Here is a 461,373-nt window from a genome sequence, read left to right as displayed (position 1 = left end):
TATTTGAGGCAGAATGCGATCCAATAATTCAACTGTCGCTTCGCGTATTTTTCCATGTATTATCAGCGAAGTATCATTTTCATCAATCTGTACAACCTGTTGCGCGATAATATCTCCCGCATCCGGCTTCTCCAGCATTTTATGTAATGTTACACCGGTTTCGGTTTCTCCATGGAGTACTGCCCAGTTAACTGGAGCACGGCCACGATATTTCGGCAACAAGGAGCCATGAAGGTTAAATGAGCCTTTTTCAGCCAGTGACAGAATTTCTTGGCCAAGCATGTTGCGATAGTAAAAAGAGAAAATAACATCTGGTTTCATCTCACGAATGCGTTCAACCCAAAGCGGGTGATTCACATTTTCTGGCGCAAACACGGGTAAACCCAAATCAGCGCCGATACGTGCAACAGAAGAGAAAAAGTGATTTTCATTTGGATCATCAGTGTGAGTGAATACAGCCTGAACTTCAAAACCAGCTTTGACTAATGCATTAAGTCCGACACAACCAATATCGTGATAGGCAAAAATAACTGCTTTCATTAGCTTTCTTCCTGATTGTCGTTAGTCTTCTTAACTCCGACCACTTTTTGAATAAAATAGCGCGGGCGAGCACGAACATCGTTATATATTCGACCAATGTATTCACCCAATAGTCCCATGGCAACGAACTGTGCTCCAATGAACATGAAAAGAATAGCAAACAGGGTAAACACCCCTTCAGCAGCCCACATTGAGCCAAATATAAGGCGTAGAACAATCAATAACACCGCCAACAAGAAACCTGTTATGGCAATGATACTTCCCGCGACACTTAGTAACCGCAATGGTGCAGTTGTTAAGCACGTCAGAAGGTCATACATCAAATTGATCAGTTTCATAAAACTGTACTTAGAATCCCCAAACTCACGCTCTGCATGGGCTACGTCAATTTCTATTGTTCTGCGTGCAAAGGTATTGGCAAGGATGGGAATAAATGTACTGCGTTCATGACATTGAAGCATCGCGTGTATAATGTGACGTCGATAGGCGCGCAACATGCAACCATAATCCCCCATTGAACGCCCCGTCGCCTTGGTTATCATTGCATTGATTATTTTAGAAGCGATTTTACGGAACCAAGAATCCTGCCGATGGATACGACGTGTACCCACAACGTCATATCCCTCTTCCGCCGTTTTAACTAAACGAGGAATTTCTTCTGGCGGATTTTGCAAATCAGCATCAAGTGTAATAACCAGATCACCGTCAGCTTGATGGAAACCGGCCATAATTGCTGAATGTTGCCCGTAATTACGGTTAAGCAAAATCGCAATCACATGATTTTCTGGAGATTCAGCCGCCTGAGTTAAGATCTCGGCAGAACTATCATAGCTGCCATCATCGACCAAGATTAATTCGTATTTCTGTTTTAATTTTTGGCACGCTGTAAGAGTTCTTTCCAGTAACTGGGGTAAACTTTCTTCCTCGTTGTAAACAGGAATAACGACTGAAACTTTTTTGATCTTCTCAAATGTCACTTACTTATGCTCCGAAAGAATTTCAGTTATCACATTCACGACACGATCTACATCGTCATTGCTCATATCTGGAAAAAGAGGTAATGAACAAAGTGTTGACGAATTCCACTCAGATACAGGCAGGGAGAGTTGTGGATAACGCTCACGATAATATTTTTGTGTATGCGCGGCTCTGAAATGTAAACCCGTGCCAATATTTCTATTCTTTAGTCGAGCCATAAAAGTATCGCGGTCAATACCACAGATACTTTTGTCAACTCGTACCATGAAAAGATGATGGGAATGCAAATGCGCATATTCGGGAGCTCTCAGCATTTGCAACGGTGAATTAATAAGAGCAGCAGAATAGCGAGCCACCAATTGCCGACGACGTGCATTCATCGATGCCAGTTTGCCTAGTTGCACAACTGCCATCGCCGCATGAATATCCGATAGGTTGTATTTAAAACCCGGCTCAATTACTTCCGCTTGAGGTTTCCTGCCCTGAATTTGTCTATCAAAAGCATCCACCGCTAAGCCATGAAATTTTAAACAACGGATCCGTTGGGCAAGTTCATCATCATCTGTAACGAACATGCCACCTTCGGCGCAGGTCATGTTTTTAATCGCGTGAAAAGAAAAGATTGCAGTACCCTGCTCTCCGACCCATTCATTTTTATAACGGGTGCCGACAGCATGGGCTGCATCTTCAATCAGGGGAATTTTAGCTTTTTGAGCTATAGCGCGCAGAGCGTCAAGGTCACAAGGCGCTCCTGCATAATGGACGGGAATAATTGCTTTGGTTTTGGGAGTGATCGCTTTTTTGATTGTTTCTGCGCTGACCATCAATGTATCACGGTCAACATCCACCATGACAGGCTCAGCACCCAACAAACAAATCATATTGATAGTAGAAACCCAAGTTTGGGAAGGAGTAATGACTTCATCACCTGGGCCTATGCCTAGAGCCAACAAAGCCAAATGCATTCCCGCAGTCGCGGAACATAGAGCAATAGCATGTTTGCATCCAAACATGAGAGAAAAATCTTGCTCTAACTGATGGTTTTGTGGCCCTGTAGTAATCCAACCTGAGTGTAAAACTTTCTCTATCGCTTCTATCTCTTCGCTGCCAATTGCAGGACGAGAAAATGGCAAAAAACTATCCATAACCGCCTTGTGCCTTGTCTATCCCAAATTGTTTTATAATTAATCGATTCTAGATGATGATTTTTTAACGAAACATCAACGAAAAACAAATTGTGGTCAACCAAGCACCAAAAACAGATAGCAAACAATGATTATGGTGGACTTCACTTACAGGAATTACACGTGGCTGACCCTCCATAATTTATAGCTGGCATTTCTGATATGTCCAATATTTACCTCAAAAATTTCTGATAAATTTCGTTCTGTCATTACATTCTGTGGTATGCCTGATGCTAACAATTTTCCATGCGAGAGCAGCCATACTTCTGTCGCTTGTTCATATGTGTGATTAAGATCATGGCTACTCAATAATACCGTTCCCCCCAATGCACAAAATCTTTTTGTTAACTTATCTAAAATGGCTTGTTGAGTGATATCAAGATTATTTGTCGGCTCATCAAGTAAGAGTAAACTCCCATCAGGATTCAGATCCGGCCATATCTGAAAAAACGTGCCCGCCAATCTGACACGCTGCCACTCCCCGCCGGAAAGTTGACCAATCGATGAAGAAAGCAATGGCAGGAGTTTCATTTGCTGGCAAAGTTCATACAACACATGTTCACTTTGTGCCAGGGGTGCACATTCAGGGCGGAACATATCTAAATACTGAAAAACCGGCATGATAGGAACAGAAGAAGATTGAGAGAACCAGGCCCGGTGCTTTGCCAACTCATGTTGGCGGTAATCCTGCAAGTTTCGGCCATGCAAACAAATAGTGCCGCTATAGGATAAAACTCCTGCGATCACTGAAAGTAGTGTGCTCTTTCCTGAGCCATTTAGTCCTACCAGATGAATTTGTTTTCCTGCTGCAACAGCCCCAGACAATGAACTCAATCTGTTGTTAACAGTAACATTATCCAGCTCCAAAATCGGCTGACCGATCATGTTGTTCCCCTCATCTCCTTATCTTGCATTAACAGGCATATAAAAATGGGGGAGCCTAAAGTTACGGTGACAACGCCTATCGGCACTTCTGCGTGAGATAATGACAGACGGGAAACTAAATCTGCCAGCAGTAAACCACTGCCTCCCGCCAATGCACTGGCCGGAAGTAATGCCTTATGATCAGTCAAACCAATCAATCTCAAGATATGGGGAATAACCAAACCGATAAAACTGATTGCTCCCGCAAGGGCAACACTCAAACCAACTAATAACCCGATTACCGATACAAATACATTACGCCATTTATGGTGAGACACACCCAGTTGCCGAGCCTGTAACTCCCCAAGAGAAAGGTAATTCAAAATGTTACCTTTGCTGCTTAACCATAAGATGGCGGGAAGCAATGCAACAATCAGCCATTTTTGACGCCAATCAACGCCACTGAAACTTCCCATCATCCAATACATCAATTGCCGGAGATCTAAACTGGTACTGAAATAGACCATCCATGTCATCAAGGCGCCAAAGATCACCCCGAAAGCAACGCCAATCAATAACAGGCGGGTATTGGTCACTTGATGTTTTCTGGAAAACCCCAGCAAAATAGCGGTCATGAAAAATGCCCCAAATACCGCTCCAATACTTAATAACCACAATGGCGCAATGCCATGAAAGATAAGTATTAAACATACCACTACAACACCAGCACCATTACTGATCCCAAGTAATCCAGGCTCCGCCAACGGGTTTTCGAACAGAGCCTGCATAATTGCTCCTGACAGGGCTAAGCTCGCACCAACCACCATAACGGCAATCGCCCTGGGCAATCTCAACTGCCAAATAAACAACTGGGCAGGCTCCGATAACCATTGATCAGGCCAAAACCAGATTTCACCGGCACATAATGACAAAATAAACAGAATAACGAATAAAACAGACAAAGCCGCCATCACTCGATGGTTACGTTTTCTCTGATAGGTAATCAACTCATAAACAGAACGCATGTGTGAGGCCATTTAGAAAATAAGCGCTCTTTCCATTGAGTGCAATGGAAAGAGAAGATAAGAAAAAGACCGCAAGATGCGGCCTTTTTATGTATTTATTCTTTGGGTAACGCTTTTTCCACTCTGTTTTTCAATTTTTGACCAGGGCGAAAAGTGACAACACGGCGAGCCGTAATCGGAATATCTTCACCTGTTTTTGGATTACGGCCTGGACGTTGATTTTTATCTCGCAAATCAAAGTTGCCAAATCCAGATAATTTCACTTGCTCCCCATTCTCCAAAGAACGACGAACTTCTTCAAAGAACATTTCTACCAGATCTTTAGCGTCACGCTTGCTAATATCCAGTTTCTCAAACAGATTTTCTGACATTTCAGCTTTAGTAAGCGCCATAAGTTCAGTCCCTCAAGGATGCTTGGAATCGCTGTTCTAGTGCAGCAACGCATTTGTTGACGGTCGCAGCAATTTCTTCTTCTTCCAGTGTACGCATGGTATCCTGCAAGATTAAGCTAATAGCAAGGCTCTTGTAGCCTTCCGCGACACCTTTACCACAATACACGTCAAATAAGTTTATGCCAACTATATGATTTACGCCAACTTTCTTACATTCAGCCAGAACATCTTCTGCGGCTACGTTTGCAGGCACAACGATGGCGATATCGCGGCGGTTAGATGGGAAGCGAGAAACTTCCTTCATCTCAGGGATCGCGCGGTCTACCAGACCAGTCCATAATAACTCGAATACCACGGTACGGCCGTTTAAGTCAAGTTTACGCTCCAGTTCTGGATGAACAACACCGATATAACCAATGTAATTATTTTCCAGATAAATCCCAGCGCTTTGTCCAGGATGTAAAGCAGGATGTTCTTCTGCTTTAAAGGAAATGTTAGACAGTTTACCTGTCAGTTCTAAAACAGATTCTAAATCACCCTTCAAATCAAAGAAATCAACTGCTTGTTTTTCAATCGACCAATGCTCTTCGAAACGGTTTCCTGCAATAACGCCACCAAGCATTAATTCCTGACGAATTCCATGCTCCGCATTTTCATCCGGCACAAAACGCAACCCTGTTTCGAATAAACGGACACGGTTTTGCTGACGGTTCTGGTTATAGGCGACAGTAGTCAATAATCCTGTCAACAAGGACAAACGCATTGCAGACATATCCGCCGAAATTGGATTAGGCAAAATTAACGCTTCTTCCTGCGGGTGAAGATATTTCTGAACCTTAGGATCAACGAAGCTGTAAGTAATCGCTTCTTGATAACCTCTGTCCACCAACATGGTTTTAACCCGTTTCAGTGGCAAATCAGCTTCACGATGTGAAGTCATAATCAGATCTGCACGCACAGGTACGTCAGGGATGTTGTTATAACCGTAAATACGGGCGACCTCTTCAACAAGATCTTCCTCGATTTGCATATCAAAACGCCAGCTAGGCGCAACAGCTTGCCAGCTATCATTCTGGACAGTGACCTGACAACCTAAACGCATCAGGATATCTGTTACTTGTTCATCAGCAATATGATGACCAATCAAGCGATCCAGTTTATTGCGATTAAGCGTAATCGTTGCTGGTTTTGGTAAGTGAGATTCGCTGGTAACATCAACGAGTTCGCCTGCTTCTCCCCCACAAATGTCGATCAACAATTGAGTGGCATATTCCATCGCTTTATGCTGAAGATGTGGATCAACACCACGTTCAAAACGGTGAGAAGCATCGGTGTGCAAACCATAACGGCGAGCACGACCAGTAATTGCCAGTGGTGCAAAGAATGCACATTCTAGCATGATATGCTGCGTTTCTGCATTAACACCAGAATATTCCCCGCCGAAAATCCCTGCCATGGCAACCGGTTGTTTTTCATCAGAAATAATGAGTGTTTCAGCAGAAAGTTCGGCTTCATTACCATCTAGCAGAGTGAGTTTTTCACCTTGCTCAGCCAAACGAACAATAATTGAACCATTCAAACGTTCCAAATCGAATGCGTGTAATGGTTGACCCAATTCGAGCAAAACATAGTTGGTAATATCAACAACCGGATCAATGGAACGAACACCACCACGACGCAGTTTTTCGCGCATCCACAATGGGGTGATTGCCTTGACGTTCACATTCTTGATCACACGCCCCAAATAGCGCGGACAAGCTTCAGGAGCATCAACACGAATAGGGAATGTTGCATCTGTAGTTGGTTTAACCGCTTCGATTTTCGGCTCTGTCATGGACAATTTATTGATAACCGCAACGTCACGGGCAACCCCCATGATGCTCAGGCAATCAGCACGGTTTGGTGTAATACTGATTTCAATCGCATTATCGTCCAATTTCATGTAATCACGCAGATCAACACCAATCGGAGCATCTGCTGGCAGTTCAATAATGCCATCCTGATCGTCAGCAATACCTAGTTCAGCAAATGAACACAGCATGCCTTCTGACGGCTCACCACGCAATTTCGCTGGCTTAATTTTGAAATCACCTGGCAGCACAGCACCGACTGTAGCAACAGCGACACGTAGCCCTTGACGGCAATTAGGTGCACCACAGACAATATCCAACAGGCGTTCGCCGCCGACATTAACTTTTGTGACACGTAACTTATCTGCATTTGGATGCTGTCCACATTCAACAACTTCACCAACAAATACACCGTGGAATTGACCTGCCACTTTTTCGACACCATCAACTTCCAAACCAGCCATGGTGATTTGATCAGACAATGCTTCACTATTAATGGCTGGGTTTGCCCACTCGCGTAACCAGAGTTCACTGAATTTCATGAGATATACCCGCCTTATTTAAATTGTTTGAGGAAACGTAAATCATTTTCGAAGAATGCACGCAAATCTGTAACACCATAACGCAGCATGGTCAGACGCTCCATTCCCATGCCAAAAGCAAAACCAGAATAGATTTCAGGATCAATACCAACATTGCGTAACACGTTAGGATGCACCATACCGCAACCCAAAACTTCTAACCATTTCCCATTTTTGCCCATCACATCAACTTCTGCGGAAGGTTCTGTAAATGGAAAATAAGAAGGACGGAAACGTATCTGCATATCTTCTTCAAAGAAGTTATTCAAAAAGTCATGCAGTGTACCTTTCAGGTTGGTAAAGCTGATATTTTTATCAACGATCAGCCCTTCTACCTGATGGAACATTGGGGTATGTGTCTGATCGTAATCATTACGGTATACACGTCCTGGCGCAATAATACGGATTGGGGGCTGACGCTCTTTCATAGTACGGATCTGTACCCCAGAAGTCTGGGTACGCAGCAAACGCGTCGCATCAAACCAGAAAGTATCGTGATCAGCACGCGCAGGATGGTGTGCAGGAATGTTCAGAGCATCAAAGTTATGATAGTCATCTTCGATTTCCGGACCTGATTCAACAGAAAAGCCCAACTCACCAAAGAAAGTTTCAATACGTTCAATCGTGCGGGTAACAGGGTGCCAGCCACCATTTTCCATACGACGACCAGGCAATGAAACATCAATTTTTTCTGCTGACAAACGCGCATTCAGAATGTCAGCTTCCAGCTTTGCCTTACGCGCATTCAAAGCTTCTTGAACTTCTTGTTTCGCCTGATTAATAACAGCCCCTGCCGCTGGACGTTCCTCGGCTGGTAAGTCACGCAGCGATGACATCTGGAGGGTTAAATGGCCTTTTTTTCCCAGGTATTCAACTCGCACCAAATCCAACGCGGCAACATCCTGGGCTTCTTCCACGGCTGTTTTTGCCTTTGCAACCAGCTCAGTAAGATGTGACATCGTTTTCCTCTTCCTTTGGCCTGATGGCCCTTTAGTTGTTATCGACTATGTCCTCATGATATCGACTAATGAGGCCATAAAAATAAAAAAGCCTCCACACTGGAGGCTCAAGCGCTATTTTTCGTTTCTTTTCTTACGCGCGAAGCCCCCTGATCTCAGGTGCTAAAGTAAAAAAAGAAACGAAAAAAGGCTAACTTTATCATTTGCGTTCTTTCTCCTGTACCCTTCTTGCATTCACCAATCGCAATCTGAATCACAATACTATCTGATCGCAGATATTATCTAATCTTTTGGAAAAAAGTAAAAGAGGGAGCAAGCTCCCTCTTTTAACCTGACTTATGCCAGAGCGCCCTTCGCTTTTTCAACCAGAGCAGCGAATGCTACTTTGTCGAATACAGCGATGTCAGCCAGGATCTTACGGTCGATTTCAATCGAAGCCTTTTTCAAGCCATTGATGAAACGGCTGTAAGACATGCCGTTCTGACGTGCAGCAGCGTTGATACGTGCAATCCACAATTGACGGAATTGACGTTTACGCTGACGGCGGTCACGGTAAGCGTACTGACCAGCTTTGATAACAGCCTGGAAAGCAACACGGTAAACGCGCGAACGAGCACCGTAGTAACCTTTCGCTTGTTTCAGAATTTTTTTGTGACGTGCACGGGCAATAACACCACGTTTTACGCGAGCCATATACTTCTCCTATCGTCTCTGAGTTCTAATCTAAAAAATTGCTTATGCGTATGGCAGACAAGCAACAACCAGGCCCAGATCACCTTTGGAGACCATGCCTTTTGGACGTAAATGACGTTTACGCTTAGTTGATTTTTTAGTCAGAATGTGACGAAGGTTAGCGTGCTTACGCTTGAAACCGCCGCTTGCGGTTTTTTTGAAGCGTTTAGCTGCGCCGCGTACTGTTTTAATCTTTGGCATTTTAATTTCCACTTCGCATTGTTAATTACAACGAACTAGTAAGGCGAATAGACTCCAGCCAGAATTCACTGGAGTCCATTACTTGTTTGCCTGACTATTTCTTCTTAGGAGCGAGCACCATGATCATCTGGCGGCCTTCAACCTTCGTTGGGAAAGATTCGACCACTGCCAGTTCACTCAGATCGTCACGGATACGGTTAAGCATCTCAATACCAATCTGCTGGTGTGCCATTTCACGCCCACGGAAACGCAGGGTGATTTTGGCTTTATCGCCATCTTCCAGAAAACGAATCAGGTTGCGTAGTTTGACCTGATAGTCGCCTTCATCTGTACCAGGACGGAATTTAATTTCCTTAACCTGAATAACCTTTTGCTTCTTTTTCTGTTCTTTGACTGACTTACTCTTTTCATAGAGGAACTTGCCGTAATCCATAATACGACAAACCGGCGGTTCGGCATTTGGGCTGATTTCAACTAAATCAACACCAGCTTCCTCAGCTTTTTCGAGAGCTTCTCTCAGACTGACAATACCAATCTGTTCGCCATCTAATCCAGTTAAACGAACTTCAGAGGCGCGAATCTCTTCATTAATGCGATTTGGACGCGCCGGTTGAATTCTTTTTCCGCCTTTAATACCTTATTCCTCCAATTGGTGAAGATTACGACTGCGTATTTCTGTCAGCAGTTTATCTGTAAACTCATTGACCTCAATGCTACCTAAATCTTTGCCGCGGCGAGTACGAACAGATACTTTTCCTGATTCGACTTCTTTATCACCACATACAAGCATATAAGGCACACGACGCAGAGTGTGTTCACGGATTTTAAAACCAATCTTCTCGTTTCTCAAGTCTGCTTTTGCACGAATGCCTGCATCTTGAAGTTTTTTTACCAATTCCTGTACATAATCTGACTGGCCATCAGTAATATTCATAACGACAACCTGCTGAGGTGCCAACCATGTTGGGAAAAACCCAGCATACTCTTCTGTCAGGATACCAATAAACCGTTCCAGTGATCCCAGAACCGCACGGTGAATCATCACAGGAACCTTGCGTTCGTTATTTTCACCTACATATGACGCGCTCAGGCGTGCTGGCAGTGAAAAATCGAGTTGCACAGTACCACATTGCCACGCACGATCCAAACAATCATATAGAGTAAATTCAATTTTAGGGCCATAAAATGCCCCTTCACCCGGCTGGTATTCAAATTCAATGCCGTTTCGGGTTAATGCTTCAGCAAGATCCGCTTCTGCTTCATCCCACTGTTTTTCCGTACCAATACGTTTTTCCGGGCGAGTTGATAATTTAACAACAATCTTCTCAAAGCCAAATGTACCGTACACATCGTAAATCATGTTGATACAGCTACTGACTTCTTGAAGGATCTGATCTTCAGTACAGAAAATATGCGCATCATCTTGAGTAAAACCGCGTACACGCATCAAACCATGTAAAGCGCCAGATGGTTCGTTACGATGACAGCTACCAAATTCAGCCATACGCAACGGTAAGTCACGATAAGATTTCAACCCTTGGTTGAAAATCTGAACATGGCCTGGGCAGTTCATCGGTTTTACGCAATATTCGCGGTTTTCCGATGAAGTTGTGAACATATTTTCTTTATAGTTTTCCCAGTGCCCTGTTTTTTCCCACAGAATACGGTCCATCATGAATGGGCCTTTTACTTCCTGGTATTGGTACTCTTTGAGCTTTGTGCGCACGAAAGTTTCTAATTCACGGAAAATTGTCCAACCATCATTGTGCCAAAACGCCATGCCTGGTGCCTCTTCCTGCATATGATACAGGTCAAGCTGCTTACCAATCTTACGGTGATCACGTTTTGCAGCTTCTTCCAAACGCTGTAAATAGGCATTAAGCTGTTTCTTATCAGCCCATGCAGTACCATAAATACGCTGCAACATTTTGTTATCACTGTTACCGCGCCAATATGCCCCTGCAACTTTTTGCAGTTTAAAGTGATGACAGAAACGCATGTTAGGAACATGCGGCCCACGGCACATATCAACGTATTCTTCATGGTGATACAGACCTGGGCGATCATCACGACTAATATTTTCATCCAAAATCTGGATCTTATACTCTTCACCACGAGCCGCAAATGTGTCACGCGCTTCCTGCCAGCCAACCCTTTTCTTGATGACATCGTAGTCTTTTTTAGCAAGTTCCAGCATACGTTTTTCAAGCAGCTCGATATCTTCCTGCGTCAAAGAGCGGTCTAAATCAACGTCATAGTAGAAACCATTGTCAATAACAGGACCGATAGCCATTTTCGTATCAGGCCACAACTGTTTGATTGCATGGCCCAACAAATGTGCACATGAATGACGGATAATTTCCAAACCTTCTTCATTCTTGCTGGTGATAATAGCAAGATTGGCATCGGCCTCGATTAATTCACAAGCATCAACCAATTCACCATTAATGCGGCCAGCAATACACGCTTTTGCCAAACCAGCACCGATATCACGAGCCACATCCATTACGGAAACAGCATGCTCAAATTGACGTTGACTACCGTCAGGAAGAGTAATTACAGGCATTTAAAATCCTTATGTACAGTGGTGACCCACACGAAAGATCACGTGTATTAAACAAAATTTATTATTAATCAATACGTTAGAAACAAACCCTTGCTTCACTCCGCAAGATGTGTACAGATTTAAGGTCACATTTTCGAAATGCATCTGGTACATTTGCCCTAACTCGCCCGACATACTAACACACAGAGTAGGTGTTAAAATAGCTCTGTGGGAATATATTTAAACTACCTCCATGTAAATATATTCCTTAACGTAAATTGGAAACTGCAATAATTAATAAAAAGGCTGTATCTATATATTATGCTAAATGTTTTTAATATAGAAACAGCCTAATTATAATTGTGGATGTTAATCAGTTGTCATGATTTCATTTTCCCAATAATTACTATATGTTTTTTCATGAGTAACTGAATCAATGATATAATATTCAAAGTAGATATTTCCTGCCCCTCCAGTCACATATCCTTTCACATCATTAAGTTCTGGTGAATCAATTTTAACAATGACCGTCGATAATTTTCCTCCTGGTTTATCTGGAGTATGAGGAGCAACAACTGGAAATATCTTATTAAAATTCTGATTCGCTGATTCAACATACATTCTTAAATATATTTCTTTACCCCAGAGAGGATAAGAGAGATCATCTTCATCATTAGTACATAAAATTTTTACATATAATTGATACCCACTTACAGCATAATTAGATACATCTCTTTGAGTAATATCCTCATGGTTTGGTTTTTCTTCATCAGAGTGTTCAAGTTTAGCATCTTGCTTTATATCAGCAAAACTTGAGAAAATCATAGGCATATTATATGTTCTTTTGACACTATCATTAGGCGTGGTGAGTTCACCTCCTATATATGTAACATCTCTAACATCTGAATACATGCTATTACCAAAATCTGGTGCTATTATATAATAAAGCATTGAGTCTTTCCCATATGGGAAAACATCTCTTCGTATCAAAAATGTATAATTATAATCTTCTGAATCCATATCCCCCAAAACATCGGAAATTTTTTGGACTGGAAATATTAATCCTTCTGGATCAAAAGAACCATCTTTCTTTTTTTTGTTGAAAAATAGAATATTATCTGTCCTGGATGCATTAGGATAGGAATCAATCTCTGCTTCAAAAAATTGACGTCCATCGCCTTCTAATGAATCTCCTTCTAGTTCAGGGATATCTGGTGGATTAAGTGAGTCCTCATTACTGGGTGGGACAACAGAAATCATATATATGCTACCAGAATGATATTCAGCAACTCCTTCAACTTGACTGATTAAATCCATAATAGCAGGTGTATCCATAACTGGATAAACACGGAAATTTACTTTTCCATCCTTATCACTATTAATAATTATTTGAGTTTTACCCTCATATTTCGTTGGTTTGATAATTTGGTGTTTTTGACCTACTCCATCAGGTTCAGAAGTAATTATGATGTTTCTTTCTATATCCTCATTAATCTCAGAGTAAATATTGACGGGAGTATTTTTCAGTAATTGACCATTAGTATCAAATAATGTCGTATCATAACTTATATAATGTTCCTCATTATCATCTATATCGTTGTTATTTGGTATTGCACAAATATTTTTATTTTTCTTCAATTGAATTGAACTTTTAACCAAATCCCTTGCATAATATTTTATTACCTTATCAATACCTGTGAGTATAAAATGTATTTCTTCTCCCGCTGTTATTGAATCGCTTCCTTTAACAGCACATGAAATAACCACATTATATGATTTACTATCTTGTTGGGTATTCATTGTTTTAATTATCTTTATACTTTCAAAACCCTTAGAATCCTTTACTCCTATATTAAGGGATTGAGGCATTTTTCCTTTTGGTATTTCTATGTCAAGGTAAAATTTTTGACCAATAATAATGTCAGCACCATTTTTAACAGATAAATTTAAATCATCATCTGACAAAATCAGATCTTTATCACTTTCCAACATATTTCACCTCTTTTATAATTCTTTATTGATGAAGTTAGCATATACCAGACCAAGTTTTACCGTCAGGGCAAGCATCCCCGGTAACTTCTCCTCCCGGCCGTACTGTATAAACATTGGCTTGCCAAATCTTGCCGTAAGAAATATCTCCATAATAATTAACTTGAAAATCAAGATAAATATCTCCATTTCCTATATGGCTAACATAACTAAAAGGAATACCAAACAATAATGTTGCTGTATTGCTATTATCACTATCTGGTTGAGTTGGCATTATCTTTACTTTAGATTGGTAAATGGTATTAGGATAATTATTAACATATAAGTTTAATGTCACCTCAGCACCAAGTGGAACTTTTGTTTTATCTTTATAATCACTTGTTCCAATTATCTTAACGAATAACGCTTCATGATGTGAATTATTACATTTATTATCTACATCTTTTTCATGAATTGTATCATAAATAATGTTTTTATCATCATGATAACCATAACTATTGTAAACTATACAACTATCATATATTCTTGTTAAATTATCAATTGGCTGATTATACCCTCCTCCAGGATATATTATGCCTTGTGGATATGAAGATCGTACTGTTCTCAACTTGTCCACAACAGTATAAGAAAAGTTAGCAAGTTCATTCACCTTAAACATATTATAAGGGAATATCACATAGCTATCATTGCCTAATTTATTAACCTCTTGAACAAAAAACAATTTTTGCGCATATTGCTTGTTAATAAAAAATAGTATTGTGTCATTTCTCTTAGCACCAGGATAGTTTTGGATTAAAACGTTAAAGACATTCGAATTAGGATCTACCAACAAACTGCTATTATCCTCGCTTATGACAAGTGGAGGAAGATTCAAGTCTTCTTTATTGTTATCTACAATATACACTTTGTTTTTTGAAGATATACGATCTGTTATATCCAATACCATAGAATCAACTTGAAATATCACTGATGTTGATTTTTTAGGATAAATATAAAAAATCAACTCTCCATTTTTATCTGAAGTGATAGAAAAATATTTCTGCCCAGAAGAAATGTTTTTAATTTCGACAAGTTTTTCTTTATCGGAATGATAAATACTAACCAGTCCAAAATAAGAATTTTCTTTCTCAAGGATATCAACGGAAACATTCGGCAATGGTTTTCCTTCTTTATTTCTGACTAATGCAATTGCCTTAATACAATCACCATTAGGTGGAGTGCTATCATAATCCAATATTTGCAGGAATTCTTTTTCAAAATATATTGATATGGATCTTTCATCGATTGATAGATTATTTTTCATATCGTTTCCTTATCTCAAGTATTTTTATTATATCAAAATACAATAGTTGACATTTTTTTATAAAGGATCACATCCATCATTATTATCATGAGCCTGGTTTGGTAATACGGTATTAATTTTGGCAGTCCATTTTTTGCTATACGTTTTAGAGCCATCACTATTTTCAATATAGTAATCAAAAGAAAGTGTCCCTAACCCTTTGGAGAATGAAGGCCCAGCTCGGTTAATGTCACAGTATGGGATATTAACTATAACATGGCCTGTTTGTTTTCCCGAATCAGCAGTAGATAACGAAAACTGATAACTTTTATGAGTATTTCTGGATGTTGGTGTTTTGATATAGACATTCAAATATCCCTTGCTACCGAGTTGTGGTAGATTTTTATTATTTTGATCATTAGTTCCCATAATCACCACGTATAACCCTGTCACACCCTTAGCATTTTTCCCAGGTTTTTTATTACTATTTATCATACTCAGGATGATGCCATGCCATTCAAAAGTTTCATTTTCTTCACTATATACATCAATGGGAAGTGTTGCACGGCTGGTATATACTTTGACTTTATCGTAGACATCTTCGTTCGATGAGTCATTTTGTTCACCAATATATGTGAACATTTCGGTCATAGAATAGCTGTATTCTTGATTTTCAGGAGCAACCAAATAATAAAACTTCATAGGTTTATTGAGTGGTAACTGGTCATATGTAAAGTACAAAGGAATTGTATCCAGACTGGTTATGTTATCAAGCCTATATATAGGTTTAAGTTGAATTGGTTTATCTTTTTGATTAAATCCTTGCATAAAAAATATTAAAGAATCTGTATCTTTACCACCAGGATAAGAAGATACATGCACCTCTATTCCTTTAGCGCCTGGTATTTTTTCAACCTTACCATTTTGTATTCCTGATATTTTTGGGGCAGTTGGACCAAATGATGAACTACGTATAGCATTAAAAACATATATAGATGCTGAGTAATTAACAGAAGTTACATTCAATATTTGAGTATCAAAGTCAATCCTGACAGAAGTATCCCGTACTGGATAAACGCGAAATTTTATATTTCCATGAGTATCACTATTAATAGCAAAAAAGTCAAAACTACTCTGGCTGTGTGTCATGATTTTTTGGGACAGTTTTCCATCTTCTGGTTCTGTACCTATATTCACAAGTGTCTTACTTTGATCATGAGAAAAAATTTTACCCGGATGTTCGGATGATACCAAAACTTGTATATTTCTTAGTGGATTATTATTATAATCCAACAATATTCCAGAATATGTAACATATGAACTACCAGTGCCAACAGGGTTATCTTTTGTCGGTGGTTCAATGTATTCATTATTAGCAGTTAATGCAATAAAGCTTGTCGGATCCACTTTCTTAGTCGTATACTCTATTTCTAATGATTTAATTCCATTAATATAACCAGTACTTGACATTGCATGAACTGTATATTTAATTAATGTATCTGATGGCAGGTTATTATTTATATGCAATAAAACTACAGCACTGCCAAAATTTTTATTTTCTGATACTGCCCAATTATTCCTATTCTCTACAGTTAGATAATTTTTGTCGGCCTCTATTGAAATACTATCAATACTAGAAATTAAATTTGAATCAGCAGTAAGTGATACGGTCAAGTAACAAGTTTGTCCAATAATAACATCAGCTCTGTTCGGTATAGATACACAGAGTTCACCAAATGCACATGTATTATCTATTAATTCTGTATTATTTATTATACTCATTATTATCCATCCTATATATTAAATAAAGATAATATCTACATCATCTATATGAATGGATAATGTAGATATCTCTATTAAATTAATATTTTTGATCAGTATATATTGGAATAATTAACTTTTTAATTGCTCTTATCGTTGCAGGGGCAACCATCATCATTTATATCATAACCCGTATTTGCCGTGCCTATTGTAGCTTTCCATTCTTTGCTTTTCCTTGTTGCTCCTTCGTATGTGATTGAGTAGACAAACGATAGTTTTGCCAATATACCATCTTCCCATCCCCGAGCCCGAGTTAAATCACAATATGGAATCTTCACAACTTGATAGTAATTAGTATTATCTGTCAGTTTGACTGATGGATAGGATTTATTCTCCTGTCTTGTGGCAGAATCGATATTAATTGTTAAAGTGCAAATAGAATTTAACGGAGGAAGTCCCTTCACCTGCTCAGTCATATTTTTAGCTATTTTTATCACGACATACAAACCAATTGGATCCGTTTTTGTTATAGTACTGCCTTCTTTTACATATTGATTTATCGTATCTAGAGTGACCAGACGATTGTCATACATACGATCATTATCATGTGTATTTTTGAGGTCAAGCGGTGATGGTGAATAACTGGAGTATACCTCAACGGGTGTATAAATCCCACCATCACCATTATTATCACCATCGGATAGCTCACCAACATACATAAAATTTGATGTCATAGAATAGAGCGAATCCTGGCTAGCAGGAGCTATCAGGTAATAAAGCTGCATAAGCTTATTAAGTGGTAGCTGGTCATACGTAAAATTAAAAGGGTTTCCATCCAGACTATCTATATTTTCAAGTTTATATATAGGTTTTAGTTGAATTGGTTCATCGTTCTTTTCATACCCTTTAATAAAGAATATCAAAGCATCCGTCTTTTGATGTCCAACATACGGAGCAATTCCGACCTGCATAGCATTGGATCCTGGGATTTTTTGAAGTTTTCCAAGTTGATCTACATTATATATATTTGGTGATAATGGGCCAAAAGGATCATCACTCATATTCGTGTTACTAAAGATATATACAGATGCAGCATAATTAATAGATGTTACGCCTAATATTCCCGTCTTGAAATCGATCCTAGCTGATATGTTTTTTTTGGGGTACACTCTAAATTTTATATTACCACTGCCATCACTATTAATAACAAAATAGTCTATATCATTATCTCTAGTCGTTGGTATCTGTATACTGCTGCTACCAGAATCTGGCACTGTTCCTATATTAACAAGAGCATTATCCGCATTGTTAGAATATATTTGATCCAATAATGAAGATGCGACTACAACTTGGGTGTTCTTAAGAACACCACCTATATTATCAACAAGAGAACCAGAATATGTAATATATTCATTTCCTGTTCCTACCGGATTATCTCCTGTCGGAGGTTGGATATATTCATTATCAGTATTTAATACTATAACAGCTTTAGGATTAATTTTCTTTACATTATATGTGAATTTCAGCGGTGTGTAATTCGATACTGCTTGAGTACCTTTCTCATCAGCCCAAAGATTAACAGTATAAATAATTTCTTTATGCTGCTGTTCATTTAGATTATTATCAACCGTCAAACGGATCATTACATACCCAACATTACCTGCTGACAACCATGATCTCTCAGTCTTCCATTTAACTAAATTAACTATATCCCGATCAAGTTCTATTGTTACATTTTTAATGTTTCTTATTTTGTTTGGTACTCCTGATGCAATTATTGATATATAACTAGTTTGCCCCACAATAATATCAGATTGGTCAGGTATTGTTGCAGTAACAGTATAATCATTCTGAGGAAGAGTTTTCACTACAAGGTCTTCTTCAATTTTCATTTTGGCACCTCATTAATTAAATTTATTATACTTTGTTATTATTTCAATAAAGCACTAAAACAACTGATAATATTAACTAAAATTAGTTCAGCCAAATGATTTTAATTAAGTATATTGTTTTATGATTAACAATAGAATAATAATCGAAAACAGATTAAATAATCAATCCAAATTTAGATAATGAAAAATAGTTATCACCTGATAACTAAATCATATTTACTCAAGAAATATTTAGATTAAAAGTTTTCTCTTCATGAAATTATTTATAACCGATACAAAAGAAGGGATTGCATTTTTAATAGCACAAAATAAAAAAAGACAATTAAAAAGGAAGATAACCAAGCCGCAACTGCAAATTTCGGTCACCTATATTTACAGAAAATTCAAAATACCGTTATCTGAGAATACCCTGACACAAATATGGAAAATATTTTTCGAATATATCGAATTCCTGCACTTTTAAACTAATAAGGAAAATAACTCCCAACACAAAGCACATAACCCTTAGAATCATTAGCACTAACCACCTGTTTGTTTTCTTGGGTATTATAGATAAAATTCCCACTATTGTTCAGACTGTTATTCGAATATTTCCCAAGGATGTTTGGCGTCACTGGAGGTGGTGATGTAACATAATCAAGAAGCCCCCAAGAATAGCTGTCTGGAAATTCATTTTGTAAGGAGTAAGGATCAGTTTCTTTGATACCTACATCACGTTCATTAATATTACGAGAATTTGGTAACCTCGGATCCTGACATGAAATATCCCCTTGCTCACTATCCTGTTTCATAACTTCTGGGTGCCTAGAGTCAGGCTGTATGTATTTTTTAATAAAAAAAGAATAATTATAAGCATATTTAGCCTTATTAGTTCTTTTAATCGTTATAGATGTATCCACCTTAGCCTTATGAAAAGTGCCCAGAGTTATCTCTCCTGTAGTCAGATCTATGGACCCAATGTCATTAATACCACTACCAAAGCCTTCGGTAGAAATTATTTCTCCTCCTTTATCCAGAATCTTTTCCTTTATCGACAAGTCATACAATTGTGCATACATATTTCCAAATACATTACTAGGTCTGAGTTGATCTTCAAATATTTTACTCTTCTTAATTGTTACATTATCAGCTTCTTTGGTATAGACAGCAACTCCAGCGGGTTGCGATACTACGTCAAAAGCAACTTGTTGATTTGCTGCACTGAAAGTCGTTTTCTCCCTTCCTGCCGGTACTTCTAATTTTACAGTCAGGCCGTCAGTGACTTGACCATTATTAATATCGCCAATACCAACCTGGCTACTTAGGGTTGCCGTAATTTGACCATTGCTTACTATATTGTCACTTTCAATTTTCCATTCATCCTGACCTTTATAGGTTTCAGGGGCTGGATCCAGAACCCATTTAGCACCTACCTTATATCCATCAGATAGCGCTGTACCGTCAGCCTTAACCACTTTCGCCGTATAGGTATAATGTCCACCACTCCCCCCCTTTATGGGCTGATTAGGATTAAACGTAACATCAAGGCTGACTATCTTTAAATTTTCCGCTTCAAAATCCACAGGTTCAGCACATTGTTCTGTTGCAGGGATCTCAGCAGACTTTTCATTAACAGCAACAAGACACACAATTGCACCTGTCACTACCGGGTTTTTCTGACTGCTCCGCAGTTGAACTTTTAATGTACCATCAGGTTGAACGGTAACTTCCCCTGGTTCTGATAACTCGGTATTTTTCGGAGCACCACCCTTCTCAGATTTTAACCGCCACTTAAACTTAATATCTTGCTCTGTATAAGGTGTTGTGCCATCAGCACCAAACACATGCGCAGTATAGTGATAAGCATGTTGCGGATTTTTGTCTCCATCCGCAGGAACTGTTCCCGTTTTTTCGGCAACTGTTGGTTTCTGAATGGTTGGCCATTTGAATTCCACACCCACTGACTTCACTGTTTCAACGCCTTCGACAGAAGCCTCTACCGTCACTGTTTGAGCCTGCGTACTGGTCAATGTTGTGGAAGCACTCCCATCCCCCTGAGTTGTACTGATTGTTGGATTCAGTGTTACCCCTGTCTGATTGGGCGTTTTTAGGGTCCAGTTAACTTTTTTATTAGGCTCCGAATTATTACCCGTCGCATCTTTAACGTTAACGGTCAGGGTATAATTTTTACCCACCAATATTGGGCTTGGTGGTGTCACTGCTATTGACACTTGTTCCGGTTTGAAATCTACTGGCGGCTTTGCCTGAATCGGCTTTTGTTTTCCCACCGTGAGTGAAACGATAACACCATTGACTGCTTTAATACTGGTTAAGGTTGCCGTTAATTGCCCCTTGCCATCTATTGTCATATCTGATTGATCGAGTATGAGTCCATAAGCGTTAGGGTTAGCTGGATGCTCTATCTTCCACGTCGCATTATGAATGATTTCTCCTCCTTGAACAGGTTTTCCATCAATACCTACGATAGCCGCCGTATAGGTATATTTTTGGGCACCATCTGCCGTTAACGCCTCTGACGGACTGACCTGAATATCCCCCTTAACCTGATAATCCTGAGTATCCTCAGTAAAGGTTACAGGGCGTTGCGCAGGAACAGGATTTTGGCCTTCAATGGAAAGTGAAACCAGCACATCTTGTATTGCCTTCGTACTTTTCAGGTAGGCAATTAATTCTCCCTGATTACCCGTGGTATCCCCGTCATTCGTCAACTTGAGATTCTGATCGGAACTCAAATCATGACCATCCTTTGTCGTAACGCGCCACGTCACGCCGGTAATTTTCTGGTTCGGCACTAGATTATTCTGATCATCAATGATGGCAGCCTTATAGGTATAAGTATCCTTGCCGTTCGCAACCAAAGAGCCTGTCCCTGGCTGCTCAACACTCACCATTTTAATACGATACTTCGACGTATCCGCAGTAAAGGTAACCGGGCGTTGTGCAGGAACAGGATTTTGGCCTTCAATGGAAAGTGAAACCAGCACATCTTGTATTGCCTTCGTACTTTTCAGGTAGGCAATTAATTCTCCCTGATTACCCGTGGTATCCCCGTCATTCGTCAACTTGAGATTCTGATCGGAACTCAAATCATGACCATCCTTTGTCGTAACGCGCCACGTCACGCCGGTAATTTTCTGGTTCGGCACTAGATTATTCTGATCATCAATGATGGCAGCCTTATAGGTATAAGTATCCTTGCCGTTCGCAACCAAAGAGCCTGTCCCTGGCTGCTCAACACTCACCATTTTAATACGATACTTCGACGTATCCGCAGTAAAGGTAACCGGGCGTTGTGCAGGAACAGGATTTTGGCCTTCAATGGAAAGTGAAACCAGCACATCTTGTATTGCCTTCGTACTTTTCAGGTAGGCAATTAATTCCCCCTGAGTACCTGTTGTATCCCCGCTGGTCGTAAACGTGAGATTTGGATTAGAACTGACATCATTTTTACCCTGCTTAATGCTCCACTTCACATTGGCGATTTTTTGGTTTCTCACCGGATTGTTATCACTATCTAATACCACAGCGCTATAGGTGTAAGCCTGGGAATCATTGGCTATCCGTGACGGTACTGGCGGTGAAACCTTAACATTATCAATGTGGAAACTAGCCGGATTTTCATCAAAACTAACCTCACCTACTAATTGTGGAGGCTGGCTATCCAGTTGCAGATACACTTTGACATCTTTATGGGGTCGGGTACTAATTAAAATCGGCTTGTGTTTGAAATGTCCATTTTCATCAAGTGCCGCAGAGTCTGAGGATTCCCAATCAATCCACTGCAACCCCGTATCCGGGCTGATTTTAGGATCAGTTATCCACAGAACGTGGTTAATAATGGTATTTTTTATAGGGGCACCATTGACCGTATCAAAGGTAATCACAGGGTTGAACGTATATCCGTCTTTTTTATCCCCTGTTGCTGGCAATGGCCCTGTTGGAGTATGGTTGGCCCCTTCCTGTTTTTTCAGCATAAAGGGCCTGACAATCACGCGCATCGCAACAGGCGCTGATTTTTGATCATTTTCCAATTCAGCCAGAGCGTAGATGGGATAATTGTTATTTTGGTTATCGCCGGATAAATATTTTGGCAGGGTAATTTTTATGGTGTGGCCAACGCGGGAAGAAAGTTTCCCGCCGTGCTGTTCAAAATCTTTGTTCGTTGTCCAATGAATCTGCTTAACAAAGTCATTAGAAGATAACTTGACTGTAATATCGTGTTGCTCCTGACTGTACCCAATGATGGTTTCCGGTAACGACAATTGCGCAATCGGCTTTTTCTGGTGCTCAAGCACAATATGATTATTTCTTTCTATCAGGTCATAACGGCTGCCCGCTAATGTCCTCGCCGCCGCTACATTTTCTGGCGATAACTGCACGCTCAGGGGAACACCCAGTTTATAGTTAAAATTCGCCAAAAACTGTGTTTCGCTGTGCCCGCTTCCCCCTTGTTTATAATCCATACCCAGAGTAAATAGCGGAACCGGGGTGTAAGTCAGCCCCAATTTAGCCAAGTTAGGGTTTTTCTGTTTCGTATCACGATTGAATAAAGTTACGTTATCGCCAAAATACTGCTCATAGGTCAGTTTGGCACCCAGATGAGGGTAAGCAGGTAAGAAAAACTCCCCACTAATGTCATAACCGTTGGCTGGGCGTTCATAATAACCGACAAAATTCCGTGAGTCTTTCCAGTTAGTTAAACGATAATAGGTATTAGCGGAAAGTTTAATGTAGTCTCCCCCTATTTCTCCGCCCAGACCAAGACGCTGATTTTTACCCGTCAGGTCGTAATCATAAAAAGTATTCAGTCCATACATCCAGTTTTGAGAAAAATAACGCCCACCTAATCCTACATTCATGGTATTCCGGCTATCTTTGTTACGATAACCCAGTTGGGAAAAGAACAACCAATCTGCTTTATTATCATAAAGCGGCAGTAACAGATCGAATGAATTGTTTTTTAGTGTTCCCTTTTTATCCAGCCCAAAATTAATTCTGGCAGTACCAAACTGTGATAACCATTTTTGTGCGCCAGAAGATACTGTGTTATTAAACTGCCCTATCGCGTAAGATTTGGCTTGCTCTGCCAGTTCTGAAGGTGAAGATGACAGGATATTGCCTGCCATCTGGATGTTTTTAGCAATAACACCTGGTGTATTAGAATCAGCAGTGTGATCATTTTTTTTAACTCTATTTTTTTTATGGATATTTGAATTCAAATTTTTTTTACTTGATTCATTAACTCGAACACTTATATTATCTTTGTCATCTGTTTTTTGCGTGTATATTTTTTCAGATGTTAGATGACTATCTGCAAAGGTGCTCGTTATCGTATAGGGTACTACTAATGTATAAAGAAAAAAGAATAAGACAGTGCCTTTGCCAATATATGATAACATATACAAATACCTTATAAGTTATGATATTAACCCAGATTTTTAGTTACACTCATACTTACCCATAAAATGACTCGGATCTACTCCTAATATGATATTAGTCGCATATTTTATTTTTGCGTTATTTAAAATAGTTATCACGCGATAACTATTTTAAATAATACAATCAATCTGGACGCTGGTGATTTGAGTTAAATATTTACCTAGACAATAACAAACCTCGTTAAGTTAAACGAGGTTTGTTAGAGATTAGAATAACTATTTTATATTTCGATGAATATGTTATAAGACTCGTCTTAATATATGGGAGAAACTATCTCTGCTTCCATATATATCACCTACAGCGTAGTCAATCAGAACCAGTTTTCCGCTATTTTCTTGTGCCCAATCATAAGGGATATCTATTGCTATCCGTTCTACATTATCAAGTATTTGATAATTAGTTTGCCACATTGTCTGACCTACCAACCGGATGTTTACTGTTTGATTTAATCTCATATCAGGATAACGTATTATGACTTGAATAGAATCATCATTGTATTCAAGATTGGGTGCAGGTAAATTAAGTGTTTGCCCTTCAATCTCAAGCTGTAAATCTCCTGAGTACTCAACAACATCACCAGGTGTTCTTGTTACTGAAAAATGCAACGTAGCAGTATCACCAATAGTGTCAATAAACTCCATACGAGGAATATAGAATGTCATCGGTATTACATTATTCACTGTCTGAATAGGTGATACGTATGTAATATCACTACGACGTCCTTTCCATAAAACCCTGACAGTATGCCCAGGAGCCATCCCCTCATAAACTGGCACAATAACTTTCAACTGATCTAACCGATAATAATCATCTTTTGTCAGCAAGGTGCCTTGTTTGCCTGTAGCTTCTGGAACACTAGGAATATAATCAGATAATCTAGATGAATCAAAGAATATAAATTTTATATTCACCGTTGGTGATTCGCGTTCATTACCATGACTTATTATCTTATACTTAGCTTGATAGTCACCATATTTAGAAATTTCATCCACAGGAAACAGTAATGTATATGGGGATGTATGTAATGTACTTGGGCTAACAGAGTATGGTCTGTTTTTTATAACCACACTATTATCATTACTTAAATAAAGATATCCATCTATTTCATCTCCAGTCTTAGCATCATCATATCTTGGCACTTCCATTAATATATATTCAGTATTCATTATACGCAGATCGTGTATGTTAATGGTATCGGTTCCATGAGCCTGTGGAAATGTAGGTGGAGAGAGAATTATATCTTCTAAACTTTTCATGAATTACTCCTTAATTGAGTGTTTTTTATATATAATTTCAGGACATAATCACTTGACTTTTTATTTATTGACAATAAAACTCATGAAAATCATCACCTTACTTTTTTATTCAAAAGTTTAAGCCAAACATTAATATCTTTAAATAAATTTCATGTGATTTTATATTATTGTCATTTATAGTCATAGCATGTATTAGTTTTAAAGATGAATAGTTTAAGATTAACATTATTAATATTAGATAAAAAAGCAAATATAAGTTTCCATATAAAATGCCCCTTCCATTAAATTAATTCAAATTACTTTTTGTTATCAGCTAATAATTATTTTTTATTGAATAGGCCATTTTATTAGAAAAATAATTTTAACTATACATTATCAGGGATGCTTTTAATTAAAGATTAATAATCAATACTGCTTGTAAAATGTTTATCGCAAATTTGTAATATCTATAGTTTACAAAAGACTGTTTTGCCCGATAAAAAACTCAGGCTATCAAGTTTATTTGATCCTAATTAAATTTCACCGATTGCAATTAATAAGTTACACCTAAAGCACGATAAGCATTTTTAACTTTCCATAAATAACGCGAAGCCTGTGGTGCAGGATGATTATTTTGAACATATTGATAGAACTCATTCGGAGTCATTCGATTAATTTTATTAATTGCCAAAACTCGGTTTGCATCAAACGTTCGCAATAATGCCCCTGCACCATTTACATAAGCAACTATCGTTGCATAGTACAGTGTTTCTGGATTAGAGATACCTTCCAGATGCTGTTTTTTCAAAATGCTGATGTAGGCAGTACCAAGGTCGATGTTAGTTTCAGGATCTTTCAATTCACGCATAGTTGGTTGTCCTGATTTCCCTTTCACTCTGTAAGCATCTCGCCCAGCCGTAGACGCCTTAATCTGCATTAGCCCAACTGCATTCGATTTACTAACAACCTCTGGACGAAAACCTGATTCCACCTGAATAATCGCTTTGATGAGCGTTTCATCAACACCATAACGTTTTGCGGATTGCGTAATCAAGCCATCAAATGGGGTGGATTTAAACCTATTTGTCAATTTACGGGTACCAAAAGCAGCCTTATTGCCGTCAAGCATACGTTTTACTGTTGTTTGTCTATTACTGTCTGATTGATATACTTGTTGGCTTGCACATCCTGACAACAATAATACTACCGCAATGCAACGGAGTTTTAATTTCATGCTGCTCCCCCTAAATAAAATTAATCCTATAAAGGATATATAATTTTACTGATAAACCAAAAATATTTTTCTATCACTTATCAAAATAAATCTCTTTATTGCTCGTGGTTAACGCTAGACAACATGCTGTTTTTTTGTTCGCATGAGGTGTGTCGTTGTCATATCAATCAGTAAGAACTTAAGGAGCATCTATCGAATTTATCGTCAATTTTGTCTCTATCGCCTTGACTTTACACAAATGATACTGATAATCATTATCAATAATTATATGTACAACAAGTAGGGTTTACCATAATGAATAAAAAATATTCTCTTTCTGATTTTCCGATATTCAATCTGATCCTTGTTCTATTCACAATGGCGTTATTCAGCCAGCAAGCTCATGCCGAGAAAAAATTCAGAGTGGTTACAACATTTACTATTATTCAAGATATGGCCCAAAATGTCGCAGGAGACGCAGCAATTGTCGAGTCAATCACTAAACCTGGCGCAGAAATCCATGATTATCAACCCACTCCCAAAGATATCATCAAGGCACAGCGTGCAGACCTTATCCTTTGGAATGGCTTAAATTTAGAACGCTGGTTCGAACGATTCTTTGAAAACATGCAAGACATACCTGCTGCGGTTATAACCGAAGGTATTACTCCTTTACCGATTCGCGAAGGACCTTACAATAAAAACCCTAACCCCCATGCCTGGATGTCACCAAAAAATGCGCTGATCTATATCGAAAATATCCGTAAAGCTTTTGTCAAATACGATCCTGAGAATGCCGAAATTTATAATCGTAATGCCAAAGCTTATGCAGAGAAAATGGCTCAATTGGATGCGCCTCTTAGAGAACGTCTTTCTCGTATTCCTGAAGAACAACGCTGGCTGGTCACCAGTGAAGGTGCTTTCAGTTATCTCACACAAGATTATGGTTTCAAAGAAGTTTACTTGTGGCCAATTAATGCTGAGGAACAAGGTTCCCCACAACAGGTTCGCCGTGTCATTGATACAGTAAGAGCTAATAAGATCCCAGTTGTCTTTAGTGAAAGCACTGTTTCAGATAAACCAGCAAGACAAGTCAGTAAAGAAACAGGAGCTCGTTACGGCGGGGTACTTTATGTAGACTCCCTTTCCACGCAAAAAGGACCGGTTCCAACTTATATCGATCTACTTAACACCACTGTAGACACTATCGCAAAAGGATTTAATCAATGAATCGCTCATCATTAAACCACCAATCGTTATTTGAGCATCCTCATTTAATTGTGGATAACGCCACTGTCACTTACAACAATGGACATACTGCTATTTATGATGCCAGTTTTGACATTACTGGCGGCACAATTTGTGCGCTGGTAGGCATGAATGGCAGCGGTAAATCCACATTATTCAAAACAATCATGGGATTAGTAACACCTTCACATGGAAAGGTTACCCTCAACGATCAACCTATCAGAGCCGCATTAAAACAAAATATCATCGCATATGTTCCTCAAACTGAGGATGTAGATTGGAATTTTCCGGTTCTGGTTTCCGATGTTGTCATGATGGGACGCTATGGAAAAATGGGATTTTTGCGCCGTCCCAGCAAGCGTGATCATGAAATCGTCAATAAAGCCCTTGAACGTGTCGGGCTGACAGAATTGCGTGATCGCCAAATTGGTGAACTTTCCGGCGGGCAGAAAAAACGAGCATTTTTAGCCCGTGCATTAGCTCAAGAAGGGAAAGTTCTGCTACTGGATGAGCCTTTTACTGGAGTGGACGTTAAAACAGAAAATGCCATTATTGACTTACTTCGTGACTTACGTGACGAAGGGCATTTGGTTTTAGTATCAACTCATAACCTTGGCAGTGTGCCTGAATTTTGTGATCACGTTATTTTGATCAACCGCACCGTGCTCGCAAGTGGCCAAACTGAAAACACGTTTACTCAAAAAAATCTGGAAATTACCTTCGGTGGTGTCTTGCGTCATATTAATCTTTCCGCTCCTGAGCTGCATAAAGATGATGATCCACGCTCACTGACAGTCATAACCGATGATGAACGTGCTGCCGTCTTTTACGGACATGATCATCATATTCCACCGCGACAAAACCCCAAACAAAAGGAAAATCAACCATGATGGAACTGCTTTTACAACCATTCAGTTACAACTACATGGTGAAAGCCATGTGGGTAAGCACTATTGTTGGGGGTGTCTGTGCTTTCTTATCCGCTTATCTGATGCTAAAAGGCTGGTCGCTAATGGGAGACGCCCTCTCCCACTCTGTTGTGCCCGGTGTCGCAGGTGCATATGCTCTCGGTTTACCTTATGCAGGTGGTGCTTTTTTTACAGGGATGCTCGCTGCATTATCAATGACATTGGTACGTCATATCACTCGGTTACGTGAAGATGCGGTGATCGGTTTTATATTCTCCACTTTTTTTGCTGTCGGATTATTGATCGTTTCTTTAAACCCTACATCCGTAAATGTACAAACCATTATTTTAGGCAATATTCTGGGAATCGCTGATGAAGATGTTTTACAAGTTGAAATCATTATTGCAGTTTCCTTCATTATCTTAATGGTACTTTGGAAAGATCTGTTGGTTGTTTTCTTTGATGAAACCCATGCACGTTCTATTGGATTATCACCGTTACGGTTGAAAATCATTTTCTTCACTTTATTAAGTGCCTGTACCGTTGCTGCATTACAAACAGTAGGCGCTATCTTGGTTATCGCAATGGTTGTAACGCCTGGTGCAACCGCTTATTTATTAACAGATAGATTTAAATATTTGTTGATTATTGCCGTCGCCATCGGTTCACTCACGAGTGGTATCGGTGCATATGTGAGTTATTTCCTCAACGGTGCAACTGGGGGGGTCATTGTCACCATACAAACAGTGATTTTCTTACTCGCGTTCTTCTTTGCCCCTAAACATGGCACGTTAGCCTCTCGCAAACGAGCCAGAAAGGAATCTCTGGCATTGATTCAGGAACAACGCTCATGAACACATTTATTGAATTAATTACTGAACCTTTCATGCATGGGTTTATGCGACGAGCTATCTATGCTGCCATTATGGTAGGAGCTGTTTGTGCTGTACTTTCCTGTTACTTAGTCTTAAAGGGTTGGTCATTGATGGGAGATGCCATTTCCCATGCTGTTTTGCCAGGCATAGTGCTCGCTTTTGTAACAGGCATACCACTTGCAATAGGTGCTTTCCTTTCTGGTATATCTTGTGCATTCGCTACAGGGTATCTAAAAGAACATAGCCGAATCAAAGAAGATACGGTCATGGGAATTGTTTTCTCAGGTATGTTTGCATTTGGGTTAGTCCTGTTTACTCGTATAGATACGGATCAACACCTGACACACATTTTATTCGGCAGCATACTCGGCATTACCCAGCATGAATTACTCCAAACCCTGTGCATTGCAGGGATCACGCTGGCTATTGTGCTGCTAAAAAGAAAAGATTTCATGCTCTACTGCTTCGATCCCAATCAGGCACGAGTAGTTGGACTTCCTGTGAAACTTCTCCATTACGGGTTATTATCGCTGCTGGCCCTGACAATTGTCGCATCTTTGCAGGCCGTCGGTATTATCCTAGTCATTGCGATGTTAATCTCCCCCGGCATTATTGCTTTTATGCTTTGCCGGAGCTTTGATCGCATGCTGATTGTGGCAATGGTTGCTTCTATATCATCCAGCGTACTTGGAACAATCATCAGCTTCCATATTGATGGTGAAACAGGCCCTTGTATCGTAATCATTCAGGCAATTTTCTTCACTATTGCACTTATTTATGACCAAATAAAATTAGCTTGCAAAAAAGCAAACAAAGGAACATTTGAAAAAATCTCATCCCAAGAGGTATCAATTCCAGAAAAATCAAATTAAAAAATAATAGAGTGCCATATCAAATTTGAGATATGGCCTTATTAATTCCTATTAAAACTCCTTTTATCCTGTTCAAATGTTACATCTGTCTGTAATATAAGCATAGCAACTGTCAACTTAATGAGGTGAAGCATGTGGCAAACAGTGAGCCGTCTATTAAGTGAGCATTTTGGTGACGCTGAAATTCACGATAAAAAGGAATTGGCCGGAGGAGAGATTCACCGTGCCTGGCACATTAAATATGGTGAACAACATATCTTTATCAAATCCAACGTGAAAGAAATGCTGCCAATTTTTAAAGCAGAAGCTGAGCAACTGGAATTACTGGCTCGCAGCAAAACAACCCGTGTTCCTGATGTTTATGATGTCGGTCACGACCGCAACTATAGCTTCCTGTTGCTGGAGCATTTACCTATAAAACCATTTAACCCACACAATGCGTATCTTTTTGGCCAACACCTTGCCAAGTTACATCAATGGAGTGAACAGCCTAAATTTGGCTTTGATTTTGATAACATGCTAGCAACCACCATACAACCTAACGGGTGGCAAAAGCGTTGGGATCATTTTTACGCCGAAAAACGCATCGGATGGCAATTGCAACTTGCCGCTGATAAAGGAATTGTATTTGGAGATATTAACCAGATTGTTCAAGTAATCAGTGACAAACTACACAATCATCACCCCCAACCTTCTCTCCTGCATGGCGACCTGTGGCCCATGAACTGTGCATCATTGAACGATAATTGTGCCGTCACTTTTGATCCCGCCTGCTATTGGGGTGATCGCGAATGTGATCTGGCGATGCTGCCACTTTACCCAGATATTCCTTTACAAATATTTGATGGTTACCAGAGTATCTGGCCATTACCTAAAGATTTCCTTGAACGTCAACCTATTTACCAACTTTACTACTTGTTAAATAAATGTAATATTTTCGGGGGAGAGAATTTTATTCTAATACAAAAGATGATTGATAAACTTTTATCTGAATAGGTATAAGAAAACTTAAATTAATATGATATTTAATTATTGATAATAGCTCAATTACTCAAAAACAAAAGTGAAATTTATTATATTAAAAATATAAATTCATTTTAAATCAAACGCGACATTGAGCATTCTTACACTGTTATTAACTATCGTTTAATTACATTACCACCCTAAAAATTTAAATAAAAAGTAAGCAATTGCACCGATAATGATTGGTGATATGTAAAGGATAAAAATCTGGCTGAATAAAGAATGAGAGGGGAACGCAATTTTAGCTTTCAATTGTTCCTTGGTTACTCCACTTTCCTGTGCGTGTTCAAAGACCATTTGATCTTCAATACGTTCTTTGATGAATTTAAATTGACGATACATTCTCAATCCAGATGCACTCATTGCCAACCCCACAAACATCAGCATATAAATGACAAAAAAGCTGATATTTTCCCCTGTGATTTCAGCAACACGATCAGGGATTGGAGAATGCTTCCAGAAAAAATCCAAAAATGGTGTATTGAATTTAATCATTTCTGTCATCATTTGAAGAAAATCATTCAATACCGCGTTAACACCACCACCTCCAACACCATCACTTTTAACACCGTCACCTTTAACACCATGTTGCCCTGCGACCAGATTAATCACTGAGACAAAAGTCGACAATAGGGAGGGTACAAAAATAATCCAGCCCAAAATTCGCTTAGCGATAGCTACATATCCTGCTTGTGAATATGTGTACATATTAAATTACCCATTAAAAACAATTTATTATTAAAATAATCGCCTTCACAAACTTAAAGATGAACACGACCATGTACAAACAGAAAACGCACTTACTACGGCATGTAGTAATGGATTTATAACATTAGGCGCAATAAATGGAGAGTGTCAAGGTGAGGATAGAAAGGAAGCTACTATCACTATAGGCCAGAAATCTGCCCTTAACATATGGGATACTTACACAAGCAAAGAGTATAGTGGAAATCACCATACCTACCTTAAAGATGGTCAAAATCTTGACCATGTTGTTTTATAAGGCTTTACTAGACGGCTTAAACTCAAGCCCTCCTGTGTCATTTATAACCCTTTGATATCTTCATTTATCCTCACTTTGAGGAAAAGTAGCAACCGTGGTGATCTTCCCTATAGTTAACTTCACCAGCCTGATCGATATTTAATCGCCCCGTTTGAAACGGAAGCATATCTGCACCATGCAGAAGTTAAAGGTGAGAAATTGTTGTGCTACTTCAGGTTGATGATACTGATTCACGCCACCATAGAACCGATATCGGCTTCCGCCAATAGAGGTTAATCAAATTCATACAGTTCAATCAGGGCATCACCGTCCAATTCGGTGACTTCAATGTGCAGTTCAGGGGGAATATTTTACATAATAGCGCCCAATAAAAAACTCGCGCGAGAAGATCTAAAAAATTCAACCAAATAGTTGACTATGAGAGCCAAGTCTGACTAATTACAGGGTTTCACTATCCGGCTTTATGTGGCATTCTCTGTAACCTGACCAATTGCCGCTCAGGTCATGATCGCGTTGGTGGGGTTCCAGGGGCTTATCATTAGCTAATGCCTCCAAGGCGGTTACATCACAAGGTCAGCTCGATGTGGCCCCTTAGATTCTCGTTTATAGTCCCGTTTAAATGCTGTTGAGCGCTCAATCGTCCACATGCAAATCCGCCATTAGTACAGACACGCTATCGAATCTCTTCCCCTCCCGCGTTCAGTTCTTCCATTGCTTTTTGCGTTGTTGCATTCGGCACTTTGACATCGAAAGGCAAACGCTGTTCATCAGCTATACTGACCAACAAAAAATCCCTGCAATGGGGCTGTTAGTTACAAATCCATAGTTCATTTGCATTAATTGGTATGGTTTAAGTTTACCCGTCATTATCTTACTTTACCGATGAAACTATCTTTTTCTTTGTTATTCCCCACATCGAGATTTAATTTATTGGAATTGTTACAATCAAACCTCTTTAATCACTGTTATCATCGCGGAGAGATTTGAGATGTCATTTTGTTCTATAGAAGCCGCTGTTTTTGATATGGATGGTTTGCTGATTGATTCTGAACCTTATTGGAAACAGGGAGAAAAAAGCGTATTCAGTGAATTAGGGCTAGATTTAAATTTAGCAAAAAACCTGCCTGACACATTGGGGTTACGAATCGATCACGTTGTTGAGCTATGGTATCAAGCATCACCTTGGCAAGACACCTCTAAAAGTGAAGTTGGGCAACGCATCATCGATTATGTCGTTCAATCAGTTGAAAAAAACCGTCCTTTACTGCCTGGAGTGGAACATGCTTTAAATCTCTGTCGCGAACGTGGGTTAAAAATTGGCCTTGCCTCCGCTTCACCCTATGAAATGATCAAAAAAGTGCTCGAATTGTTTAACCTACGACATTACTTTGATGTTGTCGTTTCTGCTGCACACTTACCTTACAGCAAACCACATCCCGAAGTTTATTTACTGGCAGCCAGTCAACTTGGAGTCAACCCAACTAACTGCCTTACATTAGAGGACTCATTTAACGGTATGATAGCAACCAAAGCAGCGAGAATGCGCTCAATTGTCGTCCCGGCCTCTCACCATTTTGATGATCCCCGCTGGTCATTGGCTGACATTAAACTGAATTCTCTGGAAAAATTAACAATAGAAAATATTACTTAATAGCCACCGCGCTGCCCTATTTCTCGTATATGGCAGCGCAAATATCAACCTCTCCCTCAACCAACCAAGCCACAGTTTAAAAAATTTCCTGGTTACCCTCTATCTTCCTCAGGCAAAACCCTCTATACTGCCTCACTGTATGTATAAACAGCAATCAGCATAAATAATTAGTATAAATCGTTATGACAGCAGAAGGGCATCTTCTTTTTTCCGTTGCCAGCCTTGTATTGGCTCACCAGCTAGAAATCACACCAGAAATAGCACAGGGAGACTGGTTACACATGCTTCCCGGCGTACTTCTGGCTTCATTGTTGCCAGATATCGACCATCCAAGTTCAACCTTAGGCAGATTGTTCCGCTTTATATCCATTCCAATCGCGCGATTATGTGGACATCGTGGATTTACACATAGTTTATTAGCGCTGCTTGTGGGAGTTACTCTATTCCAGACTGAAATACCGTCTAATTGGCCCATTCCAACTGACTTTGTCCATGCAATGGTTATCGGTTATATCAGCCATCTTATAGCTGATATGCTTACTCCCGCTGGTATTCCACTGTTATGGCCGCTAAGAATACGTTTTTGCTTACCTATTCTTAGAGGTAAGGAACGTAAAAAAGCCGAACGTTTTATTGCCGTACTGGTAGTAGTGATCGCTATTATTCTTCCACAACACATCAATTTCTCATTCGCTCGCTATTTCGACAGCTTACAATTTAACAAAATACAGTTTGATAAATTACCTATTGATAAGCTACAGAATCTTTACAAGTAACTGCTCAATATTCACATACAGCAAATATCGTAGCCCCATTTTAAAATGGGGTTACCTGCAAAATATAAATCATTTTTTATTCACTTCCTGTCGCCTTCAAAAAAACCTTTAACTCAATAAGATACAAAGTGAACAGTTGTAATTGAACAAAAAACAATAGAAATAGATTAGTATATATAATCAATTAAACTAGCTAGTGAAAAATAATTATATTAAATTCCATTTAATTATAAGAAAGAGGCTTATTATACTGATAATATTTTATTTTAAGCATTTCATGGTACGTAGACGATAGATTAAAATTGGAATACAACTTACACATCTATATTCCAAACTACATACCACAACTCGAAATATAAAGAGTATATAATTTTTGGAGACTAGAGATGGACTTACCACTCATCATCAACGTGCTCGTTTTTGTAGCACTGCTTATTCTATTAGCAAAAACGAACTCAAATAAATGGAGCTTGTCCAAAAAAGTTCTTGTGGCTCTAGTCGTGGGTGTCGTTTTTGGGTTGGCACTAAACATCATTTATGGAACAGATAATCTTACCGTAAAAGAATCAATTAAATGGTTCAATATTGTAGGTAATGGTTATGTACAACTGCTACAAATGGTTATCATGCCGTTGGTTTTTGCTTCTATCCTAAGCGCTGTTACTCGCTTACACAAAGCATCTTCTTTAGGAAAGATCAGCTTTTTTACCATTGGTACATTACTCTTCACTACAGCAATTTCCGCTTTAATCGGCATTGTCATTGCCAATTTGTTTGGGCTAAGTGCAGCAGGACTTATTCAAGGCACGCAAGAAACTGCTCGTTTATTAGCAATTGAAAGCAATTATATTGGCAAAGTTGCAGATATGAGTGTGCCTCAGATCATTCTCTCCTTTATCCCTAAAAATCCCTTTGCTGACCTGACGGGAGCACGCCCTACTTCCATTATTAGTGTGGTAATTTTTGCGGCATTTTTAGGCATCGCTGCGCTACAAATGATTAAAGATAATCAGGAACGCGGTAAACTGGCTCTCGTTGCCATTGATACTATGCAAGCATGGGCAATGAAGCTGGTTAGATTAGTTATGTGCCTCACTCCATACGGTGTGATGGCACTGATGACCAAGGTTGTTGCCAGCTCCAATATCCATGATATTACTCAATTAGGTAGTTTTGTCGTTGCTTCCTACATTGCCCTTGGACTGATGTTTGTAGTACATGGCGGGCTTTTGGCATTCACAGGGATCAATCCTCTGAAATTCTTTAAAAAAGCAGGCCCTGTACTGACATTTGCATTTACCAGCCGTTCAAGCGCTGCAAGTATTCCCTTGAATGTCGAAACACAAACTCGCCGCCTCGGTGTACCTGAGTCTATTGCCAGCTTCTCCGCTTCTTTTGGCGCGACCATTGGGCAAAATGGCTGTGCTGGCATTTATCCAGCTATGTTGGCAGTGATGGTGGCTCCAACCGTAGGTATTGATCCCTTTGATCCAGTGTGGATTGCAACACTTGTGGGAATTGTGACTATCAGCTCTGCGGGGGTTGCTGGTGTTGGTGGTGGCGCAACATTTGCGGCATTGATTGTTTTACCTGCTATGGGCTTACCTGTCACCTTAGTGGCACTGCTTATTTCTGTTGAGCCTCTGATCGATATGGGACGTACAGCATTAAATGTTAATGGCGCTATGACAGCAGGTACAATCACCAGTCAATTGATGAAAAAAACTAATAAAGAAGTATTTGAACAAGACGAAGAAGTAGTATTAAACCAATCTTAATTCAAAATAAGAATTAGTAAAGGTAATATATAAAAATTAGTTATTTTAAGGAATAAGGCAGATATATTAACTGCCTTATTCGTTAGCTTGTTTGATTTTTGGTTTTAATATAAAGGTTATTAAATAAAACTTAACACTATCACTGAAATATTTATTAACGTTAGCTGTTTATTGCCTCGTTTGCTGATACTAAGAGCGTATTAACTGTATTGTCTCGGCACTAGTCCTGTAGAGGCTGCAAATTCCCGGCCGCGAGCATATTGTTTCCCGTCACTTAACAATGAGGCCAGCATGCTGGCCGTGATGGGGCCGATCGACGGAATAGTTAGCAATCGCTGAGCACCCTCATCTTGTTTAATTGCAATATTAATTTCTTGTTCAATCTCGCTAATTTGTTCAACCAAATACAGGTAATGGGCGTGTAGGCGTTGGAGCAATTGCATCGGATAGGGAGTAATTCATTTTCAGCGATGACCTCAGATAACCGTTTTATCACCGCAATCCCTTTGGGCATGCTGATCCCAAATTCCAGCAAGAAAGCGTGCATCTGGTTAGTAGTTTTCACTTTATCACCCACCAGAGATTCCTGGATACGATGTAATACCTGCATAATTTGCTGGTTTTCCGTACGAGGTTGGACAAAGCGCATGGAAGGCCGAGAGGCGGCTTCACAAATAGCCTCGGCATCAATGAAATCATTTTTGTTGATTTTGACAAACGGTCGGACAAACTGCGGTGAAATCAATTTAGTCTCATGGCCTAATGCTGCGATTTTTCGCGCCATGAAATGTGCACCGGCACAAGCCTCCATGACGACGGTGGGCGCAAGGAGTCACGTTCAGAAATTCAAGAAGCTTGGTTCGGGTCATTTTCTCACGATAAAGCACTTTTCCATTTTTATCCTGACAGTGCAGGTGGAAAGTCTGTTTACCGAGATCAATACCAATAAGTGCTGTACTGTTCATGATGATGGCCTCTTCTAAAAGAAAAACACACTGTTAATTTACTGCTACAGGGTGGGGGAGGCCATCTCATTACACGCCCTAGCCGTATAGCTTTTGTCTCCGTAAAGCGACCCGTGCCTTCTTTTGCCAATTTACGAACAGGTCTCGGTCTCATCCACATTACCTGTTCCTTAACAACGAATGGTCGTTCTAGATGGCATTGTTTGCCGCTGAAAGAGGGACGTCTATCATATCAATGATGGATAAAATCAATCACGTTTTAAGCCTTCAAGTAATAAGTCAAAGGCAGAAAGCGTTTTTAAAAGTTTAGCTTCTGGGTCAATATCGTCAGCAATCCATAAAGCAGCTTCAACTAAGCTTCCATTTATTAAACAAGCCAAAACTTCTGTATCAACGTCTTTTATTTTCTTTTCAAGAACCATTTTTTTCAACAGTATTCTCATTGATGAAATACAGTGAGCTTGGGATTCTCTGAACCGATCACCTAAAATGATTTTTGAGTCTCTTAACACTATTTGTTGAAATTCTGAGTTAAGTGACATTGTTAAGTAAGCTCGGCACCTATCACAGAATCCAGTCCATGAATCAATGGCGTTATCAGATATAGACTGGAGATATTGATCCATTTCTGAATCGATTTGCTCAACAACAGCCATTAATAAGCCTTTTTTATCACCGAAATGATGGTACAGCGCTCCACGAGTTAATCCTACTTTGGAAGTAAAATCATCCATTGAGGTATTAGAATAACCTAAAGAGCCAAAGGCATGACGAGCAGTAGCTAATAGTTTAGTGCGAGTCTCTTCAATCATTTCGGTGCGGGTTCGCCGAGTCATTTATCCTCCGTTAGTATACAAATAGTATAGAGTAACCCTTTGACATACGTTACGTATGTTGATATGTTATCTAACATACATAGCGTATGTATGTGCGCTAATATCCTAAATTTTTATGCAACCAATTATCACAATAGGAAGCAATATGGGCAATCCTTATAGTGAATTATTCAAAACACCTGGTGCAATAGGATTTTCCTTGGCAGGTTTTGTGGCTCGTATGCCACTTCCAATGACGGGAATTGGTATCATCACTATGATATCACAGCTAAGTGGTAGCTACGGATTAGCTGGAGCGGTATCAGCAACTTTTGTATTAACTTATGCATTGGTAGCTCCACAAATTTCTCGTTTAGTCGATAGTTATGGGCAACATCGTGTGTTACCCATGGCTACCACGATAAGTGTTTTAGGTATATTAGCTCTTTTGGCTTGTACGTATTGGAATGCTCCTATTTGGACATTTTTTTATGTGCTTTTCTAGCAGGTTTTATGCCTAGTATGTCCGCTATGGTACGTGCCCGTTGGACTGCCATCTATCGAGGACAACCTCAGCTACAAACAGCTTATTCCCTCGAAACAGTATTTGATGAAATTTCGTTCATTGCTGGACCACCTATATCGGTTGGTTTAAGTATAGCCGCTTTTCCACAGGCGGGACCACTTGCGTCAGCGCTTCTGTTAGCTGTAGGTGTGTGCTTATTTGTTACGTTTCGAAGTACAGAACCACCTGTAGAAACTCAGAAATTTACTCTGGAAACAAAAGGTTCAGTTATTAAAATTTCTGGTGTATGGATTCTGGCATTACTACTTATCTTTATGGGTATTATTGTTGGTACTGTGGATATAGTCAGTGTTGCTTTCGCTAAGCAATTGGGGCGTCCAGCAGCAGCTAGTATAGTGTTATCTGTTTACGCAATAGGTTCCTGTCTTGCTGGATTGGTATTTGGTGCACTTAAATTGAAGACGCCATTACACAAACTTTTCCTTATAGGGGGATTGGCCACGGCTTTGACCACTGTTCCTTTCTTAGTTACTAACAGCATTTCTGGTTTAGCTTTAGCCGTCTTTATGGCGGGTTTATTCTTTGCACCAACAATGATCGTATCTATGGCATTAGTTGAGAGAATGGTTCCTGAGAGAAGATTAACGGAAGGATTAACCTGGTTACTTTCCGGTCTTAACGTAGGAGCAGCTTTGGGAGCTGCGGTGGCGGGGCAATTTGTTGATATATATGGTGCTCATGGTGGATTTATGGTTTCCTTGATTACTGGATTGGGGGTGGTTTTAGTTACATTGTATGGTTTTTCGCGCATACGTACACATCGTGCTGTATCTTGATAAAACGTAAAACTAGTGCCTCCCTGTCAGATTAGTTGACAGAGGGATTTTCAATACCATCGCAAGTAAATTTGATGCCAGTTGCGCTGTACTTTCCTGAATGTAGTGACGACACCTGAGCGACAAGCTATTTGGCGAGAATCATGGCAGTCTGTTCAACTAGTTACGGTCGTTCCACTTCTAGATTACTATTGTGTTGATCCCACCTACACTGCCAAATTCTTGGGGAAGCCAGATTGAGGTACTATAGTCTGTTGGCGCTTCCTGCATAGATATTTCGTCTGTCACAGCAAGTATAACTTGCCGAAATGGGTACTCCTTCATCATACCTTCCTGCCCGACTGTTGTTGCTCAAGGTGAATGCAAGCTTTATTTTTATTTAACCTAACCCGAATTCTGTTTAAGCTGTCATTGAAAAATCGTTTTCCGAATAGAAAATGTTCAGTGATGGTTTTTTCCATTTAAGGCAGTAAGCAATCAGCCCACCTAAAACAGTCAGCAAAAATCCGTTTACACTTCGGTGGCGCGAGTGTTCTATTTGAGAAATTATTTTTAATTGTCCATTAATCGTTTCAATGATAAAACGCCTTGATAACATTATTTTATCCCATGCAGCTTGCAAACGGGCTTTCATGTTTCGGCGCTTTTGGGTGATATGCACAGCATCAATAGGGTGAATTTTGCCTTAATGTATATGTTTGGGTACCGATTCATGCCTCGATTTACACAATTAGCCAATACCACATCTCAACAATCAGTGTGTTTTGGCTCTTTATCGGATTATGATGAATACATTATCCGCCCCAGCAAAAAAGCACAGAAACACCAAATAATCAGTGAATGGGATAAAGTCTTACGCATACTGGTTTCTTTAGCCTTAAAAAAGACCACGCAAGCTACAATTGTTCGTAAATTGTCCACTACAAAATCGTCAAACGCAACATTAAAAGCGTTAATCGCATTCGATGAAATCATCATGACGGATTATTTATTGGGCTATATCGACGATCAAGATCAACGTATTGCCGTCCAACGAAGTTTAAATCGAGGCGAGTCCTACCACCAGTTGACTGCCAGTATTGCCAAAGTGAATGGAGGAAAGCAGCTGAGTGGAAAAAAGAACGTAACTTAATTATCAACGCTGAGTGTATTCGATTAATCGCCAACATGATTATTTATCACAATGCGACAATTTTATCCGCCCTTTACGAAAATTATACGGAAAAAGATCCAGAAAAAAGTCTCGAAATTATTCATTGGTCACCCGTCGCATGGCGGTTTGTGAACTTAATCGGCAATTATGAATTTTATCGAAAGGATAAAATCATTAATATTCAGAATGTTATAGATAAACTTATTACTGATTTTGAAATCGATTTTTTGGGGAAAAGTCTTGAGTGACAAGGGATTGCAGAGAGGTACCGGACAAACCGTTCTTTAAGTCAAAACACCCCAAGCAGTAAATAACTGGTTGTCTGATGGAAATCAAAGCAGGCTTGCCAGAAAGTGGCAGCTATCCGCAGAGTAGCAACTGGAAAAGTTTGTCAGCTTACCCCTTGGATAGAAATTTAGGCGGTTCAGACGTAGAACCCGTAAATACTTTGTTAAATAGTAAGTGACAAACGTGACAAAATTTTGGACGGTTCCCGCTTATTACCCCGAACTGCGCAGCTGTGACGCTCGCCCTGAAAGGGCGCTACGTTCAACTCCGAGGCTTCTTAAGTTTTTTGATTAGAAATCGGCCACAAAAGCCTCAGCCAGTATCAATGCATTGCATTTTTGCATTTTCTTATAAAATTTATCTTCTGATTTCAGAATCTCACGTCTACTAACACTTGAATATGACGTGTTATTTGCACATGCATACGTTGTTGAAAATTGAGTATGAGCCCCTGATGGGTACATGTGGGGATATGGGCCAGGGTTTGCTGCTGAAGTTATCTCTTGGTAATGAGCGTTATCTTCAACTCCAGATGGTACAGGTATACCATTTACGATTCGATACAAGGTCGCTCTACGTATCTGTTCCCTTGAGATCCCCCCAAAAGCAACATATTCATGCTGATCGCCGAAATCATCAAGAGCCTCAAGGTAACCAGAGTCCGTTCTCCCCCATTCCCTAAATGAAGTCTCCACGCTATAAAAATTATCAGTCGGTCTTACCTCATAAAGATAAAATTCCGTTCCATCCCCCTCTTCAGCCGCAGAAATATCAACAACCACATCAGAATCAGTAGATGTTGCTACAAATGCAGAGGTGGGCGCCCCGCCATGCCCACCTAAACTATCAGCTTCAACATGTTCAAGTAAGTTATCATTCTCCCCCCACGGATGAAACCCCATCTCAAATATCCCACCAGGTCCAGTTGGGGCCCGGCTATCACTTCTGTAAAAAAAAGTCTGCGCCAACAGATTTGGTGAGAAAATAATCAAGAAAAATACTGTTAGTATTTTCATCAAGCCACCAATTAATATAATAAATTTATTTCGCCCAATGCACCATTCCCATCGCACTGGGCTTGTAATCTACTGGAAGTGATATTAGCCAGAGTTGCGTACTTAAAAAATCTCTTTCCGTCTTCTGTATTCAGGCCGTATTCATAAGTGAAATCCCCATAAAATAGTCCCTTCCCTTGAGCAAGGTCAACTCTGTTTACATCTTCACCACCCCAAGTTGGATATATACCAGTCACCTTACTATCGATATAAACTCCATTAGAATTTCTATCCCGACATGATGTCTGGTTAGTAGTAAAGAACGTTATATTAATGGCTCCATGCTCTGGAACGCCGCTTTCTGCTAAATTCAAGCACCCTCGACCATTACAGGTTGCATCAGCTACGAGTATATCCTTCCCACTTGTGCAAGGGGAATTTATTATTGTGAACCATGTTGAACCACTTTTAAAATGCCTAAACTCTACCGTACATGTCTTGGCACGATAATACTTTGCATAGCTAGGTAAGGGATTGGCATGAACGTTCCACGTGACAAACTTGGGGTCACCAGCACAAGAAAATATGGTATTTTTATCTTCTATTTGTATTTTTTGAGATGTTTGACTTGGTTGAAGTGTTATTGCTGGATTAGGAACCGCCCAAATATACATGCATTCGGAACCACTCCCTTGTGGGGTATCTATAGTTATGGAGTAAAATTTGTTTGGATTGCTGAAAGTCACATCATACCATTGTGATGCATGAGCTAGTGAAGATAGCAAAAACAAAAGAGAAGCGCAAAACTTTACCTTTCTCATATTTCCCACCATTTAATTGTTAATTTTAACGGAGGCAAACTGATTACCCCCCTGACAATAAATGGTTATTTTATTCCCTGATATATACGCCAGCATAACAATTTTATCTATAGCTTTCCCTGAATCCGTGTTTATAGGGTATGTTTTATTGGTTAGCTGCGGAAAATCGGCCCCGTCATTAGCAGTAAAGTGAATTTGCGTGTATCTCCCGCTACTGTCTAGCCCGTAGCTTTTCACGACACCTGTGGGCGTATTACCAGAATTACATGTGGTGGATGACATGGACTGGCCCGAGAAAATTAGCACTCCGACCATCAATAAACTCAATATATATTTCATAATTACACCATAAATATAAGTGCCTTATTGTCACAATAACAACGTGATGAAAATGCCGATGAGATCACACTATTACACCATAAATATAAGTGCCTTATTGTCACAATAACAACGTGATGAAAACGCCGATGAGATCACACTCTTGGCTTTTCCTGCCACTCCGGTTTCTCAGGCTCTACCCTGTTCACCAGTACGCTGTACTTCTTCCAGGCTTCAAGGCTGGCTTTCTCTTCGCCGGTTTCCATGTTGTACTTAACGGCGCGTTCCAGTTGGTTGCAGTAGGAATAGCCGTTACCGGCTACCCCCCGCACGGATCCGGACGTGCGCTGCTAACGCATCCGGCTCTTACCTTGGGTTCTGGCGTGGAAGCGATGCATCGGGTGTGGATGGACTATTCTGGGGGATGACAACCAGCGTTTGCACAGCTGACCGAAACGTTTTCATGTCACTCTGTGCCGCTGGCTCCGTCGACGCAGTGCCTTCAGCCACAGTAACTTCACTTCCCCTACAAACTGGCTTATAGACTTCATGTTGAAAGGAACTCCAGAGTAGTTTATGTGTCCTTCCACCACTCGCCTTAGCCAGGCACGAGCCATTTGCTACGGGCAACGCGGCGAGATCAGAAAACGGTAGCCAGAAACAGCCACCGGTCGCAAAATCGCATTGAATCCTGGCATCAGCTTCGTTCAGCGATCGCGCAGGTTGGTGGCAAAAAAGAGCTGACCGGACAGAATGATATTGAGCTGGAGATTAGTAATCAGTGCGGGCGACTGCTCAGCATCACTATTATTTATTATAATTCAGCCCTGCTGTCGCGGTTGTTGCAGAAGTATGAGGATGTTGGTAACACCCGGGGGATTGCTCTTCTCAGACGAATGTCGCCCGTAGCCTGGCAGCATAGGGGTTTGACGGCCAACCGTGCGAAAAACCACGTTAGTGAATGAATAGTATGAAATATCAAGACTTATGAGATTGTATTTCAGGGCTTAAAAAATAGTTCCAAATATCGTTTTTCAGTAATTTTGATACTGAATAGTATCAATTTTGATTTTTGATACCTCTTGGCGTGGTTTTTTACACCACTGGACCTCAACCCCCTAATATGCTTATCGACCTGATGGCCGCGATGTCGCATAAGGACTGGTTGAGTCGTCGTCAGAGGCAAAAACAGGGAATCGAGCGCGCTCATATGCTCGGTAAATATAAAGGTAAACAAGCTTATAAGGAACGACACCAAAAAGTAATGTACTACCGGCAGGTTAAAAAACTCAGCATCCGAGAAACAGCAGAGGCAACAGGCTACAGTACTTCACAGGTTTGCCGGATTCAGGCTCTTTATAAAGAATTAGTGTCTGATTAAAAAATAGTCTTAACGTACAATGATTTTCGATATCCAAACTGATCCCTAACTGGGCGGCCCGGTTGTTATCGGTGCCCATAAAGAAAGACAATTTTCCGCCTGACCAGCCCGACATGGTGTTGCCCGTCTGATGTAGTGTCAGCACAATATCACTGTATTCGCGGGTCTTTTTGATCTGTTTATCCCGCACCACCAAAGGCTCAATATGCAAATCACGGCAGGTGTTAAACGGGAAATGTTGTTCCCCGACAGTAGCAGTATCCAACAAGGAAAAGGCAATGGGAACTCCTATAGCAGAATCAACATAACCTGACATATTCAATATGCTCCGTAAACAACTCATCAACTGAACATCTTTTTTGCCTCCTGATCGCTTTTGCTCCGCTCCATTTGTGTTCTATTGGGTTCAAATCCGGACTATAAGCGGGAAGCCATTCCAGTTGACATCTGCTGTCTCCTATCGCTTGTGCCGTGTCATTCCGTTTATGGAAAGGCGCATTGTCCATCACTATCACGGCGCCGTGTGGAAGCTTTGGCAACAAATCTTGCGTCATCCACGCATAAAAAACATCGGCATTAATATTCTCGGTAAACAAGCTTAAGGTGACGAAGGTATTTTCGAGAATGGCACCAATGACGTTGATACGGCCTTTTGCGTGCCAGTCATGCGGACCAAAACAGCGTAACCCTTTTTCCGAATAGCCATGTTGACGTGGCATCGACTGGGCAAAACCACTTTCATCCAAATACACAATCGGCCTGCCAGCCCGCTCATAGTCGCTGATGCGCTCGATAAATGCCTGACGAGCCTGAAGATCAGCGCGAGGGTGTTGGCGCGTTTTTTTATGGGTGATCCGAAGCCGTTTCAAGGCATAATGAATAGCCGATTGTGAGACACCTAAACGTTTTGCTCTTTCCCATTGATAGTCATCGGGAAAATTTCGGACATCTGCCATGAGCACCGCATCAGGGATTTTCGTGGCGGGTTGGCGCAGTCTCGATCACACCACTTCGCCCACCAAATAACTTGTTCAGGGCTTTCAGCATGTAGGTTGACCATATTCCTATCGTATTTTTCGTCGCTACATGCTCTCAAAACACCTTTAGATCGCACACACGCCTATCTGTCCAATTTGGGCAGTTTGAGAAACCAGCTTTCCATCTCCTCCCTTTTAGAATGGGCTCATAGACAATTTTTGATGAGGAACGACACGATGAGACAACTGATAGCAATTCTGGGAGTGGCAATTCTGGCAGGGTGTGCTTCTAACGCCACCGAGCAAAAGCCTCAAACTCAGGCTGCCCCTGCCGAGAATGACAAACCGGCCAGAGTCAGCCGGGAGTTGTCTATTGCGTGGGACAATATGGGGCGAGGTGGTGCGGCCTTACGCCAACCTAGTTATATCCATGTTCTGGGCGACGGTAATGTCAGCGCAACGATGAATAAGGCCAAAGATGACTCCGCTGGTTATGACAAAACCCCAGTAGGAATTAAACAGCACGGCGATGTGAGCGAAGCCATCAATACCTTCAAGTCCATTAACAAAAGCAAAGGCTACTCGCTGTATGAGTTGTCCCGCTGGGAACGCTATTGCAATAGCGGTAAAGGTATGGATGAGCACGATTGGCGCTTTGTTGAAGCTGAGGGGGCAACAAACATCCCCCAGGATATTGTAACCGGCTGCATACCGCCCATCAGCGTTATCGCTGTTATGCCTGCTGCAAGGTTTTTCAGTTGGAATACACCTACCAAGCCTGCAAACCTGGCGTTAAAGCGCAGATTGTCGACATAGCGATGAATAACGGAGGAATTCGTGACACCGCCCGGATCCTGAAAGTCGCCACAGCCACTGTCATGAAAACGTTAAAAACCTCACGCCTCGAAACGTAACGACGTTGCCCCTTGCTGGAAGTGACATTCAGCTTATCTGTGAAATAGATGAGCAATGGTCGTTTGTGGGGAACAAGAAAAATCAACGCTGGCTTTGGTATGCCTGGGAACCCCGCCTAAAACGAATAGTGGCCCATGTTTTTGGCGCTCGCAGCAGAAAAACGTTAGACAAGCTGCTTGCCCTTTTATCCCCCTTTAATATTCGATTTTATTGTACGGATGATTATGGGGTTTATGACCTTCTTCCCGAAGAGGGGCATCTGACGGGAAAGACGTTCACCCAACGCATAGAGAGAACGAATTTAACTCATCGTACTCGAATCAAAAGACTGAATTGCAGAACGATAGGCTACTCTAAATCAGAGGAGATGCACGATAAAGTGATAGGGACTTTCATTGAGCGTGAGTACTATTTTTGATATTTAATCTAACCATTTAATACATGACCTGTTGTTCGCGGTACATCATGACTAATATCTTTGTATCTCACTTTCATTTCATAACCTCAATTAGGGTAGATTGGAATTGTTGAGAGGATTATTATGTTTTAAGAGCTTGTTTAATTGTTTCGAATGGTATGATCAACTTCTGCGCAGAAGATAATGGAATCGCTCCAAATGATTCATACCATTTAGCTACTGCTTGATTCTTAGCCTCGATAAATAGTCCGATTCCCCCAATTTGTTCAGCGGCTTTTAGGCAACGATAACCAGCTAAGATCAGTAATTGCCCTCCAAATCCGTTATTTTGAAAATGTACATCAATAGCTAAACGGCATAGTAAATAAACTGGAACAGCGCGCTTAGCTAACCCTTTGGATAAACTATTAGGAAGATCATCAAAATTTATAGATGAAGGAGTAACGGTATAATAACCAATAATCTTTTTATTTGAGTCATTATATGAAATTGCTACATATGTTTTACTAACGTTATTCTTAGTATCTTGTCGTGCCAATTTTTGTAGATAATCATTCAGTGCGGGTTCTCCGCAATTGAATGATTTTCGATTGTGAGACTTGTCTATAAGTTCCTCAATGAACATGGCTTAACTTACCCTTGAAAATTTTTAGAAGCCGAAATCGCCGCTGCTTTTAGCTTATCATTTGGTTTAGGGGGATTATCTAAAAGATCTAAGATTAATTTTTTGTCACTATATGATAATTTGAGACTTTCATTTTCATTGATTACTTTTTGCGCTTCTTTCATTGCTGTTTGTGTAACAAAGTCAGTTACATTCACACGTAAGATTGATGCAGCTAATTGAATAGACTCTTTAATTTCAGAACTAACCCGAAATTGTAATCGCTCTGTAGCTAGTTTGGTATGTGTCATATGATTACCTTTAATACATTTTTTCGTATAAACACATTATACTAGATGTCTACTTAATCGTCAATTTGTAAGTTCATTGTGAGTACAAATTTAGAATTTGGCCTAGTACTACAGCCGTAATAGCTCTGTCACCATAGGGTTATTCCGACGACGGTAATGACATTGTTGTGCATAGTATTGGTGTCGCCGCCGCCAGTCTGACCAATGTAAAATCTGTTCGACTGCCTCTCCCGTTTTTTCCATCAATTTTGACAACAGCTTACGCAGTTCCGGGATACTCAGGGCTACCAATCCTGCCGGTGTTTTTTTTCTCCCGTATCCGCAAGACCGCCAGCACCGCATGAGCTAATAGCGATAAGGTAATGTGCCGATACCAACTGTGCCATTGCCGCACTTCATAATGATCCAGGCCACATTCCCCCTTCGTTTCCTCAAAACCACTTTCAATTTCCCAGCGATGCCCTGCCACCTGAACCAGCAGATAATGACCATAATCCCGCTCTTCCTCACTGAGTTGTAAACGCCAAAGCGGCACCCGAACCCAGTCGTACCAACGTTCTCCCTTTGTCCCCAATCCCGCGGAATGTTTTTCCCAAAACGAAGATGGCAGACTGTCCACAACCTTGTCGGCGCTGGTATATCTGGGCCCTTGCCACCACACACGTTCATTTTTGGGGATCGCCAGTACAAACGGTTGATATCGGGATTCTAACCAGCACCGCAGACGACGAGCTTGACCATACACCGTATCGGTGGTCACCCAACGACAAGGGACGCCGGCATCTAATGCGCGTTCCAACATCTGTTGGGCAAGTTGGGGTTTGGTGGCAAAGGTGACCGAGTCAGGAATGCCAGCGGCTTTACAGCGGGGCCGGTTATCTGTCCATTGTTCAGGCAGATATAAGGCCCGGTCAATAAAGGCATGGCCGCCCTGGCCGGCATAACAGAGAAAGACGCCTATCTGACTGTTTTCTATCCGTCCGGCAGTACCGCTATATTGGCGTTGGACGCCAGCAGAATGGGTCCCTTTTTTGATAAAACCGGTTTCATCGATGATGAGGATGCCTTGCTCATCACCGAGATGGTCAGTCACATAGTCGCGTAAAATATCGCGAGCCGCTTCGGCATCCCAACGGGCGCGTTCCAGAAAATATTGAATGCCATCAGGCGAGTGTTCACCCAACCATTCCGCCAGTTGCCAGCTATTTTTACGCCCAACATCACTGAGTAATCCCCTGAGAGCCCATTCGGAATCTTTTTTGAACGTAATTGTTTTTCCTGTATTCTGTCCGCCCAAATAAGATAAGTGCCTATATAAGTGACCTGCTGGAATGAGAAAAACCTACCCGAGTGATATTAGCCGAGAAGCCTTTCAAAAAATTGAACCCTTGTTGCTCAGCAGCCGAAAACGTACGCGTCCTCGGAAAGTCGATGTGTATGAGGTGTTTTGTGCCCTGCTGTATATCCTCAAGAGCGGTTGTCAGTGGGATATGCTCCCCAGTGATTTCCCCAGCAAAAGTACCGTGTATTACTATTTCAAACTCTGGAAAGAGAAACCGTCAGAAACAGAACCTAGCCAGCTGGAGCAGGCATTAAAAAAATCGGGTTGGCGAGGCCCGTATCAACTCTGGTCGGAACGCTAACACGACGTTTGTGATCGTCGACGCACAAAGCGTTAAGAACACAGATACGGCGCGTGAGAAAGGCTATGATGCCGGTAAAAAAGTGTCTGGCATCAAACGCCATATCGCGGTAGATACTCAAGGTTTACCTCACGCAATAACCATCACCCCGGCAAATGTCACGGACAGAAAAGGGGCACTGGAGGCTTTTACGCGGCACAAAAAGTCACTCAGTTGGGTGAAAAATGTTTTAGCCGATGGCGGTTATACGGGAGAAACCTTCGCTGAGAACGTGCATCATATACTCGGCGCGACTGTCGAAATTGCCAAACGTAGTGAATTGCATACTTTCCAGGTGATACCCAAGCGATGGGTTGTCGAACGTTCATTTGGTTGACTGGAAAAATGTCGACGATTGTGGAAGAACTGTGAGAGATATTTGAATACCAGCCTTCAGTTCGGCAATCTGGCATTTCTTGTCGTGTTGCTGCGCAGAAAAAATACTGAATAGGCTGTTAGCCTACCGCCTTTTGTACCGAAAACAACATGCAGTTTCGGCTCTGGTTGCGCTAACTGTTTGCGCCAGCTTTTCAATGATGCACTGCATTGTACCGCTTCCTGAGAACACAACCCCAGCAATCGGGCGAATTTCAGTGTAACGGCAAGTCCGACATCACGTTCTAGTGCTTTCTGATAAACAACCTGAAACGTGGCATCAGGGATCGCTTGTTTTGTTCCGGCGCGGCTGGTTCCGCTTAATCCCAATGTCTGATTACTCAAACGCGGCGAGGTCTCCAGTTTTTCTCGGCCTGCCATGCGAAAGATATTACGAAGCGTAGCCATTTCATTTTGCACCGTTCGTTTAGCAATCCCCTGAGACAAACGGGCATCAACATATTGTTCCACATGCTTGGCTTTCAAATGGCTGAGGCTTTTCACCTGAATATTCAGGCTCAATAACAACGCCCCCAAACGATCTGCGAACCGACGACGCATTGATAACAACGGCTACCCACTGGTGCGGAGACATCACGTATATTCGCACCAAAGTGGGCTGGAGTTATCTGGCTGTGGTCACGGATTTATTTTCCCGCCGGGTGGTGGGGATGGCCATCGCTTCTTCGCCGGATGCGGAGCTGATCTGCCGGGCATTGAATAATGCATTGGAAACGCGTCATATCGAAGGACGGTTGGTTTTTCATTCAGACCAAGGCAGCCAATACAGGAGTAAAAAGTTTCGTCGCTTACTCTGGCCGCCGTCAATCTGCCCTGTTGTCGACACATCACACACAGGGGATGTTGTTGCAGGAAGGCCAGCCGTGCCTTGTTCCACTTGCTGCCATAGATACGGGGTTGGGGCATGCTCTTTCTCCTGCGTTCCTGATTGGTCATTTGACTACATTGCTATCACGAACCGCCGTAGCTCCATTGGCGCTTCGATGCGCAGTGAAAACAAAAATGCCACCAGCCCGTGTGCGTTGGGTACGCGATGGGAACGAGGTGGCAGCATGGGTTATTGGTATTCCTTTAACCACTCATAGAACGGGTAAAGAAATATTCACTTTAGTTTCAGAGGGTAACTAATTGTTAAGCATTATTCGCTTGTTATTGCGGTGTAATGGGTTTACTAAAAGATAAATATATTAATTTTGTTGGAGGTAATTATGCCTTTTCCTAAGTTGAATAACCTTTTTCAGGAATTAACGCGTTACATAAATCCCAGGGGCACACCTGCGTTACAGGAAATTATTGACCCTACCAATGGAACAAGGACACTGCTTATTCGTTTTGAGAGCATTAAAGCAAGAACATCTTTCACAGATAAAGTTGGACTAAGTCAATTTGGTTGTAGTTGTAATCATTTTATTACTATCTTTAAGGCGCTGGGATTCGAACCTACCAATCCATGGTGCGGAAAAGGCTCATCTGATGCAAGATTAGAATTCAAGTTAACCAACCATCCGGGGTATAATGTAACAATTCATGCGTACCAAAACATACTATTGCCTAGCTACTCACCTGAAGAAAACTCCTGGATTAACCGATTTAAAGAAAGGCTGGATGAAAAGAAGCGTAAATACCAAGGTATTCGGGACCGTTTAAGGAATTATCGCAGCCCTGGATCGTCTCCAGTAAGAAGCCCTCAGGCTGAGTCTTCTGGTTTTTTTAGTGCTCACAATTCTCCGGCTTCACAGTATGAACAATATATGTGGCAAGCAATACAGCAAAGTCACATTACGGCTTATCAACATGGAGATATACCGGGGCCTTCTAATTTCTTACAAACTGCTCAGTCTAGTGGCCCTATTAGGAGACAGCTGCCTTTAACTTCACAACGACCGGCTCCGTATCAACAACCACAAAGAAGTTCACCTCCGAGATCTCCTGTTTACACATCTGTGCCAGTGGACATTCCACGCCCCCACGCTCCGAGGCCCCCAGTTAGAGTACAAACTCCATATACACCTCAATCTCCAACTCCTTCTCAGCCATCGTCTTACTCTCAGAGAAGTGCGGAGTACAGGCAATTCTTTGACGAAGATGATGAATCTTGGATGGATATAGCGCGTCCACCCAGCAGAAATAGATAATCAAGCGTATCTCATCACTCACCGACACTGCGTCCTAACCTACTCCTGCCACCCCAGTATCATTTGCTCTGGGGTGGCTGGTTATTATTTGCCATCTGATTGTTGCCGATACATCATAATAACTAAACTACCTTTTGTAGCGACACGTACAGTTTGATTATCCTGTAGCTGGTCGAGTTTAAATGCGTCGTACAGCTCGTTAGCAGCTTTTTGTTTTCGCTCTTCCTTGCGACGATTGTAATAGGCGCTGACCAGTAGGCCGCCCAACCAGTTCATCGCCTTAACCAAAATATACAGGTAACCCATTACCATGAGACCACCTGTCTATAGCCAATAATCATCTCACCCATTATTTCCTCTGCATTCAGTATTTACATAATCCTGCAAATATCTCAGTTTTGCCCGGTCGTTGATGATGCCTTCTCGGATAAACGTGAAACAGGTATCGACAGCTTACAATGGCTGAATTCAGCCCAAGCCAGTCGTGTTATTGAAAAGCTGAAGAAGTGGCAACATCGCGTTACGAGGAAAAAAGCATGAATGATGTGAATAATTTTCGTAGCAAAGGCCCTGAATTATTGATCGAATTAGCACAACATACAGCCAGTACAGTCAGTGAGATTATCAATGTTGACCCTATATTAGCTGAACAAATTGGGGAGGCTGTCGCGAACCGTATGATGCAGGTTTGGGGCGGTCAGAATGTCTATTTCCCTATGGGGATGGTTTGGAAAGTCAGCCTGCGCGATCGGGAAATCTTCAATAAATTTAACGGTAAGAATCACCACGAACTGGCACGTAAATTTGGTGTTTCTGTTCAATGGATTTACAGCGTAGTAAAACGTGTTCGAAAGGAGGAAGTGGATCGCCTGCAAGGTAAATTATTCAATGACGAGTCTGAGTAAGCGGGTTAAACTGATTGAACCTGACAACGTCAGAGGGCAGACCAAGCTCAATTCCGTTTGGTCTGCCTTTCACATACTGAAAAGGAATTACAATTGACTCTCCATAACTTCCCACTTAGTCCAAGTTCTTCCCATAATTATCTTTCGGTTCCTTTTCAAATATCTTACTTCTGATCAGTATAGGAAAAACTATACACAAAACTATACACAATTTCATGTGGAGGAGAGCGCAATACTGGTAGGTTAAAATATTAATATTTAATAAATTAATTTTATCAAAAATGTCACATGCCCCCAGTTGTACCCCCACATTATTTTGCTACGTTAAATCTGGTCGATTGTGCGTAGAAATTAGATTTATAACTTTTTAATCATCACGTTAAAGCAAAAAAGCCATGAGATTTGAAAATGGTCACATTTGGCTGCCATTTCACGCTCAAGGCTTCATATAAACATTTATCATTTTTACGAACTAGATCACAAATTAAAACGGGTTATTCCTGTGGTTTATCGCGAACCTTACGTTCAATTAGTCGACCATACGAATCAAAATAGCGACTCGGCCAGATTTCAGATGGGTGTATTTCGAGATAGTTAGCGATAATCCATTCGCCTTTCGGCCAGGGACGACTGAGAGTGTTTGCTAGTGTAGATGAACTGAGTCCCGACTCACGAGAGACAGCCGCTAAAGTTGTACCTCGTTTACGTAACGCAGCAATAATATCGGCTTGATGCCAGTCATTTTTAACATTGTTATTCATTCCTGCTACCCCTTCCATTAATTAATATTGATGGTGGCGATTCAGACAGGGTTCGCGGACTGGGTTCACACCAGCGAGGCATAGCCTCCCCCGCCTGAATCACCATTGAAAGGGCGAATGCAGGCACACTGGTAAAACTTCTTACCAGTGTCTGTGAACACAAGGCCGCGACGCCTTGACCATTGGATTGTGCCAATGGCGGGAATACTTTAACTGATTGTATTATCGGACTCAATAACCGAACGGCTAAGTTTAACGACTATAAACACTCTCAACATTCCGAATGCTTAATTCTTCAATCAACCAGCCCATCAATTTTTTTTACTTATACCTGACAACATGCAATCTCTGGCGCGCGACAATTCGGACAAAACAAAAAGTGTCTGCCTTGCCCTTGATCGATATCTGTGCGCCAGAGTGAACGCAAGTTGAGGTATTGCGGGGCATCGGTTGAGTACTCAGTACTGCCGCCTGCGTTTGCAGGTCATCCCCACCGACATAAAGCCAGCCTCGATATCGTCAATCTCTTCTTTTTCAATCTATAAAAAGCAGTGTCAGATTCACTGCATGGTTAATCAGGCCAGAGCCTATCAGGGGTGTGTTGCCCTTTGACTGCGGCGTCACTTTCAGCGATAAATCCGCAAAAAGTGACGCCTTGAGTTTCCGAACAATCAGTAAAGGCCGTGCAAGAGTTGAAATGCCCGCAGACACAGCAAAACGTCGCAAGGTTAAATGCCAAACGGTAGTCGTGTTAATGGATTAGCTGTAGAAGAATTGTCTGTTGAATAATTCAAACAGGGATAGGTAAAAGTATGAACGGATGCGCAAAAGCTATCCTGTTGTTCATTGAAGATAAATAGAATTTATGTCGATTTGAAATGCCAGTGTATGAACCCACGTTCAATACACTTCGGTAACAAGATAAAGATATCCTTTTAGGTTATCTATTAGTTTAAGAGACCTTCATTGCCAGACAAGGGTTTAGGTGTCTTGGCAATATCTGCTTCCAAAGGGGGCAGATGTACCGCAATTATTGCACTCTCTTTCAGGCTACAAGAATTTTTTTGCCACTATGGCTGACCATCTATGATGGTGAGTAAGTTCCACTAATATACTGTATGCTTTTGCTAACAGCAATAAAGAAAAATAATAAAAAGCAACTTTTTCACACATTGACACCCCATAAATTTCATACCACTACGTTAAAATAATAAAGATGATATAAATCATAAAAATGATTTTTTGTGATCTGGTTCAATTGGATTTATTAAATATAACCATGTATATTATCTATAATAGATCAATTTAAAATGACATGGTAAAAACATGGGATATCTTAAAATAAGAAACGTAGCAAGCTATCATAAAACTGAATATTTAGAGTTGGATTTATCAAAAAAAATAACTTTAATATATGGTCAAAATGGGAGTGGGAAATCAACTATCGCAGGTTATTTTAATTATTCTAACTCAGAGAAATATAAAGAATGCAAATCCAATTTAAATGAAAACTATAATTATATAGTGTATAATAAAAAATTCACCGATGATAATTTTTATAACAATGACAAACAACCAGGAATATTTACCTTAAACAAAGAAAATAAAGAAGTTGAAATAGAAATCAATAAAATTGAAATCACATTGAAAAATTTAGATAAAAGCCACGTAGATCTAATAAAACAAAAAATGGAATTAACTGATAAAATTAATAAAGATGAACTTCATTTTCAAAATAGAGTTTGGAACGAATGTTACAAAATAAGAAATGGTTATGACTACAATTTATTGATAGTGATGAATGTTCAGATAATATCCTATAACTCTGTCATGCATTTCTATGGATTTTGAAAAAGATAATGTTTTTCGCGTCAGTCTTGCCAAATGCTGACGAAGGTTCAGATTATGCCTCTCTATACGTTGGGTATAACGCTTACTGACCACATGCAGTTTCCCTGCCAATGCTTTTTCATAACTTTTCCAGCCATCTGTCATATAAATAACGATATTGAAAGGTGCCAGCAAGGCCATCAGGCGCATTAATGTTTTCTTTGTCCTTGAACCAAAAACATGTGCGATCACTTTTCGTCTTGTCCTGTCGTAGGCGTAAAAGAGCCAGCGCGGCGGTTTCTTTGACTTCACGTACGACCATTGTTCATCCATTTCACAGCAGATAATCACTTCGGTGCCGGGTGTAATGGCTTCTGTTACCGATTTGGGTTTGAGCTTTTTAAGTGGCGAAGCACGGTATTTAGGCCAATCCCCATCACCCGCGCTGTCGCCCGACATCCCAGGCCATTCATGGCCATATCGACGATTTGCTTATGGGTTCCGGGGCGACATGCGGCATAAGTGAACTCAAGTTGCCAGGAATGACGGCAGGATTGGCAAAGATAACGCTGATGACCAGAACGTGAGCGCCCATTGCGATGGATCCCTTTAAACGCACGACAAGCGGGGCAGGTTACATCAATCTTTGCCATTTGAATGTTCTCCAAATAGAAAGATTATACATGATCAATAAATTGATATCACAACCTAAGATTCTTGATTGCCTAATTATATCTCTATTGTTCATATGTATTCTTCCTTGCAAGGATATAAATAATAATCATTGAGATAGGAAATGATATTAATATAAAATATATGTCATTATTTTTAATGAATTTAAAAAAATTCGAAAAATTTAAGACGTAGAGAAATGTAAAGACATTATTTAATATGGCAATTAAAAATATAAAAAAAATCATTTTCAAACTGTATTTGAATCTTTTTCTTAACAAGAGCATGGCAGTACACAAAATAAAGAAAAAATTATTAGCCAGCATTACGTAATCAGCAGCATTAATAAAAAAAGATAATTCAGATGGGGTGTACTCATTACTTGTCCATAGAGTTATTACTTCTTTTGTAGTCAAATCAATAGAGATAAGTCCTATATTACAAAAAATAAATAAAATCATTACTATCAGTATATTAAATAATGATTTAATCCACATTTAACCCTTCCTATCATTTTTGCCAGTTCTAAAACCAATCTAGCTGAAAAATTCTTTATCTTGCCCATGATAATTGCATGTTTTTGATACACCGCTGGACAGGATATACCAGAATTATTTATATATTCTAGTATAGGTGACAATAAAGCGGAAAAATCGTGATTAATATCGTATATTAAACAAATAGATATGGTTACCTGTGTTACATTTTGTTTAAGACGACAGATTAAAACCACACTGACGCGCTGCGCTCGTCTTCTCCGAGTTACCGGGCTAATACATTAACCCAATAACTCGGAGAGCTGAAAAAACACCTACCAGAGAAAACATTTTTACCTACCCCCTCCCTATTAAAGAATTATGGATAAAACTGTTCACCCTGTTCGCCTTTGAATAATTTTATTTAAATTCATACCGTTAAAGGGTGATGAGTTGAAATTAAACTCATCACTACTCTTCACCCAACCGTTCACCCCAAATACGAAAAAAGGTGAACAGTGATGAATAGTTGTGAACAGTTTTAAAATAACTGTTCACCCTATAATTAGTTGATATATTTGATTTAAATTACAGAGTGAACAGTGGTGAACACTTTTTTATATTTCTTTGAAAAATTTCTGTCATCAGAAAAAATTTATTCTTCTGGCTGGCTATTCCTTGTCAGTTTCGGCATCCATTCGATAGCAGTATCGAGATTCAGGCTCAGATTGCTACGAATGCCCTGTTTGCTTTTCTTGCGTAAATATTGCTGGCTGTATTCTGCCAATGCGCCGGGCATAGCAAATCAAGGCAGCCAAAACAGAGCCGGATAGCCCTCCGTAATGATGATCGTGTCTGGTGTTCCAATGACGGGTGATAAGGGGATAAAACTCCCCTTTTTCTGTGAGCCTGAGACAAAGCGCTTTTCACCCTTCGGCTTGATGATTTGAGCACCGGTAATTGTGCCGTCCAGTGCCTGAGTGACCAGCAACAAAGAACCGTCTTTCAATAGCTTCTGATCGGGGCATTGCAGCCCCTTTTTGGTCAGATAATCAGATTGTCCGGCAGCAGCTTGAGCCACCAGCTTGTTAACTTTCTCGGCTATCGGAAGAGCCTCTGATTTTGGAGCCTCCTTTCTGGCAGGCTGAGGTTCAGGCAAGGGAAGTAACAGCGCATCAGCAGCCAGCTTAGCCGCTTCAATTACCGTGATACCTTTAGCTTTAGTCAGTAAATCAAAACCGTCTCCGTGGTTCGGGTGTTCACATTGGCGACAATGCCAGTCACCATTACCGTGATCGTCCATGAAATGAAAACGGTCAGTACCGCCGCAAATGGGGCAAGCGCCATGCTTACCCTTTGCTGGAACGTCCACACCACAAGCAGACAACAAACCTTGCCAGTGATCCTTCGCCGCTGTTTTCACTGAACGGATATCAATATGACTTACCATTTGGGGAACCCCTCGCGGTGATGAATTTCAAAATCCGCATGTTGTGCTGTGTCATTCAGGGCTTCGGCAATTCGGGGCAGGTACATCAGGGCTTCACCGATACGGCGTAAATCCTCCCTTGCCTGACAATCTGCATAGTTTTCATTATCAGCAGACCAGAAAGCCAATTCACCGATCGCTGACATTGCCGCCATAACTGCACTGTGTGCTCCATCTGAATGCTTACGCAGATCTTTAATTTCCTCAGTGCTCATAGCGTTAAAGTTGTTGCGTACTAAGTGGTTATAGATATCAGACATAATCAGGCTCTCCCTGCGTAGGTGTATTCTTGCGTGAAACGGCTTAATGGCATGATGCATGGGTAGGTATAGCCCTCACGGACAAACGTCACGCGGTTAAAGGCGATCGACAGCACTTGAACGGTTTCTCCGTTCTTATGGGTGTAATAGTCATGAGGTGCAGGGTTACGCATGGCTCACCTCCTGACGGGAAACAAATATGAGTGAGGAAATGCCAGCCAGTAAACGGGCTTCAACTTCGCTGTCTGCCAATACGGTGATAAGGCGTACAGGGTGAATATCCACCAGCCGCTGAGTGCCCGATGCAATTAGGAATGTAAATTTAAGGCGAGTTTGGGTATGCTGTGGTGTATCCATAGCGTAAGACTCCTTTACGTTGTTGGCTAGACGCCTCGATAGTGTTGGTAGCACTTCGGGGCGTTGTTGTTTTACATCTGACATAAATGTGCTGTACACTGTCAGACACAAACAACATACACCTTGAGTATTACATATGTCAAACACATATTTGCCGAGAGGCAATAAACAAATTGCATTCAGAGTCGAGCCACAATTGGAACAAGCTATGAGGGAAGCAATGAAAATTGATGGTGATGAATCTATATCTGCATGGATAAAAAGAATTATCCGTAAAGAGTTACAATCTCGCGGTATTGAGCAATAACTAACCAAATCTCTTAAAGATATGAGGTTCTTAAGCTGTTGTAATTCTCCGTAAAGCAAATCTGATTTACGCCAAAGGGTAGCATTCGCCGTGCTATCCTTCTCTTTTTGTACCTGACTAATTGTCAGTCGCAAATTAACCGCGTCGCTAAATGATACGCGCAAATTCTGTGAGTCAGCATTACTAACGCTCAAATTATAAGCAGACTGCAAATATGCAGATTGACTATATATCAATGGGTTAGGTAACTGACCCAAAGTTATTGGGGAGCCTCCCAAACTGAGGACTACGATATTCTTCGAGGTCACTGAGTTAATGACCTCGACAGTAAGACTCCTTAACCTCAAGGAGTCTACGCAGTTAACAATGATCATCACTCTGCCTCTTCCAAAAGGTCAGGCTGGTATGTTCTCCACAGTTTCCGTCCTTCTTTATTTAAGCTGGCTAGGCTGTGTCCCTTAATGTAAATTGATAGTATTCTCATCTAAACTGTTTTCAATATGGGAAAAAGATGATGGCACGCTACGACATTCCTGATGACGCATGGATAGTGATAGAACCTTGTTTGCCCCCGGTCCATTCAGAGCGAGCAGGACGTCCACATGTTGAACACCGCCGTGTGATGAATGGGATGTTCTGGGTCTTGTGCTCCGGGGCACCGTGGCGTGATTTACCTGAACGCTATGGCCCTTGGAAAACGGTCTATAACCGATTTAATCGCTGGTCAAAATCGGGCATTATCAACAAGATATTTAATCGGTTACTGTCCATTCTGGATGAAAAAGGCTTGATTGACTGGGCTGAAATTTGCCTGGATGGCAGCAATATTCGTGCGAGTAAAGATGCCGCAGGCGCGAAAAAAAACATCCCGATATCACTGACGATCATGCGCTGGGTCGCTCACGCGGTGGTTATGGCACCAAAATCCACCTGGCAACCGACGGAAAGGGTTTTCCCCTCAACCTGATGTTGACCGCTGGGCAAGCTCATGAAAGTCAATCCGCCATCCCTTTGCTCGACGGCATTGGTATACAACGCAAAAATGGTTTCATGAAACGACGTGGCAAAGCCGTGCTGGCAGACAAAGGGTATTCGAGTAGAAAGCTCCGCGGTTATCTGCGTAAATTGAGGATCAAAAGCGTTATTCCTTATAAAATCAATGAAAAAGGCAGTGCTGATGGTCGTACGCAATTTGATGAACAGGCTTATCGTGACCGCAATGTTGTCGAACGCTGTTTCGGTTTTCTGAAAGGAAATCGGCGTATTGCAACCCGTTACGAAAAAACCGCACGAAACTATTTGTCCATGGTGAAATTAGGCTGTATTCGACTCTTTTACAGGCGGTTATCTAATTAAGGGACGCAGCCTAGTTCTCCTTTGCATGATTGAAGATCGCGCCCACGTTGAGACGCAATTGCTTTGTATTCGTTCTGTCGCCGGGTGAAGTCGTTCAGCGCAGCAAATGGCACACCATAAGAACCCGTTTTGCGGATAGACGGGATAACCTCACGGAATACCCAATTAGCGAATCTGTGGGCAAACGTTCCTTGCTTGGTGGCCTTGCGGCTACGAGTGATTAGTTTGTAAAAACCAGACTCTGAAATGGCATTAAAAATAGGGTTCCCAGCATCAGTAATACCCTTTATTGAACATAGGGTATTTTCATCATCATCTAATGCTTTCATAGAATTGGTGACGTTAGATATTTCTAACGCCTTGCACACATCAGCAGCAATAAACCACGGCTCATTGTTATTTTTGAAAATTCGAACCTGTACGCCCTCAAATTTAATAAACGAGATATCCGCTGAGTCGATATTCAAAATAGGTTCTGGGCTGCTTTCAGAGTGAGCGAGTCCCTGACCAATTAAGGCCGCATTTTTAGATGTCATATTTTTACCCTGTCTTAATTAATTTGATTTTCGGCTATAGGGGTTATTCACGTTCTCTACTGTTGGCGGGTTACGTACCCACCATAGAATATCGCTTAATAACCATGCACAAGAATTACGCCCAAAATGACAACGCGGTGGAAATAAACCTAATCCCTCTAATTTATGGCAATGGCTGCGAGAAATACCGGATATTCTTTCGCGTTCTCTTTCTCTTATTCGTCTTTCAATTTCGCCGTAAGAGGAAAGAATATATTTCCGCTGTTCGTCGGTGGGTAATATAAATTTAGGCATTACATTACCTCGCTGCGAGATTCAGCAATACGTTGTGATATCCAGTCATCTATTTCTGATTCAATAAAAGCGACTGAGCGAGTACCAATCTTGACTTGCTTAGGAAATTTATTATCTGCAATGAGTCTGTAGATCCACGCTTTACCGTAGCCTGTTCTGCGTTGGACTTCGGGTAAACGGATGAGGTTTTCTTTAGGTATTGTGATTGCTGGCATGTAGAGTCTCCTATATTAATCCATTAAGCACCGTAATAGACGATGTGCGCTTTACAGGAGGTATCTTGGCACGAAAAAAAACTTTTTGATCATACCATTAGGCCTAATGGCTTTTTTGAAAATTTAACTATGAGGGTTATATCTCGTGCGGATATTTATTGTACAAATCACTATGAGGGTAGAGGGTAAATAGTGGCTCATTACCATCATGGTTAAGGGTAAAAGACCATTTTTACCCTCAGGGTTGAGGGTTGTTTTACCTTAGTGTGAACATTGCAGATATTCGGAACCACCTATTTACGCTTAATAGGGCAAGCAACTTTCTCAATTGCTTGAGCTTGAGCCTTTGTCATTTCAAACTCTTTATATTCATCTATGAGTTTTGCCACCACCCATTCTTGCGTTGGTATTGTTGACCTTGAATCTTCGTTATAGTCTGCCCATACTTCATTTCTTAATTTAATAGCTATTGATAATGGGTCATCATCTCTATATACAGACAATAGTAATGGTATATTTTCTTTTAATTCATTGATTTTTGTTTTTAAAGATTTATTTTCTAATTCTAAACTTTCAATTTTTGATAGTAAATCAACTGAACTATTTACATTACCTATTTCACTTTCAGGTAATTCAAAAGGCCAATCTAGGTTATGCTCTCTAGCCCATTTAGTAACTTGGTCTTTAACTAAAGTAACATCGACCCTATATTCTTCATTATAGTTATAGTCCATGACGACATTAGTGCCTGACAATATATCATTATCATATGCATCCCAAAGAGAGGCTCTATAACCACGAATAATATCAACCAATGGACCAGAATTTATATGTTCACTAGGTCTACACCCAGCAAAAATATTTGCAGCTTCATCTAGTTGTATGCCTATTCTTGTTTTATATGGTTTAAGATAATCAGGTAAAGAACGTTCTCCCCCTAGAGAGAAACCTAAAACATCCTCAAGTTTGGATTTCACAAAACCAAACTTCCTATATTCGCTAGCTAATTTACGCTCAGTCATAATAAATTCACTCTAAAAAGGGATACTGTCTTCAAAGCTAAATGGGTCATTTTCAATGATGTTTTTTAGTAACTCTCGAATCAGAGGCCTATTATCACAGTATGAAAACGTAGCTATTCCTAATTTTTCCCCAAAAAAAGGAGGATTAACTGGGCTATTATTCCAATCTCTACCAATCTAACTTGAAGATGCAGGTTTTAAAATCTGAAAATTATCAGTCAGTCGAGTCGTGAGCTCTTTCGCTTTTTCTGGCAAAGTGACATGAAAAAAGTGACGAAGAGTTTCACGGAAGGTCTTCGCATCCGGAAAATAGATATTGTTACGCACTTGCTCATTCATATACTTCCACAATCGCTCTATCGGATTGAGGTTTGGGCTGTAAGGCGGGAGGTAATGCAATTCAATATTCAGGACATACGCAATATCTTTCACCAACTCGGCTCGATGGTAACCCGCTCCATCCAAAATGATGTGGATTTTTTGCGAAAGCGGGTAAGTTTCTCGGAGCGCACCGAAGAAATAGGCGATATTTTCGGCATTGATGCGCGGATATTCACGGATCACGGTGTCTTCAATCCGTTGTAAATTCAGGGCGCCCAGAATATTGAGACGGGTACGACTGCCGGTGGTTTCGATCCCTTTTACCTGATTTTTTCCTGCTTTCATCCAGCCATAGCTGAGCTTTGTGGACTGTGAAGGATGCACCGCATCAATAAATAGGATCGGTTCATTCTGCCCCGCTTCCTCTTTCAGCGCCTTGTAGTCATCAATAAATTGTTGCTGTTTGTGCGCATCGAATTTATGAGGAACACCCTTGGGTTTTTTATAGCTGAAACCTTGGCGGTGAAGCCATTTTGTCATTCCGCCCACGCTGAAAGAAACCTGCCAACGGGCTTGGACATAGGCCACAATTTGGGTTGTGGTATGCATCAAATTGGCGGTCAAATAATCAATCAGGTCGGCGGTTTGTTCGGCAGAGAGATGGCTTTCAGAGCCGCCATTTTCTGGGGTGAGCTTTTCCTGCGCGATAAAATCTTTCAGGTGACGGCTGACCGTACTTTCATGAATACGCAAGGCCTGTGCAATCATCTGAGCAGTCCAACCTTCTGAGGCCAAAAGCACCGCCTTAATGCGATCACAGACTCGACTGTCGCGAGTAGTATCATGCATCAATTCAAGGGCGTGTTTTTGTTCTGGTGTCAGATGAATTTTCATGGTTGCATGCATGATCTGATTTGGATAAGAAATCAAGCATCTTCAATGGCGATTGGTATCTATCATCTGGTAATTTCAATAAGATAATTTCAGCAGCTGTCACTAAAGAGCAATCCAGCATCTCACAAATAATATTTAGAGCATCTTCTACCGAAACAAAATCTTTTGCTTTGTTTTTTAATTCGCTAAGCGGATCCGCTAAAAACACATTACTCATCACGCCACCTCACGCCCTCTATTGGTAGGAGCTATGCCAGCCCGTAGAGGTGTACGGGTTTTCGGGGATCAGCCTAGGCATAGCTTGATTCTTTAACGTCTTGGATAGTCTACTAAAGACAATTAAGGCTGTTTATTCATCCAGTTAAGCACGCTTCCCAAATGTGCCATGTACCACATTTTCGCCCCGTTCGAGTGTTTCCATGTAGTCGGCATACCATTGCAGCATTTCCCTACGACCATCTAAATACTGGGCGTGATTGTAGGTTCCTCGAATGCTGTTCTTATCAACATGAGCAAGCTGTGTTTCAATCCATGCGGTGTTGTAGCCTTGTTCGTGCAATATAGTGCTCATGGTGTGCCTAAAGCCGTGACCTGTGGCTCTACCGCTATAACCCATACGCCTAATCATCGTATTTAATGCCATATCAGATATATGCTTTCTATAATCAGTACGGCTAGGAAAAATATATTGATAACTACCGCTGATTGGGTGTATCTGTTTCAGTAACTCAATAACCTGTTCAGACAATGGTACTATATGAGGGCGGCGCATTTTCATTTTTTCGGCCGGAATTTCCCATATACCAGTATCAAAATTAATTTCTGACCACTCAGCCTTTCTTAATTCGCCTGGTCGAACTCCGATTAATATAAGAATCCGTAAAGCCACTCTAACAATCTGGCTTCCCATATATTTATCTATAGAAGAAAGGAATTCTGGTAACTCGCTTACTGAAAGATGTGCGTAGTGTTCACGCTTATGAGGAACAAAGGCACTAGCTAAATCTGGCGCTGGATTATACTCCGCCCTGCCAGTAATAATGGCGTACTTCCAAACTTCACCGCAACGCTGGCGGACTTTCTTCAATTTCTCAGTTGTGCCGCGTTTTTCCATAACAGAAAGCACTTCGAGTAGTTCCATTGGTTTAATGTCAGCAATCGGGCGATCACCTATATAAGGAAACACATCTTTTTCGAATGCGTCCATCATGTCGTCACGATAACCGACAGACCATCTATCTTTTCTACCTTCGTACCATTCGAGAGCGATATTTTTAAATGTATTCTCAGACTGGCTAATTGATGCGACTTTCTCCGCTTTTCTGGCTTCACTCGGATTGATGCCGTTAGCTACCTGTTTTCTAGCCTCATCTCTTTTAGCTCTTGCCTCAGTGAGAGTTACAACTGGATAGATACCTAACGATATCATTTTAGTTTTACCTGTGAACTGATAACGATAGCGCCAATCTTTAGATCCATTAGTTTCAACTAACAAAGATAGCCCGTTACCGTCCGCCAGCGTATATGATTTTTCTTTTGGCTTGGCACGCTTGATTGCCATGTCTGTCAGCTTCATAAATCACCAATATTGTATAGGAAAATTGTAGAGGGAATTTCTATACAAAAAACTATACAACAAATTGCATAGATTTAGGAAGACGACGCTAGACCTTGGGAGAGTTAGATATTGAAGTTTTCGTTGATTTTACTGAGGAAAGTAGACTTTAAGAGATGCTGCTAGAAGTGTAGATGGCGGAGGAGGAGAGATTCGAACTCTCGGATGGTTTCCCATCGGCGGTTTTCAAGACCGCTGCCTTCAGCCGCTCGGCCACCCCTCCGCGATGCCGAGCACTATAACATCACAGTTCCCAATGTAAAGTATTTATCTGTTCAACTGCCGTTAATTTATTCATAACACTGTCTGTTAGTCTATTTAGTCGACATGTTGGGTAATCTTTCTTGGGGATAGTGGTGATTTTTGCTAAATTGCAACCATCGTTATTAGATGGTAAAAAGTTATGTTGGTATTTGAAGATCGCGAGATCGCAACTGATGCACAAGGTTATCTAAAAAACTACCGTGATTGGCAAGAAGCCATGGCTCCTATCATTGCCGAGCAGGAAGCCATCGCTCTAACCGAACAGCACTGGGAAGTTATCCGTTTTGTACGTGAGTTCTATGAAGAATTTAATACTTCACCCGCTATTCGTATGCTAGTCAAAGCGATCGCCCAAAAATATGGTGAGGAGAAAGGGAATAGCCGTTACCTCTATCGCCTGTTTCCTAAAGGGCCTGCAAAACAAGCAACAAAAATTGCAGGCCTTCCCAAGCCAGTCAAATGTATCTGATTTATTCATCCGTCACTAATGACGGATGCTAAAATCACTCATCTCTTCTGCTTCACAAAATTGAGATTGAAAATTTTCTATTTTGGCACCCAAAGGCCCACCCTGCTCTAGCCAATGTATTAACATTTTGATTTGTGCATCATTGCCACAAGCGACGATCTTCACACTTCCATCATTCATATTACGGACATATCCCGCCAGCTTATTTTTCTTTGCCCAGCGGTAGGTGTGATAACGGAATCCAACTCCCTGTACCCTGCCATAAACATAAATAGTCATGCTGCATCTAGTCATCGTTATATTCCTCCCAGACAAGATGGTAAGAACTTTGAAACATTAAACCCACTTTTGTTATTGTATTTTATATACGCAACAGCTAATCTGAAATTATGAAATGTCGGTCACATGCCATCTTGATTTCAAAAATCATGCAAAATTCCGGCTACCGTTACCGGGTGTGAGCTTGAAATTTACCTTACCGCCCTTATATAAGAGTCATTGCAAGGTTTCTTTGGAGGTGGCTATGATGATTGCCAGCAAATTCGGTATCGGCCAGCAAGTACGACATAGATTGCTGGGTTACTTGGGTGTTATTGTAGATATTGATGCTGAATATTCTTTAGAACAGCCGCAGGAAAATGACATTGCATCTAATGCTACCTTACGTTCAGCGCCGTGGTATCACGTTGTGATGGAAGATGATGATGGTCAACCTATCCATACTTATTTGGCAGAAGCCCAATTGACTTACGAAACATCAGATGAACATCCAGAACAATCTTCTCTGGATGAGTTAGCCGAATCTATCCGCAGTCAATTACAAGCGCCACGACTACGAAATTAAATGTTTTTATTACCATTATCTAAATCTACCATTATCTAAATCATAACACTAAGGTGGTGAATAATGAACCAATCACTGCCTTATTCATTTTTCCATCCCCAACCGCGGGATTTCAATTTTTGGGCAACGATCCATCACAACATCTAACCCTTCATTTTCTGCCAATAATTTTGCTTCTTCATTGATAACGCCTTTTTGTAACCAAAGGACTTTAGCGCCAATAGCGATTGCTTCCTCCACAACGCCATAAACGACTTCTGCGTTGCGAAATACATCAACCATATCGATGGGTTGTTTAATATCAGATAATTGCCCCACAACAGGTTGGTTCAATAAAGTCCGTCCTGCCAATTTAGGGCTGACAGGAATAACTTGATATCCCTGATTCAGTAAGTATTCCATAACCTTATAACTTGGACGATCTGTTTTCTCACTCGCTCCGACTAACGCGATGATTTTTACCTTTCCCAGTATATTCGCTATATGTTGATCACTCATTTTCTCCCCCCATCTTCTCCACAGCATTTTTCATTTGGTTTATCTGCTACAGTATTCATGATAAATAATTTATTCATATAAAGGTATCTCTATGGAATCAATTGTTCGCACCTTACCTGAATCGAAAAATATTGCTCTTGTCGCACACGATCATTGTAAAAATTCCCTGCTGGCCTGGGTTAATACCCACAAGGCTTTGTTAGCAAAACATACTTTATATGCGACAGGAACGACGGGGCATTTAATTCAGCAGAAAACAGGATTGTCTGTAACGAGTATGTTGAGTGGGCCAATGGGAGGTGACCAACAAATCGGTGCGCTGATTTCGGAAGGCAAAATAGATGTCTTAATTTTCTTTTGGGATCCTTTGAACGCCGTTCCTCATGATCCTGATGTTAAAGCTCTGCTACGCGTGGCAACGGTTTGGAATATTCCTGTTGCAACAAACTGCTCAACTGCCGATTTTCTTATCAACTCAGTACTTTTTTCTAAAGATGTTAATATTCGTGTGCCAGATTATCAGCACTATCTCAATGAGAGATTCAAATAACTTCAACAGTCATCAGGGAAAAATTTACGGCTTACGCTGAATCGGTACGCCCAATCGCGCCAGTTGCTGAATGAAAACGGATGGGTTTTTCAGTTCCTGCATTAACCAAACCTGCTTCTTTGCTCGCGTCAATGCAACGTATAAAAGACGACGTTCTTCCGCATCAGGGAAATTTTCAGGTTGTGGCAATAAAACTTGTTCCATCACAGTTTCCCTCTCTGGTGCCGGAAAACTGTCTTTGCCCTGTTGCAATCCCAATATAATGACATAATCCGCTTGCTGTCCTTTAGCCGCATGAATTGTCATAAATTCAATCTTCAAATTTGGCCAGCGAGTCGGCGCTTTTTTCAATAATTCGGGTTTGAGATAGTGATAGCGTGCCAATAATATGATGGTTTCCTGCTTAGTAACATAACCACTCATTTTATTAAGCAATGCCTCTAGCTGCTCTTCCGGTAAAATCACAACCGATTTTTTATTGCCTTTTGTCAGGCTAGTGAGACCCTTCTTTAATTGATAAGGATTTTGTTGCACAAATTGATTGGCAATCTCCCCAATACGGCCATTAAAGCGATACGCCATATCCAATGCACATTCAGCCCCTTTACCAAAATAGGTTGAAAATGCTGTCGTTAACGATAATTCAGCACCACTAAAGCGATAGATTGACTGCCAATCATCTCCCACAACAAATAAATGACTTTGCTTATTTTGTGCCTTCAATACCGTTAATAATTTGATCCCCAAGGGGGAAATATCCTGAAATTCGTCCACCAGAATATGTTTCCACGGGCTGATAAATCGACCTTTCTGTAAAATATTCACCGCCTGATGGATCAAACCAGAAAAGTCGACTGCCCCTTCAGATTTCAATGCCAATTTCCAAGCTTTCAGCAAAGGTGCCATAAGCCGTAGACGTTTCTGAAATACATCAATATAAGCAACAGGAGCCTGTTCAATCATCTCTTTTTGACTGCTACCATGCATACGCATTAATTCCAGCCAACGTTCTAAGCGAACGGATAAGCGAGCCGTCAATGACCTATCATGCCAATATTCACCTTCCGGCAATTGCCAATCCAATTCTTCATTCAACCATTCTCGCCAACCTTTAGCTTGTGCTTTTTTTTCTCCACACTGTTTTTGCCATTCTTGCATGAGAAAATCACGGCGTTTTTGGGCATCAATTTCCAGCTCGCTAATTTTGGGTGACTTATTGCTACCTTGCTGAATAATATGCAATGCCAGGGTATAAAATGTTTTTGCTTTTATTTCCTGAGTTCCCAAACGAGTCTGAATACGTTCATTTATTTCATCAGCAGCCGGGCAATTGAAAGCCAACAACAAAATTTGCTCAGGAAGTGCTTGTTGACGTAACAATAACCATCCTGCACGCGCAACTAAAACAGATGTTTTTCCACTGCCCGCCCCCGCTAATACCAGAATATTTTGTTCACCATTAATAATTGCCTGACACTGAGAATGATCAAGTGGCGACGTTTCTATTGTCTGGAAAAATTGCTCATATTGCACCAGCATGTGATTAACCCATTGCCGGTTCAGCGTTTGGATTATCTTTTCACCCTCCTCTAACCAATCCAGACAAATCTTATAATTGTCGTGACAATTTTCAAATTGTACGACTCGTTGTAATGGCAAGGGTAAAGCCTGAAATGTTTCTTGGATTTGTTGCTGTACGGAAGCCAAATCAGCAGTTTTCAGCCAACGATTCTGTTGTTTGATTTTAATTATTTCATTTATTTGAGCTGCCAGAACATCAGCACTGACATCACTCATGTCGACGCTCCATTTTTGCCATTCTTTTAATAGATAATGGTAAAAACGTTGTGTTTGCTGCCACTCAGTACCATGCAAACGAACCACTTTTCCTTCTGACAATTCAAATTCCAGTTCCCCCCAAACAATCCCTCGCTTACACTGAATACTAATTAATTGATTAAATGGAATAAGGTACTGGTGCTTGTCACCGCTCACTTCAATGCCAGCATTCAGTAGACGTACCCGATTATAAGGGTGCTGAGCGAGGCGTTGGCCGATTTGCGTTGATTTTAGTTCCATTGTCGTGGCACCGTACCTGAAAATTGTTGAACTACTTCATCACGTAAATGTTGTTAGGAGTATTTTGTGCTAACGGTTTTATCCAGCTCCCGCCATTTTCTGTATAACAGTCACACTCTCTATTATATCCGTATATTCATTGCTCTGACAGGAACCACTCTCATCCCCTGGCTATTAGGGGAAGAACTCAAAATAACAATTCCACTGCTGTTGGGTGTCGTTGCGGCAGCATTAACTGACTTGGATGACCGCTTGGTTGGGCGATTACGTAACCTCACTATTACCTTAATTTCTTTCTTTGTTGCTTCGACTTCTATTACACTGCTGTTTCCTTATCCATGGCTTTTTATGCTTGGTTTGGCAATATCCACTTGTGGCTTTATCCTGCTTGGTGCACTGGGACAACGTTACGCCACCATCGCTTTTGGTGCTTTACTGATTGCTATTTATACTATGCTCGGTTCGTCAATCTTTCCTCTCTGGTATCAACAGCCTTTGTTACTGCTCACCGGAGCAATCTGGTATAATTTGCTGACATTAACAGGCCATTTATTATTTCCTATTCGCCCCTTGCAAGAAAATTTAGCACGCTGTTATCAGCAACTTTCAGTATATCTCTATGCTAAAACCAGCCTTTTTGATCCCGACAGTGAGGCTGAAGAATATAAACAGTCTGTGTTTGATGTTGCCATGGCGAACAGTGCATTAGTCGCAATGCTCAATCAGGCTAAAAGTTCTTTGTTAAGTCGTTTGAAGGGAGACAGGGGACAACGAGGTACTCGCCATACATTGCATTATTATTTTGTAGCTCAGGATATCCATGAACGCGCCAGTTCATCCCATGTTCAATATCAAAAAATAAGAGAAGTGTTTCGCCACAGTGATGTTATGTTCCGCGTCCAGAGATTGCTTTCCATGCAAGCGCGGGCATGTGAACAGGTTGCACAATCTATTATCCTGCGTAAGCAATATCAACATAACCCGCGGTTTGAAAGTGCATTCAGCTACCTTGAAAGTTCTATTGAGCGTTTAAGAAATCAGCAAGGTACTGACACTAAGATTATGGCATTTGATAATTTGTTGAAAAATTTACGTGCCATTGACGCCCAATTAGCCGGGCTGGACTCAGATCAATATCTTCTTTCTCAGAATACCTCTCTAAAAGATAAACAAGAAGAAACACAGTTATCCGAGGAGGCTTTAACTGGCTGGCATGATATATGGTTTAGGATCAGAAGCCACCTGACACCACAATCTGCCCTATTTCGCCATGCTATTCGTATGTCCATTTTGCTGTGTACTGGTTATGCCATTATTCAGCTATTTGATTTACAGCGTGGATATTGGATCTTGCTAACCAGTTTATTTGTCTGCCAGCCAAATTATAGCGCCACTCGCCGCCGTCTGGCTTTACGTGTGATTGGTACACTGGCGGGGATTCTAATTGGCCTGCCTATTCTCTATTTTGTTCCTTCTATTGAAGGTCAATTAGTATTGATTGTTATTTCTGGCATGCTGTTCTTTGCCTTTCGTAATAGCCAATATGCACATGCAACGATCTTTATCACTTTGCTGGTATTACTGAGTTTCAATTTATTAGGCGAAGGATTTGAAGTAGCGCTGCCAAGAATCATTGATACATTAATAGGTTGTAGTATTGCTCTACTTGCCGTCAGTTTCATCTGGCCAGATTGGAAATTCCGTCAATTGCCTCAAGTAATTACCCGCACAATGGGAGCTAATTGCCGCTACCTTAGCGCAATTTTAACCCAATATCACCAAGGCAAAAGCAATAGTCTGAATTATCGGGCCGCCCGTCGTGAAGCTCACAATTATGATGCTGAACTGGCATCAGTGATTTCAAATATGGCATCGGAACCCAAAGATTATCGTATCTCCCAAGAAGCCGCTTTCCGTCTACTTTGCCTTAATCACACCATGTTAAGTTATATTTCTGCATTAGGTGCTCATCGAGATAAACTTAACGATCCGGCAATTTTAGACATTCTTAATAATTCAATCTGTTATGTTGAATCCACATTAGAACAAGGCCAGATAAATGATGCTACATTGCAAGCCTCGGTAAATAATTTGTTAGAAAAAATTAATCTGACACCTTCTGAAAGTAACAGTAAAGTCCAGCTTATACTACAGCAAATAGGATTACTCATTGAACTATTACCAGAAATTGTTTGTTTAAAAAAACAAATTAGTGATCAAGAACCACATTAATAAGTCATTTCCAGGGGCAATGCTGCCCTTGGAAATGAAATGATTGCTTCCCAATAATTTAATAAACACTATTAAAAAACCACCATCAAATAAATTATATAAATAAATATCCCATCAATTTTAATAAAAATTGATACTTACAAATATTAATATCATAAGCATTCGTTTTTGATATTGATTATATGCGAAACTTCTGTAAAGTCTCAAATCTCTAAAAAAACAACAATCAATTATATTTATTTTACCTTTTATTGATAGTAATAATTATCACTTTTGAATCTATAAACAAATGGAAAATAATATGGAAGAGACTATTGCCATTGCTAAATACCCTATTGGTCTGGATCCGGAAAAGCTTTTTGCCACCCCTAAACTTAATTATGCATTTATACGCATAAATAATATTTGTAATGCACGTTGCGAATTTTGCGATGTGTGGCAAACCGCTCAGATTGATGCACACAAACAAATAGACATGATTAGACTTTGGCAAGAGTTAGAGGCCCTCTCACCACAGGAAGTCAATATTCATGGAGGAGAAGCTTTTTTATCAAAAGATTTTCTGGCGATTCTGGATTGTAACAAAAATACACCAATCTCCATTACAACCAATGGAACTGCTTTATCAAAAAAGATCTTCAATCGTGTACAAAACAAGAGCCATCTTGTCAGAAAATTTTATATCTCAATTGATCATGTAGATCCCCAAAAAAATGGCGAGTCACGAGGCATTCGTTGGTTAACAAACAATCTTTATGATGCTATGGAATATATTAAGCAGGAAATACCCGGCTCTATTATTGTCGTCAATCATGTTGTTACTTCATTAAATTATGACACTATCGATAAATTCCTGCTTAAAATGGCCGAACTGAGCGTTGATGGTGTTAATCTTATTCCGATTAAAGATTATCCTTTGCTGTTTTTAAATACTGCGCAAATTAAGTTATTTATGCAGAAAATAAATACTCTACTGGAAAGTAAACAGATTTCACGCCATCTATTTATGGATGCCAATTATGAAATTTTCGGCCGCAATGAGGAGGATTATTGCCGCGCTGAAATGGGACATTATAACGCGTCTGGCAAAAAAGCATGTGCCATTCCATTGACAACACTATTTATTGATGCCGTAACAGGAAATGTCTACCCTTGCGATACCACGATGTATCGACCAAACCCTGAGCAATATATTATGGGGAATGTCTTGGAAAGTTCATTACACGATATTTGGCATGGTGATAAATTCTCACTCTTCCGTAAAAAAATGTATCCCGTAATCACTTGTAACTGTATTAAAGGCTGTGATCCTGCCAATAGATTAAGGTAAAACTATGTCTCTAGAAATACATATCAATAATCAGGCTAGTTTTCATTACGGGAAGCCGACTATCTTCTGTATGCCAGATATCAAAGATAGTGAACGTTTTGTTCAACTCTGCTATCAATATCATTTAAATCTTATTCTGTTGATCAAGAAAAAATGGCTGGACTCAACGGATTGCTCTTTAGCATTAGCATATATAGTGGTTGATGATCCGTTAGCTAACCACGCCTGTAAAAAAATAATAGAAGCACTAAAACAGGTCAAAGACACACTATCAATTATCACAGCTCCAATTCACATCGATTACTTTATGGCTTTTTCTGAGCTTCATGTTGAATTGATGGCTACCATCGCAACCCATATTAACCAAGATACCCACATAATTGATGTAGCCCAGTCATTTAGAGATAAATGGATAATGCGGAATACTGCCAATGAACGAGGGCTATTTTGTCCCAAATTCACGCTGGCATCAGAAATACTAACCTCACCTGAACATTTCGAGGTCTTTACTGAATCCGTTGAGAATTCTGCCAAGCACAAAGGCAACCAGGTCGGTTTTATTGTAAAGCCACGTTCATTTTGGGGATCGATGGGAGTTACCGAGCATCCAGACCGCACTTCCTTGTTTCATGCATTACAGGAACTTGATGCACCTGAAGAGTATCTAGTGGAAGAAAAAATCCAGGGTAAATTACTGCATGTTGATGCAGCAGTATTCCAACATAAGGTTATCTATCAAGGCATCGGAGCTTACGCCTGTTCATTACTTTCTTCCGATCAACCCAAACCCAGTCATTTTATATGGCACACCATGCTGCCAAATTCTCCTGATAGCCACAGGCTGTTTGAATTTAATCGACGGGTATTGCAAGCATTCAATCTCGAATACGGTTTTACTCATACTGAAATCTTCATTGAAGAAAATACCGACAATCTCATACTTTGCGAAACCGCATCACGTCCACCAGGACTCAGACTATTCGACCTTCATGCGCAAGCCTATAGTAAGCATGCCTTTGATGTCTTTATCAATGCATTAATTTCCCCTGCTTCGGTTTGCAAAGAGCCTTCTTTCTCCATAGAGAATGCTGATCTCAATTGCATTGGCATGATCATTTTTAACCCACCGATTGGAAAAGTAAAATCCATAACTCCTATAGAAGAAATTATTGATGAGCATGTGATTGAATGGGAGCAATATGCCAAAACGGGTAGTTATTTTTCCAACACCCATTACACTGAAAAAATGGGGTATATTATTTGCTCCGCTAAAAATGAACATGAGTGTTTGAAATATTTAAACCATTACAACGCTAAATTCCATTACACAACCATAAAACAAGATTAATACGATGATAAGATATTTGTTTCTTATTTCTTTATTTATTAATGGTGTTGGATCAAGTATTCTTGCCGTCGGATATCCCTATATATTATTATCTGATAACATGCCAGCAACATACTATTATGCCAATATGGGTGTCATATTTTTATTCACATCTATTGGCGCTTTGTTATGGGGCTATAAAATTGATTACTCAACAGATATTTGGAGCTTTCGTATTATTATATTGTTGATTGAAATCTTTAGCACACTGTTATTATTAATATTGCTATTGAGCAAAATAACATTCCCCCCTATTATGTTGCTTTTGTTTATTTCATTATTGGAATTTCTTTTTGCCTATGAAATTCCATGGTCTCGTGTTGCCTGGCATGAACTTAATGACTGGACAAAGCAACAAGGTGGTAAGCATTTGAATGTCTCTCTCTATATTGTTATTGCTACATCGCTTATTTCAGCTCTTGGCCCTGGATTTGGTGCCTTACTGGGGATTACTCAAGGAATAGATACGATTGTGACTATCAAGTTATTCTCTCTGCTGCCTTATTTTTATGTCTGCTATCTTATGATAAAAATGCAAATAAAACGTACAGCAGAGCAAAAATCTCAGTTATCCGTTGGGTTACGTTCTGTGTTTCAACAGCGCTATTATAAGATATTTGCCATTGCTATTGTCTTCACAATTTTTGCCAATGCGTTTTTGATGGTGGCACTCCCTGTTGTTGTTATGGAAAGTTTGGCGAATGAAAGTTATGGATTGGTCACCCTATTCTATTTACTCAGTGCCCTGATACCCATTCTCTGTACAACATTACTCAATAAAACAAGCGTTGATAATCGTATCCAACGTTATCCCATTTCAATATTTATTGGTCTGTTTATATTTGGTATTCTGTTTTTTCAGCTGCAAATTTTTTATGCAAAATCCTTTTTCTATTTACTCTATAACATTGCAATAATTTATTTCAATATCTTAATTACCAAGACCATTTATCAAAAGGGACTGGAAATGCAACAAGGTCGTCTATTTTCTTTATTTCAGATCACAATGAATTTTTCATTCCCAATAGCTGCAATCACCGTATCCATTGCTCCTGGCTCCACACAATCTTTTTTACCTGTGGTCAGTTTCTCCATACTTTTACTGATTGCAATAGCTGTTTATTTAATAATTCAAATGAATAAAGTACCTGCTCCGGTTCATCATTGGCACAGGTGATATTAATAAAAATATTGATTATTAGGATTATACTATGTCATATCTTAGACCTTACCTCGGTAATACCAAGATTGCTGATAATATACAATACCGCTTGCAAACCGTTCTTGATAATAAAGCGGTATTTAGATATGCCACAGAGAGCCAATATTGCTGTCAGGCAGAAAGGCTGTTACAAAATATTCTGCATACCCAACATGCCATCCTACTGACAAATGGTACTGTCGCGCTCAAAGCGGCTTTGCTTGGACTTAGGCCCAAAATAGGGCAATGGGTACTCATTCCTTCCATTTCATTTATTGCTACTGCCAATGCCGTGCTCAGTTGTGGATTAATCCCTGTTCTCGTTGATGTCGATGACAATGGCATGATGTGTCCAGAGGAATTAAACAAGACGTTAAATCAAATGGATACCAAACCTCTGGCAGTCATTGCCGTTCATTTGGAAGGCACTGCTGCTTCAATTGCTGAAATCGCCCAAATTTGCCAACAACATAATGTGTACCTGATTGAAGACTGTGCACAAGCGATGGGGGTAAAATATCAAAATCAGCCTGTGGGCACATTTGGCGAATATGGCTGTTTCAGTTTTCAGGCCAATAAATTAATCAGTAGCGGTGAGGGAGGTTTACTGATTGCCAAAAATAATTCTCTGTTCACCAATGCCTGCATGATGACTGACCACGGTGCTGAGCGTACAGCAGAAGGCTATCCAGATTGGAGCAATAGTATTGGTTTTGGTGACAATAATAAATTCAATGAAATACAAGCTGCATTACTGATTAACCAACTGGAAAATATTGAACAGTTTCGTGCCTTATTAATAGAGCGTTATCAAACAATCCTGCAACATTTACCCATAGATTGGATCACCCCACGCCCGGAGGGTACGATACCCGTTTCTGTCTGGTTAAAACGCAGCAAATTGCCCAAAGATCGCTTCAATTCAACCCTACTATATGATTGGCAAGCCTGGGATCTGGCTAACCATCCGATTATAAAAAATCAGCTTTCTCCCTACTCTGACCATTTCCCTTGGGCTCTGCAAGACAGTCCATTCCCTGCATCAGCATTAGAAAAACATAAAGTCATCGTGAGTGACCGCATTTGCCTCCCTGTACCTATTGATAATGCGACTTACGAAAATGTTTTACAGTGGGCTATGGAAGGGAACCTATCATGATATCAGACAAGAACTTTTTCACTCAGCTCAGCGGGAAAAATCAGCCTGTCCAATATGTGTTGGGAGGCTCTTGTATCTGTTACGCAAAAGGTGTACCTGCCCGACTTTCACTACAAGATTTGATCGATTCTGTGTTGCCAGCAATTATCGCTTCACAGCACAATTCCCCTGTTTATCTCTATTTTCAATCCCATGAAGCAATCATGATGGCCGACTTGTTGCATTTTGATCCTCAACAAGCTAACCACAAAACAATGAGAGAATGGTTAGAAGCCGGCATTGTTTATACTTTGGAGCAGCTTAACATCCCTTTACCCCCAATCTATTGGGTGGATACCTCCGAAGATAAGATCCGCCAGCATATTGATCAATTGGTTCCTCACATCAAGACGGTGTTGCCAACCTCAATGCTATATGGTCTCTACGCCAAAAAACCGGATGCTACTTATCCGCAGGGAACAGATGAAGAACAGATGATGTTGGATGTGTATTACCGCAACATTACCCTTTATACCCCCGAATTCCTCAGCACAGCACTTGAAATTTCTCCAGAGCAAACGCTGTTTGTGGAAAATACCACGCAACAAAAAGCAATCCAGATTTACTATCATGCCATTGGGCAGAATTGCAATATATTGCTTTACACCCCGCCACCAAACACACAAGGTAAGGAAATGTGTTTGGGCAATGGCAATCATAAAATCGAGTTACGTCTTACCGCAAAACAGATTATGCATCGTGCCGCTAAAATTGGTCATGACGATTATTATCAGACCGTCTTTAATCAGCATTCTATTGTAGATATCATGCGAGGCTGGCAATTAAAGGTATTAGGCAATGAAGCATAAAACTGTTGTTGTCATTAGAGGAACACCGGCAAGTGGTAAATCCACAACATGCAACCGCTTGAAAGATGTTATGCTGGCGCAGGGACTCACCGTCTCCTATTTACCATGGGATACTTTTCATCATTTTGTTGAACCAAGAACACACCTTACGCCAAAAATCATCATGGAAGATACCTTGCGGTTGTTAAAGGTTGCTGATGATTGCCTTGATGCGGGCAGTGACTTGATCATTCTGGATGGCGTATTCATTTATCCTGAAGAAATTGACGCTATCCATTCCCTATTTACGCGAAAAGGTGTTCGAATTCTGCATTATCGGCTCGTTGCGCAGGAACCAACACTGATTATCCGTAATCAGGAGCGAGCTTTAGAAGATCGTTTGCCAGCCTCCCGTATCAGAGAAGTCGCCCAGGATAGTTTATGGGATTACAATGTACCTCATGAAACTTTGCTTGATAGCGCGAAATATTCTCCAGACAGTATTGTCGCACTGATAAGCCAGGCAATTATGCAACAATCTGCACCAATAGCTTTTTTTACCAATCCAACCACATCTCATTTATGGCGTTTAGGAACAGCATTACGTTACCCTGAACTCCGGCGTTTTGAGCATGTTGATCTGGTTTGGCAAGAAGGTCAGCAACAGTGGCAAAGCAATACTTTCTTCGATTTCACTTTTACGGCCCAAGAAGAAAAAGCATTACTCTCTTTTTTAAAGCTGCAACCTGTTTTATTTAAGTATCTGAACGCAAAATCCCGCGCCTATTTCTACCTGCATGATTTAGCACAACAGCAGGGTTTACAATGTCATGAAGAGAGCAAATGGTCAGCCCCTATTGTCAACGTACCTCCTAAAACAACAGTCGCTGACTTTCTGATCCAGCACTCAACACGATTAAAACGCAGTCTTAAGAAAGCACGCACTCACCATACCGTCACCCGTTACAGTACATCGAGTCAAACTGAGCAATTGTGGCAAGATGCGCTGTATGTAGACACAAAAGGCTGGAAAACCATTCAACAGAGTGATATGCGCAGCCTGAGCCGTGAGGACCTCCAATATCTCCCCGGCCTGTTATCCAAAAGTAACCAATATCATCTGGCAGTCACTTATGACGATAACGGAACTCCTGGTGCCTGGTCATTGATGATAAAGAACGGTGCGGGTCAATGGTATGCCGCTAAATGGGGTTGTAGCTATCTGGGTAGAGAAAAATTAATGGGAATCAATTGTCTGATTAGTCATCTGGAAACGCTCTATTGCCCTTATACTGGCCTTCAACTTGATCTATGGGGCAGAGAAAATGAATTCTATGACCAGTTAGCCAATGAATATATTGAGCGTCTTCATCTCAGGATCACACCATGATATCTCACCGCAATCTACTCTCTTTGCAAGGTATACCGTCTCAGCAAGATGTCATGAATTATGGCTGTTCAGTACGAGACTTTTTCCGCGAAGATCTACAAGCCGTGGCGACTCAGGGCTATTGCCTGATGCCAGAGTGGATATGTCAAAGCATGGTTGAATCTGTTTACGCAGCCAATTGGCAACCACTCTTCTATCCTGTTTTACCACCAAAGCAAGCCAGCATGATTTTGCAAGCGGATATCCAGGCTACGATGGCAATGCTAAACTCTCTTCCACAACCATGTGCCATACTTCTCGCTCATCCTTTAGGTTATATCGATCCAGGCTGCATGGAATTTTTGCGAGAAATGCAAAACAACCCCAATATTCATGTATTTCTGGATCTTTCTCAGGGTTATGGAAAGAAAGATTGTTTACAGGAACTCCTGCATGTTCATGCCGCTTATTATTCTTTCAACGGCAATAAACTTATCCGTACTGGTGGAGCATTGCGCCTTCGCCTAACAAACAGAGAGCATATTCCCTCTTCTGTCAGAAATATTTTTACTACTTTTTACACCGCAGCCGAAGAAAAATTCGCGGCATTGAAAGAGCACCTACAATCTCACTTTATTGAAGATGATATCCACAATGTCTCACTGTACGCTTCTTACCAATCAAGCCCCTATCGTACTGTATTAAATTGGGAGAAATGTTCTCCCTCCCTGCAAACATTACTTAAACATCAGGGAATGGTTCAGCCGTTACTTGCCAAACCTCGACAAGAAAAAGAGCATGCCAGCTTAAATTATCATCAATGGTGTGAAAAAGTTATGTTGATGTTTAATTCACCAAGAGTTGAATGGAGTCAGTAAAATGTTAGAACTCAAACAAGTTACCCCTCAATCTCCCTTGTGGAATTCATTTCTTCATCTTTATGGAGAATATTTTCAACGCCATTGGCCAGAAGTCTTTGGGGATCAGTCAGAAGAGGCTATTGCAAAGGAAAACCATACTATCCTTGAACAACGCATCCTACAAGGTGACAGGGGGCTGTTTTTGTTGCTAACTGCCGGACAATTAGCGGGATTAGCCAATGTGTATCTTGAACGGGAAGAAAAAGTGACCCTGAATATTGCTGAATTTTATATCAGGGATGAATACCAGCGCCAGAAGCTGGGTTATGGGTTATGGCATGCCATGTTGCAATGGGGACGTCGCCACGGTGCCACATATGTTCATCTGGAGACAGATGCAGGAAAAAATGCCAACTTTTTTTGGCAATCTCATGGGCTTTCAAGCCATCAAGTAGATGGACGCATATACTACAATGGCCCCATCCCCCCGTTAAAGATACTGTGGATCAGACATGGGAAAATTATCTCGCTTGACCATTTAGATTACTGTCCTGAAGATAATGTGATCGCCCTTGATGCCACTTCAATCAAACAGGCTGAAGAAATTGGTAGACGAATATTAGGGAAACTTCCGTGGCAAAATATTTATACCTCACCGCAACGCCGGGCACTTGAAACTGCCAAAGCCCTCCGCTCAACATATAAATCTTGTTCAATACAAGAAACTGATGCGCTTTGTGAATTCTTTCCAGAAGAGCTTATTGGTATGAAACTTGCGGATATTCCGCATCGCTATGGTGAAGATTATGCTTATCGGTTACTGTATACCCCCCTTGATTCTCCTTTCAAAGATTCAGAACAGGTGATGGACGCGGCTGATAGAATCCATCGTTTTATTATGCAAATTGGCGATGAGCTTTCAACATCTTCTATGCGGATTATTATCTCCCATCAAAATTTGCACAATATTTTCTTAGCTCATTTAATGACAAATAATCTCAATCTTTCTGGACGATTACATCTTAATAACCTCCATGGTAGTACTTTTTTATATTGTCCTTATACCAAACAATTTGATATAGAAAATGTAAATATTCCTTTATGAGAGAACAATATGTTAAAAAATATTCCATATATTATTTTTGACGCAGACCCATTCTGTTTTGGCCCAATATCCACCACGTTAAATGTGGTGGAAAAATTAAAGCACCGGAATAAATTAACACCGGACACTAAATTTATTTTATTAGGCACACTGACTTCTTCTCAATTAGGTCAAAAATCCGGCCTATTTGATGAAATTTATGAATGTGATACCACTTCAGTTACAGAACTCTCACGCTATTCTGAGCTTATTTCTGGTGCAAGTTTGTATATCATTAATACTAACCTTAACTCGATTGATTTCGTTGTAAATTTTAATACATCAATCATCTATATCGACACGCTATTTTGGATGTGGGATAATCTTCATGTTGATCTGCACAAAATTGACAAGACATTTATTCAAGACTTTCATGGAATAGAACGCAATATTGAACGATTCCATGATAAGCTTGGTAATTATCAGGTTATTCCACCAATTCTTCACAATTCTCTGCAACAATGCATGATGGATGATCACCCTCCAGAAGGTATATTAATTACTCTTGGTGGCATTGATACAGTCTACGCTGATACAACAGATTTTTATTATCATTTCCTCGAAGAGTTATTGTCTATTCCCTATCTGCAAAATGAAACCAACATTACTATTGCAGGCGGGGGTAAAACTATCGTAAATTTGGCAGAAATATTTGCCAAAACACATCCTCATATCCATATTGGCTGTTTTTCAAGGCATGATTTCCTGCAAAAATTACACCGTGCTCGTAAGGTATTAGCCAATCCGGGTCTGACAACATTTTATGAATGTGTCGCTCTCAATAAAGATGTTTTTTTCTTACCACCACAAAACTATAGTCAACAATTACAATTAGAAGTGTATCTACAAAATTATTATAGTCATGAATACGGTTTATTATGGCAACCGGAATATGGTTATCCTGATATTCCCCCATATCTACCAGAGAAAGAAGGATTAGCATTAATTAAAAAATGCAATAACTTATTTATTAATAACCCTAAAGAAAGAAAACGTGCCATGAATAAAATAAGTCAATTTCTTGAAAAAGAAAAAAACAACACTAATTCCTGTCATGACATTTTTCAAAATAATTCAGATGATATCATTGCTGATTACATTGAAAATAGGTTCTCCAATCAAAAATTGTAATACATAACATAGCCATAAGTTAGATATAACACAACAATGAAAATGCAATTTATTCCAATAATAATTTTTTAATATCTGTATAAAAAATTATTATCATCTATTCATAAATATTAAAGCTTATTTCCATAAGAGGCGACCCTATGTCCATAATATTTTCTGATGTTAAAGTATTTGTTGGTGGCCCTATCCAACACGCATTGAAATTAAGGTTATTAGACAATAACTTACAAGTTCACATTAAATCTGCTATTCACCATCTGGAATCACTGGGTGCAGAAGTTTTTTCGGCTCATCGTACAGAGCAATTTGGCGAAACAACACACTTATTTACTCCTGAGGAAGTTTCCCAGCGGGATCGCCAATGGATGGAACAATGTGACATTTTTGTTGCCATTTTGCCTGTCTGCCCACAACAGAAACAACTAATAAGAACAGATGGCACCCATATTGAGTTAGGTTGGGCTTCCGCCTTAAAACGTCCTATCATATTAGTCACCGAAAAACCCTTTGATAACTCTGCCAGCCATCTACTAAAAGGCCTGTCTGCTATTGCTCAGGTTCATCATGTTCCCCTGAATGATTTTGAACATGATCCGGCTATATTAAGCCATACCATTCAGTATATAGTAGAAGAGAAAGTTACCCAAAAAACCTCAGCCGTCGCATGAAACCAGGAAATAGTAGGGGCTAACGCCCCTATTCACCAAATTTTACTTATTATGGATGATTATCTGAATTATGGTAAACCCATTCGCTATGCCAGCTAATTAATTCGTCACGTAATTTTTCTGGTAATACCGCAACATGACACCCTTCTATTGCGCCTGCTAATGCAAGCAATAAACTGACATTTGTTTTTTTCCTATGTTGCTGGAGTTTGAGGTAAGTCGCTTTTGCCCCCAATATTCGTAATTCTTCTACTTTAGAAATACCTACTTTCCATAATTGCCTTTCTAAAGCAATCCCTAAGTTAGGGAGATCTTTCAGCCTAAGAGGCATTTTCTGCCTATCAATTATTTCCTTGATTGTGTATTGGTAGGCTAAATTTACATATTCAAATAACTGTTTTTGATCCTGCCAAAGTAATTCATTAACACGGTAATACCGCAAAGTCACAGGTATTCCTCTTTTTGAATAAATAAATTTTTCCATTCCCCTGGCTTTAAATAGTACCTCAGCATGACTATTTCCTCGTAAATAAAGCTCTCCATCAGAACTGATAGCAAATAAAACATCATCAATTAATAATCCAATGCCGCCAAATTGAGATTTTTTCTTAAGCGTTCCCAGTGAAGATACACCATGTTGCAATTGAGCAAAACGATCCCCAGATAAAAACATTTTTTATCACTCCATGAATCACATTCCAAAGTAATGTTTAATCATGCCTTCTGTTAATAAAATAGATAACTAGAACAATTAATTAAAACCATACGCAATCTACTCCCAACTGCCAATCGTTAAGGCAGAAAAATCCCAATTTCTGTAAATTTTTGCGAAGCGCTTTGAAAAAAAGAGACTTGCTTTTAATCAAATATCGTTATACTGTATAAATGTACAGCTTATTATGGCGAGGAACATTATGAGCATCCGATTAGCATGGGAATATCTCATCGAGAAAAAAACAACAGCTACTGACACAACCGTAGACGAACATAAAACAGACAAAACAATGGTTGGGATGACCATGAAAAGAATGTCTTTTGTGAAACTACCTCAATGCACTGCACACATGATAAAAGGCATGGTCAGTGAGCTGGTTTACAACGAACACCAGCCTGTCATTAATCACATTCTTCTACCTTTATTGCACCAGTCTGGAAAAGAAAATCGATGGTTACTTTGGGTAAATCCTAATAAGAGGTTAAGTCGCCAATGGTTAATAGATGCTGGGCTTCCCTTAAATAAAGTTATCCAACTAAACCAAATTCGCCCTATTGCTTCAATTAATGCCATGGAAAAAGCGTTGGCAAGCGGTAATTATAGCGTTGTATTGGGTTGGTTACCGGAATTATCAGAATATCAATTAAATACGCTACAAATAGCGGCGCAAAAGGGTATTACTCTTGGTTTTATTATGCGACCACAAAATTTATCACATCCATTTATTGCGCAATCGAATAGGCTACAAATTTACTCTAATTATTATCATTGACTAAAATTAGGATTAATCTCAATATTTTTTATGAAAATTAAGCTACCCATTGATAATCATTATTGTTTGCAATGAAAATCAATATATTAATACTGTAATTATTGTAAACATTCGTCAAAAACATTTATGTTTTGTCAGTCGGTAATTAAATTTTTTGTGTCATGAATCACAGTGCACTTGTAACTTTTTAACTTCGTTGTAGACTTTACACAGTTTAGGGAGTTGTGCTGACCGCTCTTATATTTCAGAACACATCTTCTGATTAAAGCATGGTTACCTAACAGAACATTTTAACCAGTGGCTAACAATAAGGCTTTTAAAGCCAATTGCCTATTTGGATGATAACGAGGCGTAAAATGAAAAAGACAGCTATCGCAGTAGCAGTGGCAGTAGCAGCTTTCGCAACTGTTGCTCAAGCAGCTCCAAAGGACAACACTTGGTATACCGGCGCTAAGCTGGGTTGGTCTCAATACCATGACGCAAATTTCTACGGTAATGGTTATGATAACCGGATTGGCAACGGTTCTCCCCATAAAAACCAGTTAGGTGCGGGTGCTTATGTCGGTTATCAAGTAACCCCATACTTAGGCTTTGAACTGGGTTACGATTGGTTAGGGCGCATAGCTTATAAAGGCAGCACTGATAATGGCGCTTTCCGTGCCCAAGGCGTTCAGTTGACTACTAAACTCAGTTATCCAGTACTGGACAATCTGGATGTTTATACTCGTCTTGGTGGTATGGTATGGCGTGCAGACTCTTCTGCGACCTACAATTCCAATGCATTAGCTGGAACGGGTCCAAAAGACCAACGTAGACTGAAAAACGACGACACGGGTGTTTCTCCTCTGGCCGCGATTGGTGTCGAATACGCATTGACAAAAAACCTGGCAACCCGTCTGGACTATCAGTGGGTTAACAACATCGGTGATGCCACCACCGTTGGTGCCCGCCCAGATAACGGCCTGCTGAGTGTTGGTGTTTCTTACCGTTTCGGACAAGATGAAGCTGCGCCGATCGTTACCCCAGTAGCACCTCCAGTTGTGCCTGCGCCAGCGCCTGTGGTTGAAAGCAAGAGCTTTACCCTGCGCTCTGATGTTCTGTTCAATTTCAACAAATCGACACTGAAAGCAGAAGGTCAGCAGGAACTGGACAACCTGTATAACCAACTGGCTAAAATCGATCCAACCCAAGGCAAGGTTCTGGTAGTCGGTCACACTGACCGTATTGGTAGCCAAAATTACAACCTGCCACTTTCTCAGAAACGGGCTCAGTCTGTGGTAGATTATCTGGTTGCTAAAGGTATTCCGGCAGATAGTATCCAGGCAGAAGGCCGCGGTAAGGAAAACCCTGTCACTGGTTCTACTTGTGACAAAATTAAAGTTCGTTCTAAACTTATCGACTGCCTGGCTCCAGATCGTCGTGTAGTCATCAACATTCAGGGCACTACTGAAGTTGTGACTCAGCCAAAAGCTGCTCAGTAAGGCTATTCTGATCAATTCATTAAAAACCCCATTTAAAATGGGGTTTTTATCAGTAGACTTATTTCCCTAATATTGCTTCCAGATCCTGCTTCAAACTCGACATTTGGTGAGTATACTTTTCCCGATATTCAGCATCTTCCAATAGCTGTATGATTGTTTCTGACAGGGTATTGCCACGACGTCGGGATAGCGCTGAAAGCCGCTGCCAAACACGAAAATCCAAGTCAATGGATTTCTTACGCGAGTGTTGGTGTTCAGCATTAAAATGACGTTTACGCCGTGCCCGAATCGTTTGCTTCATTCGATTGGACAAATCCGGATTCATATGCAGAGCAATCCATTTCAGTACCTTGACTGGCTCGCTTTCTAAATTCATTAATTCATTGACCGCATCTTGCGCAGCACTTTTTTCAATGTATTTAGTAATCGACTCACCTTCACGGTGTTTTTTTGCCAAATAAGCCCATTTCCAGCCACATTCCAGATTTTCCAATTGTTGATATTTCATTTCATCTCTCAGTGACAGCGTAACTTCAATTAAGCATAGCAACTATTTCTTTAAATTGCCTATAACAACACAGAATATTGGCATATTTTACAGGCAATGAAAGCGCTGGCTCAAATGTCGTTTCTTTCAAAATTCTGGCATGTCGGTTCACTGCCTAATCTTGTATAATAAATGTTTCCCTTTTCACTATATGATGTAGCTATCACCTTGACGAATATAAAACTAGACTGGCAGGCATTACAGCCAAACAATGCGCCTTATCAGGCACTCTTTAATTCTGTCGCTGAATTGACCCCCATCACAGTGGATGTGGTTCAACCCAGGCTGCATAGTGGGTTATCCCTTTTTTGTCAGTCCTCCCTGCGTCAACCTTTTATGCTGCTGAAAGCAGAAGAAAGTGATGTTTATCTGTCTTTTCTATCCAATACTATTTCCTCTTTGCTGCCGGAGAGCTATCCAAATATCGGTGGTTATTACCAGATAGAACACCAAACCATCACCTGGCACTCTTCAGGAGAAGGTATTTTTGCGCCAACTGAACGAGTTGCTTACCGTGAGTGGATTGAGCCAGAACAATTATTTGGCAATGTCTATACGCACCAAGGGATACTTCAACTGCAACCGGGCCTTATCCATCAAGTCAATGGTGGTATCTTGATTTTGCCTTTGCGCACCCTACTCTCTCAGCCATTGATGTGGATTCGTCTCAAGCAAATGATTATTCAGCGCCGTTTTGACTGGCTGTCACACGATGAAAATCGTTCCCTGCCATTGCCGATACCTTCAATGGAATTAGATTTGCGTCTGATTTTAGTCGGTGACAGGCTCAGTCTTGAAGAGTTACAGGCTACTGAACCTGAGCTGGCAAGCAGTGCATTGTATGGCGAATTTGAGCTGGATATGTCCTTTCATGCAGAAGATGATCTGACAATATGGTGCCAGTACGTTAATGGAATCATTCAGCAACAAAACTTACCTCCATTAAGTGCTGATGCCTGGCCTGAGTTGATTAAACTTGCTACCCGTTACACAGAAGATCAATTCCGGTTACCTCTGGATATTCAATGGATACAGCAAAAATTGGCAGCCGCTGCCAATTATCAGCAGGAAAAACAGATCACCAAACATTCCCTGCAACAAGCGGAAGATAATCGTACCTGGCGTCATAGTTATTTGGCTGAACGCAGCATAGATGAAATTCTGAAAGGCCAGATATTGATTCGCACACAAGGCTCAGTTATCGGCCAAATCAATGGGCTATCTGTACTCGAATATCCTGGACATCCTGATCCAATGGGTGAGCCTTCTCGTATCAGTTGTGTTGCTCACTTAGGAGATGGGGAATTTATCGATGTAGAACGCAAGGTTGAATTAGGCGGCAATATTCATGCAAAAGGCATGATGATCATGCAAGCTTATTTAATTTCTGAATTGAAATTAGAGCAGCCACAACCGTTCTCTGCTTCGATTGTATTTGAACAATCCTATGGTGAAGTGGATGGCGACAGTGCTTCACTCGCCGAATTGTGTGCCCTTATCAGCGCCTTGTCACAACAACCTATCGACCAGCAAATTGCCGTTACTGGTGCCGTAGATCAATTTGGTTATGTCCAACCTATTGGTGGCGTTAATGAAAAAATTGAGAGTTTCTTCCGTATATGTCACTACCGAGGGTTAACCGGTCATCAGGGTGTCATTATTCCAACCGCAAATGTTCAACATTTGTGCCTAAATCAAGATGTTATTGATGCGGTAAAGAATGAGCAATTTCATATTTGGGCAGTTGAGCATGTTTCTGAGACTATATCATTGTTAACGGGTATTCCTTATTGTGATCCACAAAAAGAACACTTGTTAGCTATGATATGTGAACGCATTGTACAAGCTAATATTCAAGAACGACCTCGGCTTCCTTGGTTTCTCCGCTGGCTAGATTGACTCCATTGTTATCTGATCGGAGTTGTTGGGCGTACAAGTGTACGCTATTCTCTAGCCCTACACGATTATAAGGCTATCTGAGAATATGTTTAAAAAACAAGAGTCCTACACGAAAGAAGAACTTCAAGCCTCTGGGCAAGGTAAATTGTTTGGTGAAAATGGGCCACCGCTGCCTTCTGGCAATATGCTGATGATGGATCGCGTCACGAAAATGACAGAAACCGGCGGTATTTACGATAAGGGGTATATCGAGGCTGAACTCGATATCAACCCTGAGTTGTGGTTTTTTCGATTGTCATTTTGTCAATGATCCTGTCATGCCCGGCTGCCTCGGCCTTGATGCCATGTGGCAGCTTGTCGGTTTCTTCCTGGGCTGGATCGGTGGAGAAGGTAAAGGCCGTGCACTTGGCGTTGGGGAAGTCAAATTTACTGGTCAGGTATTACCAACAGCCCAAAAAGTGACCTATCGCATTAATTTCAAGCGTGTCATTAATCGCAAATTAATTATGGGTCTGGCTGATGGTGAAGTTCTGGTAGATGGCAAACTGATTTATACTGCGACTGATTTGAAAGTAGGCTTGTTTAAGGATACTAGTGCCTTTTAATCAACTTTTATTATAGCCTCTCTGTCTCCAATGCTGAGCACCTCCGCTACTGCGGAGGTGTTTCGCCTTTTTGATTAACTCACACACGATCTTCTTGTGCTTGGCGCCATCCCCCTAACCAATACGAACGAGCATCCAATGAATGATAAGGACAATGTTCCCGTGACCGTCCCAAAATGCCTGCATAATAGCCTCTGGAAAGTGCTCTTGCTAAACGGTCTCTTTTCTGTCTTTTCATGCCTTACTTCCTCACTTGTTACTATGAAAATAAAACAATGATCGTTTTTATCCGATTGGTTCTTATGCATACTCGGTTAACGTTGCAAAGAGAGTTGCCTGGCAATGGATTTGACTAACTGGCTATACCCCTCAGCTAAAGTAAGCACTAATTCAGTGTAGCCATCTTTTTCCTGTTTCAACTTAAGGCTGAATGGCCGCCTAATCACTCTGTCTGAGTTAGACAATAGCCAATAGCCTTCAATCAATACCTGACCATCATAGCGCCCGTGAAAAGCAGTTATTGTGATATCCAGAGCGTCTGCATCTTTTTCTAATTCCTGCTGGGAAACCAAACGATGTGGAAATGCTGCACTCAGTTCTGAAATCAATACTTGTTGTAACTGTTGCTGCAATGGGCTAGCCCATAAATGGTTCGATGCACTGATATAGCTCACCTCCCCCGTCTGATACACAATTCCTGGAGCGGCAAGGTAGTCAGAAAGGTTAACCCTTTTTATCCACAACTGCCGTTCATGTTTAGCGCCCAATTTACCTTCCTGCAATACCCGGTTAGCTAAGACCGGTAACTGATAATATGTTTTTGATGACTGGCTATCGCTGCATCCCGCAATAAGCCCAGTTCCAACAATAAACACACTGGCGGAAATAAAAAATGCCAATTTTGAAATCAATTTTTTCATCAGTTAGGCGCCTTTTTGGGTTCAGGATCTTTTATCGCTTCAGCTTCAAATACCAATGCATTACTCTTGTTATTGAGAGTCTTCAAAACAGGTTGTAATTCACGTAATACCTGCTCCAACTGTTGCATATTATCCATCAGCTTACTATAAGCTGGTGAGCCTGGCTGGATCCCCTGCATACTGCGGTTCAACTCATGTAATGTATTTTGTATATCTTTAGGCAGTTCCTGTGCTTCCTTACTCGCCAGAACGCGATTTAATTCATCCATTGTTTTCTGCGCTGTTTTGATTGCTTTTTGACTTTCTTTAAGCGTCTGTGTTGCCTGAACAAGCACCGGTTCAATCGGCATATTGTTGATCTTATCCAGCACCGTAGTGACTTTTTGTTGAATTTGCGCCAAGCCACTACTTACTGTAGGCAAAGTCTTATAACCCGCGATTTCATATGGGCCTTTCCAGGGTTTCTCATGAGTGAAAAAGTCCAGATCAATAAACAACGCACCTGTAAGTAAATTGCCTGGTTTCAAAGTAGCTCTCAACCCCTTGGTAATAGTTTCCTTCAATTCTTTGTCTGTGTTGAATCCATTACCTAACTCTTTCACGAATCGCCCAGGCTCTACATGAATCAATATAGGAATACGGAAGTCATTGTCGATGCGCTGCTTAATATCTTCACTATAAAAAGGAACTCTTGCTACCGTCCCTACTCGAATACCACGGAATTCGACAGGCGCTCCCGGCTGTAAGCCACGAACAGAATCAGAGAAAAACAGTAAAAAGTCTGTATGCTCTGTATACAGCGCGTTTTGGATACTTTTTTCGCTATCGTAGAGTTTAAAGACCTCTTTTTCCTTCACTGAATTACCCAATTCCCAACCTTTTGGTACATCAAAACTAACGCCCCCGCCAAACAAAGTCGATAATGAAGTAACTTCAACCCGTATACCTTGTGATGACATATCAAATGTGACACCACTGTCTTTCCAGAATCTGACATTCGTAGTCAGTAAAGCATCATAAGGTGATTTAACGAAAATTTGGTAACGAACCAATCGGGATGTTGGATCAAAGGTACTGGCCTCAACTGAACCCACACGATATCCCCGAAATAGCACTGGATCTCCGGGAGTTAATCGTCCTGCTTTTTCACTGGTCAAAATCAGACGAATGCCTTTTGCATCAGGGGAAGCAAGCGGTGGGGCATCAAGCAATGAAAAGCGGTTTTCTTCTCCTCCTAGTGTGCCGGGTTGTAATTCGATAAAAACACCGGACAGTAATGTACTTAGACCAGAAACTCCTTCACGGCCAATCTGAGGTTTCACAACCCAGAAAGCAGTATCTGTGCGTAGCAAGCGACTCATCCCATCATTTAGACGGGCTTTAATGATAACTTGCCCCAGGTTTTCGCTCAAAGACACGTTTTCGACAACACCCACGTCAACGCTGCGGCTTTTAATTTTAGTTTTACCTGCCTCAATACCTTCAGCATTAGAAGTAATCAATGTGACTTCTGGCCCCTGATGACTGAAATGATAAAACAGTATCCAAGCCCCAATCAGTACGGTGATAATTGGTACGATCCATACCGGTGACCAACTCTTAAGTTTACGAATTCTGGCCTGAGTCAGATCTTCTTCTTTATCCGTCACCTTACAACTCCTCATTCTTATGTAGCTCAAATTTACGATTGGCTTTGTCCCAGGTTAAACGCGGATCGAACATGATTGATGCAAACATCGTCAAAATAACAACCAAGGCAAACAGGACTGCTCCCAGGGCAGGATAAATACTCATCAGTTGTCCCATGCGAACCAGCGCGGATAGGACAGCAATAACGAATACATCAATCATTGACCAACGCCCAACAAACTCCACCATTTCATAAATAAAATGCATCTTTTCGGAATCATGGCTCGTTTGACTTTTTGCATCCCAGCATAACCAGCCAATAGCCAGCATTTTCAATAAAGGTATCATGATACTGGCAATAAAAATAACCATTGCAACAGGATATGAGCCAGAGCCCCAAAGCAAAATAATACCTTCCAGAATGGTGGAATTAAGTTGCTGTCCCAGTGCCTGGGTCACCATGATAGGCAAAATATTCGCTGGAATATAAAGTATGGCTGATGTTATCAGTAGTGCCATTGTGCGCTGGAGGCTATTGCGGCGGCGCGCGTCCCCCTTTGTATGGCATCGGGGGCACCGAGATTGTTGGGCGGGCAAGATGGCGGTACAACTCTGGCAAAGCCTGACACCTTGCACCAGGCCAGGTTTTCCAGCCTGCAAGGTCGGGCAAACTTTAGGTGCCGGCGCAATTTCATTCCAAAACCAATGCCTGTCAAGACACTGAAATGCCCTGACCTGAAACAGACAAAACAAGCAGTAAGGGAAAAAACTCAGGCCAATGCTGATTTCACCATGTGCCATCAATTTAACAAAGCTGACCAACACGCCCGCAAGGAAGATTTCTGCCATGCACCATGTTTTCATCTTAAACAGAATGCGCGCCAACTCTATTTTCAAGCGGCGCGCCATTTTGGCGTTCTGACATAAGATGATGATGGCAATCATACAAAATGTCGGCACAAGCTGAACGAAGATCAAAAAAAGCGCAGCCATGCTGGAATAGTCTTCGTTGAACATCACCTTGGGGATCTGAGTCAACTTTATTTCACTCACAATCCCCGCCACACTCATGCTAACAAAAGGAAACAGGCAAGCGAGAAAAAGCATGATTAACGCGCTTAATGCATAACCTGTTGGTTGATTACGCGGCTCTCTCCACTTTGCTGTCAGTAACGCATGGCACCGTGGACAAACCGCTTTTTTCCCTTGTTCCAAATCAGGCACAGCCACCAGCATGTCACACTGGGGACAAAGAACCAGCTTGTCATGCTGGTGGTTATTGGAACACAAAGTGTTTCTCCTTTAGCAAAACCCACAAGTTTCTTTTATGCGGCAGCTATTATCCATTTTTCATCATTTCCAATTCCTGCCAGCGATCAAACGCTTTTTCCAATTCTTGCTCTTTATTTGCCAGTTCATTCAGAACATTTTGCGTAATTTCATGTGATTGATTGAAGAATTCCGGGTCACTGACCTGAGATTGCAATTTATTGATCTCTTCTTCTAATTTCTCTAATAATAATGGTAGTTGTTCTAATTCACGCAGTAAATGGTAACTTATCTTATTGTTTGTTCGTTTAGGTGATTGTTTCGGCTTAACCGCCTTGTTTTCAGCACTAACCTTTTTCTCCGAAGCTTGACGCAGGGAAACTGTTTGAGCCTGTTGCTGCTGGGCATCATAATATCCCCCCGCATAATTGTTGATTTCACCCTTGCCTTCAAAAATCCAGCATTCAGTGACTGAATTATCAACAAATTGGCGATCATGGCTGACCAAAATCACGGTTCCGGTATAGCTATCAACTAATTCTTCAAGTAACTCCAATGTTTCAACATCAAGGTCATTGGTCGGTTCATCAAGAATAAGCAAGTTGCTTGGTTTCAAGAATAGACGGGCCAGCAACAGGCGATTGCGCTCACCACCAGACAACGCTCGCACAGGGGTCATCGCGCGTTTAGGATGGAAAAGGAAATCCTGCAAATAACTCAACACATGGCGGGAACGTCCATTGACTATAACTTCCTGCTTACCTTCAGCGAGGTTATCCATAACGGTCTTATCAGGATCCAGCGCGGCACGATGCTGATCAAAATAAGCCACTTCAAGTTTGGTACCACAATGAATGTGCCCATTGTCTGCTGACAAATCGCCTAACATTAACTTCAATAATGTCGTTTTACCGCAGCCGTTTGGTCCCACTAACGCAATTTTGTCGCCACGTTGGACTTGAGCCGAAAAATTTTTGACCAATGTTTTATCACCAATCTGGTAATTCACATTTTCCATTTCAAAGACAATCTTACCGGAACGTGTCGCTTCTTCGACCTGCATTCTCGCTGTTCCCATAACATTGCGGCGTTCAGCACGTTCTACACGTAATGCTTTCAATGCCCTTACCCGACCTTCATTACGGGTACGCCGTGCTTTAATCCCCTGGCGGATCCAAACTTCTTCCTGCGCCAGTTTTTTGTCAAATTCGGCATTCTGCAACTCTTCAACCCGCAGCGCCTCTTCTTTTCCTTCAAGATATTTATCGTAATTTCCCGGCCATGAGGTTAGCTTTCCGCGATCCAGATCAACAATACGTGTCGCCATGTTGCGAATGAATGATCGGTCATGGGAAATGAATACAAGGCTGCCATTAAAGTCTTTCAGGAAATTTTCCAACCATTCAATAGTATCAATATCAAGATGGTTGGTTGGTTCATCAAGAAACAGCACTTTTGGCGAGCAAACCAGCGCCCTGCCCAATGCCGCCTTACGCAACCAACCACCAGACAATGAAGAGAGTTTCGCTTCTGCTGGCAAGGAGAGTTGTTTTAATACGTCGCTAATCCGGCTATCCAATGACCATAGGCCACGGATATCCAGCACTTCCTGCAACTCAGCCAGATGGTTGAGATTTTTCTCGCTAGGATCGGTTTCTACCAAACGCGAAACATGATGGAACGCTTTGATGTATTCAGACTGCTCTTTTACTCCTTCCGCAACAAAATCAAATACCGTACCTTCTATGTCACGGGGAGGATCTTGCTGTAAGCGCGCAACAATCACGTCTTGTTCATAAATAACCAAGCCATCATCTAAGGGTTGTTCTTTTGCCAACACGCGCAACAATGTGGATTTTCCCGCACCATTGCGCCCAACCAAACAGACTCTTTCGTTTTCTTCAATATGCAGTTCAGCATTATCCAACAGCGGTGCATCACTGAATGATAACCAAGCACCGGATAAACTAATCAATGACATAATGTTATTTGTCCTCGCCAACGTGATGCAGCAACCAGCAGTTATGGATCTGACGGTTACGGGTAAAATCCTGAGATAAAGTCTTTTCTGTTATTTCGGTTGCAACCAGACCTAGCTTATTTAATTCAGCAAAATCCATCTTAAAACCCCGTTTATTATTGGAGAACATTAAGGTTCCACCCGGACGTAACAGACGTTTTAATTGTTTCATTAATTCGATGTGATCACGCTGAACGTCAAAAGTGTTTTCCATTCGCTTAGAGTTAGAGAATGTTGGCGGATCAATAAAAATGACATCGAATTGTTCACAGGTCTGAGCTAACCATCCCAGACAATCAGCCTGAATCAAACGGTGCTGACGCCCGGTTAAGCCATTCGCCTGTAAATTTTGCTCTGCCCATTCAAGATAAGTGCGAGACATATCTACCGTGGTTGTCGAACGCGCACCACCCAATCCTGCATGAACTGTCGCCGAACCGGTATAGGCAAATAAGTTAAGAAAATCCTTGCCTCGGCTCATTTCACCCAATTTTTTGCGGGCAATACGGTGATCAAGGAATAACCCCGTATCCAAATAATCGGTCAAATTCACCCAGAATTTTGCACCATATTCGTTGACCAAAAAGAATTCTTTCTTCTCGGCCATTTTTTCATACTGACTTTTGCCTTTCTGACGTTGGCGAGTTTTCAAGATCAGTTGGTTGGATGATAAGCCAAGCACATTCATTGTTGCACTGATAACATCAAACAGGCGTTGACGGGCTTTATTGGCATCCACAGATTTCGGCGGGGCGTATTCTTGTACAATGATTTTATCGGCATAGCGATCAACAGCAACATTGTATTCAGGTAAATCTGCATCATATAAACGGTAGCAATCAATACCTTGCTGTTTGGCCCATTTGCTGATTTTTTTCTCATTTTTACGCAAACGGTTAGCATAATCCTCAGCAATACCTATATCCAATGACTGAGGTTTATCCGCTAACTGTTCATTTTTCTGGATAAAATAATTCTTTTGGATACAATCCAGAGGGCCATTTTTAGCCTTAAACTCACGCTCTGCGCGTAATTGCAAACACCCCAACAATTCTGGCGAAGCACTGAACACTGATAAACGCCAGCCAGGGAAGCGGACTTTCATCACACGACCAAATACACTGTGCAATGCAATCAGTGCAGGTTCACTTTCAAGACGTTCTCCATAAGGTGGGTTGCTTAATACCGTTCCCTCTGGTCCTTCCGGCAGGGGATTTTCCAGTTTGCTGGCATCTCCCTGCTGGAACTGGATCAATTGGGACACCCCTGCCCTACGTGCATTTGAACGTGCCATATCCATTACACGACGATCAATATCTATTCCAAAAAAGCGGGAAGTCGTTTCCTGTAACCCCTTACGGAAACGGACCTGTGCTTCTGTAGTCACTTCACGCCAGATTGTTTCATTGAATTGCAACCATGATGTGAATCCCCAATGCTTACGATGCAAACCGGGGGCGCAATCTGCTGCCATCATGGCCGCTTCTATCAGCAACGTTCCTGAACCACACATTGGATCAACCATTGGCGTTCCTGCATTCCAGCCAGAACGTAAGATAATCGCTGCGGCAAGGTTCTCTTTCAGTGGTGCCTGTCCGGCCAGATCACGATAGCCACGGATATGCAGGCTATCTCCACTCAAATCGAGTGATACGGTTGCTTTCTCTTTATTCAGGAAAACATGGATACGGACATCAGGTTGTTGTTTAGCAACATCAGGACGTTGTTTTATTTTGCGCATAAAACTATCGACAATAGCGTCTTTTACTTTCAATGCGCCATATTGTGTATTTCTGATCTCCTCATTCGTGCCACTGAAATGCACAGAGAACGTACTATCAACTGAGAAAATCTCGCTCCAGTCAATGGACTGGATACCAAGATACAGATCCAAATCACTATAAACTTTAAATTCGTTAAGCGGCATCATGATACGGGATGCCAGTCTGCTCCACAGCAAACTTTTATACATCATCCGATCATCGCCCTGAAAATGAACCCCGCCTTGGGCAATCCTACAGGATTGCGCTCCCAGGATTTCCAGTTCGTTCTTTAACAGTTCTTCCAGTCCACGTGCCGTGCTGGCAAAGAGAGAGTTCATCTTATTAATCATCACAAAAAGTTCACCACCAAAAAAATTGTGGCACATTATAGCCAATACCTTCGACATGTCCTAAAGTTGCTGACACAATTAAAGATAAAAATGCTTTGGCAAAGATAAAAATATTTGGGAGATAATGGATGTTAACTCTGTCGCGCCTCTATACCTACCCCGTCAAATCCATGCGTGGATTACAACTCTCTCATTCTCTCGTCAATGAAAGTGGCCTGATGTTTGACCGCAATTTTATGATCACCACAACAGACGGTACTTTTATTACTGCCCGCCAATATCCGCAAATGCTGCTATTTACTCCAACGATGCTCCATAATGGTCTGTACTTGCAGGCACCAAACGGAGAAAGCGCCACTGTACTTTACGATGATTTTAAAGAGGAGCGTTTCTCCACCGAAGTTTGGGGAAATCATTTTACCGCGTTAGTCGCTCCTGAGAGGGTGAATAGTTGGCTCAGTGACTTTTTTGATAAACCTGTACAATTACGTTGGCTCAGTGAGGAACTAACACGACGGGTTAAGAAATTCCCCGATATTTCTTTATCATTCGCAGACGGTTTTCCCTATTTAATTATCAATGAAGCCTCTTTTCATGCCTTGCAACAACGCTGTCCCGCCAGCATTAAAATAGAGCAATTCCGTGCCAATATCATTGTCACAGGTGCAACCCCTTTTGAAGAAGATAGCTGGCAAACCATCCAAATCGGCGATATTGTTTTTGATCTGCCAAAACCATGCAGTCGCTGTATTTTGACAACAGTCAGCCCGGAAAAAGGCAGCAAAAATCCGCAAAGTGAGCCACTGGCTACACTACAGTCTTTCAGAACAGCCAAAGAAAATGGTGCGGTTGATTTTGGGCAGAATGCCATTGCCCGTAATAGCGGCATTATTCGAGTTGGGGATCGTGTCACCATTTTGGAAAAGAGAACACCACGCGAATATGGTAGTGGTGAACAAGCGGTCGATTTGCCTATAAAAGAAGACGCTCAACAGTCCGTTGCTATTGAATTCAATGGACAACGTTTTATTGGCAATAATCAGCAAATTATTTTAGAACAACTCGAAGATCAAGGTATTCAAATTCCCTATTCATGCCGTGCCGGAATTTGTGGCTCCTGTAAGATAGCCCTGATTAAAGGGGATGTATTGCCACTAAAATCGACTTCCATTAAGGATAATGGAAAAATTCTGGCATGTAGCTGTATACCTCAAAATGATTTAGTCATCGAACTAAGATAAACATTAATAATAGATAACGATAGCATTTGTATTTAAATCAGGCAGTATAAATAAGCTAGCTGTCTGATTTTTATTACTGAGCTTTTAAGCAGGCAATATATTACGGAAAAAACATGCCATTGATTGACGCTATAAATATATCTTAATGTGAATGATAAAGGGCGTTCAATAATGCTGATAGAAGTAATTTGTTTAGGTTAATAATATTATGAACCTAGCAGCCTAATGGCACTAAATTGCCCTATCATATATTGATGATTGAATTGGCTCGGCATAGGGCATGATGCGATCATTCATGACCTTAATGGGATCACAAAAATTCATAACACGATCGTGCATCTCTAACTTTTGCTGTGCCAATAGACACAAGCTGGCATTGTGACCAACTTCTGCGACCATAAACAGCGCTTCAGTACCGCTATCCTGTAATTTAAGCTGAATAATTTCGCCGTGTTCTGGTTTCTCTATCAAAGAAAAATGGGAGAAATACCAACTCTTAGGCATTTGTGGTTTCATAAAACGTAACGCAACCACCCCATTCAAAGCCAATTCAGCTCTAAACGCAGGAGCCATCTTATCGATACGACGTAAATGTTCTTCAAAAGTGTAAAAAAGCGCGGCATCATCGACTGAGAATGACATTTCCTCCATTGTAACGGCGTAATCAGTCAACATCCTGGCAGGGAAACAGGAACGAAAAACCATGCCATTAGCGAGATCGAGCATGACACGGCTATGCTCAGGATCAAAATACCAGCGCCACTGATCATCAGGTCTAATTTTCATTGATTACCCTTTTATGCTCAAAATAGCTTTTTTGGTTAAAATAAGCATTGCCAGCGAAATAAGAAATTAAAAAATAAATGATAAAATTTAATCTATAAGACAAAATATAGACGAGTTGAGGGCAGAAATAAACCCCTACCCCCAAATTGCAGCAAATATTCAGATATGATTAACAATATCTTTGATGAGTTTTGGTCCTTTATAGATAAAACCGGAATATATCTGAATTAATGAAGCACCTGCTTCTATTTTTTCCCTGGCTGCAACAAGTGAATCAATTCCCCCTACACCAATAATCGGTATTTCGCCTTTTAATTCTTGCGAAAGGCGACGGATAATCTCTGTGCTGCGCAATTGCACAGGGCGCCCACTCAATCCCCCTACCTGCTGACAGTGATTCAAGCCTTCGATAATCTTTCTATCCAATGTGGTATTTGTTGCAATAACTCCATCAATATGATGACGCATTAAACTATCAGCAATTTTTATTAATTCTTCTTCTGAAAGATCGGGAGAGATTTTAACAGCAACAGGAACATATTTTTGGAACTTTTGCTGAAGTTCACTTTGCTTATTTTTAATCGCAGACAAGAGATCATCCAGAGCTTCTCCGTACTGTAATGTCCTCAAGCCAGGCGTATTAGGAGAAGAAATATTGATAGTGATATAACCTGCATGAGGGTAAACTTTATCCATGCAAATTAAATAATCATCTTTTCCATTTTCGACCGGAGTATCTTTATTTTTGCCGATATTTATCCCGATAATCCCGTCATATTTTGCGCGTTTAACATTCTCAACCAGATTATCTACCCCAAGGTTATTAAACCCCATTCGGTTGATGATCCCTTCCGCTTCAACCACACGGAATAATCTTGGCTTATCATTTCCAGCTTGCGGGCGCGGTGTTACTGTACCAACTTCAACAAACCCAAAGCCCATCGCGCCAAATGCATCAATGCAATCACCGTTTTTATCAAGACCAGCGGCTAAACCCAGTGGATTTTTAAAAGACAACCCCATGCAAGTAACGGGCTTAGTGGCAACTGATTGGCGGATAAGAAATTCGAAAGGAGTACCGGCAACACGTTTTAGTTGGCGGAAAGTCAGCTCATGTGCCTGTTCAGGATCAAGCTGGAACAACGCCTTCCGTACTAGAGAGTAATACATTTAAATTAACCTATTGTTCTTTATGATTGTCTTTACGTGAGAATTGTCAGTTATACATTTTGAATTATACGCAATCTCATACATATATAATTGCTGCGCTATTGTAGCAGGAAGAGAGGGCTAATTTACCATTATATGAGTAAACAAAAAAGCCCTCTCTATAAGCAGGCAAAAACAAACCCCGTTTAAAACAACAACGGGGTTTGTTAGCGATCTCATCTCCGACAATAACCGAAAAATATGTTACATATTAACTTTCAAGCGCCTTGGTAATCTTTTCGAACAGGTCACCAGATAAGTTCTCTATTCCTTTCAACTGTTCCAGTGCCGCACGCATCAAAGCCTGACGTTTCTCATCGTAACGTTTCAGACGAATCAATGGATCAATCAAATGTGATGCTACTTGCGGATTTAGGCTATTCAGTTCGGTTAGCACTTCCACCAAGAATTGATAACCACTACCATCTTCAGCATGGAAAGCCACGGCATTTTTGCTAAAGAATATTCTCAACAGTGAATAAACACGGTTTGGATTACTCAAGCTGAAAGAACGATGTTTCATCAAGCCACGCACTTTCTCAAGCACATCGAAGGCTGGATTGGTTGCTTGCAGCCTGAACCATTTATCCATAACCAAGCCATCCTGATGCCAACGCTGATCAAATTCATCCATTAATTGATAACTGCAAGGCAATTCAGCAGATACAGCCGCAGATAAAGCAGCGATACTGTCAGTCATGTTATCAGCGTGATAATATTGTGCCGCCACTAATTTATCTGCCAACTCTTTGGTATCAATAAAGGCCAGATAGTAGAGGCTGGTATTACGTAAGTCACGTTTCGCAATATCCTTATGCTCTACGCGGTATACGCCTGTCTGGAGACTGTGATAAACCGCAGAAAACTCATCCGCCATTTCATTAGCCAGTGCCTTTGTCATGGCACGAATGACATCATGGATAGCTTTCGGATCTACCACCATAAACAGTTCTGCCATTTCATTTTCAGACGGCAGAGTCAAGATCAATGCAGCCAGAGCCGGATCGATATCTTTATCCAGCAATACAGCACGGAAAGCATCAATGACATGCATTGGCAATTCCAGTGGCAGGGATTTTTGGTGACGGGCAACATTCAGCTTCACATAGTTGGTTAGCAATGCCTGTGCCGCATCCCAACGGGAGAACTCATTACGCGCATGTTTCATTAAAAATGAAAGCTGCTCATCACTGTATAGATAATCCAATTTCACTGGTGCAGAAAACTCACGCAATAAAGAAGGAACAGGCCGTGATGGAACTTCATCAAAGACAAATGATTGTTCTGCATTAATAACATTCAAAACATGATGCACAGGCTGACCATTACGACGCAGCGGGATCACTTTTCCTTGTTCATCATAAAGCTCAATATCCAGAGGAATGTGCAGCGGTTGTTTCTCTTGCTGATCTGCCGTTGGTGATGTCATTTGACTGACATGCAAAATATATTGTTGCTTTTCTGCATCGTATTCGTCACGGACAGTCAGCACAGGTGTCCCTGATTGGCTATACCAGCGGCGGAAAAGGGTTAAATCGACGTTTGAAGCATCTTCCATTGCCTGTACAAAATCATCACAGGTCGCAGCGCTACCATCATGGCGGTGGATATAAAGCTGCATACCCGCCTGAAATTGTTCTTCACCTAATAAAGTGTGGATCATACGAATCACTTCCGCGCCTTTTTCATAGACGGTCAACGTATAGAAGTTATTCATTTCCATCACCTGATCAGGACGGATAGGGTGAGCCATGGGACCGGCATCTTCGGCAAATTGTGCAGAACGCATAACACGCACATTCTTGATACGGTTAACCGAACGTGAACCCAGATCAGAACTGAATTCCTGATCACGGAATACTGTCAGCCCTTCTTTCAGGCTTAACTGGAACCAGTCACGACAGGTAATGCGGTTTCCGGTCCAGTTATGGAAATATTCATGTCCGATCACAGCTTCAATGGCGAGATAGTCTTCGTCAGTCGCTGTTTCTGTTTTTGCCAGGACATATTTGGAATTGAAGATATTCAATCCCTTGTTCTCCATCGCCCCCATATTGAAAAAATCAACGGCAACGATCATATAGATATCAAGGTCATACTCCAGACCAAAGCGGGTTTCATCCCATTTCATTGAGTTTTTCAACGATGTCATGGCCCAATCAGCACGATCCAAGTTGCCCCGATCAACAAACAGCTCCAGTGCAACCTCACGGCCACTGCGGGTCACAAATGTGTCACGCAGGACATCAAAATCCCCCGCAACCAATGCGAACAAGTAAGCAGGTTTGGGGAACGGGTCTTGCCATTTTACCCAATGACGCCCATCTTCCCGCTCCCCTTGTTCAATACGGTTACCATTGGAAAGCAGGTATGGGTATCTGGATTTATCCGCAGTAATGCGAGTTGTAAAACAAGCCAGAACATCTGGGCGATCCAAATAATACGTGATGTGACGAAATCCCTCTGCCTCACACTGGGTACACAAGGCATCGCCAGACACATACAGTCCCTCAAGTGCTGTATTTGCTGCCGGGTGAATTTCATTCACAATTTTCAGGGTAAACTGGGCTGGAAGTTGTTCAATCAGCAACTTTCCATCCTGTTCCTGATAATGCTCCCACGCTTTATCATCTATATAGATGCCTTTTAACGTGAGATTTTCGCCATCCAAAACCAGTGGGGTAATGTCATTAGCCTGACGTTTTACCTGACTGATTGCCGTCACCGTTGTTTTTTCAGTATCCAGATCAAAATCAAGATCAATGTTGGTAATTGTGTAATCTGGTGCTTTATAATCCAGACGGTGTTTAACAAGTCGCTGTTGTGTCATAGAGAACCTTTTCCATTATTTTTAAAAACATCAACGCTGCCATAGAGAAATCTTCCTTTCAATCAATAAGTCTCTTTTTTTGGATGTTAATAACTTATTAAATAAAAGTATAAATGATGTGGTCAGCATATTAGTACTTTCGTGCTAATTGTCATCTCATATCTCATTTAACATGATATTATCTATAAACGGATTAACCTTAATCTTTAGATTCGGGGAAATATATCTAGCTATATGGCTTCAATAACCCAATAATCACGGTATACTCTCCCGACTTTATCGATTTAGCTGACACGAATATGCTCCGCGAGGATGCCTGACGCGCCATGACTTTAGACGCTACCCCGATTATCAAATCACTGCTTGATACTGATGCCTATAAGTTTCACATGCAACAAGCAGTGTACCACCATTACAACAATATTCCTGTTGTTGCAGAATTTCGTTGCCGTGGTGATGAACTGCTCGGAGAATACGCCGAGCCATTACGTCATCAAATTGACATGATGGCAGACTTAGCATTGACAGAACACGAAGTCGATTACCTTTCTCGCCTTCCGTTCTTCAAAGAGGATTACCTGAACTGGTGCAAAACATTCCGCTTTAATCCTAAACAAGTCGAAGTTTCTGTTACCCATGATGGGCAATTAGCCATCCGCATTTCCGGTTTATGGCACGAAGTTATCTTGTGGGAAGTGCCTCTGCTTGCCCTGATCAGCGAATTGGTTCATCGTCATCACTCACCTGAAATAATGCCGGAAGATGCCGTTATTCAGCTGAGAAAACTGATAGAACTGTTTTACAAAGACGCTGCGGAAAAAAATATCGATCTATCCGGTTTTAAATTAATGGATTTTGGTACTCGCCGCCGTTTTTCACACGCAGTGCAATATGCCATTATCAATGAGCTGAAAAATAGCTTCCCTTATTTGATTGGAACCAGTAATTATCAACTGGCAGAACAGCTTGATCTTCCGCCTCTCGGCACACAAGCCCATGAATGGTTTCAGGCCCACCAACAAATTAGCCCGGAACTTGCCAATAGCCAAAGAGCAGCACTACAAACCTGGCTGAATGAGTATCCAAACCAGTTAGGTATCGCCCTGACTGACTGTATTACCATGGATGCTTTTCTGCGAGATTTTGACAAACCATTAGCAACAGCTTACCAGGGCCTGCGTCATGACTCAGGTGATCCAATTGAATGGGGTGAAAAAGCCATAACACATTACCAATCACTGGGTATTGATCCAATGACGAAAACATTGGTGTTCTCTGACAGTTTGGATCTGCAAAAAGCACTGGCGCTGTATCACCATTTCCATAAGAGAATTAATGTTGTTTTCGGCATTGGCACACGACTGACTTGTAATATTCCGGGCATAAAGCCACTGAATATTGTTATCAAATTGGTCGAATGCAATGGTAAACCCGTGGCAAAACTTTCGGATAGCCCCGGAAAAACCATCTGTGAAGATGACGAGTTTGTCAATAGGTTACGTCGGGCATTCGACATTCCCTATATAGAGAAAGTGGTATAGAAAAACGGCATAACCTGTCTAATTATCTTTTGCGTAACCGGCTTTATGCGGGTTACGCAAATAAAAAAATAACTTTTCCCCCTGTTTCCCCATTAAGACCCGCAATTTCCTCTTGTTTCCTGAGAGATGACAAGTAAGATAGACGATCTGCTCCCTGATTAAGGGAGTATTTGGTAAATCTATCTAGTTATTAACCTATTATATAAAAAAGAGAGAAATTTATGAGCGTAGCGCCTGTAGTCGATGTACTGCAAGGCCGGGTTCCGGTTGGCAACGAAGTCACCGTTCGCGGTTGGATACGTACAAGGAGAGATTCTAAAGCTGGTATCTCGTTCCTCGCCGTCTATGACGGTTCCTGCTTTAATCCATTACAGGCTGTCGTTAATAATAATTTACCTAATTATCAGGATGAAATATTACATTTAACCACGGGCTGTTCTGTCGAAATCACCGGTACAGTGGTGGAATCCCAAGGTAAGGGCCAGGATTTTGAATTGCAGGCCACTAAAGTCGTTGTTGTTGGCATGGTTGATGATCCTGATACTTACCCAATGGCAGCTAAACGCCACAGTATTGAATACCTGCGTGAAGTGGCCCATCTTCGCCCACGCACCAATTTAATCGGCGCAGTTGCCCGTGTTCGCCATACTCTGGCCCAAGCCCTGCATCGTTTCTTCCATGAAAAAGGCTTCTTCTGGGTATCCTCTCCACTGATCACCGCATCAGATACAGAAGGTGCTGGCGAAATGTTCCGCGTTTCCACTTTGGATTTGCAAAACTTGCCACGCACAGATAAAGGCACAGTGGATTTCAGCCAGGATTTCTTCGGCCGTGAAGCTTTCCTTACTGTATCCGGTCAGTTAAACGGCGAAGCTTATGCTTGTGCATTGAGCAAAATCTATACCTTCGGACCCACTTTCCGTGCAGAAAACTCCAATACCAGCCGTCATTTGGCAGAGTTTTGGATGGTTGAACCAGAAGTGGCTTTTGCCGATCTGAATGATATTGCCAAACTCTCTGAAGACATGCTGAAATATGTTTTCAAAGCCGCATTAGATGAACGTGCTGATGATCTGGCCTTCTTTGCAGAACGAGTTGACAGCGAAGTTATCACTCGTCTGGAAAAATTTGTTGATTCAGATTTCGTTCAGTTGGACTACACCGATGCGATAGAAATTCTGGAAAATTGTGGTCAGGAATTTGAAAACCCTGTTTTCTGGGGCGTGGATTTGGCATCAGAGCATGAGCGTTATCTGGCAGAAAAACATTTCAACGCGCCAGTGATCATGAAAAACTATCCAAAAGACATTAAAGCCTTCTATATGCGCATGAACGAAGATGGCAAAACCGTTGCGGCAATGGACGTGTTAGCTCCAGGCATTGGTGAAATCATCGGTGGTTCTCAGCGTGAAGAGCGTCTGGATATGCTGGATCAACGTATGGAAGAAATGGGGCTGAATAAAGAAGATTACTGGTGGTATCGTGATTTGCGTCGTTACGGCACCGTTCCTCATGCTGGTTTCGGTTTGGGCTTCGAACGTCTGGTAGCTTATGTTACTGGCGTATCCAACGTTCGTGATGTTATCCCATTCCCACGGACACCAAGAAACGCAAGTTTCTAATGAATCAGATCAATAAATAAGCGAAAAACCAATCCTATGAAAAGCCAACGAAAGTTGGCTTTTTTTATTTTATAGCGAAAAGCACACGAAAAAAGTTCCCTGATATTTACATTTTGAAATATCTATTTTCACTTTGTTACTGATTTTGCGCTTTTGTAGCATTTTGAGGGTAGATAAAATTCATTACCAATGGAAAACTGGTTGCCGACTAATAAGACACTCGATACCCACAAATAGTTCCAAAATTTTTTAGTGTTCTATTTCTGGCAGTGGCAGGTGTCTAAATAACACCAATGAGGGTAATAATAATGAAACGCAATATTCTTGCAGTGGTAATTCCAGCTCTGTTGGCTGCTGGTACAGCAAACGCGGCTGAAATTTTTAACAAAGACGGCAATAAACTGGATCTGTACGGTAAAGTAGACGTTCGTCACCAAATCGCTGATAAAAGAAGCGGTGAAGACGGTGATGCTTCTTATGCACGTATCGGCATCAAAGGCGAAACTCAGATCAATGATCAACTGACTGGTTTTGGTCGTTGGGAATACAATCTGAAAGCTCACACTGAAGAAGGCAAACAAGAAACCTCTACCCGTCTGGCTTTCGCTGGTTTGAAATTCGCTAACTACGGTTCACTGGATTACGGCCGTAACTACGGCGTAAACTATGACATCACCGCATGGACTGACGTACTGCCAATCTTCGGTGGCGACTCCATGGCTAAAACTGATAACTACATGACTAGCCGTGCTACTGGTCTGTTGACTTACCGCAACACTGATTTCTTCGGTCTGGTTGACGGTCTGAACTTTGCTCTGCAATACCAAGGCCAAAACAGCGAGAGCACCAAAAATAAACGTAGTGGCGCTACAGCAAATGGCGATGGCTACGGTTTGGCGACTACTTATAACGTAGGTTACGGTATCACTGTTGGTGCTTCTTACGCTAACTCTACTCGCGCAAATGGTCAGTGGAATGATACCTATGCTAAAGGCAAACGTGCTGAAGCATGGAACATCGGTGCTAAATACGATGCTAACAATGTATACCTGGCAGCAATGTACGGCGAAACCCGTAACATGACCTCTGGTTCAGCGTTGTTTGATGGCACTAAAGCGGAAGGTATTGCTAATAAAACTCAGAATATCGAATTGGTTGCACAATACCTGTTCTCTGATTTCGGTCTGAAACCATCTCTGGCTTATGTTCAGTCTAAAGGCAAAGAGCTGGGTGAAGGTGAAAAACACTACAGCGCTGATCTGGTTAAATATGTTTCTGTAGGTACTTACTACTACTTTAACAAAAACCTGTCTACTTATGTTGATTACAAAATCAACCTGCTGGACAAAAACGAAGGAACAGATACAGGCGCTCGTAACGTATTCGGTGTTGGCCTGACTTATCAGTTCTAATTACTGTTGATAAACTGTTTAGCGAAAAACTAATCAGTCTATCTCAGAAAAGCAGCGCTTCGGCGCTGCTTTTTACGTTTTACTTCTTTGTTTTTTCAGGCTCTTTTTTTCACTTCGTAAACTACTTCACAAGATTTTATTCTTTTTGCTACAAGTGGTTGGCAAATGGATCCCTTAAGGTTACCCTGAGCGGCGTATAACTTATTTTGGGCTTAACTCTCCGAGTCTTGGAATCAAAAAAATGTTTGAAAAAATCACAGCAGCACCTGCCGACCCGATTCTTGGTTTAGCGGATAGCTTTAAAGCAGATCCCCGTGAAAATAAAATTAACTTGGGTATCGGCGTCTACAAAGATGAAACAGGTAAAACCCCTGTTCTGACTACCGTTAAAAAAGCAGAGAAGTTCCTGCTGGAAAACGAAACCACCAAAAATTATCTGGCAATTAGTGGGTTACCTGAATTTGGTCGTGTTACTCAGGAACTGCTTTTCGGTAAAACCAGCCCTATCATCACTGACAAACGCGCCCGTACTGTACAAAGCCCAGGCGGAACCGGCGCATTACGTATTGCGGCTGACTTTATCGCTAAACAGACCAATGCAACACGTGTTTGGATCAGCAATCCAACTTGGCCAAACCATAAAGGCGTTTTCTTCAGTGCTGGCTTGGAGATCTGCGAATACAACTATTACGATGCAGAAAATCATGCCTTGGATTTCGATGGTATGCTGGCAAGCTTATCTGAAGCACAAGCAGGTGATGTTGTTCTTCTGCATGGTTGTTGCCATAACCCAACTGGCATCGACCCAACTGCTGAACAGTGGCAGAAACTGGCAGATTTATCTGCTGCAAATGGCTGGTTGCCCGTATTCGACTTTGCTTACCAAGGTTTTGCCAAAGGATTGGATGAAGATGCCGAAGGTCTGCGTATCTTTACCAGAAACCACAAAGAGTTAATCGTTGCCAGCTCTTATTCCAAAAACTTTGGTTTGTACAATGAACGTGTTGGTGCTTGCACTATCGTTGCAACGGACAGCGATACCGCAGAGAAAGCATTCAGCCAGGCAAAATCTATTGTGCGTACCAACTACTCCAACCCACCGGCACACGGTGCTTCCGTTGTTACCACCATTTTGTCCAATGATGAACTGAAAGCTGAGTGGGTTCAGGAATTGGCAACAATGCGCGAACGCATTCAGCGTATGCGCCAACTATTTGTAAACACCTTACAAGAAAAAGGTGCGAAACAAGACTTTAGTTTTATTAGCGCTCAAAATGGTATGTTCTCATTCAGCGGATTGACTAAAGAACAAGTCGATCGCCTGCGTGAAGAGTATGGTATTTACGCGGTTAGCTCTGGCCGTATCAACGTAGCGGGTCTGACATTGGAGAATATGGTTCCTCTGTGTGAAGCTATCGTTGCAATACTTTAATCTCATCTGAGTTTCTCAAAAGCCGCTGACAAAGCGGCTTTTATCTTCTTCACATTATCTTACGGCAAGAAAAACGTTTGCGATTAATCCTGTAAGAATGGATTGGTTTTCCGCTCATATCCTAATGTTGACATTGGACCGTGACCGGGTATGAATTGATATTCGTCCCCCAATGGCAATACTTTTTCCTTAATAGATTGAATCAATACATCATAATTTCCGCCCGGAAAATCCGTGCGGCCAATACTGCCCTTAAACAATACATCTCCCATTGAAATGATTTTATCAGTGTGGTTAGCAAGGATAATATGTCCCGGTGTATGCCCTGGGCAGTGCAAAACGGATAACTCAATACTGCCAATTTTTAGTGTATCCCCTTCATCTAGCCAACGATCTGGAGTAAAAGAGGGGCATGGTTCAACACCAAACATTTGGCATTGAATTTCCAAGCCTTCTATCCAAAAAGCATCTCCCTTATGTGGCCCGTAAACAGGCACCCCAAAATGCTTCGCGACTTCGACAGTAGCACCTACATGATCATAGTGACCATGTGTCAGCAAAATTTGGGTGATTTTCAACCCACGGCGCTCTATCTCAGCGATAAGTTGTTCAGCATTACCGCCAGGATCAACAATCGCCGCTTCCTGAGTTTCTTCACACCAAATCAATGTGCAATTTTGCATCGCCATCGTAACGGGGATAATGTGGTATTTCATTATATTGTTTCACTCCACAATCAAGACTCATTGTTGGTAATAAGATTACCACGTCCTGACCGGGCCTGTATCAATATGAATAAAATTACTCTTTGGATAAAACCCTACCCCTCCTGCCCGCATTTTCAGTGCCACCTTACGAATATGTGCGAGCTGAACACCATCAATGTGGAAATCCATTGCTTGCCCACGGGTATGGTAACTATGTTTTGCCACCCCACCACTGGCATGACGCAACATATTATTTGTCGCCAGGGAACGATAACCAGAAATTAATTGGACAGGCTTATTTATTCCCATCATCATTTGCAATAAATAAATTTGATCAAATAATTTGGGGTCAATGGTTTTAACCTTATTTTGCCGAAAATCGCGGAATAGATAATTCAGGCGGGCTAATTCTGATTTATTATACCGATAACCATCAGAGAATTCGGCTTTGAGTGTTTCTCCGGTATGCAGATTATCAAAACGTAAAAATCGAGGACATGGCGTTGTTAATGCAGCCAAAACCGATTGAGGTAATAAACTTAATCCCAATGAGGCCACACTTATACCGAGCCACTTTCGGCGATCGTGGTCAATGTTATTCATGATATGCCCTGCTATTCTTTAATATATTAATACTGTCTAAATGAATTTATAACTCAACTTAATCAACTAATAAGACATCAGAAAATAAAAAATAGTTTCAAGTATTTTTGTATTTTACTGTAAATTTACCGCTTTATTATTGTGATCTACTTAACATAATTAAAATCATATTAAAATTGTAATCAATAACAAAACAGCTCATTAAGAGCAAGTCATAGTAAAAAACACTTTTTAAAATAATGAGTAATAGAAGATAACAGAGAAGAAAACATTATTTCCTTCTCTGTTTACAATATAGATATCAACGCCAATTTTATTTCTTTGAGTCTTAATTAGTAACGGAAGAAATTATAAATCGTTTCTGGCTACCAAGATCTTGGAAAATGACTCTGAATGCTGCCTTGCATTCACATCATAATCATAGATATCATCTCGGTATTGTGGTTTCCCTCCCTCATCAATCCATGCTGTTTGGTAATAGAGGAACACAGGAATTCTTTTGGGAATATTGACATATTTTGTTGACCATGTTTTCAATGAACTATTAACTTTAGTTTTATCCCAACCTGCGTTTCCCAACAGCATATTAGCCAATTCAGGCGCCTTATTGACACGTACGCAACCAGAACTAATAGCCCGCATTTCCCGGCTGAAAGAAGCCTGATTAGGTGTATCATGCAAATAAATAGCTTCTGAATTTGGCATATTGAATTTAAAACGCCCCAATGAATTAGTGGGGCCTGGTGCTTGCCTAATACGATAAGGGAAATTATTCGGTGTTATTACGCTCCAGTTAATCGATGAAGGATCGATAACTTTGGCGTCATTGCTCCAACTGGAAAATACCGTATAACCACGCGTACGAAAATAACTTGAGTCACGCATCGCTCTTGGTGCAATATCTTTTCGAGTCATGCTGGTGGGTACATTCCACGGAGGATTAATCACCACATTATTTAATTCACTACTCATAATAGGTGTTTTTCGGCTGGGCCGTCCAACAACGACTTTAGAACTCAATACTTCTTTGCCATCTAAATAATAGAAAAGTGAGTAATTAGGAATATTAACTAAAATACCTGTAGGAATATCCCTGGGAATAATCCGTAATCGTTGGATATTCAATGCCATAATTCGAGCACGGGTTTGTGGGGTCGTATTTAACCATGCTTTAGTGGATTTACCGATAACTCCATCGGCTGACAATCCGTGCTGGGCTTGAAAATTTTTTACAGCCGCTGTTAATTCTTTATCATATATCCTATTACCGGATTTGGCAGCAGATAAATCCAATATCCCTGAAAGAGCCAATATTTTCCTTAATGCAATAACACTTTCACTACTTTGTCCTGGCCTTAAAGTTCCTTTAAATGAAAACTCTGTCCATGGCCGTTGATCAGCTAATTGTGCCAACATCTCCTTACGCATATTTTCATACATAGGATGATTCGGTGATAAACTCGTAATATAAAAAAAAGCACTATCATTATTGATATGCTGTTGCCATGTATCAATTAAATGAGATGAGGGTAATTCAATCTTATAAGGAGATTTACTATATAACCATGAACTCCCTTTCTTATCAACATTATTAATAAAATGGAGATAACCTAACATAGCATCAGATAAGATAATATCACGCCCCATTTCACTTAATTCAGGATTATGAAGTTGTATCAACCATTTTTCAAATTGAGGTTGAAAACCAGCTAGCGACATTTCAACTAATTGATCTTCAAATTGCTTAATAGTTTTTTTATCTGACCACAATGATTGCATTTTATTGTTAGCATATAAATTTGCCAAACGATCAAGGAATATCGGTTTTACTTGTTGTGGCAACCAATTTTGTAACTGTTTTCGATTTTCATCAATAGAATTCACCGGAGAAACAGGAATTATCTTATCAATTAAAATAACAGAACCTTCTTTTTTTTGCTCTGTTAGTAATTGTTGCATACCACTTGATGACAGTCCATTTTGTTGATTTGCAAAAGTTCCTTCTGATACCGCCAATGTGCTACAGATAAAAGAAACTTTCAGTAACCTGACCGTGTTCTTCACCATAAGAGCCCACCTCACCTTATTATGTATGCAGCTATCCAATGACTTATTATAATTATTAACAGACCTATTTTATCAGAAAAGGATACTGCTAATTATATACATAATTACTACTTAAGATAGGGAGCTTACTCAAGCAGATTTTCTCTTACCAGGAAAAATGAAATATTCTTCATAATAATTTAAATTATAATGGCTTAAAAAAAGGAAAAGGCACCTTTAGTGCCTTTAATCAGAGTATATTGTGTTGAATTTTAAGATTAATACTCAGAATTAATGACAACTTCTTCTCCAAACCGACCCGCTTTAGGCAGGGGCTGATAAGAAGAATTTGATGCTCTCAAGATACGAATACCACGGATATTCAATGCACGAGCAGCGGCAATATCAGTATCTGCATCGCCATAATAAATCTTCAATTTATGCTCTCTCATCCAACTGATTTTGTTATTTTTACCTGGTTCATCACCCGCGAAAATAACGGCATTCATTTTATCGGCTGGAATATGTAAATCTTCCTGTAAGTATTTGGTCACCGTTTCTGTTTTAGTTGTTGTACGAGCAGTAATGAAATAAATATCATCGCCCCGCTTCAAATGCATCTGAACCAATTCAATACCGATCTTTTTTGGCATACTGAATTTATCCCATTCATTATTCATTTTTTCCCAAAATGCCGGGTTTTTCAGATAACTATTGTCATTAGGCGAGTACTCCAATTTACCACGATAAAAACCTGGACTTGAAAACAGTACGGTATCATCGATATCAAAACCTACCGCCATTGCGGGTTGGTTTTGCAGACTTCGTTTGATCTGCGCTACAGATACCCAATGCACAGCATGACGTTGAGCCAAATCTGCCGCAGAAACGCCTGAATCAACTTGCTCAGGCATAAACATTTTTGCTTGTGCCATGCTGTTCAAACCAAAAGCGAACACAATCGCACTGAACATCAGTGTTGCTTTACGCATTGTCATTCCTTATTCACATTAGTAGTAACGGTACGAAATAGTAAACTGTATCATCACATCAAAACGAGACATACCGCACAAGGAGACAAATATCCAAATGGGTTCTATCTCAATTAAGAAAGGGACATAATGTGCCCCTTTCTTAGAGAAAGATCATTCAATGATGAAGTTATTCTTGCAATATAGGCTGTGTTTGTGTTTGTGACTGCCCAGTCACCGGAATATCTTGCCCAAAACCACGCAGCCCAACAACATGTACATGTTCTTGGTTATTGAAAATCTTACGTACCAGTTTATACGTTGTCCCTTTTTCGGGGCTGATATTTTCCGGCGCAGCGATAATTAACTGCATATGTAAGCGTTCACATAACTCAAACAGCGTTGCAATGGATTTCGCATCTAATCGGGCAGCTTCATCAAGGAACAGCAGTCGGCATGGGGAAATATCTTTACCACGCAGACGACGTGATTCCTCTTCCCAGCTCTGTACAACCATGACCAGAATGGACATCCCCGTACCAATCGCTTCCCCGGTAGAAAGTGCCCCACTTTCCGCTTTTAGCCAGCCATCCGAACCTCGGTTAACTTCAACTTCCAGCTCAAGGTAATTGCGGTAATCCAGCAACTCTTCACCAATGGTTTGAGGCAGACGCTGCCCTATATCGATTTGTGGGTTAAGGCGCTGATAAAGCTTCGCCATCGCTTCTGAGAAGGTCAGGCGCTGGCTGTTGAACAGATCCTGATGCTGTTCCTGCTGCTCAGAAAGCACATCCAACAAGAGGGAATGACTTTCACGCACATTTACATTCAAGCGCACACCACCAACCTGCCCAAAAGAAACTGCCTGCAACCCTTGGTTCAGCATACGAATGCGGTTCTGTTCACGTTGAATGGTTTTGCGAATGATATTCGCCACACTTTTGGAACTGATCGCCAGTTTCTGCTCACGAGCGGTTAATTCTTCCGTCAAGCGCCCCAATTCAATTTCCATCTGTTCAATGGCATCGACCGGATCATCCGTACGAATAATATCCTGCCGGATACGTTCACGCAGATGCTGGTAAACCGCCACGAAAAATTGGATCTTACGCTCAGGACGCTTCGGATCTTCGGATAAACGCAACGCATCGCGTAGGTGTTCATTATCGGCCACAGCCAGACGCAATGCCCCCAGCGCCTTATCCGACATTGAACGCAGCTCATCACCATCCATATAAGCCAGTTCGCGACGATGTAAGCGACGTTCAACACCATTGTCTTTCACCATACGCATAACTGCACACCAGCCTGCCTTAGAAGAGGCTACTTGTTCACGCTTCTGGTAATAATCCCGCTCAGATTTACGCAGTTTTTTCTGGAGGTTTTCCATTTCTGCCTCACAGAACGCGATCTGTTTCTCAAGCTGATTAATGCGGGAACGGTTAGCATTCACAGCGGCGTGAAGCTGATCACGGCGTTCACGGGCACGATTTTCGGCGTTGGCATCTGCCTGGACACCGATATCTTTCAACTCCTGCTCAAGTTCTTTCAACATATCTTGCTTAGTGTCATAAGAACTTTTCAGTGATGCCAATACTTGATTGAATTGTGCACATTGTGCTTGCTGCTGACGCAATTGCTCACGCGCACGGCTACGATCAGATTCTGCGTGTTCAAGGCGTTGGCGCAATTTGTCGTTCAGGTCGGCATTTTCGTTAAGCATACCTGCAGAGTCGCTATAGCTGAAATGCGCACGACGTTGCACAACTTCCGTCAAGGCAAAGGCTTGTTGTTTAGCCTTATTCTGGCTGTGTTTCGCGGCCTCATAATCCTTCTGCAACTGCTCATATTGCTGTGGATCACTTTGCAAGACCGAAACCAATGGTTCAAGTTTAACCAAAGCATTACCGTGTTGTTGCAGGAAACGCGCAGCTTCCTGAGCCTCACTCATTTCTTCACGGACCGTTTCCACGCGATCAAGCACGGTTTCATCCAACAAAATCGTCATTTGTGGAATCAGGCGATTCAATAGTGACAGGCTCTCTTTCACCTGAACCAGTTTCTGCTGATGCTGCTGAGCCTGGGTTTCAAATTGCGATAACTCACGCTCCAATTCGGTACGACGCTGACTCAGGCGACGAATTTCTGCTTCTGGATCATCATCAAACGCAACAGAAAGGTGTTTACCCACAAAACGGCTGAAAGCCTGGTGCGCACGCTGCACTTTCTGCACATCAAACGAAAGTGTCGCGTAACGCTCTGCCAGCGTATCACGCTCAAGACTGAGTGCTTCCAGACGACTTTCTCTTGCTGCCCGTCCAAATAGCGGAACTTCAGGATAACGGGAATAACGCCATTGGCGATCGGATGATTTCACCAGAACTGCGTTTTCCTGCTCTTCAAAATCGAATACGCTATCGTCAAAAGACTGTGGATCGCCCTCAATTAAATAGAGATCTTCCGGGCAATCTTCCAATGCTTCCAGATGTGGACGAACCAGTGAAAGATCAGGCACGACAATTGCGTGACGCGCGGGGCCATACAGGGCGGAGAAATAAGGCGCGTCATCAATGGTAATGTCGTCATAAATCTCAGACAACAAAACACCACCAAAACGCTCTGCCAATGCAAGCAATCGGCTATCTTCGGCACCACTGGGTTGGTTCAGACGCTCAATCTGTTTTTCCAGTTCACGTTTCTGTGCAGCAATATCATCGCGCTCAACCGTAATTTCACGCTCTTGTTCAAGCAATTGCTGCATATATTCAGTCACATCGTGACTACTTTCGAATGTTTCATTGCATTGTTCACTAAGCTGATCCAAGGCTTCCTGTGCCGCCAACCACACTGGTGCCCGTGCTGTCAGCCCTTGAATTTTTTGCTTGAGTTGTTCAAATTCCTGACGTATTTGAATACGACGTTCACCGCTTTCATTGGCACCCAGGCTCAATTCTTCCAACTGAGCTTCCAGTTCACCCCGTAACGCCTCCAAGTCTTCTGCCTGATATTGCTGGTTATGACGCTTACAGAACTCTTCCAGCAAACGTTCTGCATTTTGCTGACTGTTCAGGCGTTGTTCTAGCTCAGCCAACTGGATACGCAAAGGTTGGACGCGCTCAGCCAGATGACGCTGGGATGACCATTCACGCAATGCTTCACGAGCGACTTGCCATGCTTCACTACGGCTCACTTCACTAACGATGCTTTTTACCAGTTGGTAAGCCTGCTCAAACTGGCTATGCGCTGCGTCAGCGACGCTCAATTTCTGTTCCAGTGCCAGCAGCGTCTCTGTCGCTTGTTGCGCTTTGGCCTGATAGTTTTCCTGCCACCCACCGGCATTTTCTATCGACAGATCAGGAAGCTGGCAAAATTCACGGGCACGCGCCAACGCTTGCAATGCTTGCTGATATTGAATAGCGCGAGTTTGCTGTACGTCCAAAGCTTGTTGATAGTCAGCAAGCTGGCTTTTCAGTTCATCAACTTCTTGTTCTGCTGCTTCAAATGTGGCTTCATATTCCGTCTGAAGATCTCTCGCCTCTTCGACAACTTCACCCTGTTCTTCCAGTCGGTAGGTCAGCTCTTCAATATCCGATTGGTAGCGATCGATTTTTTCCTGCTGACGCATTGCCGTTTGAACCAGGTTCAGGTGATCACTGGCAGCCTGATAATCCATTTCTAAATCAGAAGATGCACCGCTTTGTTCTGCCAGTTCTCTCGCCATTTCAACATGGCGATATTGTTCAGCGATCAGTTGACGACGGCTGCCAAATAGTTCACTGCGCAAAGCCAGTGCTTCATCCAGATGAACGCGGCGTTCGTTGGCATGACGCATATAGTCAGCAGACACATAGGCTGTAGCTTCTGTGATAAGGTGCTTGAAAAGATCACGGTCGGATTGGGTAACACGGATAGCTTCCAGCGTAATGCGGTTTTCACGCAATGCGGCTTCCATATCCTGAAATGCTTTTCTGACGCCACTGTTTTCCGGTAACAAGTAATCACGCAATGAACGGGTAATCGCACTGGAAATTCCGCCATATAATGACGCTTCTATCAGGCGATAAAACTTGCTGCGGTCACTCGCTGAACGCAAACGTTTTGGGATCACGCCCAAATCAAACATCAGGGCGTGGTAATCGGTAATCGAGTTAAATTGTTTGAACTGAACGCCTTCCATCTCATCAAGGCGTTCCTTTAGTTCATTTAACGGCAGAACCCGCGCCTGACGTTCGTTGATATTGTCAGTCAATAACTGCGTTGGCTGAATCGACGCAGGAACTCCCTGAATCATAAATGGTTTAATATCAACTTTTCGATCACGTCCTGCCACTTGTTGTAAACGGACTCCGGTGATGATGCGTTGATGGCGAGAATTAACAACATCCAGCGTAGAATAGCAAACACCTGCCCGCAACTTACCGTGCAACCCTTTATCGCGTGAACCCGAAGTTGCTCCCGCTTCTGTCGTATTACGGAAATGGAGCAATGTTAAATCAGGGATTAATGCGGTCACAAAAGCCGCCATTGTAGTTGATTTACCTGCCCCGTTACCGCCGGATAAGGTCGTCACAAGTTCGTCAAGATCAAACGTTCTGGCAAAAAAACCGTTCCAATTAATTAACGTCAGTGAGCGAAATTTACCACGTTCAATCATGACTGCTCATCCTCCGCACCTTCTGCTGAATGCCCCGATGCTTCTTCATGTTCATTATCTTCCTGCGATGTTTCGCCTTCTACTGGCATGGCCTCCCCATCACGGATCATCCGTAATTGTGCCTCGCGTGGATCATCACCGCTGCGTACATCTGCACCGAAGCGAAATACCGCTTCGGTAATCGTAAATTTATTGCTGTCGTTTTGCAGGAAATAAACCATACCCAGACGGCGTAAACGGTTTAAGGCAGTGCGCGCTTTTTCCTGCAATTTCTGTTTGTCCAGATCTGAACCAGTCGAACGTTGGTTCACTAATTTCACTAGCTTATTTTCATCTGCCAATGACAGTAATTCTTCGTACAATTCCTGAAAGGTAAATATTCCCTGATTGGACAGGCGCTCTGGGCTAAGGTAGAGGTAGCACAAAATTTTACCCACCATCATATCCAATTCAGACAGCACAGATCGCGGGATCAGTGTCGACGAACGGGGGCGCAGGTAGAAAAAACCTTCTGGTGCACGGATTAACTCGACGTTATAACGCGCATAAAACGTTTCCAATTCTTCCTGAAAGTCCATCAAAAAAGCATGATTATCAAGATCATCCAGACTAATATGACGCCCGGATCGCAGTTGGCTGTCTAATTCAGGGAAAAGTGTATTGGATAATGCCTGAGCCAGTTTCACTGGCATAAATTGTTCAATATGTGTCGATGACATGTGCCTGTACCTTGGCTCCGAAATCATTAATCGCTAACCATTCCGCTGGCAAACCAGAGAAATCCGCTTCTGCAACGCCCAACCTTACTGCTTGATCCACCAAGATACGTGCCACATCAAAATGGCGTTTACGTGGATACTGGACAAGGTAGTCGCGCAGTACAGCCCCCAAATCCAGAGGAAGTTTTGCCTGTTGGTAAACCGCCAGCGTCTGCTCTACCATTTCAGCTAATTGTTCATTGATTTCACTAAACTCTTCGTATTCCATTTCTGGCGGTAATTCTCCCATTACCTCTTCATTGCGCAGAGTCAGTTCTTCGTCACGCATATCCAGAAAACGTTCTGCATTAGCGACAGTCAGTGCCCACGGGCTGTCAAAATAGTGTTGAATGGATTGACGAAGGCGCTGGGCAAAAATGCGATTTTTATCCATATCAATGGCGGTTCGGATAAATTTGTGAACGTGGCGGTCATAACCTATCCACAGATCAATGGTTTGTTGCCCCCAACTAATAATGCGATCCAATTTGCTTTGTAAGTCAAAAACCAGTCTATCCACCAATTCAGAGCCGCCGCCGTCCATATTCGCGGCCTGGATACGTAATAGATTAGCCTGCAATTTATCGCCCGCAGCTTCTAACGTATCCTGAAGTTCTCGTAGTGTGCCGGAGGTTTCAGACAGCAGTTGTTCGCAATTAGCGATAGCGGCCTGCCAATCCTGATTGAGCAGTGCAGCAATATCGGTTTTTACGCTGTTTTGCTGTTCATCCATCAAGCGCTGGGACATATCGATGCTGTCGAAAATTTCAGCTACAGAATATTTGAGAGGGGCAAAAACATTGCGGTGCCAATGTAATTCATCACCACCTTCTTCGGCTGCCTCTGCCGCTCGGTGCAATTCGTTAGCAACGATGGATAACTGCATAGAAAGACGCAACGTGGAGAATTCACGCTGGCGTATATAATAATCACTGATACCAATTCCCAACGGAGTCAGGCGATAAATGGCATTGCCATCCGCCAATTCACTGGTAAAACGGTTAAGTAACTTCTGGCGAACCATATCGTTAATGGCATTATTCGCCCTGACAGATACCGCTTCCGAAGTCTGCTCAAAACCTTTACACACTTCACGAAAGGCATCCACCAGCTCCCCTTCACTCATTTCACCATCAAGCCGTTCACTGTTTAATACGGCAATAGCCAGCAGAAAAGCCAAGCGTTCTGGTGGCAACGAAATTGAAAAATCATTTTTTCTGGCCCAGGACACAAGTTCAGGAACCGTCTGGGAATATTCACTCATAATTCGCTCTTTAAGGTAGGCTTGCGCGCCATCACATGAATATAACGCCCCAGGCTAATATAGGGCTCCTGCCTGCAATAACGCTGTTCAAGTTCAAGCAACGCTGGAAAATCTGTGTCTTGTAATTGACGACTTTGCAGGTAATCGTGAAAAACTCTCACGCCTGTTTTACCTGTTATTTCCATCTTAAGTTCAGCTAGCCATTGATATACCTGTTCCGGTATTAATGGATTTTGTGGCGATAGAGAACGTTTCCGACGACGCTGGATATTAGGTGTCGCCAAATGAAAGTTACCCAAGATGGCGTTACGCATGACCAGCCCATTAGCATTATAAAACATTAATGAAAGTGCACCACCAGGCGTTATTATCTCTTTCAATGTTTCTATTGCCTCTTTTTGGTCGGTGATCCACTCCAATACAGCATGAAATAAAATCAGATCAACGGGCTGTTCAATATGCTGGTGAATTTCCTGTACCGGGCTTTGGATAAATTGCATCTGATCGAGAACACCCCGCTCTTCGGCGTTATGTTCCGCTCTCTGGATCATCTCTTTTGAGAGATCACAAAGTATGATCTGATGTCCCAATTCAGCCAACTGGCAAGCCATATTACCTTCACCTCCCCCCGCATCTAAAATGCGCAAAGGACGTTGAGGTAAATGATTCAGCAATTCGTTAATATCCTGCCAGACAACGGCCTGCCTGATTTTACCTTTGGTTGTGCCGTAAATATTACGCGAAAATTTGTCTGCAATATCATCGAAATTGCGATCCCGCATGAAAAGCCGCCCCACTTATAAGCTAAGTTTAATTTATCTATTGAGTAGTTATGCTATCTACCGCTATTTTTACTACTATTATTTTGGCACAATAACCATTTAATTAACTACTTTTAGCCTTAAATTCGCCATTGCGCGATTGTAATTTAACCAACCCAAGGCCAATCAATGTTATTTTTGCTAAAAAAATATATCGGCTCACTATTAATGCCCTTACCGCTGATTATTATCGTCTCTTTTGTAGCCCTGTTATTACTATGGTTCACCCGCTGGCAAAAAACAGGGAAAACCATTTTATCATTCAGTTGGTTGGCATTACTTTTATTTAGTTTACAGCCTATCGCGGATAAACTCTTACTCCCTGTCGAAGGAAAATATGTTCAGCGCTATGAACCAGACACAACACCTATAACTCCCGTAAAATATATTGTGGTTCTTGGAGGCGGTTTTACTTATAACCCCCAATGGGCTCCCAGCGCTAACCTTATCAATAATAGCTTGCCCAGAGTGACGGAAGGGATTCGGTTATATCATCTCAATCCTGGTGCTAAAATGATTTTTACTGGTGGTAAAGGCGTAAATGCCATTAGTAGTGCCAAAATTGCTGCTATGGTAGCACAATCTCTGGGAATTCCTGTAGAAGACACCATAGCATTAAAAAAACCCTTGGATACAGAAGAAGAAGCGGCTGAAGTTGAAAAAGTCGTCGGACAACAACCTTTCATTCTTGTCACTTCTGCCAATCATATGGAAAGATCTCTCAAGTTTTTTGCACAACGAGGTCTGCATCCAATTGCAGGCCCTGCCAATCAGTTGGCTGTCACAACGCCTTTATATTTGTGGGAAAAATATCTTCCTTCTTCCTACTATCTATCACACACTGAGCGTGCCTGGTATGAGACATTAGGGCGCATCTGGCAGGCTATTAAACCTGTAAGTCAGGATATGAGCATTGAAAGCTCAGAGGAGCTTCAGCAAAAAGCTAATGAGAAATAACACCAGCATTGGAAGTGAAACGTAATGAAAAGAGAATGCGGTATTAACGTTACCGCATTCTCTTTTAAATCATACCCAATAGATCGTCATATCAGACAAGAAAATCAGAGCGTAGCAAAAACTTTTCTGACGGTTTCCAGATCTTCTGGTGTATCAACACCTGCACCAGGCGCTTGCAATGCTTTTGCAACATGAATTTTTTCACCGTACCAAAGCACCCTTAATTGTTCGAGCATTTCGATACTTTCCAATGGACTTGGTTCCCACTGAATATAGCGTCGAATAAACCCTGCCCGATACGCATAAATTCCAATATGGCGCAGGAAGTGGTCCCCAATAGTCTCTGTTGATTGCACAAAACGATCACGCTCCCACGGGATAGTTGCGCGAGAAAAATAGAGGGCATAACCTTGCGAATCCATTACAACTTTGACAGCATTAGGATTAAATGCCTCTTCCGCATCTTGGATCTGCACGGCAAGCGTTGCCATCCCTGCATTACTGCTAGCCAAATTATCAGCCACCTGCTTGATGATCTGTTCAGGGATAAGAGGTTCATCACCCTGAACATTCACAATAATTTCATCATCAGCAAATTGGTATTTATCGATAACCTCAGCCAAACGCTCTGTACCTGAATGGTGACTTTCGCGTGTCATGCAAGCCTCACCGCCTACGGCAGTCACTGCATCAAAAACTTCTTGATTATCTGTCGCCACAATAACCCGATCAGCACCAGAACGGACAGCCCGTTCCATTACACGCAAAACCATCGGTTTACCATGAATATCAGCCAATGGTTTTCCAGGTAAACGGGTTGAGGAAAAACGGGCCGGAATGATAACGGTAAACATGGGTTATTGATTTTCCTCTGTAGGCAAGACACGTGCTTCATTCTCTAACAACACAGGGATGCCATCACGGAAGGGAAAAGCGAGACGATCAAACTTGCAAATCAGTTCAAAGTTTTCTTTATCATAACTGAGCTTGCCGTGACATAGCGGACAAGCAATGATTTCGAGTAAACGGTGATCCATATATCCCCCAAGTAACGGGTCCTAAATTTGATGTGGCTCAGAATACCACAAGCAATGTATCACCGTTAACTTTGTTGCTTTGTTTAATTTCTCTTATTTTTTAGTATGGTGAGAATAGTCCAATATTATTGGCGAGTATTTAATTCTGGAAGTAAGTTACAGATATCATCCAATACCTTTTGCCCTTTTTCCTCTGGAAATTCAGCGTGTACAGGTAAATACCACCAGTTAGGTTGCGCAAATTGGAAACATTTAACCGCATCTTTTTCTGTCATCAATAAATTTTGATCACTATTTGCCAGAGCCAATAATTGAGATTTTTCGTACGCCTGATGATCAGCAAAAGCGTGTGTTTTCTGTAAATTAGCCCCTAATTGCTGCAATGTTGCAAAAAAACGCGGGGGATGACCAATCCCAGCCATCGCAATGCCATTGGGAATATCAGTGACTTTTCGTGTTTCCCCAGTCAGCAAATTAACTACCAAATTGCCTTTGAGGGTCATGGGTAATTCACCGGCTTCTGGTATTCCACCATTAACGATGATGGTATTAACACTATTCAAGCGTCCTGCCAATTCTCTCATAGGACCGGCAGGCAACCAGCAACCATTGCCAAAACGACGAGCTCCATCAATCACTACAATCTCATAATCTCGCTGCAAAGCATAATGCTGGAGGCCATCGTCAGTAATTATGATATCCACTGGAGTATGTGCCAATAATGCCTGAATGGCTTCGGCTCGCTTTGGTGCCACCGCAACAGGTGCACCAGTACGACGACGAATTAAAACAGGTTCGTCTCCCGCTTGTGCCGTCGCCACTTCATCGGTAAGGAGTAGCGGGTAATGTTCCGACTTCCCGCCATAACCACGCGAAACAACACCAACCTGATAGCCTTTTTGCTGCAACTGTTCAACCAGCCAAATGACAACCGGAGTTTTACCATTTCCTCCTGCCGTCAAATTACCAACAACAACAACAGGCACCGGTGCTTTCCAGGAGCGACTCAATCCTAGTTTATAACTTAAACGACGCAAGCTGCTTACCAGCCCATAAAGGGCTGATAATGGTAATAATATGATGTAAAGCCATGAGCGGCCTGACCATATGCGTTCAATCATTGGCCAAATTGCATCCTATGTAGCTGCGCATATGCACCATCATGTTGCAACAGAGTCGCATGATTACCCCTTTCTATGATATTTCCATCTTCAATAACGATAATTTCATCGGCATTTTCAATAGTAGAAAGACGGTGAGCGATGACCAATGAAGTTCTGTTTTTCTGTAATTCATCTAATGCAGCCTGAATTGCACGTTCAGATTCCGTATCCAATGCAGAAGTTGCTTCATCCAAAATTAAGATCGGAGAATCACGCAATAAAGCACGAGCAATTGCAATACGTTGACGCTGTCCCCCAGAGAGCAAGACGCCATTTTCACCAATCATGGTATCAAGTCCGTTATCTAACTTTTTGATAAAGTCCATTGCATAAGCCATTTCTGCCGCCCGTTCTATCTCTTCACGGCTAAAGCATCCTTCGCTGGCGTAAGCAATGTTATTGGCAACCGTATCATTAAATAGATGGACATTTTGCGATACCAACGCGATTTGGTTACGCAGTGAAGCCAGGGTATATTCACGCAGGTCATGACCGTCTAAGACTATCTCACCTTCATTTATGTCATAAAAACGCGTCAGGAGATTGGCAATTGTCGATTTACCTGATCCTGAGCGCCCAACCAATGCAATCGTCTTTCCCGCTGGGATCGTCATTGAAATATTTTTCAATGCCGGATGATCCTTGGTTGGATAACAGAAAGTAACATTACGGAATTCAATGTTGCCTTTTGCTTTTTTGATTTCCAATTTACCTTCGTCTTTTTCCTGCTCCATATCCAGGATAGTAAATAAGGTCTGGCATGCAGCCATACCCCGTTGGAATTGGGCATTAACGTTAGTCAGAGATTTCAATGGACGCATTAAGGCAATCATAGATGAAAACACAACAGTGATTTTCCCTGCGGTTAAGGCGCCCATAATTTCAGGGAAACTGGCCGCATACAGGATAAATGCCAGTGCAAAAGAAGCAATAATCTGGATAATCGGATCTGAAATGGAATCAGCAGAAACCATCTTCATACCCTGCTGGCGCATATGATTGCTGACTTTGTTAAAGCGTTCAGTTTCAACTTTTTGACCACCAAAAATTAAAACTTCTTTATGCCCTTTCAGCATCTGTTCAGCACTGGTTGTCACCATCCCCATGCTGCTCTGCATATTTTTACTGATATTACGAAAACGCACGGAAACAAGACGAATAACCCCCGCAACTATCGGCGCAATTACAATCAAAATAAGGGAGAGTTCCCAACTGTAATAGAACATCAGTATAAACAGGCCAATAATTGATGCCCCTTCCCTAACAACTGTCACTAATGCACCGGAAGAAGAAGAAGCAACCTGTTCTGAATCGTATGTAATACGGGAAAGCAAGGTTCCCGTGGATTGCTGGTCAAAGAAAGAAACAGGCATTCCCATCATATGATTGAACAGACGCCGACGCATCTGCATGACCACTTTGCCTGATACCCAAGAGAGACAATAACTCGATACAAAACCAGATATGCCACGCAACAACATCAATCCGATAACAACCAGTGGCATCCACTTCAATACGCTAATGTCTGCCTTGCCAAAACCCTCATCAAGCAAAGGTTTCAACAAAGAAAGCATCAATGTATCACCGGCAGCATTAAGGACTAACGCAACCGCCGAGACCATCAGGCCGATTTTAAAAGGGGTGATGATCGGCCACAATCGGCGAAAGGTCTGCCAGGTAGAAAGGTCTTTATCATTCATTATTGAGTTACCAAAACCAAAAGAAATAGCGAATCATTCTACTCATGATCGCCACGAATACCAAACCACTGATGATACCATCGTGATACTATTTGTTGTCGATAACCTTTTAATTTAATGTCATCGCGATAAAAATAGCCGGTTATCTGACCAGAAACTGCTGTGCTATGCCACTCAATGTCAGCATTTTTATAGCGTTGTTTCACTTTCACAGAAGGCAGTCTCCACGGGCTATAGCGAGCCACTGAAGCCAAAGCATATTGAGGCATAACTCTGCGTATAAATAATATTATTGTTAAAATAAACATAAAAAACATTATGTTACAACAAAAAATACAATAAATATTATTAATAATGACACGATTATGTACAAACTAAAAAAGCGCTCAATACAGACTATAGCAATGAATTTCACGCTCATTAAATAAGGGGAATGAAGAGTTCAAGGAAGACGCCCGCCATCACTAAAGGCCGGAAATCCCTATAGTTAGCTAACTCCTTGATTTTTCCGAGGCCGTCACTTTGACACAACCATTGCGGAAATCCCAATGGTTAATTTATGTGCTGGACAAACGTTATAAATTCATTGTGTTTCAATGTGTTACTTGGACATAACGGTCTGGACAAAACGACTTAACCCCTTGTTTCTAGCTCACTCTTTTGTGCGCACCTCTTAATGAGTTGTGCAAATTTTGCGAGTAACCATCAGTTACGCACAAAGTCATTTGCGACTGACCAACTGTCAGTCACACCCAAAGTCCGATTATCGGATATTGGATTTTGCATACCGATATTATCGGCGCTCAAATTATAAGCAGACGCCAAATCTGGCGTCTGATTAAATATCAATGGGTTATCACTTAAATAGGCTTTCAAATCCCAATTGGCGCGATCAGCCAAAAATTTGTCCGATTGGAACTGTGCCAAAGTGAGGACTACGGATAAATCAAGGAGTTAAGTTAAAGGGGACAATTCTCCCCTTTAAACTCTAAGTCTTATCAGTCAGCCATAGGCAAATAGATTTTATTAATGTCCCACCAACCATTCCATGCCATCCTAATCAGAAGTTCTCTCCAGTATTGATGAACCAATTTTATTGATGTTCACCGGCGGAGAAGTATCCCGCCTTCATGTTATTTAGCAATCTGCATTGTTGATGAAATGAGGGAATGAATATGCAAGATAAAAAGCCTGATGTATCGACACAACAATCATGGGAAGACTTTGGTTACACCGCTTTACCTGTTGGTGTTCCTGTTCCTTGGCCGTCAGAAATTCCACCGGATGGCTGGCTTAAATGTAATGGTGAAGAATTTGATACAATAAAATATCCAAAACTTGCCCTTGCTTATCCATCTGGTGTGCTACCCGATTTAAGAGGTGAATTTATTCGGGGCTGGGATGATGAGCGTGGCGTGGATTCTGATCGCAATGTTTTATCTTGGCAGGAAGGTTCTTATTTGGTGCAAGATGTTAATGATAAGACTGACACTGTAGTTAATTTCTCACTCGATGAGCGTTCTGCGCTAAAATGGGATCCCCCCAGTAGTAACGTACAAGTGCGCGCAAAGGCAGTAACAGGGGCAAGTTGGGAATGGAACACAGATAGTGCCCACATTGGCGTTAGTCGCCCCCGCAACATAGCATTCAATTATATAGTGAGAGCGGCTTAGTGCTGAGCTAACAATTTAACCCGCAACTTTCTGCGGGTTAATATCAATCACAGAAATCACCTATCAATAATATCACCCACTAACACAGTATTAGTTTGAAATATATTTTTTATCACATTTCGATAAATTAGCTCCCTTTCCACTTCACAGATTAGGAATATTCTGATCATATATTAAGTAAACTTAATTAATATAAAGGCAATGCAAAGGGAGTTAATAACTAATCCTATGATTTTTATGAATAATAACCTTTATGTAATATATGGATGAGATACGGTAATTTGTGCTTCGTCTTATAGACTTACAATAAAAATTAAGCTAACTTATTGCGCCTTGTGGGGTATAGAATAACAAATGACAACCACTGTATATGATTGCGACAATATGGTCGTAGCCTGTGATACCCGCTGGTCAGTAGATCTTCCTTTAAATGATGGTAAGCATATATTACTCGTTGATAATACTGGATTTAACAAAATAACTTACCGCAAAGGAGGCGTTTTAGTCTGTGCCGGAGACGGTCCGACTATCGCCAAGATGAAGGAATGGTGGTTTGCTGAACACCTTGATGCAGAAGCGCTGCCGGATCTTGAGCATAATGGATATTTCAAAGTATCTATACTAATGATTTCAAGTAACGGTGATAGGCTATTTGATGCTGGCCCTAAAAAAGCTATTCGTAATGAAGAAAATCAACTTCTTCACGCTATCTTTTCTGGGAGTGGTACAGATCATGCCGTCAAATTTTTTACACATTGTGGTTGTGCGAAGTCTTCAGTGGAAGGAGCCATTCTTCTTGATCCGCGTACCGGTGGAGAAGTCAAGTTTTACGAGCTTAAAACAGGCAAAAATAACCTTGACGATGAAACCATGAACTATAATAGTATCATTGAGTCTATGATATCAAAGGGGGTGCTTATGAAAGCAACTGATATGTACATTGCTAATTCTGGTGATGCGGAAGCTGTAGACTGGAAAAATCATCCTCAAGCAAACGATATTGCCAATTGGTTAGCTAATGGCTCTGTGAAAGCGTATGCGCCCACAGGCGGTAAAGACATCGAGTGGTCCGAAGAAAAAAATAATAAAATCAAACAAGCAGCAAGGAAAATTGCTGAACTAGAAAAGACCATGAATAACTAATCATCGACTCATGACTAAGCCCTCCAATGAGGGCTTTTATATCAACAGATTACTCACCTACCTCTGCCTCCCCCTGCCCCAAATTCCACACCGAATCTGCTGGCATAAGGGGCGCGCAGCCCCTATATTATTTTGACTCAGATAATCTTTGTTGCTGATTCCAGATAGAATTCTCTGGCATCTGGACACGGACATCTAAGCGAGTACCTTCGGGAATGTCACAGGGTTCACCGTCCTGATAGTAAACCTTTTCCTCATCGACAATAGCTTTTATCCGCTTGTTCTGGAACCGTTCAGGCAAGTGCGAATGCTGACGGTGGAAGGTCTCAATCATGATACTGCCGTCCTTTTGTACCCTGTCATCAATGTAGATAAGTTCCAGCCCGTTGTTATTCTTCGGCGATGAGATACCGCCATGCACGCCCCATGCGCCATCAGCGTTATAGCCCAGAACGCCAGAGACCTGATAGTGACCGAGGCCGAGTTTGGTGACAATGGCACCCTCGGATTCGTCGTTGGTGATGAATGTGCCATCGGGGAAAATTTGGATGATGGGGGAAGCTTTTTTGATGAACCCCCCTTCGGCTACATATACATTACCATTCCATCCAAGCGCCAAAACATCACCGTGCACCCCTTTTCGAAATATAAAACCAGACCGGTCGATGACGCCCTCTTGAATAATTACATATCCATAATCACCTTGTGAGCCAAAATTCACATCCAGTCCACTATCGTGTTTGATGAGAAAATTACGCCAACCGTCGCCTTTAACCTCCACCCCGTCAAACGAGGCGGGTTGATTTTGGATAACCGCACCTTCTAATCCAATATTTCGCACAAACTCCGCTTTATTCGGAATATCCGCCCCGTTCTGGCGCTTATCCAGTTTCCCCTCCATTGCCGCCTGTAGTGCCCGTATCGATTGCAACGACACGGTTTGACCATTCGGCAAGGTCACGTTGATTGTCCCATTCTGTGACATCCATTTGTCCATGTTCTGGAGGAACAGGGTAATGTAGCTGGTGTTGGCTAAAATATGCCTGACCCCATCCGAAATGGAATTCGGAACGGTGGTCTGAATCTGGTATTTTACGTTATTCAGGGTAACGGGAATGGTATCGACCAATACCAGCTCGGTATCGGAGTTCACCGCCTGAATCATGTGGATTAAATTGTTGTTGTCTGACCGGATTAATATAATCTGTCCGGGTGCAACGCCGTTGATATTCGATTTAAATTGTGTACCCGTGCTGCGGACAATAGCCGAGCCGGACACGGTTGAAATTGTGCCGATTGAATAGTACATGATGAGGTTCCTGAAATAGTCGTCGTTAATCGTAAAGAGCGCAGTCAATATATGGGCTGGTCAGATCCTCTACCCTGACCTCAACAATCAGGGATGTTGCGCCTGATACGGCTGCCGGAATAAATTGTGTAGATTGTCCATTGAAAAACGCAGAGAAAGACGTGTCCCTGTATTGTAGTTGGGGGAGGTCTTCGGGGATATCGATTGTCGAACTCACCCAGCCTGTCGTTTGCATTAACAGGGCGCGTTTCCCCCGCAATGTCATTTGCTGTTTAGTGTTGTATTCCCCGGCAATAGCCAGCGGGTTTGTGTCGCTGGTCAGGACGCATTTTCCGTTCTCATCCCAGACAGCAATCCCCCAGTCGGGAACGGGCTGCGGATAAACCAGGGTAAACAGGTAAATATCACACAACACCGGGGTACGGGCATCCGGCGCTGATAACTCAATATTCCAGCGGCTATTTTCACTACTGAGTTCACCATACGGTGCATTCCATGCACTATCAGTATGCACGCACATAAACGCCATGCACGGCTGTGTTGTGTTAATGTGCGTGTCTATATGTTCATACCATCGGCCAACGGTGACCGATATTTTCCGCACAAAAGAGAGCGGTGTCGTTTTGGGTGTCCACGGAACCCCTTCATTTGTTGTTAAAAATGCGCCCCAGTCCATAGTTCCTCACGCCGTGTAATACGCAATCAACCAACCCTCAGCAGCCACATTGCGCCCGGTTGAAATAATGATTTGATTGTCTCTCACCAAAAACTGGCGTTTTTCATTCGGCCAGTCCCCTGTTTGTGTACACATAAAAACATAAGACAAACGGAGGCCGTCACTCATCGGTTCACGGGGGACAGTCAGTGCGCCTGTCGTCTGCCCACTGGTCAGTTTCATAAATCCCGCATAAAGAAAAGGACGGATGCCGGTATTACGCTGCCGCCCCTGCTCGTCCCACACACCAAAACCATAATCACTCATCGAAATTGTCCTATATACCCCATTGCTGCCCTGACCCGTCCGTTCTGGTCATAACACGCAATTGCCCCATTCGCCCAGCGTAACCCTGACCGGGAACGCATGTCATTAAATTCAAAAGCGCCAGTGACCGCATTAATCAAAAAGCCCGCCCGGTACTGCACATAGTTTTTTGACCTGATAGCATCAGATAAAATAATTTCCCTGATATAATTTTTATCGATAAATCCGTCCCTGATAAACACCTGATTACCCTTAATCACAAGCACTGGTTCCATCTTCCCATTGTTCGGGTTCACCACGGTAAACTGGTTCGCCCTGACACCAAAGTGCGTTTCTACCTTGCCGTTTTTCACCTCAGCCCCGATAACCATCCCTGCGCCATAATATTGTCCCCTGTAGTTCACCCCTGCCCCGATATCCTTGATGGCATAACCGTTACCACTGATATCAAAGACGGCTGTCGCTTTTTCGCGGATAATCGCCTCTTGTTCCCTGAACTGCGCCTGAACCTGTTGTGCCGATTCAGCGACCGCTTTCTGTGTACTGGATATTGCCTGTTTGTTAGTCACCACATCTGCGGCAATTTTACCCACACTATCGTTAGTGTTCCCGATGTGAGTACGGATTTCGGTAAATTGCTGACCAAACGATTTATCCCGTTCAGCTATCGTGGTTTCAACTGTTTTGATACGGGCGGTATTGGTTCCCAGCTGTGAGTTGATATCTGTGACTCTTTGCGCCCATGCCTCGTTATCGGTTGCCCGCACTTGCCATAACTCGCTAATCTCCGCCTTACTCTCCCCGTCACGCACCATCAGTTCCCGGGATAATTGCTGCTGCGCGTTGGTGAGTATCAGGGCAGTTTCAGCGTTCCAGTTCATGTCAGACTGCAACCGTTTCCCAGCCTCGGCGGTGAGGAACACATTACCGGTTGCCTCCACTATCCAGCTTGTGTCTGTCGAAGACTCGCCCCGGATAAACGCTGTCCACGGGGATTGGTTGCCGGATTTATCCACCAGCCTCGCACGGAACCAAAATGCCACACCGGCCGCCAGTCCCTGCATGGTGTGCGTATGTTGCGGGTAGGGAATATCCGCCAGCAACATCAGCCCCTCACCATCGTTGGTCCGGCTGTACTGGATTTCGGTTTTCAGGGTGTCATCAGTCTGGGCGGCAAAACCCCAATCCAACTGGATACCGAAGATGATCGATGCGGTACGGAATGCGAGCGGTGTTGGTGGGTTGCCCTCCTTCCCTTTCAAACGGGTTTCCGGTGCATTCGCCCAGATACTGGATATTTCAGCCGCATTAATCGCCCTCACCCGTGCCTGATAGCGTCCAGAATAGACGTTTGGCACCTCAAATCCCTGTGTAGAGGTTCGGGGTGCTGATATCCAGTTCCCGTTATCACGCCGCCACTCAGCCTCATATGCAATCGCATTCTCCGCCGCATCCCATGTCACGCGCAATGTGGTGACGGCAATACCCTGATTCACCACTGAGTTACTACTGATAGTGACATTTTTCGGCGGGGACTGAACGCCGGGGGGAATAACCGAAATGGGGCGCTCGTCAATGCGTACCCCGGTATCGATATGGGTATATTTATCGGGGTTATGCTCAACGGCGGTGATTTCAAACGAAATGCCGTCCTCGCCCTCTTTAATGCCGGTGACCCTGAATTGCTGAATGGCTAAATCGGTGGCATCAATCGCCCAGACGGATTCGGCAACTGGAATTTCTGAATAGGCTGTCGTCACGGTGACAGTCTGTCCGTTTACCGCCTGAATAGTCCGTCCCTCGGCTTTACCCGACGGCAAATTCAGGATTAACCGTTCGCCCACTATCGCCGAGGATATTCTGTCCAGTGTGATATTGCGGCCATTCACCACACTGACGCGCCCGCCCAGTACACGGCCTGAAAACATTTCATCCGCCACCCCGATGATGTAACCGGGCAACGGGATTTTACCATCCAGTCCCACAGTAAACGTCACCATCCGGTCATACTCGTTGGTGTACAGCACCCATTTACCCCGGCGTTGCGCCTCACTCTGGCGGGTACAGCCAATCGCGGTAATATCGGCCTGTTTAACCCCAAATCGGCGTATCAGGCGGTTTTCGAAAACCGGCTCAACCGCATCCTGATAACCATTCTGGGGGTCTGACCAGCTCACCATGGCCGTACTATAGTGAGTTTTCTCACTGGAACTGGCATAGACAAATTTACCGTCACGCACATTGGCGCGGGTATAGATAAAATCCATATCGCGGGGCATATCCGCCAGCACATTCATGTTATTGTTCGCCCAGAATGTCATGCCCCGAAAGATACCTGCGATATCCCTCAGCACCGTCCATGCATCCTCTTGTGACTGGATATACACATTGCAGGTGTGGCGCGGCTCTTGTCCTCCTTTGCCATCAGGGACAGGCTGGTCACAATATTGCGCAATGCGGTACAAATCCCATTTTGCCAGACTCAGGTTTTCCGTTTTCACCCGCGTGCCGATGCTGAACCGGTCATTGATCATCAGGTCATACAGTACCCACGCCGGATTATCTGTCCATGCCCATTTAAATTGCCCTGACCAGACACCGGAGTAACTGCGGCTTTCAGGGTCATAGTTATCAGGCACCCGAATCACGCGCATTTTCGGCTCACAAGATACCTGCGGGATATTGCGAAACTGTTTGGCATCAAACTGAACGAATAACAGGGCGGTTTCGGGGTAACTCAATTTGGCGTCAATTACCTCAGTAATCGCCTCGACCACCATCGCATCGGCAATCCGGTTACTGTTTTGTTTTGGGGTCAGGCGGCGGACGCGCACCTGCCAGCCTGAATGGGCTTTGGGCAGATCAATACGGTGTGAGCGTTCATATTTGGTGGTGGTTTTGCCATCAGCGGCTGTCTTCAAAACTTCCTGATACGCCCCGCCATCCGTGGCAACATCTATCGCATAGTCAATAACATAGCCGACCGTATCCCCGTTCTCTTTCTGCGTCTGCAACTGGGGCCACGATAACCGGATACGCACCGCCGACAGTTGGGTATTGGTGACCGATCTCACCCATGATTCCATTAACTCCGTACCGACCGTCAGTTCATTCTCAACCGCAGGCATGCCCGGTATATAATCCTGATGCGGCGTACCGGGGCGAAATTCCCACTTGACGCCCTCAAAGTTAGCCTGACCATCAGGACCAATAATCGGCGTGTTGTCCAGATATATGTTGGTGCCAGCGAGTCCGCCCGCAAATTCCCCTTCCCCCAGTGCCAATACGATTTTGGCATACGATGTTGACTGCAATGAATCCGGTGATTCTACGGGGGTGCGCGGACTTCCACCCCCGCCCTTACTGCCCTGAATCAGATGATTTCCCATATTTCACCCATAAAAAAAGTCGCCTAAGCGACCTGACTAAAAACAATGTAGCGTTATTGCTGATCTTCGGCGTAGATGCCCGCTGAGATAATGGCACCTCCGATGCGCCGCTTTCCGTAACCCAGCGGAACGGGGTTCCCCTGCGCAATGGAGTTAACCGGGCCACCAAACGCATACGAGGGTTTGTTGTCGGGATCTTCCCGTCGCGCCAGTCCGCCCGGCATCGGTGATAACATCTGTACCACACCGCCCAGCATCATACCCACACCGGACATGACCATCGGTGCACCCCACGGAGTCGCCCACATAAACGCGCCGGCAACGACCATCACCGCCCCGAGTATGGTTTGTAATATCCCGGCTTTTTTGCTACCAATAATCACCGGCACAATCCGAATATCCCCTTCCCCGGAAAAGGCCAGTTCATCCTGACTGATATTGCGCTTGCCGATAAACACGGCAAAGGTTAATCCGCGCTCTCTGGCGGTTAACAGATACTTTTCAAAGCCGTCAACCAGCACAGACAATGCCCGAACAGCCTCTATTGAAGAGGATACTGCCAGTTTATATTCGCGCCCAAACTGAGAGCCGAGTGTACCGCCGAGGCGTATTGTGCGTATCGTTTCCATTTATAGCTCCTGATATCTGACGATTTTCACCGTGCGCTCCTGCCAGTAGCCACTGTAAGACACACGGTTACTGAGTTGACCGTACATGTGGTGTAACATTAATCCATCGCCGATATACACGCCAGCGTGGTTAGGTTCGTTGGCCTGTATCTGCATGATGATCACATCACCGGTCTGTAATTCCCCGCTGCACTCAGCAAAACCCGCCGACGCATAGTGCTGCATATAGAGGTTTTCGCCCCGGTTCCACCAGCCATCAATGCGGACAAAATCGGGTAATTCAATGTTGCGTTCCAGCCGATACCAGTCGCGCACAATGGCGTAACAATCCCAGATACCATGGACAAACGGGCGCTCCAGTAAAGGCTTGATACCCTCCGAGGGCATAATTGTACGAATATCCCCCTCAGGCCATGAGACAATCACCCACGGGATTTGTGACAGGTCACACTGCGCAATATCTAACTGACTGGGTTGTGTTGTCGCGTCGGGGTGACTGTGAACAATGGCAATAATAGTACCGGCATCCTCAGCCTCGGCGTAATCTTCTGGGTGCAGGCTGAATTGTTCTGTGGGTGAGGGAGCAGTGTTGCGACAGCGGATATATTGCTGTTTGCGGCTATTCTGAATCACCAGACCACAGCATTCATTCGGGTAGTCGGCCTGCGCGTGATCTAGGATGGAATGAATAATATGAGGGCGCATAGCGGCTCCATAACAAAAAAAGCCCCAAACGGGGCCATTTTTCATTCAAGGTAATAATTACGAGTGGATTTGAGACTTTTCTAATTCTTCTATTTCTTTCAGTTTATCTTTTAATTTCTGCCTATGTTCTGCCAGATTACGCAAATCACACTTTATTTTTTCTATATTTACTTCTACTTCACCCTTGCTGTACTGCTGCAATTCACCAATAGACTCAATGGGTGTAGTTTTTGTTCTTTGGATTAATTCACTTAATCCTTTCGTTGAGTACTTCGGGCACCCCTCATACCAATACCCATCCTGAGCAACCGCATATGAGGATAAAAACAACAGCGCAGTGACAACAAAAAGTAGACGATATTTCATGTTATTGTCCTATCTACAAAATTTAGACTGGTCATCATATCACCTATTTGTAGCAAATAATCACCGCCTCAGCAACGCAGAACCCGGAAACCCGCCAAAGGGCAATTGGGCATCGTCTCCGTATCTGGCCTTGCAATCGCTCATTAATCCCCCGCAAGCATCTTTAGAGGGATCATCTGTTGGATTGCCGTCCTCATCAAAATACCGCGTTCCCGTATAATTACAGGGGGATTTGCGGTACAGCCCACGCATACACCATGTACACAAGCTATGTATCTGACGAGTGGGGATTTGTATGCCCTGTAAATCAGCAGGCGAAGACAGAGTAAACTGGACGCTTTCATTATCTTCATGGGTCTTACTGTCGATATAGAAAACATCGATTTTTTCCTGTGTCGGATCGGCTTGTGGGTTGCCGTCGGGGAAATTACGGGCATCCAGATAATGCGCAAAGGTCATGCGAATAGTTACACGCGCCTGAGCCATATTTTGATACGCCAGACACAGGGCACTGATAGTACCATCCAGATTGGCAACACTGAGCGTGGGGGATATCGCCCTGCCATCACTGTTGACCTCCAGCCCTTCTATTTTGACCGGCCACGGCTTATATTCCACACCCTGCCACCAGATAGACTTTATCGGTAAATTACCTATATCACCTTCCAGTTCCTTTTCTGTATAAGAAATAGGGTGATTATGGAAATATAATTCTGGTCCACCGAATACTGAACCATCGACAGAAAACAAAAGAATTTTATTCCCCGACTCAAGACGTTGTAAATCTGCATTAATTTTCATGCGCTGAATGCCTGTTCGAATATTGCTGATATTTTCATAACACCGCCCGCCATTGGAATCATGGTTATTGAGTCCGCTTTGACCCGATATAATCCCCTCTCACCAAACGGTGGCGTCCAAATGAATGATTTTAAAGTATGCTTGCGGATAAACTGAAAGATAGGCATTACCTCTTCTTTCACGCCGATATAAGAGTAAGGCCACGATTGACTTTCTGGGTTAATACCATCAGCAGAAACTTGTTTGTAACCATCCCCAAACTCAATCGATTTAATTCGGTGCTTAAATTCACCACTGGGCGAATCCTGTATTTGAGTTCGCCACTTAAATACTTCAATAGCCATATGAGTACCTATAAATAAAAAAACCGCAGTTAAGCGGCCTTAGAAATGAAAAACCCGCGAGTGCGGGTTAGTTATGAATTTATGGCTTATCGTGCAATTCGTTCGCTGGCTATCTTATAGGCTTTCGAGTCTTCTCTTTTGCCTACCGCTATCACCCAGATCACAATCTCTTCATCTATCACCTGATAGACAAGACGAAATCCAGAAGAGCGAAGTTTTATTTTAAAACAGCCAGCTAAATCACCATATAATCTGGCTGACTCGATATAAGGATTATCTTGTAGCTTCCGTAGTTTCTTTTTAAACTGCTCACGGATGGTATCATCCAGCTTATGCCATTCCTTTAAAGCACGCTCGTCAAACTCAATGTTAAATTTCATCGATATTTACCCGGATGCGTTTAGCGGGATTTTTTAAGCGCTCCCTCACGACATCAAGAATATCCTCATCTTCGTCTTGCTCCGAGACCATCACGGATACTTCTGTGAACGGCAGTTTCTCATTTTCTGCTACATAGCGTAGAAAGAGCCGCATGGCATCGGAAGGAGATAGATTCAGTTTTTCAAATGCCTGATATGCATTCTTTTTAAGTTCTTCATCCACTCTGATCTGAATTGTGCTCATAGCATCACCATATGTAATTACGTTTGTATTACATTGTACATTATTGCATCTATTCCGCAATGAATTTTACGAAAGTTTCGTAAAACCAGCCGTCCGTGGCTTGGGGTTATGCGTTAAATTTATAACTTTCCAATGCCTTCATCATTGGCTGCATATCTTCTTTATGTATCAGTATATACCAATCTAACTTGAAGATGCAGGTTTTAAAATCTGAAAATTATCAGTCAGTCGAGTCGTGAGCTCTTTCGCTTTTTCTGGCAAAGTGACATGAAAAAAGTGACGAAGAGTTTCACGGAAGGTCTTCGCATCCGGAAAATAGATATTGTTACGCACTTGCTCATTCATATACTTCCACAATCGCTCTATCGGATTGAGGTTTGGGCTGTAAGGCGGGAGGTAATGCAATTCAATATTCAGGACATACGCAATATCTTTCACCAACTCGGCTCGATGGTAACCCGCTCCATCCAAAATGATGTGGATTTTTTGCGAAAGCGGGTAAGTTTCTCGGAGCGCACCGAAGAAATAGGCGATATTTTCGGCATTGATGCGCGGATATTCACGGATCACGGTGTCTTCAATCCGTTGTAAATTCAGGGCGCCCAGAATATTGAGACGGGTACGACTGCCGGTGGTTTCGATCCCTTTTACCTGATTTTTTCCTGCTTTCATCCAGCCATAGCTGAGCTTTGTGGACTGTGAAGGATGCACCGCATCAATAAATAGGATCGGTTCATTCTGCCCCGCTTCCTCTTTCAGCGCCTTGTAGTCATCAATAAATTGTTGCTGTTTGTGCGCATCGAATTTATGAGGAACACCCTTGGGTTTTTTATAGCTGAAACCTTGGCGGTGAAGCCATTTTGTCATTCCGCCCACGCTGAAAGAAACCTGCCAACGGGCTTGGACATAGGCCACAATTTGGGTTGTGGTATGCATCAAATTGGCGGTCAAATAATCAATCAGGTCGGCGGTTTGTTCGGCAGAGAGATGGCTTTCAGAGCCGCCATTTTCTGGGGTGAGCTTTTCCTGCGCGATAAAATCTTTCAGGTGACGGCTGACCGTACTTTCATGAATACGCAAGGCCTGTGCAATCATCTGAGCAGTCCAACCTTCTGAGGCCAAAAGCACCGCCTTAATGCGATCACAGACTCGACTGTCGCGAGTAGTATCATGCATCAATTCAAGGGCGTGTTTTTGTTCTGGTGTCAGATGAATTTTCATGGTTGCATGCATGATCTGATTTGGATAAGAAATCAAGCATCTTCAATGGCGATTGGTATATAGCCAGCACGTTGAGCTATTTCCATAAAGTCGTTTATGGTAGAAACATAATGTTTAGGAGTCAGCGCCTGAGAATAAAGCACTTCCCCTCGTTCCAGTTCCATTAATAACCTGCCAGTAAAACCAGAATAGCTATTAGGGATTGGTAACGCCTCTTTCCCCAAAAACTCACCCTCAATTGCTTTAGTCGCCAGATACTCTATCGCAGAGGGAAGCTGGTCGTTGGTTAACTCATTTATATGACCTACCCCGAACTCATGATGAATCATCTGGAATAGCTTTTTATTACTGACTCCATATTTACCCATCAGAGTATTAACCAGTCCGCGAAGAGGGGTACGGTCTTGGGTTGTGGTTCCCTTCGCCTTAACCTCGCCCGTAGTCCAGTATTCATAAAGAACATCATCGCACTCATCTTGATACCGGATGACTTTATCCCTGATCGACGCTTTAACTTTATTGGGGCTGATAGTTGCTAACCAGCCAGCAAGTTTGCGGAGGGCAATGCAAATCATCTCCCTCTTTTTACCATCTGCGGCAACTATAACGATTTCCGTTACAGTTGATTTAAACCTTTGTTTTATCTTCTCTAACTGCGATTGCCAAGCTAGTCCCATGCCATCGACAATCGGCTTCATCGGTACATACGGCTCACCGTTATAATTAACGACATATAGATCGGTGCCATGAAATGGGACGTTGATAGTTTTACTTGGTTCATTAAGTGGTATACTTAACATGTCTATATTCCTGCAAGATTGTAGATGTTGTATAAGAAGCCCCTGACTATTACCAGTAGTCGGGGGTTTCGCCGTTTTAGCGCGTTCTATTTATCTCGTGATTGTAACGTTTTGTAAAGACAATCCATTGTGAATTGCGAAGCGCCTCGAATATTCAACTATTTACACGCGTATTACGTGTAAATATTTATTGTTAATACTGATTATCACTGTTAGATTGATCAATAAATCTAAATAGATCAGTATTTGATCGCCGCCCATGGCCTCAAACCCCGTTAAGCAGCTACTTTCACACTCAACATTTTGGCAAGTTTGGAAATACTACATGCAATCTCCCGTTCATCAAAACGATGGCTTTTATGCCGCCACGCTCACGGATTTGTCATGGGTATGCAGCCCATCCCAGTTCTTTTTCATCGGCAATTCATTTGCCAGATAATGCTGGTAAATTTTTTGCGCGCCTTTTTGTAGCAGAACAGGCTGAAATTTAATGAAAGCCTCTTCACCGTGAAGATTGAATTCATTTTGCTTTTCTGTCAGGTAGCGATCACGTGCGTAGGATGTTGCCCGCCAGCGTAAATTTTTACCTGATTTGCTTTCGTTGTAGAGCCAGTTATGCAGATGGAGAAAATGGTTTACTTTTTGAACATTCACTCCGTTAAGCATTTTACAGAACTGCGTGGCGGTCATGCCCTCTTTGAACAGGTTTTCCATGCTTTCCACCTTGTGCTCAAGTGCGGCTTTCTGTTCTGCTAAGTCAGCCGCCAGACGAAGTGCTTCGGGTAGTGATTGGGGAATTTGTACATGAACCCGTTCAACCAACTTACCAGAACGGTAATCAATGAAAGTCTGGTTGACTTGCAACTGGAATGACGGGTTGATCCAGCCAGCATATGAAACGGCTATTAACTCATGAGCGAAAGTACCGGGATTGGTGCCACCTAAAACAGCATTGAGCACTTTATGACCAGTGTGCATATTTGCACAGTGACTACCTTTCAATAAGTTAGATTCAAGTTCTGACACCAATTCTTTAGCTGACTGCGTTCTTAACCATTGCGCAGGGGCTTTATTTGAACCAGTACCACTTGCCTTATGAAGCGCATTCAGATTAAAACGACCTGCTGAATCGGTAGTGATTTCTACGCCTGCAATGACAGGAAGATTTTTATTTGCTACATTATTCATATTGTCACTCTCTGTTATGGTTGACATGTTGGTTTCTTCGAGCGTTACTGACAAATTAGAGACCCCGATGGTTGCCGCCGTTGGGGTTTCGTCTTTATGGAAGTTGTAACTCACCTTTTTTCTCCATTTCCATCACGATATCTACTATGTACTCCAATTGAACCTGTACAGAGCGGCGCTTTTCTTCGGCTTTATCTTCTAGCCATTGGCGCATTTCCGGCTTCATTCTGAATGGGTATGGTGAGGGTCTCATATCTTTTCGCATTTTTATCTCCTGTGAGTATTTGTAACTACACATTCTCATAATGTACTATTAGTTATAGCTCATGATTCCATCATGTGTCAATATGAATTTTTTGGACTTCACATATGAAAATTAATGACAATTTTAAAACACGAATTTCAATGGCTAGACAGGCAGCCAATCTAACTCAAGGAGAATTAGCCGATAAAGTTGGTGTTGTCAGAAGACAGATCGCTGCCTATGAAGCTGGAGACTCAAAGCCAAGGGATAATGTTCTAACTAATTTAGCTGCGGCACTTGGCACAAGTAGAGAATGGTTAGCAATCGGAGTTGGTGATGAACCTGATCTAGGTAACATTCGCAAGACAGTGACAACACATGAGATTCCAGTGATGGAATATTATAGTGATGTATTTTCAACAATTGGTTTTACTGCGTCTGTTACTGGCATTGGTCATGGTTCGGTTTTGGCTCCTCCTAATGCGAGTTCTGATTGTTTTGCCGTTAAAATCTCAGGAGATTCCATGGAATCCGAGTCAGGACTCAGTTTTCCTGAAGGAACTGTGGTTATTTTTGACAGAAATCTCGCAGCTCAAAATGGTGACTTTGTTTTTACTTTTTCCATGACTAACGGTGATTCTATGGTTAGGCAGATCTTTTTCGACCAGGGTAAATGGTTTCTTAGACCTTTAAATTCTAGCTATGAAGTTATACCCTTTAATAGAAAGAGCCTTGAAGTTTTAGGTATTGCAGTACAATCACAATTCGATATCCATTCAAAAAGAGATTCCTTGCCGATTCATATCACTAAGAAAGATTCACACCTTAAAGAGATGGATAAGAAATTAAGTTCTATCCACTCCATGCTTGAGCAACTACTCAACAAAAAAGCCCCGTAAGGGGCTGTTTGTGCAGGCTGGCACAGCAATAATATTAAATTTTTTCTTTAATACCCGCCTGTCTCAGTATTGCATTGGCGGTATGTTTAGAGACTATTGTATATGGCACACTGAATACTTTGTTGGTTATATCGCTACGCCATATTTCATGGCTCCCTTTGCCTTGCCTGACAAAGTAACACCCGTGTGCTAATAAGATTTCTTTCAGTTGCGGATATAAGCCAGAACCCATCAGAGAGCCACCCTTGAATCAGATGATTGCTCTTGGACAAACTTAATACGGATAACCTCAGAATGGTCGCCTAGGCCATTAATCTCATAAAGTTCAGGCGCAATTTCCCAAACTTTCTCTGTCAGCTCATCGTAAGTCTTAGCTTCTGTAACCAATCCAAGCTCATCACACTCAGCGATCCACATGTCAGCATGGATAACATTTACAACAAACGCTTCAAGTCTTGCTATAACCACTCCCATGTATTACCCCTCTGTATCCTGAGTTAATGAATGATTATCTATCTCAATCTTAGCATTAATTGGTTATAAAACCACCGAATTTAAAGCCCAGCAGGATATATTATCTGTTGTTATTATCTGCTAATTCATTATTCCAATACTTTATTTTTCTGATAAATGTCTCATGAACTTCACTAGGTAGAGTGCGTTTTATCGTGTAGATCTCATCTTCAAAATCTTGATACACGTTCGTTGAATCTGGAGATTGAATAAAAAATGATTCGACTAACTTTTTCACTCCATCATCATTTATCATGAAGCCGTCTCTTTTCTTTATAAGAAGATCTTCTGTGTTAACAATTTTTTTTGCGGCTTTCACAATAGGGTCTACCTTGACCAAATCAATGTTGTGAAGCCAGTATACATACCTGTCTTGAAATTGTTTCTGAATTGCCTTGGGCAACCCTTTATTAAGGCTCTCTATTTCCGATTGATAATGAAGCTCTATCTCTTGAGTTTCCTTGTCTATGTTTGCTTTTATCAACGTTTCTGATAGCTCCTTAACCCTATCATCTATTAACTCTATCCCATCCTTCCTTCTTTTATAAAAAAACTCAGGAGGGACATTTGATGGCTTAAATTTCTTAAGGGTTATTTGTTCTATTTTTTCCTGAACATCACTGCCACAATGCTTGCATTTAAGCGCTTCAACGTTGATCTGTTCTGCACAAAATGGACACTTCATTTGATTGTTTTTACTATCACCATTAAGAGTTTTTTTTCCTCCAAAGATAGCCAACAACAAACCACACAAAACGACAAAGCAGCTAATCAACAAGAGATTTTCTCTTTGAGCCACCAACCCGATATTATTAACCCTTCCACCATATCCAGTTGCTACACTCACATCCATATTAAATGATGCAAAAACAGCAAGAACACCAATAACCAGAAGGAAGATCCCAAAATTTTTCATCTCCACCATTCCTCATTTAATTAATTCGCTTACTGGCTATTTCGTCACTTCATCAGCCCACTTAACTGCTGTATATTGAACTCCTGTCGTCACATCTTTATATTTCCCATCAATATAAACGTAATATCTTGTTTTATAACCTGTATAACCGCCATAGCTATTTTTGGCATTGATTTCTACTGGAACAACATAAGCCACATTCCTTGATGCCGGAGTATAAGCTAATCTAGCATCATGAAACTTATACTTTGCTGAACTTGGATCTTTCAGTGTATAGGCGATGATATCCTTCAATACTTCCTGATAATTAGCTGGCAATTTATCATACTTAGCGCTTGCAATTTCCTGTTTTGTCATAGGGGTAACACAACCTGTAATCAGGAACATACAGCCAACAATTAAAATAAAAAACTTCTTCATCTTCCATCCTCACTTTAATCAGATACATGAATCTTAATCAAAGTATGGTGCAAAATGAAGCAAAATGGACAGTTACAAGTCTTAATGTGATCTACACATAAGCATATATTCTCATTTGGTTTATGGTTACATCTCAGCCCAAAGCCACCAACCGAAGGGATGGCTGATTAACTTCGGGGAGATGTGAGATGGATATAGATAAATACGACAGGGCGTTACAGTTAGATATCTTGACGTACCTATATAACGCTTTCCCAAATCCATTGGAAGATGGAGAATATGAGGGGCTTTTAGGTAAATTTAATAACCCCGATCACCTCATAGCAAACATGCTTTACCTTGAAATGCATGAACTAATCCAAAAACCCTTTATACAAAGTACAACTTTTGATGGTGTGACATACATTTTTAATAACCATACATGTTTTATCACTGAGAAAGGCATTGATTTTCTGCTGGATGATGGTGGACTCAGTGCTATTTTAAAAGTACAAACTATTCGCATTCACAGCGATTCAATTAAAGCTCTTGAGGAACTTATTGTAAATTTTGATGCGAATTCCGATGTGAAGTCGAGCTTGAAATCAAAACTTCGTGAGCTTCCGGCAAGCGCCATAACACATTTGATGAACGAACTATTGGCGAAGGGGATAGCGAATCTACCGGTCGCGTTTCAGATAATTCAAAAATTCCTCCAGTAGGACTGAATTCTTGTGAACGTCTGACTAGGCTGAATTTCCCCCAGCCAAGTGAGCCACTCATAAGCACCCAAAAGTGATTATCAGGCCATTCGGCATGGATAAAAAATCCGTTTGGGTGTATCAATGATGTAAATATTTTCATACCTACCTCTCATAAAGCCACCAACTCGGTGGCTGTTTAGTTAATAATTTCTACCGTCTACCACTAACCGCTCTAATGATTTTATACAAATCACCACCATCACGGCTTTCTTGAACTAACACAGACCTTATTTTCTTCGTCAGTGATAGCTCTGCTGCCCGTGCATCGATATTTGAAGCGGTAGATTGCTGTTGCTGGTTTTCTACATGAATGCCGCCAAGATTGACCTGAACTCCACCAGCGGGCGTAGGTTGCATCCCGTACATTCTTGGTGTCGGAGTACTTACTGTCATTGGTTGAGAGCCGCCAACATGACCACCAGCAGCGTATCCACGTTTGGCGCTATCCATCAGCCGATACAAATTATCAACACCTAAACGCTGAGTTGACTCTTTGGTAAATACAAACTCACCACCATGAACTACACCTTTAGGCTCGTATTTGCCACCATCTCCAGTGTAACCACCACCAGCAAATCCAAGCGTAGCCCCAAATGAAGTACCACCAAATGCCGCTTTCATGGCTTGCAACATAGCCATTTGCATGAGCATTTTGGTAATCATGCTAAGAATTGACTTAGTGAAATCGCCAAAGTTAGCCTTACCAGTGAGAAGAAAATCAGACAGAGAGTTGCTCATACCCGCAAAGGCTGCTTGGGAGATTTGTGCAACATTGCCGTAGGCATTTGATGCCTCCCTTTCAAAATTCTCGAACCCTCTTTTAAATCCATCTTCCCAGTTAGAACGAAGAGCTTTCTCATCCGCATATTTTTGTTCGACCAGATCAATTCCACGTAGATATTCAGAGTCGCTTTCAGCCCCCCCCTTCTTTAACCACTCATTTTTCAGCTTGAGCAATTCAGTCTGCTTGGCTATCTGAACTTCAGTTTTACCAATGCTTTCACGACGGAGTCTTAACTCTTCTTCCAATCCATCATTGGATAGTCTTAAGCCGTTAAGTTGTTTTTGCTTTTCAATCTGGTCGCCAATTTCAGCAGCTTCCTGCTTTTCAGCAAGGATAGATTCTTTTTTCAACAATAATGCTTTTTCATCATCACTAAGCCTACGCTTATTGTCACCGTCTCTGACTTCCTCAAGAATGGCTAATTGACTCTGTATTTTAAATAATTCCCGGCGCTGTTGACTGACGATGCCAACATATTTACTTTCGTCTTGTAGGGCTTTTAACTCAGCTTGTAGTGCTCGTGTACGAGCTTGCGCCGCTTCATCTAAGCGAGTCCCTGCATCAACTTTAAATTTAGGTTCTTTAGGCGGTTTTTTCCCATAACCAGGTCCTCGACGGTCACGAAATTCGTGTTCGATACCGGCGCGAGCTTTCGCAATATCCTCTGTCGTCCATAGCTTGATCTTACCTTCTTTCGCCAGTTGGATATTTTCTTGTATCAATTTATTTAGCATTTTATGTTCATGCTTTCTTTTTTCTGCCCAACTCGTCCCTTTATCAACCAACTGGTTAAACTTAATTTGGCTGGTAATACTGCGCTCTTGAAGTTCTGCGGATTCCTTCTCTTTCCTTACCTTAGTATCCAGTTCACGCAGTTCTTTCTTCCACTGATTTAATATTTCATTTGATACACTAGGCGTTTTTCCATTATGGCGACGAGGGTCATTTTCTGCCGAGCCGATTTTTAACACCAATCTGGCTCTGTGCTCTATATCAGATGGCTTAGCACCTAATCCAGCAATCGAATCCCACATAAAATTAGCAGCGCGTTTAATCTCATCAAATAGCTTAGGCAATGTACCCATACTATTTCGGATTTCATTCGCACGTTCAGCCATCGCTCCGCTCAATGCATCCGTGGCATAAGTAACGGCTTCCGTTATTTTTCCTTGAAGTTCTAATTCCTTAATATGTTGGAGTACGTTCACGGAGAGATAGCGATATTGCTTGTTCAGGGCAACAGAGCCACCATAGGGATCATCAGATAATCGGGCGAAATGTGAAACCAACTCATCAACGCTCTGCCCAGAATAACGAGAAAACTCGACAATAGATTGCCCTGCTTTACTAATATCTACGTCGAGCTTAAGCCCTGCATTCATCAGCTTAATGAGCGCCTCGGCGGCAACTTCTGCGCCTGCACCCGTTTTACTGATATTCTCTGCATAACCGATCAATTGTCCCTGAGTAATTCCTGCGAATCGCCCAGAGGCAATAACAGCCCTATTAAAATTTTCCTGTACTTCTAAAGCCTGATAATAAGCTTTGGCAACCCCACCTACTCCTGCAATTACCGCGCCCCATCCCCCGCCACGTAACAATGTTCCCATACCCATTGAATCGGAGAGATTTTTAAGTCCAGCAATAACCGAATTGTTATTCCGGTTTAAGTTCTTGGTTTCCTTACCCGTTTCTTTTAGCTTGTTGATGTAAATATCTGCCGCTGAACTCACGCCTAATTGTGCCGCCCTGTATCTCAGTAATTCATTACGGCTGAGATTTTGGGTTGCAATTTGGTCTTTCAGTCTGGCCAGAAACGCCTGACCTGCTGCGGCCTGTTTCGCATCAGCCTCTGCCATCTGTTTCTTTTTGCCGATAATGTCAGAAAGGATGTTGCGATAGGATTCAAGGTCTAGCTTCTCTGACTGTCTGGCTTTTCTGGCTTCCGCCTGAATCTTGGTTAACTGCTCTGTCGAGGTAGCATTACGTTTAATGGCATCAATCTGTTTGAAAAACGCCTCAGCGACTTTATCTTGTTCCGCCGCAAGAACTTTTGAAGCTGACGCAGCTTGCCGCTCCTTAGCTGCTAACTCCGAAACACTTCGGTGTATCCGGTCAATCTCTTTCGCCATAGCAGCAGAGGCCGAAGCGTTTTTTTCTGACTCGTTGGATAACTTATTTGTGGAATTACTGACCTTATCAGCGGCCTCTTTAAATGAGTTTAATTTCTGCTCACCCCTTTCAAGATCAGAGGTGTTAACCTTTAATGAGATAGTTGCTACATCAGTCATTTCTCTTTCCTTCGGGTATAAAAAACCTCCCGAAGGAGGTCACAAAAGGAGTTGTTACTTCTTATGCATGACTTCGAGCGCCTTAACTTCCATCACCCGAATATCGTTAAATACGGTCGCTCTGTCTTTGATGTTGAGGTAATCCATGACCTGATTCAGCGGGGAGTAATCTAGACCCGTAGCGCCGTTCATGCCAACACGCCACTGTGTGCGCATTGCACTGAAAGTCAGATACGAATCCCATACATCAGGCCACACCTCAACATCATATTCTTCCGGGATAAAGCCAAACGCCCGTTCAAAATCAACGGCATCTTTTGCACTCATTCCGCCATACAATGCCTCAGCGACCGCTATCAGTTTTTTTCGCGATTACCCAGTAGTTCGTTGTAGTAGGTGGTTGTGATTGCTGTTGTTGCTGACGGATAGTTATCCAGCAACAGTTTTAAGTTCTCAGTGTTGTAGGGTTCCTCTATTGCCCAGCCAGCAACAATTTGCTCAAAGAATTCCACCGCTGGCATTTCCCGCATTTTATCCAGCTCACTGATGGGCTTGTGATTGAATGTAAATGTCACCACTTCCGGATCTTCTTTGCCAGCAACGGGGATCTGGACATTTGCTTTGAATTTAGGGTTAGGAACAAGTGTAAAAGCCATAAAAAAATCCTCAAAAGAAAGCCCCGTAAAGGGGGCGTGATCATTCTGCGTTGGTATAAATCTGCATTTCAGATTTAAGAGAGAATCGCGCGGTGACGTTTTCCACTTCATTCATTGCGGTATTGGGCACACGCTGAAACGAAACGGAAGCGGTATAATAGCGGTCTTCCGCTGCACGTTTGTTATAGAAACGAATAGCAGTGATCTGCTTGCTGTCATCCAGTTTCATGAGCAACTTACGGATAGGTAACTTGGCGTCGTGAGCAAAGGTGTAAACCTGAACAACACCATTTTTGTAGGTATCGATAGTTTCCGCTTGCTCATCTTCTAAGAACTGAACTTCTTGCGTTTGTTGATCGCCACCTTCCGTGGATAATGTCATGACCTGCGGCATTACCTCCCACTCCAGCACTTTTTTCAATGAACCTGCACCACCAGCCACGGGGAATACGTTCTTGTCCGTGGTGTCCAGTCCTTCCAACGTGACGCTCTTTTCTGCGACCGATTTAACACGATAAGCACCAGAGGCTTTTTTCCAGCCAGAATTGACATGAACGATATCGTCCTTAGCAATGCCCGTAGCTGACTCAACCGTCAGTACTACCTCTTCTGCGTTAGACGCGGATACTACTTTGATTTCATTCCCGTACTTACTTGCAATATAAACACGGGAACCATTAGGAATGTTATAGGCCATCGTTAACCTCTTTTATGCATAAGAAACCGCTAATTGCGGCTGTGTTATCGAACTGCGTCACATCGATAAGATGTACGTATGGGAATGGTGTAGTTGGTGCCATCCTGTATGGCAGGAAAGATATTCGGCTCATCGTTGAGGTATAAATCCTCGACCAATGACAAGCCGTTCTGTAGGAATTTAGTTACTCGGACAGCAATACTCATCAGGGTTGAATCACCCGAACCGGATTTCCCCACCACATTCACCTGAATCACACCGCGGAAGATTGGCATATCCAACGACAGCCCAATGTTTTGTGTTGTTGCTGGCATAATATGTAATTGCAAATACGGTTCGTTAATGTCATCAAATGGTATATTCGGCCACGCCACGTTTAGACTTTCCTGTTTGGCTATTTTTGCCACCAGCGCCCGAATAGCGTTATTTATTATTGACTGGTTCATGATTTCGCCTCCGTAACAGCCTCACTAAAGAACTTCTGAAATCCCTGTGCTGTTACTGCAACCATGCCATTTGGCGCTTGTTTCGAATGCCCCATCTCCAGACGATAAGCATACGGCACAACGTTTGAGAAATAGACCGATTTTACCCCAACCTGAAACTGACCAATAACCAAATCACCCACGGCTTTAGTCATATTGCCGCTTTTATCAATGCGTCCTGTCTCTTCTGTGGGAATGTCATCAAAAGTGATCTGCCAATTACCGCGGAATCGTCCACCCGTATATCCAGAAGGTGCTTTGATATCCATAGAATCAGTGACACGAGCACGTTTTTTTAGCTGCCGCTTCTTTGGGGTCAAATTTTTAGGATCTAACCGCTGCTGCTCGTTCCAATCATGTACAGCCTGATTGTATTCTCTTGCCGTTTGATTGACCTTCCACAGTTCAGGGTTGCCAACAGGCGACATGATAATCAGTCGTGACAATATCTTGATAAACGTTCCTCTTGATGCGGCTTCAATATTGCCTTTCGCTTTATTCACAAACGCATCAATGGACGCCATAAATGGATCTGCCATGTTACGCCCTCAACTGAGATTGGTAACAGAGTATGAAATCTGCGGGTTTTATTGGGTTAGGCTCAATCACCCTCAGCCAAACACTATCCACCAGCACACGATCACCTTTTTTTAGCTCAATATCAGACGAAAACACCATCTTGATATCCGTAGACAGTATCAGTGAACCGTCAATCTCATTAGGGTTATACTTGGTTTTTACTCCGACAGCGCTGAACTGCTTTTCCGGTTCGTGATGCTCTTTGCCTTCATCATCCACCCAGTGCTGCCCTTTTCGTTTTACCTGAAATTCGGCACCATACTTTTTTAGCAATCGTTCAGACGTTTTTTGCATTCTAGGGTAGAAAGTTGCCATATCACCCCCTGAATACTTTAAATGTCGTACCACTACCAGATAGAAAGTCATGTAGCATGGAATTAAACCAAGATATGTTTGGCTTGCCTGAATTAGTTCCTTCCGTATAGGTCACCGCTACTGCGCCACTAACCGCCTCAGATAGCACTTCGCCGCCTACTGTGGGGGTCAGATCATATTCCAGAGAATCAATAGCCAGCCGACACTGAACCTGGATTATCGGCTTGGGGATAACATCATCCGACACTGACTCACCATCGATATAAATTCCCTTGCGGGGGAATGCCAGCGGTTGATCTGCATTAGCTCTTCTCCCTTTCCATTGCTTAGTGGACAGATAGTCCATCGCCTGAAACAGGAGAGACGACAAATCACCATCAGGTAATGAATAGCCCCGCTGAGTAGCAAATCGCCTTAAATCTTCAACACTGGCGTAACTGTTAAACGTTGGCGAGTTTTTATCTGAATCAATCATGCTCACCTCAAAGAGAAAGGGGCAATTAAGCCCCTGTTGATTACTCATCACTTGCCAGAATTCTGCTCGGAATTTTTGGCTTTTTCGCTGCCAGAATCAGGCTTACCGCTCAATACCGCCGCAAACGGTACATTTTTGCGGTCAAATTTGCGCTGCCAATTAGTTGCCTGAGCGATATCATCAATGGAAGGGGTCTTATTGGGATCTTCCTCTCCCAGCCAGCTAAAACCAGCGGGTTGCAAGATAAACGTTTTACGCTCCCATAACACCTCAGCACCACCACCATTACCGCCTGACGCCTTACGATCCAATTCAACCGGAGTATGCGGGTTACCACTGCCGTAACCAAACGCACCGCCGCCGAAAAAGACCGTCAGATAACGCCCGTCCTGATATTTCAGGCTGTCATCCATGAAGATGGGTTTACCCAGGTATGTTTGCAGAATGACGCGCCCCTCTGAATCGCGGATAGTCTCAATCAGGTTCTGGGTCGCCATTTGTTTCATGACGACAGAGTGAACACCAATAGCACTGAACGTGTCGGCGGCATCACCTGCGGTAAATGCCGCATCAATCAGGTTATTGGCTGAGATTTCATTGCCACCCTGAATCACCATGTCGCTATTATTGTTCGCAATGTTGTTGCCAATAATCCCACGCGCAGTCCCAATGAGATAACGCTGCCATTGCCGAGTCCAATAAGTACCAAAGCGGTTACGGATATGGGTCATTGGTTCACTGTTTGCCAGCTCTGCCGCCAAGTCAGCTACGCCATAGCCCTTGTTAAGGTACAGAACACGTGATTTCAGGCTGGACTGACTGGCCTTTCCTACCTTACCTATCTGATCGGGGTCGTCGGACGTGGCATTAGGTGCCTCGTTCGCATCTAAATCATTCCAGTAGTTAATGGTTGCCGTGCCTTGTCCATCAGAGGCGATAGCATCCAACTGAGGCAGGCGGGTAATGATACCTGACTCAAAAACGGCGGTTTTTTCTGGGCTGTTTTGTGGAGCGATAGCCTGATAGTAATCACCACGAAAAATATCGGATAAACGAGTTGTTGCCATTTAATTCATGCTCCTGTTACTGTGTTTTTGCGAGGCGTTTAAATTCCTCAGGATCTTCTTCGAGCAGACGGATACGTTCTGCTTCCGTATAGTCGTGCCAAGTTTTACCGCCACCTCTGGCAACAGTTTGGCGCTGACCTTCACCGCCGGTTCCGGTCGCTTTACTGCCGATAACAACAGGCGCAAACAGCTTGTTGCTACGGAATTCTTTTTCTAAATCGTCAATAGTCAGTGCAGAGGGTTTACCTTCACTATCTACAACCCGTGTTTTGCCCTCTTCAACGATTAGGCGTGATTTGATATGTGGTAAAAGCAACTCTGCACTGTCGCCTGCCAATTTAGCCGCCAGTGACTGAGCCACGTTATCCACCAGCAATGTGCGCAAATTAGTGTCCTTTTCTTCGAGTTGTGCCAATAACTCTTTTTCTCGTGCAGTGAGTTTCTCAGACCAACTTTTTTCCAGTGCCTCAATGTCACCGTTTTTACGGGCTTGTTCGTCTGCGGCTTTCTTGGCTGCTTCTTCCGCCTGACGGCGTTTCTCTTGTTCAGATTTTTTCTCAGAAAGTAATTCATCGACTTTCTTTTGTAGGCCGGAAACGTCGGGAATTTCAGGCAACCCTTCGATCTGTAACTGATATTTATCACCCTGCACTTTGTACATGGCTTTTTGGTCATCAGTTAATGCCTCGAACTCTTCTTTTGTTAATAAAAACTTAAACATCGCAAACCTCGGGTTTTGATGATGCAGTCACCGACTGCGGATAATAAAAAACCCGCTCAGTGTGGCGGGCTTGTGTGATTTGTTGCTGGCATTAGTCATAGCCAGCCTCTCTAAATGCTTGTTCGTCTATCTCTTTGAGCTTGTCTAATGAAATAAACTCACCTTTATCTGTGTAGAATTGCGAGGGATGTATACCGCCATCCTTCATCAGCCGGAAACGAGTTTCACCAAACACTTGTCGCTGTCTCCACTCCGGCTGGCGCTGAATCCACTCTAAAAATGTCGCCCCTGCTGGCACCTGACCATCCATTGATGCCCGCATTCCTTCGCTCATTTCATCCGCATCAATACCCAGTTCACGCCACGATTTCACCACCAGCGTTTCCATTGAGCGACAATTGAAGTGGATCTTTCCGGGACCCTGCAAATAGGGGACTTTGTGTCCGATAGGTTTACCGTCTAGCGTGTACCTCAATCCATCGCGGACAATGCAATCGTTGGATGTTTTGTTATCCAGTGTTGATACCCACCGCTTACAATCAAGGATATCTCTGTTAGCGTCGACAAATTGCTCTCTTGCCACCGCTTGTAGGTGACTGACGGCAGTTTTAGCGATGGTTGTCGCATTAGCCCGACTCATTTGCAGGGAACCGTCTTTATATCCTTGATTGGCGTGACCTCTGATTTTTCGACCAATCTCAACCGCACTCTCACCGTTCAGGTAACCATTGCGAACCGTATTACTAATACGAGCCATGCGGTCTTTTTCCAGACCGTCAGCCCACTCTGATAGCAATTTTCCTTGAAACGGACGCGCCATCACCGATGAATACAACATTTCTTCTGTAATGCCCACCAGCGGGTATTGTCTCAGGATGGCATCAGGTAACAGGGAGCCAAATAGCGACGGATAGTAGCCAATCTCATAGTGGGCATGCTCCAGCATTTCACGGGACAACACAGAAAATGCGCTCTCAACAGCGTTTTTATTGATTGCCCTGACACCGAATAACAATGACTCCAATCGCCTCATCGTGAAACTGTCAGTATCAATGTTGGCATCATCCAGCGCGACAATTAACGATGCTGTTAACTCTGCGTCAAACTCGTTCAACGCCTTAACCATCCTGCGAGCAACACCCGTGCTATAGCGACCAGAAAACAGGGAGTGAGCAATCAATTCGTCCATTATCATTTCATTGATGGATTTCATTTATCATTCCAGCATTTCAGGCTCTTTGTTTCTTAGCTGATCCTCAATATCTTCCGGCTTTTCATCTTGTGGAACAATATTGATACTTTGCAGATACCGGGTGAAATCAACCTTCCTCATCTCACCGGACTGGACAGCAGATAACAGAACCGAAATAGACGCAGAATCCAGTTGGGCAATTTCATAGGTTTTGTTCAACTCAATGGCTGCTTCACCAGTGCCAGCAAACTGGATACAGAACTGCAACGCGCGGTTAAATGCCTGTTCCACATTACCGGCGCACAATGACAGGATGGAGTTATCCGTTTGCGCCTCATTCTGTGCCTGTGTTGCTGTTCGTGCAGAGGTGCCGCGCTCAATCAATTTTGCGCCTAACATTGCCATTTGCTTCTCACGCCGTTCCGCCACCGTTATCTGTATGTTGCGCTCTTCCGGCTGTGCGAACTTCATATCGCCACCCTTGGGCAGCAACACACCACTACGCGAGCCAACGGTAAACCCGCCAGAAAAATATTTATCTGCCCAATTATCATCAAGACCTGTTAACGCCACCATCGGCTGCCCGACAGTGTGTGCTGACTCTGCGATATCAGCCTCAGCCTGATAATGTTTGATATTCACATAGGCGATATCGGCCAGCGGCGGTGCATCCGGTGTGTGGTCGTTGTTCGCTGCGCCAATCCATGACCATGGTAATTCTGTTAATGGATTACCACTAGCATCTTTAAGCTCCACCCACTCACCTATGGTTAAATCATTATATCTGCGCCATCTGCGAGAATAAGCAATGCCATCAATCAGCCGCAATTCAATCCAGTGATCCACCATCTGCAACTCAAAATCATCGGCGTCCCTTGGTTCTTTATAATGAACAACCACTAATGATGTCTTGCCATGAGTCACTCGCCAGTTGATGATTTGCTTTGCCGTAAATAATCGGATGTACGGACGACCTTTATTGGCTTCTGACTGAACGCCAGCACCCGAAAAATCAGTTAGCAATCCAGCCCGCCCACGCTGTAAGACCTGAGAAAGTGAATCACGTATCATCTGTGTCAATGGCTGTCCTTCACCATCTATATCTGTTTCCAGATATTCAACTCCACCAGCGATATCAATTTTGACGGGTTTATTAAATGCGATACCCAACAGGCCGCTGAGAGTACGCCCTGTCGCGTTGATAAACGATGCACGGAGAATATACTTTTTATACCGTTCATTATGCGGATCGTCTTTGGCTTTTTTATCTGCTGGATGCGGCAGATACTTCTCTTTTCGGCTCTTAACGACTCGTTCGCCATCAACACAATCGCCAATCATGTTCCACTCTAGCAAAAATTCGGTGTACGCAGGATGTCGGTAATCAACGTTCGTATTCATGTTAGTTCCAGTTGAAATTGATTTTCTTGGTTAGGTCAGTTCTCACAATTGGATACTCAAAGGAAATGTAATAACCACCAGCATCATTTGTATGATCAAAGCCTGCCGTTTTGTCTGGCTCACCAGATGGTGACCAAATTTGCTGCTCCAGCGACTCAGTATAATTAGGACACCTATCAGCATTAACGAAATAACGCCTTTCCCCTTCTGCATTTAGGAACATTGCGTTCATTGAGTTAACGCGATCTTTTACCGATGGATTAGTACCATTTACATGAACTGCCAGCCCAGCTCTTTTGAGCAATGCAATATCAGTCTCTGACGCATTAACTGATTTCCGGCTATTACCACTCGCATCTGGGTAAATGTGAATTTTGTTTTCTGAATACCGGTTTTGCAGTGTTTTGATAACGTCAGGTGTGTCGTAACCATCAATTATTTCGTCCACTGCATGAGGTAACCCTGAGCGTTTCACATGAATAATTGCCGCCATCTTGCCAACGTTAAAATCCATGCCGACAAATATAGGCTCATTACCTATCACTGTTTCCGTGCTGCCATTCTCTTTCCTGTCATAACAGTGATAAACCGTTCCGCTTGTCAGGTTAACGAATTCACCATCAAGATAAGCATCGATTAATTGAGGCGGATAACTTGCCTTCAAGGAGTCCGCATAATCATCGGGTAAAAATGGATTGCTGCATGTAGACGCTTGAACCATTTGATAACCATCTTTAGGGTTACGCTTCCATGTTTTATATACAAAGCGGAATCCTTCTGGTGTGGTGTAGACGCTTACTCTGTTAAATGGCTTCTCTACGCCAAACGGACGCTGACGATTACGGGCAATAACTTTTATCCAAACATCATTTGCATGTTGCTCTTTCAGTGTATCAATTTCATCAATATGCGCCCGATAGGACTCATATCCGACAATACGTGCAGGGTTATCCAGTGTGCGCAGAACAAAATCACCAATACCGGAAGTGGCGGTGTAAATAATGTTCTCTGACTTATTGTATTTGTAGCGAACGCCATACTCAGATAGTTTATCTTCCATGCGAGGTGCAAGGATAAGCCGTATTAAATCATAGGTTGGTTCATACATGGCTATCAATGCATTAGATGAATGGGATGCATCTCGAAAAGCAGAAACAGCCATCGTTTCAGTCTTACCGGTGCCGAATCCGCCAACAAACGCCGGATACTTACACTGGAGACCGAAAAACTTACCTTGAGGTGGTGTCAGTGTCGCCTTGATTGTTCTCCCCGACAATTATCACCTCCATTCGTTTTATGGGCTGCTCTTTTTCTGTATCGATTTCTTTTTGCAGTTTATCTGCTTCAAGTTTTGTCTTACGTGTTGCTGCTAATCTAAATTCAGTATCAGCTATCACTTTCGGTAACGTAGCCCGATCGATATCAAGGCTCGCTAAAGTACGCTCTATAGATTCAACCCGCGCAATATTGCGATCTAGAGCCTGTTCTGCACCCATAATCTGTTTTGCAATATCACCTCGTAATTCCGAATCTTCGGTCGACTCAAAATCAGAGCGCAACTTGCCAAGGATGTTTGTCACTGACAATGTTCTTGCCCGAACAAACAATAATTCATGAGCCAAATCCAGCTCTGCCGCATCCTTAAACAGCTCTTCTGAATCAGGCAGATATTTAGAGTAACCAGAGTGCTTTACCGCTGCGCTGTTGCCAATCTCAAAAGGCGGAGCGGTGTTGGAATTGCGCTTTTTTGAATTGCGCACTTTGCGGGTTTCGTTTTGCGCAGTCTTGTGCGCAGTCGGATTTTTGATATACCTTCGGGCAGTTGAATAATTTAATCCCTGAGACTCACACCACTCTTTCGGTGATACCCCCGTTTCGGCGTGGTCAGACAGGAACTTATTTTTAAGCTCGCCCCAGTCCGGCCTAGCCATTTTATTTCCTTATTTTGAAAGTAACCCACCCGGCATAAGTTCACGGGTCACGAACTGACGCATCTCTTCACGGACTATCCGGCGAATATGATCGTCATCGGGGATGCTGCTTATCTTCGCTGCATTAATGACGGCCTCTTTCACATGAACTCCAGCAGCTACTTTATAAATCTTCTCTGCATTTTCGATGATAGCTTCGGCGCTCTTCTCTACTGCCAGTGTCATGCCTGCGTCATAGACCTTGCTCGTCTGTTCTTTTGTAGGTTCCTGTTTGGGGGGGTGCTGGTTCCTTTTCTGCTTTCTGTTTGAATGCATCGTGAATAACGAGCGTCGCAGGGGCGTTAAGAATGCTATTGGAACCGCCACTAACTAGTTTGAGTCCGCCATTCTTACCGTAAAACGCTGTGTATCCCGCCGTCGTTACCTTGGCGCCACCATCTTCATTAATACTAATTTCCATCGTGTTTTACCCTTATTCAGAACAAATAACTACCTCGGTTTATATAACCCGCTATTCCGGCGAGACCACCAATACCCAAAACCTATATAAAACTCTATCAAACCCCCGAAAGTGGATGCTTTGCAGAATTTTGTATTCAGTTTAATGTTCGTTCTATTTGCTCTGGTACAATTGCGGAGCAATTGCATCAAGCCCTCTTGCTCTTCGGCTTTTCAGTCGAATACTTACTCGCCCATGCCTTGTGCAGTAACTCATTGATTTCATCGCTGGCCGTCAGATTGGCGAACCCAACACCAAACTGAGGATCTCGATAATATCAATCGCTTACCGCATCAAAGGGGCAGATTTCAAACCCTGCCCGTGCTTTCATCCCAAAGTGTGAAAAAGCACTTTGGCTTAATGCCTGACTGCTGAATAACTGAATTCCCGCTCTACCGGCAAGATCAACATACCTTGCTCGCCTGACTTGCCAAATGACTGAACGCAACGTGCCTCAAAATCTTTGTAGTCCACGCAGCCGTTAGCCAATATCGTGACCGCTTTCAGTTGCTCTTGTACCAGTTTCCGGGCTTCCGGTTTAAGGTATTGATGGATCTTATCCCCGCTGCCTTTGGCTGCTTCTTTTGCCTCAGAGTAAACCGAATCAGGCAGCACAACCTGATATACCCACTTGGATGTGATCATCCCAAACAGTGACGGAGTACCACCGACATGGCCGTTGTAGGGCAACCCTGACTACGGCTGAGTGCCTGATAAAAGGGTTGCTGAAACTGCTTTTCCCATGTAGCGGGTTTATCAAGAAGAAAGATGGCATTGATGCGCTGGTCAGTGAATGTGGGTTGATGACTTCGAATTAGTTCATCAATTTTCAAATCGCACCAAACCGCAAAATCATCAGATAACCATCTAGCAAAAGAGACGGCCAACTTTGGATGAATCCATGTCCCGGCATTAAAACCACCTCTTTTCGTAATACCGCTCACTTAAGCGTGAGCGGTTCTCTTTTGATAAGGGTAACGTGATGTTTGCAGAGTATTTGCCGTGGGACGGATGGGCGTTTTCGCTTCGGCGGTAAGATCAGTCTCTTGCCATTCTCCCTGAGCGCTTTTAATTTTTGTGGGATCGTACCGGGGCTACGTCCCGAACACCATAAAAACTCATCCTGTATCAGCCGTAACGCATTGATAAAGCTTATCCGAAGCGGTTCAACACGATAGACTTTTGCCATCCGGCTCATTTCCAGCCGAACCACGTTATAGGCAATCAAGATGCCCCATAATTCCTGATAAATACCGGCCCGTGTCTGGCTCCTCAGGATGGCGGTGTTATTGAGTAGCCTTTGTTTCAGTTCACCATAACCGGTTTCAATTTCCCAACGTTCCCAGTACACACCCAGGATAGCGTTGAGCGGATAGGTTACCGGGCATTCCATTGAAGTGATAAACCCTTTAATTTCACCTTTCGGATCCGGAATTAAGATAAGACGTGCCCGCCAGGTTTTTCCAAGGTGAGGATGGGCTTGTTGGGCCTGGGGAGAAACCGGCATCTCGATCAATTTATCATAAGGGCTGTATTCCTCAACAATGTCATAACGCATCTTGCTTTTTATCGGCGTCAGCCAATGGGTATTTTTGCCGGCTCCCCGTCACGATTGAAATAATTCCGCAGAGAGAAAACCCCGGTCAAACAACGTCAGCGTATTTTCGGGCGCAGAACCAACCAATTGTTGGGCGTAGCTCATTTCACTTTGGGTGATGGGGCCAAACGCCACATCAGAGATAAGGTGTGTTCGTGCGGACATCAGCGTCAGCGCTAACACGGAAGGAAAGGTGGCTTTACCGGAGGCATAACCCAATTGTTGGTTATCGCCTGTTTCAGGCACCTTAAACTGGGTGCCATCCACACATAAAATTTTCAGGCCACACACAGAATACGTTGTGTCCTCTTTTTCCCATTCGGTGGCGGTGGTATGAAAAAGAAGCCGCAAGGGTTCAACACCAATGCGGTGTCTGGCTTTTGAGATACGGCTTGACGCTAATGATGGCAGTTCCCCCTTGGCGTCAGGAAAAGCCAGGTCTAATTTGTCACACACATCATTGATAGAACGGTTTCTCATGAGCCCAATGCCCAGCACTAGCCACACGGCTTGTTCGGCGGGAAATCGACGTTTTCGCACCGTGGCTCGGCCGGTTTCTCTAACCACTTTAGTCACCCATGCCATCGGAATGTTTTGGCTAAAGGCATCCAGAGATTCGGGGTAATTAAATTCCGCAGTAGCTTGGAGTTCACGAGAAAATTCAGACATAAAAATCGGCCTCAAACAATCAGTTGAGGCCGATTATGACTTATCTTGATTTGCTTAAGCGAGCGGTATTACCTCTTTTCGTCACTATCAGACCAAAGTCCGATTTTCGGACATTGCCCATATTTAGGGCGTTCGCGAGGGATTTTATGTAACTTTTGGTACTAGGAAGCTCTTTCCATTTGGCGGGCTTTTTCCCGTATTTGGAAGCTATATCCGTTGCATTAATCCAGCCTTCTTCATTAAAAAATACAGGATGACCTTCATATTCAAAATGAATAATGTTACTCACGATGCTTATCCTTACTTAGGTAATGAACCTTTGCCGCATAGGAAATCAGCCCATCGAGTAGCATCAGTTTTAGCTGATCCCTCAAAGGCTCATTCCTAAATAAAGGCTCGATGTTTAGATTGGCGCTGCGGTGCGCAGTGAAAACAGAAATGCCACCATCCCGTGTGCGTTGGGTACGCGATGGGAACGGGTGGCAGCATGGGTTATCAATATTCCTTTAACCACTCAGGGAATGGGCAAAGAAATATTGACTTTAGTTTCAGAGGGTAACTAATTGTTAAGCATTATTCGCTTGTTGTTGGGTGAAAATAGGTTTAATGGGTTAATTGGTCTTTGTTGTTGTCAGTGAAATGGGGTGAGTAAAATGAAAAAGTTCATTCTTCTTTGCCTGTTAGCAGGTACGACTCTTTTAACCTCAACGCAAATCTATGCTATGACTTGCTCGATGTTTCCTCCGGCCAGCTCAGCCTGGGGTAGCTGCTTAGCTCAATGCATAAAGGTGCACCCGGGGGTATGGAATTACGTATTGTGTTTATAATTATATTGAGTAGGACGGTAACACTTTTGCCGTCCTCTCATCACTCACTGACACTGCGTCCTAACATACTCCTTCAATCCAAGGAACTGGCTTTTGAGGATTTCAAGTTCTCCGGTTCCACGCAATTTCGGCGTTCTCTGCGGTATTTTCCTCTGGCCCACTTGCTCCACAGTCGGTACATTGCACATAAAACCACGTGTCATCTGAATATGAGCTCATTTCCGCGCTTCCACTGTTACAAAACGGACAGGAATTAAGTTCGTCTATTTCAGTCATTGTTTCCTCTGCATTCAGCCTTAACATATTCCTGTAAATATCTCAGTTTTGCCCGGTCGTTGATGATACCTTCTCGGATATCGAGAACAGTAGATCCAGTTTCTCCAGAGAGTTCGACGGTGGTTGCATCGCCCACGCCGCCGGAGGTAACGGTTTCAGTAAAAATAATAAAGGCCGCCTAAGCGACCACTATATTATTCAGCGACATTTTGTTAATCTGCTTCAAGCTTATTCCTGCTTTTACTTTGCATTTCAATATATTCTTGTAAATATTTTATTTTTACTCTATCGGTCATAATACCCTCACGAGCATCAAGAAGAGTTAAGGCAGCCACTTTAGTAAGAGCAATATCAGTTTCCCCATTTACACAATAAGAATAAGGAGAGATGTGTTTCTCTACTTTTTCTTCAGAATTCAAGTTTGGCAATTCAAGCGCAGATATCGAAAATACTTGATCTAACTTTTCCAGTGAGTTTGAAGGAGGTTGCAGTGCCCATGCTGCTGGAGGAGGGAAAAGAGCCTTTACTTGTTTTTCATTTGATTTATATTCTGTAATTACCTCAGATAATTGATTACCAGAAACAGACAATGCACCTAAAAATCCTATTGCAGGAAACCATAATATTACAAAAAATATATTAGAATATTTCGTTGATGATACTTCTCTACGCACCTCTAAAAAATCAGACTTTATTATATGAAATGCAATAACCAAAAGCCCCATTAAAGAAACAATACTCAAAGAGTATAATACCATCCATAAAACACTTACTTTTTTTGCTCCAATGAGCATCTCACCCATAAGATATGAGCCAGTGACCAAAACACACATCGAGGCTAACAGAGAAATTACATCTTTAATTTTCTTATTTATTATCTTTATATCATTATTTTCTAAAGCTTTATTTGAAAGCATACACCCACCTCTATAAGATAAGATTTTTATACACTAATTTTATTAGGAGCCTTATCAATATTCTCACATATTCAGGGATGACCTGCCATTCTCTTCTATTTCCCGTATCGCCTGCTTATCCAGATTGCACTGCTCAATCACCGTCAGTAGCTGCTCATTCAGTATGAGACTGTCACTCCATGTCATTGTGTCCGGTATCACCGGAGGCAAACAGTCAGCGAGCAAATGTGCTGGAATGGGTACCGGTGGCACCGGAACGTATTCGGTTCGTGTGTTGCTGCAACCGGATAACAGCCCCATCAGGCACAGTGCGATTGGCACAATCATGATTGACCACCGCATCTTTGATGGCCGCTTTAGTCTGCTCAGAATCCACGGCTGACCGGTTCCGGCTTTCGCTATTAATGCGTGAGATATCATTGAATATCCTGACAGTCTGAAAGGTATTGGCGGTCATGACTTGTTGATGCTGATACTTCGTGTCCAGCTCGTTATAATCCTTGTCCTTTTGGTGATACTTGCTGTAGTAGAACCACAGCAGGCCACCGAGCAGACAAAACACGGTTATCAGCGTACCGATAATGAACATGCGCAGCCTGAACGTCATAGACGCTCAAACGCATTTTCAAACGTCGCCTCTGAATACGGTTGTTGGCCGTTCTCGTGCCGGATAATGGACTTAGCCAGCGCAATCAGCGTGGGTTTATTCATGTCGAGAACTTGATGCGGATCCACACTCAGCGCCTTAGCTACCCCGTTGATATAAGCCGACGTGTTGTTTTCATTGGTTGGGGCCCAGCGATTGATAATCTTAGATACGCTGTTGTACCCGCCCTTATGATAATTACACAACAGTTTCATCAGTGCCCGAATACCATACTCGGGTGATTCAAACCGGCAGAACCGTTTTTCAATGTTCGGGTCATGCTTCAACTGACCTTGCCATTGATTAGCTAAGTTATGATCAATGTTGCCCGGATTGTTATTGCGAATGCCTCTGGTCACTGTTTATCCCCCAAACGTTTATTAATGGCACGAACAGCAAACTCGCGTAGCTTCTCAACACCAATAAACCCAATGGCACCCCCGATAGCCGGTGCAAAACTGGCAGGGATGCCGAACATTTCCAGACCACTGGACACACTCCATGACAGCGCACCACACAGCAGTGCCTCGACCCAGCGGTTCTTTCGTTCCACGCCGTCATAAATCAGGCGACCGTAGCAAATTAATGCCGCCAAAATAGAGCCGGATATTTGCGGCCATGAGTTTTTCAGGCCGTTGAGTAAGTCGGCCCATAAGTCAGGATTTTCTTTCATCTTCATATTCCACCCCATCTGAACAATGGGCGTCCGTGGGGTGAACGATGGTTACCCCTGTGAGTAGGTTAATAGGTGGCCGTTATCGGAATTCCGTTATCGAATGAATATCAAATAGTTAGGATTGCAGATACGAAAAAGGCCACGCAGAGCGCAGCCTTGAAATATTCATCTAAATATCCCGCAAATCTGGGATTTCGAACTACGAAATATCTTTTCGTAGTTGGATTTACGGCGGGTAGAAATGAAAAAGCCCCACTGGATTAGTGAGGCTTAACTGCTTTCGGTTTTACTGTCCGAGCATAACACAAAATATACACTTAAATTTCTCAAAATCAAGTTATTTTAGAAAATATTTATATTCAGTGATATATTTCATGGTTTTCTTTTCTAATCTCTCGCTTGATAGCGTAATACATTTCCTCTTCCAGTAATTCCTCTGACCATGTGGCACGTTTCCTAGCCCATTGAACATCACAACCAGTCAGACCAGACAACTCGCGAGCAATCTTTTGCGGGTATTTGCGTTCACAATATCGTTTAATGGCGATATCCCGAATAGGATTACCCCGCTTAAACGTCTTATTCAGAACCGTTTCAACGAATGCGGCATCATCTGATTCTTTGGCGAGAGCGATGATGTCGCTTAGTGATTGCTTGGGGTTTAGAACCTCGTGGGCTTTCTGGAATAACTCCTCTCCGTCATAGCCCAGTTTATGCAAGTCTTTAACCACCTTAACGATCCGCTCACCTTCGGCATCAGTCCAATCTTCACGAGTCATTAATCGGCCTATGACGCTACATTCCCCACTGGGATATTCATTCCCTCCGTATTGTCGCCCCCATATCATCATTAAATACCTGACCCAGACGCGTTGACTTGGTGTAATAGTTTTCCGACCTTTACCCCATGCCCTGCGTAGGTCTTTCTTGTTGGCAACATAGGCCAGCAATGGGAATGCTTCTTTAACCCTCATTTCCTCTGATTCCCTTTTAGCTTTGTTTTTGTCATCAATTCCCCATTACACACAATGTGGAGCTGGCATTTAAAATCACGGGCGAATTTACCCACTGTCATCCGGTTGACGCCTAACTCAACGGCTAGCTGGGTTTGATTACCCCGATGTTTGATGAGCAGTTCGGGGATTGATGTTATTTTTATTTCAACATTCATGTCTCCAGCTCCCATATCTGAATATCCAAACAACCACCTGCAACCCGTTCGCCACGTTCGATGCTCATATAGTCAATCTGATTGTCATCAGCCCAGAATTCAGCGTGAGTTAACGCATCGAAAACCGCTTTAGGCAGGTTATCGAGGTCTCTCCGTCGTCTGTCTGGGGGATTTGCCGTGATTGAGATTTTGATGCGGGACTGGGTATTGATATTGAGGTTTTGCTGCTTGATGATGTCGATGATTTGCTGTCGGTAGTTGATGCCTTTCTCTGATATATAGTGACCGCGCTTCGTATGCCGCCAGTAGGTGTTATTCGAGGGAGGCCACGGCAATTTTAAATTGTAATACGTCAAATCTTACCCTCCGATAGCAATATTGATTGCGTCCTGATTACACCTTCCAAATGAGCCATGTGTGCATAGTCTGTGTCTGTCAGTCGCGTTCTGAGATAGGCTTCTGGTGTTTTTCCACGGTTTGATGATGAGGCGGTGAGGTTGGTTTGTTGCGAGAACCTCTTTGAGTTGTTGCCATGCGGCTTGTTTGGTTGATTCATGAAATAGAAAATCACATTCCATCTAACCTCCGTCATTTGCCCTCTTGATATCGTTTTCCAGAAATTGCAATTGTGTTTTCGCGCCTCTTAGTCGAACTTTTGTGTTTTTCTCTTCCCGTTGCAAATTGTCGCACGCTGCTCTCAATTCATCCCGCCGCTGGTATAGCGTCTCAATCTCCCGTACCACACGCTCACCTCCACGTGCACGTTCCAGCAAATAGTCAAACGCCTCGATATTGCAGCTGCATTGGTCGCATGTGATAACACGATACTGCTCGTCGACTGTTATTGCTGGGTGTTTGCAACGGGATTGTTCTGGGGTTTTAAATTGAGTTTGCGTCTGATTTCAGCCAGGTGATCTAACGCACGTTCATTGCTGGTAGGAATATGCAATTCAGTGAGCTGCACCCTCGGTTCTGGTATCTGCTCTCCTGACTCCATTCGGCGCGACATGCTGATTAGCTCCTGTTTGCATCGTTTGTGTAATTCCGATTCGTTCAGGTTCAATCCCATCATTTGGGAATAGAGTTTTGTCACCATCCAGTAACAGGCATGAGACGACCACGGGTAATGCTCTGGCGAATCATATAACCCACGTTTGGCACTGTAGGTCATCACCATGTCGTACAGCTCTGACTCATCAGGTAACCCGGAATTCTGGATACTGCCCTGTTTGCACCATTGAACAAATTGACCAGGTGACGGCCAGAACGGGTTTTCACTGGCGCGAGCATATCTCATGCCTGCCGATAACTGCTCTTTGGTACGAATGCCGTTCTCAGCGAATGCGGCGATCCATTGTTGTTTAGCCAGTGCCTCATCTGACTCATTCCGTAGGTTAGTTTGTGTTGCAGCAGGGAATACCTGTTTCAGTTGCCTGAACAGCGCGTTAACCAATTTTTCGGCATTTTCATTCACCACGGGCTGATTGTTAGACTGATGGCCATCTGACAGCCGCGCCAATGCCGCACCATCACGATTAGCAATCGCGTTAACCAGTTTGCGATTCATAGAAATTCCTCCCATGCCTCAGCAGTGTTCCAATTGCTGGATGATTCTGTGGAGCTGGTGATTTGTTTACGGTTGGGTTGGGTGCTCTGTGATTCGAGCGTGTCCCATTTTTCCCGCAGCTTGGCCGGTGACAGGATGTTGCAGTACCAGAATGAATCCTGATTTGCCCACCGGAACAGATGGCAGATTTCCGCATGAGTTCGGTTATCAGATTGCCTCATCAGTCGAATGTCATTGGCCCATGATGCCCAGTTAGGCTGTTTGGCGTTCGGCTTGGCTACCTGCACTTTCTGGAAAATCCACTCAGCCGCTTTCAGGTCGTCAGCATTCCCCCACTTATCACCTTTAGGTGAGCTAACAGCAGCATCAGAATTTACCTTGCCAGATGATTTAGATTTTCTCGGACGATCATCTAATAATTTATTATTAGATATATATTCTTGTTCATGATGTGCGGGTTTATGTGCGCCCTCATGTGCGGGGGTGGTGTCTGAGGCCACGTCATTACTGGTCTCGCCATGTGCGCCTGTATGTGCGGCGTTATGTGCGGGTAAATTGTCTATTTTTTCAGCATAGTCACTATAATTTGTGATAGTAATCACACGTCCTTTTCGCTTCTCCCCCTCAATGGAAATCATCGATTCCTTAACAAAAAATGCCAGCATCCGTTCTACTGCATCACGACTGGTTGGCTTCCCGTTGCGGTCACACAGAGATAGCCCCAGATCAGCCGCCGTTACGACTAATTGACCGGGTTGTAAGTGCCACACATTCCCCTTGAAATTAGCTGTATATGGTTGTCTGGCTGCGTCCATAAGCAAATTTTCCCACAGCGTTCTGAGAAATACGTCTTTAGCCCACGGTTTATTTCTGATGCTCCGGTACAACGGGATAAAACCAGATTTCTGGTTCTCCACCCTGTTGCTCCTGATTTTTTTAGCCGTATTGAAATCAAAAACCTCCGCTGTATTCATGCGACCTCCCTATCATTGATTTTTGGTGATTTGTGATACATAATTACCTCGTGAAATGTTGTTCAGAAGCCTCAGTTGTTACAGCAACTGGGGTTTTTCTTTATCTTGCCTTTCCGCTCCGACACCTGAATTAACCTCTCAATGCCTAAAAATTTCATTAACCTGTTTAATATTTGTTTAGTTAAACAAATAGATAATCAGCTATCCTGAGATAGATGATGGATATAATTTGAATATGGAAATATCGATATGCAGATTTGCGTACCGGCGATATCGGTGTGCAAATTGATAAGAACTGCCCGATAATTTCGGGTTAGTTACGATTTAGCCTACCAAAGCTTGATAGGGACTCTCCACACGGGCGGAGCATTCATTGTAGGTACTACTGATAAAGTGCTAGGCTGCTTTGGGTGGAAATATGTCATCGAGAGAAACATTTATACCGTTGCTATTAAAAATCTCGACAAATTTACGGCACAATGCGAGATCTATTTTTCTACGACCAGTTTCATAATGACATATCGCGCCACTTGTGCATCCTATTTGAACAGCTAGTTCTGATTGAGTTAACCCAAGCTGTTCACGGTATAAACGCAATTTATTCATGCTGTGAACCTCCTTTCAGATTTAAAGTATACACATTGTATTCAAAACATCAACAGGAGTGTACCTATTGTGAGTCCAAAACATTGTATACAGATCGTATAATTCAAATATGAACATGAACTGGTTTGACATGGCCAAAGATCACATGAAGGTCGAGGGCATCACATACGACAAATTAGCTGAACATCTCGGAGTAACGCGAGGTGCAGTAGGTCATTGGCTGAATGGAAGGAGAGAGCCGCCTCTCAAAGAAATCGCAGCAATATTGGATTTTATAGGGATTAAACACGTTGTTTTGAATTCAGATGGCACAGTCTCTGATATTAAAGATTTATCCCTGAATTCTATAAATATCAAACCTGAATCAAACCTGACAAAACAGCAGAAAGAACTATTAGGGCTATTTGATAGCCTGCCATCGGAAGAAGCGGATCGTTTCTTGCGCGAATTAAAGGCAAAATCGACGCATTTTAATGCGATTTTCGCCGAAATGATGGCAAAACGTGGCATCAAAGCAAGTTAACAGAAGAATTTTCATCTGTAAACTGTAACTAAATGAAATGTTAACTATATCATAAGATTTAATATAGGCCGCACCTCGCGGCCTCCTGCAGCCCTCCCTTGAGGCTTTTTTATACCCACCTATCTACCCCCCCTCCAGTCAACTCATGACCAAAATCACAAATTCAAACAATCTGAAAAATTTATTTCATTAAAATCAATGAGTAAATCTTATTTATCAGCATGGTATACAAATTGTAGTTGCATTAAAGTATACATTGCGTATACTTTAATCATCGAACAGGCAGGACGCCCACGAAGTAGCCGCTACTGGCATATGAAGAGGTAGATGATTCGATAAATCAAGTCAAACCGTAGTACCTACAATGAATGCTCCGCCCGTGTGGAGAGTCCCTACCCAAAGTGATTTTTGGGGCGTGGTTAGCAGAGTCTAAGGATAGGCACAGAGTCGCTGGAAAGTTTGTACAACTCATTTAGAGGTGTGCAAATTTAAACAGCCTCCTGGTTCATTAACTGCGCCCCAAAAATTACTAATGGGGGTAATCAAATGAGTATCACATTTTTGCCTAAAACTGGCCGTCTGAACTCCAAAATGCGTCGCCATCTGGAACGCGGTGATTTGATAACTAGTCACCGTTTAGAAGAACATATCCGTCAGCATGAAATAAAAGCACTAGAAAATATCATTGATCAGGCATTCGGCGTTGAAACTGAGCCACGCAAGTTATTAACACTCAAACGTAAACAGGACGATAGCGCGAATGTAATAGCCAATCTGATTGTTCAGGTTAAAGGCGATGAGCCGCAAGAGCCAAGTTTCAACAACTGCGTATTACCAGAAGTCGCACTCTATTCAACCAAAACCAAATCCCGCCGTCGTCAGGAGTCAGGCGGGGTTACTGCGAGGGTGTGATGACCGAATACGAAATTAATCGCATGAAATCCGATATAGCGGAAAGAATGGCAGCACTGGAATTTTTACGGGATGAAATAGGTTGCTTCCCAAGTTACATGGATAACATTTTCACAGGGAGGTTATTCAAAGGCTGGCGTTTTATAAAGTCACCAGAACCGGAGAATGAAATACTGTTTGTAAACGGGTTGCAGCCAGCCATTACTAAAAGAGAATTCGATTTAACTGTCGGTGGAAATTAACTAACTCCAGCTAATTCCAAATAAACAGCATTAATTCTGAGGGAATAAAAATGACTACACCAATGAAATTTGCGGCTGAACATAAAGAAAAATTTGAACGTTATCGTCAGTGGGCTATATCCGAAGCGCCGCGTTCTGAAATTCGTCGTCGTTTGGCAAAACTGTGTTGGGTCGAACGTAAGTACTATCGTGAATGGGCGGCTCTCAGTTGACTAACTCCAGCCCATTTCCGAGTGGGCTGTGGTGAGTTAAATAACAGCCTCGCCAATGCGGGGCTTTTTATTACCTGAATAACAGGAGAGTTTATGGAGTGGATTAAATGTAGTGAGAGGTTGCCTGAATTAGATGTACCAGTTTTTGGTGGTTGGTTTTATAACGACCAATTTTATTGGGATTGTTTTGTCAGAGTATACGACAGTGTCGCTGATGGCTGGATTTGGGCTCGTGTCGAATATATAGGTTCCGATAACTGGTTGCAGGATAATGAATATCAAGTAACTCACTGGATGCCATTACCAAAACCACCGACAGGAGAATGATGATGCCTAAACATATTCATGCAGATTTAATTACTGAGTACGCTAGATTGTCCCATATTACCGATAGGCCGTGGGAGTATTTTGAAATTAAATATCTGGGCGAATGGACATCACTAAATGGTGAAATCACGTTCTACTCTGAACGTACATACAGATTAAAACCCCGTACTATCAAAATCGGGGAATATGATGTACCGGAACCCGTGAGGGAGCCGCTGGAGTATGAACAGGTATATTATTGTCCGGATATAGAAGAAGAAAAGGATGGTTTATATTGGGATAATTATTGGTCTGGAAGTTCATGTGATTACGTTCGTTTAGAACGCGGCCTAATCCACCTCGATATCGAATCTGCCATAATACACGCCAAGGCACTCATCAGTCTGACCCAGAAATAACCCCAACCCCAGAAATCATTAATCGTTTTCACTAGCGAGGGATTTTTACGTGCGTAAAAACATCCACGACGCGATGGCGGTCGTGCCAACAACACCGCAAGCAGTCAGGAACAGGCGCGCATGGAGGCGCTGTATCGCGTTATTCATTGTATCAGTAATCGTATTTATTCCGGTTTAGGAGGTAAATATGTTGCCATCAATAAATTACAGCTATATCCAACCAGAAGAGCGGGTATTTAACGGGAGAATCTATATCAATTATCACGATCTGGGTGATATGAAGTTCGATATTCCATTCAAAGAGTTTGCAATGCGTTCTGACCTCGATATCAGCGAAACACTGGAATATGCCAGAGTGCATTGTGATACAGAACGTCTCGCGGAAGAAATGAAAAAAGCGGGATTTACCTATCGGGAACTTATGGCTATCGCCCAGAATATGCACAAGGAGGCAGCATGAGAGGTTTCGGATGTGATCCCTGCTGGATGCAGGACGCACGAGAGGAGCGGGACAGGGAGGAGGCTGCGTATCAGGATGCCACTGACGAGCATTTGGACAAACGGGCTGATATTCGACTGGGGAAATTACCGGATAACACACTATCCGATGAGATCAGCTCACTATTAGCGATGACTGGCGACAAACGGTCTGAGCTGATGGATGCGCATTACGAATGGTTGTTTGATGTATGTCGGGCAGTGGAGGAGGAGCGGATATGAACCCCGGTATCTATTACGACATTTCCAATGCGGACTATCACAACGGCGAGGGAGTGAGTAAGTCGCAATTGGACATAATAGACCAAGCTCCCGCTGAATTGATCTGGCAACGAACCGCTCCTGTTGATGAGGAGAAAATTAAGTCGCTGGATATAGGAACTGCGTTGCACTGCCTGTTATTGGAGCCGGACGAATTCGGCAAGCGTTTTGCAATTGAGCCAAAGTTAGACAGGCGTACCAAAACCGGAAAAGAAGAGGCGGAGGAATTTTCGCTAAATAATAAGGACAAGATAATCCTGACGCAAGAAGAAAGTAGAAAACTGCTGATTATGCGTGATAGCGCAATGGCTCATCCCATCGCAAAATGGTGTCTGGAGGCCACGGGGACAACGGAAAGTAGCATCTATTGGGAAGATGTGGCAACTGGAGTTTTATGTAGGAGCAGGCCAGATAAATTAATTGCAGATCACCATTGGATAGTGGATGTAAAAAGCACGGCCGACATTGATAGATTTGACCGGACATTTTACGACTATCGCTACCATGTGCAGGATGCTTTTTATTCAGACGGATACAAAGCACTCACCGGGCAGCTACCCACATTTATATTTCTGGCTGTCAGCACTACGGTGAATTGTGGCCGCTACCCAGTAAGAACTTACATCATGACTGAGCGGGCCAAATCAGCGGGACGTGCAGCCTACCAAAGAAATCTTGCTACTTATGCCGAATGCCTGAAAACAAACGAATGGCCCGGCCTGCGAGAATTATCACTGCCCCACTATGCTAAGGAGCTGAGAGATGAATAATCCACCACTGGCGCAAGCTGATTTACAGAAAGCGCAGCCGCAAACAAAAGTTGCACTCACCAAAGAGCAGACTCTTATTCAGTTCATTAATAAGCCTAAGATGAAGGCGCAATTAGCAGCTGCATTGCCTAATCATATGACCCCTGACCGCATGATCCGTATCGTCACCACTGAAATTAGAAAGACTCCATCACTTGCCAATTGTGACATGCAAAGCTTTGTTGGTGCAGTCGTCCAATGTTCTCAGCTGGGATTAGAACCCGGTAATGCATTGGGTCATGCCTATATTTTACCATTTGCTAAAAAGCGAAAAGAAGGTAATCAGTGGGTCATTGTAAGAACTGACGCTCAGTTAATCATTGGCTACCGAGGAATGATTGATCTGGCTCGTCGTTCCGGTCAGATAGTCAGTATTTCCGCTCGTACAGTCAGGAGTAGCGATAAATTCCATTTTGAATATGGACTCAGTGAAAATTTAACACATGTTCCGGGCGAAGATGAGGATGCACCAATCACTCACGTTTACGCAGTAGCCCGACTAAAAGATAGCGGCGTTCAGTTTGAAGTCATGACGTTTAACCAAATTGAGAAAGCCAGAACGCAAAGCAAGGCTGGCGATGATGGGCCGTGGGTATCTCACTGGGAAGAGATGGCGAAAAAAACCGTGATTCGGCGCTTATTTAAATATCTGCCTGTGTCTATTGAGATGCAAAAAGCTGTCGTTCTGGATGAAAAAGCAGAAGCGAATATCGAGCAGGATCATGCTGCAATCTTTGAAGGTGAATTCGAAGAGGTACAACAAGATGATCGAGGAACCGAATAAATATTTTTACGGAAAATCCTGCCCACACGGGCACACACTGAGATACACGAAAAACCGGCGGTGTGTTGTGTGCAGACGGATCTGGGCAAATGAGAATCAGGGCAAATATGTAAAGAAAAACAACGACCAGAAGAAGTCACCGCAAATGACATACCCTACCGCCGATTTTCAACACCGGGTGTTTGTGCTTGGTAATCCAAACATTAACTAAACAATCAAAACCATTTCATCACTACGCTGCTGTGCGGCGGGAGGATTATCTATGTCTATAGTTATGTACGATTCACCAGAAGCAGCGAAAATTAAAACTGTTACAGGTTGGGTTTCGCGTGATGGTCGGTTTTTTGGTGATGATGAACATCTAGCTCGTTATTGTGGTGCCACTCACCGAGAATGTGATAGTAATCCTGACCATCCAATTATAGAAATAAATCGCAGTCGTTGCTCAACTTGTTATGAGGAATCGCGGCAACGAATATTCATGGAGATGGAACGCAAACAGTGGGACAGGAAAACACCGTTAGTATTGTTCGATACTGAGCAGTATTTCTGGGATGCAGACGATTTAGGCGAATATTGCCATGAACATGAGGTTGATCTGTCAGAACTGCAACTCGTTATCTGCGAACCCAATTACCCGTCCGAAATAGACGGCGCGGATTGGTTTCACGATGAGCTACCACCAGATGGGGAGTTGCCGTATGAATTACAACAGGCGTTCGATGCGTTAAATGCCATTATCCGCAATAGCCCGCCATTATCGTGGTCGCAGGGTAAATATGCGGCAATAGTCTCTGATTGATGCGGGAGAATTATTGTGCATATCGAAACATCAAATGTCGTGAAAATACAAATCACGGATGTACCATGCCATGACCCTATTCATATTTATCTGGAAGATTATGGTAATAAGATGGGCCGGATAACAATCTCTGAGTACGGTGACTCATGGAGTGCATTTTGGCCTGCAATGGGCGGCTCATTAACTGATTTCGTTCTCAAGGCTGATAACGGGTATCTCATTGGATGCCTTGCTCCTAAGCTAGAAACTGACACTCCAAAATACAAAAGGATGGATTCTCGTTTAAATGCCGTGAAAGCAGCATTAAGGAGGTTGCATGTTCACACCGTGGAATCCCAACCCAATAGCAATCCTCAGAGTTAACGACCCCTATCCCATTCCGACACACTGCCGATATTGCGGCAGACACGTGATGATTGAACATCACCTGAATGTATTCAAGTGTATCCACGATAACAGCCGCTGGCCTTGGTTATACCACTGCTGGACATGCGGTGCACGGGTTGGCATTCATCCGGGGACGGATATCCCGATGGGGTCTCTGGCAGACAAGCCGACACGGATAGCGAGGCTGTCGGCTCACCGGTATTTCGATGATGTCGTTAGGAGTCGTAATTTAGAGCGCACGGATGCGTACCGATGGTTAGCGTGGCAATTGGAAATCAGTTTCAACGAGTGTCATTTCGGCTGGTTTGATACTGATATGTGCGAACGGGCAGCGAATATATGCAGGAGGTTTGGGTGATGATAGATTACAAATTACTATATGAAGCAAGCCAAAAAAGAGATTGAAATCCTTAAAGAAAAAGCAGGTATTACATGGAACGGAATTCCTATTTCTGAAATTAAAATGCCAGAAATTGCAGGTGACAAGCAAATTATAGAAGCTACTGTTTGGACAGAATTAGACTGTGATCCAAAGAATGGTGAGTTTTCAATTTATATCAAACCATTAAATGGATCAGCAATTGATAGCAATACGTATGAATTAGTTCATCAAGAAATATACGAGTCTATCTGTAATGGGTCATTGAAAATAAAACCAGAAACTGACTATAGGATTATGTGTTATGAATCTGGTGAGCGTTGCGATGTATTTTGGGATAAACATTTCATATTACTACCAAAAACTATAATTACGGAAAAATGGGATGACTAATTCAGATTTATGCAGAGAAGCGTTTGAGAAATTCATGGATGATGAATTTAATTATCCAGTTGGCTCATTAGGTAAATATGACGATGGAACATATTGGAATATGCCAGCTCAAAATTACTGGGAGATATTCCAAGCAGCATGGAACGCAAGTCGGGAAAATACAATCAAGCAGGAGAACCATCATGGATATTATCGACGCAGCGAATGAATTAAATGAGCTGAATATATCTCATGCCCTCCAGAACCGACCACCAGCACTAACCAGTATCAACGGTATGTGCAGATGGTGTGAGACAGAGGAAGCAACACATGGGGCATTCTGTAGCAGAGAGTGCGGAGAGGATTATGGGCGGGATAGGCGGAAGAATGACAAATACAAACAATGACGACGAAATTCTACAAATACCCAGATATCTATTGCATGAATTGGTTGCCGAATATGACTCAATGGTCAGGCAGTATAAAGAAACATACAAGGTTATGTAGATATTACAGGTTCCAGATTCCATCTGGAATTGGAATTATATATGGAGCCGTTAAATGAATCCAAGAAAATATTAGGATGGGAAATAAACGATGAGTGATTTCGGAGGAAGTAATACACCAAAAGAACTTCGCGACCTCTGGCAAACTCCACTCCCGTTATTTCTGGCACTCGATTTAGAATTCAAATTCAAACTGGATGCAGCAGCAGATGCTCAAAATACCCTGTGCGCCCACTATCTCACGGAACGAGATAACGCACTGGAATGTGATTGGAAGAGTTACGGCTCTATTTTCTGTAATCCCCCCTATTCCAAGATTACGCCGTGGATAAAGAAAGCAGCTATCGAATGCAGGAAGCAATGCCAGTCTATTGTGATGCTCGTCCCCGCTGATACCTCAGTAGGCTGGTTTGATTTGGCATATAAAACAGCGGATGAGGTCAGATTAATAACAGGTGGCAGGATTTCATTTATTCCAGCGGACTTAAAAATAAAAGGCAGCAGGAATACAAAAGGTTCCATGTTTTTAATATGGCGACCATTTATTACTCCGCGCAAGTTAATAACCACTGTTGATAAAGAACACCTATTCAATATAGGTAATAACGAAATAAGGAAAATAACGTGAATATACCAAAAATATCAATTGAAATATCTCGTAAATCAGCTAAAGAGTTTTGTGATTTTTATGATGATGACAAGTTATCTGATGAAAGTTTGGTTTTGTCCATAACTGATATTGTACAGGACGCATTAAATGATATTGAGTTTCCAGCTTCGGAAATAAAAACCACACTTACCGATGACTAGCGAATTCGAGAACGCAAGGAGAGCTGTGGCGAGGGAATGCCTAAAAGAACTCAGAAATTTACCCAAATACGACGATACCGTATCGGAAAGGAGTTGAGTGATGGCGGAATTTGAATACATTACAACCAGCGAACTGGCTAAAAAATTACGGGTTAAACCCAATACTATTCGAACATGGTGCGGGAATGGGAAACAGAAAAAAGATGGCTTCCCAAAACCCAAATTTAAAGGCAGAGAACTACACTTCGCTAAACAGGATGTTGAAGCTTGGGAGGGCGGGAAACGATTTTAGTCAACTTATCCCACCAGCGCTCATAAGCTTCCCTCTGCTCATTGAGGTAGGTGTGCTTATCGTACACCTGCCATACTCCCGGTAGTTTATGCCCTACCATGATTTCGGCTACATGAGGCATCGTTAATTCAGAAACCCCGGTACGCATAGTTCTTCGTAAGTCATGAATTGACCACAAGGTATAAGAATCATCAAAATACTTAGACATTTTTCTACTAAGCCTATCAATTATTCTCGTATGCGCGGAGCGTGAAAGAGGTCCGTGCCCACCAAACTTGGTAATCAGCCACACACTCCCACCGTTTAGTTTTTTCGCCTGTTCAATTAATTCCTTGGCCGCTGGAGTGATCGGCCTGATAATAGATTTTTTGGTTCTTCTTCCCGTCTTATGATTTGCAGGGGGGATAATCCAAATATTCTTTTCATAGTCGAAATCACTGATTTTGGCTTTCAATAATTCACCAATACGACACCCGAATAAAAGGCACAATTTTATTATTAATGCATTGCGTGGATGATAGCTGGGGGTACTGATGAGCTGAAAAAGAATCACTAACTCATCTTCACTCAATATCCTCCCGCCTGTCTCGATATCAATATCAATGTCGTTATCAGGCTTTCCCTGCTCCAAATCACTAGACATTAAATCAGATAGTGGAGTGGAATTTGTCATTCCTCGCCGAACGGCCCATCGATGCGCTCTCTTGGAGTAAGTTAATAAGACTTTCCCAATTGATGGCGCTTGCTTAGTAACGCCTTCAATTAAACCTAGCCAAACGTGGAGCGTTACTTCATCATGAGGCAATTGTCCAATTTTAGGAAAGACATGAATTTCGAAAGAGCGTAAAATTTGATTCGCTTTAATCTTTGAGTCTTGCATTGTTGCTTTCCACCAATCTCGTATCAGTCCTTCTACGGTCATGGCGTGCAATGCGGATTCCTTGCGTACACGCTTAACTATTTTAGGGTTGCGGTATTGTTCCAGCTCCCCACGATAAAAAATCACTGAGTCACGGGCTTCTTTTAAACCAGTTGCAGGATAGGTTCCTATGTCAATTCGATCCCCTTTGCCGTTCCAGCGATATCTAAATTGAAATATGATTTTACCTTTAGGGGTAACGCGAACAGATAACCCGTCCCTATCTGACTTGGTAATGATTTTTTCTTGGGGTCTGCCATTGATGGAACGTAACCACGAATCAGTAATTGCCATATCACTTTTCCTCAAAAAAAATAATACAGCTTTTAATGTAATCCATGTACTCACTTGTGTACATATTTACCATGAAACTTAATGAATAGTTGTGAATACAGATGGAAACCGCAACTTTAAAATTAAAAAATAATCACTAAAATTCAATTGATTAATTAAATCCTCAAGAACAATTGCGAATATTCATGGCAACATATGAATGATTGGCATAACTCTGCGTATAAATACCGAAGTAGAAGAGGTGTTACTCCCATGATGAGGTACTTGTAATATTGTTGTATGCAGATGATTCTTTTCAAGCTCCAATAAGCGGTATTCACCCCGCTTTTCCAAATCTCCTGTTAATAATAGACTGTACTTACCGTCATCAATACGGATCACGCAAGATTGATCATTGCCAACTATAGCCGTCTTTTCTGGTGGCCAAAGAACTGCAAAATGTAACCCCTGCCATGTCCACCGCTCACCACGGACACAAGGTAAATGAGCCTGATTCAATGAAGGGCTTCTAATTTGGCTATCGGGATATTTTTCAAGTAGATATTCCATTCCTCCCGTATGATCCAAATGATCATGGCTCAGGATTATTTGCTCTGGTGTTAACCGATGCCAACGTAAATAAGGTCCAATAACTTTTTCTGCCATGCTGCCCGTTTCCCAACGATTGCCTGTATCAAAAACAATCGCTTTTCCTCCCTTATCAATGACCACAGCTAATCCATGCCCCACATCCAGCATTGAAAAACGCCATTGAAAATCATTGGGACGCTTGGAATAACACGCAATAATTCCAATGCAAATTCCTAACAACCATTTATAAGATCTCCACCAACCTAAGCGCCAAATCACAACAAAAAACCAGCCTACTAACGTAGTGACAATAGGATAGTGCCCTGTTTCAAACCATGAATGCGCCAAGATAGGTAAGGGTGCCAAAGCAAATAAAACGCTGTAATCAACAAGCTGCCATAAAAATGGTTGGATAACCGGAAGAAAGATACAAACTATCCCCAACATAACCAATGGAACAGATAAAAAAGAGATAATCGGAACAGCCCATAAATTAGCCACCAATGATGCAATATTAACGCTCTGAAATAACAAAAGCTGCAACGGCAACAACATTAACAACATGCCCAACTGCATATGCAGCCCGCGCAGCCATGACCATTGCCAACCCTGATGTATTTTTCCTGGCAAAGGCATCCAATAAAACCAAAATAACAGTGCCATCACCGCAGTAAATGAGAGCCAGAAACTGTCAGAAAGTATTGCCAAAGGATCGAAAAATAAAATAAGTGCAGCACTCCATAAAGCCCATTGCCATGAAAAACAAAGCCTGCTTTTACATCGTAAATAAATCCACAAGGTTAGCCCCAATATTGCCCGAACAGCTGGAATTCCCCAACCAGACAACCATCCATACAGCATTGCGGTTAACCAGCCCATGATCAATGGAAAGCGAAACCCAATCCATTTTGCAGGAAAGAAAAATTGCGCCATTCTTGCAAAACTCCAGCCAAATAAACTGGCCATTGCAATATGCAGCCCTGAAATGGCCATCAGATGGGCAATACCTGTCTGCTGCAATAGCAAGCGAGTGGATTTATCCAACCACGCCCTTTCACCAAACGAGAGTGCTAATGCAATACCCGCCTGTTTTAACGGCTGAATGTCTGATAATAACTTATTAATGAAATATTGCCGAAGGTTACAGTTTTTATCGAGTGGTTTTGCCTCAATAATTTTTCCATTCAATGGCTGGCGAATAGAAAGTGAATATCGTTGGCTATCAAAACTACCATGATTTAATTGAGCATGAACAGGCCTGAGTTTCATTTTCACCTGCCATTTCTGACCAGCACATAGCAACTCTTGAGAGTTCCATAATACTGACGCATATAAGGCAGGAATAATATATTTCCCATTACTCTCAATCAACCTAATACGATAACGTGCCTTTTTATCATCCTCCTTCGTATTATTTTCCAATGATACACTATCAATCATAACGATTGCAGTACGGGACGTTTCGCTGAAATAAGTGACTTGTGCCAATATATGATGGCCATGCCAACATCCGAAAATAAACGCCCATAATCCTAATGATATTAGTCGTATAATTTTATTAGGAAAAAATAACAAGCAAAATGCAATGATAACCAGGTATTGAATAACTTTTTGTTGAGGAAGCTCTGCAAGAAATAATAAGGGAAAAACTCCCAATATAATGACTAATGCAGCCAAATTTAGACTGATAAGTGGCGGCGGTTTCCGCCAAATGGTGAATAAATAGGTAAAAAGAGAAAGTATTATAGGCTGCATCCATTATGTCTCTGTGCTGATATTCCATTCACGCAAGAGAGATTATTACACAGTAGTTCTTATCGCTAGTTAGAGAAATGTTATTGTGGAGTCGCTTCGCAAATTAACTTTTAAGCAGAAGAAACGATTCAAAAAAATACGTCTATTCTCACAAAAACCAGAAACACAAAAAACGGCACCCTAGGGCGCCGTTAGTTTAATTAAGTAATAACTGATATCTTAGCTATCGCTATAGATATTCACGCGGTCACGCAATTCTTTACCGGGTTTAAAGTGAGGAACGTATTTACCGTCCAATTCCACTTTATCACCTGTTTTTGGATTACGGCCCACACGCGGAGCCCGGTAGTGAAGAGAAAAGCTGCCGAATCCGCGAACTTCAATACGTTCACCTGCGGCTAGTGTTTCTGCCATATGATCAAGCATTTCTTTCACTGCATCTTCAACGGCTTTGGCCAGCATGTGAGATTGCTGCTCTGCAAGTCTTTCGATTAATTCAGACTTGGTCATGGTACCTCCCTAAACTACCGTATTCGGGTAATATTCTCATTATAGAGAATATTACCCGCCGTTATTGACTTAGATTATTCGCCTTTAGCTGCTTTGAAAGCTTCAGCCATTGCATTGTTAGCGAAGTTTGTGTCTTCTTGTTTGTTCACAGAAGCGATAGCGTCTTTTTCATCAGCTTCGTCTTTTGCACGAACAGACAGGTTGATTACGCGGTTTTTGCGATCAACGCCAACATATTTAGCTTCAACTTCATCGCCAACGTTCAGAACTTGAGTTGCATCTTCAACGCGGTCACGAGAAGCTTCTGATGCACGCAGGTAACCTTCAACGCCGTCAGCTAATTCAACTGTAGCACCTTTTGCGTCAACTGCAGTGACTTTACCAGTAACAATTACACCTTTCTTGTTTACAGACAGGTAATTGTTGAATGGATCTTCTGCCAGTTGCTTGATGCCCAGAGAGATACGCTCACGCTCTGCATCTACTTGCAGAACTACAGCAGCGATTTCGTCGCCTTTCTTGTATTCACGAACTGCTTCTTCACCTGCAACGTTCCAGGAGATGTCAGACAAGTGAACCAGACCGTCGATGCCGCCTTCCAGACCGATGAAGATACCAAAGTCAGTGATAGACTTGATTTTACCTTCAACGCGATCGTTCTTGTTGTGAGTCTCAGCAAATTGCTGCCAAGGGTTAGCTTTGCACTGTTTCAGGCCCAGGGAGATACGACGACGTTCTTCATCGATATCCAGAACCATAACTTCCACAACGTCACCAACGTTAACAACTTTGGATGGGTGGATGTTCTTGTTGGTCCAATCCATTTCTGAAACGTGTACCAGACCTTCAACGCCTTCTTCGATTTCAACGAAGCAGCCGTAATCAGTCAGGTTAGTTACGCGACCAGTCAGTTTAGTACTTTCTGGATAACGTTTAGCGATTGCTACCCATGGATCTTCACCCAGTTGTTTCAGACCCAGAGATACGCGAGTACGCTCACGGTCGAATTTCAGTACCTTAACTGTGATTTCATCGCCCACATTGACGATTTCGCTTGGGTGTTTAACACGTTTCCAAGCCATATCAGTAATGTGCAGCAGGCCATCAACGCCGCCCAGATCAACGAATGCACCGTAGTCAGTCAGGTTCTTAACGATACCTTTAACTTCCATGCCTTCTTGCAAGTTTTCCAGCAGCTGATCACGTTCTGCGCTGTTTTCAGATTCGATAACTGCACGACGAGAAACAACTACGTTGTTGCGTTTCTGATCCAGCTTGATGACTTTGAACTCAAGCTCTTTGCCTTCAAGGTGAGCAGTGTCACGAACTGGGCGAACGTCAACCAGTGAACCTGGCAGGAACGCACGGATACCGTTCAGTTCTACAGTGAAGCCACCTTTTACTTTGCCATTGATAATACCAGTGACAGTTTCAGCTTCTTCGTATGCTTTTTCCAGCATCAGCCATGCTTCGTGACGTTTCGCTTTCTCACGAGACAAGACAGTTTCACCAAAACCATCTTCTACCGCATCCAAAGCTACGTCGATTTCATCGCCAACTTGGATTTCCAGCTCACCTTGAGCATTTTTGAATTGTTCTACAGGAATTGCAGATTCTGATTTCAGGCCTGCGTCAACCAATACAACGTCTTTATCGATAGCAACCACAACACCACGAACGATGGCGCCTGGACGGGTTTCGATAGCCTGTAGGGATTCTTCAAAGAGTTGAGCAAAAGATTCTGTCATGTTTATGATCTTCAAGATTTTTAATTAACGTCCATCTAGCTTCCAGCCGAATGGGGTTGTTTTACATACCTCGCAACTTTTCCCTGTTACAAGGTGTTTTAGTGTACCAGAATATTTCACTACCAATACACCAGAATTCTATATACATCTTCTCGATACACTACTGCAATAGTGTATTTGAGAAAATTAACGATTATGCGGGTATTTCCAGCGCGTTTCTCACATAAGCCAGTGCTTTATCAATCACGTCTTCGATAGACATGCTGGTCGAATCCAGGATCAATGCATCTTTTGCCGGCACTAAAGGCGCAACGGCCCGATTGCGATCGCGGAAGTCCCGTTCTTGTATCTCGGACAAAAGATTTTCAAAGTTAACACTAAAACCTCTCTCCTGCAACTGCAACATACGTCTGCGGGCGCGTTCTTCCGCACTTGCATCAAGAAATATTTTCACTGGCGCGTCAGGAAATACAACGGTTCCCATATCACGACCATCAGCTATCAGTCCAGGGACAATACGGAAAGCTCTCTGCCGACGTAAAAGTGCTTCACGGACACGTGGGAATGTCGCCGCCTGTGAAGCCGTATTTCCAACAGCTTCGGTACGAATTTCATTGCTGACATCTTCGCCTTCCAGAATAACCCGGAGTTTGCCATTTGCAGGCACAAAACGAACATCCAGGTTTGCAGCCAGAGGAACCAGTGCGTCTTCAGACTGGATATCCACCTGATGATGGATGGCAGCCAGTGCCAATACACGATAAATGGCACCTGAATCAAGCAACTGCCAATCTAACGCTTCCGCCAATGCCTGACATAGTGTTCCCTTGCCAGCACCACTTGGCCCATCAACGGTTATTACTGGGGCTATCGCCGCCATCATTATCCTCCTTTTCGCATAACATTCGTATAACAGACAGGTCATTTACCGAATGCAAAAAATTGCTTAATTAGTAAGCAATAAAAACCTGTCTTATTATACGCGCTCAGCAAATGAGAGAAACAGGCAAAACCCATTTATTTCTGTCCCTACCTACTTTTGCCTCTCCGTCTATTTGGCGTACTGGCTGAGCTTTTCAAGCTGATTGAAATAATCTGGGAATGTCTTTGCTGTACAGCCTGGATCAAGGATGGTGACTGGGGTATCCGACAGAGCCACCAACGAGAAACACATCGCAATGCGGTGATCATTATAGGTCTTAATTTCAGCATGATTGAGCTTTTCTGGCGGAGAAATTCGAATATAATCATGTCCCTCTTCCACTTCGGCACCTATTTTTCTCAATTCAGTTGCCATTGCATTTAGCCGATCAGTTTCTTTTACCCGCCAATTGTAGATATTGCGGATAACGGTTTCTCCCTGTGCAAACAACGCGGTCGTCGCAATTGTCATTGCAGCGTCAGGAATAGCATTCATATCCATATCAATGCCTGTCAATGTACCGCGTTCACATTCAACAAAATCATCCCCCCAACGAATAGTTGCCCCCATCTGTTCTAACACATTGGCAAATTTGGTATCCCCTTGCAGGCTATTCCTGCCAATGCCCGTGACACGAACGGTTCCACCTTTAATTGCCGCCGCAGCCAGAAAATAAGATGCCGATGAAGCATCACCTTCCACCAAATATTGTCCCGGAGACAAATATTGCTGCTGACCTTTAATGTGAAACACCTGATATTGTCCATTGTCTACCGTTACACCAAAACTTTTCATCAGTGCCAATGTAATATCAATATAAGGTTTAGAAACCAAATCACCTTGTATGCGAATTTCCGTATCGTTTTTTGCCAATGGAGCTGCCATCAACAAGGCGGTTAGGAACTGACTGGAAACACTACCGTCAACGGTAACTTTTCCGCCTAAAAACCCCCCTTTGATATGTAAAGGTGGGTAATTTTCCTGTTCAAGATAATCAATTTCTGCTCCGCCTTGACGCAATGCATCAACTAAGTGACCAATTGGACGCTCTTTCATACGAGGTTCACCGGTCAATACCACGTCCATACCGCCGTTTCCTAAACATAGAGCCGCGGCCAATGGACGCATTGCTGTACCAGCATTGCCCAAAAACAGTTCGATGCCGCTTTTGCCCGTAATACGGCCTCCAATGCCATCTACTTCACAGTTAGTACGATCAGCAGAGAGACGATAGGAAATACCTAATGCAGTCAGAGCATTAAGCATGTAACGGATATCATCGCTATCCAACAAATTGGTCAATCGGGTTGTTCCCTTAGCGAGAGCAGCAAGTAACAAAGCGCGGTTAGAAACGCTTTTAGAACCAGGCAAGTTAATTGTTCCATTAATATGGGAAATAGGTTGTAACGTCAGGGATTGCATAAAGGGAGGAATCTCCAGATATGATTTTAGTTGTTAGGATAAATCGAGGATTTTAAGATCGGGAGGCTTTACCCCTCCCGACGATAAAAAATTATGCATTGCGGCGTTCAAAATCAGCCATAAATTCAACTAATGCTTTCACACCTTCATAAGGCATGGCGTTATAAATCGAAGCACGAGCGCCACCCGCAACTTTGTGCCCTTTCAATGCATGTAACCCGTGTGCATAAGCTTCTTCCAAAAACTGGCTATCTAACGCTGGGTTAGCCAGTTGGAATGGCACATTCATGATAGAACGGTTTTGAGGAGCAACACGGTTGATATACAACTTACTGTTATCAACTGCATGATAAAGGTGTTCGGCTTTAGCATGATTGCGTTTACTGATTTCTTGTAGCCCTCCCTGCTCTTTCAACCATTTGAATACCATGCCAGACAAATACCATGCAAATGTCGGGGGCGTGTTATACATGGAGTCGTATTGAACCTGCACAGTATAATCCAGAATAGATGGCGTATGCTGGTGTGCTTTACCCAGTAGATCTTCACGAATAATGACAACGGTAATCCCTGCTGGCCCAATATTTTTTTGTGCCCCAGCATAAATGACACCATAACGGCTAACATCAATTGGTGCAGAGAGAATGGTTGAAGAGTAATCGGCAATGACAATTTTATCATCACCAAAATTAGGCTCTTCAAAAATGGCAATGCCTTCAATAGTTTCATTAGGACAATAATGGATATAGGCAGCATCACTGCTCAACGCCCATTCACTCATCGGCTTCACACCTTTGACACCGCCCATTTCTGTCCTGATATCAATGATGTTTGGAGTGCAATATTTTTCTGCTTCTTTCGCTGCACATTCAGACCAGTAGCCACTAACGATGTAATCTGCTGTCGGTTTATCACCCAGTAAATTCAGTGGTAACGCCGAAAATTGCCCACGAGCACCGCCATGACAAAACAGTACTTTGTAATTCTCAGGTATTGCTAATAAATCTCGGAGATCTTTTTCTGCTTCTGCCGCAACAGCCACAAACTCTTTGCTACGGTGACTAATTTCCATTACAGATGTCCCCAAGCCGTGCCAGTTGCAAAGTTCCTGCTCTGCACGTCGTAACACTTCTGCTGGCAACATAGCTGGACCAGCGCTGAAATTATATACCTGACTCATTAACTTCACCCTATCAATGGATACAATAAAATCGGACGCATTGGTTTTATCACTCCCGCCTTGCTGCTGCAATAATTATTAAACATTTATTGTAAACTACAATTGTCAACTACAGCATAACTCTCTGATAGATCACCTTATTACAAATAACGCAATAAACTATAATCCGAATAACAAAAAATCAAAAAATCAAGCCTGGTTAATATCGTCTTTGCTTAACACTCAAAATAAAAACAAACTTAGAATATTAATAATAAAACACACCACTTACCGAAAAGATTTAAATCATAAAATTAAAAAAAACAATTTATTGCATCAAAACCACATTACTTATTCAAATAAATCCTTGACAAAATCAATCGAGACTTTCAAATATACCCTTTTCACGAAACAACAAAAAACGTCTCAACATAAACTCACCTTCATTCTTCAAAACTGAATTATTCATTAATCAAATTAATCAGTAAAATATATCAACAAGTTACGATCATGCTAAAGGAAATAAAAAATGAAAAAAATAAATCAATCTACATTACCCTACCTAATGTTTATTATCTTATTGTTTTTATCTACATTTTCTATTCGTGCACTCAGCTCAACACTTATTAGTATTAAAAATAGCACCGACTCTATTCTGGAATTAGATTCGTCATCCCTAAAAAATGGCACATGGAGTACCAAACCTCCTCAAAAAGTATTAATGGGTGAAAGAGTGAATTTTATGTTTGACAATTCGCGTATGAATAACACCGAAGGCACAGCTGTATACAAAGCCTCAGATGGCGCCAAAATAACTATACATTGGAACATTCCCTTTTTTGGAAAAAATTCATATGATATTACCACGAATAAACAAGATAGCTATTTAACGGGATATTCTTTAATACATGGAGAGAATACCGGAATAAGAGTCACATTCCTTAAAAAACACTTAACCAGAAATTATAAGGTCATTGTAATGTCTGATCCGCAGCCATGGAGATTAGAAACCGGAGATCCAAACGCTTTTGCAAATGAGGAACCTTGGAAAAACAGAAACCGCAATGTTGTAAAAAGCATTAACGAGTTACACCTACAAGGATTAGTAGATTTCGGTATTATCAATGGTGATATGACTGAGTTTGGTCGCCAGAACACCAGAGATGACTTCTATTTAATATACAATAAATTATTATTCCCATTTTATTTTGGCCTTGGTAATCATGACTACCAAAACAATGTAAATGATTGTACGGAATATTGGCATTTTGATTTTAGTAAAAATGCCTGTGCGAGGTGGTCTGTCGACAATATGGCATCAGAGATAAGTGATAACTATCAGAATGAGCAGCTATTAAATTTCAATAGTGATTATAATAATGATAAACATAGCGGTAGCTTAGCCTATTCATGGGATTTCGGTAATATTCATTATGTTCAACTACAGAACTACCCAACTTATTGGGTTACATTGGATCACTATGCCGCCCCAACAATATATATAAAAAATTCGATGGCATGGTTAAAAACCGATTTAACAAAAGCCTATTCCAGAGGAAAAGCAAGTATTCTTAATTTTCATGATGGCACGCAAAGTTTTATTCAAAAAAGTACAGATGAACAGAAAAAAGAATTCAAAAATTTAATTGAAAAATATAACGTTATGGCAGTATTTATTGGTCATACTCATCAGGTTAAAGAATCTAATAAAAATGGAGGAGATCCCATCTTTGGTAATGCCAGGATATATAATAGTGGTGCCTTATTCCAAGGTGATTTTCTGTTGATGAATGTAAGAAATAAGTGTATTGATGTTTCAGTTTATAATGGCCGTGATGGTACACCTAGAAAAATTCAAGATTTTCAAGGCACTTGTGGAAAATTAACACACCAACTGAATCAATAGAATTGAAAGTAAAAATATAAAAAGGCGCATCGAATGCGCCTTTTTATATAGTTAAATCAGGAATTAATACTTACCAAACATTTCCTGAATTTTTTCTACATCAGAAGTTTGCGTCAGAGCCAATTGCAGAAGAACGCGGGCTTTCTGTGGGTTCAAACGCTCTGAAGCCACAAAGCCATATTTGCTGTCGTTAACTTCAGCATTCTGGGTAGTGTAGCCGAAAGGAATACGGCTGGAGCGAACGACAACAACACCATTTTTAGCTGCCTTAGTCAATGTGTCAAAAATGGACTTATAGATGTTACCGTTACCTACACCTGCACTGACAATGCCCTGATAACCATTTTCAACGAAAGCTTTTGCTGGCAGATCAGAAGCGTTGGAGTAGTTATAAACGATGCCAACTTTCGGCAATTTATCCAATTCGCTCACATCAAAAACGGCTTTGCTTGCTTTTACAGGTGCCGCAGAATAGTAGCGTACTTTGCCATCGTGAACGAAGCCCTGTGCACCAGCATTCACAGCCTGAAACGCCTGAACTTCAGTTGTGCTCAGTTTACTGATGTCACGACCATGGATCACGGAGTCATTCATCGCCAGCAGCACACCACGGTTTGCTGAGTTTTTATCAGCCGCAACAACAACAGCGTTGTACAGGTTCAACGGACCGTCAGCACCCAGTGCTGTAGATGGACGCATTGCACCAACCATCACGATAGGCTTCTGGCATTGGGTGGTCAGTTCGAGGAAATAAGCAGTTTCTTCCATGGTGTCAGTACCGTGGGTGATAACAAAACCGTCAGTTTTGTCACATTCTGCATTGATTTTCTTCGCCAGAGTCAGCCATACTTGATCGTTCATGTCCTGAGAACCGATGCTGACAACCTGCTCACCTTTCAAATCAGCAATGTTTTTAATTGCTGGTACAGCATTCAGCAACGAATCAATGCCCACTTTACCTGCGGTATAACTAGATTGAGTTGCCGATTCCCCCCCTCCAGCAATTGTACCCCCTGTTGCCAAAACAGTAATATTCGGTAAAGCGAAAGCAGAACCGCTAACTAAAGCCAGAAAACCGGCTATTGCTGTTATTTTAGTCTTTTTCATTATTCAACCTCTTGTAAAAAAAGCTATTTTATTATGTAAACCAAGAATAAATAAACTCTAATTAACAATAATTTTTGGGAACTGATAGAGCGGATAAAAAAAACGCCGTATGATATACGCCTTTAACATACATTGAAGTGAATCACGATGACGCAAACCTATATCCCAGGCAAAGACGCCGCGTTAGAGGACTCCATTAACCGCTTTCAGCACAAACTGAAGTCCCTTGGTTTTAATATTGAAGAAGCCTCATGGCTGAATCCTGTTCCGAATGTTTGGTCAGTACATATTCGCGATCGTGACTGCCCACTGTGCTTTACCAATGGCAAGGGTGCCAGCAAGAAAGCTTCATTGGCCTCCGCATTGGGAGAATATTTTGAGCGTCTATCGACAAATTATTTCTTTGCTGATTTTTATCTGGGTGATACCGTTGCTAATAGTGAGTTTGTTCATTACCCAAATGAAAAATGGTTCCCGTTGCCAGAAGATGACTCTCTGCCAGAAGGTATCTTAGACGAACGTCTGCATCGTTTTTACAATCCAGATAATGCGCTTTGTGCTAGCCAATTAGTGGATCTGCAATCTGGTAATGAAGAGCGGGGGATCTGCGCCCTGCCATTTAATCGTCAGTCAGATAATCAAACGATTTATATTCCAATGAATATTGTCGGAAATCTGTATGTTTCAAACGGTATGTCAGCTGGCAATACCATGAACGAAGCGCGTGTACAGGGATTATCTGAAGTATTTGAGCGCTATGTGAAGAACCGCATTATCGCAGAATGCATCAGCCTGCCTGAAATTCCACAAGATATTATGAACCGCTACCCAAGCGTCATTGAATCAGTCAATAAATTGCAGGAAGAAGGCTTTCCGATCTATTGTTACGACGCTTCACTTGGTGGGCAGTTCCCGGTCATTTGCGTCGTACTGTTCAATCCTAATAATGGCACTTGTTTTGCTTCCTTTGGCGCTCATCCTGATTTTGGTGTTGCACTGGAGCGCACAGTCACAGAACTGCTGCAAGGCCGGAGCCTGAAAGATCTGGATGTTTTCACCCCACCAAGCTTTGATAATGAAGAAGTTTCTGAACATACCAATCTGGAAACTCACTTTATTGATTCCAGCGGTGTAATCAGTTGGGATCTATTCAAGCAAGATGCTGACTATGAGTTTGTTGACTGGAATTTCAGCGGAACAACAGAAGAAGAGTTCACCACCTTGATGGGGATTTTCAATAAACTGGATGCTGAAGTCTATATCGCTGATTATGAGCACCTTGGCATTTACGCCTGCCGCATTCTGGTTCCCGGTATGTCAGATATTTATCCGGTCGAAGATTTGCACATTGCTAATAACACCATGGGAACTCATCTGCGTGATACCATTCTGGCTTTGCCGGAAAGTCAATGGCAACCAGGAGAGTATCTGGCTTTTCTCGAACAGCTAGATGATGAAGGTTTAGATGACTTCACCCGTGTCCGTGAGTTACTGGGAGTTGCGGTAGGTAAAGATAACGGTTGGAGCAACCTGCGTATCGGTGAATTAAAATCCATGCTGGCACTGGCAGGCAATGATTTGGAACAAGCACTGATTTGGGTTGAATGGACACAGGATTTCAATGCTTCTGTTTTCACCGCTGAGCGAGCTAACTATTATCGCTGCCTGCAAACGTTGTTACTGTTAACCCAAGAAGAAGATCGCCAACCAGAGCAATATTATCAGGCATTTGTAAAAATGTACGGCCAAGACACTGTTGATGCTGCTTCAGCGGCCATTGCCGGAGAAAACTGCTTCTATGGTCTATGGCCTATTGATTCAGAATTAAAAGCACTGCCCGCTCATCAAGCATTATTAAATGCTTATGATAAACTGCAAAAAGCTAAGCGTGAATTTTGGACCAATAAATAAACTGTTGCATTAACGTTTATTTATCATAAAAAGTAAAATGCAGGTTAAATATAATTTATTTTGAAATAACAAATAAATGACAATTTAACCTGTTGTTTTACTTTTAATATCTAAAAGGCCAAAACTGCTTATATAAAAAATTTTTATAAATTTTAAAAAATATTTTTCTTTATAAATCATAGTATTAATTCTATCTCACCACATTTAAACTGCCATATTTCATTAGACTTTCGGTCTAATATGATCCATATCAAATTCAGGTCAATCCCCGTTTGCTACTATCAATGCGTGCTATGATTAATTAAGGATAAAGAGAGTGTTAGGATGAAAACTGACAACCCTTTCAATTTATTTTCACCTGCTGTAATGGCACAAATCGCTGATGACATTGGTGTATATAAAGTCAATAAACATCCCACAGTGACTTATTTATCGGCAATCATGGCAGGTGTATTTATTTCCATTGCTTTTGTTTTTTATATTACGGCAACAACAGGAACCTCTTCCATTCCTTATGGATTAGCTAAATTAACGGGTGGGATCTGTTTTTCCCTTGGTTTGATGCTGGTGGTTATATGCGGTGTCGATCTTTTCACTTCCACTGTGTTGACGATTATTTCAAAAGCGACAGGGCGTATTACCTGGTCTCAAATGATCAAAAACTGGATTAACGTTTACATCGGTAATCTGATTGGCGCCCTGTTTTTCGTGGCCTTGGTTTGGTACTCCGGCCAATATGCCGTTGCCAATGGAACCTGGGGACTGAATGTATTACAGACAGCAGATCATAAAATGCACCATTCCTTTATCGAGGCGATATGCCTGGGTATTTTAGCCAATCTGATGGTATGTCTTGCGGTCTGGATGAGTTATGCCGGACGCAGTCTGATCGATAAATTATTCGCACTGATCCTGCCAATTGGCATGTTTGTCGCCAGCGGTTTTGAACACAGTATCGCCAACATGTTTTTAATTCCGTTTGGGATCATTATCAAAAACTTCGCCCCAGATGAATTTTGGTTGAAAGTAGGAACAACCCCTGAACGATTTCCTCAACTTAATGTTGCAAGTTTTATTACCGATAACCTGATCCCTGTCACGATCGGTAACATCATTGGTGGTGCGGTATTGGTTGGATTGACTTATTGGTTGATTTATTTACGTGGCGGCAAAAATCATTAATTCGCCTCTACATCAGATTTCTTAAAAGTTCCACTGTTAAAAGGTAGAAGTATCATGTCCGAGTTAAACGAAAAATTCTCAGTAGCATGGCAAGGCTTTAACGAGGGTAGCTGGCAGAATGAAGTCAATGTCCGTGATTTCATCCAGAAAAACTATACCCCGTATGAAGGTGATGAATCATTCCTCGCGGGCGCCACAGAAGCAACAAATGCTTTGTGGGAAAAAGTCATGGAAGGTATCAAAATCGAAAACCGCACCCATGCACCGATAGATTTTGATACTGACATTGCGTCTACAATTACCTCTCATGATGCGGGTTATATTGAAAAAGATCTGGAACAAATTGTTGGCCTGCAAACCGAAGCACCACTAAAACGTGCCATTATTCCATTTGGCGGCATTAAAATGGTTGAAGGTTCCTGTAAAGCTTACAATCGTGACCTGGACCCAAAACTGAAACAAATTTTCACTGAATATCGTAAGACGCATAATCAGGGCGTATTTGATGTTTACACCCCCGATATTCTGAAATGCCGTAAATCTGGTGTATTGACTGGCTTGCCTGACGCCTATGGCCGTGGTCGCATTATCGGTGATTACCGTCGCGTTGCATTGTACGGAATCGACTTCCTGCGTGACGAAAAGTTTGCCCAATTCACTTCCCTACAGGAAAAATTGGAAAACGGCGAAAACCTGGAAGCTACCATTCGTTTGCGCGAAGAACTCGCCGAACAGCATCGTGCTCTTGGTCAAATCAAAGAGATGGCTGCTAAACATGGCTATGATATTTCCAATCCTGCTACCAATGCCAAAGAAGCCGTGCAATGGACTTATTTTGCCTATCTGGCAGCCGTTAAATCCCAAAACGGGGCTGCAATGTCCTTTGGTCGTGTTTCGACCTTCCTGGATATCTATATCGAACGTGATATTCAGGCAGGTAAATTAACTGAACAACAAGCTCAAGAGCTGATCGATCATTTGGTCATGAAACTGCGCATGGTACGTTTCCTGCGTACTCCGGAGTATGATGAGCTGTTTTCTGGCGACCCAATTTGGGCAACCGAATCACTGGCTGGTATGGGTTTAGATGGACGCACCCTTGTAACCAAAAACAGTTTCCGTTTCCTGCATACGCTATATACCATGGGGCCATCCCCAGAACCTAACATGACCATCCTATGGTCTGAAAAACTGCCTGTTAACTTTAAAAAGTTTGCAGCAAAAGTCTCTATCGACACCTCATCCCTGCAATATGAAAATGATGACCTGATGCGCCCTGACTTCAACAGCGATGATTACGCTATCGCATGCTGCGTCAGCCCAATGGTTGTTGGTAAACAAATGCAGTTCTTCGGCGCCCGTGCAAACCTTGCAAAAACCATGTTGTATGCCATCAACGGCGGCGTGGATGAAAAAATGAAAATGCAAGTTGGCCCGAAAGAAGAGCCAATGAAAGATGCGGTGCTAGATTATGACAAGGTTATGGCGCGTATGGATCACTTCATGGATTGGCTGGCAAAACAATATGTCACTGCCCTGAATATTATCCACTACATGCATGACAAATACAGCTATGAAGCTTCATTAATGGCACTGCACGATCGTGATGTATACCGTACTATGGCATGTGGTATCGCAGGCCTATCCGTTGCCGCTGACTCATTGTCTGCCATTAAATACGCGAAAGTTTCCCCAATCCGCGATGAAGATGGCTTAGCAATTGATTTCAACATTGAAGGTGAATACCCACAATTCGGTAACAACGATCCACGTGTCGATGATATCGCTTGTGATCTGGTTGAACGCTTCATGAGGAAAATTCAGAAACTGCAAACATACCGTAATGCTGTTCCAACACAGTCTGTACTGACTATTACCTCAAACGTGGTTTATGGTAAGAAAACGGGGAATACTCCTGATGGACGTCGTGCTGGCGCACCATTCGGACCAGGCGCTAATCCAATGCACGGACGTGATCAAAAAGGTGCAGTTGCTTCATTGACTTCGGTCGCTAAACTGCCGTTTGCCTATGCCAAAGATGGTATTTCATACACATTCTCTATTGTACCTAATGCACTGGGTAAAGATGATGAAGTACGTAAAGCAAATCTGGCGGGCCTGATGGACGGTTATTTCCATCACGAAGCAGATATCGAAGGTGGTCAGCACCTGAACATTAACGTGATGAACCGCGAAATGCTGTTGGATGCCATGGAAAATCCTGAGAAATACCCGCAATTGACTATTCGCGTATCTGGTTACGCTGTGCGGTTTAATTCTTTGACTAAAGAACAGCAACGGGACGTTATCACCCGTACATTTACTCAAACCATGTAATGATTAAAATATAGTGTAATGACGTGAAATAGAGTCAATGAGAATCGCGTTAACGTAAAATGTCATTATTTCTATTGAAATAACTTACAATAAAGGCTCCTTAATCCTTGGGGCCTTTATTAGCTTGCTAGTTTTGGAGAAGTCCTTTCATGTCCGTACTTGGCCGTATCCACTCTTTTGAATCTTGCGGAACCGTAGATGGTCCCGGTATCCGCTTTATCGCGTTTTTCCAAGGTTGCCTTATGCGCTGCCTCTATTGCCATAACCGCGATACTTGGGATACCCATGGCGGAAAAACTGTAACAGTCGAAGAATTAATAAAAGAAGCAACAACCTATCGCCATTTTATGAATGCTTCCGGTGGTGGAGTCACGGCTTCCGGTGGTGAAGCAATTCTTCAAGCCGAATTTGTTCGTGACTGGTTCAGAGCTTGCCATGAAGAAGGCATTCATACCTGTCTCGATACGAATGGCTTTGTTCGCCGTTATGATCCGGTGATCGATGAACTATTGGATGCTACCGATTTGGTTATGCTGGATTTAAAACAACTTAATGATGATATTCACCAAAAATTAATTGGCGTATCCAATCATCGGACTCTCGAATTTGCACGTTATCTGACAAAACGCAATCAAAAAACCTGGATCCGTTATGTTGTTGTTCCCGGTTGGTCGGATGACGATCAATCAGTTCATTTACTTGGTGAATTCACCAAAGACATGAAAAATATTGAAAAAATAGAACTATTACCTTATCACGAACTCGGTAAACATAAATGGATTGCCATGGGGGAGGAATATAAATTGGAAGGTGTTAAGCCCCCATCAAAAGAGACAATGGAGAGAGTAAAAGAAATTTTAAGTGGCTATGGGCATCACGTTATCTATTAGATTTACTCCTGCCACTTCATAATTAACTATATAATTAATAAAGCAATCTATAATGCTTAATAGAAACTGGCTTTCAAACATTGAAGTCAGTTTCTTTGTTAATGACTTATGATCCAATCTCCTCCTTACCGTTATTATATTGAATAAATTTTTAACTTCCTTTACATTCTACAATGTCATTGCGACTATTATTTTTTAAGAAAATTTACTTCATATCTAATACATTTCAAATTGCAATACAACAAAAGAGAGAATCACTTTCCATTATCATTTTGAGGATATCATTATGAAAAATCTATTTCTTTCTCTTTTTATGCCTTGTTTTCTATTAATTTCATTCAATATACGAGCTAATAATACAGAGTTACCTTCAAAAAATTCAGCACCTGAAAAACAAAACACCCCATTACTAAATAAAGAAAAATCATCTGGAGAAAATAAAACCCCAGTTAAAATAAATGAAAAAAATTACATATTTACAGTACTTTCATTAAATATTTGGATGGAAGGTGCTCAAGTTAAAAAAGGTTATCAAGGAATCGTCAATACTATCGTTTATACTCATCCTGACCTTATAGCTCTTAGTGAAGTAGAAAATTATAATCATACTGCTTTTACTGGAAAATTAGTAAAATCTCTGCATAACAAAGGTTTCAATTACTACTCTTACAAATCAAAAAACGATGTTGGTATTCTTTCCCGTTACCCTATAATTCATCATAATAGTTTCGATAGATTCACTAAAGCATTAGTCAAGGTAAATAATATTTATATAGACTTTTATTCCGGTCATTTAGATTATAAAAATGCGGCTAATTATCTTCCAAGAGGTTATGATGGCAACACCTGGAAAGAATTACCCAATGGTCCAGACACTAGGCTGCGTCCCTTAATTAGATAACCGCCTGTAAAAGAGTCGAATACAGCCTAATTTCACCATGGACAAATAGTTTCGTGCGGTTTTTTCGTAACGGGTTGCAATACGCCGATTTCCTTTCAGAAAACCGAAACAGCGTTCGACAACATTGCGGTCACGATAAGCCTGTTCATCAAATTGCGTACGACCATCAGCACTGCCTTTTTCATTGATTTTATAAGGAATAACGCTTTTGATCCTCAATTTACGCAGATAACCGCGGAGCTTTCTACTCGAATACCCTTTGTCTGCCAGCACGGCTTTGCCACGTCGTTTCATGAAACCATTTTTGCGTTGTATACCAATGCCGTCGAGCAAAGGGATGGCGGATTGACTTTCATGAGCTTGCCCAGCGGTCAACATCAGGTTGAGGGGAAAACCCTTTCCGTCGGTTGCCAGGTGGATTTTGGTGCCATAACCACCGCGTGAGCGACCCAGCGCATGATCGTCAGTGATATCGGGATGTTTTTTTTCGCGCCTGCGGCATCTTTACTCGCGCGAATATTGCTGCCATCCAGGCAAATTTCAGCCCAGTCAATCAAGCCTTTTTCATCCAGAATGGACAGTAACCGATTAAATATCTTGTTGATAATGCCCGATTTTGACCAGCGATTAAATCGGTTATAGACCGTTTTCCAAGGGCCATAGCGTTCAGGTAAATCACGCCACGGTGCCCCGGAGCACAAGACCCAGAACATCCCATTCATCACACGGCGGTGTTCAACATGTGGACGTCCTGCTCGCTCTGAATGGACCGGGGGCAAACAAGGTTCTATCACTATCCATGCGTCATCAGGAATGTCGTAGCGTGCCATCATCTTTTTCCCATATTGAAAACAGTTTAGATGAGAATACTATCAATTTACATTAAGGGACACAGCCTAATGTTGATGATATCTTAAAAGAAAATAATAAATCCTATCGCCCAAAATCGATTAATTCATTTATAAGTAATGCTAAAAATGAAGTAAATAAAAACCACGTTATTATATTGGCCGGTGATTTTAATGAACCATCTTGGATGGATTGGTCAGAGAAAACCAAAGATCTTTTTGACCATCACGGTGCTGTTGTTCCTTGGACATCAACCACATTATTAGCAAATGCAGATTATCTTGATAGCTATCGGGTAAAATATACCGATCCAGTAGCATATCCTGGTTTTACCTGGGCGGCAGATAACCCATATGCTGACATCAACAAGCTTGTATGGGCACCTAAAGCAGATGAACGTGATCGCATTGATTTTATTTTTACCATTCTGATCCACGCCTAACAGTACAAGATGCCGTTATCATCGGCCCTTCTGGTAGTATTGTAAGAGGCGAGCGAGTTAAAGAAACCTCTCATGATAAATTTAAACAACCTACAGGAGTTTGGCCAACTGATCATAAAGGTGTATTGATTACCTTTAATTTAAGTTCCTAGCCAACTGATACGAAGTATGTACGTATCCTAAATATTAAGCTCAGGTAACAACTCTTTTTTCCCTGTTAATTATTACTAACTAGATCATATCAGGCCGGATATAGCCTGATATGATCAAAATAAAGCAAAAATCAGCATAACCTACTAACAATGTGTATAATATTTTATTCTAAAAACACACAATAAATGACACCAAAAATAAAATCATTTACTTTATGTAGATATAAATTAGAAAATTAAGCCAAAATTATCTCAGAATAATTAATAAAAGAAATCACATACATTCATTATTACCTATAAAAACACCTTTTCTTCCGCTGATAAGGATTAAAATTAATACTTGTTGATTAATAATTTTTATATGATAATCCCTCCGTTTTCTATAACGAATCGTGTTAATGAAATAGAGAAAAATCAATTCAGTAATTGCCATTCAATATAAAATAAATCGGAAAAATATGGATACTCAAGATATGAACCTCAATTCAGGAGAGAACAGTGTCTCTCTGAGCAAGGAAAAAGATACATTCATTCCAGGTGGTCGTGCTGTAGGAGCTGGAGCTGCAACAGAGTGGATTGGTAATGCATGGGAAATGTTTAAAGCAAAGCCACCGAAATGGATATTGCTAACCTTAGTCTATTTCCTTATAGTAATAGCTTTGCAATTCATTCCTATCGTTAGTATTGTCGCGGCCCTGTTCGGTTCAGTCTTTATTGCTGGATTTATCGCTGCCAGTGAAAAACAGCGAACAACTGGTGATTTTGAAATAGAATTACTTTTCTATGGGTTTAAAAATAAGTTCGGCTCATTAGTTGCTGTTGGTGCGCTTGTCTTCGGCATATATATACTTGGTGTCATTGCTGCTATTATACTTGGGGGAACAAGCATAATTCAAATATTATTGGCAGGACAGGATTCAGATCCAATGCTATTAATGGGTAGTTTTTCTACTTTAATGCTGGCAATGTTGGTTATATTGTTCTTTAGCATCGTTGCCCTTGCATTTAGTTGGTTTGCTCCTGCTCTGATTATCATTAATGATTTAAAATTTGGTGAAGCAATATCGATGAGCTTAAGTGCAGTAAGAAAAAACCTATTCAGTGGTTTCCTGTTCTTCTTGCTGATGGGTATTCTGGTGTTTATTTCGGCAATTCCACTTGGTTTAGGTTTGCTTGCTACTTTTCCTATGTATATGGCAACCTATTATACAACTTATCGCAGCATTTTTTATGCTACAGAAACCCAAGAAACAAAATCTCACTTAGTCAATTAAATATTTTCCAATAGGTACTTATATGTAAAAAGCGCTATTTTTAGCGCTTTCTTATGACTATCCAATGACATTTTTTTCTTGGGATGAATGCATAAATTGAGTAAGCTCTCTTATTAATATAAGAGAAAAAAATGGATAACAAAAGTATTCCTCCAAATATAGAAAGATCACACAATAACTCAGATAATGAACACGCTATCTTTATTTCCAATGGCCAAGCCATTGGGGCAAATGCTGCCATTGCCTGGATAGGTGATGCAAAGGATTTTATTTCTCCCAAACTTGGTATGTGGGTGTTAATGGGGATTATCTATGGCGCTATTAATTTAAGCCTTTTCATTTCTGATTTTGGTTTTCTCCTGTGTCATTTACTGGATCCGTTATTCTCAGCTGGAATTATTGCCATTTGTGAAACACAAATAATGACGGGTAAATTTAAGTTCGGAACATTATTCTATGGCCTTCACTATAAATGTAGTGCTTTATTGGCAATCGGTATCATTGTTTGTGGAATAAAAATATAGGGAAATCTTATTTCTGTTCTGATAAATGGACACGACCTTTCTCAAGTCATTTTCGATAATTTTTCCTTATATAGCAATTATGATGCAATGATCACTAGTGATGATTCACAAGCATCATTTTTACCTTTTTGTGTGTTTCTAATTACCTTGTTCTTATCCACTGCATGTTCCTGGTTTGCCCCAGCCTTGATTATATTGAAAGATTGTAGCGTAGGAAAATCTCTTTCAATTAGCCTCAGTGCTATATGGAAAAACCTCTTAGGAGTTCTATTCACAATTCCATTGAATCTGGCAACATCTTACATCTCCTATTGCAGTGTTTTTTATAAAAAAGAAACTCAGAAAGATGATGTAACTGTGACAAGTTAATTTATGAGAGTTGCTCGTAAAAAAAGCGCCATATTCGGCGCTTTTTTATTAAGAAAATATGATATTATCCAATGTATTCCAATCCATTCATATAAGGACGCAATACTTCTGGGATTTCAATGCGGCCATCTGCCTGCTGATAGTTTTCCATCACAGCAACCAAGGTACGGCCTACCGCAAGACCAGAACCATTCAATGTATGTACCAACTGAGTTTTCTTGTCATCTTTACCGCGGAAACGCGCTTGCATACGACGAGCCTGAAAATCCCACGTGTTAGAACAAGAGGAAATTTCACGATAAGTATTTTGTGCTGGTAACCAAACTTCCAAATCGTAAGTTTTTCTTGCGCTTGCTCCCATGTCACCTGTGCACAGTAGCATCTTACGGTAAGGAAGATTCAGTAACTGTAATACCTTCTCAGCGTGCCCAGTCAGTTCTTCCAAGGCTTCCATGGATTTTTCCGGATGAACAATCTGAATCAATTCAACCTTATCAAACTGATGCATACGGATAAGGCCACGGGTATCACGACCATAAGAACCCGCTTCAGAACGGAAGCAAGGGGTATGCGCCGTCATCTTCAATGGCAACACACTTTCATCCAAAATTTCATCACGAACTAAGTTAGTGACCGGGACTTCCGCTGTTGGAATCAAAGCATAATGACTGCCGGATTCTTCTTCCAATGGTCTGGTATGGAACAGATCTTCACCAAACTTAGGTAACTGACCCGTACCATATAAAGAATCATGGTTAACCAAATAAGGGACGTAAGTTTCCAGATAACCATGCTGCTCTGTATGCAGATCCAGCATGAACTGGGTGATAGCACGGTGCAGACGAGCGATCTGCCCTTTCATTACTACGAAACGCGAGCCAGTCAGTTTAACCGCAGCCGCAAAATCAAGGCCGCCAGTCAGTTCACCCAGTGATACATGGTCTTTGATTTCAAAGTCATATTGGCGTGGTTCACCCCAACGACTAATTTCCAGATTATCACTGTCATCTTTTCCGTCCGGAGAAGAATCATCTGGGATATTCGGCATGCTTAATACAAGATTACGGATCTCAGCCTGCAAGGTTTCCAGTTCAGCTTTTGCTGAATCCAGCTTTTCTCCCAACTGATTCACTTCCTGACGCAGTGGTTCAATATCTTCACCACGGGCTTTCGCTGCACCAATAGCCTTCGATCGGGAATTACGTTCTGCTTGCAGGGTTTCAGTTTCAACTTGTAAAACTTTGCGGCGCTCTTCTAGTTTGCGCAGCGTCTCCACATCAAGGGTATAACCCCTGCGAGCCAGTTTTTCGGCGACTGCGTCTAGCTCATTACGCAGTATATTTGGATCGAGCATGCTAGTCCTGTGCTTGTTGTTATTGAAAATATGGTTATTGAAAAATCGTCAAAAACTACAGCTTTTAGCTGTAATTTGGCATTGTTGGATATAAACCTTACCGTATCAAGAAAATTAACGATAGCGTTTTATTAGGCTATTTTGATCCTGTTCCATTAGCCAGTTTAACTTTTCACCTATCTTACCTTCCAGCCCTCTGGCAGTCGGATAATAATAACGTGTTTGTTGCATTTCTGGCGGAAAATAGACTTCACCGGCGGCATATGCATTCGCTTCATCATGGGCGTAGCGATACTCTTCACCAAACCCAATTTCCTTCATCAGCTTAGTCGGAGCATTACGCAAATGGGCAGGAACGTCATAATCCGGTTTGTTTTGTGTATCCGCCATAGCTGCCTTGAATGCGGTATAAACAGCATTACTTTTCGGTGCACATGCAAGATAGACAATAGCCTGTGCGATCGCTCTCTCTCCTTCAGCCGCTCCGACACGCGTAAAACAATCCCATGCAGCAATAGCTATCTGCATTCCGCGTGGATCAGCATTACCCACATCTTCAGAAGCAATTGCCAGTAACCGACGGGCAACATAAAGGGGATCACCGCCTGCGGTAATAATTCGGGCGTACCAGTAAAGTGCGGCATCAGGTGCTGAACCACGAATTGATTTATGCAGAGCAGAAATTAAATCGTAATATCGATCACCTTTATTATCAAACCTGGCACTTCTTTCCCCGCTTACTTCTTTCAGTAATTCTGGCGTCAAAACCCGCTGCCCTTGCGCATTCGTTTCTGCCATGTCCGACATCATTTCCAGCAAATTCAGTGAGCGGCGTGCATCTCCCGCCACAAGCTCTGCTATCATTTGGCGAGTATTATCCGGTAATACGATATTTTGCCCGCCAATGCCACGCTCTGTATCATTAATGGCCTGAATAAGCACCTGTTCAATTTCTACCGGCGAAAGTGATTTCAATAAATAGACACGAGCCCGTGACAACAAAGCTGAATTTAATTCGAAGGAGGGATTTTCGGTGGTTGCACCAATAAATGTGATCGTACCGTCTTCAATATGTGGTAAGAACGCATCCTGCTGACTTTTATTAAATCGATGAACTTCATCAACAAATAAGATGGTTCTACGCCCTGAATTACGATTTTGTCGTGCTCTTTCTATGGATTCACGAATTTCTTTTATGCCAGAAGTGACTGCCGAAATGCGTTCAATATCAGCTTGCGCGTAATAACCAATAATTTCAGCCAGTGTTGTTTTTCCTGTTCCAGGCGGTCCCCATAAAATCATAGAATGAAGATGACCTGCTCGGATTGCTCGCGGCAAAGGTTTTCCTTCCGCCAGTAAGTGTTGCTGGCCGATATATTGATCTAATGTGACTGGCCGCATTCTTGCGGCCAGTGGCTGAAATTCATTTTGTGAAAAATCGAGAGAAAGATTGTTCACTTAAACCTCACTGGCGTTGATCATCCAGCGTGACACCTTCCGGTACGGTAAATTTGAATTTTTCCGCACCCACGTTTACATTTTGCTGCCCTTTCAATTGGTAAGCACTTTTTTGCCCATCCTGTTCAACGGCAGTAAATTTTTGGATTGTTCCTTCTGGTGTCACGGTAATTGAAAAATGTTTTAAATTACCATTGGCATTATGAGGCGTCAGCTCAAAGCTATTACCGTTTTGCATAACCTTGTACTGTTTCCAGTCGGCAGGATCATTGCGTGCAATCAGCATAAATGGCGTATTTCCCGTTGCTTCCTTTAACCAATTCGCAGTCACCTGTTCAACAAAAGGATTATAAAACCACAGTGTCTTACCATCAGAAACCAAAACACTCTCATCAGGTGATGTCATATGCCAGTTAAACAAATTAGGGCGTTTAATCCAAAGCTCTCCCTCTCCTTGTTGGACTGTTGAACCATCATTGCTAGTTACTGTTTGAGTAAAACTGGCATGAAAACTATTCACCTTTCCCAAACGCCCTTGCAGATCCTGCGTCGCATCAGCCCAAGCAGAACCTATGCTCATACCCATCATCAGACAACCAATCAACATCAGTTTTTTCATGTGCAAGATACCTTCAATTCGTTTTATTATCAGCCATCAATTGTCGATACTGTTTACATTTCACAGCGATAATTAATGTTCATGGGGCGGAGGTGCCAAAACTTCACGATTGCCATTATGCCCAGGCGCACTCACTATCTGTTGTGCTTCCATTTGTTCGACAATCCGAGCCGCTCGGTTATATCCAATCCTGAATTGACGTTGCACACCCGAAATAGAGACACGACGTTTTTCGACCACAAATTCAACCGCTTGATCAAACAGGGGATCTAGCTCCTCATCGCTATCAAATCCCATACTGCCTTCACCGTCTTCTCCCCCTTTGACAATACTGTCTATATATTGAGGGCGGCCACGGGCTTTCCAGTCATTCACTACTTCATGTACTTCTTGATCGCGCACGAATGCACCATGAACACGTACAGGAATGGAGGAGTTTGGCGCCAAATAAAGCATATCTCCCATGCCAAGCAATGATTCTGCACCACCTTGATCAAGAATGGTACGGGAATCTATTTTACTGGATACTGTAAATGCAATACGTGTCGGAATATTTGCCTTAATCAGTCCGGTGATAATATCAACAGAAGGGCGCTGAGTTGCCAATACTAAGTGGATACCTGCCGCTCGTGCTTTCTGAGCCAAGCGTGCAATTAATTCTTCCACCTTTTTCCCGACTGTCATCATTAAGTCGGCAAATTCATCAACCATGACAACAATATAAGGCTCTTTTTTCAGCATAGGATGCGTCGCATCCATGCTGTCACCTGGTTTCCAGAACGGATCAGGGATCGGCCGCCCCATATTTTCGGCTTGCTTGATCTTATCGTTATAGCCCGCAAGGTTACGCACACCTAAAGCTGACATCAGCTTATAACGTCGCTCCATTTCATTTACACACCAACGCAATGCATTGGCTGCATCTTTCATATCGGTGACAACTTCAGTCAATAAATGTGGAATGCCCTCATAAACCGATAACTCAAGCATTTTCGGATCAATCATAATAAAGCGAACATCCTCCGGTTTCGCTTTATACAGAATACTGAGGATCATCGCATTGACCCCTACCGATTTACCCGAACCTGTCGTTCCTGCTACCAGTAAGTGAGGCATCTTACCCAAGTCAGCCACAACCGGCTGCCCTGCAATGTCTTTTCCTAAGACGATGGTTAACGGTGAAGGGTTATCACGGAATTTCTCACAGTCCAAAACTTCCCGCAGATAAACTGTTTGGCGTTTTTTATTGGGTAATTCCAAACCAACATAAGGTCTCCCCGGAATAACTTCCACGATACGGACAGCTACCGCTGAAAGCGAACGAGCAAGGTCACGCGCTAAGTTAGAAATACGCGAAGCTTTCACCCCAGGAGCTAAATCCAATTCAAATCGTGTGATGACAGGCCCCGGAGAGAATCCAACAACATCCGCTTTAACACGATAATCATTCAAACGCGCTTCAATTAAACGCGAGGTTTGCTCAAGCGCAAACATATCAACCGGTTCTTCTTCCGCCGGGGGTTCAGCCAAAAGATCCAAAGAAGGCATCGGCGTCGTTGGTTTTGGCAATGGCTGATCATTACGTATCAAAAATGGATGGAACAAACTATCTTGCTGCGGTTGCTGCGGTTGCTGCGGTTGCTGCGGTTGCTGCGGTTGCTGCGGTTGCTGCGGTTGCTGCGGTTGCTGCGGTTGCTGCGGTTGCTGCGGTTGCTGCGGTTGCTGCGGTTGCTGCGGTTGCTGCGGTTGCTGCGGTTGCTGCGGTTGCTGCGGTTGCTGCGGTTGCTGCGGTTGCTGCGCAAAAGTATGCTGATTTCTCGATGCGTGAGAATCAAGAACAATCGCTGTATTTTTTTCCTGAATTTGTTGAGCCGGTGGCTCTGTTGACATAAATACAAACTCAGTAGGCTCAGATTGATTCAGTTGGTAACGTTCGCGTTGCTGTTGCTCAAACGCTATCCGCAACGCTTCTTCCTGCGCTTTTTGTTCATCTACTGGCTGTTCGTCTATAGTCTGTCCAGCTATGCTATTTTTCGTCAACTCATCAGCTACCGTTGGTTGTTTATCGATCGGCGTACTTGCTTCACGAGACTCTGACTCTCTGTTTCTTTCCTCAAAATCAGCACCATAGCGCTCGCGTTGCTGCTCAAGGAATTGCTGACGCAACATGTCTTGCTGTTGGGCATCCATTCGCTGTTCATTAGCTTCTGCAACCAGCTCATTCTGTCTCTCTTTTTCTTTCCGTTGCATGTGTTCTGCCAAACGGTGAGAAGGCACTTTGATACCATACAATTCGCGACGTGTCGGTATCCTAACAGGATTAGGGCGCGGCATTTCAGGACCAATACCTTGTTTAACCTGTGGATTTCTCGTCACAACAGCAGAGCTGGCAATATCCGCTGCCGCATTTTTCAAATTGACATTATCATTTGCAGGAAGAGTAAACGTCTCTGTGACATCATCTTGTGAATGCGTATTCGTGCCAGCAGAACTGTTTGTGGATAGATTTGAAATAGCCTGAGAAAAGTCATCGGATTGTGGATTTGTACCTGATTGGTCATTATCCGGCAATTCAAAAGAATAGTGAGCAGGTTCTTGTTCCTGAGGTTGATCCAATGCTGGAGCGGTTGGAGAAGCTGATGCAGGCGGTAACGCTGGATCTGTATTAGCTAATTCGGCTAACGTTGGAGCTGTCAGTAATGCATCATCTTCATCTAGTGTTTCAGTAAATATAACCATTTCATGTTTATCTGCATGCTCCGCGGGTTTTTGTTCACTGGCTGAGTGTTCGGAAACTAACGTATTTTCTAAATCATTTTCGTCATATTCAGCATTATTGCGGCCACGATTGACGACAAAACTCAGTGAATCCAGAATAACTGCACCAATTTTTTCTGCAATCGTGAGCCATGACCATCCTGTAAACAATGTGAGTCCAACAGCCCAAATGCCAAGCAAAGCCAATGTTGCCCCCAGAATGTTAAACCAAGGCAGAATCGCATTGCTGAACAAATTCCCAATGACTCCGCCAGCAGCAAAATCATTTAAATCATCAATATTGAGGGCAGCCAAACCACATGATGTCAGTATCAGGGCCAAAGCACCAATGACGCGTAATGCAAGTGTGAAGAAATCAATGTACTCTTGCCTATCTTTCTGACGGAAAGCATTCCAGCAACCTAACAACATAAATGGCGGGACTGCATAGGCAAGAATACCAAATGCCGAGAATAGCGTGTCAGATAACCAAGCACCAACACTGCCACCCCAATTGTGGACGGGTTCATGCCATGACGTCTGTGACCAGCTGGGATCAGATGGATTGAAGCTGATAAGTGCTACCATCAAGTACACAGCACAGATAGCAATAACCAACAGAACGGCTTCCAGAAGCCGGCGGCCACTGCTTATCTTCTTTAACTTAACACGTTTGTCTTCTGTATATTCCTGGTTCAAGAAAGGCTCTCCAGGTTTTTCTGTTGATTAAACGGAACAACGCTGAGGATAGCTCAGCGTTGAAACTGTATGCATAAACAGGAGTGTACCTAAATTTTTCCTGTTTTGCATCTGTACATTTTAGATGAAAGCTTAACGAGTCTTAATCACTAAACGATTGCTCTGCTTCACTTCTTCCATTACAACATAAGTACGTGTGTCATTAACACCAGGAAGACGTAACAGAGTTTCTCCGAGCAATTTACGATATGCAGACATATCTGGCACGCGTGTTTTCAGCAAGTAGTCAAAATCACCAGAAACTAAATGACATTCTTGAATTTCTTCTAGTTTCTGAACAGCAGTATTGAATTGTTCAAATACATCTGCTGCACCGCGGTTCAGCGTAATTTCAACAAATACCAGCAATGATGCATCCAAATAATGAGGATTCAACAAAGCCGTGTAGCCAGAGATAAAGCCCTGACGCTCTAAACGACGCACACGCTCCAGGCAAGGTGTTGGTGACAAACCAACTCTCTTGGATAACTCCACGTTAGAAATACGGCCATCTTTTTGCAACTCGTTAAGGATATTACGATCTATACGATCAAGATCTTTTCCTGGACGCTTCTTATTATCTATCATCTTATTGCTCTCTCTTTAATATTCCTACACCTAAAACATTTTCCCTATCTCTTTCAAGCGCTTGAGCTGGAAAAGATGTCTTCAAAGGTTAACGCTTAATCTGTAACCAAGGTTTAAGGACTACTACAACTCTAGAAACAATCTCCCAGAATACAATTTCCCATACCACAATCTCCCAGAATTCGATCAATTATCCCTTTTGCTTTCCAAGTTGCTGCTATGTTAGCTGTGCTCACTCACCCCAATCACTCAGTTACTCATATATCAGCCACTCATCACTCATATTAGTTTCTATGCGCTTGAGGTTTTGTTCCCTTGTCGCCGCACTACAACTTGAAATCCATTAGGAATACGACACGATTTACCAGAACATTGTCTCTCAGAAACACCATTTCCCAGAACACTATCTCTCAAGATACTAGCTCCCAAAACACTAGGTTTTTCAGAAACAGCTTAACGGCAATTTTTATATTCTATGAGAAAATCACCCACACTAGTTTGTCTATTTTATAGAAACAATTGATTAGCAAGAGAGATAATTATCTCTTACACAGATGTTTTCGCAAATGCACAGCCGATTGTCAAAGTAAATGAACAAAAATCAGAACAACCTGCCAAATAAATTTTCAGTAAATCGTTTCGATAGCTTGTTTTATGTCTCATATGTATAAATGACGTTCAATTCAGAAAGTTAAACAATCGTCTCTTACAATACGATTACATCATAGTTACTATCTATCGGTAAAATCGTTAATAACATGAATATTTTATCTGATAATCGCTTTTTTTAACTTATTATTTCTCCTACAATCCCCAAATCTGCAATATGCGATAATGGAAATGAGGTATTCATGAGCACAGCCAAACACAGTAAACTTATCATTCTTGGCTCAGGTCCTGCTGGTTATACCGCTGCTGTGTATGCAGCCCGCGCTAATCTAAATCCGGTCCTCATTACTGGGGTTGAAAAAGGCGGCCAATTAACCACCACGACTGAAGTTGAGAACTGGCCCGGAGATCCTGAAGGGCTGACTGGCCCTGGCTTGATGGAGCGCATGTTCCAACACGCCGAAAAATTTCAAACAGAAATCATTTCTGACCATATTCAGAACGTTGATTTCTCAAACAGACCATTCCGTTTATTTGGTGATGATCAGGAATATACCTGCGATGCTTTAATCATCGCGACAGGAGCTTCAGCCCGTTATCTCGGATTGCCTTCCGAGGAGGCTTTCAAAGGTCGTGGTGTATCTGCCTGTGCAACATGTGATGGATTTTTCTATCGCAAACAAAAGGTTGCTGTAGTCGGTGGGGGCAATACTGCCGTTGAAGAAGCACTGTATTTGGCAAACATTGCCTCTGAAGTACATTTGATTCACCGTCGTGATACTTTCCGTTCAGAGAAAATCCTGATTGACCGTATGATGGAAAAAGTGAAGAACGGCAACATTATTCTGCATACTGATCGTACGTTGGATGAAGTTCTGGGTGATGATATGGGTGTTACTGGCATCCGCATTCGTGATACGAAAAATGACAATACCGAAGAACTGGATGTTACCGGCGTTTTCATCGCCATCGGCCATAGTCCAAACACTGGCATTTTTGATGGTCAACTGGAACTGGAAAACGGATATATCAAAGTCCAATCTGGCTTGCATGGTAATGCCACCCAGACTTCTATTCCAGGTATCTTTGCCGCTGGAGATGTGATGGATCATGTGTATCGCCAAGCTATCACCTCAGCTGGTACAGGCTGTATGGCTGCACTGGATGCTGAACGTTTCCTTGACGGGCTGGCAACCAAATAATCTATCTTTCCCCAAAGCGCTATTCCGATAGCGCTTTTTAACAGGTAACATACAGCTTGTTTTGATATTCCGTATCATCACCCGCTAATCAGAAATTTTTCTTATGGACAAAACAAGACAATCTGAACTTGTTCGATGGCTGAAACAGCAAACTGCCCCCGCCCGTCGATGGCTTCGTTTATCAATGCTACTTGGCTTAATCAGTGGATTGCTGATTATTTCCCAGGCCTGGCTCTTGGCGACAATCCTGCAAGCCCTGATTATGGATAATGTTCCCCGTGAAAACCTTATCGACCAATTTCTAATGTTGGCTGTTACTTTTACATTACGGGCGATTGTCAATGCCGTTCGGGAACGTGTCGGATTTATTTGTGGCAAAGTTGTACGCCAACAAATTCGCAATATGGTACTGGATAAACTTGAACAACTAGGTCCAATGTGGGTTAAGGGGAAACCCGCAGGAAGCTGGGCAACCATTATCCTGGAGCAGATAGAAGACATGCAGGATTTCTACTCTCGCTATCTACCTCAAATTGCTCTTGCTACGATGATCCCTATCTTAATCCTGGTTACTGTATTTCCAATTAATTGGGCCGCAGGATTGATTTTATTTGTAACCGCGCCATTGATTCCACTGTTTATGGCATTGGTGGGCTTAGGGGCCGCAGATGCCAATCGGCGCAATTTTGTTGCTCTCAGCCGATTAAGCGGTAATTTTCTCGATCGTTTACGGGGTTTGGAAACTTTGCGCCTGTTCCATCGAGGGGAAGCAGAAATTGAACAAATCGCTGAATCAACAGAAAACTTTCGCCGCAGAACAATGGAAGTTCTACGCATGGCATTTTTATCTTCAGCAGTTTTAGAATTTTTTGCCGCAATTTCTATTGCCGTTGTTGCTGTTTATTTTGGTTTTTCCTATTTGGGAGAATTGCACTTTGGTAGCTATGGCGTGGGTGTTACGTTGTTTACAGGTTTCCTCGCGTTAATCCTCGCACCCGAGTTTTTTCAACCACTGCGCGATTTAGGTACGTTTTATCACGCCAAAGCCCAGGCAGTCGGAGCGGCAGAATCGCTCTTCACCTTACTTAGCAGCGATGGAGAACAGGCCGCAAGTAGCGGTGAGAAAACACTATCAGATAAAGAACCCGTTACCATTGAGGCCTGCGGACTGGAAATTATGTCCCACGATGGACATCGTCTTGCTGGTCCTTTGAATTTTACCATTGATAAATGCCAGCGGATTGCTCTGGTTGGAAAAAGTGGTGCGGGCAAAAGTTCGTTGATCAATGTATTGCTGGGATTCTTACCTTATCATGGTTCCTTGAAAATCAATGGAATTGAGTTGCGTGAACTCAGTCTCACCAAATGGCGTGAACGCTTAAGTTGGATTGGGCAAAACCCACACCTGCCAGAACAGACACTGCTTGATAATATCCGTCTTGGTCAATATGACGCAACGCAAGAGCAAATCAATGATGTGATGGAACGGGCTTATGTCAGTGAGTTTATTAACGACCTTCCAGATGGAATAAATACGGTGATAGGTGACAACGCTGCTCGTCTGTCTGTCGGACAAGCCCAGCGGATTGCGGTAACACGAGCGTTGTTAAATCATTGCCAATTATTGCTCTTAGATGAACCCGCCGCTAGCCTTGATGCCCATAGCGAACAGCGTGTGATGATGACCTTAAATCAGGCTTCGCATCAACAAACCACATTATTGGTCACTCACTTGCTAGAAGAAACGCTATCATATGACCAGATTTGGGTAATGGAAAATGGATTGCTTATTGAACAAGGTGATTATCAAACTTTAAGCCAGTCTCAAGGTGTATTTTCTCGTTTGTTATCTCACCGTAGTGTGGAGCTTTAATCATGCGTGTATTACTCCCATTTCTCGTGCTTTACCGTCGCCATTGGTTCCTCATCAGCTTAGGTATGCTATTGGCGATTGTGACGCTGCTAGCCAGTATTGGATTGCTAACACTCTCTGGTTGGTTCCTTGCTGGCACAGCCCTGGCGGGGTTCGCAGGGTTATATACGTTTAACTATATGCTGCCTGCTGCCGGTGTTCGCGGCGCGGCCATTTTTCGCACTGCTGGTCGTTATGGTGAGCGGCTTGTCAGCCATGATGCAACATTCCGGGTATTAGCGCATTTACGTGTTTTCGCGTTTCAAAAAATACTCCCTCTTTCTCCTGGAGGCATTGCTCGTTTTCGTCAAGGTGAGTTATTAAATAGGCTTGTTGCAGATGTCGAAACACTGGATCACCTGTATCTGCGCGTTATTTCCCCCGTCCTCGCCGCATTCGTCGTCATTCTCGCTCTAACATTCGGCTTGAGCTTCCTTGATATCACCCTCGCCTATACTATTGGCGGTATTATGTTAGGGTTGCTACTGATATTACCTTGCGTGTTTTACCACGCAGGAAAACCCTATGGCAGAAACATTACTCAACAACGCGGTCAGTATCGTACATTACTTACCAGCGCTTTGCAGGGGCAAGCTGAATTAAGCGTGTTTGGCGCACTCAGACGCTTTCGTCAATCCATGACAGAGATTGAAAATGATTGGTTGAAAAGCCAGCAAAAACAAGCCAATTTGACCGGACTTTCACAAGCTATCATGATTTTTTCCACCGGAATGACAGTGACGCTGATACTATGGCTAGCAGCGGCAGGTATGGGAGAAAATAGTCAGGCGGGCGCATTAATCGCACTGTTTACATTTTGCACCCTTGCTGCGTTCGAAGCACTTGGGCCAGTCACAGTGGCATTCCAGCACATGGGGCAAGTCATTGCATCTGCGACGCGTGTTTCTCAGTTGATGCACCAAAAACCGGAAGTCACCTTTCCTTCTCATGGACCGCAAGCAAATAGCGGGTTCAGCCTTGAAATAAAAGATGTTGATTTCATCTACCCGGGCCAGCCACAGCCAGTATTGAAAAATATATCGCTATCCCTGACATCAGGCGAACATATTGCTTTACTGGGAAAAACAGGATGTGGTAAGTCCACGCTTTTGCAATTATTGACGCGTGCCTGGGATGTCAATAGCGGTGAGATTCAACTCAATCAGCACCCTATCTCCCACTATGATGAGTTAACATTGCGTTCAATGATGTCTATCGTTCCCCAGCGGATACATGTCTTTAGCCATACTTTGCGTGAAAATCTTTTATTGGCAAAACCAGGTGCTGGTGACGATGAATTAACAACCGTACTGCAACAAGTAGGTTTAGGATACTTGCTAGACACTGATAAAAAGCTAAACTGTTGGATGGGTGAGGGTGGGCGTCAGCTTTCCGGTGGGGAACAACGGCGCTTAGGTATTGCCAGAGCATTATTGCATAATGCCCCTTTAATGCTGCTGGATGAGCCAACTGAAGGACTCGATGCTGATACAGAACAGCAAATTCTGTCGCTACTACACCGTAGTTGTCAGCATAAGACTTTGATTATCGTTACCCATCGACTCACAGGCTTGCAATTCATGGATCAAATCTGCGTTATGGATGGAGGGCGTATTATCGAGCAAGGTAAGCATAATGCGCTACTGGCTCAACAAGGACGTTACTATCAATTTTATCAGCGGCAACAATTTTATCAGCTACAGAGCTATCCTGAGCAAAGGTGATTCAACTTATGTCGATAGCTCAACTGGGTAACTCATATGAATTCCCCCATCCCACTCATGCGCTGGTTGAACCCAATGGTTTATTGGCATTTGGAGGAGATCTAAGTGCAGAACGTTTACGAGTAGCGTATCATGGGGGGATTTTTCCCTGGTATTCGCCTGATGAGCCGCCTTTATGGTGGTCTCCCGATCCCAGGGCCGTGTTGATTCCAGGAGAATTGCATATTGGCCGAACACTACGTCGATTTATTCACAAACATACTTACCAAATTACGGTAAACTATGCTTTTGATGAAGTGATATATAATTGTGCTCAACGACAAGAAGGCACCTGGATTGGGTCAGATGTTCAAAAAGGTTATCAAACCTTACATAAAGAAGGATTAGCTCATTCAATTGAAGTCTGGCATGACCATCAACTTGTGGGTGGTTTATACGGCGTTTGTGTCGGTGCACTATTTTGCGGTGAATCGATGTTTAGCAAAATGGAGAATGCTTCCAAGTGTGCTTTTGTCGCATTCTATCACCATTTTTTACGTCATGGCGGCCAACTATTTGATTGTCAGGTATTAAATCACCATACAGAATCATTGGGTGCTAAAAATATTCCGAGAGAAAAGTTTCTCCAGCATCTTTATCAATTAAGAAAGCAGTCATTGCAATCAGGATGCTGGTCTGTACAAAAGCTGGATTTATAATCATCTCTTAGAAATAAATGCTGTTCATGGTGGGAATGTCATTAGCCATCATATTATCGTATGTAAAATGATGGCTTAAAATACGACATTCCTTTACATAGTGATGGTTTTTCGGCATTATCTTGCCGGTTAAAAACTATGGTTGTTACATTTAGAGGATTAGATGGCCAAAGAAGACACTAATTTTGAAATGCAAGGTACTGTTTTAGAAACACTGCCAAATACTGTGTTTCGCGTTGAATTAGACAACGGACACATTGTCACTGCTCATATCTCAGGAAAAATGCGCAAGAACTATATCCGCATCCTGACAGGAGACAAGGTTACAGTTGAGCTAACTACATATGATCCGGAAAAAGGACGCATTACTTTCCGTAGCCGCTGATTAAGATACCTTAGCACCACAGGTGATCGTACTTTTCAAAATTCACCTGTGGTGTAGCTGCTAATTTTTACTTTTTATCACCAGTCAGTTATCAGTTTCTATCACTGATACTACTTATGCTTATTCCATTTATATCTATATAACATGTTACAATACTGCATCTTCTGATCTCTTTTTATTCGATTTTTGGGCACTCTTAAAATCGTATACCAATGTCTGTTTAGCTTTATCAAGTTTAATCTTGACTGAGCCTCCATGCACCAAAGAGCCAAATAGCAACTCATTCGCCAGTGGTTTTTTAAGATTGTCCTGAATGACACGGGCCATAGGTCGTGCTCCCATCGCCTTATCGTAACCTTTGTCACATAACCATTGGCGGGCTGCTGCACTGACTTCCAAAGAGACGCCTTTTTCATCCAGTTGGGCTTGTAACTCGACGATAAATTTATCAACAACTTGCTGAATAATTTCAGGAGAGAGCGCATCAAACCAGATTATGCTATCAAGACGATTGCGGAATTCAGGTGTGAAAATCCGTTTTATCTCTTCCATACCATCCGGGCTGTTATCCTGTTCAGTGAATCCAATGGATTTACGCTGTATTTCACGTACCCCTGCATTGGTTGTCATCACCAAAATAACATTGCGGAAATCCGCCTTGCGGCCATTATTGTCAGTCAATGTACCATTATCCATAACCTGTAACAGCAGGTTAAAGACATCAGGATGGGCTTTTTCAATCTCATCCAGTAACAGAACAGAATGAGGATGTTTGATGATTGCATCGGTCAATAAGCCTCCCTGATCATACCCAACATAACCCGGAGGAGCACCGATTAACCGACTGACAGTATGGCGTTCCATATACTCTGACATATCAAATCGCAATAATTTGACATTCAAAACCTTGGCAAGTTGGACTGTAACTTCTGTTTTCCCCACTCCCGTTGGCCCTGCAAACAAGAAAGATCCTACTGGCTTATGATCCTGTCCCAATCCAGCACGGCTCATCCTAATGGCTTCCGTCAAAGCAACAATCGATTTTTCTTGACCAAAGACCAACATTTTCAAACGTTCATCCAGTGACTTCAATACATCTTTATCACTGGCTGACACTGTTTTTTCTGGAATACGGGCTATGCGAGCAACAACAGTTTCAATATCGGCAACATTGATCGTCTTCTTACGGCGGCTAGCTGGCACTAATCTGGTCCTTGCACCAGCCTCATCAATAACATCAATGGCTTTATCCGGTAAATGGCGATCGGTAATATATTTCACAGATAACTCAACTGCTGCCCGAATGGCCTTCGCTGTATAACGAACATCATGGTGTGCTTCATATTTAGCACGCAGCCCATTGATAATTTGTACCGTTTCTTCAGAAGAAGGCTCAAGAATGTCAATTTTTTGGAATCGGCGAGCCAAAGCCCGATCTTTTTCAAAAATATTGCTGAATTCGTGGTAAGTCGTTGAGCCAATTACCCGTATACGCCCACTGGACAACAGCGGTTTAATGAGATTAGCTGCGTCCACCTGCCCACCCGATGCGGCACCTGCTCCAATAATAGTATGGATTTCGTCGATAAAGAGAATGCTTTTACTGTCCTGCTCCAATGTTTTTAACAAAGACTTGAAGCGCTTCTCAAAATCACCGCGATACTTTGTTCCCGCCAACAATGAGCCAATATCAAGAGAATAGATGGTACAATCCTGCATCACTTCAGGAACATTCTTTTGTACGATACACCATGCAAGCCCCTCAGCAATGGCCGTCTTACCAACACCCGATTCTCCAACAAACAGAGGATTATTTTTGCGGCGACGGCAGAGTACCTGAATAGTTCTCTCCAATTCATTCTGACGGCCAACAAGCGGATCAATTTGGCCTTTCTGTGCCAGTTGATTCAGATTGGTCGTGAAATTTTCCAATCGATCTTCACTAATTACCGGCTCTTCCTGAACTGGATTGATACTGTGGTGAACATCATTATCTGATTCATCTTTGCGCGTTCCATGAGAGATAAAGTTTACAACATCCAAACGACTGACGTCATACTTACGCAGTAAATAAGCAGCCTGGGATTCCTGTTCACTAAAAATGGCAACTAAGACGTTCGCCCCAGAGACCTCCGAACGCCCCGAAGATTGAACATGAAATACCGCACGTTGCAAAACACGCTGAAAACTTAATGTAGGTTGTGTATCCCTGTCATCATTTTCAGATAACAAGGGGGTGGTTTGTGCAATAAAACTTTCTAATTCTTGGCGTAACATCGCCAAATCGACTTTACAAGCCTCCAGTGCTTCTCGCGCTGATGTGTTACTTAACAACGCCAGCAACAGGTGCTCTACAGTCATAAATTCATGTCTGTTATCCCTTGCTTTGGCAAAAGCAATATTGAGACTAAGCTCCAGTTCTTGATTGAGCATAAGCACCTCCTCCTAAATTTCAGTAAGCCAGATCAAACCTTTTCCAGCGTGCAAAGTAACGGATGCTCGTGCTCCTTAGCATACATGTTCACTTGCGCAGCTTTAGTTTCTGCGACCTCTGCCGTATAAATTCCGCAAACTGCTTTCCCTTTGTAATGGACATCCAGCATTAGTTGCGTTGCTCGTTCAACATCATAAGAAAAGAACTTTTGCAATACGTCAACCACAAACTCCATAGGGGTATAATCGTCATTGTTAAGAATAACCTTATACATTGATGGTGGTTGTAGTTCTTGTTTTACATCATCCTCAATAAATTCTTCAACTTTCAAATCGTTATAAAACTCAGTCATTATTCTTCCGCTGGGTATTAACTGTCCGCTGGATTTTAGTATGAACTTATTCATTCTACTGCTATATATTTTATCACTTCATAAAGCACTCTGCTTACCCCTCCCTTGATTAGCAGATCAGGATTTTGCCTAAAAATCGGATACCGTTATCTATATCAAACTTTAGCCATTTGAGACAGCCTGACGTTGTTTATATGCTTGACGACGTAATGAATTTCACTACAGTATATTTTATGAACACCGCTTTCTATCTGGGCGTTTGTTCATATTTTAAAATTTTTAGTGACTCCTAAACCCGAAATCGTGATACGAGGGATAGAGAAGTATGGAAACAGGTACTGTTAAATGGTTCAATAATGCAAAGGGCTTTGGATTTATTTGCCCAGCCAGCGGGGGCGAGGATATATTTGCTCACTATTCAACCATTCAGATGGATGGTTATAGGACGCTGAAAGCAGGGCAAAAAGTGAACTTTAGCGTTCATCAAGGCCCCAAAGGTAACCATGCCAGCCTTATTGTACCTCTGGAAAATGGTTCAAAATCAAAAAAATAGTGACCCGATAAATTTGTAATTTCCACGCCACAAATAAGCTTATTTGTGGCGTGCTATTTTATTCCCTTGCCAGTGCTTCTATAGGATCGAGGTGAGCTGCATTTCTTGCAGGTAGGAAACCAAAGATTATCCCTATTGCCGTTGAACAACCAAATGCAATGATAAATGCAATGAAGTTATAAACGAAATCCCAGTTCGGTAACATCAATTGCACCATAAAAGAAACGCTGTATGACAGAATAATCCCCAGTATCCCCCCTATTAAACAAACCAAAACAGCTTCAATAAGGAATTGCTGCATAATATCACTGGTTCTGGCCCCTACTGCCATACGAATACCAATCTCCCTTGTACGCTCGGTAACGGATACCAACATGATATTCATGACACCAATTCCCCCGACAACCAAGGATATTACCGCAACTAATGTTAAAAACATTTGCATCGTCCGGGTTGTTTTATCCATTATTTTAATGGTCTTATTCACGTTATAAGTGTGAAAGTCTTTTTTACCGTGACGGAATATCAGCAATTGATTAAGTTTTTCTTCTACTTCGTTGGACACATAGCCATCTTTTAACCTGACAACAATCGAATTCAAGTAATTTTGATTCATCAAACGGCTATTCATCGTACTGTAAGGCACCCAAACTTGTAATGTATTACTGCTATAAAGACTTTGCCCGTTAGCAATTACACCAATCACTGTCAAGGGCATATTTGTTAACAGTAACTCTTTGCCTACCACATTATCCTGGTAAGGAAAGAACTTCTTACGTGTATTATCATCAATGATAACCACTTGAGACTGACGTTCAATCATGTCTGAAGTAAAAGGAATGCCTTGAGAAAACCTCATTGCATATACCTGAAAAAAATCACTTCCTACCCCCGATATTTGTGCTTTAGCATCTATATTGCCTTGACGCAAACGCCCGCTATTCATAAATTCGGGAGAAGCTGCCTGAACATAGGGCTGAGATTTTATTGCCGGAATATCAGTAAGTTTCAGTGCCTGCATATCCAAAGCGTTATCACTGCCAAAATCTTTTCCTGGATAAATTGATATCGAGTTAGTGGCAATAGATTTAATATGTGATAACACCATCGATTTTGCCGCATCACCAATCACTACGATCGTGACGACAGAAGCAATGCCTATTATAATTCCAAGCATTGTCAGTAGCGTCCGTAGCTTATTCACATTCATAGCACGCCATGCCATCAATAAAGCTTCATTAAAACGTCCCCAGATTTGTTGCACTGAAGAGGTTTTTACATTGACAGTTTTTGTCTCTACAGAAGAAGGAATATGTGGTAATTTGTGGTGTTCAGAAGAGAGTACCTCACTCATGATACGCCCATCTTTAATCTCAATCACCCTTTGAGCCTGTGCAGCAATCTTAGGATCGTGGGTAACAATAACAACCGTATGTCCTCGTTGACAGAGTTTCTTCAAGATATCCATCATTTCCTGACCGGAAGTACTATCCAACGCTCCGGTTGGTTCGTCAGCAAGGATGACCTGACCACCATTCATAAGTGCCCTGGCAATACTGACTCGTTGTTGCTGTCCACCTGAAAGCTGGCTTGGTCGATAATCAATCCGATTCCCCAATCCAAGTCTTTTTAGCAATTCAATCGCCCGCTCACGACGTTGTATTTTGGAAACACCAGAATAAATTGCCGGAATTTCAACATTTTGTTCGGCGGTTAAATGAGTCAATAAATGGTAGCGCTGAAAAATGAACCCAAAATATTCCCTGCGTAACTCTGCCAATTCATCACTATCCAAATCAACAATATTTCTTCCCGCAACCCAATATTCTCCACTGCTAGGTTTATCCAAACAACCAAGTATATTCATTAAAGTAGACTTACCTGAACCGGAAGCGCCAACAATAGCCACCATTTCTCCGGCCTGTATAGATAACGAAATATTATCCAGAACAGTGATTTGCCCTTCTCCAGCGGGATAATTACGACTAACGCCTTTTAGTTCCAGTAATGTACCCATTATTACTCCTCTACGCTGCTATCACTGCGACTGGTGATCACTCGTTCGTTTTCCTTCAACCCAGAGAGCACCTGGACATTCGCGTTATCAAAGGCTCCTATTGTGATTTTACGTTTTTCTGCTTTGCCATTATGCAAAACACTCACTTCATATTGCGTAGAAAGTACATGCTGAGTTGAAGACGTATATTGGTGAGAAGCTATTTCCAAAGCTGAAATTGGGATCATCAACACATTATGCAAAGTCTGAAGCGCTATTTTTACTTGCGCAGTCATCTGCAAACGTAAAATATGTTCGGGATTAGGTACTTCAAAGCGGGCATAGTAGAAAATAGCGTTATTCTCAACTTGTGGTGTTGGCAGGGTATCTTTCAGGACGCTGTGAAATTGCCTCCCTGGCGCGCCTAAGATGGTAAATGAGACTTTCTGTCCAGACTCTAAATTGATGACATCGGCCTCTGATACTTCTGCATTAACAATCATAGTATCAAGATTTGCGAGTGTCAGGATGGTCGGTGCTTGCTGTGCAGCAATCACGGTTTGTCCCTGGAATGTTTTAATATCTGTCACAATGCCCTCGATTGGGGCAGTAATTCTGGTATATTGCAAATTCGTTTTTGCCGTATCAAGTTTGGCCTTATTTTGCTTAATTTGCGCCGCCAAGTCGTCAATTCTGGCGGATTTAGACTGCATATCTGTTATGCTGGAGTCCAATTCTTGCTGGGAAATTAAATGTAATTTAAACAAATGCTTCACGCGATTGACTTTGAGCTGCGCAAGTTTTAGTTCAGCCTGCGCTCCACGGAGATTAGCCTCCAGTGATTTTGCTGTTTCCTGAATTTCAGCCACAGTGTTTTTTGCTGTCTGTGGATCAATCAATGCCAATAATTGGCCTTGCTTAACCTTATCTCCCAATTTCACATAGAGTTCTTTCAACTGACCACTAACCTGAGCCCCTACATCAACTTTACTGACCGCATCCAATTTACCCACCGCCAGGACACTTCTTTCGAAATCTCCCTTTATCACTGCACTCGTCTGATATGTGATAGGCTTCGGCAGATAGAAGAAATAGAACCACACAGAAGCAATAGCTATGAGAATAAGCCCAGCTCCAATCCAGCGATACTTGGCAAAAAGAAGTTTCATCAACAAATACCTACCATTAAAATATGCAATCTAATGACTTCACTTGAACTTTACTGTATAGGACATAAACAAACTCTATCAACGGGATATTTCTGATATGTATTCTTTAAAAAAACAAAATAGGTAGCCAAAATTACGTTCAATTGACTTTCCCTCCCGCCAGCCAAAACAGGCTTAGAAGAACGTTGTAATGCTTGTTTTGGCATCTCCCAGCATATTTGCTATTTTGTGATATGCATCACTAAAACCAACTCGGTACAAAAAATTCTCCATATCCAATGCAGGTAAAGCAGTTAATCGATTCCTATCGGTATCGCAGATTTGTTCCGCGAAACTTCTGGCCGTGGTGGCCGCATACTTTTTACCAGATCATCTTGTAGCGCGACTGAGTCAAACTGTTTAGCCTCGGGTATTTTCGAGACTTTTTCGCGCCAGCAAACAGGGCTTTAAGTCCTTTTTAAGATCCAACGTAACATTATGCTTGCGGTACATATGAGATTTAATATGCAGCGCCTTGTTATTTATACGCAAAACGGACTGCACCAAACTGAGCGATTAAAAAACCAGCTTATAAAATGACAGGGTATTAGTAAAGATGGCTAAAAGGCTGGATTTATCCCACGCATTTTCACCAATCAGAATCGTATTCTCGTCAAGTACCCGTGGTAATCGGTTTATCCCCCTAAAACCAGAAATTTCTACCCGTCCCAGAAACATACATTCCTCTCTTTTCCATACCGGATTTACTTAATTTTATTTATAACACCCGTTCTATTAGAGATTAAAAAATGCTTTGAGTTTCAGTATGTTTCCCTTTATCCTACTTGTTATTTTAGTGTGATTTTTTTGTTTCTGTATGTTTGCTGGCTTTTGTGCCTTGTTTTCGTTATTAAGATTAGATAAAAAGACGTTTTTTTATTGGATAAGGATGTGGATCATGTATTCAGGATTAATCATTATTCTCCTGCCTTTGGCTCTGGGCTACCTTATTCATCTGAATAATAAATCGATGCTAACTCTCGTGCATCAGCTACTCAATGTCATGGTCTATATCATTCTCATTCTGATGGGTATCCGCCTTGCTATGCTGGAAAACTTGGGCAATCATTTACTTTCTATCTTGCTGTATGCAACAACATTTTTCCTGTGCACCTTTATAATTAATATGCTAGCGCTGTTCCTCTTGGATAAACGAGATCCGTGGATTATTAATCCACATAAACAGGAAAAACCCCCTTCCCGATTACATATGGCTCTGGACTCCGTCAAATTATGTGGTGCATTAGTATTGGGATTTCTGATTGGATTAACAGGCTGGTCAGTGTTTCATTTTTCCAGCCGAGCCAGCGAAATTGCCTTGATTTTTTTACTCTTTCTAGTTGGAATTCAACTGCGCAATAACGGTATGAGCTTAAAACAAACACTGTTGAATCGCCGTGGTACGATTATCGCTATCGTGGTTGCCATTAGTTCTCTGTTAGGTGGTGTACTGGCTGCATTTTTACTGGGATTACCGACCAAAACCGGCCTTGCCATTGCATCAGGATACGGTTGGTATTCCCTCTCCGGTATTTTAATTTCCGACGCCTACGGACCTGTGCTTGGTAGCACCGCATTTTTCAATGATTTAGCTCGTGAATTGGCATCCATCATACTTATTCCCATGCTAATAAATCGCTACCGTTCAACCGCATTGGGTTTAACAGGAGCAGCCTCAATTGACTTTACCTTACCGATCTTACAACGCTGTGGTGGTGTCAATATCGTACCGGTAGCCATCGTTCATGGTTTTATATTGAGCTTACTAACTCCTTTGTTCATCGCATTGTTTACCCAATAAATGGTTTACGCAATAAAAGCCATCCTGGTTTAGTGCGTAAACTGAATAAAAAAAATTTTCGATATAAAAATTAATCTACCCAACTAATATAAAAAGCAAAAAAAGATCTAAAAAATGCCGACAAATTGATTAGTTAACTAACCAATTCGATTAAAATAACAATTTTATGCAGATATCATTGCATAATTATGCTTATAGCATTAATATCGACCAGCCAATTAACTATTCATATTTTTCGTATGAGCATTCAATTAAAAAACATAAATTGTTTCTATGGTTCACATCAGGCTCTATTCGATATCAATTTTGAATGTACATCGGGAGAAACTGTCGTGTTGCTAGGGCCTAGTGGAGCTGGAAAGAGTTCTTTGCTGCGTGTTTTGAATTTACTGGAGCTGCCTCGTTCCGGGTTACTCAATGTGGCAACGCACCAATTTGATTTCAAACAGCAACCTAACCACAAAGAAATTCTCGCATTGCGCCAAAAAGTTGGCATGGTTTTCCAACAATACAATTTGTGGCCACACTTGACCGTGATGGATAATTTGATTGAAGCACCTTGCCGAGTATTGAAGCAATCTAAACAACAAGCACGGGAAAAAGCGGTCAAACTCCTTTCCCGACTTCGTTTGGGCGAATTCGCCAACCGTTTTCCATTGCACCTTTCCGGTGGGCAACAACAACGGGTTGCCATTGCACGTGCATTAATGATGGAACCTCAGATTCTATTGTTTGATGAACCCACTGCTGCACTCGATCCTGAAATCACTTCTCAAGTCATTGACATTATTAAAGAGCTGGCAGAAACCGGTATCACTCAGGTTATAGTGACTCATGAAGTGGAATTTGCTCGCAAAACAGCAAGCCAAGTTGTATATATGGAACAAGGACACATTCTTGAAAAAGGTGATGCAACTCATTTTATGCATCCTCAGACAGAATCCTTTGCTCACTATTTATCACACTGAAATACCATACAGGATCTATAAACTCGACAGATTTCAAGCTACTACATTCCTGTAAGGTAGCAGATTGAAAGATGAAGTAGATATATCGATAGTTGATTACAAAATAAACATCAAAGCAGTTATCAACCATAAAATTCATAAACAACAGGATATTGCTATGAAGAAATTATTGTTTGCAGCCCTATTGAGTGTAGTGACCTTGTCAGCAACCGCAGCAGAGAAAGCAACGCTCCGTTTTGCGACAGAAGCAACCTACCCTCCATTTGAATTTATTGATGCAAATAATCAGATTCAAGGATTCGACGTCGATTTGGCGAATGCCATATGTGCAAAGCTCAACGCAGAATGTACATTCACCAACCAGGCTTTCGATAGCCTCATTCCCAGCTTAAAATTCCGTCGTGTTGATGTTTTGATGGCGGGTATCGACATCACACCGGATCGGAAAAAACAAGTTGATTTCACCCAAACCTACTATGATAACTCTGCCATTTTCGTTGCTATCAAAGGGAAGTTTGCTCAAGTTGCCGATCTCAAAGGTAAACAAGTCGGTACCCAGAATGGTACTACACACCAGAAGTATTTGATGGAGCAACATAACGAGCTGAAAACCGTACCTTATGACAGCTACCAAAATGCAATCCTTGATTTAAAAAATGGTCGTATTGATGCGTTGTTTGGTGATACTGCTGTCGTCAATGAATGGCTAAAAAAGAATAAAGAGTTAAGCACAGTTGGCGATAAGGTAACAGACAAAAACTATTTTGGTATCGGTTTGGGTATTGCAGTTCGCAAAGGTAATACTGAGTTGCTGGATAAACTGAACAAAGCATTAACGGAAGTTAAACAAGATGGTACTTACGATACCATCTACAAAAAATGGTTTAAACAATAAACTCAATTCTTTCTAATGAATGAACTTCACACTTTAATCAATGCCGCCGGAGTCACCGTCGGCCTCGCCATTTCCTCGCTTGTTGTCGGTTTAGTTCTGGCAATGTTTTTTGCTGCGTGGGAATCCATTCGCTGGAAACCCATTGCTTTTTTAGGCTCCTGTTGGGTTACCTTGATCAGGGGATTGCCTGAAATTTTAGTTGTTCTCTTCATCTATTTTGGCAGTTCCCAACTCCTCATTACGCTGTCGGAAGGTTTTGATATCAATCTCATTGTTTGGCACTTTAAAATACAGATGGAAATTGACAACTTTGATGTCAGTCCTTTTCTGTGCGGTGTTATTGCCCTGTCTCTGCTCTATTCTGCTTATGCTTCACAAACACTGAGGGGAGCATTAAAAGCGGTTCCAATAGGGCAATGGGAAGCGGGCCAAGCGCTGGGGTTAAGCCAAAGTCATACCTTTTTTCGCTTGATTATGCCTCAAATGTGGCGCCATGCCCTACCAGGGCTTGGTAATCAATGGCTGGTTTTATTAAAAGACACTGCCCTGGTTTCGTTAATCAGCGTTAATGATCTGATGTTACAAACAAAAAGTATCGCTACCCGAACTCAGGAGCCGTTCACATGGTATATAATTGTTGCTGTGATCTATCTGATAATCACCCTGATCAGCCAATTTATTCTCAAACAGCTTGAAATACGCGCCACCCATTTTGAACGGAGTGCTTCATGATGTTTGAATATATCAAGGAAATTTTACCCGGCTTGCAAACCAGCCTCAGTTTGACTTTCTCAGCATTGCTGGCGGCATTCACACTATCCATTGTCTTGACCATGATTCTGACAATGAAACTGCCTGTACTTTCTCAATTGGTAAGAGGCTATATCACACTATTTACCGGAACCCCGCTCCTCGTTCAGTTCTTCTTAATTTACTATGGGCCGGGGCAATTTCCATCGCTCAAAGAATATCCGTGGTTCTGGCAACTTATGTCAGAGCCGTGGCTATGTGCAATGGTTACACTTACGTTGAATAGTGCAGCCTACTCAACCCTGCTATTTTACGGGGCTGTTAAAGCAATTCCTGCCGGACAATGGCAATCTTGCCAGGCCCTCGGTATGTCCAAAGTGCATTCTATGCGCATCTTGTTACCTTATGCTCTTAAGCGAGCACTCTCTTCCTATTCCAATGAAGTCGTGCTGATTTTCAAGAGCACTTCACTAGCCAGTACCATCACCTTATTAGACATCATGGGGTACAGCCAGCTTCAATTTGGGCGTAGTTATGATGCAACAATATTTATTGCCGCAGGTATTATTTACCTCTGTATAAATGGCCTTTTGACACTGCTGATGCGTATAATTGAACAGCGGGCCTTATCATTTGAACATCGCAATTAATCAGCATTCACACTTAATTATCTGATTTTACCTTTCCCACCCGTGATAACTTATCGTTATCACGGAGTAACCAAGATATAAAGTTGTTAGTTTACATTAAGAACTAACAGTGCCAATGTTTCATAATGTTCGGTATGAGGAAACATATCGAATAACTGTACTTTTTCTATTCGGTATTGTTTAAGCATAGTGATATCTTCCGCCATCGTCTGAGCATTACAGCTCGAATAGAGAACAAATTTAGGTGCCATCCGGCTAAGATATTCACATAGTTCTTTACCAATTCCTCTTCTAGGAGGGTTTACCAGTACTAACTCAGGTATTTGTGATTTATCAAGGGCAAAATGAGTAGAGTCCAATGCCTGAAAATCCACCTGCTCCAATCCCAGGCTTTTGGCAGAACTTTTAGCACAACTAATTGCTTCAGCACTGATCTCAATCCCTGTCAATCGGGTCTTTTTATCTGCACAATGCAGACCAAAACCGCCAGCACCGCAAAACAGATCCCACATATTGTTAATGTCTAATTCCCTAACCCAACGCCCTGCTGTTGCATACAGCTCTGAGGCGATATCTGGATTTGTCTGGAAAAAACTACGCGGGCGGATGTACAACGGAATGCCGTTAAAAGTTTCCTGTAACATCTTACGTTCGGTAAAAATGATTTCCTTCTCACCTTCCAGAATCGCCATATGGGTTGGCTGAATATTAGCGGAAATCACTGTTGCTTGAGGCAATTGTTCCTTCAGCCAAGGCAAAGCCTGCTCTAATTGGGCCCGTTTTGTTTCCGAACGCAAGACAAAGCGCAGCATTATTTCGCCATTAGCGCGACTTTCCGTCAGAAGAATATATTTTAATTCCCCTTTCCGACGTTCAACGTTGTACGGAACCAAACCAGCTTTGGCGATAAATGTTTTTATGACTGCAAATACCGTCTGAAAGTATTTTGGATACAGCGGACAGTCACAAAGATCTACCGTTCTGCCATCACGATGCAACATACCAAGCAATGGACGTTCAACACTGCCACTGACTACCATCTTGGCCTTATTACGGAACTCACTTGTTTTGCTGGTTACTGGTGACAACCAATGTACTACTGATCCTTTCTGTAAAAGTTGCTTTAAATGTTGTTGTTTATCAGATAATTGCTGTGAATAGGACTTATCGAGCCACTGGCAAGAGTGACAATGCCCTGCGGTATACTGCGCACATTGCATCGTAAAAAACCGTATCAAAAAAATATTAGTGCAAAGTAAATGTTGATGTTTTCGTTGAAGTTAAGGATTCTTCATCTTCAACTTCCATCTCACTTTCCATATCATTATTGACATAGAGAAGATTATTGCTGTGAATTTCAAAAATCACATTCGCAATTTGTTCTTCACCCTGCTGCATAAAATTGGAGAATTGTCTGAAAGTCATTCCAGCAGCAATGGAAAAAGCCTGGCAAACAATCAACTTAGGCAAGTTTTCATCCTGAACATCGATAAATGCCTTCACAGTAAGAGAACAAGCATTAATCTGACTCAAATTAGCAACCAATGGAATTATCGCAGTTGGCCTGACTTCGGCCAAAGCAGAAAGCAATACTACATCACCCAACAGATCGATCTTGGCATCAAACAAGCCATCAATATTCTGCATATGAGGCAAATGCAAAACTGTGCCTGAATCATTCTCAAAATAAGAGATCTTGAGCTGTTCAAGCCACGTGCACAAAATTGACAAATCGGGAATAACCATAGAATCCATCGAATTAACCTCATATGACCGAGAAGTTACACATGCTACCTAAGGGGACTTCCCAGCAAGCAGCCGCATGTACAATAATTAATCTATTTTGTTTTTTCATCATCAGTGACAATCTGATGGTTTTTATCTGCTTTCTCATGATCAATTCCCAAAAAGGAAAGATTATAGACTGCACGCCAGATAATATGGATAGCTGCAGGTATCAAGCAACCGATACCCAATAAAATCATAGCAATGTGTGCTTCTGTCGTCATTAGTGAAGGTGATAGAATTATGCTATCAGTTATTGACAAGTAAGCCAGAACCAGCAGCCCCACACCCAACATTTCCAATAAAATAATTAGTTTAGGCATATCAGCCAATGAGTGCATCTCTTTTGATGGGTTCATTTTCATTTTTTGACCTGTTCCAGCCTAAAAATAGAATTTCCATTACTTAACAGATTTCTGTTACTGGGTAAGTCTATCATACCTGAATCCCGCTTATTGGCAGGACTAATTACAACAAAAGGCAATTCCTGCTTTTTTTTGTTAATACTTACAGGCATAGTAACTCCAGATGACATTCTATGAAGTTCATGATCATTACCACTAAGGAGTTTGTATGTACACTGTCATTTTTGGCCGCCCTGGTTGTCCTTACTGCGTTCGCGCCAAAGAACTCGCTGAAAAACTAAAAAAAGTGCGCGACGACTTTGATTATCGCTATGTCGATATCTGGGCTGAAAACATCACCAAAAACGACTTATCAAAAACGGTGGGCAAACCTGTTGAGACTGTTCCCCAGATCTTCATTGACGAGAAACATATCGGTGGCTGTACAGATTTTGAAGCTTATGCTAAAGACAATCTGGAACTGTACCAATAATCGAACCCAATAATTAGTTATAAAAACAGTCGTCAAAAAAAGCCGCTATCCAGCCAGAAACCGTCCTTCTACTGGATAGCGGGTGCCTTAACCATATTGCCATTCGAAAAATTCCACCTTCTTGAAAAAATTTTGCGATTTTTTTCTCTAAGGATGAGAACTTTCACATCATAATGCAGTCTTAATTATTGCCACTGCTTTTCTTTGATGTCCCCATATTGAGGAGCCCGATAGTCATCCACTTTGGTTAAAGACTATCGGGTTTTTTGTTAGTTACGAGTGACTTGCAAGATAGCGATTATCTTTCATTATTATTGCAATCCCTATATTATTTACTCATGCAACATCAACAAACATTAAATAAAATCATGAATCAATGTAATTCGCTTTTTTATGTAAAATTATTATTGTTAACAATGAGTTGATAAAATAAAATCACCCTGTTTACGTAAATATCTCGCTTGTGAGGCTGACTTTGCTAGAACAACTTAACCACAATTTGTTTACTTTTATCAATGCAACCCCAGATTCACCACCAGCAATGATCTCGCTTGCCATCTTTATAGCGAAATATTGCGTATTTATTTATCCCATCACATTGGTCATTTGCTGGCTTTGGGGGAAAGAAAGAGCCATCACATCTCAACGCATCGTTGTCAGTAAATCTTGCATTGCTTTTGCCTTTGGCATTGCGACCTCCTATATCATCGGGGTAACCGTTCCACATGCCCGGCCATTTGTCGAAGGTTTTGGCTATAATTTTCTCTACCATGCTCCTACAGAATCTTTTCCCAGCAACCACGGCACAGCCGTCTTTACTTTTGCTCTGGCATTTATATTTTGGCACCGCGTTTGGTCAGGCTTATCTCTGATGGTCATCGCCTGTGCCATTGCCTGGTCTCGTGTCTATGTGGGCGTTCACTGGCCAATCGACATGATTGGGGCATTTTTAGTCAGCCTGTTAGGATGTGCTTTTTCCCAAATATTTTGGAGCCAATACGGAGAGTATTTACAAAGCAAACTTACCCGACTCTATCAATTTTGCTGTGCATTTTTTATCAAAAAAGGGTGGGTAAAAAATTAATCAAATGTGAATATGCACTGGTCATATATCTCTATATGGCTGGTGTGACTGATATCCATAAAAAAAGCATGGTATTATTTTGTTCAAGAAATTTTTTAACATTTATTCTACTCTTCATAGTAGCTTTAAATATCAGAATAAAATCCTTCGTTATATTTAACAATATATAACTATAAAATGATTACTATTACTTCATAAACACAGAGTTAAAGAACAAATTTCACACACAACAATTGATTATCCTTAAAACGCTTATTAAAGCATAATCAATACTAAACACTTTTTCATTTAAAAAATGAATACCATATACAATGAAGGAAATTTTTTCTTATTTATCAGTGGATTAATGGAAAAATATTACAAATAGAGATATATCAAGATAAGAATATTGGCATTTATAATTCAATTTCAGGTTATTCAAACATCAAACAAGAAAATATCATTAACATGTGAATATAGTTAAGCAATAAACCGGATAAATATTAGAATTTAAAATAAAAATAATGATACATTCTTTAACAAAATTTGCATTTTATTTTACTTAATATTTAATCAACATTTCCATGAATATTTTTAACAATTTTCCTTTTCTATATAAATCTTGCAATTGCGAGAGTGATCACGGTACATTTCACTGAAAATAACTATATTTCCCCTACCAAAAGTCTGGGGTTAAGTTTTTTGGATGTAGTAATAAAAACGTTTAGATAAACACCAACGCAATATCTGACAACTTATTATTCATATAAAATCCAACTCGCACATTTAATTAATGTGCGGGTTTAGTAGTTTTTAAATTTTACTTTACCGCGTTATTTCGGAGATACTTATGGACACATCTCAAGCAGGTTCGATAGCATCCTCTGCTTCCAGCAAAAGCAATCACACTACCTGGCGTAAATCAGACACAGTATGGATGCTGGGATTATATGGCACAGCGATTGGTGCCGGCGTTTTGTTTCTTCCCATCAATGCAGGTATTGGTGGTTTAATTCCACTCATTATCATGGCAATTCTTGCCCTTCCCATGACATTTTTTGCACATCGTGGAATGTGCCGTTTTGTTTTATCTGGTAAAAGCAGTGGTGATGATATCACCGGCGTGGTAGAAGAACATTTTGGTAAAGTGGCTGGCTTTCTGATCACCGTCCTCTATTTTTTTGCTATTTACCCTATTCTGCTCGTATACAGTGTTGCACTGACCAACACAGTAGAGAGCTTTCTTGTAAATCAGCTACAGATAGATGCTCCACCACGTGCATTGCTGGCATTGGTATTGCTTCTGGGTGTGATGAGCATCATCCGTTTCGGCGAGAAAGCCATCGTTAAGGCTATGAGTGTATTGGTATTCCCATTCGTCACCGTTTTGATGCTGTTGGCCTTGTACTTAATTCCTCACTGGAACACTACCATTTTCGATAGCCTGTCACAGGACAGTATCATGTCTGTCACAAGCAATAACGGCTTGCTATTTACCTTGTGGCTGGCAATCCCTGTTATGGTTTTCTCTTTTAACCATTCCCCCATCATCTCAGCATTCGCAGTTGCAAAACGTGAAGAATATGGTGAGCATGCAGAGAAAAAATGTTCACGCATTCTGGCCTATGCCCATATCATGATGGTACTGACAGTCATGTTCTTTGTTTTCAGTTGCGTACTGAGCTTGTCACCGGAAAATTTGGCAGAAGCAAAAGCACAGAACATCACTATTCTGTCCTACCTGGCTAACCACTTCCGTGTACCAACTATTGAGTATATTGCGCCATTTATCGCTTTTATTGCTATAACCAAGTCTTTCCTCGGTCACTATCTGGGCGCCCGCGAAGGCTTTAACGGCATTGTGAACAAAGCAATGATGAACACGCGTGGCAAGACTGTTCAGCACAAAACGCTGAATCGTATCACTAGCCTCTTTATGCTGGTCAGTGCCTGGCTCGTCGCGACACTTAACCCAAGCATCCTGAACATCATCGAATCATTAGGTGGGCCAATTATTGCGATGATCCTGTTTATCATGCCAATGTATGCAATCAAAAAAGTTCCAGCTATGCGCAAATATGCAGGTAAACCAAGCAATATTTTTGTCATTGTGACCGGTTCAATTGCTATTTCAGCAGCAATTTACTCAGTCATGTAATCAAAATCCATGAGCTGCTTTCTTCGTTGGTAGCATTTCAAAGAATGCCAGTCATCAAAAGATCGACTGGCGTTTTTTTCATCTAGATGTTAACCGAAGATCGAATTAAACCAACCACTGACCGTTTTTACAACGAAATCCCACATACGTCCAAAGAAACCGCTTTCTTCCACCGCTTCTTTAACAACCAGTGGACGCTGGTCAATAATCTTATCATTCAGCAGAAAGTTCACCGTACCTACCACTTGGTTATGAGCTAATGGTGCCTCAAGCGAGGTATTATCCAGAGTAAAGCTCGCTTTCAAATTCCCTACTTGCCCACGGGGAACTACCACGGAAGCATCTTTCTTCACTCCCAACGCGACTTCTGGACGAGTCCCATACCATACTTTCTCCGTCACCAAAGTATCACTGGCCTTCAACGGTGTCGCCGATTCATAAAAACGAAATCCCCATGACAAAAGTTTTTCACTGTCAGAAAAACGTACGCGATCACTAGGTGCACCCAATACTACTGAAATCAAACGCATTGGTCCTTCAGTTGCCGATGCAACAAGATTATAGCCAGCGCCGCTGGTGTGTCCGGTTTTGATACCATCCACATTCATGTTCTTATTCCACAACAGACGATTGCGATTAGGCTGGCGGATATTGTTAAAAGTGAACACTTTTTCTTTATTCAGGGCGTACTCTTCCGGCACATCACGGATCATGGCCTGACTTAAAAGCGCCATATCATAGGCAGTACTATATTGCCCTGCTGCATCCAAACCATGCACTGTCTTGAAATGAGTGTTTGTCAATTTTAGTGTTTCTGAGTACTTATTCATCAAATCAACGAAAGCGTCCTGACTGCCTGCAACATAATCTGCAAGTGCAATACTGGCGTCATTACCGGATTGGATAACAACACCGCGGTTCAGATCAATCACCTTAACCCTGTCACCCGGTTTCAAAAACATTAGCGAAGATCCCTTAAGTATTGGATTCCCTGTAGCCCAGGCATCTTTGCCAACCGTTACCATATCTTCTGTAGAAATTTTCCCTGACTTGATCGCTTGTCCTACGACATAGCTGGTCATTATCTTCGTCAAGCTGGCAGGATCTAACCGCTCATCCGCGTTATTTGAGGCCAGGATTTTTCCACTGGCATAATCTATCAACACATAGGCTTTTGCATCAATTTCAGGCGCTACGGGCTGTTCCATTGCATATACACTGATATTCGTCAACCAAAAAACACCCAAGCCAAAAGTAAAAGATTTAATTATCGGTATCTGCTGTCTTTTTTTCATTATCGCTCACCCTTTTTCTCTACTAAAACTCTATTAATATAGGATGTTATGAAAGAAGACTCCAACCCAATAACGTAAAGATTTTTCTGTTATTCAACGGGTTTTATTGTCATATTATCAATTGTTAAAAATGTACTGATATTAAGGAGAAAATAATGTTGACAATTTGGGGCCGTAAAAATTCATCAAACGTGAAAAAAGTGCTTTGGTGTCTGGAAGAGCTAAATGTGCCATATCAACAAATGGATGTTGGTGGAAAATTTGGCAAACTCAACGATCCTGAATACCTGCGTATGAACCCCAATGCAGTTATTCCTTGTTTACAAGAAGACGATTTTATCTTATGGGAATCCAATGCAATTGTTCGTTACATTGCTGCAAAATTTGGCAAAGACAGTCTTTACCCAGCCGATCTTCAAGAAAGAGCCAGTGTTGAGAAGTGGATGGACTGGGTAGGCTGCAACCTCTTCCCTCCTATTAAACAATTTATGATTAGCTTTATCAGAACACCAGTAGATCAACGTGACCCTAAGATCATCGCCCAAGCTTTAGTCGAGATTGAAAAATTACTGAAAATTGTCAATGACACCCTAAACAATCAACAGTACCTTTCCGGTGACAAATTTGGTATGGCTGATATTGCCCTGGCACCACTGGCCTACTTATGGTTAAACGTAGAAATAGAGCGCCCGTCTCTGCCAAATTTAGAGCGTTGGTATCAATTGCTGACCGAAAGACCCGCTTTCAGAAAGATTGTTATGATAGAAATAAGCTGAGATTTTACCTGGCATTTCATTAACTCATTGGCATTCTGCCGGGATCTGGGAACTGATACTCAAACTCTAGTTCCCGACAGATGCGGCTACCATCAACGATTTTCTCTACCTTACTTTCGATTTCTGCACTTTCTGACTGTAAAAATTCTGGCGGCGTCAGATCGAGCTGGCGACTGGCTGACTGATAAAACTCTGCTCTTTTCGGGTGTATTGGTGCACACAAATTAAAAAGATGTCCACCTTCCGGTTGTTGAATAAGAAGCTTAATAGCAGAAATGGTATCGTCTTGATGTACCAAATTGACCGCACTTTCTCCTCCGCTGAGTGCCTTCTTTCCAGCGAGAAAACGCCCTGCATGACGCCCATTGCCTACCAATCCGGCCAGACGTAAGATATCGACCGATGTATTAGGTAATTGATGCAGCCAGTTTTCCAACTCAACCAGGGCCTTGGCTGACTCAGTTTCGGGGCACACGGACTCATCTTCATTGAGATAACCAACAGATGAACCATAAACTGAAGTAGAACTGGTGAAAATAATCCGTGGAACCGAATACGAAAGTGCAGTATCAACAACCAGTTGTACTGCTTTTACATATTCCTTCCCACCACCAGCAACACCACTAACAGGCAATGTCAAAATCAGCACATCAACAGACATCAGTTGATTAAGATCATCTGCATCGCAAACAATCTGAGGCTCCAAATTTAGTTGGTAACAATCTAGTCCACACATACAAGCCGCTTCAACACCATCTGGTGTTGTTTTACTACCAACGACCTGCATTCCCTCGCTTTGTAGTGCTTGTGCCAATGGCATTCCTAACCAACCTAATCCAATAATGGAAACTTTTCTCACCATCCCCTCCTAAAAGCGATACTATTTTGATTCTTAGGCCATTATGTGACCACAGCTAACATTACTCACCTATTTGTCTAATAGCAACTAAACACATTTAATATTAAAAACAACATGTTAATACAAAAAAACATCTTCTTTAAAAAAAAGTTTGCTTTTTATACACAAGATCGTATAGGTTAAACAACAAGCAACCGATCCTTAATCATAAACATAGCGTTACATACAGCCATTATTTATTTAGTACAGCACATTTCTTATATAAAACCTTTTATAGAAAACTACTTTGTAGAAAAAATAGAGAACTCGTATATATGAACCGTATTCAATTTAACCACCACCACCATCATCCTGACTAGTCTTTCAGGCTGCTGTGTGCTGGAAGACATTTAACCCGTCTTCCGGTGGAATGAATACGATAAAAAACCCTCGGAAGATCTTCCGAGGGTTTTTTTATGTCTGATTTCTGCGAATTAATTACTGACTAAATCTTGAGATAGGACAAAACATAACATGCTAGATAAAACACGCTTACGTATAGCCATTCAAAAATCAGGCCGTTTGAGTGATGACTCCAGAACTTTACTGGCGAGTTGCGGCATCAAAATTAACTTACAGCAACAACGCCTGATCGCATTCGCTGAAAATATGCCTATCGACATTCTGCGTGTCCGCGATGATGATATTCCGGGTCTGGTGATGGATGGAGTTGTCGATCTGGGCATTATTGGGGAAAACGTACTTGAAGAAGAGCTACTCACTCGCCAGGCACAAGGAGAAGAGCCTCGCTATCTGACATTGCGCCGCCTCGATTTTGGCGACTGTCGGCTTTCCCTGGCAATGCCTTTTGATTGCAATTATACCAACGTGGAATGCCTGCAAGATGCCCGTATCGCAACCTCTTACCCGCACTTATTGAAACGTTATTTAGACCAAAAAGGCATTCTCTTCAAATCTTGTCTTCTCAATGGTTCAGTCGAAGTTGCCCCCCGTGCAGGGCTTGCAGACGCTATCTGCGATTTAGTTTCCACCGGTGCCACGTTGGAAGCCAATGGCTTGCGGGAAGTAGAAGTTATTTATCGCTCAAAAGCCTGTTTGATCCAGCGTGATGGAGAGATGCCAGAAGCCAAACAACAGCTTATTGACAAATTGATGCTCCGCATCCAAGGCGTCATTCAGGCACGCGAATCCAAATACATCATGCTTCATGCTCCTAGCGACAAATTGGAAGAGATTATATCCCTGCTACCAGGCGCAGAACGCCCCACTATCTTACCACTGGCAGGAGCACAAAATCGTGTAGCCATGCATATGGTCAGTAGTGAAACCCTTTTCTGGGAAACGATGGAGAAACTTAAGGCATTAGGTGCCAGTTCTATTTTGGTTCTGCCAATTGAAAAAATGATGGAGTAACCTTGATGAACACTAATTTTAAAACCATCATTCGCTGGCAATCATGTACGCCAGAACAACAAAAAATATTGCTGACCCGTCCGGCTATTGCCGCATCAGACGATATTGCCGTCACAGTGAAACAGATTCTGGCAACAGTAAAAACACGGGGCGACCAGGCATTACAAGAGTTCAGCCAACGCTTCGACAAAACAACTGTTGAAACCATCCAAATCTCAGCCAATGAAGTGGATACAGCCACCGCTCGCCTGACTCCAAAAATCAAGCAGGCGATGCAACAGGCTATGAACAATATCCGTCAATTCCATGAGGCACAAAAACCAGCAGAAGTTGACGTCGAAACACTACCAGGAGTTCGCTGCCAACAAGTTACGCGCCCAATAGATTCTGTTGGACTCTATATTCCCGGTGGCTCAGCTCCCCTGCCGTCAACGGTATTAATGTTAGGTACACCAGCCAACATTGCAGGCTGCCGTAAAGTTATCTTGTGTTCTCCTCCCCCTATTGCCGATGAAATACTCTATGCTGCGCAACTGTGTGGGATCAGCGAAATATTTCAAATCGGTGGTGCCCAGGCGATTGCCGCAATGGCATTCGGAACTGAATCCATTCCTAAAGTAGACAAAATTTTTGGTCCCGGAAATGCGTGGGTAACAGAAGCCAAACGTCAGGTCAGCCAACAGATTGACGGAGCTGCGATCGACATGCCCGCAGGCCCATCCGAAGTTCTTGTTATTGCTGACAGCGGAGCCAATCCTGTATTTACGGCAGCAGACCTGCTTTCACAAGCAGAACACGGCCCTGATTCCCAAGTGATACTGCTAACCCCTGATGAAAATTTAGCTAAAAAGGTTATCCATGAAATTGAAACCCAACTTATAGCCTTGCCACGTCAGCAGATCGCAATCCAGGCTTTGCAAGCCAGCCGGATAATCATTGCTAAAGATCTCGACCAGTGCGTGACAATCAGCAACCAATATGGTCCAGAACATTTGATCATTCAAACTCGTCAGCCTGAGCAATTACTTGAGCAGATTACTAGCGCCGGTTCTATTTTTCTTGGTGATTGGTCACCTGAATCCGCCGGAGATTACGCTTCCGGCACCAATCACGTTCTGCCTACCTACGGCTATACTTCAACCTATTCCAGCCTCGGTCTGGCTGATTTCCTGAAAAGAATGACCGTCCAGCGGCTCACTCCACAAGGATTACAAAAACTCGCCCCCACTATCGAAACACTGGCACAGGCAGAACAACTTATTGCGCACAAAAATGCTGTTACGTTACGTATGACAGCCTTGAATAACGCAGACTGAGAACCACGGGGTCTGATAACCATAAAAATTAAGGAACAATCATGAGTACGGTTTTTGATATCAATTCATTGGCAAGAGAAAACGTTCGCAAATTAGTCCCTTATATGTCTGCCCGCCGTCTGGGTGGTCGTGGTAATATTTGGTTAAATGCGAATGAATACCCCATCGCACCCAATTTCCAACTTACCGAACATACGCTCAACCGCTACCCTGAATGCCAACCAACAACAGTCATTCAACGTTATGCCAATTATGCTGGCCTGCAACCGGAGCAAGTTCTTGTCAGCCGTGGAGCAGATGAATCAATCGAACTGCTCATTCGAGTTTTTTGCGAGCCAGGGCGCGATGCTGTACTGTTTTGCCCTCCAACCTATGGCATGTACAGCGTTAGTGCCGAAACCTTCGGTGTAGAGCAGAAAAAAATCCCTGCCAGCGCCGACTGGCAACCTGATATTGCCGCTATCAAAAGTAATCTGGATCGCGTCAAGCTGATCTATATCTGTAGTCCCAACAATCCAACAGGCAACCTGATTGATCCTGAGATATTACGCCAGATCCTTGAATTAGCCCGTAACCGTGCCATCGTTGCTATTGACGAAGCCTACATCGAATTTTGCCCACAACACACAACTACCCATGCTACCACCCGTTGGCTGCAAGACTATCCCCACTTAGTTATTTTGCGAACTCTCTCGAAAGCTTTTGCTTTGGCTGGATTACGTTGTGGATTTACGCTGGCCTCTGCCGATATCATCGCACTGATGTTAAAAGTGATTGCGCCTTATCCACTGGCGACGCCTGTTGCTGATATCGCTGCACAAGCACTCACTGAAGCAGGTATTGAAATAATGAGAAATCGGGTGGCAGAGATCGCCAACAATAGGGCTTATCTCCAGCAAACTCTCAGTAACTTAGCGTTGGTTGAAAACGTGTTTCCAAGCGAAACCAACTATATTTTGGTGAAATTTACTAATGCAGAGCTTGTATTCAAAACGCTATGGGAACAAGGGATCATCTTACGCGACCAGCGTAAACAACCAGGATTAGCGAATTGCCTGCGCATTACCATCGGCAACCGGAATGAATGTGAACAGTTAGTTTGTGCCATTAGTGCGCTTGCCAACCAACCTCAACAAATCAAGGAAACTGAAAATCCATGAGCCAGAAAATGCTTTTTATTGACCGCGATGGAACATTGATCACCGAGCCACCCAGTGATTATCAAGTTGATCGCCTTGATAAATTGGCCTTTGAAATCGGTGTGATCCCTGCCTTACTAGCCCTGCAAAAAGCCGATTATAAGTTAGTGATGATCACTAATCAGGACGGGTTAGGTACGGTCAGTTTTCCACAAGCAGATTTTGAGCCACCCCATGCCTTGATGATGCAAATTTTTACCTCACAAGGTATCCATTTTGAAGAGGTGCTAATTTGCCCACACAAACCAGAAGATAATTGCCACTGCCGTAAACCCAAACTTGGGTTAGTACAAAAATATCTGGCAGACAATGTTATCGATACTACCAACAGTTATGTCATCGGTGATCGGGAAACCGATCTGCAATTAGCCCAAAACATGGGGATCAAGGGCATTCGCTACCAACCCGAATCACTAGGATGGTCGGCCATTTGTGAACAATTGATCGGCAAAAAATTGACCCATAAAAATCGCCATGCTCATGTTGAAAGAAAAACCAAAGAAACCGCTATCAATATTGAAATTTGGCTGGATCGTGAAGGAGAAAGTCGCATCAATACAGGCGTCGGTTTTTTCGATCACATGCTAGATCAAATCGCAACTCACGGCGGCTTCCGCATGAATATCCAAGTCAAAGGTGATCTCCATATTGACGATCATCATACGGTTGAAGATACCGGTCTCGCACTGGGAGAAGCTTTAAAGCAAGCATTGGGGAATAAACGCGGCATTGCCAGATTTGGCTTTATGCTACCAATGGATGAGTGCCTTGCTCGCTGTGCCCTGGATATTTCCGGTCGTCCACATCTTGAATATAAAGCTGAATTTAAACACCAGCGGGTTGGAGATTTGAGTACAGAAATGATCGAACATTTTTTCCGTTCCCTCTCTTACACCATGGGATGCACTTTGCACCTAAAAACCAAAGGCAAGAACGATCACCATCGGGCAGAAAGCCTGTTTAAAGTCTTTGGTCGAACTTTGCGACAAGCCATTCGCGTAGAAGGCAATATTTTGCCGAGTTCCAAAGGTGTTTTATAGGAAAGGCGATAAAAGGAAGCCACGATGAACGTTGTTATTCTCGATACAGGCTGCGCTAACCTCGCTTCTGTTACCTATGCCATCCGTCGCTTAGGTTATGAGCCAACGGTGAGTTTAGACGCGGATATTGTTCAAGCAGCCGATAAACTCTTTCTACCGGGAGTGGGTACGGCGACTGCCGCGATGACACAACTTGAACAACGGCAATTAATTCCCTTGATTAATTCTCTTACCCACCCCGTATTAGGTATCTGTCTCGGTATGCAATTACTAGCCCGTGTCAGTGAAGAAGGAGATAACATCCCTCTATTGCAGCTCATTGACGCGCCTGTCAAAAAAATGATGACCGCAGATCTGCCATTGCCACATATGGGCTGGAATCAAGTGCACGCGCAGACAGGTAATCCACTGTTTCGCCATATTGCAGATAACTCCCGTTTCTATTTTGTTCACAGTTATGCCCTGCCTGTCGGTGAATATACAATTGCCCAAACTGAATATGGCAATACATTTAGTAGTGCCATTGCAAAAGACAATTTCTTTGGAGTGCAATTCCATCCTGAACGTTCAGGGGCAGCAGGTGCACAGCTACTCAAAAACTTTTTGGAGATGTAATCACATGATCATACCTGCATTAGATTTAATCGATGGCAATGTGGTGCGTTTACATCAGGGAGATTATGACCAACGTCGGGATTATGGCAACTCTCCACTCTCTCGCTTACAGCAATATGAACAGGAAGGTGCTAAGTTACTGCATTTAGTGGATCTGACTGGTGCAAAAGATCCTGCCAAACGCCAAATTGTCCTCTTAAAAGCGCTATTGGCAGGCGTTACTGTGCCCGTTCAAGTTGGCGGTGGAATTCGTTCAGAGGCAGATATAAAAACACTACTTGAAGCAGGTGCAAGCCGAGTTGTCATTGGTTCCACTGCCATTACACGGCCCGAATTAGTCAAACAATGGTTGCAAAACCACGGGGCAGAGGCAATTGTGCTGGCACTGGACGTCCGCATCAATGCAGATGGGATAAAACAAGTCGCCATTAGCGGTTGGCAAGAAAACAGCAACACTACCCTTGAATATGTTATTGAACAATATCTCCCTGTTGGACTAAAACATGTTTTATGTACCGATATTTCCCGTGATGGCACATTAAACGGATCTAATATTGTGCTCTATCAAGAAATCAGCCAGCAATATCCGCAAATCCAATTTCAAGCTTCTGGTGGTATTGGTAGTCTCACCGATATCTCTCTCCTGCCTGCTTCTGGTGTGGCAGGTGTCATTGTCGGGCGCGCATTACTGGAAAGAAAATTTACCCTGACGGAGGCTATTCAATGTTGGCAAAACGCATAATTCCCTGTCTGGATGTCCGTGATGGACAAGTCGTCAAAGGCGTACAATTCCGTAACCATGAAATTATCGGTGATATTGTTCCTCTCGCACAGCGTTATGCTCAGGAGGGGGCTGACGAATTAGTATTTTACGATATTACTGCTTCCTCCGATGGCCGTGTGGTAGATAAAAGCTGGGTGGCAAAAGTCGCTGAAGTTATCGACATCCCTTTCTGCGTAGCCGGTGGTATTAAAACCGTCGAAGAAGCGGGACAAATTTTAGCATTCGGTGCAGATAAAATTTCCATTAACTCCCCAGCTCTGGCTGATCCAGGTTTAATTAACCGTCTGGCTGATCGCTACGGTGTGCAATGTGTCGTAGTGGGTATTGATACATGGTTTGATGAGAATACGAACAGTTATCAAGTTTACCAATTTACAGGGGATGAAAAACGCACAGCCGTAACACACTGGCAAACATTGGATTGGATCAAAGAAGTCCAACTACGCGGTGCGGGTGAAATCGTCCTGAATATGATGAACCAGGATGGTGTCCGTAATGGTTATGATATTACCCAACTGAAATTAGTGCGTGATGTCTGTTCTGTACCATTAATTGCGTCTGGAGGCGCTGGAGCACCGGAACATTTCCTCGATGCTTTTCAATTGGCAAAGGTTGATGGTGCTTTGGCTGCCTCGGTTTTTCACAAGCAGATCATTAATATCAGTGAACTTAAACAATATCTTGCTACACAGGGTATCGAGGTTAGAACATGCTGACAGCACGACAATTAACAACCCAAGAAATTGAGAAACTGAATTGGAAAAAAGTGGATAATCTGATGCCCATCATCGTCCAACATGCCACCTCAGGAACCGTGTTAATGATGGGTTACATGAATCAGGAGGCACTGAATGTTACGCTTAATTCTGGCAAAGTAACCTTTTTTTCCCGCACTAAACAGCGATTATGGACAAAAGGCGAAAGCTCCGGCCACTTTCTGAATCTGGTCGATATTTATCCCGACTGTGACAACGACACCCTGCTAGCCTTAGTCGAGCCTATTGGCCCCACTTGTCATAAAGGCAGTGAAAGCTGTTTTGCTCCTGCGCAAACTGAATGGGGTTTTCTCTATGAATTGGAACAATTATTGGCAAGCCGAAAAAATGCCTCGCCAGACAGTTCCTATACGGCTCGTTTATATGCCAGCGGCACAAAACGCATCGCCCAAAAAGTGGGCGAAGAAGGCATCGAGACCGCATTAGCAGCGACAGTCAATGATCGAGAAGAGTTGACTAACGAAGCCGCAGATTTGCTCTATCATCTGCTGGTTTTACTCCAGGATCAAAAGCTCGATCTCAGTAGCATCATCCGCCAATTGCGGCAGCGGCACTCAGCCAAGGAATAATTTTCGGTACAGGAATAATGGCCTAGAAAAATAACAGCCACTTCGCCAAGCTATATGTGCGAAGTGGCTTCTCACTGCCCTATTAGATAACCTGTTATATCTGAGATAGGATGTCACAACAATAATAATGTGGCTATTCAAATTCTACTACTCAAAACACCTAAGCAAATTGTAAATCCATTGTCAGTGATAATTAGAGAATTCTATTTACTCTGTTTAGCAGCAACAACCACCTGGTGCGCTTATGGGAACCTCAACTGAGACAGCAGAATTGCTTGAAGCTGTTCCACAGTTAAAAATTCCATAATGTATATGGCCTTCACCAATCACACTAAATAAGTTATGGTATCGACTTTTACAAATGATATCTGCCATATTCCGGCATACTGGCACCGCTTTCCCTGTTTCAAATACATGTTCTTGATCAAACATAAAGCGAATAGGGGAATCAGGGAGATTACCTCTGTATATAGCGACTTGACCATAATCTTCGCAACTATCTTCTAGATCAATCTTAAATAACCTAAGAGTCATTGAATATAGTCTTGCACCACCCAGCTTTTCTTCAATGGATTTGTTGCTAATAGTCTTTAGATTGCTTGCAACAATTCGTATATCCCGAAAACCTGCATCACGCGCTATTCGCACAAAGTCGCCATAATACAATACATCACCAATACATTCTCCAATCAGAAATGGATCATTTTTCAACTCTTGGGAGAGTCTGCGATCAGAGAAAATATCAGCAAAATAAATTTCTCCACCAGGTTTGAGCAACCGGACCATGCCCTGAAGCACATCAGATTTTGCAGCAGCTAAGTTAATGACACAATTGGAGACTATGACATCAACATTATTCTGCGGTAAATTGAGTAGATCCAAGGATTCAATATTACCGTGTATAAAATGTACATTACTTTCGCTATAACCATAGGCTTCTCGGTGATATTCGATGTAACTCTTGGCAAATTCAATTTGCTTAAGAGTCGTATCTACACCGATAACTTTCCCTTCTGGCCCTACCAGCTTAGATAAAATGAAGCAATCTCTCCCGCTACCGCAACCTAAATCCAACACGGTTGATCCAGCCAGTAAAGGAGGAAAAGGAGTACCACAGCCATAAAAACGCTGCTGCACATCTGGGTGGATTGCCTTTAATATAGCTTTGATCTCGTCAGAAGGTGGTTCATCTACAGTACAAACATTAGTTACCAGGTCTTCCTTGCTCGAAAGCGTTGTACCGTAGTAATTTTGTACATTTTCAACTCGCTGAGACAACTGTTGTTCTTTAGTTTTCATCATTCTATTCCTATAACCTCAAATAAAACCCAACCTTAGTCCTGACATAATTCTAATAACGATCGACCTAATACGTTTATTTGATGAACATTCAGAAAAATAGTAAAGCCGCGTAACCTGCTATCATTGCCATCGCAAGGATAACAGCGACAAAGGCCGCCAAAAGCTTAAATGTGAACAAGGAGCGTAATAAAATTAGCTCGGTCAGGCTGGCGCCAGCACCACCGATAATTAACGCCAGAATCGCTCCGACACTGACCCCTTTCGTCATCAAAGCTGCTGAAAGCGGTATCAAAGCTTCGGCACGAAGATATAGTGGTATCCCAATGACAGCAGCAACTGGGATAGCAAAAGGATTATCTGAGCCAGCATATTTTTCAAGCAGACTAGTAGGAACATAGCCATAAATCACACTACCTATTGCTATGCCGATGAATAAATAAGGTAATACATTCTTAAAATCTGCCCAAGCTTCCTGCCACAGACCGCTATACTTACTTTTTGGACGAACCGCTTTAGTGGTTTGGTTATCGCAGCAACCTGTAGATTGCGTGATCATCTGGGTAGCAGAACAACAGGGAGCTGCCATTGCTTCACAACTGTTTGATACCGCTGGCTTAACGTCACAACTACTCTTAGAAACTCCGCAACTAGATGTCTCTTCGTGGCGTACATAACGTTCAAATCCCAATATTTGTAGCAACCATCCGGCACCCAATGACACCAGAAAGGCAGAGAGTACGTAAATAGCTGTTAGCATCAGACCAAAAGTAGCAACAAATAATACAACGATGATGGGATTCAATAGTGGGGAAGAAAATAAAAATACCATCATTGGACCAAAACCAGCTTTGGCTCGAATTAACCCTTTCAACATAGGAATAGTCGAACAACTACAGAAAGGAGTGATAGATCCGAGGGCAGCAGCCAGAAAATATCCCCTTTTCCGGTTAGCACTCAGTAACGCTTCCACCTTGGATGGAGGTATATGCCGCTGGAGAATACCAACCAACAAACTGATACCAATAAACAAGGCTGATAACTCTATGGCGAGGAAGACAAACATGTTTAGGGTTTCTTGTAATTGAGAAGACATACCAGATCCTTAATATATCTATATTTCTAGTAGTATGGAATTGTTAAGGATGATAGATTGCCATTGCAATTTCTGTCAAGTATATTTCTAGAAACATAGAATTTTGGATTTAGAGACGCGTATGAAACACGAAGAAGTCGCAGCAAGTCTGGCGGAACTGGGGAATTGTCACCGATTAGCTGTATTCCGGTTTTTAGTTAAGGCTGGCCATAAAGGAGCCTCGGTAGGGGAAATTCAGAAAGCTTTAGATATTCCCCCTTCAACACTGTCACATCATCTCAACCGTATGGTGAAGGTCGGACTAATTCGTCAAGAGAAACACAGCCGTACTATCGTATGTATACCTGATTATCAGCACTTGGGAAATCTGATCAACTTCTTACAAGAAGAATGTTGCGTAGGGATTTAACTCGAACACTTCACCGAACAATCATATGGATTATGTAAAGCATAATGGTGATAGTAGAAGATAATATTTTCATCCGGTATATGAAATAAAGCCACAGTAGACCTGAAAGGAAGAACATGGCATTTCGTTAAGACATATTTCAACCCACTGACAAATCCCGTAGAAAATAATGAGGCTTGTCAGTGGATCGTGATGTGACTAGAACATTCAGTGATTAAAACCACGACTCAGTGAATCACATTGCTGCCTTAAAGATAACAACGATTTCTTCATGTGATGCCTGAATGGGATTGGTGAAACCACAGGCATCTTTCAACGCATTAGTTGCTAATATTGGCAAATCTTCCTCTTTTACATTCAATTCAGACAAACCTGATGGAATATTCACATCTTTTGCCAATTCACTGATTGCATGGATACAAGCTTCAGCACCTTGCGTATCATTTAAAGCTCCAACCTCAACGCCCATAGCCGCCGCAATATCTCTCAAACGAGCAGCAGAAACTTTTGCATTGAATCTCTGTACATGTGGCAATAAAACCGCATTGCAGACACCGTGTGGCAAATCATAAAATCCACCTAACTGGTGTGCCATGGCATGGACATATCCCAAAGAGGCATTATTGAATGCCATGCCAGCCAAGAATTGGGCATAAGCCATATTCTCACGCGCTTCCATATCATTACCATCTTCAACCGCACGGCGCAAATAATTGCTAATCATTGTCACCGCTTTCAAGGCGCAAGCATCAGTAATGGGGTTTGCCGCCGTAGAGACATAAGCCTCAATCGCATGAGTCAATGCATCCATTCCTGTTGCAGCGGTCAATCCTTTTGGCATCCCTGCCATCAGGACAGAATCATTGACTGACAAAATAGGCGTTACATTTTTATCCACAATGGCCATTTTGATATGACGTTCAACATCCGTAATAATACAGAAACGCGTCATTTCAGAAGCTGTTCCCGCAGTAGTATTGATGGCAATCAGAGGTAGCTGTGGTTTAGCCGAACGATCAACCCCTTCATAATCACGAATATCTCCGCCATTAGCTGCCACCAGCGCAATACCTTTGGCACAGTCATGCGGTGAACCACCACCTAAAGAGATCACACAATCACAGTTATGCTGGCGCAGGATCTCCAAACCTTCCCCAACATTAATCGTAGTTGGATTTGGATTTGTTCCATCATAAATTGCACTTTTTATCCCAACATCTGCCAGCAAAGCCTGAACTTTTCCAACAACACCAATCTCGTTTAACACGCGGTCAGTGACAATCAAAGCCTGTCTGTAGCCATAATTTTTCATTAATTCTACAGCTTCAGTCATGCATCCCATACCGATTTTATTCACTGGTGGGATAAAGAAAGTTGATGCTGCCATTTGAAACTCCTTAGATTTTACTGAAGTATTCCAAATCTTAGTGTAAAAAACTGGAATTACAATGTGACACTTATCTACCCCAGTAATGTTGACCAGAATCAATAATTGCTGATGCAAGACGGAAAAAATAGGTATCAATTTTTACTTTGAGTTTATACAGGAGAATATTTTGCTAAAAAACGACATCTTTTGAACGCCTCACTACCCTATTAGACAACAACAATGCCCGCTATCAAGTCATGGAACACGCTACTGGCGGCCGTTCAGAAGAAGTGGCAAAAATACGGGGAACCCAGCTAGGGCAAGGTGCTAAAGGCCTGGTTTGCCATGTGAAAGGAAATGGTTACCGACAATATGTCCTTGCTGTCTTACCTGCTGACCAACAAGCTGATCTTGCTATTCTTGCCAAACAAATAGGAGGGAGCCGAGCATCTTTAGCAAGCCCAAAAGAGGTTTCTGAATTGACCCTTTGTGTTTTTGGTGCCATCCCACCATTTAGTTTTCATCCAGATCTGAAATTGGTTGCCGATCCGCTTTTATTTGAACGCTATGAGGAATTGGCATTTAATGCAGGTAGTCTGGAGCGTTCAATTATTTTGAATGCAGCAGATTACCGTCGCATCGCTATGCCAGAATTAATTACCTTTCGGAAAATAATCGATTAAAGATAGCCTTAAGAAAATGCCCAATAAATTAAAAACAACTTAAATTTTGCTATAATTTAACCAGGCAAAAGATGGGTGATTATTATATGAATAATATTTTTGTTCTGGTAATACTCAGCCTCGCTATCCTCAGCCTCGCTGTATTTCTTTATCTCCACGATGCAGAGATAGCACACTGGTTGGAGAGATTTGCCCAACGATTACTTAAGTGGCAACCTCCAAATTGATACTTTACTTTTACTTCACGTCATTTCACAAAAAAGGTGCTGAAAACTCAGCACCTTACTTTGGGAATATTTTATATCTTATAAAGATATTTAATGATTAGTCCAACCATTCAGTGTGGAAAACACCTTCTTTATCAGTACGCTTGTAAGTGTGCGCACCAAAGTAATCACGCTGTGCCTGAATCAGGTTAGCCGGCAATACAGCAGAACGATAGCTGTCGTAATAAGAGATAGCAGCAGAGAATGTTGGTGTTGGGATACCATTCTGCACACCGTAAGAAATAACATCACGCAGAGCTTGCTGATATTCATCTGCGATTTGTTTGAAGTAAGGCGCTAAAAGCAGGTTAGCGATAGCTGAGTTTTCATTGTATGCATCGGTGATTTTTTGCAGAAATTGCGCACGAATAATACAACCAGCACGGAAGATCTTAGCAATTTCGCCATAGTTCAGATCCCAGTTGTACTCATCCGATGCCGCTTTCAACTGCTGAAAGCCTTGCGCATAAGAAACAATCTTACCCAAATACAGAGCACGGCGGACTTTCTCGATAAATTCAGCCTTATCTCCATTGAATGGCTGAACTTCTGGGCCTGACAGAACTTTGGATGCAGCTACGCGCTGATCTTTCAGGGAAGAAATATAGCGTGCAAAGACAGATTCTGTGATGAGTGTTACTGGAATACCCAGATCCAACGAGCTTTGGCTAGTCCACTTACCGGTGCCTTTGTTGGCCGCTTCATCCAGAATCACGTCAACCAGATATTTCCCGTCTTCATCTTGCTTACGAAAAATGTCGGCAGTAATTTCGATCAAGTAACTGCTTAGTTCACCTTGGTTCCAATCACTGAACACGTCAGCCAACGCCTGATTGCTCAGGTTCAATGCGCTTTTCAACAGAGAATAAGCTTCTGCAATTAGCTGCATATCACCATATTCAATGCCATTATGAACCATCTTCACATAATGACCTGCACCATCTGCCCCGATGTAAGTCACACAAGGCTCGCCATCAACCTGAGCAGCGATCTCTTTCAGAATTGGAGCCACCAACTCATAAGCCTCTTTTTGACCACCCGGCATAATTGAAGGGCCTTTCAATGCGCCTTCTTCACCACCAGAAACCCCCGTACCGATAAAATTAATGCCCTGAGCGGACAACTCACGGTTACGGCGAATAGTATCCTGAAAATAGGTGTTGCCACCATCGATCAGAATGTCACCCTTATCCAAATGTGGCATCAGTGATGCAATGGTTTTATCCGTAGCTTCACCCGCCTTAACCATCAACAGAATACGACGTGGCTTTTCCAGCGAATCGACAAACTCTTCAATGGAATAACTTGGAACTAATTTTTTCCCTGGATTTTCAGCAATAACTTCATCTGTTTTATCGCTGGAGCGGTTAAAAATAGATACAGAGTAACCACGGCTTTCAATATTCAACGCCAGGTTGCGCCCCATTACCGCCATACCGACAACACCGATCTGCTGTTTGGACATGAATAACTCCCGTCTAATAATGACTGCCGCCCACCCAAGATGCTATACGCAATACCAAATGTAATACATACCGTATGCAACAAAACAGGGCGGGCAATTTGTTAATGAAGTCATATGTTAACTCAGGAAAGGCCATTGACGGTAGTTATTGATGCAATCGATATCGGCGTAACGTTTTTTTGCTGAAAAAATTTCCAACTGAGACAAATCAACTATTGATATTTCGCATTTCAATACGCATTATTTAATAGTCGGCAAATGCCGTCCCACTAAAAGGTAAAACAAATTATATGGAATGGATCGCTGATCCGACGATATGGGCAGGTCTGGCCACACTTATCGTTTTAGAAATTGTTCTCGGAATAGACAACTTAATATTCATTGCCATTCTGGCAGATAAACTACCTGAAAAAGAGAGAGATAAAGCTCGCCTGACAGGGCTTTCCTGCGCCCTTCTTATGAGGATATTGTTGCTATTCAGCTTATCCTGGCTCATTTCCCTGACTAATCCCTTGGTTACTTTATGGGAACACCCTTTCAGTGCCCGTGATTTAATTATGTTGATAGGGGGGATCTTCTTGCTGTTCAAAGCGACAATGGAATTGAATGAACGGTTAGAAGGAAAAACCTTGCATACTAACCAACAACGCAAAGGAGCTAGCTTCTGGGCAGTTGTTGTGCAAATTATCGTCTTAGATGCAGTATTTTCTCTGGATTCTGTTATCACCGCCGTAGGAATGGTCAACCACATTGGTATCATGATTGCGGCTGTAACTATTGCTATGATCCTGATGATATGGGCCAGCAAACCGCTGACAAAATTTGTCAATGCACATCCCACAATCGTGATCCTGTGTCTCAGCTTCTTACTAATGATTGGCTTTAGCCTGGTTGCAGAAGGCTTTGGCTATCATATTCCGAAAGGCTATCTCTATGCTGCCATCGGCTTCTCCATCATGATTGAAGCACTGAACCAGTTCGCTCAGTTCAATCGCCGCAAGTTTTTGAGCGCTTCCCGCTCCCTGCGCGAAAGAACCGCAGAAGCTGTTCTTCACATTTTAAATGGCAAACGTGAAAACGCTGCGTTGGATAACCATACTTCTGACCTGATTGCAGATCATACAGATAGCAAAGAAATCTTTGAGCCCCAGGAACGCCAGATGATTGCCCGCGTTCTCAGCATGGCACAACGTACCGTCAGTAGCATCATGACTTCACGCCATGATGTGATTTATCTTGATGTCCATTCCCCTACGGAAAAATTGACTACCTTACTGGAACAAAAACCACATACGCGAATTGTAGTTACAGATGAACAGAGTGGTGACGAACCACTTGGCGTGGTACATGTGATTGATATCCTTAATCAACAACTGACTCACAATACTTTCGATTTAAGGAAGTTAGTCCAGCAACCGTTGATTTTCCCGGAATCGCTCTCCTTGCTACAGGCACTGGAACAGTTCCGTAAAGCGCAAACTCATTTTGCCTTTGTTGTCGATGAGTTCGGGTCTGTCGAAGGGGTGGTTACGGTAACCGATGTGATGGAAACCATTACAGGTAACCTTCCTGTAGGCAGCGGAGAGATCGATGCGCGCCATGATATTCAGGTCATGGAAGAGGGATATTGGATCGCCAATGGATTTATGCCACTGGAAGATTTGGTGCTTTATGTGCCGCTGCCATTGGATGAAAAACGGGAATACCAGACACTAGCAGGCTTGTTGATGGAACATCTGCAACACATTCCGCGACAGGGCGAGCAATTGAAGATTAGTGACTATCTGTTTGAAGCGCTGGAAATCACCAGCCACCGCATCAATAAAGTGAAAATTACCCCACTGACCATTGAAGAAATGGCAGAAATATAACCCACGATATTAAAACGATATCGCCTACTGAGAAAAAACCGGCATAAGTCCGGTTTTTTTTATTCCTATAAGTTTTATCAGTTTCATTTAATTTTTAAAGTATTTGTTCATGATTACCCTAAGTACAATAAACCCGTTCCATGGTAGTTAGCGGAGATGTCATACCGCCTTCATATGGCCCAAGAGCTCTACAAAAGATCTCTTGCGGCTAGGTTAGCAATACACCTATTTATTGTTGATAAAGTGAGGGTTTATATGAGTACAGAATATTTTGCATTATTGACACAGGCTGGCACAGAAAAACTGGAAAAAGCAGCCTCATCAGGTATCAAACTTGAGATTACCCATATGGCTGTAGGTGATGGTGGTGGCAGTTCACCTACACCCAATGTCAACCAATCCGGATTGATTAATGAAAAACATCGCGCTGAACTTGATGCCTTACTCATCAATCCCCAAACACCCGCCCAAGTTATCGCCGAACAAATACTTCCTGAAGGTGAAGGTAATTGGTGGGTTCGTGAAATTGGCCTATTCGATAAAGATGGCACACTAATTGCGGTAGGAAATTGTGCCGAACTCTACAAACCAGAATCTCAGGAACAAGCTATCCGTATGGCTCTGACGGTTAACAACAGTGGCCTGACAGGATGGATAAAAGAACTGCTTTCCGGTTTCGCATCTCGCAGTTATGTGAGAGAAAAAATTAAAGAACACGCCGAAAGCCGTGACCACCCAAGTGCTACCTTAGGAAAAAGAGGATTTGTTGCGTTAAGTAATGAAGTCGGCAGTGATAGCGAAGTTCATGCTGCAACACCCAAGGCAGTAAAAATAGCATATGAATTAGCCAATCAAGCCAATGAGTCGGTTAATTCGATACTCTCGACAAATAAATATGTACCATCAACGCGCAAAGTTAATGGTAAGGAACTGTCCAAAGATATTGAACTGACAGCAACGGATGTCGGCGCCTATGACAAAATTCAAACAGACTCCCTTGTCGATAGGGTCAGCCAAACAGCCAATAAAGCACTTGATCAGGTAAGCACTAAGGTTCCATTATCCCGTAAAATCAACGGAAAAGAGCTGATAAGCGATATCGGAATTACCGCACATGATGTGAATGCCTACACCAGGCAGGAAGTCGATGGGCTTATCGCAAACGTTGATAAATCGGCTAACACTGCTAATGAGAATGCCAACGAAGCCCTTAAACAGTTGGATAAGAAAGTCCCATTAAGTCGCAAGATCAACAACAAAGAGTTGCTAATAGACATCCAATTAACAGCAAATGATGTCGGCACTTACGATAAGAAAGAAATTGACGATCGCATCAACACAGTTCAGCAAGCAACTGACACCGCCAATAACAACGCCAACACTGCCATTCAAGAGCTTAGCAAGAAAGTTCCAGAATCCCGCAAAATCAATAATAAAGAGTTAACAACCGATATTGAATTGGGTGCGGCTGATGTCGGTACTTACAATAAAGTAGAAATCGATGATCGTATCGGTAATGTTGAGAAGCTAGCGGAAACTGCCAATAACAACGCCAATACGGCTATTCAAGATGCTAAGAACAAAGTCCCGGAATCCCGCAAAATCAATGGCAAAGAGCTATTATCTGACATTGAATTACGCGCAGTTGATGTTGGTGCCTATGGTAAAGAAGAAACTGATGCCATCATCAAAGATGTCAAAGTACAGATCGACAATGTTAATAATTTAGCTGAAAACGCCAATAATAATGCCAATACCGCAACCCAAGACGCTAAGAGTAAAGTCCCGTTAACCCGTAAAGTCAATGGCAAAGAGCTGTCAGCAGATATTCAACTGACTGCGGCGGATATTGATACCTACAACAAAGCCGAGATTGATGACCGTGTCAGCAAGGTTGACAAACTGGCAGAAACTGCCAATCAGCAGGCGAATGACGCCCTTCAACGTGTTAATAACAGCGTCCCATCAACTCGCAAAGTTAATGGCAAAGAGCTGTTAACTGACATTGAGCTGTCTGCAGCGGATGTCGATACTTACAATAAAGCGGAAATCGATGACCGCGTCGGTAAAGTTGATAAGCTGGCAGAATCTGCCTATAACAATGCCAATACCGCGATTAAAGATGCTAATAGCAAAGTCCCGTTAACCCGTAAGGTTAATGGCAAAGAGTTGTCAACCGATGTTCAACTGACTGCGGCGGATATTGATACCTATAACAAAGCCGAGATTGATGACCGTGTCAGCAAGGTTGACAAACTGGCAGAAACTGCCAACCAGCAGGCAAATGCTGCTCTTAACAGTGCCGATAACAAAGTACCACTCTCCCGCAAAGTCAATGGCAAAGAGCTGTCAGCGGATGTTCAACTGACCGCAGCGGATATTGATACCTATAACAAAGCAGAGATTGATGACCGTGTCGGCAAGGTTGACAAACTGGCAGAAACTGCCAATAACAACGCCAATATCGCAATTCAAGCTGCCAAGGATAAAGTCCCATCAACCCGTAAAGTCAATGGCAAGGAACTGATAACGGATATTGAACTGACAGCATCCGATATTCATGCTTACAATAAGAAGGAAACGGATGACCTTATCAACGGCGTTAAAGCACAAGTCGACAATGTTCAACAACTGGCTAATACTGCCAATAATAACGCTAGTCTCGCCATTCAAGAGCTTGACAAAAAAGTCCCAGAATCCCGTAAAATCAATGGCAAAGAGCTATCAGCAGATATTCAATTAACTGCGGCAGATGTTGATGCCTATAACAAAGGCGAAACTGACGCCCAGATCAAGGATGTTAAGTCCCTGGCAGATACTGCCAATCAGCATGCAAATGACGCCCTTAAAGGTGTTAGTAACAGCGTCCCATCAACTCTCAAAGTTAATGGCAAAGAGCTGTTAACTGATATTGAGCTGACTGCGGCTGATGTTGGTACTTATAACAAAGTAGAAATCGATGATCGTATAGGTAAGGTCGATAAGCTGGCAGAATCTGCCTATAACAAAGCCGAGACAGCGAGTAAAGATGCCAATAACAAAGTGCCATCAACTCGTAAAGTGAATGGCAAAGAACTGTTAACTGATATTGAGCTACATGCCGTTGATGTTGGTACTTACAATAAAGCGGAACTCGATGATAGTATCGGCAAAGTTGAAAAACTGGCTGATGCCGCCAACCAGACAGCGAACTCTGCTGTTCAACTTGCTGACAGCAAAGTGCCATTAACCCGTAAGATCAACGGCAAAGAACTGTCAACAGATATTGAACTCACCGCAGCCAATGTCGATACCTATAACAAGGCGGAGATTAACATCCTTATCGATGAAGTTAAGGAGACAGCCAATAATGCCCATAACACTGCGGAGCACAAAGTCCCATTGACTCGCACTGTGAATGGCAAGGCTCTGTTATCCGATATTGATCTGACGGCCTCTGATGTGAATGCCTATACTAAAGTAGAGGTAGAAAGTCGCCTTGAAGATATTAAAGGTCTGGCAAATAAAGCGAATAACAATGCAGATAGCCGAGTCCCACTCACACGCACCGTCAATGGTAAAGCCCTGTTATCCGATATTAAACTTACCGCTTCTGATGTAGGCGCTTATAGCAAAGTAGAGGTTGATACTCGCATCAGCAAAGTTGAAACATTAGCGAGTGATGCCAATACCAATGCGATAGCAGCAAAAGCTAACGCGGATAGCCGACTGGCGAAAAGCAAAAACGGGGCGGATATTCCTGATAAACAAGCCTTTGTAAGAAATTTAGGCTTGGGTAATCTGATTGGATTAGGTATTGAGTCACGTCGAATCATAGACGAGCACACCATTATCAAGCTGGGTGAGATATTCGTGATAAATGGGGTTGCGGTAGGTAGTGAACCCATTGGGGATTCTCATGCAGCCGAGATCGGCGGAGTGACTTACTATACCCACTTCTACAAAATCAAACTGCCCACTACTTTGCCAAATGGCATCATCTCATGTCAGGCAAGTGTTGTCGGAGATAATTTTGATAATCAACGCCCCAGTTATCTGGCTGATGTCAAAACACAACGCGGCAATGCAAACGGGGATGGTTTGTCGAAAGACACCTTAACAATATCTATCACGACGCCTCAATTAGGTTGGGTTCCAAACTTCTATTATCAGGTTATAGGGTATTGATAGAAACAGTAAGTTCAACACTAATCCATCACTTTAAAATGGAATAGTTTCGTTATAACCCTCAGTAAAATAGGTGATCGCCGAAGCGATCACTTATTTTTATCCAGTAGATCTTCCAACGCTTTAATGTTTTCCTTACTGCTATTATTTTCAAGCCAATCTTTGATCGATTTTTTGGCCTTCTGCTGTAATTCATCACGTAACATGGGTTCTACATTCAACGCATATTGCAGGTTGTTCCAGTCACCATAAACCCGCAGTGGGATTTTTAACTGCGCCAAACGACGTACTAATTCGTTCTGCTTACCCCATCCATTGGTTAATTGCACCCATAATGAAACATCGGTGTTTTGCTTCAGTAAATTGGCTTTCCCCTGCCCTCTAATATTGAACATGCCTGAAGTTGCCGCAAGTTCACTGATTTTAATCTCACCGCGCTCCAGTTGTGCTTTTACCGACATGCTTTTAGCTTCAGTGAAATCATCTGTATTTGTAGGTTGGCTGACTTGATTTGTTGCTCGTGCAAAAGATTGTTGAATAAGCTGAGGAATATTCAATCCTTCCAACCGCGCGTTTTTTAAATCGATATTCAAATCACCTTGCCAATAATGAGAAATAGCATACTCGTCATAACCTTCTCCCCAAAGATCACCATCAACATTAAGCTGACCGTTGAATATCGATGGCAATGCCAATGCAGTTAACAAAGGTTGTATCTCAATCCCTTGCAAGAGCGGCTTTGTGTGCAGTTTCGCAGGAACAACTGTGGCATCAATTGAAGTCGGTAGCGCAAAATGTCCACCAAACACATTGCCACTTAATTTTGTGATTTCCGTAAGGCCACTGTTATTACTCGCTTGCAGGCCAAAATGATTAACATCCATGCCCTGATAAATGAATTTATCTGCCATAAATGAGATATCAGCATCAAACCCTTGCAAAAAGGTAAGGTCATAATTAGATAATACCGAAACCGACGTTGCAATCACCGGTTTTAAGGAATTATTTTCAACCCGATAATCATGCTTTGCCTGAGGCGTCTTTTTCGGTAAAGCATCCCACCCCAACAGGTTATCTAAATTGAACTTTGACGAACTCAGATTGATGGAATATCGCGGCTTATCTTGCAAAACGGCAGTAATATTCCCTTTCAGCTCATTCCCGTCATTCATCGTCAATACCATTTTTTGCAACACAATTGATTCAAGTGCAGCCTGATATTTCACTATGGCACTGCCCGTTCCTTGGATACCCGCAGACGGTAACCCAATACCCTGGAATTGGTATTCAAAAGAATTAATGTCGACCGATAGCTGCTGTGGATAATCAGAGATATCTACCAACGAATTGAGTTCAAATGACAGCTCTTGTTGATTTTTATTGATTTCACTGCGGAGGCTAAGGCTAACGTGATCTTGATCACTTCGCTCCAACAACAAATTGAGATCACGGACATTTAATTGAGAATGCTCGTTGGTTTGCCAGATCAGTAAGCTATCCACTAACCTGATTCTGGCAATATCCAGTTTCCAAGCCTGGCTTCCCGTGACGACTGGATAATGAATATCACTTTCCGGCGCAATTGGGGCTTCTGGCTGCTTTTTCGGCTGGCTATCCGGTGTGAACTGCAAAACAGCCCCTTTCAACATCACTTCTTTGACTGAGAGTTGATGAGACAGCAGTGGCAGCAACTCCACATCCAGACGCATATTTTCGGCCACAATGGTCGGTACCTTGGCATTCTCAGCAGTCAGAGAGATCTCACCGGTCAGAATGCTTAACTTGGGCCAAACATGCCAGCGCAAGTCATCCCGCAACACGAGCTGGTAGCCACTCTTCTTTTGTACTTGTTTAACTATGTAGCCACGAAAATCATTGGGATTAACCAACATAACCAATGCTGTCAGGCCGGCCACAATGACTACCAACAAAATAATGAGTGTCGTCAACAACCTTTTCATGACTTCCCCAGTCTCATGTTCACAAGAAGACTATTTTTCACCAGAAGGCTTTTACCAGAAAAGATTAATCCTCACTGATTCGGCTACCTACGGCTCCCTGCTGATTTTTATATTTAGCATCCTGACGTCGGTTATAAGGTCGCTCAGCAGAGCCAGAAAGCGGTTCAAAACTCAATGCACCTATTACCATACCAGGACGCAAGGCTAAAGGCAGTTTGCCTGAATTGTAGAATTCCAGGACAATTTGCCCCTGCCAACCTGGATCAATGCGATGCGCAGTAACATGAACCATCAAACCAAGGCGTGCCAAAGATGAGCGACCATCCAACCAACCGACTAAATTATCCGGAAGTGTGACAGATTCCAGTGTTACTGCCAAAGCCAATTCGCCAGGATGGAGGAAAAATGCTTCTCCATCTGACAAAATAATTTCATCGCTCATGACACGGTCAAGTGCCGCATTGACTTCCGCCTTAGGGCCACTCAAATCAATATAGGCGGCAGTATGACCACGAAAAACACGAAACTGATTCCCAAGGCGCACATCAGCAGTTGCCCCATTAATACGTTCAACAGGGGGACGAGGGGTAATTACCAGCTTACCTTCATCTAGCCATTTAATAATGTCACGGTCACAGAGTCGCATTATTTCCTCTCAAATACGATGATACTTATGAATACCTGAACAACAGATTATTCGCAAAATTGGCCAATCTTGGCTTTTAAAATATCAATGGCCACGCGGTTTTTACCACCACGAGGGACAATAATATCGGCATATTGTTTCGATGGCTCGATAAATTGCAGGAACATTGGGCGCACGGTTTTCTTGTACTGCTCCATCACGGAATCCAATGAACGTCCGCGTTCATTCACATCACGTTTGATGCGGCGCATCAAACAAATATCCAGTGGCGTATCGACAAAAATGGAGAAATCCAGTTCTTGGCGTAGACGCTTATCTGTTAATAGTAGAATACCTTCGAGGATAATAACTCTTTTCGGTTCAAAATGAATGGATTCAGGTTTGCGGGTGTGCTCAACGTAGTCATATTGTGGCAATTCAATGGATTTTCCAGCTTTCAATGCCTGAAGATGTTCGAATAGTAAATTGTGATCCATTGAATTTGGGTGATCATAATTAACTTTATAACGTTCTTCTATCGGGGTGTTAGTTTGGTCTTTATAATAGCAATCTTCTGGAATAACGCCGATATTGTGATCACCAACCTGAGCCCGTAATTCTCGATAAAGTGTGCTGGCAATAAGGCTTTTGCCTGAGGCGGAGGCACCTGAAATACCTACGATTGTACACTTATGTGCTTCATCAGCCATACTAAAAATAACCTGGTTAAAAAAGAAAAAATAAAGTAGAAATATGGTATTTGCTAACACCATGTTTGGCGGATTATAGGGAGTTAATGACTTCTATTCCAGAGTAAACAAGATAAGTCTCGTTTTTTTCGATACGCTTCGCATAAAAATCCCGCAATTTTATGCCTCTGAGGTAAAATATTCTGCAAATAATTTTCACAAAAATATGCAACCGGATCTCGGATGATGAGGAGCCACATTGCGGTAGAAAATAGAGAAAACATTGAGCATTGAGCACTGATCAATGACTCCGTATCAATTGAGCCATTGACCAACATTTTCTACGCAACCGCTGTTACATACGGTTAAACTCATTAATCAAACTGCACGAAAAGAAATTTCAGTTGGGATTTTTTCGCCCTGCCAATACATCTTCGCAGAAATATTGGCAGCAATTTCACGATAAATATCTGCAAATTCACTGTCAGGCTGGCTAATTACTGTTGGTTCACCACGATCAAGATCTTCACGCAGTGAAATATGCAGCGGGATCTGCCCCAGTAATTGGCAATGATATTTTTCTGCCAGTTTTGCCGCCCCACCCGTGCCGAAAATTGGCTCATGATGACCGCAATTACCGCAAATATGGGTACTCATGTTCTCAATAATCCCCAACACTGGCACATTGACTTTCTGGAACATGACGATGCCTTTCATCGCATCGATCAGGGCAATATCCTGCGGTGTTGTGACAACCAACGCCCCCGTCACCGGAATATTCTGGGACAGTGTTAGTTGAATATCGCCTGTTCCTGGCGGCATATCAATCACCAGATAATCCAGATCCGGCCACAGCGTATCTTGCAGCATCTGCATCAAGGCCTTACTTGCCATCGGTCCACGCCATACCATCGCGTTATCATCGGTAACAAGGTAGCCAATAGAGTTGGTAGCCATGCTGTGAACCATAATTGGCGCCATATGCTGTCCATCAGGGGAAGTCGGGCGCTCTTTGGCTGTACCAAGCATATTGGGGATAGACGGGCCATAAATATCCGCATCCAAAATTCCCACTTTTGCGCCTTCCTGTGCCAGCGCCAGCGCCAGATTCACCGCTGTGCTGGATTTCCCTACGCCCCCTTTCCCTGAACTGACTGCCACGATATTGCGCACGCCATTAACACCAGGCAGATTATTGGATCGGCACAATGTGCTGATATTGTGGGTTAATCGCCATTCAACAGATTTTGCTCCCGTCGCAGATTGCAAGGGTTGGGTGGTTTCTTTCTTTAATATTTCGAAGGCGCGTTTCCAGACAAACGGCATGGTCAATTCAATATGCAATATCCCATCCAGCATAGTGCAATGATGCAATGCTTTCAGGGCAATCAAATCTTGTTCTAAAGTCAGATGTTTGAATGTCGTTAATATCTTTACAACATGTTCTTTCAGCAGGTCAGGATTGGTCTGCTCGGGGGATTGTAAGTTCATCCCGGCTCCTTTTGATTTATCTTTTTCAACCTAAAACTGTTTTGGCCATCATAACAGAAGCTAACCACTTCGGATAAAGGCAACGAGTAAAAGTGATGAAGATCTTGCGTTACCCTAGCGGCAACGCTCCTTATCAGGTAACATCAAAAACCCTTTTCACTTTATGGAAGTCAGATCCTAACTATGTCTCAAGTCGCGAACAAATTATTGGTGACCTGTGCGTTACCTTATGCTAACGGTCCAATTCATCTCGGTCATATTCTGGAACACATTCAGGCTGATATTTGGGTTCGTTATCATCGAATGCGCGGCAAAGAGGTTCACTTTGTCTGTGCCGATGATGCCCACGGTACACCAATTATGCTGAAAGCCCAGCAGAGTGGTATCTCTCCAGAAGAGATGATTGCCAAGGTGAGCCTAGAGCATCAGCAGGATTTTGCCGGTTTTGCCATTAGCTATGATAATTACCACTCTACGCACAGCGAAGAGAACAGAGCGCTTGCCTCCAAAATTTATCTGGAACTGAAAAAGAACGGTTACATTAAAAATCGGACGATTTCTCAATTATATGATCCAGAAAAAAATATGTTCCTGCCAGACCGTTTCGTCAAAGGCTCCTGCCCGAAATGTAAGGCAGAAGATCAGTATGGCGATAACTGTGAAGTCTGCGGAACCACCTATTCTCCAACGGAATTGCTTAATCCTCGTTCCGTTGTCTCTGGGGCAACGCCAGAAATGCGTGATACAGAGCATTTCTTCTTCGATCTGCCTGCTTTCAGCGATATGCTGCAAAAATGGACACGTTCTGGCACTTTGCAGGAACAAGTGGCAAATAAAATGCAGGAGTGGTTCGAAGCTGGGCTGCAACAATGGGATATTACCCGTGATGCACCTTATTTTGGCTTTGAGATCCCTGATCAGCCAGGTAAATATTTCTATGTCTGGCTGGATGCTCCCATTGGCTATATGGGCTCGTTCAAGAATCTGTGTGATAAACGTAATGACCTGAATTTCGATGAATTCTGGGAGAAAGATTCCAAAGCCGATCTCTACCATTTTATTGGCAAAGATATCGTTTATTTCCACAGTTTGTTCTGGCCTGCCATGCTGGAAGGTTGTAATTACCGTAAGCCAACCAACCTGTTCGTCCATGGCTACATCACGGTTAACGGCACTAAGATGTCTAAATCTCGTGGCACCTTCATCAAGGCTAGTACTTATCTGAAACACCTTGATGCAGACTGCCTACGCTATTACTACGCGGCAAAACTCTCTTCCCGCATTGATGATATTGATCTGAATCTGGAAGATTTTGTTCAGCGTGTAAACAGCGATATCGTTAATAAAGTGGTTAACCTTGCTTCACGCAATGCAGGCTTTATCAACAAGCGCTTTGGGGGCAAACTGGCAGACCAACTCGCTGATCCTGCGCTATACCAGAAATTTGTCGAAGCTGCACAGGGTATCGCAGAAGACTTTACCAACCGTGAATTCGGCAAGGCAATCCGTGAAATTATGGCACTGGCTGATCTGGCTAACCGCTATGTTGATGAGCAAGCACCGTGGGTTGTGGCGAAACAAGAAGGCCGTGACGCTGATCTGCAAGCAATCTGCTCAATGGGAATTAACCTGTTCCGCGTGCTGATGACTTACCTGAAACCTGTTCTTCCAGGTTTGTCCACACGAGCAGAAGCCTTCCTGAATACTGAACTGACCTGGGACAGTATCCAGCAGCCTCTGTTAAACCATGACGTTTCACCATTCAAGGCGCTGTTCAACCGCATCGAAATGGCTAAAATTGAAGCAATGGTTGCTGATTCGAAAGAGAGCATCGAACCACAAAAAACCGTAACAGGCCCACTGGCAGATGATCCAATTCAGGACACCATTGCATTTGATGACTTTGCCAAGGTTGACTTGCGCATTGCCCTAATCAAACAGGCTGATTTTGTCGAAGGTTCAGATAAGTTACTGAAACTAACACTTGATCTCGGTGGTGAGACTCGCCAAGTCTTCTCTGGTATTCGTTCAGCCTATCCTGATCCTAAGACACTGGAAAATCGTCTGACTGTGATGGTTGCCAACCTTGCTCCACGCAAAATGCGCTTCGGTATTTCAGAAGGCATGGTGATGGCGGCTGGCCCTGGTGGAAAAGATATTTTCTTGCTAAGCCCAGATAGTGGCGCCCAGCCAGGTATGCTGGTTAAATGATAGTTGCATATCTTTGATAGATATCATTAATTATCAATTAGATAATAAAGCGGGTTCCAAAAAAGACCCGCTTTTTAATGTGATGTGTGGCACATTCACAATGTTAGTCGTATGATAAAACCCTCGCTGTATTGAGGAATTATTGATTATGTCTTTCCAAAATGTGCTGATAATAGGTTGGCAATATCTGCGCGCATTTGCGCTGCTCTATTTGTGCCTGATCGCGGGGAATATTATTTCGGCACTGCTTCCTTTCTCTCTCCCCGGCAGTATTATTGGCTTACTTCTCCTGTTTGGTTTACTCGCATCCCAAATTATTCCCTCACATTGGGTAAAACCAGGCTGTAGCTTATTGATGAAAAACATGACACTGCTCTTTTTGCCCATCGGGGTGGGGATCATGGATTATTACCCACAGCTTAGCCAACAAATGCTCCCCATCCTCCTGTCTTGTATCGTTAGCACAGTGATTGTTATGGTCGTCGTTGCTTACAGCTCCCACTATATTCATCGTGAACGTATCATTATTGGGACTCAACAAATGGATACTAACCAAACGAGTACTAAGCAGCAACCACCCACCTCAACACCAACAAGTCCATCGCAACAGTTATCACAAGAACCGAAAGAGAAAAAAAAATGTTAAGCCATATTTGGTGGTCACTACCGTTAACCCTGATTGTATTTTACTGCGCTAAAAAACTGTCAGTACGACTCAAACTGCCTATATTTAATCCGTTATTGATCTCAATGGCCGTTATCATTCCCTTGCTGCTGCTGACTCATACCCCTTACAAACACTATTTTGCCGGTAGCCGGATACTGAATGATTTGCTGCAACCTGCCGTTGTTGCTCTGGCTTTTCCTCTGTATGAACAGCTACATCAAATCCGGGCTCAATGGAAATCCATTATTGGCATCTGTTTTGTGGGCAGCGTTGTCGCAATGGTTACAGGAACTGCCATCGCATTATGGGCAGGTGCTACACCTGAAATTGTGGCCTCTATTCTCCCCAAATCCGTGACGACCCCAATCGCTATGGCTGTAGCCGATTCCATTGGTGGTATTCCTGCCATTAGCGCAGCGTGTGTCATTTTGGTAGGTATTTTAGGAGCTATCTTTGGTCACAATCTGTTTAACGTTCTAAAAATAAAAACCCAGGCGGCACGGGGATTGGCAATGGGTACAGCATCCCATGCGGTGGGAACGGCTCGCTGTGCGGAAATAGATCATGTTGAAGGTGCATACAGCTCACTGGCTTTAATGACCTGCGGCATTATTACCTCGCTGATTGCACCTTTTCTATTTCCAGTATTGCTGCATCTATTTGGTTAACCATTTTATGAATGACTATGACCTCAGTCGTTACAAAATTGCAATAAAAAAGCAAACAAGCCCATTAAAACAGCAAAAATTTGACATGGTTGACTAAAATAATATTGTTATTACACCGATTTCATTAATTATATAGCCTATATCACATTGCAAACCTGAACAGACGTCCTAGAATGACCTTCAATTAATTTGGAGATCATTCTATGCAAGCTCGTTTTCACGCTATTTGGTCAGAAATTACACCTGAACTACAAAAAGCCCTATTACCTTATATTGGCTACGACGATTTTCCAGCCATGCTGACAGCAGAGCAAGTGGAGTCAATCAAACAGCTCAGCGGATTTGATGATCAAACACTGGCATTGGCCTTATTGCCACTTGCTGCCGCCTATTCCCTTGCCCCTATTTCCCATTTTTATGTTGGTGCAATTGCACGGGGAGAAAGTGGTAATCTCTATTTCGGTGCCAATATGGAATTCGCTGGCATACCATTGCAGCAAACCGTTCATGCAGAACAATCAGCCATCACTCATGCTTGGCTGCGTGGTGAGAAAAAGCTGGTTGCTATCACTGTCAACTATTCACCTTGTGGCCATTGCCGACAATTTATGAATGAACTGAATAGTGGAACACAATTGGAGGTTTATCTCCCCAATCGTCCACCATTAACTCTGGCTGACTACCTGCCAGAAGCTTTTGGCCCACACGATTTAGCCGATACACCATTGCTGCTGGATGAGGTTAATCACGGCTATCAGTTAGCTACCAGTGACGAATTGGTGCAAGCAGCATTGGATGCAGCAAATTACAGCCATGCACCTTATAGCCAATCCCATGCAGGAATTGCCCTGCAAGATGAACAAGGGAAAATTTATACCGGCCGTTATGCAGAAAATGCTGCATTCAACCCAAGCTTACCCCCATTACAGGCCGCACTGATTTTCATGAATATGGCAGGCAGCAATTGCCAATCCATTAAACGAGCAGTATTGGTAGAAGGTGAAAATAGCCATTTATCACAATGGAATGCTACAGAATGCACATTAACTGCGCTCGGTTGTACAAAAGTAGAACGGTATACATTTTGATATGTACATCATCCAATAACATTTTATTAGCTAATTCTGTATGTTATCTCTCATTTTTGCTCATGATAATCATATCTAAGTAACATTTACTGTACTTATTGTTTTTATCTTCTTAGGATCGGTAGCCGATTTTGTTATTGATAAGTTCAAAGAGTAAGCATCATGGAACTGGAACACGAAAGTAAACGTCCTCTCTATATTCCCTACGCTGGCCCTATCTTGTTGGAATTTCCTCTGCTGAATAAAGGCAGTGCCTTTACAGAAGAAGAACGCAGTAATTTCAACTTACATGGCTTATTGCCACAGGCCGTTGAAACAATAGAAGAGCAGGCAGAACGCGCCTACCGTCAATATGTCGATTTCAAAAACGATATCGATAGACACATTTATTTAAGGAATATTCAAGACACCAACGAAACACTGTTCTATCGCCTCCTTGATGCCCATTTAAGCGAAATGATGCCTATTATCTACACGCCAACTGTTGGTGCTGCGTGTGAACACTTTTCTGACATTTACCGTCGTGCTCGTGGCCTGTTTATCTCCTACCCAAATCGGGCTTACATTGATGATATGCTGCAAAATGCCACTAAGCAGAATGTAAAAGTTATCGTTGTTACCGATGGTGAGCGTATCCTTGGTCTGGGTGATCAGGGAATCGGAGGCATGGGTATTCCTATCGGTAAACTGTCACTGTATACCTCCTGTGGCGGGATCAGCCCTGCTTATACCCTGCCTGTGGTTCTGGATGTGGGAACAAATAACCCACAGCGCCTCAATGATCCACTGTATATGGGCTGGCGTCATCCACGTATTACTGGCAAAGAGTATGATGAATTTGTGGATGAATTTATTCAGGCCGTGAAACGTCGCTGGCCTAACGTACTTCTGCAATTTGAAGATTTTGCCCAAAACAACGCCATGCCACTGTTGAACCGCTATCGCGATGAGCTTTGCTGCTTCAATGATGATATCCAGGGCACCGCAGCCGTTGCCTTGGGTAGCCTGATTGCCGCCAGCCGTGCCGCAGGCCGCCAACTAAAAGATCAAACCGTGGCATTCCTTGGTGCCGGCTCGGCGGGCTGTGGTATTGCCGAGCAGATCATTGCTCAAATGAAATCTGAAGGACTGAGTGATGAACAGGCTCGTGCTCGCGTGTTTATGGTTGACCGCTTTGGCCTCCTTACCGACAAGCTGCCAAACTTGCTGGATTTCCAAAGTGCATTGGTACAGAAAAGCTCTACCTTACAATCGTGGAATGCTACCAGCGATTCTCTCTCATTGATGGACGTGGTTCGCAACGCCAAACCAACGGTCCTAATTGGTGTTTCTGGTCAATCTGGTCTGTTCACCGAAGAGATCATTCGTGAAATGCACAAACATTGTGAACGTCCAGTCGTGATGCCTCTTTCCAACCCAACATCACGTGTGGAAGCTCGTCCAGAAGACATCATCAACTGGACGGAAGGCAAGGCATTGGTCGCGACAGGAAGCCCATTTGCACCAGTAAAATATGACGGTCAGGAATATCCCATCGCACAATGTAACAACTCCTATATCTTCCCAGGGATCGGTTTAGGCGTTATCGCTGCCGGCGCTAAACGTGTTACCGATGATATGTTGATGGCTGCCAGCCGCGCATTAGCGGATTGTTCACCGCTGGCACAAACAGGCTCTGGACCATTGTTGCCACTGATTGATGATATCCAGGATGTTTCCCGCAAAATAGCCAAAGAAGTGGCAAAAAAAGCCCAAATTCAAGGTGTAGCGATCGTTACATCGGAAGATGCATTGGATGAGGCGATTGAACGCAATTTCTGGAAACCAGAATATCGCGTCTATAAACGTACTTCATTCTGATAATATTGGTAATAAGCCTGCCAGTCATATTGGCAGGCTTGAAAAATAATCAAATAATCATCCAGCCAGATAAATCATAAATAATTGCTTTATATTTTTTAAATTGAATCCGTTTAATTCCGATATGCTCCCCCAAAACTTGCTTCAATATTTCAAGTCAAGTAGCCTTTAGGGCATTGGCTCATCAGCGCATATAAGGCAAACAAAAATCATGTGGAAGCGCTTGATTACTGGTCTCATTTTTATTATTGCTGTCCTTATACTGGCAGCCGTTATGCTTGACCGTTGGGTTAGCTGGAAAACTGCTCCTTACATTTTTGATGATGTCAGGCAATTGCCTGAGCGAGAAGTCGGTATGGTACTCGGCACATCCAAATATTATAAAACTGGTACATATAACCAATATTATTTCTATCGGATCCAAGGAGCGGTTAATGCTTACAACAGCGGTAAAGTCAAATACCTGCTATTGAGTGGGGATAACGCCCAGCATAGTTATAATGAGCCAATTACTATGCGGAAGGATTTGATCAAGGCAGGAATTCCGGCCAGTAACATTGTGATGGACTTTGCCGGTTTCAGAACATTGGACTCGGTTGTCAGAACCCGCAAGGTATTTGATACCAACGATTTTACTATCATCACTCAGCGCTTTCATTGCGAACGAGCCCTGTTTATCGCTATGCATTTTGGTATAGCAGCACAATGTTATGTGGTTCCCTCCCCCAAGAATATGATGACGATCCGTCTCAGGGAAGTATTGGCTCGTCTCGGCGCCTTGACTGATCTCTATATTTTAAAACGTGAACCTCGCTTTTTAGGCCCATTAATGCCGATCCCTGCCCAACATACTGTACCAACAGGAATTCAAGGTTACCCTGCGGTATCACCAGAGGAGTTACAAGAATTAGAAAGGAAGCCGCAAAGGAAATAAGAATGGATAAAAGTTGCAGTTTACCGACAAAACTAAACTGCAACCTGAAACCTATTAACCTCTAAAAATCTGTCAGAGGTGAAATGGTTGGCGCAAAGCTTTTCCTAAACCTTACCTGCCAACTTTACTGTTAAACTGCGCCAGAGCTTTTCCATCGGGCCCTGAGAATAACGCTTCAACCACCAGCAAGCAAACCAAATATTCAATGCCCAGATAAAGGGAATAAATGCCATTAACTCCAAACGGCTAAACTGCCCAAATAACTCAAAGCGATAAAAAAGTGTGGTACAAACCAGTGTTTGCAACAAATAGCTACTCAGTGCCATTTTCCCAACCTGCCGGAGCCAAAACGTGATTTTCCAATGTGAAATAGCAGACCAAAACCCATAAATCAGTGCGATATAAGCCAATGCCAGCAGCGGTGTTGCCAATTCAGTGATGGTGTAACGGACAGTCCAGGATGCAAAATAACTGTAGGGATATAAATATTGTATCGACAAGGCAATACCCTGAATCGTCATACCAACGGGGATCAGGCATAATGCTAATCGGCGGTAATGTTTACGACTGAATTCCCCTTTTAACCAACCATTACGCAGCAACATAGCACCACAAAGCATGACACCCATTATTTGCCAGCCATATTGCACAATCACCACAATCATCGCACCGCTTATCTGACGAATACGATATTCTATGGCCAATAATCCACCATACGTTTTCCAGTAGTTTTCATAAGAAATATCTTCCGGTGTAGGCTGCCAGAATGAATTATTTTCTCCTAAGGGAAAGAGTCCCAGAAGGTAAAACATCATTACGCCAAATAAATAGAAAGTCACCGCTGTACCAAACAATTTTTGACGATTATCGATAAAACGCCATGCTAATAAGCCAACAACGCCATATGACAACAAAATGTCGCCATCCCATAGCAAAACACCATGCAATAAACCAATAACAGCCAAAACCAGTAACCTGGGGATATTCCAATCACGCCCCCGCTGCCGAAGCAATTCGAGTGATGCTCCGAACAACAGCGTCAAGATGAACAAAAATTTTCCCTGAGTAAAGGTATTCAATACAGACCATGTCATCACGTCAGAGAACGAAACTGAATCTTTATAAAACAGATTCATATAGGCTGCATATGGCAAGGCAAAACTGGAAATGTTCAGCAGCAATATTCCCAAAATGGCAAAACCGCGCACACTATCAAGTATCTCAATTCTCTGACACATTACCCCATTACAACTGTGTTTCATGGTAATAGAAATTCATCATGATAAGTGCAAATGGCGCACAGCACGCAGGAACTCCTGTCGTGTATTCTGGCTGGTTTTAAATAACCCTCCCAGCGAAGTCGTCGTTGTGGTACTGGTCGCATCGCGAATACCACGCGCTTTCACGCAATAATGGACAGCATCGATGGAAACAGCGACGTTATTTGTACCAAGCAGGATTTGTAGTGCAATCAGGATCTGCTGTGTTAAACGCTCCTGCACTTGTGGGCGCTGCGCAAAAAACTGGACAATGCGGTTAATCTTTGACAAACCAATGACTTTGTCCTTAGGAATATAAGCAACCGTGGCTTTGCCATCAATAGTGACAAAATGGTGTTCACAAGTGCTGGTCATCGTAATATCACGCACTGTCACCATTTCATCTACTTTCATTTTATTTTCTATCAGCGTAATTTTCGGGAAATTGTTATAGTCCAACCCTGAGAATATCTCATCCACATACATTTTCGCGATACGACCCGGCGTATCTGCCAAACTGTCATCACTCAAATCGAGATTTAACAGCTTCATAATTTCTGTCATATGTTCCTCAATGCGTGCTTTACGCACCTCTGGCGCCAAAGTTGGTCCACGCAATGGGGTTTCAAGACCACGGTCAACCAGTGCCGAATGCACCAGTGCAGCTTCTGTACTTAGGGATGACATCAGTTTCTCCAAGGTAAATATTTCCGTTACTTGACGGGAAATCGGGACACTTATTTTACGCAGATATCGGCGAATGTAATACCACACTAATCTATTTTATCTTGTTCTACGCATATATCGTCTGCGCGAATACACGAATAGGCGCATAACTATACCTGTACATCCTCAATGCACCAAATCAGGATGGTTCACGATGAGTATTAGTGCGATAAAATACCAGCAACCCGGCAATGAGCAACCCAATAAATGCAATATACAAAGCAGGTTCCAATTTGCCTGTCAGCCATGTCGAAATAGCTGATAACATTGGCCCTACCAATTGCCCTAGCGCATAACCGGTGGTCAGCAATCCCGCCATATATCGGGCATGATTGGGCGCCAATTCACGACCATACTGCAAAGCAAGCTGTACTACACACATAAATCCACCGCCTACCAGCAATGCCCCAATCATCAAACCACCAATGCCCGGTAACATTTCGGCAATCAAAATACCCAGAGCCTGAAGCCATAACGTAACCGCCAGGCGGATTTGAGATGTTGATACATTACGCAGCAAAATTCCCAGCATGATACCAATGACCGAAGCACCACCAAATATTGGCCAGACAAATTGGGCAAACAAGCTATCAGGGAAACGCTCTGTCGCCATTTGGGAAAGAAACGTCGCAGGTAAAATATAGCCAAACCCAGCCAGACTATAACACCACACCAATCGCTTGATTTCCGGTGTCATGTTCAGTGTTTGGATCGCCGTCTGCGGACGGTGCAATTCACCGCTGCGAGGCAGATAGCGACTGACATAAATACTGAATAACAGCGCCAGAATGCCATATAACATCCACGCATTGGCGGCACTCATCTGCCAGGATTGAACCCCAATTGCTACCATGCCACTGATAAAGATCCCCACCCCCGTCCCTGAGAAAACGGCTGCACTCAATCCTGGATGATTCAATTTTGTCAACTCATCATTCGCCCATGCGGCTACCAATACCAACGTCCAGCCACTTGCCCAGCCAATAAAAAAGCGGGCAATACTGTGCAATATGGGTCCATCCAACAATGCGGAAAGCAAGGTGATAATGACCGCTCCCCACAAACCGCTCCACAAACGGTATTCCACAAAACGTTGCGCCCGCATGGCATCATAAGAACCCGCCAGATAGCCGAGGTAATTGAATGCTGCGACTATTCCCGCACTCGTTAATGTCAGTTGGGACTCAGCGATCATCAATGGAACTTGTGGGGTAAAAGTGAAGCGTCCTATTCCCATTGCAACAACCAAAGCGAGAAAACCGCTTAATGCAATCTGAAAAGCCTGATAGTTACGACTACCAGATGTAACAGTTTTATTTTTCATAGTGATTAAATAGTAATGAAGTTAATTGATTTGGTAGGCATTATTCAGTTATAACAAATCATAAATATAATATACATCTTTCCTTAACAACCTCTCTTTGGCAGTCACCATTGCCTGTCATTCCCCATCAATGCAATCTTTGCCATAATGCATTCAATACAAGAATAAACACTTGTCCGCAATTTGCGGCGTATAGGGAGTTTCTTATGGATCATTGTCATACCTCAGATTTAATCTCACTTGATCAGGCACTAGAAAAATTACTGGCACACACCGTTCCCCTCACTGCTACTCCTCTGATCACGACAGAAACCATTAACCTGACTGAATCTGCGGGCAGAATTACCGCCACTGATATCATTTCCCCGATCAACGTACCCTCGTTTGATAACTCAGCAATGGATGGTTATGCCATTCGCCTTGCAGATCTTAACGAAAACCAAACCTTGCCAATGGCAGGCAAGGCGTTGGCGGGTATGCCGTTTCAGCAGGAATGGCCGACTGGCAGTTGCATCCGCATTATGACCGGTGCTCCCATTCCTTCTGGTGCTGATGCTATTGTTATGCAAGAACAAACGGAGGTTACCGAAACAGGAATTTGCTTCACCCATCCGGTAAAATCAGGGCAGAATATTCGCACCATTGGGGAAGATATCAGCCAAAATGCGTTGGTATTACCAAAAGGGATCAAACTCTCCACAGCACAATTACCACTGATTGCTTCACTAGGCATTACAACGGTTGATGTTGTCCGCAAACTGAAAATTGCCATTTTTTCTACCGGTGACGAGTTACAACCCATCGGTGAACCCTTACAAGCAGGCCAAATTTACGATACCAACCGATTTGCCATTCGCCTGATGTTGGAAAAACTGGATTGTGAAATCATCGATCTTGGCGTAATCCGCGATGATCCCGATGCATTGCGCCAGACCTTTATTGAAGCAGATAAAAAAGCTGATTTAGTAATCAGCAGCGGTGGCGTTTCCGTTGGTGAAGCTGATTACACCAAACAACTCTTAGAAGAAGCAGGAAAAATCAGTTTTTGGAAACTCGCCATTAAACCGGGTAAGCCTTTCGCCTTTGGTAAATTGGAAAATGCCTGGTTCTGCGGCTTACCCGGCAATCCGGTGTCTGCCGTGCTCACCTTCTACCAATTAGTACAACCGTTGATTGCCCACCTATCGGGTTTTACTGCATGGCAACCGCCTATGCGTCTCACCGCCAAGACGACAACACCCTTGAAAAAATCCCCCGGCAGACTGGATTTCCAACGCGGTATTGCTTCACTGAATGAACATGGTGAATTAGAGGTACAAACTACGGGGCATCAAGGCTCGCATATCTTTAGTTCATATGATCTTGGCAACTGTTTTATTGTGTTGGAACGGGAACGTGGACATGTTGTTGCTGGTGAAACCGTGCAAATCGAGCTTTTCAACTATTTACTGAAAAATCAATAACTGAAAATCCAATAATAAGAAGATACCGAAAAATGGTAGTCGAACTTACCGATGAAGAGACCCTGCGTTATAACCGACAAATTGTCTTACGTGGTTTCGATTTCGACGGGCAGGAAGCATTAAAATCTGCCAAGGTGTTAATAGTGGGTGCTGGAGGGCTTGGTTGTGCCGCTTCCCAATATCTTGCAGTGGCGGGTATTGGGACAATTACCCTGCTGGATTTTGATACGGTTTCCCTTTCTAATCTGCAACGACAAATCCTCCACCGCGATGAGCGCATTGGTATGGCAAAAGTACATTCCGCGGCGCTGACCCTGCGGGAGCTCAACCCACACATCACCATCAACCCCATTGAAGGGCTATTGGATGATCCGGCGTTAGATGAGCTAATCAGCCAACACGAAATTGTGCTCGACTGTACAGATAATGTTGCCATTCGTGAACAACTCAATCACCTGTGTTATAGGCGTAAAATAACGTTGGTATCGGGTGCTGCGATCCGCATGGAAGGCCAACTTTCTGTCTTTACTTACCAACCGAAAGAGCCTTGTTATCGTTGCCTAAGCCGCTTGTTTGGTGAAAACAGCCTGACTTGTGCTGAAGCAGGTGTCATGGCGCCATTAGTAGGAACTATCGGCTCCTTGCAGGCAATAGAAACCATTAAACTATTAACCCAATACGGGCAAACCTGTTGTGGCAAAGTATTACTTTTCGATGCAATGACAATGCAATTTCGCCAAATAATGTTGCTGAAAGATCCCTTGTGTGAGATTTGCCAATCACAGTAACTATGTCTGGCAATAACTATGCCCATTGGAAGTTTTATAAAGAAACATCCAGCCAAATTTGGCTGGATGTTTCTCTTCCAATATAAATCCGGCTTACCCGACAATACCCTGACTTCTCAGATACTCATCATAAGTACCTTTAAAATCAATAACCTTATCGGATTTAATCTCCAAAATACGGCTAGCCAGTGAACTAACAAAGGCACGGTCATGGGAGACGAAAATCAGCGTTCCCTGATAGAGTTCCAGCGCAAGATTCAAAGATTCGATAGACTCCATATCCAAGTGGTTAGTTGGTTCATCCATAACCAAAATGTTAGGCTTATGCATCATCAGTTTGCCAAACAGCATCCGACCTTTCTCACCACCAGACAGCACACCGACTTTCTTCTTGATATCATCCTGCCCAAACAATAAGCGGCCGAGAATACTGCGTACTGCCTGCTCATCATCGCCTTCATGCTTCCATTGGCTCATCCACTCAAATACGGTCATATCACAGTTAAAATCACTGGCGTGATCCTGTGCGTAATAGCCAATCGTGCTGTTTTCGGACCATTTAATTGTGCCGCTATTTGGTGTTTCTTCACCCACCAGGGTCTTCAAGAGTGTCGTTTTACCAATACCGTTTTCACCGATTACCGCCATCTTTTCACCGACTTCCATCAGCAAATTCAGATCCTTGAACAGTGGTCCGTTATCGTAACCTTTGGTCAAATCCTCTAATTCCAGTGCATTACGGAACAGTTTTTTCTCTTGCTCAAAGCGGATATAAGGATTCTGACGGCTGGAAGCTTTCACTTCTTCCAACTGGATCTTATCAATCTGACGGGCACGGGAAGTTGCCTGTTTAGATTTGGAAGCATTAGCACTGAAACGGCTAACGAATGACTGCAATTCAGCAATCTGTGCCTTTTTCTTGGCATTATCAGCCAGCAAACGTTCACGAGCTTGCGTTGCGGCAATCATATACTCATCATAATTGCCAGGGAACAAACGCAGTTCACCATAGTCCAAATCGGCCATATGGGTACATACCGTATTCAGAAAATGACGGTCATGGGAAATGATGATCATAGTGCTGTTACGTTCGTTGAGCACTTCCTCCAACCAACGGATAGTATCGATATCCAGGTTGTTGGTTGGTTCATCGAGCAGCAAGACATCAGGATCGGAAAACAAAGCTTGTGCCAACAATACACGCAATTTCCAGCCCGGAGCTACTGCACTCATCAAGCCATAATGCTGCTCAACAGGAATTCCGACACCCAGCAACAATTCGCCAGCACGCGCTTCTGCACTGTAACCATCCATCTCACCATAAGCGACTTCCAGATCCGCGACACGATAGCCATCTTCTTCGCTCATTTCTGTCATCGCATAAATGCGGTCACGTTCCTGTTTGACTTCCCACAGCTCCTTATGCCCCATGATGACGGTATCCAACACGGTATATTCTTCGAAAGCAAACTGATCCTGACGCAACTTACCCAGACGCTCATTAGGATCAAGGCTGACATTACCGGAAGTTGGGGTTAAATCTCTGCCCAAGATTTTCATGAAAGTAGATTTACCTGCCCCATTCGCCCCAATCAGACCATAACGGTTACCGTTGCCGAATTTGACAGAAATATTTTCAAACAGTGGCTTACTGCCAAACTGCATAGTGATGTTGTTTGTACTTAACACAACTGTTGCTCTTATAAGTGAATAAAAAGGGAGATGATAAAACCGATAGCCGCGCATTATGCCACAACAGAAGAAAAGTATCGCCTGAATGCGTTACCCACTTTTAAAATCAGGGTAATACCTTAAATAACGTACTGAATATTAATCACTTTTATATAAAAGAAACTAATCTGTTGAACAGAGAAATATAGAATAGAAAACGGTACTGTTATAAACTTTCCTCTATATTTTACAAATCAACAAATTGATATATCGGAAAAACGCAATGCAAAAAGTAAGATGGGGTATTATAGGTTGTGGTAATGTAACAGAAGTAAAAAGTGGTCCTGCTTTTTATAAGTTAGAGAATTCAGAATTAGTCGCTGTCATGCGCCGCAATGCTGATTTAGCCAAAGATTTTGCCAAGCGGCACAATATCCGAAAATGGTATTCAGATGCCGAATCTTTGATTAATGATCCGGAAGTTGATGCCATTTATATTGCTACCCCACCTTCTACCCATAAGAAAGATACTATTTTGGCAGCATAAACTGGCAAAAGTGTTTATGTCGAAAAACCAATGGCATTAACATTTGAAGAATGCAACGAAATGATTGCCATCTGCCGATTTCAAAAAGTTCCCCTGTTCGTCGCTTATTATCGCAGAGCATTACCAAGATTTATTAAAATAAAAGCATTAATTGATTCTGGAGCAATTGGTACACCAAGAATTGTCAATTGCATGCAATTCAGGGAAATGGCGTCTATTTATCAAGATCCTGATAATTTGCCCTGGTTTGTTAAACCAGAAATATCTGGTGGTGGCTTATTTGTTGATCAGGGCGCGAGCACACTATTTTTACTGTTTTTTAAAGATTAATAATTTTCAATATTTTATTTTTATAGTTTTATATCGGGTAATAATTGAACTAAATCACAGTTCTTGTGAGTCGCGTATCTGACGGCAAATTTGATGCACACGACCGCACAAATTGTTGCTTGGGTCTGGGCACGCTGGCAGGTCACTTTCTCTGTGGCCGGGATGACAAAATGGCTCCACCGTCAGGGATTCAACTACAAGAAACCGGTGGGAACACCTCATAAATTCGATATGGATAAACAGCAACAATTTATTGAGAGTTACACCGCGCTAAAATAGTTCAATTTTTTGCTGAGGTCCTGAATATCAAGTTGCATTATCTGCCTCCTTACAGCCCTAACCTCAACCCGATTGAGCGATTATGGAAGTACGCGAATGAGCAGGTACGAAACAATGTCTATTTCCCGGATACCAAAACGTTCCGTGAAACCCTTCATCATTTTTTTCATGTCACCTTACCCGAAAAAGTACAGGAATTAGCTACCCGGCTGACCGATAATTTCCAGACTTTAATTCCTGCATCTTCAAGTTAATTGCGTATAAAGGAGCGGCTATGTCATTTCAACTCACCATAAAAGTCGAGCATCGCGTTATTTTCCATATTGTAATAACCATTCTTTATTTTTTATAAAACTCAATTAATTATCCCGCATTAATTAAAATAATAAATTGGTTTTTACCAAACTATATAGAAGATCAAAAAGCACTTATATATGAACACCAATAAAATAAAAATAAGTCAATATAACTTAAGTTGCTATTTCAATATGTTATAAATAACTAAAACCACACGTTATACTCCTCTAGTTTATTATTTATTTAGAAATAGAAACTAGTTGAAAATTATAAGCCACTATATAATGTTGAATTTTATAAATTACTCGTCGGATTTGTAGCATTTATGGGGAGAGATAAATGGCAGGATTCAGAAAGAGCGACGGTAACAGATTCAAGTATAATTTAGATATCTGAATGAACAATTCTGGACATTAATTACGCTATCAGATTATAAGAATATGCAAAAAGAGATTACGATGAATACACTAGGCATTATAAAAAACAACATGAAGTTGTCACACCCGGTTGAAGTATTAGAGACCTTACTAATACGCTTATATTTATATGACCGTACATCAAACAAAGACCTTTCATTAAAAAGCAATTTACCTATTCCTATCATCTCGGCATTTAAAAAAGAATTAATAAAGTATAATTTTGCTGAAAATAAAGGGGTTTTTAAATTAAACTCAACAGGTATAAAATACGTTCAAAATGAACTGAAATATAAATCAATTGATATCAATAAATATAATTTACTTTCTTCAAATGAAAAACGAGAAGAGTTTGCAAATGAACTATCCGTTTTACTGGAGCCCATATATAACAACAGACCACAAGTCAATGTCTTATTAGATCAAGCTCATGCAACATTAGAGACATCAATAAGCAGGGTAATGTTATTACTTAATAACCCACGAGTATTTAAACAAAACATTCTATTCTTAGGCGATGATGATTTAACTTCTTTAGCCTTAATGATGGCATTTAAAAAACTCGGACATTATTCTTCAAAAAATATTTTTGTCAAAGATATAGATCAAGATCTATTAACATTTATCCAAGATATAGCGAATCAAAATGATTTTTTTATTAATACCGAGTATTTAGATCTAAAACGCGCTAACGTTTACACCAAAGATTTTGACATTATTTGGACAGATCCTCCTTATACATTGAGTGGATTAAAATTATTTTTATCACGTGCAATTAGTTTAGCTAAAAATGATAACAGTGAGATTTTACTTTCATTTGGTCAAAAAAAACCAATGGAAAACCAAGAGGTACAGCGGTTACTCAACAACCAAAATCTCCTTATCAAGAATATTTATCCGCAATTCAATAAATATCATGGCGGAAGTATTATAAGTAATGTCAGTGATTTATATGTTCTTTCTGTGACTCCACACACATATCCAATCATTTCAGGGAAAAGTGACTACTCAGATAAAATATACACAGGAGAATTAAATCCTCGTATAAAATTTTATCAATGTAAATCATGCAATAACATGATAACCATTGGGCACGGAAAAAACATATTAACGATAGAACAGTTAATCGAGACAACGTGTGATAAGTGTCACGGCAATAAATTTCAATATCGTGGTCAAGAGAAAGTCAATTCATCAACTAATGTAAGTCAACTTGGGACTCACATTATTGTAGATATGAAAGATTGTGATGCAGAAATATTGAAATCGGTATCAGCCATTGAAAAAATCATGCTTGATGTTGCCCAAAAATTTGGGTTAAACATTGTTACTCATAATTTTCATCAATTCAAACCATGGGGTGTCAGTGGAGCACTAATATTGGCTGAGTCACATTTTACTATTCACACATGGCCAGAGTATCATTATGCAGCACTTGATTTATTTGCCTGTAATGAATTTAAACATCAAGATGCGTTTATAACGGAGTTACAAATGCAGCTTAATGCCCAAGAATATGAGTATAAAATACTACAGAGAGGGTTTTAATTTTAAAATAAGTAAAATCCCTTATTAACACCTTACCCACGAAATAACTGATTGTTAATTAGCCAGGAGTGAAAGGCAATCAGTTACAGAATAATAAACGTACTGAATTTTGTTACATTACGTACATATACCTAACCTTGTGCTTTGAAAGCAAACTGATCCTGACTCAACTTACCCAAACGCTCATTAGGATCAAGGCTGACATTACCGGAAGTTGGGGTTAAATCTCTGCCCAAGATTTTCATGAAAGTAGATTTACCTGCCCCATTCGCCCCAATCAGACCATAACGGTTACCGTTGCCGAATTTGACAGAAATATTTTCAAACAGTGGCTTACTGCCAAACTGCATAGTGATGTTGTTTGTACTTAACACAACTGTTGCTCTTTAAACAACACACTGAATGTTAATTGTTTTTTATGAAAAATTTAATATATTGAAGCGTGAAATATAGAACAAAAAACGGTACTGTTATAAACTTTCTTCTATATTTTACAAATCAACAAATTGATATATCGGAAAAACGCAATGCAAAAAGTAAGATGGGGTATTATAGGTTGTGGTAATGTAACAGAAGTAAAAAGTGGTCCTGCTTTTTATAAGTTAGAGAATTCAGAATTAGTCGCTGTCATGCGCCGCAATGCAGATTTAGCCAAAGATTTTGCCAAGCGGCACAATATCCGAAAATGGTATTCAGATGCCGAATCTTTGATTAATGATCCGGAAGTTGATGCCGTTTATATTGCTACCCCACCTTCTACCCATAAGAAATATACTATTTTGGCAGCACAAGCTGGCAAAAGTGTTTATGTCGAAAAACCAATGGCATTAACATTTGAAGAATGCAACGAAATGATTGCCATCTGCCGATTTCAAAAAGTTCCCCTGTTCGTCGCTTATTATCGCAGAGCATTACCAAGATTTATTAAAATAAAAGCATTAATTGATTCTGGAGCAATTGGTATACCAAGAATTGTCAATTGCATGCAATTCAGGGAAATGGCGTCTATTTATCAAGATCCTGATAATTTGCCCTGGTTTGTTAAACCAGAAATATCTGGTGGTGGCTTATTTGTTGATTTAGCTTGTCATACACTTGATATATTGGATTTTCTGCTGGGTAAAATTACTTCAATTAAAGGACATGCCCATTCACAGGCAAAAGCCTATCCCGCCGAAGACTGTGTTTCCATGTCATTTATGTTCGAGAATCATATTCAAGGAGTTGGAATTTGGAATTTTGTCGCCAGTTTTCGCGAGGATAAAGTCGAAATTATCGGTACAAAAGGAAAAATAGTTTTTGCAACATTTGGTGATTCCCCCATTTCATACTATGTCGAAAATAACCAGCTACACCAATATCATTTCGAAAATCCAAAACATATTCAAATGCCATTCATTCAGACGGTTATTAATAACATACAGGGCAATGGCAGTTGCTCATCCACGGGTGAATCTGCCGCCCGCACCAGTTGGGTTATTGATGAAGTATTAAAAGAGTATCGGGCTGCTTCAAACACTATTTCCCACAAGTAGTCACTAGCTAGATACAATATTGTAAAAAACCTAAAAATAACAAATCTTGTATAAATTTTTAAACTACCTTAATTTATGTTGTGGATCAGATTAATACGTTAACGACTACAATAACCATCAAAGTATAGCTTTGATGGTTTTAATATATCATTCCTGATCACAAGGTAAGTGCCATCGTTCTGCTGGCTTCTTGATACCCTTCCCTTATATAAAAGCGTATCGCATCAACATTCTGGGATAATACGCTCAGTTCAAGGTGTGAATAATGGTTTTCTTGCGCCCACTTTTTCATACCAGCCAATAATTTCTGGCCAATTCCAAGATTTCTGGCATCCTGACGCATCATTAAGTCAAAAACATAACCATAAGTTCTCGGAACCAGGCAATTAAAGGGAGGCGTCTTTTGCTCTTGAGCAATAGCAAAACCTCTGATGCTGCCATTCTCATCTTCTGCAACTAATAAGTGAAACTTATCGTTATTGATATTGGAAGCAATAAAATTCCTGTCTTGTTCAGCCGCTTGCATCCTATCCGGCTGCAATGCCGCCATTTCACTGAACAATACACTATAAAGAGATAAAATAGCCTCAATATCCTGCATAGTAGCCGTTCTTATTATCATTAGATTCTCTCGGTTATTTTCAATGAATTAGTATAAATTTCCACCAACAGAATAATATAATTATTAAAACGATCAAGTCCCCCACTGAATTCTTCCAATGTGCCAAACCTTCTGGTAAAGACACAAAACTCTCTATTAACAAACATGCAACTGAGAATACTGTTGAGTTATATCTGTTTCACTGCGAAGATGGCATCTCTTAAATAATACGTTGTAACTGAGGTTTTTTTAAATGTCTCTTTCCAAACATCGGGCAGCTTCTTTTCCACTGCTTCCTGTGATTTTATTGTTACTGTCAATGACATCAATCCAAGCTGGAGCCTCACTGGCTAAAACATTATTTCCTGTCATTGGTGCGCCTGGTGTCACAGCTCTGAGACTTGCATTAGGAACGATTATTCTATTTTTGATTTTTAAACCGTGGCGACTGAAATTTCAGCGTTCTTCATTACTCCCCCTTTTCGCCTATGGCATTTCCCTGGGAGCAATGAACTATCTGTTTTATCTGTCCTTATCCCGAATTCCGCTCGGCATTGCCGTTGCGCTTGAGTTTACCGGACCTTTAGCGGTGGCCATGTTTTCTTCCCGCCGCCCGCTCGATTTTCTCTGGATTGCCCTGGTCATTGCCGGATTAAGCTTCCTGCTGCCAATCGGGAATAGCATCAATACACTCGATCCTGTCGGTATTGTGTACGCACTGGGAGCCGGCGTTTTTTGGGCACTTTATATTATCTTTGGGCAACGTGCTGGTGCGGGCTATGGTGCCGCGACAGTCTCTATCGGTTCACTTATTGCTGCCTTTATCTTCTTCCCAATCGGATTAATACAGACTGGCCCTGAACTACTGTTCGATACTTCTCTGCTGCCTATTGCTCTGGGGATCGCCATTTTATCCACCGCATTTCCTTACACTCTGGAAATGATTGCACTTACTCGCCTGCCAGCCAAAACATTTGGGACATTAATGAGCCTTGAACCTGCATTAGGAGCATTATCAGGCATCATTTTCCTTAATGAGCATTTGACAAAAACTCAATGGATTGCTCTCTTTTGCATTATTTGTGCTTCTATAGGCTCCACTTCGACTATTAAGCGAAAAACTAAAATAGAAAAAATAGAATAATGAATTTAGAAATATTGATATGATTTATTGAAGCCGGAGAAAGAATTTCATTCTCTGGTTTTTTATTTTCACAAATTATCAATATGTTACCGACCAATATAATAACTATTAATTCGATAGAGATAAGCAATATGACTTCCGGCAGATGATCAACTAAATTTATTCTATCTAATGAGATAACTCATTACTCAGAATTAAAGGAGCATTATGATGAATACAGCAAAATTAATCAAAACCCAACCTTCTGGCCTGATTTATACCCGAAACAATCTTGATGAAGGTATTAAACAGAGAACGATTACTGCCTTAAATCATATGGTAACCCAATTTATCGATCTATCCATGTTGACTAAACAGGCTCACTGGAACATGCGTGGCCGCAATTTCATCGCCATTCATGAAATGCTGGATGATTTTCGTCATTCCATTACGGATCATTTTGACACATTTGCAGAACGAGCTGTTCAATTAAGTGGAACGGCGCTGGGCACTGTTCAAGAAGTGTATAAACGTACCACACTGGAAAGCTACCCAATAGGTATTCATAGTGTACAAGATCATCTAAAGGCACTGGCAGATCGTTATGCTGTCGTTGCTAATGATATCCGTCAGGCGATTGTTGATGCAGAAGATGAAGACACTGCGGATATGTTTACCGCAGCATCCCGTGATCTCGACAAATTTTTATGGCTTATCGAAGCAAATATTGAGCAATAAAATAAAAATATTATTCTTCATTATGTTAAGGCCACATCTGTGGCTTTTTTTCCATCAATGCCCATTATTGATGGAAAAAACATTAAAAAAAGAAGTTATAACCTTAAAAATCCCGCAAGCCTTTAAAAAAATCATTTTTCTCTCTATAATCCCTGTTTGATTTAAAAATAAACATGAGGATTCTATAAGATGGATATCGAAGTCAAAGATTCTAACGGCACATTACTGAACGACGGTGATTCAGTACAGGTTATCAAAGACTTGAAAGTCAAAGGGACTTCCAAAACGCTGAAACGCGGCACGCTGATCAAAAACATCCGCCTGACTCACCGCGAAGATGAGATTGAATGCAATGCCGATAAAATTAAGGGATTAGTCCTGAAAACCTGCTTCCTGAAAAAAATAGATAAATAACAGTTACAATCCTATTCTTGCTTAAAGGATAAATAATATTAATTTTTATATTATTTATCCTTTTTTATTAATGGGATTAAAATCGGATAGTATCGCTCATATTGAGTCAGGAGACTAACCATTACCACTGCCAATTAAGTTTTTCCGCCAAAAAAATAGCAATATCACTTAGAAAATCAATCTATTAAATACATAATTCATAGACGAAGCTCCAGAAAATCACTAAATAGATTGGAATTTCAGCCAAGAGAATTTATGATAAATGGGTTTTTATTCTGATACAGAATAAAAACATTGAAAATATTAAAGTTTATATAGAGGGTACAAGATGAAGACTTCACTTACTCTATGCACAGCTATTCTGCTATTAACATCCTGGAATACATTTGCAACAGAAGCAAAATTGCATAATAAATCTGAACAATGCGAAGCACGCGCACTAATTATATGTTCCAAGCATATTAAACATCATAAAAAATATCAATATTGCCTTAAAGAGGTATATAGCGAATGTATGCACCAATAGATATGATATAACTTCAACGCTATTAAATAAGTGTGATTTCAGAAGTCTGTAAGTTAAATTCGGTGATGTATACCCGTCGTTATTGAAAGTATTTAGTACCTTAATAATGACGGGTATATAGCCTTACTAAAATTAATCTTCAAAAGGGTAGATAATAAAATTTAAAGATATAAATAAAATCAACCAATAAAGTCACTATACCTATCGTCATTGAAGATGCTTGATTTTTCATTCATCTCAGATCATGGACATGTAATTTCATCAGCAAACGCACCTGAATCTGAAGGATTATTTCTCTGAGGAAAAACTCGCTCCTGAAAATAGCGGCTCTGAAAGCCGTTTATCTGCTGAACAAACGACAGAATTAGTTGCATATCTGACGGTAAATTTGATGCACACGACCGCGCAAATTGTTACTCATGTTTGGGCGCGCTGGCAGGTGACGTTCACTGTGGCCGGGATGACAATACATATGGCAAGTAAAAACGTGAGCACAATGTGTGATGATAATGCAAATATCGGTATCTGTACTATCACCGAACCTCTGGCTTTTTAGAACTATACTTCGTGCAGATGCCCGTGTATTCTACACGTGGAATTGATGATGGAGATAAGCCATGACAGCAAAACAAAGAAACACACAGAGCGTAACAATGACTATAGAACGAAGTTTACTGAGTCGGGCACGTGAAGCGGGTATCAATTTTAGTGCAACACTTTCCGCTGCTCTGGATGCTGAATTACGTCATTATGAGGCGAGTAAATGGCAAGAAGAGAATACGGAGGCTCTAGAGGCATTAAACCGTTTCCATGATGAACATGGCTGTTTCAGTGATGAATACAGGACGTTTTAACTATGCAATTCACCGTTTATCATAATATTGGAAGAACTGCCGTTTACCCGCTGTTGCTGGACGTAACGAGCGACATTATAGGACAGTTAAACCGCCGAATTGTTATTCCACTACTGCCTATTGAAAAATATCCAGACAACCGTCGTCCAGATCGAATGATTCCCCTGGTCAGACTTATAGACGACAAAGAATACGCTGTAATGACTCATGAGCTGGCAAGCATATCTGTTCATGTCTTGGGTGCAAAATTTTGCGATGCCACGCAATACCGTAACCGGATTAAGGCTGCAATAGATTTTATATTTGATGGTATTTAAATTTGCTATGAAACACCTGAACTAATAAAGATTATAAGGCGTGTCTCATTACGCCGTCTTGTTTAGGTATACCCATAAAGAACAACAGGCCAGGATCGCCAACACGGCTGACAATAGTTGTGGCGATCACTGGCTCAATACCTGGAATGGTGGCTAGCCGTTGACAGGCATCGTTCTCTTTGAAATACCTGTCAATCATTTAAGCTCTTCCCTTATGCACGGTTTCACCAAATTCCAGTAGCAAACCATGCAACGCATTGATTTGCGAGATTCTGAATTTCACTAACTGGTCGTGCATCCGGTGTAATTATACATAATTCAATAAATTGATATTACGCCCAAGATATTCAGCGTTTACGTAGTGCGCTCAGCCGCATCGTCAGGATGAACAGGGGCACGCCAATAAGTGTGAAACTCAACCCGACAGGGAGAAAGACTCCTGCGGGTGCTGTTTTCGTCATAATATCCGCAGTGACGACAAGATTGCCGCCCACCAAAGCGGAAAGAAACAGTCGGGCGCGGCCTGTGGCCGATGAAATAAAGCTGGCCAGATGCGGCGCCAATATTCCCAGAAAGCTCAATGGCCCTACTGCAGTGACAGATGCTGCGCTTAGCAGGACAGCAAATATCATCAGCAACGGACGGGAATATTTGATAGGCTCCCCAAGGGACATAGCAAGTTCGTTTCCAAGCTCATAGCGGTTTAAAGCGGGGCCAGTGATCAGAATTCCGATAATACTCAATAAGAATAATGGCATAAATGATGCAATAATTGACCAACTGGCCTGAAACAACGATCCTTGCATCCATCCAGCAAGATTCAAGGATAACTCTGTCGGAAGATAGAGAATAAGAAAAGAACTGACAGAACTAAGAACGGATGAGACAGCAATCCCCATCAGTAAAATTGCCAAGCCACTTGCGCGATTATTGCCGACGAGCAAGGTCAAAAACAACGCAACAATCAGTCCGCCAACTAGTGCAGCAAGGACGATCAACATCTTAGGTGCGGAAGGAACAAACGCCAGTAAGACTATGATCATCGTCATAGATCCCTGACTTATGCCAAAAAGGCCGGGGTCGGCCAGCGGATTGCGAGCAATCGGCTGCAAAATAGCACCGGCAAGGGCTGCGCACCAACCTACCATCAGTCCCAATAAAATATGAGGTATTCGTACAACCCAGAGTGCATAAAACTGATGGTGCTCAAGGGAGTATCCGAAAAGCATATGCGTGAATTCACGTATACCAACGTTCGTAATCCCGACGTTTAAAGAAATAGCCACGAGTATGATCGTGATGGTAAATAGGCATAAACCGACTTTTATATCGCGGGTACGCATCTGCAATCCGTTATCGAAACGTAATACCCTTTGTCCATCTGTTGCCTGACCGAAGTTCATAACGATCTCTCCGATGTTGCTGAAAGATAGCGCTTTCTGATAATCCAGATAAAAAACAATCCCCCCAAAAAATCCATTAGAATGCCGGTGTGTATGACATAAGGCTGGAAGAGTGTCTGCGCACAGAGATTGGCAATCAAGCAGATACTTGCCCCCGTTAGAGCACAAGCTGGCAGCGACAGCATAAAATTCTGACCAACCAGAGGCTTGACAATATGGGGTACAACCAGTCCCACGAAACCAATCGGACCGCATATGGCAACGGCAGAACTGGATGCAACTATGGCTGCAATCAGCGCAATGCGTGAAACAAGTGCTGCATTCGCGCCAATCGAAAGCGCCTTTTCGTAACCGAGCAGAATAAGTGTCAGTGGACGTGCCAGTAATAAAAGTACCATCAAGGCCAGTATACCGAACCACCAGAAATGGTGAAGTCTTGTGATATAGGCATGATTGATAGCCCCTGCTAACCAGCTCAAATATTCGGTTCGTAATGCAGGATAGGCAAGAAGAACAGCATTGCTTATCCCAAGATAAAGCATCGCTATTAATGTGCCTGACAGTATCAGTAGCAAGTCGCGAGAAACGCCGTTAACGCCCGCCAGGCGAGATACTGCAAGAGATGACAGAAAGCCGAATAACCCGCCGACAAGAGCTGCTATGCCTTGCAATGTCAGATCGAACTCAAAGCTGATTGCACCTATTATGACAAACAGTGTTGCGCCGGCATTGATTCCCAATGTTGATGAGGAGGCCAGTGGATTGCGGATAAGCCCCTGAAAGACGAGACCACTGCATGCCATCACCGCACCGACATAAACAGAAATCAAAGCCCGTGGCAGTCGCTGGTATAAAATAACTGCCTGCTCATAGTTTTGCGGTTCGGACTGTGTTAATGCCGCATAAATTTGCGAAACTGACGCAATATTCACGCCAAAAGAGAGACTAGAAAAAAAGATCAGCAGCAATACAAAAGGCGCGAATATAAAGAACAGACTGGATTTCATCGCCATACTCCGGACTGATTTCCAGGGTGGTTTATGCCCGGATAAGGCTGACAGATAAGGCTACCGTTGTAACTGAAAATATCGGCCGGAATATCGAATACGCGCTGGATATTATCTACCGTTATCGTTTTATTGACAGCACCTGCAGCAATAACGTTGCCAGTATTCAGCATCACAACATCATCGGCAAAAGTCGTTGTTAGATTTAAATCATGTAATACTACAACGATGGTTTTTCCGTGCTGGAGTGAGAGATCGCGAACCAGTTTAAGCACCGTGTATTGATATTTGATATCTAAGTGGTTCACTGGCTCGTCCATAAGAATGATGTCAGTGTCCTGTGCAAGCACCATCGCCACCCAAGCGCGCTGGCGTTGCCCTCCTGAAAGGGAGTTGACTTGAGAGCCTGCCTTATCGGCTAAGCCGACGATTTCCAGTACATCATGAAACAATTTGCGATCCCGCGAGGATGGCCCGCCGAAAAACGAATTACGCCCACAAGCTGCCAGCTCGATCAACTCTCCCAGCGTCATGTAATCCGGGCAGTGGCATTCCTGCGGCAGATAAGAGATTTTTCGAGCCAGCGCTTTGCGACCTATCCCTGTAATCAGCTTACCTTCCAACAGAATTTCTCCGCTTTTCAAGGGGATGAAACCCATGATGGACTTCAGCAGTGTCGACTTACCGCAGCCATTAGACCCGACGAGTGCAGTGATGCGCCCTTGGGCAAAGTCTACTGACAAATCATGCAATACGGTTTTCTTGCCGTAAGTTGCGGTGATATTTTTTGCTGTAAGCACCAAAGGCTCCTTCAGTTTATCTTATATAAAATAAATTACAGTGTAATAGTTATGATTTGGCTAGCATACCAAAATCACAAGGTAAGCCCCAATGTAGTTGTTTTTACCTCTCACATGACAGCATCCTGCATTTGGACTATCTGGCGCGATTCAGCAATGACATTATTGATTAATGCATCGATTTTACTACTGTCGTGATGATGTGCCGTGGTGGCGCGGCGCTGCCAATCGGCAAACGAGTGACTGCGAATGGACGCCCACATCATCAGTGGTGTCTGGCCATTACATGAACCTGAGATGATCTTGTCCTGAGCCGAAATGTAATCAACATCGACTGTAATACGTTCAACGTTTTTCCGTTTTGCAACAACAATCCCGCAAGTAATGGAGGAAATTATCATTTTTACCCGGAGACACAGATAGAATCGATATAATGGGTAAGGATTCTACTAAACAAGATTTGATACGCAGTAATTTGGCGATTTTTGCCACCGAATAATGCGTATATTTTGAATAACAAAGTGTTCCCTCCGGGAATAGTTCTCGCCCAACCCAGCAGGCTGCCTGCATTGACGTTAATTCTCTCATCACTTATTCACTTGATTGAAAAATCCTGATTAATAGGAGCAAGTATAAAAATAAGTTGCATTCACACAGCCTCTGGCGGACGAGATCATTTTATTGCTTTGTCTTAGCCCATTCTCCCACGGCTCTGAGAGTATGTTCCGCACTGGCAAACGTGGGGGTAAAAACTTTGCCTGCATTAAGAAAAATAATCCGTTTTTCGCTAGCGGGTTTCATATAATGAGCCCATCCAGGCACAATCCTATCAAGTGCGGAACGAATAGCGTTCTCATCGTGCTCCTTGCTGCCCCAACTGTTGAGTACTACCAGAACGTCCGGATTGAGTTCGCCTAATTTGTCGGCACTCAACTGTAAAAGTAATTGAGATGAGGGGGCAGAAAGACCGCCTTGTGCCGAGAGATTCAAGCGGGTGAAACCAAGATCTTCCAATGCTTGAGTGAAACCAGTTGCTTCTCCGACGACATTGATCTGATCTGTTACAAGAATAGGTAGATAGGTCTTATTAGCCGGATTTTCCGGCAAAAGTTCGCGCGTTTCCGCTACGCGTTGTAAATACATATCCCGCCGTTCTTGAAAATTCTGCTCACGCCCGGTAAGTCTGGCCAAATTTTCTTCAATATTGAAATGATGGAATTTTCCAGAAAGGAAATTTTGCAGATAAACAGGAGCCACCGTTGAAAGCTGTTTTACCTTGTCGATATCGAATTCTGTTCCAATAATAAGGTCGGGTTTAAGTGCGTAAAGTTTTTCCAGATCGATCTCCCGACCAGCACTGATACCTTGTGGTTTTGTGTATCCTTCACCGAGCACAGCATCGACGAAATCTGCACCAAACTGATAGGTGCCATCTTCCGAACGACCATAACTGCCGACCGGTTGAACACCCAGTTCCATTAGGGGCAGACCGATAGCTGGCTCGCTCATCACCACAATACGTTGGGGTTCCTCAGGAATAACGACTTCCCGTCCCATAGTATCCGTGACCTGCCGCGTTGCAGCAAAGGCCGATGTCCCCATCAAGCACAGTAATATGACAGTAATAGCAGATCGCATAACGTTTTCTCTTTCAGAGCGGAGTAGGGTTATATGGCTCGGTCAGATAACAAACCGCCCCTGACCGAATCACATCCATAATGGGTGGTTCATTAACATCTTCCATAATTTCGAATTTAAGACCGAACATGGATGCTTTTTTATCGGAATCGATTTGCCAGTAGCGTATATCGCTACCAGGCGGGGTTTTAAGGGCATCATTCAGCACATTATTGGCATGAATCTGAATATAAACGTCGAAGATTAGGTCATTCTCAGGTGTCATCCCCAACGATTGTTGAATAAGATCGAATGGTACATCTGCATACGGCATTGAATTATTGATAGTGTCTCTGGTGTCTTTTTCATGCGCTGCGATAGTCTTCCGGTTGTCAGATACGTGCGATAACTTTCCTGAATCAATATTCAACATGGATTTTCTCGTTTTATCAAACTGAGCTGTCGTTTTTCACAATGCATTAATACGAGCCAATATCCATTAAATGCCACATAGGAGGACTAATGCTGCCCGCAGAATGTGCGTTGCAGTGGCTGCCGTATTTGAAGCGAACTGACAAATATACAATTGACAAATGTGAAGGTTAACATAATATTGGCAGCCTGTGAACGTTAATGATAATGATAATGAGAATTAAATCTATAAAGACAGTCACGCCTATTGGTATAAAGATGGGGAATCTGCTTTTTTCGCGCAGAAAAGTGTTACTTAGCAGTGCGATTTTGTTTTCCTTATCGTCCTTGGGGGGACAAGCTACCGCTTTGACTCAAGCAGAGAAAAACAAAACGGGGAGCGATGACGCCGATGTCATCACGGTAACGGGTGAAAAAACAGAAAGATCTCTGCAGAGAACGTCAAGCTCAGTCACGGTTATCTCCGGGCAGGAGATACAGAGTAAGCCTGAGGCGACAACTATCGTTGATATTTTGCAGGGTACACCCAATGTGCTTTACACTAGCAGTACAGGTGCGCCGAGTATTCGCGGTATTGAGACAAACGGGCCTCTCGTAGGAGGGAATACTTTTCTTTCCAAACCCATACCGCGAGCGACCATCAGTGTTGATGGACGTTATATCAGCTCCGCTGAATTTAGTTTGGGGAGAGGGCCTGTTTGGGACGTGAATTCAGTAGAAGTATTCCGAGGCCCACAAACGACGACACAGGGGGCAAATAGCATCGCCGGTGCGGTGATTGTCAAGACTAATGATCCCACCTTTACCCCTGAATTCGATGGGCAGATTTTGTACGGAAGCCACCAAAAGAAACGTGCTTCCTTTACTGTCAATGGCCCATTGACAGACGATCTCGCAGTACGCCTCGCCATGGATTACAGCGGCAGAAATACGTTCATTAAATATACCAACCCCAGTTTCTCTGATTCTGATATGAACAAAGATTTCGAAAATCTGGATGTCCGCGTTAAGGCACTTTGGCAACCGCTGGATAGCCCTTGGTTGGCCAAACTGACCTACTCCCATATGGCCGCAAAAAATCCTGACAGTGAGTCGGCGTCATTACCCTACCGTGATTTGAATAACTTGACGCTAAGCACCAACAGAGCCAAGACCAACAGTGATGTCGGCATCTTAGATCTTCAATATACATTCGAAAACGATATGGTGCTCTCCAACCAGCTCCAATATTCTGCATCGAAGTACCGTTACACTTTCACGAAGGCAATTCCAGGTATCGCAAATCGCGATTCGAACAATGTTTCCAACGAAATACGTTTGAACTTTGGTGATGAATATTCAATTTGGAGTGGAGTGACAGGGCTCTATTATTCGCGTGATAAGGCCACGAATGTGCTTGATAATCAGTTGGGCAAGGCAGATGCCGATCTGACTAATACCAGTGTCGGTCTTTTCTCAGAGACTACCAGGCGTTTTGCGGAAAAATGGGCTCTGACTGGCGGTTTACGTTATCAATATGACCAGGTTAAGCATAAAGGGGTCACCAGCTATGTGCCCGGCGTTTATCATGAATATAGCAAAGGATTCCATGCTATTCTCCCGAAAGTTTCTCTCGCCTATGACGTTACTGACGATATAACCATCGGTACTCTGATAAGCAAAGGCTATGCGCCGGGTGGTACAGGTGTGAATTTCTCTGGGCATTCCTATTACACCTTCGCTCCAGAGAAGGCTTGGAATTACGAGTTGTTTGCGCGTGGTAACGCGCTCAATAATCGATTGCTGGTAACCGGTAATATCTTTTATACAGATTATAAGGGGTTCCAGAGTTCTGTAGAGGATTACACGGAAGACAGACCTAACGGTTCTATCCTTGTCAACGCCGATAAGGCGGTAACCTATGGACTTGAGCTGGGGGCCGATTATCGTGTGCTGGACAACCTTCGCCTACGTGGTGGACTTGGATTGCTCCATACCGAAATCAAAAAATTTGCCGATTATCGAGGCAACTTGTTTGAAGGAAAAAAATTCGCTAAAGCGCCTGGCTACATGTTTAACGTCGGTGCTGATTGGAACATCATCGAAAAAGTTCGCCTGAGTGGCGATCTTCGTTACGTAGATCGTTACTTCTCAAATGACCAGAACGATCCCGAGTTGCGAGTCAGTTCCTATTTAGTGTCCAATCTCCGTTTATCATATAATCCGACCAACTATCTGGAACTCTTTGCTTACGGAAATAACATCTTTGACAGACGTGCGCCGACACAGAAATACAACGATCGTAAGGCTGGGACTTCAGGATACATGCTGGAGCCGCGTGAAGTGGGTATCGGTATGAAAGTACGCTTCTAAAAATCAGCACATTGACCGCACCGACTGGTAGGTGGTAGGAACAGGGGGAGCTAATCAGCCGCTCTCCCTACCTCCATCTCAAATCACGCGTAACACTTATTATCTGAATTCACGACCTGACAATTTTTATTAATAATTTATTGGCCTGAATTCGCAATTATATAGGGTTCTATTAATAATAGCTTGGTTAATTCCTTGGACGAAGGCTTACTTTCTTCCCCTTTAGGTACCACAAAAAACTCACCTTGCTTTATTATTACGTGATCATTTTTAAAATCTATACGAAGTTCACCTTCAATAACCATAAACACCTTGTCTTCATCTTCATGTGTGTGCCACATAAAATCACCCTCAGCGAGTAATATGATTATCTTATATTCGTTTGTTTGAGCTATCACCTTCGGTGACCATATTTCTTCTATTAAATCAAATTCTTGTTTTAAATTATTGACTTTTCTCAATGCTGCAATATGGCTCATGTTATATTCCTTTCCTTTAACTAGTTTTTGGTTTAAATTTTTAATACTTACCCATTCCATGGAATTATAGTTTTTCCGTTTTTTATAGTGGCATACAGGTAAACAGATTTAAACATTCGGTTTATCAGGTACCGAGCGTTGCGCTCCCATCAATGACAATATCCTGTAACATTATGTGGCTTGCTTGGTTGACAAAACGTTCATCAGGAAGAGACATGAACTCCTGAGAAGGAAAACGCCATTACGATAATGCAAATAGAAATGATTATCAATATAATTGGCATCATTGATTAATGACATTTTCTTGTAAAAATTTCTATAAATAGGGGGCGGTTCTGGTAGGGGGCAAAATGACACTCTAAGCTTTTCCTTCGCAAGGCCACAAATATTCTCAGGGTTCTTTCTACTCACCTCACTTCACGTAAGGCTGTTGCCAGTTCATTTTGTCGTGGGTAAGAAGCAAGCTTACTCAATAACTGGATTGGTTTGATTTTTCCTGAAGGCATTATTATTGCGCATCGAAAAAGATCCGGCCAGTTTGCAATAATAAGGTCTTTTTCCCGCCAACCAGCTTGCGCAAATCTTTTGGGGTTCTGTCAAGGGTAACTACATGAAATTGCCTAGATAGTAGATGTTGATGTTGATGTTGATGTTTATATTTTTGATGAACCCACCAATGATATTGATTTAAAATTAATCACTTTTTTTAGGGCGCAGATCGAATCCTTTGCCGACAAAAAAATTTTATTTTAAGCCCTCATGATGAGAATTTTTTGCAAGGGTTAATGATCAATGATTATAAGATACATCAAAACCAAGTCATCAGAATGGAACACTGATGCAATGTGATTGGATAAATAACCCATCCTTGAGTTATTTATCCTTTTTCATTATCGCCAATTCCTTTTCCGACGGCACCTTTGGCCGTTCAATTGGAAATACCGGCAAAGAATTCAATAAACGTGAACCATAACGTTTGGTGAATAACCGAGTGTCATAAATCACCACATCACCATAACACTCATGGCTACGAATTAGCCTCCCCACTTGTTGGATCAAGTTAAAGGAAGCGCTGGGTAAACTCTGTACTTCAAATGGATAACGTTTTAAAGATTTCAACCATGCGCTTTCAGTAATAATCACCGGATTAGTTACGGGGGGAAATGCAATTTTATGGATATGGACTTGTGAAAGATAATCGCCTTTTAGATCCAATCCTTCTGCGAATGACTGCAACCCAACCAGAATGCTGGTTTGTCCTTCATCAATACGCTTGCCATGTGTTTCTACTAATCGATAACGAGGCTGATCACCTTGTACCAATAACATCAACCGCAAGTCTGTAACAAAAGTCAGGAACCCTTCCATTGCTCGTTGGCTGCTAAAAAGTACCAACATTCCCCGATGTTTCCCTGCCATCAGTTGGGAACGAAAATAACGTGACATTTCCTCAAGATGCTGCATTTCATGCTGAATGGTCGGCTCTTGTGTCATTTGAGGAATGACCAAACGCCCTTGTCGCACATGTTCAAAAGGTGATGACAGGCTGATAAAACGATCACCATAATTTTGGTGTAATCCGGTAAGTTCTTGAATGCGGGAAAAGCTATTTAGTGAACATAACGTGGCCGATGTCACTACAACATGAGGAATGGTGCGCCATAGTAGCTGAGTTAACTGTTCGCTGACCCGAATTCCGGCACAATGAAAATAAAGATGTGATTGGTTTTTCTCATAGCGGCGCGTTAACCATTTTGATATCGGCGCATGGGAAGACTCTTCTTGTGAAGCCAAACGCCACAGTCTTGTTATATTCTCAAAATAACCCAATATCCGGCTGGATTGCAAAATAGCACGATGCAAGCGGACAATATCTTGTTTGGCTGTCTGATCACTTAAATCATTTAAAATCGCTTCCGCCAAACCACGCAATCCATCAGTGAGTTTAAATAATTGCTGACAGCATAGCAGTAAACTATCCGGTAACTTTCCCAGTTCGAATAGGTATTCTTCCGCTTCACCACGCTCAGGCAATAATGCCTGTGTTATCTCCGCCAATTCCGTAAAGTATTCACGGATTGTTGCACAATGAGTCTGCAATCGAGGGATATTTGCCAAAGCAGGCGGTTTTGTCGGGCGGAATTGAACCAGGTACTGTTCTACATGACGGATAAATGCATCTAACTGCCCATTAAGTTGGAATAAGGTTATTTCCCCTTCAACTTCCAAGGCATCCCTTGCTACTTCGGGAATATGGTGCCCTTCATCCAGAACCAACAACAGATTTTTTGCTTCCGGCAAAACAGATTCACTTTCCAACGCAGCCATAACCAAAGAGTGATTGGCAACGACAACATCTGCATCTTCAATTTCCCTACGGGCAAGAAAAAATGGACAACGGGAGTAAAACTGACAATTGCGTGCCAGACAGTTCATTTTATCCGTACTAATTTTTGTCCACAGAGAATCTGCCAGTGCCAGTTTATGGTGATCACGTAAGCCATCCCAAACAAATGTCGTATAATCACTACGCAATCGACGGCATAGTTCCCGCTCTTCACTATTGGCTATTTCAGTCTGGTCTTCAACCAGAAACATCAAGTCAATCTGCTCCCCTTCTGCGGCGCAAATGGCTTCCAAGTTGCGCGGACAGACATAACGTGCCCGACCAAAAGCGCCGGTAAATTTCAGATCAGGAATAATCTTACGCAGCAGCGGTAAATCCTTGCTATAGATTTGATCTTGTAAAGCAACATTGGCTGTACTGACTACCAATGGTTTCTGTTTTGCCCGACTGATGGCAATCCCAGGGATCAGATAGGACAACGTTTTTCCTACTCCTGTTGGTGCTTCTATCACCAAATGCCGCCCTTCTTCATCCGCCAATGTCTTGGCAACCTCAGCGATCATTTGGCGTTGCGGGGCGCGTGGAATGAAACCATCAATATGAGTAGACAATGATTTATACCACTGACTTATCTGTTTTTTTATTGAACTGGAAAGTGCCATAAGTTTTGCTGCTGAAAAATGAGGAGGCTATTCTCCCATAGAGTTAATCCCAAATCAGCTTCATAAGGCCATTATTGGGAAACGGTTGCCAACTTTTTCTGTCAATGCCAAAAGTGAATGCAAGAAAATGGGTTAGTGCTTGTCTGAAATAGAGAAGCCGATATACTTTTGCCTTTCTATCTTTTGGATTTTGATGATTGTTATAATCTTTTTATTAAAACCTTATTGGACACAGAGATGAAAAAAATCCTGCTCATTATCATTATATTATTTTCCATCGGTTCAATGGGTGGGATCTTTCTGGCAGGGATGAATATATATACCCGTTCAACCACACCAGAAGAAACGCCACAACAGACTCAGCAGGAAAATACGCCAACAGGGCCACAATAAATATGTTGGTTTGTATCGTAACACCAGATGAGGAATCTCATGAAAAATGAATATTTTGTCAGTTCACAATGGTTAAACGAACATCTTCATGATGAGAATGTCATTGTCATTGATGCCAGTGCCCCAATGCCCACCCAATCCATTGATTATCACCAACTCTGGTTAGAGAAACACATTCCGGACGCACAATTTTTTGATCTTGATAAAGTTGCCAATCTACAAACCAACCTGCCACACATGCTGCCGGAGCCAGAAACTTTCCGTCAGGCTGTCAGTAAAATGGGCATCAGTGAAGATCATCTGGTGGTAATTTACGATCAAGGCAATATGTTTTCCGCCCCACGGGCCTGGTGGACATTCAAAATCTTTGGCGCCCATCACATCCGTATCCTCGAAGGAGGCTTACAAGGCTGGCAACAAGCTGGTTATCCAACCGAATCAGGAAAAGTTACCCGCTCACCTGAAGTTTTCAATGTGCAGTTTACCCCTGAAAAAGTCTGTTCTCAGGTGCAGATCCTTGATGCTCTCCGTAATGAGGTAGCAGTACAATTTGTGGATGCCAGAGCAGAAGACCGTTTTCAGGCAAAAGTGCCAGAACCCCGTCCAGGTCTAAGAATGGGACACCTTCCCGGCGCTAAAAATGTTCCGTGGACGGCCCTGATTGATAATGGGCGTTATAAGTCAGCAGAAGAAATTGTGGCAATATTTCGCAAACAGGGCGTTGACTTAAACCAACCTATCATTACCAGTTGTGGCTCTGGTATGACAGCCGCTATTTTAGTCTTGGGGCTTGATATGATTGGTCATAAGGAAGCAAGATTATACGATGGCTCCTGGGCTGAATGGGGAGCCAATGATTCACTTCCATTAGAAAAATAGATTATTCGAAATAATCAATCGTAACAAAGGGCATCAAAGTAACATGCCCTGTCTTGTCATTTAGCAAGGATGCCAGCAATGAGGCCAAAGATAATCCATGACAGAATACCCATAGACAACCTCCAAAACTGATGAGTTTATTGGTTTACAAATTCAATTTCTCTTCTACGCCTTAATTTAAGACACCAACGAAAAGAATTGCAAATTGTAAAAGTTGCAATAAATGAACCAACAGGCTAATTAGTGTTCGGCCTGTTGGGACATGGAACATAAAATAAAATTAAGCGCCTAATAGTTAAACTAACTTATATTACAAGTGCAATCTCGCCTCTATTAATGCTGTAAATACCCTAATCTTTGGAATAAAATTATTATTAAAAAATTGAAATGCTGTATCATTTAATAAAATATTGGGCGGGAAATCTGCGGTAGGAAATGCTTCTCGTATCATATAATATAGCCAGTCATTGAGCTTAAAACGAGAAAATCCAGCTTCTTGCCATAACTCTTTCATCGTGTTTATAGTATTGTTATTCATTTGAAGTCCCTCTACTATATGAGATTGCACGATAAGGCGAAGTGTATTGACAGAGTCAACCACACGAGAAGACATATCACCAGTACCTAATATACTGGTATTTGTAAAGTTCAAATATAATGCTTCAAATTGTCCACTCGAGATATCTACTGGACGTTCAACTACATTTCCTAATGGAATCATATTATTAATAATTTCTATAGTGGAATTATCTCCTCTTGGCCTAAAGAATACTCTTCTTAAGTGTCCCACTTCTCCCTCAGGTAATAATCCTTGAGTTTCAAGTCCTATAGTATAAATACCAGTTCCTGCAGGGTTTTCAACGCGCATAACCCTCCCTTCATTTATAGCATTCCTAAACGCGACTACATAATCGCTAGTACTATTTTGTACTCCCCCTGGAAGAGCCAGGTTCATACCACGCTGCTCTCCTCTTCCACTCAATCCATGACTAAAACTTTCCATCAATTGCTCACCTACTTTCCTCATGCCTGTCGCAATACCGCCAAGAACACCAGCTCCCAGACTCAGCGCCCCAAGCCCCAGAGAGATCCATCCGAGCGTTGCTGAGGCTCTGGGATTGCTGTCTTCTGTGGCAGCACTGGCAATCCCCGTGACATCGGCAACAAGCCCCGCAATAATGGCAGTATCACCAGCCAGTGATGCCCCGCCAGTGGGAATAGCCACAACCAAGCCAACAACCAACCCGATGACTCCGCCAATAATCCCAAACAGGCTGCCCAAGCTGATATGCCCCGTAGGATCAATACGATTAATGGGATCACCGAGGCAGTAGGCATACGCATTTAGCCCCCCTGCGCCAAACGGACTACAGCCATCAGGCGCATTAAAACGCATCAAAACCGGATTATAAGCCCGATAGCCATTACCCAAGTGATAAGTTCCCATCACGGGATCAACACGCTCACCATTATAAGCCGGAATATCAGGGTTGCGTTCCTCTTCTGCCTGCTGCCCATAAGGCGAATAGCGATAGCGGGTTTGGGTACCATCACTTTTGTCGCTAACCAACACACTGCTATGTCTATCAGTACCCAATAAATGCGTATGGGTATCCGTAATGGTAGCAACGAGTTCCCCCTGAGCACGTAACAGTCGGGTCGCCATGCCACTTTCGCGCAGAATTTCTGTCATGCGCGTCGCCCCCTGATAATAAAGTTCATGGGTCTTGTCTGTTCCCATTTGTTGCAGCACCAGTCGGTTGGTCGCATCATAAGTATAGGTACTGGTGGTGTCACTTAAACTGGCTGAAATCAACCGCCCCAAGACATCATAAGTTAAATGACGACCAGCCTCATCGTGTATCAGGCGACCCGCAGCGTCATACACCAAAGTGATTGTGGCTGGATAATCTGGGTGCGTATGGGTTACGGTATGCAACTGACAAGGATCTGACGGATTGTAGGTAAATGTCGCTGTATCACAGCTTCCATCATTGAGGGTCGTCACACAAGTGAGGATGTTACCCAAATGGTCATAAGTAAAACGCTGACGGGTAATACTAAAGCCATAGGCATCACGTGGACATTCTGAGCCAGTACAGTGATACACTGTTAGCCAATAACGGGCGGGATCGTACGTGTAATTCTCCTGACGCAACAAACCAGCATTCTGTGAACGGGTCATGCGTGATGCTATTTGTCCTGTGACCGTATAAGTCTGTTCAAGCGTCAGCGTATCCGTTTCCGTCTGGATTTGGCGTTGAGTTTCACGCTCAAAATCATCAAAACTGAGCGTGGTGGTTAATGTTTTGTCATGCTGTTTATCGTGAACGCACCAGCTCTTGACCCGGCTGGCCGCATCATAGGTTAATACAACGTCAATATCAGCATCCCGCGCTGCAATCGGACGGCCAAACTCATCAAAACTGACATGACAATTTTTTCCTGTCACATCCTGATAAGCAGTCAGTCCGCCGACAGGGGAATAGGTATAGTTTGCCTCTCGTGCAGCCCCAGCCTTGGCATCCTCAAAACGGAAGGTTTCCCGCTGCAAACGTCCGGAAGCGGTATATCCCATACTATGAGTAGCCCGTTGGGCGGCACTGGCCTCCGTCATTACCCCAGTCTTGGGATCATACGTAAAGCGCTGCTGTATTTCCCCCGCATCCACCTGTGTCAAGGCCTGACCGAGCAAGGGTTCATAGGTATACAACGTCGTTTGACCCAACGGATCAATGATCTGGCTGGGATAGGGGTTTTCCCCCTGATAGGAGGAACAGTAGGTACGCCCGCCACTGGTGGTTGAAATCGAGCGATGCAGGCTGTCGAAGCTACGCGTACCCAGCACCTTATCGCCAACCGCAATTTGCGTCACTAAACTGTCTGCCGTAAATGGGGCATAAGATTTTCGAACAACAGTGCCATCACTGTAACTTATCGTCAACAATCGTCCCAATAAATCGTAGGCGTACTCGGTTTTTTGCCCCAATGCGTCAAAGGTGGCCCGCAATCGTCCCAGACCATCATAGTGATGGTACTGCTGGCTATGCTGCTTGCCCTGGCTATCATAGAGCGTTAACGTGACAGGCTGGTGACGTTTATTGTACTTCACCGTACATTGACTAAAAGACAGCCCTTCCGCCTGTCGGGTGATCTGCGCGGTGCGGGTCACCGGATCATAATCGTGTTGGATGCTCCCGCCGGTATCTTGGGTAATCCGATGTGCTTTTCCCCAGTCATCATATTCAATCCGTTGATGGGAGGAAACCTGAACCACACGGGATGCACTGTCAGTGCCATTTTCCACTGGCAGCCAGTCATGCCGCGTTTGGGTCACCACACGTCCCCAACTGTCCCTCTCCATTTCAGACACTAACTGCCAGCGCTGATCGGGCTGCCCCTTTTCCAGTATTTCCTTCTGATAGGCATGTCCCAACCCATTAAAGCGGATACGCACCTGATTGCCCCACACATCGGTTTTCGTTGTCGTCACCGCCCCAATCGCTTCAATGGCATAATCATACTGCACCATTTGGCAATAATCGGTATGGGCATTACTGATATGCTTTGAAATACGTCCAATATCATCATAGACATAATCAGTAGTCCGTCCCTGTGCATCCACTTCATGCCATAACTTGTCGCTGACCTGCGATTGAGTGACTTGGGTTGTGAAGCTAAGCTGGTCATGCCCTGTCCATTCGGTGCTTTTTATCAGTGCCTCACCTCGCAGGATATAACTGAAGGTTTGCTGGCTTGTCCATGTCTTGCCCGCCGCAGCGATCTTTCCTTCCAAGGTGGCATAGCGGGTCTCGTCAATACGGTGAATGCGCCCATGATCGGGAGAATTCACATCATTCACATAGCTGGTCTGGCTTTTATGCAACAACTGGCCTGAGCTATGCCAGCCCTGATAGGTGCAGACCACAGTATAAGCACAGGGTGCACCGGCGAGTGTGGGTAGTGAATCATAACGATAAACCACCTGATATATCGGCGCATCATCATAAACACCTTCAGGAGAGGATTTACCGGGTGTAACGGTCTTGGATTTGACAAAACGCACGAAGCCATGCGGTGAGGCCGGACAGGCACCTTCTTCCCCCTCTACCGGATAATAAACCCAGTCAGTGCGGGTGCCATCCGGGGCAATCTGCATTGTCGGGTTACCCGCTTCATCAAATTCGGTCTGAACAACCTCCACGTCAGAGGCATCATTAAAGCTGACACTGGCCGTTTTCGGCATCTGGAACTGAGGGGGTTGTTTTTCAAACGACAACCCCGTTTGGGCATAATAGTCGGTCTTATGCACCCGCTTGCACCCATTTTGCTCCGTAGATTCGGAAACCAATAGATGGTATTTATTATACTTTCGGGTAATATGGCGTTGCGTTGTGCCGTTGTCCCAGCGTTCGGTCGAGCCATACCAGTAATTGCTTAAGGCACCGTAGAGATAATCTTCATCATCATTCCAGCTCTCGTTACTCCCATAACCCAAAAAATTATATTCGGTATATTTATAGTGCCTGATGATTTCAGGACCTTGCTTTGTATGTTGCGTGTACTGGGTGACATAAGGCAAAGGTGGTAATTCTGCCCCTTTGGGAAACTGATGGCCGTCAAAATCGTAATCAACAAATTCAGTGGCACCTGTCGGAGATGAAACCCGGTTTAAAAAACCGCTGTCTGAATCATATTCCAGCTTCCAAATTAATGTGTGGTTACTCGTCTCATTGCTAATCTGAGTGACTTTATCATTATCAAAGAGTAATCGGATATCATAAGATTCCGATGATTCGGGCCAGACCGTAATACGGGTATAAAAAGCCGTTTTATACTCGATTTTTAACAGCACCCGCCTTTCGTCCGATATAGCAGCAAGACGGGGCATAGTCTCCGTCTTATAAATCCAGTCCAGTTTCAGAGAATGGCCTAGCGGGGTAAATATCTGTGTAGGAACTTTGAGGTGATAGGCATTGTTCGGCCCGGCCAACACTTCAACTGTACCCGATTTATGGATCACCCAGTAAACATTCCGTGCAACGTCCTTTTCAAACCGCACAATATCCTGCTTATACTGTTTCAGATAGACGGCGTCCTTATATTCATCCACTTTATAGCGCTCACCGGTGGAGAGACTTAATAACCGTTGCCAGCTGTCATACTGGGTCAGCCCCAGGGAAAAGCCAATACCAAACCCCTGGTTGTCGGTATTAAGCGGGTTATACGCCAGCGCTATCGTCTGGGTTGGTCCGAGATGATTATTGCCGGTTAACTGGGCAACCAGCATGGTATAAGTAAACAAACCGGTTCGTGGGTCAACGCTGCCTGTGGCCGCACTTTGAAAGTTGTGGGCATTTGAGAAAAAATCATATGGCATTTTAGCGCCTCTCTTTTTTATTTATGGAAAAACGTATTTCTCATTTCATAATCAGAGGATGCTCAAGGAAAATTTACTACGGCGACTGACAAAAATATTATAGAGAGAGCAAACATCTTCATTTTTTTAAGCAGTAGCCATTTCAGACTTATTATTCAGGATCCGCACGATAGACTTTGGGTTTTTCTTCGTTGTTATCATGGCAAGATTCTACTTTGTATAAACATTGGCTTTTTGACGCTTGTATGTAAAATCTGATGCATTTATTGCATAAAATAGCAACTATTTTGCATAGAGACGTCATTCTTGCTCATTCACCCCTCCCGTAGGTGAAACGAATCTGCATTGTCCATGATAATTTTTAGAAAGACAGACTCATTACCATAGATATCGCGGAATTTGAATTGTGGAATTTGGTCAGCCTCATCAACCCAAAAATTATCACCCCCCGGGCTTTCGAAATAAAGCCTACTCAAACTAACAACATCGGTGCGTGTTGTTGTGACTATCTCCTCTTGTGGGGTAGCTTCCCTTTTCAGACTGCTACTGAGATCTGGGGAATCATTTATTACGACCCGATAAGCAGCTCCAGCTGTTCTCTTGGCACTATATGTCCCCCAAAGAAACCAAAGGTAAAGATTGTTACTTCTTGTATGATGGGTAAATCTTCGGTAATCATACTTAAAGGTATCTTCATCGTTTATGGTATTTCGAATTTCAACATCATGAATTGCATACCCCTGACCTTTTTTAGGAAAAAGATAATAATTATTTTGAGTCCATTCCGGGTATTGAAACGAAATTTGCGTATGCTCTCCTCCTAATATATCAATTACAGTGATGGTCCGTTTTAATTCATATGTGCCATAGGCGACATTTTCTTCAATTTGTGGTGTTGGCACCAGATCATCAAAATGATAAGTGATTGGTTCATGACCTGTAACAACAATATGTGATCCCTTATAATGAGAATCATCTGATGAATACGTTTCTCCATCCAATGTAACTTTTGCTATTATTTCGATGAGTTCACTTTTTTTTGTTTTCAGCCAATAAATTTTTTTCTGAGGTTCAGAGTCATCACTGAGCGCGTCTTTTCCATATGATAAATTTGTGTCTCTTGTTATACTACGTCCTGGAAACTGGTGACGGTAATCGTTTTCCTCAGAACTGTATTGCCAATCACCAGATAATTTCTCACCTGTTATTTTATTAACTAATTCAATACTATTTAATTGTTCAGGAGATAAGGTTACCACCTCCTCATTATCGGTCGCAGCTTGTATATTAATAATGATACCAACTTGCATATTTCCATTAGCAAACAGATGACCTTCCCTTTTTCCACCAAATAATTCAAGATTAAAGGTGGGTAGCCTCATGATTTTTTTTGAAAAGCCATTTCTTTTTTGTGTGTTCATTATAATTCCCCTTTGAAAAAATAAGAATAAAAAACTCATTATCCTTTTAAGGAATTCTTGACTTCTTCCATTGCGATATTAAAAAACAATAGCGACATCCCATTGTTCAAATTAGGTATATATAATATTATATCCAACACTGAAATATTTCCAGAATAAATTACAAAAATAATATTACATAAATTAAATTACTTAAACAGCCAAATGGAAATTAAAATAAAAATGGCAACAAATTATTATTTAATAATATATTTTTTCATAATATTATTTAATGATAAAAATTCATTAATATATATCCCAGAGACACAGACAGCCCCCTATCTATATAACATCATGCGATATAGCGATGTGTCACTGGGGAAAATAATTACCGTTAAGAATTAAGAAAGTTGAGACTGTGACTGCTCCCCACCCTATCCCTATCGGGCGAGCAACTGTCTTAAACGATAGTATTGGCGATCTCAGCAGATGTTTTTAATACTCTGATTTGCATAAATAACTCATCCGCTTCATTATACTCTTTGCGCAAATACCCCAGCCATTGCTTGATACGGGCAACGTGATAAAGCCCCGTATCACCCTGTTTTTCGAGATAAGTATATTTTTGCAGTAACTTAAGTACATCACTCCATGGCATCTTTGGTTCGTTATATTTAATTACGCGGCTCAGATTTGGCACATGCAGGGCGCCACGGCCTACCATCACAGCATCACATCCTGTCGTTTTGATACACTCTTGGGCGCTCTGCCAATCCCAAATCTCACCGTTGGCAATGACAGGAATAGCAAGGCGACGCCGAATCTCCCCTATCGCCTTCCAGTTGATACGCTCTGCTTTATAACCATCTTCTTTGCTCCGCCCATGCACAACCAGCTCGGTTGCACCCGCTTGCTGGACGGCATCCGCAATCTCAAATTGGCGTGAAGCAGAATCCCATCCCAGACGTACTTTTACCGTTACCGGCAAATGTGCAGGCACGGCTTCACGCATAGCTTTAGCTCCCTGATAAATGAGTTCGGGATCTTTTAATAAGCTAGCGCCTCCACCACTGCCATTTACTGTCTTGGACGGACAACCACAGTTTAAATCGACACCCCATGATCCCAACTCAACCGCCCTGACAGCATTTTCTGCCAACCATTCTGGATATTGCCCAAGGAGCTGGAGCCTGACAGGCGTTCCCGATGGTGTACGGCTCTGATAATGCAGTTCAGGGCACAACCGGTAAAAAGATTTTACCGGCAGTAAGCTGTCAACCACACGCAGGAATTCAGTAATACACAGGTCATAGTCATTGATTTCACTCAACAGTTCTCTAACCAGAGAATCCAAAACCCCTTCCATCGGAGCCAGCAAAACGCGCATGGATTACTCTCCCGCCACCGAAGCACGTGGAGTTTTGGTTGCCCGATTTTTATTTACCCGGTTTTGTTTGGAATGGCTTGGTTTGCCATTTCTGTGTGGGTTATTACCGCGAGGATTATTACCACGAGAGTTATTATCACGGCTATTGCGCCCGTTTTGGATAGGTTCAGCTTTGATAGAAGGATCAGGTTCATAACCCTGAATGGCAATGCGTGGAATTTCTCGCTTCAATAGGCGCTCAATATCTTTCAGGAGTTTGTGTTCATCGACACACACCAGCGATATTGCTTGCCCAGTAGCTTCTGCACGCCCAGTACGACCAATTCGATGCACATAATCTTCGGCAACATTTGGCAACTCATAGTTGACGACATAGGGTAATTGGTCAATATCCAGTCCACGGGCAGCAATATCCGTTGCCACCAACGCGCGGATTTTCCCTGTCTTAAAATCAGACAGCGCACGGGTTCTTGCCCCCTGACTTTTGTTGCCGTGGATCGCAGCAGCAGTCACACCATCTTTGTTCAATTGCTCCGCCAACCGGTTTGCACCATGTTTGGTTCGCGTAAATACCAACACCTGTTGCCAGTTCTGGCTGCCGATCATATAAGAGAGCAATTCACCCTTGCGCTTTTTGTCTACAAAATGGATTGCTTGTTCAATTTGCTCAGAGGCCGAATTACGCCGTGCCACTTCTACGCTTACTGGATCTTTCAGTAACTTATTGGCGAGGCTTTTAATTTCATCAGAGAATGTCGCAGAAAAGAGTAAATTTTGGCGTTTTGCTGGCAGCTTGTTCAACACACGACGAATATCGTGAATAAAGCCCATATCCAACATGCGGTCAGCTTCATCTAGAACCAGAATCTCTACGCGAGAAAGATCTACCGCATTTTGATGCTCCAAATCCAGCAAACGCCCCGGCGTTGCTACCAGAATATCCACACCACCGCGCAATTTCATCATCTGCGGATTAATGCTGACACCGCCGAATACAACAAATGAACGTAATTTGAGATATTTGCTGTAACTACGTACATTTTCCCCCACCTGAGCCGCCAGTTCTCGGGTTGGGGTTAAAATCAACGTCCTGACAGGACGGCGACCTTTTGCCTGAATCGGGGATTCACACAAAAGTTGCAAGATAGGCAAAGTAAACCCTGCGGTTTTTCCCGTGCCTGTCTGGGCACTGGCCAGCAGATCTTTGCCGGATAACACAACAGGAATGGCCTGCTGCTGAATAGGGGTGGGTTCCACGTAGCCTTGTTCTTCAACGGCACGCAAAATATCAGCCTTCAAGCCGAGTGACTCAAAATTCATAAATAAGAAATACTCCAGACTTCACCATGCCTGATATCAATTCAGGGGCAGTTTTATGGGAAGAAAACAGACGCGGTAAAACGCAAAGAAACTACACAAACTGCAATGCACCGTATATAAATAGGGCATGATTATAACAGATATGTCTTTCCACGCAGGCCAAAGAGAGCAATAAATTCGTCTAAAATTGACTAAATCTCTTTAGCCAAGGGAAATGAGCCAAAACTGGACGATTATTTTTTATGGGTGTCTATTAAAAAGACAATTTGTAGCAACTTTACATCTAATTACTTTAGTTTTAAAGTTAATCATACGATTGATATAGTTTTCAGCACTCCCGAAAACTCTTTGTCACAGGAAATATTTTGACATGGTAGCAAAGAAGGCCCAGACATTACGAGGCGAGCACGCCAAACAACAACTTCTGGAAGCAGCAATAGAAATTTTTGGCAAATCAGGTCTGGATGGCGCTACTACCCGCAACATTGCCCAACATGCACAGCAAAATATCGCAGCTATCGCATACTATTTCGGTTCCAAAGAAGGATTATACCTCGCCGTTGTGCAACATATTGCCGATAAGCTAAAAGCAGAGTTTTCACCTCTCATTGAAGCCATTGATCATTTTTTTGAGAAGACACCCAAACCCTATCCAAAAGACCCAATACTGGCATTTATTCATCAGGGAATGGTGAGCTATAACCGCCTGATTTTCGAGAAAAGCAGTATCAATATCAGCCGGATCATGTCCCATGAACAATTGACGCCAACAGAGGCTTACAGTGTCATGCATGAACAGGGACTAGCCCCAATTTATTCGCGGTTGAATAAACTCATCGCCAATTATATCGGAGCCGATGAACGCCAAATTTCCACCCAGATTCACACTCATGCTTTATTGGGTGAAATCCTTTCTTTCCGTCTGGCCAGGGAAGCCTTATTGCGCCAAACCGGATGGGACAATATTGGCGCCAAAGAATACGAATTAATCAATCAGGTTTTATCTCAACACATCAATTTATTGCTTGATGGGTTAAGAGAGAAATCAAAAATACATACCCAATAACTCTTAAGCAATGGCATAACCAACGAAGCCACCACTTGAAAGATAGAGGGTATAAATTGAACAAGGCATAAGGGATGGTATGAACAGTAAAAAGTTTGCTCTTGCCCTATTGGCGCTCATTGTTGTTATCAGTGCGATTGTCGGTATCTACTATTATCAGGAACAAAATAGCAGGGAGCTAACCCTGTATGGCAATGTCGATGTCAGGACTGTCAACCTCAGTTTTCGGGTTGCCGGTAAACTGGCTGATCTACAAGTGGATGAAGGTGATGCCATTACGGTGAACCAGACACTTGGTCGCCTTGATGATACCCCCTTTATTAATGCCTTGAATCAGGCCAAAGCGGCTCGTGATGTCGCCAAGGCCAATCTTGCCAAAGCTGAAGCGGGTTATCGCAGCGAAGAAATTGCCCAAGTACGTGCTGAAGTAAAACAAAAAGAGTCAGCATTCCATTTTGCCGATAGCTTCCTGAAACGCCAACAAGGCTTGTGGCAAAGCAAAACCATCTCAGATAATGATCTGGAAAATGCCAGAACTGGACGCAATCAAGCACTGGCAGCTTACCAGGCGGCAAAAGATAAATTGCGTCAGTTCGAGACGGGTTATCGCATAGAAGAAATTGCGGCAGCAAAAGCCCAACTTACTCAGGCAGAAGCAACCGTAGCACAGGCGGAACTCAACCTGAAAGATACTCAACTCACTTCTCCATCGGCAGGGATGATCCTAACCAGAGCCATTGAACCAGGCACCATGCTGGCGGCGGGCAACACGGTTTTTACCCTGTCCCTCACCAATCCCGTTTGGATCAGGGCATATATTGATGAACCTCATCTCAATCAGGCTACCGCTGGACGGGAAGTTTTGATTTATACCGATGGGCGGAAAAACCAGCCCTATCATGGCAAAATCGGTTTTGTTTCTCCCACTGCCGAATTTACTCCCAAAAATGTCGAAACACCTGATTTAAGAACAGACTTAGTTTATCGCCTGCGCATCATTGTCCTTAATCCTGATGAGGGACTGAAACAAGGAATGCCTGTTACCTTGCGTTTTGCTGAAATAAATTTTACTGAAACAAATAAGTAGGCGATAACATGACCAGTTCAGCTTATACGATAAAACTGAACGGTGTGGAGAAAACTTTTCCAGGATTAGACGTTCCTGCTGTATCCCATCTACAAGCAGAAATTCAGGGTGGATCAGTGACGGGTCTTGTCGGTCCAGATGGTGCTGGAAAAACCACGCTGATAAGAATGTTAGCCGGATTATTGAAGCCTGATAGCGGCAATATTGAAATTATGGGACTTGATCCCATCAAGGACAGTGTTCAAGTACGTTCTGACCTCGGTTACATGCCGCAGAAATTTGGCTTGTATGAAGATTTAACCGTAATGGAAAATCTCACTTTATATGCCGATTTGCGTGGTGTACTGGGCGCAGAGCGCAAAACTACCTTTCAGAAATTACTCACCTTCACGGATTTAACCCATTTTACCGGACGGTTAGCCGGGAAATTGTCCGGTGGCATGAAACAAAAACTGGGGCTTGCTTGCACTTTATTAGGTAGCCCGAAAGTTTTGCTACTGGATGAACCTGGTGTAGGCGTTGATCCCATCGCCCGCCGTGAGTTATGGCAAATGGTTCATGAACTCGCTTCTGACGGCATGTTGATCTTATGGAGCACCTCTTATTTGGATGAAGCCGAATTATGTCGTGATGTTTTGCTTATGAACCAAGGTAAGCTGCTCTATCGCGGCCAGCCACAAGAATTAACCCAAAATATTGCGGGTCGATCTTTTTTGCTTGATGTCAAACAAGATGCGCGGCGCAAAATGTTGCAACATGCCCTCACCTTGCCCCAAGTGACTGATGGTGTAATTCAGGGAAAATATGTTCGTCTGATCTTAAAAGAAGAAGCGGATAAAAATGCATTACTCCAACAAATAGGGTTGCCTGAAGCCAATCTCTTCGAGGCCGAACCACGTTTCGAAGATGCATTTATCGACTTATTGGGTGGTGGCCCATCCCATCGTTCCGAATTGGCAGAAATAATGCCTCAAATCCCACCAAACCCAACGGAAACCGTGATAGAAGCCCGTAGCCTGACTAAAAAATTTGGCGATTTTGCTGCCACTGACCAAGTCGATTTTCAGGTGAAACGAGGGGAAATATTCGGCCTATTGGGGCCAAATGGAGCCGGAAAATCGACTACCTTCAAAATGATGTGTGGTTTAATGATCCCCACTTCAGGCAAAGCGCTGGTTCTGGATATGGATTTAAAAACCGGTTCAGGCAAAGCCCGCCAACACCTTGGCTATATGGCCCAAAAATTTTCACTTTATGGCAACCTGACTGTTGAGCAGAATCTTAAGTTTTTCTCCGGTGTTTACGGCTTGAAAGGTCGCCATCAACAAGAAAAGATGTCTGATATGATCCGAGCGTTCAATCTTAGGCCAATCTTACATCAAAAGACTGATAGCCTTCCGCTCGGGTTTAAGCAACGACTTGCCCTTTCCTGCGCATTGATGCACGAACCTGATATTCTGTTTTTGGATGAACCCACTTCGGGTGTGGACCCGCTGACCCGTCGAGAATTTTGGTTACATATCAATGGCATGGTAGACAAAGGGGTAACTGTGATGGTCACAACCCACTTTATGGATGAAGCCGAATATTGTGATCGTATCGGGCTGGTATTTAGAGGCAAATTGATTGCAGCCGGAACGCCCGATGAACTGAAACAACTGGTTACCACGGATAAGCTCCCTAACCCTTCCATGGAAGATGCTTTTATCGATCTCGTGTTGAACTACGATAAGGAGCCGCAATGAGTCATCCTGAACATATAACATCCCAACAAGCGGTCAGTTTCTCATGGCGTCGATTGAAAGCACTCTGTATCAAGGAGACTAAGCAAATTGTCCGTGATCCCAGCAGTGCTTTGATTGCGGTAGTTATCCCTTTGATGTTGCTCTTTATTTTTGGTTACGGCATTAACCTGGACTCCAGCAAGCTTCGCCTTGGTATTCTAATGGAACAGCAGAGCGAGGACGCCAGAGAATTGGTGCATGTATTTACAGGATCGCCCTATATTGATGCCACCATCAGCGACAATCGCCAGCTCTTAATCAAAAAAATGCAGGAAAACCAAATTCGGGGCATTATCGTCATCCCTGTCAATTTTGATGCCCAGCTTGCCCGCGCAGACGGCCATGCCCCCATCCAGGTTATTACCGATGGCAGTGAACCTAATACCGCCAATTTTGTGCAGGGCTATACCAAAGGTATCTGGCAAATCTGGTTACAACAGCGAGGGCAAAATCGTGGGGTTGCAACGACTCCCTTGATTGATACACAAATCCGCTATTGGTTTAATCCCGCCGCCATTAGCCAGCATTTCCTTATTCCTGGTGCTGTTTCAATTATTATGACCGTGGTAGGCGCAATTCTTACCTCGCTCGTCGTCGCCCGTGAATGGGAACGCGGAACCATGGAAGCACTACTTTCGACCCAAGTTACCCGCACCGAATTGTTGCTCGCTAAATTATTACCCTATCAAATGCTGGGGTCTTTTGTCATGGTACTTTGCATGTTATTCACAGTGTTTGTACTGGGAGTTCCCTATCGCGGCTCACTCTGGATATTAGCATTAGTCTCCAGCCTTTATCTCGCTACTGCCCTGGGTATGGGGTTACTAATTTCCACCCTAACACGTAATCAGTTCAATGCGGCGATGATTTCTCTCAATGCAGCTTTCTTGCCTGCCATTATGTTGTCTGGTTTTGTTTTCGAGATAGACAGTATGCCCGTACTTATTCAGGCTTCGACTTATGTCATACCGGCTCGTTACTTTGTCAGCAGCCTACAGACGCTCTTTCTGGCTGGGAACATTGGTACTGTGTTGATGACAAACCTGCTCCTGCTAATTGCCAGTTCCATTGTCTTTATCGGCCTGACCGCGTGGAAAACCCGTCGGCATCTGGAGTAAATAAGGAAAGAGCATGTTTTATCGTCTGTATACACTCATCATGAAAGAGTTACAGTCTCTTCTGAGAGAACCGCAAACACGGAACATTTTGATTTTAACTGTGATTATACAAATGATCCTCTTTCCGTGGGCCGCAACGCTGGAAGTCAAAAATGCCACCATTGCTATTTATAATGAGGATAAAGGACATGCATCAATTGAATTGACCCAACGGTTGGCAAAATCAAAAGCATTTCCTGATGTTATTTTGCTAACTAGTTCGCAAGAGATCCGCCCTACTCTGGATAACCGCAAGGCATTATTGCTGGTGCGCTTTCCACAAAATTTCAGTGCTGATCTCGCCAACCATAACCCGACATCAATTCAAGTTTTGTTGGATGGGCGTAATTCAAACAGTGCCCAAATTGCAGCCAACTATATCCAGCAGATTGTGATGGATTACCAAAAACAACTGTTGGGAAATGCCCCTAATTTCAATAATAGTGAACTCATTGTGCGTAACTGGTATAACGCCAATTTGGATTACAAGTGGTTCGTCGTACCGTCGCTGGTTGCCATGATTACTACGATTGGTGTTCTCATTGTCACAGCATTGTCAGTCGCCCGTGAGCGGGAACAAGGAACGCTGGATCAGTTGCTGGTCTCTCCACTGGCAACCTGGCAAATTTTCCTTGGCAAAGCCATTCCGGCATTGGTTGTGGCAACGATGCAAGCAAGCATTGTTTTGCTGATTGGAACACTGTTCTATCAAATTCCTTTCGCGGGTTCATTGCTGCTATTTTATGGCTGTATGTTGATTTATGGCTTATCCCTGGTGGGTTTCGGTTTGCTGATTTCTGCTGTCTGTTCCACCCAGCAACAAGCATTTATTGGTGTATTTGTGTTTATGATGCCCGCTATTTTGCTTTCTGGTTATATCTCTCCGGTCGAGAATATGCCCGTTTGGTTACAAAACATCACCTGGATTAACCCAATCCGGCATTTTACAGATATTACCAAGCAGATTTATTTGAAAGGGGCTGATTTATCCGTTATTTGGCCAAACTTATGGCCTTTATTGGTGATTACTGCAACAACTGGAGGGATCGCTTATCGGCTGTTTCGAAGTAAGATTGCCTGATAAATTTAAAGCAGATTCGAAAGATTAAATGACCTTTTAAAAAACCCTGACAAGGCAGGGTTTTTATATCAAAAAATAATTCAATATATCAGTGACTATCGACGATCACCCAAAATACGCAACAGCATCAAGAACAGGTTAATGAAGTCCAGATACAGAGTCAGTGCACCAGTAATTGAATACTTGCGCAGGTTTTCTTTATCGTTAACATCCAATTGTTCACCCATTTCTTTCAGTTTTTGGGTATCGTATGCCGTCAAGCCAGCAAAAATTACAACACCAATATAGGTGATTGCCCACATCAACGCTGGGCTTTTCAGCCAGATATTTAGCAAAGAAGCCAGAACAATACCAATTAGCCCCATAAACAGGAAGCTACCCAGACCACTCAAACTACGTTTGGTGGTATAACCATAGATACTCAATGCACCGAACATACCCGCTGAAACAACAAATGTGCTGGCGATAGAACTACTGGTATAAACCACAAAGATACTGGAAAGTGTCAAACCCGTTAGCATAGAGTACAGCATAAACAGCCCTGTCGCCATTGCCCCACTCATTTTATGAACCAAACCAGACAGCACAAATACTAACGCAAGCTGTGCGATGATTAAGCCATAAAAAACAATAGAGCTACTGAAAATGGCGTATAAAATTTCAGGGGTATTTGCCACATACCATGCAACAAATGCAGTTAACAACAAGCCACAAGTCATCCAACCGTAGACTTGTGCCATGTAAGTTTGTATACCAGAACCAGTTTTCTGGACAATCGAATCATTAGAACGTTGATATCGATCCATGATGATTACCTTTTCATGACAATGTTTAAGGATTAAGAATGTTTAAAAATAAACAATCTATTCAAAAGTTATACATTAGCATAGAACATTAATAAAACCATCCGCCAATTAATGGCAATTTCAGTGACATATTATTTATTTGTCCAGTTTCCGAGATAGTCCGCAGAACGAACCCCCAAAAGCTGTTTTACCAGCGACTTACCGCATCCCAGTCACTCTGCCTCGCCTCTACCCAGCGCTCTCCCTCCACAAGTGATTCTTTTTTCCAGAATGGAGCCTTAGTTTTCAGATAATCCATAATGAATTCAGCCGCCATAAAAGCCATATTGCGGTGAGAGCTGGTGACACCAACAAATACGATCTCATCTCCTGGGTACAATTCACCAATGCGATGAATAATGCTGACCCGTTGCAACGACCAACGTTGGCGGGCTTCATCAACAATTTTCCGCAACATCTTTTCTGTCATGCCAGCATAATGCTCCAGTGTTAGTGTCTTAATGGTGTCTCCTAAGTTATGGTTACGAACTTTTCCGGTAAAAGTCACAACAGCACCATCTTCATCACATTGCGAGAGCCATTGATACTCTTCACCAACACCAAATGTCTCCTGTTGGATACTGATCCGCGTATTTTCCATTTTTATCCCCCCGTAACAGGTGGGAAAAAAGCCACTTCATCATCATTATTCAGAGCATGTTCAGCGTGGACAAAAGATTGATTGACAGCAGACAACACTTTGCCTTCTTCCAATGCCAGTGCCCATCGTTCTCCCTTTTCAGTCAGTGCATGACGAAGATGCGCTACAGTTGGGTAATCATTAGGTAGTTCAAGTGAATCCGTTCCTACCAGCTCGCGAACTTGAGCAAAAAATAGTACCTTTATCATACCCCCACCTTAAAATTTTCTGATTTGCCACCACTTTTTTCCAACAAACGCACAGGCCCGATGACCATATCTTTTTGTACCGCTTTGCACATGTCATAAATTGTCAAAGCAGCCACAGATACCGCCGTCAAAGCTTCCATTTCCACACCTGTTTTCCCTGCCAAGCGGCAACAGGATTCGATTCTGACACGATTGTGTTCTGTTTGCGCTTCCAGCCGGACTTCCACTTTACTAAGCAACAGAGGATGGCACAGCGGGATCAATTCCCACGTCCGTTTCGCCGCCTGAATACCTGCAATACGAGCAGTAGCAAAAACATCTCCTTTGTGGTGATCACCAGCAATAATCATGGCCAAGGTTTCAGCCTGCATTTCAACAAATGCTTCTGCCCGTGCTTCACGCACAGTTTCTGATTTGGTAGAAATATCTACCATATGAGCTTCACCCGAAGTATTGATATGGGTTAATTGAGACATTTTACATTCCTAAAAATAGCACCTAAAACGGCTTCCGAAAAATACAGGCTAACCGCCAATAAAAGAAAGATTAGGAGTGATCCCGCTGTCTCCTTGATGTAAAAAGTGAGTTTCACGCTTATGGTGCAACCCACCTTGAATACGTAGTTTCAGGGCATCAAGCGATACGTTATCAGACAATAAATCACGCAATGGAATACCCTGTTCACCAAATAAGCACAAATGCAGATTGCCAATTGCTGATACCCTCAGACGGTTGCAGCTTTGGCAAAAGTCTTTTTCATACGGCATGATAAGGCCAATTTCTCCCTGAGAATCGGGATGACGAAAAACTTGCGCCGGCCCATCACTTCGCGCACGTTGCTGTTGTTGCCATCCCTGTTGTAGCAGTTTGCGGCGGATCACTTCTCCAGAAAGATGATGACGATGAAAAATGGCACGACCTTCCCCCGTTTCCATCAATTCAATAAAACGCAACTGGATAGGACGATGTTTAATCCAATCAAGAAAAGCTGGCAGGTTGGTATCATTCACATTCTTCATCAACACGACATTGACTTTCACTGTGTTGAACCCCGCCTCAAAAGCCGCGTCAATGCCACGCATAATCTGGAAAAATTTATCTTGTCCGGTAATAGCGTAAAATTGGCGGGGATCCAAACTATCAACACTCACATTAATCGCTGTCAGGCCAGCCAATTTCCATTGAGAAACATCCCGCTCCATACGGTAACCATTCGTTGTGACAGCAATTTTTTTGATTTGTGGATTTTCATGAACCGCAGCGATGATGTCGCAGAAATCACGGCGCATGGTTGGTTCTCCTCCAGTTAAACGAATTTTTTCTGTGCCAAGTTCAGCAAATGCCCGGCTAACCCGACGAATTTCTGGCAGGGAAAGGAATGATTTATGGCCATGAGGCCGGTATCCATCAGGCAGGCAATATGTGCAACGGAAGTTACACACATCGGTAATAGACAATCTCAAGTAATAGAACTTGCGCGAGAATACATCTACGAGTTGTTCCACAATAACACCTTCCAAGTACGGGAGATGCTGGCATTTCTACCTTGCATCCTGGTGACTCAGGAGCCACGGCCAGAGCATCATATCAATGTGATATCCATTTGATAGAACAGCGACTTAGACACAGAGGCTAGGGGTTAATATCAGTTAAATTTTATATGAACCTAAAATAAAAAGCTAATTCCTGATCCGATATATACCTTATTATACAACGAGTTAACTAAACGCGATAACATCAGCGCCCTACAGTGTTTCCAGGCTATCTATTCGCAATGATCGCATAGCATCGCATCAATTTCTGGAAGCATCATATTTTGTGATAAATTACACGAGATTTATTAAAGCCCCTATGTTTAGCCAATAACAGGAATCCTATGCGAAATCGCACATTAGCTGATTTGGATCGCGTTGTCGCCCTCGGCGGCGGTCATGGACTCGGACGCGTTATGTCTTCCCTTTCTTCTCTCGGAGCACGCCTGACAGGAATTGTAACGACAACGGATAATGGGGGTTCAACTGGTAGAATACGGCGCTCGGAAGGCGGGATTGCATGGGGAGATATGCGCAATTGTCTGAATCAGTTAATCACGGAACCGACCATTGCTTCTGCCATGTTTGAATATCGGTTCAGTGGCAATGGCGAATTATCTGGACATAATTTAGGCAACTTAATGTTGAAAGCCCTTGATCATTTAAGTGTCCGTCCTCTTGAGGCAATTAACCTGCTCCGCAATTTACTGAAAGTCAATGCACAGTTGATTCCTATGTCAGAACAACCGGTTGATTTAATGGCTGTCGATGAGCAAGGCAATACTGTGTATGGTGAAGTGAATATCGATCAACTTAATTGTGTACCACAAGAACTATTGCTTTACCCTCACGTCAATGCCACTAAAGAAGCACTGGATGCTATTGAGCAAGCAGATTTGATTTTGATCGGCCCAGGCAGCTTTTTCACCAGCCTAATGCCATTGTTGCTATTGGAGGATTTAACACAATCCTTACGACGCAGTAATGCAAACATGATTTATATCGGTAACTTAGGGAAAGAACTTAGTCACGCTGCTGCCAATCTATCATTAAAAGATAAACTTACCATCATGGAGAATAAGATTGGTCGCAAGATGATTAATGCGCTGATTGTCGGCCCGCGTACCGATATCAGCCCTTTCAGTGACCGCATTGTGACACAACAGGTTTTGGAAGCGCAGGATATCCCTTACCGTCACGATCGTGAATTATTGCGCCAGGCAATTGAGCATACTCTGCAAAAATTGGGTTAGCATTTCAATCCACTGACAAACTCTATTTAAAATAATGGGGTTTGTCTTTATTTATGATAAATACTGTTATCCATCATTAATCATGTTAAATAGTAATTAATTTATCATCAATGACCTGATAAACAAGCCTAAAACCAGAAGCACGTAATTTTACTTTATAACAATTGGGCATTCCACTGAGTTTAAGAGAAGGAATATGTGGATTTTCACATAACTTCTTTAGTTTCTTAACAAATTGTCGCGGAATATAGTGCTATCCAGTCTAGCCCACTCTTTTGCAGCATCTTCCCTAAATTTGACCGTATAAATCATCAATACTGATCCAAATCCACATCAATTAGAGGCTGATTTTCACGCTCCTGCACTATCTTGACTAATTCCCGATCATCCAAAGCATCCAACATTTTTTCATACAGTTCCGCAGGAACACAATAAAATGCAGGTTGATTTCTATTCAATATAGCAACTGGAGAGCCCCCTCCAGCACTGACAATCGCCATGGGGTTACGTTTTAACTCACTAACACTGGCCCTCATGTCACTCAAAATAATAGCAGCCATAATCCCTCCAAAAGACCAGTTAACAAGTCACGATGAATCACATAGACACGGATATACATTTTCAGGAATTGGTAATAAATTGCGCCCGCAATGCCTGAACCTGGTCACGAATATTGGCTGCTTGTTCAAATTCGAGATCCCGTGCATGTTGGTACATTTTCTCTTCCAGCACACGGATTTTTCTCTCCAGCTCTTTCGCCGACAGGTTGCGGTAATCATCTGTATCCAAGGTAACTTTACTTTTTCCTTTGGCCTTCCCTTTGCCATTAATCGGCTGACCAATTTTCAGGATATCACCAATTTTTTTCTTCAAACCTTGCGGAACGATGCCGTGCTCTTGGTTAAATGCCTGCTGTTTGGCGCGACGGCGTTCTGTTTCTTCAATAGCCCTTGCCATCGAATTCGTAATTTTGTCACCATATAAAATGGCCTTACCATGCAGGTTACGTGCTGCACGACCAATGGTCTGGATCAAGGAGCGTTCTGAACGAAGGAAACCTTCTTTATCTGCGTCCAAAATTGCCACGAGGGAAACTTCCGGCATATCCAGGCCTTCACGCAATAAATTGATACCAACCAAAACATCAAATTCACCAAGACGAAGATCACGGATAATTTCCACTCGCTCTACGGTATCAATGTCAGAATGGAGATAACGCACTCGCTCGCCATGCTCTTCCAAATACTCAGTCAAGTCTTCCGCCATGCGTTTGGTTAAGGTTGTGACCAACACTCGCTCATTGTTTACCGCACGGATACGAATTTCAGACAGCAGATCATCGACCTGAGTTGCCACCGGTCGAACTTCAACTTCAGGGTCAATTAACCCCGTTGGACGCACAACTTGCTCAACAACTTCGTGGCCAGATTTTTCTAATTCATAATTGCCGGGCGTGGCTGAAACATAAATGCTCTGCGGAGCCAGGGCCTCAAATTCCTCAAACCGCAACGGGCGGTTATCCAGCGCTGACGGCAAACGGAAGCCATATTCCACCAATGTTTCCTTGCGTGAGCGATCCCCTCGGTACATTCCACCAATCTGTGGAATAGTGACGTGGGATTCATCCACCACCAGCAAACCATCTGCCGGCAGGTAATCAAACAGCGTTGGGGGGGGATCACCAGCAGAACGTCCAGACAGATAACGGGAGTAGTTTTCAATACCAGAGCAGTAGCCCAATTCATTCATCATTTCGAGATCGAATTGTGTTCGCTGGGTGACACGCTGTTCTTCCAATAGCTTGTCTGACGCTAACAAAATCTTGCGCCGTTGTTCCAGCTCAATCTTGATCTCCTCCATCGCCTGAAGGATACGTTCACGCGGTGTAACATAATGGGTCTTGGGATAGATGGTATAACGCGGCACATGGTACTCGACCTGTCCCGTCAGCGGATCAAACTGGGACAGGCGTTCGACTTCATCATCAAACAATTCTACGCGCAAAGCACGTTCATCCGATTCTGCGGGGAAAATATCGATGACTTCACCACGTACCCGAAATGTTCCGCGCTGGAATGCCTGATCATTACGGGTATATTGCAGTTCCGCTAAACGACGCAAGATGGCACGCTGGTCAATTAACATGCCCTCAGTTAAATGAAGCATCATTTTCAAATAACTATCAGGATCACCTAAACCGTAAATCGCAGAGACAGAAGCCACGACGACGACATCACGACGTTCCAGCAAGGCTTTCGTTGCGGACAGCCGCATCTGTTCAATATGTTCATTCACTGACGCATCTTTTTCAATAAAGGTATCGGAACTGGGTACATAGGCTTCTGGTTGGTAATAATCGTAATAGGAAACAAAATACTCCACTGCATTCTCAGGGAAAAACGCTTTCATTTCACTATAGAGCTGTGCCGCCAGTGTTTTATTGGGAGCAAGGATCATAGTGGGTCGATTTAAGTTTGCGATAACATTGGCAATCGTGAAAGTTTTACCCGATCCCGTAACTCCCAGAAGGGTTTGATGGGCCAGTCCATCTTCCAGCCCTTCCTGTAACTGCCTGATGGCCGATGGCTGATCGCCTGCCGGCTTAAAATCAGAATGTAACTTAAATACCTTATTTATTTCTTTGCTCATTTTCCCCACGCCATCCATACATCGACAAAATTCTTTTTATCATACTGGATAAAAAACCAGCTTCAAGTAAGTTGGCAAAATAATGTTATTGCTCGGATGTTATTAATCTTATAATTTTAACCTTTCATTAACATTAAAGGTGGCTATTTTTATCCCCAGATAATGATCTTACTTTTTTCTATTTTTGTATTAATGACTGAAATGATAAAGCACTGAATAGCAAAGAGATACAAAAAGGATTTGATTTTATTTAACGTATTGATTTTGATTATAAAAAAATCCAAGTAGAGAATAACAACAAATCTGGCGCAAGCCGCGTATTGCCTTGCACGAGGATACTTTTCTAAAACTAATACACAAGGTTATCCACAGGAATAGTGGATAACTCAGCAAAACCTATTAAGCATGGGTAGTTGCGGAGTTATCCCCACTTATAAATTTTTTCAATAGTGGAATATTTTTATGCTGCTTTGGGATTGACTCACGCTATTTGTTGATCAAAATTGGCTCAATCGTTGTTGAAATAAAACATCTTCTACGTAAGAACATCGATTAAAGAACAGCTCTAAACATCAATTTTAACTAACCCAAAGTAAACAATTAGTTAACCAAAGAATCAATAGTAATATATTTTCCTAGGTTATTTTTATCATATGATCCACTCAGATGAGGAATAACGCCTAGTAAAGGTGCGGGGATCATGCGCTCCAGTGTCTCCAGATAGGCAACCTGATGCTTGCCGGCTGGTTCAATTTCATTGGCAACCCAGCCTGCTAACTTTAGTCCAGCATACTGAATTGCCTTTGCGGTTAATACAGCATGGTTGATACAGCCCAATTTGACACCAACTGTCAAAATTACCGGTAAATTCTCCTGGATCACCCAATCGGCAAAAGTCGTATTTTCCGATAATGGCGTATACCATCCTCCTGCGCCCTCAACCAAAACCCAGTCAGATTTTTTTACCAGTACAGCCAAACCTTCCGATAAAACGGAAAAATCTATTGGTTGATTAAGTTCCGCACTTACAATGTGTGGCGATGTCGGTTCCATAAATACCAGAGGATTCACTTCCTGATAAGTTAGTGACACCGTGCTATTACGCTGTAAGGCCAGTGCATCACTATTACGAATTCCTTCTGATGTCATTTTACTTCCTGATGCCACAGGTTTATAACCGGCAGTCAAATATCCCTTCTTATTAGCAGCTTGCAGCAGAGCACAACTCACCACTGTTTTACCTACTTCAGTATCAGTTCCTGTAAGAAAATATTTACTTGTCACAATAAATGACTCCAAAAACAATTTGATAGCTTAATGGGTAATCCCCATTGTTTCGCGGGTATGCTTCTGCAAGGGTATTTAGACGTTTTCTCGTCATCAATCCCTGCTGACGACCATGATGAAGGTGTGTTGCACCAATCCCTTTTAGAGAATTCAGTAAGGGCAACAGTTGTGGATAGCGCTGGTAATATTTCCGATCAATAACTTTATGTCGATAGGGTTGACATGCCTGGATAATTATTTGCAATGGCAGAAATTGATTAATATGCCGATAATCATCCACTCTCGCCCACGCAGTTGCTAATTCATTCAGTGAACCCTGTGCAAGCGTGGAAAATACAATCAGCCCACCGGGACGGGTAACACGATAAAATTCGCGCAACGCACATGACAAATCATTGCACCATTGTACCACCAGGTTGCTGAAACAGATGTCGACGCTGTTATCCGCTAACCCCAAATGTTCAATATCTCCTTGCAAATAATAATCAGCAACGTGCTGCCCTTTTGCCTGGCCCAACATACCGGAAGCCAGATCCAGTGCGATAACTTGTTTACCCTGCTGTTTCCAACGAGCACTGAAAAAACCGGTTCCGCACCCTGCATCCAATACCCGCATACCGATATCTTCCGCTTGTGCCAATCCCATCAAATACTCACCGGTTTGCTGTTGCAACTTAGCCACAGTGTCATATTTGGCAGCCGCACGTCCAAAAGCACCGGCGATCGCTTCCTTGTCAACGGCTTTAACAACCAGAGCCATGCAACGCCTCCAGTAATGCATCAATGTCGTGTCGGGTATGGTTTGCTGTCAATGTAATACGCAATCGCGCACTGTCAGTGGGAACAGTGGGTGGAAGTATCGCTTTAACCCACACTTTTTGTTGCTTAAGTACATAAGACAGTGCGGTACAACGCTCATTGTCACCAACGATCAACGGCTGAATGGCCGTTTCTGAATTCATCAATACAAAAGGCAGATGCTGTGCTTCGCGACAAAAATAACGGATGTTGCTTTGCAACCGCTGACGCAATTCATCCCCAGCCCTGATTTGTCGTACTGCTTCGGACAGGGCCACTGCCTGCGCAGGTGGCATTGAGGTGCTGTAAATCAGATGCCTGGCATATTGGAGCAGGTATTCTGCGGTTTGTTCATCGCATAAAATTGCAGCTCCACTCAATCCAAATGCCTTGCCAAAAGTGACAATCAGAATCTCCGGTTTAACATTTTGCATCCAGCAACTGCCGCGCCCTTCATCACCGTGAATGCCGATACCGTGAGCATCATCCACCATCAACCAACTTGCCGTCGATTTCGCTTGCTGTGCAATAACGTTAAGTGGTGCATAATCTCCATCCATGCTAAAAACCCCTTCCGTGACCACCAGCGTTTTACCGAGACACGCTTTTGTCAAAAGTTGCTGCAAAGATCCCATATCATTGTGCAAAAAACGCCGAAGTTGTGCAGGAGAGTGCATTGCTGCTTCGAGCAACGACGCATGGCTCAGGCGATCAGCAATAATGCGATCTTCCCTTTCCATCAAGGCCGTAATCACGCCTTGATTAGCGGCATAACCGGAAATGAAAAGTAAAGCGCAAGGGTATCCCAACCATTCAGCCAATTGTTGCTCCAGAGTATGATGTGCCGCAGTGTAGCCCGTAACATGCCCTGAACCGCCACTGCCTACACCATATTGCTGGGCGCCTTGCTGCCAGGCAGCAATAATCTGGGGATGTTGGCTCAGCCCAAGATAATCGTTACTGGAAAAATTAAGATATTGGCCGTCCGAAGTGGACAATAAACGTCCATCAGATCCGTAATGGACTTGCCTGTTACGCCATAGCGGGATGCCCTGACGTTCGGTCAAACGTCGGGAGAGAAAGTCTGACCAACTCATCATATTGCCGCATTATAGAATTGTTCGTTATCAGCATCATGAATGATGGCTTCTGTCAAATTTTGCTGTTGTTGATTGTCACCAAATGCCGTCTTTGTCTGTTGAGGATTGATACCCAAACGGCGGAACAGTTGCAAATCTTTATCTTCATCCGGGTTTGGTGTGGTCAACAATTTACAACCGTAGAAAATAGAGTTAGCCCCTGCCATAAAGCACAGTGCCTGGGTTTGTTCATTCATCTGTTCACGTCCTGCGGATAAGCGGACGTGAGATTTTGGCATCATGATCCGTGCCACAGCAATGGTACGAATAAAATCAAAAGGATCGACATCTTCATTGTCTTCCAGTGGTGTTCCTTTGACTTTTACCAGCATATTAATTGGTACACTTTCCGGCGGCTTAGGTAGGTTTGCCAATTGCACCAATAATGCTGCCCGATCGCGAATTTGCTCACCCAAACCAACGATACCGCCGGAGCAGACTTTAATACCTGCATTTCGGATATTACCTAAAGTGTCCAGTCTGTCCTGATAACTGCGAGTGGTGATGATATTGCCGTAAAATTCTGGCGAGGTGTCCAGGTTATGGTTGTAATAGTCCAGACCTGCCTCCGCCAAACGCTGTGCCTGAGATTGGTTCAGCATTCCCAACGTCATACAGGTTTCCATTCCCAATGCCTTGACTTCCCTGACCATTTTTTCCAAATACGGCATGTCACGTTCATGCGGGTTTTTCCAGGCCGCCCCCATGCAGAAACGGGTTGAGCCCGCATTTTTCGCTTTGTACGCTGATTCAATAACTTTTTCCACTTCCATCAACCGCTCTTTTTCTAAGCCAGTTTTGTAACGGGAACTTTGTGGACAATATTTACAGTCTTCTGGACAAGCCCCCGTCTTTATCGAAAGCAGTGTACTGACCTGTACTTGTTGTGGGTCAAAATGTTCGCGATGTACCTGTTGTGCCTGAAATAATAATTCAAAAAAAGGTTTATCAAACAACGCCTGTGTTTGTCTAATTGTCCATTGTTGACGCTCGCTCACAATAACATCTCCGATGTAAAAAATGTTGTCAGTTTAAATAACCCCGTTATCATGTCAACCAAAATGAACCAAAAAAGGTTTACATCAAAGTTATTATGACTCCTTCAGATCTTGAATTTGACCAGCGCCATATTTGGCATCCGTATACCTCAATGACGGATCCACTTCCCACTTATCCTGTCGTATCAGCCACAGGTGTAGAGCTGGTTTTATCAGACGGGCGTACATTGATTGATGGTATGTCTTCATGGTGGGCGGCTATCCACGGTTATAATCATCCTGCCCTCAATGAGGCAGCAAAATCACAAATCGATAAGATGTCCCATGTTATGTTCGGTGGCATAACTCACCCTCCCGCGATTGCACTGTGCAAACAATTGGTGGCAATGACACCTGATTCTTTGGAGTGTGTTTTTTTGGCGGATTCAGGCTCTGTCGCCGTAGAAGTCGCCCTGAAAATGGCATTGCAATATTGGCAAGCCAAAAGGAAAAAACGCCATCGTTTCCTGACCCTGCGTCATGGTTATCATGGTGATACTTTTGGAGCCATGTCTGTCTGCGATCCAGACAACTCCATGCATAATCTGTACAAAGGCCATCTCCCCAATCATCTGTTTGCCGATGCTCCGCAATGCCAGTTTGATGATGAATGGCAAGCAGAGGATATCGATTCTTTAAAACGATTATTGCTGCAATATCATGATGAAATAGCCGCTGTGGTTTTAGAGCCTATTGTTCAGGGTGCTGGCGGGATGCGGATTTATCATCCTGAATATCTACGCCAGGTTCGTCAGCTTTGTAATGAATATCAGATATTGTTAATTGCAGATGAGATAGCGACCGGATTTGGACGGACTGGCAAGCTATTCGCCTGTGAACATGCACAGATCGAACCCGATATATTGTGCTTAGGCAAGGCATTGACGGGGGGATATATGACATTGTCCGCAACACTGACTACCCGCCACGTTGCTGAAACTATCAGCCAAGGTGAAGCGGGCTGTTTTATGCATGGCCCAACTTTTATGGGAAATCCTCTGGCTTGTGCCGTCGCCAGTGCCAATCTGAAATTGCTCGCTGATAGCCCGTGGCAACAGCGTATTCAATCAATTGAAACTCAATTAAAAGCAGAACTATTTCCCCTCAAATCACACAGTTTAGTCAAAGATGTTCGGGTGTTGGGCGCGATAGGTGTGGTTGAAATGAAACAGCCCGTAAATGTCGCTTCATTGCAACGCCATTTTGTTCAACATGGTGTATGGATCAGGCCATTTGGTCGGTTAATTTACCTGATGCCACCTTATATTATTCAAACAGAACAGCTAGCAAGACTGATAAAGGCAATTACTGATGCAATAAATTAAATAAGAATATATCCAGTCATATATCTCATTATATGACTGGAATAAAATTCATTTCCAAACGTCAATCACTGACAAATATTAATTACCAAAACAGAGGCTATTACATCACCTAAAAATAAATTATTTGGTATATTCATGACGTCACCACACTTATTTAAACAAAGAGGAAAATATCATGAATACAGAAAATTTAATCACACCTTCTAATGAAGAAATGCAAGATGTATTTGAACTATCTAAAAACAGGTATGAACAAGAAATTTTACATTATGAAAATCTGGCAAAAGAAAAGCCTGAATTAGCCCATCTGTTTGCAGAAACTGTCAAACCAGATTCATTAACCGGCTCTGCCCTGCAACAAACAGAATTTATCAGTGGGCATTTTAACATTAACACATATCATCAATATGGCAGTTATCCCTTTATCCAGGTATCTTCTTACCCTGCCATCATTGGACATCAACCAAATATAGGTAAAAAAACCAATTTCAATGGCTATATTCAGGGAGGATATAATACACCACTATTGAATTTTAATAATATTCATCTTGGCGGCGTCGTAAAATATCCTTATTCCATTATCAACACTCCATTAAATATTCAACTTTATATTTATCCAAGAAATATTATATTACGTCTTTTAAAAGGAAATGTTTATTTGGGAGATTTATATTCTGTACAACAGAATCACATATTAATCACATATCCTATTGTTTTATCTGGTATCGGAACTTTTAATTTGATCCAACATCAATAAATTTTATTAATTTTTTATCTTAAGTGGCAAAGGCGTATTCTCCAGTCACATAGGTTGCTATGTGACTGGAATCCTAAGTTTATAGTGACAATACCGTCACCCACATCGGGCCTTTGCCAACCGGATAGCGCGCCAGTTGCGTTAATTCCCCCGAATATTTGTCAATACGCGATACTGAAATATGGTCCGATTTCTGCCCCGATGCAATCAGGAAACGACCACTGTGATCAATGGCAAAACCACGAGGCTGAGTCTCTGTCGGATAATGCCCGACTAATGTCAGGTGATAACCATCTTCTGAAACGCGGAAATGGCTGATCAGGCTCTCTGAACGCTCACTGGTATAAAGGTGCCGACCATCCGGTGTAATGTGAATATCAGCCGACCAACGAACGTTGGAAAAATCTGTTGGTAACGAATCAATTGATTGCACAATACGATATTTTTCCCATTGACGCAGAACATCAACAGTTGAATCCAATTCATTAATGCAATAGGTGGCCTGTTTTTCCGGATGGAATGCCATATGACGGGGGCCTGCACCTGCTGCGGCCGTAATTTCATCTGTCCGGCTTTCTGTCAGATAACCCTGCTCATCCAAATTAAAAATACGAATATGATCTTCTTTCAGACAAGGAACCAACAATTGACGATTTTCCCGATCAATATTAGCAGAGTGTGGCGCTTGCAAACCTTCTACAATTTGGCCTGGTGCTTTAACGATCCCATGTTCATCAATAGGATGGACGCTTAAGTTATTGAAGCTGTAAGAAACAGAAAATAAAAAACGCCCTGTTCTGTCAGTGGATATATGAGTTGGGCTACCCGGCAATGGTGCAATGGCTTGCTGTTCAAGACATCCATCTGCCCCAATTGCATAAGTTACGATACTAAATTGAGGACGAATTCCCACATATAAGTGCTTGCCATCAGGATTGACAACCATTGGCTGTACTTCACCTGGCACATTTACGGTCTGGAGAAGCGAAAGTTCCCCTGTCACATTAAGCGACCATACGTGAATTTGTCGGCTATTTGGGCTGGCTGTATAAACCACCTGTTTCATGTTCTCTCCTTAATGCTTCATTGCCATTTCATTGATCTGTAAAGATTCTGGAAAAATTTTAACTACTAAACTGCCTATATGACGGTTTAACTATATTCAACTAACGTATAATATTTTGTTGATATCATAGACAACTTAGAGGCCAACCCATGTCGTATCGCGTTATCGCACTGGATCTAGATGGAACTCTGCTCGATCCACAAAAACGTATTCTGCCAGAATCACTGGCAGCCCTAAATGAAGCCAGCCAATCAGGTATCAAAGTTTTGATTGTAACCGGACGCCATCATGTCGCCATCCATCCTTTCTATCAAGCATTGCAACTCGATACGCCTGCCATCTGCTGCAATGGGGCTTATTCATATGATTATCATGCAAAGAAAGTATTGGCCTCTAATCCACTCTCCGCTCAAGAAGCTTCGCAAGCACTTTCCTATCTGCAAGGCACGGAAGTTCAGCATCTGATGTATGTTGATGATGCCATTTTATATCAATTTCCTCACACTGTAGTCCGAACCCTTGCATGGTCGGATTCCTTGCCTGAACACCAGCGCCCTAATGTCCACCAAACAGATAATTTTCAAGATGCAATCCATAATGTGAATTCGATTTGGAAGTTTGCCACCAGCTCATCCAATTTAGTGAAACTGCGCGAGATTAGTGACCAAATTGAGGAAAATGTTGGCCTTGAGTGTGAATGGTCATGGTTTGATCAGGTTGATATCGCCAAGAAAGGCAATAGCAAAGGCATGCGGTTACAACAATGGGTGGAATCGCAAGGCATGAGTATGAAAGATGTGATTGCTTTTGGTGATAATTATAACGATCTCAGTATGCTGGAGAACGTTGGGTTGGGCGTCGCGATGGGTAATGGCGTTGATGCCGTCAAAGAACGCGCAGATATTGTCACACGGGACAATACCCAACCCGGCATTGCTGAAGTTCTGAGAAAATACGTACTGTAATTCAATCCAACGGGAGCAAATCAGTCCACTGCTCTGCTCCCTATATATAACGTCCTATATATTTATAAGTGACGATTCAACGAAACACTTTTTATCTGTACATACAACCATTGCCCTGCCCGCAGATTAAGCTCTTCCCGCGCCCACGGCGTAATTCTTGCCCATAGGCAATGTTCACTCAGTGCTAATTTGATATCAACCTGACCATTATCTTCGAAAAACTCAATGACTTTGACTTGCAAGGTGTTACGGATGCTACTGGCTTTTGGTGGCTCCAAGACCAACGAAACATCGGATGCATCAATACGGATACGCAGATCAGTTCCTGGAGAAACATTAACTTGTGGCAACCAAAGAAGTTTGTCAGCCACCGCAACTGCGGTCATTTGATAACGTTGATGATGTTCCATCACAGAAACTTTCAGTATGCTACCTAGACTCTCTTTTTGCAGCCACGGACGCAGTGCACTGCTCGACCAGACTTCTTCCAAGGTTCCTGTTGCCCTGATTTTTCCGTTGTCCATGACAATAACATTCTCTGCCAAACGTAAAATTTCATCCAAACTGTGACTGACATAAAGGATCGGGATTTTGACGTCTTCGGACAGCTTTTCAAGATAAGGTAATAACTCGCGTTTACGCGGTAAATCTAATGATGCCAGCGGTTCATCCATAAGCAGGATTTCAGGAGCAGTCAATAATGCACGGCCAATCGCTACTCTCTGTCTTTCTCCACCAGATAATGTGATGGGGAAACGTGACAGTAAATGTTCAATTCCCAACAGGCCAATGATGCTGTCAAACTGGGGTTTCATCTCTGGTGCCATGCCGTACTGTAAGTTTCCCTTCACGCGATAATGCGGGAAAAGGCGCGCATCCTGAAAAACATAACCAATTCGGCGCTTCTCTGGTGGCACAAAGATATTTTGCTCTGTATCCACTAAGGTAGCGCCGTTTAAAACAATGCGACCTTTTTGTGGACGGCTCAATCCCGCAATCACATTGATCAGTGAGGTTTTTCCTGCCCCCGAAAGACCAAATATGGCAGTGATACTTTCCGTTGGTAAAGTAGTATCCACCTGCATGTGCAGCTCACCCAAGCGCTGCTCAAAATCCAGCTCTAACATGCTGCCCCCAAACGTTTTCTACCCCAACGTGTCAACCACTCGGAAAGCATTAATGAAATCAGTGCCAAGACAATAGCAATGACGCACAAACGGGCTGCGGCGGTTTCAGCGCCTGGCGTTTCTATCAAGGTATACATGGCAAGAGGAATGGTTCGGGTCTCCCCCGGAATATTGGAAACAAAGGTAATGGTGGCACCAAATTCTCCCAATGAACGGGCGAACGCCAATACCGCACCAACAATGATGCCAGGTAATGACAATGGCAAAATAATGGTGAAAAAGACTTTAAACGAACCTGCCCCCAAAGTACGGGCAGCCTGTTCCAGGCGCCGATCAATGCTTTCCAATGACAACCGAATGGCCCTGACCATCAGCGGAAAAGCTACCACAGCCGAAGCTAATGCCGCCCCTGTCCAATTAAATGCAAAACTGACACCAAACCAGTCATAAAGGAATTCTCCTATGACCCCGCGCCGCCCCATGCTGATGAGCAACAGATATCCCACCACTACTGGTGGTAATACCAGTGGTAGATGAATAATGCTGTCAAGCAGGGATTTACCAACAAACTGGCAACGAGCCAGCATCCATGCCATTAAGATCCCAAATGGCAAACTGAATAGCACAGCAATCGCTGAGATTTTTAAGCTCAATAAAATTGCCTGCCACTCATATTCACTTAACATCTCCAAAAGATCAGTTCCTACAGTGGACTAAAGCCGTAACGTTTAAAAATGGCAGCGGCTTCAGGGGTTTTAAGGTAATCATAAAAATCGCGAACCGCCTGTCTTTCATGACCTTTGATTATTGCCATCGGATATTCCACCCGTTTATGGCTTTCAGGTGGGAAAACACCCACAACTTTCACCTTATTGCTGGCAACGGCATCAGAGCCATAAACAATGCCCAGCGGGACTTCGGCTCGTTCTACCAAGGCCATACCACTACGCACATTGTTAGTACGTGCCATCAGTGGATTAACCGTATCCCATGCATTCAAATATTGCAGCGATTCTTTAGCATAAATACCAACTGGTACATGATCAGGATCGCCAACCGCTAATCGCCCTCCTGCCAGCAAAGATTTCCATTTTGTTTCTCGGTTGATCTCAACTTGATCCAAGTTACTTTCTTTAGGGGCAATCAGGACAAGCTGGTTACCCAACAAGGTATGACGAGTATTTTCGGCAATTAATTGTTTGTCAGTAGCATAATTCATCCACTGTTGATCGGCAGAAATGAAAATATCCGCAGGTGCTCCCTGCACTATCTGACGTGCCAGTGTTGATGATGAAGCATAGGAGGCAACAATATCGCCCCGTTTCTCTTTTTTATACTGTGCCGCAATATCATCCAATGCATTGGTTAATGAAGCAGCCGCAAAAACCGTCACCTTATCTGCGGCCCAGACATTCCCGACAAGCGCAAAAGTGACCGCAGCCCCTGCCAGCAACTGATAAACTTTATTTTTCATTTTACACTCACCTAAGATAATCAATATGGTGCGTTGTATATAACAAGATACAACGTTAAATGAAAACGCCATTCTTAGATTAATCGGCAAGTTGTGAGTTAGTTTTAGTTTTTATGTTGATCTCAATGCAACAATTACATATGAAAAGTTGCATATGAAGAGAAGACAGGAATTGATGATTACCCGGATAACCGGGTAATAGAAATTGTAAAGCTCAAGACTATCGACTGGTATTTTCTGTTTTGGAGATAAGATTGAATAATCCTCCAAGCCCGTAAATCAACGCCAAAATAGCCGCCATCACCACGGGGACCATGATCAGCGCAAATCCCATACTTTTAAGCAATTCAAACATGCTAACCTCATATCCTGAGTGACTAACAAATTAACTGTGTCATATCTGAATCTGACATAACACAGACGTTAATTGGGTTATTCTAGACAATAAAACAGTAACAGTAACCGACGAAACGTGCGATTCTTATGGTTCTGTTGTAAAAACTTTCAAATAGTTGCCCTAAATAAACCACTATGCAAGCCCAAATATTATTAACACTAAAATTGCAACAACGTCTGTTCGCTGATCCCCGACGAATTGCGTTGCTTAAGCAAATTAAAATCACGGGTTCTATCAGCCAAGGCGCAAAACAGACTAGGATCAGCTATAAAAGTGCCTGGGATGCCATCAATGAAATGAATCAGCTCGCCGATGAAATCCTGGTGGAACGTGCCACGGGTGGAAAAGGCGGCGGCGGTGCCCAACTTACCCATTATGGCGAACGTCTGTTGCAGCTTTATGATTTGCTGGAGAAAATTCAACAAAAAGCGTTTGATGTTTTAAAAGAGGATTCCCTGCCTCTGGATAGCTTGCTTGCGGCTATATCTCGTTTTTCGTTACAAACCAGTGCCCGAAATCAATTTTTTGGTACGATCATTGAACGTAGCCACGCAAATATTCAACAACATGTTCGGGTTCTGCTGGCAGATGGTAAAACATCAATCTATGCGGCTGTCACGGAACAAAGTGCCAATCGGCTGAATTTAGTTACCGGAAAAGAAGTACTGGTGTTAATTAAAGCGCCGTGGATAACCTTAACTAAACATGCTCCTTCTGTCCCATTCGATAATATCCTATCCAGCCAGGTGAGCCATATTGAAACAGGAACAGAATACAGTGAAATTATTCTGACACTTGATGGCGGTGAATCCCTTTGTGTTACGTTATCTAATCAGGAAGTAACCCATTTGCAACTCCAGCCCCGCGATTCTGTCACCGCACTTTTCAATGCCGACAAAGTGATTATTGCTACCCTATGTTAAATCGATTGCAAAAATGATTAACTCTCAATGAATAACAAATAGCTACACATTGACATTGAACATTATTCCGCTTATTTCTGATGATCCTTTAATTGATGTTGCTTAAAAAGGAAGAAAAATGTCTGAATTGCAAATAACGCAAGGTAGTTTCCGTTTAAGTGACACCCGTACCCTACGGCTACCGTCGCTGAAAATTATTTCTGGGGAAAGTTGGGCTTTTGTTGGCGCAAATGGCAGTGGAAAATCTTCATTAGCTCGTGCACTGTCGGATGAATTAATCCAACTGGCAGGTGACCGTCATTGTTCGTTTCGCACACCAATACGTCTATCTTTCGAACAATTACAGAAACTGATTGATGAAGAGTGGCAACGCAACAATACAGATTTGCTCAGTGAAGGAGAAGAGGATACTGGGCGTACTGCCGCAGACATCATCCAACTTCACCATAAAGACAATGAATTGTGCCTCGAATTAAGCGAATATTTTGGTATTAAGGATCTACTCTCACGACGATTCAAATACCTTTCAACAGGGGAAGTTCGTAAGGTTTTGCTATGTCAGGCATTAATGGTAAACCCAGATCTGCTTATCCTTGATGAACCTTTTGATGGGCTAGATAATTATGCCCGCAATCAACTTTCCCAATTGTTGAGTTCTCTGGCTGCAAAAGGCATTACTTTAGTTTTAATCTTAGCCCGATTCCATGAAATTCCTGATTTTGTCGAACAAGTCGGTGTATTGGCGGATTGTCACCTGACGCTGGCCGGAAAGAAAAAACGCATTTTAGCAGAGTCTCTCGTGGCACAGTTAGCACACAGTGAAGGGCTAAAAAACATTCGTCTTCCCGAAACAGATGAATACCGGACTGATGGACAACTTCCAGCTGATCAACCGTTAGTGTCAATGCGTGATGTTATTGTCCAATACAATGATAAACCCATTTTGCACGGCTTAAGCTGGCAAGTGAATCCTAATGAACACTGGCAAATCATCGGTGAAAATGGCGCTGGAAAATCGACACTCCTCAACCTGATTACGGGCGATCACCCCCAAGGTTACAGCAATGAGTTAATATTATTTGGCCGCCAACGGGGAAGTGGTGAAACGATTTGGGACATCAAACGTTATATTGGTTATGTCAGTAACAGTATTCATCTGGGGTATCGTGTCAGTACCAACGTTCGGAATGTTATTCTATCGGGTTTCTTCGATTCAATAGGACTCTATCAGGCCGTTTCAGATCGGCAGCAACAGTTAGCCGATGAGTGGCTGGATTTATTGGGGCTATCGGGAGCAACAGCAACTAGCTCCTTTCATAGTTTGTCATGGGGGCAACAGCGGTTAGTTTTGATTGCCCGTGCTCTGGTGAAGCATCCCGCTTTATTGATCTTGGATGAACCTTTACAAGGGCTTGATCCTCTAAACCGCCAGTTAGTCCTGCGCTTCATTGATATCATGATTGCTCATGGTGATACGCAGCTTCTGTTTGTTTCTCATCATCAAGAAGATGCGCCACAGTGCATTACCCATCGCCTGCGATTTATTTCTGACGGTGATATTTATCGGTATGAAACTGAAAATATTTCCTTAGAATCGCTGTAATTTTCATTCTTCGCTCAATATATGACTATGATCCCTCTCTTGATGGAGAGGGGTTCCTGTTACCGTTCTATTTAATCACTCTTTAATAAAATCAAGTCATATTTTTTTGATATTTTTTATTATTATTTTTGAATTTTTTAACCATTACTATAAAATCACCGTCCATTTTTAGACTATTTCATTGGTTTTTTTAAAGATAATAGGGAATTATATGGCTTGGGCATTACTTGCCATTGCATTGGCGCTTTTAGAGAGTCGCCAGAAAATTGCTTTTTTCGTCGCGCTCTTCGCTATCATTGTTGGGATCAGCACTAACGTACTTACCTATCCCGCTATAATCACGCTGACAGTGATAACTCTTTTAGGTATGGCATATATTTATTGCCAAAAAAACAGCAAAAAACATTTTGTCCCCAAAATCGTTATAGAGCTGTTATTGCTCATTGGTGGTATTTTACTGTTTGTGCATTACATTCCAGGATTCCATAACCTCAAGTATCTGGATAAAGTGCAGGCAGGCCCGCTCAGCGCTCCTTTTTCAATGTATTTCAACTTTGACAAGGCGCTGCTACCATTTATCCTGATATTTTGTATGCCTACTCTGTTCACCAGAAAACCTTTGGCTAATGCACCTGCTCATGGATGGGCATTATTGATCGCAGCTATTCCAGCATTATTATGGCTTGCAACCGTATTAGGTGGATTGTCCGTTGAACTCCATTTACCTAATTGGTTCCCTGCTTTTGTTATTGCTAATCTTTTCTTTGTCTCTTTGGCTGAAGAAGCGCTGTTTCGTGGCTATATTCAGCAGAAGCTCAGTCAATGGATGAATCCTTACTTAGCCCTTGTCATTACCTCCCTGCTGTTTGGCGCTGCCCATTTTGCGGGCGGTGGTTTGCTGGTGATTTTTGCTACGCTGGCAGGATTAATTTATGGCCTGACCTGGCTGTGGAGTGGGCGTTTATGGGTGGCTGTTGCTTTCCATTTTTCACTCAATCTGATGCATCTGCTATTTTTCACCTACCCAATAAAATCAGTAGTCATGCACTAAACTGAATTCCATTTGATCTGAATTGTCTCCTTCTATTCGGGGACGGTTCAGATCATAAACTCCCCGCTATCCCCTTCTTTCCGGATATATAATCGCCGTAATTATCACCAAACATGATTTAAAACAGGAGATACGAGACTATTGTTTGCCGTTTTAGCCTGTCGCGCCATATAATGCCCGCAGCGATCTTTTCATTTTGTATTAAAAAGTACTGATAGGAGTTTAAGCTATGGCTGTAACTAAACTGGTTCTTGTAAGGCACGGAGAAAGCGAGTGGAACAAAGAGAACCGTTTTACTGGCTGGACTGACGTTGAATTGTCCGACAAAGGCCGCTCTGAAGCACAACAAGCTGGTCAACTATTGAAAGAAGAAGGTTTTACTTTTGATTTCGCCTATACTTCCGTTCTAAAGCGTGCTATTCACACTTTGTGGAATATTCTGGACCAAGTTGATCAGCAATGGCTACCTGTTGAGAAAAGCTGGAAACTGAATGAACGTCACTACGGCGCATTACAAGGTCTGGATAAAGCAGAAACCGCAGCCAAATACGGCGATGATCAAGTTAAATTGTGGCGTCGTGGCTTCGCTATTACTCCTCCTGATTTGACCAAAGATGATGAACGTTACCCAGGCCACGATCCTCGTTACGCCAGCCTGAAACCAGAAGAACTCCCAGTCACTGAAAGCCTTGCTACTACTATTGAGCGTGTTATTCCTTATTGGGAAGAAGTTATCAAGCCTCGTGTAGAAAAAGGCGAAAAAGTCATTATCGCTGCTCACGGTAACTCCCTGCGGGCATTGGTAAAGTATCTGGATAATATGAGTGAAGAAGAAATTCTTGAACTGAACATTCCAACTGCTGTACCACTGGTTTATGAGTTTGATGAGAACATGAAACCTATCAAACACTATTATCTAGGCAACGCTGATGAAATCGCGGCAAAAGCGGCGGCAGTTGCAAATCAGGGTAAAGCGAAGTAATCCTCAACGGTCGCATAAAAAGAATGTTAAAAGCCGGATTGATTTCCGGCTTTTTTATGGTATTTTTGCGATAAATTAACTTCTGCGGCTCTGGACGGCCTGAGACAACTGGAACAGTAACGCTTCTGTATCTTCCCAGCCAATACAACCGTCAGTCACACTTTGACCATACACCAAAGGCTTATCACTCTCCAGACTTTGGTTTCCTTCAACCAGATGACTTTCAACCATAACACCAATGATCGCATTTTCACCACCCGCAATCTGGCCGCAGACATCAACACCGACATCCATTTGTCTTTTGAACTGCTTCGCGCTATTTGCATGGCTGAAATCAATCATCACGCAGGGAGCCAAACCCGCTTTTTTTAACCCTTCTTTAACGGCACTGACATGTTCGGCACTGTAATTAGGCTCTTTGCCACCACGCAGAATAATGTGGCAATCTTGATTGCCTATTGTATTCACAATCGCGGAGTGACCCCATTTCGTGACAGACAAGAAACAGTGCGATGAACTCGCTGAATTAATCGCATCAATAGCGACTTTGATCGTTCCATCTGTGCCATTTTTGAAACCAACCGGGCAGGACAACCCCGATGCCAACTCGCGATGAATTTGAGACTCCGTTGTACGTGCCCCTATTGCGCCCCAGCTCATGAGATCTGCTAAATACTGAGGAGTAATCATATCCAGGAATTCGCCTGCCGCAGGTAACCCCATATTATTAATATCGAGCAATAACTTACGGGCAGTACGTAATCCGCCATTGATATTAAAACTGCAATCCATGCTTGGATCGTTAATCAACCCTTTCCAGCCGATAGTTGTGCGGGGCTTTTCAAAGTAAACCCGCATGATAATTTCCAAATCGGCTTTCAATTCTTCACGTAATTTATTCAAGCGCGCTGCATATTCTAACGCCGCTTGTGGATCATGAATTGAACATGGACCAATCACTACCAATAGACGATCATCTTCACCAATTAAAATATTATGAATAGATTCACGTGCCTTACGAACAGTAATAGCACTCTCTTCTGTGGCCGGAAATTTTTCGAGTAATGCAACTGGTGGTAATAATTCTGTTATTTTTCTTATTCTTATATCGTCATTCTGGTAATTCATTATCCTTTCACCTAATACGTTTACAGTTATTTAAAATAATTTTGTGATCTCAATCTAACTGTTAGGCGTTGTTCTGTAAATAATCTTTGTGAGTAAAAATAGAATACTTTTTTATGGAAAATGCCATTGAGAGTAAAAATGATGTTAATTCAAATAAATAGACAAATAAGAAGAAAGTGTTTTGTAGAAAAATATCAAATAACAGGCCATAGAACGTTAATTATCTATGGCCGATGATCGCTTTTAATTTACATTTTCTTTTGGTTGTTATCCGCTTGTTTCGCTGCCTTGATCCACAGGCGAGCACCATTTAATGCAATACCTGTCAAAATAATATATTGCAGCGACATCGCCAAAACACCTTGATAGTAATAAATCACGACACTGATAACATCTATGATGACCCAAATCAGCCAGTTTTCTACATACTTACGCGTCATCAGTATCATTGCCACAATGGATAATACTGTCATCACTGAATCCCAGAATGGGAAAGCATCAGGCTGTAAATCAGGCATGATGATATTAAAGCCTATTCCCTGTAGAGCAAGCACCACCACTTTTGCCATATAACCAAATACTTGATCGATATTAAATGTCATGATCAATATGGCAAAGATGGAAACCGCGGCAACAACAGCCATCTGTTTAGGGTTGAGCCACCGGATTTTAAGCTCTATTTGTTTTTGCTCATTGACTCGGCTCCATGCATACCAACCATAGATATTGGCCGCGAAGAAAAAGATTTGCAGAATGAGGCTAGCGTAGAGTTGAATTTGAAAGAAGATGACAGCGAAGAGTGAGACATTAATTAATCCAAACAGGTAATTAATGATTTTCTCCTGACTAGCGAGCCAAATACATAACAGCCCTGCTATCGTACCAATCGCTTCAATATATGAAAGGTTATAGCCGCCCGTTCCTAGTGGTATATGCACTAATATGTTATCAATGTTGAAAAAATCCATACTTTCTTATCCTTACCATAAATAATGTTTAGTATATCAATACAACAAACATGAAATTACGAGATAATTAGGCTATTTTGCTCTTTTCTGTTTTACATACTAAACAAGATAGCGAATTTAAGAAAAAAAGTCTTTAATTATTTTAAAGATTTAAAAACGATAAGGAAAAAATGTGAAGTCGGTAATCAACTTATTAAGCTATCTGCTGCGATCAATTGATTAAAAGTCAACTGTTCTACTGACTGAGTTAACGACTTATCTAAGGAGTGTTTGAGTTAAGAATCTAGATGGTGGGTCGTGCAGGATTCGAACCTGCGACCAATTGATTAAAAGTCAACTGCTCTACCGACTGAGCTAACGACCCATCTAAGGAGTACTTGAGTGAGAGTTTAGATGGTGGGTCGTGCAGGATTCGAACCTGCGACCAATTGATTAAAAGTCAACTGCTCTACCGACTGAGCTAACGACCCATCTAAACCTGTTTGGCAGTTATCTTTGCCAACGGCGGCATATATTACTGATTTCTCAGTGTGACGCAATGTTTATTTTAGAAAACTTGTTTAAATGCTTATTAAGCAGTCAATCATCCCCCAAAAGACCGATATCTGACCTTTCGGGGATAATTATTACATCCCGGAAAGCTTTTTCCCGGCCATTTTTGCTGCATTAGTACCAGGATATTGCTTAACCACCTGCTGATAAACCGCCTTCGCTTTATCCTTTTGCCCCTTTTCCTGCATGATTAAACCAACTTTATACAGGGAATCACTGCTTTTTTGTGACTTGGGATAATCTTTCACGACAGTGGCAAAATAATAAGCCGCATCGTCTTTCTTGCCTTTGTTGTAATTCAACTGCCCTAACCAATAATTGGCATTCGGCAAATATTTAGACTTGGGATAGGTTTTAGCAAAGTTTTGAAATGCGACAATCGCTTTATCATATTCTTTGGTGTTGATAGCCAAAGAAACGGCAGCATCGTAATCACTTTTTTCACTTCCTGTACTCGCTGACACAGCAGATTGTTTATTCCCAGCAGGTGCCGAAGATACAGCATTACGATTTTCTGGCTCTGAACTCTCTGCACTGGATGGATTGGTGATTTTATCCAATTGCAGATAAAGATCTTTTTGGCGTTCAATGATCTGATTTAATTGATACTGGTTTTCCTGAATTTGACCACGGAGTGTATCGATATCACGTTGAGAATCAGAAAGCTGTTGCTGGAGCTGAGTTAATAATTGACTATGAGCGTCAGAAATACGCTCTAATTGGGAGAGGCGCTCATCGGTGGAGCCTGAGCCGACATTACTGATTGGCGCTCGGGCGGTAGCGGCCCAAGGAGCCGCTACGCCAACCAATAACGACAGACCCAACATATAACGTCTGAAGTTACTGTTCATGCATTACTCTTAGTATACGATCACAGCGCGACGGTTTTTCGCATATGCTGCTTCGTCATGGCCAAGTACAGCTGGTTTTTCTTTACCGTAAGAAACGATAGCAAGCTGATCAGCGGAAACGCCTTTGCCTTGCAGATACATTTTCACTGCGTTCGCACGACGCTCACCCAGAGCAATGTTGTACTCTGGAGTACCACGCTCGTCCGCGTGACCTTCGATAGTCACTTTAACAGATGGGTTAGTACGCAGGAAGGCAGCGTGTGCATCCAACATCTGAGCAAATTCGCTGTTGATGTCATACTTATCGAAACCGAAGTATACGATGTTGTTGTTTTGCAGCTCTTGCATCTGCTGACGTGCTAATTCTTCAGCAGACAGAGTCTTAGAAGAATTATCAACAGTGCTTACACCAGACTGATCATTATTGCCAGTTTTGTTAGAACTACACGCTGCTACGGCCATGATTGGTAAAGCTAACATCAGCCCTTTTAGCACTTTGTTCAGTTGCATCTCTTTGATCCTTTTATAGTTTGCCATACATATTATTATGCATCACAGATACGGCGACCAGGCAGGGAATTTTACCTGTCCATCGGTAGCCGGAAGACGCGCTTTGAAACGCCCATCAGTCGAAACTAGCTGCAATACAGTTCCCCACCCTTGAGTGGAGCTATAAATCACCATAGTGCCATTAGGTGCGATGCTCGGCGTTTCATCCAGAAACGTATCTGTCAAGACTTGGACAGATCCCGTTGCCAGATCTTGTTTGGCGATATGCTGACTGCCACCCGCTGAGCTAACCATCACAATAAAACTACCGTCAGGGCTAACATCTGCATCTTGGTTTTGTGGTCCTTCCCAAGTTAGGCGTTGTGGAGCACCGCCATTAATATCGATTTTATACAATTGTGGACGCCCACCCTGATCTGAGGTATAGACCAGTGTCTGGTTATCTGGCATCCAGCTTGGCTCAGTATTATTACTGCGGCCATCAGTGATCTGACGGATTTGGCCAGACGCTAAATCCATCACGTAAAGATTCAAACTGCCGGTTTTAGATAATGCAAAAGCAAGTTTAGTTCCATCCGGAGAAAATGCGGGAGCTCCGTTATGGCGAGGGAACGAAGCTACCTGACGAACAGCACCTGTTGCCAGTGTTTGAATAATCAGCGTAGAGCGACCACCTTCAAATGTAACATAGGCAAGTTTGGAAGCATCTGGCGACCAGGCTGGTGACATCAATGGGTCCGGTGAGCTATGTACGGTAAATTGATTATAACCATCATAATCAGAAACACGCAGCTCATCTCGATTCTTACCCGCACTGTTATTTTTAACGACATAAGCTATACGAGTAGTAAATGCACCTCTAATACCTGTCAGTTTTTCAAATACCTGATTACTGGCTGTGTGTGCCGCGAAACGTAACCATTTCTTTTCAACTGTGAATTGTTCTTGCGCCAAGACCGTTCCTGGCGCACCAGCAACGTCAACAAGCTGATAAGAAACCAGGAATTTACCATCTGCACTGGGTTGAATATGTCCAACAACGACTGAATCGATCCCTAACGCCGCCCATGCCGCAGGCGTCACCTCTGATGCAGTAGTCGGTTGTTGCGGCATACGAGCAGAATCAATCGGATTAAATTTCCCACTATTTCTCAAATCCGCGGCAATAATTGAACCAATATTTTCAGGTGACTCGCCCGCTCCAGTCCATTTAAATGGGACAATCCCAATAGGACGAGCAGAATCAACACCCTGCGTAATTTCAATGCGAACCTCTGCATGAGCAAGTGCTGCCCACATCACCAGAAAGCCCAGTATGACTTTAAACATCTGTTTAAAAGTTTGCTTCATCATCTCTCCCTTATCGCGATCTTTTATCTGCCGCAATAATCCGCCGGATTCTAACAAACGCCAACAAACAAAACTAGATACCTAAATAAAATCTAATAATTTTGTTTGTACATCTAAATTATTCGAAAGTTTGCTTAGAGCATAACGATTATCTACCAAACATTTAACTTACTGCGGTTTAAATTCTAGCGTGAAATTCTTAAAATATTCATAAACCTCTTTGCTTGGTGGAGGCGGCATTTTTTTTGCCAAATTAGCGGCGGTAATTGCAGCTCGACATAACGCCGGATCACCCGCTCCTGCTTTGATATCAATCAGTAATCCATCTGGCGCCAGCTTTATATTTAAATCACAAGTACGACCAATATACAGGTTCGAATCGTAAAATTTACTCTCTATTGCAGCCTGAACTTTCCCCAGATAACTATTAATATCTTGTTGAGAAAGACCACTTTTCTTACCGCCACCTTTTCCTGCCGCAGCCGCTCCCCCCGGCTTAGGTGTATTAGACGTTAATCCACCTAACAGATCATTAACCGTTTGAGCTTGTTTTGCTGCTTCTATCTTGGCTTTTGCTTTTTTAGCCTCTGCTTCTGCCTTAGCTTTCTCTTCTGCTGCTGCCTTGGCCTTAGCTTCGGCTTCCGCTTTAGCTTTTGCCTCAGCCGCCGCTTTACGTTTTGCCACCTCTTCCGCTTCTTTCTTCGCTTGGGCTTCCGCTTTCTGTCGGGCTTCAACTTGCTCTTTTAGAATTCGTTCTTTTTCTGCCAGTGCTTTTGCCGCCGCTTCTTCTGCCTGCTTTTGATCTTCACGCGCTTTGGCAGCGGCGGCATCAGCCTGCTCCTGCTCTTCACGTGCTTTAGCAGCAGCAACTTCAGATTGTTTTTTCTGCGCTTCAGCTTCTTGCAATGCTTTAATTCGCTCTTCTTCAGCCGCTTTCAAGCGTTCCTGTTCTTCCGCCTGTCTTGCCCGCAATTCAGCCGCTTGTTGCTCAGCTTTTTTCTTCCGCTGTTGTTCAGCTAACTTTGCATTGGCCTGTTGCTGTTGCTGCTGGTTATATTGCTGCACGACCGCATTCGGATCAACCATAACTGCATCAATGACAGTACCACTTTGTCCACCGCCCCCCATTTCTGTTTTTTGCACCAAAGAACCCCAAATCAGAAATCCGATCAGGATAATGTGCAATATTACCGAAATGATAATAGCGCGATTCAGCCTATTATTTTGCTCGCTTGTCTTTCCCACGCTCGACATCCAGAAACTTTAAGTGACAGCCGTTGTCAGGCGCCGATAGGCTGAGTCATTAAGCCCACCGATTTAACACCTGCCTGACGAAGCATATTCAACGCTTTGATAATTTCATCATAAGGAACTTCCTTAGAACCACCGATCAAGAAAATCGTTTTCGGATTGGCTTTCATCACGGTTTGAGCTTCTGCAACGATTTGCTGTTCAGGTAATAATTCCAAGCGTTCCTGATTAACAATCATGCTGTACTGCCCTACCCCAGAAACTTCCACAATGACCGGCGGATTATCAGTGCTGGAAACTGTCTTTGAATCCACCGAATCAGGTAAATCAACTTCCACACTTTGCGTGATAATCGGTGCTGTTGCCATGAAAATAAGCAGCAATACCAGCAACACGTCCAGCAAGGGGACGATATTGATCTCGGATTTTAGCTCACGTCTGCGACTACGAGTGCGCGCCATTCGCTGATTTCCCCTTACGATTTATTACGACTTATTAGTATTGGAAGCAAAAGCCTGACGATGCAGGATAGCCAGGAATTCTTCCATAAAATTATCGTAAACTTGTTCTAGTTTGTTAACCCTCTGGTTCAGGCGGTTATAGGCCATCACCGCAGGAATTGCCGCAAACAAGCCGATAGCTGTTGCAATCAAAGCTTCAGCAATACCAGGCGCAACCATTTGCAGAGTTGCTTGTTTGACCGCTCCCAACGCAATAAAGGCATGCATGATCCCCCAAACCGTACCAAACAAACCAATATAAGGGCTGATGGAACCTACCGTACCCAAAAATGGAATATGATTTTCCAATACTTCCAATTCACGATTTAATGAAATACGCATGGCACGGGAAGCCCCTGTGATAACAGCTTCTGGAGCATGGTTATTTGCCTGATGTAAACGAGCAAATTCTTTAAACCCGGAATGGAATATCTGCTCAGTACCACTTAACGAATCACGGCGTGACTGACTTTCTTTGTAAAGGCGAGATAATTCAATACCAGACCAAAATTTATCTTCAAATGCTTCTGCCTCACGGCTTGCGGCATTAAGGATTTTTGTTCGTTGAATAATGATTGCCCAAGAGACGATAGAGAAGCCAATCAAAATCAGCATGATCAGCTGCACTAAGAAACCTGCCTTAAGAAATAAATCAAGGATGTTCATGTCAGTCACTGCTTAAACTCCGCGACAATAGACTTTGGAAGCGCAATTGGCTTCATTTGAGATGAATTCACGTAGACAACCAGGCATTCTGCGCTGCTGACAACTACGCCATTACAATCGACAATTCGTTGAATAAATGTCAGAGAAGCACCACGGATATTCGTAACTTCGCTTTCAACAACCAGTTGGTCATCCAGTTTTGCTGGTTTCCGGTAGTCAATCGTCATGCGACTAACAACAAAGCCAACTTGTTCATCTAGCATAGACTGTTGGTGGAAACCTCTTTCCCGCAACATCTCTGTACGAGCTCTTTCGTAAAAACCCAAATACCGAGCGTGATAAACCACACCACTAGCATCTGTGTCTTCGTAGTAAACACGGATAGGCCAACGGAATAACATATTACTCATATAATCCTAATTAGGCGAATTGACGCTGTCACTATACTTAAGACAATAGCGCTTTGGAATGACTTGTCAGTAAAAAAAATTTATAGGCCGACGGCCTATAAAATTACAATTAGTTTACTTAAAGAAATGATATAAGCCAAAAAGAAGAATGAAAAATGCAGGTAACGGATGAAAAAATAATTGCCAGATAATACGCTTAGGATGAAAACCAACACCAAAAGTAACGCCAGAACAAACTCCCCAGATCAATAAACTACCTTGCCATATTTGTAGTGAACTGGTATTGGCAGCAAAACGTGCAGGATCCCAAAACACACATGCAGCAAGTGTTAAGGCGATAATGAGGATAAGAGCCCTCAATAGGCTCTTATCCATAAGTTGGTAGCATTTATCAGCCAACATTATTTTTTGTCACTCTCAGAAGCGTTCTGTGATTCGCTATGCTCAAGTGCCAAAGCAGCAATGACCGCAAAGCTACAAGCCAAAAGCGTTCCGAGAATCCAAGCAAAATACCACATGCCTATGCTCCTTAGTACAGTGAGTGTTTGTTGTTATCAATATAGTTCTTATCCAAACGCCCGAAGGTTTTGTAATAACACCAAATGGTATAAGACAGCACGATAGGAACGAAGATAAGTGCAACAACGAACATAATTTGCAACGTCCACTGACTGGATGTCGCATCCCACATTGTCAGACTGACATTCGGATCAATGCTTGATGGCATCACGAACGGGAACATAGCAATACCTGAAGTCAGGATAATACAAGCTACTGTCAGTGATGAGAACAAGAATGCCCAGGCACCTTTATCCATCCAGGTAGCCAACATAGTCAGCAGAGGAAGCAATACGCCCAACACAGGTATAGCCCACAGAACCGGATAGTTATTGAAGTTGGTCAGCCATGCGCCTGCCTGCTGGATGACTTCTTTATGTAATGGATTGGATGCCGCATTAACATCCAAGCCTCCCGTTACAACATAGCCATCAATGCCATAAATCAGCCATATCCCTGCCAACAGGAATGCAATTGCCGTTATCGCTGCACAAACATGGGTTGCAGTACGGGAGCGCAGGTGCAGTTCGCCTGTTGTACGCATTTGCAGATAAGTTGCACCCTGCGTCACAATCATCATCAGGCTAATCACCCCGGCCAGCAATCCATAAGGGTTCAGCAATCCAAAGAATGAACCCTCGTAGGAGACACGCAGGTAAGAATCTACCGCCAGCGGTACGCCCTGCAGCAAGTTACCAAATGCCACCCCGATAACCAATGCAGGTACGAAGCTACCGATAACCAGCCCCCAATCCCACATATTGCGCCATTTGCTGCTTTCCAGTTTTGAACGGTAATCGAAGCCAACCGGACGGAAAAACAGTGCTGCCAAGACCAGAATCATTGCCACATAAAAACCAGAGAAAGCGGCTGCATATACCATCGGCCATGCGGCAAATAGGGCCCCCCCCGCGGTAATTAACCAAACTTGGTTACCATCCCAGTGCGGGGCAACTGAGTTAATCATGATGCGGCGTTCGGTATCATTTTTACCAATGAGCCGCAGCAGGATACCAACTCCCATGTCGAAACCATCAGTCACCGTGAAACCGATCAGTAACACACCAATCAGCAGCCACCATATAAATCGTAATACATCATAATCAAGCATAAGTGGACTCCTGCTTACTCAATATTATTCGCTGAAGCAGCGGTTTTTTGTTCAAAATGGTAACGTCCAGTCTTGAGGCTGCTTGGGCCAAGACGGGCAAATTTGAACATCAAGAACATCTCTGCGATCAAGAACAAAGTGTACAGACCACAAATCAGCACCATTGAGAAAATCAGATCGCCTACACTACGTGTTGAAGTCGCGACAGCAGTTGGCAACACTTCACCAATCGCCCATGGCTGACGGCCATATTCTGCGACAAACCAACCAGCCTCAACGGCAATCCATGGCAATGGAATACTGAACAATGCAGCACGAAGCAGCCACTTATGTTGACCGATACGGTTACGCAGAACACTCAGGAACGACAGACCGATAACCAGCAGCATAATAAAGCCAGCAGCAACCATGATACGGAATGCAAAGTAGAGCGGTGCTACGCGTGGAATAGAGTCTTTCGCTGCGGCTTGAATTTGCTCTTCTGTGGCATCAGTTACGTTTTGGGTATAACGCTTCACGAGCATGCCATAGCCAAGATCTTTCTTACTTTCATTGAATGCACTGCGAACACTTGGATCAACATTACCTGCACGCAGTTCTTCCAGTAATTCATAAGCCTTGATGCCATTACGGATACGCTGCTCGTGCTGGCTCATCAAATCCCGCAGACCAACGACCGGTGTATCTGTAGAGCGGGTAGCAATCAAACCTAAAACGTAAGGAATTTGGATGGAATATTTATTTTCCATTTTGTCCTGATCAGGAAGACCAATCAGCGTAAATGAAGCCGGAGGCGGCTGAGTTTCCCACTCTGCTTCGATTGCTGCCAATTTGGTTTTCTGCACGTCCCCCATTTCATATCCAGATTCATCACCCAGAACGATGACAGACAGTACCGCAGCCATGCCAAAACTTGCTGCAATCGCAAAAGAACGTTTGGCAAACGCCAAATCGCGCCCTTTAAGCAGATAGTAAGAGCTGATACCCAATACAAAAATGGCACCAGTAACATAACCGGCTGCAACAGTGTGGACAAATTTCACCTGTGCAACTGGGTTAAGTACTAGTTCGCTGAAGCTCACCATTTCCATTCGCATGGTTTCGAAGTTAAAGTCAGACGCAATCGGGTTTTGCATCCAACCATTCGCAATCAGTATCCACAATGCAGAGAAGTTAGAGCCTAATGCAACCAGCCAAGTAACCGCCAAGTGTTGTTTCTTACTCAGTCGATCCCACCCGAAGAAAAACAGACCAACGAATGTGGATTCGAGGAAGAATGCCATCAGACCTTCGATGGCCAGAGGCGCACCGAAAATATCACCAACATAATGTGAGAAATATGACCAGTTGGTTCCGAACTGGAACTCCATGGTCAAGCCCGTTGCGACACCCAAGGCAAAGTTAATACCAAATAACTTACCCCAGAATTTTGTCATATCTTTATAGATTTGTTTGCCAGAAAGGACATATACCGTTTCCATGATCGCAAGCAAAAACGCCATACCGAGCGTCAATGGTACGAACAGAAAATGGTACATAGCAGTTAAGGCAAACTGTAATCGTGACAGTTCGACAATATCAAACATCTTGACTCCTTGCTCCTAGCAGGAAGACACCGACTTGCGGCAACCCGACTTCGTAAAACGAAAGTCTCGTAACTACCAGCAATAAATGCCTCAAACACAACAATGAATTATTACAAAATCAAAAATTCAATAGATACCACAATAATATTACGCCTATATTCACATACAATAAATAGCTTTTACGTGACTCAGCTTAGAATTCTGAATATAGGTCAACAATACCATACATTCTCAGGTTAATACCTATATATACTAGATCAATTTAATCAAGTTTAGCGAATACAATCCAGAGTAATAAATTGATTTTAGTCAATTTTTTCCTTATTTTGTTAAGCTTTACAGTTATTATTTCATTATAGTTTACTTCGTGTTAATAAGTTGTTATTTGCCATGGTTTGTAATTTATTTTTTGCTGTAAAATTCGTTAGAAAATTAACTTTTCGTTTTCATTCTTTAAAAAATATATTTTTCCGATATTTCCAATTTCATTAATCAAATAAATAGATTTTCCTAAAATCCAATTCAATTAAATTGAGAAATAACTTATCTTATGAATGAACTAACCTACTGTTAATATTATAAATAAAAACAAAAGGCCACCCTGAGGCAGCCTTTTTCTATAAAAATAGTTTATTTTGTGATTGTTATACCAATAACGCTTTTACAGCATCGCCAATGTCTGCAAGGCTACGGACAGTCTTCACACCCGCAGCTTCCAGTGCAGCAAATTTCTCATCTGCTGTCCCTTTACCCCCTGCGATAATCGCTCCGGCATGGCCCATGCGCTTACCTTTAGGTGCAGTCACACCAGCAATATAAGCAACAACCGGTTTAGTCACATGTTCTTTGATATAAGCCGCAGCTTCTTCTTCGGCTGTACCACCAATTTCACCAATCATGACAATTGCTTCTGTCTGTGGATCTTCCTGGAACAGTTGCAGAATATCAATGAAGTTTGAACCTGGGATCGGGTCACCACCAATACCAACACAGGTAGATTGCCCTAACCCAGCATCTGTGGTCTGTTTAACCGCTTCATAAGTCAGTGTGCCTGAACGGGAAACAATGCCCACTTTACCTGACTTGTGAATATGACCAGGCATAATGCCGATCTTACACTCGTCAGGAGTAATGACACCCGGACAGTTGGGACCAATCATACGAACACCTGCTTGATCCAGCTTTTCCTTAACTGTCAACATATCGAGTGTTGGGATGCCTTCTGTAATAGTGATGATCAGTTTAATGCCTGCATCAATCGCTTCCAGAATGGAATCTTTACAGAATGGTGCCGGAACGTAGATTACAGAAGCGGTTGCCCCCGTTGCTTCAACGGCTTCACGTACGGTGTTGAATACAGGTAATCCTAAATGCTCAGTGCCACCTTTACCCGGTGTCACGCCACCCACCATTTGAGTACCGTAAGCTATCGCCTGTTCGGAGTGAAAAGTGCCCTGACTGCCAGTAAAACCCTGACAAATCACTTTGGTGTTTTTATCGATTAAAATAGACATTATTTATTCCCCGCTGCTGCTACTGCCTGTTTAGCTGCGTCTGTCAAACTGGTAGCTGCAATGATGTTCAAACCGCTATCCGCCAGTTTTTTAGCACCCAGTTCAGCATTGTTTCCTTCCAGACGAACGACTACCGGTACGTTAACACCCACTTCTTCCACCGCACCAATAATGCCGTCAGCGATCAAGTCACAGCGGACGATACCACCAAAAATATTAACCAAAACAGCCTTAACATTTTCATCTGACAAGATGATCTTGAATGCTTCGGTAACACGCTCTTTTGTTGCACCGCCGCCTACATCAAGGAAGTTGGCCGGTGCACCACCGTGCAATTTGACAATGTCCATCGTTCCCATTGCCAGACCTGCACCATTCACCATACAACCAATGTTGCCATCCAGCGCAACATAGTTCAATTCCCATTGTGCAGCTTGGGCTTCACGCGGATCTTCCTGTGTAGGATCGTGCATTTCACGCAGTTCAGCCTGACGGAACATAGCATTACCATCAGCGCTCAATTTTCCATCTAAACAAACCAGATCACCTTGCGTTGTGATCACCAAAGGGTTAATTTCAACCAATGCCAAATCACGCTCTAAGAACAGGTTCGCCAATCCCAAGAAAATCTTGGTGAATTGACCAACTTGTTTACCAGTCAAACCAAGTTTGAATGCCAATTCACGGCCTTGATACGGCATAGGGCCAGACAGTGGGTCGATAATGGCTTTATGAATTAGCTCAGGCGTTTCTTCCGCCACTTTTTCTATTTCGACGCCACCTTCAGTAGAGGCCATGAATACTACACGACGTGTACCGCGGTCAACAACAGCCCCCAGATACAGCTCCTTGGCAATATCAGTTGCCCCTTCCACCAAGATCTGATGGACAGGTTGCCCCTGTGCATCTGTCTGGTAAGTTACCAGTCGTTTACCCAGCCATTGTTCAGCAAAAGTGCGGATATCTTCCTTACTATTGACGACTCTCACACCACCAGCCTTACCGCGGCCACCTGCATGAACCTGACATTTAACGACCCAAGGGCCTGAACCAATCTTGGATGCTGCTTCTTCTGCTTCGCGCGGAGTGGTACAAGCATAACCAGCAGGTGCTGGTAAACCATACCGTGCAAAAAGTTGTTTTGCCTGATACTCGTGTAAATTCATGATGTTCTATCCATAATTTAATTTAAGAAAGGTAAATTACCTTCTATTTTGTTGCTCTGGATATGACCAGCCCAAAAGGGCTGGCCTGCATATATTTTTACATCAACGTCGTACTACTTCAGACTGGCGGAGTTAACACCCTCCGCCGATAGTGATGCTATACATCCAGCAACAAACGTGTTGGATCTTCCAGCATTTCTTTGATGGTCACCAGGAAGCCGACAGACTCACGACCGTCAATCAGACGGTGGTCATAGGACAGTGCCAAGTACATCATCGGAAGGATCTCAACCTGACCATTTACAGCCATTGGGCGATCTTTAATGGCATGCATACCAAGGATAGCGCTTTGTGGTGGGTTAATGATCGGGGTGGACATCAGGGAGCCGAAAACACCGCCGTTGGTAATGGTGAAATTACCGCCAGTGAGTTCTTCAACAGTCAGTTTACCGTCACGGCCTTTGATAGCCAGCTCTTTGATGCTTTTCTCAATATCAGCCATGCTCAATGCATCTGCATCACGCAATACAGGTGTAACCAGGCCACGTGGTGTAGATACAGCAATACTAATATCAAAATAGTTGTGGTAAACCACATCTGTTCCATCAATGGAAGCGTTCACTTCTGGATAGCGTTTCAACGCTTCAACAACCGCTTTCACATAGAAAGACATAAAACCCAGACGTACACCATGACGTTTTTCAAATGCATCGCCATACTGCTTGCGCAATTCCTGAATTGGCTTCATGTTGACTTCATTGAAAGTCGTCAGCATTGCTGTATTGTTCTTCGCTTCAAGTAAACGTTCTGCAACACGCTTACGCAAACGCGTCATTGGGACACGTTTTTCACTGCGGTGTGGCAATAAGGATGGCTGTTCAGCAGATGCAGCAGGCTTATCACTCTCTTTTTTATTCGCAGCGACATATTTTTCAATGTCTTCACGGACAATACGGCCACCAACACCACTGCCTTTAATGGCAGCAGGATCTAAATCATGTTCTGCAATCAGACGACGAACAGCAGGGCTTAGTGCATCGTTGCTTTCTTCTTCCAAAGACGCAGTCTGCCGCTGTGCTGGCGTTGCCTCTGTTTTAGCTTTTACTTCGGCAGGTATACCCGTGCTGTCACCTAAACGGATACGACCTAACAGTTGTTTGGACAGAACAGTGGCGCCCTCTTCTTCCAAAATGGATTCCAAAACACCGGCTTCACTTGCTGGTACTTCCAAAACAACTTTATCCGTTTCAATTTCAACCAGCACTTCATCACGCTCTATGGTGTCACCTGGTTTTTTATGCCATGTTGCCACAGTGGCATCTGCAACAGATTCAGGAAGGTCTGGGACCAGAATTTCTACGCTACTCATTTTCTATCCTTAATTTATTCAACATTCAGTGCGTCATTAACCAGTGCTTGCTGTTGCTGCTGGTGAACAGACGTATATCCCACAGCTGGGGAAGCAGATGCCGGACGACCTGCATAACGTAAAGAAGCCCCAAATGGGATCGCTTCACGGAAATTATGTTGACTGCAATACCAAGCCCCTTGGTTCAGTGGCTCTTCCTGACACCAGACGAAGTCATGAACATGGGCATACTGCTCAAGCTCAGCTTGCAAGTGCTGACGTGGGAATGGATACAGCTGTTCAATACGCACAATAGCAACGTCAGTCTGTTCGTTCTTACGACGCTGTTCCAGCAGATCGTAATAAACTTTACCGGAACAAAGCACAACGCGTTTAACACCTTTTGGCTCCAAGGCGTCAATTTCACCAATCACTGGTTCAAATTTGCCGTGCGCCAATTCATCCAGAGTAGACACTGCCAATGGATGACGCAGTAGTGATTTTGGTGACATAACGATGAGCGGACGGCGCATACCACGCAGAGCCTGACGACGCAGCATGTGATAAACCTGAGCTGGAGTCGATGGTACGCAAACCTGCATGTTTTGTTCAGCACACAGTTGCAGATAACGCTCCAGACGTGCCGATGAGTGCTCTGGTCCCTGCCCTTCATAGCCATGTGGCAGCAGCATAACCAGACCACACATACGGCCCCATTTCTGTTCGCCAGAGCTGATAAATTGGTCAATCACAACCTGAGCCACGTTGGCAAAGTCACCAAATTGGGCTTCCCAAATCGTCAGGACACGAGGTTCAGTTGTTGCATAACCGTACTCAAATGCCAGTACAGCTTCTTCTGAAAGGACAGAATCCCATACATTAAATACACCCTGTCCATTGTGGATATTCGCCAAAGGCACATAAACAGAAGCATTGTTTTGGTTATGAATAACGGCATGACGGTGGAAGAAAGTACCACGTCCCGCATCTTCACCAGAGATACGGACAGGAATACCTTCATCAACCAAAGTCGCGTAAGCCAGTGTTTCCGCAGCACCCCAGTCAAACAATTTATTGCCATTCGCCATTTCTGCACGGTCGCCATAGATTTTCGCAACACGTGAGTGCATTGCCACTTCGGCAGGAACAGTGCTGATGCTTTTGCCAAGATCTTGCAGACGTTTCATATCCATCTTATGTGGATACTCTTCATCCCATTCGTGATTCAGATAGGGTTCCCATGTGAATGAGTGCAACCCCATTGGGCGCCATTCATCGACAACGCATTCACCATGATCCAGTGCATCACGGTACAGGTTCACCATCTCAGTAACGTCATTGGCCTCCAGCAAACCTTCCGCTACCAGCTTATCTGCATAGATTTTACGTGCAGTTGGTTGTTTTTTGATTTGCTGGTACATCAGTGGCTGAGTTGCACTTGGCTCATCAGCTTCGTTATGACCGTGGCGACGGTAACAGACCAGATCGATCATCACGTCACGTTTGAAGGTATTACGGAAGTCAAGCGCCAGACGTGTGACGAATGCAACAGCTTCCGGATCATCTGCATTAACGTGGAAAATCGGTGCCTGAACCATTTTCACAATATCAGTACAGTATTGTGTTGAACGGGCATCTTTCGGGTTAGAAGTGGTGAAGCCAATTTGGTTATTCACTACGATACGAACAGTACCGCCAACTTCATAACCGCGAGCCTGAGACATGTTCAACGTTTCCTGAACAATCCCCTGCCCTGTGACTGCGGCATCACCGTGGATGGTGACAGGCAGAACCATGTTACTGCGACCTTCATCAAGGCGATCACGGCGGGCACGTACAGAGCCGATAACAACAGGGCTGACAATCTCAAGGTGAGAGGGGTTAAAGGCCAGTGCCAAATGCACCAAACCGCCTTCGGTTTCAAAATCAGAAGAAAAACCTTGATGGTATTTTACGTCACCTGTACCCAGATGCTCTTTATGTTTACCCGCAAATTCGTCAAACAGATCAATCGGTTTTTTGCCCAAGAGATTGACCAGAACGTTGAGGCGACCACGATGAGCCATTCCTAATACCACCTCGCGGGTACTTTGTTTACCTGCGTGACGGATCAACTCTTTTAACATAGGGATAAGTGCGTCGCCACCTTCCAGGGAGAAACGTTTCGCCCCTGGGAACTTGGCACCTAAATAGCGTTCCAAACCTTCCGCTGATGTTAATTCTTTCAGGAAACGGCGTTTTTCTTCTGCACTAAACTGTGAACTTACTGTCACTGACTCCAGACGTTGCTGGAGCCAACGTTTTTCTTCCGTATTGGTGATGTGCATATATTCCGCACCAATTGAACCACAATAAATGCGTTTCAGCGCGTCATACAGATCAGCCAATTTCATGGTCTCTTTGCCAATGGCAAAAGAGCCTACATTAAACGTTTCTTCAAAATCCGATTTTGTTAAATTATGGAAAGCAGGATCAAGATCGGGTACAGGTTCCTGTTTCCATAATCCCAATGGATCAAGGTTTGCATGTTGGTGTCCGCGGAAGCGGAATGCATTGATGAGCTGCAAAACTTTGACTTGTTTTGCATCCATTGCTGGATCGCTGACTGAAGTGTGGTAACGCGTGGCATCCTTTGCCAGACGACGGAAATAATCGCGTGTCTGTGTGTGAAGCTGTTCGCCGCTAAGTCCTGCATCCGGTAATTGTTGGAAAATTTCTCTCCAACTTGCATCAACAGAATTAGGATCAGTTATATAGTCTTCATAGATTTGCTCTATGTAAGACTGGTTTGCACCAGCCAGAAAGCTTGAGTCCAGCCAGTCCTTCATTGCGCCGTTCTGCATTGTGAGCCCTTAAGCTTTAAAAGCTTTAGTTTTCGCCGTGGTTAACAAATACCGCTTAATTAGCGGTGTTGATAAAAGGTTCATTTGGACGTGCTTAATGCATGTTCTTCTTTGGGTTTTCCTACCCATCAAGGAACCTTTAAAAACCGAATATCAGTTTTTAAAGATCCCTTTATTTGGAAACACATTTCGTCTTTAGCAGTAGGCAATTTATCATTTTTCATTCTTTAATGCCCTCCACTGATTTGATATTTATTTCAAAATTGTGGAGGGCAACATTATATGCACTATTTACACACTATTTATGTGTTATTTATGCACAAATTTTTATTTTGCTATGCGCTATGTTTCAGCAACATAGATTTAATATGACCAATCGCTTTTGTCGGATTCAATCCCTTAGGGCATACGTTGACGCAATTCATAATTCCGTGGCAACGGAAAACACTGAATGCATCATTCAGATTATCCAATCGTGAACTTGTTTCAGTATCACGGCTATCAATCAGGAAACGGTATGCCGCTAAAAGACCCGCTGGACCGATAAATTTATCCGGATTCCACCAGAATGATGGGCAAGACGTTGAGCAACAAGCACATAAGATACATTCATACAAACCATCCAGCTTTTCACGCTGCACTGGTGATTGCAGGTGCTCACGTGCGGGTGGATTTTTACCATCATTAATCAGATAAGGACGGATTTTTTCATATTGCGTGTAGAACTGCCCCATATCAACAACCAGATCACGAACCACTGGCAAACCAGGCAATGGACGAATAACAATTTTCTTATTGCCACGACGCAACGCTGAAATGGGTGTAACACATGCCAAACCGTTTTTACCATTCATATTCACGCCATCAGAGCCACAAACACCCTCACGGCAAGAGCGGCGGAATGACAAGGTTGGATCTTGCTCTTTTAGCTGGATGAGCGCATCCAGCAACATCATGTCACGCCCTTCCTCTGCTTCCAGTGTGTAATCCTGCATACGAGGTACATCATCGACATCTGGATTATAACGATAAATTGAAAATTCAAGTTTCATAATCTATTTCTCCGCAACTGGAACATCAGCAATGCAATTAGTAAGAACGCACTTTCGGCGGGAAAGCTTCACGCAACGTTGGCTGCATATTCACTTCACGACGAGTCATGCTCTCAGTTTGCGGTAAGTACAGGCTATGGCACAGCCAATTAGCATCATCACGCTCTGGATAGTCAAAGCGGCTATGGGCACCACGACTTTCTGTACGGAAGTTTGCAGAAACCGCAGTTGAATAAGCCGTTTCCATCAGGTTATCCAATTCCAGACATTCGATGCGTTGAGTATTGAATTCCGATGAAGTATCATCCAGACGAGCATTTTTCAGACGTTCGCGGATCACTTTCAGCTCTTCCAATCCTCTTGCCATCGCATCACCTTCACGGAATACCGAGAAATTATGCTGCATACAAGCTTGCAATGCTTTGCGGATTTCCACTGGATCTTCACCTGAACGGGTATTATTCCAACGGTTCAAACGTTGAAGTGCTGCGTCGACATCAGATTCGCTGGCATCACGGCTAGTACCTTGTTCCATAAGACATTCTTTCAGATGCAGACCCGCAGAACGACCAAATACCACCAGATCAAGTAGTGAGTTACCACCCAGACGGTTTGCGCCGTGAACAGATACGCAAGCAATTTCACCCACGGCAAACAACCCAGGGAGCACCACATCTTCGCCTTTCTCATTTACTGCCAGCGCCTGACCCGTAATCTTAGTTGGAATACCCCCCATCATATAGTGACAGGTTGGGATAACAGGGATCGGCTCTTTTACCGGATCGACGTGAGCGAAAGTACGGGATAATTCAAGGATACCTGGCAGGCGAGATTCCAATACTTCTTTACCCAGATGATCCAGTTTCAGTTTGACGTGCGGACCCCATGGGCCTTCGCAGCCGCGGCCTTCACGGATTTCGATCATCATAGAACGTGCGACCACATCACGACCAGCAAGGTCTTTAGCATTTGGTGCATAACGCTCCATAAAGCGTTCACCATCTTTATTCAGCAGGTAACCACCTTCACCACGACAGCCTTCTGTAACCAGAACACCTGCGCCAGCAATACCCGTTGGGTGGAATTGCCACATTTCCATATCCTGAACAGGAACACCTGCACGCAATGCCATTCCCACGCCATCACCGGTATTGATATGTGCATTCGTTGTGGATTGGAAAATACGGCCAGCACCACCCGTTGCCAGAATAGTCGCCTTAGCTTTAAAATAGACCACTTCACCGGTTTCAATGCAAATAGCGGTACAACCGACAATGGCGCCATCCTGATTCTTCACCAGATCCAACGAGTACCATTCAGAGAAAATAGTCGTGTGATTTTTTAAATTCTGCTGATACAGAGTATGCAATAGAGCGTGACCAGTTCGGTCAGCAGCGGCAGCAGTACGAGCGGCCTGCTCACCACCAAAATTTCTGGATTGCCCACCAAATGGACGTTGGTAAATACGGCCATCATCCAGACGGGAGAATGGCAGCCCCATGTGTTCCAGTTCCAAAATAGCTTCTGGGCCAGTCTTACACATATATTCAATGGCATCCTGGTCACCAATATAATCGGAGCCTTTCACCGTATCATACATGTGCCATTCCCAGTTATCTTCATGGGAATTGCCCAACGCAACAGTGATCCCTCCCTGTGCCGAAACAGTGTGGGAACGAGTTGGAAATACCTTGGAAATCAAAGCACAGGATAAACCCATTTGTGAAATTTGCAGTGCAGCACGCATACCTGCGCCACCAGCACCAATAACAACAGCGTCAAACTCTCTTACTGGCAGTTTCATTTATGCACCCCACACAACAATTGTTCCGTAAATCAAATAAGTTAACAGCGCTACAATAATCACCAGTTGCAAAACCAGACGCAGTACGAGTGGCTTGACATAATCTGTCAGTACCTGCCACATTCCAATCCATGCATGAACCAGAATAGAAAACAGAGTCAATATGGTGAACACTTTAGTGAGGGATGAAGAAAAGAAACCACGCCAAACTTCATAAGTAATATCCGACGTTGTTGCGACAAAACCAACGAGATAAAGGACATACAAAACAATAATAATTGCGGATGCGCGCAATAGCAGCCAATCCTGAATACCTGTACGACCCAAAGCGGATGCGTTGCTTACCATAATAATACCCCAGCCAGAATAGACAGAATAACCGCGATTGCTATTGCTACTTTGGCAGATGCGCTACCGGTAGCGAGATTTTCTTCCAGGAAACCAAAATCCATCAACACATGGCGAATGCCTCCACAGATGTGGTAAGCCAGCGCCGTCAATATCCCCCACAGGATAAATTTGGCGAAGAAGCCAGTCATGATTTCAGATGCTTGCAGGAAGCCCTCTTGCGAAGACAGAGACATCCCTAGTAACCACAGTAGAATGCCAACTGCGATAAAGGTGATGACGCCTGAGATACGGTGCAAGATCGATGCTATCGCGGAGACGGGTTGGTTAATCGTCCGCAGATCAAGGTTGACAGGTCTTTGTTTTTTCACAATTTTGCCCACAAAGCTTTTTTTATTTTCCATCCTCCGGTCCTGGGCGGGAATCAGACAGCGCGAAGAGGATACAAAGACACAACATAATTAACTTAAACAATCCCTACTGTTCATCAAAAGTTGTGATTTGGTTACGCTGGGTGCTCCTACATCAGGATAATCCGGAGACCTCCCAGAAGTATAAGTACTTCACATTGTTATTACAATTGCCACACAATATGATTATTAACATTTAGCTTGAACAGTGAGAAAGATCACGCTTCAAACATTTTTCATAAAATTAACAATCTTATTTGACAAAGATTAAACATTTATCTTACATATATGTCGTTATATATTATTTGCCATCATTTTATGATGCAAAATTAATCTTAACGAAAAATAAAAGTTATGCAAAAGTATCATATAAGCACAAAATGATAACATTTTATGTCAATAATACTTTAAACATAACTTCCAAAAACTTTTTAACAACCTGAAAACCATTGTCGTCCGTAATGAGATTTCAGCGTTAAATGTGATACCAGCCTGATTTTAAATTCTCTCCGGTAGCACAATGCTTTCGGCACAGTATAAATTGCGCCTATCTGGTTGTTAGGGGTTATAAAAATAAGCGCTAAGGAGATATAAATGGCTGATAAAAAGGCTACGTTGAACATAAATGGTTCAGCTGCTATCGAACTAGACGTACTAACGCCAACCCTAGGTCCTGAAGTGATTGACGTTCGTACCCTCGGCTCAAAAGGCTTCTATACTTATGATCCAGGTTTTACTTCCACTGCTTCCTGTGAGTCGAAAATCACCTATATTGATGGCAATGAAGGCATTTTGCTACACCGTGGTTTTCCCATCGATCAGCTTGCAACGGAATCGACCTATCTGGAAGTCTGTTACATTCTGCTATATGGCGAACCACCCACTCCCGAAGAATACGAAAAATTTAAAACTACGGTGACTCGCCATACTATGATCCACGAACAGATCACTCGTCTGTTCCACGGTTTCCGCCGTGACTCCCATCCAATGGCCGTACTTTGTGGTGTTACAGGCGCACTGGCTGCCTTCTATCATGATGCCCTGGATGTCCATAATCCTCGTCACCGTGAAATCACTGCTTACCGTCTACTGTCCAAAATGCCAACTGTTGCGGCAATGTGTTACAAATATTCCCTTGGGCAACCTTTCGTTTATCCACGCAACGATCTGTCTTATGCTGCTAACTTCCTGTACATGATGTTCTCAACACCGTGTGAAGAGTATAAGGTTAATCCAGTATTAGAACGCGCCATGGATCGCATTCTCATTCTGCATGCAGATCATGAGCAAAATGCTTCAACTTCAACAGTACGTACTGCGGGCTCTTCTGGTGCCAACCCATTTGCTTGTATTGCTGCGGGTATTGCATCCCTCTGGGGACCAGCACATGGTGGAGCAAATGAAGCCTGCTTGCGGATGCTGGAGGAGATCCAAACTGTCGAACACATTCCTGAATTCATCGCTCGCGCCAAAGACAAAAATGACTCTTTCCGCCTAATGGGCTTTGGTCACCGTGTTTACAAAAACTATGATCCTCGCGCGACAGTGATGCGTGAAACCTGCCATGAAGTGCTAAATGAGCTTGGTCTGAATGACAGTCTGCTGGAAGTGGCCATGGAGTTAGAACGCATTGCCTTGCATGACCCATACTTCATTGAGAAAAAATTGTATCCAAACGTCGACTTCTATTCAGGCATTATCCTGAAAGCCATGGGTATTCCGTCAACCATGTTCACCGTGATTTTCGCTATGGCCCGTACTATTGGCTGGATTGCACACTGGAATGAAATGCACGATGAAGGCTTGAAGATCGCACGTCCACGGCAGCTTTATACTGGTCACACGAAACGCGATTTCAAGAGCCAGTTGGAAAAGTAATTTGATCAATAACACTATTCATATTCTGGCACATGTTGAATAGTGTATTTCTGCACCTCTTATGCCAGTTTTTATTCTGAGATTAGGGGTGTATTTTTGCTTTATCTCTCTGAGCCAGCCATATATTCCTTTGGCGGTTTCCCCATGATTTTGCGAAAAAATGTCACAAATGCACTATCGTTGGCAAAACCGAGTTCCTGTGCAACATAGGATAACGTTTTATTCTGCGCCAATAACTCTATCGCCTTTACCAATCGCCATTGTTGCCGCCACTGTTGATAGTTCATTCCTGTTTCACGTTGAAATATCCGGGTAATGGTTTTCTCACTGGCACCAATATAAGTAGCCAGTCTGTGTAATGGTGATGGCAACTGATCAAATGGCAAATGTGTTAACCGCCGATCAGACGGCAGCGGCAATAAGGTTGGTTCCCTACGCGCCTCGCGAATTTCATCAAAAAATAATGCCAACAAATTTGCTCCTTTTCCCTGCTCCCAATCAGAGTCAAAAGAAGACACTGCGATACGCTCTAAAAGAGCCTGTAATAGTGGTGTGGCTTCCAATACTTCACTTTGTGTCGAAAGTAACTCCAATTCATGAGATTTCAAGTAATTAGAATTTAAATAAATAGAACGGTAACCTACTGAGCCACGCATTTCTGCCCGATGCCGTGTCTTTGGAGGGAGCCATGCCACTCTGGTTGGAGGCAGAACAGAAATCTGGTTTGCCAATGTGATCTTGATACAGCCCCGCTGGGTAAACAATAATTGCCCCATATCATGTTGATGAAAGCCAGAATCGTGTTGCCCCATCTCTGCTGCGATCCCTATCACAGGCATATCCAAGCTATCAGGATCAAAATAATCACTTTGTTGCAACCATGCCATGCTCATTCCTACTGATTTAATGTCCGATTAAATAAACAAATAGTCTTTATTATCATAAAAAGACAAAAATTATAATGCTAATCTTTCAAGTCATTACTTATCAGCAAAAGAAAAAAATCATGCAAACTAAACCATCACTTTGGCTTGCTATTGCCTTGATGATGTTCCCGCAGATCGTAGAAACCATCTATAGTCCCGCATTAACCAATATTGCCGCTGGATTTTCCGTCAACCCAGAGCAAGCTGCTCAAACATTATCACTCTATTTTTTTGCTTTTGCCCTTGGTGTTGTCGTATGGGGACGTATGTGTGATGTCATTGGCAGACGCCCAACTATTATTGCTGGTCTATCACTCTATGGCCTCGCTTCCCTGCTGGCATTATTGACACCACAATTTTGGTTATTACTCGTTGCCCGAATGCTGTCTGCTTTCGGGGCCGCAGTTGGCTCTGTCGGCACACAAACCATTATGCGTGATACTTATCGTGGGGAAGAGTTAGCACGTGTCTTTTCTGTCATGGGAATTGCCTTAGCAATCAGCCCTGCCATTGGCATGCTCAGTGGTTCAACATTGAACTATTTTGCTGGCTATAAAGCAGTCTTTGCTGGGTTAATTATTCTGGCGATTATCCTGATCTATTGGTCTATTGCCCGATTACCAGAAACCAGGCCGACTGACGTAACAAAAGTGGCTTTATTCAGCACAGTAATTATGATGCTTAAAGATATTTCAATTTGGCGAAATGCGTTTTTGATCGCATTTTTCAATATTTGTTTATTCAGCTATTACCAATTAGCGCCATTTCGTTTCCAACAATTTGGGTTATCACAGAAAATATTTGGTTATACTGGCTTGTTATTAACTTTCGGCGTTGTATTAGGCTCGCTATTAAACAAATATCTATTAAAGCAACAATGGATATCAACCCAATTAGTTGCCCTTGCCTCATTAATCAGTTTATTCAGTGGGATCGGTGTATACCTGCTCGAAAATAGCTGGCTCTTTATTTTTCCGATATTGGGAATAGTTATCGCTTATGGGCTGGCGATCCCGAATATTTTAGCTTCTGCATTGACCAACTATTCAGATAGGCTAGGTACAGCCGGTGCTTTACTTGGGTTATTTTACTATTTGCTGCTGGGACTTGGTTTGGCATTGGCAGGCTGGAGTCAGGCATTAGGCAGCGTATTAATATGTTGTGGGATCGCAATGATTGTTTTATCTCTCTTGCAAGATAAAAAGCCCCAACTCCCAAAATGGAAATAAAATCCAGGGGCTATATAGATTAGCTAAAAAATCAAGCCGGATTGGGAATATCGATAAAAGTCACATCCAATCCATAATTATTTGCCAGCCATTCACCGAGCGTTTTGATGCCATAGCGCTCTGTCGCATGGTGCCCTGCCGCAAAAAAATGCAGTCCCATTTCACGGGCAACATGGATCGTTTTTTCTGATACCTCTCCTGTCACAAAGGCATCAACACCAAACTCTGCCGCCTGTTCAATAAAACTTTGACCACCGCCTGTACACCATGCCAGTGTGCGGATCTCTTCTGGTGCATTATCACCACAATGCAGTATCTTTCTCTCCAGGCTTTTTTCAAGACGTTCAATCAATTCTGTCGGTGTAATAGGCTGATCAAAAGCACCATGAGGAAGAAGAGTATCAATCTCGCCGATAACCTTTGCTCCCATCTGACGCGCCAATTGGATATTGTTACCCAAAGCAGGATGGGCATCTAACGGAAGATGATAGCCATACAGGTTGATATCATTGCAAAGCAGTGTTTGCAAACGGCGACGCTTCATGCCACGGATAACAGGAGATTCATTCTTCCAAAAGTATCCATGATGAACGATGACAGCATCCGCCTCAAGGCGAACAGCTTCATCCAACAGTGCCTGACAGGCTGTCACGCCTGTAATTACCCGTTGAACATGAGGGCGGCCTTCCACCTGTAATCCATTGGGAGCGTAATCTTGAAATTCGCGGATCTTCAATTCCGTATTGAGCACATGCTCCAATTCAACATTGTTCATCACATTCCCCTTGTCACTTAGCATTTTCTTCATCATAAAATACATACCTGCCATGGATTAAGTCAAAATAGATTGGTTATAAATCCAATATAAAACAAAACACCTTGCCAGCATAAACCGACAAGGTGCCAAGATACTATATGCAAGATACTACAGTTCAAGATGTTATATTCAAAATGCCCGGTTAGGCTCTCAGTCATAATGCCATTTTAGCGATTCCGAGTCTCTAAAGTCATTTCTGAACATTCCAGCCATACTGGCTTATCACTGGTTTTTCGCCATACTTTATACAGATAGCTATAAAAGCGGGCACGATCACGACGAAACAGCATAATAGGAAGCGCAATGGCACCCAGTGATATAGCGCCAATACGCCGCAAGAGAATCTGATGCCAAGAGTATGCACGATATATAGACATTGATACCCCCTCATGGGCTTAACCTGTAATATGCATAAAATTTTATCTGATAAAATGAAAATTTACTACTCATCCGACCACTTTTTTAGTGGTATAAATCACCTTTTTTCTCTGATTGAGTAATTTAATTACAAAATCACACTTAAACAGAAACAAAACAAACAAATTGAAAACAAAAAATTAACTCGACATGGTTTGCTACACTTGCCTTATGATGCTTTGTCGATGAATTCCACAGATCACTTATACTTTTTTTACGTTTTCAGGAACCCTTTTAATAATTTCTTTGTATGGTATTTCTATGCTGTAACTGACTATTTCTTGAAGAAATAAGCAAGGAGATACACCACCATGAATATCTTCCTGATCCTTGGCATTTTTCTGGTGACGCTATTACTGGGCTATCTCATTTATGCGTTATTGAATGCGGAGGATTTCTAAATGGCAATATCCGCTTTTTTACTGATTGCCAGTTTCCTGCTCATACTATTTCTATTGGGTAAACCGCTTGGTATCCTGATTGCCAGGCTCGTCGAAGGAGAACTACCTCGCTGGCTGATAAAAACAGAAACCATCCTGTGGCGTTGTTGTGGCCTGAAGAAACCTGGTAGTAATGTCAAAGAAATGAACTGGTGGCAGTATGCTCTCGCCATCCTCATATTCAACATAGCCGGACTATTACTACTGTTTATGCTGCTGATCAACCAAGGTCATCTGCCACTGAATCCACAACATTTTGTTGGCATGAGATGGGATCTGGCCCTTAATACCACGATCAGTTTTATCACTAATACCAATTGGCAAGCTTATAGCGGAGAAAATACCCTCAGTTACCTGAGCCAAATGGCCGGATTGACTGTTCAAAATTTTCTGTCTGCGGCAACGGGAATTGCTGTGGCTTTTGCCTTAATGCGGGCGTTTTCCCGTCAAGGCACTAAAACAGTGGGAAATGCGTGGATCGACATCACACGCATCACTGTATATCTCTTGCTGCCGCTTGCGATTATTGTGGCCTTATTCTTTGTCAGTCAGGGCGTTATCCAAAACTTTTCTCCCTATGTCCTCATCCACTCTCTTGAGGGGCAACAACAATTGCTGCCTATGGGGCCAGTCGCTTCCCAAGAAGCTATAAAACTTTTGGGCACTAATGGTGGAGGATTTTTTGGGGCAAACTCAGCCCATCCATTTGAAAACCCAACTTCACTTAGTAACTTTGTCCAGATCCTGGCCATTTTCCTGATCCCTTGTGCATTATGTTTCGCATTCGGTCTGGTTGTTGGCGACAATCGACAGGGATATACCCTGCTCTGGGCAATGAGCATTATTTTCATTATTGCTACCAGCGTTGTGATGTATGCCGAAACCGCAGGCAATGCCCAGCTCATACATCCCAATATCGGTAACCACTTTAATATGGAAGGCAAAGAAGCCCGCTTTGGTATCCTTGCCTCTTCTCTCTATAGCGTTGTGACGACAGCCGCTTCCTGTGGTGCCGTAAATGCGATGCATGACTCCTTTACTGCACTGGGTGGCATGATACCGCTCTGGTTGATGCAAATTGGGGAAGTCATATTCGGTGGGGCAGGTTCTGGCCTTTATGGCATATTACTGTTCGTTCTGCTTGCTGTATTTATTGCGGGCTTAATGATTGGCCGCGCACCAGAATACTTAGGCAAAAAAATCGATGTCTATGACATGAAAATGGTCGCATTGGCGATTTTAATCACTCCTTCGCTTGTTTTATTGGGCACCGCTCTAGCAATTTCAATCGACGTAGGTCGCAGTGCTATTGCAAATCCCGGCGCTCATGGCTTCACCGAAGTGCTTTATGCTTTCTCATCCGCAGCCAACAACAACGGCAGTGCTTTTGCCGGACTCAACGCCAACAATGTCTTTTACAACCTATTGTTGGGCGTCATCATGTTTCTTGGGCGCTTTGGTCTCATTCTGCCTGTTCTGGCAATCGCAGGTTCCATGGTTAACAAAAAACGCCAGCCGATTAGCAGTGGCACTTTACCGACCCACGGCTCGCTCTTCATCGGATTATTAATTCTGGTCATTTTACTAATTGGTGCCCTTACGTTTATTCCTTCCCTGGCTCTAGGCCCTATCGCAGAACACCTACAACTTTGGCCGTGAGAATGTGAGATAACGTATGAAAAATAAACAACAAGTATTATTTGAACCGACTTTAATTCGTCATGCATTTATCGATTCGTTAAAAAAATGCCATCCGGCTCAACAATGGCGCAATCCGGTCATGTTCGTGGTTTATGTGGGAAGTTGCCTGACCACTATCTTATGGATCGGTATATTAGTAGGACAATTAACGGGCAGCACGCTCTTTACCGGTGCCATTGCTCTCTGGCTATGGTTTACCGTACTGTTTGCCAATTTTGCAGAAGCGCTGGCTGAAGGACGCAGCAAAGCTCAAGCATCCAGCCTGAAAGGTGTAAAAAGAACTAATTGGGCGACCAAACTGACATCATCCAGCCGTGAGGCTACAAAAGAAAAAGTCACTTCTGACACTTTGCGCAAAGGTGATATTGTGCTAGTGGAAGCAGGAGAAATTATTCCTTGTGATGGAGAAGTCCTTGCAGGAGGAGCTTCCGTTGATGAAAGCGCTATTACAGGAGAATCTGCACCAGTTATCCGCGAATCCGGCGGCGATTTTTCTTCTGTCACTGGCGGTACGCGAGTTTTATCAGATTGGTTAATCATCGAATGCACAGTCAATCCGGGAGAAACCTTTTTAGACAGAATGATCTCAATGGTTGAAGGAGCTAAGCGACGTAAAACACCCAATGAAATAGCCCTCACCATTCTGCTCACTGCACTGACCATTATTTTCCTGCTGGTCTGTATAAGCTTGCTGCCTTTTTCCTTGTTCAGTGTCCAGGCTAACCAGTCTGGCGCACCTATTACACTTACGGTATTGATTGCCTTACTGGTTTGCCTAATCCCCACCACGATTGGTGGATTACTGTCAGCGATTGGCGTTGCGGGTATGAGCCGGATGTTGGGAGCCAATGTTATTGCCACCAGCGGGCGAGCCATTGAAGCCGCTGGGGATGTCGATGTTTTGCTACTCGATAAAACTGGCACTATCACGCTAGGTAATCGTCAGGCATCCCAATTTTTACCTGCACCAGATGTAACGGAACGGCAGTTGGCTGATGCTGCTCAACTCTCTTCCCTTGCAGATGAAACCCCTGAAGGGCGTAGTATCGTGATTTTGGCGAAACAACGTTTCAATATGCGTGAACGTGATCTTCGAGAATTAAAAGCGACATTTGTCCCCTTCTCTGCAATGACCCGCATGAGTGGCGTCAATATTGGTAATCGCATGATCCGCAAAGGTGCTGTCGATGCTATTCGCCGCCATATTGAAGCTAATCATAGCCATTTCCCAGATGTGATTGACCAATTGGTACAGCAAGTTGCGCATAAGGGAGAAACCCCCTTGGTTGTTGCTGAGAATCAGCAAGTCTTGGGAGTTGTTGCCTTAAAAGATATTGTGAAAGGCGGAATTAAAGAACGCTTCAGTGAAATGCGCAAAATGGGGATCAAGACTGTCATGATCACGGGTGACAATCACCTCACTGCTGCGGCAATTGCCGCCGAAGCGGGTGTTGATGACTTTCTGGCAGAAGCCACTCCCGAAGCGAAACTCGCTCTTATCCGCCAATATCAATCCGAAGGGCGCCTGGTTGCCATGACGGGTGATGGTACAAACGACGCACCCGCGCTGGCACAAGCAGATGTTGCCGTTGCCATGAATTCAGGCACACAAGCAGCGAAAGAGGCAGGCAATATGGTTGACCTGGACTCCAATCCCACCAAGTTGATCGAGGTTGTCCATATCGGCAAGCAGATGCTAATGACCCGCGGGGCTTTGACCACATTCAGTATTGCCAATGATATTGCTAAATATTTTGCCATCATTCCCGCCGCCTTTTCGGTCACATATCCACAACTTAATGTGTTGAACATCATGCATCTGCATTCTCCAGAATCTGCGGTACTGTCTGCGGTTATCTTCAATGCAATAATCATAATCTTTTTACTGCCATTGGCTCTAAAAGGTGTCAATTATCGCCCAATGAATGCATTGTCACTCTTACGCCGGAATCTGTGGGTATATGGCCTTGGTGGCCTGCTGGTGCCTTTTGTGGGTATCAAGTTGATTGATATATTGCTCACTGCCTTAATGTTTAACTAACGATCTTTTCACTACAGCGTATTTAAAAATCGGGCTTCAAATAAGGTGATGAAAAATGATCTGGTTACGTTCTTCCATTGTTCTGCTGGTATTTCTTAGCTTAGTCACGGGGATTGCCTATCCACTACTGGTGACGGGAATATCAGAATTTTTATTTCCCCATCAAGCTAAAGGCTCGCTAATAGAGCAGAATGGAAAATGGATTGGCTCTGAATTAATTGGTCAAAATTTTACCAAAGCCATCTATTTTCATGGGCGACCTTCTATGACAGCCGAAAAACCGTACAACACCCTGTCATCTGGAGGCAGTAATCTTGCTATAACCAACCCTGCATTGAGCAGTAAAATACACCAACACATTATCCAGGTACGTTTATTTAACTATCCCGAAAATTCTCCAATCCCTGTTGATTTAATCATGGCATCGGGTAGTGGGCTCGATCCCCATATATCCCCTGAAGCGGCTGAATTCCAGGCACAACGAGTGGCGATAGCCCGTCATATGCCACTTGCAATCATCCATAAGCTCATTGAGCAACATATTCAATATCCCCTGCTGGAATATATGGGGCAGCCCATAGTCAATGTACTGGAACTGAATCTGGCGTTGGATAATCTGAACCAAAAAGGCAGATTAAGATATGGAACAAAATGAACTACATCGCCCTGATCCTGATGAATTACTGACACTGGCAAACGAAAAACCACGTGGCAAACTAAAAATATTTTTTGGTGCTTGTGCGGGGGTCGGCAAAACGTATGCCATGCTGCAAGAAGCTCAACGACTGCTGGCGCAAGGGTTAGATGTCATTGTCGGTGTTGTTGAAACCCATGATCGACAAGAAACCGCAGCCCTACTGGAAGGGTTACCCCAATTACCCGCAAAATATTTCCGCCATAATGAACGCAGGATAGCGGCATTTGATATTGATGCCGCCCTTGCCCGCCATCCGGCCATTATTCTGATGGATGAACTGGCATTCAGTAACCCTAAAGGTTGCCGCCACCCGAAGCGCTGGCAAGATGTCGAAGAATTACTGGAAGCTGGCATTGATGTACTGACAACCATCAACGTGCAACATTTGGAAAGTTTGAATGATATTGTCGGCGGTATTACCGGTATTCGCGTACGGGAAACCGTTCCTGACCATATATTTGATCAGGCCGATGATGTGGTTCTGGTCGATCTTCCGCCTGATGATCTGCGTCAACGGCTCAATGACGGCAAGGTTTATATTTCAGGTCAGGCAGAGCGTGCCATTGAACATTTTTTCCGCAAAGGGAACCTGATTGCTCTGCGTGAATTGGCCCTGCGTCGCACAGCAGATCGCGTAGATGACCAAATGCGTGCTTTTCGTGATACTCGAGGAAAAGAACCCGTATGGCATACACAAGAGAATTTACTGCTGTGTATTGGCTACAACGCCGGCAATGAAAAACTGATTCGAAAAGCCGCTCGCCTGGCAGCAAAACTCAACTGTACCTGGCATGCTGTTTACGTTGAAACCCCCAAACTACATCGATTGCCAGAAGGTAAACGACGTACCATTTTGCAAGCCTTAAAGTTAGCACAAGATCTGGGCGCTGAAACCGCAACACTCTCCGATTCTGATGAAGAAAAAGCCATCCTGCGCTACGCCAGAGAACATAACTTGGGTAAAATCCTTATTGGCCGCTATTACAATTCACAGGTAAATTTTCTCGGCTTTAAATGGTATCGTGACTTTTCAGAGCGTCTGGGAAAACTCGGCCCTGATTTGGATTTGATTATTGTCGCGTTGGAAGATAAAAAACACGGAGACAAAGAGCCAAAAGATAACCGAACATTCAATGATAAATGGCGAGTCCCGATTCAGGGTTTTTTGATGGCTATTGTACTCTGTGCCCTGATTACCCTCTTTTCCCGAACCTTCTTACTGACCCTTGATAAAGCCAACCTGGTGGCGCTCTACCTGCTCGGTGTTGTCATCATCGCGCTGTTTTATGGTCGTTGGCCATCTGTCTTTGCTGCTTTTGTCAATGTCATCAGTTTTGATCTTTTCTTTGTCCAACCACGTTGGTCATTGGAAGTCAAAAACATACAATATCTGCTCACACTGGTTGTAATGCTGATTGTCGGGGCAGTTGTTGGAAACCTTACCGCAGGTATACGCTATCAAGCCAGAGTAGCCCGTTATCGCGAACAACGAACACGGCACTTATATGAAATAACTCGGACACTGAGCAAAGTTCTGAACGAAGAAGACGTAGCCCGTATCAGCTATCACTTTCTCTCCGATAGCTTTCAGGCAAAAACGGGTCTGCTGCTGCCAGATAGCAACCGACATTTATATCAAGTTAAATCCCATAATGGTGGTCAAATGCAGATCGATGAAGCGATCGCCAAATGGTGTTTTGAGAAAAAACAACCTGCGGGAGCTGGTACTGATACATTACCGGGTGTCCCTTATCAATTATTGCCTATCGCTACGCCCTCGCAGGTTTTTGCCGTTCTGGCTATTGAATCCCCTAACCAGCGCCAGTTACTAGTACCGGAACAACAGCGGCTATTACAAATCTTCACGGGACTCATTGCCAATGCGCTGGAACGCCTGCACCTTACCCGCAGTGCAGAATCTGCCAGGTTAGAAACTGAGCGGGAGCAGCTGCGTAATTCATTACTGGCAGCACTATCTCACGACTTGCTTACTCCGTTGACCGTACTATTCGGGCAGGCTGAAATACTGATGTTGGATTTATCGACAGAAAGTTCACCCCATACCCAGCAAGTTAACCAAATTCGCCAACAAATTCTCAGTCTTTCGCGACTGGTCAATAACCTGCTTGATATGGCACGACTGCAATCAGGTGGCATTCAGCTTAATCTTGAATGGTATCCACTGGAAGACATTGTCGGCAATGCCTTGCACTCTCTGGAACATACCCTCAATCGCTATACTGTAGAACTTTCTTTACCTAATGATTTATTGCTGCACTGTGATGCCGCCTTACTGGAACGTGTTTTTATCAACCTGCTGGAAAATGCCATTGAATACACCAATGAACAAACTCCCTTGGGTATACAAGCCACAATAGAAAAAAAACAGATACATATTGAAATTTGGGATGCAGGCACAGGAATTCCACAAAGGCAAGAAAAGCTTATTTTTGATAAGTTCTCACGCGCCAGCAAAGAAGCGACTATCCCTGGTGTCGGATTAGATTTGGCGATCTGTCGCTCCATTATTGAAATCCACGGTGGAAGAATATGGGTGGCTAACAATAAAAAAGGCGGGATCAGTTTTCATTTTCTTCTGCCGTTGGAAGAGCCACCAAAAATTGAAAATGCTCTCAATAAGATGTAAATAAAAATGAGTCCGCCCCAAAACTCAATTACTCAAATACCATACCTGATTTCGTTACTTCTTACGAACAGGCAAACCTGTTCCACGAATTCCTTCTTGTGGCAGAACCAACACGGCTGCTGACCATGCAGGCATGATTACCTCACCATTTTCTGTTATTTGTATTCCCGCCGCCAAAGATGCTTCGCCTAATTCACGTTGAATATCATTTAATTTCAGCCCTTCGACATTAAGCTCGTTGACAGTTACCGACCAAGGTGCAGCATTAATGACGACGACTAAACCATCAAACCGCCAATCACGATCACCCGACGTCATATTGCCATCATCAATCGTCATGACCAGTAAACCAAGTTGCTGATGAGAACCAACATTAACGAAATCAACACGCTGCTTGACAGCAACACCATCGCCAAGTGTCATCAGTGGTGAAAATTGACGTAAACGCAATAGCTCCTGATAAAACGCCATCATCTGTAATAATTCATTTTGGCCTGGTTTTTCCACCTGATTTTTCACCCGACTAATCAGTGGATAATTTTTGCCGTCATTATCACGTTCAGGTAGTCCCACGTCATAATTATTGTCTTTATAGTCATAGCTAACACGATTAAACCAATCGCCAGCATCATAAGAATCACGGGTAAATGATTTTGAACGCAATAATTCTGACCCTTGTTGATCAAAAGCCAAACCTTGCCCAAGGAATACCGTTGCAAGAGAGAGCGCCTGCATACGAACCCTCGTCACCAAATCCGCCTCTTGGGCAGCTTTGTAGCTAATAATATCCCACAATGTTTGATTGTCGTGCTTAGATACATAATTCAGTACTTCAATGGGATCTAATGCATAACCCGCAGCAGTACCCTTATAATCAATTTCCCTGCCTGTTTTTACCTCTCCATCTTTATCGATCATGACGAAATCCGCCAAATTACCAGCCATGCCAAGACGTACCAGATCCCATAAATGATGAACTTGATCTGTATCTAAGTCAGAAATTTCGTTGGGTAATATTTCGGCACCATTGCCTACTCCCTGATTACTGCGAATACTATCGGCAACATCAAAAGGCCCGCCACCACGTACCGCATCTCGTAACCGATCAGAGAAAGTCCCAATACCACTCCCTTTAAGATTAACTTGTGATGCGGTTTCAAACCGATCATCCTGCCCAGAATTCCAGCCCTCGCCGAAAAAGTAGATCGATGGGTTAATAGTTCGTACTTTTTCTAGTGCCGATATAATTTGCGCTTTGGGGTGATAACCCATTAAATCGAACCGAAATGCATCTATCTTATAATCTTTAACCCAGGTTACCAGTGAGTCTTCAATCAGTTTGGCAAACATACGGTGTTCAGGCGCAGTGTCAGCACAACAGGTATTATTTTCAACATTGCCTGTTATTTCATCTAAACGGTGGTAATACCAAGGCACGATCTTATCCAACACTGACGTTCGGGACGCAGAGCCTGCCGCATCGGTATGGTTATAGACAACATCCATGATCACATTCATACTCAATTGCTGTTTGATAGCCTGTATCATAGAGCGAAACTCTTTTATGCGACTGGAACCTTCTGGATCAGTGGCATAAGAACCTTCCGGTACTGAATAGTGAAACGGATCGTAGCCCCAGTTATAGGAATCCGTCTTTGCCACCATCGTATTTAATTCTTGTACCTGCGGATTATTGATGTTGTCATCAAACCGCAATTGCTGCAAAACCTCCCGTACAGTCAATGAGCTATGGCAATAACCCGCAAAACGGCTATTTTTCACCATTGGATTGACCTGACATAGACGTTTAAAAGGGTGATCAAGATCAGCCACCTGATGGCTAAATTCATTAATGGAAGCGATATCAAACACAGGCAATAACTCTATATGAGTCATTCCCGCCTGACTCAATGCCTTAAGATGCTTGAACATATCGCTATTCTTGTCAGTCAGAGCCAGATATTTACCACGCCAGGCTGCTGGTATCGTGCTGTCTGCAACGGAAAGATCACGAATATGTGCTTCATAGATAGCCATGCTGGCAATATCCATTGGTGTATTTTGCGGGCGTGGCGTCAACAGGTTATCCCAGTTTTGTGGTTTTAAGGATGTATCATCCAAATTAACAATCTGGCTATATTCTGAATTAGTGGACAGACTATAAGAATAGGGATCGGTAACTTCATAACGTTCCACATTACGGGAAGATGGATGGTAGACTTTTAAGGCATAACGATAGTAAGCACCAATCAATTTCTTATCGCCTTGCCATGACCAAGAGCCACTCGCGGTATCGCGTTCCATTGTATAATTGGCGATAATTTGCTTATCTTGATTATAAAGAACCAAGTCCACCTCTTGGGCAGTTGGTGCCCATAAGCGGAAAATCACCCCCTTATCGTTTATCCGTGCCCCATATTCCAGCTTATCAGCAGCATCAGCGAAACGATCATCCAACACACCCGCCGTTTGTACTTGAGTTGCTGATATTAGCAAACCTTGCTCATTAGCAGCCAAAGCCACCAAATCTCCGGTCAGAAGAAGATCAATATCTGTTCCTTCTGGTAGACGGAATACTGCCCATTTTGCCAGATGAGGAAATCTCCTCGCTGTTTCTTGATTTAAGTTTGTCGGTGTTAACGCCAGATACTTATCGGTAAAATAACCTTGGTCATTGGACTTTACCTTAGTGTCGTGATTGTAGTATAAGCGAACAATAGGCTGGCCTGCCCCACCTGACCATAATAATGTTTGTCGATCAACCCAATGTGCGGAAGCTTGAGAAATTTCTGACTCAGAATGACAACGGTAGATTTGTTCACTACCAGATATTTGCTTCAAACTAGGTGCCATCAGTTCCTCCTGGGTTTTGAGCGAATGATTTTTATTTTGTATATCGCTATCTTGTACGCAACTTGTCAGTGATAAAATGAATAAGCTGCCGAATACAATAAGATAAACCTTTCTCCAAAAGTCAGATTTCATAGTCAAACCTTTTTAATAGAAAGATCACATCAACTATTTTATTTTTAATAAAATGAAAATAATGATTAAACATTGTATTAGATAAGTTCACCTCATCCTTTATTAATAAATATCAGGAGGAGAATAAAGGATGAGTTACTTTCTGTGATGTTCATCATAAAAGGCATTTTGCAAAAAAACTTGGTCTGCTTTTTTGCATGGATTAATTTACAACTCTTTGGGCGATCTTTAATTAATGGTACTTTCACATAATTAAAAGTTGCAGCCATTCGAAGAATAAAGCGCATAAAAATTTTTAGCATTTTAATGGAATTCTATATATTCAGATCAACAAAATTAGCCTATGATTCACTCCTCTGATACAAACACGTTAATATCAAACACAGGATTCATTGAATATGAGTACATGGCTGATTTATGCCTTACTCTCCGCACTAACAGCAGCGCTGGTGGCTATCTTTGGAAAAATTGGGTTGCAAAATTTGGATGCCAATACGGCAACCGCTATTCGTGCTGTCATTATGGCACTGTTTCTGGTTGGCGTTGTCGCTGTGCAGGGAAAATTGACTCTTATCAGTGAAATTCTTGCCAATCGTAAGGCGCTGCTGTTTATCCTATTAAGTGGTCTTGCCGGAGCCCTCTCTTGGCTATTCTATTTTTTAGCGATCAAACATGGTAATGTTTCCCAGGTTGCTCCTATCGATAAATTGAGCGTGGTATTTGCCGTCGTTCTGGCGGTAATTCTATTTGGCGAGAAAATTTCTCTGGTGACTTCCGCTGGCGTCGTACTGATTGCCATAGGCGCTTTGATGGTTGCTTTGGGATAAAAGCAAAGAAGCCGCAGCAACTGCTACGGCTTGTGTTTTTCCAGCCAGAAATAGAAACCAATCAACCCGCAGCAAATACCTGATTGACGATTTCCTGTGCCTCTTGTTCAATTTTTTCACGATGCTCCGCACCAAGGAAGCTTTCGCAATAGATTTTATAGGCCTCTTCCGTACCAGAAGGACGGGCAGCAAACCAACCATTGTCACTCATCACTTTCAAGCCACCAATGGAAGCACCATTGCCCGATGCAGTGGTCAAACGGGCAGTAATCGGGTCACCTGCCAATATGTCGGCCTTGACCATTTCCGGTGATAATTTAGACAGCAATGCTTTTTGCTGATGAGTCGCTGGAGCCTGAATACGGCTATAGCTTGGTGTGCCAAATCTGGCCGCCAATTTATCGTAACGTTGCTGTGGATTTTCACCAGTCATTGCGGTCATTTCAGCAGCCAACAAGCAAAGAATGATACCATCTTTATCGGTTGACCACGGAGTGCCATCAAAGCGCAAGAAAGATGCTCCGGCACTTTCTTCTCCACCAAAGCCCAACTGGCCTTTATATAATCCATCCACAAACCATTTAAAACCGACGGGAACTTCTACTAATTCCCGTCCCAGATCGGCTACAACACGATCAATCATGGCGCTGGAAACCAGTGTCTTACCCACTGCGATATTTTTCGGCCATTGTGGACGATGACGGAATAGATAATCGACAGCCGTTGCTAAGTAATGGTTGGGATTCATCAAACCAGCCGGTGTAATAATCCCATGACGGTCATAATCAGGATCATTGGCGAAGGCTAAATCAAATTTACCACGCAGCTCCAGTAACCCCGCCATCGCCCAACGGGATGAACAATCCATACGGATCACGCCATCATGATCCAATGTCATAAAACGGAATGTCTGATCGACCTTATCATTAACCAGTGTCAGATCGAGATTGTAATATTCCCCAATCCGCTGCCAATAGGCGATCCCTGAGCCGCCCAGTGGATCAATACCAATCTTTAAACCTGCCTGTTGGATCGCCGCCATATCCACAACTTCACCCAGAGCAGTGACATAAGGATCGATCAAATCCTGGGCATGCAGATATTCACTTTTTAATACCTGTTCATAAGGCAGGCGCTTGATCCCATTGAGACCAACGGCCAATAATTCATTTGCACGTTGTTCAATGATTGCCGTCAAATCGGTATCGGCGGGTCCGCCGTTAGGCGGATTATATTTAATACCACCGTCTTCTGGCGGGTTGTGGGATGGCGTAATCACGATACCATCAGCCGAACTTTTTCCCTGACGGTTATGGCATAAGATGGTATGAGAAATGGCAGGAGTCGGTGTAAACCCATTATTTTCCTGCACAATTACATCCACACCATTTGCCGTTAACACCTCCAATACGGAGATAAATGCCGCTTCTGAAAGTGCATGGGTATCTTTGCCCACATAACATGGTCCAGTAATCCCATGTTGCGAACGAACTTCCACAATCGCCTGCGAAATAGCCAGAATATGCGCTTCGTTAAAACTACTACGCCCAGAACTGCCACGATGGCCAGAAGTACCAAATTTGACCTTATGTGCTGGATTTTCAGGATGTGGTTGTAAGGTGTAATACTGTGAAGTGAGCTGAGCAATATTGATTAAATCATGCTGCTGGGCGAGCTGCCCTGCCCTTGGATGAATTGCCACTTTATTATTTCTCCTGGGAAACCGCACTGACTTATCGCCAGCGCAGTACTAATAAACTAAGCGATTGTATTAGTAGTAGGGCAACTAACTGAATTAAATAGTGCCACACACTTTCTCAATCAAATTTGCCGGAAACTTCATATCCTGCATAATATGTTCAATCATGCTACGTTTACGGTCAGTATTGGTATTAGTGATCACCCAAAAAGGTGTACCGGGAATATGACGTGGCTTAGTTTGCTTACCCCTAGCCAATAAGGTGTACTCATCACCGGCAAAATAGGTACGGGTGCGGCCATGCATCGCTTCCGTTGCTTTAGAAAAATTCTCGCTGTTCAGGCTATACAATGCCGACAAGATCAGCATAAAACGTTCAACAGATTTTTTCTTTTCAGCATATTCATCAGAAAGCAATAATTCACGAATAACACGGACAGCATCACGGGAACGGGCAACAGGGGTTTTAACAACAGGTGCAGGGTCGTTGGCAGGCTCTGTAATTTGTACTGGCTGCCCGGCGTCTAACTTCAATATGCGCCGTAAAATATCAGATGCACTTTCACCGATATGCAGAGTTTGGCTTGCAATAAAGCGGTAAAGTTCTTCATCAACTTCTATCGTTTTCATTTCTATCCAGTACTGTTCTTAATGAAAAAATTATCTTGGGATTATAAGATATAATGCCACAAAACAAAACAATTAAACTTTCAATAACTTAAAGTGATTCCTTTAAAAATTGAGAATCTTTAGGAAAGCGACTTTCCTTTAAAATAAATCAATTAGTTACAACTATTTCATCCCATTGAGTTTGTCACAATTCACGCATCATGATATTAAGCATCTCAATATTAAACATTGTATAAATGGTATTAAATTCAGGCAAATCATGAAATCAAATCGTCAATTAAATTATCATCTTCACACTGTAGAAAATCCGCAATCTTCAACTCCCATTGTCTTGATTCATGGGCTTTTTGGAGATTTAAACAATTTGGGAGTATTGGGGCGTGATTTACAGCAACATTATTCGGTGATTCAAATCGATGTACGTAACCACGGTCTTTCACCACGTATGGAAAATATGGATTATCACGATATGGCACAGGATGTCCTGACACTGCTTGATGAGCTAAGTGTGCCCAACGCCATTATTATTGGGCATTCCATGGGTGGCAAAATCGCCATGACCATGACAGCTATTGCGCCAGAACGGATTGAAAAAATCGTGGTGATTGATATGGCTCCTGTCGCTTACCCGGTTCGCCGCCATGACAGCATTTTCGCAGCACTGAACAAAGTCACGACCGCCGGTGTACAAACCCGACAAGCAGCAGCAGATATTATGCACCAGGATATTCGGGAAGAGGGTGTTATTCAATTTTTACTGAAATCATTCCGTCAAGGGGAATGGAAATTCAACTTATCCGTTTTGCAAAAAGAGTACGAAAAAATTATCGGCTGGGAAACTATTCCTGCATGGTATGAACCCGCCCTGTTTATCCGTGGTGGAAATTCAGATTATATTACTGAAGAATATCGGGAAGATATTATCAACCAATTTCCACAAGCAACAGCATGGGTTGTAGCTGGTTGTGGGCATTGGGTACATGCAGAAAAACCTGAAGCTGTACTCAGGGCAATTCATCGCTTTTTAGACACAAAATAATTATGGATATCAACCCATCTGAATATGGGTTGATAAAATAAAGAGTTAATATAAAAATAATTATATCCAATTCATTACTGGCACCTTAATATGTAAAAAATAAAAAAGCAATTAGTAATCATCACACCAATATTAAATAATATATCCTACAGATAAATAAAACATCTTGACTTTAATTAAGGACAAAGAATTATGAAAGATAACATCTTATATAATCCCATTGCACATCTTTACGAAGATTTCTCAGACTCTAGTGCTCAAATCAAAATAGTCACTCGTACCCTCTTAAATCTGGCAGGGGATGTAAAAGGAAAATCGATGTTAGATTTAGGATGTGGATATGGCTTATTTAGTCGGGAATTCAGAAATCGCGGCGCTTCAAAAGTTATTGGTATTGATATATCAGATAAGATGATAGAAATTGCTAAAAACAAATCGCAACAATATGGCGACGACATAGAATTTCATATCAGAGATGTCAACAAAATGGAGTCATTTGGCAAATTTGATCTGATAGTTGCCGCCTGGTTATTTTGCCATGCGGAAACACTTGAACAACTTGAAAGTATGTTTCGTGTAATTGCAGATCATCTTAAACCTTCCGGTAAACTCATCGCTTATACATTTGAACCTGATTATCGTTTAGAAAAAGGGAACTATGAAAATTATTGCATAAAGGTTCTAAGTGAAGAGCCAGTGAAAGATACAACTCTTGTGAGGGCTGAATTTCTTACTACCCCACCCAGCCCTTTTACTATGCATCGTTGGAGCCGTGAACAATATAAGGATGCAATCACTAAGGCGGGATTAAAATTTGAATGGCATAAACCCATGCTACTGGAGAGCGATATTGAAAGTTATCCACCAGGTTTTTGGGATGATTTTCAAAGAAATAGCATTGATGCAGCCCTTGTTTGTCAACTCTAACAAAATAATCCCCCACGGTTTTTAGGGGGGTACTTTATGAAATATTTTTATATGCTATCAAACTAACAAAAAATTTCATTACGCAAATAATATAAATTACTGATGTTATTTATGATAGCGTTTTTATTATACCTTAATGTATTTTTCTATTGTGCTATTTAATAAATATACCCCCTAAAAATTCTCACTACAAACACAGCATAACCTTCTCGTAAAAACAACCTTATTCATCATCCTTATTAATAATAATCATTATAACAATATACTTCCGTATAAGATTTTTTGTGGTTGAAAAATGAACAATTTTCTGATTAATAATATAATTGAAATAATAAGGTAACTTATGTTTCTTTAATTTTTATTTTAATAATTATATTATAAATGAGATCTATATGAACATTTTAAATAATAACACAGCAATTTCTAATTACACATCAGCAGCTTTACATTTACTTAATCAAACAATGGGGTATACCTATCAAGCGGCACTTCGTGCTGCCACGGTTCTCGGTGTAGCCGATCATTTAAGCAATGGGCCAAAAACAGTGCATGAACTCGCCAAAACTGTCGGAGCCCAAGAGCAGCAGTTACACCGAGTTCTGCGGCTGCTTGCCACACGGAATATCTTTCATGAAACCGAAGATAAATGGTTTTCACTCACTCCAGCCGCAGAGTTTCTGCGCAAAGACACACACCATTCCCTCCGAGCCGCAGTATTGATGATGACTGACCGGACATTTTGGCAACCTCTTGGTGAGATTGTAGAAAGCGTCCGCGGCAATCCTGCCTTCAAACACCTCTACGGACTTCCTTTCTTTGATTATTGGGCGCAGACGGACACGCAGACTGATGATTTTCACGTCGGTATGTCCTCAATGTCTAAAGTGGAAAATTTGTTTCTCGTGCACAGTTATGATTTCCCGAAAAACGCAACAGTTGTCGATATAGCTGGCGGGTTTGGTAGCCTGTTATTAGAAGTATTACAGGCTAATACAACCCTGCGAGGGGTTCTTTTCGACCAACCACACGTACTCGCCAGACATGAACTTGGCGCGCTAGGTGATGATACGCGGTGGGAGATTACTTCTGGCGACTTTTTCGAGTCATGTCCTCAGGGCGATATATATCTGCTCAAGTACATTATGCACGACTGGTCTGATGAACAATGTATACAAATTCTACGTAACTGCCGACAAGCGATGTCCCCTGATGGACGAATATTGGTAATGGACCCTGTGATCCCTAATGGCAACGTTTCACATGCAGGTAAAGAAATGGATCTTCTCTGTATGGGGATCTACGAAGAAGGACGTGAACGCACAGAGGATGAACTACGACAATTGTTGGCTAACGCAGGCTTAAAACTCAATCGTGTCATTGATACAGGCTGTCACATTTCGATTGTTGAAGCCATTGCCGAATGAGTTCCTGCGCATTAAGTCAGCCAGGTAAAACTTCCTTATTTTCACAATATATTGAGGAAATAGTAATGTCCTTTCACAAAAGAAGTCTTGCCATTGTCGGAGGCGGGGCTGCTGGGGTGGCGACATTCATCGCAGCAGTGCAACATCGTGCAGCGCAAATCATTTATGTTATTGAACCTGGGCCGGTTGGCCCAGGAATGGCCTTTTTCAATTTGGATGGCGATGTACTCTGCAATACTTCGATCGATACCATGTCAGTCGTGGCTGATAATCCTCTGGACTTTCTGGATTATTTGCATAAACACGGCCATATCGTTACACCGGAATCTTTCGTGCCGCGGCAGTGGGTAGGAAACTATCTGAATCAAAGATTTCTGGAATTTAGCACTATTGCTCTCAAAACAGGAATCGATGTTTTCCATATGCCCCATTTATTTAGGGGGTTGAAGGTCAATCCACATCGTTGTTACACACTCTGGCATGGTGATAGCTTGACACCTCAATCACTGGAAGTGACTGATGTCATTTTCTGTACAGGCTTAGGTGCTTCTCGGCTCCCTGATGTGTTGAAACCCCACTTGACTCGCCCAACTTTTATCCACAGCCCCTATCCAGAGAAAGAGATGTTAGCCAGAATACCCCCGCAATCGCGGGTATTGGTTATCGGCAGTAAACTTGCAGCAATCGATGCGGCTATTCTTCTCTGTCGTGAAGGCCATAGCGTCACCATGACTTCGCCATCAGGAGATATTCCCGCTGTCCGTTCGCGGCTTGTAAAAAGCCCTGGAACCTTCTTTGAGCATAAAAATACAATGTCGATAATGAACCGTCAGGGGAATCAATTGACCCATTTTTTTCCTGACTCATTGAAGCACGCGTATCTAAAATATTTCTACCGTGCACTCAAAAAATACACAAAAATACCCTGGCGAGAACAGTTTTCTAATGCCAATAGTTGTCGGGAACGTCTGCGTGAAGAAATCGCTATTGCCGAGCAAGGGAAGAGTCAATGGCAAGATATGATAGTCAATTTCGTGTATGTCGTTAACGAAGTGCATTTACATGATAACACCTATTTTGGCGGTTCATTTCATCCCAACTTCGAAAAAATGCTTCATCGATATATCACCGCCATTGCTTTGCCCAATGCACAGAAACTTCTGCACTATATGGATAGTGGTTCTCTGCTCATTCAGAAAGGAGAAATTCTAAATGTTGTTATAGAAGAAGGAGAGGCAAATACCTGGTTAGTCAACTTAGGGCAGGATTATCAACCATTTGATGCGATTGTCGCTGCTGTTGGTTATCACCAACCTGACTTTATCCTTGACGAGGATGGGATACTTGAGATTGATACTCACGGCCAGCGTTCAGAACGCGCCATATCGATCTCGCCAGAAATGGGAGTCATCCCTCCTGACTTTAAGGAAAAAGAAAGTATTTGGTTTGTCGGAACGCCTGCGCATAAGCGGTTATGGGTACCTAATGCCCTCTTCGTGGTCGCAAATGTAGCGAATCTGGTTATTAAAAGTATGCTGAAATTAGATGTTCAAGTCACATCAACTATCGGCAATACCGAAAAAGAGCTGGAAATAAGCACATAATTTTAACCGTTCCACCCAAGCTACGACAGTGAAAAAGGAAGATCCCGAAGAAGTTACAAAAGAGGCAAGCCATCTTACAAGCAATCATAGATGGATAACGTAAATCCCGATAACACGTTAATTGAAAAATGGCCCACATTCATGGGCCATTTATTAATCAAGATCAGTTAATAAAACTATCAGGCAAGTTTAGATTTCCCGTTTATGGTATCAGACCACGCCGTCATAATGGTTGACTTCGTTTTACTATCAAGCGAATCAATAAAGCCGCTGTCTCCCATATTAGGCGCGAATCCACTCATAGCCTGCACCAGAGAATCTACCGCATTGGCAGAAAGTACCGTATATTCACGCTCGCCCTGTGTATCTTTATCCCCCATTTGGGTGATGATATCCGCACGGTTACCATTGAAATAGTCGTTGAACGTCACAGAACCCATTGCCTCAAACTGCCCCTGTGCAGAGGTATCTTTGACATTACGCTGGGTCAACAGCACCAAGTCGTAACCGCTGCGTTGTAACCACAAGTTTTGCCCATTGATATCATTGAAAATAATCTTGTCACCTTGCTTGATATCTTCAACTACGTTATCAATCACATCACCGCTGACCACAAAGCTATTCACGCCCGTGCCACCCTTGAAGCGGTTTTGGTATCCGCCCAGTATCAGCAGATCATCACCATCACCGCCGTTAAGCTGGCTGAACTTAGATACCACATCGGCAATCAGGTGATCATTACCTGTACCACCATTGATGATAGCGTGATAACCCATCAGTTTGATGGCATTGTTGCCCACATTACCATCGATCTGGTTATAGTTACCGAATACTGTCGCAAAGTCGTTACCTTCGCCTAAATCCACTCGGTTATTATTACCAATGGCTACAACGTAATCCTGATCTTCTCCCGCATCAATGCGGTTAAAGTTGCCGGAAGCCACGATATAGTCGCGTCCCTTGCCGCCATCAACCATGCCACCTTCACCAAAGACAAAGGCCTGATCATCGCCACTTCCCATATAGGCGTAGTTAATCCGTCCAGCCAATACCGCAACATCGTTGCCCGCACCGCCAAACATCATGTTTTCACGCCCCATCATAACACCCACATCATTACCCTGGCCGCCGGTGAAAATATTCGAGGTTCCTACGGAATAGAAGACGTCGTCACCACGGCCGCCCCAGACGTTGTTGTTATCGCCCAGATACGCACCGAGATCTTTACCATCACCCCCCCAGTTAAAGTTGTAGTTACCAAGGGAAACGTGAATATCACCGTCTCCTTGCAGATGGCCGCTGTTACGCAGGAAGTCGAAGGTTTTATCCTCTATGTTCAACAGATCAGCTGTCAGGTTCTTTTTCAGGTTAGTGACCAGCGATTTCATCTCGGCCTGCTTATCCTGATTGAACAGCGTTGCAAACAGGTTTGGCAGGTTCAGGGAAGTCAAACCAACGGGGCGATCTGCCTGTACATCTGCTGTTTCCGGTGTTGATTCATCCCCTTTGCTGATGGATACATGCCCTTCCTGACTTTCATCAGGTGCTTTTGCTTTCAGGCCGTGGCTTTCAGCAAAAGATCTCACACCATCAGCCCCCATATTCAAGCTAGCTTTCAGACTATCGAGTAGTTTTTCTTGATCAGTGAAGGCTTGCAGTTGATCACTACTGAATTCACCGATGATTTCCAGCATTTGACGCAGAATAGCGACACCATCAACAGGCTGGCCTGAACGGGAGACAATATCACCTTTCGGGGTATAATCTACGCCAAAGATATCTGCCAGCGTGGTATCCGCGTTGACGCCTGCCAGATCCCCCAACAATTTATTTTTGAGCTGACGAGGCAAGTCCGTTGGGCTAAAGGTAAACGTGGTTTTTGCCATCCCCGTTGAGGTATATTCCTGCGTCATCAAGCCGAACAGCGATCCCAGGTTGGTATCCAGAATCGACTGAATATTGTCACCGAACATAAAGTTCCAGTTACCCGCCGTTACCTGAATATCAGCACCCTGCCCACCAACGGCAAAGTTAAAGGCCAGTTTTTCATTCGCTTGACGGAACTTATCCGCCCGACTGATTTTGCCCATTTCAGGAGTATTGCCATTTCCACTCAGCCATTGGTTGTATTTCTTGTTCAATGTGCTTTCGAGATCATTTTTCAGGCCACGGCTGCTACGTTCATTTTGCGAGTCGAGATCTGTCAGGGTTTTATAGTCTACACTGCTGGTTAAATCGAGACCGGACAGATCACTGACATATTTCTTCGCACTTTCCAATGTCCATTGCTGGTTTTGTGTAGCTAACCAGTCCGGTGAGTTAAACGATCCGGCAATGTTTTGCAATACACCAGAAATGCGTGCTGCACCGTCAAATGGGTTAACCAACGGTGGTGTCGGAATGGATTTTTCCAGCATGACGATCAGATCATTACTGCGTCCTATGTTGAAACTGATGTTGCGGTTGCCTACAAACAGTTGTGCTCCTTCCAATGCCTGATAACCGGCAATATCAACACTGTGTTTGCTGTTACCCTCACCAATGTGAACCATCACATTGTTATCACCAAAGGCCATGGACTTAAAGCCGCCTGTACCGACCTTGATACCTACATTGGTGGTTCCCCAGTTAATGACCGTAAACTCACCATCACCAGCTTGTACCTGAATATTACCGGAATAACTCAGCTGGTTATTTGATGATACTACTGTTGAATGGTTATCTGCCGTATCACGTTGTTTTGGCGCATGGAATGTCTCGGCATTGTCCGCAATAGCGCCTTGCGCTTTTGCAGCAACCTCAGTCTGACCCACGCGGGATAAGTTGATGTCATTTTCAGCGATACCACGGCGAACACGTTCAGAGTGACTTTCCAATTCACCTTTGTCATTCCACCCCAACACGAGCTTATTATCCGTAAGTTTGTGTACCCACTGTTCCTGCGCATCTTTGGTGTATTTACGGCCAATACTGTCTACCGCAACCTCACTGCTGCGCGCCGATACGGTGGTACGGATACCCAGCTTATCCAGTTCCGAAATAAAGTGATGGGCGAAACCATTGCGGTTATCATCGCCTATCAGAGAACAACCCACGAGGCTGATATGATCTGGCCTCCCCACCTGTTTGAAATCAGTACGGAACTGTTTCAGTTTCAAGGCCAGTTCATCCGCACTGTAACCGCTCATGCGCGTATGATTCTGCGCTAACTCTTCACGTCCATGCCCAACAATCTGCCAGCGTAATTTGCCGGACTGTAATTTATCGGACAAAACAGCCGGATCACCATACACCACGCGATATTGACCGTTGGCATCAAGCTGAACGATCACACTGGAATCCGGGTGCTTACCCGCCAAGTTCGCAGCGGCTTCCGCAACCACAGGATCATTTTCTGTCTGGATAATAACCTGACCAGCAAAGCGGCTATCGCCACCTTCAGGCTGTGGTTTGACCGCAATATCTTCCCAAGAATTAACATCTTGGTTATTCACGTGCATATGGCTTTCCAGCGAGTTATCACTTAATGGTTTTTTTACACCATCAGCCGCATCAATCCCTATCGGTTTCTTGATTGAGGCATCATCAAATACCGGCAGTTCTAACATGTCTCGCATAGTGATTTTATCAGCCGCTCTTGGACGATAAGTTGCCAAAACCTCACCATCAATGACTGCTACACGCTCGAAAACACTTTCCCCTGCTGCGTTCTTCGGCAACCTGTAGCTTTGTGCCATATTCAGATCGGATTCACCGAAGAAACGCGTCACGTAAGCACTAAACTTCTCCGCTGACGAAAATTCAACAATCCCCACGTTTGGATCATAGAAACCATAAACACGATCCTCACTATTTCCTTTGGCCCACGCCGCCATTGCATGGTCTGGTCCATCCAGTTCAAGCAACACGGGTTTATCTTCTGTATTGCCAGCGGTAATTCTCTGGATCACGCCATCTACTGTCAGTGCTTTCGTGTCTTCCAGTTTCTCTTTCCACACTTTGATAAATGTGTCTGCCATCGGGTTCTTGGCATGCAGTGCTGCTAAAGAGCCCAACAGCTTATCCGCGTTGGCGCGCTCAGTTGCAGAATACAGATCTGGATTACTAAGTACAGCCGCCGAGGAATACATTTTTTCCAGCAATTGACGGGCAACACCATCCTGACCATCATTTTCAAGTTGTTTCGCAACCAGAACCAGTTTCGATAATGGATCACAACGTCCGCCAAAACCATCATTTGACAGATTCAACAATAACAACTGTGGTGCCAGTTGTTCGCTTGCCTTAGTATCAGCAATGCCCGTTGAAGCGACATCACGGAACAAGCGATTGTATTTCTCAGCTCTTGGCTGGAAAGTGACTTTTAAGGCGCGGCTTTCAATTTCCCAAGCCAAAGCCCCTTTTTGTTCTGGACTCCAGTTACCTTTAACCAGCAAATCTACCAATTGCTTGATATTCATGTTTGGACGGAAGCCATTCACCACCTGCTCCGCATGACCCTGCTTGTAGCCGGCTAAAAAATCCTCCGTTGTGCGAATATCTTTCGGTTTTTTACCTGGGCTGGATGACTGTGGTTTTAGTGCTTCGCCGTAACGTTTCAGGTCGCTCTTGATACCTTTGAGTACTTTTGATTCATCAGACTGAGGTTTCACATCAAACGCATCAGTCGCACTCTGCCCTGCATTTGGTTGTTTGGTAATATTTTCCGCCGACGCTTTGAGTGTAAATTTACCATTTTCCGAATTAGCAACGACTTTATCGATATTCGACTGCACAAGGTTAGCCGCCTGCCTGAAATTGTTACTTTCAACTTCAACCAGGACTTTCTCACCTTTCTTCGTTGTCACTTCTAACGTCACGGCATCGTTACCGTAATCAACCACTCGTCCTGTGACATTTGAACCCAGCTTAAATGCCTTACCCTGCTCTTTCAGTGCACGCAATACGTACTGTTGTTCACCTGCACGCGCCTGTTTCCAGACTCCGTCATAATGGGTAATGGTGCCATCTTCAAACGTATTGTAGTTAACATAGAAACTTTGGTTTTCTTCTCTGCTGGCGACATATTCATAACCCAATTTGGATTGATATCCCGTTAGTATTCCTTTATGGAAAGAGTCCATAAAGTGTTCAAAATCGCTATAGTTATCAAATGACTTGATACCAAAGTTAGGATCATAGAATGACCAAACGGTTTGATTTTCCCCTTTATGCACAACAACGGCCATTGCGTGATCTTCAGACATAAAGGACATATATGTCGTCTTATCCACATTGCGTAGTTGCTCCATGACAGACTCATAGCCAGCAACATCATTGCTCATCGAGCGGTCAATTCTATCTCCTGTCAGCCCGTTGGCTTTTAGCTTGCCGCCATAAGCTTGATTGGCTTTCCTGCGGTTTACCAAATTAGACATATTTTGCGTCTGGCTATACTGCATTGACAGCAGATCTTGAATTGCCGGACCAATATTTTGGCGGCGATACTGATTAAGCAAAGAGGCTTCAATCGAATTGATATCACTCTTTTTATTCACACTATTGTCATTGTAGGCTTTGACCGCATCCGTCAGCCACGATAAATACGCTTTACCACCACCGACTCCATGTACTCGCTCTTCTATCAGGTAACGGCCAGATAAGGCAAAACAGATGCCTTCCAGAAATTCTTTTGACTCAACGTGATTCCCATTAGTCAGGAGTACATTGCCAATTTCCGGTACCAATTTCTCAAGATTATTTAGCAGAGACTCTCCCTGCGTGAAATGGAATGAGTATTTATCCAACTCTTTTCCACCTGATTTCACATCAAACAGGGTGTAAACCATTTTTTCCAACAAGCCTGCCTTCACGCTACCACTTTCACGCTTAGGTTCGGAAAGTGTTGAGACAATCAGATCGGCGTATTGGCGTATCAATCCACTGTCTTCATGGCCATAGAAGGTCTGTTCACCCGATACCTGATAACCCGCTACAACCAGCTTGGCACGCAGTTTTTCCCCTTCTTTGCCCAATCCTTCATTATCGGTCAATAGCATGATTGGCGTCTGTTTCGAGATGCCTTGCAGATTTTTCTCCAACGAGAACTGACCATTAACAAATTTAGCCAGCCCCGCCGTGATCCCCGCAGGGTTTGGTACTTCATGGGCGGTAATCGCTTTGGTCATGCTTGGCATTGGCCTGTCAAGCAACAAACCCGAAACTGGCTGTCCGTTGCGCTCTGCATAACGGGCAAGATCCGCCGCTACCGCCCCACCCATGGAATAGCCATGGATAATAATATTTTCAGGCTTGATGCCACGGTCATTAACCAAATAGCTGAGCATGGTACGGGCATCCTGATAAAGCCCTTTTTCGCTTGGATGACCATCACTGGAACCATAACCCCGCATGTTCACCGCCAACATATCCACACCCTGTTTTTGGTAATGATTTTGGATAATGCTGGCTTGTTCTTCCGCAGATGAGCCGGAACCGTGAATGAAAAGTACAACTTTTTTCGCTGGACTATGTTCACCCTGATCTTTTTGAGCACCACTATGGTAATAACCCGTTAGACGCCCGGCTTCACCCTGTAGGGTGATCTTATCCGCGGCACCTTTGGCGACAGCCGCATCCAATATTATTTGGGTGTGATTATCGATGTTACGGCGATCTTCTCTGGAGCCATAAAGCTCATCGTTCAGGAAACGAGTCACTGGATTGAACGGTTCTCTGTCACGCGGTGGCGTACCATCATTATTAATGGCAACTTTTTCGCCACTTCTCACCGTAAATTCCGTTAGTACCAGCGATTCTTCCAGACGGACACTCACTTGTGACAACAAATTTTGTAACGCAGGAACTCGTTTTGAATCTGGATGCCCCTTCAAATAACTTTCAACCTGGTGCAGCAGATCAGTTAATTTTTCCACTGCTTCAAAGTCATTATCCTTGCTGTTTTGCAAAGTATTTTGATAGTTACTGAGGGCATCTAACACATGCCGATAACTGTCACCAAGGATCTTACCTTTAACGTAAGCGGCTTCCCGCAACTCCCCTACAGACATCAAATCAGTTTTCGGTTTATAGCTCCAGCTACCGTCGATTTTTTCCGCAATAATACGGGTACGCCCATGATCGTGGGAAACAATGCGATCTTTCACCAGATGCAACTCATCAGGCAATTGGTCGTAATTGTTATAGTTGGCGAGAATAAAACGCTCAATAGATTTAATCTGAGCTGAATCTTCTGGGTTTTCCATCATAATAGTTTTGAAACTATCATTGTTATTACCCGGCCACGGACGAATTTCAAAGCCTTTAGTATCAGATGCACGTACCAACAAATTGCGTTCTGTACGCAATCCATAGAATGGCAATGCTTGGCTCAGCAGGTTATCAATGGCACTGGTTTTGATATCCAGATCAACCAATGTATCCGGCTTATACTTGTCAGGGTTCAATGCCAGCAGCTTTTCCTGCTCTGCAAAGCTGAGTGAATCAAAACGCGCTTTTACAGAAACACCCGCTTCTGTCAATCTGCGTCCAATGGATTCAGGTGACATACCTTGATATGCTTTGGCCGTTTTATCCAGCAGGCGAATTTCCCCTACCAAGCCTTCACGCTGCAATTGACGCAATACAGGTAATTCAACATTCCAGAAATAGTTGCCAAGACGTAATCCGCCTTCCGCAATGACATAGACATCATCACGTGATCCGGTTGCATAGAGGGAACTCCAGAATCCGGTATTGCTGTATGCCGAAGCGTTAATGGTCGATTGCAAAGCTTTCTGTTCCGCAATGTCAGAATCGAGGAATATCCCTCCCCAACGCATCAGCGTCTTGTTCAGATCAATGGCAAAAGAGTTACCTTTTACATCAATATCGTAAACTACCTTCTTGCCATCAGTCTGTACTGCATCAAGAACTTCACGGTATTGCTTGAAGTTTCTACCAGACCAAAATGAAACGATGCTCTTATCGCCATGTACAGGTTCGAAGCTATAGCCATAGCTTTCCAGTCTTGAGACGAATTCGACGCGCTTATCCCAGTCGTAATCAATTGTGGCATCAACAAATAGTTTCGCTAGTGAAATAACCTGATCTTTCGGTACGCTATTTTCCGTAGCATTCAGGTAGCCTTCAACAAAGGTCACCATTTTCTGTCTGAGATCAGCAGGAATATCCGCATCAACACGGTTAAAACCAGGGACAGGAATGTAGCTATCTGTCGCAGCGCCATTGTCACTATCCAGCCAGCGATAAACATCAGCTACTTTTTGTGCCTTTATTGCCGTCGCAGACACTTTTGACGTATCAATGGATTCTGGTTGAGCCAAAGTTTCACCCAGTGCTTGCAAGCCACTGAGATCTAATCCTGAAATTCTCGGCGTATTCCTGACCCATTCAGTCACGGTATCCATGGACTGGTTGACAGGCTGATCGACTGATGTTTCGGTATGCAGAGATGTCAGAGCAGAGGCGCCAGACTCTTTTTTAGCGCGTATTCCCGCATTGATCTGCAAGCGATTCAGGGCTTCTTTGGCATCGTTCAGTTCGCTCAGATCGTTATCCAGATCTTGCAATTCTTTGCTGAATCGGCCATCTGCCTGAACAGTGAATTCAGAATTGATATTACTCTTGGATTTTTCTGCCTTTTCAACGTCGTCATAGTAATGGGATTCATAGGCTTTACCAGACAAACCGCTGCCTTTTGCGCCGGTACGGGTCGGCTGATAGCTACCATCCAGTTTCGAACCCTTGGCATCATTTTGTACTTGCACAGTTTTACTGTCTGCCACGGAGACTTCATTCTGACCATGTTGCTCTGCTTGCTGCGCTGCTACGTTGCCATCATGTTCTGCTTGTCTGGCCCTTAGCTCACGATCAAGAGCTTCTTTTTCCCTGTTTCTGGCTTGGATCAACGCTTCTTCAACATCCTGCTCAGCATGTTGATGGTTTTGATCAGCCTTAAGTACACCTGCTTCTGATTTAGCGACGGCATCCTTGATATTATCCAGATGTTCCGCTGCCGCTTTTTGTGAATTATCCAGTTGGTTTTGCGCAATTTCGCTAGCGTTGTTCAATTCGGACTGAATACGCTGCCGCAAACCAACAGCAAACTGATCACGCCATTGTTGGCCTGATTCTCCATGATAGGCGGCATGGGTTTCCAGCGCTTCCAAACCTTTGACTTTCGCCATCAGTTCATCTGTTACCGCCTGGGCTTCGCCCTTGATCGCATCACGCTGCGTCTGACCATTAGCGTTCAGAATATCCAGATCGGTAGCTTCCAGTTGTGCCTGGGTGCCAGCAATCGCTGCCAGTTGTTTATCTTTTTCCTGAACCAAACGCTGGCGACCAGCTTCTGCTTTTTCCTTATCCTGCAAGGCGTTATGGGCAGCCTTATCCTGCTGCATATGGTCAGTAATGGCACGGTCTGACAGATAAGATGATGAAGTTGCAGAAACGTTATCCAGAACGTAACCCAAACCATCACCCAAGCCGATTCCAGAAAATCCCAGTAGATTTTTGCCTGCCTTGGCGGTTAAGGTCAGTGTCTTGTTTTGCCACTCGCTTTTACCATTGGCAGCTGCAAAAACAAACTCGCCATTCCACCACACTTCCAGCCCATTATCCGCAGAGCTGCCAACTCGTCTTGCAAAATCGAACTTGACGGTAATTTCTTCACCCTCTGTCAAATTCTGGATATTCTGACAGATATGCGTGTTACCCTTGACATCAAGCTCACTGACGCGATCTCCATGCCCTTCTGCACTCAGGCCGTATGACTTAGCTGAATGACTCGCTTCAATGCCATTGGTGTATGTCCATCCCTTGGCGCCTTGCTCAAAATCACCATTGACGATCAAGTTGCGTGACTGATTTTTTGGATTCAGGTGTTTTTCGTTGCCGAGTGTCTTCTCGATACTCCCCATATCCGGGGTATCAACACCCGTCACAGAACCTTTCAGACTGTCCTTCAAGTCAGAAGTGATTTCATCCATCTCTGTCAGCTTAAAGCCATTCAGAGAGGAAACTTCCGGCAGCTCAATGGCACCACGTCCTTTATGGGTTCCCGATGTATTCGCTTCATCGCCATTTACCAGATAATTGATGCCTTGGCTGCCGGCGCTACCAAGTACTGTCTGTTTGATATTGTCAAACAGCGCATCCAGTTTATTGCTCTGTGTATTGCTTTCCGCCACCGCAAGGCTATAGAAATCACCATTACCCACCTGAATTGCCACGTTGTTACGGGCATAAGAAGCATTGATATTCAGGCCATCACCCACACGGATATTGGCATTGCCCTTGCCTTTCATAACTGAAACATTCAGGCCGTCACCCACACGAGTATTGACGTTGAATTTACCCCAAGCCACATTGACGGAAACACCATCACCGACTTTGGTATTGATATTCAGGTCGCCATGAGCCGCAGTCACGCTAAGGCCATTACCCACCGTGGTTGTGATATTGCCCTTACCTTTGGCAGCGGTCACTTGTATGCCATCACCCACTTTGGTGACAACATTGCCCTGGCTCCATAACGCGTTGAAACTATCGCCATCACCAATCTGAGTCACGATATTGGCTTCGCCCTTGGTGAGCACAACATTGCGACCATCGCCGACTTTGGTCATTACGTTAGCCTTACCCCAGGCGCCGGTATAGTCATCACCATTGCCAACGTGGGTTAAAATATTGGCTTGCCCTTGAACAACACTAACTTCCTGACCATCGCCAACTTTGGTAATGATATTCGCATCACCTTTGGCGAGGTTATAGCGATCACCATCACCAACATGGGTTAAAATATTGGCTTTGCCCCAGGCGGCATTGATGCCCAACCCATCACCCACTTTGGTGATAATGTTGCCTTCACCTTTCGCAAACCCGACCGTCGTGCCGTCACCAACATGGGTCATGATATTGCCGACTTTAGAAATCAACAGGCCGACCGCGGTTCCATCACCCACTTTGGTCAGAATATTGCCTTTACCCGCTAACAAGGCTGCCGTGGTGCTATTGCCTTCATTATTAACATGAGTCACCACGTTAGCTTCGGAAGCTGCCACAACGCCCATGAAATCATTGCCAACTTTTGTCACAATATTGGCTTTGCCTAATGCCAATACACCGGTCAAGCCATCACCGACATGGGTCATAATATTGGCTTCGCCAAACATGGCAGACAATGTTGTGCCATCACCCACTTTCGTCATGATGTTGGCTTTACCTGCAAACAAACCAATGCTGGTGCCGTTTCCGACATGGGTATAAATGTTGGCTTCACCCACCATCAGTGCCGCTGTCAGATCATCACCCACTTTGGTCAACACGTTTGCCCCACCAATCATGGCTGCGAAAGTGGAACCATCACCAATCTGGGTAAAGACATTGCCTTTGCCAATCATGGCTGACAGCGCATCACCATTGCCGACTTTGGTCGCAATATTGCCTTTGGCGATCATCAGGGCAACGCTCATACCATCGCCAATATGCGTGTAGACGTTACCCAATGCCAGCATCAGTGCCAGTGCATCACCATTGCCAACTTTCGTGAAGATATTGCCCTTCCCCCCCATCAGCGCCCAGGCATTTCCTTCTCCGACATGGGTGAAAATATTGCCAGCACCAATCATAGCCGCAATGGTTGTGCCATCACCCACTTTGGTGAAGATGTTGCCTACTGCCCCCATAATGCCTAACGTTTGCCCATCACCAACATGAGTCAAAACGTTACCGAGACCTAACATAATACCTGTAGTATCACCATTGCCGACTTTGGTCAGGATATTCGCGCCGCCCAGCATAATACCGGTGGTTTTACCATCACCAATATGTGTCAGGACATTGCCGCCACCGCCCATGAGAGCCTGTACATCACCCTTGCCCTTTTTAGTCAGAATGTTGGCACCGCCCAGCGCAATTGCTGATGTATTTGAAGAGCCGGAATAAGAAGCATCATGATTATCAATGTGGGTAATTATATTGGCACCGCCAAACATGGCTGACTGCAAATCGCCTTTACCCACTTTGGTCAGAACATTGGCGCCACCAACCAGTATTGATGAAACGTCACCGTTCCCCATTTGGGTCAGGACATTAGCACCACCAACACCAGTCCAGAAAGCATTACCATGACCGATTTGGGTATGGGTATTAAAACCACCACCCATTGAGATACGGCTGTTGCCATTGCCTTTATGAATGGAGATATTGCCAACAGCCAGAAGGTGAGCAAGATAGCGGCCATCCCCAACGCGAACCAATACGTTTGCTGCCCCACCCGCATTGACATTCATATCACCGTGCTGGCTTTGGTGCAGCAATACGTTGGCAATGCCAGCACCATTGAAATTCAGGTTACCTTCTTTGCCTTTTTTGATGATGACGTTTGCCCCACCACCACCATCGAATTCGGTGTTACCAAACTCAGAGCTATGTTCAATCACATTCGCAATGCCTGCACCTTTAAAGCTGACATTACCACGGGTAACGTTAGATTTAATGATGTTACCACCACCCGCACCGGCATAATGAATATCCCCAGAACTGTCACCATTGCCAGTTGCCGATTTGAACAGCTCCAGATCGCTATATTCATGCATATCAGGCACACGACTGGAATTTGTGCGCACAGCATTAACACTGTAATGAAGATCACTTAGCGAGTAGCTGCCGGTTCCCATATATTGGTAGCCATTGGCGGGGGAGATATTTTCGTTCGCCAAATTTGCTGTATGGTAGCCTTCTTTATATAAGGGACGAGCAAGATATTGCAGCATTCCTGTTTTTGGGTCGTTCCTTAGCTCAACCACCACAACCTTGGTATGTTTGCCAAGTTGCTTACCATAAATATAGGTGTTTGGCATCCGGTTGGATTTGACAGCTTTTACATCAACGGTGGTTCCATCGCGGTAAATAGCATAACCCCCCATTTTGGCATCAGATAAAGTGATATCTGCCGCGTCGATCTGGACACCATTGCCATAATTCACCCATTGGTTTTCCGTCAGTTTTTTCTCAACCGCATAAACCGTTACCTGTTTCCGCTGCTCAACAGTCAGGTTTGACAACGTGTATGCGCCGTCTTCACCGACTGAATTAAATCCCCCTCGCCTTGAGATATCTTGTTTTTCCAACCCCTTAAGATGCTTTCCTTCTTTATACCAGGCGGTCGAAACGTATCTCAGCTTGCCCGTTTCGGGATCATTACGGAGCTGAACCTTGTTGATTTTAGTGTAAGTCCCATCTTCAAACGCAAACAGGTAAGTATTCAACTCCCGCGTCGATTTAAACCCTGCCACCTGATGGGAGTTGCCAATCCATGAACCACTCATGGTTGCGGTTGTCAGCACAACCTCTTCCGCTTTAGCGTATTCTATCCCTTCGCTATTGAAATCATTGGCTGTTCCTTTACGGGTAATTTCGTTATAAGCGCCGACACCCGTAAAATAGATATTACCGTGTGCAACATCGGAATAGAGGCTATTGTATCCACCCCCCCCTCAAACCGGATATCTCCTTGGGTTTCAGAGTAGACGTCATCCACCTGACGAATACGTTCAACACGGTTAGATGCGCCTGCACCACGTAATGTGATGTCGCCAATTTTACCTTTACGGACAATATTATTGGCTGCTCCCGCCCCCTCAAAATCAATGTTGCCATTCTCAACTCCGGAGCTAATGATATTTGCAGCTCCGGCACCCTTGAATGTCAAATCACCACGTGAACCCTGATAACGGTTAAACCAGGTACGATCGATCTTGTTTGCGCCACCAGCTCCAGCGAAATAGAAATTTCCCTGATTAGTTTCATGCCAGAATTCGTTGTATGCACCAGCTCCCTTGAAGCTAATATCACCCTGTAAGCCCTTACGGGTGATACTATTATATCCAGCAGCGCCAGAATAAGAGATGCCACTCTTGTCTCCGGTATGATTGATTTTCACTCCACCAGCGGCGCCCTCAAATCTGATTAGCCCACTCTGTGTCTTGTTGATTGAAGTGAAACCAGAACCCCCTTTCACTGTCAGATTGCCAGTCGTGTCATTGACTTTCAGATAGCCAGTCGCTCCCGAAATAGTGTCATCGCCCCACGTGGTATTGACTGTCACATTAATAGAACCGACAACTATGTTGTCATTTCCACCATAAGCATTAATGACACCATTAATACCGACACCGAAGGCATGTATTGTGTTTCCATCATCATCATCTTCGTATCTCTCAGTAAAGAAGTATTCCGCACTGCGGCTAGATGACTTTCCCATAAAATAATCCTGATATTGGGTAAAAAAAATTAAACAGTGAACCACTGTACCCGACGGATACAGCGGTTATTTGGAACATCCAGAGTTCCCCTGACTGTGCAGGCTTTTTGCCCTTTCCATGCGGCAAAGACACGCCGACGCAGATCGCAGGCAATGTCACGCGCATGTCCGAAAGGCGCAATCATTTCTGGAAAAAAGATATGCTGGCCGGAACGCCAATCTTCCCGCACAATTTCCCGCTCACCGGAAAGAATTGCATCCCGACTGCTGTCAGACAAAAAAGCCCAATTACAAAAAGCAACTGGGCGTTGATGTTCATCTTCGTAATAGCAAAACTGATTAAGCTGGAATGATGGCAAGATACGTTGTTGCCATTCAGCAACTAAATAACGTCGGTGCAAGGGGGAGTGCTGACAAAGCAACATCACCCCACCAATCATTGCCTGTATTTCATTCGCACTCAGTGTTGCTGGTTGATGTGTAATCATCATAGGTTAGCAACGCCTGATAGAATTTTACTGATACTATTTTGCTGTTTCAGAATTGCGTGTTGAACGTTTTTTAGGTTCAGCGGCTTCTGCTTCAACAGATTTTTCGCTTTCATTGATCTCAGGCATAGGTAAAAAGCCAGCGGCAATCAGTTTATTGATTTCGGCTTCCATTCTTGGATCTTCAAGCATACTTTTAACCATAGAAACCATATACATAAAACCAGAAGCAGGCATATGGATCACTTGTTTTAATTGTAATTCCTGATCATTTTCCGCCAGCATACCATTCGCCATTCGATTCGATTCCTGGCCTACAAAATAGAGAGAGAATACGCCTTTGTTATAATTAACGCTTGAGATGGTTTGAACAAATTTTTCAGACATAGCATTATCCATTAAATAAATATTAATTTAATGTTAAAAACACATTAAATTAAAATGATTAAATCATAAATGAATCCATATGCATTATGGTTTCATTTATGATTAAACCTGATTGCTACGGTTATCTAAGTAAGCTAAAGTAAGTTATATTTTCCTTATTTTTCAATAGCTATTATCTTGAAATAACTATCTTTTTGAAAGAACTATCCAAAATACAAAATAGCAAGTAAAGTATAAGCCAACTTAAGTATGTTCTATAATCCAAATGGTATACTGATAATGAGTTACCAACCAGGGTTTACCGATAACGTTGGATAAAGATATATCTATTTATCGGCTAAGATCAACATATAAATAGTAAAATGCCTGTTTAGGCTCTACATTTTGTCCCAATTACCGACATTCATGGGTTCTTTGAGAGCAGATAATATCTTTCAAGAGATTTTGTTAAGATTATTTAATAAATATTATGCCTTATTATTTTTCAGGTTATCTCTTTACATCAAAAATGTGATTTTTTATTTAAAATAGATTTAATTTAATGAATGAAATAGAAAAAACAATAATATCATTAATTAATTTAATAATAATGATATCTAATAGGGATCATGTAACCACATCAAATAAAAACTTAAATGATGGTGATGATTATATTTCTACTCTAAACAAGCTGCAAAAAGAATGTAATATTAGTATTAAAAACAAACACTCTAGAAATAAGAAGTTAGGTAACATATCACTACCAGCCATTTTGTTTAACAATGATGGACAACCCTTTATTCTGGCAAAATATGATGAGCAACGAGTACTAATCCAAAAACCCCACCAAGAAACGCCTGAGATATTAGGTAAAGAAGAATTTATCAATCTATGGAGTGGCAGGTGGATAAAAATAAAACAAAAAAGCAACCAATTTAATATTCGCTGGTTTATTCCTGAATTTGTCAGGCAAAAGAAGAACCTTACGGAGATCCTCCTGTTCTCCTTCGTTCTACAAATCCTGGCACTTATTTCTCCTTTGGTCGTGCAAGTTGTCATGGACAAGGTTCTTGTACACCAGACGCTTTCCACATTGGATGTGCTGATTTTTGGGCTGGTGGCGGCTGGATTGGTTGAAATTATTCTGCGGGGATTACGTGAATACCAGTATGCCCACACCGCCAACCGGATTGATATAAAACTTGGCCTGAAACTGGTTAAGCACCTGTTTGGCCTGCCATTGCTATTTTTTAAATCCCGTCAAGTAGGCGCGATTGTCACACGAGTACGGGAACTGGAAACGGTTCGAGAGTTTTTAACCGGCTCTATGTTCACCTTGTGTATCGACGTTTTGTTCATGTTCGTATTTATTTATGTCATGAGCCTATTGTCCGGTATGTTGACCCTGATTTTCCTGCTTACCCTACCCTGCTATGCCCTGCTGGCCTGGTGGGTAACACCGAAAATTGAAAAAGCGGTGGAAAAACAGTTCACTCATGCTGCAATGAATACCTCTTTCCTGACTGAAACCGTTGCAGGTGCCGAGACACTAAAAAGCCTCGCCGCTGAACCCCGCTTTATTCGCCGCTGGGATAGTCAGACTGAAAAGATGGTCAGCACCAGTTATGATGTACAGCAATGGGACAATCGTTCCGGTCATCTGGTGATGGTGCTACAAAAAGTTACCAGTGCGGTGATTATCTGGTTGGGCGCTTCGGAAGTGCTTTCCCTGCACATGACCATTGGTCAATTGATCGCCTTCAATATGATGGTAAGCCACACCCAGCAACCCCTGGCCAAGTTGGTGCAACTCTGGGGGCAATTTATCCGTTCACGCATTGCCATTGATAAGCTGGGGGATATGCTGAATCTGCCAACAGAGCAACAATCAGGCAATGAACAGGTTGCCTTACACGGGGCAATCTCATTCTCTGACATCGTCTTTCGCTATCAACCTGATCTCTCCCCCACTATCAACCATTTCACTCTGAATATTCGGGCGGGGGAAACTGTAGGCGTTGTCGGAACCTCTGGTTCTGGAAAAAGCACCCTTGCACGTTTGCTGTTACGGCTTTATACCCCAGAAAATGGAACTATCACGCTGGATGGCGTTCCCTTGCAAAACTTCAATATTGAATCCATCAGGCAGCAGATTGGCATCGTTCTGCAAGAAAACTTTCTATTTAACAAAACGGTGTATGAGAATTTGTCCCAATCTTGCCCTGACGCCCCGTTATTTGCGGTCATCGAAGCGGCAAAACGGGCAGGAGCACATGATTTTATTCTTAAATTACCGATGGGGTATGACACGGTGATCGCCGAAGGGGGGCAATCGCTATCAGGCGGGCAGCGACAGCGTCTCGCCATTGCCAGAACCCTGCTGTCAGATCCCAAGATTTTGATCCTTGATGAAGCCACCAGTGCACTGGATGATGAATCACAAGCCATCATTCAATCTAACATGGCTGAGATTGCCCAAGGCCGAACGGTCATTACCATTGCACATCGGCTCTCCACGGTACGCCAATGTGACCGGATCATTGTATTACACCAGGGCCAAATCATCGAACAAGGTAGCCATGAACAGCTTCTGCAACAAGGCAAACACTATCGGAAACTTTGGCAGTTACAACAAGAACTAAAACAGGAAACAACACAGGAGGAGCCTGCCCATGTTTAAGGCTATCTTGCGCAGAGGGATCAAACAGTTACGTACTGCCAACCCGCATTATGATTTTTTACCGACACACTTGGCATTGTCACAACGCCCACCTTCTCCGTTCGCTCGTTATACAGCAATAACCCTAAGCATTAGCGTTCTGGTTGCTCTGCTATGGGCTTGTATGGGGAAACTGGATGTACAAGCAACCGCAACCGGACGCCTGATAGCTTCTGGTCGTTCCCAAATTATTCAGGCATATGAGCAAAGCCGACTGCTTGCCATTCATGTCCAAAATGGTCAGCATGTTGAAAAAGATGCGCCACTGCTGACGCTCAATACGCTCGGTGTCAATCAGGATATTGCCCGTTTGAGCGAGCAACGCGATTATCTGGTGGAAGAGGAAATTCGTTACCAGGCCCTGCTTGAAAAGCACGATCCCAAATCCCTGCCGCTTTTCCAGCAGCAATCCGCAGATAAACAGGAAAGAATTCTGACGCATTACGCTCACGAAAAGCAGGAATTTGACTCAATCATTACCAGTATCCACGCAGAAATGGAAGAGAACCTCACCTCCCAAAAGGCGCGAAATAGCGATATACACTCATTGACTCATCTGCGCGAAAATATCAACCAGCGTTTACAGGCCAGAAAGACTTTGAGCCAGAAGCAGGTTATCAGCAAGGTAGAATATCTGGAACAAGAAAAAGAATTTCTGGAAACAGAAAGGTTGATCGCTCAACAAAAATCGGAACTCGATATTCTGATGACTAAATACAAGAGTCTGGAAGAGCGCTTAAAAGGCACTAAAATAACAAAAGAGCGGGAATGGTTTGAGAAAAGAAAACAGGCAAAAATACAGTTATCGTTAACGCATCAAGAAATTTCGAAAATGCAAGAGCGGGAAGAACTTGAGGTTGTACGCTCTCCCGTCACTGGCACAGTTCAACAATTAACTGTCCATACCCTCGGCGCTGTTCTGCAACCTGCGCAGAATTTGATGGTGATTGTTCCAGATGAACATGTACAACTCGCTGAAATCCAGATCCTGAACAAAGATGTCGGTTTTGTCCGAGCTGGCCAGCACGTTACAGTCAAAGTCGATGCTTTCCCCTATACTCGCTATGGCACAATTGAGGGAGAGCTACTTAGCATTTCGCGGGATTCCACCACTGATGAACGGTTAGGTCTGGTTTTTCCCGCACAAATTAGCCTCAAACAGAACAACATTATGGTAGATGGGAAACCTGTTGAAATCACAGCGGGTATGTCTATCGTTGCGGAAATCAAAACAGATCAGCGAAGAGTCATTGATTATCTGCTCAGCCCAATCCAGGAATATCAATCTGAAGCGTTGAGGGAAAAATAATCATGGCTGATACTTTTTCCTTCACCTGTAACTCAGATACAGACAAAAAACCCGACCACACAATCGGGGCAAATAGCGATATCAATGCAAACAATTATGCGCTGGACTGTATCGCCTATTTAGGAAAACAGTTCCATAAAGTGGCTTCTGTCGGACAATTACATCATTCCCTGGGGCTAGACTCTCTTGCACTAACAGATCCACAACTACGTGAAGCTGCGGATGCCATTGGGCTACACAGTAAGTTTGAACGCCTGACACCTGATAGCGCCACCACATTACCTTTACCTGCATTGGTTGAATTGGATCAGCGCTGGTGGGTATTGTCAGAAATCCGTCCTGACACATTTACGCTGTTCGATCCTGCCACCGAAAAATATGAAGTGCGTGCATTTTTGCACGATGAAAAAATGAGGGGCAGCCAATCTAACGGATACAAGGTGCTGCTGCTAGCAGATAAATCCCTGACCAGGCAACAGGTTAAATTTGGACTAAGCTGGTTTTATCCCTCTATTTTCAGGCAGAAAAACCAGTTACGGGACATTTTCCTGTTTGCTATCGTGTTGCAACTTTTTGCCCTGGCAGCTCCCTTGCTATTTGAAAATGTCATTGACAAGGTGCTGGTTGGGCGGAGTATTTCCAGCCTGCATATATTAGGCATGGCGATGCTGGCACTGGCATTAGCAGAGCCTCTATATGGGTTCCTGCGCAATACCGTGTTTGGGCATACGGCCAGCCAAATCAATGCTGAACTCTCCGGCAAACTGTATCGTCATCTTGTAGGATTGCCCTTGCCTTATTTCAAACAACGGCAGACAGGGCAAATTATCGCCAGAGTCAGGGAAATGGCACAGATCCGCCAGTTTTTGACCGGATCTACCCTTATGCTGTTACTTGACCTGATTTTCATTATTCTGTTTCTGGGTGTGATGTTCCATTACTCCTCCCTGCTGACATGGCTCGTAATCAGTTCACTGGTTCTCTATTTTTTGCTATGGATCGCCGTCGGCCCCATTATTCGGCGCAAGGTAGAAAAAGAGTATGAAGCCGATGCCAATGCCACCAGCTTCCTGACAGAAGCCGTCACGGGAATTGAAACCATTAAGACTACCGCGACAGAAAAGCGCTTTTTGTACCAATGGCAAAAGGTATTAAGCGAGCAATTAATCCAGCGCTTTACAGCCCAAAAAAGCGGACTGGCTGCGGGACAAGGGATTGAGCTGATCCAAAAAGTGGTTGCCGCCCTGCTTTTGTGGTGGGGAGTCCGAGGCGTGCTTGATGGAGAGTTGTCCCCTGGTGAATTAATTGCTTTTAATATGCTGGCGGGGCATGTTACCCAACCTATCCTAAGATTGGCACAAGTTTGGCAAGACTTTCAGCATACCCTGATTGCCCTGCGGCGGGTGGGTGATATTCTTGATGAACCGATGGAAAGCAGTAAACAAGGGCTGGCATCGGCTCCCGAACTGGCAGGCCAGATTGAATTCCGCAATATACGCTTCCGCTATCATGCAGATACGCCAGAAGTGCTGGTAAATTTGTCACTGGAAATTAAGGCCGGAGAATTTATTGGCATTACGGGGCCATCGGGTTCCGGCAAAAGTACCTTGACCCGATTGTTGCAGCGCCTATATGTGCCACAACACGGTCAGGTTTTGGTGGATGGAATGGATTTAGCGATTGCCGACCCAGTGTCACTGCGCCGTAATATGAGCGTGGTCTTGCAGGAGAGCATTCTGTTTTCCGGCAGCATTGCGGACAATATCCGCCTGTGTAAGCCTCATGCCAGTGATGAGGAAGTCTATCGGGCGGCAACCTTAGCGGGCGCGGTTGATTTCATCAATGCATTTCCACATAAATTTGCCCATCCTGTTGGCGAAAAAGGGGGCAACCTTTCTGGCGGACAACGGCAGCGTATCGCATTGGCAAGGGCATTGCTGAATGATCCCAAGATCTTGATCCTTGATGAAGCCACTTCCGCACTGGATTATGAATCCGAAGCTGCCATCATGAGTAATATGGCAGAGATATGCCGAAACCGAACCGTGATCAGCATTGCTCATCGGCTCAATACTATCCGCCATGCTGATAAGATTTTCGTTTTAGATTTGGGGAAAATCGCTGAATCAGGTTCACATGATGTTCTGGTACAACAAAATGGCTTATATGCACAGCTTTGGCATCAACAAACGAAGTGATGACTAAAAAAGAAACTTATCTCATCCACGAACAGCAGCCCGATATCATTCTGGTCAGGAGTATCGACAAAAATATCATCACTGACATTGTATACAGAAAAATTACCTCAAAAGGGTACTCCCACCGACAAAAGGCGGGAAGGGAAACTAGTAGCGACACGCGTCCAGCTAAGGTATTATTGCCCGCTATATTATTGGTACACGCCCATTATCAATTGAATTTATGGCAAAAGAACAAACTGATCGCACCACACTGGATTTGTTCGCAGATGAACGCAGGCCTGGGCGACCTAAAACAAATCCGCTGTCCAGGGATGAACAGCTCAGGATCAATAAACGCAACCAGTTGCGACGAGATAAAGTCAAAGGATTGCGTCGAGTGGAACTCAAACTTAATGAAGATGCCGTCGATGCACTAAACCATCTGGCAAAACAGCGCAACATTAGCCGCAGTGAATTGATTGAACAAATGTTATTAGCCCAACTGACAGAAAAAAATCACCTTGCCGATTAACGGCTTTTATTAAACACAATGAAGCGGTGTCACCACACAAATCTGACAGATTTGTCATGGATGTTTGGTCAGAATAACGCTTTTCATGTTACTGAAACTGACATTTTTCTAGCTGATTTCAGCGTGATGTGTATAGATTTAATACACAAATAAAACAAGAGGTTAACCCATTTTATGGCAATAATAGGTATATTCTTCGGCAGCGATACAGGCAACACAGAGAACATCGCCAAAATGATCCAAGAAAAATTGGGCGGTGCTGATGTTGCTGAAGTCCACGATATTGCCAAAAGCAGCAAAGAAGATATTGAAGCCTTCGATATCCTGCTGCTTGGCATCCCAACCTGGTATTACGGTGAAGCTCAGTGTGACTGGGATGATTTCTTCCCAACACTGGAAGAAATCAACTTCGAAGGAAAACTGGTTGCTTTGTTCGGCTGTGGTGATCAGGAAGATTATGCAGAGTACTTCTGTGATGCTATGGGCACCATTCGTGATATTATTGAACCTCGTGGCGCCATTATTGTAGGTCACTGGCCAACCGAAGGATATCATTTCGAAGCCTCTAAGGGCATGGCCGACGATAACCACTTTATTGGCCTGGCCATTGATGAAGATCGTCAACCAGAATTGACGGATGAGCGCGTTGAAGCCTGGGTGCAACAGATCAAGGTTGAAATGAGCCTGTCAGAGATTCTAGACGCTTAATAAGAAGAGAAAAGCCCTTTCAGGCAGGATTATTCTTGCATAATGTGTCATGATATCTAAATAGGCATGGTTTTCATTTTTAATATCCATGCCTATAATCAGCAACGTGAAACAGAATCATGATTCCCTCACGATACCCCAAGTATCACAAGTTCACTTAACTCAAGTTACAGGACTGAATCCGCATGACCGACAACAATAAAGCATTGAAAAATGCTGGACTTAAAGTAACACTTCCACGCCTGAAAATTCTGGAAGTGCTACAGGACCCAGAATGCCATCATGTCAGTGCGGAGGATCTCTACAAAAAACTGATTGATATCGGTGAAGAGATTGGCCTCGCCACTGTCTATCGCGTGTTGAACCAGTTCGATGATGCCGGCATTGTCACACGCCACAATTTTGAAGGCGGTAAATCGGTTTTTGAACTTACTCAGCAACATCACCATGACCATCTGATTTGTCTCGACTGCGGTAAGGTCATTGAATTTAATGATGAGTTCATTGAAGAGCGTCAGAAAAACATCGCTGAACGCTATGGGATTAAGCTCTCAAACCACAGTCTTTATTTATATGGTCACTGTGCTGATGGTGATTGCCGTGAAGATAGTGCATTTCATGATGAGAAAGCACGATAACTAAGCGCCAATAATGAAGTGATTGAAATAATCCGCTTTTGCTATTTGTTCATCTAAATAAGTTGTTCGTCTAAATAAGTTGTTCATCTGATAAGCAACCTGCCGATGAGTTCTCAAGATAATCGGCAAGTTGCTTTATCAATTTATTGCCCTCATGCTTCAAACGCAATTGTTAGAATTTAACTTCATCTATGCGGCTAAAACGTTTTCCATCAGCACTGACAGAGCGAATTTTCACATTGCCGCGGACATGGGGTCGTTGTCTGTCATTGTAATCCTGCCATGTTTTTCCATTATCCAATGAGTATTGGATAACCACTCCCGGTAATGCGATATTAGCTTCCAGTATTCCAGAAACAATTCTGCCACCCGGTACTGGCAAACGATACGAAATTTGGGCGTTATCCAGCTTAGCTAGCTCACGCTGCCCCATCAGATTGGCAAAGCGTTCCCAATCTTGTTGCAGGAGAGTCGTATCAACATAATGCGTGATTCCACCTTTGTACTCCCTGCCCTGCTGATAATTTTGTTCCCACTCTGCTCGGTGCCATGCCCGTTCTGCCAGCGGCAGTAAGCGTGGATAGATCATATATTCCATTTGCTCATCGGTACGCACGGTTTCACTCCATGATTGCCCCGACATACCATAAGCCCCCGGCCAGCGTTTATTACTATGAGTATTAAAGTGATTACCATCACGATCCAGCGAGGTTTCAGCATTTTGTGGCATATTGTTCGGGGCAAAGCTGAAAATTTTTGCCTCATCATTAAAGCGAGTTGCCCAATAGTAGCCCCGTTCTTTCGGATGGACTTCATATGGCATATCCAGGTAGACATAATCAGGGCTGGAAACAACAACCCGATAGCCCTTATTCGCCCAGTCATTGACAGAATCATAACCTCCCCAATACTGGGTATCCCAGAAGTTCACCGCAACATGTTTAGTGGCGAAATCTTTTGCCGATTTGGCATGTTTCAGGCCATCCTGCCATGCCTGCATGGTGCTGATACCGTGGGCATCGACGATTTTGCTGACTTCAATGGCAAAATAACTGGCAAGTTCATCAACATCTTTGATGACGCCTTGCGCTATCATCTTCTGACAAGCCTGAGATTTTGCCCATGGTTTGTCTTCGATTTTCTGGTTGATAATGCCCTTACCTGGCACAATCGGTTCGTTTTTATCCTGATATCCCGCTCCTAAACGAATATTTTTCGCCTCATCCCCACCAAAATGCCATGTGTTCAACGGCAGACCGGCTTCTTTATGCATGGCAACAACTTCGCTAATAACTTTATCGATAAACCGTTTTGAAGAATCCATGCACGGGTTAAGATAACTGTGGCGATCATAGAACTGCACGGAGGTTGTATTCGAGGTATCTGTCGGATCAAGCAGACGATATTCATTGGCTTCCTGCTCTTTGCCCTGCGCCAGAAGCCGCTTATAACGCGCTTCCATCGACATCACTGCGGCACGAGCATGGGCGGGTATATCAATTTCTGGGATCACTTCTATCTGGCGAGCTTTGGCATAGTTCAGAATATCAATATAATCCTGACGGCTAAAATAGCCACTTCCCATATTGTTATTCTCTGGCCCTGATCCCAATTGCGGCAATAAACACTGAGTCTCACTCAAATCATGGCAACGTTGACTGCCGATTTCAGTCAACTCCGGTAAACCAGGAATTTCTAAGCGCCAACCTTCATCATCACTCAAATGAAAATGGAACTTGTTCAGTTTATAGCGGGACATTTGATCAAGCAGACGCAAGACAGCTTCTTTGCTATGAAAATTTCGCCCAACATCAAGGAACACGCCACGATATTCAAACCGTGGTGCATCTTTTGCCGTCAGTGTCGCAATCTTTGGAATACCATTGGCGGGAAGTAAGGAAAACAGCGATTGTAGACCATAGAATACGCCAGATTGATCAAACGCAATGATTTGTGTCCCTTTGGTGGTAATTTCCAATAAATACGCACCTTTTATTCGCCAAGGCTTAGTAAATTGGTTTGCGTTGATTTGAGTTGCTATTCGGTAACCGTTATCCGTTAAACTAATATCACGGGCTTTGAAACGTTCCCTAATCACGTTAATAGATTCGCCGCTCAACCCGCCCAACTCTAATTTCACTCCACGGGATAAATCCACATCTTGGGAGTAAATGGAAAGTTCTCTCGGTGTCGGAATAATCTGCCCTCGCAGTTTATCTTCACTGATCGTTGCTATCTGTTGGTTTTTTGCAAAGCGGTTTTCAGGCGTCATCAGGATATTGTTATCCGTTGTGGTCCGTTTCCACTGTTCACCTTCCAGATCAGATAAAAATTTGCTGATGTTTTCAGTATCGGTACTTACCAAGACCTTGGGCGTGGTATCACCGGAAGTTGCATACCAACGCGGCATAAAATCTGTACTGTAAATCTGCCAATATTCACCAATAATCGGTAGCACGACTTTTTCATTGGCTTTGATACCCGTAAATTTTTTCGTCGGTTCCAGTTTATGTAAATCACCCGTAATATGGGTGATTTTATATTGATCATTGTCCAGTTTCAGTATTTGGCGAATACTGTGAAAATAGAGTGCCCAATCAGAAGAATTGATTGCCTGATCACCATTGCTCAAGATGATGTTGACCCGATTACAGGCCGCCGAATCAGCGCCAAGAATGGCACACTCTGTACCATGTGAACCAGCTTGATTATCAATGACTTTGAAATTGACTTTCAACTGACTGAGTAAATCCACGATCTGTTGTGATGACATTGGATTTTGCGGCAACATTGCCGATGTCATTTCTGTATGAGCGCTGCCTATAAATCCAACTGCCGTGATAAATGCTGCCAAGGTACGTAATTTAATGGGTTTCATAAATTACCTCGTCCGAACTTATTATTTTTTCGATGGGTAAATTTTTGGGCAAATAGTGTACAAATCTGGTCAGGCAATAACCCTATACAATATGGGACTATAAGGCAATTTTTAATCTTAGCGGAAGGAGTTAATTTTCATTACGAGGTTATCAAGCACAAAAAAGCGTGAAAATAATCACGCTTTTTTGTGTATTAGGTGAAATTATTACTCTTGTGAGATTTTAGCCCAAGTATCGCGCAGGCCAACCGTACGGTTAAAGACCAGATGTTCAGCACTTGACAGGCGGCTATCAGCACAGAAATAACCTTCACGTTCAAACTGATAAGTTGTTTCTGGCAATGCATTTGCCAACCCTGGTTCTACAAACCCTTTACGGATCACCAACGATTCTGGATTGATAGTAGACAAGAAATCATCTTCTGCCCCCGGGTTTGCCACGCTGAACAGACGGTCATACAGATAGAACTCCGCTGGTACACCGTGTGCAGCGCTTACCCAATGAATGACACCCTTAACCTTGCGACCATCAGCTGGATCTTTGTTCAGAGTTTGCTCGTCATACTGGCAATAAATTGTCGTGATATTGCCCTCCGCGTCTTTCTCAACTCGCTCTGCTTTAATCACATAAGCATTGCGCAGACGAACTTCTTTGCCCAGCACCAGACGCTTATATTGACGGTTTGCTTCTTCGCGGAAATCCGCACGATCAATATACAGTTCGCGGCTGAACGGCACTTCCCTGCTACCCATGTCTGGTTTGTTTGGGTGGTTAGGCATTGTCAGAATGACTTCACCTTCTGGCATGTTCTCAATCACCAGTTTCACCGGATCAAGAACCGCCATAGCCCGCGGTGCATTTTCGTTCAGGTCATCACGAATACAGGATTCCAATGCTGCCATTTCAACATTGTTATCCTGTTTAGTCACACCAATGCGACGGCAGAACTCACGGATAGCAGCCGCAGTATAACCACGACGACGTAATCCAGAGATAGTTAGCATACGTGGGTCATCCCAACCATCAACGATCTTTTCTGTCACCAACTGGTTAAGCTTACGCTTAGACATCACCGTATACTCCAGGTTCAGACGAGAAAATTCATACTGACGCGGATGGCAATCAATCGTAATGTTATCCAATACCCAATCGTACAAACGGCGGTTATCCTGGAATTCCAGTGTACAAATGGAATGGGTGATCCCTTCCAGCGCATCGGAAATGCAGTGCGTGAAATCATACATCGGATAGATGCACCATTTATTGCCTGACTGGTGATGCTCTGCGAATTTGATGCGGTAGATGACTGGATCACGCATGACAATGAACGAGGATGCCATATCAATTTTGGCACGCAAACACGCCTTGCCTTCAGCAAATTCACCGGCACGCATTTTTTCAAACAGAACCCGGTTTTCTTCTACGCTGCGATCACGATACGGGCTGTTTTTACCTGGCTCTTTTAAAGTACCGCGATATTCACGGATCTCTTCAGGACTCAGTTCATCGACATACGCCAGGCCTTTATTGATTAATTCAATGGCGTATTGATACAGGGTATCAAAATAGTCAGAAGAGTAACGAATATCCCCACTCCACTGGAATCCCAACCACTTAACGTCAGTTTTAATCGACTCAACGTACTCGATATCTTCCTTGACGGGGTTTGTATCGTCAAAACGTAGGTTGCATTGTCCCTGATAGTCTTGAGCGATGCCGAAATTCAGGCAGATCGACTTGGCATGGCCGATATGCAGATAACCGTTGGGTTCAGGTGGGAAACGGGTATGTACGGATGTATGTTTACCAGTTGCCAGATCTTCGTCAATAATCTGACGAATAAAGTTTGTCGGGCGGGCATCTGCCTCACTCATCGTTTTTTTCCTCAATGCAAAAAGCGCTTTAACATAACCCTCTATAATCTAATAAGCTGAACCGAGAAACAATACTTTGTTCGTGGGAAATGGCCGAATGGGTAAAGTTAGTGCGGAAAAGCGGGAGAACAGCTCTTATCTTAGCCGATTAAAGAAATCAGTTAACAAAGAATCAACAATAACTCATTCCCTGAAAAATAAGTCACTGGCAAAATACGATATACGTTTTATATATAATATAATTTAATTTTTCTGGCTATATGAGTATATCTTAAAGGCATTGATTCGCCAGACACATAATCTTCAGAAAATAAGTGAACAGTTACTTAATTATCATACCTTCCAGTATATCCACATAACTGGAAATTTCACCTTTTTTATTACCATTACTTCAATACTAAAAGCTATCTATATATCAATAGAGAATGAAAATGAACGATCTATCATCAAGCAATAAAAAGATGATTATAGCGATAGTCATTAATGAAAAATATATATCAAATCACTATACAGATGGATTTAAGGTAGGTGCCACATCATTTACATTAAAAATGGTTGACTATTTTATTAAGCAACAAATTTTTGCTGGATTTATTCTCTATAAAAGAGACGAATCTCTATTAGCGCCCAAAATTGAACAATCAAAGATAGATGGAATAAAATATATAAAAATTTTCTTCAATTTTTCGATGAATTCAGAGGATATCAAGCAAACCTTAACTAAAGGTTTACTCTTTCTTTCTATAAACAATCAGCAAGAATCCAATATTTTTGCTTATTATCAAACCGATACGCTTCTCTGTTATCATCCATCAAACTTTCCATGTGGTGTAACACATCATGGACCTTTTGTTGAAGATTTTCAGAGACACTATTCACAAGAGGAAGCTTGTCAATCATTTGAAAATAAAGATAAAGCTCTTCATCTCTATAAACAACAATCCATAGGTATTAATACCTTAATTGATAAAGGATATTATGTTATACAACATTCAAAACTACAAGGGGATTACTTAATAAGCAAAAGAGTTCACCGAGAAAAAATAAAACAAATTAACCCCCCCATGTTTCTCCACGAAAATTACGAATTAAAATCATTAAATCCTGACATAAGTCATTTCCTAAAAATGGATAAGAACGAATTTTTATTATTCACTGCTGTTGCCAGGCTAGATTATTTTAAAAATATAGAATTATTAATTAACTCATCCGTTAGCTTATTAAAAAAAGGCATTCCAACAAGAACATTAATTTTAGGTGATGAAGAAAAATATACTTTCAGAAGAGATATGCTCTACTCCATGATCCCCATAGAATATAGAAAATATTTTTTAATTTCACATAAACTACCACATAAAGAACTATTTAGTGTTTTTAATGCAGTAAAGAAAAAGGCTATTTTTGTATGCACATCACGCTACGAAACACTGGGTATTACTCCTTTAGAGGCAGCATTAAATGGGATCTATACGATAGTTCCTAACTTAAGCTGTGTGGAAGCATCAACTTATTTCTCTTCAGAAGATAAGTTTGAATACGACATCATCTCACTGACGAAAAAAATAATTTCCATATATAATAAAAAATTATTCGCATTCGATATACAACAAAAAAATATCAATACTTTACTATCAAAAGATATTTTTGAAGAAAGTGTTAATAGATTTTATGAAGAAATTTCAATAAGTTGCAATCATCCATTATCATACGTTATCTAAACATTATTTATAATCATAAAGATTAACAGTCTCAAGTAAATGAGCACACCAAGTGCTCATTTTAATTTTCATCAAGATCGTTACAACGATCACAATTACTTACTTATCTATAGCTTTTTCTTATTTTTCATTTAAAAATAAGTATTGTTAATAGTGAAACGTCTCCAATAATATTTACTACAACAGGTGAGCATCATGAGCATATTCAGTTACTTACAGCGATTGGGAAAAGCACTCATGCTCCCCATCGCTTCACTTCCTGTCGCTGCGTTACTACTGCGGCTTGGTCAACCGGATGTATTTAATATCGCTTTTATTGCCAGTGCAGGTGGCGGAATTTTCGAAAATTTGCCTTTACTATTTGCACTAGGAATCTCTGTTGGTCTGGCGAAAGATAATAGTGGAGCGGCAGCGCTCGCTGGCGTCGTTGGCTTTTTTATTCTGACAAAAGCAACCACTGTTATTGATCCTAAAATCAATATGTCGTTTTTTGCCGGTATTATTTCAGGAATTGTTGCTGGCCACTGTTATAACCGTTTTTCTGAAACCCAATTACCCGAGTTTTTAGCATTTTTCGCTGGTAAACGTTTAGTCCCCATTATAACCGGAATTATTTGCCTTTTCCTTGCATGGATTTGCGGGCATATCTGGCCATATGTACAACATGGCATTGATCATTTTAGCCTTTTAGTTTCAAAAAGTGGTATGGCGGGATGGTTTGCCTATGGCGTTCTTAACCGTGCCTTAATTCCGTTTGGCCTACACTATATCCTGCATTCCGTTTTCTGGTTCAGCTTAGGTGACTGTATAAAAATTACTTACGATCTGGCTGGAGCAATGCATAACATCTGTTTGGCGCCTGATGTAGCACACTCGCTCACTATTGGAGCAGCGATACCAGGAATAGAAGGTTCAAATATTACTCAAGTAGCGAGTGACCTTACTCGTGGTGATCTCAATCGCTTCTTTGCTGGTGATCCCAATGCCGGGGTTTATATGGCCTGGGCCTATCCAATATTTATGGGCGGATTACCTGGTGCTGCTTTAGCCATGTATTTGGCTGCACCAAAATCACGTCGTCCTCAAATTGGTGGGATGTTATTTTCTGTCGCCTTAACATCATTCCTGACGGGGATCACTGAACCAATAGAGTTTTCATTCTTGTTTTTAGCTCCCATATTATATGTGTTACATGCAATTCTTGCGGGCGTTAGCATGGTAATTGCAAACTCTTTAGGTGTCTTGCACGGTTTTGGCTTCTCTGCTGGCCTTATTGATTTTGGCTTAAATTGGGGGTTAGCAACAAAACCATGGATATTAATCCCACTTATCATCCTGTTCTTTGTTATCTATTTCGTTGTCTTTACCTTAATGATCCGCATTTTCAATCTGAATACGATAGGCAGAGAACAGGAAAACTCTGATAAAGCAACTTCGGCATCCCAAGATAAAGAGGCTATCTCACACTATATCAGTGCGCTCGGCGGGCCTGACAATATTCGTACTGTTGATGCCTGTATCACTCGACTGCGTTTAACTGTAGAAGACAACACCCAGTTAGATGAGGCTCAATTGAAGAAATTAGGGGCTAAGGGAGTCTTAAAAATAGGTAAGCAAAGTATTCAGGTTGTCCTCGGGCCACAAGCCGAAAGCATCGCTGAACAGGTAAAAGTTCAGTTGAAATTAATTCACTCTAATAAAACTGAATAATTTATACTTATAGGGATAAAAAGGAACGTGATAATGTTCCTTTTTATCATAGCGAGCACAGTCCATATGTCTGTTTTAAAAGAAAAATACACCAAAAAACTTATTTAATAATACAAAAAAACATCTTTTAAAAATGCTAATAAAAAGTCACAATATGACCTGTTAGTGACAAAAACTAGCCATATTGCCGATCTTATTTTAAGATTTAAAATATCTCAAATATCACGAATATCGTGCACAACTTATCTTCATTAACTTATTGAATGTTTTTTAAGAGGTAATCATGAGGCTAATCCCCCTAACTACGGCAAGTGATGTTGGCCGATGGTCTGCTCACTATATTGTAAGTAGGATTAAAGAGTTCAATCCCACGGCAGAACGCCCTTTCGTGCTTGGGCTTCCCACAGGCAGCACACCGCTGACAACCTACAAGGAACTTATTTCCCTGTATCAAGCTGGAAAAGTGAGCTTCAAGCATGTTGTGACATTTAATATGGATGAATACGTTGGCCTGCCGGAAGATCATCCTCAAAGCTACCACTCATTCATGTACCACAATTTCTTTAATCACATTGATATTCCAAAAGAGAACATCAATTTGTTAAATGGAAATGCGAAAGATATTGATATTGAGTGCCAACGTTACGAAAATAAAATTAAAGCCTATGGCAAGATACATTTATTTATGGGGGGTGTTGGTAATGATGGGCATATTGCCTTTAATGAACCGGCATCTTCTCTTTCTTCACGCACACGAATTAAAACACTGACCATTGAAACGCGGACTGCCAATTCCCGTTTTTTTAATAATGATGTGGAACAAGTCCCCAAATATGCATTAACTGTTGGTGTGGGTACTTTAATGGATGCTGAAGAAATTATGATTTTGGCAACCGGTATGAATAAAGCGCAAGCCCTGCAAGCCGCAGTAGAAGGGAATATCAACCATATGTGGACAATCAGTTGTCTCCAGATGCATCCAAAATCACTTATTGCTTGTGATGAACCCGCCACTATGGAACTGAAAGTAAAGACAGTGAAGTATTTTCACCAGTTAGAGGCCGATATCGTTAATGAATTCGCCAGCTAAACTGATTCAGGAGTTAAGATATCAATGTACGCATTAACCAATGGCATTATTTATACTGGATATGACAGGCTCGATAACCATGCAGTCATTATTGCAGATGGTTTGATTAAACAAGTCTGTCCGGTAAACGAGCTGCCAGAAGAGATTGAAAAACACGATTTACATGGCGCAAATCTCGCACCAGGATTTATTGACCTACAACTGAATGGTTGTGGGGGAGTCCAGTTTAATGAACAGTTGGAAGATATTTCAGAAGAGACTCTGCATACCATGCAGAAAACCAACCAGCTCTACGGTTGTACCAGTTTCTTGCCTACCCTCATCACCAGTCCTGATGAATTAATGATAAAAGCCATTGAAGTAATGCGCGCTTATCTGCAAAAAAATCCTAATCAGGCATTAGGGCTGCATCTGGAAGGGCCTTATATCAATCCAATAAAAAAAGGAACTCATAATACAGCTTATATCCGCAAGCCGACCCCTGAAATGGTTAATTACCTATGCCAGAATGCTGATGTTATTACCAAGATCACTCTCGCTCCTGAAATGGTAGAAAGCAAATATATTCAGCAATTAGCCGAAGCTGGCATGACTGTTTCTGCTGGCCATTCTAATGCGACTTATGAAGAAGCTCGTCATGGCTTCCGACATGGCATTACTTTCTCTACCCATTTATATAATGCCATGCCTGCGATTTCTGGCCGTCAGCCTGGGTTGGTGAGTGCCATTTATGATTCCCCAGAAGTCTATGCCGGCATTATCTGTGATGGAATGCATGTATCATGGCCAAATGTCCGCAATTCCAAGAGATTAAAAAACGAAAAGCTTATCCTGGTAACGGATGCCATCCTTCCTGCAGGGCTTGCTCCCGATGCCATAGAACAATTTACCTTTGCCAATAAAACAATATATTATCGAAATGGCTTATGTGTTGATGAAAATGGAACACTGAGCGGCTCATCAATCACAATGATTGATTGTGTTAAAAATAGTGTGGAGCATGTTGGTATTGCTTTGGATGAAACGTTGCGAATGGTGACACTTTACCCAGCCAGGGCAATCGGTATTGATAAACACCTCGGTACGATTGAATCCGGCAAAGTAGCGAACCTGACCGCATTTACTCACGATTTCAAAATCTGCAAAACCATTGTTAACGGAAATGAAATCAAACTACCGTGAGTATAAAGACTGATGAGTAATGAGAACGCACAGAAGCAAATTGGTAATATTGATCTCGTCAAACAGCTAAATAGTGCTGTAGTCTATCGGCTGATTGATCAGCATGGGCCAATATCACGCATCCAAATTGCAGAAGAGAGCCAACTGGCTCCTGCCAGCGTAACTAAAATTACTCGTCAGTTGTTGGAGCGTGGCCTGATAAAAGAAGTCGAACATCAGGCTTCCACCGGCGGAAGACGCGCAATCTCCATTATTACCGAAACGCGCCATTTTCATACGATCGGAGTCCGGCTTGGGCGCCATGATGCAACCGTGGCGCTGTTCGATATGAGCGGCAAGATGTTAGTGGAAGCACATTACCCTGTGCGGGAAAATAGTCAGCAGGAAGTCGAGAGACGGATTATTTACGCCATTGAAAGTTTCATCGACAAAAACCAACGTCGGTTCCGTGAATTGATCGCAATTTCAGTTATTCTTCCCGGACTGGTTGATCCTGAGCAAGGTATTATCCGCTATATGCCACACATTAAGGTAGATAACTGGCCTCTGGTTAAGATCCTCAAAGAGCATTTCAATACCTTCTGCTTTATTGGTCATGATATTCGCAGCCTTGCATTAGCAGAAAATTATTTCGGGGCAACACACGATTGTGAAGATTCCATTCTGGTACGCATCCATCGCGGCACAGGGGCTGGTGTCATTGTTAACAATAATATTTTGCTCAACAAACGCGGTAACCTGGGTGAAATTGGCCATATCCAAATCGATCCTCTGGGTGAACGTTGCCATTGTGGTAATTTTGGTTGTCTGGAGACCATCGCTTCCAATTCAGCAATAGAAGCTAAGGTACAGCAACAATTACGCCAAGGGTTTCCAAGTCAGCTTGCCTTGGATAATTGCAATATCCATGCAATTTGCCTTGCAGCCAACGCGGGCGATCTGCTTGCAACAGAAGTCATCAAACAAGTAGGACTCTATCTTGGCAAGGCTATCTCAATCGCGATTAATCTATTTAACCCTCAGAAGGTGGTGATTGCCGGAGAAATCACTGAAGCAGAACAGGTATTGCTGCCGACTATCAAAAGCAGCATCAATACCCAAGTATTAAAAGCATTCCGCGAAGACCTCCCTGTGGTGGTTTCTGAGCTAAATCACTGTTCAGCAATTGGGGCATTCGCATTAACGAAACGAGCAATGCTTAATGGCGTACTGTTACAACATCTTCTTGGAGGATAATTTCCACCGTTTTAGCTGACTTTGTCGACAAAACGCTTACAAGACAAACAAACAAACGATTTTGCGCATATTTCTTTAAAAAAGCAGTTGACGCATCTGTCTGATATACGCATAATGCGCCCCGCACCGCCGATGAAGGCAAAGCGAAAAAAGATGGCTACGTAGCTCAGCTGGTTAGAGCACAGCACTCATAATGCTGGGGTCACAGGTTCGATTCCCGTCGTAGCCACCATCTTTGCGGGAGTGGCGAAATTGGTAGACGCACCAGATTTAGGTTCTGGCGCCGCAAGGTGTGCGAGTTCAAGTCTCGCCTCCCGCACCATTTTCTTCATCGGGTTGTACTTACGATGTGTTTTAGTAACAATTTTAAGTTTTAATGTGTTGTTTCAGGTGGGGTATCGCCAAGCGGTAAGGCACCAGGTTTTGATCCTGGCATACCCTGGTTCGAATCCAGGTACCCCAGCCATTTAACTGGAACAATGAGTTAAAACGATATAAGGTTAATTGCACATTCTGGGGATAACAAAGGCTGCATTGATAAGTCTCAGGTGGGGTATCGCCAAGCGGTAAGGCACCAGGTTTTGATCCTGGCATACCCTGGTTCGAATCCAGGTACCCCAGCCATATCACTGGGATTTATCACAAACATTACGTTTAACGTAAATGGCTACGTAGCTCAGCTGGTTAGAGCACAGCACTCATAATGCTGGGGTCACAGGTTCGATTCCCGTCGTAGCCACCATTTAAAAATTAAGTTGGGGTATCGCCAAGCGGTAAGGCACCGGATTCTGATTCCGGCATTCCCAGGTTCGAATCCTGGTACCCCAGCCAATATTTTTAATGAGTTACAACATGTAACAAATTGAAAAAGAATAGACAGTAAAAATATTCTTTAATGCAGAGACCACCAATAAAGGTGGTTTTTTTGTTTTCCAACCGTCAAAATCTCCCATAAAAGCCACTTCAGCGATTACCAAATAAATAAGTATTCAGTTACCTACTTCACCAATTCAACAACACTGTTGGATAACAATAACACGCTTACTCGCTACCTATGATCCGGAATTTGCACTGTATGCTCGGAATACCCGCTGATATTCTTATAAAACCAACTAAATTAGCCCCATAAGGGGCTAATAGGAGATAATATCCATCACAGTCCCAAGGCATATTTCAGCGCAAGATTTTTCATGACTCCTGAACGTTGCGCTGCCATTAATGCCAGATTTCGTACCGTTTTTAACCCCGGTAAATCATGACTGAATGTAGTATGGAAAAAATCCATTCCCGCCTGCATCACTAAATTATCCGGCATTCTGCGACGCTGATAACGCATCAAGACTGCCAAAGAATCCCACTCTTCCAACAATTCTTTAGCATTAATCAGCACCTTGAGTAACACATCAACATCCCGATAACCTAAATTCACTCCCTGCCCTGCCAACGGGTTAATGGTATGAGCCGCATCTCCCAGCAAAACCAACCCTTCTTGTACGTAATGGCTGGCATGATGACGAGTCAGAGGAAATGAACCCGCAGCAATCGGGGTGGCTTTACCCAAGCGAGTGGGAAATGCCTGAAAAATTTCTCGCTCAAGTTGTGCCATCGTCATTGACTGCAATTGACGAATACGGGCAGGAGAATCATACCAAACCAACGAGGCCCATTGATCAAACAACGGCAAGAAAGCCCTGGGACCAGAAGGAAAAAATTGTTGCCATGTTGTATCTTGTTGGGGCTGGTCAGTCTTGACAGTTATCAACATACATGACTGGCGATATTGCCACCCGTTACTGCCAATACCCGCCAATTGACGGACTTGAGAACGGGCACCATCTGCACCAATAATCAGACGTGTGTCAATTTCCGTGCCATCTGCCAATGTCACCAGCCACGTTTTATTTTCATGCTGACGCTGCATAGATTGCAAAACAGTGGGACAAATCAATGTCAGGTTTGGATAACGTTCAAATTCCTGCCACAATGCCAGTTGCAAGACACGATTTTCAACCATATGCCCTAACTCTGGCAGCCCCAAACTTTCAGCGTCGAAAATGACGTTCGAATCATTTTGCTCCCATGTTTCCAACTTTCGATAAGGGGCACTGCGCATTCGCAGTACATTTTCCCATGCTCCCAATTGTTTCAATAAACCCACTGAAGCACAGCTGATCGCAGATATACGAACATCAGGTTCACTATCTGCATCATAAGATGCGGGAGGCTGGTGCTCCAATAATGCAACACGCCAACCTTCCTGCGCCAATCCCAATGCTGTTGCAGCGCCAATCATACCTGCGCCAACGACAACGATATCGAATTTTTGTTGTGGATTATTCATATTCATCACGTCATTAACTTATTGATTAAAATAGTCTACCGGAATTTTCCCTTTCCGACTGTGAATATCCGCTGTTACAGTCTGGTCACTGGTGCCTCAAATGACTACAATAGCCAGCAATATTATGCTAAATACACTGCGTGCAATATATTGCGCTTTTCAGTGTTGAAGCATCATTCCACTGGAAACACCGGATACACAAAATGTCGACGATAAAAAAACTGTATATCAAAACCTGGGGCTGTCAGATGAACGAATACGATTCATCCAAAATGGCCGATTTGCTGGAAACCACTCACGGTTATCAGTTAACCGATGTCGCCGAAGAAGCAGATATCTTACTCCTAAATACTTGTTCAATCCGTGAAAAGGCTCAGGAAAAAGTCTTTCATCAACTTGGCCGCTGGAAAGGCCTGAAAGATAAAAACCCTGAAATCATTATCGGTGTGGGTGGTTGTGTCGCTTCCCAGGAAGGGGATTACATTCGCCAGCGCTCACCTAGCGTCGATATTATTTTCGGGCCACAAACCCTGCACCGCCTGCCTGAGATGATTAATCATGTCAAAGGCACCCGCAGCCCGGTTGTTGACATCAGTTTCCCTGAAATTGAAAAGTTTGACCGGCTGCCAGAGCCTCGTGCCGATGGCCCAACAGCATTCGTTTCCATCATGGAAGGCTGCAATAAGTACTGCACATTCTGCGTTGTACCTTACACTCGCGGAGAAGAAGTCAGCCGTCCTTGTGATGATATTTTATTCGAAATTGCACAACTTGCTGCGCAAGGTGTACGTGAAGTTAATCTGCTCGGTCAAAACGTTAATGCCTATCGTGGTGCTACGTTTGATGGCGGTATCTGCACATTTGCAGAACTGTTGCGTCTGGTTGCGGCTATTGATGGTATCGACCGTATTCGCTTCACCACCAGCCACCCAATTGAGTTTACTGACGACATTATTGCCGTCTACGAAGATACCCCTGAGTTAGTGAGTTTCCTCCATCTGCCAGTCCAGAGTGGTTCTGATCGCATCCTTACCCTGATGAAGCGCGCCCATACGGCACTAGAATATAAAGGCATTATTCGCCGTTTGCGTAAGGCACGCCCTGACATCCTGATCAGTTCTGACTTCATCATTGGTTTCCCAGGTGAAACACAGGATGATTTTGAAAAAACCATGAAACTGATTGCCGATGTTAACTTCGATATGAGTTTCAGCTTCATCTATTCAGCGCGTCCAGGAACACCCGCCGCCGATTTGCCAGATGACGTCAGTGAAGAAGAAAAGAAACAGCGCTTGTACCTGCTCCAACAGCGCATTAACCAACAAGCCATGAGCTACAGCCGCGCAATGCTTGGCAGCACACAGCGCATTCTGGTTGAAGGCCCATCACGCAAAAATATCATGGAACTCTCTGGCCGTACCGAAAATAACCGCGTGGTTAACTTTGAGGGAACACCTGACATGATTGGTAAATTTGTTGATGTCGAAATTGTTGACGTATACGCCAACTCCCTGCGTGGTAAAGTCATTCGTACTGAAGATGAGATGGATCTGCGTATCCATGAGTCACCTGAATCAGTCATTGCCCGTACTCGCAAAGAAGATGAACTCGGCGTTAGCTTTTATCAGCCTTAATAGGCCCTAACATAGAGATAATCAGTGACACAAATAAACTCACAAGTAGCAACCCAAGAAATCTTTCTGGAACCCGCAGACAATCAACGTTTGATGAGCCTGTGTGGACCACTTGATGATAATCTGAAACAACTTGAGCGTCGTTTGGGGATTGAAATCAATCGCCGCGATAACCGTTTCAAACTGGCAGGTAAACCATTGTGTGTTAGCGCGGCTGCGGGGATCCTGCGTCACCTTTATGTCGAAACCGCTCCGATACGCGGCATGATACCGGATCTTGAGCCTGAACAGGTTCATCTCGCGATTACCGAAAGCCGGGTACTGGAACAAGCAGCAGAAAGCGTTCCTGAATACGGCAAGGCCGTCAATATCAAAACCAAACGGGGTGTTGTAAAGCCCCGCACGCCCAATCAGGCACAATATATTGCTAACATCCTTGATCACGATATCACGTTCGGGGTTGGGCCTGCGGGTACAGGAAAAACTTATTTGGCTGTCGCCGCGGCGGTGGATGCACTGGAACGTCAGGAAGTCCGCCGTATCCTGCTAACCCGCCCTGCGGTTGAAGCCGGAGAAAAACTGGGTTTCCTGCCTGGTGATCTCAGCCAGAAAGTCGACCCTTATCTGCGTCCGCTTTACGATGCCCTGTTTGAGATGATGGGATTTGAAAAAGTTGAGAAGCTTATCGAAAGAAATGTTATTGAAGTGGCGCCATTGGCTTATATGCGTGGACGTACCCTTAATGATGCCTTTATTATTCTCGACGAAAGCCAGAATACGACCATTGAACAGATGAAAATGTTCCTGACCCGTATTGGTTTTAATTCTAAGGCAGTCATTACCGGTGATGTAACCCAAATTGACCTGCCAAGGGGCCAAAAATCAGGACTGAGTCACGCAATAGAAGTTTTATCTAATGTTGATGAACTGAGTTTTAACTTCTTACATAGTGAAGATGTTGTTCGCCATCCGGTGGTGGCAAAAGTTGTTATTGCTTATGAAGCATGGGAAGCGACGGAACAGGAACGTAAAAAAGCGCTCAATGAGAAACGCAGACAGGAAGCACAATGAGTTCAGTCATATTAGATTTGCAAATTGCATGTGAAAACCCTGAAGGGCTTCCCAAGGAAGCGCTTTTCCAGCACTGGCTGGAAGGTGTTTTGCCACAATTTCAGGCCGAAAGTGAAGTGACTATTCGCTTGGTCGATGAGGCAGAAAGCCACGATTTAAACCTCACTTATCGTGGGAAAGATAAACCAACTAATGTGTTATCTTTCCCATTTGAAGCACCACCTGAAGTTGAATTACCCTTACTCGGTGATTTAATTATCTGTCGTCAAGTTGTTGAAAAAGAGGCAGATGAGCAACAAAAAACGGTCGAAGAACACTGGGCACATATGGTGGTTCACGGCTGCCTTCATCTTCTGGGATATGATCATATTGAAGACGATGAAGCGGAAGAAATGGAAGCTCTGGAAACAGAGATCCTAAAAAAAATGGGTTATGCTGATCCCTATCTCGCGGAAAAAGCATAACCATTGTCAACATTTTTATGTTAAACATAATAGTCTACGATTTTATATGGGGAATTTTCATTAAAACGCCATGAGCGACGACCATCCTTCAAGTAACGATAACCCTGGCCCTAAGAAAGGCTTTTTTGCGCTTCTTAATCAGCTTTTTCACGGTGAACCGAAAAACCGTGATGATTTGGTTGAACTGATCCGTGATTCGGAGCAGAACGACCTAATCGATCCCGATACCCGCGAGATGCTCGAAGGTGTCATGGATATTGCTGATCAACGCGTGCGTGACATTATGATCCCACGCTCACAGATCGTTACCTTAAAACGCAACCAATCTCTGGACGAATGTCTGGATGTTATTATTGACTCGGCCCACTCACGCTTTCCAGTGATCAGCGAAGACAAAGATCACATTGAAGGCATATTAATGGCGAAAGATCTGCTACCCTTCATGCGTACAAATGCAGAACCTTTCAGCATTGATAAAGTACTTCGTCAGGCTGTTGTCGTGCCGGAAAGTAAACGTGTTGACCGCCTGCTGAAAGAATTCCGTTCCCAACGCTACCATATGGCGATTGTGATCGATGAATTTGGCGGCGTTTCGGGGCTGGTCACAATTGAGGATATTCTTGAACTGATTGTGGGTGAAATAGAGGACGAATACGATGATGATGAAGATAACGATATTCGTGCTTTAAGTCGCCACTCCTATTCAGTGCGGGCATTGACTCAAATTGAGGATTTTAATGACGTTTTTGGCACCAATTTCAGCGATGAAGAGGTTGATACTATTGGTGGGCTAGTCATGCAGGCATTTGGGCATCTGCCTTCACGTGGGGAATCCATCACCATTGATGGCTACCTTTTCAAAGTGGCAATGTCTGATAGCCGTAAAATCATTCAGGTTCATGTAAAAATACCGGATGATGCTGGCGTTCCTAGCCTTGATAAACAATAAATAGGATCTGGATGAACAAAGCCTCATTAATCAGCTGCCAGCGGCTACGTGCTGCGCTGGCACTTTTCTTCGGAGCCAGTGGAACGCTGGCTTTTTCACCTTTTGATTTCTGGCCTGCTGCACTTGTTTCCCTCTTCGGCCTGCAAATCCTTTCTTTGAACAGAACAACCCGCCAAGCTTGCTTTATTGGTTTATGCTGGGGCCTTGGTTTATTTGGTAGTGGCGCAAACTGGGTTTATGTCAGTATCGCCGACTTTGGTGGTATGCCAACCGCTATCAATATCTTTTTAGTGATCCTGCTATCTGCCTATCTTGCCCTTTATCCCGCTCTGTTTACTGGTTTATTGAACCGCTTTTTTCCAGCTTCTAATAGCATCAGGCTGGTTATAGCCAGCCCTGCGCTATGGCAGTTGACAGAATTCTTGCGTGGCTGGGTGTTATCTGGGTTTCCGTGGTTGCAATTTGGTTACAGCCAAATTGATGGTCCGATGAAAGCTATTGCGCCTATTCTGGGGGTGGAAGGTATTACTTTCTTGCTGATGATGATCAGCGGACTACTGGTTTTTGCTGTCACCCAGAAAAAAATTTCCGCGACTATCTTCGCCATTATCCTGCTGCTGTTACCGTGGCCAATGAATCACTACCAGTGGTACACCCTACAACCAGAAAAAACCACTAATATTGCTTTGATTCAAGGTAATATTCCTCAGGCCATAAAGTGGGATCCCGCTGTTCTTGGAAAAACATTAGATATTTATTTGGATAACAGCCGTCCTTTCATTGGTCAAGTACCAATCATCATTTGGCCAGAATCTGCCATTCCTGATTATGAATATAACCAAAGTGATTTCCTGACTAAATTGGATAGCGTGTTGAGGAAACACAATACCAGTTTGATCACTGGCATTGTGGACGCCCGACCGACGTTGGAAGGTTATAAATTTTATAACAGCATTATCGTATTGGGGGATAAAATACCTTACCAGTACCCAGCACTAACCCGTTACGACAAACATCACCTGGTACCATTTGGGGAATTTGTGCCATTGGCATCAATCCTGCGGCCACTAGCACCTTTATTCAATTTGCCAATGTCTTCTTTTAGCCAAGGTAATTACATCCAACCCCAACTTTCTGTTGCCGGACACAATATTACTGCTGCTATCTGCTATGAAATTATTTTAGGTGAACAGGTACGTGATAATTTCAAACCTGACACAGAGTTCCTCCTGACCGTTTCTAATGATGCCTGGTTTGGACGTTCCATTGGCCCTTGGCAGCATTTCCAAATGGCACGGATGCGCGCTCTTGAACTAGGCCGTCCTCTGCTAAGAGGAACGAATAATGGTGTTACAGCAGTAATCAATCCGGACGGCTCCATTCAGGTTGAACTTCCACAATTTACCCGGCAGGTATTGGAAGCCAAAGTAACGCCAGCCACAGGAATAACCCCTTATTTTCGCTTCGGGAATTTACCAATATGGGGTACGAGCGTCCTGTTTTTCATCTTTGCTTTTATAAAGAAACGTCGCAAAACTTAATTTTCTATTTTCTTTTAATTAAATGTTAATAGTGGTCAGGGCATATTACTTATGCCCTGATTTCATTTAAAAATAGATTTTATCACCTAAATAACAAAAATTTATCACACATCACACCATAAAATATCCGCAAAAACAGAACATTATTTTAAATAGCACAAAGTGTGAACAACATTCAATATTATTCGCTTTTTAACCATACATAAATGAAATTGTTTATTTATAGTGCGATGTGGGTCGCGAAACAGAAACATTATGGTTTCAAAAAAGTAACATTTTGAATTATTTTTTTACAGTGCACAAACAAAACAACCCAAAAAATCGTTTCAACAGTCTTATTTATGTAGAAACATGCAGAAACACAATTATCTGTAAGAAAATCCAATTTCACAAAAAATAGCCAGATAAAGGAGCTGTATATGCGTAAGTTGATGTTAACCATGATGTTGCTTAGCACAGTTGGAGCTGCCCATGCTGAGGAATTGACAGGAACACTGAAAAAAATCAAAGATAATGGCATTATCGTTGTTGGACACCGAGAATCTTCTGTTCCATTCTCTTACTACGATAATCGACAAAACGTCGTTGGTTATTCCCAAGATTATTCCAACCTAATCGTTGATACCGTCAAGAAAACGCTGGATATGCCTAATTTGCAAGTTAAGCTGATCCCGATTACCTCCCAGAACCGCATTCCCCTGCTACAAAACGGTACTTTCGATTTTGAATGTGGCTCTACTACCAACAACGTTGAACGACAGAAACAAGCGGCGTTCTCCAATACCATTTTTTCCGTCGGTACTCGTCTGCTGACCAAAAAAGATTCAGGCATCAAAGAATTTGATGATCTGGCAGGAAAAAATGTCGTTGTCACTTCCGGTACAACTTCTGAAATCTTGTTAAATAAGCTCAATGATGAGAAGCAAATGAAAATGCGTATCATCAGTGCCAAAGACCACGGTGATTCATTCCGTACCCTGGAATCAGGCCGTGCTGTCGCTTTTATGATGGACGATGCCTTGCTCGCCGGTGAACGCGCGAAAGCCAAAAAACCCGACCAATGGATCATTGTTGGCAAACCACAATCGGAAGAAGCATACGGTTGTATGCTGCGCAAAGATGATCTTCAATTCAAGAAATTGATTGATAACGTTATTGCCAAAACACAAACCTCCGGTGAAGCAGAAAAAATGTTTGATCGCTGGTTTAAAGAACCCATTCCACCTAAAAACCTGAATTTAAACTTCTCCATGTCAGATGAAATGAGAGCTTTGTTTAAATCACCAAACGATAACGCATTGAATTAACTAATCAAAATCCCGATTTGATTGGCAAGACGGGTATGAGGTAGTCGTTCCCTACCTCATTTTTTCCAGACTTAAATTCGATGAATGACAGCTAACCCCATATCAGGGAGTTCGATTATGTCCGCTAATTGGGATTGGGGCATCTTTTTACAAGCCGCCCCTTTTGGTAATACCACCTATCTGGGGTGGCTTATTTCTGGTTTTCAGGTGACGGTGGCACTTTCCGCCTGCGCCTGGATCATTGCATTCGTTGTCGGTTCATTGTTCGGTATTCTCCGTACAGTTCCGAATAAATTCCTTTCCGGGCTTGGAACCTGTTATGTGGAGTTATTTCGTAATGTTCCTCTTATTGTCCAATTTTTTACCTGGTATTTGGTAGTTCCTGAGTTTTTGCCCAAAAGCCTAAGCGATTGGTTTAAAATGGAGCTGGACCCCAATATTCAATTTTTTATCTCCTCAGTCATCTGCTTAGGGTTATTCACTGCTGCCCGTGTATGCGAGCAAATGCGCGCGGCAATCCAATCACTTCCAAGAGGGCAAAAAGCCGCCGGTCTGGCAATGGGTTTAACCTTGCCACAAACCTATCGTTACGTTCTGCTGCCAAACGCCTATCGGGTGATCATTCCCCCAATGACCTCGGAAATGCTCAATTTGGTGAAAAACTCAGCCATTGCTTCCACAATCGGTTTGGTCGATATGGCCGCCCAGGCTGGTAAATTACTGGATTATTCCGCACACGCCTATGAATCATTCACAGCGATCACATTGGCTTATGTGGGTATCAACCTGGTGATTATGCTTGCCATGAGCATACTGGAGAAAAAAGTACGTTTACCCGGCAATATGGGAGGGCGATAAGAAATGTATCAGTTTGACTGGAGTTCGATTGTACCAAGTTTGCCCTTTCTTCTGGATGGATTGTTGATAACGGCAAAAATTACCGTGACAGCCGTTATCATAGGCATTGTCTGGGGAACCATTCTGGCGATGATGCGCCTCTCATCCAGCAAGGCATTGAGCTGGTTTGCAGCCCTATATGTTAACCTTTTCCGCTCGGTTCCACTGGTGATGGTATTACTGTGGTTTTATCTGATTGTGCCTAACTTATTACAAAATATTCTAGGCATATCACCAAAAACCGATATCCGTTTAATTTCTGCAATGGTAGCTTTCTCGCTCTTTGAAGCAGCTTATTACTCCGAAATAATTCGAGCAGGTATCCAGAGCATTTCCCGCGGGCAATCTTCCGCTGCGCTGGCACTAGGTATGACTCAACTACAAAGCATGCGGCTGGTCATACTGCCACAAGCATTTCGGGCAATGATCCCATTGCTGCTAACACAAGGCATTGTATTATTCCAGGATACTTCTCTGGTATATGTATTGAGTCTGGCGGATTTTTTCCGTACAGCAACGAATATTGGTGAGCGCGATGGAACCCAGATTGAAATGGTTCTGTTTGCTGGCTTTGTTTATTTTGTGATTAGTTTTTCCGCTTCTATGCTGGTTAACTATTTGAAGAAAAGGACTGTTTGATGATTTCCCTGAAAAATGTATCCAAATGGTATGGCCAATTTCAGGTTCTTACTGACTGCTCAACTGAAGTCAAAAAAGGCGAAGTAGTCGTGGTCTGTGGGCCTTCTGGTTCCGGCAAATCCACACTGATAAAAACGGTCAATGGCCTTGAACCTGTCCAGCAAGGTGAAATTCGAGTAAATGATACAAAAGTCAATGACAAAAACACCAATCTGGCACAATTGCGCTCCAAGGTGGGAATGGTATTTCAGCACTTTGAACTTTTTCCTCACCTATCGATTATTGAAAACCTGACACTGGCTCAGGTTAAAGTGTTAAAGCGCGACAAGAAAAAAGCGACTGAAAAAGGCTTAAAACTGCTGGAGCGAGTTGGGTTAGCCAGCCATGCGGATAAATTCCCTGCACAACTCTCCGGTGGTCAACAACAACGTGTTGCCATTGCCCGAGCACTCTGCATGGATCCTATTGCTATGCTGTTTGATGAGCCTACTTCCGCTCTTGATCCTGAAATGATTAATGAAGTACTGGATGTCATGGTGGAATTGGCGAACGAGGGCATGACCATGATGGTGGTAACCCATGAAATGGGATTTGCCAAGAAAGTGGCACATCGCGTTATTTTTATGGATGAAGGTAAAATTGTCGAAGACAGTAAGAAAGAAGATTTCTTTGCCAACCCGAAATCAGAACGTGCTCGCGACTTTCTGGCGAAAATTCTGCACTGATTTTTCCTCATCGGCGGAAGGCAAAACTGCCGCCGATCTTAAATTTCCCCTAAAAATAAGTAATTTTCCGCATTCCTCCTTTAACAAGAGTTGTTGCCCCTATCCCTTATCAGCTATGCTATGGAATCTTTGATTTCATCAACAAACCAAACGCGCTAAAGGCGTAGCTTTATTACTCACCATAGGATTATCGGTGCCATGCAAGAACAATATCGTCCAGAAGACATAGAACAACAAGTCCAGCTTCATTGGCAAGAGAAGCAAACGTTCAAAGTGACAGAAGACAGCCGCAAAGAAAAATACTATTGCCTGTCCATGCTACCTTATCCTTCTGGCCGACTACATATGGGCCATGTCCGTAACTACACCATTGGTGATGTGATTTCCCGTTACCAGCGCATGCTGGGCAAAAACGTACTGCAACCCATCGGGTGGGATGCATTTGGCCTGCCAGCAGAAGGTGCTGCGGTCAAGAATAATACCTCCCCTGCCCCGTGGACTTATTCCAACATTGAGTACATGAAAAACCAGTTAAAAAAACTGGGTTTTGGCTATGATTGGGATCGTGAAGTCACCACCTGTACGCCAGAGTATTACCGCTGGGAACAGTGGTTTTTCACTCAATTGTACGAAAAGGGTCTGGTATACAAAAAAACCTCCGCAGTTAACTGGTGCCCGCATGACCTAACTGTTCTCGCTAATGAACAGGTTATTGATGGCTGCTGCTGGCGTTGTGACACCCAGGTTGAGCGTAAAGAGATCCCACAATGGTTTATCAAGATCACCGATTATGCAGAAGAGCTGCTAAACGATCTGGATAAACTGGAAGATTGGCCAGAACAGGTCAAAACTATGCAGCGCAACTGGATTGGCCGTTCTGAAGGTGTCGAAATCACGTTCAATGTTGCTGACAGCCAAGAAAAACTCACCGTTTATACCACACGCCCGGATACATTCATGGGAGCAACCTATGTCGCTGTGGCGGCTGGTCATCCTCTGGCAAAACAGGCTGCGGAAAATAATCCTGAACTAGAGAAATTCATCGACGAATGCCGTAATACCAAAGTTGCCGAAGCTGATATGGCAACAATGGAGAAAAAAGGTATGCCAACAGGCATGTTTGTCATTCATCCATTGACCAACGAAAAACTCGCCATCTGGGTTGCCAATTTTGTCCTGATGGAATACGGCACAGGTGCGGTTATGGCTGTTCCAGGACACGATCAACGTGACTGGGAATTTGCCACTAAGTACAACCTGCCAATAAAAGCCGTTATTCTTGACAACGATGGTAATGTACCAAACGTTGAGGAAGCGGCTGTTACTGACAAAAATTCACTGGTCAATTCCGGCGAATTCAGTGGCCTGAACCATGAAGAAGGCTTCAATGCTATCGCAGACAAACTGGTTGCAATGGGTGTCGGACAACGTAAGGTCAATTACCGCCTGCGCGACTGGGGTGTTTCTCGTCAACGTTATTGGGGTGCTCCAATACCAATGGCAACACTCGAAGATGGCACGGTTGTTCCTGTTCCGGAAGATCAATTGCCGGTAATTTTGCCAGAAGATGTCGTGATGGATGGGATCACCAGCCCAATCAAAGCTGATCCTGAATGGGCAAAAACAACCATCAATGGTCAGCCAGCACGGCTTGAAACCGATACCTTTGATACCTTTATGGAATCCTCATGGTATTACGCACGCTATACCTGCCCAGATTATGATAAAGGTATGTTGGACCCGACTGCAGCCAACTATTGGTTGCCAGTGGATCAATACATCGGTGGTATTGAACACGCTATCATGCACCTGATGTACTTCCGCTTCTTCCACAAATTGATGCGCGATTCTGGTATGGTCAACTCTGATGAACCTGCCAAGCGCCTGCTATGCCAAGGCATGGTTCTGGCTGATGCCTTCTACTACACTGGCAACAGCGGCGAGAAAATCTGGGTATCTCCGGCTGATGCCATTGTTGAGCGCGACGAGAAAGGCCGTATTGTAAAAGCAACGGATAAAGACGGTCATGAACTGGTTTATACCGGCATGAGCAAAATGTCGAAATCCAAAAACAACGGTATCGATCCACAAGTTATGGTCGATAAATACGGTGCCGATACTGTTCGTCTGTTCATGATGTTCGCTGCACCACCAGAACTGACTCTGGAATGGCAAGAATCTGGCGTTGAAGGGGCTAACCGCTTCCTGAAACGTGTGTGGCGTCTGGTTCATGAACACAGCAATAAAGGAGCCACCCAGCCACTGGATGTCAGCAACCTGACTACAGAACAAAAAGATCTGCGCCGTGATTTACACAAAACCATAGCGAAAGTCACTGACGATATTGGTCGCCGTCAAGCGTTCAACACCGCCATTGCGGCCATTATGGAGCTAATGAATAAACTGACTCGCGCGCCACAGGAAACAGAGCAAGATCGTGCTCTGATGCAAGAAGCAGTAACTGCGATTGTACGTATGCTTTCACCTATTACACCACACGCTTGCTTCGTCATGTGGAAAGCGCTTGGTAATGAAGGTGACATTGACACTGCCGCATGGCCACAAGCTGATGAGCAGGCAATGGTAGACGATACTAAACTGGTAATTATCCAAATTAACGGTAAGGTTCGTGGTCGCATTACGGTACCGGCAGATGCAACAAAAGAGTATGTCCAAGAGATGGCAATGCAAGAATACGGTGTGAAGAAATATCTTGAAGGCGTCAGTATCCGCAAAGTCATCTATGTTCCAGGTAAGTTACTGAATCTGGTTGTAGGCTGATAACAGGAGACCCTATTTGTGGTAGAAAATAATCTACGACGTCATATTTACACCTTGTTGTTCGGGTTAGCGGTGCTAGTCACCGCTGGCTGCGGTTTCCATATTCAGGGCACAACACAGGTACCAAAAGAACTGCAAACATTGCAATTAAGTTCTGGTGACCCTTATGGGCCTCTGGCACGGGCAGTACGCCAGCAACTTCGGCTGAACGATGTCAAAATTATTGAAAATGGTGATGCTTCAGTACCTATCCTGAAACTGGTTGGCTCTAATGAAAACAAAGAGACAGTTTCTATCTTTCAGGATGGTAAAGCGGCTGAACGCCTGTTGGTATTGAATGTTGATGCACAAGTTCTGATGCCGGATGGTAGCATCTATCCATTGCAGGCGAAGGTTGATCGTTCATTTTTCGATAACCCTTTGGAAGCACTGGCAAAGGATGCAGAAGATGAACTGGTTAAGCAGGAAATGCGCGAACAGGCTGCCCGCCAGCTTATGCGCCAATTGCTGACCGTCCATAGTGCAGAACTCCTCAAAGCCGAGGCAACCCAAAAAGCTGCGGCTACACAGAAATAATGATCCGACTGTATCCTGAACAACTGCTTTCGCAGCTCAATGAAGAGCTGCGAGGCAGCTACCTGTTGTGGGGCAATGAGCCATTATTATTACAGGAAAGTCAAGACAGCATCCGCAAGGTGGCTGAACAACATGGCTTTATGGAGCATTTCACCTTTACATTGGATAACCATACCGATTGGGATGAAATCTTCAGTCTGTGTCAGTCACTTAGCTTGTTTGCCAGTCGCCAGTCTCTCAACCTGCTGCTGCCAGAAAATGGCCCAAATGCCGCAATAGCAGAGCGGCTGACCAAACTGTCAGGGTTGCTACATTCAGATATTTTGCTGATATTGCGTGGACACAAGCTTACCAAAGCACAAGAAAATAGCCCGTGGTTCAAAGCGATTGGGCAAAATGGGGTATATGTCAGTTGCTTGACACCTGAGCAAAATCGTCTGCCACAATGGGTGGCACAACGTGCCAAAAACATGGGGCTATTACTGGAAAATGAAGCCAATCAATTACTCTGCTATTGCTATGAAGGAAATCTATTGGCAATGGCCCAGGCCCTGGAACGCCTTTCCCTGCTCTATCCTGATAATAGATTGACACTTCCTCGCGTAGAAGAAGCTGTCAACGATGCGGCTCACTTTTCTCCCTATCATTGGGTTGATGCTTTGTTGGCAGGAAAAATAAAGCGGGCATGGCATATATTGAAACAACTTCGGCAAGAAGATACCGAGACGATTATTTTACTCCGTACCATACAGCGGGAGCTAATGCTGTTGCTGGTACTTAAGCGTCAATATACGACCGTCCCTTTGAAAACTTTGTTTGATCAACACAAGATTTGGCAAAATCGCAGAACATTGCTGTCAACCGCACTACAGCGCCTGTCACAGCGAGAACTGCAATCTGCCATACATTTGTTGACCCAGATGGAACTGCGCGTCAAACAGGATTATAGCCAATCCATTTGGGCTGACCTGGAAACGCTTTCCATGTTGTTATGCGGAAAACCATTACCAGAGAGCTTCCTGAATGCTTGAATCTATCGATCCAATCAATATCGATCAAGATATTGATTCAACAAATATTGCCCCAATCAATGCCATTGATTCTACAACCAATGGGAATACTCCGGTTATTCAGGCTTTATTCGGTGGTACATTCGATCCTATTCATTATGGTCATTTGCGTCCTGTGGAAGCATTGGCTCAATTAGTAGGACTCAAGCAAGTAATCTTATTACCGAATCATGTCCCCCCGCACCGTCCTCAACCGGAGGCAACCACCCAGCAACGACTGGAAATGGTTCGTCTGGCGGTGCGGGATAACCCTCTGTTTACCGTGGATACCCGTGAGCTAGAGCGACAAGCTCCCTCTTACACAGTAGAAACACTGAAATCCTTTCGCCAGGAAATCGGCGAGCAACATCCATTGGCATTCATCATTGGTCAGGATTCATTACAAACCATTCATACCTGGTATAAATGGGAAGAATTGCTCGACATTTGTCATCTGTTAGTCTGCTCCCGTCCGGGTTATCAAAGTCAACTTTCGGCTCCAGGAATGCAATCATGGTTTGAAAAGTACCAAATTGATTCTCCACTCTCTCTGAGCCAAAAACCACACGGTTATATTTACCTGGCAGCCACTCCGTTGTTAAACATTTCAGCAACAGATATTCGCCAGCGTCACCTACAAGGGATAAGCTGTGATGACTTGCTTCCCCCATCGATACAAAATTATATCGATTCACAGGGGCTATATAAGAAATAACGAAACTATGCGGTGATTTGCAGCCAACTCGCTTACTTTTATAGAGATTGGCATGCTATTATTCTGCGTTACCCAACCAATTTTATGAAATAAAGGTGATCCTTTTGCAAGGCACAGAACTACAACAATTTGTTATTGATAAACTTGAAGATTCCAAAGCACAAGATATTGTTTCTATAGACGTTCGTGGAAAATCCAGCATTACTGACTGCATGGTTATCTGCACAGGAACATCAAATCGCCATCTGATGTCTGTGGCAGATAATCTGGTGGATGACTGTCGCCAAGCCGGCATTATGCCTTTAGGTGTTGAAGGGCAAGGCATTTCAGACTGGATAGTCGTCGATCTCGGCGAAATCATGGTCCATGTAATGCAAGAAGACAGCCGCCGTATGTACGAACTGGAAAAACTCTGGAGCTGAGTTTGAAGTTACAACTGGTTGCTGTAGGAACAAAAATGCCGGACTGGGTACAGACCGGCTTTATGGATTATTTGAATCGTTTTCCCAAGGATATGCCTTTTGAGCTTATTGAAATTCCAGCGGGAAAACGAGGCAAAAATGCTGACATCAAGCGCATTCTGGAAAAAGAAGGTGAACAGATGCTGGCTGCCGTTGGTAAAGGTAATCGTATTGTGACTCTGGATATTCCTGGCTCTCGTTGGGATACCCCACAATTGGCACAACAGCTTGAACGCTGGAAGCTGGATGGCAGAAATGTCAGCCTGTTAATTGGAGGCCCTGAAGGTTTGGCCCCTGCCTGCAAAGCAGCCGCGGAACAAAGCTGGTCACTTTCTCCTTTAACCATGCCGCATCCTCTTGTACGAGTTCTGGTTGCGGAGAGTCTTTATCGGGCGTGGAGCATCACTACTAACCACCCTTATCATCGGGAATAAATTGGGTAACCTGACACCGTGAATTCTGGCAATGGGATGAAGAATCAACGAACCCCTTTTCGCGATCATTCGGCTGAATCGGCCTTATTCATACGCCGCGCATTCGTGGCGTTTATGGGCATTATTATTTTAACAGGCATCCTATTTGCCAATCTTTATCATCTCCAGATTACACGCCACGAAGATTACCAGACCCGATCGAATGGAAATCGTATTAAGCTTGTTCCCATAGCCCCGAGCAGGGGCATCATTTATGACCGTAATGGCACACCGCTGGCAGCTAACCGAACTATTTATCAGTTAGAAATCGTGCCACAAAAAGTCACTGACCTTGATAAGACATTAAATGAACTGCGCTCCGTCGTTGGACTGACTGATGAAGATATTGAAACCTTCAAAAAAGAGCGTCAACGCGCACGCCGTTTTACCTCTATTCCTCTAAAAACATCATTAACCCCAGTTCAGGTTGCTCGGTTCTCCGTCAATCAATATCGCTTTACGGGATTAGAAATCAAGGGCTACCAACGTCGCTATTACCCTTACGGCTCCGCTCTCACCCATGTGATCGGCTATGTTGCCAAAATCAACGACAAGGATGTAGAACGACTAGAAAAAGAAGGTATTCTTGCAGACTACGCAGCTACCCACGATATCGGAAAACTGGGTATTGAACGTTATTACGAATCTATCCTGCATGGCAAACCGGGTTATGAAGAAGTCGAAGTCAACAACCGCGGTAAAGTGATCCGCCAGCTACATGAACAACCACCACAAGCTGGCAAAGATATTTACCTGTCAATCGACTTAGAGTTACAAACCTATATTGAAGAGATACTGACGACCAGCCGCGCAGGTGTTGTTGTTACCGATCCGCGTACAGGGGAGGTTTTAGCTATGGTATCCAATCCAAGCTATGATCCGAATCTGTTTGTCGATGGTATTTCGAGTCAGGACTATAAATCTCTGCTCAATGACCCCAATCGCCCCTTAATTAACCGTGCCACACAAGGTGCTTACCCACCAGCATCAACAGTGAAACCTTTTATTGCCGTTGCAGCCCTCAGTAGTGATGTCATCACCAAGAATACAACAATCAATGATCCTGGTTGGTGGCAACTGCCAGGCTCAGAAAAACGTTACCGTGATTGGAAACGCTGGGGACATGGCAAACTGAATGTGCATAAATCGATTGTTGAATCAGCGGATACTTTTTTCTATCAAGTCGCCTATGATATGGGTATCGATAAACTGTCTGAATGGATGACAAAATTCGGCTATGGTCAATTTACTGGTATCGATCTGAAAGAAGAAAATCCCGGCAATATGCCTACCCGTGAATGGAAACTCAAGCGCTATAAAAAACCGTGGTATCAAGGCGATACGATTTCCGTTGGTATCGGTCAAGGATACTGGACTGCAACGCCTATGCAGATGGTAAAAGCCTTAATGATCTTGATTAACGATGGAGTAGTGAAAACACCCCATTTCTTGATGAATACTCGTGTCAATGGCGAAATGCAACCTTACCAGTCGCCAACCAGCGAACCTATTGGGGATATTCATTCTGGGTATTGGGAAATTGCTAAAGATGGCATGTATGGTGTTGCCAATGCCCCAAATGGTACAGCGCGCAGAGCCTTTGCCGGTACGCCATATAAAGCGGCCGTTAAATCAGGTACTGCTCAGGTTTTCAGTTATGAAACCTACAATGCGAGTAAACTTGCTGAACATCTACGTGACCATAAACTGATGATTGCCTTTGCGCCCTATGACAACCCGACGGTTGCCGTTTCCATCATTCTTGAAAATGGTGGCTCTGGGCCGCCTGTTGGCACTATTGTTCGTCAAATTCTGGATCATATTTTACTCAGGGATAACAAAAACACCTCTCCTGCCAGCTCCTCTGCGGAGACAGGAGTAAATCAAGCGATCCAGAACAGAAACTAATTAATTGAGTAACACCATGACAGACTCATCAAACAAGGTTCCTTTCTGGACCCGATTACATATAGATATTCCATTACTGCTATGCGTTCTGGCATTACTGGTCTACAGCCTTTTCATTATGTGGAGCGCCAGTGGGCAAGACATTGATATGATGGAGCGAAAGATAGGGCAGGTCATCATGGGTCTTATAATGATGCTTGTCTTGGCTCAGGTTCCTCCACGTATGTACGAAAATTGGGCACCTTATCTCTATATTGTCTGTGTTGTTCTACTTATCTTCGTTGATGTTTTTGGACAGATTAGTAAAGGAGCGCAGCGCTGGTTGGATCTGGGCATTGTACGTTTCCAGCCGTCAGAAATTGCCAAAATCGCTGTACCTTTGATGGTGGCTCGCTTTATGAATCGAGATCTCTGTCCACCTTCGCTGAAAAATACGGGCATTGCGCTGGTTTTGATCTTTGTTCCTACTCTACTGGTAGCAGCACAACCCGATTTAGGCACATCTATTCTGATTGCCGCTTCTGGGATATTCATCCTATTTCTAGCAGGAATGAATTGGAAACTCATTGGCATTGCCGTTTTACTGCTTGCCTGTTTCATCCCAATTTTGTGGTTCTTCCTGATGCATGATTACCAACGCGCCCGCGTTATGATGCTATTAGATCCAGAAAGTGATCCATTGGGCAAAGGCTACCATATCATTCAGTCCAAAATTGCTATTGGCTCAGGGGGAATGTTTGGAAAAGGCTGGTTGCAAGGCACTCAATCGCAGTTGGAATTCCTGCCAGAGCGACATACCGACTTTATTTTCGCTGTTCTGTCGGAAGAGCTGGGGTTAATTGGCGTCCTGGTTTTGCTCGTACTCTACTTGCTGGTTATTATGCGTGGATTGTTTATTGCAACCAAGGCGCAGAATACTTTTGGCCGAGTCATGGTCGGAGGGTTGGTACTGATTTTCTTTGTCTATGTTTTTGTCAATATCGGCATGGTAAGCGGTATCCTGCCGGTAGTCGGTGTTCCTCTACCGTTGATTAGTTATGGGGGATCAGCATTAATTGTCCTAATGGCGGGGTTCGGCATTATCATGTCGATACACACGCATCGTAAATTATTGTCCAAAAGCTTATGAGGAAGAAGTTTCATGCGTCAACAGTGGCTTATACTTAGCATCGTAGCTGTATTGATATCAGGTTGTACCACAACAGGTAGCGATCGGACAACTTCTCTTCCCCCAGTTCCAACTCGTGATGTTTTGGGGGCGGAGCCTCAATATGAGCCTTACCATCCAAGTGCCAACCGTGATTATCAGCGGGATGGGCAAACCTATCACATAGTGCAAGATCCTGCTCACTTTACCCAGACAGGCTATGCCAGTTGGTTCGGTGAAGAAACCAATGGAAAACTGACAGCAATTGGTGAACGAGCAAGTCCCTATGCTTTAGCGGCAGCGCACCCGACACTGCCTATTCCAAGTTATGTTCGTATCACCAATTTAAGCAATGGACGCATGATGATTGTTAGAGTCAATGATCGAGGCCCTTACAATAAGCCGGGAAAAATCATTGAATTATCTCATGCAGCAGCAGAACGGCTCAATTTGATGCCACAAAGCAAAGTGAAATTGGATGGTATTCTCATTTCACCTGATGGCTCACTTTCCGGTTTGGGAACAGAAGGATCAACGATTGTTAAACAGAGCTTTGCTTTACCTGAAAGACCTAATCTTAGTTCTCAATCACCAACGCCTCCTGCTGTAACAAGCAGTTCTACTGACGAAAATACAGAGAAGCAACCACAACCAGCAGCTGAACAAACCACTACAACACCTGCACCTGAATCAACAAACGGTTACATGGTGCAAGTAGGTGCAATCAGTGCTGAACAAAAAGCCAAAGAATGGCAACAGTCATTGAGCCAGCGCTTTAACGTTCAAGGGCGCATTTTCCAATTTGGTAGCGTCTATCGCGTTCAGCTAGGACCATTCAATAACCGCCAGCAAGCTATGGAATTGCAAAAGAAATTGACAGATCAGATGCAGCAATCTTCGTTTATTGTTGCTCCCTGATTCATGCAACACAATCACGATAACGCGATAAATAGCATCACCGCCTGCTGATATTTTCCTGTCAGCAGGCAGATAAAATCTGCTGCACCCGGTTTTGTTTAATGTCAGCTTTTTTTTCATTTGTTATTATATCATTTATTATCAATCCTTCTCTCACGGATGTTATCTAATCAATCATGAAATACATAGTTACTTCCCGTTTTATTAAAAGAGCCACGTTAGGCATTGTTCTGGCTGCCAGCGTTTCCGCATCTGCCTACGCGGATGATAATTTCAAAACCATGATCCCCGGTGTACCAGAACTGGATTCAGAAGCCTATATTCTGATTGATTACAACTCAGGAAAGGTATTAGCCGAAAAGAATGCAGATATCCGCCGCGATCCCGCAAGTCTGACCAAAATGATGACCAGCTACGTCATTGGCCAGGCCATCAAATCAGGAAAAATCAAAACGGAAGATATCGTTACTGTAGGTAAAGATGCCTGGGCAACGGGTAATCCGGTATTTAAAGGCTCATCTTTGATGTTTTTAAAACCCGGTGACCAAGTTTCTGTCGCTATGCTTTCCCGCGGTATCAACTTGCAATCTGGCAATGATGCCTGTGTTGCTATGGCAGACTATGTGGCAGGCAGCCAAGATGCGTTCGTCAGTTTGATGAATCAGTATGTGCAAAGTTTGGGACTGAAAAATACCCATTTTCAAACCGTTCATGGCTTGGATGCCAATGGTCAATACAGCTCTGCCCATGATATGGCTTTGATTGGCCAGGCACTAATCCGCGATGTTCCGGATGAATACGCTATCTACAAAGAAAAAGACTTTACTTACAACAATATTCATCAGCCTAATCGTAATGGCTTGCTATGGGATCAGAGCCTGAATGTCGACGGCATTAAAACAGGCCATACCAGCGGCGCAGGATATAACCTTGTTGCTTCTGCTACCGAAGGCAATATGCGCCTGATTTCTGCGGTGATGGGCAGCCCAACCTCCAAAGGACGTGAAACCGACAGCAAAAAGTTACTGACCTGGGGCTTCCGTTTCTTCGAAACGGTTTCACCACTGCAAGTTGGTAAAGAATTTGCGTCAGAGCCAATTTGGTTTGGTGACACTGATAAAGTCCAACTGGGCGTTGACAAAAATGTTTACCTGACTATTCCCCGTGGCCGTTTGAAAGACCTGAAAGCCAGCTATGTATTGAACAATACCGAATTACATGCACCACTTGCTAAAAATCAAGTTGTTGGAACTATCAACTTCCAGCTTGATGGTAAAACCATTGAACAACGCCCATTGGTTGTGATGCAGGAAGTAAAAGAAGGTGGTTTCTTCAGCCGCCTGATCGACTATATTCGACTGATGTTTCATCACTGGTTCGGCTGATCTCTTGAAAGCCAGATATTGAGCCTATATTAAATTAGATATCGTTAAAAAAATTATCACGCCACGGCAAATCAACCATTATGCCGTGGCAAATATTTTAGGAGCGCCCATGAAAACGAAATTAAATGAACTACTTGAGTTCCCCTGCTCATTCACCTACAAGGTGATGGGTTTGGCTCAACCTGAGCTGGTGGATCATGTTATTGAAGTGGTTCAACGCCATGCCCCGGGCGATTACTCTCCAGTTGTGAAACCCAGCAGCAAGGGTAACTACCATTCCGTATCCATTACCATCAATGCGACACATATTGAGCAAGTTGAAACGCTGTATGAAGAGTTAGGTAAGCTGGAGTTGGTTCGCGTTGTGCTGTAATGGTGCAATCACAATTTACTGAAATATAATTCGCTGAAACACAATGCGCTGATTTATACGTCAGCGCATTGTCAATAAAAAAACATTTAGTCAGATTCAGGCATGGTTATCTCTTGGAGACTTAGCCCAATACGCCATAAAATTAATTAATGTTCGATCTAAATGACGCTCTTGGAGCAAATAACGGCGTAGATTCTTTACAGCAGATGATTCTGCTGCAACCCAAGCATAAAAACAGTTAGCCTGATTTTCATTTTCAGCCCTTTCCCATAATGTGCCGTCTGGTGAAACAGTTTCAGTCAGGGACTGCACTTCAGTAAGTGCTGACGCCGGCAAAATAACATGCTCACGTACTGCCTCCAGCAGGCGCTCACCATATCCATACCCAACTTTAACCTCACGAGGCAACCAAAATACATTGGCGAATTTAAATTGCTCTATATTAATGCAATCCCCTTGCTTGGGAACTTCAAAAAATGCCTGTACATCAGGAGGATTCTCATTTAATGATAATTCCTCAAGGATACCCAATGCCGCGGGTAAAGCCGTCTCATCAGCAATCAGCAACACCTGACGGACTTGTGCTGGCGGCTTCCACTCGCAACCATCTGCCCCATTTATTGAGCCAGCATTGGAATCAACTTTCGGGGCGACAATCTGTAAAGGAGCGCCTGGATTAGCCTGCTTCAACCAATTGGATACCGGCGTATTTTTACCATGTAAGACAAACTCTACATCCATCTCATTGTCTTCGATGCGTAGCGCCCTTAATGTGTATGTTCTCATTACAGGACGTTCTTCTTTAGGGATAAACATGTAGTTACTGTACCAGTCTTTTCCCTCTTTTATTTGCAGTGAAGGATTGCTTGCTTGAGGAAATAATAGCTTAATACGTTGATCGGGCGCATGCTGCCGCATTTTATGCACTTCAGAACCTTCGAAAACACAACGCAAAATAGAGGGTGATACCGTGATACGTTCTTTCAAGAACAAGTTAAAAATAGAGTAAGTTGAAGACATAATATTATATTAACAAACAGGTTTGTTATTCTCTTGATTGATAAAATATTATACAACCTAGATCAGATGGTAATTCAAATCAATATAATAATGATAATTGTTTCTATTAAAATCAATAAGGATGCCCCGAAACGACCGTCAATATTTTTAATATCAGCAGTCCAAAAAATGATAAATGGGAAAAATTGTCACTCAAAAACGCCAAAACGCTTTTGAACATAAAATCAGTATTGGGTAAATTTCCAACCGTCCCAATAACATAGCCGCACACATCATCCATTTCGCTATAGGGTCAAGATTGCCGAAGCCTTGCACCGTCGCGCCATATCCTATCCCCATGTTATTAATACAAGCAGCAACAGTGGCAAATGAAGTCATCAAATCATAACCGAGCAAGTTCAATGCCCAAATAAAGAAACAACTAAAAAAAACATAGAGGAAGAAGAACCCCCAGACAGAGCGCAGTACTCTTTCCTGAACCACAGATTTTCCGATTTTAATCGTCGAGATGGCATTTGGATGAATGAGCTGATTAATCTCACTCACACTCTGTTTTGCCAGGATCATAAAACGGAGGGCTTTAATGCCTCCACACGTTGAGCCTACGCAGCCACCAAAAAAACTCACTGCCAGCAACAGCAAGATCGTATGGGGAGGCCATTGAGCGTAATCAGAAGTCGCCAAACCATTATCCGTCATCATAGAACTGGTCATGAAAAAACCGTGAACAAAGGCTTCTGTCACACCATACATGCCTGAACGGTATAATTCTAACCAGATAATGACAACTATCGCCGCCAGTACCAGTAAGAAAAATTGCAGTTCAGCATTTTTTAGCAGCGGCTTTAAACTCCTGCGCGTCAGAGCAACAAAATAGAGCGTAAAGTTGACTGCTGACAGAACTGAAAAAATGCCTCCCACCATTTCAATGGCGGCGCTGTCGTAATAGCCAAGACTCTCATTGCGGGTAGAAAATCCGCCCAAAGAAACCGTTGAGATCCCATGACAGATAGCATCAAACCACGACATTCCTGCGGCCCAAAAACTGGCCGAACAAAGTCCGCCCAGCAATAAATATACTACCCACAAACTTTTAGCACTGTCCGCAAGCCGTGGAGTCAACCGTTCTTCTTTGAAAGGACCAGGCATTTCTGATTGATATAATTTGGCACCACCAATCCCCAGTAAAGGCAAGATGGCAACGGCCAGGACGATGACACCCAAGCCACCAATAAAATTAAGCTGAGCGCGATAATAGAGCACGGACTTTGGCAGGGCTGAGACATCATTCAATACCGTGGCTCCGGTGGTTGTAATGCCAGATATCCCTTCAAACATTGCATCCACCAGATTAATATTTAAACTTTTGTCGAGCACAAAAGGCAAGGCACTGAGCAATGAGAACAACAACCAAAAAAGCACAATGATAAGAAATCCATCTTGCGTACTGGGCTGCGCCTTGATTTTACGGGTAAAATACCAGCCTATTCCACCTGTAACTAAGCCAATGACAAATGTCTCAAAAAAAGCAAAAACACTTTTTTCTTTATAAAACAGAGCCACAAAAGTAGGCAGCAACATAGAGAGGCTGTAAAGGAGCACCAAAAAACTACAAAGATGCCCAACAATCAGAAATTGGTTTTTTTTGACCATCTGCTAGCTCAAACAGGAGATTAAAGGGAAAATCGTCAAAATATATAACCATGATAATATAAAATAAAAATATATTCGTCTAATTAACAATATTATTGTATTAAGGCATTCTCAAACTGGTGGGAATCATCTTACAGCGTTATACTGACGGGCACTTTTTGTTAATGAATGATGAAATTTCCATTGCAACATAACACCGTTATTTTACGCCAGTTAGGCATTCAGCCCTACGAACCGGTTTCTGATGCCATGCACCAGTTCACCGAGCAACGTACAGCGGAAACACCTGATGAAATCTGGCTTGTCCAACACGAAAAAGTATTTACGCAAGGTCAGGCTGGCAAAGCTGAGCATATACTTGCACCGGGTGATATCCCTGTTGTCCAGTCAGATAGAGGGGGACAGATCACTTATCATGGTCCCGGACAGCAGGTCATGTATGTTTTGATTGACTTGAAACGGTCAAAAATTGGGGTGCGTCAATTGGTCACTTCAATCGAAAATACCGTAATCGCAACGCTGGCACATTTTGGCGTGGAATCATGTGCTCGCCCAGATGCCCCCGGAGTTTATGTCGCAGGTAACAAAATATGTTCCCTTGGGTTGCGTATCCGAAAAGGATGCTCTTTCCACGGTTTGGCACTAAATATTGCAATGGACTTACAACCATTTTTACGCATAAACCCTTGTGGTTATGCAGGAATGCAAATGATCCAACTCAGTGATTTCGTCACCGGAGTGACCATTGAAGATGTACAACCCATTCTGGTGGAAAAATTCTGTCAGATCTTGGGATTCCAACTCATCGACGAAAGATGATATAATTTTTTAACATTTTTCAAAAAAATTTGAATGGATTTATTTGCCTCGATATTTTTCTCATAACCATCAGGCAATAAATCAAAATCTGAAGAATATAACTGGAAGCAGCACGATTATGAGTAAACCAATTCAGATGGAACGTGGTGTCAAATACCGCGACGCAGACAAGATGGCTTTGATCCCTGTGAAAACAATTGCCACAGAACGTGAAGCACTCTTGCGTAAACCTGAGTGGATGAAAATCAAACTTCCTGCGGATTCCAGCCGCATTCAGGGTATCAAAGCGGCAATGCGCAAAAATGGGTTGCATTCTGTCTGTGAAGAAGCCTCCTGCCCTAACCTTGCTGAGTGTTTTAACCACGGAACCGCCACTTTTATGATCCTTGGCGCCATCTGTACTCGTCGCTGTCCATTCTGTGACGTAGCTCATGGTCGTCCAAATGCACCTGATGCAAATGAACCTATCAAGCTTGCGCAGACTATCCAGGATATGGGGCTGCGTTATGTCGTTATTACATCTGTTGACCGTGACGATCTGCGCGATGGTGGTGCACAACATTTTGCTGACTGTATTACGGCTATTCGTGAAAAAAGCCCATCAATTAGGATTGAAACTTTAGTACCGGACTTTCGCGGCCGTATGGATCGTGCGCTGGAAATTCTGACTGCAACTCCCCCTGATGTGTTCAACCACAATTTGGAAAACGTGCCACGGGTTTATCGTCAGGTTCGTCCCGGTGCTAACTATGACTGGTCATTAAAATTGCTGGAAAAATTCAAAGAAGCACATCCAGATATCCCAACTAAATCAGGCTTAATGGTGGGATTAGGCGAAACCAACGAAGAAATTTTAGAAGTCATGCGTGATTTGCGTAGCCACGGTGTCACCATGCTGACATTAGGGCAATATTTACAACCAAGCCGCCATCACCTGCCAGTACAGCGTTATGTCAGCCCCGCTGAATTCGATGAAATGAAAGAAGCCGCGTTAGAAATGGGCTTTACCCATGCTGCCTGTGGTCCGTTTGTTCGCTCTTCGTACCATGCTGACTTGCAGGCCAAAGGCATAGAAGTCAAATAATCTGTTGCCACCATCATGATGAATATTATATTTGCTGTATTTATTGGTGGTGGCCTGGGTAGTGTATTACGCTGGCTCATTAGCCTCCGTTTGAACACTCCTTCTTCCTCGATTGCCGTTGGTACGCTGACGGCTAATTGTGTTGGCGCATTTATCATTGGATTGGGTTTGGCCTATTTTAACAAAGCTACACATCTCGATCCGGTTTGGAAGTTCATGCTAACGACAGGGTTTTGCGGTGGGCTAACGACCTTTTCCACCTTTTCTGCTGAAGTGATTTATCTATTGCAAGCAGGAAAAATAGGTTGGGCACTGTTTAGCATTTTGGTGAATGTGATCGGTTCATTGTTGATGACAGTATTAGCTTTTGCAGTGATGAACAAACTGTAAGGATCTTATAACTATCTAAAAAATGATAAGATAAAAAAAACCCGTTAGCAAAACGGGTTTTCAGAATACGGGATTCGAAATTAGATTGCGACAACGTTTGCAGCAGATGGACCTTTCGCACCCTCAGTAATTTCAAACTCTACTTTTTGGCCTTCAGCCAGAGTTTTGAATCCGCTAGACTGAATGGCGGAAAAGTGTACAAAAACATCTTTACTACCATCTTCTGGAGTGATAAAACCAAATCCTTTGGATTCATTAAACCACTTAACGTTACCTTTAATTTTTGACATTAAAACTTACCTTTAATAAAAAAGACACGAACTCTGTGTCACGTACAGTACAGCAAATAATATAGTCCACTGTCTGCAACATAGATCACGAAACATATAACCGAATGTAAAAAAACACACTTTTTGTTTAATTACATTGATTGATTTTATACGCCAATGGTGATTTCACAAATAAATTAGCGTTTTATTTTAATTCTGTTTACTTTTTACCTTTCTATTCTTTTCATGATCGAGTAGCCACCTTTTGATATCCAGCCCACCGGTATAGCCAACCAATTTACCATCATGTCCAATCACCCGATGACAAGGCACAATTAATGAAATAGGGTTGCGTGAATTCGCCATACCAACCGCACGACAATAATTTACCGATCCCAACGTTAGTGCCAATTGTTTATAACTCCACATTTCGCCATAAGGAATTTTACAAAGTTGCTGCCAAACACGCTTTTGGAATTCAGTTCCCTGCATACTTAAAGGAACGGTAAACGTTAGTCGTTTCCCTTTAAAATATTCTTGCAGCTCTTTCGCGCACTGTTTGGTTATCACACTCTTTGATTCTAATTCTTTCTTTTCGTTGACGAAATAGATACTGGTTACTCCTTCATCGTCCGCAGTGATATGTACATAAGGCTTGGGAAATCCTTCTGGAGTATTCAGGTAATGATGATACATAAACTACCTCCATTTAATTTATTATTGAAAATTTCTGTACTAGCCTAAATCTCTCATTCATCAATTTGCAATGATGAATTCGGTTACACATCTGACAATTTGATAAAGAAACCATTGCGCCCTCTGACAATTAAAATTATGGCTCTGCCAATAAGTTATAATACTTTATTTTTAATGTTACCTCTTTGAAAAAGATTAAAACACCACATATAGACAAAAAAAATCAATTAACAGCCATATATAGTATAAATTTCACAATTAAATTATCTCAATATAATACACATATGTTAGTTTTTATTATTATTAAATAATATAGCACCCAGAAATTTTACTAGAAGTGTTATCATTTATGGCAAACACAGTGGTATATCATCGGTCGGTTCCAAGTTAGAAAACGACAATCGGGGGCTAATTGCCCTAAAAGGGATACACTACACTGCTGCCAATCAACTCAATGGTGCGAAAAAGCCCGTTATACCCAAGCATTAACAGCGTTCACTCACAAACTGTGTGAAGATCATCGCCCAGGCACTCAAGCCTCTGACTCTTTTTTTCAACAATAACCATTTTCTATTCTTAAAATGGGGAAATGACGAATCAGGCACAATGGATTTCAATTCGTTATTTCACCAATTATTAGATATTAAATTACAGATCTATTAACACACTGTTTAATATAAAAACTCATTGAAAATTTATCTGTAAAATCTCAAAACATAGAAAATACATAAAATAAATATCGAACACTGAATTTCAATTCCATACCATGTGATTAATCAATTATAAAAAACAATAATTATAAATGACATATGCTATTGTTATGTCGTTATTTATATACCAAAAAACTCCATTTAAAGCCTGCAAAATAGAATAACATCTATTAATCCCACAAATATATTCTGATAGTAATTTAACCTTATCATTCTAATGAATTTTTCCATGGTTAGCATATGTGTCACCATACAACTCAAAAATAAGCATAAAAAACCAAAAAATCATAAAAACCAATGGAATGCACCAGAAATAAAAACCAAATTAAATTCATTCATGATAATGACTTTTTTTGTTTTCTGAAAAAAATCATTTGTGCAGTTGAATTTCATTAAATTAATACCCAAAAAATTACTTTACCACTCCAATATTATGTCATGTGAAAACATAACTTTTTATTAATAATGTTAAATAAAGGGTTGTCAGTGCATTTTAATATGTTAGGGTATATGTTGGTAAAATATCAGCGGAGTAATTGAACGCAATATATCATCAACAACAGGAAAATATTATTCCATGACTGTTAAACTTGAAGTTAAGAATCTCTATAAAATATTTGGCAATAATCCTGGGCCAGCATTTAAGTTATTAGCGTCTGGTCTCAGCAAAGAACAAATATTTGAAAAAACAGGTCTCACCGTCGGTGTTCAAGATGTCAATCTGGCCATTGAAGAAGGCGAAATATTTGTGATCATGGGATTATCTGGTTCAGGTAAATCCACACTAGTACGTCTTCTCAATCGTCTGATAGAGCCTACCAAAGGCCATGTACTTATCGACGGCAAAGATATTTCCACTATCACAGAAACTCAGCTACGAGACGTTCGCCGCAGCAAGATCAGCATGGTCTTCCAGTCATTTGCACTTATGCCACATTTGAATATTCTGGAAAATACGGCGTTTGGTATGGAGCTTGCGGGTGTCCCCAAAGAAGAGCGTCATCAAAAAGCACTTGAAACGCTGCAACAAGTCAATCTCGAAAACTACGCTCTATCCTATCCCGATGAACTTTCCGGTGGTATGCAGCAACGTATTGGGTTAGCCAGAGCTTTGGCTAACAATCCCGATATTCTGTTAATGGATGAAGCCTTTTCAGCCCTCGATCCTCTCATCCGAGCCGAAATGCAAGATGAATTACTGCGCCTGCAAGGGGAACATCAACGTACCGTGGTTTTTATTTCCCATGACTTGGATGAAGCAATGCGTATCGGTGATCGCATTGCCATCATGCAGGACGGTATTGTCGTTCAGGTCGGCACACCTGATGAGATTATGAATAGCCCCGCTAATGATTATGTCAAAACATTCTTCCGTGGTGTGGATGTTGGACATGTCTTCTCAGCCAAAGACATTGCCCGCCGCCGACCAGAAACGTTGCTTCATGCCGCAGCAGGTTTTGGTCCCCGCTCTGCATTGAAAGTGCTGGATAATGAAGACAGAAACTATGGCTATTTAATCGAAAAAAACCAGAAGTTTATTGGTGTGGTATCTGCCAATTCCCTGCAACAAGCATTGGCAGAAAAAAAATCCATTGCACATGCTATATTGGAAAAACCAACCGCCGTTTCGGCAGATATTCCGCTGAATGAATTGATATCCACTGTCGCGCAATCTCCCTGCGCCGTTCCTGTCATAGATGACAATAACCGTTATTTAGGTGTCATTTCCAAAGGAATACTGCTACAGGCCTTAGATAAGGAGGCACCCAATGGACAATAACTCTCCACAAACAGTCACTGATCCCACCAATAACAGTGATCCCTGGATGGACAGTGGCACCGCTGCTCCTGCATCAAACCACGATTGGCTGAATACTTCTGCAACCAATATTCCACCAGAACACTTTAATTTCATGTCACCTTTTCAGCATAAGCTAATTCCGTTTGACTCATGGGTAACCAATATCATTAATTGGGTTGTCATACACTTCCGGCCTGTTTTTCAAGTCATCCGCGTCCCAGTAGATTTTGTCCTCACTGGTTTTGAGCAGTTCCTGACGACATTGCCCCCTCCCATCACCATTTTGTTTTTTGCGTTACTCGCCTGGCAAATTGCTGGTGCAGGAATAGGTGTAATCGCTTTAATTTCACTGATTATGATCGGTGTAATTGGCGCATGGTCAGAAGCGATGATAACCATGGCTCTGGTGCTAACTGCCCTACTGTTCTGCCTTATCATTGGGCTTCCTCTTGGGATCGGATTAGCTCGCAATGAACGGCTGGCCAAAATTGTTCGCCCCTTGCTGGATGCTATGCAAACCACTCCTGCTTTCGTTTATCTCGTTCCCATCGTAATGCTGTTTGGCATAGGGAATGTACCCGGTGTCATCGTCACCATCATTTTTGCTTTACCTCCCATTATTCGTCTGACAATTTTGGGAATAAAACAGGTTCCATCAGATTTAATTGAAGCCGCCAGATCATTTGGGGCAAGCCCACGGCAAATGTTGTTCAAAGTTCAATTGCCGTTGGCGATGCCTACAATTATGGCAGGGGTGAATCAAACATTGATGTTAGCGCTTTCTATGGTCGTCATCGCTTCCATGATTGCGGTTGGCGGCTTGGGGCTGATGGTATTGCGCGGTATTGGCCGTCTTGATATAGGATTAGCTGCCGTTGGCGGGACAGGCATTGTCATTCTTGCCATTATCCTTGATCGCCTGACTCAATCCTTGGGCAAAAATCATCGAACCAGAGGAGGACACTGGTATCACTCTGGGCCAATAGGATTACTGCGACTACTTTTTCTCTCAATTCGTTCAATAAGAAAAAAAACCGTCCATCAAAATCATGCCAGTCAAAATAATACGTCCAAAACGATATCCAACCTGGCAACAAAAGGAGGAAACAACCATGCGCATAATCACCTTATGCAAAGAGATCATGAATAAGGGGATAATTTTTGCAACGCTTCTCATGGTATTCATAAGCCTCTCATTATCCTCAATAGCATCTGCCACTGACCTTCCCGGCAAAGGTATCAGTGTACAACCGCTACAAAGTACAATCACTGAGGAAACATTTCAGACTTTGATTGTCTGCAAAGCATTAGAAAAACTCGGCTATGACGTCAAACCGATCAAAGAAGTTGATTATAACATTACTTACACTTCCATTGCTTCTGGTGATGCCACCTTTATGGCCGTCAATTGGGTACCACTCCATGATGCCCCATACAAAGCTGCCGGAGGAGATAACATCTTCTATCGCAAGGGAAATTATGTCGTAAATGCGGCTCAAGGGTATCTTATTGATAAAAAAACCGCAGAAAAATATCACATCACCAATATTGCTCAATTAAAAGATCCTAAACTTGCCAAGCTGTTTGATAGTAATGGAGATGGAAAAGCAGATTTGACAGGCTGTAACCCTGGGTGGGGGTGTGAAAGTGCGATCAATCATCATTTAGCTGCTTATGGATTGAAAAATACCGTGGAACAAAACCAAGGCAATTATGCGGCTATGATGGCTGACACTATTGCCCGTTATCGGGCAGGTAAGCCTATCCTCTATTACACTTGGACACCTTATTGGGTAAGTGATGTACTGAAACCCGGAAAAGATGTCGTTTGGCTTCAAGTACCCTTCTCTGCCATCAGTGAGGGAGATACCGTCAATACCCAGTTGCCTAACGGACGTAACTATGGCTTCCCTCCCAACTCCATGCGTATCGTGGCAAACAAAGCGTGGGCAGAAAAGAACCCCACTGCGGCGAAACTTTTTGCTGTTATGACCTTACCTATTGCTGATATCAGTGCTCAAAATCAGCTCATGCATAACGCTAAAATTTCAGAAGCTGATATTGAACGCCAGGCTGAAGACTGGATCAAAACACACCAGAAAATAGTAGATGGTTGGTTAAAAGCAGCCAGAAAAACCGTTCACAAAGCATAAATTAACCTTTCCTTCATTTTGCACCTGGGTAGCCGTGAATATGTTAACAAAACTCACGACTATCCAGCACACACTCTTCTATCACGATCAATTCCTTTGTTCTCAATGATATTATTTAAATAATTTATATATTTTATATTTTCACTTTCATCATATTTTGTTAATGTTGTTTTATCTGTTAACAAAAAAATAAAATACTCCATGCCAATGCCTGATAAATCTGCATCTGATATACCAATATCTGATACATCAGAATCCGAGAATCCTCTACCACACAAGGCTTCTTCATTTAAAGAAGGTATTTGGGATAGTCTCCCAATCGCCATTGGTTATATTCCCATCTCTTTTGCATTTGGCTTAAGCGCCACTAAATTGGGGTTTACTCCTATAGAGGCCATATTTTTTTCCTGTGTCATTTATGCTGGTGCCAGCCAGTTTGTCATCACCGCTTTACTGAGCGCAGGAATGTCATTGTGGTTTTCTGCGCTAACCGTAATGGCAATGGATATCCGCCACATTTTGTATGGCCCAGCCTTGCGTTATCGCATCAAACAAAAATTGTCGGAAAAGAAAACCGTAATTTGGGCCTTTGGCCTGACTGATGAAGTTTTTGCCGCAGCAACAGCCAAATTGATTAAAGACCAACGAAGTTGGAGTGAAAACTGGATGGTCGCCATTGCAGCATGTTCCTGGCTCTCTTGGGTGTTGGGTACCGTAGCTGGGGCCATATTGGGTAACGGTTATTTGAGTTCTTATCCCGCCATTGAAGCTGCCATGATATTTATGCTTCCGGCTCTATTCTTAAGTTTTTTGTTAGCATCTTTCAAAAAACAAAATACCTACTGTGTTACCGCTGCTTTATTAGGCGCATTAATGGGAATCACATTTTTTTCAATCCCCATCGCGATTCTCGCGGGGATCGTGAGTGGATGTTTAGCCGCACTTTTGCAAACTAAAAATGCATGATTAGCACCTTACATAATTAATATATTACATATTTAGCTCATTATATGATTGATAATAAAATACTTCTTATCGGACTTATTGTAGGCGCTGCCAACTTTTTATTCCGCTATCTTCCTCTGCGTCTGGGTGTCAATCGCTCGCCGGCAGAAAAAAAAGGAAAAATGGGTGTCATACTCGACAGCATTGGTATTGCATCAATTTGTTCACTCCTTATCGTCTCAAGCATTCCTGACGTCATGAAGGAGCACAACAAATTTTTTCCGACTCTCATTGGCAGCCTAACCATCTGTCTGTTTTTCTACAAAACTCGAAGCATCATTATTTCAACACTGTCTGGTGCCATAGCTTTTGGAATAATATTCAAGCTATTTATGAATTAGGTATCAATATTAAAAGAAATATGATGATAATAAATAACTATAATTGCTAAATTTAACTTTTAATATAGTATTTGTATGGTTTTTAACAAAAGTTACTTTACCGGTTGAAACTAATAAGGTATCTAAACAATGGAAAGTTCATTCACTCCCACAGAAGAGTTACTTAATTGCCGTGTAGCACAGCAAAAAAGTTTACCCTATCAAGAGATATTACTGACTCGCTTATCTATGCATGTCCAGAGCAGGCTTCTAGAAAATCGCAACAACATGCTGAAAGCACAAGGAATCAATGAAACCTTGTTTATGGCTCTGATGATTCTGGATACCAAAGAAAGCCGTAGCATTCAGCCATCAGAACTCAGCGCTGCATTAGGCTCTTCCCGTACAAATGCAACCCGAATTGCAGATGAATTAGAAAAGCAGGGCTGGATAGAGAGAAAGGAGAGCCATAATGATCGTCGTTGTCTCCATCTCCATCTCACAGAAAAAGGTTCAAATTTCTTGAACAGTTTACTTCCACCACAGCATGAATGCCTGGTTAAGCTTTGGTCTATCCTGGATTCAGAGGAGAAAAAACAGTTAGAAAAATTGATGAGAAAAGTTTTGGGACAATTAGATAATATTGGGGATTGTTTAAGTAAGTGATTGCCTTTCTTCTGGACGGTCTTGAACTAAGAAAACATGTTATAGCAACATGATCTAAAAAAACTTTTCTACTAGCCTGTATCATCAGATACTTCGTATGGCTAACTATTATCTTCAGATAATACTTAAATCCATATCGTTCGTCTCTTCCAGTAGTGTAAGCGCACACTACTGGAAACGTGTTTTGTCCTGTCGGGGCCACACAATTAATAATAAGTTAAAAACAAATATGGGGACTCTCCATGAGTATTAGTGAGAAAGCATCACTTCCGTCTAGCGAAAAAACGCTATCCTCAAGCGAAAAACACTCTCCTGCAAAGGTGAAAACAAAAAATAGGACTAAAAAACAGAAACGCCGCCATATCATTACGTTATTGATAATATTTTTCCTTCTGCTTGGGGCTGGCTATACCGTTTACTGGTTTCTCACTTTACGTCACTGCCAAGAAACCGATAATGCCTATGTTACAGGTAATCAGATACAAGTCATGTCGCAAATTGCAGGTAGTGTCGTAACTGTTAATTTTGACAATACTGATTTTGTGAAAAGTGGTCAGCCTCTTATCCAACTCGATCCTCGTGACGCCGAATTGGCCCTGGAAAGAGCCAAAAATGAATTAGCCAATACTGTCCGAATCACTCATCAACACATGATCGACAGTAAAAGATATCAAGCCATCATTGAGCTGAAAAAAATTGCTCTCAGAAAAGCGCAAAGTGATCTCAATCGAAGGGAAATATTGGGAACTCAGAATTTGATTGGTAAAGAAGAGTTGCAACATATGCGCGAAACTGTCTCTGCTGCCCAAGCTGATCTGGATGTTGCAATAGCTCAATATAAAAGCAATCAAGCCATTATTTTGGATACTCCACTGGGAAAACAGCCAGCTATCGAAAAAGCGGCCTCCGGCGTTCGTGATGCCTGGCTCGCCTTGCAGAGAAACAATATTGTCAGCCCTGTTGATGGTTATGTTGCTCGTCGTAGCGTTCAGGTAGGTTCCCGTATCAATTCAGGAACACCATTGATGGCGATTGTACCCGCCAACAATATGTGGATTGAGGCCAATTTCAAAGAAACCCAACTGGCAAATATGCGGATTGGACAGCCGGCTACAATCATCAGCGATTTCTATGGTGACGATATTGTCTATACTGGCAAGGTTGCAGGTATCGATATGGGAACCGGTAGTGCCTTTTCCCTATTGCCAGCACAAAATGCCAGCGGAAACTGGATTAAGGTCGTACAACGCTTGCCAGTCCGTATTGAACTTGATCCTGAACAATTAAAACAACATCCATTGCGAATTGGGTTATCAACAAAAGTCACCGTGGACACAGCGAACACCGATGGAACTGTACTGGCAACCACCGGACGTACCCTTCCGGCCTACCAGACCAAAGCCTTGACGATAGATATGGCTCCTGTAAACAAAATAGTTACTGACATTATTAATAGTAATGCAGGAAACCAAATTTAAGGAGGGGTCATGGTAACAAGAGAACCGCTTACAGGTGCGAAACTCGCCATTTTGACCATTATTCTTTCAATGGCGACTTTCATGCTTGTTCTCGACTCTACCATTGCCAACGTCGCCATACCGACGATTGCTGGTAATCTGGGTGCATCAAGCTCGCAGGGAACATGGGTGATTACCTCCTTCGGTGTCGCAAACGCAATTTCCATTCCTATCACCGGTTGGTTAGCAAAGCGTTTCGGTGAAGTGAAATTGTTCCTCTGGTCTACCGCAATTTTTACTCTTTCATCTTGGCTATGTGGCCTTTCCAACAGCCTCGGTATGTTAATTTTCTTCCGCGTTATGCAAGGGTTGGCCGCAGGCCCCGTACTCCCCCTTTGCCAAAGTTTGTTGTTAAATAACTATCCACCAGCGAAACGCAACATGGCATTGGCACTATGGTCGATAATGATTGTTGTTGCCCCCATTTGTGGACCTATCCTTGGTGGCTATATCAGTGATAACTATCATTGGGGATGGATTTTTTACATCAATATCCCCCTTGGTATTGCAATTATCTTTATTATCACGCAGCTATTGCGTGGCCGAGAAACAAAAACGGAAATCCGCCCCATCGACATTATTGGGCTGTTTTTACTGGTGATTGGTGTAGGCAGTCTGCAAATTATGCTTGACCAGGGCAAGGAACTTGATTGGTTTAATTCCACCGAAATTATTATCCTTACTATTACTGCTATTATCGCACTTATTTTCCTGATCATATGGGAACTGACTGATGATCATCCGATAATCGATCTATCCCTGTTTAAGCTACGCAACTTTTCCATTGGTACGCTGAGTATTAGTCTCGGCTTCATGATGTACTTTGGTTCGATTGTTTTACTGCCACAGCTATTGCAAGAAGTTTACGGCTATACCGCAACGTGGGCTGGCTTTGCGGCTGCACCTATAGGATTGCTGCCACTGTTATTGTCACCCGTCATTGGCAGGTTTGGCCATAAGATAGACATGCGCTATATCGTGACATTTAGTTTCATTACTTATGCGATTTGCTTCTATTGGCGGGCGTATACCTTTGAACCAGACATGGGTTTCGCTGCTACAGCATGGCCTCAGTTTGTTCAAGGGCTTGCCATGGCATGTTTCTTTATGCCATTGACAACCATTACATTATCAGGGCTAGGGCCAGAACGAATGGCCTCAGCTTCCAGCCTGTCAAATTTTACCCGTATATTGTCGGGTTCAATCGGGACATCTCTCACAACTACAATGTGGACACAACGTGAATCGATGCACCACTCGAACCTTACGGAGTACATCAACCCATATAACCCTAATTATCAGCAAATACATCAGCAATTAGCTCAATTAGGCATGAATGATGAACAAATATCAGCTTATCTGGCAAAACAGATCACTCATCAAGGATTAATTATCTCTGCCAATGAGATCTTTTGGCTTTCAGCAGGTATATTCCTTATCTTGACATTATTGATCTGGCTGGCAAAACCGCCTTTTTCTGCCGGAGGTAAAGACCACGGGGGAACGCATTAAGCTTATTATATTGAATATACAGATTTTAACGGGAGTATTACTCCCGTTAAAAAAATGCTACAGCCACAACCCTCTCATCATCATAAAGTATTACTTACGATTGAGAGGATTGTGCAGTAAATTCAAGAGGACAGTCGTGACAATTCCCGACTCCTGGTAATTTATTTCTTTGGCAGCAACAACGGCGTTGGGTCATGACTATCCAATAAATGGGGTATTTATTCTGGCTCACTAAGGATATGATCTTTCTTTTTTATCAAATGATAATAAAAATGATTATTATTAATAACCATGAAAAAAGTAACGAATTTAGAGAAAATAAAAACTTAACTCAATAATTTTATTTAAAATAATAACAAGTGTTTTATTTAATTTTGAGAAATATTTTTTATGAAATAATAAAAACAAACTTAATAAATAAAGGGAATAAAATAAGGCCCTGACTAAATAGACAGGGCCTTATTAGCAATGGATATTAAACTATCTATTTCCAAGTCACTATTCTTTGACTAAATAGCAACTTGAGATAGGTAATAAATTAAATCTTATTCTGGCGCCACCATTCCGCCAGCATAATACCTGTTGCAACAGAAACATTCAGGCTTTCTACCCGCCCCGTTCCACCAATAGAAAGACGAATGTCACCATCTTCCCAAATGCTGTCACTTAATCCGTCACTTTCCTGACCCAACACCAAGACCATTTTTTCTGGCAATGTTGCTTGTGCCAGTGTTGTGCTACCTTTATGACTTGATGTGGTCACAATTGTATAGCCTTGGTTACGGAATTGATTTAGCGCAGCCGTGAATCCATCTGCATCAATGCCTTTGATGTGCTCAGCGCCTCCTTCTGCTGTACGAACAGCCGCACCTGATTCCAACAGCGCTGTATCCTGCAAAATCACACCCTGTACGCCAAAATGCGCACAACTACGCATAATTGCGCCAAGATTATGTGGGTTACCTACATTTTCCAATGCCAATACACAATCTTTTACTGGTGCCTGCTGCAAATAGGTTTCCACATCCAAACCATTGCGTTTCTTAATCAGGAAACATACGCCACCGTGATGCTCTGTACCTGATGCCTTGGATAGCTCTTCGTCGTCAACTACATGGTAAGCTTTGCGATTTGCCGCCATCCATTTCAATGCATCGCGAAAACGCGGCGTGACCGATTGAACAAACCAGGCCCGAACAATCGCATCAGGACGGTTCTGGAACATTGCCTGACAAGCATTTTCCCCATAGATGCGAGTTTCTTCCAAACGCTGACGACGAAGCTGTTCAGGATCAATGTTGCTTTTGCCGCTAATACCTTGATGCTCTGGACTAAGAGATTCGCCCTCTGGACGGGAGATAGTTCTCCACGGAGAACGATCGCCTGAACGCACTGGGCGTTCATTGCCACGACGGCGGTCACCCTGATCACGCCCTTTACCAAACGGACGGTTATCACTCTTACGGCTGTCACTGTTTTGACGACGATCTCCGCCCTTACGGTTATCGTTATTGTCCTCATTATTGCGGACATACATTACTTTGACTTTGCCGTTCTTACCACTATAGGAATCGTTCATTTATTTCTCCAACTGCGTTATGGCGCGCAGATTACCCGATGTACGCGCCCGAAGCTACCTCTGGTAACGACAATCCATTAAAATATCCGCTAATTTTTTACTGATTTTATCCACAAACATGTTTGAGTTCTTAAATGAGAAATAACAACGCCGTTTATCAGCTTCGCCAACGCCGCCTTGCCCGTTCTACCCGCCCTTTTCTGGCAAGAGGGTGCCGGGTGCCGCGTTGCCTGCATTGTTTATTACCCCAAAAAAAATGTCTGTGTGGAATGATTTCACCTGCAAATGCGGAAAGCCGCTTCTGTCTCATCATGTTCGATACTGAGCCGATGAAACCCAGTAATACGGGAAAGTTGATTGCAGATATTCTGCCTGATACATGCGCTTTTCTCTGGTCTAGAACCGAGCCTGATCAACAACTGCTCGAAGTCGTGCGTGATCCAACCCGACAACCCTATCTGATCTTCCCAGACAGTTATGCTACGCCTCCTCGTACGGTGTATCAGAAGATCCCTGCTAACCAAAAACCACCGCTGTTCATTATATTGGATGGTACTTGGCCTGAAGCAAGAAAAATGTTTCGTAAAAGCCCATATTTGGATGATATTCCCCTATTGTCTATTAATAATATTGCCAAAATGGACTATTTACTTCGGGTTCCCTCCAGAACAGAACAACATTGTACTGCCGAGGTCGCGGCTGCGGCATTAGAATTAGCTGGGGATATTAAAGCGTCACAATCATTATTAAATCATTTCAATCACTTTCGTGAACAATATCTGGCAGGAAAATCTAATCATCTGTAGGAATAACTCACAGTAATGCTTGACAATCCGCGCTAAAGTAACTGACGGTGGCTAAAGTTATTCATGGTAATTGTTTAATCAACAGTGATTGTTTATTGATGTGATAACTAATAAGGAACCCCGGAAATGAGCCAGCGCGGACTTGAAGCATTATTACGCCCTAAATCTATCGCCGTTATTGGTGCTTCTGAAAAGCCAGAAAAAGCCAGTTCAGTGTTGATGAGAAATTTGTTAATGGGTGGATTTACAGGGCCTATTCTCCCCGTAACACCAAACAAATCTGCCGTTCTGGGTGTGTTAGCCTATCCTTCTATCGATAAATTACCATTATCTCCTGATCTGGCTGTGATCTGTACTCATCACAGTCGCAATTTGTCTTTACTAGAGCAATTGGCTCAACACGGATGCAAAACCGTCATCATTTTATCCTCCCCGCCATCACAATTTACTGAATTGAAACAGTGCAGCCAAAAACATCATCTCCGAATTCTGGGACCTAATAGCCTTGGCATCTTAGCACCCTGGAGCGGGCTAAATGCCAGTTTTTCCCCGATCCCTATCCTTAAAGGTAAACTCGCCTTTATTTCACAATCAGCAGCAATATCCAACACAATTCTGGACTGGGCCAACCATCGTAATATTGGTTTTTCGTATTTTATTGCCTTGGGTGACAGTGTTGATATTGATATTGATGACCTGCTCGACTTTTTAGCAAGAGACAGTAAGACCAGTGCTATTTTGTTGCATCTCGAACATATCAGCGATGCCCGCCGTTTTCTTTCTGCTTCCCGAAGCGCTTCACGCAATAAACCTATTCTGGTCGTGAAAAGCAGTCGTACCCGGAAAGTTCAGAAGTTACTGGGAGAACAACAAAATTTCGATGCTGCTTATGACGCAGCCATTCAACGCGCCGGATTACTGCGTGTACAAGATACACATGAAATGTTCTCCGCAGTGGAAACATTGAGTTTTATGCGGCCATTGCGCGGAGAACGTTTATTAATCGTCAGTAATGGGGCAGCGCCTGCGGCGATGGCACTGGATGAACTATTCAGGAGAACTGGCAAACTCGCTATATTAGGTGAGGAAACGATCAATGGATTGTCTGGCATACTTCCAGACACGCTGCTTTTACGTAATCCATTGGATATCGGTGATGACTCCTCCACCGAACGATATATTGCTGCACTCAGGTTACTTTTGGATAGTCATGATTATGATGCCTTATTGTTAATCCACTCTCCTAGTGCCATATCCCACAGCCAAACTACAGCGGTTAGAGTTATACAAACCATTAAAGAGCATCCTCGTGGGAAATGGCTCACTATTTTCACTAATTGGTGCGGAGAATACTCTTCATTGGAAGCCCGACGTCTGTTCAGTGAGGCTGGTATTCCAACTTATCGGACACCAGAAGGTGCCATTACCGCCTTTATGCATATGGTGGAATATCAGCGAAACCAAAAACAGTTAAAAGAAACACCATCTTTACCCATTGGCATCACATCGAATACGTCTCGAGCCCATGAATGTATACAGAAGGCGCTTGATAACGGGAATGTCCGACTGGATACCCATGAAGTACAACCTATTCTCGATGCTTACGGTTTAAATACTTTACCGACTTGGATCGCCCATACCAGTGATGATGCGGTCAATATTGCAGAAAAAATTGGCTATCCTGTGGCATTAAAGCTCCGCTCCCCTGATATTCCACATAAATCAGAGGTTCAGGGAGTGATGCTTTATTTACGTAATGCTGATGAAGTTAAGGCCGCAACACAAGCGATTATTGAACGTGTCAAACAAAACTTCCCGCAAGCCAGGATTCATGGATTATTAGTACAAAGCATGGCTAATCGGGCTGGCACACAAGAGCTGAGAATTGCTATTGAGCAAGACGAGATATTTGGTCCCTTAATCATGCTAGGCGAGGGAGATATTGATTGGGTGCATGAAACACAGGCGGCTGTCGCTCTTCCTCCCCTTAATATGGCATTAGCCCGTTATCTGGTTATTCAGGCAATTAAGAGTGGCAAAATAAAATCTGGCGGTTCACTTTTGCCGCTGGATATTCTTGCCCTCAGCCAGTTATTGGTCAGAGTATCCAATCTTCTGATCGATTGCCCTCAAATTACTCGTATGAATATCCATCCACTGCTTGCATCAGGTAATGAATTCACGCTATTGGATGTGACAATGGAGTTGATGACAGTAACAGGCGATCCCCACAATAGACTGGCTATCCGGCCTTATCCTAATGAACTGGAAGAAACTATCTACATCAAAGATGATCTTGAATGTTTGCTACGACCAATCCTGCCGGAAGATGAACCTTTGCTGAAAGCATTTATCGGTCAAGTAACAAAGGAAGATCTTTATTATCGCTATTTCAGTGAAATTAACGAGTTTACTCATGATGATCTTGCAAACATGACCCAAATTGATTACGACCGAGAAATGGCATTCGTAGCGATCCGACATCCAGCAACAACACCTGAAATTATTGGTGTCGCTCGTGCTATGGCTGATCCCGATAATATCGAAGCTGAATTTGCGATATTAGTCCGATCAGATCTGAAGGGGATTACGTTAGGTTATCAACTTATGACTAAACTGATTAACTATACAAGAGAACATGGTATTCAGGCACTAACGGCTATCACTATGCCTGAAAACCGTAATATGATCCAACTTGCGAAAAAACTTGGGTTTACCATTGATATACAGTTAGAAGACGGTATTGTTAATCTTATGTTGAAACTCTAGCAAAAAATAAATTCAATGTGCATCTCGTGATGAGTGATAAAAAATGCTCACTCCGTGATAGATCGCACAGTCTTAAAGCAATCAACTCAAGAGAGTTAATTCATACTCACAATGAACCAAACTAATGGTATCATCGCCAGATCATTTTGATTCATACACCTTATGATGGTATTAACTCCATCTAGACTAAGAGAAAAACGCACTGTGATGTTGTCCAAATTTAAACAAGCAAAACACCAACAACACCTTGCACAATTGCCTAAGCTACCGCAATCAGTTGCTGACATTGAGACACTTTATGAATCTAAAGTATTTCGCAGCACCGTATTGGAACGTATAGAAAATGCCCAAAAGCATATCTATATCGCCGCCTTATATTTAGAAAATGATGATGCAGGGCGGGATATTCTGACTGCATTATATGAAGCCAAACAAAAACGCCCTGAGCTGGATATAAAGATCCTAGTCGATTGGCATCGTGCCCAACGTGGTCGTATTGGTGTAGAAGCTGCGGCAACAAATGCAGATTGGTACTGCTCCATGGCTGAAAGCTACCCTGATGTCAACATTTCCATCCTGGGTGTTCCAGTGAATACTCGTGAAGCACTGGGAGTTTTACATCTGAAAGGCTTTATCTTTGATGATACGGTTATTTACAGCGGAGCCAGTATTAATGATGTCTATTTGCACCGCAATGAAAAATATCGTTACGATCGTTATCATTTACTGCATAACGCGAAACTTGCTGTGGTCATGAAGCAATTTATCGATGATAGTATTATTAGTGCAGAAGCCGTAAAAAATTTAGCCTGCCACAATCGTCCTCGTAGCCTTCAAATTAAAAATTTGATCCGCCAATTTCGTGCTTCATTGAGGAATGCCGAATATCACGTTGAAAATCAAGCATCCAATGAAGAATTGGCAGTAACTCCCCTTGTGGGATTGGGCAAAAAAAATCTGCTGAACAAAACAATTTGTCATCTCATGTCTTGCACTGAAAACAAGCTGGTTATTTGTACACCTTATTTCAATTTACCAGCAGTATTAGTACGTGCAATATCTCGGCTACTCCGCCAAGGAAAGCAAATTGAGATCATCATTGGAGATAAAACAGCTAATGATTTTTATATTCCACCAGAAGAGCCATTTAAAATTATTGGGGCATTGCCTTATCTGTATGAAATTAACTTACGTCGATTCACTAGTCGGCTGCAAAAGTTTATCGATAGCCAACAATTAACTATTCGGTTATGGAAAGATCAAGATAACACTTATCACTTAAAAGGGATCTGGGTTGATAATAAATGGCAATTAATTACGGGTAATAACCTTAATCCTCGCGCATGGGGATTAGATCTGGAAAATGCCATTCTTATTCACGATCCCCACCAAGAGATGAACAAGCAACGTACAATGGAATTGGATTGCATCCGTACTCATACAAAAATTATCCACAGTTATCAGGAAATAGAAAGTATTCAACTCTATCCTGTTAAGGTACGCAAACTGATACGACGCTTGCGCCGTATTCGGGTGGATCGATTAATCAGTAGAATACTGTAGAATAGATAAATAATTATTGTTTTTTTGAATCCCCTCTCGCTATTGCCAGAGGGGATTTTTGTATTTTATTTATCAAACGGCTATGATTTAGAAAAATAAATTATGGCGTGAATTGCGATGAAAAAAAACATCACCACTCTGATACGAAATATATTAATGATTTTTCCTA

421 protein-coding genes, 9 tRNA genes, 25 pseudogenes, 1 riboswitch and 2 other annotated features (1 of these 458 only partly in view) are annotated in these 461,373 nt (G+C 42.7%); of the genes and pseudogenes, 206 read left to right on the top strand and 249 right to left on the bottom strand.

All coding sequences use genetic code 11. From position 1 onward, the window contains the following. The 20 genes from arnA to BDE27_RS12485 form a co-directional block, all read right to left on the bottom strand. Positions 1–540, bottom strand: the start of a protein-coding gene (gene arnA / locus BDE27_RS12585) for a bifunctional UDP-4-amino-4-deoxy-L-arabinose formyltransferase/UDP-glucuronic acid oxidase ArnA (RefSeq protein WP_099132835.1). The gene continues 1,446 nt to the left of window position 1, outside the view; 540 of the gene's 1,986 nt are visible here — the first part of the coding sequence; its start codon is at positions 538–540; its stop codon lies beyond the left edge, outside the window. Next, positions 540–1,517 carry an undecaprenyl-phosphate 4-deoxy-4-formamido-L-arabinose transferase gene (arnC, locus tag BDE27_RS12580; RefSeq protein WP_099132834.1) on the bottom strand — a complete coding sequence of 326 codons (978 nt, stop codon included), beginning with the start codon at positions 1,515–1,517 and terminating at the stop codon, positions 540–542. Before arnC ends, arnA begins: the two co-directional genes overlap by 1 nt. Next, positions 1,518–2,663 (bottom strand): UDP-4-amino-4-deoxy-L-arabinose aminotransferase, encoded by a 1,146-nt coding sequence (gene arnB, locus BDE27_RS12575; protein WP_099132833.1) that lies wholly within the window; start codon positions 2,661–2,663, stop codon positions 1,518–1,520. A gap of 156 nt (positions 2,664–2,819) precedes the next feature. Beyond that, the gene (gene btuD, locus BDE27_RS12570; protein ID WP_099132832.1) at positions 2,820–3,587 is read right to left on the bottom strand and encodes a vitamin B12 ABC transporter ATP-binding protein BtuD; all 768 of its coding nucleotides are present in this window, start codon (positions 3,585–3,587) and stop codon (positions 2,820–2,822) included. Beyond that, complete coding sequence (gene btuC, locus BDE27_RS12565) at positions 3,584–4,591, bottom strand: vitamin B12 ABC transporter permease BtuC (RefSeq protein ID WP_099132887.1); 1,008 nt, start codon at positions 4,589–4,591, stop codon at positions 3,584–3,586. The genes btuD and btuC overlap by 4 nt, the downstream gene beginning before the upstream one ends. A gap of 95 nt (positions 4,592–4,686) precedes the next feature. Continuing rightward, complete coding sequence (gene ihfA, locus BDE27_RS12560) at positions 4,687–4,983, bottom strand: integration host factor subunit alpha (protein ID WP_099132831.1); 297 nt, start codon at positions 4,981–4,983, stop codon at positions 4,687–4,689. A gap of 4 nt (positions 4,984–4,987) precedes the next feature. After that, a complete protein-coding gene (gene pheT / locus BDE27_RS12555; protein ID WP_099132830.1) occupies positions 4,988–7,375 on the bottom strand; it encodes a phenylalanine--tRNA ligase subunit beta in 2,388 nt (795 codons plus the stop codon). Positions 7,376–7,389: 14 nt separating this feature from the next. Beyond that, positions 7,390–8,373 carry a phenylalanine--tRNA ligase subunit alpha gene (gene pheS / locus BDE27_RS12550; RefSeq protein ID WP_099132829.1) on the bottom strand — a complete coding sequence of 328 codons (984 nt, stop codon included), beginning with the start codon at positions 8,371–8,373 and terminating at the stop codon, positions 7,390–7,392. An 81-nt stretch (positions 8,374–8,454) separates the two neighbouring features. Beyond that, positions 8,455–8,579 (bottom strand) — a sequence feature (Phe leader region). Next, a complete protein-coding gene (gene pheM / locus BDE27_RS20495; protein WP_152669842.1) occupies positions 8,529–8,576 on the bottom strand; it encodes a pheST operon leader peptide PheM in 48 nt (15 codons plus the stop codon). Its footprint overlaps the feature before it by 48 nt. A 130-nt stretch (positions 8,580–8,709) precedes the next feature. Continuing rightward, positions 8,710–9,066: a 50S ribosomal protein L20 gene (gene rplT, locus BDE27_RS12540; protein WP_010847342.1), complete on the bottom strand. Its 357-nt coding sequence runs from the start codon at positions 9,064–9,066 to the stop codon at positions 8,710–8,712. 42 nt (positions 9,067–9,108) lie between these two features. Next, entirely contained in the window at positions 9,109–9,306 is a 198-nt protein-coding gene (gene rpmI, locus BDE27_RS12535) for a 50S ribosomal protein L35 (protein WP_006118955.1), read from the bottom strand. A gap of 94 nt (positions 9,307–9,400) precedes the next feature. Then, complete coding sequence (gene infC / locus BDE27_RS12530) at positions 9,401–9,940, bottom strand: translation initiation factor IF-3 (RefSeq protein ID WP_074019479.1); 540 nt, start codon at positions 9,938–9,940, stop codon at positions 9,401–9,403. Between the two features lie 3 nt (positions 9,941–9,943). Next, complete coding sequence (thrS, locus tag BDE27_RS12525) at positions 9,944–11,872, bottom strand: threonine--tRNA ligase (protein WP_099132828.1); 1,929 nt, start codon at positions 11,870–11,872, stop codon at positions 9,944–9,946. A gap of 348 nt (positions 11,873–12,220) precedes the next feature. Further along, positions 12,221–13,843, bottom strand: coding sequence for a hypothetical protein (locus tag BDE27_RS12520; RefSeq protein WP_099132827.1), 1,623 nt, complete (start codon positions 13,841–13,843; stop codon positions 12,221–12,223). Positions 13,844–13,877: 34 nt separating this feature from the next. Next, positions 13,878–15,143, bottom strand: coding sequence for a hypothetical protein (locus BDE27_RS12515; RefSeq protein WP_099132826.1), 1,266 nt, complete (start codon positions 15,141–15,143; stop codon positions 13,878–13,880). 57 nt (positions 15,144–15,200) lie between these two features. After that, positions 15,201–16,904, bottom strand: coding sequence for a hypothetical protein (locus tag BDE27_RS12510; protein WP_099132825.1), 1,704 nt, complete (start codon positions 16,902–16,904; stop codon positions 15,201–15,203). 119 nt (positions 16,905–17,023) lie between these two features. Beyond that, complete coding sequence (locus tag BDE27_RS12505) at positions 17,024–18,775, bottom strand: hypothetical protein (RefSeq protein WP_099132824.1); 1,752 nt, start codon at positions 18,773–18,775, stop codon at positions 17,024–17,026. A gap of 464 nt (positions 18,776–19,239) precedes the next feature. Further along, the gene (locus BDE27_RS12495) at positions 19,240–23,994 is read right to left on the bottom strand and encodes an inverse autotransporter beta domain-containing protein (RefSeq protein ID WP_208638590.1); all 4,755 of its coding nucleotides are present in this window, start codon (positions 23,992–23,994) and stop codon (positions 19,240–19,242) included. A gap of 459 nt (positions 23,995–24,453) precedes the next feature. Continuing rightward, a complete protein-coding gene (locus tag BDE27_RS12490; protein ID WP_099132821.1) occupies positions 24,454–25,470 on the bottom strand; it encodes a hypothetical protein in 1,017 nt (338 codons plus the stop codon). A gap of 532 nt (positions 25,471–26,002) precedes the next feature. Next, on the bottom strand, positions 26,003–26,683 hold the full coding sequence (locus tag BDE27_RS12485) for a transglycosylase SLT domain-containing protein (protein ID WP_099132820.1): 681 nt from the start codon (positions 26,681–26,683) through the stop codon (positions 26,003–26,005). 294 nt (positions 26,684–26,977) lie between these two features. On the opposite strand from BDE27_RS12485, the gene BDE27_RS12480 reads away from it, so the two are divergent. The 5 genes from BDE27_RS12480 to BDE27_RS12460 all read left to right on the top strand — a co-directional run bounded on the left by BDE27_RS12480 (position 26,978) and on the right by BDE27_RS12460 (position 31,561). Beyond that, positions 26,978–27,892 carry a metal ABC transporter substrate-binding protein gene (locus BDE27_RS12480; protein WP_099132819.1) on the top strand — a complete coding sequence of 305 codons (915 nt, stop codon included), beginning with the start codon at positions 26,978–26,980 and terminating at the stop codon, positions 27,890–27,892. Continuing rightward, positions 27,889–28,800 carry a manganese/iron ABC transporter ATP-binding protein gene (locus BDE27_RS12475; protein WP_099132818.1) on the top strand — a complete coding sequence of 304 codons (912 nt, stop codon included), beginning with the start codon at positions 27,889–27,891 and terminating at the stop codon, positions 28,798–28,800. The genes BDE27_RS12480 and BDE27_RS12475 overlap by 4 nt, the downstream gene beginning before the upstream one ends. Next, the gene (locus tag BDE27_RS12470; protein WP_099132817.1) at positions 28,797–29,672 is read left to right on the top strand and encodes a metal ABC transporter permease; all 876 of its coding nucleotides are present in this window, start codon (positions 28,797–28,799) and stop codon (positions 29,670–29,672) included. The genes BDE27_RS12475 and BDE27_RS12470 overlap by 4 nt, the downstream gene beginning before the upstream one ends. Further along, on the top strand, positions 29,669–30,565 hold the full coding sequence (locus BDE27_RS12465) for a metal ABC transporter permease (RefSeq protein WP_099132816.1): 897 nt from the start codon (positions 29,669–29,671) through the stop codon (positions 30,563–30,565). The genes BDE27_RS12470 and BDE27_RS12465 overlap by 4 nt, the downstream gene beginning before the upstream one ends. A 132-nt stretch (positions 30,566–30,697) precedes the next feature. After that, positions 30,698–31,561, top strand: a complete 864-nt coding sequence (locus BDE27_RS12460) for a fructosamine kinase family protein (RefSeq protein WP_099132815.1) — start codon at positions 30,698–30,700, stop codon at positions 31,559–31,561. A 159-nt stretch (positions 31,562–31,720) separates the two neighbouring features. Here BDE27_RS12460 and BDE27_RS12455 read toward each other — a convergent pair whose 3' ends face one another. The 3 genes from BDE27_RS12455 to BDE27_RS12445 all read right to left on the bottom strand — a co-directional run bounded on the left by BDE27_RS12455 (position 31,721) and on the right by BDE27_RS12445 (position 33,378). Then, positions 31,721–32,296 (bottom strand): YniB family protein, encoded by a 576-nt coding sequence (locus BDE27_RS12455; RefSeq protein WP_099132814.1) that lies wholly within the window; start codon positions 32,294–32,296, stop codon positions 31,721–31,723. A 733-nt stretch (positions 32,297–33,029) separates the two neighbouring features. Beyond that, positions 33,030–33,146: a type II toxin-antitoxin system mRNA interferase toxin, RelE/StbE family gene (locus BDE27_RS20490; protein ID WP_099132813.1), complete on the bottom strand. Its 117-nt coding sequence runs from the start codon at positions 33,144–33,146 to the stop codon at positions 33,030–33,032. A gap of 118 nt (positions 33,147–33,264) precedes the next feature. Next, positions 33,265–33,378, bottom strand: coding sequence for a type II toxin-antitoxin system RelB/DinJ family antitoxin (locus BDE27_RS12445; RefSeq protein ID WP_244208781.1), 114 nt, complete (start codon positions 33,376–33,378; stop codon positions 33,265–33,267). A gap of 201 nt (positions 33,379–33,579) precedes the next feature. On the opposite strand from BDE27_RS12445, the gene hxpB reads away from it, so the two are divergent. The 3 genes from hxpB to BDE27_RS12430 all read left to right on the top strand — a co-directional run bounded on the left by hxpB (position 33,580) and on the right by BDE27_RS12430 (position 36,796). Beyond that, positions 33,580–34,242, top strand: coding sequence for a hexitol phosphatase HxpB (gene hxpB, locus BDE27_RS12440; protein ID WP_099132812.1), 663 nt, complete (start codon positions 33,580–33,582; stop codon positions 34,240–34,242). 182 nt (positions 34,243–34,424) lie between these two features. Continuing rightward, the gene (locus BDE27_RS12435) at positions 34,425–35,018 is read left to right on the top strand and encodes a metal-dependent hydrolase (protein WP_047771073.1); all 594 of its coding nucleotides are present in this window, start codon (positions 34,425–34,427) and stop codon (positions 35,016–35,018) included. A gap of 386 nt (positions 35,019–35,404) precedes the next feature. Further along, positions 35,405–36,796: an L-cystine transporter gene (locus BDE27_RS12430; protein ID WP_099132811.1), complete on the top strand. Its 1,392-nt coding sequence runs from the start codon at positions 35,405–35,407 to the stop codon at positions 36,794–36,796. Between the two features lie 203 nt (positions 36,797–36,999). Here BDE27_RS12430 and BDE27_RS12425 read toward each other — a convergent pair. Further along, positions 37,000–37,761, bottom strand: a pseudogene (locus BDE27_RS12425) (IS110 family RNA-guided transposase); the annotation flags it as partial. A 248-nt stretch (positions 37,762–38,009) separates the two neighbouring features. Next, positions 38,010–38,597 (bottom strand): TetR/AcrR family transcriptional regulator, encoded by a 588-nt coding sequence (locus BDE27_RS12420; RefSeq protein ID WP_099132810.1) that lies wholly within the window; start codon positions 38,595–38,597, stop codon positions 38,010–38,012. A 145-nt stretch (positions 38,598–38,742) separates the two neighbouring features. Between BDE27_RS12420 and BDE27_RS12415 the strand changes: the two are divergent. Then, positions 38,743–39,938: pseudogene (locus BDE27_RS12415) on the top strand (MFS transporter). 400 nt (positions 39,939–40,338) lie between these two features. Here BDE27_RS12415 and BDE27_RS12410 read toward each other — a convergent pair. Further along, positions 40,339–40,605 (bottom strand): annotated as a pseudogene (locus tag BDE27_RS12410) (transposase); the annotation flags it as partial. On the opposite strand from BDE27_RS12410, the gene BDE27_RS12405 reads away from it, so the two are divergent. After that, entirely contained in the window at positions 40,594–41,070 is a 477-nt protein-coding gene (locus BDE27_RS12405) for a Tn3 family transposase (RefSeq protein ID WP_099132809.1), read from the top strand. The pseudogene BDE27_RS12410 and the gene BDE27_RS12405 sit on opposite strands and share 12 nt — an antisense overlap. A 35-nt stretch (positions 41,071–41,105) precedes the next feature. After that, positions 41,106–41,339 (top strand): hypothetical protein, encoded by a 234-nt coding sequence (locus BDE27_RS20485; protein ID WP_099132808.1) that lies wholly within the window; start codon positions 41,106–41,108, stop codon positions 41,337–41,339. A gap of 330 nt (positions 41,340–41,669) precedes the next feature. On the opposite strand, the gene BDE27_RS12395 is transcribed toward BDE27_RS20485, so the two are convergent. The 3 genes and pseudogenes from BDE27_RS12395 to BDE27_RS12380 all read right to left on the bottom strand — a co-directional run. After that, positions 41,670–42,395: a scabin-related ADP-ribosyltransferase gene (locus BDE27_RS12395; RefSeq protein WP_099132807.1), complete on the bottom strand. Its 726-nt coding sequence runs from the start codon at positions 42,393–42,395 to the stop codon at positions 41,670–41,672. Positions 42,396–42,406: 11 nt separating this feature from the next. Further along, on the bottom strand, positions 42,407–43,195 hold the full coding sequence (locus BDE27_RS12390; RefSeq protein ID WP_099132806.1) for a hypothetical protein: 789 nt from the start codon (positions 43,193–43,195) through the stop codon (positions 42,407–42,409). 473 nt (positions 43,196–43,668) lie between these two features. Next, positions 43,669–43,803, bottom strand: a pseudogene (locus tag BDE27_RS12380) (tail fiber assembly protein); the annotation flags it as partial. A 324-nt stretch (positions 43,804–44,127) separates the two neighbouring features. Between BDE27_RS12380 and BDE27_RS12375 the strand changes: the two are divergent. Together BDE27_RS12375 and BDE27_RS19995 are read left to right on the top strand one after the other, a co-directional pair. Next, positions 44,128–44,433, top strand: a pseudogene (locus BDE27_RS12375) (Tn3 family transposase); the annotation flags it as partial. Positions 44,434–44,633: 200 nt separating this feature from the next. Further along, positions 44,634–44,894: pseudogene (locus tag BDE27_RS19995) on the top strand (recombinase family protein); the annotation flags it as partial. Here the strand turns inward: BDE27_RS19995 and BDE27_RS12365 are convergent. Beyond that, positions 44,803–45,210, bottom strand: coding sequence for a hypothetical protein (locus BDE27_RS12365; protein WP_099132804.1), 408 nt, complete (start codon positions 45,208–45,210; stop codon positions 44,803–44,805). The pseudogene BDE27_RS19995 and the gene BDE27_RS12365 sit on opposite strands and share 92 nt — an antisense overlap. Continuing rightward, complete coding sequence (locus tag BDE27_RS12360; RefSeq protein ID WP_099132803.1) at positions 45,194–45,850, bottom strand: IS630 family transposase; 657 nt, start codon at positions 45,848–45,850, stop codon at positions 45,194–45,196. Before BDE27_RS12360 ends, BDE27_RS12365 begins: the two co-directional genes overlap by 17 nt. A 258-nt stretch (positions 45,851–46,108) precedes the next feature. Here BDE27_RS12360 and BDE27_RS12355 point away from each other — a divergent pair, with 258 nt between their 5' ends. After that, positions 46,109–46,687: a hypothetical protein gene (locus BDE27_RS12355; RefSeq protein ID WP_244208779.1), complete on the top strand. Its 579-nt coding sequence runs from the start codon at positions 46,109–46,111 to the stop codon at positions 46,685–46,687. Continuing rightward, positions 46,582–47,204 (top strand): annotated as a pseudogene (locus BDE27_RS12345) (IS1 family transposase); the annotation flags it as partial. The gene BDE27_RS12355 and the pseudogene BDE27_RS12345, both read left to right, overlap by 106 nt. 121 nt (positions 47,205–47,325) lie before the next feature. Here BDE27_RS12345 and BDE27_RS12340 read toward each other — a convergent pair. The 4 genes from BDE27_RS12340 to BDE27_RS12330 form a co-directional block, all read right to left on the bottom strand. Next, positions 47,326–47,829, bottom strand: coding sequence for a GNAT family N-acetyltransferase (locus BDE27_RS12340; RefSeq protein ID WP_099132800.1), 504 nt, complete (start codon positions 47,827–47,829; stop codon positions 47,326–47,328). Positions 47,830–47,837: 8 nt separating this feature from the next. After that, positions 47,838–48,119, bottom strand: coding sequence for a type II toxin-antitoxin system TacA family antitoxin (locus tag BDE27_RS12335; RefSeq protein ID WP_099132799.1), 282 nt, complete (start codon positions 48,117–48,119; stop codon positions 47,838–47,840). Positions 48,120–48,227: 108 nt separating this feature from the next. Then, positions 48,228–48,374 (bottom strand): hypothetical protein, encoded by a 147-nt coding sequence (locus BDE27_RS19505; protein WP_167450572.1) that lies wholly within the window; start codon positions 48,372–48,374, stop codon positions 48,228–48,230. A 4-nt stretch (positions 48,375–48,378) separates the two neighbouring features. Then, on the bottom strand, positions 48,379–49,416 hold the full coding sequence (locus BDE27_RS12330; RefSeq protein WP_244208778.1) for an IS701 family transposase: 1,038 nt from the start codon (positions 49,414–49,416) through the stop codon (positions 48,379–48,381). A 34-nt stretch (positions 49,417–49,450) separates the two neighbouring features. Between BDE27_RS12330 and BDE27_RS12325 the strand changes: the two are divergent. Next, a pseudogene (locus BDE27_RS12325) lies at positions 49,451–50,252 on the top strand (IS5 family transposase). Between the two features lie 8 nt (positions 50,253–50,260). Here the strand turns inward: BDE27_RS12325 and BDE27_RS12320 are convergent. Then, positions 50,261–50,734, bottom strand: a pseudogene (locus BDE27_RS12320) (integrase domain-containing protein); the annotation flags it as partial. 23 nt (positions 50,735–50,757) lie between these two features. Here BDE27_RS12320 and BDE27_RS19990 point away from each other — a divergent pair. Further along, positions 50,758–50,994: pseudogene (locus tag BDE27_RS19990) on the top strand (transposase); the annotation flags it as partial. On the opposite strand, the pseudogene BDE27_RS19985 reads toward BDE27_RS19990, so the two are convergent. Then, positions 50,981–51,103, bottom strand: a pseudogene (locus BDE27_RS19985) (HNH endonuclease); the annotation flags it as partial. The pseudogenes BDE27_RS19990 and BDE27_RS19985 overlap by 14 nt on opposite strands. 302 nt (positions 51,104–51,405) lie before the next feature. On the opposite strand from BDE27_RS19985, the gene BDE27_RS12310 reads away from it, so the two are divergent. After that, positions 51,406–52,332: a hypothetical protein gene (locus BDE27_RS12310; protein WP_099134065.1), complete on the top strand. Its 927-nt coding sequence runs from the start codon at positions 51,406–51,408 to the stop codon at positions 52,330–52,332. Positions 52,333–52,416: 84 nt separating this feature from the next. Here the strand turns inward: BDE27_RS12310 and BDE27_RS12305 are convergent, their stop codons facing one another. Then, positions 52,417–52,644, bottom strand: coding sequence for a DUF4752 family protein (locus tag BDE27_RS12305; RefSeq protein ID WP_099134066.1), 228 nt, complete (start codon positions 52,642–52,644; stop codon positions 52,417–52,419). A 117-nt stretch (positions 52,645–52,761) separates the two neighbouring features. On the opposite strand from BDE27_RS12305, the pseudogene BDE27_RS12295 reads away from it, so the two are divergent. Then, a pseudogene (locus BDE27_RS12295) lies at positions 52,762–52,872 on the top strand (phage protein GemA/Gp16 family protein); the annotation flags it as partial. Then, complete coding sequence (locus BDE27_RS12290; protein ID WP_099134067.1) at positions 52,869–53,237, top strand: Mor transcription activator family protein; 369 nt, start codon at positions 52,869–52,871, stop codon at positions 53,235–53,237. The pseudogene BDE27_RS12295 and the gene BDE27_RS12290, both read left to right, overlap by 4 nt. A gap of 494 nt (positions 53,238–53,731) precedes the next feature. Here the strand turns inward: BDE27_RS12290 and BDE27_RS12285 are convergent, their stop codons facing one another. Both BDE27_RS12285 and BDE27_RS19260 read right to left on the bottom strand, forming a co-directional pair. Beyond that, positions 53,732–53,998 carry a helix-turn-helix domain-containing protein gene (locus tag BDE27_RS12285; RefSeq protein ID WP_099134068.1) on the bottom strand — a complete coding sequence of 89 codons (267 nt, stop codon included), beginning with the start codon at positions 53,996–53,998 and terminating at the stop codon, positions 53,732–53,734. Then, entirely contained in the window at positions 53,991–54,233 is a 243-nt protein-coding gene (locus BDE27_RS19260; protein ID WP_143187370.1) for a hypothetical protein, read from the bottom strand. Before BDE27_RS19260 ends, BDE27_RS12285 begins: the two co-directional genes overlap by 8 nt. Positions 54,234–55,324: 1,091 nt before the next feature. On the opposite strand from BDE27_RS19260, the gene BDE27_RS12280 reads away from it, so the two are divergent. Next, complete coding sequence (locus tag BDE27_RS12280) at positions 55,325–55,849, top strand: AAA family ATPase (RefSeq protein WP_120211363.1); 525 nt, start codon at positions 55,325–55,327, stop codon at positions 55,847–55,849. Here BDE27_RS12280 and BDE27_RS12275 read toward each other — a convergent pair. From BDE27_RS12275 to BDE27_RS12250, 6 genes and pseudogenes are all read right to left on the bottom strand, one after another. After that, a protein-coding gene (locus BDE27_RS12275; protein WP_244208776.1) for an IS1 family transposase occupies positions 55,784–56,481 on the bottom strand; the annotation gives its coding sequence in 2 pieces (ribosomal slippage) (positions 55,784–56,232 and positions 56,232–56,481; 699 coding nt in all). The genes BDE27_RS12280 and BDE27_RS12275 overlap by 66 nt on opposite strands. Before the next feature lie 1,150 nt (positions 56,482–57,631). Then, positions 57,632–57,775, bottom strand: a complete 144-nt coding sequence (locus tag BDE27_RS19500) for a hypothetical protein (RefSeq protein WP_167450599.1) — start codon at positions 57,773–57,775, stop codon at positions 57,632–57,634. A 30-nt stretch (positions 57,776–57,805) separates the two neighbouring features. Next, positions 57,806–58,426, bottom strand: a pseudogene (locus BDE27_RS12265) (primase-helicase zinc-binding domain-containing protein); the annotation flags it as partial. After that, positions 58,420–58,725 (bottom strand): hypothetical protein, encoded by a 306-nt coding sequence (locus BDE27_RS12260; RefSeq protein ID WP_099134089.1) that lies wholly within the window; start codon positions 58,723–58,725, stop codon positions 58,420–58,422. The pseudogene BDE27_RS12265 and the gene BDE27_RS12260, both read right to left, overlap by 7 nt. Before the next feature lie 2 nt (positions 58,726–58,727). Next, positions 58,728–58,898 carry a DUF4222 domain-containing protein gene (locus BDE27_RS12255; RefSeq protein ID WP_099134090.1) on the bottom strand — a complete coding sequence of 57 codons (171 nt, stop codon included), beginning with the start codon at positions 58,896–58,898 and terminating at the stop codon, positions 58,728–58,730. Continuing rightward, positions 58,891–59,082 (bottom strand): hypothetical protein, encoded by a 192-nt coding sequence (locus BDE27_RS12250; protein ID WP_099134091.1) that lies wholly within the window; start codon positions 59,080–59,082, stop codon positions 58,891–58,893. The genes BDE27_RS12255 and BDE27_RS12250 overlap by 8 nt, the downstream gene beginning before the upstream one ends. A 136-nt stretch (positions 59,083–59,218) precedes the next feature. On the opposite strand from BDE27_RS12250, the gene BDE27_RS19495 reads away from it, so the two are divergent. Continuing rightward, positions 59,219–59,389 (top strand): hypothetical protein, encoded by a 171-nt coding sequence (locus tag BDE27_RS19495; protein ID WP_099134092.1) that lies wholly within the window; start codon positions 59,219–59,221, stop codon positions 59,387–59,389. Positions 59,390–59,903: 514 nt separating this feature from the next. Next, a protein-coding gene (locus BDE27_RS12245; RefSeq protein WP_120211323.1) for an IS5 family transposase occupies positions 59,904–60,745 on the top strand; the annotation gives its coding sequence in 2 pieces (ribosomal slippage) (positions 59,904–60,246 and positions 60,246–60,745; 843 coding nt in all). Here BDE27_RS12245 and BDE27_RS12240 read toward each other — a convergent pair. The 8 genes from BDE27_RS12240 to BDE27_RS12205 form a co-directional block, all read right to left on the bottom strand. Further along, the gene (locus BDE27_RS12240; RefSeq protein WP_099134118.1) at positions 60,742–61,281 is read right to left on the bottom strand and encodes a BRO-N domain-containing protein; all 540 of its coding nucleotides are present in this window, start codon (positions 61,279–61,281) and stop codon (positions 60,742–60,744) included. The two genes, BDE27_RS12245 and BDE27_RS12240, sit on opposite strands and share 4 nt — an antisense overlap. 18 nt (positions 61,282–61,299) lie before the next feature. Then, complete coding sequence (locus BDE27_RS12235) at positions 61,300–61,575, bottom strand: helix-turn-helix transcriptional regulator (RefSeq protein ID WP_099134117.1); 276 nt, start codon at positions 61,573–61,575, stop codon at positions 61,300–61,302. Further along, the gene (locus BDE27_RS12230; protein ID WP_099134116.1) at positions 61,575–61,790 is read right to left on the bottom strand and encodes a helix-turn-helix transcriptional regulator; all 216 of its coding nucleotides are present in this window, start codon (positions 61,788–61,790) and stop codon (positions 61,575–61,577) included. Before BDE27_RS12230 ends, BDE27_RS12235 begins: the two co-directional genes overlap by 1 nt. Positions 61,791–62,083: 293 nt before the next feature. Then, positions 62,084–62,812 (bottom strand): hypothetical protein, encoded by a 729-nt coding sequence (locus BDE27_RS12225; RefSeq protein ID WP_099134115.1) that lies wholly within the window; start codon positions 62,810–62,812, stop codon positions 62,084–62,086. Between the two features lie 177 nt (positions 62,813–62,989). Continuing rightward, a complete protein-coding gene (locus BDE27_RS12220) occupies positions 62,990–64,027 on the bottom strand; it encodes an IS630 family transposase (RefSeq protein ID WP_120211325.1) in 1,038 nt (345 codons plus the stop codon). Continuing rightward, positions 63,987–64,244, bottom strand: coding sequence for a hypothetical protein (locus BDE27_RS12215; protein WP_120211362.1), 258 nt, complete (start codon positions 64,242–64,244; stop codon positions 63,987–63,989). The genes BDE27_RS12220 and BDE27_RS12215 overlap by 41 nt, the downstream gene beginning before the upstream one ends. 144 nt (positions 64,245–64,388) lie before the next feature. Next, on the bottom strand, positions 64,389–65,603 hold the full coding sequence (locus BDE27_RS12210) for a tyrosine-type recombinase/integrase (RefSeq protein WP_099133344.1): 1,215 nt from the start codon (positions 65,601–65,603) through the stop codon (positions 64,389–64,391). 174 nt (positions 65,604–65,777) lie between these two features. After that, positions 65,778–65,865: transfer RNA gene (locus BDE27_RS12205), tRNA-Ser, on the bottom strand. Positions 65,866–66,045: 180 nt separating this feature from the next. On the opposite strand from BDE27_RS12205, the gene tusE reads away from it, so the two are divergent. Next, positions 66,046–66,375 (top strand): sulfurtransferase TusE, encoded by a 330-nt coding sequence (gene tusE, locus BDE27_RS12200; RefSeq protein WP_167450598.1) that lies wholly within the window; start codon positions 66,046–66,048, stop codon positions 66,373–66,375. Positions 66,376–66,390: 15 nt separating this feature from the next. Here the strand turns inward: tusE and yccX are convergent, their stop codons facing one another. Beyond that, positions 66,391–66,669: an acylphosphatase gene (gene yccX / locus BDE27_RS12195; protein ID WP_099133342.1), complete on the bottom strand. Its 279-nt coding sequence runs from the start codon at positions 66,667–66,669 to the stop codon at positions 66,391–66,393. Positions 66,670–66,898: 229 nt separating this feature from the next. On the opposite strand from yccX, the gene hspQ reads away from it, so the two are divergent. After that, a complete protein-coding gene (hspQ, locus tag BDE27_RS12190; RefSeq protein WP_187651412.1) occupies positions 66,899–67,219 on the top strand; it encodes a heat shock protein HspQ in 321 nt (106 codons plus the stop codon). Positions 67,220–67,303: 84 nt separating this feature from the next. Here the strand turns inward: hspQ and BDE27_RS12185 are convergent, their stop codons facing one another. Further along, positions 67,304–67,717 (bottom strand): CoA-binding protein, encoded by a 414-nt coding sequence (locus tag BDE27_RS12185; protein ID WP_099133340.1) that lies wholly within the window; start codon positions 67,715–67,717, stop codon positions 67,304–67,306. Positions 67,718–67,808: 91 nt separating this feature from the next. Here BDE27_RS12185 and mgsA point away from each other — a divergent pair, with 91 nt between their 5' ends. Continuing rightward, a complete protein-coding gene (mgsA, locus tag BDE27_RS12180; protein WP_099133339.1) occupies positions 67,809–68,267 on the top strand; it encodes a methylglyoxal synthase in 459 nt (152 codons plus the stop codon). Positions 68,268–68,291: 24 nt separating this feature from the next. On the opposite strand, the gene helD is transcribed toward mgsA, so the two are convergent. Beyond that, positions 68,292–70,346, bottom strand: a complete 2,055-nt coding sequence (helD, locus tag BDE27_RS12175) for a DNA helicase IV (RefSeq protein WP_099133337.1) — start codon at positions 70,344–70,346, stop codon at positions 68,292–68,294. A gap of 66 nt (positions 70,347–70,412) precedes the next feature. On the opposite strand from helD, the gene yccS reads away from it, so the two are divergent. The 11 genes from yccS (at position 70,413) to BDE27_RS12120 (ending at position 83,654) form a co-directional block, all read left to right on the top strand. Continuing rightward, positions 70,413–72,578, top strand: coding sequence for a YccS family putative transporter (yccS, locus tag BDE27_RS12170; protein WP_099133335.1), 2,166 nt, complete (start codon positions 70,413–70,415; stop codon positions 72,576–72,578). A gap of 301 nt (positions 72,579–72,879) precedes the next feature. Further along, positions 72,880–73,908, top strand: a complete 1,029-nt coding sequence (locus tag BDE27_RS12165) for a radical SAM protein (protein ID WP_167450597.1) — start codon at positions 72,880–72,882, stop codon at positions 73,906–73,908. A gap of 4 nt (positions 73,909–73,912) precedes the next feature. After that, positions 73,913–75,256: an ATP-grasp domain-containing protein gene (locus BDE27_RS12160; protein WP_099133331.1), complete on the top strand. Its 1,344-nt coding sequence runs from the start codon at positions 73,913–73,915 to the stop codon at positions 75,254–75,256. Positions 75,257–75,260: 4 nt separating this feature from the next. Further along, positions 75,261–76,472 carry an MFS transporter gene (locus BDE27_RS12155; protein ID WP_099133330.1) on the top strand — a complete coding sequence of 404 codons (1,212 nt, stop codon included), beginning with the start codon at positions 75,261–75,263 and terminating at the stop codon, positions 76,470–76,472. A 34-nt stretch (positions 76,473–76,506) separates the two neighbouring features. Beyond that, entirely contained in the window at positions 76,507–77,655 is a 1,149-nt protein-coding gene (locus BDE27_RS12150; RefSeq protein ID WP_099133328.1) for a DegT/DnrJ/EryC1/StrS family aminotransferase, read from the top strand. Then, positions 77,652–78,503 (top strand): hypothetical protein, encoded by an 852-nt coding sequence (locus BDE27_RS12145; RefSeq protein WP_099133326.1) that lies wholly within the window; start codon positions 77,652–77,654, stop codon positions 78,501–78,503. The genes BDE27_RS12150 and BDE27_RS12145 overlap by 4 nt, the downstream gene beginning before the upstream one ends. Beyond that, positions 78,493–79,872 (top strand): P-loop nucleotide/nucleoside kinase family protein, encoded by a 1,380-nt coding sequence (locus tag BDE27_RS12140; RefSeq protein WP_099133324.1) that lies wholly within the window; start codon positions 78,493–78,495, stop codon positions 79,870–79,872. Before BDE27_RS12145 ends, BDE27_RS12140 begins: the two co-directional genes overlap by 11 nt. After that, positions 79,869–80,729 (top strand): hypothetical protein, encoded by an 861-nt coding sequence (locus BDE27_RS12135; protein ID WP_099133322.1) that lies wholly within the window; start codon positions 79,869–79,871, stop codon positions 80,727–80,729. Before BDE27_RS12140 ends, BDE27_RS12135 begins: the two co-directional genes overlap by 4 nt. Position 80,730: 1 nt before the next feature. Beyond that, complete coding sequence (locus BDE27_RS12130; protein WP_099133321.1) at positions 80,731–81,816, top strand: GNAT family N-acetyltransferase; 1,086 nt, start codon at positions 80,731–80,733, stop codon at positions 81,814–81,816. A 9-nt stretch (positions 81,817–81,825) separates the two neighbouring features. Continuing rightward, positions 81,826–82,986 carry a hypothetical protein gene (locus BDE27_RS12125; RefSeq protein WP_099133319.1) on the top strand — a complete coding sequence of 387 codons (1,161 nt, stop codon included), beginning with the start codon at positions 81,826–81,828 and terminating at the stop codon, positions 82,984–82,986. 140 nt (positions 82,987–83,126) lie between these two features. Further along, positions 83,127–83,654 carry a nucleoside 2-deoxyribosyltransferase gene (locus BDE27_RS12120; protein WP_099133317.1) on the top strand — a complete coding sequence of 176 codons (528 nt, stop codon included), beginning with the start codon at positions 83,127–83,129 and terminating at the stop codon, positions 83,652–83,654. Between the two features lie 49 nt (positions 83,655–83,703). Here BDE27_RS12120 and BDE27_RS12115 read toward each other — a convergent pair whose 3' ends face one another. Beyond that, positions 83,704–84,327, bottom strand: a complete 624-nt coding sequence (locus BDE27_RS12115; protein ID WP_099133315.1) for a TfoX/Sxy family DNA transformation protein — start codon at positions 84,325–84,327, stop codon at positions 83,704–83,706. A gap of 241 nt (positions 84,328–84,568) precedes the next feature. On the opposite strand from BDE27_RS12115, the gene sulA reads away from it, so the two are divergent. Both sulA and ompA read left to right on the top strand, forming a co-directional pair. Continuing rightward, positions 84,569–85,141 (top strand): SOS-induced cell division inhibitor SulA, encoded by a 573-nt coding sequence (gene sulA / locus BDE27_RS12110; protein ID WP_099133314.1) that lies wholly within the window; start codon positions 84,569–84,571, stop codon positions 85,139–85,141. Positions 85,142–85,497: 356 nt separating this feature from the next. Further along, positions 85,498–86,622: a porin OmpA gene (gene ompA, locus BDE27_RS12105; RefSeq protein WP_099133313.1), complete on the top strand. Its 1,125-nt coding sequence runs from the start codon at positions 85,498–85,500 to the stop codon at positions 86,620–86,622. Positions 86,623–86,680: 58 nt separating this feature from the next. Here ompA and matP read toward each other — a convergent pair whose 3' ends face one another. Continuing rightward, complete coding sequence (gene matP, locus BDE27_RS12100; protein WP_099133311.1) at positions 86,681–87,130, bottom strand: macrodomain Ter protein MatP; 450 nt, start codon at positions 87,128–87,130, stop codon at positions 86,681–86,683. 207 nt (positions 87,131–87,337) lie between these two features. Between matP and BDE27_RS12095 the strand changes: the two genes are divergently transcribed. Together BDE27_RS12095 and fabA are read left to right on the top strand one after the other, a co-directional pair. Then, positions 87,338–89,068, top strand: coding sequence for an AAA family ATPase (locus BDE27_RS12095; protein ID WP_099133348.1), 1,731 nt, complete (start codon positions 87,338–87,340; stop codon positions 89,066–89,068). Positions 89,069–89,153: 85 nt separating this feature from the next. Then, positions 89,154–89,673 (top strand): annotated as a pseudogene (gene fabA, locus BDE27_RS12090) (bifunctional 3-hydroxydecanoyl-ACP dehydratase/trans-2-decenoyl-ACP isomerase). Between the two features lie 79 nt (positions 89,674–89,752). Here fabA and rmf read toward each other — a convergent pair. The 6 genes from rmf to rlmKL all read right to left on the bottom strand — a co-directional run bounded on the left by rmf (position 89,753) and on the right by rlmKL (position 97,612). After that, on the bottom strand, positions 89,753–89,911 hold the full coding sequence (gene rmf, locus BDE27_RS12085) for a ribosome modulation factor (protein ID WP_099133307.1): 159 nt from the start codon (positions 89,909–89,911) through the stop codon (positions 89,753–89,755). A gap of 76 nt (positions 89,912–89,987) precedes the next feature. Beyond that, positions 89,988–90,593 carry a membrane integrity-associated transporter subunit PqiC gene (pqiC, locus tag BDE27_RS12080; RefSeq protein WP_099133305.1) on the bottom strand — a complete coding sequence of 202 codons (606 nt, stop codon included), beginning with the start codon at positions 90,591–90,593 and terminating at the stop codon, positions 89,988–89,990. Beyond that, positions 90,593–92,242 (bottom strand): intermembrane transport protein PqiB, encoded by a 1,650-nt coding sequence (pqiB, locus tag BDE27_RS12075; RefSeq protein ID WP_099133304.1) that lies wholly within the window; start codon positions 92,240–92,242, stop codon positions 90,593–90,595. Before pqiB ends, pqiC begins: the two co-directional genes overlap by 1 nt. A 1-nt stretch (position 92,243) precedes the next feature. Continuing rightward, positions 92,244–93,512: a membrane integrity-associated transporter subunit PqiA gene (gene pqiA, locus BDE27_RS12070; RefSeq protein ID WP_099133303.1), complete on the bottom strand. Its 1,269-nt coding sequence runs from the start codon at positions 93,510–93,512 to the stop codon at positions 92,244–92,246. A 49-nt stretch (positions 93,513–93,561) separates the two neighbouring features. Continuing rightward, complete coding sequence (locus tag BDE27_RS12065; RefSeq protein WP_099133301.1) at positions 93,562–95,472, bottom strand: ABC transporter ATP-binding protein; 1,911 nt, start codon at positions 95,470–95,472, stop codon at positions 93,562–93,564. Positions 95,473–95,476: 4 nt separating this feature from the next. After that, positions 95,477–97,612, bottom strand: coding sequence for a bifunctional 23S rRNA (guanine(2069)-N(7))-methyltransferase RlmK/23S rRNA (guanine(2445)-N(2))-methyltransferase RlmL (gene rlmKL / locus BDE27_RS12060; RefSeq protein WP_099133346.1), 2,136 nt, complete (start codon positions 97,610–97,612; stop codon positions 95,477–95,479). Positions 97,613–97,752: 140 nt separating this feature from the next. Between rlmKL and BDE27_RS12055 the strand changes: the two genes are divergently transcribed. After that, the gene (locus tag BDE27_RS12055) at positions 97,753–98,865 is read left to right on the top strand and encodes a YcbX family protein (RefSeq protein ID WP_099133299.1); all 1,113 of its coding nucleotides are present in this window, start codon (positions 97,753–97,755) and stop codon (positions 98,863–98,865) included. Positions 98,866–99,096: 231 nt separating this feature from the next. Here the strand turns inward: BDE27_RS12055 and BDE27_RS12050 are convergent, their stop codons facing one another. From BDE27_RS12050 to pepN, 3 genes are all read right to left on the bottom strand, one after another. Next, positions 99,097–99,651, bottom strand: a complete 555-nt coding sequence (locus BDE27_RS12050; RefSeq protein WP_099133297.1) for a cell division protein ZapC — start codon at positions 99,649–99,651, stop codon at positions 99,097–99,099. A 159-nt stretch (positions 99,652–99,810) separates the two neighbouring features. Next, entirely contained in the window at positions 99,811–100,821 is a 1,011-nt protein-coding gene (gene pyrD, locus BDE27_RS12045; RefSeq protein ID WP_099133295.1) for a quinone-dependent dihydroorotate dehydrogenase, read from the bottom strand. A 250-nt stretch (positions 100,822–101,071) separates the two neighbouring features. Then, complete coding sequence (gene pepN, locus BDE27_RS12040; protein WP_099133294.1) at positions 101,072–103,690, bottom strand: aminopeptidase N; 2,619 nt, start codon at positions 103,688–103,690, stop codon at positions 101,072–101,074. A gap of 326 nt (positions 103,691–104,016) precedes the next feature. On the opposite strand from pepN, the gene pncB reads away from it, so the two are divergent. From pncB to BDE27_RS12020, 4 genes are all read left to right on the top strand, one after another. After that, the gene (pncB, locus tag BDE27_RS12035) at positions 104,017–105,231 is read left to right on the top strand and encodes a nicotinate phosphoribosyltransferase (protein ID WP_099133292.1); all 1,215 of its coding nucleotides are present in this window, start codon (positions 104,017–104,019) and stop codon (positions 105,229–105,231) included. 221 nt (positions 105,232–105,452) lie between these two features. Then, positions 105,453–106,853: an asparagine--tRNA ligase gene (asnS, locus tag BDE27_RS12030; RefSeq protein ID WP_099133290.1), complete on the top strand. Its 1,401-nt coding sequence runs from the start codon at positions 105,453–105,455 to the stop codon at positions 106,851–106,853. A gap of 308 nt (positions 106,854–107,161) precedes the next feature. Beyond that, entirely contained in the window at positions 107,162–108,265 is a 1,104-nt protein-coding gene (locus tag BDE27_RS12025) for a porin (protein WP_099133288.1), read from the top strand. 241 nt (positions 108,266–108,506) lie between these two features. Continuing rightward, a complete protein-coding gene (locus BDE27_RS12020) occupies positions 108,507–109,697 on the top strand; it encodes an amino acid aminotransferase (protein WP_099133286.1) in 1,191 nt (396 codons plus the stop codon). Between the two features lie 83 nt (positions 109,698–109,780). Here BDE27_RS12020 and BDE27_RS12015 read toward each other — a convergent pair whose 3' ends face one another. From BDE27_RS12015 to cmoM, 8 genes are all read right to left on the bottom strand, one after another. Continuing rightward, the gene (locus tag BDE27_RS12015; protein ID WP_099133284.1) at positions 109,781–110,413 is read right to left on the bottom strand and encodes an MBL fold metallo-hydrolase; all 633 of its coding nucleotides are present in this window, start codon (positions 110,411–110,413) and stop codon (positions 109,781–109,783) included. A gap of 45 nt (positions 110,414–110,458) precedes the next feature. Beyond that, complete coding sequence (mepK, locus tag BDE27_RS12010) at positions 110,459–111,007, bottom strand: peptidoglycan L,D-endopeptidase MepK (protein WP_099133282.1); 549 nt, start codon at positions 111,005–111,007, stop codon at positions 110,459–110,461. A 348-nt stretch (positions 111,008–111,355) separates the two neighbouring features. Then, a complete protein-coding gene (gene ldtD, locus BDE27_RS12005; RefSeq protein WP_099133281.1) occupies positions 111,356–113,074 on the bottom strand; it encodes a L,D-transpeptidase in 1,719 nt (572 codons plus the stop codon). Positions 113,075–113,331: 257 nt separating this feature from the next. Beyond that, positions 113,332–114,045: an acid phosphatase AphA gene (aphA, locus tag BDE27_RS12000; RefSeq protein WP_099133279.1), complete on the bottom strand. Its 714-nt coding sequence runs from the start codon at positions 114,043–114,045 to the stop codon at positions 113,332–113,334. Positions 114,046–114,214: 169 nt separating this feature from the next. Further along, positions 114,215–118,678: a chromosome partition protein MukB gene (gene mukB, locus BDE27_RS11995; RefSeq protein WP_099133277.1), complete on the bottom strand. Its 4,464-nt coding sequence runs from the start codon at positions 118,676–118,678 to the stop codon at positions 114,215–114,217. After that, positions 118,675–119,397 (bottom strand): chromosome partition protein MukE, encoded by a 723-nt coding sequence (mukE, locus tag BDE27_RS11990; RefSeq protein WP_099133275.1) that lies wholly within the window; start codon positions 119,395–119,397, stop codon positions 118,675–118,677. Before mukE ends, mukB begins: the two co-directional genes overlap by 4 nt. Next, positions 119,378–120,700 carry a chromosome partition protein MukF gene (mukF, locus tag BDE27_RS11985; RefSeq protein ID WP_099133273.1) on the bottom strand — a complete coding sequence of 441 codons (1,323 nt, stop codon included), beginning with the start codon at positions 120,698–120,700 and terminating at the stop codon, positions 119,378–119,380. Before mukF ends, mukE begins: the two co-directional genes overlap by 20 nt. Continuing rightward, the gene (cmoM, locus tag BDE27_RS11980; protein ID WP_099133272.1) at positions 120,697–121,482 is read right to left on the bottom strand and encodes a tRNA uridine 5-oxyacetic acid(34) methyltransferase CmoM; all 786 of its coding nucleotides are present in this window, start codon (positions 121,480–121,482) and stop codon (positions 120,697–120,699) included. Before cmoM ends, mukF begins: the two co-directional genes overlap by 4 nt. 168 nt (positions 121,483–121,650) lie before the next feature. On the opposite strand from cmoM, the gene elyC reads away from it, so the two are divergent. Then, positions 121,651–122,478, top strand: coding sequence for an envelope biogenesis factor ElyC (gene elyC, locus BDE27_RS11975; RefSeq protein WP_099133270.1), 828 nt, complete (start codon positions 121,651–121,653; stop codon positions 122,476–122,478). Between the two features lie 104 nt (positions 122,479–122,582). On the opposite strand, the gene kdsB is transcribed toward elyC, so the two are convergent. The 6 genes from kdsB to BDE27_RS11945 form a co-directional block, all read right to left on the bottom strand. Then, positions 122,583–123,332, bottom strand: a complete 750-nt coding sequence (gene kdsB / locus BDE27_RS11970; RefSeq protein ID WP_099133268.1) for a 3-deoxy-manno-octulosonate cytidylyltransferase — start codon at positions 123,330–123,332, stop codon at positions 122,583–122,585. A gap of 3 nt (positions 123,333–123,335) precedes the next feature. Continuing rightward, complete coding sequence (locus BDE27_RS11965; protein WP_099133267.1) at positions 123,336–123,515, bottom strand: Trm112 family protein; 180 nt, start codon at positions 123,513–123,515, stop codon at positions 123,336–123,338. A gap of 125 nt (positions 123,516–123,640) precedes the next feature. Next, positions 123,641–124,636 (bottom strand): tetraacyldisaccharide 4'-kinase, encoded by a 996-nt coding sequence (gene lpxK / locus BDE27_RS11960; protein ID WP_099133265.1) that lies wholly within the window; start codon positions 124,634–124,636, stop codon positions 123,641–123,643. Next, positions 124,633–126,381, bottom strand: coding sequence for a lipid A ABC transporter ATP-binding protein/permease MsbA (gene msbA / locus BDE27_RS11955; RefSeq protein WP_099133263.1), 1,749 nt, complete (start codon positions 126,379–126,381; stop codon positions 124,633–124,635). Before msbA ends, lpxK begins: the two co-directional genes overlap by 4 nt. 35 nt (positions 126,382–126,416) lie before the next feature. Continuing rightward, on the bottom strand, positions 126,417–126,647 hold the full coding sequence (locus BDE27_RS11950; RefSeq protein WP_244208775.1) for a hypothetical protein: 231 nt from the start codon (positions 126,645–126,647) through the stop codon (positions 126,417–126,419). 436 nt (positions 126,648–127,083) lie between these two features. Further along, complete coding sequence (locus BDE27_RS11945) at positions 127,084–127,278, bottom strand: hypothetical protein (RefSeq protein WP_099133261.1); 195 nt, start codon at positions 127,276–127,278, stop codon at positions 127,084–127,086. Positions 127,279–127,553: 275 nt separating this feature from the next. Between BDE27_RS11945 and BDE27_RS11940 the strand changes: the two genes are divergently transcribed. Together BDE27_RS11940 and BDE27_RS11935 are read left to right on the top strand one after the other, a co-directional pair. Further along, on the top strand, positions 127,554–128,051 hold the full coding sequence (locus BDE27_RS11940) for a phage tail protein (protein WP_099133259.1): 498 nt from the start codon (positions 127,554–127,556) through the stop codon (positions 128,049–128,051). Positions 128,052–128,405: 354 nt separating this feature from the next. After that, positions 128,406–129,194, top strand: coding sequence for a hypothetical protein (locus BDE27_RS11935; protein WP_099134084.1), 789 nt, complete (start codon positions 128,406–128,408; stop codon positions 129,192–129,194). A gap of 127 nt (positions 129,195–129,321) precedes the next feature. Here the strand turns inward: BDE27_RS11935 and BDE27_RS19980 are convergent, their stop codons facing one another. From BDE27_RS19980 to BDE27_RS19490, 15 genes are all read right to left on the bottom strand, one after another. After that, a complete protein-coding gene (locus tag BDE27_RS19980; RefSeq protein ID WP_244208774.1) occupies positions 129,322–130,503 on the bottom strand; it encodes a phage tail fiber protein in 1,182 nt (393 codons plus the stop codon). A 25-nt stretch (positions 130,504–130,528) separates the two neighbouring features. Next, entirely contained in the window at positions 130,529–131,179 is a 651-nt protein-coding gene (locus BDE27_RS11925; protein ID WP_120211360.1) for a hypothetical protein, read from the bottom strand. Positions 131,180–131,185: 6 nt separating this feature from the next. After that, positions 131,186–131,485 (bottom strand): hypothetical protein, encoded by a 300-nt coding sequence (locus tag BDE27_RS11920; RefSeq protein WP_120211359.1) that lies wholly within the window; start codon positions 131,483–131,485, stop codon positions 131,186–131,188. After that, positions 131,482–134,874, bottom strand: coding sequence for a TipJ family phage tail tip protein (locus BDE27_RS11915; protein WP_120211358.1), 3,393 nt, complete (start codon positions 134,872–134,874; stop codon positions 131,482–131,484). The genes BDE27_RS11920 and BDE27_RS11915 overlap by 4 nt, the downstream gene beginning before the upstream one ends. A 53-nt stretch (positions 134,875–134,927) precedes the next feature. Beyond that, positions 134,928–135,503 (bottom strand): tail assembly protein, encoded by a 576-nt coding sequence (locus BDE27_RS11910; RefSeq protein WP_099132323.1) that lies wholly within the window; start codon positions 135,501–135,503, stop codon positions 134,928–134,930. Next, positions 135,504–136,208 carry a C40 family peptidase gene (locus BDE27_RS11905; protein ID WP_099132324.1) on the bottom strand — a complete coding sequence of 235 codons (705 nt, stop codon included), beginning with the start codon at positions 136,206–136,208 and terminating at the stop codon, positions 135,504–135,506. 57 nt (positions 136,209–136,265) lie between these two features. Continuing rightward, positions 136,266–136,574: a hypothetical protein gene (locus tag BDE27_RS11900; protein ID WP_099132325.1), complete on the bottom strand. Its 309-nt coding sequence runs from the start codon at positions 136,572–136,574 to the stop codon at positions 136,266–136,268. Positions 136,575–136,634: 60 nt separating this feature from the next. Further along, a complete protein-coding gene (locus BDE27_RS11895) occupies positions 136,635–137,375 on the bottom strand; it encodes a phage minor tail protein L (protein WP_099132326.1) in 741 nt (246 codons plus the stop codon). After that, complete coding sequence (locus BDE27_RS11890; protein ID WP_167450596.1) at positions 137,372–137,719, bottom strand: phage tail protein; 348 nt, start codon at positions 137,717–137,719, stop codon at positions 137,372–137,374. The genes BDE27_RS11895 and BDE27_RS11890 overlap by 4 nt, the downstream gene beginning before the upstream one ends. Positions 137,720–137,805: 86 nt before the next feature. Then, the gene (locus BDE27_RS11885; RefSeq protein WP_099132327.1) at positions 137,806–138,099 is read right to left on the bottom strand and encodes a type II toxin-antitoxin system RelE family toxin; all 294 of its coding nucleotides are present in this window, start codon (positions 138,097–138,099) and stop codon (positions 137,806–137,808) included. Further along, a complete protein-coding gene (locus BDE27_RS11880; RefSeq protein WP_099132328.1) occupies positions 138,089–138,343 on the bottom strand; it encodes a type II toxin-antitoxin system RelB/DinJ family antitoxin in 255 nt (84 codons plus the stop codon). The genes BDE27_RS11885 and BDE27_RS11880 overlap by 11 nt, the downstream gene beginning before the upstream one ends. 183 nt (positions 138,344–138,526) lie before the next feature. Then, a complete protein-coding gene (locus tag BDE27_RS11875) occupies positions 138,527–139,564 on the bottom strand; it encodes an IS630 family transposase (protein WP_120211325.1) in 1,038 nt (345 codons plus the stop codon). A 32-nt stretch (positions 139,565–139,596) separates the two neighbouring features. Then, the gene (locus tag BDE27_RS11870) at positions 139,597–140,364 is read right to left on the bottom strand and encodes a phage antirepressor N-terminal domain-containing protein (RefSeq protein ID WP_099133974.1); all 768 of its coding nucleotides are present in this window, start codon (positions 140,362–140,364) and stop codon (positions 139,597–139,599) included. Positions 140,365–140,721: 357 nt separating this feature from the next. Beyond that, a complete protein-coding gene (locus BDE27_RS11865) occupies positions 140,722–141,579 on the bottom strand; it encodes a KilA-N domain-containing protein (protein WP_208638594.1) in 858 nt (285 codons plus the stop codon). Between the two features lie 67 nt (positions 141,580–141,646). After that, positions 141,647–141,805, bottom strand: a complete 159-nt coding sequence (locus BDE27_RS19490) for a hypothetical protein (RefSeq protein ID WP_167450595.1) — start codon at positions 141,803–141,805, stop codon at positions 141,647–141,649. Between the two features lie 116 nt (positions 141,806–141,921). On the opposite strand from BDE27_RS19490, the gene BDE27_RS11860 reads away from it, so the two are divergent. Then, entirely contained in the window at positions 141,922–142,695 is a 774-nt protein-coding gene (locus BDE27_RS11860) for a LexA family protein (RefSeq protein ID WP_099133973.1), read from the top strand. 34 nt (positions 142,696–142,729) lie between these two features. Here BDE27_RS11860 and BDE27_RS11855 read toward each other — a convergent pair whose 3' ends face one another. The 4 genes from BDE27_RS11855 to BDE27_RS11840 form a co-directional block, all read right to left on the bottom strand. After that, complete coding sequence (locus BDE27_RS11855) at positions 142,730–142,927, bottom strand: type II toxin-antitoxin system HicA family toxin (RefSeq protein ID WP_099133972.1); 198 nt, start codon at positions 142,925–142,927, stop codon at positions 142,730–142,732. Then, positions 142,927–143,169 (bottom strand): DUF1902 domain-containing protein, encoded by a 243-nt coding sequence (locus BDE27_RS11850; RefSeq protein ID WP_099133971.1) that lies wholly within the window; start codon positions 143,167–143,169, stop codon positions 142,927–142,929. The genes BDE27_RS11855 and BDE27_RS11850 overlap by 1 nt, the downstream gene beginning before the upstream one ends. A 100-nt stretch (positions 143,170–143,269) precedes the next feature. Continuing rightward, positions 143,270–144,124: a hypothetical protein gene (locus BDE27_RS11845; protein ID WP_099133970.1), complete on the bottom strand. Its 855-nt coding sequence runs from the start codon at positions 144,122–144,124 to the stop codon at positions 143,270–143,272. 36 nt (positions 144,125–144,160) lie between these two features. Then, the gene (locus BDE27_RS11840; protein ID WP_099133969.1) at positions 144,161–144,544 is read right to left on the bottom strand and encodes a hypothetical protein; all 384 of its coding nucleotides are present in this window, start codon (positions 144,542–144,544) and stop codon (positions 144,161–144,163) included. A 188-nt stretch (positions 144,545–144,732) separates the two neighbouring features. Here BDE27_RS11840 and BDE27_RS11835 point away from each other — a divergent pair, with 188 nt between their 5' ends. Next, a complete protein-coding gene (locus BDE27_RS11835; RefSeq protein WP_167450594.1) occupies positions 144,733–145,245 on the top strand; it encodes a hypothetical protein in 513 nt (170 codons plus the stop codon). Between the two features lie 192 nt (positions 145,246–145,437). Here BDE27_RS11835 and BDE27_RS11830 read toward each other — a convergent pair whose 3' ends face one another. From BDE27_RS11830 to BDE27_RS11660, 35 genes and pseudogenes are all read right to left on the bottom strand, one after another. Beyond that, positions 145,438–148,362, bottom strand: coding sequence for a phage tail tape measure protein (locus BDE27_RS11830; RefSeq protein ID WP_099133968.1), 2,925 nt, complete (start codon positions 148,360–148,362; stop codon positions 145,438–145,440). A gap of 54 nt (positions 148,363–148,416) precedes the next feature. Then, on the bottom strand, positions 148,417–148,689 hold the full coding sequence (locus BDE27_RS11825; RefSeq protein WP_099133967.1) for a DUF1799 domain-containing protein: 273 nt from the start codon (positions 148,687–148,689) through the stop codon (positions 148,417–148,419). A 29-nt stretch (positions 148,690–148,718) separates the two neighbouring features. After that, positions 148,719–149,018 carry a phage tail assembly chaperone gene (locus BDE27_RS11820; protein WP_099133966.1) on the bottom strand — a complete coding sequence of 100 codons (300 nt, stop codon included), beginning with the start codon at positions 149,016–149,018 and terminating at the stop codon, positions 148,719–148,721. A gap of 40 nt (positions 149,019–149,058) precedes the next feature. Next, positions 149,059–149,715 carry a phage tail protein gene (locus tag BDE27_RS11815; protein ID WP_099133965.1) on the bottom strand — a complete coding sequence of 219 codons (657 nt, stop codon included), beginning with the start codon at positions 149,713–149,715 and terminating at the stop codon, positions 149,059–149,061. Positions 149,716–149,759: 44 nt separating this feature from the next. Beyond that, the gene (locus BDE27_RS11810; protein ID WP_099133964.1) at positions 149,760–150,161 is read right to left on the bottom strand and encodes a phage tail terminator-like protein; all 402 of its coding nucleotides are present in this window, start codon (positions 150,159–150,161) and stop codon (positions 149,760–149,762) included. Continuing rightward, a complete protein-coding gene (locus BDE27_RS11805) occupies positions 150,158–150,739 on the bottom strand; it encodes a hypothetical protein (RefSeq protein ID WP_099133963.1) in 582 nt (193 codons plus the stop codon). The genes BDE27_RS11810 and BDE27_RS11805 overlap by 4 nt, the downstream gene beginning before the upstream one ends. Position 150,740: 1 nt before the next feature. Then, on the bottom strand, positions 150,741–151,094 hold the full coding sequence (locus BDE27_RS11800; protein WP_099133962.1) for a hypothetical protein: 354 nt from the start codon (positions 151,092–151,094) through the stop codon (positions 150,741–150,743). Position 151,095: 1 nt separating this feature from the next. Then, positions 151,096–151,569 carry a DnaT-like ssDNA-binding protein gene (locus BDE27_RS11795; RefSeq protein WP_099133976.1) on the bottom strand — a complete coding sequence of 158 codons (474 nt, stop codon included), beginning with the start codon at positions 151,567–151,569 and terminating at the stop codon, positions 151,096–151,098. A gap of 47 nt (positions 151,570–151,616) precedes the next feature. Next, positions 151,617–152,636, bottom strand: a complete 1,020-nt coding sequence (locus BDE27_RS11790; RefSeq protein WP_099133961.1) for a phage coat protein — start codon at positions 152,634–152,636, stop codon at positions 151,617–151,619. Positions 152,637–152,652: 16 nt separating this feature from the next. Further along, positions 152,653–153,357: a hypothetical protein gene (locus tag BDE27_RS11785; protein ID WP_244208773.1), complete on the bottom strand. Its 705-nt coding sequence runs from the start codon at positions 153,355–153,357 to the stop codon at positions 152,653–152,655. A gap of 91 nt (positions 153,358–153,448) precedes the next feature. Next, positions 153,449–154,570 carry a phage minor head protein gene (locus BDE27_RS11780; protein ID WP_099133960.1) on the bottom strand — a complete coding sequence of 374 codons (1,122 nt, stop codon included), beginning with the start codon at positions 154,568–154,570 and terminating at the stop codon, positions 153,449–153,451. Between the two features lie 3 nt (positions 154,571–154,573). Next, positions 154,574–155,950, bottom strand: a complete 1,377-nt coding sequence (locus BDE27_RS11775; protein ID WP_099133959.1) for a DUF4055 domain-containing protein — start codon at positions 155,948–155,950, stop codon at positions 154,574–154,576. 1 nt (position 155,951) lies between these two features. Next, positions 155,952–157,226 carry a phage terminase large subunit family protein gene (locus BDE27_RS11770; RefSeq protein WP_244208772.1) on the bottom strand — a complete coding sequence of 425 codons (1,275 nt, stop codon included), beginning with the start codon at positions 157,224–157,226 and terminating at the stop codon, positions 155,952–155,954. Continuing rightward, on the bottom strand, positions 157,180–157,881 hold the full coding sequence (locus tag BDE27_RS11765) for a terminase (RefSeq protein WP_099133958.1): 702 nt from the start codon (positions 157,879–157,881) through the stop codon (positions 157,180–157,182). The genes BDE27_RS11770 and BDE27_RS11765 overlap by 47 nt, the downstream gene beginning before the upstream one ends. Before the next feature lie 9 nt (positions 157,882–157,890). After that, positions 157,891–158,106, bottom strand: a complete 216-nt coding sequence (locus BDE27_RS11760) for a hypothetical protein (protein WP_099133957.1) — start codon at positions 158,104–158,106, stop codon at positions 157,891–157,893. Positions 158,107–158,113: 7 nt separating this feature from the next. Next, positions 158,114–158,341, bottom strand: a complete 228-nt coding sequence (locus tag BDE27_RS11755; protein ID WP_099133956.1) for a hypothetical protein — start codon at positions 158,339–158,341, stop codon at positions 158,114–158,116. Positions 158,342–158,737: 396 nt separating this feature from the next. Beyond that, the gene (locus BDE27_RS11750; protein ID WP_099133955.1) at positions 158,738–159,025 is read right to left on the bottom strand and encodes a hypothetical protein; all 288 of its coding nucleotides are present in this window, start codon (positions 159,023–159,025) and stop codon (positions 158,738–158,740) included. Continuing rightward, entirely contained in the window at positions 159,022–159,324 is a 303-nt protein-coding gene (locus BDE27_RS11745; protein ID WP_099133954.1) for a KilA-N domain-containing protein, read from the bottom strand. The genes BDE27_RS11750 and BDE27_RS11745 overlap by 4 nt, the downstream gene beginning before the upstream one ends. Continuing rightward, positions 159,321–160,646 (bottom strand): annotated as a pseudogene (locus BDE27_RS20290) (IS4 family transposase). The gene BDE27_RS11745 and the pseudogene BDE27_RS20290 overlap by 4 nt, the downstream one beginning before the upstream one ends. Positions 160,647–160,686: 40 nt before the next feature. After that, the gene (locus BDE27_RS11735) at positions 160,687–160,935 is read right to left on the bottom strand and encodes a KilA-N domain-containing protein (RefSeq protein ID WP_099134130.1); all 249 of its coding nucleotides are present in this window, start codon (positions 160,933–160,935) and stop codon (positions 160,687–160,689) included. A 640-nt stretch (positions 160,936–161,575) separates the two neighbouring features. Next, entirely contained in the window at positions 161,576–161,749 is a 174-nt protein-coding gene (locus BDE27_RS20480) for a Lar family restriction alleviation protein (protein ID WP_167450593.1), read from the bottom strand. A 42-nt stretch (positions 161,750–161,791) separates the two neighbouring features. Next, entirely contained in the window at positions 161,792–161,878 is an 87-nt protein-coding gene (locus BDE27_RS20475; RefSeq protein ID WP_120211357.1) for a hypothetical protein, read from the bottom strand. 83 nt (positions 161,879–161,961) lie between these two features. After that, entirely contained in the window at positions 161,962–162,666 is a 705-nt protein-coding gene (locus BDE27_RS11720; protein ID WP_099134119.1) for an Rz1 family lipoprotein, read from the bottom strand. Between the two features lie 63 nt (positions 162,667–162,729). Further along, positions 162,730–162,966 carry an Rz1-like lysis system protein LysC gene (lysC, locus tag BDE27_RS20470; RefSeq protein WP_422645823.1) on the bottom strand — a complete coding sequence of 79 codons (237 nt, stop codon included), beginning with the start codon at positions 162,964–162,966 and terminating at the stop codon, positions 162,730–162,732. Beyond that, positions 162,881–163,273, bottom strand: a complete 393-nt coding sequence (locus BDE27_RS11710; RefSeq protein ID WP_099134121.1) for a hypothetical protein — start codon at positions 163,271–163,273, stop codon at positions 162,881–162,883. Before BDE27_RS11710 ends, lysC begins: the two co-directional genes overlap by 86 nt. Next, positions 163,270–163,671, bottom strand: coding sequence for a structural protein (locus tag BDE27_RS11705; RefSeq protein WP_099134122.1), 402 nt, complete (start codon positions 163,669–163,671; stop codon positions 163,270–163,272). The genes BDE27_RS11710 and BDE27_RS11705 overlap by 4 nt, the downstream gene beginning before the upstream one ends. Then, positions 163,668–163,991 carry a phage holin, lambda family gene (locus tag BDE27_RS11700; protein WP_244208771.1) on the bottom strand — a complete coding sequence of 108 codons (324 nt, stop codon included), beginning with the start codon at positions 163,989–163,991 and terminating at the stop codon, positions 163,668–163,670. Before BDE27_RS11700 ends, BDE27_RS11705 begins: the two co-directional genes overlap by 4 nt. Positions 163,992–164,347: 356 nt before the next feature. Continuing rightward, entirely contained in the window at positions 164,348–164,962 is a 615-nt protein-coding gene (locus BDE27_RS11690) for a hypothetical protein (protein WP_099133836.1), read from the bottom strand. Beyond that, the gene (locus BDE27_RS11685) at positions 164,959–165,159 is read right to left on the bottom strand and encodes a NinH (RefSeq protein WP_099133837.1); all 201 of its coding nucleotides are present in this window, start codon (positions 165,157–165,159) and stop codon (positions 164,959–164,961) included. Before BDE27_RS11685 ends, BDE27_RS11690 begins: the two co-directional genes overlap by 4 nt. Further along, the gene (locus BDE27_RS11680; RefSeq protein ID WP_099133838.1) at positions 165,156–165,515 is read right to left on the bottom strand and encodes a RusA family crossover junction endodeoxyribonuclease; all 360 of its coding nucleotides are present in this window, start codon (positions 165,513–165,515) and stop codon (positions 165,156–165,158) included. Before BDE27_RS11680 ends, BDE27_RS11685 begins: the two co-directional genes overlap by 4 nt. Next, complete coding sequence (locus BDE27_RS19625) at positions 165,512–165,751, bottom strand: hypothetical protein (protein ID WP_208638595.1); 240 nt, start codon at positions 165,749–165,751, stop codon at positions 165,512–165,514. Before BDE27_RS19625 ends, BDE27_RS11680 begins: the two co-directional genes overlap by 4 nt. Further along, a complete protein-coding gene (locus tag BDE27_RS19250) occupies positions 165,738–165,932 on the bottom strand; it encodes a hypothetical protein (RefSeq protein ID WP_143707541.1) in 195 nt (64 codons plus the stop codon). The genes BDE27_RS19625 and BDE27_RS19250 overlap by 14 nt, the downstream gene beginning before the upstream one ends. Positions 165,933–166,000: 68 nt before the next feature. Then, on the bottom strand, positions 166,001–166,726 hold the full coding sequence (locus BDE27_RS11670; protein ID WP_099133839.1) for a replication protein P: 726 nt from the start codon (positions 166,724–166,726) through the stop codon (positions 166,001–166,003). Beyond that, on the bottom strand, positions 166,723–167,700 hold the full coding sequence (locus BDE27_RS11665; protein ID WP_208638589.1) for a replication protein: 978 nt from the start codon (positions 167,698–167,700) through the stop codon (positions 166,723–166,725). Before BDE27_RS11665 ends, BDE27_RS11670 begins: the two co-directional genes overlap by 4 nt. A 396-nt stretch (positions 167,701–168,096) precedes the next feature. Then, positions 168,097–168,306 carry a helix-turn-helix transcriptional regulator gene (locus BDE27_RS11660; RefSeq protein WP_099133840.1) on the bottom strand — a complete coding sequence of 70 codons (210 nt, stop codon included), beginning with the start codon at positions 168,304–168,306 and terminating at the stop codon, positions 168,097–168,099. Between the two features lie 130 nt (positions 168,307–168,436). On the opposite strand from BDE27_RS11660, the gene BDE27_RS11655 reads away from it, so the two are divergent. From BDE27_RS11655 to BDE27_RS11570, 19 genes are all read left to right on the top strand, one after another. Further along, positions 168,437–168,829, top strand: coding sequence for a helix-turn-helix domain-containing protein (locus BDE27_RS11655; protein WP_167450592.1), 393 nt, complete (start codon positions 168,437–168,439; stop codon positions 168,827–168,829). A gap of 546 nt (positions 168,830–169,375) precedes the next feature. Further along, entirely contained in the window at positions 169,376–169,741 is a 366-nt protein-coding gene (locus BDE27_RS11650; protein WP_099133842.1) for a transcriptional antitermination N peptide, read from the top strand. Beyond that, on the top strand, positions 169,741–169,983 hold the full coding sequence (locus BDE27_RS11645) for a hypothetical protein (protein ID WP_099133200.1): 243 nt from the start codon (positions 169,741–169,743) through the stop codon (positions 169,981–169,983). Before BDE27_RS11650 ends, BDE27_RS11645 begins: the two co-directional genes overlap by 1 nt. A 50-nt stretch (positions 169,984–170,033) precedes the next feature. Next, entirely contained in the window at positions 170,034–170,195 is a 162-nt protein-coding gene (locus tag BDE27_RS19485; protein ID WP_167450591.1) for a hypothetical protein, read from the top strand. Between the two features lie 93 nt (positions 170,196–170,288). Next, the gene (locus BDE27_RS11640; RefSeq protein WP_099133843.1) at positions 170,289–170,522 is read left to right on the top strand and encodes a DUF551 domain-containing protein; all 234 of its coding nucleotides are present in this window, start codon (positions 170,289–170,291) and stop codon (positions 170,520–170,522) included. Positions 170,523–170,524: 2 nt separating this feature from the next. Beyond that, positions 170,525–170,920 carry a hypothetical protein gene (locus BDE27_RS11635; RefSeq protein WP_099133844.1) on the top strand — a complete coding sequence of 132 codons (396 nt, stop codon included), beginning with the start codon at positions 170,525–170,527 and terminating at the stop codon, positions 170,918–170,920. 187 nt (positions 170,921–171,107) lie between these two features. Next, a complete protein-coding gene (locus BDE27_RS11630; RefSeq protein ID WP_099133845.1) occupies positions 171,108–171,380 on the top strand; it encodes a hypothetical protein in 273 nt (90 codons plus the stop codon). Continuing rightward, positions 171,377–171,640 carry a hypothetical protein gene (locus tag BDE27_RS11625; protein WP_099133846.1) on the top strand — a complete coding sequence of 88 codons (264 nt, stop codon included), beginning with the start codon at positions 171,377–171,379 and terminating at the stop codon, positions 171,638–171,640. Before BDE27_RS11630 ends, BDE27_RS11625 begins: the two co-directional genes overlap by 4 nt. Before the next feature lie 53 nt (positions 171,641–171,693). After that, entirely contained in the window at positions 171,694–172,449 is a 756-nt protein-coding gene (locus tag BDE27_RS11620) for a PD-(D/E)XK nuclease-like domain-containing protein (protein ID WP_244208770.1), read from the top strand. Then, positions 172,442–173,272, top strand: coding sequence for a recombination protein RecT (gene recT, locus BDE27_RS11615; protein WP_099133848.1), 831 nt, complete (start codon positions 172,442–172,444; stop codon positions 173,270–173,272). The genes BDE27_RS11620 and recT overlap by 8 nt, the downstream gene beginning before the upstream one ends. A 262-nt stretch (positions 173,273–173,534) precedes the next feature. Further along, entirely contained in the window at positions 173,535–174,074 is a 540-nt protein-coding gene (locus BDE27_RS11610; RefSeq protein WP_099133849.1) for a hypothetical protein, read from the top strand. A 15-nt stretch (positions 174,075–174,089) separates the two neighbouring features. Further along, a complete protein-coding gene (locus BDE27_RS11605) occupies positions 174,090–174,437 on the top strand; it encodes a phiTE_072 family protein (RefSeq protein WP_099133850.1) in 348 nt (115 codons plus the stop codon). Beyond that, the gene (locus BDE27_RS11600) at positions 174,391–174,819 is read left to right on the top strand and encodes a zinc-finger-containing protein (RefSeq protein ID WP_099133851.1); all 429 of its coding nucleotides are present in this window, start codon (positions 174,391–174,393) and stop codon (positions 174,817–174,819) included. Before BDE27_RS11605 ends, BDE27_RS11600 begins: the two co-directional genes overlap by 47 nt. A 21-nt stretch (positions 174,820–174,840) precedes the next feature. Continuing rightward, positions 174,841–175,233, top strand: a complete 393-nt coding sequence (locus BDE27_RS11595; RefSeq protein WP_120211355.1) for a hypothetical protein — start codon at positions 174,841–174,843, stop codon at positions 175,231–175,233. Next, on the top strand, positions 175,226–175,441 hold the full coding sequence (locus BDE27_RS11590) for a hypothetical protein (RefSeq protein ID WP_099133853.1): 216 nt from the start codon (positions 175,226–175,228) through the stop codon (positions 175,439–175,441). The genes BDE27_RS11595 and BDE27_RS11590 overlap by 8 nt, the downstream gene beginning before the upstream one ends. Beyond that, complete coding sequence (locus tag BDE27_RS11585; RefSeq protein ID WP_099133854.1) at positions 175,416–175,619, top strand: hypothetical protein; 204 nt, start codon at positions 175,416–175,418, stop codon at positions 175,617–175,619. The genes BDE27_RS11590 and BDE27_RS11585 overlap by 26 nt, the downstream gene beginning before the upstream one ends. A 190-nt stretch (positions 175,620–175,809) precedes the next feature. Then, positions 175,810–176,346, top strand: a complete 537-nt coding sequence (locus BDE27_RS11580; protein WP_099133855.1) for a phage N-6-adenine-methyltransferase — start codon at positions 175,810–175,812, stop codon at positions 176,344–176,346. Continuing rightward, positions 176,343–176,528 carry a hypothetical protein gene (locus tag BDE27_RS11575; RefSeq protein WP_099133856.1) on the top strand — a complete coding sequence of 62 codons (186 nt, stop codon included), beginning with the start codon at positions 176,343–176,345 and terminating at the stop codon, positions 176,526–176,528. Before BDE27_RS11580 ends, BDE27_RS11575 begins: the two co-directional genes overlap by 4 nt. 100 nt (positions 176,529–176,628) lie before the next feature. Beyond that, positions 176,629–176,820: a helix-turn-helix domain-containing protein gene (locus BDE27_RS11570; RefSeq protein WP_099133857.1), complete on the top strand. Its 192-nt coding sequence runs from the start codon at positions 176,629–176,631 to the stop codon at positions 176,818–176,820. Here BDE27_RS11570 and BDE27_RS11565 read toward each other — a convergent pair. From BDE27_RS11565 to serC, 7 genes are all read right to left on the bottom strand, one after another. After that, entirely contained in the window at positions 176,777–178,033 is a 1,257-nt protein-coding gene (locus tag BDE27_RS11565; protein WP_099133858.1) for a tyrosine-type recombinase/integrase, read from the bottom strand. The two genes, BDE27_RS11570 and BDE27_RS11565, sit on opposite strands and share 44 nt — an antisense overlap. 183 nt (positions 178,034–178,216) lie before the next feature. Further along, positions 178,217–180,358 (bottom strand): ComEC family protein, encoded by a 2,142-nt coding sequence (locus tag BDE27_RS11560; protein ID WP_244208768.1) that lies wholly within the window; start codon positions 180,356–180,358, stop codon positions 178,217–178,219. 219 nt (positions 180,359–180,577) lie between these two features. Further along, the gene (gene ihfB / locus BDE27_RS11555) at positions 180,578–180,868 is read right to left on the bottom strand and encodes an integration host factor subunit beta (protein ID WP_099133859.1); all 291 of its coding nucleotides are present in this window, start codon (positions 180,866–180,868) and stop codon (positions 180,578–180,580) included. 74 nt (positions 180,869–180,942) lie between these two features. After that, positions 180,943–182,616, bottom strand: coding sequence for a 30S ribosomal protein S1 (gene rpsA / locus BDE27_RS11550; protein ID WP_099133860.1), 1,674 nt, complete (start codon positions 182,614–182,616; stop codon positions 180,943–180,945). Between the two features lie 193 nt (positions 182,617–182,809). Then, positions 182,810–183,496 carry a (d)CMP kinase gene (cmk, locus tag BDE27_RS11545; protein ID WP_099133861.1) on the bottom strand — a complete coding sequence of 229 codons (687 nt, stop codon included), beginning with the start codon at positions 183,494–183,496 and terminating at the stop codon, positions 182,810–182,812. A 171-nt stretch (positions 183,497–183,667) separates the two neighbouring features. Continuing rightward, entirely contained in the window at positions 183,668–184,960 is a 1,293-nt protein-coding gene (gene aroA / locus BDE27_RS11540) for a 3-phosphoshikimate 1-carboxyvinyltransferase (protein WP_099133862.1), read from the bottom strand. 91 nt (positions 184,961–185,051) lie between these two features. After that, complete coding sequence (serC, locus tag BDE27_RS11535) at positions 185,052–186,140, bottom strand: 3-phosphoserine/phosphohydroxythreonine transaminase (protein WP_099133863.1); 1,089 nt, start codon at positions 186,138–186,140, stop codon at positions 185,052–185,054. 508 nt (positions 186,141–186,648) lie between these two features. Here serC and BDE27_RS11530 point away from each other — a divergent pair. After that, positions 186,649–188,025 (top strand): metallophosphoesterase, encoded by a 1,377-nt coding sequence (locus tag BDE27_RS11530; RefSeq protein ID WP_099133864.1) that lies wholly within the window; start codon positions 186,649–186,651, stop codon positions 188,023–188,025. A 63-nt stretch (positions 188,026–188,088) separates the two neighbouring features. Here the strand turns inward: BDE27_RS11530 and ansB are convergent, their stop codons facing one another. Next, positions 188,089–189,132 (bottom strand): L-asparaginase 2, encoded by a 1,044-nt coding sequence (gene ansB, locus BDE27_RS11525; protein WP_099133865.1) that lies wholly within the window; start codon positions 189,130–189,132, stop codon positions 188,089–188,091. A 147-nt stretch (positions 189,133–189,279) separates the two neighbouring features. On the opposite strand from ansB, the gene ycaO reads away from it, so the two are divergent. From ycaO to BDE27_RS11500, 5 genes are all read left to right on the top strand, one after another. Further along, positions 189,280–191,043 carry a 30S ribosomal protein S12 methylthiotransferase accessory factor YcaO gene (gene ycaO / locus BDE27_RS11520; RefSeq protein WP_099133866.1) on the top strand — a complete coding sequence of 588 codons (1,764 nt, stop codon included), beginning with the start codon at positions 189,280–189,282 and terminating at the stop codon, positions 191,041–191,043. 324 nt (positions 191,044–191,367) lie between these two features. Further along, positions 191,368–192,225: a formate transporter FocA gene (gene focA / locus BDE27_RS11515; RefSeq protein ID WP_099133867.1), complete on the top strand. Its 858-nt coding sequence runs from the start codon at positions 191,368–191,370 to the stop codon at positions 192,223–192,225. Positions 192,226–192,279: 54 nt separating this feature from the next. Further along, positions 192,280–194,562: a formate C-acetyltransferase gene (gene pflB / locus BDE27_RS11510; RefSeq protein WP_099133868.1), complete on the top strand. Its 2,283-nt coding sequence runs from the start codon at positions 192,280–192,282 to the stop codon at positions 194,560–194,562. Positions 194,563–194,711: 149 nt separating this feature from the next. Then, on the top strand, positions 194,712–195,452 hold the full coding sequence (gene pflA / locus BDE27_RS11505) for a pyruvate formate lyase 1-activating protein (RefSeq protein WP_099133869.1): 741 nt from the start codon (positions 194,712–194,714) through the stop codon (positions 195,450–195,452). A gap of 286 nt (positions 195,453–195,738) precedes the next feature. Further along, entirely contained in the window at positions 195,739–196,353 is a 615-nt protein-coding gene (locus BDE27_RS11500; RefSeq protein WP_099133870.1) for an endonuclease/exonuclease/phosphatase family protein, read from the top strand. Here BDE27_RS11500 and BDE27_RS11495 read toward each other — a convergent pair. Continuing rightward, positions 196,342–197,183, bottom strand: a protein-coding gene (locus BDE27_RS11495; RefSeq protein WP_120211323.1) for an IS5 family transposase whose coding sequence is annotated in 2 segments (ribosomal slippage) — positions 196,342–196,841 and positions 196,841–197,183 — 843 coding nt in all. Because the reading frame shifts where the segments join, the coding sequence is not laid out codon by codon here. The genes BDE27_RS11500 and BDE27_RS11495 overlap by 12 nt on opposite strands. Positions 197,184–197,389: 206 nt before the next feature. Here BDE27_RS11495 and BDE27_RS11490 point away from each other — a divergent pair. The 3 genes from BDE27_RS11490 (at position 197,390) to BDE27_RS11480 (ending at position 199,594) form a co-directional block, all read left to right on the top strand. Then, positions 197,390–197,644: a hypothetical protein gene (locus BDE27_RS11490; RefSeq protein WP_099131977.1), complete on the top strand. Its 255-nt coding sequence runs from the start codon at positions 197,390–197,392 to the stop codon at positions 197,642–197,644. 610 nt (positions 197,645–198,254) lie between these two features. Then, a complete protein-coding gene (locus tag BDE27_RS11485; RefSeq protein WP_099131976.1) occupies positions 198,255–199,070 on the top strand; it encodes a BPSS1780 family membrane protein in 816 nt (271 codons plus the stop codon). 131 nt (positions 199,071–199,201) lie between these two features. Then, complete coding sequence (locus BDE27_RS11480) at positions 199,202–199,594, top strand: hypothetical protein (protein ID WP_099131975.1); 393 nt, start codon at positions 199,202–199,204, stop codon at positions 199,592–199,594. A gap of 433 nt (positions 199,595–200,027) precedes the next feature. Here the strand turns inward: BDE27_RS11480 and serS are convergent, their stop codons facing one another. The 5 genes from serS to lrp all read right to left on the bottom strand — a co-directional run bounded on the left by serS (position 200,028) and on the right by lrp (position 207,477). Beyond that, positions 200,028–201,317: a serine--tRNA ligase gene (gene serS, locus BDE27_RS11470; RefSeq protein WP_099131974.1), complete on the bottom strand. Its 1,290-nt coding sequence runs from the start codon at positions 201,315–201,317 to the stop codon at positions 200,028–200,030. Between the two features lie 114 nt (positions 201,318–201,431). Then, complete coding sequence (locus BDE27_RS11465; RefSeq protein ID WP_099131973.1) at positions 201,432–202,775, bottom strand: replication-associated recombination protein A; 1,344 nt, start codon at positions 202,773–202,775, stop codon at positions 201,432–201,434. A gap of 7 nt (positions 202,776–202,782) precedes the next feature. Further along, a complete protein-coding gene (gene lolA, locus BDE27_RS11460; protein ID WP_099131972.1) occupies positions 202,783–203,394 on the bottom strand; it encodes an outer membrane lipoprotein periplasmic chaperone LolA in 612 nt (203 codons plus the stop codon). Positions 203,395–203,466: 72 nt separating this feature from the next. Beyond that, on the bottom strand, positions 203,467–206,850 hold the full coding sequence (locus tag BDE27_RS11455; RefSeq protein ID WP_120211354.1) for a DNA translocase FtsK 4TM domain-containing protein: 3,384 nt from the start codon (positions 206,848–206,850) through the stop codon (positions 203,467–203,469). Positions 206,851–206,982: 132 nt separating this feature from the next. Continuing rightward, the gene (lrp, locus tag BDE27_RS11450) at positions 206,983–207,477 is read right to left on the bottom strand and encodes a leucine-responsive transcriptional regulator Lrp (RefSeq protein ID WP_004256338.1); all 495 of its coding nucleotides are present in this window, start codon (positions 207,475–207,477) and stop codon (positions 206,983–206,985) included. A gap of 851 nt (positions 207,478–208,328) precedes the next feature. Between lrp and trxB the strand changes: the two genes are divergently transcribed. From trxB to infA, 5 genes are all read left to right on the top strand, one after another. Further along, the gene (gene trxB, locus BDE27_RS11445) at positions 208,329–209,288 is read left to right on the top strand and encodes a thioredoxin-disulfide reductase (protein WP_099131970.1); all 960 of its coding nucleotides are present in this window, start codon (positions 208,329–208,331) and stop codon (positions 209,286–209,288) included. 103 nt (positions 209,289–209,391) lie between these two features. Further along, complete coding sequence (gene cydD, locus BDE27_RS11440) at positions 209,392–211,161, top strand: heme ABC transporter permease/ATP-binding protein CydD (protein ID WP_099131969.1); 1,770 nt, start codon at positions 209,392–209,394, stop codon at positions 211,159–211,161. A gap of 2 nt (positions 211,162–211,163) precedes the next feature. Further along, positions 211,164–212,924 (top strand): heme ABC transporter ATP-binding protein/permease CydC, encoded by a 1,761-nt coding sequence (gene cydC, locus BDE27_RS11435; RefSeq protein WP_099131968.1) that lies wholly within the window; start codon positions 211,164–211,166, stop codon positions 212,922–212,924. A gap of 8 nt (positions 212,925–212,932) precedes the next feature. Then, positions 212,933–213,622 carry a leucyl/phenylalanyl-tRNA--protein transferase gene (gene aat / locus BDE27_RS11430; RefSeq protein WP_099131967.1) on the top strand — a complete coding sequence of 230 codons (690 nt, stop codon included), beginning with the start codon at positions 212,933–212,935 and terminating at the stop codon, positions 213,620–213,622. A 163-nt stretch (positions 213,623–213,785) separates the two neighbouring features. Beyond that, positions 213,786–214,007, top strand: a complete 222-nt coding sequence (gene infA, locus BDE27_RS11425; protein WP_047767507.1) for a translation initiation factor IF-1 — start codon at positions 213,786–213,788, stop codon at positions 214,005–214,007. Positions 214,008–214,154: 147 nt separating this feature from the next. Here infA and clpA read toward each other — a convergent pair whose 3' ends face one another. Together clpA and clpS are read right to left on the bottom strand one after the other, a co-directional pair. Then, complete coding sequence (gene clpA / locus BDE27_RS11420; RefSeq protein WP_099131966.1) at positions 214,155–216,440, bottom strand: ATP-dependent Clp protease ATP-binding subunit ClpA; 2,286 nt, start codon at positions 216,438–216,440, stop codon at positions 214,155–214,157. Positions 216,441–216,472: 32 nt separating this feature from the next. Beyond that, on the bottom strand, positions 216,473–216,793 hold the full coding sequence (clpS, locus tag BDE27_RS11415; RefSeq protein ID WP_099131965.1) for an ATP-dependent Clp protease adapter ClpS: 321 nt from the start codon (positions 216,791–216,793) through the stop codon (positions 216,473–216,475). Positions 216,794–217,118: 325 nt separating this feature from the next. On the opposite strand from clpS, the gene cspD reads away from it, so the two are divergent. Further along, complete coding sequence (gene cspD, locus BDE27_RS11410) at positions 217,119–217,346, top strand: cold shock-like protein CspD (RefSeq protein WP_074018308.1); 228 nt, start codon at positions 217,119–217,121, stop codon at positions 217,344–217,346. Positions 217,347–217,404: 58 nt separating this feature from the next. Here the strand turns inward: cspD and macB are convergent, their stop codons facing one another. The 4 genes and pseudogenes from macB to BDE27_RS11395 all read right to left on the bottom strand — a co-directional run. Then, a complete protein-coding gene (gene macB, locus BDE27_RS11405) occupies positions 217,405–219,363 on the bottom strand; it encodes a macrolide ABC transporter ATP-binding protein/permease MacB (RefSeq protein ID WP_099131964.1) in 1,959 nt (652 codons plus the stop codon). Positions 219,364–219,365: 2 nt separating this feature from the next. After that, on the bottom strand, positions 219,366–220,511 hold the full coding sequence (gene macA, locus BDE27_RS11400) for a macrolide transporter subunit MacA (protein WP_099131963.1): 1,146 nt from the start codon (positions 220,509–220,511) through the stop codon (positions 219,366–219,368). A 362-nt stretch (positions 220,512–220,873) separates the two neighbouring features. Next, positions 220,874–221,067, bottom strand: a pseudogene (locus BDE27_RS19965) (RNA-guided endonuclease TnpB family protein); the annotation flags it as partial. Between the two features lie 20 nt (positions 221,068–221,087). Then, positions 221,088–221,228: pseudogene (locus BDE27_RS11395) on the bottom strand (DUF2813 domain-containing protein); the annotation flags it as partial. A 220-nt stretch (positions 221,229–221,448) separates the two neighbouring features. Here BDE27_RS11395 and BDE27_RS11390 point away from each other — a divergent pair. The 5 genes from BDE27_RS11390 (at position 221,449) to artM (ending at position 225,614) form a co-directional block, all read left to right on the top strand. Continuing rightward, positions 221,449–222,351, top strand: coding sequence for a LysO family transporter (locus BDE27_RS11390; RefSeq protein WP_099131961.1), 903 nt, complete (start codon positions 221,449–221,451; stop codon positions 222,349–222,351). A 239-nt stretch (positions 222,352–222,590) separates the two neighbouring features. Further along, a complete protein-coding gene (gene artP / locus BDE27_RS11385) occupies positions 222,591–223,319 on the top strand; it encodes an arginine ABC transporter ATP-binding protein ArtP (protein WP_099131980.1) in 729 nt (242 codons plus the stop codon). 157 nt (positions 223,320–223,476) lie between these two features. Further along, positions 223,477–224,214, top strand: a complete 738-nt coding sequence (gene artJ, locus BDE27_RS11380) for an arginine ABC transporter substrate-binding protein (RefSeq protein WP_099131979.1) — start codon at positions 223,477–223,479, stop codon at positions 224,212–224,214. Positions 224,215–224,229: 15 nt separating this feature from the next. Then, positions 224,230–224,946, top strand: coding sequence for an arginine ABC transporter permease ArtQ (gene artQ, locus BDE27_RS11375; protein ID WP_099131960.1), 717 nt, complete (start codon positions 224,230–224,232; stop codon positions 224,944–224,946). Beyond that, positions 224,946–225,614, top strand: coding sequence for an arginine ABC transporter permease ArtM (gene artM, locus BDE27_RS11370; RefSeq protein WP_099131978.1), 669 nt, complete (start codon positions 224,946–224,948; stop codon positions 225,612–225,614). The genes artQ and artM overlap by 1 nt, the downstream gene beginning before the upstream one ends. A gap of 86 nt (positions 225,615–225,700) precedes the next feature. Here artM and rlmC read toward each other — a convergent pair whose 3' ends face one another. The 3 genes from rlmC to BDE27_RS11355 form a co-directional block, all read right to left on the bottom strand. After that, the gene (gene rlmC, locus BDE27_RS11365) at positions 225,701–226,834 is read right to left on the bottom strand and encodes a 23S rRNA (uracil(747)-C(5))-methyltransferase RlmC (RefSeq protein WP_099131959.1); all 1,134 of its coding nucleotides are present in this window, start codon (positions 226,832–226,834) and stop codon (positions 225,701–225,703) included. 25 nt (positions 226,835–226,859) lie between these two features. Further along, positions 226,860–227,369: a type III secretion system chaperone family protein gene (locus BDE27_RS11360; protein ID WP_099131958.1), complete on the bottom strand. Its 510-nt coding sequence runs from the start codon at positions 227,367–227,369 to the stop codon at positions 226,860–226,862. A gap of 83 nt (positions 227,370–227,452) precedes the next feature. Then, positions 227,453–227,764 (bottom strand): YbjC family protein, encoded by a 312-nt coding sequence (locus tag BDE27_RS11355; RefSeq protein ID WP_099131957.1) that lies wholly within the window; start codon positions 227,762–227,764, stop codon positions 227,453–227,455. A gap of 208 nt (positions 227,765–227,972) precedes the next feature. Here BDE27_RS11355 and BDE27_RS11350 point away from each other — a divergent pair, with 208 nt between their 5' ends. The 3 genes from BDE27_RS11350 to BDE27_RS11340 all read left to right on the top strand — a co-directional run bounded on the left by BDE27_RS11350 (position 227,973) and on the right by BDE27_RS11340 (position 231,457). Beyond that, positions 227,973–228,236, top strand: coding sequence for a GrxA family glutaredoxin (locus BDE27_RS11350; RefSeq protein WP_047767481.1), 264 nt, complete (start codon positions 227,973–227,975; stop codon positions 228,234–228,236). A gap of 475 nt (positions 228,237–228,711) precedes the next feature. Further along, positions 228,712–229,320, top strand: coding sequence for an undecaprenyl-diphosphate phosphatase (gene ybjG / locus BDE27_RS11345; RefSeq protein WP_099131956.1), 609 nt, complete (start codon positions 228,712–228,714; stop codon positions 229,318–229,320). Positions 229,321–230,149: 829 nt separating this feature from the next. Beyond that, positions 230,150–231,457: an HAAAP family serine/threonine permease gene (locus tag BDE27_RS11340; RefSeq protein ID WP_099131955.1), complete on the top strand. Its 1,308-nt coding sequence runs from the start codon at positions 230,150–230,152 to the stop codon at positions 231,455–231,457. Between the two features lie 89 nt (positions 231,458–231,546). Here the strand turns inward: BDE27_RS11340 and BDE27_RS11335 are convergent, their stop codons facing one another. Further along, the gene (locus tag BDE27_RS11335) at positions 231,547–232,752 is read right to left on the bottom strand and encodes a serine hydrolase (protein WP_167450590.1); all 1,206 of its coding nucleotides are present in this window, start codon (positions 232,750–232,752) and stop codon (positions 231,547–231,549) included. A gap of 155 nt (positions 232,753–232,907) precedes the next feature. On the opposite strand from BDE27_RS11335, the gene BDE27_RS11330 reads away from it, so the two are divergent. Beyond that, on the top strand, positions 232,908–233,528 hold the full coding sequence (locus BDE27_RS11330) for a glutathione S-transferase family protein (RefSeq protein WP_099131953.1): 621 nt from the start codon (positions 232,908–232,910) through the stop codon (positions 233,526–233,528). Between the two features lie 19 nt (positions 233,529–233,547). Here BDE27_RS11330 and BDE27_RS11325 read toward each other — a convergent pair whose 3' ends face one another. Continuing rightward, positions 233,548–234,387 (bottom strand): SDR family oxidoreductase, encoded by an 840-nt coding sequence (locus BDE27_RS11325; protein ID WP_167450605.1) that lies wholly within the window; start codon positions 234,385–234,387, stop codon positions 233,548–233,550. Positions 234,388–234,721: 334 nt separating this feature from the next. Further along, positions 234,722–234,844 (top strand) — a sequence feature (His leader region). A 56-nt stretch (positions 234,845–234,900) separates the two neighbouring features. Here BDE27_RS11325 and hisG point away from each other — a divergent pair. The 8 genes from hisG to hisIE are packed head-to-tail and all read left to right on the top strand — an operon-like array spanning position 234,901 to position 242,099. Further along, positions 234,901–235,800 (top strand): ATP phosphoribosyltransferase, encoded by a 900-nt coding sequence (hisG, locus tag BDE27_RS11320; RefSeq protein WP_099131951.1) that lies wholly within the window; start codon positions 234,901–234,903, stop codon positions 235,798–235,800. Between the two features lie 2 nt (positions 235,801–235,802). Next, positions 235,803–237,116, top strand: a complete 1,314-nt coding sequence (gene hisD / locus BDE27_RS11315; RefSeq protein WP_167450589.1) for a histidinol dehydrogenase — start codon at positions 235,803–235,805, stop codon at positions 237,114–237,116. Positions 237,117–237,157: 41 nt separating this feature from the next. Further along, entirely contained in the window at positions 237,158–238,276 is a 1,119-nt protein-coding gene (gene hisC, locus BDE27_RS11310; protein ID WP_099131949.1) for a histidinol-phosphate transaminase, read from the top strand. After that, a complete protein-coding gene (gene hisB, locus BDE27_RS11305) occupies positions 238,273–239,355 on the top strand; it encodes a bifunctional histidinol-phosphatase/imidazoleglycerol-phosphate dehydratase HisB (RefSeq protein WP_099131948.1) in 1,083 nt (360 codons plus the stop codon). Before hisC ends, hisB begins: the two co-directional genes overlap by 4 nt. Positions 239,356–239,379: 24 nt before the next feature. Next, positions 239,380–239,970 (top strand): imidazole glycerol phosphate synthase subunit HisH, encoded by a 591-nt coding sequence (gene hisH, locus BDE27_RS11300; protein WP_099131947.1) that lies wholly within the window; start codon positions 239,380–239,382, stop codon positions 239,968–239,970. Positions 239,971–239,974: 4 nt separating this feature from the next. Further along, the gene (hisA, locus tag BDE27_RS11295) at positions 239,975–240,712 is read left to right on the top strand and encodes a 1-(5-phosphoribosyl)-5-[(5-phosphoribosylamino)methylideneamino]imidazole-4-carboxamide isomerase (protein WP_099131946.1); all 738 of its coding nucleotides are present in this window, start codon (positions 239,975–239,977) and stop codon (positions 240,710–240,712) included. After that, positions 240,694–241,470 (top strand): imidazole glycerol phosphate synthase subunit HisF, encoded by a 777-nt coding sequence (gene hisF / locus BDE27_RS11290; protein WP_099131945.1) that lies wholly within the window; start codon positions 240,694–240,696, stop codon positions 241,468–241,470. The genes hisA and hisF overlap by 19 nt, the downstream gene beginning before the upstream one ends. Next, on the top strand, positions 241,464–242,099 hold the full coding sequence (hisIE, locus tag BDE27_RS11285) for a bifunctional phosphoribosyl-AMP cyclohydrolase/phosphoribosyl-ATP diphosphatase HisIE (protein ID WP_099131944.1): 636 nt from the start codon (positions 241,464–241,466) through the stop codon (positions 242,097–242,099). Before hisF ends, hisIE begins: the two co-directional genes overlap by 7 nt. Positions 242,100–242,315: 216 nt before the next feature. Here hisIE and BDE27_RS11280 read toward each other — a convergent pair whose 3' ends face one another. Both BDE27_RS11280 and BDE27_RS11275 read right to left on the bottom strand, forming a co-directional pair. Beyond that, positions 242,316–243,401: a methyltransferase domain-containing protein gene (locus BDE27_RS11280; protein WP_244208767.1), complete on the bottom strand. Its 1,086-nt coding sequence runs from the start codon at positions 243,399–243,401 to the stop codon at positions 242,316–242,318. Between the two features lie 88 nt (positions 243,402–243,489). Beyond that, complete coding sequence (locus BDE27_RS11275; protein WP_099131942.1) at positions 243,490–244,494, bottom strand: permease; 1,005 nt, start codon at positions 244,492–244,494, stop codon at positions 243,490–243,492. 121 nt (positions 244,495–244,615) lie between these two features. On the opposite strand from BDE27_RS11275, the gene BDE27_RS11270 reads away from it, so the two are divergent. After that, a complete protein-coding gene (locus BDE27_RS11270) occupies positions 244,616–244,903 on the top strand; it encodes an ArsR/SmtB family transcription factor (protein ID WP_099131941.1) in 288 nt (95 codons plus the stop codon). A 235-nt stretch (positions 244,904–245,138) separates the two neighbouring features. Here the strand turns inward: BDE27_RS11270 and yiaY are convergent, their stop codons facing one another. Further along, on the bottom strand, positions 245,139–246,290 hold the full coding sequence (gene yiaY, locus BDE27_RS11265) for an L-threonine dehydrogenase (RefSeq protein WP_099131940.1): 1,152 nt from the start codon (positions 246,288–246,290) through the stop codon (positions 245,139–245,141). Positions 246,291–246,529: 239 nt separating this feature from the next. Between yiaY and BDE27_RS11260 the strand changes: the two genes are divergently transcribed. Further along, the gene (locus BDE27_RS11260; RefSeq protein ID WP_120211353.1) at positions 246,530–246,955 is read left to right on the top strand and encodes a YbaK/EbsC family protein; all 426 of its coding nucleotides are present in this window, start codon (positions 246,530–246,532) and stop codon (positions 246,953–246,955) included. Between the two features lie 86 nt (positions 246,956–247,041). Further along, entirely contained in the window at positions 247,042–247,182 is a 141-nt protein-coding gene (locus BDE27_RS19480) for a hypothetical protein (protein ID WP_167450578.1), read from the top strand. A gap of 97 nt (positions 247,183–247,279) precedes the next feature. Here the strand turns inward: BDE27_RS19480 and gndA are convergent, their stop codons facing one another. Beyond that, complete coding sequence (gndA, locus tag BDE27_RS11255) at positions 247,280–248,686, bottom strand: NADP-dependent phosphogluconate dehydrogenase (RefSeq protein ID WP_099131938.1); 1,407 nt, start codon at positions 248,684–248,686, stop codon at positions 247,280–247,282. Positions 248,687–248,976: 290 nt separating this feature from the next. Here gndA and BDE27_RS11250 point away from each other — a divergent pair, with 290 nt between their 5' ends. Together BDE27_RS11250 and BDE27_RS11245 are read left to right on the top strand one after the other, a co-directional pair. Continuing rightward, positions 248,977–250,557: a TerC family protein gene (locus BDE27_RS11250; RefSeq protein WP_099131937.1), complete on the top strand. Its 1,581-nt coding sequence runs from the start codon at positions 248,977–248,979 to the stop codon at positions 250,555–250,557. Positions 250,558–250,812: 255 nt separating this feature from the next. After that, positions 250,813–254,724, top strand: a complete 3,912-nt coding sequence (locus BDE27_RS11245) for a phage tail protein (RefSeq protein ID WP_167450588.1) — start codon at positions 250,813–250,815, stop codon at positions 254,722–254,724. An 89-nt stretch (positions 254,725–254,813) separates the two neighbouring features. On the opposite strand, the gene asmA is transcribed toward BDE27_RS11245, so the two are convergent. From asmA to apbC, 4 genes are all read right to left on the bottom strand, one after another. Continuing rightward, positions 254,814–256,685, bottom strand: coding sequence for an outer membrane assembly protein AsmA (gene asmA, locus BDE27_RS11240; RefSeq protein ID WP_099131935.1), 1,872 nt, complete (start codon positions 256,683–256,685; stop codon positions 254,814–254,816). Positions 256,686–256,749: 64 nt separating this feature from the next. Continuing rightward, on the bottom strand, positions 256,750–257,331 hold the full coding sequence (gene dcd / locus BDE27_RS11235; RefSeq protein WP_099131934.1) for a dCTP deaminase: 582 nt from the start codon (positions 257,329–257,331) through the stop codon (positions 256,750–256,752). 47 nt (positions 257,332–257,378) lie between these two features. Further along, positions 257,379–258,020 carry a uridine kinase gene (gene udk, locus BDE27_RS11230; RefSeq protein WP_099131933.1) on the bottom strand — a complete coding sequence of 214 codons (642 nt, stop codon included), beginning with the start codon at positions 258,018–258,020 and terminating at the stop codon, positions 257,379–257,381. A gap of 357 nt (positions 258,021–258,377) precedes the next feature. Beyond that, on the bottom strand, positions 258,378–259,490 hold the full coding sequence (gene apbC, locus BDE27_RS11225) for an iron-sulfur cluster carrier protein ApbC (RefSeq protein WP_099131932.1): 1,113 nt from the start codon (positions 259,488–259,490) through the stop codon (positions 258,378–258,380). A gap of 183 nt (positions 259,491–259,673) precedes the next feature. Here apbC and metG point away from each other — a divergent pair, with 183 nt between their 5' ends. The 6 genes from metG (at position 259,674) to sanA (ending at position 266,918) form a co-directional block, all read left to right on the top strand. After that, entirely contained in the window at positions 259,674–261,701 is a 2,028-nt protein-coding gene (gene metG, locus BDE27_RS11220) for a methionine--tRNA ligase (protein WP_099131931.1), read from the top strand. Positions 261,702–261,849: 148 nt separating this feature from the next. Next, positions 261,850–262,347 (top strand): CidA/LrgA family protein, encoded by a 498-nt coding sequence (locus tag BDE27_RS11215; protein WP_099131930.1) that lies wholly within the window; start codon positions 261,850–261,852, stop codon positions 262,345–262,347. Further along, on the top strand, positions 262,341–263,036 hold the full coding sequence (locus tag BDE27_RS11210) for a CidB/LrgB family autolysis modulator (RefSeq protein ID WP_099131929.1): 696 nt from the start codon (positions 262,341–262,343) through the stop codon (positions 263,034–263,036). Before BDE27_RS11215 ends, BDE27_RS11210 begins: the two co-directional genes overlap by 7 nt. Before the next feature lie 203 nt (positions 263,037–263,239). Continuing rightward, positions 263,240–264,124: a cytidine deaminase gene (gene cdd, locus BDE27_RS11205; RefSeq protein ID WP_099131928.1), complete on the top strand. Its 885-nt coding sequence runs from the start codon at positions 263,240–263,242 to the stop codon at positions 264,122–264,124. 162 nt (positions 264,125–264,286) lie between these two features. Continuing rightward, positions 264,287–265,984, top strand: a complete 1,698-nt coding sequence (locus BDE27_RS11200; protein ID WP_099131927.1) for an NAD-dependent malic enzyme — start codon at positions 264,287–264,289, stop codon at positions 265,982–265,984. 211 nt (positions 265,985–266,195) lie between these two features. Beyond that, positions 266,196–266,918, top strand: a complete 723-nt coding sequence (gene sanA / locus BDE27_RS11195) for an outer membrane permeability protein SanA (protein ID WP_099131926.1) — start codon at positions 266,196–266,198, stop codon at positions 266,916–266,918. A 104-nt stretch (positions 266,919–267,022) separates the two neighbouring features. Here the strand turns inward: sanA and yeiB are convergent, their stop codons facing one another. From yeiB to BDE27_RS11180, 3 genes are all read right to left on the bottom strand, one after another. Further along, a complete protein-coding gene (gene yeiB / locus BDE27_RS11190; RefSeq protein ID WP_099131925.1) occupies positions 267,023–268,180 on the bottom strand; it encodes a DUF418 domain-containing protein YeiB in 1,158 nt (385 codons plus the stop codon). 15 nt (positions 268,181–268,195) lie between these two features. Beyond that, positions 268,196–268,864, bottom strand: a complete 669-nt coding sequence (folE, locus tag BDE27_RS11185; RefSeq protein WP_099131924.1) for a GTP cyclohydrolase I FolE — start codon at positions 268,862–268,864, stop codon at positions 268,196–268,198. 178 nt (positions 268,865–269,042) lie between these two features. Next, on the bottom strand, positions 269,043–270,227 hold the full coding sequence (locus BDE27_RS11180; RefSeq protein WP_099131923.1) for a YbfB/YjiJ family MFS transporter: 1,185 nt from the start codon (positions 270,225–270,227) through the stop codon (positions 269,043–269,045). Positions 270,228–270,433: 206 nt separating this feature from the next. On the opposite strand from BDE27_RS11180, the gene moeA reads away from it, so the two are divergent. After that, on the top strand, positions 270,434–271,690 hold the full coding sequence (moeA, locus tag BDE27_RS11175; protein WP_099131922.1) for a molybdopterin molybdotransferase MoeA: 1,257 nt from the start codon (positions 270,434–270,436) through the stop codon (positions 271,688–271,690). Between the two features lie 32 nt (positions 271,691–271,722). Continuing rightward, entirely contained in the window at positions 271,723–272,478 is a 756-nt protein-coding gene (gene moeB / locus BDE27_RS11170) for a molybdopterin-synthase adenylyltransferase MoeB (protein ID WP_099131921.1), read from the top strand. Positions 272,479–272,571: 93 nt separating this feature from the next. On the opposite strand, the gene BDE27_RS11165 is transcribed toward moeB, so the two are convergent. Then, positions 272,572–274,167: an ABC-F family ATPase gene (locus tag BDE27_RS11165; RefSeq protein ID WP_120211368.1), complete on the bottom strand. Its 1,596-nt coding sequence runs from the start codon at positions 274,165–274,167 to the stop codon at positions 272,572–272,574. A 265-nt stretch (positions 274,168–274,432) separates the two neighbouring features. Between BDE27_RS11165 and BDE27_RS20465 the strand changes: the two are divergent. From BDE27_RS20465 to speD, 5 genes and pseudogenes are all read left to right on the top strand, one after another. Continuing rightward, positions 274,433–274,792, top strand: a pseudogene (locus BDE27_RS20465) (Gfo/Idh/MocA family protein); the annotation flags it as partial. Next, positions 274,766–275,026, top strand: a complete 261-nt coding sequence (locus BDE27_RS20460) for a Gfo/Idh/MocA family protein (RefSeq protein WP_420882909.1) — start codon at positions 274,766–274,768, stop codon at positions 275,024–275,026. The pseudogene BDE27_RS20465 and the gene BDE27_RS20460, both read left to right, overlap by 27 nt. A 90-nt stretch (positions 275,027–275,116) precedes the next feature. Then, positions 275,117–275,302 (top strand): annotated as a pseudogene (locus BDE27_RS20455) (helix-turn-helix domain-containing protein); the annotation flags it as partial. Further along, positions 275,290–275,559: pseudogene (locus tag BDE27_RS20450) on the top strand (transposase); the annotation flags it as partial. The pseudogenes BDE27_RS20455 and BDE27_RS20450, both read left to right, overlap by 13 nt. A 501-nt stretch (positions 275,560–276,060) precedes the next feature. Further along, positions 276,061–277,566: an adenosylmethionine decarboxylase gene (gene speD, locus BDE27_RS11150; protein WP_099134083.1), complete on the top strand. Its 1,506-nt coding sequence runs from the start codon at positions 276,061–276,063 to the stop codon at positions 277,564–277,566. Positions 277,567–277,709: 143 nt separating this feature from the next. On the opposite strand, the pseudogene BDE27_RS11145 reads toward speD, so the two are convergent. Further along, positions 277,710–277,940 (bottom strand): annotated as a pseudogene (locus BDE27_RS11145) (ATP-binding cassette domain-containing protein); the annotation flags it as partial. A 153-nt stretch (positions 277,941–278,093) separates the two neighbouring features. Between BDE27_RS11145 and BDE27_RS11140 the strand changes: the two are divergent. Next, on the top strand, positions 278,094–279,101 hold the full coding sequence (locus BDE27_RS11140) for a Gfo/Idh/MocA family protein (RefSeq protein ID WP_099131203.1): 1,008 nt from the start codon (positions 278,094–278,096) through the stop codon (positions 279,099–279,101). A 157-nt stretch (positions 279,102–279,258) separates the two neighbouring features. Here the strand turns inward: BDE27_RS11140 and BDE27_RS11135 are convergent, their stop codons facing one another. Then, complete coding sequence (locus tag BDE27_RS11135) at positions 279,259–279,723, bottom strand: GNAT family N-acetyltransferase (RefSeq protein WP_099131202.1); 465 nt, start codon at positions 279,721–279,723, stop codon at positions 279,259–279,261. Between the two features lie 232 nt (positions 279,724–279,955). Between BDE27_RS11135 and rhtA the strand changes: the two genes are divergently transcribed. From rhtA to BDE27_RS11105, 6 genes are all read left to right on the top strand, one after another. Then, on the top strand, positions 279,956–280,846 hold the full coding sequence (gene rhtA / locus BDE27_RS11130; protein WP_099131201.1) for a threonine/homoserine exporter RhtA: 891 nt from the start codon (positions 279,956–279,958) through the stop codon (positions 280,844–280,846). A 210-nt stretch (positions 280,847–281,056) separates the two neighbouring features. After that, the gene (gene dps / locus BDE27_RS11125) at positions 281,057–281,563 is read left to right on the top strand and encodes a DNA starvation/stationary phase protection protein Dps (RefSeq protein ID WP_099131200.1); all 507 of its coding nucleotides are present in this window, start codon (positions 281,057–281,059) and stop codon (positions 281,561–281,563) included. 189 nt (positions 281,564–281,752) lie between these two features. Continuing rightward, a complete protein-coding gene (locus BDE27_RS11120; protein WP_074018355.1) occupies positions 281,753–281,977 on the top strand; it encodes an alkylphosphonate utilization protein in 225 nt (74 codons plus the stop codon). A gap of 917 nt (positions 281,978–282,894) precedes the next feature. After that, complete coding sequence (locus tag BDE27_RS19960) at positions 282,895–283,059, top strand: hypothetical protein (protein ID WP_244208766.1); 165 nt, start codon at positions 282,895–282,897, stop codon at positions 283,057–283,059. A gap of 61 nt (positions 283,060–283,120) precedes the next feature. After that, on the top strand, positions 283,121–283,357 hold the full coding sequence (locus BDE27_RS11110; protein WP_099131199.1) for a type II toxin-antitoxin system CcdA family antitoxin: 237 nt from the start codon (positions 283,121–283,123) through the stop codon (positions 283,355–283,357). A 2-nt stretch (positions 283,358–283,359) separates the two neighbouring features. Then, positions 283,360–283,674 carry a CcdB family protein gene (locus BDE27_RS11105; RefSeq protein WP_099131198.1) on the top strand — a complete coding sequence of 105 codons (315 nt, stop codon included), beginning with the start codon at positions 283,360–283,362 and terminating at the stop codon, positions 283,672–283,674. 31 nt (positions 283,675–283,705) lie between these two features. Here the strand turns inward: BDE27_RS11105 and BDE27_RS19620 are convergent, their stop codons facing one another. The 7 genes and pseudogenes from BDE27_RS19620 to BDE27_RS11075 all read right to left on the bottom strand — a co-directional run bounded on the left by BDE27_RS19620 (position 283,706) and on the right by BDE27_RS11075 (position 288,934). Continuing rightward, positions 283,706–283,873: a hypothetical protein gene (locus tag BDE27_RS19620; RefSeq protein WP_208638588.1), complete on the bottom strand. Its 168-nt coding sequence runs from the start codon at positions 283,871–283,873 to the stop codon at positions 283,706–283,708. Between the two features lie 148 nt (positions 283,874–284,021). Continuing rightward, positions 284,022–285,077 carry a FecCD family ABC transporter permease gene (locus BDE27_RS11100; RefSeq protein ID WP_099131197.1) on the bottom strand — a complete coding sequence of 352 codons (1,056 nt, stop codon included), beginning with the start codon at positions 285,075–285,077 and terminating at the stop codon, positions 284,022–284,024. Beyond that, positions 285,074–286,084, bottom strand: coding sequence for a FecCD family ABC transporter permease (locus BDE27_RS11095; RefSeq protein WP_099131196.1), 1,011 nt, complete (start codon positions 286,082–286,084; stop codon positions 285,074–285,076). Before BDE27_RS11095 ends, BDE27_RS11100 begins: the two co-directional genes overlap by 4 nt. After that, positions 286,081–286,884, bottom strand: coding sequence for an ABC transporter ATP-binding protein (locus tag BDE27_RS11090; RefSeq protein WP_099131195.1), 804 nt, complete (start codon positions 286,882–286,884; stop codon positions 286,081–286,083). Before BDE27_RS11090 ends, BDE27_RS11095 begins: the two co-directional genes overlap by 4 nt. Positions 286,885–286,994: 110 nt before the next feature. Beyond that, positions 286,995–287,442 (bottom strand): annotated as a pseudogene (locus tag BDE27_RS20445) (hypothetical protein); the annotation flags it as partial. 120 nt (positions 287,443–287,562) lie between these two features. Further along, a complete protein-coding gene (locus tag BDE27_RS11080) occupies positions 287,563–288,522 on the bottom strand; it encodes an ABC transporter substrate-binding protein (protein ID WP_099131194.1) in 960 nt (319 codons plus the stop codon). Between the two features lie 13 nt (positions 288,523–288,535). Next, on the bottom strand, positions 288,536–288,934 hold the full coding sequence (locus tag BDE27_RS11075) for a hypothetical protein (protein ID WP_099131193.1): 399 nt from the start codon (positions 288,932–288,934) through the stop codon (positions 288,536–288,538). 212 nt (positions 288,935–289,146) lie between these two features. On the opposite strand from BDE27_RS11075, the gene BDE27_RS11070 reads away from it, so the two are divergent. Next, entirely contained in the window at positions 289,147–291,285 is a 2,139-nt protein-coding gene (locus BDE27_RS11070; RefSeq protein ID WP_208638587.1) for a TonB-dependent receptor, read from the top strand. 137 nt (positions 291,286–291,422) lie between these two features. On the opposite strand, the gene BDE27_RS11065 is transcribed toward BDE27_RS11070, so the two are convergent. From BDE27_RS11065 to dinG, 3 genes and pseudogenes are all read right to left on the bottom strand, one after another. Next, entirely contained in the window at positions 291,423–291,764 is a 342-nt protein-coding gene (locus BDE27_RS11065) for a cupin domain-containing protein (RefSeq protein WP_099131218.1), read from the bottom strand. 410 nt (positions 291,765–292,174) lie between these two features. After that, a pseudogene (locus BDE27_RS20440) lies at positions 292,175–292,365 on the bottom strand (Tn3 family transposase); the annotation flags it as partial. A gap of 272 nt (positions 292,366–292,637) precedes the next feature. Further along, positions 292,638–294,773, bottom strand: coding sequence for an ATP-dependent DNA helicase DinG (gene dinG, locus BDE27_RS11055; RefSeq protein ID WP_099131191.1), 2,136 nt, complete (start codon positions 294,771–294,773; stop codon positions 292,638–292,640). Positions 294,774–295,010: 237 nt separating this feature from the next. Here dinG and BDE27_RS19475 point away from each other — a divergent pair, with 237 nt between their 5' ends. Continuing rightward, the gene (locus BDE27_RS19475; protein ID WP_167450587.1) at positions 295,011–295,166 is read left to right on the top strand and encodes a hypothetical protein; all 156 of its coding nucleotides are present in this window, start codon (positions 295,011–295,013) and stop codon (positions 295,164–295,166) included. Positions 295,167–295,205: 39 nt separating this feature from the next. Then, entirely contained in the window at positions 295,206–296,045 is an 840-nt protein-coding gene (gene sseA, locus BDE27_RS11045) for a 3-mercaptopyruvate sulfurtransferase (protein ID WP_099131189.1), read from the top strand. Positions 296,046–296,355: 310 nt separating this feature from the next. Here the strand turns inward: sseA and BDE27_RS11040 are convergent, their stop codons facing one another. From BDE27_RS11040 to rhlE, 4 genes are all read right to left on the bottom strand, one after another. Beyond that, positions 296,356–301,425, bottom strand: a complete 5,070-nt coding sequence (locus BDE27_RS11040; RefSeq protein ID WP_099131188.1) for an RHS repeat domain-containing protein — start codon at positions 301,423–301,425, stop codon at positions 296,356–296,358. A gap of 314 nt (positions 301,426–301,739) precedes the next feature. Further along, positions 301,740–302,846: a hypothetical protein gene (locus BDE27_RS11035; RefSeq protein ID WP_099131187.1), complete on the bottom strand. Its 1,107-nt coding sequence runs from the start codon at positions 302,844–302,846 to the stop codon at positions 301,740–301,742. Positions 302,847–303,285: 439 nt separating this feature from the next. Next, entirely contained in the window at positions 303,286–304,212 is a 927-nt protein-coding gene (gene dusC / locus BDE27_RS11030; protein ID WP_099131186.1) for a tRNA dihydrouridine(16) synthase DusC, read from the bottom strand. A 3-nt stretch (positions 304,213–304,215) separates the two neighbouring features. Then, positions 304,216–305,532: an ATP-dependent RNA helicase RhlE gene (gene rhlE, locus BDE27_RS11025; protein ID WP_099131185.1), complete on the bottom strand. Its 1,317-nt coding sequence runs from the start codon at positions 305,530–305,532 to the stop codon at positions 304,216–304,218. 370 nt (positions 305,533–305,902) lie between these two features. Here rhlE and BDE27_RS11020 point away from each other — a divergent pair, with 370 nt between their 5' ends. The 5 genes from BDE27_RS11020 to BDE27_RS11000 all read left to right on the top strand — a co-directional run bounded on the left by BDE27_RS11020 (position 305,903) and on the right by BDE27_RS11000 (position 311,707). Next, a complete protein-coding gene (locus BDE27_RS11020) occupies positions 305,903–306,598 on the top strand; it encodes a transcriptional regulator (protein ID WP_099131184.1) in 696 nt (231 codons plus the stop codon). 79 nt (positions 306,599–306,677) lie between these two features. Then, positions 306,678–307,685 carry a secretion protein HlyD gene (gene hlyD / locus BDE27_RS11015; RefSeq protein WP_099131183.1) on the top strand — a complete coding sequence of 336 codons (1,008 nt, stop codon included), beginning with the start codon at positions 306,678–306,680 and terminating at the stop codon, positions 307,683–307,685. Positions 307,686–307,693: 8 nt separating this feature from the next. Further along, complete coding sequence (locus BDE27_RS11010; RefSeq protein WP_099131182.1) at positions 307,694–309,430, top strand: ATP-binding cassette domain-containing protein; 1,737 nt, start codon at positions 307,694–307,696, stop codon at positions 309,428–309,430. Beyond that, positions 309,427–310,587: an ABC transporter permease gene (locus tag BDE27_RS11005; protein WP_099131181.1), complete on the top strand. Its 1,161-nt coding sequence runs from the start codon at positions 309,427–309,429 to the stop codon at positions 310,585–310,587. The genes BDE27_RS11010 and BDE27_RS11005 overlap by 4 nt, the downstream gene beginning before the upstream one ends. Positions 310,588–310,600: 13 nt before the next feature. Then, positions 310,601–311,707 (top strand): ABC transporter permease, encoded by a 1,107-nt coding sequence (locus tag BDE27_RS11000; protein ID WP_099131180.1) that lies wholly within the window; start codon positions 310,601–310,603, stop codon positions 311,705–311,707. A gap of 95 nt (positions 311,708–311,802) precedes the next feature. Here the strand turns inward: BDE27_RS11000 and BDE27_RS10995 are convergent, their stop codons facing one another. The 5 genes from BDE27_RS10995 to moaA all read right to left on the bottom strand — a co-directional run bounded on the left by BDE27_RS10995 (position 311,803) and on the right by moaA (position 314,909). Then, positions 311,803–312,513 (bottom strand): Bax inhibitor-1/YccA family protein, encoded by a 711-nt coding sequence (locus tag BDE27_RS10995; protein WP_099131179.1) that lies wholly within the window; start codon positions 312,511–312,513, stop codon positions 311,803–311,805. 187 nt (positions 312,514–312,700) lie between these two features. Then, complete coding sequence (moaE, locus tag BDE27_RS10990; protein WP_099131178.1) at positions 312,701–313,153, bottom strand: molybdopterin synthase catalytic subunit MoaE; 453 nt, start codon at positions 313,151–313,153, stop codon at positions 312,701–312,703. 2 nt (positions 313,154–313,155) lie between these two features. Further along, on the bottom strand, positions 313,156–313,401 hold the full coding sequence (gene moaD / locus BDE27_RS10985; protein ID WP_099131177.1) for a molybdopterin synthase sulfur carrier subunit: 246 nt from the start codon (positions 313,399–313,401) through the stop codon (positions 313,156–313,158). Beyond that, entirely contained in the window at positions 313,398–313,877 is a 480-nt protein-coding gene (gene moaC / locus BDE27_RS10980; protein ID WP_099131176.1) for a cyclic pyranopterin monophosphate synthase MoaC, read from the bottom strand. Before moaC ends, moaD begins: the two co-directional genes overlap by 4 nt. Positions 313,878–313,925: 48 nt before the next feature. Next, entirely contained in the window at positions 313,926–314,909 is a 984-nt protein-coding gene (gene moaA / locus BDE27_RS10975) for a GTP 3',8-cyclase MoaA (RefSeq protein ID WP_208638591.1), read from the bottom strand. After that, positions 314,896–315,052, bottom strand: a riboswitch (molybdenum cofactor riboswitch). It overlaps the preceding gene by 14 nt. A gap of 225 nt (positions 315,053–315,277) precedes the next feature. Between moaA and yvcK the strand changes: the two genes are divergently transcribed. Then, positions 315,278–316,186: a uridine diphosphate-N-acetylglucosamine-binding protein YvcK gene (yvcK, locus tag BDE27_RS10970; RefSeq protein WP_099131174.1), complete on the top strand. Its 909-nt coding sequence runs from the start codon at positions 315,278–315,280 to the stop codon at positions 316,184–316,186. A 94-nt stretch (positions 316,187–316,280) separates the two neighbouring features. Here the strand turns inward: yvcK and BDE27_RS10965 are convergent. The 7 genes and pseudogenes from BDE27_RS10965 to bioB all read right to left on the bottom strand — a co-directional run. Beyond that, positions 316,281–316,498 (bottom strand): annotated as a pseudogene (locus BDE27_RS10965) (type II toxin-antitoxin system RelE family toxin); the annotation flags it as partial. Continuing rightward, the gene (locus BDE27_RS10960; RefSeq protein WP_099131173.1) at positions 316,498–316,746 is read right to left on the bottom strand and encodes a type II toxin-antitoxin system Phd/YefM family antitoxin; all 249 of its coding nucleotides are present in this window, start codon (positions 316,744–316,746) and stop codon (positions 316,498–316,500) included. The gene BDE27_RS10960 and the pseudogene BDE27_RS10965, both read right to left, overlap by 1 nt. Before the next feature lie 61 nt (positions 316,747–316,807). Next, positions 316,808–318,823: an excinuclease ABC subunit UvrB gene (uvrB, locus tag BDE27_RS10955; RefSeq protein WP_099131217.1), complete on the bottom strand. Its 2,016-nt coding sequence runs from the start codon at positions 318,821–318,823 to the stop codon at positions 316,808–316,810. Between the two features lie 612 nt (positions 318,824–319,435). Next, complete coding sequence (bioD, locus tag BDE27_RS10950; protein WP_099131172.1) at positions 319,436–320,119, bottom strand: dethiobiotin synthase; 684 nt, start codon at positions 320,117–320,119, stop codon at positions 319,436–319,438. Next, a complete protein-coding gene (gene bioC / locus BDE27_RS10945; RefSeq protein WP_099131171.1) occupies positions 320,109–320,882 on the bottom strand; it encodes a malonyl-ACP O-methyltransferase BioC in 774 nt (257 codons plus the stop codon). Before bioC ends, bioD begins: the two co-directional genes overlap by 11 nt. After that, positions 320,866–322,017: an 8-amino-7-oxononanoate synthase gene (gene bioF / locus BDE27_RS10940; protein WP_099131170.1), complete on the bottom strand. Its 1,152-nt coding sequence runs from the start codon at positions 322,015–322,017 to the stop codon at positions 320,866–320,868. Before bioF ends, bioC begins: the two co-directional genes overlap by 17 nt. Continuing rightward, positions 322,017–323,057 carry a biotin synthase BioB gene (gene bioB, locus BDE27_RS10935; protein ID WP_099131169.1) on the bottom strand — a complete coding sequence of 347 codons (1,041 nt, stop codon included), beginning with the start codon at positions 323,055–323,057 and terminating at the stop codon, positions 322,017–322,019. Before bioB ends, bioF begins: the two co-directional genes overlap by 1 nt. A gap of 95 nt (positions 323,058–323,152) precedes the next feature. Here bioB and bioA point away from each other — a divergent pair, with 95 nt between their 5' ends. After that, positions 323,153–324,421 (top strand): adenosylmethionine--8-amino-7-oxononanoate transaminase, encoded by a 1,269-nt coding sequence (gene bioA / locus BDE27_RS10930; RefSeq protein WP_099131168.1) that lies wholly within the window; start codon positions 323,153–323,155, stop codon positions 324,419–324,421. Positions 324,422–324,596: 175 nt separating this feature from the next. After that, positions 324,597–325,178, top strand: a complete 582-nt coding sequence (locus BDE27_RS10925; protein WP_099131167.1) for a hypothetical protein — start codon at positions 324,597–324,599, stop codon at positions 325,176–325,178. Positions 325,179–325,257: 79 nt separating this feature from the next. Here the strand turns inward: BDE27_RS10925 and pgl are convergent, their stop codons facing one another. Continuing rightward, positions 325,258–326,244: a 6-phosphogluconolactonase gene (gene pgl, locus BDE27_RS10920; RefSeq protein ID WP_099131166.1), complete on the bottom strand. Its 987-nt coding sequence runs from the start codon at positions 326,242–326,244 to the stop codon at positions 325,258–325,260. A gap of 149 nt (positions 326,245–326,393) precedes the next feature. On the opposite strand from pgl, the gene BDE27_RS10915 reads away from it, so the two are divergent. Continuing rightward, on the top strand, positions 326,394–327,209 hold the full coding sequence (locus BDE27_RS10915; protein ID WP_099131165.1) for a pyridoxal phosphatase: 816 nt from the start codon (positions 326,394–326,396) through the stop codon (positions 327,207–327,209). Positions 327,210–327,271: 62 nt separating this feature from the next. On the opposite strand, the gene modC is transcribed toward BDE27_RS10915, so the two are convergent. From modC to BDE27_RS10895, 4 genes are all read right to left on the bottom strand, one after another. Beyond that, positions 327,272–328,336 carry a molybdenum ABC transporter ATP-binding protein ModC gene (gene modC, locus BDE27_RS10910; protein WP_099131164.1) on the bottom strand — a complete coding sequence of 355 codons (1,065 nt, stop codon included), beginning with the start codon at positions 328,334–328,336 and terminating at the stop codon, positions 327,272–327,274. Further along, on the bottom strand, positions 328,330–329,022 hold the full coding sequence (gene modB / locus BDE27_RS10905) for a molybdate ABC transporter permease subunit (RefSeq protein ID WP_099131163.1): 693 nt from the start codon (positions 329,020–329,022) through the stop codon (positions 328,330–328,332). The genes modC and modB overlap by 7 nt, the downstream gene beginning before the upstream one ends. A 17-nt stretch (positions 329,023–329,039) precedes the next feature. Beyond that, complete coding sequence (gene modA, locus BDE27_RS10900; protein ID WP_099131162.1) at positions 329,040–329,810, bottom strand: molybdate ABC transporter substrate-binding protein; 771 nt, start codon at positions 329,808–329,810, stop codon at positions 329,040–329,042. Positions 329,811–330,030: 220 nt separating this feature from the next. After that, positions 330,031–330,165 (bottom strand): AcrZ family multidrug efflux pump-associated protein, encoded by a 135-nt coding sequence (locus tag BDE27_RS10895; protein WP_074018394.1) that lies wholly within the window; start codon positions 330,163–330,165, stop codon positions 330,031–330,033. 176 nt (positions 330,166–330,341) lie between these two features. Between BDE27_RS10895 and modE the strand changes: the two genes are divergently transcribed. The 4 genes from modE (at position 330,342) to gpmA (ending at position 334,766) form a co-directional block, all read left to right on the top strand. Further along, entirely contained in the window at positions 330,342–331,130 is a 789-nt protein-coding gene (gene modE / locus BDE27_RS10890; protein ID WP_099131161.1) for a molybdenum-dependent transcriptional regulator, read from the top strand. 118 nt (positions 331,131–331,248) lie between these two features. Further along, positions 331,249–332,733 carry a molybdate ABC transporter ATP-binding protein ModF gene (modF, locus tag BDE27_RS10885; protein WP_099131160.1) on the top strand — a complete coding sequence of 495 codons (1,485 nt, stop codon included), beginning with the start codon at positions 331,249–331,251 and terminating at the stop codon, positions 332,731–332,733. Between the two features lie 211 nt (positions 332,734–332,944). Further along, the gene (locus tag BDE27_RS10880) at positions 332,945–333,784 is read left to right on the top strand and encodes a CPBP family intramembrane glutamic endopeptidase (protein WP_099131159.1); all 840 of its coding nucleotides are present in this window, start codon (positions 332,945–332,947) and stop codon (positions 333,782–333,784) included. 229 nt (positions 333,785–334,013) lie between these two features. Beyond that, a complete protein-coding gene (gene gpmA / locus BDE27_RS10875) occupies positions 334,014–334,766 on the top strand; it encodes a 2,3-diphosphoglycerate-dependent phosphoglycerate mutase (RefSeq protein ID WP_074018398.1) in 753 nt (250 codons plus the stop codon). Between the two features lie 75 nt (positions 334,767–334,841). Here gpmA and aroG read toward each other — a convergent pair whose 3' ends face one another. The 23 genes from aroG to sdhC form a co-directional block, all read right to left on the bottom strand. Then, a complete protein-coding gene (gene aroG, locus BDE27_RS10870) occupies positions 334,842–335,894 on the bottom strand; it encodes a 3-deoxy-7-phosphoheptulonate synthase AroG (protein ID WP_099131158.1) in 1,053 nt (350 codons plus the stop codon). Between the two features lie 248 nt (positions 335,895–336,142). Further along, positions 336,143–336,862 carry a nicotinamide riboside transporter PnuC gene (pnuC, locus tag BDE27_RS10865; protein WP_099131157.1) on the bottom strand — a complete coding sequence of 240 codons (720 nt, stop codon included), beginning with the start codon at positions 336,860–336,862 and terminating at the stop codon, positions 336,143–336,145. Between the two features lie 288 nt (positions 336,863–337,150). After that, positions 337,151–337,226: transfer RNA gene (locus tag BDE27_RS10860), tRNA-Lys, on the bottom strand. 30 nt (positions 337,227–337,256) lie between these two features. Then, positions 337,257–337,332 (bottom strand) — tRNA-Lys (locus tag BDE27_RS10855). Positions 337,333–337,488: 156 nt separating this feature from the next. Further along, entirely contained in the window at positions 337,489–338,241 is a 753-nt protein-coding gene (gene cpoB / locus BDE27_RS10850; RefSeq protein ID WP_370588214.1) for a cell division protein CpoB, read from the bottom strand. A gap of 33 nt (positions 338,242–338,274) precedes the next feature. After that, positions 338,275–338,775, bottom strand: a complete 501-nt coding sequence (pal, locus tag BDE27_RS10845; RefSeq protein WP_047770281.1) for a peptidoglycan-associated lipoprotein Pal — start codon at positions 338,773–338,775, stop codon at positions 338,275–338,277. Between the two features lie 42 nt (positions 338,776–338,817). After that, on the bottom strand, positions 338,818–340,104 hold the full coding sequence (gene tolB, locus BDE27_RS10840; RefSeq protein ID WP_420882887.1) for a Tol-Pal system beta propeller repeat protein TolB: 1,287 nt from the start codon (positions 340,102–340,104) through the stop codon (positions 338,818–338,820). A 189-nt stretch (positions 340,105–340,293) separates the two neighbouring features. Continuing rightward, positions 340,294–341,370: a cell envelope integrity protein TolA gene (gene tolA, locus BDE27_RS10835; RefSeq protein ID WP_167450585.1), complete on the bottom strand. Its 1,077-nt coding sequence runs from the start codon at positions 341,368–341,370 to the stop codon at positions 340,294–340,296. Between the two features lie 35 nt (positions 341,371–341,405). Beyond that, positions 341,406–341,837 (bottom strand): colicin uptake protein TolR, encoded by a 432-nt coding sequence (gene tolR / locus BDE27_RS10830; protein ID WP_099131153.1) that lies wholly within the window; start codon positions 341,835–341,837, stop codon positions 341,406–341,408. Between the two features lie 24 nt (positions 341,838–341,861). Continuing rightward, positions 341,862–342,551, bottom strand: coding sequence for a Tol-Pal system protein TolQ (gene tolQ / locus BDE27_RS10825; protein ID WP_099131152.1), 690 nt, complete (start codon positions 342,549–342,551; stop codon positions 341,862–341,864). After that, complete coding sequence (gene ybgC, locus BDE27_RS10820) at positions 342,548–342,952, bottom strand: tol-pal system-associated acyl-CoA thioesterase (RefSeq protein WP_099131151.1); 405 nt, start codon at positions 342,950–342,952, stop codon at positions 342,548–342,550. The genes tolQ and ybgC overlap by 4 nt, the downstream gene beginning before the upstream one ends. Positions 342,953–343,066: 114 nt before the next feature. Beyond that, positions 343,067–343,354, bottom strand: a complete 288-nt coding sequence (gene ybgE / locus BDE27_RS10815) for a cyd operon protein YbgE (RefSeq protein WP_099131150.1) — start codon at positions 343,352–343,354, stop codon at positions 343,067–343,069. Next, positions 343,354–343,470 carry a cytochrome bd-I oxidase subunit CydX gene (gene cydX, locus BDE27_RS10810; protein ID WP_099131149.1) on the bottom strand — a complete coding sequence of 39 codons (117 nt, stop codon included), beginning with the start codon at positions 343,468–343,470 and terminating at the stop codon, positions 343,354–343,356. Before cydX ends, ybgE begins: the two co-directional genes overlap by 1 nt. An 11-nt stretch (positions 343,471–343,481) precedes the next feature. Then, positions 343,482–344,621: a cytochrome d ubiquinol oxidase subunit II gene (cydB, locus tag BDE27_RS10805; RefSeq protein ID WP_099131148.1), complete on the bottom strand. Its 1,140-nt coding sequence runs from the start codon at positions 344,619–344,621 to the stop codon at positions 343,482–343,484. A gap of 14 nt (positions 344,622–344,635) precedes the next feature. Beyond that, complete coding sequence (gene cydA, locus BDE27_RS10800; RefSeq protein WP_099131147.1) at positions 344,636–346,207, bottom strand: cytochrome ubiquinol oxidase subunit I; 1,572 nt, start codon at positions 346,205–346,207, stop codon at positions 344,636–344,638. 644 nt (positions 346,208–346,851) lie between these two features. Beyond that, positions 346,852–347,721: a succinate--CoA ligase subunit alpha gene (sucD, locus tag BDE27_RS10795; protein ID WP_099131146.1), complete on the bottom strand. Its 870-nt coding sequence runs from the start codon at positions 347,719–347,721 to the stop codon at positions 346,852–346,854. Beyond that, positions 347,721–348,887 carry an ADP-forming succinate--CoA ligase subunit beta gene (gene sucC / locus BDE27_RS10790; RefSeq protein ID WP_099131145.1) on the bottom strand — a complete coding sequence of 389 codons (1,167 nt, stop codon included), beginning with the start codon at positions 348,885–348,887 and terminating at the stop codon, positions 347,721–347,723. Before sucC ends, sucD begins: the two co-directional genes overlap by 1 nt. 157 nt (positions 348,888–349,044) lie before the next feature. Then, positions 349,045–350,256: a 2-oxoglutarate dehydrogenase complex dihydrolipoyllysine-residue succinyltransferase gene (gene odhB / locus BDE27_RS10785; RefSeq protein WP_099131144.1), complete on the bottom strand. Its 1,212-nt coding sequence runs from the start codon at positions 350,254–350,256 to the stop codon at positions 349,045–349,047. Between the two features lie 14 nt (positions 350,257–350,270). Beyond that, positions 350,271–353,078: a 2-oxoglutarate dehydrogenase E1 component gene (sucA, locus tag BDE27_RS10780; RefSeq protein WP_099131143.1), complete on the bottom strand. Its 2,808-nt coding sequence runs from the start codon at positions 353,076–353,078 to the stop codon at positions 350,271–350,273. 335 nt (positions 353,079–353,413) lie between these two features. Then, positions 353,414–354,130: a succinate dehydrogenase iron-sulfur subunit gene (locus BDE27_RS10775; RefSeq protein ID WP_099131142.1), complete on the bottom strand. Its 717-nt coding sequence runs from the start codon at positions 354,128–354,130 to the stop codon at positions 353,414–353,416. 37 nt (positions 354,131–354,167) lie between these two features. Beyond that, complete coding sequence (gene sdhA, locus BDE27_RS10770) at positions 354,168–355,934, bottom strand: succinate dehydrogenase flavoprotein subunit (protein ID WP_099131141.1); 1,767 nt, start codon at positions 355,932–355,934, stop codon at positions 354,168–354,170. Beyond that, positions 355,935–356,282: a succinate dehydrogenase membrane anchor subunit gene (gene sdhD, locus BDE27_RS10765; protein WP_099131140.1), complete on the bottom strand. Its 348-nt coding sequence runs from the start codon at positions 356,280–356,282 to the stop codon at positions 355,935–355,937. It lies immediately after the preceding gene. Then, complete coding sequence (sdhC, locus tag BDE27_RS10760; protein ID WP_074022583.1) at positions 356,276–356,665, bottom strand: succinate dehydrogenase cytochrome b556 subunit; 390 nt, start codon at positions 356,663–356,665, stop codon at positions 356,276–356,278. Before sdhC ends, sdhD begins: the two co-directional genes overlap by 7 nt. A 621-nt stretch (positions 356,666–357,286) precedes the next feature. On the opposite strand from sdhC, the gene BDE27_RS10755 reads away from it, so the two are divergent. Next, positions 357,287–358,570: a citrate synthase gene (locus tag BDE27_RS10755; protein ID WP_099131139.1), complete on the top strand. Its 1,284-nt coding sequence runs from the start codon at positions 357,287–357,289 to the stop codon at positions 358,568–358,570. 101 nt (positions 358,571–358,671) lie between these two features. On the opposite strand, the gene BDE27_RS10750 is transcribed toward BDE27_RS10755, so the two are convergent. Next, positions 358,672–359,457, bottom strand: a complete 786-nt coding sequence (locus BDE27_RS10750) for an AraC family transcriptional regulator (protein ID WP_099131138.1) — start codon at positions 359,455–359,457, stop codon at positions 358,672–358,674. A 119-nt stretch (positions 359,458–359,576) separates the two neighbouring features. On the opposite strand from BDE27_RS10750, the gene BDE27_RS10745 reads away from it, so the two are divergent. Then, positions 359,577–360,725 carry an MFS transporter gene (locus BDE27_RS10745; RefSeq protein WP_099131137.1) on the top strand — a complete coding sequence of 383 codons (1,149 nt, stop codon included), beginning with the start codon at positions 359,577–359,579 and terminating at the stop codon, positions 360,723–360,725. A 31-nt stretch (positions 360,726–360,756) separates the two neighbouring features. On the opposite strand, the gene BDE27_RS10740 is transcribed toward BDE27_RS10745, so the two are convergent. Both BDE27_RS10740 and BDE27_RS10735 read right to left on the bottom strand, forming a co-directional pair. Beyond that, on the bottom strand, positions 360,757–361,500 hold the full coding sequence (locus BDE27_RS10740; RefSeq protein ID WP_099131136.1) for a type 2 GTP cyclohydrolase I: 744 nt from the start codon (positions 361,498–361,500) through the stop codon (positions 360,757–360,759). A 209-nt stretch (positions 361,501–361,709) separates the two neighbouring features. Then, complete coding sequence (locus BDE27_RS10735; protein WP_099131135.1) at positions 361,710–361,919, bottom strand: YbfA family protein; 210 nt, start codon at positions 361,917–361,919, stop codon at positions 361,710–361,712. Positions 361,920–362,270: 351 nt separating this feature from the next. On the opposite strand from BDE27_RS10735, the gene kdpF reads away from it, so the two are divergent. The 5 genes from kdpF to kdpD are packed head-to-tail and all read left to right on the top strand — an operon-like array spanning position 362,271 to position 369,485. After that, a complete protein-coding gene (gene kdpF / locus BDE27_RS10730) occupies positions 362,271–362,360 on the top strand; it encodes a K(+)-transporting ATPase subunit F (RefSeq protein ID WP_065814091.1) in 90 nt (29 codons plus the stop codon). Next, positions 362,361–364,058, top strand: a complete 1,698-nt coding sequence (kdpA, locus tag BDE27_RS10725; protein WP_099131134.1) for a potassium-transporting ATPase subunit KdpA — start codon at positions 362,361–362,363, stop codon at positions 364,056–364,058. It begins immediately after the preceding gene. Between the two features lie 16 nt (positions 364,059–364,074). Then, entirely contained in the window at positions 364,075–366,141 is a 2,067-nt protein-coding gene (gene kdpB / locus BDE27_RS10720) for a potassium-transporting ATPase subunit KdpB (protein ID WP_099131133.1), read from the top strand. A gap of 55 nt (positions 366,142–366,196) precedes the next feature. Further along, the gene (kdpC, locus tag BDE27_RS10715; RefSeq protein ID WP_099131132.1) at positions 366,197–366,796 is read left to right on the top strand and encodes a potassium-transporting ATPase subunit KdpC; all 600 of its coding nucleotides are present in this window, start codon (positions 366,197–366,199) and stop codon (positions 366,794–366,796) included. Then, complete coding sequence (gene kdpD, locus BDE27_RS10710; RefSeq protein ID WP_099131131.1) at positions 366,783–369,485, top strand: two-component system sensor histidine kinase KdpD; 2,703 nt, start codon at positions 366,783–366,785, stop codon at positions 369,483–369,485. Before kdpC ends, kdpD begins: the two co-directional genes overlap by 14 nt. Before the next feature lie 54 nt (positions 369,486–369,539). On the opposite strand, the gene pulA is transcribed toward kdpD, so the two are convergent. Continuing rightward, positions 369,540–372,338, bottom strand: a complete 2,799-nt coding sequence (gene pulA / locus BDE27_RS10705) for a pullulanase-type alpha-1,6-glucosidase (RefSeq protein WP_099131216.1) — start codon at positions 372,336–372,338, stop codon at positions 369,540–369,542. Between the two features lie 530 nt (positions 372,339–372,868). On the opposite strand from pulA, the gene BDE27_RS10695 reads away from it, so the two are divergent. Next, positions 372,869–373,297 (top strand): EamA family transporter, encoded by a 429-nt coding sequence (locus BDE27_RS10695; protein ID WP_099131129.1) that lies wholly within the window; start codon positions 372,869–372,871, stop codon positions 373,295–373,297. Between the two features lie 61 nt (positions 373,298–373,358). On the opposite strand, the gene pgm is transcribed toward BDE27_RS10695, so the two are convergent. Together pgm and seqA are read right to left on the bottom strand one after the other, a co-directional pair. Beyond that, complete coding sequence (gene pgm / locus BDE27_RS10690) at positions 373,359–374,999, bottom strand: phosphoglucomutase (alpha-D-glucose-1,6-bisphosphate-dependent) (RefSeq protein ID WP_099131128.1); 1,641 nt, start codon at positions 374,997–374,999, stop codon at positions 373,359–373,361. A gap of 93 nt (positions 375,000–375,092) precedes the next feature. After that, entirely contained in the window at positions 375,093–375,626 is a 534-nt protein-coding gene (gene seqA / locus BDE27_RS10685) for a replication initiation negative regulator SeqA (protein WP_074018432.1), read from the bottom strand. Between the two features lie 259 nt (positions 375,627–375,885). On the opposite strand from seqA, the gene ybfF reads away from it, so the two are divergent. The 4 genes from ybfF to BDE27_RS10665 all read left to right on the top strand — a co-directional run bounded on the left by ybfF (position 375,886) and on the right by BDE27_RS10665 (position 380,620). Further along, entirely contained in the window at positions 375,886–376,665 is a 780-nt protein-coding gene (ybfF, locus tag BDE27_RS10680) for an esterase (protein ID WP_099131127.1), read from the top strand. Between the two features lie 192 nt (positions 376,666–376,857). Further along, positions 376,858–377,592 (top strand): class I SAM-dependent DNA methyltransferase, encoded by a 735-nt coding sequence (locus tag BDE27_RS10675; RefSeq protein WP_099131126.1) that lies wholly within the window; start codon positions 376,858–376,860, stop codon positions 377,590–377,592. A 392-nt stretch (positions 377,593–377,984) separates the two neighbouring features. Then, positions 377,985–379,016, top strand: coding sequence for a methyltransferase (locus BDE27_RS10670; protein WP_099131125.1), 1,032 nt, complete (start codon positions 377,985–377,987; stop codon positions 379,014–379,016). 65 nt (positions 379,017–379,081) lie between these two features. Continuing rightward, positions 379,082–380,620: an FAD/NAD(P)-binding protein gene (locus tag BDE27_RS10665; RefSeq protein WP_167450583.1), complete on the top strand. Its 1,539-nt coding sequence runs from the start codon at positions 379,082–379,084 to the stop codon at positions 380,618–380,620. A gap of 179 nt (positions 380,621–380,799) precedes the next feature. Here the strand turns inward: BDE27_RS10665 and rtxA are convergent, their stop codons facing one another. From rtxA to rtxH, 4 genes are read right to left on the bottom strand one after another with little or no spacing between them, the layout of a single operon-like run. Further along, a complete protein-coding gene (gene rtxA, locus BDE27_RS19950) occupies positions 380,800–394,074 on the bottom strand; it encodes an MARTX multifunctional-autoprocessing repeats-in-toxin holotoxin RtxA (RefSeq protein ID WP_244208785.1) in 13,275 nt (4,424 codons plus the stop codon). Next, positions 393,996–394,889, bottom strand: a complete 894-nt coding sequence (locus tag BDE27_RS19945) for a hypothetical protein (RefSeq protein WP_167450582.1) — start codon at positions 394,887–394,889, stop codon at positions 393,996–393,998. Before BDE27_RS19945 ends, rtxA begins: the two co-directional genes overlap by 79 nt. Before the next feature lie 29 nt (positions 394,890–394,918). Then, positions 394,919–395,380, bottom strand: coding sequence for an RTX toxin-activating lysine-acyltransferase RtxC (gene rtxC / locus BDE27_RS10645; RefSeq protein WP_099131122.1), 462 nt, complete (start codon positions 395,378–395,380; stop codon positions 394,919–394,921). 33 nt (positions 395,381–395,413) lie between these two features. After that, positions 395,414–395,764, bottom strand: coding sequence for a protein RtxH (rtxH, locus tag BDE27_RS10640; protein ID WP_099131121.1), 351 nt, complete (start codon positions 395,762–395,764; stop codon positions 395,414–395,416). Between the two features lie 541 nt (positions 395,765–396,305). On the opposite strand from rtxH, the gene BDE27_RS10635 reads away from it, so the two are divergent. From BDE27_RS10635 to fur, 6 genes are all read left to right on the top strand, one after another. Continuing rightward, a complete protein-coding gene (locus BDE27_RS10635; RefSeq protein ID WP_167450581.1) occupies positions 396,306–398,423 on the top strand; it encodes a peptidase domain-containing ABC transporter in 2,118 nt (705 codons plus the stop codon). Next, entirely contained in the window at positions 398,416–399,771 is a 1,356-nt protein-coding gene (locus tag BDE27_RS10630) for an HlyD family type I secretion periplasmic adaptor subunit (RefSeq protein WP_099131119.1), read from the top strand. The genes BDE27_RS10635 and BDE27_RS10630 overlap by 8 nt, the downstream gene beginning before the upstream one ends. A gap of 2 nt (positions 399,772–399,773) precedes the next feature. Next, positions 399,774–401,969: a type I secretion system permease/ATPase gene (locus BDE27_RS10625; protein WP_099131118.1), complete on the top strand. Its 2,196-nt coding sequence runs from the start codon at positions 399,774–399,776 to the stop codon at positions 401,967–401,969. 223 nt (positions 401,970–402,192) lie between these two features. Then, positions 402,193–402,483 (top strand): LexA regulated protein, encoded by a 291-nt coding sequence (gene ybfE, locus BDE27_RS10620; RefSeq protein ID WP_074018441.1) that lies wholly within the window; start codon positions 402,193–402,195, stop codon positions 402,481–402,483. Between the two features lie 174 nt (positions 402,484–402,657). After that, positions 402,658–403,191 carry a flavodoxin FldA gene (gene fldA, locus BDE27_RS10615; protein ID WP_099131117.1) on the top strand — a complete coding sequence of 178 codons (534 nt, stop codon included), beginning with the start codon at positions 402,658–402,660 and terminating at the stop codon, positions 403,189–403,191. A 185-nt stretch (positions 403,192–403,376) separates the two neighbouring features. Continuing rightward, the gene (fur, locus tag BDE27_RS10610) at positions 403,377–403,829 is read left to right on the top strand and encodes a ferric iron uptake transcriptional regulator (protein WP_099131116.1); all 453 of its coding nucleotides are present in this window, start codon (positions 403,377–403,379) and stop codon (positions 403,827–403,829) included. 172 nt (positions 403,830–404,001) lie between these two features. Here the strand turns inward: fur and BDE27_RS10605 are convergent, their stop codons facing one another. Next, positions 404,002–406,707 carry a beta-N-acetylhexosaminidase gene (locus BDE27_RS10605; protein ID WP_099131115.1) on the bottom strand — a complete coding sequence of 902 codons (2,706 nt, stop codon included), beginning with the start codon at positions 406,705–406,707 and terminating at the stop codon, positions 404,002–404,004. Between the two features lie 207 nt (positions 406,708–406,914). Next, complete coding sequence (gene glnS / locus BDE27_RS10600; RefSeq protein ID WP_099131114.1) at positions 406,915–408,582, bottom strand: glutamine--tRNA ligase; 1,668 nt, start codon at positions 408,580–408,582, stop codon at positions 406,915–406,917. A gap of 431 nt (positions 408,583–409,013) precedes the next feature. Between glnS and BDE27_RS10595 the strand changes: the two genes are divergently transcribed. The 11 genes from BDE27_RS10595 (at position 409,014) to BDE27_RS10545 (ending at position 416,349) form a co-directional block, all read left to right on the top strand. Next, positions 409,014–410,300: a glycosyltransferase gene (locus BDE27_RS10595; RefSeq protein WP_167450580.1), complete on the top strand. Its 1,287-nt coding sequence runs from the start codon at positions 409,014–409,016 to the stop codon at positions 410,298–410,300. A 195-nt stretch (positions 410,301–410,495) separates the two neighbouring features. Continuing rightward, on the top strand, positions 410,496–412,010 hold the full coding sequence (nagE, locus tag BDE27_RS10590; RefSeq protein WP_099131112.1) for an N-acetylglucosamine-specific PTS transporter subunit IIBC: 1,515 nt from the start codon (positions 410,496–410,498) through the stop codon (positions 412,008–412,010). Positions 412,011–412,293: 283 nt separating this feature from the next. Next, entirely contained in the window at positions 412,294–413,100 is an 807-nt protein-coding gene (nagB, locus tag BDE27_RS10585; RefSeq protein ID WP_099131111.1) for a glucosamine-6-phosphate deaminase, read from the top strand. Between the two features lie 24 nt (positions 413,101–413,124). Beyond that, the gene (gene nagA, locus BDE27_RS10580) at positions 413,125–414,282 is read left to right on the top strand and encodes an N-acetylglucosamine-6-phosphate deacetylase (RefSeq protein WP_099131110.1); all 1,158 of its coding nucleotides are present in this window, start codon (positions 413,125–413,127) and stop codon (positions 414,280–414,282) included. A 12-nt stretch (positions 414,283–414,294) separates the two neighbouring features. Continuing rightward, the gene (nagC, locus tag BDE27_RS10575) at positions 414,295–415,518 is read left to right on the top strand and encodes a DNA-binding transcriptional regulator NagC (RefSeq protein WP_099131109.1); all 1,224 of its coding nucleotides are present in this window, start codon (positions 414,295–414,297) and stop codon (positions 415,516–415,518) included. A gap of 155 nt (positions 415,519–415,673) precedes the next feature. After that, positions 415,674–415,750, top strand: a tRNA-Met gene (locus BDE27_RS10570). A 5-nt stretch (positions 415,751–415,755) separates the two neighbouring features. After that, a tRNA-Leu gene (locus BDE27_RS10565) sits at positions 415,756–415,840 on the top strand. A gap of 69 nt (positions 415,841–415,909) precedes the next feature. Next, positions 415,910–415,984, top strand: a tRNA-Gln gene (locus BDE27_RS10560). A gap of 83 nt (positions 415,985–416,067) precedes the next feature. Continuing rightward, a tRNA-Gln gene (locus tag BDE27_RS10555) sits at positions 416,068–416,142 on the top strand. A 41-nt stretch (positions 416,143–416,183) separates the two neighbouring features. Beyond that, positions 416,184–416,260 (top strand) — tRNA-Met (locus BDE27_RS10550). Positions 416,261–416,274: 14 nt separating this feature from the next. After that, positions 416,275–416,349 (top strand) — tRNA-Gln (locus BDE27_RS10545). Positions 416,350–416,671: 322 nt separating this feature from the next. Here the strand turns inward: BDE27_RS10545 and ubiF are convergent. Beyond that, positions 416,672–417,859, bottom strand: a complete 1,188-nt coding sequence (gene ubiF / locus BDE27_RS10535) for a 3-demethoxyubiquinol 3-hydroxylase (RefSeq protein WP_099131215.1) — start codon at positions 417,857–417,859, stop codon at positions 416,672–416,674. 203 nt (positions 417,860–418,062) lie between these two features. Here ubiF and miaB point away from each other — a divergent pair, with 203 nt between their 5' ends. From miaB to ybeD, 20 genes are all read left to right on the top strand, one after another. Further along, entirely contained in the window at positions 418,063–419,493 is a 1,431-nt protein-coding gene (gene miaB / locus BDE27_RS10530) for a tRNA (N6-isopentenyl adenosine(37)-C2)-methylthiotransferase MiaB (protein WP_099131108.1), read from the top strand. A 24-nt stretch (positions 419,494–419,517) separates the two neighbouring features. After that, entirely contained in the window at positions 419,518–420,564 is a 1,047-nt protein-coding gene (locus tag BDE27_RS10525; protein ID WP_099131107.1) for a PhoH family protein, read from the top strand. Further along, positions 420,561–421,028, top strand: coding sequence for an rRNA maturation RNase YbeY (gene ybeY, locus BDE27_RS10520; RefSeq protein WP_099131106.1), 468 nt, complete (start codon positions 420,561–420,563; stop codon positions 421,026–421,028). The genes BDE27_RS10525 and ybeY overlap by 4 nt, the downstream gene beginning before the upstream one ends. 70 nt (positions 421,029–421,098) lie before the next feature. Beyond that, complete coding sequence (gene corC, locus BDE27_RS10515) at positions 421,099–421,977, top strand: CNNM family magnesium/cobalt transport protein CorC (protein ID WP_099131105.1); 879 nt, start codon at positions 421,099–421,101, stop codon at positions 421,975–421,977. An 11-nt stretch (positions 421,978–421,988) separates the two neighbouring features. After that, positions 421,989–423,518 carry an apolipoprotein N-acyltransferase gene (gene lnt, locus BDE27_RS10510; RefSeq protein WP_099131104.1) on the top strand — a complete coding sequence of 510 codons (1,530 nt, stop codon included), beginning with the start codon at positions 421,989–421,991 and terminating at the stop codon, positions 423,516–423,518. A 419-nt stretch (positions 423,519–423,937) separates the two neighbouring features. Then, a complete protein-coding gene (locus tag BDE27_RS10505; protein WP_143707507.1) occupies positions 423,938–424,825 on the top strand; it encodes a glutamate/aspartate ABC transporter substrate-binding protein in 888 nt (295 codons plus the stop codon). A 117-nt stretch (positions 424,826–424,942) separates the two neighbouring features. Beyond that, the gene (locus BDE27_RS10500; protein ID WP_099131102.1) at positions 424,943–425,683 is read left to right on the top strand and encodes an amino acid ABC transporter permease; all 741 of its coding nucleotides are present in this window, start codon (positions 424,943–424,945) and stop codon (positions 425,681–425,683) included. 3 nt (positions 425,684–425,686) lie between these two features. Next, positions 425,687–426,361, top strand: coding sequence for a glutamate/aspartate ABC transporter permease GltK (gene gltK, locus BDE27_RS10495; protein ID WP_099131101.1), 675 nt, complete (start codon positions 425,687–425,689; stop codon positions 426,359–426,361). Continuing rightward, a complete protein-coding gene (locus BDE27_RS10490) occupies positions 426,361–427,086 on the top strand; it encodes an amino acid ABC transporter ATP-binding protein (protein WP_099131100.1) in 726 nt (241 codons plus the stop codon). Before gltK ends, BDE27_RS10490 begins: the two co-directional genes overlap by 1 nt. A 198-nt stretch (positions 427,087–427,284) precedes the next feature. Then, positions 427,285–429,867: a leucine--tRNA ligase gene (gene leuS / locus BDE27_RS10485; protein ID WP_099131099.1), complete on the top strand. Its 2,583-nt coding sequence runs from the start codon at positions 427,285–427,287 to the stop codon at positions 429,865–429,867. An 18-nt stretch (positions 429,868–429,885) separates the two neighbouring features. Further along, complete coding sequence (gene lptE, locus BDE27_RS10480; protein ID WP_099131098.1) at positions 429,886–430,443, top strand: LPS assembly lipoprotein LptE; 558 nt, start codon at positions 429,886–429,888, stop codon at positions 430,441–430,443. Next, positions 430,443–431,474 (top strand): DNA polymerase III subunit delta, encoded by a 1,032-nt coding sequence (holA, locus tag BDE27_RS10475; protein WP_099131097.1) that lies wholly within the window; start codon positions 430,443–430,445, stop codon positions 431,472–431,474. Before lptE ends, holA begins: the two co-directional genes overlap by 1 nt. Further along, entirely contained in the window at positions 431,467–432,207 is a 741-nt protein-coding gene (gene nadD / locus BDE27_RS10470) for a nicotinate-nucleotide adenylyltransferase (RefSeq protein WP_099131096.1), read from the top strand. Before holA ends, nadD begins: the two co-directional genes overlap by 8 nt. 95 nt (positions 432,208–432,302) lie before the next feature. Further along, on the top strand, positions 432,303–432,629 hold the full coding sequence (gene rsfS, locus BDE27_RS10465; RefSeq protein WP_074018466.1) for a ribosome silencing factor: 327 nt from the start codon (positions 432,303–432,305) through the stop codon (positions 432,627–432,629). Positions 432,630–432,631: 2 nt separating this feature from the next. Next, a complete protein-coding gene (gene rlmH, locus BDE27_RS10460; protein WP_047769160.1) occupies positions 432,632–433,102 on the top strand; it encodes a 23S rRNA (pseudouridine(1915)-N(3))-methyltransferase RlmH in 471 nt (156 codons plus the stop codon). Positions 433,103–433,138: 36 nt separating this feature from the next. Further along, a complete protein-coding gene (gene mrdA / locus BDE27_RS10455; protein WP_099131095.1) occupies positions 433,139–435,049 on the top strand; it encodes a peptidoglycan DD-transpeptidase MrdA in 1,911 nt (636 codons plus the stop codon). 16 nt (positions 435,050–435,065) lie between these two features. Further along, complete coding sequence (mrdB, locus tag BDE27_RS10450) at positions 435,066–436,178, top strand: peptidoglycan glycosyltransferase MrdB (RefSeq protein WP_099131094.1); 1,113 nt, start codon at positions 435,066–435,068, stop codon at positions 436,176–436,178. Positions 436,179–436,190: 12 nt separating this feature from the next. Continuing rightward, the gene (gene rlpA / locus BDE27_RS10445; RefSeq protein ID WP_099131093.1) at positions 436,191–437,114 is read left to right on the top strand and encodes an endolytic peptidoglycan transglycosylase RlpA; all 924 of its coding nucleotides are present in this window, start codon (positions 436,191–436,193) and stop codon (positions 437,112–437,114) included. 176 nt (positions 437,115–437,290) lie between these two features. Further along, positions 437,291–438,499, top strand: a complete 1,209-nt coding sequence (gene dacA, locus BDE27_RS10440; RefSeq protein ID WP_099131092.1) for a D-alanyl-D-alanine carboxypeptidase DacA — start codon at positions 437,291–437,293, stop codon at positions 438,497–438,499. Between the two features lie 109 nt (positions 438,500–438,608). Next, positions 438,609–438,872, top strand: a complete 264-nt coding sequence (gene ybeD / locus BDE27_RS10435) for a DUF493 family protein YbeD (protein ID WP_099131091.1) — start codon at positions 438,609–438,611, stop codon at positions 438,870–438,872. A gap of 96 nt (positions 438,873–438,968) precedes the next feature. Here the strand turns inward: ybeD and BDE27_RS10430 are convergent, their stop codons facing one another. Together BDE27_RS10430 and BDE27_RS10425 are read right to left on the bottom strand one after the other, a co-directional pair. Further along, entirely contained in the window at positions 438,969–439,892 is a 924-nt protein-coding gene (locus BDE27_RS10430) for a siderophore-interacting protein (protein ID WP_099131090.1), read from the bottom strand. Between the two features lie 192 nt (positions 439,893–440,084). After that, positions 440,085–441,545, bottom strand: coding sequence for a TrkH family potassium uptake protein (locus BDE27_RS10425; RefSeq protein WP_099131089.1), 1,461 nt, complete (start codon positions 441,543–441,545; stop codon positions 440,085–440,087). Between the two features lie 171 nt (positions 441,546–441,716). On the opposite strand from BDE27_RS10425, the gene lipB reads away from it, so the two are divergent. The 3 genes from lipB (at position 441,717) to crcB (ending at position 443,838) form a co-directional block, all read left to right on the top strand. Next, a complete protein-coding gene (lipB, locus tag BDE27_RS10420; RefSeq protein ID WP_187651141.1) occupies positions 441,717–442,364 on the top strand; it encodes a lipoyl(octanoyl) transferase LipB in 648 nt (215 codons plus the stop codon). A gap of 118 nt (positions 442,365–442,482) precedes the next feature. After that, entirely contained in the window at positions 442,483–443,448 is a 966-nt protein-coding gene (gene lipA, locus BDE27_RS10415) for a lipoyl synthase (protein ID WP_099131088.1), read from the top strand. A gap of 15 nt (positions 443,449–443,463) precedes the next feature. Further along, the gene (gene crcB / locus BDE27_RS10410; protein WP_099131087.1) at positions 443,464–443,838 is read left to right on the top strand and encodes a fluoride efflux transporter CrcB; all 375 of its coding nucleotides are present in this window, start codon (positions 443,464–443,466) and stop codon (positions 443,836–443,838) included. A gap of 80 nt (positions 443,839–443,918) precedes the next feature. Here the strand turns inward: crcB and cspE are convergent, their stop codons facing one another. Both cspE and BDE27_RS10400 read right to left on the bottom strand, forming a co-directional pair. Beyond that, positions 443,919–444,128 carry a transcription antiterminator/RNA stability regulator CspE gene (cspE, locus tag BDE27_RS10405; protein ID WP_047769142.1) on the bottom strand — a complete coding sequence of 70 codons (210 nt, stop codon included), beginning with the start codon at positions 444,126–444,128 and terminating at the stop codon, positions 443,919–443,921. A 189-nt stretch (positions 444,129–444,317) separates the two neighbouring features. Next, complete coding sequence (locus tag BDE27_RS10400) at positions 444,318–444,803, bottom strand: methylated-DNA--[protein]-cysteine S-methyltransferase (protein ID WP_099131086.1); 486 nt, start codon at positions 444,801–444,803, stop codon at positions 444,318–444,320. Between the two features lie 1,287 nt (positions 444,804–446,090). Between BDE27_RS10400 and proV the strand changes: the two genes are divergently transcribed. The 3 genes from proV to proX are packed head-to-tail and all read left to right on the top strand — an operon-like array spanning position 446,091 to position 449,467. Beyond that, positions 446,091–447,293: a glycine betaine/L-proline ABC transporter ATP-binding protein ProV gene (gene proV, locus BDE27_RS10395; RefSeq protein WP_099131085.1), complete on the top strand. Its 1,203-nt coding sequence runs from the start codon at positions 446,091–446,093 to the stop codon at positions 447,291–447,293. Continuing rightward, positions 447,283–448,464, top strand: a complete 1,182-nt coding sequence (gene proW / locus BDE27_RS10390; protein WP_099131084.1) for a glycine betaine/L-proline ABC transporter permease ProW — start codon at positions 447,283–447,285, stop codon at positions 448,462–448,464. Before proV ends, proW begins: the two co-directional genes overlap by 11 nt. A 25-nt stretch (positions 448,465–448,489) precedes the next feature. Continuing rightward, the gene (gene proX, locus BDE27_RS10385) at positions 448,490–449,467 is read left to right on the top strand and encodes a glycine betaine/L-proline ABC transporter substrate-binding protein ProX (RefSeq protein ID WP_420882886.1); all 978 of its coding nucleotides are present in this window, start codon (positions 448,490–448,492) and stop codon (positions 449,465–449,467) included. Between the two features lie 59 nt (positions 449,468–449,526). On the opposite strand, the gene BDE27_RS19940 is transcribed toward proX, so the two are convergent. After that, positions 449,527–449,793 (bottom strand): hypothetical protein, encoded by a 267-nt coding sequence (locus BDE27_RS19940; protein ID WP_244208788.1) that lies wholly within the window; start codon positions 449,791–449,793, stop codon positions 449,527–449,529. Between BDE27_RS19940 and BDE27_RS10380 the strand changes: the two genes are divergently transcribed. From BDE27_RS10380 to emrB, 5 genes are all read left to right on the top strand, one after another. Next, on the top strand, positions 449,675–450,433 hold the full coding sequence (locus BDE27_RS10380; protein WP_244208765.1) for an AzlC family ABC transporter permease: 759 nt from the start codon (positions 449,675–449,677) through the stop codon (positions 450,431–450,433). The genes BDE27_RS19940 and BDE27_RS10380 overlap by 119 nt on opposite strands. A 44-nt stretch (positions 450,434–450,477) precedes the next feature. Next, entirely contained in the window at positions 450,478–450,813 is a 336-nt protein-coding gene (gene ygaH, locus BDE27_RS10375) for an L-valine transporter subunit YgaH (protein WP_099131082.1), read from the top strand. Between the two features lie 129 nt (positions 450,814–450,942). Continuing rightward, complete coding sequence (mprA, locus tag BDE27_RS10370) at positions 450,943–451,458, top strand: transcriptional repressor MprA (protein WP_099131081.1); 516 nt, start codon at positions 450,943–450,945, stop codon at positions 451,456–451,458. Between the two features lie 242 nt (positions 451,459–451,700). Then, complete coding sequence (gene emrA, locus BDE27_RS10365; RefSeq protein WP_099131080.1) at positions 451,701–452,936, top strand: multidrug efflux MFS transporter periplasmic adaptor subunit EmrA; 1,236 nt, start codon at positions 451,701–451,703, stop codon at positions 452,934–452,936. 9 nt (positions 452,937–452,945) lie between these two features. Continuing rightward, the gene (gene emrB / locus BDE27_RS10360; RefSeq protein WP_099131079.1) at positions 452,946–454,487 is read left to right on the top strand and encodes a multidrug efflux MFS transporter permease subunit EmrB; all 1,542 of its coding nucleotides are present in this window, start codon (positions 452,946–452,948) and stop codon (positions 454,485–454,487) included. Between the two features lie 94 nt (positions 454,488–454,581). On the opposite strand, the pseudogene BDE27_RS10355 reads toward emrB, so the two are convergent. Together BDE27_RS10355 and BDE27_RS10350 are read right to left on the bottom strand one after the other, a co-directional pair. After that, positions 454,582–454,728 (bottom strand): annotated as a pseudogene (locus tag BDE27_RS10355) ((2Fe-2S)-binding protein); the annotation flags it as partial. Positions 454,729–455,025: 297 nt separating this feature from the next. Continuing rightward, positions 455,026–456,066, bottom strand: coding sequence for a tRNA/rRNA methyltransferase (locus BDE27_RS10350; RefSeq protein ID WP_099131078.1), 1,041 nt, complete (start codon positions 456,064–456,066; stop codon positions 455,026–455,028). Between the two features lie 134 nt (positions 456,067–456,200). Here BDE27_RS10350 and BDE27_RS10345 point away from each other — a divergent pair, with 134 nt between their 5' ends. The 3 genes from BDE27_RS10345 to pssA all read left to right on the top strand — a co-directional run bounded on the left by BDE27_RS10345 (position 456,201) and on the right by pssA (position 461,204). After that, positions 456,201–456,872 carry a tRNA-uridine aminocarboxypropyltransferase gene (locus BDE27_RS10345; RefSeq protein WP_099131077.1) on the top strand — a complete coding sequence of 224 codons (672 nt, stop codon included), beginning with the start codon at positions 456,201–456,203 and terminating at the stop codon, positions 456,870–456,872. A gap of 126 nt (positions 456,873–456,998) precedes the next feature. Continuing rightward, positions 456,999–459,641: a bifunctional acetate--CoA ligase family protein/GNAT family N-acetyltransferase gene (locus tag BDE27_RS10340; RefSeq protein WP_099131076.1), complete on the top strand. Its 2,643-nt coding sequence runs from the start codon at positions 456,999–457,001 to the stop codon at positions 459,639–459,641. A 204-nt stretch (positions 459,642–459,845) separates the two neighbouring features. Next, on the top strand, positions 459,846–461,204 hold the full coding sequence (gene pssA, locus BDE27_RS10335) for a CDP-diacylglycerol--serine O-phosphatidyltransferase (RefSeq protein WP_099131075.1): 1,359 nt from the start codon (positions 459,846–459,848) through the stop codon (positions 461,202–461,204). Positions 461,205–461,373: the final 169 nt, after the last annotated feature.

Origin of the sequence: Xenorhabdus ehlersii (assembly GCF_003610465.1) — a bacterium.
In the GTDB taxonomy this organism is placed as follows: Bacteria; Pseudomonadota; Gammaproteobacteria; order Enterobacterales; family Enterobacteriaceae; genus Xenorhabdus; species Xenorhabdus ehlersii.
The sequence above is the reverse complement of the archived record's forward strand: the minus strand, read 5'-3'. Positions and strand labels throughout refer to the sequence as shown.

What these genes read in the sequence shown, in the direction of transcription:
- arnB (WP_099132833.1), bottom strand. Translation starts at nt 2,663, where the DNA reads ATGGATAGTTTTTTGCCATTTTCTCGTCCTGCAATTGGCAGCGAAGAG.
- btuD (WP_099132832.1), bottom strand. Translation starts at nt 3,587, where the DNA reads ATGATCGGTCAGCCGATTTTGGAGCTGGATAATGTTACTGTTAACAAC.
- btuC (WP_099132887.1), bottom strand. Translation starts at nt 4,591, where the DNA reads ATGCGTTCTGTTTATGAGTTGATTACCTATCAGAGAAAACGTAACCAT.
- ihfA (WP_099132831.1), bottom strand. Translation starts at nt 4,983, where the DNA reads ATGGCGCTTACTAAAGCTGAAATGTCAGAAAATCTGTTTGAGAAACTG.
- pheT (WP_099132830.1), bottom strand. Translation starts at nt 7,375, where the DNA reads ATGAAATTCAGTGAACTCTGGTTACGCGAGTGGGCAAACCCAGCCATT.
- pheS (WP_099132829.1), bottom strand. Translation starts at nt 8,373, where the DNA reads ATGTCACATCTTACTGAGCTGGTTGCAAAGGCAAAAACAGCCGTGGAA.
- rplT (WP_010847342.1), bottom strand. Translation starts at nt 9,066, where the DNA reads ATGGCTCGCGTAAAACGTGGTGTTATTGCCCGTGCACGTCACAAAAAA.
- rpmI (WP_006118955.1), bottom strand. Translation starts at nt 9,306, where the DNA reads ATGCCAAAGATTAAAACAGTACGCGGCGCAGCTAAACGCTTCAAAAAA.
- thrS (WP_099132828.1), bottom strand. Translation starts at nt 11,872, where the DNA reads ATGCCTGTAATTACTCTTCCTGACGGTAGTCAACGTCAATTTGAGCAT.
- BDE27_RS12520 (WP_099132827.1), bottom strand. Translation starts at nt 13,843, where the DNA reads ATGTTGGAAAGTGATAAAGATCTGATTTTGTCAGATGATGATTTAAAT.
- BDE27_RS12515 (WP_099132826.1), bottom strand. Translation starts at nt 15,143, where the DNA reads ATGAAAAATAATCTATCAATCGATGAAAGATCCATATCAATATATTTT.
- BDE27_RS12510 (WP_099132825.1), bottom strand. Translation starts at nt 16,904, where the DNA reads ATGAGTATAATAAATAATACAGAATTAATAGATAATACATGTGCATTT.
- BDE27_RS12505 (WP_099132824.1), bottom strand. Translation starts at nt 18,775, where the DNA reads ATGAAAATTGAAGAAGACCTTGTAGTGAAAACTCTTCCTCAGAATGAT.
- BDE27_RS12490 (WP_099132821.1), bottom strand. Translation starts at nt 25,470, where the DNA reads ATGAAAAGTTTAGAAGATATAATTCTCTCTCCACCTACATTTCCACAG.
- BDE27_RS12485 (WP_099132820.1), bottom strand. Translation starts at nt 26,683, where the DNA reads ATGAAATTAAAACTCCGTTGCATTGCGGTAGTATTATTGTTGTCAGGA.
- BDE27_RS12480 (WP_099132819.1), top strand. Translation starts at nt 26,978, where the DNA reads ATGAATAAAAAATATTCTCTTTCTGATTTTCCGATATTCAATCTGATC.
- BDE27_RS12475 (WP_099132818.1), top strand. Translation starts at nt 27,889, where the DNA reads ATGAATCGCTCATCATTAAACCACCAATCGTTATTTGAGCATCCTCAT.
- BDE27_RS12470 (WP_099132817.1), top strand. Translation starts at nt 28,797, where the DNA reads ATGATGGAACTGCTTTTACAACCATTCAGTTACAACTACATGGTGAAA.
- BDE27_RS12465 (WP_099132816.1), top strand. Translation starts at nt 29,669, where the DNA reads ATGAACACATTTATTGAATTAATTACTGAACCTTTCATGCATGGGTTT.
- BDE27_RS12460 (WP_099132815.1), top strand. Translation starts at nt 30,698, where the DNA reads ATGTGGCAAACAGTGAGCCGTCTATTAAGTGAGCATTTTGGTGACGCT.
- BDE27_RS12455 (WP_099132814.1), bottom strand. Translation starts at nt 32,296, where the DNA reads ATGTACACATATTCACAAGCAGGATATGTAGCTATCGCTAAGCGAATT.
- hxpB (WP_099132812.1), top strand. Translation starts at nt 33,580, where the DNA reads ATGTCATTTTGTTCTATAGAAGCCGCTGTTTTTGATATGGATGGTTTG.
- BDE27_RS12435 (WP_047771073.1), top strand. Translation starts at nt 34,425, where the DNA reads ATGACAGCAGAAGGGCATCTTCTTTTTTCCGTTGCCAGCCTTGTATTG.
- BDE27_RS12430 (WP_099132811.1), top strand. Translation starts at nt 35,405, where the DNA reads ATGGACTTACCACTCATCATCAACGTGCTCGTTTTTGTAGCACTGCTT.
- BDE27_RS12420 (WP_099132810.1), bottom strand. Translation starts at nt 38,597, where the DNA reads ATGACTCGGCGAACCCGCACCGAAATGATTGAAGAGACTCGCACTAAA.
- BDE27_RS12405 (WP_099132809.1), top strand. Translation starts at nt 40,594, where the DNA reads ATGCACAGCATCAATAGGGTGAATTTTGCCTTAATGTATATGTTTGGG.
- BDE27_RS20485 (WP_099132808.1), top strand. Translation starts at nt 41,106, where the DNA reads ATGATTATTTATCACAATGCGACAATTTTATCCGCCCTTTACGAAAAT.
- BDE27_RS12395 (WP_099132807.1), bottom strand. Translation starts at nt 42,395, where the DNA reads ATGAAAATACTAACAGTATTTTTCTTGATTATTTTCTCACCAAATCTG.
- BDE27_RS12390 (WP_099132806.1), bottom strand. Translation starts at nt 43,195, where the DNA reads ATGAGAAAGGTAAAGTTTTGCGCTTCTCTTTTGTTTTTGCTATCTTCA.
- BDE27_RS12365 (WP_099132804.1), bottom strand. Translation starts at nt 45,210, where the DNA reads ATGTCAGGTTATGTTGATTCTGCTATAGGAGTTCCCATTGCCTTTTCC.
- BDE27_RS12360 (WP_099132803.1), bottom strand. Translation starts at nt 45,850, where the DNA reads ATGGCAGATGTCCGAAATTTTCCCGATGACTATCAATGGGAAAGAGCA.
- BDE27_RS12355 (WP_244208779.1), top strand. Translation starts at nt 46,109, where the DNA reads ATGAGACAACTGATAGCAATTCTGGGAGTGGCAATTCTGGCAGGGTGT.
- BDE27_RS12340 (WP_099132800.1), bottom strand. Translation starts at nt 47,829, where the DNA reads ATGTTCATTGAGGAACTTATAGACAAGTCTCACAATCGAAAATCATTC.
- BDE27_RS12335 (WP_099132799.1), bottom strand. Translation starts at nt 48,119, where the DNA reads ATGACACATACCAAACTAGCTACAGAGCGATTACAATTTCGGGTTAGT.
- BDE27_RS12310 (WP_099134065.1), top strand. Translation starts at nt 51,406, where the DNA reads ATGCCTTTTCCTAAGTTGAATAACCTTTTTCAGGAATTAACGCGTTAC.
- BDE27_RS12305 (WP_099134066.1), bottom strand. Translation starts at nt 52,644, where the DNA reads ATGGTAATGGGTTACCTGTATATTTTGGTTAAGGCGATGAACTGGTTG.
- BDE27_RS12290 (WP_099134067.1), top strand. Translation starts at nt 52,869, where the DNA reads ATGAATGATGTGAATAATTTTCGTAGCAAAGGCCCTGAATTATTGATC.
- BDE27_RS12285 (WP_099134068.1), bottom strand. Translation starts at nt 53,998, where the DNA reads ATGAATAACAATGTTAAAAATGACTGGCATCAAGCCGATATTATTGCT.
- BDE27_RS12280 (WP_120211363.1), top strand. Translation starts at nt 55,325, where the DNA reads ATGGGATATCTTAAAATAAGAAACGTAGCAAGCTATCATAAAACTGAA.
- BDE27_RS19500 (WP_167450599.1), bottom strand. Translation starts at nt 57,775, where the DNA reads ATGCCCGGCGCATTGGCAGAATACAGCCAGCAATATTTACGCAAGAAA.
- BDE27_RS12260 (WP_099134089.1), bottom strand. Translation starts at nt 58,725, where the DNA reads ATGTCTGATATCTATAACCACTTAGTACGCAACAACTTTAACGCTATG.
- BDE27_RS12255 (WP_099134090.1), bottom strand. Translation starts at nt 58,898, where the DNA reads ATGCGTAACCCTGCACCTCATGACTATTACACCCATAAGAACGGAGAA.
- BDE27_RS12250 (WP_099134091.1), bottom strand. Translation starts at nt 59,082, where the DNA reads ATGGATACACCACAGCATACCCAAACTCGCCTTAAATTTACATTCCTA.
- BDE27_RS19495 (WP_099134092.1), top strand. Translation starts at nt 59,219, where the DNA reads ATGTCAAACACATATTTGCCGAGAGGCAATAAACAAATTGCATTCAGA.
- BDE27_RS12240 (WP_099134118.1), bottom strand. Translation starts at nt 61,281, where the DNA reads ATGACATCTAAAAATGCGGCCTTAATTGGTCAGGGACTCGCTCACTCT.
- BDE27_RS12235 (WP_099134117.1), bottom strand. Translation starts at nt 61,575, where the DNA reads ATGCCTAAATTTATATTACCCACCGACGAACAGCGGAAATATATTCTT.
- BDE27_RS12230 (WP_099134116.1), bottom strand. Translation starts at nt 61,790, where the DNA reads ATGCCAGCAATCACAATACCTAAAGAAAACCTCATCCGTTTACCCGAA.
- BDE27_RS12225 (WP_099134115.1), bottom strand. Translation starts at nt 62,812, where the DNA reads ATGACTGAGCGTAAATTAGCTAGCGAATATAGGAAGTTTGGTTTTGTG.
- BDE27_RS12220 (WP_120211325.1), bottom strand. Translation starts at nt 64,027, where the DNA reads ATGAAAATTCATCTGACACCAGAACAAAAACACGCCCTTGAATTGATG.
- BDE27_RS12215 (WP_120211362.1), bottom strand. Translation starts at nt 64,244, where the DNA reads ATGAGTAATGTGTTTTTAGCGGATCCGCTTAGCGAATTAAAAAACAAA.
- BDE27_RS12210 (WP_099133344.1), bottom strand. Translation starts at nt 65,603, where the DNA reads ATGAAGCTGACAGACATGGCAATCAAGCGTGCCAAGCCAAAAGAAAAA.
- tusE (WP_167450598.1), top strand. Translation starts at nt 66,046, where the DNA reads ATGTTGGTATTTGAAGATCGCGAGATCGCAACTGATGCACAAGGTTAT.
- yccX (WP_099133342.1), bottom strand. Translation starts at nt 66,669, where the DNA reads ATGACTAGATGCAGCATGACTATTTATGTTTATGGCAGGGTACAGGGA.
- hspQ (WP_187651412.1), top strand. Translation starts at nt 66,899, where the DNA reads ATGATGATTGCCAGCAAATTCGGTATCGGCCAGCAAGTACGACATAGA.
- BDE27_RS12185 (WP_099133340.1), bottom strand. Translation starts at nt 67,717, where the DNA reads ATGAGTGATCAACATATAGCGAATATACTGGGAAAGGTAAAAATCATC.
- mgsA (WP_099133339.1), top strand. Translation starts at nt 67,809, where the DNA reads ATGGAATCAATTGTTCGCACCTTACCTGAATCGAAAAATATTGCTCTT.
- helD (WP_099133337.1), bottom strand. Translation starts at nt 70,346, where the DNA reads ATGGAACTAAAATCAACGCAAATCGGCCAACGCCTCGCTCAGCACCCT.
- BDE27_RS12165 (WP_167450597.1), top strand. Translation starts at nt 72,880, where the DNA reads ATGGAAGAGACTATTGCCATTGCTAAATACCCTATTGGTCTGGATCCG.
- BDE27_RS12160 (WP_099133331.1), top strand. Translation starts at nt 73,913, where the DNA reads ATGTCTCTAGAAATACATATCAATAATCAGGCTAGTTTTCATTACGGG.
- BDE27_RS12155 (WP_099133330.1), top strand. Translation starts at nt 75,261, where the DNA reads ATGATAAGATATTTGTTTCTTATTTCTTTATTTATTAATGGTGTTGGA.
- BDE27_RS12150 (WP_099133328.1), top strand. Translation starts at nt 76,507, where the DNA reads ATGTCATATCTTAGACCTTACCTCGGTAATACCAAGATTGCTGATAAT.
- BDE27_RS12145 (WP_099133326.1), top strand. Translation starts at nt 77,652, where the DNA reads ATGATATCAGACAAGAACTTTTTCACTCAGCTCAGCGGGAAAAATCAG.
- BDE27_RS12140 (WP_099133324.1), top strand. Translation starts at nt 78,493, where the DNA reads ATGAAGCATAAAACTGTTGTTGTCATTAGAGGAACACCGGCAAGTGGT.
- BDE27_RS12135 (WP_099133322.1), top strand. Translation starts at nt 79,869, where the DNA reads ATGATATCTCACCGCAATCTACTCTCTTTGCAAGGTATACCGTCTCAG.
- BDE27_RS12130 (WP_099133321.1), top strand. Translation starts at nt 80,731, where the DNA reads ATGTTAGAACTCAAACAAGTTACCCCTCAATCTCCCTTGTGGAATTCA.
- BDE27_RS12125 (WP_099133319.1), top strand. Translation starts at nt 81,826, where the DNA reads ATGTTAAAAAATATTCCATATATTATTTTTGACGCAGACCCATTCTGT.
- BDE27_RS12120 (WP_099133317.1), top strand. Translation starts at nt 83,127, where the DNA reads ATGTCCATAATATTTTCTGATGTTAAAGTATTTGTTGGTGGCCCTATC.
- BDE27_RS12115 (WP_099133315.1), bottom strand. Translation starts at nt 84,327, where the DNA reads ATGTTTTTATCTGGGGATCGTTTTGCTCAATTGCAACATGGTGTATCT.
- sulA (WP_099133314.1), top strand. Translation starts at nt 84,569, where the DNA reads ATGAGCATCCGATTAGCATGGGAATATCTCATCGAGAAAAAAACAACA.
- ompA (WP_099133313.1), top strand. Translation starts at nt 85,498, where the DNA reads ATGAAAAAGACAGCTATCGCAGTAGCAGTGGCAGTAGCAGCTTTCGCA.
- matP (WP_099133311.1), bottom strand. Translation starts at nt 87,130, where the DNA reads ATGAAATATCAACAATTGGAAAATCTGGAATGTGGCTGGAAATGGGCT.
- rmf (WP_099133307.1), bottom strand. Translation starts at nt 89,911, where the DNA reads ATGAAAAGACAGAAAAGAGACCGTTTAGCAAGAGCACTTTCCAGAGGC.
- pqiC (WP_099133305.1), bottom strand. Translation starts at nt 90,593, where the DNA reads ATGAAAAAATTGATTTCAAAATTGGCATTTTTTATTTCCGCCAGTGTG.
- BDE27_RS12065 (WP_099133301.1), bottom strand. Translation starts at nt 95,472, where the DNA reads ATGTCATTGATTAGTTTATCCGGTGCTTGGTTATCATTCAGTGATGCA.
- rlmKL (WP_099133346.1), bottom strand. Translation starts at nt 97,612, where the DNA reads ATGAACTCTCTCTTTGCCAGCACGGCACGTGGACTGGAAGAACTGTTA.
- BDE27_RS12055 (WP_099133299.1), top strand. Translation starts at nt 97,753, where the DNA reads ATGTTAACTCTGTCGCGCCTCTATACCTACCCCGTCAAATCCATGCGT.
- BDE27_RS12050 (WP_099133297.1), bottom strand. Translation starts at nt 99,651, where the DNA reads ATGAAAATTAGACCTGATGATCAGTGGCGCTGGTATTTTGATCCTGAG.
- pyrD (WP_099133295.1), bottom strand. Translation starts at nt 100,821, where the DNA reads ATGTATTACTCTCTAGTACGGAAGGCGTTGTTCCAGCTTGATCCTGAA.
- pepN (WP_099133294.1), bottom strand. Translation starts at nt 103,690, where the DNA reads ATGACACAACAGCGACTTGTTAAACACCGTCTGGATTATAAAGCACCA.
- pncB (WP_099133292.1), top strand. Translation starts at nt 104,017, where the DNA reads ATGACTTTAGACGCTACCCCGATTATCAAATCACTGCTTGATACTGAT.
- asnS (WP_099133290.1), top strand. Translation starts at nt 105,453, where the DNA reads ATGAGCGTAGCGCCTGTAGTCGATGTACTGCAAGGCCGGGTTCCGGTT.
- BDE27_RS12025 (WP_099133288.1), top strand. Translation starts at nt 107,162, where the DNA reads ATGAAACGCAATATTCTTGCAGTGGTAATTCCAGCTCTGTTGGCTGCT.
- BDE27_RS12020 (WP_099133286.1), top strand. Translation starts at nt 108,507, where the DNA reads ATGTTTGAAAAAATCACAGCAGCACCTGCCGACCCGATTCTTGGTTTA.
- BDE27_RS12015 (WP_099133284.1), bottom strand. Translation starts at nt 110,413, where the DNA reads ATGAAATACCACATTATCCCCGTTACGATGGCGATGCAAAATTGCACA.
- mepK (WP_099133282.1), bottom strand. Translation starts at nt 111,007, where the DNA reads ATGAATAACATTGACCACGATCGCCGAAAGTGGCTCGGTATAAGTGTG.
- ldtD (WP_099133281.1), bottom strand. Translation starts at nt 113,074, where the DNA reads ATGGTGAAGAACACGGTCAGGTTACTGAAAGTTTCTTTTATCTGTAGC.
- aphA (WP_099133279.1), bottom strand. Translation starts at nt 114,045, where the DNA reads ATGCGTAAAGCAACACTGATGTTCAGTGCGATTGTGTTCGCTTTTGGT.
- mukB (WP_099133277.1), bottom strand. Translation starts at nt 118,678, where the DNA reads ATGATTGAACGTGGTAAATTTCGCTCACTGACGTTAATTAATTGGAAC.
- mukE (WP_099133275.1), bottom strand. Translation starts at nt 119,397, where the DNA reads ATGTCATCGACACATATTGAACAATTTATGCCAGTGAAACTGGCTCAG.
- mukF (WP_099133273.1), bottom strand. Translation starts at nt 120,700, where the DNA reads ATGAGTGAATATTCCCAGACGGTTCCTGAACTTGTGTCCTGGGCCAGA.
- cmoM (WP_099133272.1), bottom strand. Translation starts at nt 121,482, where the DNA reads ATGCGGGATCGCAATTTCGATGATATTGCAGACAAATTTTCGCGTAAT.
- elyC (WP_099133270.1), top strand. Translation starts at nt 121,651, where the DNA reads ATGTTATTTTTGCTAAAAAAATATATCGGCTCACTATTAATGCCCTTA.
- kdsB (WP_099133268.1), bottom strand. Translation starts at nt 123,332, where the DNA reads ATGTTTACCGTTATCATTCCGGCCCGTTTTTCCTCAACCCGTTTACCT.
- BDE27_RS11965 (WP_099133267.1), bottom strand. Translation starts at nt 123,515, where the DNA reads ATGGATCACCGTTTACTCGAAATCATTGCTTGTCCGCTATGTCACGGC.
- lpxK (WP_099133265.1), bottom strand. Translation starts at nt 124,636, where the DNA reads ATGATTGAACGCATATGGTCAGGCCGCTCATGGCTTTACATCATATTA.
- BDE27_RS11950 (WP_244208775.1), bottom strand. Translation starts at nt 126,647, where the DNA reads ATGCCTCAATATGCTTTGGCTTCAGTGGCTCGCTATAGCCCGTGGAGA.
- BDE27_RS11940 (WP_099133259.1), top strand. Translation starts at nt 127,554, where the DNA reads ATGCAAGATAAAAAGCCTGATGTATCGACACAACAATCATGGGAAGAC.
- BDE27_RS11935 (WP_099134084.1), top strand. Translation starts at nt 128,406, where the DNA reads ATGACAACCACTGTATATGATTGCGACAATATGGTCGTAGCCTGTGAT.
- BDE27_RS19980 (WP_244208774.1), bottom strand. Translation starts at nt 130,503, where the DNA reads ATGTACTATTCAATCGGCACAATTTCAACCGTGTCCGGCTCGGCTATT.
- BDE27_RS11925 (WP_120211360.1), bottom strand. Translation starts at nt 131,179, where the DNA reads ATGGACTGGGGCGCATTTTTAACAACAAATGAAGGGGTTCCGTGGACA.
- BDE27_RS11920 (WP_120211359.1), bottom strand. Translation starts at nt 131,485, where the DNA reads ATGAGTGATTATGGTTTTGGTGTGTGGGACGAGCAGGGGCGGCAGCGT.
- BDE27_RS11915 (WP_120211358.1), bottom strand. Translation starts at nt 134,874, where the DNA reads ATGGGAAATCATCTGATTCAGGGCAGTAAGGGCGGGGGTGGAAGTCCG.
- BDE27_RS11910 (WP_099132323.1), bottom strand. Translation starts at nt 135,503, where the DNA reads ATGGAAACGATACGCACAATACGCCTCGGCGGTACACTCGGCTCTCAG.
- BDE27_RS11905 (WP_099132324.1), bottom strand. Translation starts at nt 136,208, where the DNA reads ATGCGCCCTCATATTATTCATTCCATCCTAGATCACGCGCAGGCCGAC.
- BDE27_RS11900 (WP_099132325.1), bottom strand. Translation starts at nt 136,574, where the DNA reads ATGAAATATCGTCTACTTTTTGTTGTCACTGCGCTGTTGTTTTTATCC.
- BDE27_RS11895 (WP_099132326.1), bottom strand. Translation starts at nt 137,375, where the DNA reads ATGAAAATTAATGCAGATTTACAACGTCTTGAGTCGGGGAATAAAATT.
- BDE27_RS11890 (WP_167450596.1), bottom strand. Translation starts at nt 137,719, where the DNA reads ATGGCTATTGAAGTATTTAAGTGGCGAACTCAAATACAGGATTCGCCC.
- BDE27_RS11885 (WP_099132327.1), bottom strand. Translation starts at nt 138,099, where the DNA reads ATGAAATTTAACATTGAGTTTGACGAGCGTGCTTTAAAGGAATGGCAT.
- BDE27_RS11880 (WP_099132328.1), bottom strand. Translation starts at nt 138,343, where the DNA reads ATGAGCACAATTCAGATCAGAGTGGATGAAGAACTTAAAAAGAATGCA.
- BDE27_RS11875 (WP_120211325.1), bottom strand. Translation starts at nt 139,564, where the DNA reads ATGAAAATTCATCTGACACCAGAACAAAAACACGCCCTTGAATTGATG.
- BDE27_RS11870 (WP_099133974.1), bottom strand. Translation starts at nt 140,364, where the DNA reads ATGTTAAGTATACCACTTAATGAACCAAGTAAAACTATCAACGTCCCA.
- BDE27_RS11865 (WP_208638594.1), bottom strand. Translation starts at nt 141,579, where the DNA reads ATGTCAACCATAACAGAGAGTGACAATATGAATAATGTAGCAAATAAA.
- BDE27_RS19490 (WP_167450595.1), bottom strand. Translation starts at nt 141,805, where the DNA reads ATGAGACCCTCACCATACCCATTCAGAATGAAGCCGGAAATGCGCCAA.
- BDE27_RS11860 (WP_099133973.1), top strand. Translation starts at nt 141,922, where the DNA reads ATGAAAATTAATGACAATTTTAAAACACGAATTTCAATGGCTAGACAG.
- BDE27_RS11855 (WP_099133972.1), bottom strand. Translation starts at nt 142,927, where the DNA reads ATGGGTTCTGGCTTATATCCGCAACTGAAAGAAATCTTATTAGCACAC.
- BDE27_RS11850 (WP_099133971.1), bottom strand. Translation starts at nt 143,169, where the DNA reads ATGGGAGTGGTTATAGCAAGACTTGAAGCGTTTGTTGTAAATGTTATC.
- BDE27_RS11845 (WP_099133970.1), bottom strand. Translation starts at nt 144,124, where the DNA reads ATGAAAAATTTTGGGATCTTCCTTCTGGTTATTGGTGTTCTTGCTGTT.
- BDE27_RS11840 (WP_099133969.1), bottom strand. Translation starts at nt 144,544, where the DNA reads ATGAAGAAGTTTTTTATTTTAATTGTTGGCTGTATGTTCCTGATTACA.
- BDE27_RS11835 (WP_167450594.1), top strand. Translation starts at nt 144,733, where the DNA reads ATGGATATAGATAAATACGACAGGGCGTTACAGTTAGATATCTTGACG.
- BDE27_RS11830 (WP_099133968.1), bottom strand. Translation starts at nt 148,362, where the DNA reads ATGACTGATGTAGCAACTATCTCATTAAAGGTTAACACCTCTGATCTT.
- BDE27_RS11825 (WP_099133967.1), bottom strand. Translation starts at nt 148,689, where the DNA reads ATGAGTGCAAAAGATGCCGTTGATTTTGAACGGGCGTTTGGCTTTATC.
- BDE27_RS11820 (WP_099133966.1), bottom strand. Translation starts at nt 149,018, where the DNA reads ATGGCTTTTACACTTGTTCCTAACCCTAAATTCAAAGCAAATGTCCAG.
- BDE27_RS11815 (WP_099133965.1), bottom strand. Translation starts at nt 149,715, where the DNA reads ATGGCCTATAACATTCCTAATGGTTCCCGTGTTTATATTGCAAGTAAG.
- BDE27_RS11810 (WP_099133964.1), bottom strand. Translation starts at nt 150,161, where the DNA reads ATGAACCAGTCAATAATAAATAACGCTATTCGGGCGCTGGTGGCAAAA.
- BDE27_RS11805 (WP_099133963.1), bottom strand. Translation starts at nt 150,739, where the DNA reads ATGGCAGATCCATTTATGGCGTCCATTGATGCGTTTGTGAATAAAGCG.
- BDE27_RS11800 (WP_099133962.1), bottom strand. Translation starts at nt 151,094, where the DNA reads ATGGCAACTTTCTACCCTAGAATGCAAAAAACGTCTGAACGATTGCTA.
- BDE27_RS11795 (WP_099133976.1), bottom strand. Translation starts at nt 151,569, where the DNA reads ATGATTGATTCAGATAAAAACTCGCCAACGTTTAACAGTTACGCCAGT.
- BDE27_RS11790 (WP_099133961.1), bottom strand. Translation starts at nt 152,636, where the DNA reads ATGGCAACAACTCGTTTATCCGATATTTTTCGTGGTGATTACTATCAG.
- BDE27_RS11785 (WP_244208773.1), bottom strand. Translation starts at nt 153,357, where the DNA reads ATGTTTAAGTTTTTATTAACAAAAGAAGAGTTCGAGGCATTAACTGAT.
- BDE27_RS11780 (WP_099133960.1), bottom strand. Translation starts at nt 154,570, where the DNA reads ATGAAATCCATCAATGAAATGATAATGGACGAATTGATTGCTCACTCC.
- BDE27_RS11775 (WP_099133959.1), bottom strand. Translation starts at nt 155,950, where the DNA reads ATGAATACGAACGTTGATTACCGACATCCTGCGTACACCGAATTTTTG.
- BDE27_RS11765 (WP_099133958.1), bottom strand. Translation starts at nt 157,881, where the DNA reads ATGGCTAGGCCGGACTGGGGCGAGCTTAAAAATAAGTTCCTGTCTGAC.
- BDE27_RS11760 (WP_099133957.1), bottom strand. Translation starts at nt 158,106, where the DNA reads ATGACACTGGCAGTAGAGAAGAGCGCCGAAGCTATCATCGAAAATGCA.
- BDE27_RS11755 (WP_099133956.1), bottom strand. Translation starts at nt 158,341, where the DNA reads ATGGAAATTAGTATTAATGAAGATGGTGGCGCCAAGGTAACGACGGCG.
- BDE27_RS11750 (WP_099133955.1), bottom strand. Translation starts at nt 159,025, where the DNA reads ATGATCACATCCAAGTGGGTATATCAGGTTGTGCTGCCTGATTCGGTT.
- BDE27_RS20480 (WP_167450593.1), bottom strand. Translation starts at nt 161,749, where the DNA reads ATGACTGAAATAGACGAACTTAATTCCTGTCCGTTTTGTAACAGTGGA.
- BDE27_RS20475 (WP_120211357.1), bottom strand. Translation starts at nt 161,878, where the DNA reads ATGCAACCACCGTCGAACTCTCTGGAGAAACTGGATCTACTGTTCTCG.
- BDE27_RS11720 (WP_099134119.1), bottom strand. Translation starts at nt 162,666, where the DNA reads ATGCTTTCAAATAAAGCTTTAGAAAATAATGATATAAAGATAATAAAT.
- lysC (WP_422645823.1), bottom strand. Translation starts at nt 162,966, where the DNA reads ATGGGGCTGTTATCCGGTTGCAGCAACACACGAACCGAATACGTTCCG.
- BDE27_RS11710 (WP_099134121.1), bottom strand. Translation starts at nt 163,273, where the DNA reads ATGACGTTCAGGCTGCGCATGTTCATTATCGGTACGCTGATAACCGTG.
- BDE27_RS11700 (WP_244208771.1), bottom strand. Translation starts at nt 163,991, where the DNA reads ATGAAGATGAAAGAAAATCCTGACTTATGGGCCGACTTACTCAACGGC.
- BDE27_RS11690 (WP_099133836.1), bottom strand. Translation starts at nt 164,962, where the DNA reads ATGAGGGTTAAAGAAGCATTCCCATTGCTGGCCTATGTTGCCAACAAG.
- BDE27_RS11685 (WP_099133837.1), bottom strand. Translation starts at nt 165,159, where the DNA reads ATGAATGTTGAAATAAAAATAACATCAATCCCCGAACTGCTCATCAAA.
- BDE27_RS19625 (WP_208638595.1), bottom strand. Translation starts at nt 165,751, where the DNA reads ATGACGGAGGTTAGATGGAATGTGATTTTCTATTTCATGAATCAACCA.
- BDE27_RS11670 (WP_099133839.1), bottom strand. Translation starts at nt 166,726, where the DNA reads ATGAATCGCAAACTGGTTAACGCGATTGCTAATCGTGATGGTGCGGCA.
- BDE27_RS11665 (WP_208638589.1), bottom strand. Translation starts at nt 167,700, where the DNA reads ATGAATACAGCGGAGGTTTTTGATTTCAATACGGCTAAAAAAATCAGG.
- BDE27_RS11660 (WP_099133840.1), bottom strand. Translation starts at nt 168,306, where the DNA reads ATGAATAAATTGCGTTTATACCGTGAACAGCTTGGGTTAACTCAATCA.
- BDE27_RS11655 (WP_167450592.1), top strand. Translation starts at nt 168,437, where the DNA reads ATGGCCAAAGATCACATGAAGGTCGAGGGCATCACATACGACAAATTA.
- BDE27_RS11650 (WP_099133842.1), top strand. Translation starts at nt 169,376, where the DNA reads ATGAGTATCACATTTTTGCCTAAAACTGGCCGTCTGAACTCCAAAATG.
- BDE27_RS11645 (WP_099133200.1), top strand. Translation starts at nt 169,741, where the DNA reads ATGACCGAATACGAAATTAATCGCATGAAATCCGATATAGCGGAAAGA.
- BDE27_RS19485 (WP_167450591.1), top strand. Translation starts at nt 170,034, where the DNA reads ATGACTACACCAATGAAATTTGCGGCTGAACATAAAGAAAAATTTGAA.
- BDE27_RS11640 (WP_099133843.1), top strand. Translation starts at nt 170,289, where the DNA reads ATGGAGTGGATTAAATGTAGTGAGAGGTTGCCTGAATTAGATGTACCA.
- BDE27_RS11635 (WP_099133844.1), top strand. Translation starts at nt 170,525, where the DNA reads ATGCCTAAACATATTCATGCAGATTTAATTACTGAGTACGCTAGATTG.
- BDE27_RS11630 (WP_099133845.1), top strand. Translation starts at nt 171,108, where the DNA reads ATGTTGCCATCAATAAATTACAGCTATATCCAACCAGAAGAGCGGGTA.
- BDE27_RS11625 (WP_099133846.1), top strand. Translation starts at nt 171,377, where the DNA reads ATGAGAGGTTTCGGATGTGATCCCTGCTGGATGCAGGACGCACGAGAG.
- recT (WP_099133848.1), top strand. Translation starts at nt 172,442, where the DNA reads ATGAATAATCCACCACTGGCGCAAGCTGATTTACAGAAAGCGCAGCCG.
- BDE27_RS11610 (WP_099133849.1), top strand. Translation starts at nt 173,535, where the DNA reads ATGTCTATAGTTATGTACGATTCACCAGAAGCAGCGAAAATTAAAACT.
- BDE27_RS11600 (WP_099133851.1), top strand. Translation starts at nt 174,391, where the DNA reads ATGTTCACACCGTGGAATCCCAACCCAATAGCAATCCTCAGAGTTAAC.
- BDE27_RS11595 (WP_120211355.1), top strand. Translation starts at nt 174,841, where the DNA reads ATGAAGCAAGCCAAAAAAGAGATTGAAATCCTTAAAGAAAAAGCAGGT.
- BDE27_RS11590 (WP_099133853.1), top strand. Translation starts at nt 175,226, where the DNA reads ATGACTAATTCAGATTTATGCAGAGAAGCGTTTGAGAAATTCATGGAT.
- BDE27_RS11585 (WP_099133854.1), top strand. Translation starts at nt 175,416, where the DNA reads ATGGATATTATCGACGCAGCGAATGAATTAAATGAGCTGAATATATCT.
- BDE27_RS11580 (WP_099133855.1), top strand. Translation starts at nt 175,810, where the DNA reads ATGAGTGATTTCGGAGGAAGTAATACACCAAAAGAACTTCGCGACCTC.
- BDE27_RS11570 (WP_099133857.1), top strand. Translation starts at nt 176,629, where the DNA reads ATGGCGGAATTTGAATACATTACAACCAGCGAACTGGCTAAAAAATTA.
- BDE27_RS11565 (WP_099133858.1), bottom strand. Translation starts at nt 178,033, where the DNA reads ATGGCAATTACTGATTCGTGGTTACGTTCCATCAATGGCAGACCCCAA.
- BDE27_RS11560 (WP_244208768.1), bottom strand. Translation starts at nt 180,358, where the DNA reads ATGCAGCCTATAATACTTTCTCTTTTTACCTATTTATTCACCATTTGG.
- ihfB (WP_099133859.1), bottom strand. Translation starts at nt 180,868, where the DNA reads ATGACCAAGTCTGAATTAATCGAAAGACTTGCAGAGCAGCAATCTCAC.
- rpsA (WP_099133860.1), bottom strand. Translation starts at nt 182,616, where the DNA reads ATGACAGAATCTTTTGCTCAACTCTTTGAAGAATCCCTACAGGCTATC.
- cmk (WP_099133861.1), bottom strand. Translation starts at nt 183,496, where the DNA reads ATGGCGGCGATAGCCCCAGTAATAACCGTTGATGGGCCAAGTGGTGCT.
- aroA (WP_099133862.1), bottom strand. Translation starts at nt 184,960, where the DNA reads ATGCAATCCCTGACGTTACAACCTATTTCCCATATTAATGGAACAATT.
- serC (WP_099133863.1), bottom strand. Translation starts at nt 186,140, where the DNA reads ATGAGTCAGGTATATAATTTCAGCGCTGGTCCAGCTATGTTGCCAGCA.
- BDE27_RS11530 (WP_099133864.1), top strand. Translation starts at nt 186,649, where the DNA reads ATGAAAAAAATAAATCAATCTACATTACCCTACCTAATGTTTATTATC.
- ansB (WP_099133865.1), bottom strand. Translation starts at nt 189,132, where the DNA reads ATGAAAAAGACTAAAATAACAGCAATAGCCGGTTTTCTGGCTTTAGTT.
- ycaO (WP_099133866.1), top strand. Translation starts at nt 189,280, where the DNA reads ATGACGCAAACCTATATCCCAGGCAAAGACGCCGCGTTAGAGGACTCC.
- focA (WP_099133867.1), top strand. Translation starts at nt 191,368, where the DNA reads ATGAAAACTGACAACCCTTTCAATTTATTTTCACCTGCTGTAATGGCA.
- pflB (WP_099133868.1), top strand. Translation starts at nt 192,280, where the DNA reads ATGTCCGAGTTAAACGAAAAATTCTCAGTAGCATGGCAAGGCTTTAAC.
- pflA (WP_099133869.1), top strand. Translation starts at nt 194,712, where the DNA reads ATGTCCGTACTTGGCCGTATCCACTCTTTTGAATCTTGCGGAACCGTA.
- BDE27_RS11500 (WP_099133870.1), top strand. Translation starts at nt 195,739, where the DNA reads ATGAAAAATCTATTTCTTTCTCTTTTTATGCCTTGTTTTCTATTAATT.
- BDE27_RS11490 (WP_099131977.1), top strand. Translation starts at nt 197,390, where the DNA reads ATGGATTGGTCAGAGAAAACCAAAGATCTTTTTGACCATCACGGTGCT.
- BDE27_RS11485 (WP_099131976.1), top strand. Translation starts at nt 198,255, where the DNA reads ATGGATACTCAAGATATGAACCTCAATTCAGGAGAGAACAGTGTCTCT.
- BDE27_RS11480 (WP_099131975.1), top strand. Translation starts at nt 199,202, where the DNA reads ATGGATAACAAAAGTATTCCTCCAAATATAGAAAGATCACACAATAAC.
- serS (WP_099131974.1), bottom strand. Translation starts at nt 201,317, where the DNA reads ATGCTCGATCCAAATATACTGCGTAATGAGCTAGACGCAGTCGCCGAA.
- lolA (WP_099131972.1), bottom strand. Translation starts at nt 203,394, where the DNA reads ATGAAAAAACTGATGTTGATTGGTTGTCTGATGATGGGTATGAGCATA.
- lrp (WP_004256338.1), bottom strand. Translation starts at nt 207,477, where the DNA reads ATGATAGATAATAAGAAGCGTCCAGGAAAAGATCTTGATCGTATAGAT.
- trxB (WP_099131970.1), top strand. Translation starts at nt 208,329, where the DNA reads ATGAGCACAGCCAAACACAGTAAACTTATCATTCTTGGCTCAGGTCCT.
- cydD (WP_099131969.1), top strand. Translation starts at nt 209,392, where the DNA reads ATGGACAAAACAAGACAATCTGAACTTGTTCGATGGCTGAAACAGCAA.
- cydC (WP_099131968.1), top strand. Translation starts at nt 211,164, where the DNA reads ATGCGTGTATTACTCCCATTTCTCGTGCTTTACCGTCGCCATTGGTTC.
- aat (WP_099131967.1), top strand. Translation starts at nt 212,933, where the DNA reads ATGTCGATAGCTCAACTGGGTAACTCATATGAATTCCCCCATCCCACT.
- infA (WP_047767507.1), top strand. Translation starts at nt 213,786, where the DNA reads ATGGCCAAAGAAGACACTAATTTTGAAATGCAAGGTACTGTTTTAGAA.
- clpA (WP_099131966.1), bottom strand. Translation starts at nt 216,440, where the DNA reads ATGCTCAATCAAGAACTGGAGCTTAGTCTCAATATTGCTTTTGCCAAA.
- clpS (WP_099131965.1), bottom strand. Translation starts at nt 216,793, where the DNA reads ATGACTGAGTTTTATAACGATTTGAAAGTTGAAGAATTTATTGAGGAT.
- cspD (WP_074018308.1), top strand. Translation starts at nt 217,119, where the DNA reads ATGGAAACAGGTACTGTTAAATGGTTCAATAATGCAAAGGGCTTTGGA.
- macB (WP_099131964.1), bottom strand. Translation starts at nt 219,363, where the DNA reads ATGGGTACATTACTGGAACTAAAAGGCGTTAGTCGTAATTATCCCGCT.
- macA (WP_099131963.1), bottom strand. Translation starts at nt 220,511, where the DNA reads ATGAAACTTCTTTTTGCCAAGTATCGCTGGATTGGAGCTGGGCTTATT.
- BDE27_RS11390 (WP_099131961.1), top strand. Translation starts at nt 221,449, where the DNA reads ATGTATTCAGGATTAATCATTATTCTCCTGCCTTTGGCTCTGGGCTAC.
- artP (WP_099131980.1), top strand. Translation starts at nt 222,591, where the DNA reads ATGAGCATTCAATTAAAAAACATAAATTGTTTCTATGGTTCACATCAG.
- artJ (WP_099131979.1), top strand. Translation starts at nt 223,477, where the DNA reads ATGAAGAAATTATTGTTTGCAGCCCTATTGAGTGTAGTGACCTTGTCA.
- artQ (WP_099131960.1), top strand. Translation starts at nt 224,230, where the DNA reads ATGAATGAACTTCACACTTTAATCAATGCCGCCGGAGTCACCGTCGGC.
- artM (WP_099131978.1), top strand. Translation starts at nt 224,946, where the DNA reads ATGTTTGAATATATCAAGGAAATTTTACCCGGCTTGCAAACCAGCCTC.
- rlmC (WP_099131959.1), bottom strand. Translation starts at nt 226,834, where the DNA reads ATGCAATGTGCGCAGTATACCGCAGGGCATTGTCACTCTTGCCAGTGG.
- BDE27_RS11360 (WP_099131958.1), bottom strand. Translation starts at nt 227,369, where the DNA reads ATGGATTCTATGGTTATTCCCGATTTGTCAATTTTGTGCACGTGGCTT.
- BDE27_RS11355 (WP_099131957.1), bottom strand. Translation starts at nt 227,764, where the DNA reads ATGAAAATGAACCCATCAAAAGAGATGCACTCATTGGCTGATATGCCT.
- BDE27_RS11350 (WP_047767481.1), top strand. Translation starts at nt 227,973, where the DNA reads ATGTACACTGTCATTTTTGGCCGCCCTGGTTGTCCTTACTGCGTTCGC.
- BDE27_RS11340 (WP_099131955.1), top strand. Translation starts at nt 230,150, where the DNA reads ATGGACACATCTCAAGCAGGTTCGATAGCATCCTCTGCTTCCAGCAAA.
- BDE27_RS11335 (WP_167450590.1), bottom strand. Translation starts at nt 232,752, where the DNA reads ATGAAAAAAAGACAGCAGATACCGATAATTAAATCTTTTACTTTTGGC.
- BDE27_RS11330 (WP_099131953.1), top strand. Translation starts at nt 232,908, where the DNA reads ATGTTGACAATTTGGGGCCGTAAAAATTCATCAAACGTGAAAAAAGTG.
- hisG (WP_099131951.1), top strand. Translation starts at nt 234,901, where the DNA reads ATGCTAGATAAAACACGCTTACGTATAGCCATTCAAAAATCAGGCCGT.
- hisC (WP_099131949.1), top strand. Translation starts at nt 237,158, where the DNA reads ATGAGTACGGTTTTTGATATCAATTCATTGGCAAGAGAAAACGTTCGC.
- hisB (WP_099131948.1), top strand. Translation starts at nt 238,273, where the DNA reads ATGAGCCAGAAAATGCTTTTTATTGACCGCGATGGAACATTGATCACC.
- hisH (WP_099131947.1), top strand. Translation starts at nt 239,380, where the DNA reads ATGAACGTTGTTATTCTCGATACAGGCTGCGCTAACCTCGCTTCTGTT.
- hisA (WP_099131946.1), top strand. Translation starts at nt 239,975, where the DNA reads ATGATCATACCTGCATTAGATTTAATCGATGGCAATGTGGTGCGTTTA.
- hisF (WP_099131945.1), top strand. Translation starts at nt 240,694, where the DNA reads ATGTTGGCAAAACGCATAATTCCCTGTCTGGATGTCCGTGATGGACAA.
- hisIE (WP_099131944.1), top strand. Translation starts at nt 241,464, where the DNA reads ATGCTGACAGCACGACAATTAACAACCCAAGAAATTGAGAAACTGAAT.
- BDE27_RS11280 (WP_244208767.1), bottom strand. Translation starts at nt 243,401, where the DNA reads ATGATGAAAACTAAAGAACAACAGTTGTCTCAGCGAGTTGAAAATGTA.
- BDE27_RS11275 (WP_099131942.1), bottom strand. Translation starts at nt 244,494, where the DNA reads ATGTCTTCTCAATTACAAGAAACCCTAAACATGTTTGTCTTCCTCGCC.
- BDE27_RS11270 (WP_099131941.1), top strand. Translation starts at nt 244,616, where the DNA reads ATGAAACACGAAGAAGTCGCAGCAAGTCTGGCGGAACTGGGGAATTGT.
- yiaY (WP_099131940.1), bottom strand. Translation starts at nt 246,290, where the DNA reads ATGGCAGCATCAACTTTCTTTATCCCACCAGTGAATAAAATCGGTATG.
- BDE27_RS11260 (WP_120211353.1), top strand. Translation starts at nt 246,530, where the DNA reads ATGGAACACGCTACTGGCGGCCGTTCAGAAGAAGTGGCAAAAATACGG.
- BDE27_RS19480 (WP_167450578.1), top strand. Translation starts at nt 247,042, where the DNA reads ATGAATAATATTTTTGTTCTGGTAATACTCAGCCTCGCTATCCTCAGC.
- gndA (WP_099131938.1), bottom strand. Translation starts at nt 248,686, where the DNA reads ATGTCCAAACAGCAGATCGGTGTTGTCGGTATGGCGGTAATGGGGCGC.
- BDE27_RS11250 (WP_099131937.1), top strand. Translation starts at nt 248,977, where the DNA reads ATGGAATGGATCGCTGATCCGACGATATGGGCAGGTCTGGCCACACTT.
- BDE27_RS11245 (WP_167450588.1), top strand. Translation starts at nt 250,813, where the DNA reads ATGAGTACAGAATATTTTGCATTATTGACACAGGCTGGCACAGAAAAA.
- asmA (WP_099131935.1), bottom strand. Translation starts at nt 256,685, where the DNA reads ATGAAAAGGTTGTTGACGACACTCATTATTTTGTTGGTAGTCATTGTG.
- dcd (WP_099131934.1), bottom strand. Translation starts at nt 257,331, where the DNA reads ATGCGACTCTGTGACCGTGACATTATTAAATGGCTAGATGAAGGTAAG.
- udk (WP_099131933.1), bottom strand. Translation starts at nt 258,020, where the DNA reads ATGGCTGATGAAGCACATAAGTGTACAATCGTAGGTATTTCAGGTGCC.
- apbC (WP_099131932.1), bottom strand. Translation starts at nt 259,490, where the DNA reads ATGAACTTACAATCCCCCGAGCAGACCAATCCTGACCTGCTGAAAGAA.
- metG (WP_099131931.1), top strand. Translation starts at nt 259,674, where the DNA reads ATGTCTCAAGTCGCGAACAAATTATTGGTGACCTGTGCGTTACCTTAT.
- BDE27_RS11215 (WP_099131930.1), top strand. Translation starts at nt 261,850, where the DNA reads ATGTCTTTCCAAAATGTGCTGATAATAGGTTGGCAATATCTGCGCGCA.
- BDE27_RS11210 (WP_099131929.1), top strand. Translation starts at nt 262,341, where the DNA reads ATGTTAAGCCATATTTGGTGGTCACTACCGTTAACCCTGATTGTATTT.
- cdd (WP_099131928.1), top strand. Translation starts at nt 263,240, where the DNA reads ATGCAAGCTCGTTTTCACGCTATTTGGTCAGAAATTACACCTGAACTA.
- BDE27_RS11200 (WP_099131927.1), top strand. Translation starts at nt 264,287, where the DNA reads ATGGAACTGGAACACGAAAGTAAACGTCCTCTCTATATTCCCTACGCT.
- sanA (WP_099131926.1), top strand. Translation starts at nt 266,196, where the DNA reads ATGTGGAAGCGCTTGATTACTGGTCTCATTTTTATTATTGCTGTCCTT.
- yeiB (WP_099131925.1), bottom strand. Translation starts at nt 268,180, where the DNA reads ATGAAACACAGTTGTAATGGGGTAATGTGTCAGAGAATTGAGATACTT.
- folE (WP_099131924.1), bottom strand. Translation starts at nt 268,864, where the DNA reads ATGTCATCCCTAAGTACAGAAGCTGCACTGGTGCATTCGGCACTGGTT.
- BDE27_RS11180 (WP_099131923.1), bottom strand. Translation starts at nt 270,227, where the DNA reads ATGAAAAATAAAACTGTTACATCTGGTAGTCGTAACTATCAGGCTTTT.
- moeA (WP_099131922.1), top strand. Translation starts at nt 270,434, where the DNA reads ATGGATCATTGTCATACCTCAGATTTAATCTCACTTGATCAGGCACTA.
- moeB (WP_099131921.1), top strand. Translation starts at nt 271,723, where the DNA reads ATGGTAGTCGAACTTACCGATGAAGAGACCCTGCGTTATAACCGACAA.
- speD (WP_099134083.1), top strand. Translation starts at nt 276,061, where the DNA reads ATGAATACACTAGGCATTATAAAAAACAACATGAAGTTGTCACACCCG.
- BDE27_RS11140 (WP_099131203.1), top strand. Translation starts at nt 278,094, where the DNA reads ATGCAAAAAGTAAGATGGGGTATTATAGGTTGTGGTAATGTAACAGAA.
- BDE27_RS11135 (WP_099131202.1), bottom strand. Translation starts at nt 279,723, where the DNA reads ATGATAATAAGAACGGCTACTATGCAGGATATTGAGGCTATTTTATCT.
- rhtA (WP_099131201.1), top strand. Translation starts at nt 279,956, where the DNA reads ATGTCTCTTTCCAAACATCGGGCAGCTTCTTTTCCACTGCTTCCTGTG.
- dps (WP_099131200.1), top strand. Translation starts at nt 281,057, where the DNA reads ATGAATACAGCAAAATTAATCAAAACCCAACCTTCTGGCCTGATTTAT.
- BDE27_RS11120 (WP_074018355.1), top strand. Translation starts at nt 281,753, where the DNA reads ATGGATATCGAAGTCAAAGATTCTAACGGCACATTACTGAACGACGGT.
- BDE27_RS19960 (WP_244208766.1), top strand. Translation starts at nt 282,895, where the DNA reads ATGCACACGACCGCGCAAATTGTTACTCATGTTTGGGCGCGCTGGCAG.
- BDE27_RS11110 (WP_099131199.1), top strand. Translation starts at nt 283,121, where the DNA reads ATGACAGCAAAACAAAGAAACACACAGAGCGTAACAATGACTATAGAA.
- BDE27_RS11105 (WP_099131198.1), top strand. Translation starts at nt 283,360, where the DNA reads ATGCAATTCACCGTTTATCATAATATTGGAAGAACTGCCGTTTACCCG.
- BDE27_RS19620 (WP_208638588.1), bottom strand. Translation starts at nt 283,873, where the DNA reads ATGATTGACAGGTATTTCAAAGAGAACGATGCCTGTCAACGGCTAGCC.
- BDE27_RS11100 (WP_099131197.1), bottom strand. Translation starts at nt 285,077, where the DNA reads ATGAACTTCGGTCAGGCAACAGATGGACAAAGGGTATTACGTTTCGAT.
- BDE27_RS11095 (WP_099131196.1), bottom strand. Translation starts at nt 286,084, where the DNA reads ATGAAATCCAGTCTGTTCTTTATATTCGCGCCTTTTGTATTGCTGCTG.
- BDE27_RS11080 (WP_099131194.1), bottom strand. Translation starts at nt 288,522, where the DNA reads ATGCGATCTGCTATTACTGTCATATTACTGTGCTTGATGGGGACATCG.
- BDE27_RS11075 (WP_099131193.1), bottom strand. Translation starts at nt 288,934, where the DNA reads ATGTTGAATATTGATTCAGGAAAGTTATCGCACGTATCTGACAACCGG.
- BDE27_RS11070 (WP_208638587.1), top strand. Translation starts at nt 289,147, where the DNA reads ATGAGAATTAAATCTATAAAGACAGTCACGCCTATTGGTATAAAGATG.
- BDE27_RS11065 (WP_099131218.1), bottom strand. Translation starts at nt 291,764, where the DNA reads ATGAGCCATATTGCAGCATTGAGAAAAGTCAATAATTTAAAACAAGAA.
- dinG (WP_099131191.1), bottom strand. Translation starts at nt 294,773, where the DNA reads ATGGCACTTTCCAGTTCAATAAAAAAACAGATAAGTCAGTGGTATAAA.
- BDE27_RS19475 (WP_167450587.1), top strand. Translation starts at nt 295,011, where the DNA reads ATGAAAAAAATCCTGCTCATTATCATTATATTATTTTCCATCGGTTCA.
- sseA (WP_099131189.1), top strand. Translation starts at nt 295,206, where the DNA reads ATGAAAAATGAATATTTTGTCAGTTCACAATGGTTAAACGAACATCTT.
- BDE27_RS11040 (WP_099131188.1), bottom strand. Translation starts at nt 301,425, where the DNA reads ATGCCATATGATTTTTTCTCAAATGCCCACAACTTTCAAAGTGCGGCC.
- BDE27_RS11035 (WP_099131187.1), bottom strand. Translation starts at nt 302,846, where the DNA reads ATGAACACACAAAAAAGAAATGGCTTTTCAAAAAAAATCATGAGGCTA.
- dusC (WP_099131186.1), bottom strand. Translation starts at nt 304,212, where the DNA reads ATGCGCGTTTTGCTGGCTCCGATGGAAGGGGTTTTGGATTCTCTGGTT.
- rhlE (WP_099131185.1), bottom strand. Translation starts at nt 305,532, where the DNA reads ATGAATTTTGAGTCACTCGGCTTGAAGGCTGATATTTTGCGTGCCGTT.
- BDE27_RS11020 (WP_099131184.1), top strand. Translation starts at nt 305,903, where the DNA reads ATGGTAGCAAAGAAGGCCCAGACATTACGAGGCGAGCACGCCAAACAA.
- hlyD (WP_099131183.1), top strand. Translation starts at nt 306,678, where the DNA reads ATGAACAGTAAAAAGTTTGCTCTTGCCCTATTGGCGCTCATTGTTGTT.
- BDE27_RS11010 (WP_099131182.1), top strand. Translation starts at nt 307,694, where the DNA reads ATGACCAGTTCAGCTTATACGATAAAACTGAACGGTGTGGAGAAAACT.
- BDE27_RS11005 (WP_099131181.1), top strand. Translation starts at nt 309,427, where the DNA reads ATGAGTCATCCTGAACATATAACATCCCAACAAGCGGTCAGTTTCTCA.
- BDE27_RS11000 (WP_099131180.1), top strand. Translation starts at nt 310,601, where the DNA reads ATGTTTTATCGTCTGTATACACTCATCATGAAAGAGTTACAGTCTCTT.
- BDE27_RS10995 (WP_099131179.1), bottom strand. Translation starts at nt 312,513, where the DNA reads ATGGATCGATATCAACGTTCTAATGATTCGATTGTCCAGAAAACTGGT.
- moaE (WP_099131178.1), bottom strand. Translation starts at nt 313,153, where the DNA reads ATGGAAAATACGCGGATCAGTATCCAACAGGAGACATTTGGTGTTGGT.
- moaD (WP_099131177.1), bottom strand. Translation starts at nt 313,401, where the DNA reads ATGATAAAGGTACTATTTTTTGCTCAAGTTCGCGAGCTGGTAGGAACG.
- moaC (WP_099131176.1), bottom strand. Translation starts at nt 313,877, where the DNA reads ATGTCTCAATTAACCCATATCAATACTTCGGGTGAAGCTCATATGGTA.
- yvcK (WP_099131174.1), top strand. Translation starts at nt 315,278, where the DNA reads ATGCGAAATCGCACATTAGCTGATTTGGATCGCGTTGTCGCCCTCGGC.
- BDE27_RS10960 (WP_099131173.1), bottom strand. Translation starts at nt 316,746, where the DNA reads ATGGCTGCTATTATTTTGAGTGACATGAGGGCCAGTGTTAGTGAGTTA.
- bioC (WP_099131171.1), bottom strand. Translation starts at nt 320,882, where the DNA reads ATGGCTCTGGTTGTTAAAGCCGTTGACAAGGAAGCGATCGCCGGTGCT.
- bioF (WP_099131170.1), bottom strand. Translation starts at nt 322,017, where the DNA reads ATGAGTTGGTCAGACTTTCTCTCCCGACGTTTGACCGAACGTCAGGGC.
- bioA (WP_099131168.1), top strand. Translation starts at nt 323,153, where the DNA reads ATGACTCCTTCAGATCTTGAATTTGACCAGCGCCATATTTGGCATCCG.
- BDE27_RS10925 (WP_099131167.1), top strand. Translation starts at nt 324,597, where the DNA reads ATGAATACAGAAAATTTAATCACACCTTCTAATGAAGAAATGCAAGAT.
- pgl (WP_099131166.1), bottom strand. Translation starts at nt 326,244, where the DNA reads ATGAAACAGGTGGTTTATACAGCCAGCCCAAATAGCCGACAAATTCAC.
- BDE27_RS10915 (WP_099131165.1), top strand. Translation starts at nt 326,394, where the DNA reads ATGTCGTATCGCGTTATCGCACTGGATCTAGATGGAACTCTGCTCGAT.
- modC (WP_099131164.1), bottom strand. Translation starts at nt 328,336, where the DNA reads ATGTTAGAGCTGGATTTTGAGCAGCGCTTGGGTGAGCTGCACATGCAG.
- modB (WP_099131163.1), bottom strand. Translation starts at nt 329,022, where the DNA reads ATGTTAAGTGAATATGAGTGGCAGGCAATTTTATTGAGCTTAAAAATC.
- modA (WP_099131162.1), bottom strand. Translation starts at nt 329,810, where the DNA reads ATGAAAAATAAAGTTTATCAGTTGCTGGCAGGGGCTGCGGTCACTTTT.
- BDE27_RS10895 (WP_074018394.1), bottom strand. Translation starts at nt 330,165, where the DNA reads ATGTTTGAATTGCTTAAAAGTATGGGATTTGCGCTGATCATGGTCCCC.
- modE (WP_099131161.1), top strand. Translation starts at nt 330,342, where the DNA reads ATGCAAGCCCAAATATTATTAACACTAAAATTGCAACAACGTCTGTTC.
- modF (WP_099131160.1), top strand. Translation starts at nt 331,249, where the DNA reads ATGTCTGAATTGCAAATAACGCAAGGTAGTTTCCGTTTAAGTGACACC.
- BDE27_RS10880 (WP_099131159.1), top strand. Translation starts at nt 332,945, where the DNA reads ATGGCTTGGGCATTACTTGCCATTGCATTGGCGCTTTTAGAGAGTCGC.
- gpmA (WP_074018398.1), top strand. Translation starts at nt 334,014, where the DNA reads ATGGCTGTAACTAAACTGGTTCTTGTAAGGCACGGAGAAAGCGAGTGG.
- aroG (WP_099131158.1), bottom strand. Translation starts at nt 335,894, where the DNA reads ATGAATTACCAGAATGACGATATAAGAATAAGAAAAATAACAGAATTA.
- pnuC (WP_099131157.1), bottom strand. Translation starts at nt 336,862, where the DNA reads ATGGATTTTTTCAACATTGATAACATATTAGTGCATATACCACTAGGA.
- cpoB (WP_370588214.1), bottom strand. Translation starts at nt 338,241, where the DNA reads ATGTTGGGTCTGTCGTTATTGGTTGGCGTAGCGGCTCCTTGGGCCGCT.
- pal (WP_047770281.1), bottom strand. Translation starts at nt 338,775, where the DNA reads ATGCAACTGAACAAAGTGCTAAAAGGGCTGATGTTAGCTTTACCAATC.
- tolB (WP_420882887.1), bottom strand. Translation starts at nt 340,104, where the DNA reads ATGTTTAAAGTCATACTGGGCTTTCTGGTGATGTGGGCAGCACTTGCT.
- tolR (WP_099131153.1), bottom strand. Translation starts at nt 341,837, where the DNA reads ATGGCGCGCACTCGTAGTCGCAGACGTGAGCTAAAATCCGAGATCAAT.
- ybgC (WP_099131151.1), bottom strand. Translation starts at nt 342,952, where the DNA reads ATGAGTAATATGTTATTCCGTTGGCCTATCCGTGTTTACTACGAAGAC.
- ybgE (WP_099131150.1), bottom strand. Translation starts at nt 343,354, where the DNA reads ATGTTGGCTGATAAATGCTACCAACTTATGGATAAGAGCCTATTGAGG.
- cydX (WP_099131149.1), bottom strand. Translation starts at nt 343,470, where the DNA reads ATGTGGTATTTTGCTTGGATTCTCGGAACGCTTTTGGCTTGTAGCTTT.
- cydB (WP_099131148.1), bottom strand. Translation starts at nt 344,621, where the DNA reads ATGCTTGATTATGATGTATTACGATTTATATGGTGGCTGCTGATTGGT.
- cydA (WP_099131147.1), bottom strand. Translation starts at nt 346,207, where the DNA reads ATGTTTGATATTGTCGAACTGTCACGATTACAGTTTGCCTTAACTGCT.
- sucD (WP_099131146.1), bottom strand. Translation starts at nt 347,721, where the DNA reads ATGTCTATTTTAATCGATAAAAACACCAAAGTGATTTGTCAGGGTTTT.
- sucC (WP_099131145.1), bottom strand. Translation starts at nt 348,887, where the DNA reads ATGAATTTACACGAGTATCAGGCAAAACAACTTTTTGCACGGTATGGT.
- odhB (WP_099131144.1), bottom strand. Translation starts at nt 350,256, where the DNA reads ATGAGTAGCGTAGAAATTCTGGTCCCAGACCTTCCTGAATCTGTTGCA.
- sucA (WP_099131143.1), bottom strand. Translation starts at nt 353,078, where the DNA reads ATGCAGAACGGCGCAATGAAGGACTGGCTGGACTCAAGCTTTCTGGCT.
- BDE27_RS10775 (WP_099131142.1), bottom strand. Translation starts at nt 354,130, where the DNA reads ATGAAACTTGAATTTTCAATTTATCGTTATAATCCAGATGTCGATGAT.
- sdhA (WP_099131141.1), bottom strand. Translation starts at nt 355,934, where the DNA reads ATGAAACTGCCAGTAAGAGAGTTTGACGCTGTTGTTATTGGTGCTGGT.
- sdhD (WP_099131140.1), bottom strand. Translation starts at nt 356,282, where the DNA reads ATGGTAAGCAACGCATCCGCTTTGGGTCGTACAGGTATTCAGGATTGG.
- BDE27_RS10755 (WP_099131139.1), top strand. Translation starts at nt 357,287, where the DNA reads ATGGCTGATAAAAAGGCTACGTTGAACATAAATGGTTCAGCTGCTATC.
- BDE27_RS10750 (WP_099131138.1), bottom strand. Translation starts at nt 359,457, where the DNA reads ATGGCATGGTTGCAACAAAGTGATTATTTTGATCCTGATAGCTTGGAT.
- BDE27_RS10745 (WP_099131137.1), top strand. Translation starts at nt 359,577, where the DNA reads ATGCAAACTAAACCATCACTTTGGCTTGCTATTGCCTTGATGATGTTC.
- BDE27_RS10740 (WP_099131136.1), bottom strand. Translation starts at nt 361,500, where the DNA reads ATGAACAATGTTGAATTGGAGCATGTGCTCAATACGGAATTGAAGATC.
- BDE27_RS10735 (WP_099131135.1), bottom strand. Translation starts at nt 361,919, where the DNA reads ATGTCTATATATCGTGCATACTCTTGGCATCAGATTCTCTTGCGGCGT.
- kdpF (WP_065814091.1), top strand. Translation starts at nt 362,271, where the DNA reads ATGAATATCTTCCTGATCCTTGGCATTTTTCTGGTGACGCTATTACTG.
- kdpA (WP_099131134.1), top strand. Translation starts at nt 362,361, where the DNA reads ATGGCAATATCCGCTTTTTTACTGATTGCCAGTTTCCTGCTCATACTA.
- kdpB (WP_099131133.1), top strand. Translation starts at nt 364,075, where the DNA reads ATGAAAAATAAACAACAAGTATTATTTGAACCGACTTTAATTCGTCAT.
- kdpC (WP_099131132.1), top strand. Translation starts at nt 366,197, where the DNA reads ATGATCTGGTTACGTTCTTCCATTGTTCTGCTGGTATTTCTTAGCTTA.
- kdpD (WP_099131131.1), top strand. Translation starts at nt 366,783, where the DNA reads ATGGAACAAAATGAACTACATCGCCCTGATCCTGATGAATTACTGACA.
- pulA (WP_099131216.1), bottom strand. Translation starts at nt 372,338, where the DNA reads ATGGCACCTAGTTTGAAGCAAATATCTGGTAGTGAACAAATCTACCGT.
- BDE27_RS10695 (WP_099131129.1), top strand. Translation starts at nt 372,869, where the DNA reads ATGAGTACATGGCTGATTTATGCCTTACTCTCCGCACTAACAGCAGCG.
- seqA (WP_074018432.1), bottom strand. Translation starts at nt 375,626, where the DNA reads ATGAAAACGATAGAAGTTGATGAAGAACTTTACCGCTTTATTGCAAGC.
- ybfF (WP_099131127.1), top strand. Translation starts at nt 375,886, where the DNA reads ATGAAATCAAATCGTCAATTAAATTATCATCTTCACACTGTAGAAAAT.
- BDE27_RS10675 (WP_099131126.1), top strand. Translation starts at nt 376,858, where the DNA reads ATGAAAGATAACATCTTATATAATCCCATTGCACATCTTTACGAAGAT.
- BDE27_RS10670 (WP_099131125.1), top strand. Translation starts at nt 377,985, where the DNA reads ATGAACATTTTAAATAATAACACAGCAATTTCTAATTACACATCAGCA.
- BDE27_RS10665 (WP_167450583.1), top strand. Translation starts at nt 379,082, where the DNA reads ATGTCCTTTCACAAAAGAAGTCTTGCCATTGTCGGAGGCGGGGCTGCT.
- BDE27_RS19945 (WP_167450582.1), bottom strand. Translation starts at nt 394,889, where the DNA reads ATGGGAAAGTCATCTAGCCGCAGTGCGGAATACTTCTTTACTGAGAGA.
- rtxC (WP_099131122.1), bottom strand. Translation starts at nt 395,380, where the DNA reads ATGATGATTACACATCAACCAGCAACACTGAGTGCGAATGAAATACAG.
- rtxH (WP_099131121.1), bottom strand. Translation starts at nt 395,764, where the DNA reads ATGTCTGAAAAATTTGTTCAAACCATCTCAAGCGTTAATTATAACAAA.
- BDE27_RS10635 (WP_167450581.1), top strand. Translation starts at nt 396,306, where the DNA reads ATGAATGAAATAGAAAAAACAATAATATCATTAATTAATTTAATAATA.
- BDE27_RS10630 (WP_099131119.1), top strand. Translation starts at nt 398,416, where the DNA reads ATGTTTAAGGCTATCTTGCGCAGAGGGATCAAACAGTTACGTACTGCC.
- BDE27_RS10625 (WP_099131118.1), top strand. Translation starts at nt 399,774, where the DNA reads ATGGCTGATACTTTTTCCTTCACCTGTAACTCAGATACAGACAAAAAA.
- ybfE (WP_074018441.1), top strand. Translation starts at nt 402,193, where the DNA reads ATGGCAAAAGAACAAACTGATCGCACCACACTGGATTTGTTCGCAGAT.
- fldA (WP_099131117.1), top strand. Translation starts at nt 402,658, where the DNA reads ATGGCAATAATAGGTATATTCTTCGGCAGCGATACAGGCAACACAGAG.
- fur (WP_099131116.1), top strand. Translation starts at nt 403,377, where the DNA reads ATGACCGACAACAATAAAGCATTGAAAAATGCTGGACTTAAAGTAACA.
- BDE27_RS10605 (WP_099131115.1), bottom strand. Translation starts at nt 406,707, where the DNA reads ATGAAACCCATTAAATTACGTACCTTGGCAGCATTTATCACGGCAGTT.
- glnS (WP_099131114.1), bottom strand. Translation starts at nt 408,582, where the DNA reads ATGAGTGAGGCAGATGCCCGCCCGACAAACTTTATTCGTCAGATTATT.
- BDE27_RS10595 (WP_167450580.1), top strand. Translation starts at nt 409,014, where the DNA reads ATGAACGATCTATCATCAAGCAATAAAAAGATGATTATAGCGATAGTC.
- nagE (WP_099131112.1), top strand. Translation starts at nt 410,496, where the DNA reads ATGAGCATATTCAGTTACTTACAGCGATTGGGAAAAGCACTCATGCTC.
- nagB (WP_099131111.1), top strand. Translation starts at nt 412,294, where the DNA reads ATGAGGCTAATCCCCCTAACTACGGCAAGTGATGTTGGCCGATGGTCT.
- nagA (WP_099131110.1), top strand. Translation starts at nt 413,125, where the DNA reads ATGTACGCATTAACCAATGGCATTATTTATACTGGATATGACAGGCTC.
- nagC (WP_099131109.1), top strand. Translation starts at nt 414,295, where the DNA reads ATGAGTAATGAGAACGCACAGAAGCAAATTGGTAATATTGATCTCGTC.
- ubiF (WP_099131215.1), bottom strand. Translation starts at nt 417,859, where the DNA reads ATGAATAATCCACAACAAAAATTCGATATCGTTGTCGTTGGCGCAGGT.
- miaB (WP_099131108.1), top strand. Translation starts at nt 418,063, where the DNA reads ATGTCGACGATAAAAAAACTGTATATCAAAACCTGGGGCTGTCAGATG.
- ybeY (WP_099131106.1), top strand. Translation starts at nt 420,561, where the DNA reads ATGAGTTCAGTCATATTAGATTTGCAAATTGCATGTGAAAACCCTGAA.
- corC (WP_099131105.1), top strand. Translation starts at nt 421,099, where the DNA reads ATGAGCGACGACCATCCTTCAAGTAACGATAACCCTGGCCCTAAGAAA.
- lnt (WP_099131104.1), top strand. Translation starts at nt 421,989, where the DNA reads ATGAACAAAGCCTCATTAATCAGCTGCCAGCGGCTACGTGCTGCGCTG.
- BDE27_RS10505 (WP_143707507.1), top strand. Translation starts at nt 423,938, where the DNA reads ATGCGTAAGTTGATGTTAACCATGATGTTGCTTAGCACAGTTGGAGCT.
- BDE27_RS10500 (WP_099131102.1), top strand. Translation starts at nt 424,943, where the DNA reads ATGTCCGCTAATTGGGATTGGGGCATCTTTTTACAAGCCGCCCCTTTT.
- gltK (WP_099131101.1), top strand. Translation starts at nt 425,687, where the DNA reads ATGTATCAGTTTGACTGGAGTTCGATTGTACCAAGTTTGCCCTTTCTT.
- BDE27_RS10490 (WP_099131100.1), top strand. Translation starts at nt 426,361, where the DNA reads ATGATTTCCCTGAAAAATGTATCCAAATGGTATGGCCAATTTCAGGTT.
- leuS (WP_099131099.1), top strand. Translation starts at nt 427,285, where the DNA reads ATGCAAGAACAATATCGTCCAGAAGACATAGAACAACAAGTCCAGCTT.
- holA (WP_099131097.1), top strand. Translation starts at nt 430,443, where the DNA reads ATGATCCGACTGTATCCTGAACAACTGCTTTCGCAGCTCAATGAAGAG.
- nadD (WP_099131096.1), top strand. Translation starts at nt 431,467, where the DNA reads ATGCTTGAATCTATCGATCCAATCAATATCGATCAAGATATTGATTCA.
- mrdA (WP_099131095.1), top strand. Translation starts at nt 433,139, where the DNA reads ATGAAGAATCAACGAACCCCTTTTCGCGATCATTCGGCTGAATCGGCC.
- mrdB (WP_099131094.1), top strand. Translation starts at nt 435,066, where the DNA reads ATGACAGACTCATCAAACAAGGTTCCTTTCTGGACCCGATTACATATA.
- rlpA (WP_099131093.1), top strand. Translation starts at nt 436,191, where the DNA reads ATGCGTCAACAGTGGCTTATACTTAGCATCGTAGCTGTATTGATATCA.
- dacA (WP_099131092.1), top strand. Translation starts at nt 437,291, where the DNA reads ATGAAATACATAGTTACTTCCCGTTTTATTAAAAGAGCCACGTTAGGC.
- ybeD (WP_099131091.1), top strand. Translation starts at nt 438,609, where the DNA reads ATGAAAACGAAATTAAATGAACTACTTGAGTTCCCCTGCTCATTCACC.
- BDE27_RS10430 (WP_099131090.1), bottom strand. Translation starts at nt 439,892, where the DNA reads ATGTCTTCAACTTACTCTATTTTTAACTTGTTCTTGAAAGAACGTATC.
- BDE27_RS10425 (WP_099131089.1), bottom strand. Translation starts at nt 441,545, where the DNA reads ATGGTCAAAAAAAACCAATTTCTGATTGTTGGGCATCTTTGTAGTTTT.
- lipB (WP_187651141.1), top strand. Translation starts at nt 441,717, where the DNA reads ATGAAATTTCCATTGCAACATAACACCGTTATTTTACGCCAGTTAGGC.
- lipA (WP_099131088.1), top strand. Translation starts at nt 442,483, where the DNA reads ATGAGTAAACCAATTCAGATGGAACGTGGTGTCAAATACCGCGACGCA.
- crcB (WP_099131087.1), top strand. Translation starts at nt 443,464, where the DNA reads ATGATGAATATTATATTTGCTGTATTTATTGGTGGTGGCCTGGGTAGT.
- cspE (WP_047769142.1), bottom strand. Translation starts at nt 444,128, where the DNA reads ATGTCAAAAATTAAAGGTAACGTTAAGTGGTTTAATGAATCCAAAGGA.
- BDE27_RS10400 (WP_099131086.1), bottom strand. Translation starts at nt 444,803, where the DNA reads ATGTATCATCATTACCTGAATACTCCAGAAGGATTTCCCAAGCCTTAT.
- proV (WP_099131085.1), top strand. Translation starts at nt 446,091, where the DNA reads ATGACTGTTAAACTTGAAGTTAAGAATCTCTATAAAATATTTGGCAAT.
- proW (WP_099131084.1), top strand. Translation starts at nt 447,283, where the DNA reads ATGGACAATAACTCTCCACAAACAGTCACTGATCCCACCAATAACAGT.
- proX (WP_420882886.1), top strand. Translation starts at nt 448,490, where the DNA reads ATGGTATTCATAAGCCTCTCATTATCCTCAATAGCATCTGCCACTGAC.
- BDE27_RS10380 (WP_244208765.1), top strand. Translation starts at nt 449,675, where the DNA reads ATGCCTGATAAATCTGCATCTGATATACCAATATCTGATACATCAGAA.
- BDE27_RS19940 (WP_244208788.1), bottom strand. Translation starts at nt 449,793, where the DNA reads ATGGCGATTGGGAGACTATCCCAAATACCTTCTTTAAATGAAGAAGCC.
- ygaH (WP_099131082.1), top strand. Translation starts at nt 450,478, where the DNA reads ATGATTGATAATAAAATACTTCTTATCGGACTTATTGTAGGCGCTGCC.
- mprA (WP_099131081.1), top strand. Translation starts at nt 450,943, where the DNA reads ATGGAAAGTTCATTCACTCCCACAGAAGAGTTACTTAATTGCCGTGTA.
- emrA (WP_099131080.1), top strand. Translation starts at nt 451,701, where the DNA reads ATGAGTATTAGTGAGAAAGCATCACTTCCGTCTAGCGAAAAAACGCTA.
- emrB (WP_099131079.1), top strand. Translation starts at nt 452,946, where the DNA reads ATGGTAACAAGAGAACCGCTTACAGGTGCGAAACTCGCCATTTTGACC.
- BDE27_RS10350 (WP_099131078.1), bottom strand. Translation starts at nt 456,066, where the DNA reads ATGAACGATTCCTATAGTGGTAAGAACGGCAAAGTCAAAGTAATGTAT.
- BDE27_RS10345 (WP_099131077.1), top strand. Translation starts at nt 456,201, where the DNA reads ATGAGAAATAACAACGCCGTTTATCAGCTTCGCCAACGCCGCCTTGCC.
- BDE27_RS10340 (WP_099131076.1), top strand. Translation starts at nt 456,999, where the DNA reads ATGAGCCAGCGCGGACTTGAAGCATTATTACGCCCTAAATCTATCGCC.